This window comes from Priestia megaterium, assembly GCF_041941685.1.
Classification (GTDB): Bacteria; Bacillota; Bacilli; order Bacillales; family Bacillaceae_H; genus Priestia; species Priestia megaterium_C.
In genome coordinates this window covers 3,566,196-4,027,568 of record NZ_CP130958.1, presented here as the reverse complement: position 1 = coordinate 4,027,568, position 461,373 = coordinate 3,566,196, and the positions used below count along the sequence as shown (strand labels likewise).

At 38.1% G+C, this 461,373-nt stretch carries 477 protein-coding genes, 1 tRNA gene, 16 pseudogenes, 6 riboswitches and 1 other annotated feature (2 of these 501 running past the window's edge); of the genes and pseudogenes, 355 read left to right on the top strand and 139 right to left on the bottom strand.

What is annotated here, in order from left to right; genetic code table 11:
* The 55 genes and pseudogenes from Q5794_RS21340 to spoVK all read left to right on the top strand — a co-directional run.
* Window positions 1-1,213 carry the 3' portion of a proline--tRNA ligase gene (locus tag Q5794_RS21340; protein ID WP_214984428.1) on the top strand. It extends 485 nt beyond the left edge of the window, so the window shows 1,213 of its 1,698 coding nt (coding positions 486-1,698); its start codon lies off the left edge, out of view; it ends in the stop codon at window positions 1,211-1,213.
* 118 nt (window positions 1,214-1,331) lie between these two features.
* Window positions 1,332-5,641, top strand: a pseudogene (locus tag Q5794_RS21335) (PolC-type DNA polymerase III).
* A gap of 364 nt (window positions 5,642-6,005) precedes the next feature.
* A pseudogene (gene rimP / locus Q5794_RS21330) lies at window positions 6,006-6,477 on the top strand (ribosome maturation factor RimP).
* Window positions 6,478-6,514: 37 nt separating this feature from the next.
* A complete protein-coding gene (gene nusA / locus Q5794_RS21325) occupies window positions 6,515-7,627 on the top strand; it encodes a transcription termination factor NusA (RefSeq protein ID WP_013058839.1) in 1,113 nt (370 codons plus the stop codon).
* 38 nt (window positions 7,628-7,665) lie between these two features.
* On the top strand, window positions 7,666-7,923 hold the full coding sequence (gene rnpM / locus Q5794_RS21320; protein ID WP_014458469.1) for an RNase P modulator RnpM: 258 nt from the start codon (window positions 7,666-7,668) through the stop codon (window positions 7,921-7,923).
* Complete coding sequence (locus tag Q5794_RS21315; RefSeq protein WP_013058837.1) at window positions 7,923-8,222, top strand: YlxQ family RNA-binding protein; 300 nt, start codon at window positions 7,923-7,925, stop codon at window positions 8,220-8,222. The genes rnpM and Q5794_RS21315 overlap by 1 nt, the downstream gene beginning before the upstream one ends.
* A gap of 22 nt (window positions 8,223-8,244) precedes the next feature.
* A pseudogene (gene infB, locus Q5794_RS21310) lies at window positions 8,245-10,113 on the top strand (translation initiation factor IF-2); the annotation flags it as partial.
* A complete protein-coding gene (locus Q5794_RS21305) occupies window positions 10,110-10,388 on the top strand; it encodes a DUF503 domain-containing protein (protein ID WP_013058835.1) in 279 nt (92 codons plus the stop codon). The pseudogene infB and the gene Q5794_RS21305, both read left to right, overlap by 4 nt.
* Before the next feature lie 14 nt (window positions 10,389-10,402).
* On the top strand, window positions 10,403-10,768 hold the full coding sequence (gene rbfA, locus Q5794_RS21300; RefSeq protein ID WP_013058834.1) for a 30S ribosome-binding factor RbfA: 366 nt from the start codon (window positions 10,403-10,405) through the stop codon (window positions 10,766-10,768).
* A 92-nt stretch (window positions 10,769-10,860) separates the two neighbouring features.
* A complete protein-coding gene (gene truB, locus Q5794_RS21295) occupies window positions 10,861-11,778 on the top strand; it encodes a tRNA pseudouridine(55) synthase TruB (protein WP_033579797.1) in 918 nt (305 codons plus the stop codon).
* A gap of 16 nt (window positions 11,779-11,794) precedes the next feature.
* Window positions 11,795-12,762, top strand: a pseudogene (gene ribF, locus Q5794_RS21290) (bifunctional riboflavin kinase/FAD synthetase).
* Window positions 12,763-12,911: 149 nt separating this feature from the next.
* On the top strand, window positions 12,912-13,181 hold the full coding sequence (rpsO, locus tag Q5794_RS21285; protein ID WP_013058831.1) for a 30S ribosomal protein S15: 270 nt from the start codon (window positions 12,912-12,914) through the stop codon (window positions 13,179-13,181).
* A 168-nt stretch (window positions 13,182-13,349) separates the two neighbouring features.
* On the top strand, window positions 13,350-15,476 hold the full coding sequence (pnp, locus tag Q5794_RS21280) for a polyribonucleotide nucleotidyltransferase (RefSeq protein ID WP_214984431.1): 2,127 nt from the start codon (window positions 13,350-13,352) through the stop codon (window positions 15,474-15,476).
* Window positions 15,477-15,618: 142 nt separating this feature from the next.
* Entirely contained in the window at window positions 15,619-16,599 is a 981-nt protein-coding gene (locus Q5794_RS21275; RefSeq protein WP_214984432.1) for a polysaccharide deacetylase family protein, read from the top strand.
* Between the two features lie 28 nt (window positions 16,600-16,627).
* Window positions 16,628-17,872 carry a pitrilysin family protein gene (locus tag Q5794_RS21270; protein ID WP_028411394.1) on the top strand — a complete coding sequence of 415 codons (1,245 nt, stop codon included), beginning with the start codon at window positions 16,628-16,630 and terminating at the stop codon, window positions 17,870-17,872.
* Between the two features lie 98 nt (window positions 17,873-17,970).
* Entirely contained in the window at window positions 17,971-18,237 is a 267-nt protein-coding gene (locus tag Q5794_RS21265) for a YlmC/YmxH family sporulation protein (protein ID WP_016765372.1), read from the top strand.
* 188 nt (window positions 18,238-18,425) lie between these two features.
* Complete coding sequence (gene dpaA / locus Q5794_RS21260) at window positions 18,426-19,325, top strand: dipicolinic acid synthetase subunit A (RefSeq protein WP_013058826.1); 900 nt, start codon at window positions 18,426-18,428, stop codon at window positions 19,323-19,325.
* Window positions 19,325-19,930: a dipicolinate synthase subunit B gene (locus tag Q5794_RS21255; protein ID WP_013058825.1), complete on the top strand. Its 606-nt coding sequence runs from the start codon at window positions 19,325-19,327 to the stop codon at window positions 19,928-19,930. The genes dpaA and Q5794_RS21255 overlap by 1 nt, the downstream gene beginning before the upstream one ends.
* A 191-nt stretch (window positions 19,931-20,121) precedes the next feature.
* Window positions 20,122-21,165, top strand: coding sequence for an aspartate-semialdehyde dehydrogenase (gene asd, locus Q5794_RS21250; protein WP_013058824.1), 1,044 nt, complete (start codon window positions 20,122-20,124; stop codon window positions 21,163-21,165).
* Between the two features lie 39 nt (window positions 21,166-21,204).
* On the top strand, window positions 21,205-22,437 hold the full coding sequence (dapG, locus tag Q5794_RS21245) for an aspartate kinase (protein ID WP_116076124.1): 1,233 nt from the start codon (window positions 21,205-21,207) through the stop codon (window positions 22,435-22,437).
* A 75-nt stretch (window positions 22,438-22,512) separates the two neighbouring features.
* Complete coding sequence (gene dapA / locus Q5794_RS21240; protein WP_214984434.1) at window positions 22,513-23,385, top strand: 4-hydroxy-tetrahydrodipicolinate synthase; 873 nt, start codon at window positions 22,513-22,515, stop codon at window positions 23,383-23,385.
* Between the two features lie 195 nt (window positions 23,386-23,580).
* The gene (locus tag Q5794_RS21235; protein ID WP_214984435.1) at window positions 23,581-25,248 is read left to right on the top strand and encodes a ribonuclease J; all 1,668 of its coding nucleotides are present in this window, start codon (window positions 23,581-23,583) and stop codon (window positions 25,246-25,248) included.
* A gap of 105 nt (window positions 25,249-25,353) precedes the next feature.
* Window positions 25,354-26,106, top strand: a complete 753-nt coding sequence (locus Q5794_RS21230; protein ID WP_013058820.1) for a ClpP family protease — start codon at window positions 25,354-25,356, stop codon at window positions 26,104-26,106.
* Complete coding sequence (locus Q5794_RS21225) at window positions 26,103-26,312, top strand: YlzJ-like family protein (protein ID WP_013058819.1); 210 nt, start codon at window positions 26,103-26,105, stop codon at window positions 26,310-26,312. Before Q5794_RS21230 ends, Q5794_RS21225 begins: the two co-directional genes overlap by 4 nt.
* Before the next feature lie 138 nt (window positions 26,313-26,450).
* Window positions 26,451-28,808 (top strand): DNA translocase FtsK, encoded by a 2,358-nt coding sequence (locus Q5794_RS21220; RefSeq protein ID WP_214984436.1) that lies wholly within the window; start codon window positions 26,451-26,453, stop codon window positions 28,806-28,808.
* A gap of 640 nt (window positions 28,809-29,448) precedes the next feature.
* Complete coding sequence (locus Q5794_RS21215) at window positions 29,449-30,174, top strand: GntR family transcriptional regulator (protein WP_192996256.1); 726 nt, start codon at window positions 29,449-29,451, stop codon at window positions 30,172-30,174.
* Window positions 30,175-30,307: 133 nt separating this feature from the next.
* Window positions 30,308-31,396, top strand: coding sequence for a BMP family protein (locus Q5794_RS21210; RefSeq protein WP_374988414.1), 1,089 nt, complete (start codon window positions 30,308-30,310; stop codon window positions 31,394-31,396).
* Between the two features lie 119 nt (window positions 31,397-31,515).
* Window positions 31,516-33,045 carry an ABC transporter ATP-binding protein gene (locus tag Q5794_RS21205; protein WP_214984437.1) on the top strand — a complete coding sequence of 510 codons (1,530 nt, stop codon included), beginning with the start codon at window positions 31,516-31,518 and terminating at the stop codon, window positions 33,043-33,045.
* Complete coding sequence (locus tag Q5794_RS21200; RefSeq protein ID WP_014458483.1) at window positions 33,042-34,103, top strand: ABC transporter permease; 1,062 nt, start codon at window positions 33,042-33,044, stop codon at window positions 34,101-34,103. Before Q5794_RS21205 ends, Q5794_RS21200 begins: the two co-directional genes overlap by 4 nt.
* Window positions 34,100-35,059, top strand: coding sequence for an ABC transporter permease (locus Q5794_RS21195; protein WP_057243049.1), 960 nt, complete (start codon window positions 34,100-34,102; stop codon window positions 35,057-35,059). Before Q5794_RS21200 ends, Q5794_RS21195 begins: the two co-directional genes overlap by 4 nt.
* Window positions 35,060-35,317: 258 nt before the next feature.
* Window positions 35,318-36,613 carry an EF-P 5-aminopentanol modification-associated protein YfmF gene (gene yfmF, locus Q5794_RS21190; protein WP_192996261.1) on the top strand — a complete coding sequence of 432 codons (1,296 nt, stop codon included), beginning with the start codon at window positions 35,318-35,320 and terminating at the stop codon, window positions 36,611-36,613.
* Complete coding sequence (gene yfmH, locus Q5794_RS21185) at window positions 36,600-37,883, top strand: EF-P 5-aminopentanol modification-associated protein YfmH (protein ID WP_214984438.1); 1,284 nt, start codon at window positions 36,600-36,602, stop codon at window positions 37,881-37,883. The genes yfmF and yfmH overlap by 14 nt, the downstream gene beginning before the upstream one ends.
* Window positions 37,884-37,946: 63 nt before the next feature.
* Window positions 37,947-38,672 (top strand): elongation factor P 5-aminopentanone reductase, encoded by a 726-nt coding sequence (gene ymfI, locus Q5794_RS21180; protein WP_214984439.1) that lies wholly within the window; start codon window positions 37,947-37,949, stop codon window positions 38,670-38,672.
* A gap of 65 nt (window positions 38,673-38,737) precedes the next feature.
* The gene (locus Q5794_RS21175) at window positions 38,738-38,998 is read left to right on the top strand and encodes a DUF3243 domain-containing protein (RefSeq protein ID WP_013058809.1); all 261 of its coding nucleotides are present in this window, start codon (window positions 38,738-38,740) and stop codon (window positions 38,996-38,998) included.
* 213 nt (window positions 38,999-39,211) lie between these two features.
* Window positions 39,212-40,003 carry a DUF3388 domain-containing protein gene (locus Q5794_RS21170; protein WP_013058808.1) on the top strand — a complete coding sequence of 264 codons (792 nt, stop codon included), beginning with the start codon at window positions 39,212-39,214 and terminating at the stop codon, window positions 40,001-40,003.
* A gap of 12 nt (window positions 40,004-40,015) precedes the next feature.
* Window positions 40,016-41,014 (top strand): helix-turn-helix domain-containing protein, encoded by a 999-nt coding sequence (locus tag Q5794_RS21165; protein WP_374988413.1) that lies wholly within the window; start codon window positions 40,016-40,018, stop codon window positions 41,012-41,014.
* 144 nt (window positions 41,015-41,158) lie between these two features.
* Complete coding sequence (pgsA, locus tag Q5794_RS21160; protein ID WP_214984441.1) at window positions 41,159-41,743, top strand: CDP-diacylglycerol--glycerol-3-phosphate 3-phosphatidyltransferase; 585 nt, start codon at window positions 41,159-41,161, stop codon at window positions 41,741-41,743.
* A 16-nt stretch (window positions 41,744-41,759) separates the two neighbouring features.
* Window positions 41,760-43,001: a competence/damage-inducible protein A gene (locus Q5794_RS21155; protein WP_285229654.1), complete on the top strand. Its 1,242-nt coding sequence runs from the start codon at window positions 41,760-41,762 to the stop codon at window positions 42,999-43,001.
* 199 nt (window positions 43,002-43,200) lie between these two features.
* Entirely contained in the window at window positions 43,201-44,238 is a 1,038-nt protein-coding gene (gene recA, locus Q5794_RS21150) for a recombinase RecA (protein ID WP_013058804.1), read from the top strand.
* 280 nt (window positions 44,239-44,518) lie between these two features.
* Window positions 44,519-46,078: a ribonuclease Y gene (gene rny, locus Q5794_RS21145; RefSeq protein ID WP_013058803.1), complete on the top strand. Its 1,560-nt coding sequence runs from the start codon at window positions 44,519-44,521 to the stop codon at window positions 46,076-46,078.
* Between the two features lie 81 nt (window positions 46,079-46,159).
* The gene (locus Q5794_RS21140) at window positions 46,160-46,957 is read left to right on the top strand and encodes a TIGR00282 family metallophosphoesterase (RefSeq protein WP_028411380.1); all 798 of its coding nucleotides are present in this window, start codon (window positions 46,160-46,162) and stop codon (window positions 46,955-46,957) included.
* Between the two features lie 223 nt (window positions 46,958-47,180).
* Window positions 47,181-47,441 carry a stage V sporulation protein SpoVS gene (gene spoVS / locus Q5794_RS21135; protein ID WP_003181955.1) on the top strand — a complete coding sequence of 87 codons (261 nt, stop codon included), beginning with the start codon at window positions 47,181-47,183 and terminating at the stop codon, window positions 47,439-47,441.
* A gap of 75 nt (window positions 47,442-47,516) precedes the next feature.
* The gene (locus tag Q5794_RS21130; RefSeq protein ID WP_374988412.1) at window positions 47,517-48,434 is read left to right on the top strand and encodes a dipeptidase; all 918 of its coding nucleotides are present in this window, start codon (window positions 47,517-47,519) and stop codon (window positions 48,432-48,434) included.
* Window positions 48,435-48,618: 184 nt separating this feature from the next.
* Window positions 48,619-48,795: a hypothetical protein gene (locus tag Q5794_RS21125; RefSeq protein ID WP_374988411.1), complete on the top strand. Its 177-nt coding sequence runs from the start codon at window positions 48,619-48,621 to the stop codon at window positions 48,793-48,795.
* Between the two features lie 17 nt (window positions 48,796-48,812).
* On the top strand, window positions 48,813-50,570 hold the full coding sequence (locus tag Q5794_RS21120; protein ID WP_214984445.1) for a 2-oxoacid:acceptor oxidoreductase subunit alpha: 1,758 nt from the start codon (window positions 48,813-48,815) through the stop codon (window positions 50,568-50,570).
* Complete coding sequence (locus tag Q5794_RS21115; protein WP_013058799.1) at window positions 50,557-51,423, top strand: 2-oxoacid:ferredoxin oxidoreductase subunit beta; 867 nt, start codon at window positions 50,557-50,559, stop codon at window positions 51,421-51,423. The genes Q5794_RS21120 and Q5794_RS21115 overlap by 14 nt, the downstream gene beginning before the upstream one ends.
* Window positions 51,424-51,978: 555 nt before the next feature.
* Window positions 51,979-53,508, top strand: a complete 1,530-nt coding sequence (gene miaB, locus Q5794_RS21110; protein WP_374988410.1) for a tRNA (N6-isopentenyl adenosine(37)-C2)-methylthiotransferase MiaB — start codon at window positions 51,979-51,981, stop codon at window positions 53,506-53,508.
* 1 nt (window position 53,509) lies between these two features.
* Window positions 53,510-53,941 (top strand): RicAFT regulatory complex protein RicA family protein, encoded by a 432-nt coding sequence (locus Q5794_RS21105; protein WP_013058797.1) that lies wholly within the window; start codon window positions 53,510-53,512, stop codon window positions 53,939-53,941.
* Between the two features lie 225 nt (window positions 53,942-54,166).
* Window positions 54,167-54,712, top strand: coding sequence for an outer spore coat protein CotE (locus Q5794_RS21100; RefSeq protein WP_192996268.1), 546 nt, complete (start codon window positions 54,167-54,169; stop codon window positions 54,710-54,712).
* Between the two features lie 176 nt (window positions 54,713-54,888).
* Window positions 54,889-56,286, top strand: a complete 1,398-nt coding sequence (locus Q5794_RS21095; protein WP_303524881.1) for an amino acid permease — start codon at window positions 54,889-54,891, stop codon at window positions 56,284-56,286.
* Window positions 56,287-56,448: 162 nt separating this feature from the next.
* Entirely contained in the window at window positions 56,449-59,106 is a 2,658-nt protein-coding gene (mutS, locus tag Q5794_RS21090; RefSeq protein WP_374988409.1) for a DNA mismatch repair protein MutS, read from the top strand.
* Between the two features lie 18 nt (window positions 59,107-59,124).
* Window positions 59,125-61,002 carry a DNA mismatch repair endonuclease MutL gene (gene mutL / locus Q5794_RS21085; RefSeq protein ID WP_374988408.1) on the top strand — a complete coding sequence of 626 codons (1,878 nt, stop codon included), beginning with the start codon at window positions 59,125-59,127 and terminating at the stop codon, window positions 61,000-61,002.
* 100 nt (window positions 61,003-61,102) lie between these two features.
* Complete coding sequence (gene miaA / locus Q5794_RS21080) at window positions 61,103-62,053, top strand: tRNA (adenosine(37)-N6)-dimethylallyltransferase MiaA (protein ID WP_374989244.1); 951 nt, start codon at window positions 61,103-61,105, stop codon at window positions 62,051-62,053.
* Window positions 62,054-62,085: 32 nt separating this feature from the next.
* Window positions 62,086-62,310 carry an RNA chaperone Hfq gene (gene hfq / locus Q5794_RS21075; RefSeq protein WP_013058791.1) on the top strand — a complete coding sequence of 75 codons (225 nt, stop codon included), beginning with the start codon at window positions 62,086-62,088 and terminating at the stop codon, window positions 62,308-62,310.
* Window positions 62,311-62,497: 187 nt separating this feature from the next.
* Complete coding sequence (gene spoVK / locus Q5794_RS21070; protein ID WP_116514693.1) at window positions 62,498-63,454, top strand: stage V sporulation protein K; 957 nt, start codon at window positions 62,498-62,500, stop codon at window positions 63,452-63,454.
* A gap of 33 nt (window positions 63,455-63,487) precedes the next feature.
* On the opposite strand, the gene Q5794_RS21065 is transcribed toward spoVK, so the two are convergent.
* A complete protein-coding gene (locus tag Q5794_RS21065) occupies window positions 63,488-64,099 on the bottom strand; it encodes a trimeric intracellular cation channel family protein (protein WP_013084735.1) in 612 nt (203 codons plus the stop codon).
* 277 nt (window positions 64,100-64,376) lie between these two features.
* Here Q5794_RS21065 and hflX point away from each other — a divergent pair, with 277 nt between their 5' ends.
* The 7 genes from hflX to Q5794_RS21030 all read left to right on the top strand — a co-directional run bounded on the left by hflX (window position 64,377) and on the right by Q5794_RS21030 (window position 74,107).
* Window positions 64,377-65,639 (top strand): GTPase HflX, encoded by a 1,263-nt coding sequence (gene hflX, locus Q5794_RS21060; RefSeq protein WP_374988407.1) that lies wholly within the window; start codon window positions 64,377-64,379, stop codon window positions 65,637-65,639.
* Window positions 65,640-65,653: 14 nt separating this feature from the next.
* The gene (locus Q5794_RS21055; protein ID WP_192996528.1) at window positions 65,654-66,916 is read left to right on the top strand and encodes a methionine gamma-lyase family protein; all 1,263 of its coding nucleotides are present in this window, start codon (window positions 65,654-65,656) and stop codon (window positions 66,914-66,916) included.
* A gap of 190 nt (window positions 66,917-67,106) precedes the next feature.
* The gene (locus Q5794_RS21050) at window positions 67,107-67,514 is read left to right on the top strand and encodes a MerR family transcriptional regulator (protein ID WP_013058786.1); all 408 of its coding nucleotides are present in this window, start codon (window positions 67,107-67,109) and stop codon (window positions 67,512-67,514) included.
* Window positions 67,515-67,597: 83 nt separating this feature from the next.
* The gene (gene glnA, locus Q5794_RS21045; protein WP_013084732.1) at window positions 67,598-68,932 is read left to right on the top strand and encodes a type I glutamate--ammonia ligase; all 1,335 of its coding nucleotides are present in this window, start codon (window positions 67,598-67,600) and stop codon (window positions 68,930-68,932) included.
* A 732-nt stretch (window positions 68,933-69,664) separates the two neighbouring features.
* On the top strand, window positions 69,665-70,699 hold the full coding sequence (locus tag Q5794_RS21040) for an N-acetylmuramoyl-L-alanine amidase (RefSeq protein ID WP_374988406.1): 1,035 nt from the start codon (window positions 69,665-69,667) through the stop codon (window positions 70,697-70,699).
* A 191-nt stretch (window positions 70,700-70,890) separates the two neighbouring features.
* Window positions 70,891-71,031, top strand: a riboswitch (cyclic di-AMP (ydaO/yuaA leader).
* 162 nt (window positions 71,032-71,193) lie between these two features.
* Entirely contained in the window at window positions 71,194-73,020 is a 1,827-nt protein-coding gene (locus Q5794_RS21035; RefSeq protein WP_214984449.1) for an APC family permease, read from the top strand.
* Window positions 73,021-73,129: 109 nt separating this feature from the next.
* Window positions 73,130-74,107 carry a cation diffusion facilitator family transporter gene (locus Q5794_RS21030; RefSeq protein ID WP_214984450.1) on the top strand — a complete coding sequence of 326 codons (978 nt, stop codon included), beginning with the start codon at window positions 73,130-73,132 and terminating at the stop codon, window positions 74,105-74,107.
* Window positions 74,108-74,145: 38 nt separating this feature from the next.
* Here the strand turns inward: Q5794_RS21030 and Q5794_RS21025 are convergent, their stop codons facing one another.
* The 5 genes from Q5794_RS21025 to lexA all read right to left on the bottom strand — a co-directional run bounded on the left by Q5794_RS21025 (window position 74,146) and on the right by lexA (window position 79,529).
* The gene (locus tag Q5794_RS21025; RefSeq protein WP_013084727.1) at window positions 74,146-75,123 is read right to left on the bottom strand and encodes a glycosyltransferase family 2 protein; all 978 of its coding nucleotides are present in this window, start codon (window positions 75,121-75,123) and stop codon (window positions 74,146-74,148) included.
* Window positions 75,120-75,512, bottom strand: coding sequence for a GtrA family protein (locus Q5794_RS21020; RefSeq protein ID WP_042452636.1), 393 nt, complete (start codon window positions 75,510-75,512; stop codon window positions 75,120-75,122). The genes Q5794_RS21025 and Q5794_RS21020 overlap by 4 nt, the downstream gene beginning before the upstream one ends.
* A gap of 20 nt (window positions 75,513-75,532) precedes the next feature.
* Window positions 75,533-77,038 (bottom strand): glycosyltransferase family 39 protein, encoded by a 1,506-nt coding sequence (locus Q5794_RS21015; protein ID WP_215054949.1) that lies wholly within the window; start codon window positions 77,036-77,038, stop codon window positions 75,533-75,535.
* A 216-nt stretch (window positions 77,039-77,254) separates the two neighbouring features.
* Window positions 77,255-78,700: a hypothetical protein gene (locus Q5794_RS21010; protein WP_214984452.1), complete on the bottom strand. Its 1,446-nt coding sequence runs from the start codon at window positions 78,698-78,700 to the stop codon at window positions 77,255-77,257.
* A gap of 211 nt (window positions 78,701-78,911) precedes the next feature.
* Window positions 78,912-79,529 (bottom strand): transcriptional repressor LexA, encoded by a 618-nt coding sequence (gene lexA, locus Q5794_RS21005; protein WP_013058778.1) that lies wholly within the window; start codon window positions 79,527-79,529, stop codon window positions 78,912-78,914.
* A gap of 145 nt (window positions 79,530-79,674) precedes the next feature.
* Here lexA and yneA point away from each other — a divergent pair, with 145 nt between their 5' ends.
* From yneA to Q5794_RS20965, 8 genes and pseudogenes are all read left to right on the top strand, one after another.
* Window positions 79,675-80,004: a cell division suppressor protein YneA gene (yneA, locus tag Q5794_RS21000; RefSeq protein ID WP_014458514.1), complete on the top strand. Its 330-nt coding sequence runs from the start codon at window positions 79,675-79,677 to the stop codon at window positions 80,002-80,004.
* A gap of 51 nt (window positions 80,005-80,055) precedes the next feature.
* Window positions 80,056-80,723: pseudogene (locus tag Q5794_RS20995) on the top strand (recombinase family protein).
* 69 nt (window positions 80,724-80,792) lie between these two features.
* Entirely contained in the window at window positions 80,793-81,023 is a 231-nt protein-coding gene (locus Q5794_RS20990) for a DUF896 domain-containing protein (RefSeq protein WP_013058775.1), read from the top strand.
* A 167-nt stretch (window positions 81,024-81,190) separates the two neighbouring features.
* Window positions 81,191-83,197 (top strand): transketolase, encoded by a 2,007-nt coding sequence (gene tkt / locus Q5794_RS20985; RefSeq protein ID WP_013058774.1) that lies wholly within the window; start codon window positions 81,191-81,193, stop codon window positions 83,195-83,197.
* Between the two features lie 148 nt (window positions 83,198-83,345).
* Window positions 83,346-83,786, top strand: coding sequence for a sporulation inhibitor of replication protein SirA (sirA, locus tag Q5794_RS20980; RefSeq protein WP_013084721.1), 441 nt, complete (start codon window positions 83,346-83,348; stop codon window positions 83,784-83,786).
* Between the two features lie 90 nt (window positions 83,787-83,876).
* A complete protein-coding gene (locus Q5794_RS20975; RefSeq protein ID WP_013058772.1) occupies window positions 83,877-84,089 on the top strand; it encodes a YneF family protein in 213 nt (70 codons plus the stop codon).
* A 90-nt stretch (window positions 84,090-84,179) separates the two neighbouring features.
* Complete coding sequence (locus tag Q5794_RS20970) at window positions 84,180-85,943, top strand: ABC transporter transmembrane domain-containing protein (RefSeq protein WP_214984453.1); 1,764 nt, start codon at window positions 84,180-84,182, stop codon at window positions 85,941-85,943.
* Window positions 85,933-87,738 carry an ABC transporter ATP-binding protein gene (locus tag Q5794_RS20965; RefSeq protein WP_374988405.1) on the top strand — a complete coding sequence of 602 codons (1,806 nt, stop codon included), beginning with the start codon at window positions 85,933-85,935 and terminating at the stop codon, window positions 87,736-87,738. The genes Q5794_RS20970 and Q5794_RS20965 overlap by 11 nt, the downstream gene beginning before the upstream one ends.
* A 21-nt stretch (window positions 87,739-87,759) precedes the next feature.
* On the opposite strand, the gene Q5794_RS20960 is transcribed toward Q5794_RS20965, so the two are convergent.
* Entirely contained in the window at window positions 87,760-87,936 is a 177-nt protein-coding gene (locus tag Q5794_RS20960; protein WP_013084718.1) for an aspartyl-phosphate phosphatase Spo0E family protein, read from the bottom strand.
* 130 nt (window positions 87,937-88,066) lie between these two features.
* On the opposite strand from Q5794_RS20960, the gene Q5794_RS20955 reads away from it, so the two are divergent.
* The 3 genes from Q5794_RS20955 to Q5794_RS20945 all read left to right on the top strand — a co-directional run bounded on the left by Q5794_RS20955 (window position 88,067) and on the right by Q5794_RS20945 (window position 90,138).
* Entirely contained in the window at window positions 88,067-88,774 is a 708-nt protein-coding gene (locus tag Q5794_RS20955) for a cytochrome c biogenesis CcdA family protein (RefSeq protein WP_192996290.1), read from the top strand.
* A gap of 211 nt (window positions 88,775-88,985) precedes the next feature.
* Window positions 88,986-89,543, top strand: coding sequence for a DUF2179 domain-containing protein (locus Q5794_RS20950; RefSeq protein ID WP_116075865.1), 558 nt, complete (start codon window positions 88,986-88,988; stop codon window positions 89,541-89,543).
* Between the two features lie 103 nt (window positions 89,544-89,646).
* Window positions 89,647-90,138 carry a CcdC family protein gene (locus Q5794_RS20945; protein WP_013058766.1) on the top strand — a complete coding sequence of 164 codons (492 nt, stop codon included), beginning with the start codon at window positions 89,647-89,649 and terminating at the stop codon, window positions 90,136-90,138.
* A 31-nt stretch (window positions 90,139-90,169) separates the two neighbouring features.
* On the opposite strand, the gene Q5794_RS20940 is transcribed toward Q5794_RS20945, so the two are convergent.
* Entirely contained in the window at window positions 90,170-90,595 is a 426-nt protein-coding gene (locus tag Q5794_RS20940) for a DUF2621 domain-containing protein (RefSeq protein WP_013058765.1), read from the bottom strand.
* A gap of 276 nt (window positions 90,596-90,871) precedes the next feature.
* Between Q5794_RS20940 and gabT the strand changes: the two genes are divergently transcribed.
* From gabT to Q5794_RS20925, 3 genes are all read left to right on the top strand, one after another.
* Complete coding sequence (gabT, locus tag Q5794_RS20935; protein ID WP_192996292.1) at window positions 90,872-92,227, top strand: 4-aminobutyrate--2-oxoglutarate transaminase; 1,356 nt, start codon at window positions 90,872-90,874, stop codon at window positions 92,225-92,227.
* 148 nt (window positions 92,228-92,375) lie between these two features.
* Window positions 92,376-93,746: a sigma-54 interaction domain-containing protein gene (locus Q5794_RS20930; RefSeq protein ID WP_374988404.1), complete on the top strand. Its 1,371-nt coding sequence runs from the start codon at window positions 92,376-92,378 to the stop codon at window positions 93,744-93,746.
* A 31-nt stretch (window positions 93,747-93,777) separates the two neighbouring features.
* Window positions 93,778-95,202, top strand: coding sequence for an NAD-dependent succinate-semialdehyde dehydrogenase (locus tag Q5794_RS20925; protein ID WP_192996295.1), 1,425 nt, complete (start codon window positions 93,778-93,780; stop codon window positions 95,200-95,202).
* A gap of 36 nt (window positions 95,203-95,238) precedes the next feature.
* On the opposite strand, the gene Q5794_RS20920 is transcribed toward Q5794_RS20925, so the two are convergent.
* Window positions 95,239-95,487, bottom strand: coding sequence for a hypothetical protein (locus Q5794_RS20920; protein ID WP_192996297.1), 249 nt, complete (start codon window positions 95,485-95,487; stop codon window positions 95,239-95,241).
* A gap of 117 nt (window positions 95,488-95,604) precedes the next feature.
* Between Q5794_RS20920 and Q5794_RS20915 the strand changes: the two genes are divergently transcribed.
* The 3 genes from Q5794_RS20915 to Q5794_RS20905 all read left to right on the top strand — a co-directional run bounded on the left by Q5794_RS20915 (window position 95,605) and on the right by Q5794_RS20905 (window position 96,696).
* A complete protein-coding gene (locus tag Q5794_RS20915) occupies window positions 95,605-95,772 on the top strand; it encodes a hypothetical protein (protein ID WP_014458527.1) in 168 nt (55 codons plus the stop codon).
* A 116-nt stretch (window positions 95,773-95,888) separates the two neighbouring features.
* A complete protein-coding gene (locus Q5794_RS20910; protein WP_025750238.1) occupies window positions 95,889-96,374 on the top strand; it encodes a metal-dependent hydrolase in 486 nt (161 codons plus the stop codon).
* A gap of 133 nt (window positions 96,375-96,507) precedes the next feature.
* Window positions 96,508-96,696, top strand: a complete 189-nt coding sequence (locus Q5794_RS20905; RefSeq protein ID WP_214984661.1) for a hypothetical protein — start codon at window positions 96,508-96,510, stop codon at window positions 96,694-96,696.
* 24 nt (window positions 96,697-96,720) lie between these two features.
* On the opposite strand, the gene Q5794_RS20900 is transcribed toward Q5794_RS20905, so the two are convergent.
* Both Q5794_RS20900 and Q5794_RS20895 read right to left on the bottom strand, forming a co-directional pair.
* Window positions 96,721-97,953 (bottom strand): ATP-binding protein, encoded by a 1,233-nt coding sequence (locus Q5794_RS20900; protein WP_251033882.1) that lies wholly within the window; start codon window positions 97,951-97,953, stop codon window positions 96,721-96,723.
* A gap of 213 nt (window positions 97,954-98,166) precedes the next feature.
* Entirely contained in the window at window positions 98,167-99,594 is a 1,428-nt protein-coding gene (locus Q5794_RS20895; protein ID WP_374989243.1) for a cryptochrome/photolyase family protein, read from the bottom strand.
* A 164-nt stretch (window positions 99,595-99,758) separates the two neighbouring features.
* Here Q5794_RS20895 and Q5794_RS20890 point away from each other — a divergent pair, with 164 nt between their 5' ends.
* The 13 genes from Q5794_RS20890 (at window position 99,759) to Q5794_RS20830 (ending at window position 114,129) form a co-directional block, all read left to right on the top strand.
* Window positions 99,759-100,562 (top strand): hypothetical protein, encoded by an 804-nt coding sequence (locus tag Q5794_RS20890; protein WP_374988403.1) that lies wholly within the window; start codon window positions 99,759-99,761, stop codon window positions 100,560-100,562.
* Window positions 100,563-100,813: 251 nt separating this feature from the next.
* Window positions 100,814-101,506 carry a copper homeostasis protein CutC gene (locus Q5794_RS20885; protein ID WP_214984459.1) on the top strand — a complete coding sequence of 231 codons (693 nt, stop codon included), beginning with the start codon at window positions 100,814-100,816 and terminating at the stop codon, window positions 101,504-101,506.
* Window positions 101,507-101,768: 262 nt separating this feature from the next.
* Window positions 101,769-103,133 (top strand): aspartate aminotransferase family protein, encoded by a 1,365-nt coding sequence (locus tag Q5794_RS20880; protein ID WP_214984460.1) that lies wholly within the window; start codon window positions 101,769-101,771, stop codon window positions 103,131-103,133.
* 1 nt (window position 103,134) lies between these two features.
* Window positions 103,135-104,655, top strand: a complete 1,521-nt coding sequence (locus Q5794_RS20875; RefSeq protein ID WP_214984461.1) for an aspartate aminotransferase family protein — start codon at window positions 103,135-103,137, stop codon at window positions 104,653-104,655.
* Window positions 104,633-106,387, top strand: coding sequence for an IucA/IucC family siderophore biosynthesis protein (locus Q5794_RS20870; RefSeq protein WP_214984462.1), 1,755 nt, complete (start codon window positions 104,633-104,635; stop codon window positions 106,385-106,387). Before Q5794_RS20875 ends, Q5794_RS20870 begins: the two co-directional genes overlap by 23 nt.
* On the top strand, window positions 106,384-106,977 hold the full coding sequence (locus Q5794_RS20865) for a GNAT family N-acetyltransferase (RefSeq protein WP_192996310.1): 594 nt from the start codon (window positions 106,384-106,386) through the stop codon (window positions 106,975-106,977). The genes Q5794_RS20870 and Q5794_RS20865 overlap by 4 nt, the downstream gene beginning before the upstream one ends.
* Entirely contained in the window at window positions 106,956-108,245 is a 1,290-nt protein-coding gene (locus Q5794_RS20860) for a lysine N(6)-hydroxylase/L-ornithine N(5)-oxygenase family protein (protein WP_214984463.1), read from the top strand. The genes Q5794_RS20865 and Q5794_RS20860 overlap by 22 nt, the downstream gene beginning before the upstream one ends.
* A 3-nt stretch (window positions 108,246-108,248) precedes the next feature.
* A complete protein-coding gene (locus Q5794_RS20855) occupies window positions 108,249-108,833 on the top strand; it encodes an MFS transporter (RefSeq protein WP_374988402.1) in 585 nt (194 codons plus the stop codon).
* Window positions 108,767-109,405, top strand: a complete 639-nt coding sequence (locus tag Q5794_RS20850; RefSeq protein ID WP_374988401.1) for a hypothetical protein — start codon at window positions 108,767-108,769, stop codon at window positions 109,403-109,405. The genes Q5794_RS20855 and Q5794_RS20850 overlap by 67 nt, the downstream gene beginning before the upstream one ends.
* Window positions 109,402-111,207, top strand: a complete 1,806-nt coding sequence (locus tag Q5794_RS20845; RefSeq protein WP_214984465.1) for an IucA/IucC family siderophore biosynthesis protein — start codon at window positions 109,402-109,404, stop codon at window positions 111,205-111,207. The genes Q5794_RS20850 and Q5794_RS20845 overlap by 4 nt, the downstream gene beginning before the upstream one ends.
* Before the next feature lie 285 nt (window positions 111,208-111,492).
* Window positions 111,493-112,395, top strand: coding sequence for a formyltetrahydrofolate deformylase (purU, locus tag Q5794_RS20840; RefSeq protein WP_057233894.1), 903 nt, complete (start codon window positions 111,493-111,495; stop codon window positions 112,393-112,395).
* Window positions 112,396-112,852: 457 nt separating this feature from the next.
* Window positions 112,853-113,647 carry a thymidylate synthase gene (locus tag Q5794_RS20835; protein ID WP_013058746.1) on the top strand — a complete coding sequence of 265 codons (795 nt, stop codon included), beginning with the start codon at window positions 112,853-112,855 and terminating at the stop codon, window positions 113,645-113,647.
* Complete coding sequence (locus Q5794_RS20830) at window positions 113,644-114,129, top strand: dihydrofolate reductase (protein WP_016765324.1); 486 nt, start codon at window positions 113,644-113,646, stop codon at window positions 114,127-114,129. Before Q5794_RS20835 ends, Q5794_RS20830 begins: the two co-directional genes overlap by 4 nt.
* A gap of 277 nt (window positions 114,130-114,406) precedes the next feature.
* Here Q5794_RS20830 and Q5794_RS20825 read toward each other — a convergent pair whose 3' ends face one another.
* Window positions 114,407-114,625 carry a hypothetical protein gene (locus Q5794_RS20825; protein WP_214984466.1) on the bottom strand — a complete coding sequence of 73 codons (219 nt, stop codon included), beginning with the start codon at window positions 114,623-114,625 and terminating at the stop codon, window positions 114,407-114,409.
* Window positions 114,626-114,856: 231 nt separating this feature from the next.
* Here Q5794_RS20825 and ilvA point away from each other — a divergent pair, with 231 nt between their 5' ends.
* The 7 genes from ilvA to Q5794_RS20790 all read left to right on the top strand — a co-directional run bounded on the left by ilvA (window position 114,857) and on the right by Q5794_RS20790 (window position 121,627).
* Complete coding sequence (ilvA, locus tag Q5794_RS20820) at window positions 114,857-116,128, top strand: threonine ammonia-lyase IlvA (protein ID WP_013084697.1); 1,272 nt, start codon at window positions 114,857-114,859, stop codon at window positions 116,126-116,128.
* A gap of 160 nt (window positions 116,129-116,288) precedes the next feature.
* Window positions 116,289-116,540 (top strand): YpmP family protein, encoded by a 252-nt coding sequence (locus tag Q5794_RS20815; RefSeq protein ID WP_013058743.1) that lies wholly within the window; start codon window positions 116,289-116,291, stop codon window positions 116,538-116,540.
* 170 nt (window positions 116,541-116,710) lie between these two features.
* Window positions 116,711-117,553 (top strand): DegV family protein, encoded by an 843-nt coding sequence (locus Q5794_RS20810; RefSeq protein WP_192996322.1) that lies wholly within the window; start codon window positions 116,711-116,713, stop codon window positions 117,551-117,553.
* A 149-nt stretch (window positions 117,554-117,702) separates the two neighbouring features.
* Window positions 117,703-119,319, top strand: a complete 1,617-nt coding sequence (locus Q5794_RS20805) for an ATP-binding protein (protein WP_268574961.1) — start codon at window positions 117,703-117,705, stop codon at window positions 119,317-119,319.
* Between the two features lie 24 nt (window positions 119,320-119,343).
* Window positions 119,344-119,922, top strand: a complete 579-nt coding sequence (locus tag Q5794_RS20800) for an SCO family protein (protein ID WP_285229656.1) — start codon at window positions 119,344-119,346, stop codon at window positions 119,920-119,922.
* Window positions 119,923-120,154: 232 nt separating this feature from the next.
* The gene (locus Q5794_RS20795; RefSeq protein WP_230933461.1) at window positions 120,155-121,042 is read left to right on the top strand and encodes an SGNH/GDSL hydrolase family protein; all 888 of its coding nucleotides are present in this window, start codon (window positions 120,155-120,157) and stop codon (window positions 121,040-121,042) included.
* A 12-nt stretch (window positions 121,043-121,054) separates the two neighbouring features.
* Window positions 121,055-121,627: a YpmS family protein gene (locus tag Q5794_RS20790; protein ID WP_013058738.1), complete on the top strand. Its 573-nt coding sequence runs from the start codon at window positions 121,055-121,057 to the stop codon at window positions 121,625-121,627.
* 32 nt (window positions 121,628-121,659) lie between these two features.
* On the opposite strand, the gene Q5794_RS20785 is transcribed toward Q5794_RS20790, so the two are convergent.
* A complete protein-coding gene (locus Q5794_RS20785) occupies window positions 121,660-122,415 on the bottom strand; it encodes a DUF4397 domain-containing protein (protein ID WP_214984468.1) in 756 nt (251 codons plus the stop codon).
* A gap of 214 nt (window positions 122,416-122,629) precedes the next feature.
* On the opposite strand from Q5794_RS20785, the gene Q5794_RS20780 reads away from it, so the two are divergent.
* From Q5794_RS20780 to Q5794_RS20720, 13 genes are all read left to right on the top strand, one after another.
* Window positions 122,630-122,791 carry a hypothetical protein gene (locus tag Q5794_RS20780; protein ID WP_164796341.1) on the top strand — a complete coding sequence of 54 codons (162 nt, stop codon included), beginning with the start codon at window positions 122,630-122,632 and terminating at the stop codon, window positions 122,789-122,791.
* Window positions 122,781-123,206 (top strand): hypothetical protein, encoded by a 426-nt coding sequence (locus Q5794_RS20775; RefSeq protein WP_251033883.1) that lies wholly within the window; start codon window positions 122,781-122,783, stop codon window positions 123,204-123,206. The genes Q5794_RS20780 and Q5794_RS20775 overlap by 11 nt, the downstream gene beginning before the upstream one ends.
* Before the next feature lie 91 nt (window positions 123,207-123,297).
* Window positions 123,298-123,483 carry a YjcZ family sporulation protein gene (locus Q5794_RS20770; protein ID WP_075419415.1) on the top strand — a complete coding sequence of 62 codons (186 nt, stop codon included), beginning with the start codon at window positions 123,298-123,300 and terminating at the stop codon, window positions 123,481-123,483.
* A gap of 153 nt (window positions 123,484-123,636) precedes the next feature.
* Window positions 123,637-125,037, top strand: coding sequence for an ATP-binding protein (locus Q5794_RS20765; RefSeq protein ID WP_214984469.1), 1,401 nt, complete (start codon window positions 123,637-123,639; stop codon window positions 125,035-125,037).
* A 216-nt stretch (window positions 125,038-125,253) separates the two neighbouring features.
* Entirely contained in the window at window positions 125,254-126,723 is a 1,470-nt protein-coding gene (locus Q5794_RS20760) for an NAD(P)/FAD-dependent oxidoreductase (protein ID WP_013084690.1), read from the top strand.
* A gap of 599 nt (window positions 126,724-127,322) precedes the next feature.
* Window positions 127,323-127,477, top strand: a riboswitch (cyclic di-AMP (ydaO/yuaA leader).
* Window positions 127,478-127,657: 180 nt separating this feature from the next.
* On the top strand, window positions 127,658-128,893 hold the full coding sequence (locus Q5794_RS20755) for a dicarboxylate/amino acid:cation symporter (RefSeq protein ID WP_214984470.1): 1,236 nt from the start codon (window positions 127,658-127,660) through the stop codon (window positions 128,891-128,893).
* A 108-nt stretch (window positions 128,894-129,001) separates the two neighbouring features.
* Window positions 129,002-130,351 (top strand): aspartate aminotransferase family protein, encoded by a 1,350-nt coding sequence (locus Q5794_RS20750; RefSeq protein WP_214984471.1) that lies wholly within the window; start codon window positions 129,002-129,004, stop codon window positions 130,349-130,351.
* A complete protein-coding gene (locus tag Q5794_RS20745) occupies window positions 130,352-131,053 on the top strand; it encodes a CoA transferase subunit A (RefSeq protein ID WP_214984472.1) in 702 nt (233 codons plus the stop codon). It abuts the gene before it with no gap.
* The gene (locus Q5794_RS20740) at window positions 131,038-131,700 is read left to right on the top strand and encodes a 3-oxoacid CoA-transferase subunit B (RefSeq protein WP_214984473.1); all 663 of its coding nucleotides are present in this window, start codon (window positions 131,038-131,040) and stop codon (window positions 131,698-131,700) included. Before Q5794_RS20745 ends, Q5794_RS20740 begins: the two co-directional genes overlap by 16 nt.
* A gap of 13 nt (window positions 131,701-131,713) precedes the next feature.
* Window positions 131,714-132,979, top strand: coding sequence for a peptidase (locus Q5794_RS20735; RefSeq protein WP_374988400.1), 1,266 nt, complete (start codon window positions 131,714-131,716; stop codon window positions 132,977-132,979).
* 26 nt (window positions 132,980-133,005) lie between these two features.
* Complete coding sequence (gene ablB, locus Q5794_RS20730) at window positions 133,006-133,854, top strand: putative beta-lysine N-acetyltransferase (protein WP_192996339.1); 849 nt, start codon at window positions 133,006-133,008, stop codon at window positions 133,852-133,854.
* A gap of 67 nt (window positions 133,855-133,921) precedes the next feature.
* Window positions 133,922-135,334, top strand: a complete 1,413-nt coding sequence (gene ablA / locus Q5794_RS20725) for a lysine 2,3-aminomutase (protein ID WP_192996340.1) — start codon at window positions 133,922-133,924, stop codon at window positions 135,332-135,334.
* Window positions 135,335-135,348: 14 nt separating this feature from the next.
* Window positions 135,349-135,627, top strand: coding sequence for a YokU family protein (locus Q5794_RS20720; protein ID WP_013058725.1), 279 nt, complete (start codon window positions 135,349-135,351; stop codon window positions 135,625-135,627).
* A gap of 35 nt (window positions 135,628-135,662) precedes the next feature.
* On the opposite strand, the gene dat is transcribed toward Q5794_RS20720, so the two are convergent.
* Together dat and Q5794_RS20710 are read right to left on the bottom strand one after the other, a co-directional pair.
* The gene (gene dat / locus Q5794_RS20715) at window positions 135,663-136,508 is read right to left on the bottom strand and encodes a D-amino-acid transaminase (protein ID WP_013084681.1); all 846 of its coding nucleotides are present in this window, start codon (window positions 136,506-136,508) and stop codon (window positions 135,663-135,665) included.
* A 121-nt stretch (window positions 136,509-136,629) separates the two neighbouring features.
* On the bottom strand, window positions 136,630-137,667 hold the full coding sequence (locus Q5794_RS20710) for an acyltransferase family protein (protein ID WP_214984475.1): 1,038 nt from the start codon (window positions 137,665-137,667) through the stop codon (window positions 136,630-136,632).
* 408 nt (window positions 137,668-138,075) lie between these two features.
* Here Q5794_RS20710 and Q5794_RS20705 point away from each other — a divergent pair, with 408 nt between their 5' ends.
* The 3 genes from Q5794_RS20705 to Q5794_RS20695 all read left to right on the top strand — a co-directional run bounded on the left by Q5794_RS20705 (window position 138,076) and on the right by Q5794_RS20695 (window position 139,617).
* Complete coding sequence (locus Q5794_RS20705; RefSeq protein ID WP_192996344.1) at window positions 138,076-138,291, top strand: YozE family protein; 216 nt, start codon at window positions 138,076-138,078, stop codon at window positions 138,289-138,291.
* Window positions 138,292-138,493: 202 nt separating this feature from the next.
* Window positions 138,494-139,180 (top strand): hypothetical protein, encoded by a 687-nt coding sequence (locus tag Q5794_RS20700; RefSeq protein WP_013058721.1) that lies wholly within the window; start codon window positions 138,494-138,496, stop codon window positions 139,178-139,180.
* A gap of 266 nt (window positions 139,181-139,446) precedes the next feature.
* Window positions 139,447-139,617: a YozD family protein gene (locus Q5794_RS20695; protein WP_013058720.1), complete on the top strand. Its 171-nt coding sequence runs from the start codon at window positions 139,447-139,449 to the stop codon at window positions 139,615-139,617.
* A gap of 58 nt (window positions 139,618-139,675) precedes the next feature.
* Here Q5794_RS20695 and Q5794_RS20690 read toward each other — a convergent pair whose 3' ends face one another.
* Window positions 139,676-140,737, bottom strand: a complete 1,062-nt coding sequence (locus Q5794_RS20690; RefSeq protein ID WP_214984476.1) for a DUF2515 family protein — start codon at window positions 140,735-140,737, stop codon at window positions 139,676-139,678.
* Window positions 140,738-140,854: 117 nt separating this feature from the next.
* On the opposite strand from Q5794_RS20690, the gene Q5794_RS20685 reads away from it, so the two are divergent.
* The 5 genes from Q5794_RS20685 (at window position 140,855) to Q5794_RS20665 (ending at window position 144,138) form a co-directional block, all read left to right on the top strand.
* Window positions 140,855-141,109 (top strand): hypothetical protein, encoded by a 255-nt coding sequence (locus Q5794_RS20685; protein WP_114324454.1) that lies wholly within the window; start codon window positions 140,855-140,857, stop codon window positions 141,107-141,109.
* A 3-nt stretch (window positions 141,110-141,112) separates the two neighbouring features.
* Window positions 141,113-141,949 carry a serine/threonine-protein kinase gene (locus tag Q5794_RS20680; protein WP_328244043.1) on the top strand — a complete coding sequence of 279 codons (837 nt, stop codon included), beginning with the start codon at window positions 141,113-141,115 and terminating at the stop codon, window positions 141,947-141,949.
* A complete protein-coding gene (locus tag Q5794_RS20675) occupies window positions 141,936-142,706 on the top strand; it encodes a sporulation protein (RefSeq protein WP_214984478.1) in 771 nt (256 codons plus the stop codon). The genes Q5794_RS20680 and Q5794_RS20675 overlap by 14 nt, the downstream gene beginning before the upstream one ends.
* Window positions 142,707-142,941: 235 nt before the next feature.
* Complete coding sequence (locus Q5794_RS20670) at window positions 142,942-143,568, top strand: phosphatase PAP2 family protein (protein WP_214984479.1); 627 nt, start codon at window positions 142,942-142,944, stop codon at window positions 143,566-143,568.
* 246 nt (window positions 143,569-143,814) lie between these two features.
* Window positions 143,815-144,138: a hypothetical protein gene (locus Q5794_RS20665; protein WP_013058713.1), complete on the top strand. Its 324-nt coding sequence runs from the start codon at window positions 143,815-143,817 to the stop codon at window positions 144,136-144,138.
* Between the two features lie 51 nt (window positions 144,139-144,189).
* Here the strand turns inward: Q5794_RS20665 and Q5794_RS20660 are convergent, their stop codons facing one another.
* Window positions 144,190-144,342 (bottom strand): hypothetical protein, encoded by a 153-nt coding sequence (locus Q5794_RS20660; RefSeq protein ID WP_013058712.1) that lies wholly within the window; start codon window positions 144,340-144,342, stop codon window positions 144,190-144,192.
* Window positions 144,343-144,535: 193 nt separating this feature from the next.
* Between Q5794_RS20660 and deoD the strand changes: the two genes are divergently transcribed.
* The gene (gene deoD / locus Q5794_RS20655) at window positions 144,536-145,240 is read left to right on the top strand and encodes a purine-nucleoside phosphorylase (RefSeq protein WP_013058711.1); all 705 of its coding nucleotides are present in this window, start codon (window positions 144,536-144,538) and stop codon (window positions 145,238-145,240) included.
* Between the two features lie 214 nt (window positions 145,241-145,454).
* Window positions 145,455-146,903 (top strand): SulP family inorganic anion transporter, encoded by a 1,449-nt coding sequence (locus tag Q5794_RS20650; protein WP_214984480.1) that lies wholly within the window; start codon window positions 145,455-145,457, stop codon window positions 146,901-146,903.
* Window positions 146,904-147,145: 242 nt separating this feature from the next.
* Here Q5794_RS20650 and Q5794_RS20645 read toward each other — a convergent pair whose 3' ends face one another.
* On the bottom strand, window positions 147,146-148,312 hold the full coding sequence (locus Q5794_RS20645) for an FtsW/RodA/SpoVE family cell cycle protein (RefSeq protein WP_013084672.1): 1,167 nt from the start codon (window positions 148,310-148,312) through the stop codon (window positions 147,146-147,148).
* A 689-nt stretch (window positions 148,313-149,001) separates the two neighbouring features.
* Between Q5794_RS20645 and Q5794_RS20640 the strand changes: the two genes are divergently transcribed.
* The 11 genes from Q5794_RS20640 (at window position 149,002) to Q5794_RS20590 (ending at window position 159,156) form a co-directional block, all read left to right on the top strand.
* Complete coding sequence (locus Q5794_RS20640; protein ID WP_050691585.1) at window positions 149,002-149,547, top strand: hypothetical protein; 546 nt, start codon at window positions 149,002-149,004, stop codon at window positions 149,545-149,547.
* 159 nt (window positions 149,548-149,706) lie between these two features.
* The gene (locus tag Q5794_RS20635; RefSeq protein ID WP_074893257.1) at window positions 149,707-150,126 is read left to right on the top strand and encodes a transporter; all 420 of its coding nucleotides are present in this window, start codon (window positions 149,707-149,709) and stop codon (window positions 150,124-150,126) included.
* Window positions 150,127-150,267: 141 nt separating this feature from the next.
* Entirely contained in the window at window positions 150,268-150,894 is a 627-nt protein-coding gene (locus Q5794_RS20630; RefSeq protein WP_214984481.1) for an FMN-dependent NADH-azoreductase, read from the top strand.
* Between the two features lie 255 nt (window positions 150,895-151,149).
* The gene (locus Q5794_RS20625) at window positions 151,150-151,647 is read left to right on the top strand and encodes a PTS glucose transporter subunit IIA (protein ID WP_013084668.1); all 498 of its coding nucleotides are present in this window, start codon (window positions 151,150-151,152) and stop codon (window positions 151,645-151,647) included.
* 37 nt (window positions 151,648-151,684) lie between these two features.
* Window positions 151,685-152,512: a PRD domain-containing protein gene (locus Q5794_RS20620; protein ID WP_214984482.1), complete on the top strand. Its 828-nt coding sequence runs from the start codon at window positions 151,685-151,687 to the stop codon at window positions 152,510-152,512.
* Between the two features lie 178 nt (window positions 152,513-152,690).
* A complete protein-coding gene (locus Q5794_RS20615) occupies window positions 152,691-154,070 on the top strand; it encodes a sucrose-specific PTS transporter subunit IIBC (protein WP_116514644.1) in 1,380 nt (459 codons plus the stop codon).
* A gap of 505 nt (window positions 154,071-154,575) precedes the next feature.
* A complete protein-coding gene (gene yidC / locus Q5794_RS20610) occupies window positions 154,576-155,394 on the top strand; it encodes a membrane protein insertase YidC (RefSeq protein WP_013058701.1) in 819 nt (272 codons plus the stop codon).
* A gap of 361 nt (window positions 155,395-155,755) precedes the next feature.
* Window positions 155,756-156,961, top strand: coding sequence for a TolB family protein (locus tag Q5794_RS20605; protein WP_374988399.1), 1,206 nt, complete (start codon window positions 155,756-155,758; stop codon window positions 156,959-156,961).
* A 35-nt stretch (window positions 156,962-156,996) separates the two neighbouring features.
* Window positions 156,997-157,506, top strand: coding sequence for a GNAT family N-acetyltransferase (locus Q5794_RS20600; RefSeq protein ID WP_116077336.1), 510 nt, complete (start codon window positions 156,997-156,999; stop codon window positions 157,504-157,506).
* Between the two features lie 119 nt (window positions 157,507-157,625).
* Complete coding sequence (locus Q5794_RS20595; RefSeq protein ID WP_214984484.1) at window positions 157,626-158,468, top strand: ATP-binding cassette domain-containing protein; 843 nt, start codon at window positions 157,626-157,628, stop codon at window positions 158,466-158,468.
* A 1-nt stretch (window position 158,469) separates the two neighbouring features.
* Entirely contained in the window at window positions 158,470-159,156 is a 687-nt protein-coding gene (locus Q5794_RS20590; RefSeq protein WP_057233944.1) for a hypothetical protein, read from the top strand.
* 27 nt (window positions 159,157-159,183) lie between these two features.
* Here the strand turns inward: Q5794_RS20590 and Q5794_RS20585 are convergent, their stop codons facing one another.
* The 3 genes from Q5794_RS20585 to Q5794_RS20575 all read right to left on the bottom strand — a co-directional run bounded on the left by Q5794_RS20585 (window position 159,184) and on the right by Q5794_RS20575 (window position 161,560).
* Window positions 159,184-160,002, bottom strand: a complete 819-nt coding sequence (locus tag Q5794_RS20585; protein ID WP_057233945.1) for a glycerophosphodiester phosphodiesterase family protein — start codon at window positions 160,000-160,002, stop codon at window positions 159,184-159,186.
* Between the two features lie 128 nt (window positions 160,003-160,130).
* Window positions 160,131-160,754, bottom strand: coding sequence for a class F sortase (locus tag Q5794_RS20580; protein ID WP_057233947.1), 624 nt, complete (start codon window positions 160,752-160,754; stop codon window positions 160,131-160,133).
* Window positions 160,751-161,560: a DUF4397 domain-containing protein gene (locus Q5794_RS20575; RefSeq protein WP_214984485.1), complete on the bottom strand. Its 810-nt coding sequence runs from the start codon at window positions 161,558-161,560 to the stop codon at window positions 160,751-160,753. Before Q5794_RS20575 ends, Q5794_RS20580 begins: the two co-directional genes overlap by 4 nt.
* Window positions 161,561-161,819: 259 nt before the next feature.
* Here Q5794_RS20575 and Q5794_RS20570 point away from each other — a divergent pair, with 259 nt between their 5' ends.
* The 5 genes and pseudogenes from Q5794_RS20570 (at window position 161,820) to Q5794_RS20550 (ending at window position 165,719) form a co-directional block, all read left to right on the top strand.
* Window positions 161,820-162,710, top strand: a complete 891-nt coding sequence (locus tag Q5794_RS20570) for a YitT family protein (RefSeq protein WP_374988398.1) — start codon at window positions 161,820-161,822, stop codon at window positions 162,708-162,710.
* Between the two features lie 217 nt (window positions 162,711-162,927).
* Entirely contained in the window at window positions 162,928-163,683 is a 756-nt protein-coding gene (locus Q5794_RS20565; RefSeq protein ID WP_214984486.1) for an alpha/beta family hydrolase, read from the top strand.
* Between the two features lie 106 nt (window positions 163,684-163,789).
* On the top strand, window positions 163,790-164,158 hold the full coding sequence (locus Q5794_RS20560) for a GntR family transcriptional regulator (protein ID WP_013058691.1): 369 nt from the start codon (window positions 163,790-163,792) through the stop codon (window positions 164,156-164,158).
* Window positions 164,155-165,024, top strand: a pseudogene (locus tag Q5794_RS20555) (ABC transporter ATP-binding protein). The gene Q5794_RS20560 and the pseudogene Q5794_RS20555 overlap by 4 nt, the downstream one beginning before the upstream one ends.
* Complete coding sequence (locus Q5794_RS20550; protein ID WP_214984648.1) at window positions 165,024-165,719, top strand: hypothetical protein; 696 nt, start codon at window positions 165,024-165,026, stop codon at window positions 165,717-165,719. Before Q5794_RS20555 ends, Q5794_RS20550 begins: the two are co-directional and overlap by 1 nt.
* A 38-nt stretch (window positions 165,720-165,757) precedes the next feature.
* Here the strand turns inward: Q5794_RS20550 and Q5794_RS20545 are convergent, their stop codons facing one another.
* Window positions 165,758-166,360, bottom strand: coding sequence for a DUF3885 domain-containing protein (locus tag Q5794_RS20545; protein WP_098579857.1), 603 nt, complete (start codon window positions 166,358-166,360; stop codon window positions 165,758-165,760).
* Window positions 166,361-166,590: 230 nt separating this feature from the next.
* Between Q5794_RS20545 and Q5794_RS20540 the strand changes: the two genes are divergently transcribed.
* Window positions 166,591-166,959, top strand: coding sequence for a hypothetical protein (locus tag Q5794_RS20540; protein ID WP_013084654.1), 369 nt, complete (start codon window positions 166,591-166,593; stop codon window positions 166,957-166,959).
* A gap of 6 nt (window positions 166,960-166,965) precedes the next feature.
* Here Q5794_RS20540 and Q5794_RS20535 read toward each other — a convergent pair whose 3' ends face one another.
* From Q5794_RS20535 to Q5794_RS20525, 3 genes are read right to left on the bottom strand one after another with little or no spacing between them, the layout of a single operon-like run.
* Window positions 166,966-168,093 carry a Ger(x)C family spore germination protein gene (locus Q5794_RS20535; RefSeq protein ID WP_214984487.1) on the bottom strand — a complete coding sequence of 376 codons (1,128 nt, stop codon included), beginning with the start codon at window positions 168,091-168,093 and terminating at the stop codon, window positions 166,966-166,968.
* Window positions 168,090-169,193 carry a GerAB/ArcD/ProY family transporter gene (locus Q5794_RS20530; RefSeq protein ID WP_374988397.1) on the bottom strand — a complete coding sequence of 368 codons (1,104 nt, stop codon included), beginning with the start codon at window positions 169,191-169,193 and terminating at the stop codon, window positions 168,090-168,092. Before Q5794_RS20530 ends, Q5794_RS20535 begins: the two co-directional genes overlap by 4 nt.
* 15 nt (window positions 169,194-169,208) lie before the next feature.
* A complete protein-coding gene (locus Q5794_RS20525; protein WP_192996389.1) occupies window positions 169,209-170,645 on the bottom strand; it encodes a spore germination protein in 1,437 nt (478 codons plus the stop codon).
* 118 nt (window positions 170,646-170,763) lie between these two features.
* Here Q5794_RS20525 and Q5794_RS20520 point away from each other — a divergent pair, with 118 nt between their 5' ends.
* The 3 genes from Q5794_RS20520 to Q5794_RS20510 all read left to right on the top strand — a co-directional run bounded on the left by Q5794_RS20520 (window position 170,764) and on the right by Q5794_RS20510 (window position 171,969).
* Window positions 170,764-171,168: a secondary thiamine-phosphate synthase enzyme YjbQ gene (locus Q5794_RS20520; protein WP_214984489.1), complete on the top strand. Its 405-nt coding sequence runs from the start codon at window positions 170,764-170,766 to the stop codon at window positions 171,166-171,168.
* A 102-nt stretch (window positions 171,169-171,270) separates the two neighbouring features.
* Complete coding sequence (locus tag Q5794_RS20515; RefSeq protein WP_016765283.1) at window positions 171,271-171,396, top strand: hypothetical protein; 126 nt, start codon at window positions 171,271-171,273, stop codon at window positions 171,394-171,396.
* Window positions 171,397-171,843: 447 nt separating this feature from the next.
* The gene (locus Q5794_RS20510; RefSeq protein WP_013058681.1) at window positions 171,844-171,969 is read left to right on the top strand and encodes a hypothetical protein; all 126 of its coding nucleotides are present in this window, start codon (window positions 171,844-171,846) and stop codon (window positions 171,967-171,969) included.
* Window positions 171,970-172,121: 152 nt separating this feature from the next.
* Here Q5794_RS20510 and Q5794_RS20505 read toward each other — a convergent pair whose 3' ends face one another.
* The 3 genes from Q5794_RS20505 to Q5794_RS20495 all read right to left on the bottom strand — a co-directional run bounded on the left by Q5794_RS20505 (window position 172,122) and on the right by Q5794_RS20495 (window position 173,482).
* The gene (locus Q5794_RS20505) at window positions 172,122-172,505 is read right to left on the bottom strand and encodes a hypothetical protein (protein WP_374988396.1); all 384 of its coding nucleotides are present in this window, start codon (window positions 172,503-172,505) and stop codon (window positions 172,122-172,124) included.
* On the bottom strand, window positions 172,444-172,620 hold the full coding sequence (locus Q5794_RS20500; protein ID WP_374989242.1) for a hypothetical protein: 177 nt from the start codon (window positions 172,618-172,620) through the stop codon (window positions 172,444-172,446). Before Q5794_RS20500 ends, Q5794_RS20505 begins: the two co-directional genes overlap by 62 nt.
* A 184-nt stretch (window positions 172,621-172,804) precedes the next feature.
* Entirely contained in the window at window positions 172,805-173,482 is a 678-nt protein-coding gene (locus Q5794_RS20495) for a C40 family peptidase (RefSeq protein WP_016765281.1), read from the bottom strand.
* Window positions 173,483-173,827: 345 nt separating this feature from the next.
* On the opposite strand from Q5794_RS20495, the gene pfkA reads away from it, so the two are divergent.
* Complete coding sequence (pfkA, locus tag Q5794_RS20490) at window positions 173,828-174,787, top strand: 6-phosphofructokinase (RefSeq protein ID WP_013058678.1); 960 nt, start codon at window positions 173,828-173,830, stop codon at window positions 174,785-174,787.
* Between the two features lie 26 nt (window positions 174,788-174,813).
* Here the strand turns inward: pfkA and Q5794_RS20485 are convergent, their stop codons facing one another.
* On the bottom strand, window positions 174,814-174,957 hold the full coding sequence (locus Q5794_RS20485; protein WP_013058677.1) for a hypothetical protein: 144 nt from the start codon (window positions 174,955-174,957) through the stop codon (window positions 174,814-174,816).
* Between the two features lie 158 nt (window positions 174,958-175,115).
* Here Q5794_RS20485 and Q5794_RS20480 point away from each other — a divergent pair, with 158 nt between their 5' ends.
* From Q5794_RS20480 to safA, 5 genes are all read left to right on the top strand, one after another.
* A complete protein-coding gene (locus tag Q5794_RS20480) occupies window positions 175,116-175,514 on the top strand; it encodes a universal stress protein (RefSeq protein WP_192996395.1) in 399 nt (132 codons plus the stop codon).
* A gap of 12 nt (window positions 175,515-175,526) precedes the next feature.
* Complete coding sequence (locus Q5794_RS20475; RefSeq protein ID WP_025750171.1) at window positions 175,527-176,246, top strand: NAD-dependent protein deacylase; 720 nt, start codon at window positions 175,527-175,529, stop codon at window positions 176,244-176,246.
* A 114-nt stretch (window positions 176,247-176,360) separates the two neighbouring features.
* The gene (locus Q5794_RS20470) at window positions 176,361-176,591 is read left to right on the top strand and encodes a hypothetical protein (protein ID WP_057233971.1); all 231 of its coding nucleotides are present in this window, start codon (window positions 176,361-176,363) and stop codon (window positions 176,589-176,591) included.
* Between the two features lie 612 nt (window positions 176,592-177,203).
* Window positions 177,204-178,568 (top strand): hemolysin family protein, encoded by a 1,365-nt coding sequence (locus Q5794_RS20465; protein WP_025750170.1) that lies wholly within the window; start codon window positions 177,204-177,206, stop codon window positions 178,566-178,568.
* 137 nt (window positions 178,569-178,705) lie between these two features.
* Window positions 178,706-179,329, top strand: a complete 624-nt coding sequence (gene safA / locus Q5794_RS20460) for a SafA/ExsA family spore coat assembly protein (RefSeq protein WP_374988395.1) — start codon at window positions 178,706-178,708, stop codon at window positions 179,327-179,329.
* A gap of 41 nt (window positions 179,330-179,370) precedes the next feature.
* On the opposite strand, the gene Q5794_RS20455 is transcribed toward safA, so the two are convergent.
* Window positions 179,371-180,477 carry a mechanosensitive ion channel family protein gene (locus Q5794_RS20455; RefSeq protein ID WP_025750169.1) on the bottom strand — a complete coding sequence of 369 codons (1,107 nt, stop codon included), beginning with the start codon at window positions 180,475-180,477 and terminating at the stop codon, window positions 179,371-179,373.
* 291 nt (window positions 180,478-180,768) lie between these two features.
* Here Q5794_RS20455 and Q5794_RS20450 point away from each other — a divergent pair, with 291 nt between their 5' ends.
* On the top strand, window positions 180,769-181,734 hold the full coding sequence (locus Q5794_RS20450; protein ID WP_214984492.1) for a bile acid:sodium symporter family protein: 966 nt from the start codon (window positions 180,769-180,771) through the stop codon (window positions 181,732-181,734).
* A 157-nt stretch (window positions 181,735-181,891) separates the two neighbouring features.
* On the top strand, window positions 181,892-182,344 hold the full coding sequence (locus Q5794_RS20445) for a CBO0543 family protein (RefSeq protein WP_214984493.1): 453 nt from the start codon (window positions 181,892-181,894) through the stop codon (window positions 182,342-182,344).
* A 63-nt stretch (window positions 182,345-182,407) separates the two neighbouring features.
* Here the strand turns inward: Q5794_RS20445 and Q5794_RS20440 are convergent, their stop codons facing one another.
* A complete protein-coding gene (locus Q5794_RS20440) occupies window positions 182,408-183,841 on the bottom strand; it encodes a sodium:alanine symporter family protein (RefSeq protein WP_164796308.1) in 1,434 nt (477 codons plus the stop codon).
* A gap of 277 nt (window positions 183,842-184,118) precedes the next feature.
* Window positions 184,119-184,739 (bottom strand): LysE family translocator, encoded by a 621-nt coding sequence (locus Q5794_RS20435; RefSeq protein WP_374988394.1) that lies wholly within the window; start codon window positions 184,737-184,739, stop codon window positions 184,119-184,121.
* Window positions 184,740-184,961: 222 nt separating this feature from the next.
* On the opposite strand from Q5794_RS20435, the gene Q5794_RS20430 reads away from it, so the two are divergent.
* The 4 genes from Q5794_RS20430 (at window position 184,962) to Q5794_RS20415 (ending at window position 188,384) form a co-directional block, all read left to right on the top strand.
* Window positions 184,962-185,444 carry a GNAT family N-acetyltransferase gene (locus Q5794_RS20430; RefSeq protein WP_328244073.1) on the top strand — a complete coding sequence of 161 codons (483 nt, stop codon included), beginning with the start codon at window positions 184,962-184,964 and terminating at the stop codon, window positions 185,442-185,444.
* The gene (locus Q5794_RS20425) at window positions 185,441-186,367 is read left to right on the top strand and encodes a DMT family transporter (RefSeq protein ID WP_374988393.1); all 927 of its coding nucleotides are present in this window, start codon (window positions 185,441-185,443) and stop codon (window positions 186,365-186,367) included. The genes Q5794_RS20430 and Q5794_RS20425 overlap by 4 nt, the downstream gene beginning before the upstream one ends.
* Window positions 186,368-186,391: 24 nt before the next feature.
* Window positions 186,392-187,330 carry an MBL fold metallo-hydrolase gene (locus Q5794_RS20420; protein WP_214984498.1) on the top strand — a complete coding sequence of 313 codons (939 nt, stop codon included), beginning with the start codon at window positions 186,392-186,394 and terminating at the stop codon, window positions 187,328-187,330.
* A 202-nt stretch (window positions 187,331-187,532) separates the two neighbouring features.
* The gene (locus Q5794_RS20415) at window positions 187,533-188,384 is read left to right on the top strand and encodes a VOC family protein (protein WP_374988392.1); all 852 of its coding nucleotides are present in this window, start codon (window positions 187,533-187,535) and stop codon (window positions 188,382-188,384) included.
* A gap of 474 nt (window positions 188,385-188,858) precedes the next feature.
* Here the strand turns inward: Q5794_RS20415 and Q5794_RS20410 are convergent, their stop codons facing one another.
* Window positions 188,859-190,244 (bottom strand): protoporphyrinogen oxidase, encoded by a 1,386-nt coding sequence (locus Q5794_RS20410; protein ID WP_374988391.1) that lies wholly within the window; start codon window positions 190,242-190,244, stop codon window positions 188,859-188,861.
* Window positions 190,245-190,465: 221 nt separating this feature from the next.
* Between Q5794_RS20410 and Q5794_RS20405 the strand changes: the two genes are divergently transcribed.
* The 6 genes from Q5794_RS20405 (at window position 190,466) to Q5794_RS20380 (ending at window position 196,430) form a co-directional block, all read left to right on the top strand.
* Window positions 190,466-191,791, top strand: coding sequence for a metallophosphoesterase (locus tag Q5794_RS20405; RefSeq protein WP_214984501.1), 1,326 nt, complete (start codon window positions 190,466-190,468; stop codon window positions 191,789-191,791).
* A 158-nt stretch (window positions 191,792-191,949) separates the two neighbouring features.
* On the top strand, window positions 191,950-192,372 hold the full coding sequence (locus Q5794_RS20400) for a GtrA family protein (RefSeq protein WP_057237367.1): 423 nt from the start codon (window positions 191,950-191,952) through the stop codon (window positions 192,370-192,372).
* 37 nt (window positions 192,373-192,409) lie between these two features.
* Window positions 192,410-194,095, top strand: a complete 1,686-nt coding sequence (locus tag Q5794_RS20395; RefSeq protein ID WP_192996421.1) for a DUF6044 family protein — start codon at window positions 192,410-192,412, stop codon at window positions 194,093-194,095.
* Between the two features lie 12 nt (window positions 194,096-194,107).
* A complete protein-coding gene (locus Q5794_RS20390; protein WP_192996423.1) occupies window positions 194,108-195,097 on the top strand; it encodes a glycosyltransferase family 2 protein in 990 nt (329 codons plus the stop codon).
* 110 nt (window positions 195,098-195,207) lie between these two features.
* Window positions 195,208-195,648, top strand: coding sequence for a hypothetical protein (locus tag Q5794_RS20385; RefSeq protein WP_192996425.1), 441 nt, complete (start codon window positions 195,208-195,210; stop codon window positions 195,646-195,648).
* Window positions 195,649-195,983: 335 nt separating this feature from the next.
* Window positions 195,984-196,430 (top strand): GNAT family N-acetyltransferase, encoded by a 447-nt coding sequence (locus tag Q5794_RS20380; protein ID WP_268587614.1) that lies wholly within the window; start codon window positions 195,984-195,986, stop codon window positions 196,428-196,430.
* 12 nt (window positions 196,431-196,442) lie between these two features.
* Here Q5794_RS20380 and Q5794_RS20375 read toward each other — a convergent pair whose 3' ends face one another.
* Window positions 196,443-196,739, bottom strand: a complete 297-nt coding sequence (locus tag Q5794_RS20375; RefSeq protein ID WP_214984505.1) for a hypothetical protein — start codon at window positions 196,737-196,739, stop codon at window positions 196,443-196,445.
* Between the two features lie 121 nt (window positions 196,740-196,860).
* A riboswitch (SAM riboswitch) is annotated at window positions 196,861-196,962 on the top strand.
* Window positions 196,963-197,031: 69 nt separating this feature from the next.
* Between Q5794_RS20375 and Q5794_RS20370 the strand changes: the two genes are divergently transcribed.
* The 4 genes from Q5794_RS20370 to Q5794_RS20355 all read left to right on the top strand — a co-directional run bounded on the left by Q5794_RS20370 (window position 197,032) and on the right by Q5794_RS20355 (window position 200,625).
* Window positions 197,032-197,370 carry a hypothetical protein gene (locus tag Q5794_RS20370; RefSeq protein WP_374988390.1) on the top strand — a complete coding sequence of 113 codons (339 nt, stop codon included), beginning with the start codon at window positions 197,032-197,034 and terminating at the stop codon, window positions 197,368-197,370.
* A gap of 105 nt (window positions 197,371-197,475) precedes the next feature.
* The gene (locus Q5794_RS20365) at window positions 197,476-197,634 is read left to right on the top strand and encodes a DUF1540 domain-containing protein (protein WP_016765258.1); all 159 of its coding nucleotides are present in this window, start codon (window positions 197,476-197,478) and stop codon (window positions 197,632-197,634) included.
* A 315-nt stretch (window positions 197,635-197,949) separates the two neighbouring features.
* Window positions 197,950-199,353: an alanine permease AlaP gene (alaP, locus tag Q5794_RS20360; RefSeq protein WP_164796294.1), complete on the top strand. Its 1,404-nt coding sequence runs from the start codon at window positions 197,950-197,952 to the stop codon at window positions 199,351-199,353.
* A 115-nt stretch (window positions 199,354-199,468) separates the two neighbouring features.
* A protein-coding gene (locus Q5794_RS20355) for an IS3 family transposase (RefSeq protein ID WP_328261356.1) occupies window positions 199,469-200,625 on the top strand; the annotation gives its coding sequence in 2 pieces (ribosomal slippage) (window positions 199,469-199,739 and window positions 199,739-200,625; 1,158 coding nt in all).
* A gap of 94 nt (window positions 200,626-200,719) precedes the next feature.
* Here Q5794_RS20355 and Q5794_RS20350 read toward each other — a convergent pair.
* Together Q5794_RS20350 and Q5794_RS20345 are read right to left on the bottom strand one after the other, a co-directional pair.
* Window positions 200,720-202,813, bottom strand: a complete 2,094-nt coding sequence (locus tag Q5794_RS20350; protein ID WP_374988389.1) for a cytoplasmic protein — start codon at window positions 202,811-202,813, stop codon at window positions 200,720-200,722.
* A 233-nt stretch (window positions 202,814-203,046) separates the two neighbouring features.
* On the bottom strand, window positions 203,047-203,445 hold the full coding sequence (locus tag Q5794_RS20345; protein ID WP_164796292.1) for a GNAT family N-acetyltransferase: 399 nt from the start codon (window positions 203,443-203,445) through the stop codon (window positions 203,047-203,049).
* Between the two features lie 112 nt (window positions 203,446-203,557).
* Between Q5794_RS20345 and Q5794_RS20340 the strand changes: the two genes are divergently transcribed.
* The gene (locus Q5794_RS20340; RefSeq protein WP_192996434.1) at window positions 203,558-204,967 is read left to right on the top strand and encodes a PLP-dependent aminotransferase family protein; all 1,410 of its coding nucleotides are present in this window, start codon (window positions 203,558-203,560) and stop codon (window positions 204,965-204,967) included.
* The gene (locus Q5794_RS20335; protein WP_251033885.1) at window positions 204,951-205,499 is read left to right on the top strand and encodes a hypothetical protein; all 549 of its coding nucleotides are present in this window, start codon (window positions 204,951-204,953) and stop codon (window positions 205,497-205,499) included. Before Q5794_RS20340 ends, Q5794_RS20335 begins: the two co-directional genes overlap by 17 nt.
* Window positions 205,500-205,550: 51 nt before the next feature.
* Here Q5794_RS20335 and Q5794_RS20330 read toward each other — a convergent pair whose 3' ends face one another.
* Both Q5794_RS20330 and Q5794_RS20325 read right to left on the bottom strand, forming a co-directional pair.
* Window positions 205,551-206,270: a poly-gamma-glutamate hydrolase family protein gene (locus Q5794_RS20330; RefSeq protein ID WP_214984507.1), complete on the bottom strand. Its 720-nt coding sequence runs from the start codon at window positions 206,268-206,270 to the stop codon at window positions 205,551-205,553.
* Between the two features lie 43 nt (window positions 206,271-206,313).
* Window positions 206,314-207,123 carry a bifunctional 2-polyprenyl-6-hydroxyphenol methylase/3-demethylubiquinol 3-O-methyltransferase UbiG gene (locus Q5794_RS20325; RefSeq protein ID WP_129704217.1) on the bottom strand — a complete coding sequence of 270 codons (810 nt, stop codon included), beginning with the start codon at window positions 207,121-207,123 and terminating at the stop codon, window positions 206,314-206,316.
* A 111-nt stretch (window positions 207,124-207,234) separates the two neighbouring features.
* On the opposite strand from Q5794_RS20325, the gene Q5794_RS20320 reads away from it, so the two are divergent.
* Entirely contained in the window at window positions 207,235-207,897 is a 663-nt protein-coding gene (locus tag Q5794_RS20320) for an MgtC/SapB family protein (protein WP_013058646.1), read from the top strand.
* A 52-nt stretch (window positions 207,898-207,949) separates the two neighbouring features.
* Here Q5794_RS20320 and Q5794_RS20315 read toward each other — a convergent pair whose 3' ends face one another.
* Window positions 207,950-208,123 carry a hypothetical protein gene (locus Q5794_RS20315; RefSeq protein WP_165351655.1) on the bottom strand — a complete coding sequence of 58 codons (174 nt, stop codon included), beginning with the start codon at window positions 208,121-208,123 and terminating at the stop codon, window positions 207,950-207,952.
* A 173-nt stretch (window positions 208,124-208,296) separates the two neighbouring features.
* On the opposite strand from Q5794_RS20315, the gene Q5794_RS20310 reads away from it, so the two are divergent.
* Both Q5794_RS20310 and Q5794_RS20305 read left to right on the top strand, forming a co-directional pair.
* Window positions 208,297-208,938, top strand: coding sequence for an NAD(P)-dependent oxidoreductase (locus Q5794_RS20310; RefSeq protein ID WP_374988388.1), 642 nt, complete (start codon window positions 208,297-208,299; stop codon window positions 208,936-208,938).
* 67 nt (window positions 208,939-209,005) lie between these two features.
* Entirely contained in the window at window positions 209,006-209,500 is a 495-nt protein-coding gene (locus Q5794_RS20305; RefSeq protein ID WP_374988387.1) for a GNAT family N-acetyltransferase, read from the top strand.
* Between the two features lie 21 nt (window positions 209,501-209,521).
* Here the strand turns inward: Q5794_RS20305 and Q5794_RS20300 are convergent, their stop codons facing one another.
* Window positions 209,522-210,271, bottom strand: coding sequence for a sulfite exporter TauE/SafE family protein (locus Q5794_RS20300; RefSeq protein ID WP_192996442.1), 750 nt, complete (start codon window positions 210,269-210,271; stop codon window positions 209,522-209,524).
* Between the two features lie 155 nt (window positions 210,272-210,426).
* On the opposite strand from Q5794_RS20300, the gene Q5794_RS20295 reads away from it, so the two are divergent.
* The 4 genes from Q5794_RS20295 (at window position 210,427) to Q5794_RS20280 (ending at window position 214,282) form a co-directional block, all read left to right on the top strand.
* Window positions 210,427-211,326 (top strand): LysR family transcriptional regulator, encoded by a 900-nt coding sequence (locus tag Q5794_RS20295; protein WP_374988386.1) that lies wholly within the window; start codon window positions 210,427-210,429, stop codon window positions 211,324-211,326.
* Window positions 211,323-211,961 carry a hypothetical protein gene (locus tag Q5794_RS20290; protein WP_214984511.1) on the top strand — a complete coding sequence of 213 codons (639 nt, stop codon included), beginning with the start codon at window positions 211,323-211,325 and terminating at the stop codon, window positions 211,959-211,961. Before Q5794_RS20295 ends, Q5794_RS20290 begins: the two co-directional genes overlap by 4 nt.
* Window positions 211,962-212,082: 121 nt before the next feature.
* On the top strand, window positions 212,083-212,622 hold the full coding sequence (locus Q5794_RS20285; protein ID WP_214984512.1) for a TetR/AcrR family transcriptional regulator: 540 nt from the start codon (window positions 212,083-212,085) through the stop codon (window positions 212,620-212,622).
* Window positions 212,623-213,055: 433 nt separating this feature from the next.
* The gene (locus Q5794_RS20280) at window positions 213,056-214,282 is read left to right on the top strand and encodes a DUF819 family protein (protein ID WP_214984513.1); all 1,227 of its coding nucleotides are present in this window, start codon (window positions 213,056-213,058) and stop codon (window positions 214,280-214,282) included.
* A gap of 42 nt (window positions 214,283-214,324) precedes the next feature.
* Here the strand turns inward: Q5794_RS20280 and Q5794_RS20275 are convergent, their stop codons facing one another.
* The gene (locus Q5794_RS20275; protein WP_025750136.1) at window positions 214,325-215,695 is read right to left on the bottom strand and encodes an amino acid permease; all 1,371 of its coding nucleotides are present in this window, start codon (window positions 215,693-215,695) and stop codon (window positions 214,325-214,327) included.
* Window positions 215,696-215,762: 67 nt separating this feature from the next.
* Window positions 215,763-215,994: a binding site (T-box leader), on the bottom strand.
* A gap of 238 nt (window positions 215,995-216,232) precedes the next feature.
* Between Q5794_RS20275 and Q5794_RS20270 the strand changes: the two genes are divergently transcribed.
* From Q5794_RS20270 to Q5794_RS20240, 7 genes and pseudogenes are all read left to right on the top strand, one after another.
* Window positions 216,233-217,117 carry a DUF4405 domain-containing protein gene (locus Q5794_RS20270; RefSeq protein WP_214984515.1) on the top strand — a complete coding sequence of 295 codons (885 nt, stop codon included), beginning with the start codon at window positions 216,233-216,235 and terminating at the stop codon, window positions 217,115-217,117.
* A 109-nt stretch (window positions 217,118-217,226) separates the two neighbouring features.
* Complete coding sequence (locus Q5794_RS20265) at window positions 217,227-217,412, top strand: Fur-regulated basic protein FbpA (RefSeq protein ID WP_013058636.1); 186 nt, start codon at window positions 217,227-217,229, stop codon at window positions 217,410-217,412.
* 196 nt (window positions 217,413-217,608) lie between these two features.
* A complete protein-coding gene (locus tag Q5794_RS20260; protein ID WP_098249122.1) occupies window positions 217,609-218,736 on the top strand; it encodes an NADH-dependent flavin oxidoreductase in 1,128 nt (375 codons plus the stop codon).
* A gap of 145 nt (window positions 218,737-218,881) precedes the next feature.
* Window positions 218,882-219,780: pseudogene (locus Q5794_RS20255) on the top strand (DMT family transporter).
* A gap of 52 nt (window positions 219,781-219,832) precedes the next feature.
* Window positions 219,833-220,186 carry a cupin domain-containing protein gene (locus Q5794_RS20250; protein ID WP_214984516.1) on the top strand — a complete coding sequence of 118 codons (354 nt, stop codon included), beginning with the start codon at window positions 219,833-219,835 and terminating at the stop codon, window positions 220,184-220,186.
* A 407-nt stretch (window positions 220,187-220,593) separates the two neighbouring features.
* Window positions 220,594-222,516, top strand: coding sequence for an LTA synthase family protein (locus tag Q5794_RS20245; RefSeq protein WP_025750131.1), 1,923 nt, complete (start codon window positions 220,594-220,596; stop codon window positions 222,514-222,516).
* An 87-nt stretch (window positions 222,517-222,603) separates the two neighbouring features.
* The gene (locus Q5794_RS20240) at window positions 222,604-223,572 is read left to right on the top strand and encodes an LCP family protein (RefSeq protein ID WP_214984518.1); all 969 of its coding nucleotides are present in this window, start codon (window positions 222,604-222,606) and stop codon (window positions 223,570-223,572) included.
* A gap of 37 nt (window positions 223,573-223,609) precedes the next feature.
* On the opposite strand, the gene Q5794_RS20235 is transcribed toward Q5794_RS20240, so the two are convergent.
* The gene (locus Q5794_RS20235; RefSeq protein WP_013058630.1) at window positions 223,610-224,191 is read right to left on the bottom strand and encodes a YitT family protein; all 582 of its coding nucleotides are present in this window, start codon (window positions 224,189-224,191) and stop codon (window positions 223,610-223,612) included.
* A 200-nt stretch (window positions 224,192-224,391) separates the two neighbouring features.
* Between Q5794_RS20235 and Q5794_RS20230 the strand changes: the two genes are divergently transcribed.
* The gene (locus tag Q5794_RS20230) at window positions 224,392-224,889 is read left to right on the top strand and encodes a GNAT family N-acetyltransferase (protein ID WP_214984519.1); all 498 of its coding nucleotides are present in this window, start codon (window positions 224,392-224,394) and stop codon (window positions 224,887-224,889) included.
* A 43-nt stretch (window positions 224,890-224,932) separates the two neighbouring features.
* Here Q5794_RS20230 and Q5794_RS20225 read toward each other — a convergent pair whose 3' ends face one another.
* Complete coding sequence (locus tag Q5794_RS20225; RefSeq protein WP_374988385.1) at window positions 224,933-226,975, bottom strand: catalase; 2,043 nt, start codon at window positions 226,973-226,975, stop codon at window positions 224,933-224,935.
* A 172-nt stretch (window positions 226,976-227,147) separates the two neighbouring features.
* Here Q5794_RS20225 and Q5794_RS20220 point away from each other — a divergent pair, with 172 nt between their 5' ends.
* Window positions 227,148-228,119 (top strand): nitronate monooxygenase family protein, encoded by a 972-nt coding sequence (locus Q5794_RS20220; RefSeq protein ID WP_214984521.1) that lies wholly within the window; start codon window positions 227,148-227,150, stop codon window positions 228,117-228,119.
* Window positions 228,120-228,189: 70 nt separating this feature from the next.
* Window positions 228,190-228,585 (top strand): hypothetical protein, encoded by a 396-nt coding sequence (locus Q5794_RS20215; RefSeq protein ID WP_192996467.1) that lies wholly within the window; start codon window positions 228,190-228,192, stop codon window positions 228,583-228,585.
* Window positions 228,586-228,612: 27 nt separating this feature from the next.
* Here the strand turns inward: Q5794_RS20215 and Q5794_RS20210 are convergent, their stop codons facing one another.
* Complete coding sequence (locus tag Q5794_RS20210) at window positions 228,613-229,965, bottom strand: cation:dicarboxylate symporter family transporter (RefSeq protein WP_192996469.1); 1,353 nt, start codon at window positions 229,963-229,965, stop codon at window positions 228,613-228,615.
* Window positions 229,966-230,197: 232 nt separating this feature from the next.
* Window positions 230,198-230,962 carry a sulfite exporter TauE/SafE family protein gene (locus Q5794_RS20205; RefSeq protein WP_028415040.1) on the bottom strand — a complete coding sequence of 255 codons (765 nt, stop codon included), beginning with the start codon at window positions 230,960-230,962 and terminating at the stop codon, window positions 230,198-230,200.
* Between the two features lie 271 nt (window positions 230,963-231,233).
* Here Q5794_RS20205 and Q5794_RS20200 point away from each other — a divergent pair, with 271 nt between their 5' ends.
* A complete protein-coding gene (locus Q5794_RS20200; RefSeq protein ID WP_214984524.1) occupies window positions 231,234-232,508 on the top strand; it encodes an ATP-binding protein in 1,275 nt (424 codons plus the stop codon).
* A gap of 346 nt (window positions 232,509-232,854) precedes the next feature.
* On the opposite strand, the gene Q5794_RS20195 is transcribed toward Q5794_RS20200, so the two are convergent.
* On the bottom strand, window positions 232,855-233,757 hold the full coding sequence (locus Q5794_RS20195; RefSeq protein WP_374988384.1) for a TetR/AcrR family transcriptional regulator: 903 nt from the start codon (window positions 233,755-233,757) through the stop codon (window positions 232,855-232,857).
* Between the two features lie 266 nt (window positions 233,758-234,023).
* Here Q5794_RS20195 and Q5794_RS20190 point away from each other — a divergent pair, with 266 nt between their 5' ends.
* Window positions 234,024-235,547 (top strand): DHA2 family efflux MFS transporter permease subunit, encoded by a 1,524-nt coding sequence (locus tag Q5794_RS20190; protein WP_214984525.1) that lies wholly within the window; start codon window positions 234,024-234,026, stop codon window positions 235,545-235,547.
* 35 nt (window positions 235,548-235,582) lie between these two features.
* Here Q5794_RS20190 and Q5794_RS20185 read toward each other — a convergent pair whose 3' ends face one another.
* Window positions 235,583-236,635: an aromatic ring-hydroxylating dioxygenase subunit alpha gene (locus Q5794_RS20185; protein WP_214984526.1), complete on the bottom strand. Its 1,053-nt coding sequence runs from the start codon at window positions 236,633-236,635 to the stop codon at window positions 235,583-235,585.
* 210 nt (window positions 236,636-236,845) lie between these two features.
* On the opposite strand from Q5794_RS20185, the gene Q5794_RS20180 reads away from it, so the two are divergent.
* From Q5794_RS20180 to Q5794_RS20160, 5 genes and pseudogenes are all read left to right on the top strand, one after another.
* Window positions 236,846-236,918, top strand: a tRNA-Thr gene (locus Q5794_RS20180).
* 265 nt (window positions 236,919-237,183) lie between these two features.
* A complete protein-coding gene (locus Q5794_RS20175; protein WP_214984552.1) occupies window positions 237,184-238,134 on the top strand; it encodes an ABC transporter ATP-binding protein in 951 nt (316 codons plus the stop codon).
* Window positions 238,134-238,739 (top strand): annotated as a pseudogene (locus Q5794_RS20170) (ABC transporter permease); the annotation flags it as partial. The gene Q5794_RS20175 and the pseudogene Q5794_RS20170, both read left to right, overlap by 1 nt.
* A gap of 95 nt (window positions 238,740-238,834) precedes the next feature.
* Window positions 238,835-239,581: a TIGR02206 family membrane protein gene (locus Q5794_RS20165; protein ID WP_374988383.1), complete on the top strand. Its 747-nt coding sequence runs from the start codon at window positions 238,835-238,837 to the stop codon at window positions 239,579-239,581.
* A 140-nt stretch (window positions 239,582-239,721) separates the two neighbouring features.
* Window positions 239,722-240,240 carry an NAD(P)H-dependent oxidoreductase gene (locus tag Q5794_RS20160; RefSeq protein ID WP_374988382.1) on the top strand — a complete coding sequence of 173 codons (519 nt, stop codon included), beginning with the start codon at window positions 239,722-239,724 and terminating at the stop codon, window positions 240,238-240,240.
* 27 nt (window positions 240,241-240,267) lie between these two features.
* Here Q5794_RS20160 and Q5794_RS20155 read toward each other — a convergent pair whose 3' ends face one another.
* Both Q5794_RS20155 and Q5794_RS20150 read right to left on the bottom strand, forming a co-directional pair.
* The gene (locus Q5794_RS20155; RefSeq protein ID WP_028415028.1) at window positions 240,268-240,633 is read right to left on the bottom strand and encodes a hypothetical protein; all 366 of its coding nucleotides are present in this window, start codon (window positions 240,631-240,633) and stop codon (window positions 240,268-240,270) included.
* 214 nt (window positions 240,634-240,847) lie between these two features.
* Complete coding sequence (locus tag Q5794_RS20150) at window positions 240,848-241,579, bottom strand: LCP family protein (RefSeq protein WP_372586484.1); 732 nt, start codon at window positions 241,577-241,579, stop codon at window positions 240,848-240,850.
* Window positions 241,580-242,115: 536 nt separating this feature from the next.
* On the opposite strand from Q5794_RS20150, the gene Q5794_RS20145 reads away from it, so the two are divergent.
* The 4 genes from Q5794_RS20145 to Q5794_RS20130 all read left to right on the top strand — a co-directional run bounded on the left by Q5794_RS20145 (window position 242,116) and on the right by Q5794_RS20130 (window position 244,767).
* Window positions 242,116-242,658 (top strand): hypothetical protein, encoded by a 543-nt coding sequence (locus Q5794_RS20145; RefSeq protein WP_280158818.1) that lies wholly within the window; start codon window positions 242,116-242,118, stop codon window positions 242,656-242,658.
* Window positions 242,649-242,789, top strand: coding sequence for a hypothetical protein (locus Q5794_RS20140; protein WP_013058605.1), 141 nt, complete (start codon window positions 242,649-242,651; stop codon window positions 242,787-242,789). Before Q5794_RS20145 ends, Q5794_RS20140 begins: the two co-directional genes overlap by 10 nt.
* A gap of 75 nt (window positions 242,790-242,864) precedes the next feature.
* Window positions 242,865-243,965 carry a M24 family metallopeptidase gene (locus tag Q5794_RS20135; protein ID WP_374988381.1) on the top strand — a complete coding sequence of 367 codons (1,101 nt, stop codon included), beginning with the start codon at window positions 242,865-242,867 and terminating at the stop codon, window positions 243,963-243,965.
* A 223-nt stretch (window positions 243,966-244,188) separates the two neighbouring features.
* A complete protein-coding gene (locus Q5794_RS20130; RefSeq protein WP_013084584.1) occupies window positions 244,189-244,767 on the top strand; it encodes a suppressor of fused domain protein in 579 nt (192 codons plus the stop codon).
* A gap of 41 nt (window positions 244,768-244,808) precedes the next feature.
* On the opposite strand, the gene Q5794_RS20125 is transcribed toward Q5794_RS20130, so the two are convergent.
* The 3 genes from Q5794_RS20125 to Q5794_RS20115 all read right to left on the bottom strand — a co-directional run bounded on the left by Q5794_RS20125 (window position 244,809) and on the right by Q5794_RS20115 (window position 247,021).
* On the bottom strand, window positions 244,809-245,750 hold the full coding sequence (locus tag Q5794_RS20125) for a multidrug resistance efflux transporter family protein (protein ID WP_214984558.1): 942 nt from the start codon (window positions 245,748-245,750) through the stop codon (window positions 244,809-244,811).
* Window positions 245,747-246,427, bottom strand: coding sequence for a GntR family transcriptional regulator (locus tag Q5794_RS20120; protein WP_374988380.1), 681 nt, complete (start codon window positions 246,425-246,427; stop codon window positions 245,747-245,749). Before Q5794_RS20120 ends, Q5794_RS20125 begins: the two co-directional genes overlap by 4 nt.
* A 75-nt stretch (window positions 246,428-246,502) precedes the next feature.
* Window positions 246,503-247,021 carry an acyl-CoA thioesterase gene (locus Q5794_RS20115; RefSeq protein WP_374988379.1) on the bottom strand — a complete coding sequence of 173 codons (519 nt, stop codon included), beginning with the start codon at window positions 247,019-247,021 and terminating at the stop codon, window positions 246,503-246,505.
* Between the two features lie 150 nt (window positions 247,022-247,171).
* Between Q5794_RS20115 and Q5794_RS20110 the strand changes: the two genes are divergently transcribed.
* Entirely contained in the window at window positions 247,172-248,164 is a 993-nt protein-coding gene (locus tag Q5794_RS20110) for a D-cysteine desulfhydrase (RefSeq protein ID WP_214984560.1), read from the top strand.
* Window positions 248,165-248,199: 35 nt separating this feature from the next.
* On the opposite strand, the gene Q5794_RS20105 is transcribed toward Q5794_RS20110, so the two are convergent.
* Both Q5794_RS20105 and Q5794_RS20100 read right to left on the bottom strand, forming a co-directional pair.
* Window positions 248,200-249,549: a cell wall metabolism sensor histidine kinase WalK gene (locus Q5794_RS20105; RefSeq protein WP_214984562.1), complete on the bottom strand. Its 1,350-nt coding sequence runs from the start codon at window positions 249,547-249,549 to the stop codon at window positions 248,200-248,202.
* Window positions 249,546-250,217 carry a response regulator transcription factor gene (locus tag Q5794_RS20100; protein WP_164796264.1) on the bottom strand — a complete coding sequence of 224 codons (672 nt, stop codon included), beginning with the start codon at window positions 250,215-250,217 and terminating at the stop codon, window positions 249,546-249,548. Before Q5794_RS20100 ends, Q5794_RS20105 begins: the two co-directional genes overlap by 4 nt.
* 222 nt (window positions 250,218-250,439) lie before the next feature.
* Between Q5794_RS20100 and Q5794_RS20095 the strand changes: the two genes are divergently transcribed.
* Together Q5794_RS20095 and Q5794_RS20090 are read left to right on the top strand one after the other, a co-directional pair.
* Window positions 250,440-251,714: a S1C family serine protease gene (locus tag Q5794_RS20095; protein ID WP_214984563.1), complete on the top strand. Its 1,275-nt coding sequence runs from the start codon at window positions 250,440-250,442 to the stop codon at window positions 251,712-251,714.
* Complete coding sequence (locus tag Q5794_RS20090) at window positions 251,711-252,613, top strand: peptidyl-prolyl cis-trans isomerase (RefSeq protein WP_214984564.1); 903 nt, start codon at window positions 251,711-251,713, stop codon at window positions 252,611-252,613. The genes Q5794_RS20095 and Q5794_RS20090 overlap by 4 nt, the downstream gene beginning before the upstream one ends.
* 422 nt (window positions 252,614-253,035) lie before the next feature.
* Here Q5794_RS20090 and Q5794_RS20085 read toward each other — a convergent pair whose 3' ends face one another.
* Window positions 253,036-253,491, bottom strand: coding sequence for an Lrp/AsnC family transcriptional regulator (locus Q5794_RS20085; RefSeq protein ID WP_013058593.1), 456 nt, complete (start codon window positions 253,489-253,491; stop codon window positions 253,036-253,038).
* A 120-nt stretch (window positions 253,492-253,611) separates the two neighbouring features.
* Here Q5794_RS20085 and Q5794_RS20080 point away from each other — a divergent pair, with 120 nt between their 5' ends.
* From Q5794_RS20080 to Q5794_RS20065, 4 genes are all read left to right on the top strand, one after another.
* Window positions 253,612-254,070 carry a carboxymuconolactone decarboxylase family protein gene (locus tag Q5794_RS20080; protein WP_374988378.1) on the top strand — a complete coding sequence of 153 codons (459 nt, stop codon included), beginning with the start codon at window positions 253,612-253,614 and terminating at the stop codon, window positions 254,068-254,070.
* Between the two features lie 115 nt (window positions 254,071-254,185).
* A riboswitch (cyclic di-AMP (ydaO/yuaA leader) is annotated at window positions 254,186-254,330 on the top strand.
* A gap of 124 nt (window positions 254,331-254,454) precedes the next feature.
* Complete coding sequence (locus Q5794_RS20075) at window positions 254,455-255,114, top strand: TrkA family potassium uptake protein (protein WP_192996503.1); 660 nt, start codon at window positions 254,455-254,457, stop codon at window positions 255,112-255,114.
* A gap of 3 nt (window positions 255,115-255,117) precedes the next feature.
* Window positions 255,118-256,437, top strand: coding sequence for a TrkH family potassium uptake protein (locus Q5794_RS20070; protein WP_374988377.1), 1,320 nt, complete (start codon window positions 255,118-255,120; stop codon window positions 256,435-256,437).
* Window positions 256,438-256,763: 326 nt separating this feature from the next.
* Window positions 256,764-256,844, top strand: a complete 81-nt coding sequence (locus Q5794_RS20065; RefSeq protein ID WP_016765202.1) for a YjcZ family sporulation protein — start codon at window positions 256,764-256,766, stop codon at window positions 256,842-256,844.
* Window positions 256,845-257,030: 186 nt separating this feature from the next.
* Here the strand turns inward: Q5794_RS20065 and Q5794_RS20060 are convergent, their stop codons facing one another.
* Complete coding sequence (locus Q5794_RS20060; protein ID WP_192996535.1) at window positions 257,031-257,117, bottom strand: YjcZ family sporulation protein; 87 nt, start codon at window positions 257,115-257,117, stop codon at window positions 257,031-257,033.
* A 174-nt stretch (window positions 257,118-257,291) separates the two neighbouring features.
* Here Q5794_RS20060 and Q5794_RS20055 point away from each other — a divergent pair, with 174 nt between their 5' ends.
* From Q5794_RS20055 to Q5794_RS20035, 5 genes are all read left to right on the top strand, one after another.
* Window positions 257,292-257,789, top strand: a complete 498-nt coding sequence (locus tag Q5794_RS20055) for a M48 family metallopeptidase (protein ID WP_268575707.1) — start codon at window positions 257,292-257,294, stop codon at window positions 257,787-257,789.
* Between the two features lie 407 nt (window positions 257,790-258,196).
* Window positions 258,197-260,275, top strand: a complete 2,079-nt coding sequence (gene ggt / locus Q5794_RS20050) for a gamma-glutamyltransferase (protein ID WP_214984572.1) — start codon at window positions 258,197-258,199, stop codon at window positions 260,273-260,275.
* A 141-nt stretch (window positions 260,276-260,416) separates the two neighbouring features.
* Window positions 260,417-260,539 carry a hypothetical protein gene (locus Q5794_RS20045; RefSeq protein WP_264295252.1) on the top strand — a complete coding sequence of 41 codons (123 nt, stop codon included), beginning with the start codon at window positions 260,417-260,419 and terminating at the stop codon, window positions 260,537-260,539.
* A gap of 343 nt (window positions 260,540-260,882) precedes the next feature.
* On the top strand, window positions 260,883-261,782 hold the full coding sequence (gene rocF / locus Q5794_RS20040; protein ID WP_098476256.1) for an arginase: 900 nt from the start codon (window positions 260,883-260,885) through the stop codon (window positions 261,780-261,782).
* Between the two features lie 234 nt (window positions 261,783-262,016).
* The gene (locus tag Q5794_RS20035) at window positions 262,017-263,450 is read left to right on the top strand and encodes an amino acid permease (RefSeq protein WP_192996509.1); all 1,434 of its coding nucleotides are present in this window, start codon (window positions 262,017-262,019) and stop codon (window positions 263,448-263,450) included.
* 50 nt (window positions 263,451-263,500) lie between these two features.
* Here Q5794_RS20035 and Q5794_RS20030 read toward each other — a convergent pair whose 3' ends face one another.
* Window positions 263,501-264,676: a hypothetical protein gene (locus Q5794_RS20030; RefSeq protein ID WP_215054953.1), complete on the bottom strand. Its 1,176-nt coding sequence runs from the start codon at window positions 264,674-264,676 to the stop codon at window positions 263,501-263,503.
* A 164-nt stretch (window positions 264,677-264,840) separates the two neighbouring features.
* Entirely contained in the window at window positions 264,841-265,074 is a 234-nt protein-coding gene (locus Q5794_RS20025) for a hypothetical protein (RefSeq protein ID WP_192996511.1), read from the bottom strand.
* 339 nt (window positions 265,075-265,413) lie between these two features.
* On the opposite strand from Q5794_RS20025, the gene Q5794_RS20020 reads away from it, so the two are divergent.
* Complete coding sequence (locus tag Q5794_RS20020; protein WP_374988376.1) at window positions 265,414-265,788, top strand: GerAB/ArcD/ProY family transporter; 375 nt, start codon at window positions 265,414-265,416, stop codon at window positions 265,786-265,788.
* Here the strand turns inward: Q5794_RS20020 and Q5794_RS20015 are convergent.
* Window positions 265,744-267,153, bottom strand: a complete 1,410-nt coding sequence (locus Q5794_RS20015; protein WP_214984578.1) for a polysaccharide deacetylase family protein — start codon at window positions 267,151-267,153, stop codon at window positions 265,744-265,746. The genes Q5794_RS20020 and Q5794_RS20015 overlap by 45 nt on opposite strands.
* 157 nt (window positions 267,154-267,310) lie before the next feature.
* On the opposite strand from Q5794_RS20015, the gene Q5794_RS20010 reads away from it, so the two are divergent.
* The 3 genes from Q5794_RS20010 to Q5794_RS20000 all read left to right on the top strand — a co-directional run bounded on the left by Q5794_RS20010 (window position 267,311) and on the right by Q5794_RS20000 (window position 269,398).
* The gene (locus Q5794_RS20010; RefSeq protein ID WP_374988375.1) at window positions 267,311-267,811 is read left to right on the top strand and encodes an RNA polymerase sigma factor; all 501 of its coding nucleotides are present in this window, start codon (window positions 267,311-267,313) and stop codon (window positions 267,809-267,811) included.
* Window positions 267,808-268,671: an RsiV family protein gene (locus tag Q5794_RS20005; RefSeq protein ID WP_214984582.1), complete on the top strand. Its 864-nt coding sequence runs from the start codon at window positions 267,808-267,810 to the stop codon at window positions 268,669-268,671. The genes Q5794_RS20010 and Q5794_RS20005 overlap by 4 nt, the downstream gene beginning before the upstream one ends.
* Window positions 268,672-268,867: 196 nt before the next feature.
* Window positions 268,868-269,398 (top strand): HTH-type transcriptional regulator Hpr, encoded by a 531-nt coding sequence (locus Q5794_RS20000; protein ID WP_013058578.1) that lies wholly within the window; start codon window positions 268,868-268,870, stop codon window positions 269,396-269,398.
* Here Q5794_RS20000 and Q5794_RS19995 read toward each other — a convergent pair.
* Window positions 269,371-270,729 (bottom strand): protoglobin domain-containing protein, encoded by a 1,359-nt coding sequence (locus Q5794_RS19995; RefSeq protein WP_374988374.1) that lies wholly within the window; start codon window positions 270,727-270,729, stop codon window positions 269,371-269,373. The two genes, Q5794_RS20000 and Q5794_RS19995, sit on opposite strands and share 28 nt — an antisense overlap.
* 185 nt (window positions 270,730-270,914) lie before the next feature.
* Between Q5794_RS19995 and Q5794_RS19990 the strand changes: the two genes are divergently transcribed.
* The 8 genes from Q5794_RS19990 to Q5794_RS19955 all read left to right on the top strand — a co-directional run bounded on the left by Q5794_RS19990 (window position 270,915) and on the right by Q5794_RS19955 (window position 278,559).
* Window positions 270,915-271,589: an NlpC/P60 family protein gene (locus tag Q5794_RS19990; protein WP_013058576.1), complete on the top strand. Its 675-nt coding sequence runs from the start codon at window positions 270,915-270,917 to the stop codon at window positions 271,587-271,589.
* A 258-nt stretch (window positions 271,590-271,847) separates the two neighbouring features.
* Window positions 271,848-272,195 carry a DUF2642 domain-containing protein gene (locus Q5794_RS19985; protein WP_098547225.1) on the top strand — a complete coding sequence of 116 codons (348 nt, stop codon included), beginning with the start codon at window positions 271,848-271,850 and terminating at the stop codon, window positions 272,193-272,195.
* Window positions 272,196-272,213: 18 nt separating this feature from the next.
* Window positions 272,214-272,414 carry a hypothetical protein gene (locus tag Q5794_RS19980; protein WP_214984586.1) on the top strand — a complete coding sequence of 67 codons (201 nt, stop codon included), beginning with the start codon at window positions 272,214-272,216 and terminating at the stop codon, window positions 272,412-272,414.
* 2 nt (window positions 272,415-272,416) lie between these two features.
* Entirely contained in the window at window positions 272,417-273,943 is a 1,527-nt protein-coding gene (locus Q5794_RS19975) for a glycosyltransferase family 2 protein (protein WP_214984588.1), read from the top strand.
* Window positions 273,936-275,159, top strand: a complete 1,224-nt coding sequence (locus Q5794_RS19970) for a nucleotide sugar dehydrogenase (protein ID WP_214984590.1) — start codon at window positions 273,936-273,938, stop codon at window positions 275,157-275,159. Before Q5794_RS19975 ends, Q5794_RS19970 begins: the two co-directional genes overlap by 8 nt.
* Complete coding sequence (locus tag Q5794_RS19965; RefSeq protein WP_226897316.1) at window positions 275,152-276,624, top strand: glycosyltransferase; 1,473 nt, start codon at window positions 275,152-275,154, stop codon at window positions 276,622-276,624. The genes Q5794_RS19970 and Q5794_RS19965 overlap by 8 nt, the downstream gene beginning before the upstream one ends.
* Window positions 276,625-276,779: 155 nt before the next feature.
* Window positions 276,780-277,175, top strand: coding sequence for a DoxX family protein (locus Q5794_RS19960; RefSeq protein ID WP_214984592.1), 396 nt, complete (start codon window positions 276,780-276,782; stop codon window positions 277,173-277,175).
* 169 nt (window positions 277,176-277,344) lie between these two features.
* Entirely contained in the window at window positions 277,345-278,559 is a 1,215-nt protein-coding gene (locus Q5794_RS19955; protein WP_214984593.1) for a cytochrome P450, read from the top strand.
* Between the two features lie 23 nt (window positions 278,560-278,582).
* Here the strand turns inward: Q5794_RS19955 and Q5794_RS19950 are convergent, their stop codons facing one another.
* Window positions 278,583-278,951, bottom strand: coding sequence for a winged helix-turn-helix transcriptional regulator (locus Q5794_RS19950; RefSeq protein WP_374988373.1), 369 nt, complete (start codon window positions 278,949-278,951; stop codon window positions 278,583-278,585).
* Window positions 278,952-279,190: 239 nt separating this feature from the next.
* Here Q5794_RS19950 and Q5794_RS19945 point away from each other — a divergent pair, with 239 nt between their 5' ends.
* The 3 genes from Q5794_RS19945 to helD all read left to right on the top strand — a co-directional run bounded on the left by Q5794_RS19945 (window position 279,191) and on the right by helD (window position 282,537).
* Window positions 279,191-279,709 carry an enoyl-CoA hydratase/isomerase family protein gene (locus Q5794_RS19945; RefSeq protein WP_251033890.1) on the top strand — a complete coding sequence of 173 codons (519 nt, stop codon included), beginning with the start codon at window positions 279,191-279,193 and terminating at the stop codon, window positions 279,707-279,709.
* A gap of 139 nt (window positions 279,710-279,848) precedes the next feature.
* The gene (locus Q5794_RS19940; protein WP_016765178.1) at window positions 279,849-279,974 is read left to right on the top strand and encodes a hypothetical protein; all 126 of its coding nucleotides are present in this window, start codon (window positions 279,849-279,851) and stop codon (window positions 279,972-279,974) included.
* A 244-nt stretch (window positions 279,975-280,218) separates the two neighbouring features.
* Window positions 280,219-282,537 carry an RNA polymerase recycling motor HelD gene (gene helD, locus Q5794_RS19935; protein ID WP_374988372.1) on the top strand — a complete coding sequence of 773 codons (2,319 nt, stop codon included), beginning with the start codon at window positions 280,219-280,221 and terminating at the stop codon, window positions 282,535-282,537.
* A 28-nt stretch (window positions 282,538-282,565) separates the two neighbouring features.
* On the opposite strand, the gene comJ is transcribed toward helD, so the two are convergent.
* A complete protein-coding gene (gene comJ, locus Q5794_RS19930) occupies window positions 282,566-282,973 on the bottom strand; it encodes a competence protein ComJ (RefSeq protein ID WP_374988371.1) in 408 nt (135 codons plus the stop codon).
* A gap of 35 nt (window positions 282,974-283,008) precedes the next feature.
* Window positions 283,009-283,383, bottom strand: a complete 375-nt coding sequence (locus Q5794_RS19925; RefSeq protein ID WP_374989241.1) for a sporulation protein — start codon at window positions 283,381-283,383, stop codon at window positions 283,009-283,011.
* A 292-nt stretch (window positions 283,384-283,675) separates the two neighbouring features.
* Between Q5794_RS19925 and Q5794_RS19920 the strand changes: the two genes are divergently transcribed.
* Window positions 283,676-283,936: a metal-sensitive transcriptional regulator gene (locus Q5794_RS19920; RefSeq protein ID WP_013058561.1), complete on the top strand. Its 261-nt coding sequence runs from the start codon at window positions 283,676-283,678 to the stop codon at window positions 283,934-283,936.
* A 156-nt stretch (window positions 283,937-284,092) separates the two neighbouring features.
* Window positions 284,093-286,042: an FUSC family protein gene (locus Q5794_RS19915; protein WP_374988370.1), complete on the top strand. Its 1,950-nt coding sequence runs from the start codon at window positions 284,093-284,095 to the stop codon at window positions 286,040-286,042.
* Window positions 286,043-286,077: 35 nt separating this feature from the next.
* Here Q5794_RS19915 and Q5794_RS19910 read toward each other — a convergent pair whose 3' ends face one another.
* Entirely contained in the window at window positions 286,078-286,896 is an 819-nt protein-coding gene (locus Q5794_RS19910) for a squalene/phytoene synthase family protein (RefSeq protein WP_013058559.1), read from the bottom strand.
* Between the two features lie 325 nt (window positions 286,897-287,221).
* Between Q5794_RS19910 and Q5794_RS19905 the strand changes: the two genes are divergently transcribed.
* The 6 genes and pseudogenes from Q5794_RS19905 (at window position 287,222) to Q5794_RS19880 (ending at window position 293,098) form a co-directional block, all read left to right on the top strand.
* Window positions 287,222-287,893 carry a response regulator transcription factor gene (locus Q5794_RS19905; RefSeq protein ID WP_374988369.1) on the top strand — a complete coding sequence of 224 codons (672 nt, stop codon included), beginning with the start codon at window positions 287,222-287,224 and terminating at the stop codon, window positions 287,891-287,893.
* Window position 287,894: 1 nt separating this feature from the next.
* A complete protein-coding gene (locus tag Q5794_RS19900) occupies window positions 287,895-288,929 on the top strand; it encodes a sensor histidine kinase (RefSeq protein WP_374988368.1) in 1,035 nt (344 codons plus the stop codon).
* Window positions 288,930-289,016: 87 nt separating this feature from the next.
* Window positions 289,017-289,376, top strand: a complete 360-nt coding sequence (locus Q5794_RS19895) for a DUF1093 domain-containing protein (protein ID WP_374988367.1) — start codon at window positions 289,017-289,019, stop codon at window positions 289,374-289,376.
* A complete protein-coding gene (locus Q5794_RS19890; protein WP_374989240.1) occupies window positions 289,373-290,140 on the top strand; it encodes an ABC transporter ATP-binding protein in 768 nt (255 codons plus the stop codon). The genes Q5794_RS19895 and Q5794_RS19890 overlap by 4 nt, the downstream gene beginning before the upstream one ends.
* Complete coding sequence (locus Q5794_RS19885) at window positions 290,127-292,037, top strand: ABC transporter permease (RefSeq protein ID WP_214984610.1); 1,911 nt, start codon at window positions 290,127-290,129, stop codon at window positions 292,035-292,037. The genes Q5794_RS19890 and Q5794_RS19885 overlap by 14 nt, the downstream gene beginning before the upstream one ends.
* 127 nt (window positions 292,038-292,164) lie before the next feature.
* A pseudogene (locus tag Q5794_RS19880) lies at window positions 292,165-293,098 on the top strand (patatin-like phospholipase family protein).
* An 11-nt stretch (window positions 293,099-293,109) separates the two neighbouring features.
* Here Q5794_RS19880 and Q5794_RS19875 read toward each other — a convergent pair.
* Window positions 293,110-293,475 carry a DUF3221 domain-containing protein gene (locus Q5794_RS19875; RefSeq protein ID WP_214984614.1) on the bottom strand — a complete coding sequence of 122 codons (366 nt, stop codon included), beginning with the start codon at window positions 293,473-293,475 and terminating at the stop codon, window positions 293,110-293,112.
* Window positions 293,476-293,649: 174 nt separating this feature from the next.
* On the opposite strand from Q5794_RS19875, the gene Q5794_RS19870 reads away from it, so the two are divergent.
* The 3 genes from Q5794_RS19870 (at window position 293,650) to Q5794_RS19860 (ending at window position 295,445) form a co-directional block, all read left to right on the top strand.
* Window positions 293,650-294,258, top strand: coding sequence for a hypothetical protein (locus Q5794_RS19870; protein WP_214984616.1), 609 nt, complete (start codon window positions 293,650-293,652; stop codon window positions 294,256-294,258).
* A 135-nt stretch (window positions 294,259-294,393) separates the two neighbouring features.
* Entirely contained in the window at window positions 294,394-294,654 is a 261-nt protein-coding gene (locus tag Q5794_RS19865; RefSeq protein ID WP_013058550.1) for a hypothetical protein, read from the top strand.
* A 452-nt stretch (window positions 294,655-295,106) separates the two neighbouring features.
* Window positions 295,107-295,445 carry a hypothetical protein gene (locus Q5794_RS19860; protein WP_374988366.1) on the top strand — a complete coding sequence of 113 codons (339 nt, stop codon included), beginning with the start codon at window positions 295,107-295,109 and terminating at the stop codon, window positions 295,443-295,445.
* Between the two features lie 43 nt (window positions 295,446-295,488).
* Here Q5794_RS19860 and Q5794_RS19855 read toward each other — a convergent pair whose 3' ends face one another.
* Complete coding sequence (locus tag Q5794_RS19855) at window positions 295,489-295,962, bottom strand: YtxH domain-containing protein (RefSeq protein ID WP_214984620.1); 474 nt, start codon at window positions 295,960-295,962, stop codon at window positions 295,489-295,491.
* 328 nt (window positions 295,963-296,290) lie between these two features.
* Between Q5794_RS19855 and Q5794_RS19850 the strand changes: the two genes are divergently transcribed.
* Window positions 296,291-297,766 carry a glycoside hydrolase family 32 protein gene (locus Q5794_RS19850; protein ID WP_374988365.1) on the top strand — a complete coding sequence of 492 codons (1,476 nt, stop codon included), beginning with the start codon at window positions 296,291-296,293 and terminating at the stop codon, window positions 297,764-297,766.
* 50 nt (window positions 297,767-297,816) lie between these two features.
* Here the strand turns inward: Q5794_RS19850 and Q5794_RS19845 are convergent, their stop codons facing one another.
* Both Q5794_RS19845 and Q5794_RS19840 read right to left on the bottom strand, forming a co-directional pair.
* Complete coding sequence (locus Q5794_RS19845; RefSeq protein WP_013058546.1) at window positions 297,817-298,098, bottom strand: hypothetical protein; 282 nt, start codon at window positions 298,096-298,098, stop codon at window positions 297,817-297,819.
* Between the two features lie 86 nt (window positions 298,099-298,184).
* A complete protein-coding gene (locus Q5794_RS19840) occupies window positions 298,185-298,373 on the bottom strand; it encodes a hypothetical protein (RefSeq protein WP_374988364.1) in 189 nt (62 codons plus the stop codon).
* Window positions 298,374-298,496: 123 nt separating this feature from the next.
* Here Q5794_RS19840 and Q5794_RS19835 point away from each other — a divergent pair, with 123 nt between their 5' ends.
* Window positions 298,497-298,787, top strand: coding sequence for a hypothetical protein (locus Q5794_RS19835; RefSeq protein ID WP_374988363.1), 291 nt, complete (start codon window positions 298,497-298,499; stop codon window positions 298,785-298,787).
* A 51-nt stretch (window positions 298,788-298,838) separates the two neighbouring features.
* Here Q5794_RS19835 and Q5794_RS19830 read toward each other — a convergent pair whose 3' ends face one another.
* The 3 genes from Q5794_RS19830 to Q5794_RS19820 are packed head-to-tail and all read right to left on the bottom strand — an operon-like array spanning window position 298,839 to window position 300,823.
* The gene (locus Q5794_RS19830; protein WP_374988362.1) at window positions 298,839-299,399 is read right to left on the bottom strand and encodes an MFS transporter; all 561 of its coding nucleotides are present in this window, start codon (window positions 299,397-299,399) and stop codon (window positions 298,839-298,841) included.
* Window positions 299,400-299,441: 42 nt separating this feature from the next.
* Complete coding sequence (locus Q5794_RS19825; protein WP_374988361.1) at window positions 299,442-300,074, bottom strand: MFS transporter; 633 nt, start codon at window positions 300,072-300,074, stop codon at window positions 299,442-299,444.
* A gap of 5 nt (window positions 300,075-300,079) precedes the next feature.
* A complete protein-coding gene (locus Q5794_RS19820; RefSeq protein ID WP_374988360.1) occupies window positions 300,080-300,823 on the bottom strand; it encodes a MerR family transcriptional regulator in 744 nt (247 codons plus the stop codon).
* An 83-nt stretch (window positions 300,824-300,906) separates the two neighbouring features.
* On the opposite strand from Q5794_RS19820, the gene Q5794_RS19815 reads away from it, so the two are divergent.
* Window positions 300,907-301,587: a lysostaphin resistance A-like protein gene (locus tag Q5794_RS19815; RefSeq protein WP_374988359.1), complete on the top strand. Its 681-nt coding sequence runs from the start codon at window positions 300,907-300,909 to the stop codon at window positions 301,585-301,587.
* Between the two features lie 232 nt (window positions 301,588-301,819).
* Window positions 301,820-302,782: an aldo/keto reductase gene (locus tag Q5794_RS19810; RefSeq protein WP_214987358.1), complete on the top strand. Its 963-nt coding sequence runs from the start codon at window positions 301,820-301,822 to the stop codon at window positions 302,780-302,782.
* 36 nt (window positions 302,783-302,818) lie between these two features.
* Here the strand turns inward: Q5794_RS19810 and Q5794_RS19805 are convergent, their stop codons facing one another.
* Window positions 302,819-303,205: a MerR family transcriptional regulator gene (locus Q5794_RS19805; protein ID WP_374988358.1), complete on the bottom strand. Its 387-nt coding sequence runs from the start codon at window positions 303,203-303,205 to the stop codon at window positions 302,819-302,821.
* A gap of 185 nt (window positions 303,206-303,390) precedes the next feature.
* Here Q5794_RS19805 and Q5794_RS19800 point away from each other — a divergent pair, with 185 nt between their 5' ends.
* The gene (locus tag Q5794_RS19800; protein ID WP_192995349.1) at window positions 303,391-303,561 is read left to right on the top strand and encodes a hypothetical protein; all 171 of its coding nucleotides are present in this window, start codon (window positions 303,391-303,393) and stop codon (window positions 303,559-303,561) included.
* A 239-nt stretch (window positions 303,562-303,800) separates the two neighbouring features.
* On the opposite strand, the gene Q5794_RS19795 is transcribed toward Q5794_RS19800, so the two are convergent.
* Window positions 303,801-303,995 (bottom strand): hypothetical protein, encoded by a 195-nt coding sequence (locus tag Q5794_RS19795; RefSeq protein WP_192995347.1) that lies wholly within the window; start codon window positions 303,993-303,995, stop codon window positions 303,801-303,803.
* A 223-nt stretch (window positions 303,996-304,218) separates the two neighbouring features.
* Between Q5794_RS19795 and Q5794_RS19790 the strand changes: the two genes are divergently transcribed.
* The 4 genes from Q5794_RS19790 to Q5794_RS19775 all read left to right on the top strand — a co-directional run bounded on the left by Q5794_RS19790 (window position 304,219) and on the right by Q5794_RS19775 (window position 305,967).
* Window positions 304,219-304,740, top strand: a complete 522-nt coding sequence (locus Q5794_RS19790; protein ID WP_374988357.1) for a hypothetical protein — start codon at window positions 304,219-304,221, stop codon at window positions 304,738-304,740.
* 72 nt (window positions 304,741-304,812) lie between these two features.
* Window positions 304,813-305,331, top strand: a complete 519-nt coding sequence (locus Q5794_RS19785; RefSeq protein ID WP_374988356.1) for a GNAT family N-acetyltransferase — start codon at window positions 304,813-304,815, stop codon at window positions 305,329-305,331.
* A gap of 2 nt (window positions 305,332-305,333) precedes the next feature.
* Window positions 305,334-305,816, top strand: a complete 483-nt coding sequence (locus tag Q5794_RS19780; RefSeq protein WP_374988355.1) for a DinB family protein — start codon at window positions 305,334-305,336, stop codon at window positions 305,814-305,816.
* Window positions 305,800-305,967 carry a hypothetical protein gene (locus Q5794_RS19775; protein WP_214987356.1) on the top strand — a complete coding sequence of 56 codons (168 nt, stop codon included), beginning with the start codon at window positions 305,800-305,802 and terminating at the stop codon, window positions 305,965-305,967. Before Q5794_RS19780 ends, Q5794_RS19775 begins: the two co-directional genes overlap by 17 nt.
* A gap of 11 nt (window positions 305,968-305,978) precedes the next feature.
* On the opposite strand, the pseudogene Q5794_RS19770 reads toward Q5794_RS19775, so the two are convergent.
* A pseudogene (locus Q5794_RS19770) lies at window positions 305,979-306,620 on the bottom strand (MSMEG_1061 family FMN-dependent PPOX-type flavoprotein).
* Between the two features lie 124 nt (window positions 306,621-306,744).
* Window positions 306,745-306,993 carry a hypothetical protein gene (locus Q5794_RS19765; protein WP_374988354.1) on the bottom strand — a complete coding sequence of 83 codons (249 nt, stop codon included), beginning with the start codon at window positions 306,991-306,993 and terminating at the stop codon, window positions 306,745-306,747.
* Window positions 306,994-307,291: 298 nt separating this feature from the next.
* On the opposite strand from Q5794_RS19765, the gene Q5794_RS19760 reads away from it, so the two are divergent.
* From Q5794_RS19760 to Q5794_RS19745, 4 genes are all read left to right on the top strand, one after another.
* Complete coding sequence (locus Q5794_RS19760; protein WP_214987354.1) at window positions 307,292-308,302, top strand: aldo/keto reductase; 1,011 nt, start codon at window positions 307,292-307,294, stop codon at window positions 308,300-308,302.
* Window positions 308,303-308,494: 192 nt separating this feature from the next.
* Window positions 308,495-308,598: riboswitch (purine riboswitch) on the top strand.
* Between the two features lie 156 nt (window positions 308,599-308,754).
* Window positions 308,755-309,627: a 5'-methylthioadenosine/S-adenosylhomocysteine nucleosidase gene (locus Q5794_RS19755; RefSeq protein ID WP_374988353.1), complete on the top strand. Its 873-nt coding sequence runs from the start codon at window positions 308,755-308,757 to the stop codon at window positions 309,625-309,627.
* Window positions 309,628-309,973: 346 nt separating this feature from the next.
* On the top strand, window positions 309,974-310,396 hold the full coding sequence (locus Q5794_RS19750) for a phosphate-starvation-inducible protein PsiE (protein ID WP_057242859.1): 423 nt from the start codon (window positions 309,974-309,976) through the stop codon (window positions 310,394-310,396).
* Between the two features lie 2 nt (window positions 310,397-310,398).
* The gene (locus tag Q5794_RS19745; RefSeq protein WP_214987352.1) at window positions 310,399-310,752 is read left to right on the top strand and encodes a DUF2294 domain-containing protein; all 354 of its coding nucleotides are present in this window, start codon (window positions 310,399-310,401) and stop codon (window positions 310,750-310,752) included.
* A 150-nt stretch (window positions 310,753-310,902) separates the two neighbouring features.
* Here Q5794_RS19745 and Q5794_RS19740 read toward each other — a convergent pair whose 3' ends face one another.
* Entirely contained in the window at window positions 310,903-311,637 is a 735-nt protein-coding gene (locus Q5794_RS19740) for a class I SAM-dependent DNA methyltransferase (protein WP_374988352.1), read from the bottom strand.
* A gap of 171 nt (window positions 311,638-311,808) precedes the next feature.
* Here Q5794_RS19740 and Q5794_RS19735 point away from each other — a divergent pair, with 171 nt between their 5' ends.
* The gene (locus Q5794_RS19735) at window positions 311,809-312,126 is read left to right on the top strand and encodes a hypothetical protein (protein ID WP_214987350.1); all 318 of its coding nucleotides are present in this window, start codon (window positions 311,809-311,811) and stop codon (window positions 312,124-312,126) included.
* Between the two features lie 100 nt (window positions 312,127-312,226).
* Here the strand turns inward: Q5794_RS19735 and Q5794_RS19730 are convergent, their stop codons facing one another.
* The gene (locus Q5794_RS19730) at window positions 312,227-312,952 is read right to left on the bottom strand and encodes an AbrB/MazE/SpoVT family DNA-binding domain-containing protein (protein WP_374988351.1); all 726 of its coding nucleotides are present in this window, start codon (window positions 312,950-312,952) and stop codon (window positions 312,227-312,229) included.
* A gap of 481 nt (window positions 312,953-313,433) precedes the next feature.
* On the bottom strand, window positions 313,434-313,589 hold the full coding sequence (locus tag Q5794_RS19725) for a hypothetical protein (RefSeq protein ID WP_214987348.1): 156 nt from the start codon (window positions 313,587-313,589) through the stop codon (window positions 313,434-313,436).
* Window positions 313,590-313,737: 148 nt separating this feature from the next.
* Between Q5794_RS19725 and Q5794_RS19720 the strand changes: the two genes are divergently transcribed.
* The 4 genes from Q5794_RS19720 to Q5794_RS19705 all read left to right on the top strand — a co-directional run bounded on the left by Q5794_RS19720 (window position 313,738) and on the right by Q5794_RS19705 (window position 315,607).
* On the top strand, window positions 313,738-314,298 hold the full coding sequence (locus tag Q5794_RS19720) for a PAS domain-containing protein (protein ID WP_374989239.1): 561 nt from the start codon (window positions 313,738-313,740) through the stop codon (window positions 314,296-314,298).
* 37 nt (window positions 314,299-314,335) lie between these two features.
* The gene (locus Q5794_RS19715) at window positions 314,336-314,485 is read left to right on the top strand and encodes a hypothetical protein (protein WP_374988350.1); all 150 of its coding nucleotides are present in this window, start codon (window positions 314,336-314,338) and stop codon (window positions 314,483-314,485) included.
* Window positions 314,486-314,697: 212 nt separating this feature from the next.
* Window positions 314,698-315,375, top strand: coding sequence for a putative bifunctional diguanylate cyclase/phosphodiesterase (locus Q5794_RS19710; protein WP_374989238.1), 678 nt, complete (start codon window positions 314,698-314,700; stop codon window positions 315,373-315,375).
* A gap of 82 nt (window positions 315,376-315,457) precedes the next feature.
* Window positions 315,458-315,607: a hypothetical protein gene (locus tag Q5794_RS19705; RefSeq protein ID WP_251390505.1), complete on the top strand. Its 150-nt coding sequence runs from the start codon at window positions 315,458-315,460 to the stop codon at window positions 315,605-315,607.
* Between the two features lie 136 nt (window positions 315,608-315,743).
* Here Q5794_RS19705 and Q5794_RS19700 read toward each other — a convergent pair whose 3' ends face one another.
* Window positions 315,744-317,186, bottom strand: coding sequence for an MDR family MFS transporter (locus Q5794_RS19700; protein ID WP_374988349.1), 1,443 nt, complete (start codon window positions 317,184-317,186; stop codon window positions 315,744-315,746).
* Between the two features lie 176 nt (window positions 317,187-317,362).
* Window positions 317,363-318,547, bottom strand: a complete 1,185-nt coding sequence (gene spoIIP, locus Q5794_RS19695) for a stage II sporulation protein P (protein ID WP_214987346.1) — start codon at window positions 318,545-318,547, stop codon at window positions 317,363-317,365.
* 190 nt (window positions 318,548-318,737) lie between these two features.
* Between spoIIP and Q5794_RS19690 the strand changes: the two genes are divergently transcribed.
* Window positions 318,738-318,893: a hypothetical protein gene (locus tag Q5794_RS19690; RefSeq protein ID WP_214987345.1), complete on the top strand. Its 156-nt coding sequence runs from the start codon at window positions 318,738-318,740 to the stop codon at window positions 318,891-318,893.
* Window positions 318,894-318,915: 22 nt separating this feature from the next.
* Here the strand turns inward: Q5794_RS19690 and Q5794_RS19685 are convergent, their stop codons facing one another.
* From Q5794_RS19685 to pruA, 4 genes are all read right to left on the bottom strand, one after another.
* Entirely contained in the window at window positions 318,916-319,302 is a 387-nt protein-coding gene (locus Q5794_RS19685; RefSeq protein WP_214987344.1) for a VOC family protein, read from the bottom strand.
* Between the two features lie 226 nt (window positions 319,303-319,528).
* The gene (locus Q5794_RS19680; RefSeq protein WP_214987343.1) at window positions 319,529-320,332 is read right to left on the bottom strand and encodes a YwqG family protein; all 804 of its coding nucleotides are present in this window, start codon (window positions 320,330-320,332) and stop codon (window positions 319,529-319,531) included.
* 173 nt (window positions 320,333-320,505) lie between these two features.
* Complete coding sequence (locus tag Q5794_RS19675) at window positions 320,506-321,420, bottom strand: proline dehydrogenase family protein (protein ID WP_025750035.1); 915 nt, start codon at window positions 321,418-321,420, stop codon at window positions 320,506-320,508.
* Between the two features lie 72 nt (window positions 321,421-321,492).
* The gene (gene pruA / locus Q5794_RS19670; RefSeq protein ID WP_374988348.1) at window positions 321,493-323,061 is read right to left on the bottom strand and encodes an L-glutamate gamma-semialdehyde dehydrogenase; all 1,569 of its coding nucleotides are present in this window, start codon (window positions 323,059-323,061) and stop codon (window positions 321,493-321,495) included.
* Window positions 323,062-323,594: 533 nt separating this feature from the next.
* Between pruA and Q5794_RS19665 the strand changes: the two genes are divergently transcribed.
* The 3 genes from Q5794_RS19665 to Q5794_RS19655 all read left to right on the top strand — a co-directional run bounded on the left by Q5794_RS19665 (window position 323,595) and on the right by Q5794_RS19655 (window position 326,905).
* Window positions 323,595-324,989, top strand: a complete 1,395-nt coding sequence (locus Q5794_RS19665; protein WP_214987341.1) for an amino acid permease — start codon at window positions 323,595-323,597, stop codon at window positions 324,987-324,989.
* A 40-nt stretch (window positions 324,990-325,029) separates the two neighbouring features.
* Window positions 325,030-326,418 carry an amino acid permease gene (locus tag Q5794_RS19660; RefSeq protein ID WP_374988347.1) on the top strand — a complete coding sequence of 463 codons (1,389 nt, stop codon included), beginning with the start codon at window positions 325,030-325,032 and terminating at the stop codon, window positions 326,416-326,418.
* A 373-nt stretch (window positions 326,419-326,791) separates the two neighbouring features.
* Entirely contained in the window at window positions 326,792-326,905 is a 114-nt protein-coding gene (locus Q5794_RS19655) for a YjcZ family sporulation protein (protein ID WP_075419294.1), read from the top strand.
* A gap of 40 nt (window positions 326,906-326,945) precedes the next feature.
* On the opposite strand, the gene Q5794_RS19650 is transcribed toward Q5794_RS19655, so the two are convergent.
* Window positions 326,946-327,620, bottom strand: coding sequence for a hypothetical protein (locus Q5794_RS19650; RefSeq protein WP_214987338.1), 675 nt, complete (start codon window positions 327,618-327,620; stop codon window positions 326,946-326,948).
* A gap of 97 nt (window positions 327,621-327,717) precedes the next feature.
* On the opposite strand from Q5794_RS19650, the gene Q5794_RS19645 reads away from it, so the two are divergent.
* From Q5794_RS19645 to sigH, 4 genes are all read left to right on the top strand, one after another.
* Window positions 327,718-328,257, top strand: coding sequence for a histidine phosphatase family protein (locus tag Q5794_RS19645; RefSeq protein ID WP_374988346.1), 540 nt, complete (start codon window positions 327,718-327,720; stop codon window positions 328,255-328,257).
* 291 nt (window positions 328,258-328,548) lie between these two features.
* Window positions 328,549-328,749, top strand: coding sequence for a cold-shock protein (locus Q5794_RS19640; protein ID WP_013058502.1), 201 nt, complete (start codon window positions 328,549-328,551; stop codon window positions 328,747-328,749).
* 77 nt (window positions 328,750-328,826) lie between these two features.
* On the top strand, window positions 328,827-328,982 hold the full coding sequence (locus tag Q5794_RS19635) for a DUF3934 family protein (protein WP_162837669.1): 156 nt from the start codon (window positions 328,827-328,829) through the stop codon (window positions 328,980-328,982).
* A 385-nt stretch (window positions 328,983-329,367) separates the two neighbouring features.
* Window positions 329,368-330,018, top strand: a complete 651-nt coding sequence (sigH, locus tag Q5794_RS19630) for an RNA polymerase sporulation sigma factor SigH (RefSeq protein ID WP_013058500.1) — start codon at window positions 329,368-329,370, stop codon at window positions 330,016-330,018.
* Between the two features lie 21 nt (window positions 330,019-330,039).
* Here the strand turns inward: sigH and Q5794_RS19625 are convergent, their stop codons facing one another.
* Complete coding sequence (locus Q5794_RS19625; protein WP_226897309.1) at window positions 330,040-330,468, bottom strand: hypothetical protein; 429 nt, start codon at window positions 330,466-330,468, stop codon at window positions 330,040-330,042.
* Between the two features lie 249 nt (window positions 330,469-330,717).
* Between Q5794_RS19625 and Q5794_RS19620 the strand changes: the two genes are divergently transcribed.
* The 3 genes from Q5794_RS19620 (at window position 330,718) to Q5794_RS19610 (ending at window position 333,768) form a co-directional block, all read left to right on the top strand.
* Window positions 330,718-331,170: a MarR family winged helix-turn-helix transcriptional regulator gene (locus tag Q5794_RS19620; RefSeq protein WP_192995273.1), complete on the top strand. Its 453-nt coding sequence runs from the start codon at window positions 330,718-330,720 to the stop codon at window positions 331,168-331,170.
* On the top strand, window positions 331,139-332,338 hold the full coding sequence (locus Q5794_RS19615) for an MFS transporter (RefSeq protein ID WP_214987336.1): 1,200 nt from the start codon (window positions 331,139-331,141) through the stop codon (window positions 332,336-332,338). Before Q5794_RS19620 ends, Q5794_RS19615 begins: the two co-directional genes overlap by 32 nt.
* Window positions 332,339-332,517: 179 nt before the next feature.
* Window positions 332,518-333,768: a C40 family peptidase gene (locus tag Q5794_RS19610; protein ID WP_214987335.1), complete on the top strand. Its 1,251-nt coding sequence runs from the start codon at window positions 332,518-332,520 to the stop codon at window positions 333,766-333,768.
* 39 nt (window positions 333,769-333,807) lie between these two features.
* On the opposite strand, the gene Q5794_RS19605 is transcribed toward Q5794_RS19610, so the two are convergent.
* Entirely contained in the window at window positions 333,808-334,347 is a 540-nt protein-coding gene (locus Q5794_RS19605; RefSeq protein WP_374988345.1) for a DUF2199 domain-containing protein, read from the bottom strand.
* Between the two features lie 152 nt (window positions 334,348-334,499).
* Here Q5794_RS19605 and Q5794_RS19600 point away from each other — a divergent pair, with 152 nt between their 5' ends.
* The 3 genes from Q5794_RS19600 (at window position 334,500) to Q5794_RS19590 (ending at window position 336,566) form a co-directional block, all read left to right on the top strand.
* A complete protein-coding gene (locus tag Q5794_RS19600; protein ID WP_374988344.1) occupies window positions 334,500-335,165 on the top strand; it encodes a sigma-70 family RNA polymerase sigma factor in 666 nt (221 codons plus the stop codon).
* A 29-nt stretch (window positions 335,166-335,194) separates the two neighbouring features.
* A complete protein-coding gene (gene clpP / locus Q5794_RS19595; RefSeq protein ID WP_013084484.1) occupies window positions 335,195-335,776 on the top strand; it encodes an ATP-dependent Clp endopeptidase proteolytic subunit ClpP in 582 nt (193 codons plus the stop codon).
* Between the two features lie 145 nt (window positions 335,777-335,921).
* Entirely contained in the window at window positions 335,922-336,566 is a 645-nt protein-coding gene (locus tag Q5794_RS19590) for a Bax inhibitor-1/YccA family protein (RefSeq protein ID WP_192995249.1), read from the top strand.
* 295 nt (window positions 336,567-336,861) lie between these two features.
* On the opposite strand, the gene Q5794_RS19585 is transcribed toward Q5794_RS19590, so the two are convergent.
* A complete protein-coding gene (locus Q5794_RS19585) occupies window positions 336,862-337,092 on the bottom strand; it encodes a hypothetical protein (protein ID WP_214987333.1) in 231 nt (76 codons plus the stop codon).
* 200 nt (window positions 337,093-337,292) lie between these two features.
* Here Q5794_RS19585 and Q5794_RS19580 point away from each other — a divergent pair, with 200 nt between their 5' ends.
* The gene (locus Q5794_RS19580; RefSeq protein WP_192995247.1) at window positions 337,293-337,745 is read left to right on the top strand and encodes a hypothetical protein; all 453 of its coding nucleotides are present in this window, start codon (window positions 337,293-337,295) and stop codon (window positions 337,743-337,745) included.
* 153 nt (window positions 337,746-337,898) lie between these two features.
* Window positions 337,899-338,579, top strand: coding sequence for a hypothetical protein (locus Q5794_RS19575; RefSeq protein WP_214987332.1), 681 nt, complete (start codon window positions 337,899-337,901; stop codon window positions 338,577-338,579).
* A gap of 127 nt (window positions 338,580-338,706) precedes the next feature.
* Here Q5794_RS19575 and Q5794_RS19570 read toward each other — a convergent pair whose 3' ends face one another.
* From Q5794_RS19570 to Q5794_RS19560, 3 genes are all read right to left on the bottom strand, one after another.
* Complete coding sequence (locus Q5794_RS19570) at window positions 338,707-338,868, bottom strand: hypothetical protein (RefSeq protein ID WP_164796205.1); 162 nt, start codon at window positions 338,866-338,868, stop codon at window positions 338,707-338,709.
* Window positions 338,869-338,935: 67 nt separating this feature from the next.
* On the bottom strand, window positions 338,936-340,252 hold the full coding sequence (locus Q5794_RS19565; RefSeq protein WP_374988343.1) for a CitMHS family transporter: 1,317 nt from the start codon (window positions 340,250-340,252) through the stop codon (window positions 338,936-338,938).
* Between the two features lie 296 nt (window positions 340,253-340,548).
* A complete protein-coding gene (locus Q5794_RS19560) occupies window positions 340,549-341,409 on the bottom strand; it encodes a LysR family transcriptional regulator (RefSeq protein ID WP_374988342.1) in 861 nt (286 codons plus the stop codon).
* Window positions 341,410-341,592: 183 nt separating this feature from the next.
* Between Q5794_RS19560 and Q5794_RS19555 the strand changes: the two genes are divergently transcribed.
* The 4 genes from Q5794_RS19555 to Q5794_RS19540 all read left to right on the top strand — a co-directional run bounded on the left by Q5794_RS19555 (window position 341,593) and on the right by Q5794_RS19540 (window position 344,319).
* The gene (locus Q5794_RS19555; RefSeq protein WP_214987365.1) at window positions 341,593-342,720 is read left to right on the top strand and encodes a 2-methylaconitate cis-trans isomerase PrpF family protein; all 1,128 of its coding nucleotides are present in this window, start codon (window positions 341,593-341,595) and stop codon (window positions 342,718-342,720) included.
* A gap of 94 nt (window positions 342,721-342,814) precedes the next feature.
* Window positions 342,815-343,480 (top strand): cyclase family protein, encoded by a 666-nt coding sequence (locus Q5794_RS19550; RefSeq protein WP_192995231.1) that lies wholly within the window; start codon window positions 342,815-342,817, stop codon window positions 343,478-343,480.
* The gene (locus Q5794_RS19545) at window positions 343,477-343,770 is read left to right on the top strand and encodes a hypothetical protein (protein WP_374988341.1); all 294 of its coding nucleotides are present in this window, start codon (window positions 343,477-343,479) and stop codon (window positions 343,768-343,770) included. The genes Q5794_RS19550 and Q5794_RS19545 overlap by 4 nt, the downstream gene beginning before the upstream one ends.
* Before the next feature lie 69 nt (window positions 343,771-343,839).
* Window positions 343,840-344,319 carry a GNAT family N-acetyltransferase gene (locus Q5794_RS19540; RefSeq protein WP_374988340.1) on the top strand — a complete coding sequence of 160 codons (480 nt, stop codon included), beginning with the start codon at window positions 343,840-343,842 and terminating at the stop codon, window positions 344,317-344,319.
* A gap of 27 nt (window positions 344,320-344,346) precedes the next feature.
* Here the strand turns inward: Q5794_RS19540 and Q5794_RS19535 are convergent, their stop codons facing one another.
* Window positions 344,347-344,931 carry a YjgB family protein gene (locus Q5794_RS19535; protein WP_214987328.1) on the bottom strand — a complete coding sequence of 195 codons (585 nt, stop codon included), beginning with the start codon at window positions 344,929-344,931 and terminating at the stop codon, window positions 344,347-344,349.
* A gap of 334 nt (window positions 344,932-345,265) precedes the next feature.
* On the opposite strand from Q5794_RS19535, the gene Q5794_RS19530 reads away from it, so the two are divergent.
* Together Q5794_RS19530 and Q5794_RS19525 are read left to right on the top strand one after the other, a co-directional pair.
* Window positions 345,266-346,876, top strand: coding sequence for an oligosaccharide flippase family protein (locus tag Q5794_RS19530; RefSeq protein ID WP_374988339.1), 1,611 nt, complete (start codon window positions 345,266-345,268; stop codon window positions 346,874-346,876).
* A gap of 13 nt (window positions 346,877-346,889) precedes the next feature.
* Complete coding sequence (locus tag Q5794_RS19525; protein WP_214987327.1) at window positions 346,890-347,258, top strand: hypothetical protein; 369 nt, start codon at window positions 346,890-346,892, stop codon at window positions 347,256-347,258.
* A 91-nt stretch (window positions 347,259-347,349) separates the two neighbouring features.
* Here Q5794_RS19525 and Q5794_RS19520 read toward each other — a convergent pair whose 3' ends face one another.
* The gene (locus Q5794_RS19520) at window positions 347,350-347,508 is read right to left on the bottom strand and encodes a hypothetical protein (protein WP_214987326.1); all 159 of its coding nucleotides are present in this window, start codon (window positions 347,506-347,508) and stop codon (window positions 347,350-347,352) included.
* Window positions 347,509-347,734: 226 nt separating this feature from the next.
* Window positions 347,735-347,841, top strand: a riboswitch (SAM riboswitch).
* A 72-nt stretch (window positions 347,842-347,913) separates the two neighbouring features.
* Here Q5794_RS19520 and Q5794_RS19515 point away from each other — a divergent pair.
* Window positions 347,914-348,576, top strand: coding sequence for a sulfite oxidase-like oxidoreductase (locus Q5794_RS19515; RefSeq protein WP_374988338.1), 663 nt, complete (start codon window positions 347,914-347,916; stop codon window positions 348,574-348,576).
* A 33-nt stretch (window positions 348,577-348,609) separates the two neighbouring features.
* Here Q5794_RS19515 and Q5794_RS19510 read toward each other — a convergent pair whose 3' ends face one another.
* Window positions 348,610-349,122 carry a molybdenum cofactor biosynthesis protein B gene (locus Q5794_RS19510; RefSeq protein ID WP_075419278.1) on the bottom strand — a complete coding sequence of 171 codons (513 nt, stop codon included), beginning with the start codon at window positions 349,120-349,122 and terminating at the stop codon, window positions 348,610-348,612.
* 12 nt (window positions 349,123-349,134) lie between these two features.
* Window positions 349,135-349,623 carry a cyclic pyranopterin monophosphate synthase MoaC gene (gene moaC, locus Q5794_RS19505; RefSeq protein WP_192995208.1) on the bottom strand — a complete coding sequence of 163 codons (489 nt, stop codon included), beginning with the start codon at window positions 349,621-349,623 and terminating at the stop codon, window positions 349,135-349,137.
* A gap of 114 nt (window positions 349,624-349,737) precedes the next feature.
* On the opposite strand from moaC, the gene glp reads away from it, so the two are divergent.
* Window positions 349,738-351,003: a gephyrin-like molybdotransferase Glp gene (gene glp / locus Q5794_RS19500; protein WP_374988337.1), complete on the top strand. Its 1,266-nt coding sequence runs from the start codon at window positions 349,738-349,740 to the stop codon at window positions 351,001-351,003.
* Between the two features lie 470 nt (window positions 351,004-351,473).
* The gene (locus tag Q5794_RS19495) at window positions 351,474-351,746 is read left to right on the top strand and encodes a WGxxGxxG family protein (protein WP_214987323.1); all 273 of its coding nucleotides are present in this window, start codon (window positions 351,474-351,476) and stop codon (window positions 351,744-351,746) included.
* A 275-nt stretch (window positions 351,747-352,021) separates the two neighbouring features.
* Here Q5794_RS19495 and Q5794_RS19490 read toward each other — a convergent pair whose 3' ends face one another.
* On the bottom strand, window positions 352,022-352,357 hold the full coding sequence (locus tag Q5794_RS19490; protein WP_214987322.1) for an SPW repeat protein: 336 nt from the start codon (window positions 352,355-352,357) through the stop codon (window positions 352,022-352,024).
* Between the two features lie 193 nt (window positions 352,358-352,550).
* Here Q5794_RS19490 and Q5794_RS19485 point away from each other — a divergent pair, with 193 nt between their 5' ends.
* Complete coding sequence (locus tag Q5794_RS19485) at window positions 352,551-352,808, top strand: DUF3973 domain-containing protein (RefSeq protein WP_374988336.1); 258 nt, start codon at window positions 352,551-352,553, stop codon at window positions 352,806-352,808.
* A 43-nt stretch (window positions 352,809-352,851) separates the two neighbouring features.
* Here Q5794_RS19485 and Q5794_RS19480 read toward each other — a convergent pair whose 3' ends face one another.
* Entirely contained in the window at window positions 352,852-353,493 is a 642-nt protein-coding gene (locus Q5794_RS19480; RefSeq protein ID WP_214987320.1) for a DUF1232 domain-containing protein, read from the bottom strand.
* 119 nt (window positions 353,494-353,612) lie between these two features.
* Here Q5794_RS19480 and Q5794_RS19475 point away from each other — a divergent pair, with 119 nt between their 5' ends.
* Window positions 353,613-354,194 carry a manganese efflux pump gene (locus Q5794_RS19475; protein ID WP_374988335.1) on the top strand — a complete coding sequence of 194 codons (582 nt, stop codon included), beginning with the start codon at window positions 353,613-353,615 and terminating at the stop codon, window positions 354,192-354,194.
* A gap of 427 nt (window positions 354,195-354,621) precedes the next feature.
* Window positions 354,622-355,191 (top strand): MEDS domain-containing protein, encoded by a 570-nt coding sequence (locus Q5794_RS19470; protein ID WP_214987318.1) that lies wholly within the window; start codon window positions 354,622-354,624, stop codon window positions 355,189-355,191.
* A gap of 136 nt (window positions 355,192-355,327) precedes the next feature.
* On the opposite strand, the gene Q5794_RS19465 is transcribed toward Q5794_RS19470, so the two are convergent.
* Entirely contained in the window at window positions 355,328-355,780 is a 453-nt protein-coding gene (locus Q5794_RS19465; RefSeq protein ID WP_214987317.1) for a DUF4288 domain-containing protein, read from the bottom strand.
* 152 nt (window positions 355,781-355,932) lie between these two features.
* Here Q5794_RS19465 and Q5794_RS19460 point away from each other — a divergent pair, with 152 nt between their 5' ends.
* Together Q5794_RS19460 and Q5794_RS19455 are read left to right on the top strand one after the other, a co-directional pair.
* A complete protein-coding gene (locus tag Q5794_RS19460; protein WP_374989237.1) occupies window positions 355,933-356,445 on the top strand; it encodes an ankyrin repeat domain-containing protein in 513 nt (170 codons plus the stop codon).
* Between the two features lie 387 nt (window positions 356,446-356,832).
* Window positions 356,833-357,351, top strand: a complete 519-nt coding sequence (locus tag Q5794_RS19455; RefSeq protein ID WP_214987315.1) for a YfiT family bacillithiol transferase — start codon at window positions 356,833-356,835, stop codon at window positions 357,349-357,351.
* A gap of 404 nt (window positions 357,352-357,755) precedes the next feature.
* Here the strand turns inward: Q5794_RS19455 and Q5794_RS19450 are convergent, their stop codons facing one another.
* From Q5794_RS19450 to Q5794_RS19435, 4 genes are all read right to left on the bottom strand, one after another.
* Complete coding sequence (locus tag Q5794_RS19450; protein WP_374988334.1) at window positions 357,756-358,229, bottom strand: hypothetical protein; 474 nt, start codon at window positions 358,227-358,229, stop codon at window positions 357,756-357,758.
* Window positions 358,190-359,023 (bottom strand): hypothetical protein, encoded by an 834-nt coding sequence (locus Q5794_RS19445; protein WP_374988333.1) that lies wholly within the window; start codon window positions 359,021-359,023, stop codon window positions 358,190-358,192. The genes Q5794_RS19450 and Q5794_RS19445 overlap by 40 nt, the downstream gene beginning before the upstream one ends.
* Before the next feature lie 523 nt (window positions 359,024-359,546).
* The gene (locus Q5794_RS19440) at window positions 359,547-360,059 is read right to left on the bottom strand and encodes a DUF3231 family protein (RefSeq protein WP_214987313.1); all 513 of its coding nucleotides are present in this window, start codon (window positions 360,057-360,059) and stop codon (window positions 359,547-359,549) included.
* Between the two features lie 331 nt (window positions 360,060-360,390).
* Window positions 360,391-360,600: an alpha/beta-type small acid-soluble spore protein gene (locus tag Q5794_RS19435; RefSeq protein WP_013058446.1), complete on the bottom strand. Its 210-nt coding sequence runs from the start codon at window positions 360,598-360,600 to the stop codon at window positions 360,391-360,393.
* A gap of 684 nt (window positions 360,601-361,284) precedes the next feature.
* On the opposite strand from Q5794_RS19435, the gene Q5794_RS19430 reads away from it, so the two are divergent.
* The 3 genes from Q5794_RS19430 (at window position 361,285) to Q5794_RS19420 (ending at window position 363,267) form a co-directional block, all read left to right on the top strand.
* Window positions 361,285-361,497 carry a DUF3231 family protein gene (locus Q5794_RS19430; protein ID WP_226897308.1) on the top strand — a complete coding sequence of 71 codons (213 nt, stop codon included), beginning with the start codon at window positions 361,285-361,287 and terminating at the stop codon, window positions 361,495-361,497.
* A 438-nt stretch (window positions 361,498-361,935) separates the two neighbouring features.
* Window positions 361,936-362,217, top strand: coding sequence for a MerR family transcriptional regulator (locus Q5794_RS19425; RefSeq protein ID WP_156602977.1), 282 nt, complete (start codon window positions 361,936-361,938; stop codon window positions 362,215-362,217).
* An 816-nt stretch (window positions 362,218-363,033) separates the two neighbouring features.
* Complete coding sequence (locus tag Q5794_RS19420) at window positions 363,034-363,267, top strand: hypothetical protein (protein ID WP_192995178.1); 234 nt, start codon at window positions 363,034-363,036, stop codon at window positions 363,265-363,267.
* Here Q5794_RS19420 and Q5794_RS19415 read toward each other — a convergent pair.
* From Q5794_RS19415 to Q5794_RS19395, 5 genes are all read right to left on the bottom strand, one after another.
* On the bottom strand, window positions 363,264-364,367 hold the full coding sequence (locus Q5794_RS19415) for a GerAB/ArcD/ProY family transporter (protein WP_374988332.1): 1,104 nt from the start codon (window positions 364,365-364,367) through the stop codon (window positions 363,264-363,266). The two genes, Q5794_RS19420 and Q5794_RS19415, sit on opposite strands and share 4 nt — an antisense overlap.
* Before the next feature lie 109 nt (window positions 364,368-364,476).
* Window positions 364,477-365,574, bottom strand: coding sequence for an endospore germination permease (locus tag Q5794_RS19410; protein ID WP_374988331.1), 1,098 nt, complete (start codon window positions 365,572-365,574; stop codon window positions 364,477-364,479).
* A 42-nt stretch (window positions 365,575-365,616) separates the two neighbouring features.
* Window positions 365,617-366,846 carry a Ger(x)C family spore germination protein gene (locus Q5794_RS19405; RefSeq protein ID WP_192995164.1) on the bottom strand — a complete coding sequence of 410 codons (1,230 nt, stop codon included), beginning with the start codon at window positions 366,844-366,846 and terminating at the stop codon, window positions 365,617-365,619.
* On the bottom strand, window positions 366,815-368,458 hold the full coding sequence (locus Q5794_RS19400; RefSeq protein ID WP_192995160.1) for a spore germination protein: 1,644 nt from the start codon (window positions 368,456-368,458) through the stop codon (window positions 366,815-366,817). The genes Q5794_RS19405 and Q5794_RS19400 overlap by 32 nt, the downstream gene beginning before the upstream one ends.
* A 731-nt stretch (window positions 368,459-369,189) precedes the next feature.
* Window positions 369,190-370,365, bottom strand: a complete 1,176-nt coding sequence (locus Q5794_RS19395) for an MFS transporter (RefSeq protein WP_374988330.1) — start codon at window positions 370,363-370,365, stop codon at window positions 369,190-369,192.
* A gap of 394 nt (window positions 370,366-370,759) precedes the next feature.
* Here Q5794_RS19395 and Q5794_RS19390 point away from each other — a divergent pair, with 394 nt between their 5' ends.
* The 3 genes from Q5794_RS19390 to Q5794_RS19380 all read left to right on the top strand — a co-directional run bounded on the left by Q5794_RS19390 (window position 370,760) and on the right by Q5794_RS19380 (window position 375,276).
* Window positions 370,760-371,752, top strand: coding sequence for a LacI family DNA-binding transcriptional regulator (locus Q5794_RS19390; protein WP_098314753.1), 993 nt, complete (start codon window positions 370,760-370,762; stop codon window positions 371,750-371,752).
* Between the two features lie 239 nt (window positions 371,753-371,991).
* Window positions 371,992-373,713, top strand: coding sequence for an alpha-glucosidase (locus Q5794_RS19385; RefSeq protein ID WP_192995151.1), 1,722 nt, complete (start codon window positions 371,992-371,994; stop codon window positions 373,711-373,713).
* A 54-nt stretch (window positions 373,714-373,767) separates the two neighbouring features.
* A complete protein-coding gene (locus Q5794_RS19380) occupies window positions 373,768-375,276 on the top strand; it encodes a glycoside hydrolase family 32 protein (protein ID WP_192995147.1) in 1,509 nt (502 codons plus the stop codon).
* A 140-nt stretch (window positions 375,277-375,416) separates the two neighbouring features.
* Here Q5794_RS19380 and Q5794_RS19375 read toward each other — a convergent pair whose 3' ends face one another.
* Both Q5794_RS19375 and Q5794_RS19370 read right to left on the bottom strand, forming a co-directional pair.
* Window positions 375,417-375,536 carry a DUF5360 family protein gene (locus Q5794_RS19375; protein ID WP_226897307.1) on the bottom strand — a complete coding sequence of 40 codons (120 nt, stop codon included), beginning with the start codon at window positions 375,534-375,536 and terminating at the stop codon, window positions 375,417-375,419.
* A gap of 60 nt (window positions 375,537-375,596) precedes the next feature.
* Window positions 375,597-375,967: pseudogene (locus Q5794_RS19370) on the bottom strand (DMT family transporter).
* Between the two features lie 190 nt (window positions 375,968-376,157).
* Between Q5794_RS19370 and Q5794_RS19365 the strand changes: the two are divergent.
* Entirely contained in the window at window positions 376,158-376,790 is a 633-nt protein-coding gene (locus Q5794_RS19365) for a triacylglycerol lipase (protein ID WP_214987307.1), read from the top strand.
* Window positions 376,791-377,004: 214 nt separating this feature from the next.
* Here Q5794_RS19365 and Q5794_RS19360 read toward each other — a convergent pair whose 3' ends face one another.
* From Q5794_RS19360 to Q5794_RS19345, 4 genes are all read right to left on the bottom strand, one after another.
* Window positions 377,005-377,163 carry a hypothetical protein gene (locus Q5794_RS19360; RefSeq protein ID WP_214987306.1) on the bottom strand — a complete coding sequence of 53 codons (159 nt, stop codon included), beginning with the start codon at window positions 377,161-377,163 and terminating at the stop codon, window positions 377,005-377,007.
* A gap of 83 nt (window positions 377,164-377,246) precedes the next feature.
* A complete protein-coding gene (locus tag Q5794_RS19355) occupies window positions 377,247-377,456 on the bottom strand; it encodes a small, acid-soluble spore protein, alpha/beta type (protein ID WP_374988329.1) in 210 nt (69 codons plus the stop codon).
* A gap of 314 nt (window positions 377,457-377,770) precedes the next feature.
* A complete protein-coding gene (locus Q5794_RS19350; RefSeq protein ID WP_192995132.1) occupies window positions 377,771-377,977 on the bottom strand; it encodes a hypothetical protein in 207 nt (68 codons plus the stop codon).
* A gap of 42 nt (window positions 377,978-378,019) precedes the next feature.
* A complete protein-coding gene (locus Q5794_RS19345) occupies window positions 378,020-378,184 on the bottom strand; it encodes a hypothetical protein (protein ID WP_214987305.1) in 165 nt (54 codons plus the stop codon).
* 186 nt (window positions 378,185-378,370) lie between these two features.
* Here Q5794_RS19345 and Q5794_RS19340 point away from each other — a divergent pair, with 186 nt between their 5' ends.
* The 8 genes and pseudogenes from Q5794_RS19340 to Q5794_RS19305 form a co-directional block, all read left to right on the top strand.
* The gene (locus tag Q5794_RS19340; RefSeq protein ID WP_192995123.1) at window positions 378,371-378,577 is read left to right on the top strand and encodes a hypothetical protein; all 207 of its coding nucleotides are present in this window, start codon (window positions 378,371-378,373) and stop codon (window positions 378,575-378,577) included.
* A 133-nt stretch (window positions 378,578-378,710) separates the two neighbouring features.
* Window positions 378,711-378,893 carry a hypothetical protein gene (locus tag Q5794_RS19335; RefSeq protein WP_025749972.1) on the top strand — a complete coding sequence of 61 codons (183 nt, stop codon included), beginning with the start codon at window positions 378,711-378,713 and terminating at the stop codon, window positions 378,891-378,893.
* A gap of 221 nt (window positions 378,894-379,114) precedes the next feature.
* The gene (locus tag Q5794_RS19330; RefSeq protein WP_374988328.1) at window positions 379,115-379,858 is read left to right on the top strand and encodes an HAD family hydrolase; all 744 of its coding nucleotides are present in this window, start codon (window positions 379,115-379,117) and stop codon (window positions 379,856-379,858) included.
* Between the two features lie 125 nt (window positions 379,859-379,983).
* Entirely contained in the window at window positions 379,984-380,172 is a 189-nt protein-coding gene (locus Q5794_RS19325) for a hypothetical protein (protein ID WP_192995114.1), read from the top strand.
* Between the two features lie 69 nt (window positions 380,173-380,241).
* Window positions 380,242-380,463, top strand: coding sequence for a CotD family spore coat protein (locus Q5794_RS19320; protein ID WP_226897306.1), 222 nt, complete (start codon window positions 380,242-380,244; stop codon window positions 380,461-380,463).
* Between the two features lie 201 nt (window positions 380,464-380,664).
* The gene (locus Q5794_RS19315; protein WP_016766356.1) at window positions 380,665-380,772 is read left to right on the top strand and encodes a YjcZ family sporulation protein; all 108 of its coding nucleotides are present in this window, start codon (window positions 380,665-380,667) and stop codon (window positions 380,770-380,772) included.
* A gap of 287 nt (window positions 380,773-381,059) precedes the next feature.
* Window positions 381,060-381,212 carry a YjcZ family sporulation protein gene (locus Q5794_RS19310; RefSeq protein ID WP_013058439.1) on the top strand — a complete coding sequence of 51 codons (153 nt, stop codon included), beginning with the start codon at window positions 381,060-381,062 and terminating at the stop codon, window positions 381,210-381,212.
* A gap of 235 nt (window positions 381,213-381,447) precedes the next feature.
* A pseudogene (locus tag Q5794_RS19305) lies at window positions 381,448-381,545 on the top strand (helix-turn-helix domain-containing protein); the annotation flags it as partial.
* 61 nt (window positions 381,546-381,606) lie between these two features.
* On the opposite strand, the gene Q5794_RS19300 reads toward Q5794_RS19305, so the two are convergent.
* Window positions 381,607-382,155 (bottom strand): TetR/AcrR family transcriptional regulator, encoded by a 549-nt coding sequence (locus tag Q5794_RS19300; RefSeq protein WP_029323560.1) that lies wholly within the window; start codon window positions 382,153-382,155, stop codon window positions 381,607-381,609.
* Window positions 382,156-382,364: 209 nt separating this feature from the next.
* Between Q5794_RS19300 and Q5794_RS19295 the strand changes: the two genes are divergently transcribed.
* The 3 genes from Q5794_RS19295 to Q5794_RS19285 all read left to right on the top strand — a co-directional run bounded on the left by Q5794_RS19295 (window position 382,365) and on the right by Q5794_RS19285 (window position 384,577).
* Window positions 382,365-383,120, top strand: coding sequence for a carboxymuconolactone decarboxylase family protein (locus Q5794_RS19295; RefSeq protein ID WP_057273786.1), 756 nt, complete (start codon window positions 382,365-382,367; stop codon window positions 383,118-383,120).
* 118 nt (window positions 383,121-383,238) lie between these two features.
* The gene (locus tag Q5794_RS19290; protein ID WP_192995106.1) at window positions 383,239-384,102 is read left to right on the top strand and encodes an aldo/keto reductase; all 864 of its coding nucleotides are present in this window, start codon (window positions 383,239-383,241) and stop codon (window positions 384,100-384,102) included.
* 64 nt (window positions 384,103-384,166) lie between these two features.
* Window positions 384,167-384,577 (top strand): cupin domain-containing protein, encoded by a 411-nt coding sequence (locus Q5794_RS19285; protein WP_214987364.1) that lies wholly within the window; start codon window positions 384,167-384,169, stop codon window positions 384,575-384,577.
* Window positions 384,578-384,690: 113 nt separating this feature from the next.
* Here the strand turns inward: Q5794_RS19285 and Q5794_RS19280 are convergent.
* The 3 genes and pseudogenes from Q5794_RS19280 to Q5794_RS19270 form a co-directional block, all read right to left on the bottom strand.
* A pseudogene (locus tag Q5794_RS19280) lies at window positions 384,691-385,032 on the bottom strand (SDR family NAD(P)-dependent oxidoreductase); the annotation flags it as partial.
* 77 nt (window positions 385,033-385,109) lie between these two features.
* Window positions 385,110-386,279 carry an MFS transporter gene (locus Q5794_RS19275; protein WP_192995098.1) on the bottom strand — a complete coding sequence of 390 codons (1,170 nt, stop codon included), beginning with the start codon at window positions 386,277-386,279 and terminating at the stop codon, window positions 385,110-385,112.
* Window positions 386,280-386,360: 81 nt separating this feature from the next.
* On the bottom strand, window positions 386,361-386,876 hold the full coding sequence (locus Q5794_RS19270) for a cyclophilin-like fold protein (RefSeq protein ID WP_192995094.1): 516 nt from the start codon (window positions 386,874-386,876) through the stop codon (window positions 386,361-386,363).
* A gap of 163 nt (window positions 386,877-387,039) precedes the next feature.
* Between Q5794_RS19270 and Q5794_RS19265 the strand changes: the two genes are divergently transcribed.
* Window positions 387,040-387,942, top strand: a complete 903-nt coding sequence (locus Q5794_RS19265; protein WP_374988327.1) for a LysR family transcriptional regulator — start codon at window positions 387,040-387,042, stop codon at window positions 387,940-387,942.
* A 154-nt stretch (window positions 387,943-388,096) separates the two neighbouring features.
* Here Q5794_RS19265 and Q5794_RS19260 read toward each other — a convergent pair.
* Window positions 388,097-388,524: pseudogene (locus Q5794_RS19260) on the bottom strand (MerR family transcriptional regulator).
* Between the two features lie 264 nt (window positions 388,525-388,788).
* Between Q5794_RS19260 and Q5794_RS19255 the strand changes: the two are divergent.
* Window positions 388,789-389,640 (top strand): aldo/keto reductase, encoded by an 852-nt coding sequence (locus Q5794_RS19255; RefSeq protein ID WP_214987301.1) that lies wholly within the window; start codon window positions 388,789-388,791, stop codon window positions 389,638-389,640.
* Window positions 389,641-390,354: 714 nt separating this feature from the next.
* Here the strand turns inward: Q5794_RS19255 and Q5794_RS19250 are convergent.
* Window positions 390,355-391,119 carry a hypothetical protein gene (locus Q5794_RS19250; protein ID WP_374988326.1) on the bottom strand — a complete coding sequence of 255 codons (765 nt, stop codon included), beginning with the start codon at window positions 391,117-391,119 and terminating at the stop codon, window positions 390,355-390,357.
* A gap of 506 nt (window positions 391,120-391,625) precedes the next feature.
* Here Q5794_RS19250 and mreC point away from each other — a divergent pair.
* The 12 genes from mreC (at window position 391,626) to Q5794_RS19190 (ending at window position 403,076) form a co-directional block, all read left to right on the top strand.
* The gene (mreC, locus tag Q5794_RS19245; RefSeq protein WP_374988325.1) at window positions 391,626-392,417 is read left to right on the top strand and encodes a rod shape-determining protein MreC; all 792 of its coding nucleotides are present in this window, start codon (window positions 391,626-391,628) and stop codon (window positions 392,415-392,417) included.
* A 167-nt stretch (window positions 392,418-392,584) separates the two neighbouring features.
* Window positions 392,585-393,280 carry a response regulator transcription factor gene (locus Q5794_RS19240; protein ID WP_192995085.1) on the top strand — a complete coding sequence of 232 codons (696 nt, stop codon included), beginning with the start codon at window positions 392,585-392,587 and terminating at the stop codon, window positions 393,278-393,280.
* Between the two features lie 353 nt (window positions 393,281-393,633).
* Window positions 393,634-394,314, top strand: coding sequence for a response regulator transcription factor (locus Q5794_RS19235; RefSeq protein ID WP_192995083.1), 681 nt, complete (start codon window positions 393,634-393,636; stop codon window positions 394,312-394,314).
* Window positions 394,311-395,729, top strand: coding sequence for a HAMP domain-containing histidine kinase (locus tag Q5794_RS19230; protein ID WP_192995081.1), 1,419 nt, complete (start codon window positions 394,311-394,313; stop codon window positions 395,727-395,729). The genes Q5794_RS19235 and Q5794_RS19230 overlap by 4 nt, the downstream gene beginning before the upstream one ends.
* A 141-nt stretch (window positions 395,730-395,870) precedes the next feature.
* Window positions 395,871-396,539: a phosphatase PAP2 family protein gene (locus Q5794_RS19225; protein ID WP_374988324.1), complete on the top strand. Its 669-nt coding sequence runs from the start codon at window positions 395,871-395,873 to the stop codon at window positions 396,537-396,539.
* Between the two features lie 633 nt (window positions 396,540-397,172).
* On the top strand, window positions 397,173-397,328 hold the full coding sequence (locus Q5794_RS19220; protein ID WP_013058429.1) for a hypothetical protein: 156 nt from the start codon (window positions 397,173-397,175) through the stop codon (window positions 397,326-397,328).
* A gap of 283 nt (window positions 397,329-397,611) precedes the next feature.
* Window positions 397,612-397,941, top strand: a complete 330-nt coding sequence (locus Q5794_RS19215; protein WP_013084425.1) for a PadR family transcriptional regulator — start codon at window positions 397,612-397,614, stop codon at window positions 397,939-397,941.
* Window positions 397,928-398,491: a hypothetical protein gene (locus Q5794_RS19210; RefSeq protein ID WP_374988323.1), complete on the top strand. Its 564-nt coding sequence runs from the start codon at window positions 397,928-397,930 to the stop codon at window positions 398,489-398,491. The genes Q5794_RS19215 and Q5794_RS19210 overlap by 14 nt, the downstream gene beginning before the upstream one ends.
* The gene (locus Q5794_RS19205) at window positions 398,481-399,344 is read left to right on the top strand and encodes a DUF4097 domain-containing protein (RefSeq protein WP_374988322.1); all 864 of its coding nucleotides are present in this window, start codon (window positions 398,481-398,483) and stop codon (window positions 399,342-399,344) included. Before Q5794_RS19210 ends, Q5794_RS19205 begins: the two co-directional genes overlap by 11 nt.
* A 376-nt stretch (window positions 399,345-399,720) precedes the next feature.
* Window positions 399,721-400,887: an alanine dehydrogenase gene (locus Q5794_RS19200; RefSeq protein WP_374988321.1), complete on the top strand. Its 1,167-nt coding sequence runs from the start codon at window positions 399,721-399,723 to the stop codon at window positions 400,885-400,887.
* Window positions 400,888-400,908: 21 nt separating this feature from the next.
* Window positions 400,909-402,327 carry a sodium/glutamate symporter gene (locus Q5794_RS19195; protein ID WP_374988320.1) on the top strand — a complete coding sequence of 473 codons (1,419 nt, stop codon included), beginning with the start codon at window positions 400,909-400,911 and terminating at the stop codon, window positions 402,325-402,327.
* 362 nt (window positions 402,328-402,689) lie between these two features.
* Window positions 402,690-403,076: a hypothetical protein gene (locus tag Q5794_RS19190; protein ID WP_214987294.1), complete on the top strand. Its 387-nt coding sequence runs from the start codon at window positions 402,690-402,692 to the stop codon at window positions 403,074-403,076.
* Between the two features lie 152 nt (window positions 403,077-403,228).
* Here Q5794_RS19190 and Q5794_RS19185 read toward each other — a convergent pair whose 3' ends face one another.
* Complete coding sequence (locus Q5794_RS19185) at window positions 403,229-404,341, bottom strand: type II asparaginase (RefSeq protein ID WP_192995071.1); 1,113 nt, start codon at window positions 404,339-404,341, stop codon at window positions 403,229-403,231.
* A gap of 609 nt (window positions 404,342-404,950) precedes the next feature.
* Here Q5794_RS19185 and Q5794_RS19180 point away from each other — a divergent pair.
* Together Q5794_RS19180 and Q5794_RS19175 are read left to right on the top strand one after the other, a co-directional pair.
* Window positions 404,951-406,663, top strand: a complete 1,713-nt coding sequence (locus tag Q5794_RS19180; protein ID WP_374988319.1) for an NAD-dependent malic enzyme — start codon at window positions 404,951-404,953, stop codon at window positions 406,661-406,663.
* Between the two features lie 188 nt (window positions 406,664-406,851).
* Complete coding sequence (locus Q5794_RS19175; protein WP_214987292.1) at window positions 406,852-407,265, top strand: general stress protein; 414 nt, start codon at window positions 406,852-406,854, stop codon at window positions 407,263-407,265.
* Between the two features lie 99 nt (window positions 407,266-407,364).
* On the opposite strand, the gene Q5794_RS19170 is transcribed toward Q5794_RS19175, so the two are convergent.
* The 4 genes from Q5794_RS19170 to Q5794_RS19155 form a co-directional block, all read right to left on the bottom strand.
* A complete protein-coding gene (locus Q5794_RS19170; RefSeq protein ID WP_192995065.1) occupies window positions 407,365-407,646 on the bottom strand; it encodes a YrhK family protein in 282 nt (93 codons plus the stop codon).
* 401 nt (window positions 407,647-408,047) lie between these two features.
* Window positions 408,048-408,233: a hypothetical protein gene (locus Q5794_RS19165; protein WP_214987291.1), complete on the bottom strand. Its 186-nt coding sequence runs from the start codon at window positions 408,231-408,233 to the stop codon at window positions 408,048-408,050.
* A gap of 276 nt (window positions 408,234-408,509) precedes the next feature.
* Window positions 408,510-409,343: an STAS domain-containing protein gene (locus Q5794_RS19160; RefSeq protein WP_374988318.1), complete on the bottom strand. Its 834-nt coding sequence runs from the start codon at window positions 409,341-409,343 to the stop codon at window positions 408,510-408,512.
* A 333-nt stretch (window positions 409,344-409,676) separates the two neighbouring features.
* Window positions 409,677-410,168, bottom strand: a complete 492-nt coding sequence (locus Q5794_RS19155) for a general stress protein (protein ID WP_251034386.1) — start codon at window positions 410,166-410,168, stop codon at window positions 409,677-409,679.
* A gap of 176 nt (window positions 410,169-410,344) precedes the next feature.
* On the opposite strand from Q5794_RS19155, the pseudogene Q5794_RS19150 reads away from it, so the two are divergent.
* The 4 genes and pseudogenes from Q5794_RS19150 to Q5794_RS19135 all read left to right on the top strand — a co-directional run.
* Window positions 410,345-410,542, top strand: a pseudogene (locus Q5794_RS19150) (KGG domain-containing protein); the annotation flags it as partial.
* Between the two features lie 95 nt (window positions 410,543-410,637).
* The gene (locus Q5794_RS19145) at window positions 410,638-410,835 is read left to right on the top strand and encodes a hypothetical protein (protein WP_043978700.1); all 198 of its coding nucleotides are present in this window, start codon (window positions 410,638-410,640) and stop codon (window positions 410,833-410,835) included.
* A 17-nt stretch (window positions 410,836-410,852) separates the two neighbouring features.
* On the top strand, window positions 410,853-411,143 hold the full coding sequence (locus Q5794_RS19140; RefSeq protein ID WP_192995059.1) for a spore coat protein: 291 nt from the start codon (window positions 410,853-410,855) through the stop codon (window positions 411,141-411,143).
* 330 nt (window positions 411,144-411,473) lie between these two features.
* Window positions 411,474-412,949, top strand: coding sequence for an FAD-dependent oxidoreductase (locus Q5794_RS19135; RefSeq protein ID WP_374989236.1), 1,476 nt, complete (start codon window positions 411,474-411,476; stop codon window positions 412,947-412,949).
* Between the two features lie 142 nt (window positions 412,950-413,091).
* Here the strand turns inward: Q5794_RS19135 and Q5794_RS19130 are convergent, their stop codons facing one another.
* On the bottom strand, window positions 413,092-413,676 hold the full coding sequence (locus Q5794_RS19130) for a YitT family protein (protein ID WP_374988317.1): 585 nt from the start codon (window positions 413,674-413,676) through the stop codon (window positions 413,092-413,094).
* Window positions 413,677-414,213: 537 nt separating this feature from the next.
* Window positions 414,214-414,927, bottom strand: a complete 714-nt coding sequence (locus tag Q5794_RS19125) for a hypothetical protein (RefSeq protein ID WP_164796164.1) — start codon at window positions 414,925-414,927, stop codon at window positions 414,214-414,216.
* Window positions 414,928-415,921: 994 nt separating this feature from the next.
* On the opposite strand from Q5794_RS19125, the gene Q5794_RS19120 reads away from it, so the two are divergent.
* The 4 genes from Q5794_RS19120 (at window position 415,922) to Q5794_RS19105 (ending at window position 418,116) form a co-directional block, all read left to right on the top strand.
* A complete protein-coding gene (locus Q5794_RS19120) occupies window positions 415,922-416,842 on the top strand; it encodes a lysostaphin resistance A-like protein (protein WP_374988316.1) in 921 nt (306 codons plus the stop codon).
* Window positions 416,843-416,885: 43 nt separating this feature from the next.
* On the top strand, window positions 416,886-417,032 hold the full coding sequence (locus tag Q5794_RS19115; RefSeq protein WP_165351634.1) for a hypothetical protein: 147 nt from the start codon (window positions 416,886-416,888) through the stop codon (window positions 417,030-417,032).
* 334 nt (window positions 417,033-417,366) lie between these two features.
* Window positions 417,367-417,750, top strand: a complete 384-nt coding sequence (locus Q5794_RS19110) for a hypothetical protein (protein WP_374988315.1) — start codon at window positions 417,367-417,369, stop codon at window positions 417,748-417,750.
* Between the two features lie 198 nt (window positions 417,751-417,948).
* Complete coding sequence (locus tag Q5794_RS19105) at window positions 417,949-418,116, top strand: hypothetical protein (protein WP_153252171.1); 168 nt, start codon at window positions 417,949-417,951, stop codon at window positions 418,114-418,116.
* Between the two features lie 269 nt (window positions 418,117-418,385).
* Here Q5794_RS19105 and Q5794_RS19100 read toward each other — a convergent pair whose 3' ends face one another.
* Window positions 418,386-418,574 (bottom strand): hypothetical protein, encoded by a 189-nt coding sequence (locus Q5794_RS19100; protein ID WP_374988314.1) that lies wholly within the window; start codon window positions 418,572-418,574, stop codon window positions 418,386-418,388.
* 532 nt (window positions 418,575-419,106) lie between these two features.
* Here Q5794_RS19100 and Q5794_RS19095 point away from each other — a divergent pair.
* Together Q5794_RS19095 and Q5794_RS19090 are read left to right on the top strand one after the other, a co-directional pair.
* Complete coding sequence (locus tag Q5794_RS19095; protein ID WP_374988313.1) at window positions 419,107-419,997, top strand: LysR family transcriptional regulator; 891 nt, start codon at window positions 419,107-419,109, stop codon at window positions 419,995-419,997.
* Window positions 419,998-420,341: 344 nt separating this feature from the next.
* Complete coding sequence (locus Q5794_RS19090; RefSeq protein WP_214987283.1) at window positions 420,342-421,520, top strand: iron-containing alcohol dehydrogenase; 1,179 nt, start codon at window positions 420,342-420,344, stop codon at window positions 421,518-421,520.
* 168 nt (window positions 421,521-421,688) lie between these two features.
* On the opposite strand, the gene Q5794_RS19085 is transcribed toward Q5794_RS19090, so the two are convergent.
* Window positions 421,689-422,282, bottom strand: a complete 594-nt coding sequence (locus Q5794_RS19085) for a hypothetical protein (RefSeq protein WP_057234327.1) — start codon at window positions 422,280-422,282, stop codon at window positions 421,689-421,691.
* A 304-nt stretch (window positions 422,283-422,586) separates the two neighbouring features.
* Window positions 422,587-425,112 carry an NB-ARC domain-containing protein gene (locus Q5794_RS19080; RefSeq protein ID WP_374988312.1) on the bottom strand — a complete coding sequence of 842 codons (2,526 nt, stop codon included), beginning with the start codon at window positions 425,110-425,112 and terminating at the stop codon, window positions 422,587-422,589.
* A gap of 300 nt (window positions 425,113-425,412) precedes the next feature.
* Here Q5794_RS19080 and Q5794_RS19075 point away from each other — a divergent pair, with 300 nt between their 5' ends.
* The 3 genes and pseudogenes from Q5794_RS19075 to Q5794_RS19065 all read left to right on the top strand — a co-directional run bounded on the left by Q5794_RS19075 (window position 425,413) and on the right by Q5794_RS19065 (window position 429,091).
* Window positions 425,413-426,474, top strand: a complete 1,062-nt coding sequence (locus Q5794_RS19075; protein WP_214987281.1) for an NAD(P)-dependent alcohol dehydrogenase — start codon at window positions 425,413-425,415, stop codon at window positions 426,472-426,474.
* Between the two features lie 202 nt (window positions 426,475-426,676).
* Entirely contained in the window at window positions 426,677-428,071 is a 1,395-nt protein-coding gene (locus Q5794_RS19070) for an MFS transporter (RefSeq protein WP_057234332.1), read from the top strand.
* A 40-nt stretch (window positions 428,072-428,111) separates the two neighbouring features.
* Window positions 428,112-429,091, top strand: a pseudogene (locus Q5794_RS19065) (carbohydrate kinase).
* A gap of 573 nt (window positions 429,092-429,664) precedes the next feature.
* Here the strand turns inward: Q5794_RS19065 and Q5794_RS19060 are convergent.
* Window positions 429,665-430,612, bottom strand: a complete 948-nt coding sequence (locus tag Q5794_RS19060) for a DMT family transporter (protein WP_214987279.1) — start codon at window positions 430,610-430,612, stop codon at window positions 429,665-429,667.
* Window positions 430,613-430,769: 157 nt separating this feature from the next.
* Here Q5794_RS19060 and Q5794_RS19055 point away from each other — a divergent pair, with 157 nt between their 5' ends.
* Entirely contained in the window at window positions 430,770-431,612 is an 843-nt protein-coding gene (locus tag Q5794_RS19055) for a TrmB family transcriptional regulator (protein ID WP_013084386.1), read from the top strand.
* Window positions 431,613-431,727: 115 nt separating this feature from the next.
* Here Q5794_RS19055 and bioC read toward each other — a convergent pair whose 3' ends face one another.
* The 3 genes from bioC to bioF are packed head-to-tail and all read right to left on the bottom strand — an operon-like array spanning window position 431,728 to window position 434,466.
* Window positions 431,728-432,552, bottom strand: a complete 825-nt coding sequence (gene bioC / locus Q5794_RS19050) for a malonyl-ACP O-methyltransferase BioC (protein ID WP_268575160.1) — start codon at window positions 432,550-432,552, stop codon at window positions 431,728-431,730.
* The gene (locus Q5794_RS19045) at window positions 432,545-433,291 is read right to left on the bottom strand and encodes an alpha/beta fold hydrolase (RefSeq protein WP_374988311.1); all 747 of its coding nucleotides are present in this window, start codon (window positions 433,289-433,291) and stop codon (window positions 432,545-432,547) included. Before Q5794_RS19045 ends, bioC begins: the two co-directional genes overlap by 8 nt.
* Window positions 433,288-434,466 carry an 8-amino-7-oxononanoate synthase gene (bioF, locus tag Q5794_RS19040; protein ID WP_214987276.1) on the bottom strand — a complete coding sequence of 393 codons (1,179 nt, stop codon included), beginning with the start codon at window positions 434,464-434,466 and terminating at the stop codon, window positions 433,288-433,290. Before bioF ends, Q5794_RS19045 begins: the two co-directional genes overlap by 4 nt.
* Before the next feature lie 309 nt (window positions 434,467-434,775).
* On the opposite strand from bioF, the gene Q5794_RS19035 reads away from it, so the two are divergent.
* Window positions 434,776-435,294, top strand: coding sequence for a DinB family protein (locus Q5794_RS19035; RefSeq protein ID WP_214987275.1), 519 nt, complete (start codon window positions 434,776-434,778; stop codon window positions 435,292-435,294).
* 324 nt (window positions 435,295-435,618) lie between these two features.
* Here Q5794_RS19035 and Q5794_RS19030 read toward each other — a convergent pair whose 3' ends face one another.
* On the bottom strand, window positions 435,619-435,756 hold the full coding sequence (locus Q5794_RS19030; RefSeq protein WP_165351633.1) for a hypothetical protein: 138 nt from the start codon (window positions 435,754-435,756) through the stop codon (window positions 435,619-435,621).
* 299 nt (window positions 435,757-436,055) lie between these two features.
* On the opposite strand from Q5794_RS19030, the gene Q5794_RS19025 reads away from it, so the two are divergent.
* Window positions 436,056-436,289 (top strand): cyclase, encoded by a 234-nt coding sequence (locus Q5794_RS19025; protein ID WP_214987274.1) that lies wholly within the window; start codon window positions 436,056-436,058, stop codon window positions 436,287-436,289.
* Window positions 436,290-436,426: 137 nt separating this feature from the next.
* Window positions 436,427-436,576 (top strand): DUF2935 domain-containing protein, encoded by a 150-nt coding sequence (locus tag Q5794_RS19020; protein ID WP_226897303.1) that lies wholly within the window; start codon window positions 436,427-436,429, stop codon window positions 436,574-436,576.
* 4 nt (window positions 436,577-436,580) lie between these two features.
* Here the strand turns inward: Q5794_RS19020 and Q5794_RS19015 are convergent, their stop codons facing one another.
* Window positions 436,581-436,712: a hypothetical protein gene (locus Q5794_RS19015; protein ID WP_264295236.1), complete on the bottom strand. Its 132-nt coding sequence runs from the start codon at window positions 436,710-436,712 to the stop codon at window positions 436,581-436,583.
* A 238-nt stretch (window positions 436,713-436,950) separates the two neighbouring features.
* Here Q5794_RS19015 and Q5794_RS19010 point away from each other — a divergent pair, with 238 nt between their 5' ends.
* Together Q5794_RS19010 and Q5794_RS19005 are read left to right on the top strand one after the other, a co-directional pair.
* A complete protein-coding gene (locus Q5794_RS19010) occupies window positions 436,951-437,583 on the top strand; it encodes a TetR/AcrR family transcriptional regulator (protein ID WP_192995024.1) in 633 nt (210 codons plus the stop codon).
* Window positions 437,584-437,718: 135 nt separating this feature from the next.
* A complete protein-coding gene (locus Q5794_RS19005; RefSeq protein WP_374988310.1) occupies window positions 437,719-439,416 on the top strand; it encodes an MFS transporter in 1,698 nt (565 codons plus the stop codon).
* Between the two features lie 343 nt (window positions 439,417-439,759).
* Here the strand turns inward: Q5794_RS19005 and Q5794_RS19000 are convergent, their stop codons facing one another.
* Window positions 439,760-439,954, bottom strand: a complete 195-nt coding sequence (locus Q5794_RS19000; protein ID WP_013058394.1) for a hypothetical protein — start codon at window positions 439,952-439,954, stop codon at window positions 439,760-439,762.
* A 564-nt stretch (window positions 439,955-440,518) separates the two neighbouring features.
* Here Q5794_RS19000 and Q5794_RS18995 point away from each other — a divergent pair.
* Together Q5794_RS18995 and Q5794_RS18990 are read left to right on the top strand one after the other, a co-directional pair.
* Complete coding sequence (locus Q5794_RS18995; RefSeq protein ID WP_214987271.1) at window positions 440,519-441,964, top strand: DHA2 family efflux MFS transporter permease subunit; 1,446 nt, start codon at window positions 440,519-440,521, stop codon at window positions 441,962-441,964.
* A gap of 252 nt (window positions 441,965-442,216) precedes the next feature.
* Window positions 442,217-442,678, top strand: a complete 462-nt coding sequence (locus tag Q5794_RS18990; RefSeq protein ID WP_374988309.1) for a hypothetical protein — start codon at window positions 442,217-442,219, stop codon at window positions 442,676-442,678.
* 317 nt (window positions 442,679-442,995) lie between these two features.
* Here the strand turns inward: Q5794_RS18990 and Q5794_RS18985 are convergent, their stop codons facing one another.
* Genes Q5794_RS18985 through Q5794_RS18975 form a run of 3 tightly spaced genes read right to left on the bottom strand, consistent with a single transcriptional unit; the run spans window position 442,996 to window position 444,345 of the window.
* Window positions 442,996-443,406 (bottom strand): YvaD family protein, encoded by a 411-nt coding sequence (locus Q5794_RS18985; RefSeq protein ID WP_268575156.1) that lies wholly within the window; start codon window positions 443,404-443,406, stop codon window positions 442,996-442,998.
* A gap of 4 nt (window positions 443,407-443,410) precedes the next feature.
* On the bottom strand, window positions 443,411-443,773 hold the full coding sequence (locus tag Q5794_RS18980) for a DMT family transporter (protein ID WP_374988308.1): 363 nt from the start codon (window positions 443,771-443,773) through the stop codon (window positions 443,411-443,413).
* Window positions 443,774-443,787: 14 nt separating this feature from the next.
* Window positions 443,788-444,345 (bottom strand): TetR/AcrR family transcriptional regulator, encoded by a 558-nt coding sequence (locus Q5794_RS18975; protein WP_214987269.1) that lies wholly within the window; start codon window positions 444,343-444,345, stop codon window positions 443,788-443,790.
* Between the two features lie 275 nt (window positions 444,346-444,620).
* Between Q5794_RS18975 and Q5794_RS18970 the strand changes: the two genes are divergently transcribed.
* From Q5794_RS18970 to Q5794_RS18875, 20 genes are all read left to right on the top strand, one after another.
* Window positions 444,621-444,986, top strand: a complete 366-nt coding sequence (locus Q5794_RS18970) for a DUF2089 domain-containing protein (protein ID WP_057234362.1) — start codon at window positions 444,621-444,623, stop codon at window positions 444,984-444,986.
* Window positions 444,987-444,999: 13 nt separating this feature from the next.
* The gene (locus tag Q5794_RS18965; protein WP_192995010.1) at window positions 445,000-445,389 is read left to right on the top strand and encodes a hypothetical protein; all 390 of its coding nucleotides are present in this window, start codon (window positions 445,000-445,002) and stop codon (window positions 445,387-445,389) included.
* 10 nt (window positions 445,390-445,399) lie between these two features.
* A complete protein-coding gene (locus Q5794_RS18960; RefSeq protein WP_214987268.1) occupies window positions 445,400-445,681 on the top strand; it encodes a hypothetical protein in 282 nt (93 codons plus the stop codon).
* A 609-nt stretch (window positions 445,682-446,290) separates the two neighbouring features.
* Window positions 446,291-447,724 carry a histidine kinase N-terminal domain-containing protein gene (locus Q5794_RS18955; protein ID WP_374988307.1) on the top strand — a complete coding sequence of 478 codons (1,434 nt, stop codon included), beginning with the start codon at window positions 446,291-446,293 and terminating at the stop codon, window positions 447,722-447,724.
* Window positions 447,717-448,289, top strand: a complete 573-nt coding sequence (locus Q5794_RS18950) for an ANTAR domain-containing response regulator (protein WP_374988306.1) — start codon at window positions 447,717-447,719, stop codon at window positions 448,287-448,289. The genes Q5794_RS18955 and Q5794_RS18950 overlap by 8 nt, the downstream gene beginning before the upstream one ends.
* A gap of 214 nt (window positions 448,290-448,503) precedes the next feature.
* Window positions 448,504-449,793, top strand: coding sequence for an ethanolamine utilization protein EutH (gene eutH / locus Q5794_RS18945; protein WP_214987265.1), 1,290 nt, complete (start codon window positions 448,504-448,506; stop codon window positions 449,791-449,793).
* 42 nt (window positions 449,794-449,835) lie between these two features.
* The gene (gene eutS, locus Q5794_RS18940; protein WP_013058372.1) at window positions 449,836-450,177 is read left to right on the top strand and encodes an ethanolamine utilization microcompartment protein EutS; all 342 of its coding nucleotides are present in this window, start codon (window positions 449,836-449,838) and stop codon (window positions 450,175-450,177) included.
* A 24-nt stretch (window positions 450,178-450,201) separates the two neighbouring features.
* The gene (locus tag Q5794_RS18935; protein WP_053487604.1) at window positions 450,202-450,699 is read left to right on the top strand and encodes a EutP/PduV family microcompartment system protein; all 498 of its coding nucleotides are present in this window, start codon (window positions 450,202-450,204) and stop codon (window positions 450,697-450,699) included.
* Window positions 450,700-450,897: 198 nt separating this feature from the next.
* Window positions 450,898-452,343 (top strand): ethanolamine ammonia-lyase reactivating factor EutA, encoded by a 1,446-nt coding sequence (locus tag Q5794_RS18930; RefSeq protein WP_374988305.1) that lies wholly within the window; start codon window positions 450,898-450,900, stop codon window positions 452,341-452,343.
* A 17-nt stretch (window positions 452,344-452,360) separates the two neighbouring features.
* Window positions 452,361-453,725 carry an ethanolamine ammonia-lyase subunit EutB gene (locus Q5794_RS18925; protein WP_214987264.1) on the top strand — a complete coding sequence of 455 codons (1,365 nt, stop codon included), beginning with the start codon at window positions 452,361-452,363 and terminating at the stop codon, window positions 453,723-453,725.
* A gap of 12 nt (window positions 453,726-453,737) precedes the next feature.
* Window positions 453,738-454,763: an ethanolamine ammonia-lyase subunit EutC gene (gene eutC, locus Q5794_RS18920; protein WP_374988304.1), complete on the top strand. Its 1,026-nt coding sequence runs from the start codon at window positions 453,738-453,740 to the stop codon at window positions 454,761-454,763.
* A 12-nt stretch (window positions 454,764-454,775) separates the two neighbouring features.
* On the top strand, window positions 454,776-455,429 hold the full coding sequence (eutL, locus tag Q5794_RS18915) for an ethanolamine utilization microcompartment protein EutL (RefSeq protein WP_192994983.1): 654 nt from the start codon (window positions 454,776-454,778) through the stop codon (window positions 455,427-455,429).
* Between the two features lie 34 nt (window positions 455,430-455,463).
* A complete protein-coding gene (locus Q5794_RS18910; RefSeq protein WP_374988303.1) occupies window positions 455,464-456,993 on the top strand; it encodes an aldehyde dehydrogenase family protein in 1,530 nt (509 codons plus the stop codon).
* Window positions 456,994-457,009: 16 nt separating this feature from the next.
* Window positions 457,010-457,303, top strand: coding sequence for an ethanolamine utilization microcompartment protein EutM (gene eutM, locus Q5794_RS18905; RefSeq protein ID WP_013058365.1), 294 nt, complete (start codon window positions 457,010-457,012; stop codon window positions 457,301-457,303).
* Between the two features lie 25 nt (window positions 457,304-457,328).
* Window positions 457,329-457,982 carry a phosphate propanoyltransferase gene (locus Q5794_RS18900; protein WP_214987262.1) on the top strand — a complete coding sequence of 218 codons (654 nt, stop codon included), beginning with the start codon at window positions 457,329-457,331 and terminating at the stop codon, window positions 457,980-457,982.
* A complete protein-coding gene (locus Q5794_RS18895; RefSeq protein ID WP_214987261.1) occupies window positions 457,979-458,644 on the top strand; it encodes a hypothetical protein in 666 nt (221 codons plus the stop codon). Before Q5794_RS18900 ends, Q5794_RS18895 begins: the two co-directional genes overlap by 4 nt.
* The gene (locus tag Q5794_RS18890) at window positions 458,641-458,925 is read left to right on the top strand and encodes a EutN/CcmL family microcompartment protein (RefSeq protein ID WP_374988302.1); all 285 of its coding nucleotides are present in this window, start codon (window positions 458,641-458,643) and stop codon (window positions 458,923-458,925) included. Before Q5794_RS18895 ends, Q5794_RS18890 begins: the two co-directional genes overlap by 4 nt.
* Complete coding sequence (locus Q5794_RS18885) at window positions 458,918-459,331, top strand: BMC domain-containing protein (RefSeq protein WP_013084349.1); 414 nt, start codon at window positions 458,918-458,920, stop codon at window positions 459,329-459,331. Before Q5794_RS18890 ends, Q5794_RS18885 begins: the two co-directional genes overlap by 8 nt.
* 35 nt (window positions 459,332-459,366) lie before the next feature.
* Window positions 459,367-460,323: a malate dehydrogenase gene (gene mdh / locus Q5794_RS18880; protein WP_214987259.1), complete on the top strand. Its 957-nt coding sequence runs from the start codon at window positions 459,367-459,369 to the stop codon at window positions 460,321-460,323.
* A 716-nt stretch (window positions 460,324-461,039) separates the two neighbouring features.
* On the top strand, window positions 461,040-461,373 hold the start of the coding sequence (locus tag Q5794_RS18875; RefSeq protein WP_214987258.1) for an aromatic acid exporter family protein. 707 nt of this gene lie beyond the right edge of the window; the window shows 334 of its 1,041 coding nt (coding positions 1-334); the start codon lies at window positions 461,040-461,042; the stop codon falls past the right edge of the window.

Below are 461,373 nucleotides of genomic sequence, written 5' to 3'. Positions count from 1 at the left end.
GTTTCATGCTTCTCAAGAAAGTTTAGATGAAGTATATGACAAAATGTTTGATGCCTACAGCCGCATCTTTGAGCGCTGTGGATTAAATTTCCGTGCGGTTATCGCTGATTCAGGTGCAATGGGCGGAAAAGATACGCATGAATTTATGGTTCTTTCTGAAATCGGGGAAGATACAATTGCTTATTCAGATACATCTTCTTATGCAGCAAATGTTGAAATGGCACCGGTTGTAAATACGTATGAAAAATCAGGTGAAGCTGAAAAAGAATTAACAAAGGTAGAAACACCAAATCAGCATAGCATTGAAGACGTAGCTTCTTTCTTAAATGTTGAAGCGACTTCTTGTATCAAGTCCCTTTTATTTAAAGTAGATGATCGTTTTGTGCTTGTACTTGTTCGCGGGGATCACGAAGTAAACGATATTAAAGTGAAAAACTATTTTGAAGCTTCCGTTGTTGAACTGGCAACTCCAGAAGAAACAAAAGAAGTATTAAAATGCGCAGTTGGTTCAGTAGGACCGATTGGAGTAAGTGATTCAGTAGAAGTGGTAGCTGATCATGCTGTAAAAGCAATTGCTAACGGTGTATGCGGAGCAAATGAAGAAGGTTATCACTACACAAATGTGAATGAACGTAACTTTAATGCAACTTACGAAGATTTCCGCTTCATCCAAGAAGGGGATCAGTCACCGGATGGACAAGGCGTTATTAAGTTCGCTAAAGGTATTGAAGTCGGACACGTCTTTAAGCTAGGAACTCGCTACAGTGAAGCGATGGGAGCAACGTATCTAGATGAGAACGGACGCAGCCAGCCAATGATTATGGGCTGCTATGGTATCGGTGTTTCTCGTACGGTAGCTGCGATTGCAGAACAATTTAATGATGAGAACGGTCTTCTATGGCCAGAAGCTGTTACGCCTTATCAAGTGCACGTTATTCCAGTTAACGTGAAAAATGATGAACAGCGTGAACTAGGTGAGAAATTATATAATGAGTTATTAGATAATCGCTTTGAAGTGCTGTTAGATGACCGCCAAGAGCGTGCAGGAGTAAAATTTGCAGATTCAGATTTAATTGGTCTTCCTGTTCGAGTAACAGTTGGTAAACGTGCATCTGAAGGAATTGTAGAAGTGAAAGTACGCAAAACCGGGGAATCATTAGAAGTGTCAGTTGACAATCTTGTTTCAACAGTGAAAGAACTGCTAGCGAAGTAATGAAGCAGCGGGGATTTGTATCCCTGCTGTTTTTATGTTTATAAACAGAACATATGACAGAATAGAAGTCATTTATGTTAAAATAGATTGCACTCATTTATAAAAGGAGGCAGAAAACTTGGAAGCACAAACGCTAGGAAAAAAAGAGCGTTTTAAGTTGCTGCTGCAGCAGTTAGAGCTGACGAGTGATCAAATTGTTCCTTACTTTGAAAACGCAGCGATTGAAAAGCTCGTCATTCAGAAAGAACAAAAAAAATGGCATTTCCATTTTTCTTTAGAAGGGTTATTACCTTTTGAGATTTATGAGTTATTCCATGCTCGCATGTCTTCAGCTTTTTCTCATATTGCGAGTGTTTCTTTTTCTATTCAAACCGTTAATAAAGAATGTACGGAAGAGCATGTACAGTCATATTGGAAGCATTGTATTGGAGAAATGCAGGGCATATCTCCCCTTTTACAGTCGCTTTTACAAGATCAAATGCCGAGATTGAACGGTGCCAAATTGATTGTGAACGCACGCCATGATGCAGAAGGAACGGCTTTACGTAAAAAGTATAGTCAGTTAATTGCTGATCAGTATGCGTCCTATGGATTTCCGAACCTTCAGCTAATAACGGAAGTTGTACATTCAGAAGAAGCATTTCAGCAGTTTGTAGAGCAACGAAAACAAGAAGATACAGAAAAGGTATTACAAGCCATCACAGAAATGCAAAATAAAGAAAATGAAAAAAGTGATGGACCAGACCTACCAAAAGGTCCGCTTACAATTGGATATACGATTAAAGACGAGACGGTTCGCCTGGATTCCATTGTGGATGAAGAAAAGCGAATTGCCGTTGAAGGATACGTATTTGATGCAGAAACGAGAGAATTACGAAGCGGACGTACGCTTCTTATTTTTAAAGTGACAGATTATACAAACTCTATTATGGTTAAAATGTTTTCGCGTGACAAAGAAGATATTCCTTTACTTCAAGCTATTAAAAAAGGAATGTGGGTAAAGGTTCGCGGAAGTGTACAAAACGATACATTTGTCCGTGATCTAGTTATGATTGGAAATGATGTTAACGAGATTACTGGTCCCGCTAGACAAGATACAGCGCCTGAAGATGAAAAGCGTGTGGAACTTCACTTGCATACGCCAATGAGTCAAATGGATGCCGTTTCGTCTGTTGGAGCTTTAGTCGGACAAGCAAAAAAATGGGGACATCCGGCTGTAGCGATAACTGATCACGCGGTTGCACAGTCGTTTCCTGAAGCGTATGGAGCTGGGAAAAAGAACGGCATTAAAATACTGTACGGAGTGGAAGTCAATTTAGTAGACGACGGCGTGCCGATTGCCTATAATCCGCAGCATGTGGATTTGACAGAAGCAACTTACGTAGTATTTGACGTCGAAACAACCGGTTTGTCAGCCGTGTACGATACCATTATTGAACTTGCTGCCGTGAAGATGAAAGAAGGCGAAATCATCGATCGATTTGAACGGTTTGCAAATCCTCATCATCCTCTGTCTGCAACAACAATTGAGCTGACGGGTATTACAGATGATATGGTCCAAAATGCGCCTGAAATCTCAGAAGTACTTCGGGATTTTCACGAGTGGATGGGCGACAGTATTTTAGTCGCTCATAATGCAAGCTTTGATATGGGATTTTTAAATATGGGACTGCAAAAAATCGGATTAGAAAAAGCAGCTAACGGCGTTATTGATACGCTTGAACTCGGAAGATTTTTGTATCCGCATATGAAAAACCATCGTTTAAATACTCTTGCTAAAAAGTTTGATATTGAACTTGTGCAGCATCACCGCGCGATTTATGATGCGGAAACAACCGGCTATTTGTTAAATAAAATGCTGAAAGATGCATTTGAACGCGAAATTACGATGCACGATCGCTTAAATGATTATATGGGAGAAGGGAATGCCTATCAGCGGGCCCGTCCTTATCATGCGACGCTTTTAGCACAAAACGACGTAGGTTTAAAAAATCTATTTAAACTCGTTTCGATTTCTCATTTAAATTACTTTTATCGAGTTCCCCGAATTCCAAGATCTCAGCTCGACAAATATCGAGAAGGCATCTTGATTGGAACCGCATGTGACCGGGGCGAAGTATTCGAAGGCATGATGCAAAAAGGAATTGATGAAGTAGAAGGAGCAGCTGAATTTTATGATTACATCGAAGTACAGCCTCCTGACAATTACAAGCACTTAATTGAACTGGATTTAGTGCGAGATGAGAAAGCCTTAAAAGATATTATCAGCAATATTGTGAAGCTTGGTGAAAAGATTGGAAAGCCGGTTGTAGCAACAGGAAATGTTCACTATCTCAATCCGGAAGACAAAATTTACCGAAAAATTCTAATTGGTTCACAAGGTGGAGCTAACCCGCTAAATCGTCATCAGCTGCCGGATGTTCATTTTAGATCAACGGATGAGATGCTGAATTGTTTTTCATTTCTAGATGGAGACAAAGCGAAAGAAATTGTTGTTCATAATACGCAAAAAATAGCGGATATGATTGACGATATTAAACCGATTAAAGATGATTTATATACGCCGAAAATTGAAGGCGCAGACGAAGAAATGCGTGAAATGAGCTATGCGATGGCACGCAGCATCTATGGTGAAGAGCTGCCTGAAGTAGTGGAAGCTCGTCTAGAGAAAGAGTTGAAAAGTATTATCGGCCACGGGTTTGCCGTTATTTACTTGATCTCGCATAAACTTGTTAAAAAATCATTAAATGATGGTTACTTAGTTGGTTCGCGTGGTTCCGTAGGATCTTCATTCGTTGCGACGATGACGGAAATTACAGAAGTAAACCCACTGCCGCCGCATTATGTTTGTCCAAAATGTAAGAAATCCGAGTTTTTTAATGACGGTTCCGTTGGTTCTGGATTCGACTTGCCGGACAAAAGCTGCGATGATTGTGGCGTACCATTTATTAAAGACGGACACGATATTCCATTTGAAACGTTCTTAGGATTCAAAGGAGACAAAGTTCCCGATATCGATTTGAACTTCTCCGGAGAGTATCAGCCGCGAGCTCATAACTATACAAAAGTACTGTTTGGAGAAGATAATGTATACCGCGCGGGAACAATCGGTACAGTAGCCGAAAAAACAGCTTATGGCTATGTAAAAGGCTATGCCGGTGACCGTGATTTACATTTACGAAACGCAGAAGTGGATCGTTTAGTAGCAGGATGTACGGGCGTAAAACGTACAACCGGTCAGCATCCAGGGGGATTATCGTTGTGCCGGACTATATGGATATCTTCGATTTTTCACCGATCCAGTTTCCAGCTGACGACCGTAATTCCGAATGGAGAACAACTCATTTTGACTTCCATTCGATTCATGATAATTTATTAAAACTTGATATACTCGGACACGATGATCCGACCGTGATTCGAATGCTTCAAGATTTAAGTGGAATTGATCCAAAAACGATTCCGACGGATGATCCTGAAGTGATGAAAATTTTTAGCGGAACGGAATCACTTGGCGTAACTGAAGAGCAAATTATGTGTAAAACAGGAACGCTTGGCATACCTGAATTTGGAACACGCTTTGTGCGTCAAATGTTAGAAGATACGAAGCCAACGACGTTTTCAGAGCTTGTTCAAATCTCGGGACTGTCGCACGGGACGGACGTATGGCTTGGTAATGCGCAGGAGCTAATTCGCAATGATATTTGCAACTTAAGTGAAGTAATCGGCTGTCGTGATGACATCATGGTTTATCTGATCTATCAAGGTCTTGAACCTTCACTTGCCTTTAAAATTATGGAGTCTGTACGTAAAGGGAAAGGGCTAACACCTGAATTTGAAGAGGAAATGATCAAAAATGGTGTTCCGGACTGGTATATTGATTCTTGTAAAAAGATTAAGTATATGTTCCCTAAAGCCCATGCGGCTGCTTATGTATTGATGGCCGTGCGTATTGCTTATTTCAAAGTGCACCACGCGCTTCTTTATTACGCAGCATACTTTACGGTTCGTGCAGATGACTTTGATATTGATACGATGATCAAAGGCTCAACTGCCATTCGAGCGAAGATGGAAGAAATCAATGCCAAAGGTTTAGATGCATCTCCTAAAGAGAAAAACTTATTAACGGTGCTTGAGCTTTCTTTAGAAATGTGCGAACGAGGCTATTCATTTAAAAAAGTAGATTTATATGAATCTAGCGCAGACGAATTTTTAATTGATGGCACGTCTTTAGTTCCACCGTTTAATGCCATTCCCGGTCTTGGCACAAATGCAGCGCTTAACATTGTAAAAGCTCGTGAAACGGGAGAGTTTTTATCGAAAGAAGACTTGCAGCAGCGAGGCAAAGTATCGAAGACGATTTTAGAGTATCTAGACAACCATGGATGCCTTGAATCATTACCTGATCAGAACCAGCTTTCTCTTTTCTAACATTTGCATAAAATAAGCGGTTATGATATAGTAATTGTGGAAATGCTAAGGATACGGACGAGAAAGAGTGGGGAAACCCGCTCTTTCTTATTGATATGAACTTACTGACATAGTAAGTAGTATGGAGAACGAATCGGCTTCTAGCATGATTCGTTTTTTCTGTAGATTTTCAATCACCATGATTGATTTATTATGTGACGTTTTAAATCCTGCAACACAAATGACAACATTTCCACTCTAGTAGGTTAGACCTCTTATAGAGTGCAAAATAAAAATAGCAAATAAACCACTCTTTTTTGATATAAGAGACATAAAAAACGCGTAACCTAAACATACCATGCAATGTCTCGAAGGGAGGATTAGAATGAGTAAAAATGTAAAACAAACAGTGGAAGAAATGGTTTCCCCTATCTTAGAGGAAATGAATTTAGAGCTTGTTGAAATTGAATACGTAAAAGAAGGAAAAGATTGGTTTTTACGTGTGTTTATCGACTCTGATACCGGTGTGGATATCGAAGACTGCGGAGCAGTAAGTGAAAAAATTGAGTGAGAAAATGGATGCAGTAGATCCAATCCCTCATAACTATTTTTTAGAAGTATCATCGCCTGGTGCGGAACGCCCATTAAAAAAAGATAAAGATTTTGAACGTGCAATTGGTAAGCATGTATACATAAAAACATATGAACCAATTGAAGGTGCAAAAGAATTTGAAGGCGAATTACAATCATTTGACGGAGAAACTGTCACATTATCTATTCGTATCAAAACACGCACAAAAACGGTGGTTTTACCATATGACAAAGTCGCTTTTGCTCGATTAGCGATTGTATTTTAATGTGTAGGGGCCAATATTAAAGGGGGATTATCCAACGATGAGCAGTGAGTTATTTGATGCCTTAGTCATTCTTGAAAAAGAGAAAGGCATTAGCAAAGATGTAATTATTGAAGCAATTGAAGCAGCGCTAATTTCTGCTTACAAACGCAACTTTAACCAAGCGCAAAACGTACGCGTTGATTTAAATTTAGAAAGAGGTTCAATGCGCGTGTTTGCTCGCAAAGATGTGGTTGATGAAGTATATGATCCACGTCTGGAAATTTCGGTTGAAGAAGCACAAACAATCAACCCTAACTTCCAGCTAGACGATGTGGTTGAAATCGAAGTAACGCCAAAAGACTTTGGACGCATCGCGGCTCAAACAGCAAAACAAGTTGTTACACAGCGTGTTCGTGAGGCGGAACGAGGCGTTATCTATTCAGAGTTCAGCGATCGCGAAGAAGATATTATGACAGGTATTGTTCAGCGTCAAGATTCTCGCTTCATCTATGTGAGCCTTGGCAAAATTGAAGCATTGCTTCCTCAAAGCGAGCAAATGCCAAATGAGCAGTATAAACCTCATGATCGTATTAAAGTGTATATTACGAAAGTGGAAAAAACAACAAAAGGCCCACAAATCTATGTTTCACGTACGCACCCAGGTCTTTTAAAACGTCTTTTTGAAAAAGAAGTACCGGAAATCTATGACGGTACAGTTGAATTAAAATCAGTAGCTCGCGAAGCTGGAGACCGTTCAAAAATCTCTGTTCATTCTGAGTATGCTGAAGTAGATCCGGTCGGTTCTTGTGTTGGGCCAAAAGGTCAGCGCGTACAGGCTGTTGTAAATGAACTAAAAGGTGAAAAAATTGACATCGTTCGCTGGTCAAATGATCCAGTTGAATTTGTTGCCAATGCTTTAAGTCCATCTAAGGTAGTAGATGTGATTGTAGATGAAAATGAAAAAGCAACAACTGTTATCGTTCCTGACTATCAGCTGTCACTTGCAATTGGTAAACGTGGACAAAATGCACGTCTAGCTGCTAAGCTGACAGGCTGGAAAATTGATATTAAAAGTCAATCAGAAGCTGAACAAGAAGGTATGGTTGTAAAAAACAGCGATGATATGCTAGTAAGTCAACATGCATTTGATTCAGATGAAGATATGGAATAAGAGGTGAGCCAAGGTGAACAATCGTAAAAAAAGTCCCGATGCGAAAATGTGTGGCCACTGGAGAAATGAAGCCTAAAAAAGAGCTAGTACGTGTTGTACGCTCAAAAGAAGGCGACGTTTCAGTTGATGTAACGGGTAAAAAGTCCGGGCGCGGAGCTTATGTAAGCAAGGATAAAGAAGCAATTTTATTGGCAAAAAAGAAAAATGTGCTTTCGACACATTTAGGCGCGTCAATAGATGAAGCGGTTTATGAAGAGTTGCTAGCGCTTGTAGAAAAGGAGAAACAGTCACGCTAATGAATGAACAATGGATCTCCTTTTTAGGGCTTGCAAACCGTGCACGCAAATTGATTTCTGGAGAAGAACTTGTGGTTAGAGAAGTTCGGAAACAAAAAGCAAAGTTAGTACTTTTAGCAAGCGATGCTTCTGAAAACACAAAGAAAAAAGTAACGGATAAATGTTCTTACTACAATGTTTCGGTTAAAATCGTTCCCGATCGCTACACGCTAGGTCAAGCGATTGGTAAAGATGCTCGAGTTGTGGTAGCCGTGATGGACGAGGGATTTGCTAAAAAGCTAGCAACGATGCTCGGTTAATTTTATGGGGGTGAAAGTATTGAATAAAAATACAAAATCAACAGCTAACAAAGGAAACAATAAAGGTAACAAAAAGCCACAGGCACAAAAGTCGCAGGCACCAAAAGGTAGACCAGCTCCAGCAGCTGCAAAAGAGTTACCGGAAAAAGTAACGTTTGTCGGAAGCTTAACGGTTTCTGAGTTAGCAAAAGAATTAGGCAAAGAGCCTTCTGAAATTATTAAAAAACTATTTATGCTTGGTGTAATGGCAACAATTAACCAAGAGTTAGATAAAGATTCTATCGAACTAATTGCTGGAGAATACGGTGTAGAAGTTGAAGAAGAAGTAGTGGTAGATGACACTGCTTTTGAATCATTAGAAATTATTGATGACGAAAAAGACCTTCAAGTGCGTCCTCCAGTTGTTACAATCATGGGTCACGTTGACCACGGTAAAACGACGCTTCTTGACTCTATCCGTAATACAAAAGTAACGGCTGCAGAAGCAGGCGGCATCACGCAGCATATCGGTGCTTATCAAGTTGTGGTTGACGAAAAGAAAATTACATTCCTTGATACACCAGGGCATGCTGCATTTACAACGATGCGTGCTCGCGGTGCGCAAGTAACGGATATTACAATCCTTGTTGTTGCAGCAGACGATGGTGTAATGCCTCAAACAATTGAAGCGATTAACCATGCAAAAGCGGCAGAAGTGCCAATTATTGTTGCGGTTAACAAAATGGATAAAGAAGCAGCAAATCCAGATCGCGTTATGCAAGAACTAATGGAGCACGGCCTTGTAGCTGAAGAGTGGGGCGGAGAAACAATCTTCTGTAAGCTTTCAGCCATTTCAGGTGAAGGTATCGATCAATTGCTTGAAATGATTTTACTTGTAAGTGAAGTAGAAGAGTTAAAAGCAAATCCTAACCGTCGTGCAGCAGGTACAGTTGTAGAAGCACAGCTAGATAAAGGCCGTGGGTCTGTAGCAACGCTTCTTGTTCAAACTGGTACACTACGCGTAGGTGATCCAATCGTGGTCGGAAATACGTTTGGCCGCGTTCGCGCAATGGTAAATGATATCGGCCGCCGTGTGAAGGAAGTAGGACCATCTACTCCGGTTGAGATTACTGGCTTAAACGAAGTTCCGTTAGCTGGAGATCGTTTCTTAGTGTTTGAAGATGAGAAAACAGCTCGTCAAATCGGAGAAGCTCGTGCTCAAAAGCAGCTTGAACAACAGCGCGGTGAAAAATCCCGCGTAAGCTTAGATGATTTATTTGAAAAAATTAAACAAGGTGAAATGAAAGACTTAAACCTTATCGTAAAAGCAGACGTACAAGGTTCTGTAGAAGCATTGGCTGCTGCTCTTCAAAAGATTGATGTAGAGGGTGTAAATGTTCGTATTATCCATACGGGTGTAGGTGCGATTACAGAATCTGATATCATTCTTGCAACTGCTTCTAACGCAATCGTTATCGGCTTTAACGTGCGTCCGGATGCTGGAGCAAAACGTACAGCTGACGTAGAAAACGTAGATATTCGTCTTCACCGCATTATTTATAAAGTAATTGAAGAAATTGAATCTGCGATGAAAGGAATGCTTGATCCTGAGTTTGCTGAAAAAATCATCGGTCAAGTGGAAGTACGTCAAACATTCAAAGTATCAAAAGTTGGTACAATCGCAGGAAGTTACGTAACAGACGGTAAAATTACACGTAACAGTGGAATTCGTTTAATCCGTGACGGAATTGTTATCTTTGAAGGTGAAGTAGATGTGCTAAAACGCTTTAAAGACGATGCAAAAGAAGTCGCTCAAGGATATGAGTGTGGTATTACAATTAAAAACTTCAATGATATTAAAGAAGGAGATATTATTGAAGCATATGTAATGGAGCAAATTGATCCTAAATGATTGGACTAGTGGAGTGTGAATGCTTAATTTACGATGCTGCTTCTCTTAAAGAAAAACGTGCCGTGCTTCAGCGCATCTTGATGCGCTTGAAGCAGCGGTTTAACGTATCAGTTTCAGAAACTGATTTTCAAGATGTGTGGCAACGAACAAAAATTAGCATTGTCGCAGTCTCATCTAGCCGTGTCACAACGGAACAAGAACTGCAAAAAGCGCTAAGCTTGATTGATTCTTTTCCAGAGATTGAACGTACCATTACAACTTTTGATTGGTTATAAAAGGGGTGACACAGATGAACATAAGAGCAACTAGAGTCGGAGAACAAATGAAAAAAGAGATGGGCGAGATTTTAAATCGTAAAATCAAGGATCCGCGCATCGGTTTTGTGACTGTAACAGATGTTCAAGTATCAGGCGATTTACAGCAAGCGAAAGTTTATATCTCTGTTTTAGGAGATGCTGAACAGCGTGAGAATACGTTAAAAGGCCTTGCGAAAGCAAAAGGATTTATCCGTTCAGAAATCGGTCAGCGCATTCGCTTACGTAAAACACCTGAAATTACGTTTGAGTTTGATGAATCAATTGATTATGGTAATCGAATTGAATCATTGCTTCATGAAATTAAAAAAGAAAGCGATGACCATCAAGAGAACGAATAAGATCAGTGAATGTAGAAACAAAAAAGGGTGTCTCAAAAGTGGTTTTTGCTTCTGAGACACCCTTTTTTAAATGAAAAGGAGATGAAGAATGAGTGGACGGTGTTTTAGTTTTACATAAACCAGCTGGCCTGACTTCGCACGACTGTGTGTTTAAAGTCCGAAAGCTGCTTCGCACTAAAAAAGTAGGGCATACAGGCACATTAGACCCAGACGTTACAGGGGTATTGCCTATTTGTATCGGTAGAGCTACCAAAATTGTAGAGTATCTAACAGGAGCTACTAAAACCTATGAAGGGGAAGTTACACTCGGATTTTCTACAACAACAGAAGATTCTTCCGGAGAGGTTGTAGAAGAAAAGAAAGTAGCGGATTCTTTTTCACGTGCTCAAATCGAAGAAGTGCTGTCTTCGATGACAGGAGAACTTCAGCAAGTGCCTCCGATGTACTCCGCGGTAAAAGTCAAAGGTAAAAAGCTATATGAATATGCAAGGCAAGGAATCGAAGTAGAGCGACCTGTTAGAACCATTCATATTTATAACTTTGAACTGCTGGATGATCGCGCTACATTTGAGGGAGAACAAATTTCCTTCAAATTCCGCGTAACGTGCAGCAAAGGTACATATGTGCGAACGCTTGCTGTGATGATTGGAGAAGCTCTTGGCTATCCGTCTCATATGTCGTATTTGCAGCGAACGGGTTCAGGGCAGTTTTCACTGGAAGATTGTGTGACATTTGAAGATATTGAACGGGCGGTAGAAGAAGAAACGATCAATGAGAAACTGCATTCGATCGAAGAAGCTCTTAATCATTTGCCGAAACTTCAAATTAGTGATACATTAGCAGAGAAAGTGAAAAATGGCGCGGTATTGCCGTGCACAGAAGATGAAGAGTTAAAAAAGGAACCATTCTTTTTAATGATAAATTCTGCAGGCAAGTGCTTGGCAATTTATGCTCAGCACCCAACAAAAAAACATTTAATGAAGCCGGTTAAAGTGTTGGCAATCGACTAGACCGGTTAGGGAAAAGGTGAACTGTGTTTTGGAAACGATTGAAATTCGACATCCACACCACTTTCAACGAGAAGCTGTTCAACAATCAGTGTTAGCGCTTGGTTATTTCGATGGTGTGCATTTAGGGCATCAGCAAGTGATAAATTCAGCAAAACAGTTAGCGGATGAAAAAGGCATAGCTAGTGCTGTGATGACGTTTACTCCTCACCCTTCTGTGGTGCTCGGGCGCAACGTACAGCACATTGATATGATCACACCACTTCAAGAAAAAAGAAACTCATTGAGGAAATGGGAATTGACTTTTTATATATCGTTCATTTTGATAAACAGTTTGCAGCACTATTGCCTCAAGAGTTTGTTGATCAGTATATTATTGGCCTGAATGTGCAGCATGTGGTAGCTGGATTTGACTATACGTATGGAAAGTTAGGTAAAGGAACAATGGAAATACTACCATTTCATTCTCGATCAAAATTCACTCAAACAACAATTGATAAGTTAACAAATGGCGAAGAAAAAATTAGTTCAACGCTTATTCGCGAAAATTTAGCAAATGGCGACATGCATCGAGTAAAAGAGCTGCTTGGGCGCTATTATGAAGTGTCAGGCACAGTAACTCATGGAGAAAAGCGAGGCAGGCAAATAGGTTTTCCAACTGCTAACATCGCTTTAGACGATGAGTATTTACTTCCGCGCATCGGCGTGTATGCTGTTGAGCTTCAGCTCCACGACAAGTGGTATGCAGGAGTATGTAACGTGGGCTATAAGCCGACTTTTCACGATAATTTAGAAAAGCCAACAATCGAAGTCCACTTATTATCATTTGACGAACAAATCTACGATCAGCACGTAACGGTGAAATGGCACCGAATGATTCGGTCAGAAAAAAAGTTCAGCGGCATCGAAGAGCTTGTCGGTCAGATCTCAAAGGACAAGGAAGAAGCCCTTGCTTATTTTGAAGGAATTCAAAAGCATAAGAAATAAAAAAATATATATAAATAGCTGCTACGACTTGCTTTTTGCTTCAATAAGTAGTAACATAACACTTGTATGTAAAACAACCATTGCTTGGCATTACGATTCACCAACGTTTTGCTCGGTAACTGGGGTTTAATAATAAGGAGGTGAATAGGATGGCTATCACACAAGAGCGTAAAAATGAAATCATTAGTGAGTACAAAACTCATGCGAACGACACTGGTTCTCCAGAAGTTCAAATCGCTGTCCTAACAGAGCAAATTAACAATCTAAACGGTCACTTACGTACTCATAAAAAGGATCACCATTCACGTCGTGGTCTTTTAAAAATGGTAGGTCGACGTCGTAACTTACTTAACTACCTACGTAACAAAGACGTTACTCGTTATCGTGAGTTAATCAACAAACTTGGTTTACGTCGATAATAAGAAGAAAGCGGGAGCATTCCCGCTTTTTTAGTATGTACATTTAAGAAACATTAAAGATGCTACATAATGTGAAAAAAGCTATTGTTTTTGGATATTTCGTTTATAATAAAACTATCACATTTGATTACATACATATTTTATATGTAGAGAGGGGTACTCGTCGATATGGAACAAGAAAAACGAGTGTTCTCCGTAGATCTAGCTGGACGAAAGCTAGAAGTTGAAGTTGGCCAGTTGGCAAAACAAGCAAATGGCGCAGCATTAATCCGCTATGGAGACACAGTTGTATTAAGTACAGCAACGGCTTCAAAAGAGCCTAAAAATGTAGATTTCTTCCCGTTAACAGTAAACTATGAAGAGCGTTTATATGCAGTCGGTAAAATCCCAGGTGGATTCATTAAGCGCGAAGGCAGACCAAGTGAAAAAGCAATCTTGGCTAGCCGTTTAATCGACCGTCCGATTCGTCCATTATTCGCAGATGGTTTCCGAAACGAAGTTCAAGTTGTCAGCGTTGTAATGAGCGTAGATCAAAACTGTTCTTCAGAAATCGCGGCAATGTTCGGTTCTTCATTAGCATTATCAGTATCTGATATTCCATTTGAAGGTCCTATTGCAGGCGTAATCGTAGGCCGTGTAGACAACGAATTTGTTGTAAACCCAACGGTAGATGAACTTGAAAAAAGCGATATTCATCTGACGGTTGCTGGTACAAAAGACGCGATCAACATGGTTGAAGCAGGCGCTGATGAAGTACCGGAAGAAGTAATGTTAGAAGCAATTATGTTTGGACACGAGCAAATTAAAAAATTAATTGCGTTCCAAGAAGAAATTGTAGCAGCAGTAGGCAAAGAAAAAGTAGAAGTTGAGCTTTACACTGTTGATGCTGACCTTGAGCGTCAAGTTCGCGAAATTGCAGAAGGTGACATGAACCGTGCCGTTCAAGTTCAAGAAAAGCATGCGCGCGAAAATGCGATTAAAGAAGTGAAAAGCGCAGTAGCTGCAAAATTTGAAGAGCAAGATGTAGAAGAAGAAGTACTAAATCAAGTGAATGAAATTTTATCGAAGCTTGTTAAAAGTGAAGTGCGCCGCTTGATCACAGAAGAAAAAGTGCGTCCTGATGGCCGTAGCATTGACGAAATTCGTCCACTTTCTTCTGAAACAAACTTGCTTCCTCGTACACATGGATCTGGATTATTTACGCGTGGACAAACTCAAGCGCTTAGCATCTGTACATTAGGTGCACTTGGCGATGTGCAAATTTTAGATGGTTTAAGTGTAGAAGAATCTAAACGCTTCATGCATCACTATAACTTCCCTTCATTTAGTGTTGGTGAAACTAGACCGATGCGCGGACCGGGTCGTCGTGAAATTGGACATGGTGCGCTAGGTGAACGTGCACTTGAGCCGGTTATTCCGAATGAAAAAGATTTCCCTTATACAATTCGTCTTGTATCTGAAGTATTAGAGTCAAACGGTTCTACTTCGCAAGCGAGTATTTGTGCAAGTACGCTTGCAATGATGGATGCTGGGGTTCCAATTAAAGCACCTGTAGCAGGGATTGCCATGGGTCTGATCAAATCGGGTGAACACTACTCGATTCTAACGGACATTCAAGGAATGGAAGATCACCTAGGAGATATGGACTTTAAAGTAGCAGGTACAGCAAATGGCGTAACTGCGCTTCAAATGGATATTAAAATTGACGGGTTATCTCGTGAAATTTTAGACGAAGCCCTTCAACAAGCAAAAAAAGGCCGTATGCAGATCTTAAATCATATGATGTCAACGATTGCTACGCCTCGTCAAGAGCTTTCTCAATATGCGCCTAAGATCCTTACAATGGCGATTAACCCTGATAAAATTCGTGATGTTATTGGACCAAGCGGCAAGCAAATCAATAAAATCATCGAAGAAACAGGCGTTAAAATTGATATCGAACAAGATGGTACAATCTTCATTTCTTCTATTGATCAGCCGATGAATGAAAAAGCGAAGAAAATCATTGAAGATCTTGTACGTGAAGTTGAAGTCGGCCAAATGTACTTAGGAAAAGTAAAACGAATTGAAAAATTCGGTGCATTTGTAGAAATCTTCAGCGGAAAAGATGGGCTTGTTCACATTTCAGAGCTTGCAGAAGAGCGTATTGGAAAAGTAGAAGACGTTGTATCGATTGGCGACGAGATTTTAGTTAAGGTTATGGAAATTGATAAACAAGGCCGCGTTAACTTATCTCGTAAAGCAATTTTAAAAGAACAAAAAGAAAAAGAAGAAAAAGCAAAAGAAACAAAATAATTTTCTTTTACTACTATATAGATATTGTGAAATCGTCCATACATGAAGAAAATCCATGTGTAGGGCGATTTTATCGTTTGTAGATGTTTGTTCTACCTTGTCCTCTTTATACATATTTTAAATGGTAAAGGGGGAAGGATAAGTGAAGAGAACCATTGTGCAATTTACAGCATTTCTATTTTTACTGGCAATTACATATAAATCTATTTATAATCCTTTTGCTGAAGCATATATAGAAGCACTTAAATCCGATGTACAACTTGTATCAGCTCAGCATGATGCGTTATATCAAAAGATTGAAGAAAAAGCAAAAGATTATGAAAAGCCGGCAGCGAATGCACGAATCGATCCCGTTTGGAAACGGGTTCCTGGCTATAACGGCATAAAAGTTGATCTTGCTGCTTCTTATAAAAATATGAAACCTGCGGGTAAATTCGATGAAAAAAAACTAGTGTACAAACAGGTTAGACCAAAGGTTCACTTGAGTGATTTACCACAGGAACCTATCTACCGTGGACACGATGAAAAGCCTATGGTATCGTTTACAGTGAACGTAGCATGGGGGAACGAGTATTTGCCTAAAATGTTAGAAGTGCTAAAAAAGCACCATGCTAAAGCAACCTTCTTTTTAGAAGGAAAATGGGTTAAAAATAATCCAAATATGGCAAAAATGATTGTAGACGCAGGTCATGAAGTAGGAAACCACTCTTATTCTCATCCTGATATGGCCACTTTATCGGCTAGTCAAATCAATCAGCAGCTTAAAAAAACGAATGATATTATTACATCTGCTACGGGACAAAAAGTAAAATGGTTTGCTCCGCCGAGCGGCAGTTTTCGCCCCGAAGTAGTAACGCTTGCTTCTCAGTTAAAAATGAGTACCATCATGTGGACAGTTGATACAATCGATTGGCAAAAGCCAAGTTCAGAAGTGTTAATTAATCGAGTAATGAAAAAGATTCACCCAGGGGCTATTGTACTGATGCACCCGACTGAATCAACGGCCGAATCGCTTGACCAATTGTTAACCGATATTGAACGCAAAGGCCTGAAAGTTAGCGATGTGTCAACAATGCTAGATGAAGAACGAATGATGAAAATACCTTCTTCTACTAAGAAGTAAGTGAGATAAGCAAAAGGGAGGCACTAGCTTGATAAAACGATATACGTGCAAAAATGGTGTAAGAATTGTATTGGAAAATATCCCAACTGTTCGATCTGTGGCCATTGGGGTGTGGATCGGAACGGGTTCTCGAAGTGAACACCCTGAAATTAATGGTGTATCACATTTTCTTGAACATATGTTTTTTAAAGGAACAAAAACAAGATCTGCTCGTGAAATTGCAGAAAGCTTCGACCGCATTGGGGGACAAGTAAATGCATTCACTTCTAAAGAATACACGTGCTACTATGCAAAAGTATTAGACGAACACGCAGATCAAGCGCTAGATGTGCTGGCAGATATGTTCTTTAATTCTTCATTTGATGAAGAGGAATTAGCTCGTGAAAAAAATGTTGTATATGAAGAAATTAAAATGTATGAAGATACACCTGATGACATTGTACACGATTTATTAGGAAAAGCCGTATATGGCAATCATCCATTAGGCTATCCAATTTTAGGAACGGAAGATACGTTAAAAACATTTAACGGTGATTCGCTTCGTCAGTATATGGAGCAAATGTATATTCCTGAAAACATTGTTATTTCAGTAGCTGGAAACATTGATGAAAGTTTTATTCAACAGGTGGAAAACTATTTTGGTACATATACGTCAAGTCATTCCGCTCATCAATATGTTCAGCCAGAGTTCCATACAAATCATATTGCGCGCAAAAAGGAAACAGAACAAGCTCATCTTTGCCTTGGCTTTAAAGGTTTGCCAATCGGCGGAGAAGATGTATATAGCTTAATTGTATTAAATAACGTGCTTGGCGGAAGTATGAGCAGTCGTTTGTTCCAAGAAGTCCGCGAACAGCGCGGCTTGGCTTATTCAGTTTTCTCTTATCATTCTTCTTATCGAGACAGCGGTCTTGTAACGATTTATGGGGGGACGGGAAGCCATCAGCTCGACGTATTATATGATACGGTTCAAGAAACGCTTTATGATCTGAAAGACAAAGGTATTACGGATAAAGAACTTGCTAACAGCAAAGAGCAGCTGAAAGGAAACTTAATGCTGAGTCTTGAAAGTACAAATAGCCGTATGAGCAGAAACGGAAAAAATGAGTTAATGCTAGGCTATCACCGTTCATTAGATGAGATTCTAGACCTTGTTAATGCCGTGACTAAAGATAGTGTAAATGGTCTTGCGCGAGATATTTTCAAAGATGAATTTGCTCTTTCATTAATAAGCCCGAGTGGAGATTTACCTAAAGGTTTTAAAGGAAATTAAACAGTAACAGTAAGGTTGGCTAAAATAATTGAGCCAGCCTTATTTTTTTGACATTTTTTGTATGATTGTTCAATAAATTAGATGAAAGGAGGGATTCTATGAGATTAAGTGAACTGAGTGGAAAAGAAATTGTAGATGTTAAGCGAGCAGAGCGTTTGGGTATTTTAGGGCAAACAGATCTTGAAATTAATGAACATACGGGACAAATTAATGCGCTTATTATTCCATCTGTGAAGTGGTTTGGGTTTCGAAAGCAAGGAGATGAAGTGCGAGTACCGTGGGGGAATATCGAAAAAATTGGTACAGATATGGTGATTGTAAATGTCCAGCAGCTAGAAGACATAAACAATCAGTCAACAAAATAAGAAACGAGATGCTTCCTGCATCTCGTTTCTTTTATTTTCAGGGATAAAGATTCACCGATTCCTGTGTGTTTACATAGTATGTTGAAGAAAAGCAATAGGCATTCTAGGGCGTAATGATAGCACTTTACATCTCGATGGTTTAAGCGAAAGATACATCTATTTAATGTTAAAGAAGGTGAAAATGAAACATGTTAACGGATTTGCACATAGCTGTAATTGGCGGTGATGCTAGGCAGCTTGAAGTCATTAGAAAATTAATTCAATTAGATGCAAAAACCTCTCTTATTGGTTTTGATCAGCTAGATCATGGTTTTACAGGTGCGACGAAATATCAGATAGAGGAGCTGGATTTTTCAGATGTTGACGCCATCATCCTTCCAGTGCCTGGAACAAATCACGAAGGGCAAGTAGATACTATTTTTTCAAATGAAAAAGTAGTGCTGACTGAAGAAATACTTAAAAAAACGCCTGAGCACTGCATTATTTATTCGGGTATTAGCAATGGGTATTTAAACGAATTAGTCAAAACGACAAACCGTAAACTCGTTCAGCTATTTGAGCGTGATGATGTAGCAATTTATAACTCTATTCCTACTGTTGAAGGTACCATCATGCTTGTTATTCAACATACGGATTTTACCATTCACGGTTCAAATATTTCTGTCCTAGGTTTAGGAAGAGTAGGAATGAGCGTGGCGAGGTCCTTTGCTGCACTCGGTGCCAATGTAAAAGTAGGAGCTAGAAAATCTGAACATTTAGCACGTATTGCTGAAATGGGTTTGCAACCTTTTTATCTTTCTGAACTCGATAAAGAAATTGCTGATAGTGATATATGTATTAACACCATTCCATACCCCATCTTAACGGCTAAGACATTATCTAATGTCCCGACCCATGCGCTCATTATTGATTTAGCTTCAAAGCCTGGAGGAACTGATTTCCGCTATGCAGAAAAACGAGGAATTAAAGCTATTTTAGCACCTGGTCTTCCAGGAATTGTGGCTCCAAAAACAGCAGGTCAGATTGTCGCTAATGTATTAGTGAATTTATTAAAAGACGCTGCGGATGCGAGAGAGGAGAAGAAATAATGTCATTAAAAGGTAAAAGAATAGGGTTCGGCTTGACCGGATCTCACTGTACGTATGATGCGGTTATGCCAGAAATTGAAAAGCTTGTTAATTTGGGAGCAGAAGTGTTACCGGTTGTTTCTTACACTGTACAATCCACAAATACTCGTTTTGGAGATGGAGAAGACTGGGTGAAGAAAATTGAGGAATTAACAGGTCACGCCGTCATCAATACAATTGTAAAAGCAGAGCCTTTAGGACCAAAAATTCCGCTTGATTGTATGGTGGTTGCCCCAATCACTGGGAATACGATGAGTAAGTTTGCAAATGCAATGACTGAATCTCCGGTACTCATGGCAGCTAAAGCAACGCTTCGTAATAATAAGCCCGTGGTACTGGGAATTTCGACTAATGACGCACTAGGGCTAAATGGTGTAAACTTAATGAGGCTAATGGCGACTAAAAATATTTATTTTATTCCATTTGGTCAAGATGACCCGGTGCTTAAGCCGAATTCAATGGTAGCGCGTATGACGATGTTATCAGACACGGTGTACGCAGCGCTTGAAGATAAACAGATTCAGCCTGTTATTGTCGAAAGGTTCCGCGACGGTCAAGAGTCATAGGACATATATGCCTCTTGCTGTTGCATGAATCTATTCAATACTGCGGCTGTAAGAGAACTCTCAATCTCAAAGAAGAGAAGATTTTAAAAATCTTCTCTTCTTTGACGCAATGAAGCATAATAATATGTTAAAATAGTCAGTATATGCAGATAAATGTTGAGTAGTTGAAAATTGTTGGAGGCGGTATTAAAATGACAAGAGAATTACATGTAGCAGTAGTAGGAGCAACAGGTGCAGTAGGACAACAAATGATTAAAACCCTACAGGAGCGTAATTTTCCAGTTGGTAAATTAACGTTATTATCTTCAGCTCGTTCAGCTGGTAAAAAAGTGTTGTTTAACGGAGAAGAAGTTGTTGTGCAAGAAGCAACTCCTGATAGCTTTGAAGGCGTAGACATTGCTTTATTCAGTGCAGGCGGGAGCATTTCAAAAGCACTTGCACCAGAGGCAGTAAAACGCGGAGCAATCGTTGTAGACAACACAAGCGCTTATCGAATGGATGAAAATGTCCCGTTAGTTGTGCCGGAAGTGAATGAAGACGCATTACACGCACATAACGGAATCATTGCTAATCCAAACTGCTCTACAATTCAAATGGTTGCAGCATTACAGCCATTGCGCGAAACATACGGCTTATCTAAAGTGCTAGTATCGACGTATCAAGCCGTTTCTGGAGCAGGAGCTGCTGCAATTAATGAATTAAAAGAACAAGCTAAAGCTATTTTAGAAGAAAAAGAGTTTACACCGGAAATTTTACCAGTTGGTGGAGATAAAAAACATTATCAAATTGCTTTTAATGCCATTCCGCAAATTGATAAATTTCAAGATAACGGTTTTACATTTGAAGAAATGAAAATGATTAATGAAACGAAGAAAATTATGAGCATGCCTGAATTGCCAGTAGCTGCTACTTGTGTTCGTCTACCGGTTGTAACAGGTCATTCAGAGTCAGTGTACATTGAAATTGAAAAAGACGGTGTAACGGTAGCTGATGTGAAAAATTTATTGGCTGATGCACCTGGTATCGTATTGCAAGATGATCCAGAAAATCAAGTATATCCAATGCCAGCAGATTGTGTAGGTAAACGAGATGTGTTTGTCGGCCGTATTCGTAAAGATTTAGATCGCGATAACGGTTTCCATATGTGGATCGTTTCTGATAACTTGTTAAAAGGTGCAGCTTGGAATTCTGTACAAATTGCAGAATCACTTATTAAGCTTAGCTTAGTAAAATAAGCGCAACCAGAGTGTCTCGGAACATGATGAGGTGTAAGTATGAAAATAATCGTCCAAAAATTTGGAGGAACTTCCGTTCGTAACGAAGAAGGAAGAGCGAGAGCAATCTATCATTTAAATAATGCATTAAGTGAGGGTTACAAAGTAGTCGTTGTTGTATCGGCAATGGGACGAAAAGGTGAGCCGTATGCAACGGATACATTGCTTTCACTTGTTGATGGAAATAAAGCGTCTCTTAATAAACGTGAGCTTGATATGCTTATGGCATGTGGAGAATTAATTTCATCGGTGGTGTTTACGAATTTATTAAACGAAAATGGTATTAAAGCTACAGCGTTAAACGGTGCACAGGCCGGGTTTGTGACGAATGATGATTTTACCAATGCCAAGATACTAGAAATGAAATGCGACCGTTTGTTAAAAGAATTAGAAGAATATGATGTCGTTGTTGTAACAGGCTTTCAAGGGGCAACTACTGAAGGTGATACAACAACGCTTGGACGCGGAGGCAGCGATACATCTGCTTCAGCTTTAGGTGCAGCTCTTATGGCTGATTACATTGACATTTTCACAGATGTAGAAGGTGTGATGACAGCGGACCCGCGTATTGTAGAAGATGCAAGACCGCTATCCGTTGTCACATATAACGAAATATGCAACATGGCTTATCAAGGTGCAAAAGTAGTTCACCCACGTGCCGTAGAGATTGCCATGCAGGCAAAAGTGCCGATGCGCGTCCGTTCCACGTATGCTGATTCAGCAGGTACGCTTGTTACATCTCAAGGTGAAGCACAGCAGCGTGGAAGCGATGTGCAAGAACGCCTTGTAACAGGCATCGCGCACGTATCCAACGTCACTCAAATTAAAGTTTTTAGTAAAGAAGGCCATTATGATACGCAAGCAGAAGTATTCAAAGCAATGGCACAAGAAAAAATCAGCGTAGATTTTATCAATATTTCACCGAAGGGTGTTGTATATACGGTAACAGATGAAGCAACTGACAAAGCGATTGATGTGCTTCATGCACTGGGGTATGAGCCGGCTGTTATTCGCAATTGTGCCAAAGTGTCAACGGTTGGAGCAGGAATTGCAGGGGTGCCTGGTGTTACATCTAAAATTGTTACAGCTCTTTCTGGCGAAGGTATTCAGATTTTACAATCTGCTGATAGCCATACGACGATTTGGGTGCTTGTAAAAGAAGAGGATTTAAAGAAAGCTGTTAATGCTCTTCATGGTGCCTTTGACTTGTCAAAAGCACCGCAAAAGAGATAAACTACATGTTCCGTTAGCTATAAGCTAACGGTTCATTACATGAATAGGGATAACGCAATTTCAAGGAGTGAAAACATGATTGATTTTGGGAAAGTCGCAACAGCGATGGTAACGCCTTTTGATCATAAAGGAAATATTGATTTTGAAAAAACAACGCAGCTTATTAACTATTTAATCAGCAACGGTTCGGATGCGTTGGTTATTGCAGGAACAACGGGTGAATCTCCTACGCTTTCAACAGAAGAAAAGCTGGCGCTGTTCCGCCACTCAGTAAAGGTAGTAGATGGCCGTGTACCTGTTGTGGCTGGTACAGGAAGCAACAATACGTATGCATCAATTGAATTAACGAAAAAGGCAGAAGAAATCGGCGTAGATGCGATTATGATTGTAGCACCTTATTACAACAAGCCGAATCAGGAAGGCTTATATCAGCACTTTAAAACAATTGCTGAAAGTACAGAGCTGCCTGTCATGTTATACAATATTCCAGGGCGATCCGTGATCAATATGTCTGTTGATACAATTGTACGCCTAGCTGAACTGCCAAATGTTGTAGCGTTAAAAGATGCAAGCGGAGATCTTGACGCAATGACAGCTATTATCGCACAAACAAGCGATGATTTTGCTTTATACAGCGGTGATGATGGTTTAACACTACCGGTATTAGCAATTGGAGGAACTGGTATTATTTCTGTTGCCTCTCACATTATTGGGAATGAAATGCAAGAGATGGTTAAGCTGTATGAGTCAGGAAATCCGAAGGAAGCAGCAAAAATTCATCAGCGTATTGTACCCGTTATGAAATCTCTTTTTGCAGCTCCAAGTCCAACGCCTGTTAAAACGGCTTTACAGCTAAAAGGATTAGACATAGGATCGGTACGATTACCTTTAGTTCCGTTAACGGAAGAAGAACGCCAAACGTTAGTCAGCACATTAAATACGCTATAAGCTATAAGTATGTTTTTTAAACGTCCCTTCATTGACTGTATATACGAGTCGATGAAGGGACGTTTTTTTCTTATAAGATATATAGAAGAGCAGATGACGGAAATAGACGAATGAAATTTCTTGTATTCCAATTCTTACTTCAGTTATAATGTAAGCAAATGAAATTGTACGGGTGAAAGTAAGTAGGAGGAGCTTATGGTACTAGAAAAGACAGAAAATATTAAAATTTCAGCCTTGGGTGGAGTCGGAGAACTTGGAAAAAACATGTATGTGGTGGAAATCAATGAAAACATATACGTGTTAGATGCAGGATCAAAGTTTCCGGGAGGAGAAATGTTAGGAATTGATATTGTCATTCCGGACATTACATATTTAGTAGAAAATCAGCAGAACGTAAAAGGCATATTTGTTACTCATGGACACGAAGAGCAAATTGGCGCTATTCCCTTTATACTTCAAAAATTGGATGTGCCTGTATATGGTACAGAATTAACGCTAGCACTCATCAAAGAAAAGTTAAAAGAGTATGGAATTAAAAAATATGAAGCTTTACATCCTATCACTTCGTCAACGGTTTTATCGTTTGAAGGAGTGGATATTTCATTTTTCAGAACGCAGCACAGCATACAAGATTCAGTCGGCATTTGTTTACAAACAAGTCAAGGTGCGATTGTATATACAGGTGATTTTAAATTTGATCAAAATTCAGTCAGCATTCAAAACGCTGATATTGGAAAAATGGCTGCCATTGGGGAAAAAGGCGTCCTGTGTTTGCTTTCAGACAGTACAAATGCGGATAAGCCAGGCTATACAGTTTCCGAAGCGGTTATCGGACAAAATATTACCGACGCTTTTTATAAAAGCAAAGGTCGAATCATTGTGGCTGCATACAGTTCCAATCTGCACCGCATTCAGCAAATCATTCATGCCGCATATCAGCACGGCCGTAACCTGATCGTTATGGAAAAAAGTATGCTGAAAATCATTGATATTGCAGCAAAACTTGGACATTTGCAGTTGCCTGAGGATTTAATTGTTCCTGTGCAAAAGCTAAAAGATCTTCCAGAACATGAAACGGTTATTTTAACAACAGGTCATCACGGAGAGCCGATTTTAGGTCTTACTCGAATGGCTAAACAGTCCCATAAATTTATTCAAATCAAACAAGATGATACGATCCTGCTGGCTGCTACACCTGTGGCGGGGCACGAAACGACCTTTTCAAAAACAATTGACGTCATCTTTCGTTTAGGAGCAAGCGTAGTGTTTGCTCAGAAGAAAGTGCAGGCTTCCGGACACGGCAGTCAAGAAGAATTAAAATTTATGATTAACTTAACAAAGCCGAAATATGTCATGCCTGTGAATGGAGAGTATCGAAAACAAAAAGCTTATGCAAAGCTGGCCGGTCAATTAGGAATATCAGAAGATCATATTTGTTTGCTTGAAAAAGGTGAGCGAGTTGAGTTTAAAGATGCTCGCATGTACCCTAGCGGTTCTATTCAAGCAGGAAATACGCTCATTGATGGACTAGGCGTCGGTGATATTGGAAATATCGTTCTGAGAGACCGCAGGCTGCTTTCACAGGACGGAATCTTAACGGTAGTAGTTACGATTAACAAACGCCAAAAAACGGTAGTAGCGGGGCCAGAAATCATCTCGCGCGGATTCGTCTATGTAAGAGAATCAGAAAAGCTTTTAGAAGAAGCAACGAAGATTGTTCAGCAAATTTTAGAAAAGTGTATGGAAGACAAAGTGATCGAGTGGTCTTCATTAAAATTAAAAATGAGAGAAAGTTTAAATCAATTTTTATATGAAAAAACCCGTCGTAAACCGATGATTTTACCGATTATCATGGAAATCTAATGTGAAGCCTTCCCGCTGGGAAGGCTTTTTATTTGCAGCTGATGCGGATGTAATAACTATGAGAAGTTCATACTACTACTATCAATAAGTGAAAGGAGCTAGAATATGTTTGAAAATAACGAAAGATTACATTCTGATGAAGCGCCTCAGCAGCCTAATAAAAATGAAGAAAGCAAGGGCGGAATATTAGATAAAATTCAACAATTAGGACAGACCAACGTGGCTCAGCTTCCTCAGGATTCTAATATTCACTGTTTAACGATTGTAGGACAAATCGAAGGGCACATGCAGCTGCCTCCTCAAAACAAAACGACAAAATATGAGCATGTCATCCCGCAAATTGTGGCGATCGAACAAAATCCAAAAATTGAAGGATTGCTTATTATCTTGAATACTGTAGGTGGAGATGTAGAAGCGGGTCTTGCAATTGCTGAAATGATTGCTTCGTTATCCAAGCCTTCTGTGTCTATTGTGTTAGGAGGCGGACATTCAATCGGTGTTCCAATTGCGGTTTCAACTGATTATTCGTATATTGCCGGTACAGCGACCATGACCATTCATCCTATTCGCCTAACGGGTCTTGTTATTGGTGTACCGCAAACATTTGAATACTTAGATAAAATGCAAGAGCGCGTGATTAACTTTGTGAGAGAACACTCTCATATTTCAGAAGAAAAGTTTAAAGAACTTATGTTTTCAAAAGGGAACTTAACGCGTGATATCGGAACAAATGTAGTTGGCGGAGATGCTGTTTCATACGGGTTAATTAACGAAGTAGGCGGAGTTGCTCAAGCGATCAAAAAGTTGAATGAACTGATTGAGCAAGGACGTCAGAACGAGGAGCAGCTGCTGCAATGATTTTGTATACAATGATGCCGCAAGAACTGATCTTTCAGCAGTCTTATCATCAAGAACAATCTCAGCCAAAGCTTATTAACCATAATGGAATCCCGGTTATTGTTGAAGAAAATGAACAAAAGCAACAGCAAATTGTGAGGATTTTAAGCACGAATCCTCAAGATTATTTGAATGAAAATTATTATCCTGGTCAAATTTTGTCGTAAGGATTTCAGTATAATTATGGTGAATATGGTATAATGAATATGACGAAGAAGGCAGCCGCTGTATTGGCTGCTTTTTTATTCAACTGATAAAAGAAACAAAATCAACATAGAGTGTTGGACGTTGATTGGAGTGGAAAAATGGCAAAGAAAAAACGAAGAGGTCAAATAAAAAAGGATGAATGGAAACGCATATTGCGCTTTGAGCTTATTGGCTTATTTTTATTAGCATTAACGTTAATTGCCATGGCAGGACTTGGTGCTGTAGGACAGGCCCTTATACTAGTGGTCCGCTTATTTATTGGCGAATGGTATATGCTGTGTTTAATCGGAATGGCTATTCTATCTGTTTATATTATTTGGAAAAGAGAAATGCCTCCTTTAGTGACGCGGCAGCTTATCGGTACATATCTCATTATTTTATCTATTTTACTTTTTAGTCACGTGACGTTATTTGAAAATTTATCGAAAAATGGAACGTTTACAGATCCGTCTGTCATTATGAACACGTGGGATTTGTATATGCTCGAAGCAACGGGCCAATCGAATCACAGTGATTTGGGTGGAGGGATGATAGGGGCTATTATGTTTGCCATGTTCTACTATCTATTTGATAGCTTAGGAACAGAACTTATCGCTGCCTTGCTTATTGTGATTGGGGTACTGCTTATTACCGGACGTTCGCTTCACGAAACGGTATTAAAACTTTTGTCACCTCTAGTGAATTTTTTAACAACGGAGTTAAAAGAAGGCTGGCAAGATATTCAGACGTGGAAATATAAAAAGAAAAAAGCTCCTAAAACAACAAAAAAGAGACGCCAAGAAAAAGCTGTGCAAGAACCTGAAGAAAGCATGGAAATAGAAGTAGAAGCACCTTCTCCTCCAATTATTGAACACTTTGACTACGGAGAGGAAGAGTCTAGTCAATCTCCTGCTGCTCCTATAGCTCCGGTGCCGCCGGTGATGGAATCGAAGCCTGTAGCTGCTGCACCGCAACAGCCAAGGCCGCAAAAGGAACAGGAAGAAGAAAAAGCTCCTATGATTACATTTACTGAAACGGAAAATAAAGAGTATGAGCTTCCTCCTATCAAGCTATTAACGATGCCAAAGAAAAGCAACCAAGCAAAAGAGCATAAAAACATTTATAAAAATGCCGAAAAACTTGAAAAAACGTTTCAAAGTTTCGGCGTAAAAGCAAAAGTGGCAAAGGTTCACCTTGGACCAGCTGTTACAAAATATGAAGTATATCCTGATGTAGGAGTAAAAGTAAGTAAGATTGTCAATTTAAGTGATGATCTAGCACTTGCATTAGCTGCCAAAGATATTCGGATTGAAGCTCCAATTCCCGGGAAATCAGCGGTAGGAATTGAAGTGCCGAACGAAGAAGTAGCGATGGTTTCACTGAGAGAAGTACTTGAAGCAACTGAAAATAACCGACCGGATAAAAAGCTATTAGTTGGTTTAGGAAGAGATATTTCAGGCGAAGCTGTGCTAGCAGAGCTTAATAAAATGCCTCATATGCTTGTAGCAGGGGCAACAGGAAGCGGAAAAAGTGTGTGTATCAACGGTATTATTATTAGTATTTTAATGAGAACAAAGCCTCATGAAGTAAAATTAATGATGATTGATCCTAAAATGGTTGAGCTCAATATGTACAATGGTATTCCGCATTTATTGGCTCCCGTTGTAACGGATCCGAAAAAAGCTTCTCAAGCCTTAAAGAAAGTTGTAAGTGAAATGGAGCGACGTTATGAGTTGTTTTCACACAGCGGAACGAGAAACATTGAAGGATATAACGATTTAGTAAAACGTATGAATGATGATGGAGACGCCGATGCAAAACAGCCGACTCTTCCTTATATTGTGGTGATTGTCGATGAGTTGGCTGACTTGATGATGGTTGCTTCATCTGACGTCGAAGATTCGATCACACGTCTTGCTCAAATGGCTCGTGCTGCCGGCATTCATTTGATTATTGCTACACAGCGACCATCAGTAGATGTTATTACTGGGGTTATTAAAGCAAACATTCCTTCCCGAATCGCTTTTAGTGTATCTTCACAAACTGACTCTCGTACGATCTTAGATATGGGAGGAGCTGAGAAGCTTCTAGGAAGAGGAGATATGCTGTTCATGCCTGTTGGAGCTTCAAAACCTGTGCGTGTGCAAGGTGCCTTTTTATCAGATGAAGAAGTAGAAGAAATTGTTGATTTTGTAATTGCACAGCAAAAAGCGCAGTATCAAGAAGAAATGATTCCAACCGATGCTCCTGAACAAGTTGATGATTTTGCAGATGAGCTATATGACGAAGCGGTACAGCTTGTAGCAGAAATGCAAACAGCTTCTGTTTCTATGCTGCAGCGACGCTTTCGAATTGGCTATAACCGGGCTGCACGCTTGATCGATGCAATGGAAGAGCGTGGAGTGGTGGGACCTTATGAAGGAAGTAAGCCGCGTTCCGTGCTGATTTCTCAGCAAAATGAGGATGTTGGATCTTAATAATGTTACTAGAAAAGATGAGGCTGGGACAAAAGTATTTTAGCCCAAGTGAAAAACGAACCATTGATCAACATGTTTGATTAGTGGTTCGTTTTTTTTGTTATGGTGAACATAGGTTTCATCTGTTTAGTTCCTTCTAGCAGTTGATTGAAGGGCAAGGCGAAGACTCCTGCGGGGAAAGCGCAAGCGACGAGGAGGTCATCGTCCGCCCGCGGAAACCGGAGTATTGCACGGAAATCAAATGCGGTGTCACAAGCTGTTCAGCTCATGTATCCCATTTGTTCGTCTTTAGATTGAATTCATTTCATTATGTCTCAACCTCATTTTTTATGGAATAAGAGACGGTAAGAATAGTATCATACAAAAATATGTCATGCTAAATAAATGAAATAAAAACGAATATTAAAAAAAATTAATGACTAAAATGTTTGGTTTTTATCTAATATTAGAAGAAAAGTAGGTTGTTAGGTATGCTGACATTAAAAAAATAACAAAAATTCATTTTTTTTTAAAAATAATAAAAATTTTAATAAAAAATTAATATAACCTATTTATTTATCTGTCGAAAAATGATATATTATTTTCGATTAAGTAGTCGAACATCAGAGGTCTGATGACTTTTTAATATGGAGGAAGAATGATGTCTATACGTGCGGATAATCGGCACTTGTATTTACAAGTGATTGATAAAATTAAACAAAATATAGAAAAAGGAATTTTTAAAGAAAAGGAAAGACTCCCTTCAGAGTTTGATTTATCAAAGCAGCTAGGGGTTAGCCGCGCAACGCTACGTGAGGCACTTCGCATATTAGAAGAAGAGAATATTATTGTTCGTAGACACGGCGTGGGAACATTTGTCAACACGAAGCCCACTTTTTTGTCAGGGATTGAGCAATTAAATAGTATAACACATATGATTGAACAAGCCGGTATGAAGGCTGGAACAATCTTCTTATCTTCTCAAATACAAGAGTTGTCTGAAAATGATTTAACACGTTTTGCATGCGGGGAAGACGAACAGATTTTATTTGTTGAACGGGTGAGAACGGCAAACGGAGAGCCGGTTGTATATTGCATGGACAAGGTTCCTCAAAGAATATTGCCTGAAAATTTTGAATATAAACAAGAGTCTTTGCTAGAAATTCTTGAAAAACAAGCAGGAAAGCACATTTCATACGCCGTGGCAAACATTGAGCCTCTAGGCTATCATGAAAAAGTTTCTCCTATTTTACAATGCGAACCAGAAACCGCTTTGCTTGTACTGAAACAAATGCATTATGACCAGTATGATGAACCCATTTTATATTCCATCAATTATTTTAAAGCAGATCAATTTAGTTTCCAAGTACTGCGTAAACGCGTCTAGTTTTTTTGTGTTTAAATGTCAGAAAATTTACAACTGTTTAACATTGTCCTTTTAAGGAGGTGTCAAATGTAGGTCACAAGGACGAAATAGAAAATTGGCTTTATACTTTTAAAACTATTCAGGGGGTTAAAACATGTTAAAACGTAAAATGGGACTTGCATTATCACTAGTATTAGCGGCAGGAACACTTTTAAGCGCGTGCGGCTCAGACGATGCAGGTAAGAGCGGCGGAGATAAAAAAGCAGCGGATTTTAAAGTGGGAATGGTAACAGATACGGGCGGGGTAGATGATAAATCGTTTAACCAATCTGCTTGGGAAGGTCTGACAAAGTTTGGGAAAGATAACGGACTTGATGAAGGGACTGGATATAAGTATTTGCAGTCTACAAAAGCATCTGAATACGAGAGCAATCTTTCTAAATTTGCTGAGAGTGGCTACAACTTGACGTATGGAATTGGCTTTTTGTTAAAAGAAGATATTAAAAAAGCAGCAAAGCAGTATCCTGATGCTAACTTTGCATTAGTAGACGATACGCTAAAGTCAGAGAACTTAGATAACGTGGCAAGCATTCTATTTAAAGAAGAGCAAGGCTCTTTCTTAGTAGGTGTAGTGGCAGCTAAACAAACAAAAACGAATAAAATCGGCTTTATCGGAGGCGTTGAATCTCCATTAATCAAGAAGTTTGAAAACGGATTTAAAGCAGGTGTTAAATCTGTAAACCCAGATGCTGAAGTTATCTCTCAATACGCAGAAAGTTTTAACTCTCCAGAAAAAGGTTCGGCTATTGCTTCTACGATTTACAGCAAAGGCGCTGATATTATTTATCAAGCGGCTGGCGGTACTGGAAACGGCGTATTTACAGAAGCTAAAAACCGTTCAAAAGGCGGGAAAGACAAAAAGGTTTGGGTAATTGGAGTTGACCGCGATCAGCATGAAGAAGGTATGCCTGAAAACGTAACGTTAACTTCGATGGTTAAACGCGTTGACTTGGCTGTAGAAGATGTTGCTAAAAAAGCAATGGACGACAAATTCCCAGGTGGTAAAGAAGTTGTGTTTGGCTTAAAAGAAGACGGAGTAGGAATTGCTCCATCACAAGATAATGTAAGCAAAGATGCGTTAAAAGCAGTTGATGAGAATAAGCAAAAAATTCTAGACGGTGACATTACAGTGCCTCAAACGGATAAAGAATTTAAAGAGTTTGAAAAAACACTTAAAAAATAAGCTGATATCTGTTAAGCAATGATTATATGAGTATAAAAGGCTAGTGAAAACTAGCCTTTTTCATAGCCAAAAAACGGAAGACAGAATCCTGTAGCAGGCAGGAATAGGGAGTGAAAGCAGTGGAATATGTTATTGAAATGCTAGATATTCGCAAAGAGTTTCCCGGTATTGTCGCTAATGACAATATTACACTCCAAGTGAAAAAGGGGGAAATTCATGCTTTGTTAGGAGAAAATGGTGCAGGTAAGTCAACGCTGATGAACGTTTTATTTGGACTTTATCAGCCTGAAAAAGGGCAGATTCGTGTAAACGGCCAAGAAGTCAAAATCACGGACCCTAACGTAGCGAATGACTTAGGAATTGGGATGGTTCATCAGCACTTTATGCTCGTTCAAAACTTTACAGTAACAGAAAATATTATTCTTGGGAACGAACCGACGCGGACGGGGAAAATCAACATTAAAAAAGCAGCTCAAGATATTCAAAAGCTTTCAAATCAATATGGATTATCGGTAGATCCATATGCGCAGATTCAAGATATCTCAGTTGGCATGCAGCAGCGAGTGGAAATTTTAAAAACGCTTTACAGAGGAGCCGATATTCTTATCTTTGATGAACCTACTGCTGCCTTAACACCTCAGGAAATTACGGAATTAATTCAAATTATGAAAAAGTTAATTCAAGAAGGAAAGTCAATTATTTTAATTACGCATAAATTAAAAGAAATTATGTCAGTGTGCGACCGCTGTACAATTATTCGAAAAGGTGTGGGGGTTGGCACGGTAAGCGTAAAAGAGACGAACCCTGATGAACTTGCTGCTTTAATGGTAGGGAGAGAAGTTCATTTTAAAACTGAAAAGAAAACAGCGACTCCAAAAGAAGCTGTGTTAACAATAAAAGAATTAGTAGTAGAAGACAGCCGAGGAGTAGAGGCTGTAAGTTCACTTAATCTAAACGTTCGAGCAGGCGAAATTGTAGGCATCGCGGGTGTAGATGGAAATGGTCAAACAGAGCTGATTGAGGTAATTACGGGTCTGAGAAAAATAAAGTCGGGTTCGATCACATTAAAAAATCAAGAACTGTCTACGTTATCCACTCGTAAAATTACGGAGTCAGGAGTAGGACATATTCCGCAGGATCGCCATAAGCACGGACTTGTATTAGATTATACAATTGGTGAAAATATCGGTCTTCAAACGTATTATCAAAAGCCGATGTCTAAATCAGGTGTTTTGAATTATAAAGAGCTGTATAAAAAAGCAAAAGAGTTAATTGCAGAATATGATGTGCGAACCCCTAGTGAATATACGCAAGCGCGATCGCTATCGGGCGGAAATCAGCAAAAAGCCATTATTGCCCGTGAAGTAGACCGCAGTCCGGAACTATTAATTGCAGCTCAGCCAACGAGGGGGCTGGATGTAGGAGCCATTGAATTTATTCATAAAAAGCTGATTGAAGAACGAGATAAAGGACGGGCAGTGCTGCTCGTTTCGCTAGAACTAGATGAAGTAATGAATCTAAGCGATCGCATTGCGGTTATTTATGAAGGGGAAATAGTCGACATTGTAGATCCAAAAGAAACGAATGAACAAGAGTTAGGCTTATTAATGGCAGGCGGTACGCGTGAGAAAGCGGGTGGAACAGCATGAATAAACTTGTAAAAAATGAACGCGTAATGATGATTTTGATCCCTGTTGTATCGGCCATATTAGGACTCATTGCCGGAGCGGTTATTATGTTGCTAGGCGGCTATGATCCAATGCTTGGCTATCAATCTCTTTTTGACGGGATGTTTGGAACGCCAAAAGCCATTGGAGAAACGATCCGTGCCATGACTCCTCTTGCTCTGGCTGGTATCGCGGTTGCGTTTGCTTATAAAACCGGTCTGTTTAACATTGGAGTAGAAGGACAGCTTTTAGTTGGCTGGTTGGCTTCAGTATGGGTTGGGTATGCGTTTGATTTACCAGCAGTCATTCATATTCCTTTAGCTGTATTAGCGGCAGCTGCAGCTGGAGCAGTTTGGGCGTTTATTCCAGGATTTTTAAAGGCAAAATTTCATGTTCATGAAGTAATTGTTTCCATCATGATGAACTATATTGCCCTTTATACAACGAGCAGCTTAATCCGTACGTATTTATATGCGGGTAATGAAAAATCGTATGATATTAAAGAATCGGCATCTTTAGCATCAAGCTTTTTAGCACAGTTAACCAATAACTCTCGCCTTCATTACGGCATTCTTATTACCATCGCTGCAGCCGTCGTAATGTGGTTTATTTTGAATAAAACAGCTAAAGGCTTCGAGCTAAGAGCTGTTGGTTTTAATCAACATGCTTCACAGTATGCAGGAATGAATGTAGGCCGAAACATTGTATTATCCATGGCGATTTCAGGCGCTTTTGCCGGGCTTGCCGGGGCAATGGAAGGGCTTGGAACATTTCAGTATATGGGCACATTCACTGCGTTTACAGGTACGGGATTTGACGGTATCGCCGTAGCCCTTTTAGGAGCTAACAGTGCAATTGGAATTTTATTAGCTTCATTCTTTTTCGGAGGATTGCAAACTGCGGCTCCTCAAATGAACTTTATGACAGGCGTACCGTCTGAATTAATTCAAATTGTCATTGCGCTTATTATCTTTTTTGTTGCATCTAGTTATTTAATTCGCTGGGTGCTTGGCCGTGCAGGCAAGGGGGGAGCAAAATGAACTTCTTAGAGGTGTTAGCCATTATTATTCCAGCGGCGCTTTATTCAGCTGCACCGCTTATCTTTACCGCGCTCGGAGGGATATTTAGTGAACGTTCCGGGGTCGTGAACATCGGATTAGAAGGGCTGATGATGTTTGGCGCATTCACAGGTATTGTTTCAACCCTTTTACTTCAGGATGCATTAGGTGCTTGGGCCCCGTGGGTAGCGATAGTAATTGCGGCTGTTGTTTGCGCTGTGTTTTCGCTGATTCATGCTGTTGCAAGTATTACATTAAAAGCAGATCAAACTGTAAGTGGTGTAGCGCTGAATTTTCTAGCTGCGGGTCTTTCAATCTTTTTAATCAAAAAGATTTTTGGGAAAGGACAAACAGATTTTATCCAATTCCGTATCGATAAAGTAAGTATTCCAGGTCTATCAGACATTCCAGTAATCGGCAAAATTCTGTTTTCGAATGTTCCTATTACGTCTTATATTGCAATTGCGCTAGCTTTTGCTGTATGGTACATCATTTATAAAACGCCGTTTGGTCTTCGTCTTCGTTCAGTTGGTGAACACCCAATGGCAGCAGACACGATGGGGATCAAAGTTGTGAGAATGCGTTACGTTGGAGTTATGATTTCCGGAATGTTCGCTGGAATCGGCGGCGCGGTGTATGCTACGTCTATCGCTACAAACTTTGCGGCGGGAACGATTGCTGGACAAGGGTTCCTTGCTATTGCAGCTATGATTTTTGGAAAATGGCATCCTATTGGTGCTTTAGGTGCAGCCATGTTTTTCGGGTTAGCACAGTCTTTGAGTATCACGGGAGCTCAGATTCCGGTTATTCAAGATATCCCATCCGTCCTTTTAACCATTGCACCGTACGTATTAACAATCTTAGCACTTACTGGTTTTGTAGGACGTGCTGAGGCTCCTAAAGCGCTAGGCGTTCCTTATGAAAAAGGCCGCCGCTAATAAATCCTCTATACGAGGTCTAACAATGACTAAAGTTGGATAAATATAGAAGGTGGAGACAAAGGAATCATATTCTTTTCTCCGCCTTTTTTTCATTGAGAGAAAGAATATGAAAAGAAATGAGGAAGCGCGCGGCAAGTTACTTGAAAATGTTTCCTTGAATTCGATATAGTGGTTATAAGACTAAAATTAGCGTTAAAGATTCAAAATAGAAGTATTGTCTAGTTAATACATCAAAATTTAAAAGGAGGTTTATATATGAAATTATTGACTGAACAAAAACATGAACTAGAAGGATTGACTGTTCACACTATTCAAACAGCTAAGTACAAAACAAACACGTTCATTTTAAAACTAAATGCCCCTTTAGATAAGAAAACGGTGACAATGCGTGCCCTTTTACCTTATGTGCTTCAAAGCGCTACTGAGTCGCTGCCGTCTACGACAAAGCTTCGTACATATTTAGATGAGCTTTATGGTGCTACTTTACAAGTAGACTTAACAAAAAAAGGTGATAACCACGATATTACGATTCGCATTGATATAGCGAATGAAAAATATTTGAAAGATTCAACTCCGCTTTTGCAAAAAGCGTTAGCGCTTCTTGGCGATATTTTATTAAAGCCAGCAGTTAAAGGGGACTCTTTTTTAAAGGATATTATGACAAAAGAAAAGCGTTCGCTTCGCCAGAGAATTCAAGCCGTATTTGATGATAAAATGCGCTATGCTAATTTAAGATTAGTCGAAGAAATGTGTAAGGAAGAACCTTACTCTTTACATGTAAACGGTCAAATTGACGACGTGGAAGAAATTACAGGTGAAAGTTTGTACGCCTATTATCAGCAGGTGTTAAAAGAAGATGCCATTCACCTTTATGCTATTGGCGATTTGCAAGTCGAAGAGGTTTTACAAACAGTAAAAGAAACATTTACGTTACCAAAGCGCGAGCAAAAAGACATTGAAGATTCTATTACGTCTAAAGATATCTCAAAAGTAAATGAAGTAGTGGAAAAACAAGAAGTAAAACAAGGGAAATTAAATATCGGCTACCGCACAAATGTTGTATACGGAGATAGACAGTATTTTGCTCTGCAAGTATTTAACGGTATATTCGGAGGTTTCTCACATTCTAAGCTATTTATCAATGTGCGTGAAAAAGCAAGCTTAGCCTATTATGCCGCTTCAAGGGTAGAAAGTCATAAGGGATTACTGATGGTCATGTCGGGTATTGATGCTAAAAATTACGACCAAGCCGTTACTATTATTAAAGAACAAATGCAGGAGATGAAGCAAGGGTCGTTCACAGACGGCGAAATTGCTCAAACAAAAGCCGTCATTCACAATCAGCTGCTTGAAACGGTGGATACTCCACGAGGATTAGTAGAGGTTATGTATCATAATGAATTAACAGGCAAAGACATTTCAATTGACGAATACTTAAAGCATATTGATGCGGTATCTAAGCAGGAAATTATTAAAGTGGCTGAGAAAATTGAAATGGATACAATTTATTTCTTAACAGGAACGGGCGGTGAAGAAAATGGAGAAAATTGAATTTTCGCAGCTTCAGGAACAGCTGTATCATGAAAAAATGGATAACGGGCTGCAGGTATATATTTTGCCAAAGCCGGAGTTTAACAAAACGTTTGCTACCTTTACAACGAACTACGGATCGATTGACAATCAATTCGTACCACTAAATGAAAATGAAATGACAAAAGTTCCGGACGGAATCGCACACTTTTTAGAGCATAAATTATTTGAAAAAGAAGACGGGGATGTCTTTCAGCAGTTTAGTAAACAAGGTGCTTCGGCTAATGCATTTACTTCTTTTACGCGCACAGCTTACTTATTCAGCTGTACGTCAAATTTTGAAGAAAACCTTGAAACATTAGTGGACTTTGTACAAGAGCCGTACTTCTCAGAAAAAACTGTCGAAAAAGAAAAAGGCATTATCGGTCAAGAAATTACAATGTATGACGACAATCCGGACTGGCGCTTGTATTTTGGTACCATTCAAAATATGTACAAAAACCACCCTGTTAAAATTGATATTGCTGGCACGATCGAATCGATTTCACATATTAATAAAGATTTGCTGTATACATGCTATGAAACGTTCTACCATCCAAGCAACATGCTGTTGTTCATTGTAGGTCCTATTGATGCGGAAAAGGTAATGAAGCAAGTTCGAGACAATCAGCAGAAAAAAGATTATAAAGAAATCTCCGACATACAGCGTCATTTTGACGAAGAGCCTGAAAAGGTGGATCAAGAAAAACAAGTACTAAAAATGCCGGTGCAGTCTTCTAAATGTATGGTAGGTCTAAAAGCGAAAAATCCGCAGCGTTCAGGTGGAGAAATGCTTAAATATGAGTTAGCAATGAATATTATTTTAGATTACGCATTTGGAAAAAGCTCTTCGTACTATGAGGAGTTATATGCAGACGGGCTCATTGATGAAACATTTGCTTATGATTATACGGAGGAAAGAGGATTTGGTTTTGCTCTTATCGGAGGAGATACGGACCAACCGGAGCAGCTGTATGATCGAGTTAAACAAATTTTACTTGAAATGAAAACAAAATCACTAACAGAAGAGGAGCTTGAGCGTATCCGTAAAAAGAAAATCGGCGGATTTTTACGTTCATTAAACTCACCTGAGTTTATCGCTAATCAGTTTACACGCTATGCATTTAATGATATGAATTTATTTGATATTGTTGAAACGCTGGAAAAACTGAAGGTGAACGAAATAAAAGATGTGCTAAACGAGATTATTGATGAAAAGAACTTTACGGTTTGTGAAGTAGTACCTAAATAAAGATGATTGTTGTCAAAAAAGCTGATGTTCATCAGCTTTTTTGCATGTAAAGGAGAGAAGGTTATGGAGAAATTTGCCCTTGTGACAGGTGCAAGCGGAGGAATTGGCACAGCGATTGCTAAGCAATTGGCTGAGGATGGATATTCGCTTATTTTGCACTATCATCAACGAAGAGACAGAATAGAGGCGCTTGCATATGAACTTGCTGAAAAGGTAAAAACCGTGTTTACGGTACAAGCGGATTTATCATGTAAAGAGGGAGTGGAGAAGTTTTTAGAGGAAATTATTGTGCCGGTAGAAGTTATTATTCATAACAGCGGACGAAGCGTTAGCGGGTTAATGACAGATACTCCGGCAAAAGAAACCGAAGAAATGATCTATCTTCACATCACGGCTCCCTTTGTTATTACCAAAGCTTTATTACCTAAAATGATTAGTGCTAAAAGCGGACAAATCATCATGATTTCTTCCATTTGGGGACTTACAGGAGCTTCATTTGAAGTCCTTTATTCAATGGTAAAAGGTGCACAAAATACGTTTGTAAAAGCTTTGGCAAAAGAGGTTGCACTAAGTGGGGTTCGAGTAAATGGAGTTGCGCCCGGAGCGATTGAAACGGATATGATGGCCAGCTATTCAAAAGAAGAGGTCAAAGAGCTAGCTGAAGGGATCCCTTTAGGAAGAATAGGATATCCAAAAGAAGTGGCAGATGTCGTTTCATATTTAATATCTTCACGAGCTTCCTACATAACGGGACAAATATTATCGGTTAATGGCGGTTGGTACATATAAAGTGTGCATAAAATCAAAAACACGGTACAAACTATGATATGAATAAACCTTAAGGAGGGCTACTCATGTCAGTATTAGAAAACTGGGATAGCTGGAAAGATTTTTTAGGCGACCGTTTACATCATGCGCAAAACGAAGGGATGCAAGAAGAAGTTATTCATGATCTTGCTTATCAAATTGGTGGATATTTAGCAAACCAAGTTGATGCAAAAAATGATCAAGAGCGAATTTTAGCAGACCTTTGGAGCGTTGCTTCTAAAGAAGAGCAGCATGCGATTGCGAGCAGCATGGTGAAATTAGTTCAAAATAACGGATCAGTAAAATAAGTTATCGTTTCTAAAAAGGAGCTAATTCACCGCGTGTGAGAGCTCCTTTTTTCTTAGAAATAAATAGTACAAATAAATAAGCGCTTACATACATAACAAATGTAGAACTACTTGTCTTTAGGGTTTATAATATAATGGAAATCATTTATAGTTAAACTAGGTGAAAAAAAGGGGGCACCTCTCGAAGGCCAGCCAAGAAATGGGAGGGGTTTGATGGAGAAAATTGAGTGGTATTTAGAATATCAAATACAAAAAAATCGTCCAGGTCTTTTAGGTGATATTTCATCGCTTCTTGGAATGTTGTCAATTAATATTGTCACAATTAATGGAGTGGATGATATTCGCCGTGGATTATTGCTGCGCTGTGATTCACATGAGCAAATAGACAGGCTTGAATCTATTTTGAAAACAATGGATAATATCATTGTGACAAAAATGAGACCGCCTAAATTGCGTGATAAGTTAGCAGTGCGTCACGGTCGCTATATTCAACGGGACGCAGATGATAAAAAGACGTTCCGTTTCGTAAGAGATGAATTAGGTTTGCTCGTAGATTTTATGGCGGAACTGTTTAAACAAGACGGTCATAAGCTTATCGGCATTCGAGGTATGCCGCGAGTAGGCAAAACCGAATCCATTGTAGCAGCTAGCGTATGTGCGAACAAAAGGTGGCTTTTTGTGTCTTCTACACTCTTAAAACAAACGATTCGCAGTCAGCTTATTGCTGACGAATACAACGCTGATAATATTTTTATTATTGACGGGATTGTATCGACAAAACGAGCGAATGAAAAGCACTGGCAGCTTGTTCGAGAAGTAATGAATGTACCCGCGACAAAAATTGTGGAGCATCCGGATGTATTTGTACAAAATACCGAGTATTCGTTAGATGATTTTGCCTACATTATTGAAATAAGAAACGACCCCAATGAGAAAATTACATATGAAATAATGGAAGGTCCTCAAATGTTTCAAGACGGTGGATTATCGATGTTTGATTTTTAGCATAATTGGTAGGTGTTAGCATTGACAGATTTAGGACAAAGGTTAAGACAAGAACGAGAAAGCAAAGGATTGTCGTTAGAGGATTTACAAAAACTAACGAAAATTCAAAAACGCTATTTACTTGGCATTGAAGAAGGCAATTATGAGGTTATGCCGGGGAAATTTTACGTACGAGCGTTTATTAAGCAATACTGCGAAGCAATTGGGTTAGACACAGATGCTATTTTTGAAGAATACAAATCAGACATTCCTTCAACTCAAACAGAAGACATGCCGCAGCAGCTTTCGCGCGTTCGCAGCCGCAAAGAAATTCCTCAGCATACAAAAGGAGTTTCAAAAGCATATGACTACCTTCCAACTGTTCTAGTGGTGGCGGGAGTTGTAGTTGTTGGGATTATTATTTGGGTAATCGCTCAAAATATCGTCTCGGATAAAAACAAGGAGCAGGCTAACCAAGAAGCTCCAAAAAGCGAAGTTCAGCAGTCTAACACGCAGGAAGAAACGAATGAAACTACTGCAAAAAATGACAATAGCAAGTCAGAAGATGAACAAAGTGCTGCTGATAAGAAAGAACAAGAAAAAGAAAAAGCCGCAAAAGAAAAAGCTGCAAAAGAAAAAGCTGAGAAAGAAAAGGCTAAAAAAGAAAAAGCTGAAAAAGAAAAGAAAGACAGCGGTAAACAAGAATACAAGGAAGTTCAAAAAACAGGCAGAAGTGCTACGTATGCTCTTTCCGGTACGGATGCATTTAATCTAGAAGTAACATCCACTCAAGCAGATACTTGGTTAGATGTGAAAAACGGAAAAGGAAATGCTTTCTTTAGCTCCATTCTAAAAAAAGGTGAAACAAAAGAATTTGATTTGACGAAAGAAACTGAAGCTCGTGTCAACATCGGTTATTCACCTGGAGTAGAGTTAAAAGTAAATGGAAAAGCGGTTGACTTACCGTTTGATTCATCCAAGCAAGTTCGACAAGTTGTAACGATTCAATATCAGCCGGCAGAAGCACAGTAAACAGCCTGTTTTAAAAAGTGATCAGGGTGTAAATAAAGATAATATGTGAATTAATCACTCATTCACGCTATAATAAAACCAAAGCCGTGCAAACAACTTCGTTTGCACGCTTTCAGTTTGTAACAGTAATTGGAGGCAGAAGAAGTGAATTTACCAAACAAGATTACCATTTCGCGAATTTTTCTAATTCCCGTATTCCTCATTTTTATGATGGTGCCGCTACCATTTGGCACAGTGGAGGCAGCAGGAAAAGAGATTCCGATCGCTCACCTATTAGGGGCAGCATTATTTATTATTGCATCTACAACAGACTGGATAGACGGATACTATGCCCGAAAGTACGATTTAGTCACGAACTTGGGCAAATTTTTAGATCCACTAGCAGACAAGCTATTGGTTTCAGCTGCGCTTGTAGCTATTGTTGACTTAGATTTAATTGCAGGTGCAGGATGGGCTGCTATCATCATTATTAGCCGTGAATTTGCTATCACTGGTTTAAGACTTGTACTAGCAGGGGAAGGGGAAGTTGTAGCAGCAAATATGTTAGGTAAAATTAAAACATGGACTCAAATTTTAGCTATTTCAGCTATTCTGTTGTATAACTTGCCTTTTGAATGGGTTTCCGTTCCATTTGCTAGCGTAATGCTTTGGATCTCAGTGATTTTTACGGTTATTTCAGGCTGGGACTACTTTGCTAAAAACAAACAGGCTTTTGTTAACTCAAAATAAGTAAGATGGAGATGATATGATGAACGCTGAAATTATTGGAGTCGGCTCTGAGCTACTGCTTGGACAAATTGCCAATACAAACGCTCAGTATTTATCGAAAAAATTAGCCGAACTTGGAATTAATGTTTACTATCATACGGTAGTAGGAGATAATGCACAGCGCTTAAAAGAAGTGATTGCTACAGCTCAAACGCGTGCAGAGTTAATTATTTTCACAGGCGGGCTTGGTCCTACAAAAGATGATTTAACAAAAGAAACAATTGCGAGTGTGCTAGGAGTAGAGCTGACAACAAATGCAGAAGCACTTGAAAGCATTGAAGCCTATTTCAAACAGTCAAATCGTGTCATGACACCTAACAATAAAAAACAGGCAATTGTGCTAGAAGGTTCGGCAGTGCTCCCTAACGATTACGGAATGGCTCCAGGTATGGGGCTTACGGTAGAGGGAAAACACTATATGCTATTTCCCGGGCCTCCAAAAGAGCTTTATCCAATGTATGAATCGTATGGTCAAGAATTTTTAGCTCAAAAGCTTGAATTAAAAGAAAGTATTGAATCACGCGTTCTTCGCTTTTTCGGAATAGGAGAATCACAGCTTGAGACGGAAATTGAAGATTTGCTTGATGCGCAAACCAACCCGACGATTGCGCCGCTAGCAGGAGATGGAGAAGTGACGCTTCGCTTAACTGCTAAGCACGCTGATGCTGCTGAAGCTCAGCGCATGTTAGACGAAGTGGAAAAAACCATTTCAGAGCGCGTAGGCGAGTATTTATATGGATACGAAGCAACTTCTTTACATAATGAATTGGTAAAAGAATTAACGGCACAAGGATTAACGATTGCTTCAGCCGAAAGTTTAACCGGCGGTTTATTCAGCGAACGTTTAACAACTGTTTCAGGTGCTGGAGAAGCTGTAAAAGGCAGCCTGGTCGCCTATCATTATGAAATCAAGCAAAATATTCTCGGAGTGAGCGAACACACGCTGAATCAGTACGGAGCCGTTAGCGAGCAGTGCGCGGCTGAAATGGCTCAGCGTATTCAACAGTTATACAAAACGGATATTGGCATCGGGTTTACAGGTGTAGCTGGACCCTCCAAACAAGAAGGACATCCTGTAGGAACAGTATATATAGGGGTAGCCTATAAAGATCAAGCTCCTCAAGTTTACAGCCTGCAGCTATCTGGAAGCCGCCAGGGGATTCGTTCACGAACGGTTAATTATGGCTGTCATTACGTATTAAAGATGATAAAGAAATAAAGAAAAAAGGCTGTTTGGTTTTTCCAAAACAGCCTTTTTTTTATAAAATAATAAACGAACATTTATTCGCTTTTTGCTTGTCAAACGACTCAAAAACTAGTATAGTAAGTTATAGAAAGTTGTTAATTCGACATTGCTACTACATCGTAGTAAGTTTGCAGTTTATAGATGATTTCAAAGAGATAGAGGAGGAAATTGAGTGAACGATCGTCAAGCAGCCCTTGATATGGCTTTAAAACAAATTGAAAAGCAATTTGGTAAAGGTTCAATTATGAAATTAGGTGAACAAACGGAAAAAAGAATTTCTACAATTCCAAGTGGTTCATTAGCGTTAGATATAGCTTTAGGTGTAGGTGGATATCCACGTGGACGTGTAGTTGAAGTATATGGTCCAGAAAGCTCAGGTAAAACAACAGTTGCTCTTCATGCGATTGCAGAAGTTCAACAGCAGGGCGGACAGGCTGCATTTATCGATGCGGAGCACGCGTTAGATCCTGTATATGCTCAAAAATTAGGTGTGAATATTGATGAGCTATTATTATCTCAGCCTGATACGGGAGAACAAGCTTTAGAAATCGCTGAAGCTTTAGTTCGAAGCGGTGCAGTAGATATTATCGTTGTTGACTCAGTAGCAGCATTAGTGCCAAAAGCGGAAATTGAAGGAGAAATGGGAGACTCTCACGTGGGTCTACAAGCTCGTTTAATGTCTCAAGCATTGCGTAAACTATCTGGAGCTATCAACAAGTCTAAAACAATCGCTATCTTTATTAACCAAATTCGTGAAAAAGTCGGCGTTATGTTTGGTAACCCTGAAACAACTCCTGGTGGACGTGCGCTTAAATTCTATTCTTCAGTGCGTCTAGAAGTACGTCGTGCAGAGCAGTTAAAGCAAGGAAACGATATTGTAGGTAACAAAACAAGAATTAAAGTTGTGAAAAACAAAGTAGCTCCGCCTTTCCGTGCTGCTGAAGTAGATATTATGTACGGAGAAGGTATTTCAAAAGAGGGTGAAATTTTGGATATCGCTTCTGAACTAGATATTGTTCAAAAAAGTGGATCTTGGTATTCATATAATGACGAGCGTCTAGGTCAAGGTCGTGAAAATGCAAAACAATTCTTAAAAGAAAATACTGATATTCGTCAGGAAATTGCGGGACAAGTGCGTGAACATCATGGTTTAGACCAAGACGGAGAGCCAGCTCCTGAGGATGACGATCAAGGCGATTTAAATATTTAATTTGCTGCGAGATAAAAAAAGACTCCTCTATTTCAAAGAAGGGGTCTTTTTTTTGTAAAAATTGTTAATGCTAGAAAAGTAACATACGAAATTTCAATATATACTGTAGAGGCAGGCTTGACAATAAAAATGCACAGATTTACAATTAAGATGTATATTTTCCCTTTTTAAAACATTTTAGCGTTTAAAAGCCTTTGTGTGTATATTGAAAGGTGAATACGATGTACATGCCGACATGAAATTTAAAACTTACAAGTTTATAGCAAGGGGAGGTGAAATGATGGATACTAATACAATCATCTTCGCTTTGCTTGGCCTAATCGTCGGTGCAGTTGTTGGCTTTTTTGTTTGTAAATCGATTGCTGAAGCTAAAATTGCGGGAGCAAAGTCTAGTGCAGAACAAATTATCGATGAAGGAACCCGCGAGGCGGAAGCTTTGAAAAAAGAAGCTTTACTAGAAGCGAAGGATGAAATCCATCAGCTTCGTACAGAGGCAGAACAAGATATTCGTGATCGTCGAGCAGAACTTCAAAAACAAGAAAATCGATTAATGCAAAAAGAGGAAAATCTTGATCGTAAAGACGAATCACTTGATAAACGTGAAGCGTTACTTGAAAAGAAAGATGATTCTCTTACTGTTAAACAACAGCATATTGAAGAGATGGAAAGCAAAGTTGAAGAAGTAGTACGTGCACAGCAAACAGAGCTAGAGCGCATTTCAAGCTTAACAAGAGAAGATGCAAGAGCGATTATTTTAGATCGTGTTGAAAATGAACTTTCCCACGACATTGCAATAATGGTAAAAGAAACAGAAAACCGTGCAAAAGAAGACGCCGATAAAAAGGCGAAAGAAATTCTTTCACTTGCTATTCAGCGTTGCGCAGCAGATCATGTTGCTGAAACGACTGTCTCAGTTGTTAACTTGCCAAATGACGAAATGAAAGGCCGAATTATCGGTCGAGAAGGTCGAAACATCCGTACGCTTGAAACTTTGACAGGAATTGATCTTATTATTGATGATACGCCAGAAGCAGTTATTTTATCAGGATTTGACCCAATTCGTCGTGAGACAGCAAGAATTGCACTTGATAAACTCGTTCAAGATGGTCGTATCCATCCCGCGCGTATTGAAGAAATGGTTGAAAAATCTCGCCGTGAAGTGGACGAATATATTCGTGAAGTTGGTGAACAAACGACGTTTGAAGTCGGTGTTCACGGGTTGCACCCAGACTTGATGAAAATTCTTGGTCGCTTAAAATTCAGAACAAGCTATGGTCAAAATGTGCTGAAACATTCAATGGAAGTAGCACATTTATCAGGACTTATGGCTGCTGAATTAGGTGAAGATGAAACGTTAGCCAAACGAGCAGGATTGTTACATGATATTGGTAAAGCAATTGATCATGAGGTAGAAGGAAGTCACGTGGAAATCGGTGTTGAATTAGCTACAAAGTATAAAGAACATCCGGTTGTTATTAACGCGATTGCTTCTCACCATGGAGATACAGAACCAACATCAATCATTGCTGTACTAGTTGCAGCAGCGGATGCATTATCTGCTGCAAGACCAGGTGCTCGCAGTGAGACGTTAGAAAACTACATTCGTCGTCTTGAAAAGTTAGAAGAAATTTCAGAGTCTTATGAAGGCGTTGAAAAATCATTTGCGATTCAAGCAGGGCGTGAAGTTCGTATTATGGTGAAACCAGATACGATTGGTGATCTAGAAGCGCATCGACTTGCTCGAGATATCCGAAAACGAATTGAAGATGAGCTGGATTATCCTGGCCACATCAAAGTAACCGTTATTCGTGAAACAAGAGCAGTAGAGTATGCAAAATAAAAATGAAGTGGCGAAACGCCACTTTATTTTTTTTCGTAGAGATGAAGATGCAGATTAAGAATGAAGTATAGGAGCTTTTACATGAGAATTTTATTTATTGGAGACGTAGTTGGTTCTCCAGGCCGTGAAATGGTTGAAGAATATTTACCAAGATTAAAAAGAAAATACTCTCCGGGACTTACAATTGTGAATGGAGAAAATGCAGCTTCAGGAAAAGGCATTACCGAAAAGATTTATCGTCAGTTCTTACAAGCAGGGGCTAACATTATTACCCTTGGTAACCACGCGTGGGACAAACGTGAAATTTTTGATTTTATTGACGATGCAAAAAATCTTGTTCGTCCAGCTAATTTTCCTGAAGGTACACCGGGCAAGGGAATTACGTATTTTACGTACAATCAGCTTGAGGTAGCCGTGATTAATTTACAAGGGCGAACGTTTATGGCTCCGCTTGATTGTCCATTTCAAAAAGCAGATGAACTGATTGAAGAAGCACGTCAGCGCACTCCGCTTATTTTTATTGATTTTCATGCTGAAACAACAAGTGAAAAGCAAGCGATTAGCTGGTATGTGGACGGTCGTGTCAGCGCTGTTGTCGGCACTCATACGCATGTTCAAACAGCTGACAATCGTATATTGCCAAAAGGAACAGCCTACATCTCTGACGTAGGAATGACGGGACCTTATGACGGCATTTTAGGGATGGAGCGCGAAGCTGTTATTAAGCGTTTTTTAACGTCTCTTCCTGTTCGATTTGAAGTACCAAAAGAAGGAAGAACGCAGCTTAGTGGAATCGTTATTGATATTGATCAAAAGACGGGGAAAGCAACAAAAACAGAGCGAATTTTAATTAACGAAGACCATCCGTTTTTTGAATAAAGGGAAAAAGTCAATGTGTCGAAAGACGATACGTTGGCTTTTTTATTTTGTCAAAAACGTAAAAAGAAAAAAGAAAGGTGTAGAAATATAAGTTTTTGAATATTTAGGAAAAACAAGCAGGAATACGTTTGACATATCGTGAATATAGTAACATTGAAATCAATTAAGTCATTGGTCTAATGATCTCTCATCATACATTGTAAAGAATAAGGAGGAGCTAGATATGGAAATATTAAAAGTTTCAGCAAAGTCTAATCCAAATTCAGTTGCTGGTGCCTTAGCAGGCGTACTGCGCGAACGCGGCGCAGCAGAAATTCAAGCCATTGGGGCCGGGGCGCTTAATCAAGCAGTAAAAGCTGTAGCAATCGCAAGAGGGTTCGTTGCACCAAGTGGGGTTGATTTAATCTGCATCCCAGCTTTTACAGATATTCAAATTGATGGAGAAGAGCGAACAGCCATTAAATTAATTGTAGAGCCGCGATAATTATAAAAACCACGGACCTGTAAAGCATAGAAGCCAAACAGGTCCTTTTTGTATAGAGTTAAAGGGGTGTGGGTTGTGATATTTGATGCTCATTGTGATGTATTGATGAAACTCTGGTTAAATAAACGTTTATCTTTTACATATGATTCAGCGCTGCATGTGACGTTAGAAGGAATAAAAAAAGCAAAAGGGAAAGTTCAGCTATTCGCTATTTATATTCCAGAAGCGGTTCCCGCAGCTCAGCGCTTTGATGTTGCGTTAGAAATGATCCAGCTGTTTCAGAGTCATATTTTATCGCTTCCCGGTGTGAAATGGGTTCGTTCAAAACGCGATATAGATAGCTTGAAAAAAGGTGAAATAGGAGCAATGCTGACGCTTGAAGGCTGCGATGCCATTGATACAAGTTTAGTTCGCTTAAAGACACTTTTTTCACTGGGTGTACGTTCAGTAGGTTTGACATGGAATTACAGCAATGCTGTGTGTGACGGTATTTTAGAACCTCGAGGCGCGGGGTTATCTTCTTTTGGAAGAGAAGTTGTTGAATTGAACAATGAATATAAAGTGTGGACGGATGTCTCTCATTTATCGGTAAGAGGTTTTTGGGATGTGATTGAGCTAGCGCAATATGCAGTGGCTACTCATTCCAATTCACACGTATTGTGTTCTCATCCCCGGAATTTAAGAGACGATCAAATTCATGCTTTAATAAAGCGAAACGGCGTGATTGGCATTACGTTTGTGCCTGAATTTTTAACGAGTTCTGCCAAAGCGCAAATAGCGGATGTGATCCGCCATCTTGATTACATGTGTGAAAGAGGAGGCGAATACTCCGTTGGTTTTGGCTCTGACTTTGACGGCATTGACAAAACTGTTCATCGTCTCGGAAGGTATGAACAGTATACAAATTTAATCGAAGAGCTCCTTAAGCATTACACTGAGGAGCAGGTAAAACGTTTTTTGTTTCAAAACTTTGCTGATCGTGTATGCAGCTAATAAAAAAAGAGCTTTTTCTTCTTGGAAAAGCTCTTTTTTATAGAGGTTATTTATATACTAATGCCTCATGTGAAGGCAGAAAAGATCATTAAAAAACTTCATCTTATTCATTAAATATAAATATAATTAAAACGATTGAGAATTCAATGGAAAGGGTTGCATTTTTCTGGCAATCGGAATAAAATTGAAAACGGATTATGGAGCTGCTCAAGCAGAAACGTATCCTGCACAGCGGCAAGGTGCTGTGGGAGTTTTGCAGATGATTTTGGTTGGTGAAATGCAGAAGAAAATGAAATCGTTTGCTAATTTACTTTTTTCAGTTTTTATCAATAAAATAGATTTCTATATTATGAGCAATTAAAGGAGTGGCGTTGATTTATGGTACAGCAACTTTCATGGAAAGTTGGCGGACAGCAGGGTGAGGGAATCGAAAGTACGGGAGAAATCTTTTCAACCGCTTTAAATCGATTAGGTTATTACTTATACGGCTATCGTCATTTTTCTTCTCGTATCAAAGGTGGACATACAAATAATAAGATTCGAGTGAGTACAACTCAGGTTCGATCTGTGTCAGATGATTTGGATATTTTAGTTGCGTTCGATCAGGAAACAATCGATGTAAACGTCCATGAGCTGCGCGTAGGAGGCGTTGTAATTGCAGATGCGAAATTCAACCCAAGTCTGCCCGAAACATGTACAACTGCTACGCTATATGCTGTTCCGTTTACGGAAATTGCAACAGAATTAGGAACGTCGCTAATGAAGAACATGGTTGCTATAGGCGCTTCAAGTACTGTGCTTCATATTGACACAGAAGTATTTGAAGAAGTAGTACTTGAAATCTTCGGTAAAAAGGGCCAAAAAGTTGTACAAAAAAACATGGAAGCTATTAAAAAAGGTGCAGATTACATTCGTGAACAGCTAGGCGAACAATTAGAAACAATGAAACTAGATGCAGCGGATGGTAAAAAACGTATGTTTATGATTGGAAACGATGCGATTGCGTTAGGTGCTTTAGCCGGTGGCGCTCGTTTTATGCCAGCATATCCAATTACCCCTGCTTCAGAAATCATGGAATACTTAATTAAAAAGCTTCCTCAATTTGGTGGAACCGTTATTCAAACAGAAGATGAAATCGCAGCATGTACGATGGCTATCGGAGCTAACTATGCAGGCGTACGTGCACTGACAGCATCAGCTGGACCTGGTCTATCATTAATGATGGAGTCGATTGGATTAGCGGGAATCACTGAGCAGCCTGTTGTGATTATAGATACGCAGCGCGGCGGTCCAAGTACAGGGCTTCCAACTAAGCAAGAACAGTCTGATTTAATGGCCATGATTTACGGTACGCATGGTGAAATTCCGAAGATCGTTATGGCGCCAAGTACGGTTGAAGAAGCATTCTACGATACGATTGAAGCGTTTAACTTAGCAGAAGAATATCAGTGTCCAGTTATTATGCTAACGGATTTACAGCTTTCACTTGGGAAGCAATCAGTAGAACCGCTTGACTATAACCGCGTTGAAATCCGCCGCGGTAAGCTTCAGCAAGGAGAGCTAGAAGAGCTGGAAGAAAAACAATACTACAAGCGCTACCGCGTAACAGAAGACGGCGTATCACCACGCGTCATTCCAGGAATGAAGCATGGCATTCATCACGTGACGGGAGTAGAGCATGATGAGACAGGAAAGCCATCTGAATCTCCGGTTAACCGCGATGATCAAATGAATAAGCGTCTTCGTAAAACAAAAGGAATTCGTTTTAATACGCCAATTCATGTTCACTCTCATGAAAAAGAGGCTGATATTTTATTTGTTGGATTTAATTCGACGCGTGGAGTCATTGAAGAGGCAATGGAACGTTTGGAACAGGACGGTATAAAAGTAAATCACGCTCACATTCGTTTGATTCATCCTTTCCCAGCTGACGAACTGCTTCCTTACGTGCAAGGAGCTAAAAAAGTAGTCGTCGTTGAAAACAATGCTACTGGACAGCTTGCTAATATTTTAAAAATGAATATTGCAAGTCATGATAAAATTCAAAGCGTATTGAAGTATGATGGAAATCCATTTCTTCCGCAAGAAGTATACGCAAAAAGTAAGGAGATGTTTGTGTTAAATGGCAACGTTTAAAGATTTTCGTAACAGTGTAAAACCTAACTGGTGTCCGGGGTGTGGAGATTTCTCCGTACAAGCAGCCATTCAACGCGCATCTGCTAACGTAGGTTTAGAACCTCATGAGCTTGCTGTTATTTCAGGTATTGGATGTTCTGGACGTATCTCTGGTTATATTAATTCATATGGTTTTCACGGTATTCACGGACGTGCGCTTCCAATCGCTCAAGGTGTAAAAATGGCTAATCGTGACTTAACCGTTATCGCATCTGGCGGTGATGGAGATGGGTTTGCTATCGGTATGGGACACACGGTACATGCGATTCGCAGAAACATCGATGTGACGTATATCGTAATGGATAACCAAATCTATGGTTTAACAAAAGGACAAACATCTCCTCGCAGTGAAGTAGGATTCAAGACAAAAAGTACGCCTGAAGGATCAATCGAGTCGTCTTTATCTGTTATGGAGCTTGCGTTAACTTCTGGAGCAACGTTTGTGGCTCAAAGCTTTTCAACGAATTTAAAAGAGTTAACAAGCTTAATTGAACAAGGCATCCAGCATAAAGGTTTTTCTTTAATTAACGTATTTAGCCCGTGCGTAACGTATAACAAAGTGAACACGTATGATTGGTTTAAAGAAAACCTAACTAGTCTTAGCACAATTGAAGGTTATGATGCAAACAATCGTATGCAAGCTATGCAGACGTTAATGGAGCATAACGGCTTAGTAACAGGGCTTATTTACCAAAATGCGCATCAGCCGTCGTATCAGCAGCTTGTTCACGGTTATAGTGAAGAGCCGCTGTCAAAAGCAGACTTAGGCATGACTGAGGAAAAATTTGATGAGCTAGTAGCTGAATTTATGTAAAAGAGGCTGCAATAAAAGCAGTTTAGTAGAGGGAAAATCCGAACGTTGAACTGAGATTCTTGATGGAGAATCCAACTCGTTCGGATTTTTTCATAGTGATAGCGAACGTATGTTTCGTGGAGGGGGTGGCTTCTAGCTGTTAATTGGAGAGCTAGGAGAAGGCTCCTACGGGAAAAGCGAAATAGGTGAGAACCCGCGGGAGCGGAAGCGACGGGGAGGCTCATCGGCCGCTCGCCGAAAGCGAAGTTTTGCACAGAAATCAACAGCGGTGTAATAAGCGAATTTCTATGAGCTCTTTTATCCCATTTGTTCGTCTCTAAAATAGATTAATTTAGTTATGTATCAATCTCTTTTTGTGATTTAATAAATGTTTCGAAAGTCGAACGAAATTTTAACGAAACAGGTATAGAAAATAGGTATATGATTGTGTTCGCTACTTGAAAGTTATATACTATGTTAATGTGATGAGTTTTATGCATAAGCATAAGGCTGTCACATTTTTTTGCGATTTACAGGTGCAACGTGACAATTGTCATGGCGAAAGGAGATTTTTTTATGAATGAAAAACAACGTTTAGAAAGCAACCAAGTTAATCCAGCGGACAAAAAATCCGAAAAGGATTACAGTAAATATTTTCAAACAGTATACATGCCACCTTCTTTAAAAGATGCGAAGAAACGAGGAAAAGAAGAAATTTCCTATCACAATGATTTTGCAATCGATGAACAGTTTCATGGAATGGGACAGGGACGTAAGTTTTATATCCGTACGTACGGCTGTCAAATGAATGAGCACGATACAGAAGTAATGGCTGGTATTTTTCTAGGCCTTGGCTACGAGCCAACTGACTCTGTTGAAGATGCTCATGTTATTTTATTGAATACGTGTGCGATCCGTGAAAATGCGGAAAATAAAGTGTTTGGTGAATTAGGACACTTGAAGGCCTTAAAGCGCGAGCGCCCTGAGCTATTAATCGGCGTCTGCGGATGTATGTCTCAAGAAGAGTCAGTTGTAAATAAAATTTTACAAAAACATCAGCACGTGGATATGATTTTTGGTACACACAACATTCACCGTTTGCCTCACATTTTAAACGAAGCATACCTAGCAAAAGAAATGGTGATTGAAGTATGGTCTAAAGAAGGGGACGTTATTGAAAACCTTCCAAGAGCACGTAAAGGCAGCGTCAAAGCATGGGTTAACATCATGTACGGCTGTGACAAGTTCTGTACGTACTGTATCGTTCCGTATACGCGAGGAAAAGAACGAAGCCGCCGTCCAGAAGACATTATCCAAGAAGTACGTCATTTAGCTGCTCAAGGCTACAAAGAAATTACGCTTTTAGGTCAAAATGTTAATGCATACGGAAAAGATTTTGAAGACATAACGTACGGCCTAGGCGACTTAATGGACGAAATCCGTAAAATTGACGTTGCTCGTATCCGTTTTACAACAAGTCATCCTCGCGACTTTGATGACCGTTTAATTGAAGTTCTTGCTAAAGGCGGAAATCTTGTCGACCACATTCACTTGCCTGTTCAATCAGGAAGCAGCGATATCTTAAAAATTATGGCACGAAAATATTCTCGTGAACATTATTTAGAGCTTGTTCGTAAAATTAAAGAAGCCATTCCAACAGCATCATTAACAACTGATATTATTGTTGGTTTCCCAAATGAAACGGATGAGCAGTTTGAAGAAACAATGTCGCTATATCGTGAGGTTGAATTCGATAGTGCTTATACATTTATTTATTCACCTCGTGAAGGTACGCCAGCTGCTAAGATGCAAGACAACGTACCAATGAAAGTGAAAAAAGAGCGTCTTCAACGCTTAAATGCTCTCGTAAATGAAATTTCTGCAAAGAAATTGAAGGAATATGAAGGTAAAGTTGTCGAAGTATTAGTAGAAGGTGAAAGTAAAAATAATCCGGAAGTATTAGCAGGCTACACGGAAAAAAGTAAGCTTGTAAACTTCAAAGCACCTAAGTCAGTGATTGGGCAACTTGTAAAAGTAAAAGTTACAAAAGCCAAAACATGGACATTAAACGGGGAAATGGTAGAAGAAACAGCAGAGGTGAAGTAATATGGCGCAGTATAACAAGAGTGACGTAATTAAACGTGCTCAAGAGCTGGCAAAAATGATTGCTGAAACGGAAGAAGTAGATTTCTTCAAGCGTGCCGAAGCTCAGCTTAACGAAAATCAAAAAGTGCGTGAAACCATTGCAAGCATTAAAAGTTTGCAAAAACAAGCTGTTAATTTCCAACATTATGGTAAAACAGAAGCGTTAAAACAAGTGGAGGCAAAAATTGATCGTTTACAGGAAGAGCTGGATGAACTGCCGATTATTCAGCAGTTTCAAGAGTCTCAAATAAACGTGAATGATTTGCTTCAACTTGTTGCTAACACTATTTCAAACACAGTAACGGATGAAATTATTGTGTCAACAGATGGTGATTTACTGCGCGGTGAAACAGGTTCGCAGGTGCGAAACAGCCCTGGATCTAGCTGCTCATAAAGAAAAAATGCCTCAGCAATTTGCTGAGGCATTTTTTTGTGCATCCCGTGGCATGAAAATTGGGCAGATTTTCTCTCTAATAATTGTCACGTTTTTCTATATCCTTGCATACAATGGAACATAGGTTTTTTATGCCTTAAACCTAGTTTCTTAAAAATAATGTGCAAACAAGTGAATGAGCCTGCATAGGATGAAATGAAGATAGTTTGAGGAGGGTATGCTCACATGTCACAACACTATAGAGAAATTATTACAAAAGCAGTCGTAGGTAAAGGTCGCAAGTTTACACAATCGTCTCATACGCTTGCACCGAAAAATCGACCAACAAGCATCTTAGGGTGCTGGGTGATTAACCATGAGTACAAAGCAAAGAAAAGCGGCAGCAATGTAGAAGTTGACGGCAGATATGATGTTAACATCTGGTATTCGTACAATAATAATACAAAAACCGAAGTTTGGACGGAAACCGTATCATACAAAGATAATATTAAGCTGCGCTATAAAGACGAAGATTCTATTGGAGACGATTACGAAGTAATTGTTCGCGTGCTGCAGCAGCCAAATTGCCTAGAGTGCACAATTTCACCAAATGGAAATAAAACGATTGTTCAAGTAGAGAGAGAATTATTGGCAGAAGTGATTGGCGAAACCAAGGTTTGTGTTGCAGTAAATCCGAAAGGCTGCGATGATGAAGACGAGTTTGATTTAGACGTAGATGACGATGAATTTGAAGATTTGGATCCTGATTTTATATTAGGAGACGATGAGTAACTAGGAAGAAGTTCTTCCTAGTTTTTTTATTTTTACTATTTTAAGAAAATTCTTATAAAAATAAAAAATATATTGCTTTTTGTCGAATGCGCAGTGTATAGTAAATCTAAAGAAAATAATGCATTAATTTTCAGAAAATTTAGTTATATCAGATAAGTATTTTTTGGGGGTTTACTATGAGCTTATTTCGTAAAAAATCAATTCAAATGTTAATTAGTGAAACCAACTCTAAAGGTGTTAAATTAAAAAAGGATTTAGGCGCTTTCGATTTAACAATGTTAGGAATTGGAGCCATTATCGGAACCGGAATTTTTGTATTAACGGGCGTAGCCGCCGCTGAACATGCCGGTCCAGCTTTAGTTATATCTTTCATTATGTCAGGACTTGCGTGTGTGTTTGCAGCTCTTTGTTATGCAGAGTTTGCCTCAACAGTTCCCGTTTCAGGAAGTGCATACACTTACAGTTATGCAACATTTGGTGAATTAATCGCTTGGATTTTAGGGTGGGATCTTATCTTGGAATACGGTCTTGCTTCTTCAGCTGTAGCCAGCGGATGGTCCGGGTATTTCCAAGGATTATTAGCAGGGTTTGGCATACATTTTCCAAAAGCTTTAACAAGTGCATACAATCCTGCAAACGGCACGTATATTGATATTCCAGCAATTATGATCGTGTTTTTAATCACATTACTTTTAACGCAAGGAGTAAAAAAATCTTCACGTTTTAATGCTATCATGGTTATTATTAAACTTGCTGTTGTACTTCTGTTTATCGGGGTAGGAGTTAGCTATGTTAAACCAGAAAACTGGACGCCGTTTATGCCGTTTGGTTTCTCGGGAGTAGCGACAGGAGCAGCAACTGTATTCTTCGCCTACATTGGGTTTGATGCTGTAGCAACAGCGGCCGAGGAAGTACGCAAGCCTCAGCGGGATATGCCAATCGGAATTATCGCATCTCTCGCGATTTGTACAGTCCTTTATATCGTCGTATCGCTTATCTTAACAGGAATCGTACCTTATACAGAATTAAATGTTAAAAACCCTGTAGCATTTGCTTTAAGCTACATTAACCAAGACTGGGTAGCAGGATTTATTTCATTAGGCGCAATTGTTGGTATTACGACGGTATTACTCGTTATGATGTATGGACAAACTCGTTTATTTTATGCGATCAGTCGAGATGGTCTATTGCCGAAGCCTTTTTCAAAAATCAGTGAGAAAAAACAAACGCCAGTAGTAAATACGTGGATTACATGTTTACTAGTATCCATCTTCTCTGGTTTAGTACCATTAGGAAGATTAGCAGAGTTAACAAACATCGGTACTCTTTTTGCTTTCATGACCGTATCAATTGGAATTTTATATTTACGTAAATCAAAACAAACTTCAGAATCGACTGGTTTCCGCGTACCGTTCGTGCCGGTGATTCCAATTTTAGCTTTTGTGTTCTGTTTATACTTAGCACTTCAGCTTCCAAAGTTAACATGGATTAGTTTCGTAATTTGGCTTGTACTAGGGCTAGTGGTTTACTTCTTATACGGACGTAAGCATAGTCATTTGAACAGCAGTAAATAATGAAAAGCTTCGGACAAGCTTCTTCCTTCGTCCGAAGCTTTTTTATTTGTTTTATGAAAAGAAATTGAAGATTGTTCTATTTGAATAAATTAAGTTTAAGAAAGACTTATGTTATAATACGTGTAGCAAAACGCACAACTAGATGTGGTATGGAGGAATAGTATGGCAGCGTATACGCCAATGATACAGCAATATTTGAGAATTAAGGCAGAGTATCAAGATGCCTTTTTATTTTTTAGATTAGGTGATTTTTATGAAATGTTCTTTGAAGATGCTACGACAGCTTCTCAAGAACTTGAAATAACATTAACAAGTCGAGACGGAGGAGGACAAGAGAGAATTCCGATGTGCGGGGTTCCGTACCACTCTGCTCCTACGTATATCGAGCGTTTAATTGAAAAGGGATTTAAAGTAGCTATTTGTGAGCAAGTAGAAGACCCTAAGCATGCAAAAGGTGTTGTAAAGCGAGAAGTGGTACAGGTGATTTCACCCGGAACACTGATGAACGAACGCGGACTGCATGAAAAGGAAAATAACTATATTTGTTCTGTTACTGCGTTCGAGGATCAAACGTTTGGTCTTGCTCTTTCTGATTTGTCTACAGGAGAAAACAGCGTAACGCTTGTTAGTTCGTTTCACGATATAGTCTCAGAGATTTATGCAAAAGAAGCAAAAGAAGTCGTTGTAAGCTCTGAGTTTCCTGCTGACTTATTACAAACACTAAAAGAGCGCATGACGATTACCATTTCTTATGAGAATAGTACAGAACAAGTAGAAGGACTAGATTATTTAGTAGAGTCGCTTCAGCAGCAAAAGCTTATTACAACATTTGCGCGTATTCTTCAGTATTTAACTCGCACGCAGAAGCGTTCGCTTGAACACTTACAGCCCGTGCAGTTTTATCAAATCAATGAATATATGAAAATTGATTTGTTCTCTAAGCGAAACTTAGAGTTAACCGAAACGATTCGTTCAAAAGGAAAGAAAGGCTCGCTTCTATGGTTATTAGACCAGACCGTTACGGCAATGGGCGGCCGTTTATTAAAAAATTGGATTGACCGTCCGCTTTTAAAACAAGCAGATATTGATAATCGTTTGAATATGGTAGATGTCTTAATGAAACAGTTTTTTGAACGAGAAGAACTGCGTGAGTTGCTAAAAGACGTATATGATTTAGAACGCTTAGCTGGTCGAGTAGCTTTTGGTAATGTAAATGCTCGTGATTTAATTCAATTAAAAAAATCATTGCAAAATGTGCCTCATATCCAAGAGGTTGTGAATCGTTTGAATCATCCTTATGCCACCAAGCTTGTTGAAGACATTGATCCTTGTGAGCGATTAGCTAATCTTCTTGAAAGAGGATTAAAAGAGCACCCTCCTTTGTCAATTAAAGAAGGAGACATTATTAATGACGGCTATCATGAACAGCTTGATCAATACCGAGATGCAAGCCGAAACGGAAAAACGTGGATTGCGTCACTTGAACAGCAAGAGCGTGAGAAAACAGGGATTCGCTCACTGAAAATTGGTTATAATCGCGTGTTCGGCTATTATATAGAAGTAACGCGGGCAAATCTGCATCTTTTGCCTGAAGGAATGTATGAACGAAAACAGACGTTAACCAATGCAGAGCGTTTTATTACGCCTGAGCTGAAAGAAAAAGAAGCGCTGATTTTAGAAGCGGAAGAGAAGATTGTAGAGCTGGAATATGAATTGTTTTTACAAATTCGTGAAGAAGTAAAAGCATATATTCCAAGGCTGCAAGAACTCGCTAAAAAAGTAAGTGAGATTGACGTACTGCAGTGCTTTGCAAAAATCAGTGAAGAACGTCATTACACGAAGCCTATTTTTTCAAATGAAGATATTTCGATTCAAAATGGACGCCATCCAGTGGTAGAAAAAGTAATGAATTCGCAGGAATATGTGCCAAACGACTGTCAAATGACGGATGATAGTTCAATTTTACTGATTACAGGACCCAATATGTCTGGTAAAAGTACGTACATGCGTCAGGTCGCTTTAACGGCGATATTAGCTCAAATTGGCTGTTTTGTGCCAGCAGACGAAGCGATTCTGCCGATTTTTGATCAAGTGTTTACACGTATCGGGGCAGCCGATGACTTAATTTCAGGTCAAAGTACGTTTATGGTCGAGATGCTAGAAACGAAAAATGCAGTGACAAATGCCACTCAGTCGAGTCTAATTCTGTTAGATGAAATTGGACGCGGCACGTCTACGTATGACGGAATGGCACTTGCTCAAGCAATTATTGAATACGTTCATGAACATATTGGCTGTAAGACACTATTTTCTACTCATTATCATGAATTAACCGTACTCGATGAGTCGCTTCCTGCGCTCAAAAATGTTCATGTAAGCGCAGTTGAAAAGAATGGGAAAGTCGTCTTTTTACACAAAATCAAAGATGGTGCCGCAGATAAAAGTTATGGTATTCACGTAGCGGAACTAGCAGAACTTCCAGATCCGCTTCTAGAGCGAGCTCGCGTCATCTTACACGATTTAGAACAATCTTCTGAGCGTGAACCTGTACGTCAGGCTCCAAAAAGAGAAGAGATGACGCAACAAGTTCCACAAGAAGGTGCTTCTTTGATTCAAGAAGAACGTGCAGATAGTAAAAAAGCAGATGAAGCTAATCAGCTTTCGTTCTTTGAAATAGAAGAGAAAAAAGAAAAGCCTGCGCTTTCGAAACGGGAAAAGGCAATTATAGATCGTTTAAAAGAGCTGGATATTTTAGAAATGACGCCTTTAGACGCAATGAATGCGATGTATGAACTGCAAAAATCATTAAAGAAGAAATAGATTGAGAGGAGTGAGTCTGTGGGTAAAATTGTGCAGCTTTCAGACGAACTTTCAAATAAAATTGCTGCCGGAGAGGTTGTTGAACGACCTGCTTCGGTGGTGAAAGAACTAGTCGAAAATGCTATTGATGCAAACAGTACAGTTATTGAAATTGAACTAGAAGAAGCTGGCCTTTCAAAAATTCGTATATTGGATAATGGAGACGGCATTGCTTCTGAAGACTGCTTGACCGCTTTTAAAAGACATGCGACAAGTAAAATCAAAACAGAACAAGATTTATTTCGAATTCGAACGTTAGGATTTCGCGGTGAAGCTTTGCCAAGTATTGCTTCGGTTTCAATGCTTGAACTCAAAACGAGTACGGGAGAAGAAGCCGGCACTCATCTTAAACTTAGAGGCGGAGAAATCGTTCATCACGAGTTAACGTCAAGCCGAAAAGGTACCGAACTTGTTATTGAAAACTTATTTTTCAACACACCTGCACGTTTAAAATATATGAAGACGGTAAACACGGAGCTTGGTAACGTAACGGATGTCGTTAATCGTCTTGCGATGTCTCATCCTGAAGTTTCAATTCGGCTTATGCATCAAGGAAGACAGCTTCTGTATACAAACGGGAGCGGAGATGTGCGCCAAGTGCTTGCCGCTATTTATGGAATGGCAGTAGCCAAAAAAATGATTCCGATTAATGTTCAGTCTCTTGATTATGAAGTGAATGGTTACGTTGCTCTTCCTGAAATCACAAGAGCTTCTCGCAACTATATGTCCACCATTATTAACGGTCGGTTTGTTAAAAACTACGGGCTGTTAAAAGCGGTACAGCAGGGCTATCATACCCTTTTACCTATCGGCCGTTTTCCAATCGTATTTTTAACCATTACAATGGACCCTTTGTTAGTGGACGTGAATGTTCATCCAGCGAAACTAGAAGTGCGCTTAAGTAAGGAAGCGGAGCTGTTTGAACTTATTGAACAAGGAGTGAAAGCTGCTTTTAAAAAGCAGCAGTTAATTCCGGATGCTGTAGTGCCAACTAAGTCAAAATCAGCTATTCAGCCAACTGAGCAGCAGACCTTTACATTTGATCATCAGTCTAAACCGCCTGGCTATCAGCCGGCTAATACGGTTCGCGAGCCTAGCTTTAAGGAGGCTCCCGCTCGTGTAGACGAGATCATGCCGCCTGTTAAAAAAGAGGTCATACGTCAAGATGAAGAACTTGAACCAACGTTTCGAGAAATAGAACACTATGAAGAATCGGTGGAAGAAAACGCCGCTATTCCAGAACCAAACTATTCAGCCAAAGAGCAGCCAGAACCGCGTGTTCCTGCGATGTACCCAATTGGCCAAATGCACGGAACGTATATTTTGGCACAAAATGAAAAAGGATTATTTATTATTGATCAGCACGCGGCGCAGGAGAGAATTAAGTACGAATATTTTAAGCAAAAGCTTGGAGAAGTAGATTCAGAAGTTCAAGAACTGCTTATGCCGCTTACGCTAGAGTTCTCGGGAAATGAAGCCTTGATTTTAGAAGAATACAAAGACATGCTTGCTGAAGTAGGAGTCTTTTTAGAACCGTTTGGACAAAACTCCTATATAGTTCGTTCGCATCCGCAGTGGTTTCCAAAAGGAGAGGAACAGGAAACCATTGAAGAAATGATTCAGCAAATCTTTACGATGAAACGAGTCAATATCGAAAAGTTACGAGAAGAAGCGGCTATTATGATGAGCTGTAAAGGATCGATTAAAGCGAATCATCATTTGCGAAACGATGAGATTTTTGCTTTACTTGAAACGTTGAGAAAAACAACAGATCCATTTACGTGTCCGCACGGACGACCAATTATTATTCATCATTCGACGTATGAAATGGAAAAAATGTTTAAGCGAGTGATGTAGGCAATGCGGCTAGCTGCAGCTAGCCGTTTTGTTGAATAAATCATGGCCATTTGGATAAAATGGAATGATGTGAATGCCTATAGATGAAAGTAGTGTTGTTATGACGGGTGAGAAACCAAAACTTATTGTCATTATTGGACCAACTGCGGTTGGTAAAACAAAATTGAGCATTGAACTTGCCAAACAGTTAGACGGAGAGATTATTTCAGGTGATTCAATGCAAATTTATAAAGGGATGGATATCGGAACAGCGAAGGTGTCAGAAGAAGAGATGCAGGGTATTCCCCATTACCTGATCGATATTAAGGAGCCGGATGAATCGTTTTCTGTGGCAGAATTTCAAGAGATTGTAAGAAAACAAATCGATGATATTCACGCTAGAGGAAAAATGCCGATGATTGTTGGAGGAACGGGTCTTTATATTCAATCCGTTATTTATGATTATCAGTTCACGGAAACTCCGAGTGATGAAAAAGTTCGTGAACGAATGGAAGTATTTATTAAAGCTCATGGCATTGATCCCCTGTATGAAAAGCTAGAAGAGATTGACCCAGACAGTGCAGCTGCTATCCATAAAAACAACCATCGTCGTGTAATCAGAGCGCTTGAAGTTTATGAAGTAACCGGCAAAAAATTCAGTGACTATACAAAAGAACAGTCGCAAGAGTTATTATATGACGTAAGCATTATTGGACTTACAATGGATAGAGACGTATTATATGAGAGAATTAATCACCGAGTCGATACGATGATGCAGGCTGGACTGCTTGATGAAGTCAAATCATTGTACGAAAGTGGGCTGCATGATGTACAATCAATTCAAGCTATCGGCTACAAAGAGCTGTATGCTTATTTTGAAGGACGCTGCACGCTCGAAGAAGCCGTTGAACAGTTGAAACAAAATTCACGCAGATATGCAAAGCGTCAGTTAACGTGGTTTCGAAATAAAATGCCTGTAAAATGGATAGAGATGGAAGTTGACAAATTTCCCGAAAAGTTTGCTGAAATTTTTACATATATTGCAGGAAAGCTGAAGAAAGAAGCGAATTAAGTAAACAGATAGAGAAACGAGGAGGCCGAATAATGAAACAATCAGTTAATATTCAAGACCAATTTTTAAATCAATTACGTAAAGAAAATATCTATGTGACGGTATTTCTTTTAAATGGTTTTCAATTAAGAGGACTAATTAAAGGATTTGATAACTTTACTGTGTTAATTGAATCTGAAGGAAAACAACAGCTGATTTATAAACATGCGATTTCGACATTTGTACCAAATAAAAATATTACAGTAGAACTTGAATAGAGATTAAAGAGAAGCATCCGCATATTCGGATGCTTTTTTTATGCAAATAAAGGCTTAAAAAAGTTTCTTAACATTGTTTTTACTCATCGAACATAAACCTTATAATAGACGATTATTTCTTCGGTAATAAGAGATCATTGTCTTCGTATCGTTCATCGCATGCAGCTATGCGATACAGAGAAGTGGGATGAAACGAGAGGTGAACATGGTGGAGCAGCCGATAACTCTTAAAAATAATGGGCAAATTAATATCATTTTAAATAATGAAACAAAAAAGGAAAAATCGTATACGACATCAATTCCGCGTCCTGCCAAAAAAGCTGTCATAAATCATGAGCCGCTTCGGGAAATTGAACGAGAAATGAGCGGACTGGTTGGAATGGAAGAATTGAAAAAAATGATAAAAGAAATATATGCGTGGTTATATATTAACAAAAAAAGAGAGGAACAGGGCTTAAAAGCGGGAAAGCAGGCGCTGCATATGATGTTTAGAGGAAATCCAGGAACAGGGAAAACGACGGTAGCCCGCCTGCTAGGTAAATTATTTTTGAATATGAACATTTTGTCCAAAGGACATTTAATTGAAGCAGAGCGGGCAGATTTAGTTGGAGAATACATTGGTCATACCGCTCAGAAAACGAGAGATCTTGTAAAAAAAGCGCTTGGAGGTATTTTATTTATTGATGAGGCTTATTCTCTTGCAAGAGGGGGAGAAAAAGATTTTGGAAAAGAAGCGATTGATACATTGGTCAAACATATGGAAGATTCAAATGATAAGTTTGTATTGATTTTAGCTGGTTATCCAAGAGAAATGGAAAATTTCTTAAGTCTTAATCCAGGGCTGCGCTCTAGGTTTCCGTTTATTTTTGATTTTCCGGATTATGATGTAAATGAACTGATGGACATTGCCGGTCACATGATGAATGACAGGCAGTATCAGTTTAGTACAGAGGCCTATAAAAAGCTAAAAGATCATTTCATGGACGTGAAGTACAATCAGACGCCCAGGGATTTTAGTAACGGTCGATATGTGCGAAACATTATCGAACGTTCCATACGTACTCAATCCATGAGGCTTTTAGAAGAAGAAAGCTTTGAGCGCAACGAGCTTCTAACTTTAACGTCAAGCGATATTCAGCTGTAAAAAAAAGCCTTTCGTCACGAAAGGCTTTTTTTTCTACATATTTGGTTGTCGAATCGTTTTGATCGGCAGGCGCCATTTGTAAATATATGAACACATCCGAAGACCTACAAGTAAGATAAATAACGTATAAAGTTCTATAGGAGTATTTGTAATATGCAGCCCTACGCTAAATCCTGCGATAATCGCCCATACCGCATAAATTTCATCTTTAAGAACAGTAGGCTTTCGGCGTGCTAATAAATCTCGGATAATCCCCCCGCCGCTTCCTGTTAAGACCGCAGCTACAATCACTGCGCTAAGCGGATGGTTCATATGAGTGGCATAAAGCGCTCCTTGAATCGCGAATGCTGCAAGGCCAATGGCGTCCGAAAAGTTTCCCCATCGCTTCCAATGTTTTAAGATATTGTTTGGAAATAAAAAAGTGGCAGTGATAGATAATAAAGCAATCTGAAAAAAGAGTCCTTGTTCCCAAAGGGCAGACACCGGTACACCGATAAGCAGGTTTCGAATGGCTCCTCCGCCAAAAGCCGTTACGATTCCCAGTATGTAAACGCCTAAAATATCATACTCCTCTTCCATGGCAATGAAAGCTCCGCTGATTGCAAAGGCAATCGTTCCAATAATGCTAAGTACGTCCCAAGTCATGATGCTATCCCCTTTATTCTGTTTTCACCAAGTAGCGACTATTATTTTAAAATCAGGCAGCCTGATTCAAATTTCGATAAGTAAACCAATTCAAATTGTATACAGAATTTCGTGATATTTCAATGTTTTTTTAATCATCGTTTTATAGATTTTAAAAAGGGTGTTAAACTAGTAAAAGACAATGTATTCTGTCTCTTTTGCAAAGATGGAGAAATGGACATTTTTTTGATATGATATGAATGATTTGTCAATTTAATAGTAAGGGAAGGAAAAATCTTTGACAGCAGAAATGAATACTGAACTTGAACGCGTAATTTTAGTCGGATGTCAGCTTCATGACGATGACGAACGTTTTGAATATTCAATGGATGAGCTAGCATCTTTAACTGAGACTGCAAAAGGCGAAGTGCTGGTAAGGTTAACGCAAAAGCGTGATCGCATTCATCCAGCTACTTATATTGGAAAAGGGAAAGTAGAAGAACTTGTGGCTCTTGAAGAAGAGTTAGAACCTGATTTAATTGTATTTAATGATGAATTGTCACCGAGTCAAATCCGCAATTTGTCAGCAGGGTTATCTGCGCGTATTATTGACCGCACGCAGCTGATTTTGGATATCTTCGCACAGCGTGCTCAAACGCGAGAAGGAAAAATGCAGGTGGAACTTGCTCAATTAAATTATCTGCTACCTAGGTTAGTAGGACAAGGTACCGCTTTGTCGCGTCTTGGAGGCGGAATTGGAACAAGAGGTCCTGGTGAAACGAAACTTGAAAGTGACCGCAGACATATTCGCCGTAAAATTGATGAAATTAAGCGTCAGTTAAAGACAGTGGTAAGTCACCGCGAACGTTATCGAGAAAGACGTAAGCGTAATCATGTCTATCAAATTGCAATTGTGGGCTATACGAACGCTGGTAAATCGACGATCTTTAACCGCTTAACAGAGGCTGGTATTTTTGAAGAAAATCAGCTGTTTGCAACTCTTGATCCAACGACAAGGCAGTATACGCTTCCGTCAGGACTAACGGCTCTGTTAACGGATACGGTTGGCTTTATTCAAGATCTTCCAACAACGTTAGTAGCTGCGTTCCGTTCAACACTTGAAGAAGTAACCGAAGCTGACCTTGTTTTGCACGTGGTAGATTCATCTAATCCAGATTACAACAACCACGAAAAAACAGTGCATCGCTTACTAGAAGAGCTGAACGTAACGGACATTCCGATGCTGACAGTTTACAATAAAGAAGATATGCAGCATGAATTATTTGTCCCATCCGCTTCGACATCTTTATCAATGAGCGCTTTTAAAGCTACTGATTTAGTGAAGCTTGGGAAAAGAATTCAAGAAGAAATGAAAAAAGAAATGGCGTTTTTTCATGTGCTGCTGCCGGCTTATGAAGGAAAAATGCTCGCTGAACTCAAAACGGTCTCTATTCTTGAGTCGTTAAAATTCAATGAAGAAACTGAGAAGTATCAGTGCAAAGGGTATATTGCAAAAGAGCATCCCCTTTACAAAAAGCTACAAACGCTTGAAGAAAGTTGAGGAACAAAGAAATGATGTTTGATCAGTTAAAAAACGGCGCACGCATTCGGGAACTTGCTGAAAAAGTAGAAAAACAAATTAAGCCCGTACATGAGAAAATTGACGAGCGCATTGAAGCAAATCAATTTCGGGTGCTGCAAAGCTTTCAGCAAAATCGAGTGAGTGATTCACATTTTAATCCAACAACGGGGTATGGATATGACGATCTAGGCCGCGATACGTTGGAGAAAGTATACGCGGACGTTTTTGGAACAGAAGCTTGCCTGGTGCGTCCGCAAATTATTTCAGGTACGCACGCAATTGGCATTTCGCTGTTTGGTGTACTGCGTCCTGGAGATGAACTATTATATATAACTGGAAAGCCTTATGACACCCTTGAAGAAATCGTTGGTATACGAGGAAGCGGGGTAGGCTCTTTAAAAGAATATAATATTAGCTATAAATCAGTAGATTTAACAGGGCAAGGTCAAGTGGATTTTGAAGAAGTGAAAGCGTCTATTCATGAGCACACAAAGATGATAGGCATTCAGCGCTCAAAAGGTTATGGCATTCGTCCTTCTTTTACAGTCGCGCAAATAAAAGAAATGATTTCTTTTGTAAAGAGTATTAAGCCTGACGTTGTAGTATTTGTGGATAACTGCTACGGTGAATTTGTAGAAACAATCGAGCCAACGCATGTAGGAGCAGATTTGATGGCGGGGTCGCTCATTAAGAACCCTGGTGGAGGTCTGGCTAAAATCGGTGGCTATATTGCAGGACGAAAAGAACTAGTGGAAGCTTGTTCATACCGAATGACAACTCCTGGAATCGGTGCAGAAGCTGGAGCGACGCTGTATAGCTTGCAAGAAATGTATCAAGGTTTCTTTTTGGCTCCGCACGTAGTGGGTCAAGCATTAAAAGGAGCGGTTTTCTCATCCGCTATGTTCGAAGAGCTAGGGATGCAAAGTGAGCCGAAGTGGAACAGTGAACGAACAGATTTAATTCAATCCGTGCAGTTCGATGACCGCGATAAAATGGTTTCTTTTTGTCAGGCTATTCAATTTGCTTCGCCAATTAATTCACACGTAACGGCCTATCCTGCTTATATGCCAGGGTACGAAGATGATGTGATTATGGCAGCTGGAACGTTTATACAAGGAGCAAGCCTCGAGCTGACGGCAGATGGACCTATCAGGCCTCCTTATGTCGCTTACGTGCAGGGCGGGTTAACGTATGCTCACGTAAAAGTAGCAATATGCATGGCAGTAGATCAAATGCTGACGAAAGAACTTTTATAAAATATAAGATAGAAAGACTATTTTCTCCCCGCTAAGAAAGAAAAGATAGGCTTATAAAAATAAACGAAGTGCTATTTATTTGTATAGAAGAAATGTTCAGAAAAATTTATGTTAGAATTACTAACATTCGGTTGACAGGTGAACTAACATAGCATACAATGTAAATAGTTAATCCAAAGGAGGAACTGAAATGAGTGACAACATTCGAAGAAATACGCCACTTTTCCCAATTGGAATTGTGATGCAGTTAACTGAGTTGTCGGCTCGCCAAATTCGCTACTATGAAGAACATGAATTAGTTGCACCAGTAAGAACAGAGGGAAATCGACGATTATTCTCATTTAACGATGTTGATAAGCTGCTTGAAATCCGTGATCTTATTGAACAAGGTGTAAACTTAGCAGGTGTAAAACAGCTGTTTCATCTTCAAAAGGAGCAAAAAGGGCATAAGCAAGAAGAAAAAGTTGTGGCAGCAACAGCAAAGCCAGAATTAACGGACGATGAATTGCGAAAAATGCTTCGTGCAGAACTTATGCAAGCAGGCCGTTTTAATCGAGCAACTTTAAATCAAGGAGATATGTCCAGGTTCTTTCATTAATAAAGTTATCAATATTTATGCCGTTCGTATATGAGGGGTATAGATTATAAATATTATATAGAGATTTAGGGGAGGATCACACGATGGCAAAGTACACAAAAGAAGATATTTTCCGCAAAGTTCAAGAAGAGAATGTAAAGTATATTCGTCTTCAGTTCACTGACATTTTAGGAACAATTAAAAACGTTGAAATTCCAGTAAGTCAATTAGAAAAAGCGTTAGACAACAAAATGATGTTTGACGGTTCTTCTATTGAAGGGTTTGTACGTATTGAAGAATCAGATATGTACCTATTCCCGGATATTGATACATTTGTTATTTTCCCTTGGACATCTGAAAAAGGTAAAGTAGCACGTTTTATTTGTGACATCTACAATGCAGATAGAACTCCGTTTGATGGCGATCCACGTAATAACTTAAAACGTGTGTTAAAAGAGATGGAAGAGTTAGGATTTACTGATTTTAACCTTGGACCTGAGCCAGAGTTCTTCTTATTCAAATTAGACGAAAAAGGCGAACCTACATTAGAATTAAATGATAAAGGTGGCTACTTCGACTTAGCGCCAACTGACCTTGGTGAAAACTGCCGTCGTGACATCGTATTAGAGCTTGAAGAAATGGGCTTTGAAATTGAAGCATCTCACCATGAGGTAGCTCCTGGACAACACGAGATTGACTTTAAATATGCTGCTGCATTAAAAGCTTGTGATGATATCCAAACGTTCAAACTTGTTGTAAAAACAATTGCACGTAAACATGGCTTACATGCTACATTTATGCCAAAACCATTATTTGGTGTGAATGGTTCAGGTATGCACTGTAACGTTTCATTATTTAAAGATGGTCAAAACGCATTTTATGATGAAAACGGTAATCTAGAGCTAAGTGATACTGCTCGTCAATTTATCGCAGGTATCATCAAGCACGCACACAGCTTTACAGCAGTCACAAATCCTACTGTAAACTCTTATAAGCGTCTAGTGCCTGGATATGAGGCTCCTTGTTATGTTGCATGGTCTGCTCGCAACCGTAGCCCATTAATCCGTATCCCAGCTTCTCGCGGCGTAGGAACTCGTGTTGAGGTACGTAGCGTAGACCCAGCTGCTAACCCATATTTAGCAATGGCTGTTCTATTAAAAGCTGGTTTAGATGGAATCAAGAACAACCTTGAAGCTCCAAAACCTATCGATCGTAATATCTATGTAATGACAAAAGAAGAGCGTGTTGAAGAAGGTATCGTAGATTTACCTGCAACATTAGCTCAAGCTTTAGATAGCTTCCAATCAAACGAAGTTATGGTTTCTGCATTAGGTGAACACTTAGCAGAGCACTTCGTTGAAGCGAAAGAAATCGAATGGGATATGTTCCGTACACAAGTTCACCCTTGGGAACGTGACCAATACATGAGCCAATATTAATTCCTAAAAGTCCGAGAGATCGTTTATACGTTCTCTCGGACTTTTTTGTTTTCAAAATGAATAACATTCTGCATGCGTATATTAAATATCGAACTAAACTGTTCATAAAACAAGTATAGCTGCCTGTCGTACAATTTACGGGAGGTTTTTTATTGTTTTGTTATTACAGGAAAGAATTTGGTTATACGAATTAAAAAGGATAAGCTTTTTGTCTCATTGAATCTATATGTAAAAGTAGTGTATAACAGATAGAGAGATTGTTTATGTGTTCACTCTGCACTTCAGTATAACTTCAGAGAATTTTCAGCCAGTCGTAGTGTCATTAGAAAATACTGTTGGAGAGGAATGGAATAAAAATGCAAGAAGGAAATTTTTTCAAAGGTTTAGTAATAGGCATATTAATAAGCATTCCAATTTGGATTGTTCTCATTGTTATAGGTATCCTGCTTTTTAAGTAGATCCAAATCTAATAATAAAATAGACAATACTTTCCTCGTAGTGTATACTTTAAATGAAAATGATAATTATTATCATTTAATCAACAAATCAACACTCTGCATATAGCTGTCACTCCTTGAGAGCTATCCTTATTCAGTATTCTGTCTATAAAGCAGAATAACCCGTAGCCATTAGGAAGCGGGTCTTTTTTTAGTGATTTTTCACTTGGTAGGCTAGTATACGTAACACTTTTTGCCCCCGTGCATATGTTAACAATAAGGAGGGACAAGTAATATGAAAAAAATCTATCTTGATGCAGGACATGGTGGGGCAGATGCAGGAGCAGTTGGAGCGAACGGACTATATGAAAAAAACTTAGTTTTGAAAATTCAACAATATTTAATAAGCTATTTAAATAGCACATACAGTGATTTTTCGATTAAAACCACTCGTACCACAGATGTTTTTTTATCGTTATCTCAGCGCGCTTCTCAAGCTAATTCGTGGGGCGCAGATGCATTTATGTCTATTCACGTAAATGCCGGTGGAGGAACAGGATATGAAGATTATGTTTATAGAAGCGCTAGCAATGCCAGTAAAACGTTTCAATCAATTGTCCACGGCCAAGTACAGCCAACGCTGCTGTCGTATAATCATCCGAATCGCGGTCGAAAATCAGCCAATTATGCGGTGCTTCGCTTAACAAATATGCCCGCAGTACTAACTGAAATAGCTTTTATTGATAACCGCACCGATGCAGCACTTCTCCAAAACGAAGCTTTTTTAAAAAGCATGGGTGAATCGTATGCAAAAGGAATTGCCATCTATTTGAATTTACCTCGTCGTGCAGTTCCAAACCCAAATCCAACACCAACACCAAATCCATCACCTTCTGAACCAGGTACAAAAACGTATACGATCAAGCAAGGAGATACGCTTTATAGTATTGCACAGAAGTACAACATAACAGTACAAGCGGTTCAAGAAGCGAATACAGGGCTTTCTGATCCTTTAACACTACAGGTTGGAAAAACAATTGTTATTCCTTCAGGAACTTCACCAACACCAAATCCAACACCACCTTCTGAACAATATCCGCTTCCAAATGGAGTTTTAAAACAAGGTGATTCTGGAGAAGCTGTGAAGCAGCTTCAAAAAGCATTAAACGCGGTAAATTTTAAAGTAGGGTCAGTAGACGGAATATATGGAGTTCAAACGAAAGATGCAGTAAGACGTTTTCAGCTTGTGTATCTTCCTTATGATGTAGATGGCATTTATGGTCCTCAAACGAAAAATAAGCTAGCAGCCGTTTTGAAAGCAAACAGTTAAAGTGGAAAGGTCTTCTGTAAGCAGGCAGAAGGCCTTTTGTTCTCCCGTTAAAAGCGCCTAAAGGACTATTTTATTGTTCACGTAAAATAATGCTTTACAAACCATTTGTACGGGAGTATATTATCTAAGAACAAAGGATAGTTATGAAAGAAACATGTTATCAATCATACCCTTTAACCGAAAATTATATTGACCTGTTATCGCTTAATTCGTCAGAAGTGGGGGACCCAAATTTGTGCATTGTCACTTGGGGTGAATCCTTTTTTAAAGGTAGGGCTACTCTCATAGCCCGAATCCGACAGCTAACCCCATAAGCGTTTTGGAGAGGAGGTTTAAGCTGTGTAAAAACGCTGAGAACCCTTAGTGTTTTTTTTGTGCGCTTTTTTAATATAAAAAGGTATTTTTTAGGGATAATATCACTTATTCGTGAACTTGTAACGGAGCTTAGCAATGAACAGTAAGTAGTAGCTAAGCAATCATCGGAGGGAAATTACGTGAACTATTCAGTTCTCAAAAGATTATTGATTGGAAAGCCGCTTAAAACAAAAGAGTTAGGCGATCAAAAACTTAGTAAGCTTAAAGCACTGGCTATTTTATCATCAGATGCCTTATCTTCAGTGGCTTATGGAACAGAACAAATTTTGATTGTACTTGCAACAGTCGGCATTCTTGCCTATTGGTATTCGATTCCAATTGCGCTTGGGGTATTGGTTCTGCTGACGGCTTTAATTCTTTCATATCGCCAAATTATTTATGCGTATCCGCAAGGCGGAGGAGCTTATATTGTTTCGAAAACCAATTTAGGGGAAAATCCCGGGCTTATCGCTGGGGGATCACTGTTGGTGGATTATATTTTAACAGTTGCTGTGAGTGTTTCAGCAGGAACCGATGCTTTAACTTCGGCTTTTCCAACGCTGCATCATTACAATGTAGTAATTGCGTGTTTACTGGTGATTTTTATTACCGTCTTAAATTTACGTGGTGTAACAGAATCCGCTTCTGTATTAGCTTATCCGGTTTATTTATTTGTTATTGCTCTTATTTTGTTAATAGCGGTAGGCTTGTTTAAAATAGCGACAGGTCAAGTTTCACCTGAGCTTCATCCATCTCTCGGTACAGTAGTGCCAGGTATTAGTTTGTTTTTATTATTAAAAGCTTTTTCATCAGGCTGTTCGGCATTAACAGGTGTAGAAGCTATTTCAAATGCAGTGCCTAACTTTAAAGAGCCAGGTGCAAAAAATGCTGTTCATACATTAATGCTGATGGGCGGTATTTTAGCCGTTTTATTTTCTGGCATCACGTTTTTAGCTTATTGGCTTGGCATTTCTCCAAAAGCAGATGAAACGGTTGTATCACAAATTGCATCGAGTGTGTTTGGACGAAATGGATTTTATTATTTTATTCAAGGCACAACAGCTCTAATTCTAGTGCTAGCGGCGAATACGGGCTTTTCAGCTTTCCCTTTGCTGGCTGTCAACTTATCGTCTGATAAATATATGCCAAGAATGTTTCAAATTCGTGGCGATCGATTAGGCTATTCAAATGGAATTGTGACCCTTGGAATTGCTTCTATTGTCTTAATTGTAGCTTTTAAAGGTGCGACTGAACAATTAATTCCTCTTTATGCAGTCGGGGTGTTTATTCCATTTACGCTTTCTCAAACAGGCATGATTGTCAAATGGCTTAGAGAAAAGCCGGCCGGCTGGCAAGGGAAGCTAACCATTAACTTAATTGGTGCCCTCATTACCTTAACTGTGCTAATTATTTTGTTTACAACGAAGTTTTCACAAGTATGGTCCGTGCTCATTTTCTTACCGGTTATTGTTTATATTTTTCATCGCATCCATACGCATTATGAAGCGGTAGGAGAGCAGCTTCGCATTAAGCAAGGAGAAAAGATTGGAAAGCTTGAAGGAAGTGTGGTCATTGTTCCTGTAGCAGGAATGACAAAGGTAGTAGAAAATTCATTAAATTATGCAAGAACGATTGGCGATACCGTTATTGCAGTGCATGTGGCCTTTGATCGAGAAAGCGAAAAGAGAATGGAAGAGAAGTGGGAGAAGTGGCAGCCTGATATTCGTATTGTTACGTTTCATTCTCAATACCGCAGCTTAGTGCGGCCGCTGTTTCGATTCATCGATATGGCTGAGGAAAAAGCCCGGGAAAATAACATGGCTATTACGGTCGTTATTCCGCAATTCATTACGAAAAAAAGTTGGCAAAATATCCTTCACAATCAGTCCAGTCTGCTGTTAAAAGCACATTTGCTTTACCGTAAAAACGTAATTGTTACAACTGTACCGTACCGTTTTAAAAAATAATGAAACATGACTAAAAACCTCCAACTTGTATGTTGGAGGTTTTTAATTTTTAAATTCACATACACTAACCGTAATTGAATCTCATCAAAGGCGCAAACGGAGGGATTACATGAGTGAATTAATTAAATTGCTGCGAAAAGGAAATAAATCGGCCATGATGGCTGCTGTAGTTAATACCATTATTTCCATTATTAAAGGCATTGCTTTCGCTTTAACAGGGAATGTAGCAATGTTTGCTGAAACGATGCACAGCTTAGGAGATGCAGCTAATCAGTTTTTTGTCTTTATAGGTTCGGCATTAAGTAAAAAAGCCCCGACCAAACGATTTCCAAACGGTTTCGGCCGATTGGTTAATCTCGTTCTATTAGGAGCGGTTCTTGTAGTAGGGATTATGGCGTTTGAAACGATTAAAGAAGGATATCACCACATTCTTCATCCGACGAAGTCTTCAGGCTTTATTTTAAATATTGCAGTACTTGGCATCTCGGTGTTACTTGAGATGTTTGTCCTATTTAAGGCAATGAAAGAAATTTTGCACGATGTCGGAATGAATACCACAGAGGTCAAAGTTTTTACGCAAAGCTTTGTTCATTTAAAGAAAGCAAAGCCTGCAACCAAGCTTGTCTTTATGGAAGATTTGGTAGCTACTGGAGGAGGGGTACTGGCATTAATAGCTGTTTTCATTTCACGGTTTACACCTTTTCACCAAGCTGAAGGAATTGCTTCTATTTTAATTGGGCTTATGATGTTTTTTGTAGTAGGACGAGTATTTTTAGACAACGCTGCTGGAGCGCTTGGTGAAGCAGATAAAGAAATGGAAATAAAAATTGGCGCGATTGTCATGCAAGATGTACAAGTGCGTGATATTCAAACATTAATGGTGATGAAAGAAGGAGAAGAGCTTCACGTTGAATTAAAAGTAGAAATTAATCCTTCTTTAACAGTGGCAGAAGCTGATGATATTAAAGATCGTCTGGAAAATCGTATTTTAAAGGAAAAAGGAGTAACGGATGTCATTATTGAATTTGATGAAGATGATGGAATTCCGGACTGGGCGCCAAGTGATTTACAGCTTCAAAAAGAATAAAAACAAGGAAGAAAACAACTGTTTTCTTCCTTGTCTTTTTAGCTATATACTTTTTCACGTACGTTTGGAGAATCTGTTGAAGCTTTCGAGAAGTTAATGGTTTCACGTACAACGTAAATAGGTCTATTTTTGCTTTCATCGTAAATTCTTGCGATGTATTGTCCGACTAGACCCAGACCAAGCAGCTGAATACCGCTAAAGAAGGTGATAGCTACCATAATAGAAGTCCAGCCAGGCTGAATGTTTTTACCTATCAGCCAAACAACAATCGAATAACTTAAAACTAAAAGTGATACAAAAACCGATAACAAGCCAATAACCATTACTAAACGCAAAGGCTTCGTTGAAAACCCAATAATTCCATCTGAAGCAAACTTGATCATCTTTTTTAAAGGATATTTTGTTTCACCAGCAAAGCGTTCATCGCGCTCATATTCTACATATGTTTGCCTGAAGCCAATCCAAGACATCATTCCTCGTACAAAACGATTACGTTCAGTCATTTTTTTGAATACATCCGCTACTTTTCGGTCGATAATACGAAAATCTCCCGTGTCTTTAGGGATTTCGATATCGGACATATAATTTAAAAAGCGATAAAAATACTTAGCCGTGGCTAACTTAAAAAAGGTCTCTCCGCTTCGTTTCTTGCGCTTTGCATATACAATTTCATAGCCTTGCTGCCATTTAGCAATTAATTCGGGAATCATTTCTGGCGGATCTTGTAAGTCCGCATCAATAATAACGATAGCATCACCTTGAGCATAATCAATGCCTGCTGTTACGGCAGTTTGGTGCCCAAAATTACGAGCAAAATCAATAACTTTTACATTAGAATCCATAGCCGCTACGTCCTTCAAGATTTCAATTGTTCGGTCGGTGCTGCCGTCATTGACGAAAATGAATTCATAGTTAATGTGGTTTTTATGCATGACGGAAAGCAAGCGATTGTAGCATTCATTAGCTACTTCTTCTTCAAAATACATAGGTACCACGATTGAAATTAGTTCTTTCATGCTTTACCTCCTATCGAGTGATTGTTTGTGTGCTTAAACGTCCATATTTTATTAAGGAAAAAATTGATAAACATTCCTATACAAGTAGACAACAGTTGTCCGATTATTGGATTAGCAGGTGTATAGTGTACAAGAAGGAATAAGCAGCTTGTATTAATTGCTAAAGTAATAAGGTTTACGATGAAAAATTGAGCTAACATCCATTTATGTACAGTTGCTTGAAACACCCACGATTTGTTCCAATAGTAGCTGTTTATAACGCCAATAAAATAAGACAGTACGTTAGCCAATATATAATTCATATCAAAATGAATGAGTGCTAAGTAACTGATAATAGTGAGCAGGGTATTCATTATACCTACAAATCCGAATTTCAGGAATTTTATCACGGTTGCATAATCCCTTCCATTTAATTTATCTCTTCACATTTTGTCTTGGGCTCATTTTTAGTAAATCGTACTATTAAATAGGATAGAATCACTGAAATACCAAGCCCTTCGAGCAGCATAAAGCTTGGAAAAATAAAGAATCGATAGCGAGTTTGAATTTCAATAAGCAAGTGAATAAGAACGTATCCTATGATTAGTAATAAAAACAGTGTATATGGATATTTATCCTGCTTTCTCAGGAATAAACATATAAGGCCAATAATGGAAATAATAGTAGTTGATACATAAATGATTCTTTCATAACTTTGAGCAGCACTAATTAATTTCTCTTTATTGGAAGGTACATCTTCTTGAGGAGTTAATGAAATGCTCCAAAATGTAGATGCATCCGTTCCTCCCCACATATTTAGGAATTTAATGTGAAAGAGATCTAAAAGTTGCTCTTTATCTGCTATCCGCTCTTTAATTACCTCTTTTTCTGCTTCAGCTCGTTTTTTTCCAATTGGCATACCCATAAAACGACTAGCATCCTCTGAAGAATAGGAACCGCTTGTTTCGTAATTAAAGCCAATGACGAATTTCCATAAAGGATCTCTGTTACTTAAAGGATATTTAGAAATACCGCTGGCTACAAAAGAATAGTTGATCAGCGCATTTACAATAAAAAAAGTAGCCAGTATGCCTACGAGGTTTTTTCCTATTTTCTTTCGATGAGTTTTTAACTCAGCAGCATTCTTCGTTTTAATGTAAGGTTGAAGAATTTGCAAGATGAAATAAATGAAAACAGCAACGATAATAATGGGTCCTAGAGGGCGCATTAAATTTCCTAACGACAATAGAAGGCCAATATAAAGCGAGCTAAACTTGTTATGAGCAAATCTTTTTATAATAAGGTAAAAAGCTGCATAAAATAAAAAAGTAGCTAAATGCTGATTAGTTAACACTGAGCTATAGAGAATGTTCGGAATGTAGAACGTATACAAGAAAGCTGCCATTCTCCCAGCAAGTTCGTTAAATACTTTAGCGCCAATTAAATAAATAAAAATAACGGTTCCAGTGGAATAAAAAATATTTAACAATTTTAATATAAAAATGTTATCTCCAAAACAGCGAATAATAACAGATTCATAGAATGAAAAGCCCAGCTGATATACCCATGTAGTGAAATAAACGCTTTGATTAAATTCATAATTTCCTTTTGCTATATTACGCGCGGCATCTAACATGACAAGAAAGTCAGATTTTACAGGCGTTTGAACAGAAAGCATCCATGCTAATCGAATACCTAAGGTCAAAACAATCAGTGAAATAAAAAAAACAGTTTTGTTCATGTATCTACTTGCAATAGCTATTAGAAAAATGACAAGGAAAGTGATAAATATTCCTTCAATAATAAATGAATTACTTAAAGCCAAGCCTTTTAATTCCAATGAATTTGTCATCGCACTATAACTGCCCCATAGAGACCATGTAAGAATAATGACACATAAAAAAATCAGGCTTTTGGATAAAAATGAGTTAAGCATATTACCTCCTGCAAATTATTTCATAGATAAGGTACAAAATTCCTACCCTATGATACCATATTTTATTATTTTGTATATATTTTTCTTATAGAGTATAATGTTGGATTGTTCTGAAATTGTAACAGCGGCATAACGTTTGATAAAAGGGTAAGCCGAGTAGGAAAAAGATTTCGTAATAGAAAAAGCTGTTTGCATCCATACGTATGCGAACAGCTTTTATGTTTTAAATCGATCTTTTAATAAATTCCATAGGGAACTCACTCCGAGACTAATGCTGATCAGAATTCCTGATAGAGCTACTATTAAAGCGATATATTCAAAGATAGAAAACTGCTTCATACTACCCCAATTGATGTTTCCCTTTAGTTTGCTAATAACTAAATTCATTCCGTAAATACCGGAAAGAACCGTGTAAATCGTTAAAATTAATAATAAGTAATTGTGACGCTTGGCTGCGATTTTCTCTTGATTTTGGTACAAAGTACCAAGGGTTTCTTTGACTTCTTGATAAAGAGAATTGATGTGGAAGATTTTTTTAAAGAGCTCAGAAAACTCTTGACCTTCTGTGCGAGAGCTAATTTCTAAAAATAAATATTTACCTGAAAACACGGTAATAGAGCGAATTAGTCGTTCAATGCCCTCTGAATTTTTATGAAACGTGAGCTGAGAATACTCATAAGATAGTTTTAGCAACACGATTTTATAGAAAAAATGTAAAAATAAATTATAGTAATGCTGGCCAAATAGATGATTCATCAAAAGCTGATCCGTTTTAGAGTCTGTCGATTTAGAAATACACGAAAACACATGGTCTGTTATGACGTAATAGGTTTCAGGCGCCCATCTGGAATACACATGTTTAGTATTATACGTTTTAATATACTCATGATTGTGTGCAGAAATAAACGCTTTCCCGTCAGGCGTATAGCTATTTAGCTGTCCAGTACGAAATAAAGTTGTGGAATTAATCTCTTGCTCTTGATTTACCGTTACATAACTTAACACAAACATCCGTTCATCGATAAAATAAGGAAGGCTCCCAACGTGCTGTTCACGTGTGGCTTCTTTTTTGATGTGTTCGTTCAAAAATGGCGCGAGCTGTGAAAAAATATAGTCTTGCACTTTACTATAGCGATGATGTTCATATGTAATGGTGGATCCATGCTCTTCAGCAAGCTTCGGTTCTAATACACGAAAATGATTCATGAATTCTAAAATATCATCATAGGTGTAATGATTATGGCTCATCTCAGTGCGAATGGTCATGACGCCAATTTCAAAAGGACATAAAAAAACATCCACAGACAGCACGTTGCTAGACACGGTGGTGGAGGAAGTGTGTAACGTAATAGTATGGTCTATTTTTTTTGAAAATCGAAGCAACCCTTCTTTTTCGCACGAGTCAGGGAATAGAATACATTCAATGTAAGGAAGAAAATATTGATCCAGGCTATCATGAGATACGTAATACTGTTCTCCGTAGTATTCTTTTTCTAAATGTTTGTTTTGAATGGAAAAAAACTCGAACAAATTTGTTTTCAGTGCATGAACAAGCTGCTCTTTATTTTTTCGATCAAAGGAAAAAGGAAAAAGAAACATGTTCATTGCTTTGGTAGGTACAATGGTTTGAAATGGTTCTGTTTTCCTTGATGTATTGGTCATAAACTACATCCTTCCTATGGTCGGTTGTATTTCCTTGTAAGAGTCGAGGAAATGCAGATAGAAAGTAAAAGGTAAAACAAGCTTTACAAAAACCGTTCTACCTGCCTGCAATGATTCAACGTATCATTTATAATATGCCAATTTTTTTAGAAAACAAACGTAAAAAAACCAACTAACATCATGATTAGTTGGTTTTACATACAGTGTCTTACTAGTGAATCGTGCGATATACACCAGTTACTTTTCCTAAAATCGTTACGTGGCGAAGAATAATAGGCGCCATCGTTGAATTTTCAGGCTGTAAACGAACGAAATTTTCTTCTTTAAAGAAACGTTTTACCGTTGCTTCGTTGTCCTCGGTCATAGCGACCACAATATCTCCATTATTAGCTGTTTGCTGCTGACGTACGATTACCATATCGCCATCTAGAATACCTGCTTCAATCATACTTTCTCCCATAATTTCAAGCATAAATACATGATCATCTGGAGAAACAAATTTATCTGGAAGAGGGAAATATTCTTCCACATTTTCAACGGCTGTTATAGGAAGACCCGCTGTTACTTTACCGATAACAGGAACATTAATGACATTGCTTTTAGGGATGTTTACTTCGTCTAGTTGAAGAACTTCGATTGCTCTTGGTTTTGTTGGATCTCTGCGAATTAACCCTTTGCTTTCTAACCGAGCTAAATGCCCGTGTACAGTGGAGCTAGAGGCTAATCCTACTGCTTCCCCAATCTCGCGAACAGAAGGCGGATAACCTTTTAATTTTACTTCGTGCTTAATAAAATCTAGTATGTCTTGTTGACGTTTTGATAGCTTCATATTTTTCACCTCGATTTTAGCTATTCTTTAGGTGAATTATACCACGTGATGTGTCAATATACAAACATAAGTTCGAAGAATTCCATTGACAGAAACAAATGTTCTCACTAAAATAAGAACATATATTCTGATGGGGGGTCATAATATGCAACAATTCTTACATTCTATGAAACATTACGCTATTTTTTTTGCAGTTATCGCTGCACTTACATATGTATTGACGCTGGTTTTAGGAGCGGATAAAGTAGATTTAGACAAATATTCAACGGTTACTATTACAAAAGGAGATACGCTTTGGGACTTGTCCAACAAGTATCATAATCACCATCATTTGACCACCAATGAATTTGTCAAATGGGTTGAAGACGTCAATGATTTAAACTCAGACACTGCCCAGTCTTTATCTCCTGGAGATAAATTATATATTCCTGTTTTAAAAAAAGAGTTACATAATCAAGTGGCAATTGAACAGTAGTGTAACGGCCGTTCCTGAATATTGTTAGAAGCCGAAAAGGTCGTGATAAAAGTGGATGCCATTATTTATTGCCGTGTCAGTACGGATAAAAAAACCCAAGAAACATCTTTACAGCGCCAGCAAGAAGAATTAAAAAAGCTTGCTGATCTTCACCATCTAGACGTAAAAAAAGTCGTAATGGAAAAAGCAAGCGGATATGATGTAGACAGAGAGGGTATTTTGGATGTTCTTCATACAATGAAAGAAGAGAAAATATCTGCGCTGCTCATTCAAGACGAAACACGATTAGGCAGAGGAAATGCCCGAATTGCGCTGCTTCATGCTTTTCATAAAGAAAATGCTACAATCTATACGATTAGTCATCAAGGTCAGCTTCAGCTTTCAGAATCTGATTCAATGGTGTTAGATATTATTAGCTTAGTGGAAGAGCATCAGCGGAAATTACATAACGCCAAAATTAAAAGAGGAATGAAAAGAGCCGTAGAAAACGGTTATCGTCCGCAGCAAAATTTAAAAAATCAAGGAGTTAACTCGGGAAGGGAAAAAAAGAAGCGCCGATTGAAGAAATTGTCCGCCTTCGTCATAACGGCTTAACCTTTGCTGAAATTTCAGTTACGCTAAAAGGTTTTGGCTATAATATTTCAAAAGCGACGGTACATCGCCGCTATCAAGAGTATCAAGAGAGTGCTCAATCTCTTGATAAAACGAAAGAGATTTAGTAAGATGACTACATGTTGCCGGAACGGTTCGGTAATTTTAATTATTGATTATAAGGAGATAGGTTTTATATGCTATCAAAAGATAAACTTGCTCGTATTAATGCTCTTTCAAAAAAGGCAAAGGCTGAAGGTCTGACAGAATCTGAAGCGAAAGAACAGCAAGAGCTACGTCAGGAATATTTAAAAGTTTTCCGACAATCTATGACTAATCACCTTCATACGATTAAAGTTGTGGACGAAGAAGGTAAAGATGTTACGCCTAAGAAGTTAAAAGAGAGTAAAAAGAAGCGTCTTCACTAAGACGTTCTAGTAAAACTAGAGGAAGAGTTCCCTCTAGTTTTTTGTATATTTTTAATAAGGCACACAAAAACTGTAAAAGTGGAAAATTTTTTGGTTCAAGTATTGTACAAATAAGCAAATCATTAGTATGATAACATATGTACATAGTTTTGAAAGGAATGAAGAGTATGACACAACGTATTGAAGATCTTTCGATTGCAACAATTCGTACTTTATCAATCGATGCGATTGAAAAAGCAAATTCAGGTCACCCAGGTATGCCAATGGGAGCTGCTCCAATGGCATATACATTGTGGACAAAATTTATGAACATCAATCCAAAGAATCCAAACTGGTTCAACCGTGACCGCTTTGTATTATCAGCAGGACACGGATCGGCACTATTATACAGCTTGCTTCATTTAGCTGGATATGACTTATCAATTGAAGACCTTAAAAACTTCCGTCAATGGGGAAGTAAAACACCAGGTCATCCAGAGTTCGGTCATACAGCAGGTGTTGATGCAACAACTGGCCCACTAGGACAAGGTATTGCAATGGCTGTTGGTAAAGCAATGGCAGAACGTCATTTAGCTGAAACATACAACAAAGAAGGTTTAGAAATTGTAGACCACTTTACGTATGGTATTTGTGGTGATGGAGACTTAATGGAAGGTGTATCTGCTGAAGCAGCTTCATTAGCGGCACACTTAAAATTAGGACGTTTAGTTGTTTTATACGATTCAAATGATATTTCTTTAGACGGAGATTTAGATCGCTCGTTCTCTGAGAACGTAGAAGATCGTTTCAAAGCTTACGGATGGCAAGTAATCCGCGTTGAAGACGGCAATGACTTGACAGCGATTGCAAACGCAATTGAAGAAGCAAAAGGCGATTTAACACGCCCAACGCTAATTGAAGTAAAAACAACAATCGGATTTGGTTCTCCAAACCACGCGGGTACTTCTGGCGTGCACGGTTCTCCATTAGGTTCCGATGAAACAAAATTAACAAAAGAAGCTTATGCATGGACATTTGAAGAAGATTTCTATGTGCCAGAAGAAGTGTATGCTCACTTCAAAGCTACAATTGCTGAAGATGGCCAAAAGAAAGAAAACGAATGGAACGATGTATTTGCACAGTATAAAGAAAAATATCCTGAACTAGGTCGTCAATTTGAACTAGCAGTAGAAGGAAAGTTACCGGAAGGCTGGGAAGAAACGCTTCCAGCATACGAAACGGGTTCAAGCCTAGCTAGCCGTGCTTCTTCTGGAGAAGTATTAAACGCAGTAGCACAAGCTGTACCTCAATTCTTCGGCGGTTCAGCTGACTTAGCTGGCTCAAATAAAACAATGATTAAAGGTTCAGAAGACTTCACTGCAGCTGATTACAGCGGACGTAATATCTGGTTCGGTGTACGTGAATTTGCAATGGGAGCTGCATTAAACGGTATGGCTCTACACGGCGGCGTAAAAGTATTCGGAGGAACATTCTTTGTATTCTCTGATTATCTTCGCCCAGCAATTCGCTTAGCAGCTTTAATGAAGCTTCCTGTAACATATGTATTCACACATGACAGTATCGCAGTTGGAGAAGACGGCCCAACACATGAGCCAATTGAACAATTGCCATCACTTCGTGCAATGCCAGGTCTTTCAGTGGTTCGTCCTGCAGATGCAAATGAAACAGCTGCTGCATGGCGCTTGGCATTAGAATCAACTGACCGCCCAACGGCGCTTGTATTGACTCGTCAAAACTTGCCAACGCTTGAAGGTACAAAAGAAAATGCATACGAAGGCGTGTCTAAAGGTGCGTACGTTGTATCTAAAGCTGGTAAAGACCAAGCGGATGCATTAATACTTGCAACAGGCTCTGAAGTAAGCCTAGCAGTAGAAGCACAAAAAGCATTAGCTGCAGAAGGCATTGACGTATCTGTAGTAAGTATGCCTGCATGGGATCGTTTCGAAGAGCAATCTGCTGAGTACAAAGAAAGTGTTATCCCTAAATCAGTGAAAAAACGTTTAGGTATTGAAATGGCTTCTACACTTGGCTGGGAACGCTATGTTGGAGACGAGGGACAAGTTCTTGGTATTAATCACTTCGGTGCATCTGCTCCTGGTGAAACAATCATGAAAGAATTTGGTTTTACAGTTGAAAATGTAGTAGCAAAAGTGAAAAGCTTGCTTAATGCATAATTCTTTTTCATAAGAAAGAGCAGACCTCTGTGGTCTGCTCTTTTTTTCGACAAAAAAACAAAGGGATTTTTTCATCGATAGACAAGCATTGCGTACACCATTCGGTATAATAGTACAAAAAAGAACGAGCCGAAAGGGAGGATGAATCGTGAGAACGTATGAAGTATATTTAATGGAGGAAGAAGTTGCATCATCCTATTTTCGAAGAGAAAAGCTCATTTATCAGCTGCTGATTGAATATAGAATGAAACGTCATTTGCAGGAAACGCACTTACAAAAACAAGTTCATTACATTACTCGCCAACTGCCCATTTCATTTATTCAACGAGAATTGCTTCAGGCGTTTTCTCATTATCCTCATTTTTTTACTCATCAAGAGACGTTTGTGCTGGAATATCCTCATAAAAAAAGTCGAGCATCTATAAAATTAACGAATCGCTGTATAACAATTGAAGGAGATGGCAATGTTGATGCTGAGACAGCTTTTTTTGAAGTATTACGCAAGCTAGATCCTTGTTTTTTAGCAGTGAATTATGGAACGGATGAATACGGCTGGCTGAGGCCTGTGAAAACAAGAAAATTTGTGTAATTATTTAAGGAAATTGGAACGGAAATATTGTATAATAGCGTATGGTCTAGTACACTGTAAGTTAGACAACACGAAGGAGGAAGTAATACCATGGGAATGTATATTCTAGTTGGTGTTCTAGCATTAATTGTTGGGATAGCGCTAGGATTTTTCATTGCTCGTAAATATATGATGAGCTATCTGAAGAAAAATCCACCAATTAATGAACAAATGTTAAAAATGATGATGATGCAAATGGGCATGAAACCATCGCAGAAAAAAATTAACCAAATGATGAAAGCAATGAACGGCCAAATTAAATAATGGTTAATTGGACAGACACTCTCTATTCAGAAGGGTGTCTTTTGTTTTATGATAGAGATAAGAAAATGGTTGTGGGGCTAGGGGGATACGATGGAAATTTTTCGAGAGTTATGGTGGTTTTTCAAACAGGAAAAAAAGTCTTACATAACGGGGGTAGTGCTGCTCATTATTGTGGCAGCATTAGAACTTCTCCCGCCTAAAATTATTGGTTTAACGGTAGATGGCATTAAAGAAGAGACGCTGAATGGAAAGCGCTTAATACAGATGGTTGGCATTTTGCTAGGAGCTGCTGTTGTGGCCTATTTCACAAGATACATATGGCGTATTATGATATTTGGTTCATCTGTTAAACTAGCCAAGCAGCTGAGAAATACACTCTACACTCATTTTACCAAGATGAATCAGGCCTTTTATCAACGGCGGCGAATTGGGGATTTGATGGCCCATGCAACAAACGATATTCAAGCTATTCAACAAACTGCAGGTTCCGGCGTTTTGACACTCGTGGATTCCATTGTCACAGGAGGGCTTGTTCTATGCACAATGGCCCTCACAATCAGCTGGAAATTAACGCTTATTTGCCTTATTCCTATGCCGCTTATGGCCGTTTTAACAAGTTACTACGGTACATTGCTTCATGCGCGGTTTCATCACGCACAAGCAGCATTTTCTACTTTAAATGATAAGGTTCAAGAAAGCATTAGCGGCATTAAAGTCATTAAGACGTTTGGGGAAGAAGCAGCTGATGTCGAAGAATTTCGCATTAAGTCTGCAGATGTTGTCCAAAAGAACATGAAAGTAGCCCGAGTAGATGCATTGTTTGATCCGACCATTTCGATTATTGTAGCACTTTCTTTTTTACTTGCTCTTATTTTTGGGAGCAAGATGGTTATTAGTGAAGAGTTAACACTGGGGCAGCTTGTTACCTTTACAACTTATTTGGGCCTTCTTATTTGGCCGATGCTCGCGTTTGGCTGGCTATTTAACATTGTGGAACGAGGAAGAGCATCATATGACAGGGTATTTTCTTTATTAAAAGAAGAAAATTCGATTGAAGAAGCAGCGCATCCTAGTGCTGAAAGGCCAACAGGAAATATTGAAGCTGTTATTCATAGGTTTTCGTATGTTAAAGAAGACGAATATACGTTAAACGAAATTTATTTTACACTTTCTCGCGGTCAAACGTTAGGTATTGTCGGAAAGACGGGTGCTGGTAAAACCACGCTTTTAAAGCTGCTGCTTCGTGAATTTGATGTAAGTGACGGAGCTGTTTTATGGGGAGGAAAAGACATTAAAGACTATGCTTTTGATTCATTGTACAAAAGCATTGGATATGTTCCTCAAGATCACTTTTTGTTTTCAACAACAGTTGCTGATAATATCGCGTTTGGAAAAAGAGAAGCAAGCAATCAAGAAATTAAAGAAGCGGCTAAAGTTGCCAATGTACATAGAGACATCCTCGATTTTACAGATGGCTATCAAACAATAGTAGGTGAAAAAGGCGTTTCGTTATCGGGTGGACAAAAACAGCGTATCTCGATTGCAAGAGCTCTTTTATTAGATCCTGAGCTTTTAATTTTAGACGACTCGCTATCAGCGGTAGATGGAAAAACGGAAGCGGGTATTTTACAAGCGCTGAAGCAGAAACGTCAAAATCGAACAACGATTATTACAGCGCATCGACTGAGCTCGGTTACTCATGCAGACCTGATTCTTGTACTTTATAAAGGGAAAATTATTCAGCGAGGAACTCATGAAGAACTGCTTAGCGTGAGCGGCTGGTACCAGGATATGTATGATAGACAGCAGCTTGAACGTGCGGTAGAAGAAGGAGAGACGAAAAATGAAAATTGAGCATTCTTCGGTACATAAACGTCTATTTCGCTATACAATTCCGCATAAAAAATCATTTTTTTTAGCGTTCACACTATTATTAATTGCTACGGCTGCGGATTTATTAGGGCCCATTTTGATTAAAATTTTCATTGACGATTATTTAACTCCTAAGTATTTGCCTCTTCAGCCTCTTGTGTGGCTTGTAAGCAGTTATTTGCTTTTACAGCTTTTAAAAATTGTCGTTCAATACTTTCAGCTTCTGCAGTTCCAAAAAATTGCGCTTCAAATTATTCAGCAGATTCGAATTGACGTTTTTTCTCATGTTCATCGCTTGGCTCTTCGCTTTTTTGACAACACGCCAACAGGAAGCCTGGTATCTCGAATTACAAATGACACGGAAGCCATGAAAGAAATGTTTGTGGAAGTCACCGCGGTTTTTATTCAAAATGGGGTATTTTTGGTCGGTATTTTTATAGCCATGTTTATGCTAGATGTGAAGCTTGCTTTTTATTGTTTAGTTCTTCTCCCGTTCATTTGGGGACTTATGAAGTTTTATCAGCATTACAGCGCTATTTACTACGGACAGCTCCGGGAAAAGCTAAGCCAGTTAAATGCCAAGCTTCATGAGTCTTTGCAAGGCATGTCTATTATTCAGTTATTTCGTCAAGAAAAGCGGCTGCGCTCGGAATTTGAAGAAATCAATGATGAACATTACAAAGCGGGGATGCGCAATATTAAGTTGGATGGTTTGCTGCTAAGGCCGGCAGTCGAAATTCTTTACATTTTAGCCGTTATTCTTGTGCTCAGTTATTTTGGTATTTCTGTAGCTGACAGTCCTGTTAAAATTGGTGTTCTTTACGCGTTTATCAACTACTTGGATCGTTTTTTTGAGCCTGTTAATGAAATGATGCAGCGTCTTTCTATGTATCAGCAAGCGATGGTATCAGCCTCTCGGGTATTTGACTTGATGGATGAAAAAGAAAAAAATCCAGTCATGACAGGAGAACAAAAGCAGGGGGTACAAAAAGGAACGGTAGAATTCAGAAACGTAACGTTTTCCTATGATGGTGTTCGAGATGTGCTTTCTGATATATCATTTACGGTAAACGAAGGAGAAACAGTGGCTTTAGTAGGCCATACTGGAAGCGGGAAAAGCTCTATCATTAATTTATTAATGCGTTTTTATGAGCAGCAAAAAGGAGACATTTTGATTGATAATAAACCGCTATCGTCTTTTTCAAATGAACAGCTTCGAGATCAGGTAGGGCTGGTGCTGCAAGATGCCTTTTTATTTGCCGATACCGTAAAGCGAAATATTACGCTGCATGAAGACCATTTTTCTGATGAACAAGTAAAAGCAGCGGCGAAATTTGTGCAAGCTCACGCATTTATCGAAGCACTTCCTAATAAGTATAATGAAGTGCTAGTCGAAAGAGGTTCGACTTTATCAAGCGGTCAGCGTCAGCTCTTAGCATTTGCAAGAACGGTCATCCGGAATCCTAAAATCCTTATTCTTGATGAAGCAACAGCACACATTGATACAGAAACAGAAGAAGCGATTCAAGAAGTGTTAAGAGATATGGGAAAAGGCCGCACAACAATTGCGATTGCCCATCGCTTATCGACCATTCAACACGCCGACTGTATTTTAGTATTGCATAAAGGAAAAATCGTCGAAAAAGGAACGCACGCTGAACTGCTAAACAAAGGCGGTTTGTACTATAACATGTATCAGCTTCAGCACAGTGAAAAAGAAGTGAATTTCAGCAAAGAAACAGGAGTAAAAGAGATTTATACAGAATTGATAGAGTGAAGGTGAAAAAAGAAACAACCTTCATGAAGAGGTTGTTTCTGTTGTTTGAGCAGGGAATTCATTGTAAACATTTAATAAATGATCTAATTCTTGACTATGTTTAATAGCAGGTGGAGAGTTTAATCCACTTACTCGGACTATGCGGATGAGTTCTTCTCGTTTCTTTTCAATCGCTAATAGAATATCTTTTTTTGCCAATGCTATGTATCCCTTCTAACAAGTCGTTTACCTAATTATACAAGATAATGGTACTATTTGAAAGAAGTGAGATAAGACAATTTGGTTACAAAATGGTAACGAAAAAGAACAAAAAAGGGAAGTGGGAAATGTGGGAGATTTAAATTTGTTTTTGGCATTTGGCGCAGGTTTTTTATCGTTTATTTCACCTTGCTGTTTGCCTTTGTACCCAGCTTTTTTATCGTACATAACCGGAGTATCAGTTAGCGAGCTAAAGGAAGGCGCTAAGTCACATCAGCGAAAAGCTTTTATTCACACAGCTTTCTTTCTGCTTGGGTTTTCTATTATTTTCATTATGATTGGTTTTGCGACGTCCTTTATTGGTCAGTGGTTTTTTAACTATAAGGATTTAATTCGGCAGATTGGCGCTATTCTTATTATTTTCTTTGGTCTAGTTGTACTAGGGATTTTTAAGCCTCGCATTCTTATGCAAGAACATAAATTTCGATTCGCAAATAAGCCGGCTGGTCTCTTAGGTTCTTCTTTCATAGGCATGGCTTTTGCTGCGGGCTGGACTCCTTGCACGGGACCTATTTTAGTATCGGTTATGGCGCTTGCAGCGACAAACCCAGGCTCCGGTCTTTTGTACATGATAACTTATTCACTTGGGTTTTCTATTCCATTTTTTATTATGACGTTTTTTATTGGGAAAATGAACTGGTTAAAAAAACATATGAATTCCATGATGAAAGTTGGCGGATACGCAATGATTGGCATGGGATTTATTTTGTATTTTGACTGGATGACAAAAATTATTATTTATACAACGAGCGTATTCGGAGGGTTTACGGGCTTCTGAAAAGGGAAAGTGATACAAAAAAGAATCTGGGAATTGGCAGATTCTTTTTATTTTTTAAAAGACAAAATAGTTACTTTCGCTCTTAGGAAATATAAAAGAATATGATGTAAAAAAATATATAGAAAAAATTTATTTTTACTATATCTTCTATAAATACGGAGTGATACAATGAAATCGTCATATTTTTAATTGTTAAAAAGAGGTGTATAAATTGAAAGATATTTTGTTAATCTTGCTTTTGCAACTGATCTATGTACCGATCTTGACGCTGCGCACAATTTTTTTAGTCAAAGGTATGAGTATGTATGCCTCGGTTTTTGGATTTGTTGAAGCGTTAATTTATGTATTCGGCTTATCCCTTGTATTTTCAGGAGATCAAAGCACGCTTGCTATGGTTGTATATGCAGTTGGGTTTGGAGTGGGAATTATCCTTGGAAGTTATATCGAATCTAGACTTGCTATCGGATATACAACATTCTTAGTTAACCTTATGACCAAAAATGAAGAGTTGATTAACCGCCTTCGACAGGAAGGTTTTGGTGTTACTGTTTACCAAGGAGAAGGAAGAGACAGTGCACGCTATAGATTAGACATTTTAACAAAAAGAAGTAGAGAAGAAGAGCTATTAGCATTCATTGAAGAATATGAGCCTCGTGCTTTCATTATTTCATACGAGCCGCGTAAATTTAAAGGCGGGTTCTTACTAAAAGCAATGAAAAAGCAAAAACAAAAGCAAAAAGCAAAAGCAGGTATCACCTCTACTAAATAAAAACAGAAGATATCCTCTTCTGTTTTTTGTTGCACTTTTACTTCTGATGTTTTTTGGATTATAATATAAGTAAACACTAAACTATAGTAAAGGAAGGATTTCATTGGTTATTGCTTCAACACTTGTCGCAATTTTTATGGCTTCTTTCATATTAGTTGTTCGAATGAAAGCTGCTGATAAACCAACGAATGCAAAAAAAATTATACTTCCGCCTTTTTTTATGAGTACGGGAGCGTTAATGTTTATCTTTCCAATGTTTCGAGTAACGGGTGCAGAACTGCTTGAGGCGTTAATCGCAGGCATGATTTTCTCAATCCTGTTAATTAAAACGTCTAAATTTGAAATTCGTGACGATCATATTTACTTGAAGCGTTCAAAAGCTTTTGCATTCATTATTATTGGTTTGCTTATTATTCGAATTGCAATGAAAATATATTTAAGTTCTTCAATTGATGTTGGCCAGCTTGGCGGTATGTTCTGGATTTTAGCATTTGGTATGATTGTACCTTGGCGCATTGCTATGTACACATCGTACAAAAAGCTCGAACGAAAGCTGCATAATGATCGTCTTGCTAATACAACGATATTAAACTAAAAAAGGTGGCTGCGCAGCCACCTTTTTTGATTTAAAATAAATGCTGATAGGGGACGGCATCTATCTTTTGTTTTTTTAATGTTTTTAATAAAAATTTATGATCACGTTTAGGCGTAGCTAAAATGTATCCACGTACGATTAAGTCTTCCGTTATAGAGGCTGCTTGTTCTTCAATTGCGAGTTCCCCAATTTTTCCCGCGATTTTTTGTTTAGCTACATCGCGAAATAGTTCAGGTACTGGTTCAACAAGAACGTTTAATAGCTGCTTTTGATCCGCTGACCAAAGGTGGACGGTTTTGGAAAGATAGTGATCTTGCCAATCAAGCTCAGACATGCCGTCTTCTTTTGGTAAGCGCTTTAAAAATTTCCTGAACATAAAAAATCCGCCGATAGCAAACATGCTCATTAAAAAGACAACCCAAAATAAAATAACCCATAAAAACCAGCCCTCTAGCATATTTTTCACTCCTTTATAAAGAGGTTAATCATAACATTACTATATTTATACATTTATTATAAAAGGCTTGTTCCTTTTATGGCAATATAAAATTCCTGCACTTTATGTAAGGGAAGAGTCTTTTTTGACTTATCAATAAGTTTATATAGACTTATTGATAAATGAAATATCGTTAGAATTATCTAAAAATGCTTATTTTTCAGCTTTTTAAAAGTTGGCATGTTTTTTGCATATAAACTAATTGAAGAATTATTTAATATGAGAGGAAGATAAAAAATGAGTCAAACTTTTAGCAAAGTAGCAACAAATTTACCGGGAGAAAATGCAAAGCAATTATTAGATAGAAGACACCGTGCCATTCCGAAAGGTGTAAGTTATGGCATTCCGACATTTGCTGATACGGCTGAAGGGGCGATCGTTAAAGATGTCGATGGCAATACGTTTATTGATTTCGTAGGCGCAATTGGCACAATCAATGTAGGGCACAGTCATCCAAAAGTAAAAGAAGCGCTTCACAAACAAGTAGACCGTTTTATTCACACAGGATTTAACGTAATGATGTATGAGTCATACGTAGAGCTTGCAGAAAGATTAGCAGCAATTGCACCTGGTGAATTTGACAAGAAAGTATTACTTTTAAATAGCGGAGCAGAAGCTGTAGAAAACGCAGTGAAAATTGCTCGTAAATATACAAAACGTCAAGGAATTATTTCCTTTAACCGCGGTTTCCATGGCCGTACATTAATGACAATGACAATGACAAGTAAAGTAAAACCATATAAATATGAATTTGGACCGTTTGCTCCTGAAGTATACAAAGCTCCATATCCTTATGAGTATCGCCGTCCACAAGGATTATCAGTTGAAGCATACGAAGATTTCATGATTACAGAATTCAAAAACTTCTTAAATACAGAAGTAGCACCGGAAACGATTGCAGCTGTTGTAATGGAGCCGATTCAAGGTGAAGGTGGTTTCATTGTTCCAGGTAAACGTTTTGTGCAAGAAGTGTATCAATTATGTAAAGAGCACGGAATTTTATTTGTATCAGATGAAATTCAAGCAGGATTTGCACGTACAGGCCGCTACTTCGGTATTGAACATTTTGACGTTGAGCCTGATTTAATTACGGTATCAAAATCACTAGGAGCTGGCGTACCAATCAGCGGTGTCATTGGCCGTGCTGAAATCATGGATGAATCTAATCCTGGTGAGCTTGGCGGGACGTATTGTGGAAGTCCTCTTGGATGTGAAGCAGCCTTAGCTGTACTTGATATCATTGAAGAAGAAAAGCTAAACGAACGCGGTGAGTACCTTGGAAAAGTGGTAACATCACGATTTGAAAAACTAGCAGGGAAATATGACTGTATCGGTGATATTCGCGGATTAGGAGCGATGTCTGCGATTGAGCTTGTGAAAGACCGTGAAACAAAAGAAGCGGACAAAGAGCTTACACAGCGCATCGTAAAAGAAGCAAACAAACGTGGATTATTATTGCTTAGCGCAGGAGTATTTGGAAACGTTCTTCGTATCTTAATGCCAATTGTTATTACGGATGAGCAGCTAGAAGAAGGCTTAGCTATTTTTGAAGCAGCACTAGAAGCAAGCGTACAGCAAACGGTTGAAGTATAAGTGAAATTGTGGCATGAGTGAAGAGAGAACTCTTCACTCATTCTTCATGAATCACAAAAAATGGGTATGTTTGGACACTCTATTTATAGATTTTTCATTTTCTGATAAAATAAAATAATAATTATTTTTTGACGAAAAGGTGATTCAAATGACCATTCATAAAAAGCATATTCAGAAAATTAACGATGAACTTTACGATATATTTGAGTCATCATTTGATGAAATCTTTGTAACTGATGCAAATGGATATGTGTTAGTTGTAAATTCAGAGTGTGAAAAAAACTATGCTTTGAAAGTGGAAGATTTTATTGGAAAGCACGTAAAAGAACTGCAGGAAATGGGTATTTTTTATCCTTCGGCCACGCTAAAAGTGATTGAATCTAATCAAGCAATTGAATTGGTTCAAAAAACAAACTCCGGCCGGTATCTTCATGTGCGGACAAGGCCGGTATTTACAAACGACGGACATTTAAAAAGCGTTATTAGCTATTCTCGGGATCTCACAGACTTAATGGAATTAAAACGAAAAGTAGAAGAGATGGAAGAACAGCTTGAAAACTATAAAAAAGAGTTAAACGAAGCCGTGGATTTAGAAGGCATCGTGACAAAAAGTGAAGCGATGAAAAAAGTTTTTTCAACCATTCAACGAGTTGCTTCTGTAAATACAACCGTTCTTTTACTTGGAGAAACAGGGGTAGGAAAAAGCAGAGTAGCAAAACTGCTTCACCAGCTTAGTACAAGAAAACAGCAGCCGTATCATGAGCTTAATTGTGCAGCGCTTCCTGAACAGCTTATTGAATCAGAGCTATTTGGCTATGAAGGCGGTACGTTCACTGGAGCATTTCGAGAAGGGAAAAAAGGAATCATTGAGCTTTCAAACGAAGGCACGCTTTTTCTAGATGAGATTGGTGAACTTTCTCTTTCAGCACAAAGTAAGTTGCTCCACGTGCTGCAAGACCGTACAATTCGTCCTGTGGGCTCAACAAGAGCAGTATCAATAGACGTACGAATTATTGCTGCTACGAATCAAAATCTAGAACAAATGGTGGAAGAAGGAAAGTTTAGACGTGATTTGTACTATCGACTTAATGTAGTGCCGATTACCATTCCTCCTTTACGAGAGCGAAAAGAAGATATTCTGCCGCTTGTCTATCAGTTTCTTCACCATTTTAATACGGCATACGAACGTAATGTACGTTTATCACCAAAGGCGTTAGATGCGTTTTTAGGACAAGAATGGAAAGGAAACGTTCGTGAAGTGGAAAATATCATTGAGCGTCTGGTCGTTACAGGGGAAGAAATGATTACGCTTAAAGATTTGCCTTTTGCAAAAGAGTTTGCTATCGATCCACCTGTGCATACGCTTCCTGAAATGATTGAACATGTGGAAAAAGAGATGGTCATAAAGGCGTTTGAACAGCATAGGTCATCTTACAAAGTAGCAGAACAGCTTGGTATTAGCCAATCACAAGCCAGTCGTAAAATTCGAAAGTACGTTTCGGACAGCACAGAACATTGAGTAGATAAATTTAAGCAGGGAGTGAAGAAATATGAAGCAAGCAAACTTATATATTAACGGAGAATTTGTTTCAGCAAGTGATACATACGAAGTGGTGAATCCAGCAACAAATGAAGTAGTGGCTGCTGTTGCAAAAGGTGGAGAAAAAGAAGCGAAGCTAGCAGCAGATGCTGCCTATGAAGCGTTTCAAACATGGTCTAAAAAAACTGCAGAAGAGCGCGGTAAATTATTATTTAAATGGCATCAGCTGATTGAAGAACACACCGATGAACTTGCTGAAATAATGACAGTCGAGCAAGGCAAGCCTCTTAAAGAAGCAAAAGGTGAAATTGGCTATGCCAACGGATTCGTTTCATGGTACGCAGAAGAAGGCAAACGCATTTACGGAGAAACAATTCCAGCTTCTTCTTCTAATAAACGATTATTTGCTCATAAGCAGCCTGTGGGAGTCATGGCAGCTATTACGCCTTGGAACTTCCCGGCAGCTATGATTACACGTAAAGTAGCGCCAGCTTTAGCAGCTGGATGTACAGCGGTTATTAAACCGGCAGAACAAACGCCACTAACGGCTCTTCGTCTAGCAGAGCTGGCACAAGAAGCGGGTATTCCAAAAGGCGTAATTAATGTAGTTACGGGAGATGCAAAAGCGATTGGAGAAGCGTGGCTTCAAGATGGACGTGTACGTAAACTATCGTTTACGGGCTCTACAGAAGTAGGTAAACTGTTAATGCGCGGAGCAGCTGATACGGTTAAAAAAGTGTCTTTAGAATTAGGCGGACACGCTCCGTTTATCGTAACAGCAAATGCTGATTTAGATAAAGCAGTAACAAATGCAATTGCTTCTAAATTCCGTAACGCTGGTCAAACATGCGTATGTACAAACCGCATCTACGTGCACGAGTCTATTGCTAAACCGTTCGCAGAGCAGTTTGCAGCGGCTGTTAGTCAGCTGAAAGTCGGAAACGGCTTAGAAGAAGGTACGGATATCGGACCTCTAATCGATGAAAAAGCGTTAGAAAAAGTAAAGCGCCACTTAGACGATGTTGTAGCAAAAGGTGGAAACGTCTTAACTGGAGGGGCTGTACGCGAAGAGGGAAGCGGACTGTTTGTTGAACCTACGGTTGTAGATGGTGCAACGGACGATATGCTTTGTATGTACGAGGAAACATTCGGGCCAATTGCTCCAATTGCGACGTATCAAACAGAAGAAGAAGTTATTCGCCGTGCAAATAACTCGCCTTACGGATTAGCAGCCTATGTGTTCACTGAAAATATTTCAGAAGCTATTCGTATTGCTGAAGCTTTAGAATATGGTATTGTAGGGCTAAATGATGGACTACCTTCTACACCACAAGCGCCGTTTGGCGGCTTTAAAGAAAGTGGGCTTGGACGTGAAGGCGGACATTACGGAATTGAAGAATATTTAGAAGTAAAATATATTTCTTTAGGCTTTTAACAAAAAGTGATTTCGCTTTCCTGCGAAATCACTTTTTTAGTAATAGTACACGTGGGGAATTTGTGCATGTATGGATTGGAAATTCATGAATGAAAAACAAAATTCTTCTAGAGTACAGCATTCGAGATCTTCGCAATCGTGAGAGTTAAAAAAATCTTCAAGTATAGTTACCTCCACGTCTTTAAATAACCAGTGGCGTTCAGCATCCTCGAAATTGCGGCGATAAACCTCACTTAACCCATAGAAGTCGAATATATCTTCTAGCTGCTTCTGTTGCATAGCCATCCCTCCTCTTCCTAGTATAAGAAAAAGAAAGAGATATTAAACAAGCCGTCATACTACTTTGTTTTTTTTATAAAATCTCGTATAGTTAATAGTAATGACAAGCAAAGGAGTTTCGGTATGTTTACATATATCACGTTATTTGGTTTTCTTGGATTCGCTGTGTATTCGAGTACGTGGATTTATTCTATTGTCAAAAAAGATGGAAGAGCAAAGAAAAATGGAAAGGGTACTCTTATTAGTTTTCTTGTGATGCTTATCGGGTTAGTCGGTCTGCAGCTTACGTAATCATAGATTATTTTGACATTTTTACCACCTTCACTTATAGTTAACGTTGGGCGAACGTATGTGTGATTTTGATCACAGTGCTTGCCTTAAGTTGAAAAAGAAAGAAGGTGGCATATTTGAGATATCACACACATATTGCAACATCGATTGCTGCCGGTGCCGGCGTGGCTATAACAGGAGACGCTTCGTTTACATTTCCTTATGTTGTAGGCATCGCGATTGGAGCACTGCTTCCTGATATTGATGAACCAAATTCATATATTGGTAGAAGATCTCTTGGTCTCGCAAAAATAATTAAATCTATTTTTGGACACCGGGGTATTACGCATTCTATTCTTGCAAGTGGACTTATTTTTTATTTACATACGATGTATGACAATGACTTTACATTAGGAATAGCCTATGGATACGCTTTTCATATTCTTGGAGATTTCTTTTCTAAACGAGGGGTACCTTTTTTCTCACCTCTTAGCAAGAAGAAGTTTAAGCCTCCTTTAACATACGAAACAGGTAGCGGAGCAGAGACGCTCATCTTTTACCTGGCAGTGATAGGAAGTTTCTATATGCTTTATAAGTATCAGCTGTACACCCAGCTGTTTTAAAGGAAGAAGAGGCTGGGACAAAAGTATGTTAGCCAAGGTAAATGACGAACTATTGATCAAAATGTTTGATTGGTGGTTCGTTTTTTATTGGAATGGTGAACGTAGGTCTCATCTGTTTAGTTGCTTCTAGCGGTTGATTGGAGGGCAAGGCGAAGACTCCTGCGGGAAAAGCGGCCTAGATGAGGCCCCGCAGGAGCCTAGCTACGAGAAGGCTCATCGCCCGCCCGCGGAAAGCGAAGCCTTGTACGGATATCAACAGCGGTGTAAAAGGCTATTTATACTAGAGCATTTACCTAATTTGCTCGTCTTTAAATGGAAGTGATTTAGTTATGTCTCAACCTCTCTTTTAGGCTTCCACTACGTAAAGTCCAGTCGTTTTCATAGGAAGGGTAATGGTAATACTTGTACCGTCATTTTTTTCACTGGATACATGAAAAAAACCATTATGTTCATTAATAATTTTGTTGCAAATTGTTAGTCCCAGGCCTATTCCTCGTTCTTTTGTTGTATAAAAAGGCTCTCCTATATAAGGGATACGCTTTGAATCAATTCCACATCCATTGTCTTTTATCACAATGCACAGCGTTTCTCTAGCTGATTTTTCAATCGATACCGCCAGCTTGCCGCCGCTTTCCATCGAATCAATGGCATTTTGTATAACATGAATAAATACTTGGGTTAGCTGTGTTTTTTGTCCACTAACGAGCAGGGGATGTTCTTTTGGATAATGGCGAATGATGTGGATGTTTTTGACTCCAGTAGCCGGTTCAAATTGCTTTAATACCTCATCTAACAAGTCGGTAATAACAAGGTTGTCTGTATATAAGTACTCTTGTTTAGCTAAACTCATAAACTCTGTGATGATATGTTCAATTTGTGAAAGTTCATGCTGAATGAGATCTCGATAAATCATTATTTTTTTCGGCTGCTGTGTCTCACTGAATAGTTGTACAAACCCTTTAATGGTTGTCAAAGGATTTCTAACCTCGTGTGCGATACTTGCAGCAAGGTGACCGATGACAGAAAGTTTTTCTGAATTCTGGATCTTTTTCTCTGCTTGTCTTTTTTCTGTTACGTCTCGTGAGACAAATACAAACCCTTCGATTTCTCCAGTGGATGTAATAATTGGAGCGCCTTTACATTCTAATAAAACGATGGTGCCGTTCACGTGAAACTTTCGGTATTCAAACGTGGAGGCATCTTTTGTTTTGCTCATGTTAGCTAAAATAGTCGAGATTATGTGTTTGTCTTCGGGATACGCATTGATAAGCACATGTTGTCCAATAAGCTCATCAGGATAAACGCCTAACGTTTTAGCGTAAGAAGGAGAAGCGTATTCATAAATGCCATCTTCAGTAATAGCACATACTAAATCATGGGTATGAGATAAAATAGCTTGATGCTTTGGTTCATTGTCATCCGTAATGATTCGATCTTTTAATGGATAAAAAAGCTGATCTTCTTGGTTGGCGAAGGTGTGCCGAACTTGAGTGCCGCACATTCTGCAAAAATTATAATCTTCCTTATAGTTACAAGAAGGACAAACGGGCATCGAATCACTCCAATCAGATCTATGCAATGAGAGAGTTCCCAAGCATATATAATCATTATTATATATTCAAATTATAGGAAAAAATATGAAAAATCAAATGTGCTATAGAGAGGGGAAATGGGCTTGAAAACCCTATAAAGAGATTTCAAATACATGTTTTTAGTTGCAAATAGATAAGAAAGGGAATTTTTTACACGTTTAAAAAATTCAGCATATCAAATAAGAGGCGTGATTTACCTCTTATTTGATATGCTGATAATGCTCTAGCGCTCGCTCTCTAGCTGCTTTATGATCGACAATTGGAGCCGGGTATGTTTTATTAAGTGTAACGTTTGCTTTTTCTAATACGTCTGCTGGGGCCTCCCAAGGTTTATGAATATAAGAAGAAGGAATATCTTTAAGCTCTGGAAGCCACTTTTTAATATATTCTCCTTCTTTATCAAATTTTTCTGATTGAGTAATTGGATTAAAAATACGAAAATATGGCGCGGCGTCTGCCCCCGAGCCTGCAACCCACTGCCAGCCCATTGTATTATTAGCTAAATCTGCGTCTACTAAGGTATCAAAAAACCAATTTGCTCCGTGTTTCCAATGAATTAAAAGGTGCTTTACTAAAAAGGAAGCAGCTACCATTCGAACTCGGTTGTGCATAAACCCTGTTTCCCACAGCTCCCGCATTCCGGCATCGACAAGGGGATAGCCGGTTTTTCCATTTTTCCAAGCTTGAAGCTCTTCATTGCTGTCAGCCCACTGAAATTGCTTGAATTTTTCATTAAGCGGTTCACTTGTAGTGTGCGGGAAATGATAAAGCAACTGATAAGCAAAATCTCTCCATATAAGTTGACGAATAAACATTTCAGCTTGCTGTTCAAAAGCATCAGAACGTACTTTTTCAGCTTTAGTTCTCAAATAATGATAAAGGACGCGAGCTGAGAGCTGTCCTGTAGCGAAATAAGGAGATAGAAATGAATTTAATGCTTCAGCAGGAAAATCTCGTCCTTTTTCATAATGAAGCAGCTTATTCTTTAAAAACGTTTTGAAGACATCAATAGCGCCTTTTTCCGTAGCTTCCCACGTCGACTTAATCGTTTCATCCCACGGTATGCTTGGAAGCAAATCGAGATCTGAGACTGAAAGAGATTCAACCGGTTTAGAGGAGGCCTGTATGGAAGTAACTTTTTTTACAGCAGAAGATACTGAATGTTTTTGAGAAGCTTTATAATAAGCTGTAAATACTTTATAAGGATCTCCATTTTCTTTTGTGATTTTCCAAGGTTCATGAAGGAGAAACCCCTCAAATGTGCGAATATTTATTTGTTGCTCTGAAAAAAAAGCTTGAAGCTCTTTATCTCTTTTTGGCCCATGTGGTTCATAGCGTCTATTCCAATAAATATCTTGTGCATTCGTTTCATGAAGTAATTTTTGTAACACATCTTTAGGGTTTCCTTTTTGTACAATCAGCGTTCCTTTTATTTTTTCGATCGAGGTTTTAAAGTCATTCAGCGCATGGTGAAGCCACCATTTACTTGCACTTCCCATTGAGCTGTCTTCGTAGTCGTCATGAATATAAACAGGTACAACCATTCCTTCTTTAGCTACGTGAAACAGAGCTGGGTTATCAACCAGCCGAAAATCTTTTCGAATCCATACGATAATGGTTTTATTCATCATGTGCCACCTTTCTATCTGCAATTTGCCTCGATTATAGCTTTTTTTTATACGTTCTACAATTTTGAATGTGTAGAAAGCCTATTTTCTTATGGACGAATTTCAGATCGATGGTAAAAAGAATAACGTAAACAGAGTAAGAGAATGGGAAGGAGCCCTTAAAAATGAGAAATTCGTATGGAATGAAACAAACCGGACAACCGATATCCAATCCATATATGCAAGCAGCACCTAAACCTGCTAAAATGCCGCCTATGCCTTCTGCAAAAGAAATGCAGGCAATGCCAATGCAAGAAGGCGCAAATCAAATGCCAATGCACGGAGAAATGCCGCCGATGAAAGATGCAATGCCGTCGATGCATGGAGGAATGAATCAAATGCCAATGCAAGGCGGAATGCCGCCGATGCAAAAAGAAATGAATCAAATGCCAATGTACGGAGAGCTACCGCCAATGCATGAAGGAATGGGTCAAATGCCGATGCAAGACGGAATGCCGCCAATGCACGGAGGAATGGGTCAAATGCCAATGCAAGACGGAATGCCGATGCATGGAGGAATGGGTCAAATGCCGATGCAAGGTGGAATGCCGCCAATGCACGGAGGAATGGGTCAAATGCCGATGCAAGGTGGAATGCCGCCAATGCACGGAGGAATGGGTCAAATGCCGATGCAAGGTGGAATGCCGCCAATGCACGGAGGAATGGGTCAAATGCCGATGCAAGGTGGAATGCCGCCAATGCACGGAGGAATGGGCCAAATGCCGATGCAAGGTGGAATGCCGCCAATGCACGGAGGAATGGGTCAAATGCCGATGCAAGGTGGAATGCCGCTAATGCACGGAGGAATGGGCCAAATGCCGATGCATGATTGCGGATGCCGCGATTTCTCAGCACCAGTTGGTCATCAGCAGCCTCATTCTTTAAATGATTGGATGTTCACGCAACAAACAAATCCACGCTCTTTTTAATAAACCCTTTACCCTAGATAAAAGGGATGTATTTTTGAATCTTTAGTATAAATATAGAATTTTATTAATTGAAACGTCATGAGAAAAAGAATAGTTCTTACTCTTTTTCCATGACATTCAATTTTTTGAAAATATTAATCACATCTTTTGGGTGTTTTCTTAAATAAGAGAGTTTGGTAGAGTTTTTTAAGTATAAATACAGGGAAAAGAAGGTAAAAGCTCTATATTAAAGGGGAAAGGGTGTTTTTAGAATGATATTAGAAGTCACAGCTGCAACCTTACATGATGCTAAAGTTGCCCAGGAACATGGTGCCGATCGTATAAGCCTTGTAACTGGAATCGGTGAAGGCGGCTTAACCCCAAGCTACGGTTTGATGAAAAAAGTGAAAGAAACGATACATATCCCAATATTTGTGATGATTCGTCCACATAATCAATCTTTTCAATATGATGAAGATGATTTGCAAACAATGATTGAAGATATTCACTATGCAAGAGAAATTGGCATTGATGGAATTGAAATAGGCTGTTTAACAGAAGACAAAATTATTGATGAGCAAGCTTTAAAGCGACTGCTGGATGCGGCAGGAGAAATGAATGTAACGTTCCACTTAGCATTTGATGAAATCAGTGATCAAGAAAAGGCGCTTGAAACGCTTTTAAGCTATAAGCAAATTCAGCGTGTCATGACTTCAGGAGCGGATAAAAGTGCGCTAAACGGTATTCCTCATATTAAAAAACTGTTAAGAAAAATGAAAGATAAAGATATTATTTTAATCGGGACAAAAGGGCTGAAACCTGAAAATCTTCAAGCGTTCTTATCCGTTACTCCCGTGAAAGAAATTCGTATTGGTTCAGGGGTTCGAGTGAATTGTCAATATACGAAACCGCTTGACCCAAGGAGTGTAAAAGCTGCAAAAGAAACGATGAATAAGCAAAAGTAACAGAAGTGCTACAAGGAATTGTAGCACTTTTTTATTTGGAAATAGAAAGGGACTTATTACATAGTTTTCCCTAAATGGAAAACACCATAAAACCCTTTGAATCCTTGCTACATAAGAGAAATGCTGCGTTTTTTCGACTTTAAAGTGAAATAGGAATAATTTCATATTTTCAGAATAATCATTGACAGTGATAATCATTATCATTTATTGTTGTAATTGTTAATGAAAATCATTATCAATTGAACAAACAGGAGGATATGATATGTCAACGTCAACGAAACAACTTACATCAAACGAAATGCTGCTTGCTATGCAAAATGAACGTGAATCCAATGCAAGGTCTTATCCTAGACGGCTTCCTATTGCAATTAAACAAGCAAAAGGCGCCGTGATCACGGATATGGATGGAAAAGAGTATATTGATTGTTTAGCAGGAGCCGGCACGCTTGCTCTTGGTCATAACCATTACGTAGTTCATGAAGCAATACAAGACGTTTTAGCAAAATCTATTCCTTTACATACATTAGATTTAACAACGCCTGTGAAAGAAGCTTTTATCGATGAAGTATTTGCTAGTTTACCAGAAGAATTTGCAAACAAAGCGAAAATACAGTTTTGCGGTCCAACTGGAGGAGACGCAATTGAAGCAGCTTTGAAGCTTGTAAAAACAGCAACAGGTAACCGAACGATTTTATCTTTTCAAGGGGGATATCACGGCTCCACGCACGGAACGTTAAGCATTAGCGGTACAACGAGTCCCAAAAAGCACATTCATGCGCTAGTACCTGATACACATTTTCTACCTTATCCATATGAATACCGCTGCCCGTTTGGCGTGGGTGCTGAAGGTCACACTTACATTAGTACATACATTGAAAATATGCTGGATGATCCTGAAAGTGGAATTGTGACTCCGGCGGGTGTTGTAGTAGAAATTGTACAAGGAGAAGGAGGCTCTGTTCCGGCGCCGATTCCATGGTTAAAAGAGCTTCGCAGAATCACAAAAGAACGAAACATTCCGCTTATTGTAGATGAAGTTCAAACTGGAATTGGACGAACAGGAAAGCTGTATGCATTCGAACACGCTGATATCGAACCGGATGTATTAGTGCTATCTAAAGCAATTGGAGGCAGCCTTCCTTTATCAGTCGTTCTGTATGATAAAAGGCTGGATCAATGGGAAGCGGGTGCACATATCGGCACCTTTAGAGGAAATCAGCTTGCGATGGCTACAGGACAAGCCACTCTGCAATTTATAAAACAAGAAAACTTACCTGCACATGCTCATGAATTAGGAGCTTATATTCAGAGTCAGCTAAAACATATTCAAAAGCAAGTATTCTCAATTGGTGATGTACGCGGAAGAGGTTTGATGCTGGGCGTTGAAATCATAGACGCAACAAAGCCGGCTAATAAAATCGGCAGTTATCCTGCAAACGGTGAGTTAGCTAAGCTGATTCAAAAAGAATGTTTTGACAGAGGCGTCATTTTAGAAGTGGGTGGAAGGCATGGTGCTGTTATTCGTCTGCTTCCTCCATTAATTTTAACGAAACAACAAACCGATGAAGTGTTAACAAGATTTGAAGAAGCGATAAAAGCAGCAGAAGAGAAGTGGGTGAATAAATAAAATGGCGCCGTTTGAAAAGTGGTTTTTATCATCATCCAAAGAAAGCCTCGAGAATTATGAAGCGATGATAGGCGGAATGGCTGAGATGATTAAACGTCACTACCATGAACTAAAATCCCCTTATACTCACATAGACGTTGACGAACTATCGAACTTAGTCAATCGTTCGGTCTATTTTAGCGAACACGAACAGCCGCTAGAAGATCTGTTTGATGACGTACAAGCCGTAGTGCTGGATCATTCGCTTCATATTTCGCATCCCGGGGCAATGGCGCACTTGCATTGTCCTCCGATTATACCGGCCCTTGCTGCGGAAGTGATGATTTCTGCTTTGAATCAATCTATGGACTCGTGGGATCAAAGTCCGGCAGCTACGTATATAGAAGATCAAGTGATTGATGAGTTAACACAACAAATTGGTTATTCAAGCTCTTCTTCCGGCGTTTTTACAAGCGGAGGGACTCAGTCGAATTATATGGGACTTCTGCTTGCTCGTAATGAATATTGCCATGCTGCATTTTCAATTAATGTTAGTGAAGAAGGTTTACCGCTCCAAGCTAAAAAACTGCGGATTTTCTGCTCCGAAAAAGCCCACTTTACGGTGCAGCAATCTGCAGCTCAGCTTGGATTGGGCATGAATGCAGTGGTGAGTGTAAAGTGCAATGAAAGGCACGAGATGGATATAGAAAATTTAGAAGAAGCGATACGGGAAGTCAAAGCACAGGGAAACCTTCCTTTTGCTGTTGTAGCAACGGCAGGCACGACGGATTTTGGAAGCGTGGATCCTCTTTTTGAAATAAGTGAGCTTGCTAAAAAAGAAGGGCTTTGGCTTCATGCTGACGCCGCTTATGGAGGAGCGCTGCTATTTTCACATAAATATCGTGAACGCTTAAAAGCTCTTGAACGAGCAGATTCTATTACGATGGATTTTCATAAGTGGTTTTATCAGCCGGTGAGCTGCGGTGCATTTCTATTGAAGAATTCAGCTATGTTCAAACACATTCAGCTTCATGCAGATTATCTAAATCCCGAAGAAGATGAGCATGTACATTTGGTAGATCGCAGTATTCAAACGACCAAACGATTTGACGCCTTGAAGCTATGGTTGACTTTCCGTGCAGTAGGTACAAATGAGTATGGAAAAATGGTTGATCATACCATTGAAACGGCTAAGCAGACAGCTGAACATTTACGAAAGCAAAGGAATATTACGGTGTTAAATGATCCTTATATGAACGCAGTTGTATTTCGCTACGTGCCAGATACTTTATATGGTGATTGTCAAAAACAGCAGCATTATGAAAATAAGTTAAATCAGCGTATTCAGCAGCATTTATATGAAAAAGGCACTTTTATCATGGCAAAAACAAAGCATAAAGAGCAAGCTTATTTAAAGCTAACGATGTTAAATCCCATGATTACAATTGATTCTGTTGCCACTCAGTTAGAGGAAGTCGTGGCTTTAGGAAAAGAGTTGGAGAAAAAGGAGGAGCGATTACGTGAACGCTCAGTTATCGGCTAATTTTATTACGATGCAAAATATTATTAATTGCTATATTCGAGAAACAGGTAAGGGAGTATGGCAGTCCGTTTCAGAAATGAAAAGCGAGGAAACGCTCGTTCTTAGGTTAGAAAAACAGCCGGTAACTCTTTACTTTCCAGTAAAGTACCGTTCAGCTACCGGACGTCACTTGTTCTTTCCAGTCTTTTATTATCGCATTCAGAAAGAGGAGCTCAAGGAATTAGATGTCGTCACTCTTTTAGCCTTTCTTTTAAAAGAAGTAACAGATCATTTACTACAGGTGAATGAGCTAATTGTACGTGTGCTATTAAGCTACGAAAATATGAAATTGTTCATTGAAAAAAGACAGAAAGAGTTAGAAACGTGCTATAAATGGGACAAAACGTTCTTAGAATCTGAGCAGTCATTGCTTATTGGCCACCAGCTGCATCCCACACCTAAAAGCCGTCAAGGGATATTACCTGAAGAAGAAGAGGTGTTTGGGCCTGAAGTGAACGGCAAATTTCAGCTTCATTATTTTAAAGCACATAAATCTCTTGTTGCAGAACAGTCTGCCGGGAGTCAAACCGCTTCACAGCTTATTAAAGAGCAGCTGAAAAAAGATAACAAGGTTTCTGAAGAATTCATACAGTCGCATTGCCAAGCGGACGATTATTCACTTATACCTATGCATCCGCTGCAAGCTCGTTATCTTTTAGGAAAAGAAGAAGTGTGTGAATGGATTCAAAAAGGCAAGCTTGCTTATCTAGGGCCACACGGTCAGCCGTTTTATCCGACTTCGTCTGTTAGAACCGTATACAGTAAAGATGCAGATGTGATGTACAAATTTTCTATTCCGGTAAAGATCACTAATTCACTGAGAGTGAATAAACGCAAAGAATTAAGCAGAGGAGTAGAAGTTAGCCATTTATTGCAAAAGGGATTACAGGCGGAGCTTCAAGAAAACCATCCGGCTTTTCAAGTGATTGAAGACCCTGCTTACATCACGCTTGGAAAAAAGGAGCTTGGGTTTGAAGTCATGATTCGAAGCAATCCTTTTCAAGGTGAGCATGGGAACCGTACAACACTTCTAGCCAGTTTGTGTCAAGATCATGTGTTTGGGAAAGCTTCTCAAATTGATAATATTATTAACCATATTGCTGCAAGTGAAAATAGCACGAATGAAGACGTAAGCAAACGCTGGTTTAAACGTTATTTAGATGTCTCTTTTCACCCGATGATGTGGCTTTACACTCAAAAAGGAATCGCGCTGGAAGCTCATCAGCAAAATTCCGTTATTAAGCTTGATGAAAGCGGGTATCCATCGGTGTTTTACTACCGCGACAACCAAGGCTACTACTTTATGAAATCAAAGGAACAAGAGCTTCGCGAGCTGCTTCCTTCGTTAAACGGAGAAAGCGATACGGTATGTGATGACGCTGTAGCGGAAGAAAGATTTCGCTATTACGTATTTTTTAACCATATTTTAGGATTAATCAATGCTTTTGGTACAGCTGGTCTCGTTCAAGAGTCGGACTTGCTATTGATTTTGCGAAAAGAGATAGAGATGTACAAAGAAAAAGATCATACAAGTCTTGTTTTATCGATGCTAGAAGAGGAAACGCTGCCTTGCAAAGCCAATTTCTTAACGCGTGTTCATGATATGGATGAGCTGGTAGGGTCTCTTGAAACGCAGTCTGTTTATGTAAATGTTGAAAATCCTCTGTACGAATCTGCAGGTGTGCGTGTATGAATTCAGCATTACAAACGAAGTATCCATTTATAATTCAGCAAAAGGAGCAGAGCATCACCTTTCGCTCTGTTTCTTTTAATAAAGATTTCGACCGTCTCTATAAGTGGATGCATGAACCGCATGTTATTCCGTATTGGAATTTAAATATTTCAAAACAGGCGTATGAGCAGCATTTAAAAACATTTTTAGCGGATTCTCATCAAAAACTGCTAATTGGAGAAATTGACGGTGTACCTATGAGCTATTGGGAATCTTATACGGTTGACGGAGATATTATCAGTAACTATTACCCTTATGAAAAAGGAGATCAAGGAATTCATTTATTAATTGGAGAACCTGCTTTTTTAGGAAAAGGCTATATTTATCCGCTCCTTCTTAGTTTACTAAAGCACAAGTTCCAGGTAGCAGATACTGCTAAAGTAATAGCGGAACCAGATATACGAAATGAAAAAATGATTGCAGTATTTAAAAAATGCGGGTTTCAATTTATGAAAGAAGTGTCGCTGTCTGATAAAACAGGCGTACTGCTGAAATGTGAAAGAAAAGTATTTGAAAGAAGGTGGAGCGAATGGAACAACGGGACATTTTAGACGTAATTGGAGTAGGAGTTGGTCCATTTAATTTAGGATTAGCAGCTTTAATTGATAAAACAGACTGTACATATAAATGTTTTGAACAAAAAAATGAGTTTAATTGGCATCCAGGAATGCTTTTAGAAGGGACAACTCTTCAAGTTCCGTTTATGGCAGACGTGGTCACGATGGTGGATCCGAAGAGTCCGTACACGTTCTTAAATTATTTGCATGAGCATGAGCGCTTGTATCAGTTTTATTTCTTTGAGAAGTTTCACATTCCAAGAAATGAATACAATCATTATTGCCGCTGGGTAGCGAGCCAGCTGAGTGGGCTTGAATTTAACAGCAGAGTAATAGAAGTAAAAATGCATGAAGACGCTAAACCTTTTTATGAAGTAACGGTTGAAAAAGAAGGAAAGCTTCATACCTATTACAGCTATCATCTTGTAACTGGAGTAGGTACACAGCCCGTAGTGCCAAGAGACTTTCAATCAGTAGCCAGCGATACGTTCTATCACTCTGCTCAGTACAAAATGAAACGTGAACAAACGCTGAAGGCTAAAAGTATTACCGTAATTGGCTCTGGTCAAAGCGCAGCTGAAATTGTCTATGATTTACTTCAACAGCAGCCTCAGTTTGACTATAAGCTGAATTGGTATACGCGCTCAAAAGGGTTTTATCCGATGGAATATTCAAAGCTTGGCCTTGAACATTTTTCGCCTGACTATACCCGCTATTTTTACAGATTGCCCCAAGAGAAAAAAGAGAGCGTTTTACGAAATCAAGCTCTTTTATACAAAGGAATAAGCTTTGAAACGATTGGCGATATTTATGATTTGATTTACGAACGAACAATTGGAGGAAAAGAAGTGCCGCTAACGATGCGCGCGCTTACGGAACTTGCAGGCGTTGAAAAGACAAACGCTACACATCTTCTTACTCTTCACCAATACGAGCAGGACTCGTTTGAAAAAGAAGAAAGTGAAATTGTCATTATGGCCACGGGCTATCATGCAAAAGAGCCTGCTTTTATGGAAGGTTTAAACGAACATTTGGTGTTTGATGAAAAAGGACAGCTGAAAATTAACGAACTCTATCAAGTTGAGGTGAAGAAAAAAGGAGCCCCGCTATTTGTGCAAAACGGAGAGCTTCATACACACGGAGTTGGAGCTCCAGACTTAGGCTTAGGCGCTTATCGCAATGCTGTTTTGATTAACCAAATTGCAGGTAAAAACGTGTACAAAATATATGAAAATACTGTTTTCCAAAAGTTTGGATTTTAAGAAATGATTTCTACGCGTTTTGTTTTTATCTGTTTGTTTATGACCATGACGTCAGAAGTGTTATTATCACCATTTTATCCACAGTATTTTACAAATGCATTTCATGTAGATGGAGTGATGATGACGTCTTTTTTTATTATTTGCTGCCGGATTGTGGTCATTGTTATGACACCTTTATGGGGAATGCTGCTTAAGAAATGGAACGTAAAATATGTAGTTGTAACGTCACTTCTAATGACAGCCTTAATTAAAGTCATTTTGAGCGAAGCTTCTACTTTTTATGGATTTTTAGCCACTTCCTTAGCGCTGCTTGTATTTCAAAGCAGTTTATATCTTTTGTATCCATATTTAGTAGGCGGCATGAAAAATGGACAGAAAAAGGCAAGTGCTGCAACAACCTATGTATTTATTGTTCATACGGCTATTATTGTCGCTAGCTTGTTTGGAAGTGCGATTATTGCATGGGAAATGCCGCTTAAAGTATATCAATACTTTGCTTTAGCTGATATGGTACTGGCCGTATGGCTCATAACAAGAAAAGCTTCATCTTTAAAAAAGAAAAAACACCAGCATACATTCAAAGTATAAACGAGCCTATTTTTTTCTATTTGCTGGCTATTTTCTTTTTTCACCTTGGACACAACGTTATTCGCCCTTATTTTACATTGTTTACAAATGAAACATATGGCATGAGCAGTCAAGGCAGCGCTTTGTTATATGTGATGCCGAGCATTATGGCGATCGTCTTAAAGCTTACGGTACCTACAAAGCTATTTAATGGAAAAGTTATACCGCTTTTTTATAGCGTAACGGGTGCTAGTGCTTTACTGCTATGTTTGCAAGCATATGCCGATTATCTCAGCATGTTTATTATAAGTCGAATTTTATATGGAGCCGGGTTTTATCTCAGCATGGTTATACTTGATATCTATTTATTTCAAAAAAGCAAAGAAGGAGCTGCTTACTATTACAGCTGGCTTATTGCTGTTCAAAATATTGCCCTGCTGATTGCACCGCTTTTAGCACTAGAAATCAGCAAAGTAAACTTAGCGCTTCCTTTAGCAGCTGGTGCCGCTCCTTTGCTAGCTGCTAGCGCTGTAATGCCGCTGCGTAATAAAACAATCCCTATTCTAAGACAAGTAAAGGAGAATGAAGGATGAAAATCAAAGAAACGAATCTTTCCGTATTTAATAAGCAATCATGGGAAAAAGCAAATCGCCAGCTTTTAGCTAAAATGCTGCAGGAATTCATGTATGAAAATATTATTGAGCCAAAACAGCTGCAAAAGCAGGGGGCGCTTGCCACGTATCGATGGGAAGACCACCGGGGCGTTACGTATACATATCAAGCGAAACAGCGATTGTTTGACAGTTTTTCTGTACTGCCAGAAAGTATTAAGCTGACATCTAAAGCGTCAATCCCTACATTTTCGGAGGCCTTGCAGCTGTTAATTAGCTTATCTGAAGACAAAGGAATGTCTAGCTCAACCGCAGGTCACTTAGCAAAAGAATATTTTCATACATTAATAGCAGACGTGCATTTGCAAAATCGAAAATCAGCTGATGAATTAGCAGGTATGGATTATGCGGAGCTAGAAGGTGAAATGACGGGACATCCTTGGATTACATACAACAAAGGGCGCATCGGATTTGGCTATGATGATTATCTGCGGTTTGCACCTGAGCAAAAACAAAAAATTCAGCTTTCATGGATTGCTGTTGCGAAGCAAATTGCTTCGTTTCATTCATTAGATACCCTCGGCTTCGATGATGTCATGAAGCAGGAGCTAAGCGGTGAGACGCTAGCTGAATTTGAAAAAGAATTAACAAGCCAAGACCTTTTAGCAGCGGACTATTACTATATTCCTGTCCATGAATGGCAGTGGATGAACGTGATTGTTCCTTTATTCGCTGAATACATTGCAAATGATTTAATTGTTCCGTTAGGAGAAGGTGAAGATCAATATTTTCCTCAGCAGTCGATTCGTACATTTGTGAATACAACAAATCGAGATAAATATCATGTGAAGCTTCCCATGAGTATATTAAATACGCTTGTGTACAGAGGCCTTCCAAGTGAGCGGACGGTAATTGCTCCTCAAGTAACTCAGCACATTAAAGGCATACGAGATCGCGATGCGTTTTTAAAAGATACGTGCAAAGTAGGACTTTTAGGTGAAGTGGCTACGTTAAACGTAACTCAGCCCACGTTTGCTTCTATTAAAAACGCGCCTTATCAGTATTTAGAAATGCTGGGAGTCGTTTGGCGTGAAAGCATCTATCAAGAGTTAGAAGAAGGAGAGCATGCGATTACGCTAGCTGCGCTTTTACATGTTGACAGTAAAGGGAAAGCTTTAGTTTCATCTTATATAGAAAAGTCGGGCTTAACTCCTGTCGAGTGGATTGATGCGTTAACCAGCGCTGTGTTGCCGCCGCTTCTTCATTACTTATATCAATACGGTACTGTATTTTCTCCGCACGGTCAAAATACGGTATTAGTGCTCAAACATAACAAGCCCGTTCGAATTATTATGAAGGATTTTGTAGATGACGTGAATATTAGCGATCAGCCGTTTGAAGAACTGCAGCAGCTATCTTTTGAATTGAAAGAAGTGTTGCGCAGCGAAGAGCCGGAAGGACTGACACAGTTTATTTTAACAGGGTTATTTGTTTGTCACTTCCGCTATTTAGCGACTATTTTAGAAGAGCATGAAGGCGTAGAAGAAGCGGAATTTTGGAAAAGTGTACGAGCAGAAATTTTACATTATCAAGCATCATTTCCACATTTGAAAAAACGATTTGAATTGTTTGATTTATTACGTCCAACTATTACGAAATTAACGTTAAATCGAAATCGAATGTTTGATTACGGATACGAAGATGACGGAGATCGTCCTCACGCAAGCGAATATGGCAAGGTACGGAATGCCGTGCATGAAGTTAGTGAAAAAGCTGTGCAATAATAAGGAAAAGCCGCTGGTTTTGTGCTAGCGGCTTTTTTATGTTTAATTCAAAAGCAGCAAGAGAATTGGATGAGCTACAGCACTTTAGGAAACACTCATTTTAGGTATGTGTAGAACGTAAAGGTGAGTGAATGAACGATTTGATGGGAGTAGATGTTAGAACAACAAGTACACAAGCTGAAGCAAACGTTTCGGCTTTCTTTTGTCAAAGCCTTATTTCAATGTCGCATCGTTACAAGGATAATGGTACAATTGTCTGTATATTTAAAAAAGAGAGGGAATTACATGAAATCGCATATTCAAAAACATTTAACTTCATATAAAGAGAAATATAAAAATCGCGGTCGGCTGCTAATTAGCTGTCCGGACAAACCGGGTATTGTATCGGCTGTGTCTACGTTTTTACATGAGCACGGTGCAAATATTGTAGAATCAAGTCAGCATTCAACGAACCATGAAGGGGGTATGTTTTTTATCCGTTTCGAATTTGAATGTGAGGATTTATTAGCTAAAGAAGCAAAACTAGAAGAAAGCTTCAAAAAAATTGCCGATACATTTTCAATGAACTGGCAGTTTACATATGCTCATAATTTGAAAAAAACAGCTATTTTTGTGTCAAAAGAGCCTCATTGTCTACTAGAGCTGCTGTGGGCATGGGAAAGCGGAGATTTGATGACAGACATCGCTGTCGTTGTGAGCAATCACGAAGATGCGCGCGAAGTGGTTGAATCATTTGGTATACCGTTTAAGCATATACCGGCGACAAAAGACATTCGCCAAGAAGCAGAAGCCAAACAGCTGCAGGTATTAAAAGATTATAATATTGACGTGATTATCTTGGCGCGTTATATGCAAATTTTAACGTCGACTTTTGTGGCTGAAAATCCATATCGTATCATTAATATTCACCATTCATTCTTACCGGCATTCATTGGAGCACGTCCATATGAACGCGCATATCAACGAGGTGTAAAATTAATTGGTGCTACGTCTCACTATGTAACGGACGACTTGGATGAAGGACCAATTATTGAACAAGATATTGAACGCGTGAACCACCGTGATGATGCAGATGACTTAAAGAAAAAAGGCCGCTTAATTGAACGTACGGTGCTGGCGCGTGCTGTGAAATGGCATTTAGAAGACCGCATTTTAGTACATGAAAACCGCACAATTGTATTTAATTAACAAAGACTAAGTTGTTAAAAAAGTAGTTTAGCCTAAGGAAGATCCGAACGATGAATCGAGATTCTTGAGAGAGAATGAAATTCGTTCGGATTTTTTTATGGTCATGGTAAACGTAGATTTCATCTGTTTAGTTGCTTCTAGCGGTTGATTGGAGGGCAAGGCGAAGACTCCTGCGGGGAAAGCGGAACAGAGGAGACCCCGCAAGTGTAAGCGACGAGGAGGCTCATCGGCCGCCCGCGGAAAGCGAAGCCTTGCACGGAGATCAACCGCGGTATCATAAGCGATTCATACTCGATTATTTAATTGATTTTGTTAGGTCTCATTCTCGTTTTTTTCGGGGAAATTGCGTATCTAGATGATAAAAAACTTTTCTATATGCGCTGAGATTTAGTTGTTTACTTAGCTCGTGAACACTTATACAATAGAAAAGGACTTTTTAATAAAGGAAGTGTCGGAAGTGAAACAATATCTTGAACTTTGCGAGCATGTGTTAGCAAATGGAACAAAAAAAGAAGATCGGACAGGAACAGGTACAATTAGCACATTTGGCTATCAAATGCGTTTTAATTTACAAGAAGGTTTCCCGGTATTAACGACAAAAAAACTTCATTTGAAATCAATTATTCATGAACTGCTTTGGTTTTTACAAGGAGATACAAACGTTAAGTATTTACAAGATAACGGCGTGCGCATTTGGAATGAATGGGCGGATGAAAACGGCGAGCTTGGCCCTGTGTATGGTCATCAGTGGCGTTCATGGCCAACGCCGGACGGAGAAAAAATTGATCAAATTACAAATGTTATCAATCAAATTAAAAACAACCCTGATTCTCGCCGCTTAATGGTAAGCGCCTGGAATGTGTCTGATGTAGACAATATGGCTTTGCCGCCGTGTCACTGCTTATTTCAGTTTTATGTAGCGGACGGCAAATTGTCTTGTCAATTGTATCAGCGCTCAGCTGATATTTTCCTAGGCGTACCGTTTAATATTGCTTCATATGCGCTGCTTACAATGATGGTGGCACAAGTGTGTGATTTAGAGCCAGGTGATTTTGTTCATACGTTTGGCGATGCGCATATTTACAGCAATCACATTGAACAAGTAAACCTGCAGTTAACGCGTGAGCCTCATGCTTTGCCAAAAATGAAAATCAATCCAGACGTAAAATCGATTTTTGACTTTAAATTTGAAGACTTTGAGTTAGTAGACTATAATGCGCATCCTCACATCAAAGGAGCTGTGAGCGTATGATTTCCCTCATTGTCGCAATGGATCAAAATAGGCTGATCGGTAAAGAGAATGATTTGCCATGGCGCCTTCCGGAAGATTTAAAGTATTTCAAGCGCATCACAACGAGCCATACGATTGTAATGGGAAGAAAAACATTTGAATCAATTGGACGACCGCTCCCTAATCGTGAAAATGTGGTTCTTACGCGTCAAAAAGATTATCAACAAGAAGGAGCAACCGTTATTCATTCAGTTGAGGAATTAGAAGCATTAGATGCTGAAAAAGAAGACGAGCTCTTCGTGATTGGTGGAGCTACTCTGTATGAGCAAACATTAGACGTTGCAAACCGACTTTATATTACGCATATTGAAGAATCCTTTGAAGGAGATACACATTTTCCTGCGATTGATTTGAGCGAATGGAAAGTTATTTCGAAGCAGCAAGGAATTAAAGATGAAAAAAATCCCTACACGTATTATTTTACCGTATACGAGCGAAGCTGATCTCTTTTGTTTATAAAAAACGCGAGTCTGGTACAAAAGTATGTTAGTCGAAGAAAGATCCGAACGTTGAATCGTTCGGATCTTTTCATTATGAGGGTGAAGGTAGATTTCATGTATGTAGGTGCTTTTAGCAGTTGATTGGAGGCTCACCGGCCGCCCCAGGAAAGCGAAGTCTCGCATGAAAATCAAATGCGGTGTAACAAGCGCCTCCTACTAGCTAGCTCCTATACTCCATTTATTCGTCTTTAGATTGATTTCGTTATGTTTCAATCTCTTTTTATATTGATTTTAATTGCTTCATCATTTCGTGAAAAGCCGCTGGGCTCACAAATTGTTCAGGGCTCCAGTTAGCTTCAATCCACTGAACCAGCTCGCTTGGTGTATTAAAAACTTCTTCGCTCGTATCTGCTTTGCGAAGCATGTATCTACCGTTTTCTTCATCTGCAACTATTTCGCACGGAACGGCACTTTCATGACTTTGAAGCGAAAACTCCATTTATTCCACAACCTTTCTTAATTTATACCTGTTATTGCATCAGCTGCATGTAGAAAGTATGGGCAATTTTGTAAGTCTATTTAGCGTTTGCTAAACATATGTAAAGTATGTGGACAGTAAAATAGTTGGAAAAGTTTTTTTAGTTATTATTAATGAAAAATAATGATTTTTCTAAATTTTTTGTGATATAATGTACAAATTAATAATGGTAGAAGAGGAAGGAAGTTGGTTATGAAACAACAAGTAGATAATCGAACAAAACACGTACATTTAGAGGACATCATGATTGCAAATCAATTGATTAAAGATGTTGTTGTGCATACACCACTACAGCGTAATGACGTTTTGTCTGAACGATATGAATGTAATATCTATTTAAAACGTGAGGATTTGCAGGTGGTGCGCTCATTTAAAATTCGCGGTGCGTACAATCGAATCAAAAAGTTATCCCCAGAAGAATTAGAAAATGGAATTGCCTGTGCAAGTGCAGGAAACCACGCACAAGGTGTAGCATATGCGTGCCGTCATTTAAATATTGATGGTAAAATTTTTATGCCGAGCACAACGCCGCGCCAAAAAATTAATCAAGTGAAATTTTTAGGCAAAGATAACGTAAAGGTCGTACTAATCGGAGATACGTTTGATGATTCTTATGAACAAGCTATTGCATGCAGTGAAGAGGAACATCGAACATTTATTCACCCATTTAATGATGTAGACGTTATTGCAGGACAGGGTACAGTAGCCGTTGAAATGTTCAATGACTGTGAAGATGAAATTGACTACGTATTTGCGGGTATCGGCGGGGGCGGATTAATTTCCGGTGTCGGCACATACGTAAAAAGCATCTCGCCTCAAACAGCTGTAATTGGGGTAGAACCAGCAGGCGCGCCTGGCATGCAGACATCTTTAGCAAATGGAAATGTAGTGACGCTACCGGCAATCGATCCATTTGTAGACGGAGCAGCTGTTAAAACAGTCGGAACGCTTCCGTATGACATCAGTAAAGAGCTTGTGGACGATATTGTAGTTGTTCCTGAAGGCAAGGTTTGCACAACCATTTTATCTCTATACAATGAAAATGCGATTGTAGCAGAACCAGCAGGAGCTCTTTCTATTGCTGCTCTTGACTCATACCGTGAGCAAATTAAAGGAAAAACGGTTGTTTGCGTCATCAGCGGTGGAAACAATGACATTGGACGTATGCAAGAAATCAAAGAACGTTCGATGATTTATGAAGGATTACAGCATTATTTTATCGTTAATTTTCCTCAGCGCGCAGGAGCTCTTCGTGAGTTTCTAGACGAAGTGCTTGGACCGACAGACGATATTTCGCGCTTTGAGTATACCAAAAAGAATAACAAAGACAGCGGACCAGCACTTGTGGGAATCGAGCTCAAGCATAAAGAAGATTATTATCCACTGATTAATCGTATGGATAAAAAAGGATTTCCTTACACAGAAATTAATAAAGAAAGCAACTTGTTTCACTTATTTATTTAAATAGAAGGTCATTTTAAAAGGAATGCTTCATCAACTGTCGAATAAGTTGATGAAGCATTTTTATTTTAAAAAATATTTGTGTTTTCTTTTTATTTTATCAAGACAGAAAGTGCCTTAAGCATTATAATAAAATAAACGGGTAAAAAGAGGGTTGATCGCCTTGCTATTAAAAAGCCTTGAATTTAAACATGTCAGTGGTCAAAAAGTAAAAATTACTGAAATTCCAGTTTTAGAGGAAAATAGCACGTTTCGGTTCATGTTATCTGCAAAACTTGATTTATTTATTAGACAAATCACGAACGAATCAGTTCCGAAGCAAACCTACTCGTTTCAAGAATATTTAAAACGCGTGTTGAAATGGAAAGATTACGAACAGCTCTTTAAGTCTCATGTATTAAAACATAATGCATAAACGTAAAAGTTGACTTTTCTGAATATTTCAGCAGAGTCAACTTTTTTTTGTTGATATAAAAGGTTGAACATGCATTTTGCGAATTAGCAAAACGTGCATTCTATTATAACTATATTGTTGTAAGTGTTCATGTTATACTAGTCTGCAATGCATCTTATAGGGGTGAACACATGGCGAAAATTAAAGTGGTAACGGATTCAACAATTGATTTAACGTTGGAAGAAGCGGAAAAGTACGGTATTGAGATGATACCTTTATGTATTAATATTGATAATGAAACGTATTTAGATCGCGTGGAATTAACGCCGACAGATTTTATTGAAAAAATGAAAAATTCAAAAGAATTACCAAAAAGCTCTCAGCCAGCTATTGGTTCTTTTGTTGAAGTATATGAACGATTAGTTAGTGAAGGGTATGACGTCATTTCGATTCACATGACTGGGGGAATGAGCGGAACTGTTCGAGCAGCTGAAAGCGCGGCTCAAATGGTAGAAGGAAACATCACCGTTGTTGATTCTATGTACATTACAAAAGCTCTTTCGTTTCAAGTCCTTGAAGCGGTGAAAATGATTGAAGATGGGCATACAGTAGAAGAAATTATCATGCGCTTGGAAGAGGTCCGTCAAAATACGAATCTTTTTGTCGTAGTTGATACGCTTGAAAATTTGGTTAAAGGTGGACGTATTGGGCGAGGAAAAGGATTGATCGGTTCTCTTTTAAATATTAAGCCGATTGCTTCTCTAGCTGACGGAGTATATACTCCTGTTGCTAAAGTGCGCAGCCATTCTCAAATTGTTAAGTTTTTAACGAAACAGTTCGAAGAGCATACAGAAGGAAAAAGTATTAAAGGAGTAGGGCTTGTACATGCAGATGGATTTGGACTCGCCTCTAAGTTAAAAGAATCAATCGTGAAGGCAAGGGGCTATACGCAATTTTCGATTGAAGATACGACGCCTATTATCTCGACGCATACGGGTATTGGTGCAATTGGTTTTATGTATTTTGCTGAATAAAGTGGGTTGCTTTTTGCAAGTCACTTTTTTGGCTTTCTCTTTTTGGAAAAAGGGGAAAGAGAAGTGGACGAACGTGTGATATAATAGAATCAACTTTCTACCAGCGAATGCTATGCTGGTTACTATTCTTTTGAATCCGGAGTATACCGATGAAAAAATATATTCGAAATTTGAGTGTGTTTAACAAAACGGTTTTATTTTCTACTTTAATTGTAGTTGCCCTTGGAGTCATTTCTTTAGCCATTAGCTATCAAGTTCAAAAAAAGATGGCAAAAGAGACACTAACGCAGCACGCGTTAATTATGGCTGATTTATGGAGGGAGTCTTTATCTAAACAAGACGTAATAGCAGCAGTGGATTCAAGGAACGGGACGATTCCTGAAAAAGACGAGCTAGAAAAGCAGTTTAGAAAGATTTATGAATTGCATCCGTCGTACTTGCAGGGATATATTATGACGACCGAAAAATTCAAGTCGCATGGAAATAAGATTATCGTAACAGCGAATAAGAAAATTAAGCAATCACTGGAGCCGTCCATGATTTATTATGGAGGAGAAGAATTTTACAAATCATTTAAGCAAGCAGAACAAGAAAAGAAGAATATCGTAACATCTACATACAAAGACGAATTCGGGACGTGGATAACCGTTTTATCGCCTATTACAAACAGCTCTGGAAAAGTCGTGGCTATTCTTGGTGTAGATATAGATGCAAGCGCTATCTATATCTACCAAAAACGTTTAATTGTGGCTTTGATCGTTGCGTTTACGATTTTGTTTACCTTCATTATTGTTATTCAAGACTGGGGACTAAGGCGATTAATGTCGCCCCTAGGAGAATTAATAGAAGGAATTCAAGCAGTAAGTCAAGGGAAGTTTGATGTAAAGCTGACACATGAAAATGATTCTGAGTTAGGGAATGTACACACAAGATTTAATGAAATGACCGAGCGGCTTCAGCAGCTTTTTCAACAAGTGTCAGCAACAAAAGAACAGCTGAACGTAGAAACGAATTTCAGTCATTCAAAAGATGGAATTGCTAAAGCGATTGATGAATTAGAAGTTATTATGGAAAAAACGAGGATGCAAAAGGAATTGCAACGAGCAGAGAAAATGAATGCAATTGGTCAATTAGCTGCTTCTGTAGCCCATGAAATTCGAAATCCTATGACGGTGGTAAAAGGGTTTTTACAGCTGTTTCAAGATAACACAAAGCTTTCAAACACTGAATTAAGTTACATTCATCTTATGATTAACGAAATGGACAGAGCGGAAGCGATTATTCATGACTATTTATCTTTAGCCAAGCCGGATGTTCATCAGCATCGTTTTATTAACTGCTTGGAGTGTATTACAAGCTTAGTAGACTTATTATCTTCTTATGCTTTGTTAACAAATAATATACTCATAGAATTAGATGCAAAAGAAGAGATGTATGTTCGCGGCAGCCGAAACGAATTGAATCAAGTTCTGCTTAATATTATGAAAAATGGAATTGAAGCCATGAGAGCTGGAGGAACGCTTCGAGTAGGGCTTTACAAGCGAGAAGGGCATGTACATATTCAAATTGAAGATACTGGTATAGGCATGACCAGTGAACAAGTGAACCGGCTGGGAACAGCGTTTTATTCTTTAAAAGAAAAAGGAACAGGGATTGGTCTGATGGTGTCTTATCAACTGGTCGAACAAATGAATGGAAGAATTGAAGTGGAAAGCATACCAGGAAAAGGTTCAACGTTTACCTTGATTTTCCCTAGCTATGACTAAACTTTAACCGTGCAGGAGGAACATATGAAAAACTGGTCTTATAAATTGTTTTTTTTACTGCTCATTAGTTGTATGATGTTAACAGCCTGTGGTTCCAAAATAGAAAATCCTCTTAATTGGAAGATGGACTCTTTTTCTTATGTTAACCAAGATCAAAAGAAAGTAGGGCTAAGTCAGCTGAAAGGGAACGTTTGGGTAGCTAACTTTATCTTCACAAGCTGCGAAACCGTATGTCCCCCAATGACGGCTCATATGGCTAAATTACAAAAAATGGCCAAGGATGAAGGGCTGGAGGTTCGCTTTGTTTCATTTAGCGTAGACCCTGAAGTGGATACTCCACCGAAAATGAAGGACTATGCGACTAAATTTGGCGCTGATTTTTCAAATTGGGATTTCTTAACGGGTTATAAACAAGCGGAAATTGAAAAGTTTGCGCTGGACCAATTTAAAACGATTGTGAAAAAGCCGCAAGAAAATCCGCAGGTTATTCACGGTACGGATTTTTTTCTAATTGACAAAGATGGAGTCGTTCAAAAATCTTATCAGGGAGTGACTGATCCTCCTTATGAAGATATGATAAAAGATATCAAAACCCTTCAGTGAGAGCTATAAATCCGTCAAATCTATCCGCCAAACACAGCTATCTTTATAGTGATGTGTTAGCGGATATTTTTATGAAAGAAACATGCTTATCCTTTTTTTACATATACTATATATAAGAAACGTAGTAAAATATCAACTTGACATAGTATGATAAGATATAAAGATATAGTTATTCAGAGCGGTAAGCAGTATTGCTTGTGACAGCGAGAATACAGCATAGTTAGTAGGTGTTATGATGAGAAAATGGAAAAGTATAGTGATAAGCAGTATGAGTGCGGTGGTGTTAGCGAGCTGTTCGACGACGACTTTTTTGCCAACGGACAATAAAGAAGAAGCCGTTCAGAAAGAAGTGGATTTAACACCTAAAAAGCATATTCCGAAAGGCTTTTTTCCTGTAGATTTAGATATTGTAGCCATTGGTGACTCATTAACAGAAGGAGTAGGAGATGAGTCTAAAAAAGGCGGTTATGTACCATACTTAACTAAATACCTTTCTAAACAAAATGAAGTGCAAAATGTACGAACAGAGAATCTGGGCAAAAGAGGAAACCGGACGGATCAGCTATTAGCGAGGTTAAATCAGCCAGGAGTAGCAGCTGAAGTATCAAGAGCTGACATCGTTTTCTTGACGATTGGCGGCAATGACGTGATGAAAGTGGTAAGAGATTATTTTTACAATATCTCAATTAAGACGTTTGAATCACAGCAGTCAAAATATGAAAAACGTCTAAATGACGTGTTTTCACGTATACGTAAGCTTAATCCTAATGCTCATATTTATTTAATTGGTTTTTATAATCCATTCTTTAAATCGTTAAGTGATGTGAAAGAAATTAATGTCGTTATTAATGAATGGAATGCGGCAAGCGAGAAAATTGCTTCTCAATATGATAATGTAAGTTATGTAAAAATTGATGATATTTTTTATGATTCTGACGTAAATTTATTAGGGAAAGACGAGTTTCACCCTAATAAAAAAGGGTACAAACTAATGGCTGAGCGCATTAGTAAATCAATGGAGGAAGAAGATCCTCTCGTTGGAGACCAGAAAAAGGAAACAGCAGAAGAAGTTACATCTGATGAAAAAGAGAAAAACACGAAAGAGAGTGGGAACGAGTAAGGAGATTGTTATATGAAGAAGTGGAAAACCCTATTTATCGCGTTATTAGGGATCAATGTTCTAGGGGCTATCCTTATTATTGCGTTTATTTTTCAACCGGTTGACAAGGCCAATCCAACTCCCTCTGAAAAAGTAGAAGGAGACGCAGAACTAACTATTTTGGCTAAAAAAGCGGACTTAAATGTACTGATTGATAAATATTTAAAAAAAGAGTTTAAGAATCAGCCGCTTAACTACAAAATTACTCTTACCGATGTAGTAAGAGTAGATGGTACGATTCAAGTATTCGGCGATGATATTAATATTCGAATGACATTTGATCCAATCGTACAAAAAAATGGAGATATTGTGCTTGAACAGCAGTCACTTTCTGTTGGAAAGCTACAGCTTCCTGTCCGCACAGTGCTTCGATACGTGAATAATAACTTTGCGCTACCAGAATGGGTAACGATTGATCCAAAGAATGAATCAGTATACGTAGCGTTACAGCAGATGAAGTTAGAGAGTGATTTTGCTGTAAAAGTACAAAAGTTTGATTTAAAAAATGATGATATTCGCGTACGTTTAATTTCGCGCAGTGAATAAAAAAACCTTCCAATTTGGAAGGTTTTTTTTTGTTAACGATCTTGGGAAATCAGTGCTTCTAATACAGGACGGTTCTTAGCAAATCCGACGGCATATACCGTATATGTTCGATTCGGACGAAGGTTCAGTGCCGGGATTTCGAGTACTACATTTTTGGTTCCCGATATGCGCACACTAAGTTGAACATGCATGGGGGATAAAGGCAAATATTTTGTGACTTCTTTAAACTGCACTCCAGAAAAAATGACGTCTCCGCCTCTAGCTGCAATATCCACAGCAGGAGCATCAGGAGAAAGATGCACAAACCGAAGCTTTGTTTCTCCACTTGGTACATCCGTATTGTCATAGATAAATAATAAATCAAGCTTATTTAGCTCATCTACCGCCGCTACCGTGTAATTTTGGTTTCCTTCGAATGTAAATGATTCCGTTAAAACAGGCCTTCCCGTTTCTCCAGCGGGATAAATAGAAATTGTATATCTTCCAGGTTCTTGTAATTCAATATAATCTGTTTCTTGTTTATAAGTTAAATTGCGAATCACTCGTTTGTTGTTAATATAAATATCTACAGATGGAGAATCTGGAGAAGCGTGAAGTATACGAATTTGCGGTGGATTTACACGCAAATTCGTATTTTCAGAAGAAGTTAAGATGGCCTGCTGGATATAGTACAAATGCTTTTGATAATAATGAATATGCTTAGATGGATCACTATACTTATAGTAGTTAGCTAGAAAATCGTGTTTCATTGCTTTTTTAATATATTGATCAAAGGAATAATTAGCCATATGTTCAGCTCCCTTATTGTCGGAGTATAAAAACATTTCCATACGTAACCAAACATATGCTAAAACTCATAATTTATGCCGATCACTGATCACTCCCGAGACCTCCCAGAAGAAACAATGAGCCAAATGCCCTCTATGTGCATATACTGAATCAAATTATTGACTGAAGGCTTAGTGTACGACCGAAATTAGTATAGAAAAAAGGAGTGAGAGCATGCGCGATTTTTATGCTCGGATGCTACGGTTAATTATGTTAAGTTTTTTACTGCTGCTACTTTTAATTCAATTTACAGAGCGCTCTACTTCATTTATTCACATTACCCCCGCGCTAAATAAAGTAACCGAGCGAATTGAGCTGATTACCTATGATCAATAAATGTATGTTTTCTGCGTTTCGATATGCACTTGTTCTTTATGCTATCTGCTTTACATTTTTATTTGTTAGTACAGTTCCAAGCCTATTTGGTTTCACCGTGACCGTTCAAGAAACGGATTATCACCATCTGCATCGCGGAGATATAGTTGTCTTTAGAGACGAATTATCTTCTTCAAAGAATGAACTTGTACTGGCCCATAATCAAGAGCTTGATGTACTGGTTACAGCTCAAAGAGATTCTTTGCCTGCTTCTTTTAAAGTGATTGGAAGCTACGCATACCACCTCCCGTATATAGGGTTCATTATTGAGTTTATGAAAGATTTTACTACGTTACTGGTGATGGGAAGTATTTTACTTTTGTTGTTTTCGTATACGCTGCAGCCCAAAAGGCGAATATGGCGTAAGAGAAAGTGAAAAATGGGCGAATGCACATACAGGACAATCGACTAACGCATATAAAGTACAGTGTACGAAATGAATAAAAAAAACAAGAGGAGAGATTGCTATGTATAACTACGATTGTTACGACCCATGCCATCACGGAGGCTATCACCACCTATATGATACTTGCCACTATCCAATTAGCTATCCAATTGGCGGTTATCATCATTGCGGAACGGGCCAGTCATTTGCATTAATTGTTGTGCTATTTATTTTATTAATCATCATTGGCTGCACCTGTTTTTGCTGATTAGATCTCATTTGCTCGCATGTGCGAGCTTTTTATAACAGATGGAAAAGGACAAACTTACATATAAATTGTTTAAATAATAAAAAAATTTTGCCAAATCAACATTTACCATATTATACTATAGCTAGTAACTCAATAAGCGAAGGTGAATATATGGAAAAGGAAAAAGTATTTCAACAGCTATTTTCAATGTCATTTACACCAATGCTCGTAATGAATATGGATGGAGATATTCAAATTTTAAATGAAGCGTGCTGCCACCTTTTTAAAACGACGGAGGAACGACTTCTTTCCTGTAATGTATTTGAAGAGCCAAATCGCTTTTTTATTGAAAAGCATGAAGTGGAACCGTTAAGAAAGCAAGAGGAAGAAGTTGTTTTACTTAAGAAAAAAATAGATCAGCAGTTTCCGATGCACATCCATATTCAGCGCACGGAAGAGGATATTCCGCTCTTAGTTGTTCAGTGGAAAGAGTTTTCCTCAAGTATTGAAAAGCAAGAGGAAGTCATTCGAAAAATGAAGCAATATAAGCAGTTTGTCCAGCAAAGCCAAGATGCATTTATTGTAACAAGAGAAGGCAGAATTCAATATTTGAATCCCGCTGGTGTTAAACTTCTTGGCGGCGAGAAAAAAGAAGAGTATATCGGGCGTCCTTGGCTTCATTTTATTCACCCCGAACATTTAGAAATCGTAAAAGAACGAATGGTTCAGCTGATGAATGGAATGTCCGTGAGGCCGCGTGTTGATGTGAAACTATTGACTAAAAAAGGAGTCGTCATTATTGAATCTTCGGCAACCAAAATTAAGTTTGAAGGACAGGATGCCATTCAGTATATTATTCGCGACGTAACGGATCGAAAAAAATATGATGAAATGGCAAGCAAATCTGAAAAGCTTACAATGGTGAGCAAGTTAGCGGCAGGAGTAGCACATGAAATTCGTAATCCAATGACGGCGATTAAAGGGTTTATTCAGCTGTTAAAAGCATCGAAACAGTACAACGAAGAATACAATGATATTATGCTTGAAGAATTGAATCGCGTCGAATCCATTATTCAAGAATTTTTAACGCTGGCCAAGCCTAAAATTGAAAATTCATACCACCCCAAAAGTCTCAATCAAATCATACGTCATGTGACATTACTATTAGATACACACGCCAATTATAAAAACTGTCGTATTATTAATGAGATTAGTGATGAGATTACAATCTTTTGTGAAGAAAATGCGCTTAAACAAGTTTTTATTAATTTAATTCAAAATGCGCTTGAGTCAATGAGCAAAGGTACAGTTAAAGTCACCGTTGAGAAAAGAAATGAATACGGCATGGTCATTATCGAGGATGAAGGCTGTGGAATTGATGAGCAATCTTTAGCTCGGCTAGGTGAACCGTTTTATTCCACTAAACAAACAGGAACGGGGCTAGGGTTAATGATTAGCTACCGAATAATCGAACAGCATCAAGGGCATATTTCATTTGCGAGTAAAGTAGGAGTAGGAACAAAAGTAGAAATTGCTCTTCCGTACATTAAAGAACCAGTGAACATTTCATAGCGCTTGCTATTCGTTCACTGGTTTTTATTTATTTGGAATAAAAACGAATGTTTTTTAAAAATTTTATTTTAATGTTCGTGTATATTGTTGACTGAAGGGTTTGTTTTTGATATATTATCAAATGGCTAGAAAATAACCGAATAATAATAAAAAAGAAAATTCGGTCAATAACTTTTATCTTTTACCCAAAGAAAAAAGATGATGGGAGAATGTACAATGAACTCAAATTATGATGTTATTGTGGTAGGGGCAGGACCCGCTGGGATTTTTACTTGCTATGAGTTAACGTTAAAATTACCGGAAGCAACTATTTTATTAATCGATAAAGGACACGATATCTATCGACGTAATTGTCCGATTCTTCAGAAAAAAATTGAAAAATGTCCGCCTGCGGTTGGTAAAAAAGAGTTTGCTGGCTGTTTGCCTGCTTGTTCTATCACAAATGGTTTCGGTGGAGCCGGCGCATATTCAGACGGGAAATTTAATATCACCAGTGAATTTGGAGGCTGGATGACGGATTATCTGTCTGAATCACAGGTGGTAGATTTAATTAAATATGTGGATGAAATTAATTTAAAACACGGAGCAACCGATACGATTACGGATCCGTTAACTGATAAAGTTCGTGAAATTGAAAAACGCGGATACGCAGCAGGATTAAAGCTACTGCGTGCCCAGGTGCGTCATTTAGGAACAGAGCAAAATTTAGAAATTTTAAAAAGTATTTATGAATACTTAAAAGAAAAAATTGATATGCAGTATAAAACGGAAGTAGCCGATTTAATAACAGAAAAAGAAGACGGTCAGCATATCGTGCGCGGTATCGAATTGAAGAATGGTGAAAGAATTACGGCTGATAAAGTGGTTGTTTCACCAGGTCGAGACGGCTCGAAGTGGATGAGTGACTTACTAAAAAAACGCCGTTTAAAAATGATTAACAATCAAGTGGACATCGGCGTTCGAGTAGAAACATCCAACGTTGTTATGGAAGAAATCAACAAGCACTTGTACGAAGGGAAATTCATTTACAATACGTCTGTAGGTACAAGAGTCAGAACGTTCTGCAGCAATCCTTCAGGACATGTGGTAGTAGAGAATCATTCAGGTATTATGTTAGCAAATGGACACGCATACAAAGATCCGAAGCTTGGAAGTCAAAATACGAACTTTGCGCTGCTTGTTTCTCATAAATTTTCGGATCCATTTGATCAGCCGAACGAATATGCGCACGAAGTATCAAGGTTAGCTAATATGCTGTCAAACGGGGGCTTAGTTGTTCAAAAGTATGGAGATATTTTAAAGGGCCGTCGTTCAACAGCGACTCGAATTAAAGAAGGCTTTTTAGAACCAACGTTAAAAGAAGCTGTACCTGGTGACTTGGGCTTAGTGCTTCCTTACAATACGATGAAAAGCTTAATTGAAATGACAGAAGCACTGGATCATGTAACGCCTGGGTTAGCATCTGAACATACGCTATTTTACGGTGTGGAAGCGAAATTTTACTCCGCCCGTCCGAAGTTGAACGATAAGTTTGAAACTGAAATTTCCGGTTTATACGTGGGAGGAGACGGAGCTGGTATTACGCGAGGGCTCGCGCAGGCAAGTGCGTGCGGTGTGTGGGTAGCGCGTGACATTGTTGAAAAATTAAAGAATCGCAAAGCAAGTTCTGAACCTGTTACTGTATAAGAAAAAGAGGCCGTCACGGCCTCTTTTTTTATATGTGTTAAATAACAAGAGCGAATAAGTAAAAAGTAAAGAACTTGTACCGCTCCAACTCCGATAGTTTTATATGATAATTACCCGATCCTTTTTTAAAAGATATTACGGAATCCATACTTCTATCGTGAGCAGAATTAAATAGAATAAGGCGAATTGATAATGTCCATTTATTTCTATTAATAAATTCAGTGAAATTTTAGGGGGGTTATATCAAGCAATACAAGGATAAAATCAACAGTTGAAAAGAGTTATTTTTTGATGAGTAATTATGAAAGCAGTAAAGTACACGGATGTTAGAATAATTATGCAAATTTATGAATGGGAGTTAATGAGAATAAAGTTCACTTTACAAACTATTTTTTGAATTAATTTTTTATCTATTAGATTGTAAGTCTTGTTAAATAAGTATTTGTGGTTTATTGAAATATGATGTAAATATTTTAAAATATAACAATTCTCAACTTTTTATGATAAAATTATGCATTATTTTTGAATAAAAACTTGACAGAAACATATAAAATGAATTTTAATTAAAGTAAGAATTATTATCATGCAAAAACATTAAAGAAAATTATCTGCTTAATCTCTTTTGTTTTATAAGAGAACGGGGGACCCATATTTGTGCGTAATGTACTTGGGGTGAATCTTGAATGAATCAAGTAGGGTAACTCACGTACCCGAATCCGACAGCTAACTCCGTAAGCATTCAGTGAGGGAATAACAGGTCTATGAAACCATGATATTCTCATGGTTTTTTGTATAGCTAAAAATATTCCTGAACTATTAATCTGAAAATTTTTAATATATTGTATATTTTGAGTGTTATCGTTCTCAATGCATGGTAAAATAAGTATGGTAGTTAGAATCATTCTAATATAATTTATTTACGGGAGGTAAATCTATGAAGCTATCGACAAAGATCATTATCGCGCTAATTGCTGGTGCTGTTGTAGGAGTGTTGATTAATGTTTTTGCTCCAAGTGCTTTTGGTCCGCTGGACAAGTACTTGTTTACACCGCTTGGCCAAATTTTCTTAAGCTTAATTAAAATGCTTGTTGTACCAATTGTGTTTTTCTCTATCACGTTAGGTGTAGCAGGTTTAGGAGATCCTAAAAAACTAGGAAGAATCGGGGCTAAAACAGTTTCCTACTTCCTAGTTACAACAACCGTTGCTATTATTATTGGTTTAATTTTAGCGTATGCAATCAAACCGGGTACGTTTGGATCTTTTGATACAAAAAACGCTTCTTTCGAAGCCGAAAAAGCACCGCCGGTTGGAGAGACATTCTTAAATATGATTCCAGTCAATCCAATTCAAGCGATGGCTGAAGGGAATATGCTTCAACTTATCGTTTTCTCTATCTTTATCGGTTTTGGTATTACGATGCTTGGAAGTAAAACAAAAGGGCTTTACAATTTACTCGAGCAAGGCAATGAATTGATGATGTATCTTGTAAATCTAGTGATGAAGTTTGCTCCTTACGGAACATTTGGGCTTCTTGCAACCGCGGTTGGAAGTCAAGGCTGGGAGGCAATTAAAGCGATGGGGCTGTACATGATTGTAGTCGTGCTCGCACTGTTTATCCATTCGATCGTAACATATGGGGGATCAGTCGCTCTTATGGCCAGACGTAACCCTATTGAATTTTTTAAAGGGTTTGCTCCTGCGATGACAGTTGGATTCAGTACATCAAGCAGTAATGCAACGCTTCCGATTTCAATGAATGTGGCTCAAAAAAATCTTCGTGTCCCGGAGTCCATCAGCAGTTTTGTTCAGCCGTTAGGTGCTACCATTAACATGGATGGAACGGCAATTATGCAAGGTGTAGCGACTATTTTTATTGCACAAGTATACGGCGTTGACCTGTCGCTGGGTGCTCTTGTGACGGTTGTATTGACAGCGGTGCTTGCTAGTATTGGTACAGCAGGTGTGCCGGGAGTTGGTCTCATTATGCTAGCAATGGTATTGAGTTCGGTTGGCTTGCCTGTAGCAGGTATCGGATTGATTATTGGAATTGATCGCTTGCTTGATATGCTTCGTACATCTGTAAATATTACGGGAGACGCTGCGTGTGCCGTTATTGTGGCTGAGTCAGAAGCAAAGCGTATCGATAAATCTGTAACGCAATCAGCTTAATAAGCGCAAAAGCTCTAGCTATATGCTAGGGCTTTTTTTATTGGCAAGAAACTCTTCGTTTCAGCATACAGTTTAATAAGAGTGTATGTTTGAAAGGAGAGTGCGGAAATGAATAAAACTCATGTAATAAAGCCGCTGCTCGACGATGACTACCCAGTTATTTCATATGGAAAAGGAATTTATTTGTACGACCAACATGGAAAAAGGTACATAGATGCTTCGTCGGGGGCAGTTACAGCAAGTATCGGACACGGCGTAAAAGAAATTATTGATGCGATGACCGATCAGGCACAGAAAGTTGCGTTTGTATATCGGTCGCAGTTTACAAGTGATCCAACAGAAGCCTTAGCTAAGAAACTATGTGAATTAAGCAGCAATCATTTCCAGTGGAGTTTTTTTGTTAACAGCGGGACAGAAGCGACTGAAACGGCTATGAAAACGGCAATTCAGCATTTTCAAGAGAAAGGAAAGCCAACCAAAACAAAGGTTTTGTCACGCTGGATGAGCTATCACGGTATTACAATAGGAGCTCTGTCTATGTCAGGGCACGTTGGAAGACGAAAACGCTTCTCATCTTTGCTTGAAGACTATCCTTCAATTTCACCTCCTTATTGCTATCGATGTCCGTTTCATCAAACCTATCCATCCTGTAATCTTGCTTGTGCACACGAATTGGAAACAGTTATCAAACGAACTGGCCCTGAACATATTGCTGGTTTTATTACAGAGCCCATTGTAGGAGCAGCCGGAGCAGCGCTTACACCTCCTCCCGGTTATTATGAAGTGATAAGAGAAATTTGTGATAAATATGATGTGTTATGGATTGCGGATGAAGTCATGACTGGGCTTGGGCGTACAGGCGTGATGTTTGCGTATGAGCACTGGGGAGTTAAACCAGACATCATGACGCTTGGAAAAGGAGTGGGAGCAGGATATACACCAATAGCCGTTACGTTGGCTAGCAGCAAAACGATTGAACCTATTATGAACGGATCCAAATTAATTATGAGCGGACATACGCTAAGCGCTAATCCGCTGTCATCGGCTGTAGGGCTAGCTGTTTTAACCTATATTGAAAAGCATGATCTTGTTCAAGAAGCAGCGCTGAAAGGAGACTACTTAGTAGAAAAATTGAAGAAGCTTCAGCTTCTTTATCCTATCATTGGTGATATACGTGGCAAAGGCTTACTAATTGGTCTTGAGCTTGTGCAAAATCCAAAAACGAAGGAGCCTTTTTCATCCTCGGAAAATATGACGGCACGCCTAATAAGTAAAGCCCAAAAAAATGGTCTTCTTCTTTACCCTTCACAAGCAGGAACAGATGGAGTCGAAGGAGACGGCATTATTATTGCCCCACCATTTACAATTACTCATCGTCAGCTTGATGAAACGGTCGATCTGCTTTCAAAAACATTGCATGAAGTACAAAATGAAAAACAGAGAAATGAGGTGAAATAAGTGACAAAGGTCGAAAACTCATTTCAAAAGATTACAACTGTGGAACAAGCGATTGGATATGTCGATCATGCTGCTACGCTAATGATAGGAGGGTTTGGAGGAGTAGGCAGCCCGCCTTCTCTCATTGACGGTCTGATTGAAAGCGGAAAATCAAATTTTACATTGATATGTAATGATTCAGGCTTTCCTCATATTGGTGCGGGAAAATTGGTAAGCCAAGGAAAAATTCAAAAGCTGATCGCTTCTCATATTGGATCGAACCCAGTGGCTGGAACGCTGATGACAGAAGAAAAGCTGAAAGTTGAGTTTTCTCCTCAAGGAACGCTTGCTGAACGGATTCGAGCGGGAGGAGTTGGACTCGGAGGAGTACTGATTGATGTAGGAATTGAAAATGACATTATTCAATTTGGAAAAGAAAAAGTGGAAGTAGACGGCAAGACATTTTTAGTTGAAAAACCACTCACAGCCGATGTGGCTTTTGTATATGCAAAAAAAGCCGATCCATTTGGCAACTTGCTTTATGATAAAAGCGCTCGAAACACTAATCCGTTAATGGCAATGGCAGGTCGTATAACTATCGCTGAAGTGGATGAAATTGTTCCTCTTGGCGACATTGACCCAGAGAACGTGATGACGTCAGGTGTATTTGTGGATTATATTGTTCCTTCAAAAGGAGTGAATTGGAAATGGGTTTGGGAATAGATATTCGTCATCGTATTGCAAAACGTGCTGCGGCTGAAATCAAAAACGGCATGATTGTTAATTTAGGGATTGGGATTCCCTCTCTTATTCCTAATTATGTACCAAGTACTGTTCATGTGATGTTTCATGCTGAAAACGGAATTTTAGGGTTAGGATCTTCGCCTCCTTTAGGTGAAGAAGATGAGAATGTCTGCAATGCAGCAGGCTATCCAACAACTACCGTTCAAGGGGCTTCATACTGTGACAGTGCTACAGCCTTCGCGATGATTCGAAAAGGGTACGTCGATATGACCATTCTTGGTGCGTTAGAAGTGAGTGAAAAAGGGGATTTAGCTAATTGGATTGTGCCAGGTAAGCGAGTTCCTGGGATGGGAGGAGCGATGGAATTAGCTCAAAAAGCGAAAAAAGTCATTGTGCTAATGAATCATACGAGCAAGACAGGAGAACCGAAGCTGGTTAAGACGTGCTCTTTACCTCTGACTGCTTCGGGCTGCGTGGGATTAGTTATTACAGATCGGGCGGTTTTTAAAGTAGAAAAAGATGCGCTTCTTCTAACAGAGTTAATGTCTCCTTATACCGTAGAGGATATTTTGAGTTCAACAGAAGCGACAGTTCGCCTGAGTGATCAATTGATTACGATACCATAAGGAGGACCATTACATGAACATACAGCAATCTATTCATAACTGGATGACAGAGCATCGTCAAAGTGCAGTGCGTTTACTCAAGCGTTTCGTAGAAGAAGCAAGCGTACAAGGTTCTGAAAAGCATGCGCAGGCAATTGTCATTGAACGCCTTCGACAGCTGCAGTTAGATATTGATATATGGGAACCGGACGAAAAAATACTTCGTAGCCATGAAGCTTTTGCCTCCAACCGTTCTACTTTTCGAGACAGTCCGAATGTGGTAGGCGTGTTAAAAGGGAAAGGCGGAGGGAAATCCATCATTTTGAATGGGCACATTGATGTAGTGCCACCCGGAGATCTTTCACAGTGGACGGAAGACCCTTATATGGCTGTTGTAAAAGATGGAAACTTATATGGGCGCGGAGCAACGGATATGAAAGGAGGAAATGTGTCGTTACTTTTAGCTATTCAAGCGTTGAAAGAGCTAGATATTTCACTAAAAGGAGATGTTATTTTTCAAAGCGTAGTAGAAGAGGAAAGCGGAGGTGCAGGAACACTTTCCTGCGTACTTAGAGGGTATCAAGCAGATGGTGCCATTATTCCAGAACCAACCAACATGAAGATCTTTCCTAAGCAGCAAGGCTCCATGTGGTTTCGAGTGACCGTGCATGGAGTAGCAGCACATGGAGGGACTCGGTATGAAGGCGTGAGTGCGATTGAAAAAGCGGCTGTTGTGCTTAAACATATTGAGGGTCTTGAAAAAGAGAGAAACAGCCGAATTACAGATCCGCTCTATAATAAAATTCCCATTCCCGTGCCGATTAATATCGGAAATATACAAGGAGGAACGTGGCCTTCTTCAGTCGCTGATCAAGTAATATTAGAAGGCAGGATAGGAGTTGCTCCGCATGAAAAAATGAAAAATGCCAGAGCAGAAATGAAAGCCTGGCTTGAACTTTTGCCTCAGTGTGATGAGTGGTTTGCTAAGCATCCTGTCGACCTGGAATGGTTTGGGGCCCACTGGCTTCCCGGTGAAATTGAATTGGAGCATCCGCTTATGACCTCTCTTTCGTCCTCTTTTTATCAAGTGAAACAGAAACAGCCGATCATTGAAGCATCTCCTTGGGGAACGGACGGAGGGATACTGTCACAAGTAGGGGATATTCCAACAGTTGTTTTTGGACCGGGAGTAACAGAAGTGGCCCACTTTCCGAATGAGTATATTTGTATTCAAACGATGCTTGACGCAGCAGAAATTATTGCTCTCACGGTAGCAGACTGGTGCAGTATTGCGGACTAAGCTAAAAAGGGAGAGGATACAAACAAATGGCGAAACAAGAAAATATTTGTCAACCAACCTTTGCTATGACTCTTTTTTTAGATGAATGTAACAAGCGTCTTAGAATAGATGATTACCGGGGAAATGTGAACGATATTTACAGCTATATATATAAAGAAATTGATAAGGAAACGTACGAAAAGTGGATTATAAAAGCACGTGCTGAACATCTGTTGGACTGGATGAGCTTGGGATTTTCTTTAGAAGCAACTGTTCCCTGCTATTTTAACGGAAGCGACGCGTATCTTTTATGCTACTATACGTCTCAATCCCGCCGAGACAGCGGGGAGACGTTAAAAGAAACAGAGCTGCTTCAAGATGTTTTGAATTTGCCGACATCTAATTATTCTCCTTTATCGAATCAACTGATCATGCGCCGAGCCATTTCATCTGACGCTAAACAACTTTCTCAGCTCTACCGTCAAATCTTCACAGTGTATCCTACTCCCCTCTACGAAGAAGAGTATCTCTCTAATTTGCTTCAAGAAGATAGCTTGTTTTATATCATAGTTGACAAGAACGATATCGTGAGCGCTGCTTCTGCTGAAATTGACTATGTCTATCACAATGCTGAACTAACGGATTGTGCGACTCTCCCTGCTTACCGAAAGTATGGATTTATGAAGCATTTATTAAGCGCACTAGAGGCTGAGCTAAAACAGCGGCATATTTTTTGTGCATACACAATATCGAGAGCGCTCTCATTTGGGATGAACGCCGCCTTTCAGCAGCTTGGCTATACCTATACGGGACGGTTAACGAATAATTGTTACATTTATAAATCGTTAGAAGATATGAACGTATGGGTGAAGGATCTGTCAAAAAGTACAGGGTGAGAAATAATTAACCAATTTATGGGCTGTAACATATAACAATAGTAAATCTTCATAAAGGAGCGATTGTATGTTATATGATTTATATAAGCCGTCCCGACACTGGAAAGACATTGAGTTATGGAAAGATGTTCCTGAAGAAAAATGGAATGACTGGATTTGGCAATTAACAAACACAATTCGAACGTTAGATGATTTAAAAAAGGTCATTAACTTAACTCCTGAAGAAGAAGAAGGAGTACGCATTTCAACCAAAACAATTCCGCTCAATATTACTCCTTACTATGCATCTTTAATGAATCCAGATGATTCTCGCTGCCCCGTCCGTATGCAGTCTGTTCCGGTTGGCAAAGAACTTCATAAAACAAAATACGATCTAGAAGATCCCCTAGATGAAGACGAAGATTCTCCAGTGCCAGGGTTGACTCATCGCTATCCTGATCGCGTTTTGTTCTTAGTCACCAATCAATGCTCCATGTACTGCAGATACTGTACTCGAAGAAGGTTTTCAGGACAAATCGGAATGGGCGTTCCAAAAAAGCAGTTAGATGCTGCGATTGCTTATATCGCCAAAACACCCGAAGTACGAGATGTACTCATTTCAGGCGGTGATGGCTTGCTGATTAATGACAACATTTTAGAATATATTTTGAAGAATTTACGAGCTATTCCCCATGTGGAAATTATTCGAATTGGCACAAGAGCACCCGTTGTGTTTCCGCAGCGAATAACGGAAAATTTATGTGCCATTTTAAGAAAATATCATCCAGTATGGTTAAATACTCACTTTAATACATCCATTGAAATTACGGAAGAGACAAAAAAAGCATGTGAAATGCTTGTCGATGCAGGCGTTCCAGTTGGCAATCAAGCCGTTATTTTAGCTGGGATTAATGACAGCGTAGCTATCATGAAAAAGCTTATGCACGATTTAGTGAAAATACGCGTTCGTCCTTACTATATTTATCAATGTGATTTATCAGAAGGAATTGGGCATTTCCGTGCACCTGTTTCCAAAGGGCTTGAAATTATGGAAGGGCTGCGAGGTCATACGTCTGGCTATGCTGTTCCAACGTTTGTTATTGATGCGCCAGGAGGAGGAGGAAAGATTGCGGTTCAGCCAAACTATATTATTAGTCAAAGCGCAAGTAAAGTTGTTCTGCGAAACTTTGAAGGAGTGATTACGACGTATCCGGAGCCAGAAAGCTATGTGCCTGGGCGTGCAGATGATTATTTTCGAGCTGTTTATCCAGCATCGGATGCTAAAGATTCTTCCATCGGCATCTCGGGTCTTATGAATGATGCTCAATTCAACCTTGTACCGGAAGGGTTAGGGAGAGTAAAAAGACGTAAAACATATGAAAGTGACAGTGCTCACGAAAGCCTAAAAGACAAACGTGAAAAAAGAGATGAATTAAAAGATAAAAAGTTTAAAGCTCAATTGAAAAAAGACGGTAAAAGCGACGATGCTCCATCATCTTAAGGAGGTCCTGTAATATGACTGTTCAATGCGCATGGTGCGAAGAAGAAAAAGCGGTAGAAACAACCAATACCGCATACTGGGAATTGCCAGACGGAACGAGAAGTATTGAAATCACCCATATGCCATGTATCAGCTGTTCAGGTTGCGGGATGTCATATCAAGAAGAAGAGATCATAGAAGAAGTGGAAACACAGCTGCTTCTTGTCGATACAAAAAAACTTGATGAATCCATTCGGTATGATGAGCTATTAAAAGTGCCAAGATTATTAAAACGCAACTACTTTAAATTCTAAAAAGCCGCCCCTTATTTTGTAAGGGGCGGCTTTGCTTATTGATAAGCCTTTGTTCCAGCAGTGCGCAGGCTGTAGGCGTGTTTTAAAGCCACTGTAACAGGACGGAAAGTTGGAAGTTCGACTTCGTCTATTTTCGAAACGGGCAAGAGACCAACAGATGTACTCGTAATAAAAACTTCATCAGCGTCTTTTAAAAAGGAAGGAGTCATATTTTGTTCTCGGATTTGAATGGCTTGTTCCTGCGCACATTCCAGTACGTTAGCGCGCGTAATACCGGATAGAATTTTTCTTGTGGCAGGAGTCGTGAACAAGACGTTGTCTTTTATCGCAAATACATTGCTGCTCGACCCTTCGGTTATGTATCCGTCTTTTACTAAAATAGCTTCTTTACATCCTTTAGAAGCCGCAGCTTGTTTGGCCAGAAGGTTAGGAAGTAAGTTCAATGATTTGATATAGCAATTAGCCCATCGCTCGTCTTCCAAAAGAAGTGTAGAAATGCCTTTTTCATAGGCTTCTTCAGGTGTTTGGCGAGGGTGGCGTATTGTGAGTGCTAATTGTGCAGGTACATCGGGAAATAAATGATTTCGAGGAGCAATCCCGCGCGTAACTTGAATATAAATATCAGCGTCTTTTAACGTTGATTTTTCCATTGCTTGGTGAATGATGTCCTTTAGCTCTTGTCTTGAAACCGGCAGTTCGATAAAGATTGCCTTTGCACTTCTTTCTAAGCGGTCTAAGTGACGTTCAATCGAAAACGGAACTCCTTTGTATACGCGAATAAATTCATAAACACCGTCTCCGAACTGGTGACCGCGTTCATCAATTGGAATAACAGCCTCATTAATATCTCTAAACTCTCCAGCATAATATGCTAATTCCATCTTGAAAAACTCCCTTCCTTTAGATATTAAAACGTTAACATAAAATTCAGCAAAATGAAATTATTTACTTGGTTTCTTCGAAGAAAATGAAAAAAGTCATACTCCTTTAGGAGTATGACTTTTATGAAAACGTACGTTTGAATGCTAATGAAAATTTCTGAATGGCTTTTTTAGGTGTAACAAACTGAACGATGAGCTTGGTACCGGTGATGAACCAATCGACAATACGGCTGCCGAGAAGCGTCGTTACTAAAATGGACAGGGCGATTAAGACGATAATACCCCATGACGTTGGCTCTAGACTTTTTGAGAAGTCAGTTGTAAAGAACCATTTTAAAATGAAGCCGTGCAATAAATACACGTATAGGGATCGCTGTCCAATGCTTGTTAAAGCAAAACCGCGCGTTGGAATTAAAGCCATAAAGGCAAAAGATACAAGAAAAGCAATTCCATAGTGAGAAACGCGCATTAAAAATTCGGCCACATTGTCGTACGTGTTCGTTCCATACAGCATATCTGTGTAAGCCGTGTCGTCTAAGAAAGAATAGCTTCCGATTAATGTCACTAGTAATACGATGGATGCAATGATTCGATTTCGCGCTGTCAAAAGATTTGTAAAAGGCTCTTGTCGCTGTGACAAATAGTAGCCTAAAAGGAAAAACGGGAAGAAGACAAACATTCGGCTAATGCTTAGAATTTTATCAAATCCGTCAATATCAATGAAGCCCATTGCAAGTCCAAGCGAAATAGAGACAGTTAAGCTAATCCACATCGGGAATTTCGCAAAGAAAGGAAGCATTAATTTCCAAAAAATTAAGCTCAGTAGAAACCACATTGCCCATCTAGGAACCAAATATTGAAGCGTGTACGTTTCATCTGTATAAAGCACACTATAATAAAGGGTATAGATAGTTTGGAAAGCTAAGTAAGGAAGAGCCACCTTTGTAAATATTTTTTTGTAATAGCCTTTTTTATGAAAATTTTTTGAGAAATAACCTGCTAGTAAAATAAAGACAGGCATATGGAAAATAAAGATAAAGTGATAAATGGACAGCATTCCGCTGCTATCTGTTCGGTACGGAGAAATCATGTGTCCAAATACAACCAAAAAAATTAATACGAATTTAGCATTATCAAAGTAAGCATTTCGAGTATTCATAGTATTATTTTTCCTCAACATATGCTGATGTAAACCTCCCACCAACAAGATTTATTTAAATGGCGATTATTGTTAGAATTACCTTTCACTACGGAATTAAAACATGAATTCTTCTTTTTTGCAATTACATAAAGGTTTGAGAAACCTGTCGAATCAATGCTTTTGTTATAAAAACGATGTGTTTTTGTTACAAATGTCTTTTTAAAAAAAGAAAAATATTGATATAACAATATTTATTCGTTACGCTAATAGTGAAATTTGTTTTGCAACTGTAACATGAATTTAATATTTTTTGTCCAGTAAACCACTTATATTGCAGTGTTCGACATCTACATATCACAGAAGAAAGTTGTAGATTTCTTGAAAAAATGATAGAAAAGATACACATACCGCTGGAGGGGGAGTACGATGAAATCCTTTTATCACTATATAATGAAATTCCGATCAAACAAAAAACATGATCGAATGGGAGAGTTTGCGCGAAGTGCTTACGATGATCACAGCTTCCCGAAATCTTCAACAGATTATGACGAAGTGAGTTCTTATTTAGAGCTCAACGGACATTATTTATCAAGTATGACCGTATTTGATGAAGCATGGGAGCTTTATCAAAATAATGCGTGAGGAATAAAAAAGCAGGCTAATGGATATCCATCAGCCTGCTTTTTTATTTTCTTAAGCTCATGTAATAAGCAGGGGTAAAAATGATAGAGGGCAATAGATAATAAAGGCTTGGTTCTAAAGATGTTATACTTCCCCTTTTTTAGTTACTGCATATAATATTGTAACTTTTCAGTAGGTGTATGTTTACTAAGGAGGTGCGACGATGGCAGGGAAGAAAAAACCTAAATACGGAATTGGTGAAACAGTCGTTGTAACAATATACGGGACCGTTGGCACTATTACCGATATAAAAGTGATGGATGGGATTTTTGTATACGAAATCAACCATAGTGAAGGTCTTTTTTTAGAAGATACAATTGAGCTTCTAGAAGAATATGAAGGTCAAATATTAGTACAGGAAAGAGTAGAGCTTGAATATAAATTTTTCTTCGGCGATATCGTCCAGGTTTTTAATTATGGAAAAGAGTTATTTAAAATCATTGGTATTCGAACAGAAATATGGCGTTATAAAGAGGATTCATGGGAAGATATTGTCTATGAATTGTCACGTGTAACAGATGGAGAATGGCTTGAGGCTAGTGAAGAAGAACTCATTCTCGTAACTCCTCATGAGGAAACAGAAAATTACGCTCAAAGTGTTGATATGTTGTATTTAGGTAAAGAAATTAAAAAGACGGAGTTGCTACCAAAGATGAAAAAACAAAACGGTTCTGAAAAAGAAGAAGTGAGGTTAACTAAAGAAAAGCATGAGATTATAAACGGTCTTTTAGATGTGTACAATGATTATAAATTTTTGTATGAGCTTTTTGAAGATGAAGAATACGCTGAAGTCATGAACTTAGTGCTGAAACATTTAAAAAAGATAGCAAAATCCGAACAAGGAAAATAGCAGGTAGATGCCTAATAAATAAAAGATAGCCGAGATAGATCATTACATCTTTCTTAGCTATCTTTTAGTTGTGTATACGGCGATGGTAATGAAAAAAGAATGGGTATAATTACCTTTCTATTTAAACTGCTGAAATTTTAGACATACTATTGCCGAATTGTTCATAAATGTGTATAAGGTAAAACTTCAAGCAGAAGATGAAGTGAACCTATTTTTTTAAAAAATAAGGTACGCTAATCCGTTCAAACGGGATAAGGAGTGATATTGTGAAAGAAATCGAAGTGGTCATTGATACGGAAGAAATTGCGGAGTTCTTTTACAATGAACTAGTCAAGCGAGGCTATGTTCCGGCTGAAGAAGAGCTAGGCGAATTAGCGGATATAACTTTTGATTATCTCATTGATAAATGTATTATTGATGAGCAAGATGAAGAATAAAAAGATAGATACATCTGTAACGACGGGGAAACTCGTCGTTTTGTTTATGAGACAGCCGCTATGAAAAAGGGTTAGCAGCTTTAATAGCAGATTGCACTTTTATATGATGCTGAAGGGGAATTTTTTTAACTGAAGAAGCGGGAATAGACTCAAGGAGAGAAAATATGCTTTCGTCTTCAAACCACTCATCTTTTCTTAAAAAAAGGTGTACGCGGTCTCCCCAGCTCATATTTAACGTCGGGCTATACAGCTTTTTGGAATGAGTTCGATTCTTTGTAAATATATCCGAATTATAATCGCTTCGAGACCCTGTGTGGGGATGTTTAAGGCTAAATGTATAGATAGAATCATGCAAGTTTGAATAAAAAAGAAGAATGTATAAAGTTTTTCCCACTTCAATCCGTTTTAAGACAGACTCGAAATGATACACTTTTGTTCCACATAAATCAATGTTATTACCTGAATAATAGGGAAAGACGATTTGAGTCATACCGAGAAAGTTTTGAGTGTGAAACTGCCAAGAGTGAAGAACATCCCGCTGAAACTCTTTTTTAAAGAGAACGTTTTTTTCGATATGATACTGTTCGTTCACAATCAGGGCTATTGATAAGAGCATTTTGTTTCTATGCTGCCAAAATTCATTCCAAACAGCTTTCATAAAAGAAGATATGTGAAAAGCGGGGAGTAAATGAAACAGATTGCTGTTTTGCTCTTTGCTTTTTTCGTAGAGTAACAGCTGAGCGTAAGCATCATGAAAAATGGCGGAATTGGAATGTTCTAAAAACAAGAAGTACGCGTGCTGTTTTTCTGGAGAAAGCAGGGATTTTATTAAGGTAGTGGAGAGATCTGTCATGTAATAGCCGCCGTTTCGCGAAACCAAGTGTGCTAAAAAAGCCCAGTGAATTTCGGGGTGTTTTTGATAATAGTCTAAATAAGCTTGGGTACGTGTAACATTGTTTTGATTAGCTTTTTTTACTTTTTTTCGAATCTCTTTAATCAATTTTACGTCTTCTCCGATAAAAGACAGTGGGAGAGTAGCAGGAGGTTTGAGCTGCATCATCTGCTGCAGGCGAAGAACATCCTCCAATCTAATAAGGGGATTTGTGTCAGTAGAAGTCATGTTAAGCCTCCTTTGAAACGTTTAACTATATAAAAAAAGGGTAAGGGACTTTTTGAAACCTTTATAACATTTCGTACGTATAAAGGGTAACAAATGTTAAGAAAAGAGGTTTTCTTTATGTTCAGAAAAATTTTTGAATCATTAACTGGATCTAAACACCGACGCTACAGCAGCAGCGATCGACACTATCGACGTCCTCGTCACTACAGCAGCAGTGATCATCATTACAGACGTCCTCGTCACCATAGCAGCAGTAGCGATTATAAACGAAGCAAATATTATGACAGCCACAGTCATTCAAAATATGGCCACCACCATTACAAGCGCAAACGTAAAAGTGGAAGCTTCTTCTCAAGCTTTTTCTCAAGTTGATTTATGATGAAAAATCGAATGTTCAAACACCTTCATCGCTGGTTAGTTGACCGCCCTTTTAAAAAAGGGAAAGTCATTTGCGGGCGCTATGAAATCATAGATGTACTGGGAATGGGAAGCTATGGTATAACATATGTTGCTAACGACATTGTGCAACAAAAAAAGGTAGTAGTAAAGCAACTCCGTAAAACAAAGCAGCGCACGTCTCAGGGGCTGAAGTCTTATCATTATGAAGCGAAATTGCTGTCTCAATTAAATCATCCTCAAATTCCTTCACTGTATGAAGCTATCGAAATAGATGAAGGCTGTTTCTTAGTGATGGAGTTGATTCAAGGGAAAACGTTTGAAGATTTAATTTTTGAAGAGAAGTGCGTGTATACGGAAGAACAAGCGCTTGACATTTTACTTAATATTCTAGACGTAGTTTCTGCTATTCATGAGCAAGGAATCGTTCACCGTGATCTTCGTATTCCAAATATTATTGATGTTAACGGAACCATCTATGTTATTGACTTTGGTCTTGCTAGATTTTTAGGAGACCATGAAGAAACAAGCACCCTTATAGAGGAACAGCAGTTTATGAGACAAACATCTGCTGCAAGCGATATCTATGCACTTGGTCATTTTCTTTTATTTTTATTATACTCTGGTTATGAGCCGACGGAAAAACAAGAAAGAAGCTGGGAACAAGAGCTAAGTTTGTCGATACCTATTAAGACCATCATTCAAAAAATGCTGAGAGCAGATGAATCGTATGAAAGCATTAAAAGTTTACAAAAAGATATTTATGACTATATAAATAGTAAGAACTCAGGGAGGGGAAAGTATGGCGCTATTTAATAAAGCGTTAGCCCGCATTGGAATAGGTGCAGCGCGAGTGGACGCTAAGCTTGTCAATGATGAATTTCGTGCTGGTGAAAAAATTGAAGGGATTGTTGAAGTGTACGGAGGTAATGTTGAGCAGAAAATTGACAGCATCTATCTGCGTCTATTCACAACTTATGTAAAAGAAAGAGACGATAAAAAATACAAGCAGGATATTGAGCTTAATACGTTTAAGATTAACGACCCGTTCACGATTCAACCATCTGAAACGAAGTCTATTCCTTTTACCTTTCAGCTGCCTGATGATACGCCTGTTACATTAGGGAGAACCCGGGTTTGGGTGGCGACGAGTCTTGATATTAAAGATGCCGTTGATCCGTCAGATATTGATCATGTAAAAGTGCTTCCTAACCTTATGTTAACAAGCACAATTGAAGCTATGGAACAGCTTGGCTTTCGCTTGCGCCAAGTCGAGTGCGAAGAAGCTCCTCGCCGGATGAGAAAAAGACTTCCTTTTGTTCAAGAATTTGAATTTGTTCCAAGCGGTGGAGTGTACGCTGGGAAAGTAGATGAAATTGAAATCATCGTGCAGCCGAGCGGCTTACATGACTACGATTTATTTATAGAAGTAGATCGACGTGCCAGAGGGTTTGGCGGCTTTCTATCTGAAATGCTGGATGCAGATGAGTCGCTCGTTCATGTTCATGTTTCTGAAAAAGAAATTCCTCAGTTAAAAAATATATTAACCAATATTATTTCACGCTATAGCTAACGTGCATAGCTCTCCTTTATTTTTCGTATATTAAAGACAGTAAAAAGAAAGGAGAGAGGTATATGCCGCAATCAAAGCAAACGAAAAAAATAAATGCAAAAGAGGAATTTTCGGCTGAATTTGTCGTTCATCAAGCTCCTAAGCCGGAAGACTATATTCAGCCAAAACGTGTGAATAAGTAAAGCATGTAGAACGCTACATGCTTTTTCTTTTAATAGGTTGGAGGAAATAAAAAATGGTAAATCGCACTACAAAATATTCTCTATTTATTGTATCGCTTTTAGCTTTCTTTTTACTCATTTTATTTACGTTTAATACACCTTGGGTGAAACAGCTTGACTTTAATGTACTTCATACCATTGAAGGATGGAGGACGGCCACGTTAACACCCATCATCATATTTATAACAACCGTAGGATCTTGGTATGTCACTGCGCCAATATGGTTTGCAATTATAGTATTTCTTCTTTATAAACGAAAAGGGTTGCTCGCTTTATATATCACGCTCGTTTTTTGGGGAGTTCGCGCTTTAAATTGGGGATTGAAGGAGATTTTTGCAAGACCAAGACCTGATTGGAGTCAAGTCGTTCCCGCCTCTCACTATAGTTTTCCAAGCGGACATGCCATGAACTCAATGGCGTTTTACAGCGGAGTACTTTTGTTAATATGGATGTATACAAGAAGCAGGACTATTAAAGCGGCAGCTGCATGCGTAATTGCTATTGTTATTTTATTAATTGGATTTAGCCGTTTGTATTTAGGCGTACACTTTTTAACGGATATACTAGCAGGATATTGTTTAGGACTTGCTTGGTCCTTAGGGGTTTACCTCCTTTCTAAGCGCCTATATAACCAAAAATAGGAGCAATGGTTACATTTTTTTCGTTAATATTTCATTTTATTTAAGTAGGCCTATTGATTCATCCATTCAAAAACAACTAATGATAAAATGGGAAACAAATATTTTATGTACATGTTTAATAAGAAAAAACTAGTAATTTCGACAAAAAACGTTTTGATTCGATAAAGGATTTTTGGATTTTATCACTAATTATATAAGAATACATGACGTGAAAGAGTAAATACTTGCTTTTGGGTGGAGGGAAGAATGTTGAGTGTGTGGACCACAATAAAAAAACAATTTAATATTAGCACAGAATATGATGTAACCATTATGCAAACAGAAGAAAAAGGCGAAAAGCGCGGATATAAGCCTGTCCATCGTCTAACGATTACAGCATTCGATCATCAAGACGCAGCAACACAAGTATTTCAGATGTTTAACATTGCTGATAATTTGCCAAAAGATTGTGATGCGAGGTTTATCAGTACAGGCGATATTTTGTTAATTGATGAAGGTACTCGAGGAAAGTATTACTATAAGCTATGGACAGACGGCTGGCAAAAAGTGAACCGCCTGCACGTACGTTAAATATAAGGTAAAAGCGACCTATCTGGCCGCTTTTTATTTATATGTTAACCCTCAGTAATCACGAGTATGATGGCCAGGGCCATTTTTTCGGTTTGTTGCTGAATATTCATCTCCATGGGCTTCATGTTCTGCTATAATGGCTTCTTTTGGAATATGATTATTCTTTTTAGGAGAATTAATTCGGTTGCGATGTTTTTTTCCCATACATATCACCTCAGCTAACGTTAGTAAATCCCTTGCGCTATTAGCGTACCCTTATATAAAAGACATACTACGCCATTTTTTGGGCAGTATGTCTTTTTATTTTTGACGCATAATGTTAGAAGTAAATAGACATGCAAGGGATACAATATGGTATAGTGAAAGCGTAAGATTTTTTACATATAGGAGGTACGAAATGAGCGTACATATTGGGGCAAAACAAGGTGATATTGCAGAAACGATTTTACTTCCAGGTGATCCACTTCGTGCAAAATACATTGCAGAAACATTTTTAGAAGATGTAACTTGCTATAACGAAGTGCGCGGTATGCTTGGATTTACAGGAACATATAAAGGAAAGCGCGTTTCTGTTCAAGGAACAGGAATGGGTGTACCATCAATTGCTATTTATGTAAATGAACTAATGAATGAATATGGTGTTCAAAACCTAATTCGCGTTGGTACATGCGGAGCAATTCAAAAAGATGTAAAAGTACGTGACGTTATTTTAGCCATGTCTTCTTCAAGTGATTCACAAATGAACCGCGTTAAATTTGGTCCTATTGATTATGCACCGACAGCTAACTTTGATTTATTAAAGCGCGCTTACGATGCAGGTGTTGAAAAAGGCCTTCAGTTAAAAGTAGGAAGTGTATTTACGTCTGATCAATTTTACAATGAAGACGGCCAGCTAGAAAAATTGGCAGCTCACGGCGTATTGGCAGTTGAAATGGAAACAACGGCTTTGTATACGCTAGCTGCTAAATACGGCCGTAATGCTTTATCGGTTTTAACAGTAAGTGATCACATTTTTACTGGTGAAGAAACAACGTCAGAAGAGCGTCAAACGACGTTTAACGATATGATTGTTGTTGCGCTTGAAGCAGCAATTAATGAATGAACATAAATTCGTTTATTTGCTGAATGGCAGCGAAAAGCTGCGGCGTAACAAATAAAAAGACGAGAAGCAACCAAGCTTCTCGTCTTTTTATTTGTGAAAATTAATTGTTTCCAAACGGGAAATTGTATGGTACGATTTGATACGTTAAAAACGGCTCTGATTTTCGTGAAAGTCGAAAATCGTATAAAAAATTCATAAGAGGTGATAAACCATCATGATGGCAAGTATTAAACAGCAGTGGTTTTCAAACGTTCGAGCAGATATTTTGTCTGGGATGACAGTTGCTCTTGCGCTTATTCCAGAAGCCCTTGCTTTTTCCATTATCGCCGGTGTCGATCCCATGGTTGGCCTGTATGCATCTTTTTGTATGGCAATTGTGATTGCTTTTACAGGCGGAAGACCAGCTATGATTTCAGCTGCAACAGGAGCAATGTCTTTATTGATGATTAACTTAGTCAAAGATCACGGCATTGAGTATTTATTTGCAGCTACTGTTTTAACCGGAATTATTCAAATTTTACTTGGTGTTTTGAAAGTAGGAAGGTTTTTATCGTTTCTTCCTCAAACAGTTATGATTGGATTTGTAAATGCGCTAGGTATTTTAATTTTTACAGCACAGCTTCCCCATTTTCAAGGAGCAAATTGGATGATGTACGCAATGGTAGCCGGAACGCTGCTCATCGTCTATTTGTTTCCGCTCATGACCAAAGCAATACCATCTCCGCTTGTTGCCATTGTCTTGATGACGATTGTAGCGATTGTCTTTCATTTAGATTTAAAAACGGTAGGAGATATGGGGAATATTACGCGTTCGCTGCCGGTTCTTCACTTTCCAAAGGTTGATTTATCAGTGGAGACACTGCTTATCATTTTACCTTATTCGCTTCCTTTAGCGATTGTAGGCCTACTTGAATCTATGCTAACGGCAACGGTGCTGGACGAAATTACAGATACGCCTTCGAATAAAAATAAAGAAGCGCGCGGTCAAGGCATCGCTAATATTGTAACAGGTTTCTTTGGAGGAATGGCTGGCTGTGCCATGATTGGACAATCTATGATTAATGTAAAATCTGGGGGACGTGGAAGGCTATCTACCTTAGTCGCCGGAGTCTTTTTATTGTTCTTAATTATGGTGCTTGGCGATGTTGTTAAACAAATTCCAATGGCTGCTCTTGTAGGCGTTATGTTTATGGTAGCTGCCGGTACATTTGATTGGCAGTCCCTTAAAGACTTAACGAAATATCCGCTATCGGATGCCATTGTAATGGTTGTTACGGTGGTTATCGTATTGTTTACACATAACTTAGCATTAGGAGTAATGGTAGGTATTGTTTTAAGCACCATTGTATTTGGCTGGAAGATGGCTAAAATCCAAACAACTTCACAAACAGAAGGCAATATGAAGCAATACAGGGTTTCAGGGCAATTATTTTTTGCCACGATCAGCTTCTTCATGGATGAATTTCAGTATGAAACAGACCCGGATACCATCATTATTGATTTTAGTTCTTCTCATATATGGGATCAATCGGCCGTGATCGGCATCTCAAAAATTATCGATAAGTACGAGCGATTGAATAAAAAGGTTATTGTAAAAGGACTAAATGAAGAGAGTAAAAAAATCGTAAGGCAAATTGGCTTAACGTCACTGATGCATAAATAAAAGGTGTGCAATTGCACACCTTTTTTATGTGTTTCGTTTTAGTAGCTGTATGAGCCAGGTGAAAAAAGAAGTTGTAGATGAAGGTACGGATGTCTGTTTTAACAAAATAGCATAGGCTTTGCGCCGATATTGGTAATCAAGCATGCATATCTACTCCTTTTAAAACAGGATTTGGAAGCGTTTTCTTTATTGTAGCATGCTTAATAGGGAGATAAAGAAAAAAGAGAGACCATCGTCTCTCTTTAATCATTTCCAAACATATAGCGTTTGTGATGCCATGAGATTCCAAACATCAGACCCATTGCAAACATGTTCCCCATCAGTGAACTACCTCCATATGAAATAAAAGGAAGTGGAATTCCGGTAATAGGCAAGACTTGAATGGTCATACCGATATTTTGAAATACGTGGAACGTAAGCATTGAAATAACGCCTACACATAAGTAAGAATTGAATTCATTTTTTGTTTCAAGCCCTAGCTTGATCAAGTAATAAACGAGTACGAAGAAAAGACTAATAACAATGCTGGCCCCAATAAAGCCAAACTCTTCTCCAATAACCGCAAAAATAAAGTCGGTCTGTCCCTCTGGCAAATAGACAACCCCATTTCCGATTCCTTTACCGTTTACCATTCCTGATCCAATCGCATCTAACGATTTCTTTAAATGATAGCCCTCTCCCGAACTATATGACTCAGGATCAAGCCAAGAATAAATACGTCCAAATTGGTATTGCTTAACCCCTAGATACTTTTCTAATAGGCTAGGTGCATAAACAACAAGTCCCAAAATGACAGAACCAACCGCTGTAATACCCAAAAATGCAGGCGCGATGATTTTCCAGCTTACGCCTGAAACAAATACAAGTCCAACCGTGATTGCTAAGAACACAAGAGCGGTACCTAAGTCAGGCTGCTGCATGATTAATAATAAAGGTAAAGCAAGTACAGCACCCAGTTTACCAAGCAGTAAAAAGTCTTCTCTTACTGTCCGGATACGATATTTTTCATTGTGTTTAACAATGACCGTACTCAGTGTGATAATCAAAAACACTTTCATAAACTCTGATGGCTGTAACGAAAAGCCGGGAAGTGTGAACCAACTTTTTGCCCCGTTAATTTCTCTGGCAATGCTTGACGGAGCCACTAGTAAAAGAAGCAATAAAAAGTTCCCAAATCCATAAAAAACCCACGTTAGCTTTTGAAGCTGATCGGAGTCAAAACGCATGACAAACCCTATAATCACCATTCCGATTATATAAAAAACAACTTGTTGCGCTACGAAGTTCTTATCATACTGCCCAATTTTTTCAGCACTATGGATTGCCACAACGCTTACGCAAAACAATAGGAAGATTAGGAAAGCCAAGTTCCAGTCAAATCTACTAACATTTCTTTGATTTTCACCCATATTATTCACCTGTCACTATTAAATCTCATTCTTTCTTTATGATAAAAGAAAAATGCTGGTTTTTAATGCAAAGTCGATTAATGAAGAGTCGCACTAACCCCACTTTGCAGTTTTTGCTTTGAATATAGACTTGCTAAAAGTAAGAAAAGATATGTCGCAAGCTGCGTTACCATACAGCCTTTTATTATACATGAATTATTCTATAACATAAATAGGAGAAATGATAACAATTTCTTTTTTCTAAAAACTCTATTTGCAGGGATTTATTTAATTCATCTTCTTTATCTCCTTAAAGGTTAATATGAAAACATATTATAGGAATTTATCTTTTTTTGCACGTGAAAAGATAAAGAAACGTGTATATATATAACGAAAGAAAGGGCAAATAGTTTCATATGAACGACTGAAAAATTCTAAACTGAGAGGACTAAATCTAGCAAGCTTTACATATGAATAATAGTAAAGATAAGAGAAAGTGTTCTTCACTATCTTTTTCTACATGCAGACATTCAACTTCTTAGCATCCCCCACAAGTAAGCAGTTGAGACAAGAATACAGTTATATGCTACTTTCTTGCTGACGAACGAACGTATGGAAGGTATACGGATAGATTACTGAATAAGAGACACAGGATATTAGGAAAATAATAGATAGAGATTAATAGAATCATAACGTAGAGGGGTGTGTTTATGATTATAGGGGCAAGTGTGACAGCGTTTTTATTATTATGGTGGACAATTTTTTATAGCGGTCGCTACTATCATTATGTTTCAGAGCCTGTTGGCAAAAGAATTTCCCTTCACGTAGGAATACATGTCACCTTAGTGGTTGGAGTGAATGCATGTCTCTGGCTTGAGCAGCCGCTGCTTTTTTCTAGCATTTTAGCAGGGTGTGCAGGACTAGGAGCCGGATGGTTTGTAGGAATTCCTTTTTCGGTAAAAAGTATTTTAAGTGGAATAATGGGGGGCATAGGAACTGGTGTTAGTTTTTATATCTCTATGAGCATGTGGATGGATCAATTTAACTGGCTATCTTTTTTATTGATAGGAACGAGCGTTATTTTTAGCGGAAGCTCGTTATTTCAAGTGCTAAAATCGATTCCGTCATTTGAAAAGGTACTGGTGAAAATGTGGGTTCAACATCCTTTTCTGATAGCTCCTATTTTGATTACCGTATTTTGGCTGTATAATTTTATTGAAAAATATTTCCCGCAAGCAGATCCAACACGCAAGTAGTTTCCGTGTTGGATTTATTATTTCCTCCGATAAGGCTCCCTTTAAGCTCATCAAGTTTGACATCGTACAATTAGTCTATAGAAGGTAAAAGTAGACATTCACCTATCTTCATTATGATGCATATTGTAACGTAGCAAGCCTTATAAAGGGGGAGTGCGTATGTATCCATATCAATACGATCCACGTTTTCAAAATTTGTTTCCACCTGGAGGAGGGCAAGGGTTTCCATCGTTTCCACCTGGAGGAGGAGGGCAAGGATTTCCGCCACCGCCACCTGGAGGAGGGGGCCAAGGGTTTCCCCCGCAGGGAGGAGCGCAGCCGCCTTCAAGTCCACCGCCAGCTTTTACACCTACACCAAAGCTAGGTTCAGGAGGTCCATCGCTTTATGCTGTTGATCCAGGCGCTATTTCAGGATGCTTATACCGATATACCTATATATGGCCGAGAAATGGTCGACCTTACTGGTTTTACCCAACCTTTGTAGGCAGACGCTCAGTTGCAGGATATCGCTGGACAGGATCTTTCTGGGTGTATGCTGGGGTAGATGTAAATCAAATTCGAGAATTTCAATGTGTATAAAACTCCGCTTGCGGAGTTTTTTTTGTGCGAAAAGGTTGACGCATAAAAAATGGCGTTATATAATAAATCTCGAATTAAAGATAATTTGTTTAGTAATATCTCGAACTAATGATAATAGACACTTTTTAGGAGATGACATTTATGGCAAATGTATTATATGTAAAAGTAAATCCGCAGGTTGATGAAGCATCATTTTCAACTCGTTTAGCACAGGTTTTCTTAGATGAGTATAAAACAGCAAACCCAACTGATACAGTGACAACGCTTGATCTGTATAAAGAAACAGTTCCATTCATTGATGGAGATGTTTTAGCGGCATGGGGAAAAGCTGGAGCTGGTGAAGAATTATCAGCTGTTGAATTAGAAAAAGTAACGCGTATGGGTGAATTAGTAGAGCAGTTTTTACAAGCTGACAAAGTTATTTTCTCAGCTCCAATGTGGAACTTAAGCTTCCCTCCACTAATGAAAGCATATATTGATAACATTTTAATTGCAGGAAAAACGTTTAAATATACTGAAAATGGTCCAGTAGGATTAGCTTCAGATAAAAAAGTAGTATTACTAGAAGCTCGTGGAGGCGTGTATTCAGAAGGCCCTGCGGCAGAGCTAGAATTTACTCAAAGCTATTTACGTACAGTGATGAGCTTCATTGGTGTTCAAGATTTCCAACTGGTTGTTGCAGAAGGCATGGCTTACACACCAGCAGAAGCAGACAATATTCTAGCAAAAGCATCTGAAAGAGCAAAAGAAGTTGCATCAACGTTCTAATGTCAAAAGCCCTTTAAAAGGGCTTTTTTTTAGGTTTAAAATTCAATATCCCTCTTTCGGAAAGTATGTAAAGGGTTACATAAAATGCAGCGTAGAGAACGTACTTCTTATAAAAACGCTTATACATTTTTATTTACAAGACAAAAAAAGCATGGTTAAATAATGACCATGTTAACGTAACATCGGGATAGGGGAAGTTTTTCTGCAGAATCATTGGGGTATGCTACAAGTACAATCTAAAAAAGGGTGATTGAGATGTTTAAAAAATTATTTGGTAATAAGACAAAATCAAAAGAAACAACCGTTCTAGCTCCGCTTTCAGGTAATATCCTGCCAATCAGCGAAGTGCCAGATCCAGTGTTCGCACAGAAGATGATGGGAGACGGTTTTGCAATCGAACCTTCAGAAGGACAAGTTGTTTCACCTGTTGCTGGGGAAGTCGTTCAGCTTTTCCATACAAAACACGCGGTAGGCTTAAAAACAGAAGCCGGTACGGAAGTATTAATACATATCGGCCTTGAAACAGTGGCAATGGAAGGCGAAGGGTTCGAAGCTCACGTGGCACAAGGTGACAAAGTAAGTGTAGGAACACCTCTTATCACATTTGATTTAGCGCTTATTCAAGAAAAAGCGAAAAGCATTATCACACCAATCGTTATTACAAACAGTGATGCAAGTGAAAGTTTCGAAATTTTGGCTCAAGGGACGGTTCAAAAAGGCGAAACGGCTTGTGCAAAAGTAACGATGAAGTAATAAGCAAGGCCTTTTCCTTTAAGAAAGGAGAGCGCATTTGAAGATTTTAAAAGTGTTAAATAACAACGCCGTTGTCTTTAAGGAAGGCGGAGTTGAAAAAATTGCGATGGGTCCCGGTATTGCTTTTCAAAAAGGTAAAAATGATCTTATTAATGCTGCAAAAGTGGAGAAAGTCTTTGTCATGAAAGAAGAGCAGGAAAAGTTTCAAGAACTATTAAAAAACCTTCCTGAAGAGCATATTCAAGTGGCGGAAGAAATCATTTCTTATGCTGAGCAGCAGCTTTCTGCTACGTTAAGTCATCATGTGCATATTGCTTTGAGCGATCATTTATCCTTTGCTGTCGAAAGGATAGCCCGCGGAATTTCCATCCAAAATAAATTGCTTAATGAAATTAAATCTCTCTATCAGCCTGAGTATGCAATAGGAGTATGGGCTCTTCAGCATATCAAAAAGAGACTAGATATCACGATGCCGATTGACGAAGCGGGATATATTGCGCTTCATATTCATACGGCGAAACTGAATTCACCGGGAATGCAGCAGCTCATGATGAATACAACGATTATTAATGAAATGGTTACGATTATAAAAAAAGAGCTGAATATGGAGATTGATGAAAACAGCATGTCCTATCAGCGGCTGCTGACTCACTTGCGCTTTGCGTTAAACCGTTTAGCGCAAAATGAACCTTTTCATGAAATGGATGAAGAGATGCTCGACGTATTAAAAATCAAATATAAAAAATCGTATCAGTGTGCTGAAACGATAAAGCAATTTGTCAAAGATGAGTACGAAATTAATTTTCCAGAAGCGGAGCTAGGATACATTACGCTTCACATTTGCCGAATAGAGCAAAGAATATAGAAAAAAACATTGACGAATATTGTTGCTTTGAGTACAATGAAAGCGTGTTAATTGAATAATCGGGATTGTGACTGGTAAAGCAGGCAAGACCTAGAATGCGCATGAAGGACAAGTGTGTCTTTTATAAGCGTGTTTTAGGTCTTGCTTTTTTTATGACATACAAAAAGGAGGAAGTAAGATGGACGTAAAAGAAATTGCTAAAAAACTTGTTCCGCTTTTAGGAGGAAAAGAAAATATTGCTAGTGCGCAGCACTGTGCTACGCGTTTGCGCCTAGTTATTCGAGATGAAAGCAAAATCGATCAAAAAGGTTTAGATGAAATAGAAGATGTAAAAGGGGCTTTTTCAAATTCAGGACAGTTTCAAATCATTTTTGGAACCGGTCTCGTTAATAAAATCCACGCTGCTTTTGTGAAAGAATTAGGTGCTGACGAGGCTGCTGCCCCAGCGGATCATCAAGAAGAAATGAAAAAGAAAATGAACCCATTTGCCCGTTTTGCCCGCATGCTTTCCAATATTTTTGTTCCGATTATTCCAGCCATTGTAGCCAGTGGTTTACTAATGGGGCTGCTCGGGATGATGAAAGCGTTCCACTGGGTCTCAGAAGATAGCGCGTTGTTTGTGTTGTTGGATATGTTCTCAGGCGCAGCATTTATCATTTTACCGATTTTAATCGGGTTTTCAGCTGCAAAAGAATTTGGTTCAAATCCTTATCTTGGAGCGGTTATCGGAGGGATCTTAACGCATCCGATGTTATTAAATCCGTGGACATTAGCAGATGCTAAGCCAGAATATATGGATTTGTTTGGCTTAAGTATTCCGCTGATTGGCTATCAAGGTACGGTCGTTCCGATTTTATTGGCTATCTACGTCATGAGCAAAATTGAAAAAGGACTCCGAAAAATTGTGCCGAATTCGGTTGATTTACTTGTTACGCCTTTTTTAACTGTTATTATCACAGGCTTTGTGTCACTTGTGTTTATTGGTCCTTTCGGGCGCTATATTGGAGATTTAATTTCGATCAGCCTTCAGTCTCTATACGATGTAGCCGGAGTGTTTGCAGGAATTTTGTTTGGTGGCTTATACTCAACTATTGTATTAACGGGCTTGCAGCACAGTTTTCATGCTATTGAAGCAGGACTGCTTGCTAATCCGAAGATTGGCGTTAACTTCTTACTTCCTATTTGGGCCTGCGCGAACGTGGCGCAAGGAGGAGCAGGACTGGCTGTTTACTTTAAGACGAAAAATGCCAAAACGAAAAAAATTGCGATTCCAGCGGCTATTTCTTCCTTCTTAGGAATTACAGAACCGATTATTTTCGGCGTTAACTTAAGACTTCGCAAGCCATTTATTGCTGCGGCTATAGGCGGAGCAGCCGGAGGAGGCTATGTTGTACTTATGCACGTAGTAGCCAATGCCTACGGACTCACAGGTATTCCAATGATGGCCATTGCTGCACCGCTTGGTATGAGCAATTTAATTCACTATATAATCGGCATGATTATTTCTGTAGGTGTAGCATTCGGCGTTACGTGGTTCATGAAACTAAAAGAAGACTGAGAAGTAGCGGTAAGCATAAGAGAATAAAGAATGGTATTAGATTTGCTCATCATATTTTATGGTGAGCAAATTTTGTGTCGTAAATATGAAACTTTTTAAAAAGTAATACGTAGAACAGTCAAAGAGATAAGTTGATGTTGTGTAACAGGAACGTAAATGCTACACTACATATATTGGATTGTACTATTATAGTCAGAAAGAGAGCTGGCACATGGAATTTTATCACGATCTTTTTCTATATGCGCCGTATTTATCTGCTTTCGTTTTATACATCCTTTGTTATTATATGCTTCGTGAAGCTAGGTTTACGGCTTTTCATGCGGAACCTGTCACCGACCATGTGAATGCAGGGATTGACCCTTCAGTATTAACAATATGGAAAAGACGAAATGTATTTATACATGTGTATAGAAAAACACCAGTTAAAGAGAAGAATAATGATGAAGAAGATCCTTTCCTTCTGAAAAACACTTCATACATTTAGTCATTATTAGGAGGAAAGAATATGAAAAGAAATAAAAAATTATTATTGCTTGGTTTAATGGGAGCGCTTCTTTTAGCTCTAGCCGGCTGTAGCAGTACAAAAACACCGGTCACGGCTACAAGCGGCGGATTCTGGGATCATTATTTTGTTTACCCTTTATCTATGGCATTAACGAAAATTGCTGAGTGGGCAGGCGGAAGCTATGGTCTGTCTATTATTATTGCGACGGTTATCATTCGTTTAGTTCTATTGCCACTTATTTTAAAACAGCAAAAGAGCACGATGGCTATGCAAGCACTTCGTCCAGAGATGGAAAAGATTCAAAAGAAATATGCTGGTAAAAAAGATCCTGAAACACAGCAAAAGCAGCAAAAAGAAATGATGCAGCTTTACCAAACGCATAAAATTAATCCGGTTGGCGGATGTTTGCCAATCTTTATTCAAATGCCTATTATTATTGCATTTTATAATGCCATTGCACGAACACATGAAATTGCGCAGCATTCATTCTTATGGGTAAGTTTAGGAAAGCCAGATCCTTACTTCATTTTACCGGTAGTTGCAGCGATTACGACATTCTTACAAATTCGTGTAAGTATGACGGATGAAATTCAACCTCCAATGAAAATGATGATGAACATTATGCCAATCTTCATCTTAGTAGCGGGAATTTCACTTCCATCTGCTCTTGCATTATATTGGGTAATTGGTAACTTATTTGGAATTGGACAAGGTTACTACTTGAAAAAACGTATGAGTTTATTAAAAGAAAAAGATGCGGCTAATAATACAGCACAAGCTAAAACAAAGCCATCACCAAAATCTAAGTCAAAATCATAATATACAAAAAGCGCAGCTATTCGCTGCGCTTTTTTATTTTTTAAAAAGAGGCTGGGACAAAAGTAATTTAACCGAAGTGAAAAACGAACCACTAATCAAAATATTTGATTAGTGGTTCGTTTTTTTTGTTATGGTAAACGGAGATTTCATCTATTTCGTTGCTTCTAGCAGTTGATTGGAGGGCTAGACGAAGTCTTGCACGGAAATCAACTGCGGTGTCACAAGAGGTTCAGCTCATGTATCTCATTTGTTCGTCTTTCGATTAAATTCATTTCGTTATGTCTTAACCTCTTTTATTTTTTCAAAAATGTGATGAGATGAGGAGATTTGTGTAACGCTATAAAAAAAGACAGGAGTGAACATGGTGAAAAAAATAGCGTTATGTCTGCTTTTTCTTATGTTGTTCCCTATGCAAATAAATGCTGCCAATACAGTGAAAGTCAGTTTTATACGGCAAGGAAACCTATGGGTATATGATAACGGTACCGAAAGGCAGTTATCCTATGCCCGTCATGCCTCTATGCCTCAATGGTCATCACATGGAGATATAGTTGCTTATGCAGAAAATGATTCTTTAATGATTGCACCGTTAAAAGGAAAACCGCTACTTGTTGAACATGATGTGACTCATTATCAATGGTCACCGGTTGCTGATGAACTTGCGTATATTTCGAATGGAATCTTAGTATATTACAACGTTAAAACGCATGAAAAGAAGCGTGTAGCCGTAGGAGTTGATCAGTTTTCATGGTTTCCAGAAGGAGATCGATTTTTAATTACGTCAGCTGCTGCGCTAGCGCCCACGGGATGGGGAACGATAAAGCTATATACAGTGAGCAAATATGCAGGGTTAGACGTAAAGAAAGTGGAGGCTTTTACGACGCTGCCAGCAGAAAATGATTCGTTTTTTGCGTATACAACAAGCAGCTTCAAATGGTCTCCTAATGGTCAATGGATTAGTTTTATCGCTATTCCAACGGCTTCGATGTCTGCAGATGCAAATAAGCTGTGCATCATTACAAAAGAAGGGAAAGCTTTTCAAGTAGTGGGAGATATGCTTAATGTACCTAATTGGTTTAAGTGGAGTAATGAAGAGCAAGTACTGGCATTTATTAATGGGGAAGGAAGGTTTGCTACTGAAAATAAAAAGTTCACTTTAAAAGAGATGCCGGTTTTTAAAGAACATGTGTTTACTCCAAAAGGCTTCGCAGATTGGGATTTTACTTGGACAGAAAAAGATAACATCATCATTTCACGTGTGCCCGAAGCAGGGTGGTCGAATGATGAAAAAAAGAGGCCACTGCCTTTTTTGTATAGCATGAACGTAAAGACCAATAAGCAAAGTCAGTTCACATTTCCACAAAAAAGCTTAGGAGATTATGCGCCTGTTTATCATAAAGCAACGAATCAAACGATGTGGATTCGTACAAATCGAAAACAAGCAAATCTTTTAACACGCGTAAAAGATACGAAAAATGATAAGGTACTTATTTCAGGCTTAGACCTGCCGGAAAATTATTATGAGCTGTATCGGTGGAATGAAGTATTTAGCGTGTACAACCCTTAATAGCTAATTAAAACATAAGAAACTAAGGTGAAAAAATGAATATACGATTGTTGGTAAAAGAAGACGCTGACGTGTACTTTGAACTCCGTCTTCGTGCTTTAAAAGATCATCCCGAAAGTTTTATTTTAAGTTATGAAGAAGAATATGAAAAAGAAATTGCTGATATCCGAAATTATTTTCCAAGCAGCCAATCAGAATTTGTAGTAGGAGCTTTTATGGAAAAACAGCTTGTGGGGATCGTAGGGTTTCAGCAGCAAAAGCCTTTAAAGGTTCAGCATAAAGGAGATATTTGGGGGATGTACGTAGCCCCTGAAGCAAGGGGGAAAGGTCTTGGAAAGAAGCTGTTAAAAACCGCTGTTGAACAAGCTTTTTCCAAAACGAATGTTTTGCAAATCTACCTGGCCGTCGCTGCTAAAAATGAAGGAGCAAAAGCCCTATACAAAAGCCTCGGTTTTACTTCTTATGCGTATGAAAAAAGAGCTCTTCAAGTAGATGGTGAATTTATCGATGAAGAGCATATGGTATTGTCTATGAAAAGCCTTTGATCATATCAAAGGCTTTTTTGTACGGGAAAAAATTAGCTGAAACGTATAGAGATGGAAGCACATTCCCCATAAATATGCTATGATTTAACATATAGGATTATGGAGAGGCGAGGCAGCAGATGGAAAAACTGATTGAATTAAAAAATGTTGCAAAAGTATACAAAAAACATACCGTATTAGAAAACATTCATACGACCCTTTATAAAGGAGAGACTGTGGCGATTGTTGGAAAAAACGGTGCGGGAAAAAGTACGTTTTTAAAGCTAATTGGCGGATTATCTAAACCGACTAAAGGGACAATTCACCTTCATAAAGAAACCGGTACGCCTGGATTTGTGGTGGAACAATTTCCTCAGGAGATTCGTTTTACGCTAGCAGGTTATTTGCAGCACATGGGACGAATTCAAGGATTGTCTAAGAAAAAGCGCAGCTCTAGAATTGAAGAGCTGCTCGAAACTTTCGAAATGGTAGAGTTTAGACATGAAGAAATCATTTCTTTTTCAAAAGGAATGAAGCAAAAAGTCAACATGATGCAAGCACTGCTGAGTTCTTCTAAGCTGCTATTGCTTGATGAACCTCTATCAGGATTAGATGCTCGTGCTCAGCTAGAAGTAGAACGAATTTTTACAAAGCTCAAAGAACGAGGGATGACCATTGTATTTACGTGTCATGAAGAAAGGCTCATTCATGCTGTAGCCGATCGGGTTATCACCATTGGCTCACAGCGCATTTTAAAAAATGAGCGCGTTCAACTCATTGAGCATTTAACGGTTATTGAGGCAAATGTCATTCTCAATAAGCCGCTTCGTTTATTAAAAGAAAAGTGCACGAAAATTGAACAGCACGGAAACTACTGGATTTTTTATATAGATAAAAAATATGTAAATGAGTTTCTTGCAGAATTGCTTGCTGTTCAAGCTGAAGTTGTAAAGCTATATCATATGGAAAGGGAAGAAATTTAAGATGGGTGCATTGATTCGCTATCATTTTATTACATACATTAAATCGTATCGATATATTCCGCCGCTTGCACTTTATATTATTTCGCTGTGTATGAACTATACATATAGACCGAACCCGGTGCTTGATAGCTTTTTTAATACGGCACTTTTCCTCTTTTTTCTAACTACTTGGTTTACGATGTCGCTGTTTCACGCGGAAGATTCCAGTCAAGAAGTTATTACAAAACTTCACGTAGGGAAAAAGAACAAGTACTTTATAAGTAAGCTTATTAGCTGTATGCTGCTGTTTACGTTTTTATCAGCGGTTTCCATTGCTTATCCCGTGCTGCTTGATATGTTTGAAGTGGATATATCCACTAAGCAAATGATGTTTGGGTTTATTATTCACTGGACGTTTAGTTTGCTTGGTATGAGCATAGGCCTTGTTTTCACAAGAGATGTTGTAAGAGAAGGCAGCTTATCGTGGTTTGGACCTCTATTTATTTTAATCGTTACGCTTGCAGCAGCAGGCGTTTCATTTCCGTATCAAGGAGGCGGACTGCTGCTGTATGTATTGCCACCCGTATCTGCAATCATTCAATTTATTAACGAAGGATTAAATAAATTTTTGGTGTTTGGCTGGGCTTTGCTTTATTCCATAGCATTAATTAGCCTGTACTTGTGGAGAGCGAATAGAAGAGATGTATAAAGAATAAACACTTGCTGCGGCAAGTGTTTATTCTTTATGAAGCACGTTATAAAGACGATCCGGGTAATTAGTAAACATACCGGTTACGCCCCACTCGATAAGCGTTCTCATTTGTTTTTCGTCATTTACTGTATAAGGATGAACGTCTAAATCGTACGAGCGAGCTTTTTGTACATATGGTTTTGTTAGCGTGTTTGCGTTAGGACCGATGCCGTTCGCGTACGTTTTGATTTGTCTGAACTGTTGATCTGTTAACATATTGGTTTGCTTGGAACGAATCAGTTGAATTAGTTTCATAGTAGGTCGGTAGCGGTGAACGGTTTTTAAGCTTTCAGGACTAAATGATTGTACAATGACGTGATCAGTATGAATGTTGTACTTAGCCATCAGTGTCAACAATTCCTTTTCCATACCTGGATATTCATGAGGAGATTTTGTTTCAATATAATAGTTTGTTCGATTGCCAAACGTACGGAATATTTCTTCTAAAGTTGGAATGACGGCTTTTTTATTACCTTTTCCTGCGTTCAAACGCTGAAGCTGCTTCACTGTATACTGTTTTACATATCCTGTTCCATTTGTCGTTCGGTCAACTTTGTAGTCATGAATTGCTACAAGCTGCTGATCTTTAGACATGTGAAGATCCAGTTCAATGTAATCCGCTTTTTGCTGGACGGCCGCGAGATAAGATTGCATCGTATGCTCTGGCTCATACCCTGATGCGCCTCGATGAGCAATAATGGCTACTTTTTCTGCTTGAATAGAAGCTGCCTGCGTATGTATAAACATAAAAATGCCGCATAAACAAAGAGTGAGTGAGCTTACAAACCACCATTTTCGTCTCATATCAAAACTCCTTTTTATTGAGGGGTCGTGCATTAGTTTACTAGTGAGATGTTGTGTTCATATTAAGGCTGTGTAAATATTTAAATAAAACGAACCAGTATGTAACTAAAAGTAATAAACGCCGATGTTTAGTGAGAAACATCGGCTGTTTTTTCCGGGCGGAGGCTTGTATAAATAACGAGCCTGCGCTCATGAGTTTTCTGTTTATGATCAAACGTTCCCGTACAGGTGATTAAATTAAGCTGGTGTTGAAAAGTTGGACCAAAAATCTCTCTGATAGGAGCAGAATCTCGGGGATAAGAAGCTTTATTGGTAACAACAAAGGTCAGCTGATCCCCTTGCTGATCGGTTACAAAAATTTCATCTCCTTTTGTGAGCTTGTCGAGATGATAGAAGATAGCGGGTCCTTTTTGATCATCAACATGTCCTGCAATGACCGCATTTCCTTCCTCTCCGGGTCTTGCTCCAAGCTTAAACCAAGCTACATCATGACCATTATCAGGAACGCTCATTTCACCTTGATTAGTAAGGCCCATTCCTTTTATAAAAGCCTTGATATGAAGCTTTGGAATAATAAGCTGAGATGGAAGAGGCGTAGAAGCAGTTCCTAAAGATTTCAAGGATTGAGCCGATTTTGTTTCAGCCATCTTCACAACAAAATCTGTCGAGCTGTTTGCAATTGCTGATTGGGCAAACCAGCTGCTCATGAATAGTATAAAAGAAAAGGTGAAAACCCCTCCTATCCATTTCATTCGCTTTCGTATCCTCTGTGACGACGAACAACAAATATAGCGACCGCTCCAATTCCTAATAAAGTAAGAACCGGCACAATTGAATTATAATTATCCTGTGAAGCACCGCCCATACCTGTTTTTGGCATTTCGGAAGGCATAGCCGTATTATCTTTTAATAAAAGCGTTTCAAGACTGTCGGCTTTGTTAATAGCGAGCACTGTGTAAACCGTGTTGGCTTCTAAATTAAGGTTTGGAATGTCCAGTACTTTTTTATTGTCTTGACTAGTTGTAATGGTCAAATCATAGGTTCCGGCATCTACTTCAGAATAATTTGTCATTTGTTTAAAAGCAGTGTTTTTAAACAAAGTAGGGCCGTGATTAATACCTACATTAACAGCGGGAGCGTCTGGAGAAAAGTGAGCAATTCGGATTTTACTCTTTCCTTTGGCTACGTTCATATCATCTTGAGCTACTTTTAATTCCAAGTGTGCAACTTGGTTAATAGCAGCAAGGGTATAGGCTTTGTTTGCTTCGACGGTTACATTAGTGGAAATGACAGGTTTTTCTTTTCCTTTTGTACCTATGGCATATACCTCTACTTTATGAGAACCCGCAGGTACCTTAAGGTAATCTGTCACATCTTTAAACGATGCGCCGACTACGATGCTTTGATTGTCCACATATATATCTACTTCAGGTGCATCAGGTGACGCATGCACAACTCGTATCATCGCCTCCTGCACAGCTGCAGAAGTGAAATTATCTGAAAAAGCTAGCAATAAAACTGCGAGTAAAGAAGCAGCAATAATCTTTACACGGTTCATAACGTTTTACTCTCCTTTTAATCTAAGTTTGTCCTGTTAGTCCCGTATGAAAAGTGGTGGGCATGCATTCACTTTTGAACGTACTCGGGCATTTATTCACTTGTTATCATCTACAATTTTATCCAATATATGCATAATTTATTTCATTAGATGAAATTTTTGTAAAAGAGCAAGTGAATAGTTTGAATTTTGTGATAATATTAAAATAGAGCGTTTGGTTATTAGTTGATGTCTCTATCATAAAAGGAGGGGAAGTTATGTGCTGCAAACGAATCATGAAATAAAAAAGGTTGTTCATCGTTCGCTATCAGCTAAAATGATTGTAAAGCGCATGCTGTTTATTTTAGTGGGAGCCCTTTTAATGGCCGTCGGGCTAGAATTTTTTCTTGTCCCTAATGAGGTTATTGACGGTGGAATTGTAGGTATATCTATTATTTTATCCCACTTAACGGATGTTCAAATCGGCTTTTATATCTTCGTATTAAATCTTCCATTCTTTTTTATTGGATACAAGCAAATTGGAAAAACATTTGCGCTATCTACGCTTTTAGGTGTTATCATTCTATCCATTGCTACCTCTATTTTTCACGACTTACCGGTCTTAACAGGTGACCCTCTTTTAGCCACTGTGTTTGGCGGAATTGTTCTTGGTGTGGGAGTAGGAATTGTTATTCGGTACGGAGGTTCGCTAGACGGCACCGAGATATTAGCTATTTTATTTAATAAGCGTACGCCTTTCTCCGTAGGTGAGACGATTATGTTTTTTAATTTATTTATTTTGGGAAGTGCCGGTTTTGTATTTGGCTGGGATCGCGCTATGTATTCTTTAATGGCTTACTTCATTGCTTTTAAAACGATTGATATTGTGATTCAAGGGTTAGATGAGTCTAAGTCAGCTTGGATTATCAGTGAACAATATGAACAAATTGGCGAAGCAATTCTTGCTCGTTTAGGGAGAGGCGTCACGTATTTAAATGGGGAAGGGGCGTATAAGGGAGATGATAAAAAAGTCATTTTTTGTGTTATTACCAGGCTTGAAGAAGCAAAGCTAAAAGCGATTATCGATGAGATAGATCCATCTGCTTTTTTTGCTGTAGCGGCTATTGCTGAAGTCAGGGGAGGAAGGTTTAAGAAACGAGATATTCATTAATGAAAGTTGTCTACTAATGAGACTGCCCCTTATATAGCTTACAGCAGAATTTTTAGCTTTCTCTGCTTGTTCGATTATTTGTAACGGTTTGTGTCACTTTTGCTGCTTCATGCATATTGAGCCCCTCTTTTTTCTCGTATGTCTTTGAAACAAACATGTAAAATGTCTAAAAGATATAAAAAGAGTACATAGTAAAAAAACAGAAAGAGGGAGTGACATGAAAAAAACGTTAAAAATAATAGTAGTCGGTCTTGCCGTTCTTGTTGCAGTAACCGTGGCTTTTTTTGTCATATGGTCAGGTTTTGATTATGAACCTTCAAAGCAGCTTCACTCACTAGTAGATGAGAAAAAAGTAGTGAAGAAAGACGATTATTACGTATTCAAGCCTCAAACGAACAAAGAGATAAAAGCTGGCTATATTATTTATCAAGGTGCTAAAGTAGAGCCGTTAGCATATGGCTATTATGCTCAGCAAATTGCAAATGAAGGATATCTTGTTGCTGTTGTAGGTTCTCCGTTTAATATGAGTTTTTTTAGTCAAAACAAAGCAACGGATATTGTGAAGAGCTATCCGAAGATTTCCGCATGGTTTATGGGAGGGCATTCCCTTGGAGGAGTGAGTGCAGCCTCTTATGCGTATGATCATCAAAATTCAATAAAAGGCTTAGTTCTTTTAGCATCGTATCCGATGAATAAAAATAATTTTTCAACTTCCACTTATCCTATTTTGTCTTTAACCGGTGAGAAAGATGGTTTGTCGACGCCTGAAAAAATTAAAGAAACCAAGCATTTACTTTCAAAAAATACGGAGCTGATCCAAGTAAAAGGAGCTAATCACGCACAGTTTGGAATGTACGGGAAACAAAAAGGCGACAACAAAGCCAGTATTTCCCCTAAAGAGCAGCAGGATGAGCTAGTAAAAAGAACGGTCAAGTGGTTAAACAGTCAAATGAAAAAGTCCGTCAGTAACTAGCTGACGGACTTTTTTTCTTTTTTTGGAAAAAACACTTGAAAAAAATAACCAGTTAGTTATATAGTTAGTTACATAAGTAATGAACCACTTAAGTGAGGTAGTCAAAATGAAACAATCATTAGATCATCAGCGACCAATTTTTCAACAAATCAAAGAAACCATCGAAGAGAATATTTTGAATGATGCTTTTCCAGAAGAAGAAAGAGTACCGTCTACGAATGAATTTGCCAAAATGTATCGCATTAACCCTGCAACAGCAGCTAAAGGAATTAATCAGCTAGTTGACCACGGAATATTGTATAAAAAGAGAGGGATAGGGATGTTTGTATGTGCGGGCGCCAAAGAAGTATTGCTTACACAAAGAAAAGAAGAATTTTATAACCGTTTTATCGTTCCCCTGAAAAAAGAAGCACAGCATTTGGGGATTACGGTAAACGAGTTAAAAGAGCTGTTAGACAAGGGGGAAATAAAATGAATATAGAAGCGCAGCTGTTAAATAAATGCTATGGAGCTAAACAAGTGTTAAAAGACATTTCACTTACGCTAGCACAAAATAAAATATACGGGTTGCTAGGTAGAAACGGAGCGGGCAAAACGACTCTGATGCAAATTGTAGCTGGGCATATTCCAGCTACGACAGGAGAGGTAAAAGTGGGCAATCAATCTCCGTTTGAAAACTGATCTGTTTTGCAAAACATCTGCTTAATTAACGAAAGCGGAAATTTCAAAAAAACATTAAAAGTCAAAGACGTGCTAAAAATTGCGTCACTTTTTTATCCTTATTGGAGCGAAGAATCTGCTGAGAGGCTTATGGAAGAGTTCGATTTAGATTGTAATATGAAAGTGAAAGCATTATCTAAAGGTATGGAATCAGCATTAGGAATTATTGTTGGGCTATCTTCTCGAACGAGCATCACAATCTTTGATGAACCTTATATTGGACTTGATGCTGCGATGCGAGCGCGTTTTTATGAGCTTTTATTGGATGAATATGAAGAATATCCACGCACGTTCATTATTTCAACGCATTTAATTGATGAGGTAAGTAATTTATTTGAAGAAGTACTCATTATGCAAAAAGGAAAGCTGATTCTTCAGGATACGGCAGAAAATTTGCAGCAGCGCTGTGTAAGTGTGAAAGGACCTAAAAGTCAAATTGAAGAATATGAAAAAGGAAAGCAAGTAATCCATGAACAAGTATTCGGAGGAGAGAAAAAAATAGTGCTCTTTAATGAAGATATTTATGCTGAAGAGCTTGTCGACAGTTCATTTCATATAGAAGCTGTTCACATACAGGATATTATGATTTATCTTACAGCAAATCGTGGAGGTGTAGCGTAATGAAAGGACAGTTTGCCGCCATTAGTTATTCGCTCTACGTTGAACTAAAGTATTTAATGATTCGCTTTTGGACGATTCTGTTAGCTTTTGTTGTAGTAGATATTTTAGTGTTCAGTCAGGTGAATGAGCATCTTCTATTAGTAACAAGTATGCCGCAGTACATCTTTTCAGGTATTGTAAGTTTTATTATCATTCGAAAAAGTTTCTCCTTTTGCTTAAAGTTAGGAGCTACTCGTAAAGCATATCTTTTAACGATGACCTGTGTTTTTGCTTTATTTGCAATTGTAATGTCCCTTATCAATGTTGTCATCATGAGCATTTCAATAAAGGTGATTAATAGTTTGAATTTAATGAATGTTCAGATTTATTATGCGAGCGATTTTATCTTTCATGACCCTGCTGTCGCTGTTCACTTTGTAACGGACGCTGTATTTATCTTTTTTATTACAGCAGCATCGTGTTTGCTCGGCAGCATCGTTTACAAATTCGGGCAAACAGGAGGGATGATCACCGGTGCTGTTTTAATTTTACTGTTTACGATTCCAGTGACAAAAGAACCGGTTATTCATTTTATAAAAAGCTTTTCGAACGGGTCGTTGTTACTTACATTCGGAACAATGGTTATCGTAAGCTTCCTATTCTTTCTTATCAACTGGCTGTTTTTAAAAAAAGCGTCTCCTGTCCATCAAGCCTAATAAAAAAGCAATCATTCCTTTACTTAATGATTGCTTTTTTATTGTACTTTTTTTGAACAAGCTGCATCAATATCTAGAATCCAATCGTGAAACTTTTGCTGAAGAAGTTGAAGAGAAGACTGATTGTTCGATACAATGTCCAGTCCGCGCTCGTCGTATAGGTGGAAGATGGTTTCTTTATTCAAATTCACAATGTAACACTCTTCTTCAATAGCCGGATGAATATGAAGATCGCGGTTGGCAATTGATTGCAAAAGAAGCTTTTCTTTCACATCATTGGTTTTACAGGCAATAATATACTCAGCGTTATTTAATAATGCTACGGATTGAACTTCTTGTTTCTTCAGGCGAGAGCGAATGAATTTTTTAATAGCTGTTTCTTTTTTCTTTTTTAAAAGTAAATCATCCTGTGCAGCATTCGCTTTGAAAACAAGTAACAGCTCATCATTTTTTTCATGGAGCGCCTCAAAAATTTCGTAAGCGCGTGCGTACACATTTTTCATGTATTCTCGTTCCCACACGCCTTTTTGATTGGTAAGCGTAAAGCGGATACCTGCGGGCGCGTTATAAAAAAGAGGTCTTTTCATTTGAACATTTGGAAACATTGTTGTTAAGTATGATTGAAGCCGCATTGTGGTCATACGCAACACCTCATTTAGTTTAGTCCTGACTTAATATGTTGAGTTTAGTCTATCACTTGATTAGCTAAATTTGTAAAGAAGTAATGTTATTTAATCAAAAGGTAACCAAACTGTTATATTTTGTTGATTTTGCATTATTTCTTTACACAACCTTTGCGGATGAACAGGTTTTTTCATACGCCTGTCGTATTACTTAACGTAGTAACGACGTGAAGAAAGGATGATATACGGTGAAAAAACAGCTTGTTCTTATTTCAATTATTACAGCTGCTTTCTTTGTGCTCATTTTTCACAAAACGATCTTTCAAGAAGGTAATCCTCTTCCCATTGCATGGAGTATTGTAAAATTAAAATCTTCCGGTGAAGACGTTGTTCAAATATCCGATAAGCCTAAAAGGTATCTCATTCATTCAGATGACTACTTAACGTTTATTAAACAAATGAAAAAGAAGAAAGTGAATTTTCAATATCAAGATGATAAAAAATTTTATTTTAATAACGACAATGAACGCCAGCTGTTTGTCAGCAAAAACTATACCGATAAGTTCACGATTATGGAACTAAAGAAAAAAGAGCTGACTGAAGCTGGCGTTGAGTAATAAGAGCTAATCCCTGCCCTGTGTCCCAAAATCTTTAATTTGAACATGAACATGATAGTCGATGGTCGACTGGCTAAATATTTCATCCCATTCATGCTGATGTTTTTTCCAAAAATGAGGATAATGAATTCGTACGTAATTATGCAGGTCAATCACATCAGCTTTGTAGTTGTTTTGCAGTAAGCGTAGTGTTTTTTCTGCGTCTTTTCGAATAATTTTTTCTATTTTGTTTTCGGTGTTCTTTACATTAGATGCGGCAAGAGCCTGTTTTGAAGTCTCCCAATCTTCTGATAGCCTGCCGCTTGTTTGAACGTTGATATCAAAATGAACGGAGTGATTTGAATCAATGGAGGCCTTCACATCTTGCTGAACATCTCCAATTTCATAGGAAAAGGGGTATGGACCGTGTTTGCCGTAAATAATTCCGCCTTTAATATTCCCAGTTAACCACGTTAAAGCCTCCACTTGGTGCTGAGTTAAGATGAATTTTGCTTTTTTATCTTTTATGATCGCCGCACCGTCTAGTTCAACGCTATTTTTAATCTTAGAAATCCGCTGTATTAAAAAGCTTTGATCGGTTTTTAACTTGGCTGATAGCTCTCCCATTGTTAGGGGATTTAAAATTTTATTCGTTTTGAATTTATTGTAAACAAGCTCGTAAATTAAGTTTACAGGTGGTACAGACATCCCTTGAATCGTTAAAACGTTTTTAGCATCGCCTTTTGTAACAAACGCAAGGCTGCTGCGCCGTATTTCATTATCACGGACAAACTGATTGATAAGCGCATCCAGAGGGATGGTCTTGCTCGCTTTTTCTCCTATTAAAAGTGCTCGCTGATGCTGACTGTATATAGGATCAGATTTTAGCGAAATATTTCGCGTGATTTCATGAATAGTAGGACCAGCTGTTGTAATGTTCTTGTATGGAATAGAAGAAGACATATTTCCGGATTCCGTTTCGGTTAGCGTTTGATGAGTCAGCACAAGCTGATTTTTTCCTGTTTTTGGTTCGATTTTCGGTGTGATATCCATTGCCACTCCTATAACAAGAGCAAGTTGTTCAATATTTCGATGGCTCATACAGCCGCATAATAAAAAAATGGTCATCATGACAGGAAGACATTTTTTCGTCATTTGAACACAACCTTTTTTATTTTCATTAACATGCTGAAAAAAAGAGGGATAACTAAAAATGTTACTAAAAATGCCCAGCCTAATACCGTTGAAAAATGCGACACATCGCTTGCTGTTTTGGGCGCTAAAGAGCTCATAAATAAAACGGGTACAAGAAAGATAATATTGGTAGTTGATCGATTTTTGAAAATCTTTTTAAAGCCTGAAACAGCTAAAAAGAAATACATTACAAAGGTTAAAAAAAACTGAAGAAGCCAGACAATAAGCAAAAATAATTCAAGTCGCTCAAAGAAAATTCCTTTTACTTCATGTGTCTGAACAAATTCAATCGTAGGCCAAACGGTTGTTTTTACCTCCGGAACAGATAATGCGCCTACAACTAATATGTAAGTGATAATATATAAAAACAAAGGAATGGAAAATCCGATGATGGAAACTTTTCGTAAATGATTTTTGTTTTTCATATGCTTTGGAAGAAATACAATCGTTTCAACCCCTAAAAAGGAAACAGAGACGGTTGTAAAAGCAGAAAGAAGCGGGCTGAATCCATCGGCTAACACGGGCTGTAAGTTTTTTGAATCGACCATTCCGATGCTAAGAAGATATAAGATAAGAAGAATGATGACCGTTACAGGGAAACATAGCGCCATTACTTTTCCGATAGAATCGATGCCGCCAGTGATTAAATAGACACCTGTCAAAATAAACGAAAGAATAATTAATTCAATAGGCATCGTTTCCAGTAAATAAAAGTGAATCATTTCTGCCATTGCTCTTACTTCGAAACTTGCTACAGATGTGAAATAAACGACCATAGCAAAATTGAATATATTTCCAATAATCTTGCCGGTTATTTCTTGCGAGAAATCAAACATACAGCTAATCGTAAAATACTTAACCATCCAGACTAAAAAAAGAACAATTCCAATAAACAAAAGGCCGTCCATAATAAGTACAATCCATCCATCTGCATTATTTGTCTGGTTTGTAATGCTGCTTGGCAGTGTTAATAAACCGACGCCCAGCATGGTTGAAGAGATAATTGAAATGGCATAAAAGTCTGAAAGAAGCTTGCTTGATTGTGACTGTGATTGTTGCATATGGTCCTCCTTTTGTCAGTTTTGTTGAGATTTATTTTTAGACTGTTTTAGACTTTTGTTTGGCAGACGAATATAAGAGTCTTTCCACGCTTTTTTATTTAACGCAAAAAACGGTTTGAAGTAAGCCATACCAAAACTTTCGAGTTTGGTTAGATGGATGACGAGAACAAGAAAAAACATGGTAACTCCGTATAATCCAAAGATTGCTGCAATCATCATAGATACGAAACGCAAAATTCGAAACGAAAGGCCAATTCCATACTGAGGAACGGTAAAGGAAGCAATTGCCGATACAGATACAACAATAATCATAACGGAACTAACGATATGTGCTTCAACCGCTGCTTGCCCAATCACAACCCCGCCTACAAGTCCAACTGTTTGTCCAACAGGAGTAGGGAGGCGCAGCCCGGCTTCGCGCAATAACTCAAGCGTCACTTCCATGACCACCGCTTCGATAAAAGGAGAAAAAGGAACGTTTTCTCGTGTGGCCGCAATAGTAATAGCTAGCTCTGTCGGAAGCAGACCTTGATTAAACGAAACGAGTGAAATATAAATAGCTGAAAAGAATAGGGTAATAAAAATAGACAAGTACCTTAGTAATCTTAGCAATGAACCTGCTATCCATCTTTCGTAATAATCATCGGGTGATTTCATAATCATATCGAAAGTTGTAGGCACTAAAAGAGCAAAAGGAGAGCCATCTACTAAAATGGCTACTCGCCCTTCATTCACCGCAGCGAGAACACGATCCGGTCTTTCTGTATTTTGTACTTGAGGGAACGGTGAGTAAGGTGCTTCTTCTAAGAATTCTTCAATCATTCCTGAGTCTTGAATGTTATCTAAAGGAATGTCTAATAATTTCTCCCGGACTTGATTCACAATGTGAGTTTGACAGTGTTTATTATGAAAAACGATACTTGTTCGATGTTCCTTTGTATTTCCAATATAAATGTCTTCAATAACCATTTCTTCTTCGGTAGAACGCTGCCTTAAAAGACCAAGGTTTTCATCTAAGTTTTCGATAAGAGCAATTTTAGGGCCGCGCACTACTTTTTCTGTTGTAGGTTCACTTAAAGAGCGCTGTTTGGTCATAGACATATTCAATGAGTATGCCGTGGTGCTTTCGCTAATAAACAGCAAGGGCTGACCTTTAAAGAAACACGAGATCGCTTGCTTGTATGTATAAACTTCTTTGTCTTTAATGACAGAAATAAACGAATCGATGTCATCGATTGTTTGCGTTTCACTTTTTGCTTTGGTCTCAACAACATGCTGAGTAAGATTATCAAGTTTTTCTCCGTCGACTAATCCTTGGAGATAAATAATGCATATATATTTTGTGGGAGACAGCCATAATTTTTTGGAACCAACATCCGTATTTTGACCCACCAAATCTAGAAACGTTTGAACGGTGTAGTCTGCATTGGGCTGAAATTTTGAATCGAGCATAAATAAACTCACCGCCTGTTGTGTTAATGAGCTTAGTGTTTACGATGTAAAAACGAGTTATGCGAAAAATGTGGAAGAATAGAAAAGATATGTTATGGTAAAGAAAAGAGGTGATGATATGCTACATTCATTTACGTTAAAAACGAATAAGCGTGACGAAATGGTTGACGTTACAAGTCAGGTGCAGGCAGTACTAAGAAAAGAAGGATTAAAAGAAGGGGCCGTAGTTGTTTACTGTCCTCATACAACTGCTGGTATAACAATTAATGAAAATGCGGATCCGGATGTAAAAACCGATATGATCCGGCGCTTCGATGAAGTATATCCGTGGGAACATAAGTTAGATCTTCATATGGAAGGAAATACGGCGGCGCATCTCAAAGCGAGCACGGTCGGCTCCTCACAGCATATAATCGTTCACGATGGGCAGCTGCTGCTAGGAACGTGGCAAGGAATTTATTTTTGCGAGTTTGATGGACCGAGGACTCGTACGTATTATGTGAAAATTTTATCGGCACAATAACTTTTTTTATACGTCATTGTCCAACTTTTTTCTGAAAATTGTTATAAAACAAAGTTAATTTAATATAAATGTTATATAACAGTTAAAGGGAGAGATTGAACAATGGAAAAGATAGGTGCAGAACAAGAAACAGTAAAAAAAGAAAATGAAAAAACAAATTTTACATGGGTGGAAGAATACCCAACCATTTTAGACATTGTCAATGAGTATTACAGTACATGTCGATAAAATGGGGAAGGCCGGAACAAAAGTATTTTAGTTAAAAGAGGATCCGAACGATGAATCGTTCGGATTTTTTCATTGTGATGGTGAACGCAGGTTTACTGTATGTAGCTATGTCTCGATATCTTTTTTATAAAAAAAGATATAATAGTAGCAATTTTCTTAAAAGGTTTAATATAATAAATATTAGGGTACTGAATTGTATGAAATAAAGATAAAACGCATCGTTTCATACTATTTCCTTTTTTACCGCTAGTATAGCCTTGAAGAAAAAGTTTCATTTGATATACTAACTATACGCTTAGTCTTTAAGATAAAGATGAAGATTCATTGTTATTGTTACACGCAGTGAATGAGCTGCCTTTGCTTGGCGAAAACGTCGTACAAACAAAGACAGATAGCGAATTGTTTTGGGTGCGTTCATTTAGTTCAAAACAGGGAGGCGATTAGTCTATGTTACTTGTACGTATGGCCATGATTGGTTTCTTTTCATTAACAGCCATATCATTGTTTTCTTTTCAGTCCGTTGAAATTATCCATGCCATTATGGACTTTTTCTCATCAGCTGATAAGTACTAAAAAACTATATCTTTTTTAAATAAAAAGCGGATAACCCTTAGGGGGGCTATCCGTCAAAAACCGCCCAAAAGGCGGTTTTTTTATGCTTGTAGCTGTGCTAACAAACGCACTGCATTCATTCTCTGATGACAAAGTCCACGTGTTTTTTTAGCTTAACATTCGTTAAAATAAGTATTTACGTACTGTTCAAACTGAAGCCAATCGTTCACGCGAGGGACCTTTACTTCTTCGTTATACGGGTAGCTCATGGCAACAGCATGGCGACCTGTAGCTTGAAAAGCCTTCAAATTATGCGGTGCATCATCAAATAGCAAGTCTCCGTATATTCTATCTTTTTGGTGTGTAAACACGATATTGTATTTTCCGATAAACGGAAGGTGTTTTTCAACCCACTGCTCTTTTTCTGTATAAGCATAGGTACGGCTACTTGTGACAATTAAAATGGAAAATCTTTCATAAAGTCGTTTAAGAACCTCAACAGCATGAGGCAGAGGTTTTAAATGTAAAAAAAAGCCCCGGCTGATCGAGGTAGTCATAAATTTTTGTCCCGCATTCCGGCTTTACATACTTTTCTGATTCCCAGCATTTTAACTTTTCAACCGATAAGCTGTCGCAATAATCTTTGTTATATTGGTTATGCCAATCCGTCATGAGATCACAAATGACAGAATCCATGTCAATTAAAAGGGTGTACATTTATTCAACTTCCTTCATAGTATTCATCTACACGCTTGGTTTTGCAATGTAATGTGCTGCTTCTACTATACCAAATCTTTTACATGCAGAAAAAGAGCAAGCCGCATCAAAATCGCACAGCTTGCCCTTTTTATAGAAACTACATTCTTTTAGCACCTAAATAGCGTTTGCTCCAATAGCTCTCTTTCAGAGAAGAGATGCTCACACCTTTAGATGAAGAGCAGTGAAGAAACTGGTTATTTCCTAAATAAATTCCTGCATGAGAAGGCCCTTTTGTATAGGTTTGAAAGAACACAATATCTCCAGCTTTTGGACTTGAGACGCGCGTTCCTTTTTGATAAATTTGAGCTACTGTTCGAGGAAGTTGAACCCCGCCACCATGTTTGAACGCATAGCCAATAAAACCGCTGCAGTCAAAGCCGCTTGGCGTTGTTCCGCCCCAGCGATATCGAACGCCCATATACTGTTTTCCTTTGTTAATCACAGCGTTAGGGTTATAGCGCGCTGAGCTAGAAGGCGACTTACCCTTTGCTGAAACGCCTAGTTTAGCATACGTTCCTTTTCCGACAATACCATCTGCTGCTAGTCCATTTTTGCGCTGAAATGATTTTACAGCAGAAGTTGTAACAGTCCCAAAGTATGTAGTCGTATTCCCTTTAAAATAACCTTTATTTTTCAACGTTTGTTGTAGTTGTTTAACATCTTGGTGATTCATGCCTTGGCGAAGCGTTTGGTCGCCTAGAGCCGCTTGGCTGACAATCGGGCTAGTAGAAACAATAACGCCAGCAAGCGTAAGAGCTGCTATTACTTTTTTCATAAAACTAGTACCCCCTGAAAATTTTTCCTGATTTGAGTAAATTCATCATATCATCTTTCGACAGTGTTCTACGTTACAATTTCATTACATATATGAAAAAAATGAAATATAAAGGTGAATATAGCCTTATAAAAGCTGTAATTAAAAGGGTTCTTTAGATGTGCAATATTGCTAGAAAAACTTTGAATATTTGACGGTAAATAACTAAAAGATATGAAAAAGTATGTACATTTAAAATTTAACAAAGAAATATGTTGTGAATTACTACACAAAAAGTTCGAACTCGGGTAAAATGTAGAACTATAATATAGTAGTCATGTATGTGACTTTGATGAGGTGAAAGTAATGAAAAGAATAGGTGTATTAACAAGCGGCGGAGATTCTCCAGGTATGAATCCTGCGGTTCGTGCTGTTGTGCGTAAAGCAATTCATGAAGGTATGGAAGTTTACGGTATCTATCAAGGATATCAAGGGTTAATAGAAGGAAATATTAAAAAGCTAGAAGTTGGAGATGTTGGTGACATCATTCAACGCGGCGGAACTATGCTTTATTCTGCAAGATGTCCAGAATTCAAAACAGAAGAAGGGCGTTTAAAAGGTATTGAAAACCTTAAGAAGCACGGTATTGAAGGCTTAGTAGTTATTGGTGGAGACGGATCATATATGGGAGCTGTAAAACTAACAGAGCTTGGTTTCCCTTGTATCGGTATCCCAGGAACAATTGATAACGACATTCCAGGAACAGATTTTACATTAGGATTTGATACGGCTCTTCATACGGTTATCGATGCAATTGATAAAATCCGTGATACGGCGACTTCTCATGAACGTACGTTTATTATTGAAGTTATGGGTCGTAATGCAGGAGACATTGCTCTTTGGTCAGGTCTTGCTGGCGGTGCGGAAACAATCCTTATCCCAGAAGCAAAAGATGAGTTCCAAGAAATGGTTGATCGTTTGAGAAAAGGACAAGAGCGCGGTAAAAAGCACAGCATTATCGTAGTAGCTGAAGGCGTAGCCAATGGTAATGAAGTAGCGAAGCAGCTGCATGAAGCTGCAGGTATTGAAACGCGTGTAACAGTATTAGGACACATTCAGCGCGGCGGTTCCCCAACTGCTCAAGATCGTGTGCTAGGAAGCCGTTTCGGCGGTCGTGCAGTCGAGCTTCTGCTAGAAGGTAAAGGCGGCCGTGCAATCGGTATCCGTAAAAATGAAATTGTAGATTATGATATTATGGAAATTTTAGGTGAACCTCACCATATCAATGCTGATATGTACCGTTTATCTAAAGAACTTTCAATCTAATCACAGTATGGCTGAGGCGAAACTTCTTATATGGAAGGAGTTTCGTCTTTTTTTGATTGCATCCCTGTCCCTTCGCAGTGTTTGCATGTTTTCATGTAACCGATACCAGGAATAACGGCTAGCTTTCCGAGCCCTTTGCAAAAAGTGCAAATTAATTCAAAACCAAACATCGTTCCATCCCCTCTGTACAAGTTTTCTTTCAGTTTATCATAAAAGTAGACAAATAATTTTAAAAATTATAGAAATAATCAAAAAAATGATTACATTTGAACAGCGAGTGATATAGTAAAGAGAGAAGACCATTTTACAAAAGAGGAGAGGAAGCGTGATGTTTAAACGAATTTTACTTGCCTCAGATGGCTCAGAGCATGCAGCTAAAGCAACAGAAAAAGCCGTTCAGCTGGCTCAGCTGACGGAAAACAGTTTTATTCAAGTTATTTATGCAGTAGAGGGTGATTCAAGATTAAAATCACTTAGCCGCGACGAGGAAAGGGAAAGTCGGATACATACAACAGATGAAATTTTAAAGCAAGGAAACGTGGAGTATGAGATTACGTTTATGCATGGAGACGCGGCTAAAACAGTGATTCAATTTGCTAATCAAAATTCATTTGACCTTGTAGTAATAGGAAGCAGAGGGTTAAATCCTGTAAAAGGCATGCTGCTTGGAAGTGTGAGTTCTAAGATTGCACAGCAAGTAGCGATTCCTGTGCTAATTGTTAAATAGGAGAGAAATGCAATGGTAAAACAGTACAAAGAATTAAAACAGCTCATTGATGATGCTAAACACATTTGTTTTTTTACGGGAGCAGGAATGAGCACAGAGTCGGGCATACCGGACTTTCGCTCTCAAAATGGCTTATATCGCCAAAATAAAAGCTTTGTGGACATAGTAGCTGCTGACTTCTATGAACAATATCCTCATGAATTTTGGCCGCTGTTTAAAGAAATTTTTCATATTAAAATGCTGCATCAGTATAAAGCAAATACGGGCCATCGCTTTATTGCTGAACTAGAAGAAGCCAAAACTGTGCATGTAATTACGCAAAATATTGATGGCTTGCACCAAGATGCAGGAAGCACGAACGTTTTTGAAATTCATGGATCCATTAAGAGAGCTCATTGTCCGAGCTGTAAAGAAGAGTATGACTTAGCGTATTTAAATCAGTCAGCTCTCCCACAATGTACAGCGTGTGAGCGCCTTTTAAAGCCAAATGTTGTTCTTTTTGGAGATGCCATTCATCAGTTCGATGAGGCAGTTACAGCAGCGCTGTCATCTGATTTATTCATCGTGCTTGGTTCATCGCTTGAAGTAGCACCGATTAATCAGATTCCGCTGCTTGTGAGCCGGTACAATCGTACAAACATGGTGATGATTAATAAAGAACCTACGCATTACGATTATTTGTTTGATTTGGTTATCTATGATTCCATTGGACAAGTGGTCGCAAATTTATAAGCGTCTATGCATGGACATAGCGCTTTTTTAGCATTTAGTGATAAAGTGTAGGGATGTATCATATGGTGTAGTACATCATCCATTCGCTAATGGATAGAAGGGATGTTTTCGCATATGAGTGTAGGCTTGAGAGTTTGTCTCTTCATTGTTGGTATTGCACTCAAAGTGACAGCTGTTTTGACTTTGATTTTTGAAATGAATCTTGTCCCTATTCACGGAAGGAGTCTCACTTATTATGCTGAAGCGATAGGTATGAAACTCCCCATTATCTGTTTTGTCCTTGGTTTTTTTTGTGTAGCAGCAAGCTTTTATTTACCTGCTAAAAATCGCCGCACCAGTAAATAGCAAGGGCAGGAGACTAACTAAAACGTTTGACTGCAAAGTTTTTAACATTTAAAATAAAGTCAATAAGTTTAAAAAGAAATAGGATAATTATTCCTTATTCTTTTTAGATATACGGAAATAGAGGTGATTGGATGGGGCAGTGTACCACGTTGGCGAAGTAGCATTATATGCACCAGTGTCAAAGCGTACAATACAGTATTATATAAACCTACATTTGCTTCACGCATATCGCTCTTTATCACATAATCGCTCTTTTAAGACGTTAACAGACTTTAACTTTATAAAGATTGTAAACTACTAAATTTTTTATAAATGAACGGAAGAGAGAATCAGCGCTGAAGCAACATCATGAAATGAAGCAATGTGAGCCATTGCTTCACATCTAGAACAGCTGAATAAAGAATGACCTGCTATATTAACGGGTGAAACGTGAGATAAGGAAGAAAGACTGGCAGTTTTGCTCCATATAAAAATGTTTATACATTTATCATGTGATTCCTCCTTATATGCACTTTTCCAAGTGATCAATACAGGGATAGAGTTCTTTATCCAAATTTTTTATTTTTTAGGAGGTGAGTCCTTACTCGTTTTTAAACGAGCTAAGGAACTTGATTGGACATATTTAACTTGATTTTACTAGCGGTACTGATTGCATTAACTGCTTTTTTCGTTGCTACCGAGTTTGCGATTATTCGCGTGAGGAGTTCCAAAGTGGATCAGCTTATAGCAGAAGGGAGCAGCAATGCAAAAGCTGCGAAGCAAGTTATTTCAAATTTAGATGAATACTTATCTGCGTGTCAGCTTGGTATTACGATTACTGCGCTGGGAATTGGTTGGTTAGGAGAGCCTACACTTTCGCATCTCCTGTCACCATTACTTGATCAACTAGGGATAAGCGGAGCTTTAACAAAAGTACTATCTGTTGCGATTTCTTTTGCGGTTGTTACATTTATAAACGTTGTGGTCGGAGAGCTTGCTCCGAAAACATTTGCAATTCAAAAAGCAGAGAAAGTCACTTTATTATTTGTTCGTCCGCTTATACTCTTTTATAAAGTAACCTATCCTTTCATTTGGCTATTAAACAGTTCTTCTCGTTTAATAACAGGGTTATTTGGTCTAAAGCCTGCTTCAGAAAATGAGCTTGCACACAGTGAAGAAGAGCTTCGCATCTTGTTATCAGAAAGCTATAAAAGCGGTGAAATCAATCAATCGGAGTTTAAATATGTAAGTAAAATTTTTGACTTTGATGATCGCGTTGCCAAGGAGATTATGGTGCCGCGTACGGAAGTCGTTTCGATTGACCAGGAAGATACGGTGGAATACATCCTTGAGATGGTCCAAGAAGAGCGGTTTACCCGCTATCCGGTCATTGATGGAGATAAAGACCATATTATTGGAATGGTCAATATGAAAGAGATTTTAACCGAGATTGTCATGAACAACAGCAAGGAAAAAATAAATTTAAAACAGTATATCCGTCCTGTTATTGAAGTAATTGAATCAATTCCTATTCATGATTTATTGCTTAAGATGCAGCGTGAACGCATCCATATGGCTATTTTAATTGATGAATACGGAGGAACAGCAGGGATTGTAACAGTAGAGGATATTTTAGAGGAAATTGTCGGTGAAATTCGTGATGAATTTGATGCGGATGAACTTCCATTAATTCAGAAAGTCAAACCCGATCATTATATTGTAGATGGAAAATTATTAGTAAGTGAGCTTAACGAGCTGCTTGGCACAACAATTGATGATACGGATGTTGATACAATTGGAGGCTGGGTCTTGACGGAAAAATATGACGTCAAGCAAGGAGAAAGCCTTAGCTTTGATCAGTATGACTTTACCGTTACGAAAATGGAAGGACATCACATTCAATATATTGATGTGATCAAAAAACGTCAGGTGCATCAAAGCACGGATGAAGCGGTTAATGTGTCGGACATGAACCAGTCACAGGCTTTATCTTCGTAACAAAAAAGGCGCATTGCAAAAAAGCAATGCGCCTTTCTTATGAAAAAAGCGTGCTGGAAGATAAAAAAGTCATATGATGGAACTAAGGGATAATATTACCGCTATGAATCTTGAAATCAATTTGCTTTAATAAAAGTATGAAAACTCTATCAAAACTTTTATTAGTAACATTGTTGTCTGTCACTCTAGCTTTTGGTCTTAATAACACTGCGCAAGCAGCAATCGTACATACCGTTCAATCGGGAGATACGATGTGGAAAATAGCAGTAAAATATCAGGTTGGCGTTTCCGAGCTGATTGAAGCGAATTCTGCTATTAAAAATCCTAATTCGATCTATCCGGGACAGAAAATTACTATTCCAACCGATAAAGCAGGAAGTTCATACGAAGAGCAAGTGGTTCAGCTAGTGAATCAAGAACGTGCTAAAGTAGGACTTAAGCCGTTAAAGTCTAATTGGGAAGTAGCTCGCGTTGCTCGCTATAAATCGCAGGATATGATTGATAAAAATTATTTCAGTCATACATCGCCTACATATGGAAGTCCGTTCGACATGATGAAAAACTTTGGCATTACATACAGTACAGCAGGTGAAAATATCGCTGCTGGACAAGCGACTCCAAAAGAAGTGGTTAACGCATGGATGAATAGCGAAGGTCACCGTAAAAACATACTATCGAGTCAATTTACCGAAATTGGAGTAGGTTACGCTAAAGGTGGAAGCTACGGCCATTACTGGACTCAAATGTTCATTTCAAACTAAAAAAGAAAGGAAAAAAAAGCTGACTTAGTAGTCAGCTTTTTTTAGCTTCGAGCACTTTCTAGAAATTCTTTTGGATTGCCAGAAAGCTTTCCGTCCTGCTCAACGATGAGTGTGCGCGTAGGGAAAGCAAATTCTACGCCTTCTTCTTCAAGAATGTCCATAATTTCGAAGTTTATATTTTCTTTTACATCTAAATAATCAGCAAAAACGGTTGTATTTGTAAAGAAATACAGATAGATATTTAGACTGGATTCATAGAAACCGTCAAAGTTAACAAGAATCGTTTCATTGTGAATTTCTTCGTGCTCCGTCAGCATCTTTTTAATTCTTGCCACTACGGTTTCTAACTTTTCCTTTGGTGTATTATAATTCAAGTTTAAATGAAAGGCAATTTGACGTTTTCCCATCTTAGCCCAGTTAATAATAGGCTCATTAGAAAGAGTAGCATTTGGAACCGTTACGACTGCTTGAGCGAACGTTCGAACTTTGGTGCTTCGAAACGTAATATCTTCTACAACGCCTTCAACACTTGGTGTCTTAATCCAATCTCCAATGGTAAAAGGCTTTTCGGTAATAATCACAATTCCGCCGAATAAATTACTAACGGTGTCTTTTGCGGCTAGGGCAAAAGCAAGACCACCTAAGCCAAGACCTGCTACAAAGCCGTTTACGTTAAAACCCCATTCTTCTGCGATGATGGAGATAGAAAGCATAACAACAACGATGCGGATGAACTTTTCAATAAAAGGAATAATGATTCGATCCACTTGGATATCAAAATTTTTGGCAAACGTTGCAAAAAATAAATTGGTAGAAGCAGCTAAATTATACAAGCCCCATCCTGCAAGGCCAACAGAAGCTGAACGAACTAAATGTCTTTCCGTGTCAGCTGTTAAAACATCAAAGGGAAGATAGGGAAGAGCAAGCTTGAAACCAATAATGACAAAAATCCAGCGCAGCGGCTTTTCAAAAGCTTCTAAAACGCTCGTAATTAAATTGATTTTTTTATTTTTGACAAAACCAATAATAAACTTAAACAAATAAGTCGTGAAAAGCTTGCGAAGAATTAAAAAGATCAAAAAGATCCCAATCGCAATCACGATTTTTTTCCAATCATCTAACGATGACAGAGACTTCAAAAAATCCATACAATCCTCCTAATTACCAAAACTGTGCTACAGTCCATTTATATCCGTCGATTGAAAGCATTTCTATGTAGAGTGTTCTTTACCCTAAATTCATGCTTTTTAAAAGCTTCTTCCCTATTAAAATAGCACAAAAATACCTGTAAATCTATTTAAGTGATAATTATGAATATATCTCTTTTTAGTAAAAGAGACAGACAATAGTCTGAAAATAAGTTGTATAATAAATAGATGATATTATAAACGTTAATTTATCTTATTATTTATTTAAAACGTTCGTTGGAGGGAGAAGTTTTGTTAAGTCAATTGAATAAAATGCTAGAAAAATTGATGCCGTTTATTACGCCGGTCAGCTTGCTCATAGGAGTTCTTATCGGTTCGTCATTAAGCCAGTATACCTTCTTAATTCCATGGCTTTTTGCATTAATGACGTTTGCCGGAAGTTTGAATTCAAACTTTCACCAGTTAAATGCCACGATACACCGTCCATTTCCAATCATTATGGCCCTGTTTGTTTTACATATTTTTATGCCAGCGTGGGCTTGGAGCGTTGGCCAAGTGATTTTTCCACATGATGTATTTACAAGCACGGGTCTTTTGCTAGCAGCGATTATTCCAACAGGAGTGACTAGTTTTATATGGGTCTCGATTTACAAAGGAAGCATTCCTCTTGCGCTATCCATTATTTTAATTGATACTCTTTTGGCGCCGCTTATCGTTCCTTATACGCTTTTATTGGTGGTTGGAGACACCGTGCATTTGGAAGCGCTAAAGTTAGTCAAAGATTTATGTTTTATGATTGTCCTTCCATCTTTGTTAGGCATGTGCTTAAATCAATATACAAAAGGAACAATTAAGCAGACATTAGGACCAAAGCTGGCACCTGTTTCGAAAATAGGGTTAAGTGTGATGGTTATGATAAACGGGGGAGTGATTGCACCTTATTTAAAACATATTGATAAAAAAATGCTGTTTATTATCGTGATCGTCTTTTTAATGAGTTCAGCTGGTTATTTCTTCAGCTGGATGATTGGCAAATGGCTAAGATGGGACCGAGCAAAAGTTGTGACGCTTACGTTTTGCGGAGGCATGAGAAATATTAGCGCCGGAGCCGTATTAGCCGTATCTTATTTTCCAGCTCCCGTTGCTGTACCCGTCGTACTGGGGATGTTATTTCAGCAGGTATTAGCTGCTTTATCAGGGCGTTTAGTTCAAAACTATTACGAGAAAAAAGACGCTGAATTTGTTTCATTAAAATAAATGGAAGAAGCAAGGGAGGAACCATAGTAATCATAAAGTAAGCACTCTGTTTTAATGAGGAGAGATAAGGTGCTTTTACGCTTGCTGCGTTCAAGATAACGAGATGATTAGAAAAAGGAACGGTGTGGCATACTAGAAAGAAAAAGGTCGGGTATTTTTGCTTATCAATATAGCGCTGGCGTTTGTTTTACCTTGGATTTTTGGCACATTCTATTTACATCCTAAAAATCGTCGTTTACTGCCTTTAGTAGGAACTGCTTTTTGCATTTTAGCAATCGTTATCAATGAATTAGGGAGCTATTATGGTTTTTGGAAACTCCGCACTTCTTTAGAAAATGAAGCATTAGAAGCGCTGCCTTTTAATTTAGGCGTCTATCCTGTATTGGCCAGCTATATGATTTTTTTAATCCAGCGAATTGGAAAGCCTCATTTTTTTATTTTTCTTATTGCGCTGTTTACCACATTTTTAGAAGGAACGTATGTGCATATGGAAAGAGTAATATACGGAAACGGATGGAATCTCGGCTGGACATTTTTTTCCTACTGGACTCCGTACGGCGTGATTTATTTATACTATAGGTATTTGGTTAGTCTTAGACTGCTTCACTAGAAGAAAGAAAAAGAAGTAAATTTGCACAATAAAAAAAGCCGTGAATATTCACGGCTTTTTTTATTAGATCGCTTCTTTCGAGCTAGATTTATCTTTTGAATGATCCCACGCATCAATATTATCAAGTCCAGAAATGCTGTCTTGATAGAAGACAGGGTCTTTTCCAGCTTTCTTTTGGCCAAGATAATCTTTGAGTGCGGCAAAGGCCACTTTCGAGAGCAAGAGAATGGCGATTAAGTTGACTACTACCATAAAGCCCATAAACAGGTCTGCTAAATCCCATACAAGCTGAATTTGAGAAATAGAACCGAACACAATCATTGCAAGTACAGCAACACGATAAGTCATCAGCCAAGCTTTATTTGTGTTCAAGAACTCAATATTTGTTTCTCCGTAGTAGTAGTTACCAATTAATGTACTAAAAGCAAATAGGAAAATCATAATTGCAAGAGCACCTGTTGCCCAAGAACCAATGTGAGTGCTTAAAGCAGCTTGTGTTAACTCAATACCGCTTAAATTTTTATTTGTATAAGTACCTGAAAGCAAAATGATAAAGGCAGTACTGCTACAAATAATAAGCGTATCTGTTAATACACCAAATGCTTGAATCAATCCTTGTTTTACCGGGTGGCTTGTTGTTGCAGCAGCGGCTGCATTTGGAGCACTACCCATACCAGCTTCGTTTGAGAATAATCCGCGTTTAATTCCTTGCATAAGAGCTGCTCCAAGAGAACCTCCGGCAATTTGATCGAAACCAAATGCATTTTTAACGATTAACGCAATAAGAGAAGGCATTTCTTGAATATTCATAATAATAATGAAGAGTGCTACTGCAATGTAGGCAACAGCTAGTACCACAACAATGTATTCTGACATTTTTGCAATACGCTTAACTCCGCCAAAAATAATGGCAGCGAAAGCCACTGTCATAATAATTCCTAACACTAAACGATTTGTTCCGAACGCATTTTCAAACGCAAGAGTAATCGTGTTCGATTGTACAGCATTAAAAATTAAGCCGAATGATAAAGTGATTAAGACAGCAAACAGTCCGCCCATCCATCGCTTCTTTAAACCTTTTTCCATATAGTAAGCCGGTCCGCCTCGGAAGCCGCCGTCTTTATCTTTTACTTTGTATATTTGTGCTAATGTACTTTCGATAAATGCTGAAGCTGAACCAATAACGGCAAGCACCCACATCCAAAATACAGCACCAGGTCCCCCTAAAGCGATCGCAATCGCAATACCTGTAATGTTCCCCGTACCAACGCGGGCTGCCATACTGATGCAAAACGCTTGGAATGGCGAAATTCCGTCTTTAGAAGAGCTATCCGCACCTTCTTTTAATACACGAATCATTTCTTTTAATAATCGAATTTGTAAAAACTTTGACCTGAATGTAAAAAACAAACCAAATGCAATCAGCATCGCAATCAGTAAGTAGGACCAAAGAAATTCGTTGATTGAACTAACAAAACCTTGAACTACTTCTTGCATAGTTTCACCTCTTCATAAATTATAGTAGAATAATAATAAAAAACGTGAATTTATAGAATTTTCCCTCTATTTAGATAGATCTCCCTACTTCCCCGCTGTTTTTCTTCATTATTCTTGTCGAATCTTGTTGCTAAATCTGAACCTTATATATATATAAAATAATAATTTTGGTCTTTTGTCAACTAACCTCACATGGAAAAATAGGGTGATATGACAAATGAAGTGGGTATGAAAAGGCGGTAACAGCAGGGATGAAAGAAATTTCATTTTGTTTTACTTAATTGTTGCTAGAAAATAAAAGTTTTAGGCCAAGTACGCCAAAAACCGTCCCTTTTACATATTTTAATGTGTGCTGAAAGATACGGCTTTTTTTGACTTTTTTTCCAAGGCCAGAAGCAAATAGCGCAATAAGTGAAAAGATGATGAGCGTTTCGGCGATAAAGATGATACCAAACAAAATCATCTGCAAACTTACATGTCCAAGAGACGAATTAACAAACTGCGGTAAGAAAGTAATGAAGAAAATAGCTACTTTTGGATTGGTTAAGTTGCTAACAAATCCTTTTCTAAAGTGATGGTGCTGCTGAACGTTTTCTGTTACTTCCAACGGACCGCTTTTTTCGCGAAACGATTGGTATGCTAAAAACAGCAGGTACAGAACACCTACAACCTTTAGAATCGTAAAGGCAATAATTGATTTTTGAAAGATAATAGATAGCCCCACTGCGGCTAAAAGAGTATGTACAAATGTTCCCGTAATAGATCCCAATACGGTTTTGATGCCTGCTTTGACGCCTGAAGCAATACTTTGTGTCATTACAAAAATCATGTCTTGTCCTGGTATTAAGACAATGATAAGTGACACGGCTATGTAAGGTATAAGCCAAGAAAATGTCATGATGATTCCCCTCCCAACAGAATTTTAACCATTTCGACAAAAAGTTCTCAAGAGTGTGTGCTAATGAATTAATAGATTAATGGAGTAAAGTTAAGAAGGAGTAAAAGCGTAAAAAGAGGTTATTCCCCTTAATAAAAATCAATAAAAGATGTAGGAAAAAAATAGGTGGTGTTGTATAATGATTCGATATACTTAATTTTTATAGAAAGAGGGTAAAAATTTATGAAGTACTGTTTAGCACAGCCGGAGGACGCTGCTACAGTTCACGATCTTATGCTGCAAGCCTTCTCCGTCTATCGCGATTCTGTCCCGCCATCCAGTGCTCTTAATGAAACAATGGAATCTATTATGCAATCGTTAAAGCACGGAAAAGAAGCTGTCATTTTATACGTCGAAAATAAGCCGGTAGCGATGGCGCGTTTTACGCTAGAAGAAACAAGCTTATATTTTTACCGCCTGTCTGTTATTCCTGCTTTTCAAGGAAAAGGAATGGCTAAACAGCTTATTCAATGGTTAGAAACGTACGCCAAAGAGTGTGGCAAGGAAAGTTTATCATGCAAGGTGAGAATGAGTGTTTCTCGTAATATAGCTTTGTATGAATCAATCGGCTTTTACATAGAGGAAAAAGAAATCGTACATAGAGACGGAGTGGATATTCCTGTAGTGAATATGAAAAAAGAGATTCTAAAAGGGGTAATGGCATGAATAAATCAACTCTTCCTTTACCGCCTCCTGTCTTTCTTTTAATCGGTGTATTAGCCGTTTCTTTTTCTTCTATTTTAATTAAATGGTCGGACGCGCCTGCTTCTATTTTAGGAATGTATAGACTGCTGTTTACGGTCCTCTTATTTTTACCGTTTTTACCATGGAGGCAAATGAAAATTCTTTTTAAAAACAGCACGGTAAAAGAATGGCTAATGCTAGCTGTATCAGGCGTGTTTTTAGGGCTTCACTTTCTGTTTTGGATGGAGTCTTTTTCACATACAACAGTTGCTAGCGCTATGATTTTGACTGCGCTTGAGCCGGTCTTTGTAGTGATAGGAGCTTATTTTTTATTTAAAGAAAAAACAAGCAAAGTAGGAATCATCAGCATTTTAATTGCTGTTAGCGGCTCAGTGATTATCGCATCGGGAGATATCGGAGTATCCAAAACGGCTCTTTACGGAGACTTACTTTCTATTTTAGGTACAGTGGCCGTTTCTGTTCATATGCTGGCGGGGCAAGAATTATGCAGGAAAATGCCTCCAATCATCTATAGCTTCGCCGTTTTTTTAATCGGTGGCCTGGTTCTATTTGTCTACAATATTTGTACAAACGTATCGCTGACTCAATATGACACAAAAGATTGGTGGATCTTTTTGCTTTTAGCGCTTATTCCTAATATTTTTGGTCATGCCTTATTTAACTGGCTGTTAAAGTACGTAGGTGCTACAACAATTTCAATGGCTATTTTAGGCGAGCCAATTGGTGCCATCATTCTCGCTTATTTCTTGCTTGGAGAAATGACAACTGTTTCTCAGCTAGTGGGAGGAATGATTGTGATGATTAGTGTGATGATCTTCTTAAAGTACAAAGCAGCAGAGCTGGAAAAAGTCATGGCTCTTCAAGAAAAGTCCAATATCAGCTAATTGGATAGGCAAGCAGCACCGAGTATGATACAGTTTATTTATCATTATTTACCATTTGGTAAAGAGGCTTTTATTAAACTACATAAAGCGGGTGTAAATATGCTGAAAAAACTAACCGATTACGTTTATTACTTTCCTCATTCTGAAGAAACGGATCGGCCGGTGCTCGGGCTTATCTGCGGGGAGAAGTATAGTTTCATCGTAGATGCCGGGAATTCTCCTGCGCATGCATCATCATTTTTAGAAGAAGTGGAAAAAATGGGCGTCCCTCCAATCAAAGGAGTAGCTATTACGCATTGGCACTGGGATCATACATTTGGTATTCATGCAATGAATAAGTATACAATCAGCCATCATTTAACAAAGAAAAAGCTGGCCTATTTAAAGACACTGCGCTGGGACGATGATTCCTTGGATAAACGCGTCCAGGAGGGGGAGGAAATTGAATTTTGCCGGGATATGATCAAGAAAGAAATGCCGAGTCGAGAGGCGTTAATTTTACAGGAGCCAGACGTAACGTTTCATCATCATATGGAAGTTGACCTAGGTGGAACCACTTGTTGCATTCAGCATATTGGAGGAGTACACGCGCAGGACTCGTCTATTGTCTACATACCCCAAGAAAAAGTCCTGTTTTTAGGTGATTGTCTATGTCCAGATTTTTACAGCGGTGACTGGAGTTATGATAAAGAAGACTTTGAGCGGATTCAGAGAGAGCTTAAAAAATATGATGCGCAGTATTATCTCTCATCTCATTTTGACCCTGAAACTCCTGAGGAACTTTGGCGAGATTTAAACCAATTGAGTGCGATTGGAGAAATTGTAGGAAATGAAGTCGATTTAGAAAAAGCATGTTTTCAGTTTGAATGTGAAACGTATAAAAAGCCAACAAATGAGCAAAAAGAGAGAATACAGTATTTTGTTAATGGAAATATCAAACGCAAAAGCAGAGAACTGTTTTGATAGTTTATGCATAATGATAAATAAGCCCGACTGTTCATACTATGTTATGAGCAGCCGGGCTTATTCAATTGGTTGTGCAGTGATATAAGCTTTAAGTTATGATAGTAAAATAAATAACTTGACGAAATAAAGTTATAAAAATATAATAAGTTACATAAAGTAAGTTGATTAAAAAATGATATATTCAAAAGGAGAAATAATCATGAATTTTCACCGTGCACCTCATGTATTTGTTGGGAAAGTAAATTTAAAAGTAGAAAATTTAGAGCGTTCACTTGCTTTTTATCAGCAAATAATCGGGTTTAAACTTTTAGGGAGAAAAGAGAACAAAGCTCTGTTAACAGCTGATGGACGCACCGCGCTGTTATCGATTGAACAGCCGGAAAACGTTACAGCAAAACAGACTCGTACAACAGGCTTATATCATTTTGCTCTATTGTTGCCGACTCGTTCTGATTTAGGAAGTATACTGCAGCATTTGTTAAATAGCGGTTATCCGCTTCAAGGGGCGTCTGATCATCTAGTGAGCGAAGCGCTGTACTTGGCAGATCCAGATGGAAACGGCATAGAGATTTATCGAGATCGTCCGTCAAGTACATGGGAATGGAATGACAGTGAAGTAGTAATGGCTACAAAACCTTTAGATGCAGAAGCGATATTAGCTGAAGGAAACGGTAAACCATGGACAGGATTACCTTCAGCTACCTTAATGGGACATATTCATCTTCACGTTTCTGAATTAGGGCAAACGGAAAACTTTTATCGAAATGGATTAGGTTTTGAGGTTGTGAGCAATTACCATAATCAAGCATTGTTTATTTCAACTGGGCGCTATCACCATCACATCGGACTAAACGTTTGGAATGGAATTGGAGCGCCTAGTCCTCTTGAAAGCAGCGTTGGTTTAGAGTCATTTACACTTGTTTTTCCAGCTGAAGAAGAAAGGGAGCAGGCAATAAATAAGCTTCGTGAAATCGGAGCAGCTGTGTCTAAAGAAAACCAAGATTTCATCACAAAAGATCCATCAGGCAATATAATTAGATTAGTCCTTTAACATAAAAGCTGCCGCAATTGGCAGCTTTTATTTATCGCAATGTTCGTCAAAATAGGAAAGAAATGTACACTTTTTTCTCAAATAGTAAGATGATAATGGCGAAAACGGTGTTATTTTCAGGGAAATAAACGAAGAGTCATACGTTTAAAAAAGTTTGTAAATAAGCGGGCGTGGGAATAAAATACATATCAAGCATCATTTCTTATTGTTATTGAATCTTTATATAAAGTCTTTTCATATAAAACCTTGAAGGAAGGGAGCGGAAACCTGTGAGATATAAAGTGAAACATTGGCTTAGATTAACTTCAGACGAGCGCTATCTTGTATTGTTTGCTACTGCTGCTTTGCAAAAAGAAAAGCGATAAAAGAGTTGTTAATAGTAATGAAAGTAGCTTTATATGCTAACGAAAAGGTAATAAAAGGCCTGAAAATAATATATTTATTTTCAGGCCTTTTATTGTTTTCAAACTTTTTTTAAGTCAACTGTTGAGAGATAGCTTCAGCCGTTTGTTTGCCGTTTGTTATACACGCTGCAATGCCTACTCCATAGTAAGAACAGCCGGCTAATGTAATAGCGGGGTGCTTGTCATGCAATTTTTGAGTCAAGCTGCGTACAAGTTCACCGTGTTTAAGGTGATAGGTAGGCATCAATTTATCCCAATTGGTTACGTCGCTTTCAATGAGCTGCTCTTTGATCCCTAAGCTGTTTTCAATGTCCTTTTGTGCCACTGCTAGCAGCTCTGCTTTTGACATCGTCCGCAGGCTGTCAAAGTGGTGACTCGTGCTTTTATAAAATAAGCGAACTAACAAATTCCCTCGCTTAGAGGTGTGAGCCCATTTTTTGCTCGTCCACGTGCAGGCATTGGCGATTAAGTTGCTTGATTGAGAGGCAATAAACCCGGTGCCTTCAGCGGGAAGGTATTCGTCTGGAACGTCATAGCCGATGTACACGCTAATCAGAGAAGAATCTTTTAACTGCTCAAAGTCTTCGTTTAATTCGGGATCGTTCAACAGGTGCTGAGCAGCCGTGTGCGGTGTAGCTAACACCACGTAATCCGCTGAATGGGCTTGCCCCGGCGTACTGATTTGGTAGCGTTCACCGTTCCGTTTTATGCTGGTGGTTGGCGTATCTTTTAAAATCGTTACATCAGAAAGCTCTTCTTCTAAGCGGTGAATAATCGTTGATAAACCTTGTTTAAACGAAATGAATTTTTTATTTCCTGCCGTTTTAAATTTTTTTTCATTGGCGCCCATTCCTTTGATGATGCTGCCGTACGTGTTTTTATAGTCGAGCAGATACGGGAGAGTCGAAGAAATCGTGAGTTTGTCTAAATCGCCAGAGTAGACGCCCGATAAAATAGGTGCAATTTGCTTTTCTACTAGCTCTTCTCCTAAAAAATGTTTTAAAAAGAGTCCAATTGAGCTGTCTTTCGTAAACGTTGTATTTTTAGTAATTAAGTCTTTTAAAGCTGTAATTTTAGCTTTTGAAGAAATCAGCTCGCTTTTAAAAAGAGATTCCACGCTTGTTGGAATACCGAACATGGTATCTTCAGGAATTGGAAGCAGCTCATTAGCAGAGTAAATAAACGATTTGCCCGTTTCGTTATATACTAAATCGTTTGTTAAGTACAGCTCTTCTAGCAGGGGCATAACGTTTTCTTTTCGAGCTACAATAGAATCCGCCCCTGTTTCCATAATAAATTCCCCAGCTTCACGCGTATTGATTTTCCCTCCTAGATGGACATGTTTCTCTAGTAATAATAATTTAAGCGGGAGATTACGTTCTCGTTTTAATTTCTGCAAATAGTACAGAGTGGTTAAGCCCGTAATTCCTCCTCCAATAACAGCGACCGTTTTCAAAGTATTCACTCCTACATTTTCAACAATTAGTCTGTAATATACGAAAATCATACCATTATGACTAGGAAAAGTGTAATGAATTGATTGTGAACATAGTGTGTGCAAACACGAAAAGAAATATTGAAACTATACGATTAGATATTTTGAAATTACATAAAATAAAAGCTCATACACGTAGAGAAAATGACTGAGACGCAGCAGTGAAGAAAGGAGGAAGCATCATGCTCGGCGGTTTTATGGAAACGCTGAAAAAAGACTGGCTCGCTTTAGTATTAATAAGTGTTCTTATATGCGGTATTACCTTAAACGTACGAGCCGAAGAGAAGAGCGGACGAAGCGGATACATCGAACCAAAGCTAGTTTTTCCTGTGATTAGTGATGTTCATATTAAGGAAACAGGAACGCTTGATTTGCGTACTTTTCAACATTCATTAACGCAATTAAATGAACAGGCACCGAAACAAGATGCCTTTGTAGTAGTAGGAGATTTGGCTGATACCGGCGCGTTAAAAGAATACGACCGCTTTTTTTCTATTTATAATCAAAATAAACAGCCGCAGGCCGTATCTCTTTTTACGATTGGTAATCATGAATACCGGGACAGCGTAACTAATCAGCAAGCGCAGCAGCGTTTTTTATCTAAAACTAAAATGAAAGCTCTTTATTTTCATCAAGTGATAAAAGGATATCATTTTATCATGCTTGGAACAGAAAGCCGTCTGACCGCCGGTGATTATTCAGTCAAACAAATTAACTGGCTTGCTGAACAGCTGAAGATAGCAAAGCGAGACGATCCTAAAAACCCGATTTTTGTCTTTATTCATCAGCCTATTAACAATACACTGTACGGGAAAAACAGATGGGGGATAGAAGTGAATGAACAGCTTCTTTACAATACGTTAAAACCTTATCCCCAAGTCATTACATTTTCTGGTCATACCCACCATCCGTTGGACGATCCTCGTACTATTTTTCAAAGAGATTTTACATCTCTTGCAACGTCTTCTGTTCGGTATATATGGCCTGGTGCTGGATATTTACAAGGTGAACTTCCTCCTGGCTACCGAGACGTGAGTCAAGGTCTTCTCGTAGAGGTTTATAATCGAAAAGTAGTCGTTAAAAGGCGGGATTTTCACGCAAATAAGTGGACGGGAGAAGCGTGGGAAATTGACATACCTGCAAATACAAAAAAATTTCACTACACGAATGAACGAGATTTAGTAAAACCGATTTTTCTTCCAAGCTCTACTATTTCTGTTATACAAGAAAAAGCTTCATCGAATCAGCTTTATATCCAGTTTACGCAAGCGGTGGATAATCTGATGGTTCATTCTTATCGCATTACCGTCAAAAATAAAGAAACTGGAGAAGTGGTCAAAACATATAATGCATTTTCTCAATATTACAGCGATCCTGTTCCAGACGTTTTAAGTCTCCCGTTATCAGGTTTGCAGCCTCATACTGCGTATCAAATAGAAGTAGCGGCAGTGGATGCGTTTGACAATCAAAGCGACCAAAAATTAATCATTGAAGGTTCTACTAAATAGCTAAAAGAACCCTGATTTTTATTGATTCTTTTAGCTTTTTTTCATCTGTTTTTAATGTTATTTTCATTAGATTTTTAAGTGGAGTTGCTACACTGAAACTGTATTTAAAGTAATAATATGTAATTTTCATGAAAGTATCAAAATCAAAAGGAGTTTGTATGAAAGGATCTTTTGTACGTTTTTTAGTAGTAGGGCTGGTCAATACAGGAGTAGGTCTCTCCATTATGTATGTGCTGCTTCATATTTTTCATCATTACTGGGCAGCAACGTTTTTGGGCAACGCAGCGGGGGCAGTCGTTAGCTACGTATTAAATCGAATATTTACGTTTAAAAGCGGAGTTCATTTATCTACAAGCATACTGCGTTTTATTTTGGTTATTGGCGTTTGCTACGGCTTGTCTTACTATATTGGACTGCAGTTCTCCAGCTGGTTATTGCACCAACTTCCTGCTGCTGTGCGTCCGTTCAAAAAAGACGTCGGTATATTAATTGGAACAGGGCTGTATACGCTTTTAAATTATACGGGTCAAAAATACTTTGTATTCAATGCAAAAAAAGAAGCAGTCGTCATACACGATTAGCTTCTAGCAATTATAAAATGGAAATAGGTGTTAACAGATGAAGAAAGAAACAGCTATGAATAAAGAAAAAACATTGCTTATTATCGCTTTCCTTTTGCTGCTTGCGTATGTATCTCCTATGTTTTTGCTCGGGGAAAATTCACATATACGCGTGCACGATAATTTAGACTCAAATATTACGTGGTATAAAGTTCTGCATCGAAGCGGAGAGCTGTTTGGCTCCAGTCATGCCGTATTACCTCAAATTATTAACGGATTGCCGAGGAATACGTTTGGAACAGAATTTAGCGGTATTCAGTGGCTGTATGGTTTATTCCCGACCATGCTTGCATACAGCCTGAGTCAAACGATCACGCGCGTATTTGCTTTAATTGGAATGTACTTATTATTAAAAAAGCATTTTATCAAAAGCAAGGATGCTTATGCGATTCGAGTGCTTGTATCGCTTGCTTTTGCACTTACTCCTTTTTGGCCTTCGGGCATGCTGAGTACATTAGGACAGCCGCTGGCGCTGTGGGCGTTTTTAACCATTCGAAACCGCGAAGGAACGTGGAAGGAATGGCTTACTCTTTTATTGCTTCCGTTTTACGCGAGCTTTGTGCTAGGGTTTTTCTTCTTTTTAGCAGCGATGGGGCTGCTATGGCTAAGAGATGCAGTAAAAAAACGATCGTGGAATATGCCTTTTTTAAGCAGTATTGCAGCGATGACCGCTGTCTTTCTGCTCATTGAATACCGGCTGGTTGATTCTCTTTTATTTCCGGAGGCCCCGACGAGTCGAAATGAATTTTTAAGCTCTACTCTAAGTTTCGGACATTCCATTCGCCTTGCTTTGAAGAACTATACGCTTGGGCATACACATGTAATGACGCTTCATACCTTTGTCATTTTACCGCTTTCTTTTATTGTACTGTGGATTGTCGCTCGCAATCAGAAAGGAAAGCTTGAAAAAACGTTTTTGCAGTTATTTGTTCTTAATCTACTACTGTCGATTTGGTATGCGTTTTGGTTTTATAAAGGATGGGAGCCGCTAAAAGAAAAATTTCAGCTTTTAAATACGTTTAACTTTGCTAGATTTCATTTTTTACGTCCGCTCATTATTTATTTGATGTTTGCAGTTGGCGGCTATGTTTTATGGAAACGGGGCAAAGCGTGGAAAAAGTTTGTGTGGGTGTGTTTGGTTTTACAGCTGCTTGTATTATTTATAGCGAATCCTGAGCTTTATTATCGCTACAATCACGAGCCGTCAGTCAAAGAATTTTATGCTGTCCATCAATTCGATGAAATCAGCAGGTATATTGGAAAACCTAAATCATCTTATCGCGTAGCAAGCATAGGGCTTCATCCATCCATTGCTCAGTATAACGGCTTTTATACGCTAGATACGTATAACAACTTCTATCCGTTAACGTATAAACATAAGTTTCGCAAAATCATTGCCAAAGAGCTTAATAAAAATAAAAAGTTAGAAAGTTACTATGATCACTGGGGCAACCGCTGCTATGTGTTTGTTAGCGAGCTAGGGAAAAAATATGATTATCGAAAAGACTCAACGAAAAAAATCCGTCATTTGCAGCTTAATATCAGCCAATTTAAAAAAATGGGCGGTCGCTATATCTTTTCAGCTGTGCCAATCGAAAATGCTGAAAGTGACGGTTTGCACTTTTTAAAAGCGTTTAACGATAAACAGTCCGCTTGGAAAGTGTATGTATATGAAGCAAAGTAAGGGGGCAATAACATGAACAGACCTATTTTAACGATTGTTGTTCCATGTTACAACGAAGAAGAAGTATTCACAGAAACATCTTTTCAATTAACTGCTGTAGTAAAAGAACTGATAAATGAACGTCTTGTATCAAGTGAAAGTACCATTTTGTTTGTAGACGATGGAAGCAAAGACAGCACGTGGTCGCTTATTGAAAAAGAAAGCTGCAGCAATTTGTTTGTAAAAGGGTTAAAGCTAGCGCGAAATGTAGGACATCAAAATGCTTTGCTCGCAGGACTAGAAGCAGCCCATAAGCAATCTGACTGCGTCATTTCCATTGACGCAGATTTGCAAGATGATATCAGTGTCATTCGTACTTTTGTGGAGAAATATTGGCTCGGGTATGAAGTCGTATATGGTGTTCGAGACAGCAGAGAAACCGATACATTTTTTAAACGAACCACGGCAGTAGGGTTTTACCGTTTTATGAATAAGCTAGGAATTCAGCTCGTTCAAAATCACGCTGATTTTCGCCTCATGAGCAAACGTGCTCTTGGCGAACTCATGAAATATAAAGAAGGAAACGTCTTTTTACGAGGCCTTGTACCATTAGTAGGATTTCGCTCCGCGGAAGTCACATATGACCGCAAAGAACGGACGGCGGGCGAATCAAAATATCCGTTAAAGAAAATGCTTGCTTTTGCATTCGACGGGATTACATCTTTTAGCGTAGCGCCGATACGCTTATTGACGCTGCTTGGAGGAGCTTCTTTTCTCTTTAGTATTGCGTTTGGTATTTATGCGCTGATTCAAAAATATTTAGATCATACGCAAATCGGCTGGACGTCTCTTATTTTATCGATTTGGCTTGTAGGCGGCCTGCAGCTAATGGGGATGGGTCTTGTCGGAGAATACATTGGCAAGATTTTTAACGAAGTGAAACAGCGTCCTAAATATGCGATTGAAAGAGATTTATATACAAAACACTCATTAGACAAACAAAAAGATTTGCTTATGCATTAATTTAAGAAGCTTCTCCTAAATGGGGAGGCCTTTTTTTGTTAAAGCGTTTATCATAATTTTTAAGTGAACAGGAAATGCTACTACTAAAATTTCTAAGGAGATCAAAATCTATGAAAAGACTATTTTATACAGTCAGCACTTTTTGTTTTGTCTGGCTTGCTTTTGCAGCCATTCATGTCAGCGCTCTTTCGATTGAGAAGCTTCCAATGAAGAAATCATCTGAACAATGGTCGGTTGAACTGACAAAAGCGAGTATGACGGGAGAGAATCAGCTAAAGTGGAAAAATAACGTCTATCATACATATGGGTTAACCGTTGAAAACATTGGAAAAGACGTAGAGCGCGTGCAGGTCCAAGCTTTTCGGCATGAGGGAAAAAATAAGGCGAAATACAGCTTGTTTTCTCCTATTGAAAGGTCTAGCTTAAGCAAAAGCGGTCAGCGTTTTCGCTATGCGAATTTTGCTGTTCCTGGAAAAGCGGCAGGTTTAGACATTATGATTAACTGGACGGACGAACAAGGTAATCATCAAGAGAATTTTGAATTTAAATAAAAGAGGCTGGGGCAAAAGTAGTTTTATTGAAGGGAAATCCGAACGATGAATCGAGATTCTTGATGGAGAATTCAATTCGTTCGGATTTTTTATGGTTATGGTGAACGTAGATTTCATGTATGTAGTGGCTTCTAGCTGTTGATTGTAGGGCAAGGCTAAGACTCCCGCGGAAAGCGAAGTCTGGCACGGAAATCGACAGCGGTGTAACAAGCGGTTCAGATCATGTATCCCATTTGTTCGTCTTTCGAGTGGATTGATGTAGTTATGTCCCAGATCTTTTTTTGCAGGAATTCATCCGTGCATGTAGAAAACGAACACGAAAGGAGAGATCCATAATGATTGCAAAAGCTACTGAAGAAGAATTACAGGAAATTCGGACGAAATCTGCTGATGCGCTGTTTGAAGGAACAATGAAGCAGTTTCATCCGTCAGCTGAACGCGTAAATGAACTAGTTGGTAGTGCCCTTGAAAAAGGCTGTTATTATTTAGTTTCAAGACAAGAAAATAAACTCGCAGGCTGGATTCTTATCGGCGCATCTACCGACTTCTTTTCAAAAGAAGAAATTGGCTTTATCTACGAATTATATGTTGTACCGGAATACCGCGGGCAAGGTTTAGCCAAGCCGTTAATGCAAAAAGCAATTGATGAATTGTCTATTAAAGGGTACCCTGAAATCAGACTCAGCGTTCATGCTGGGAATTTTGCACAGCATGTGTATCGTGAACTTGGATTTGTAGATAAACAAATATCAATGAGCTTCCAAGTGGTAAAACGTCCGTAACGTTGATGAATGTCAGCGAGTCCATAAAACATAAGATGTTATACATGCGATGAGGTTCGGTAATGAAAGTAAAAGTAAATAAGTAGCCCAAACAGCGCCTTTATCTAGTACTTCAACGGCTCCTCCACCTCTATTGTCTGAGGAGGGGGGATCTTCAAGTGCGTTCATAATCAAAGCCGCTGCTGCTAAAATAATCCCTCCAATGCTTCCCGTTGTTTTGACAATTGCAATATGGAAAGTAGATGAAAAAGCAACAGTAAGAAGCAGCAGCAAGCTTCCCAAAAAAGCAGATAACAGATATCGTTTCATGTGCTCACCATCCTTTATGAAAGCATACCATATTTTACTTCTTTTTTCTTTTTATTGAAAAGCTATTGACGTAACCTATAAAACATATTAGAATAGTCAGAAATAATTTAAAAACGGAATATTCTTATCTAGAGAGGTGGAGGGACTGGCCCTTTGAAGCCTCAGCAACCACAATTATTGAATGGTGCTAATTCCAGCATAGCCTAGCTCTGACAGATAAGAAGAGGAATCTTTTTCTATGATGAAATCCTCTTCTTAGGAAGAAACATTTCGTATAGGAAAGGTGAGGACATTGAACAATAGACAAACAGCGTTAAGCACTGATGATTATTTAGATCTATACTTATTAGCCAAAGAAATAAAAGACGAAACGTGGCAGCAGGAAATTTTAGCGGTCCTAAAAACGAGGCAAAATCGATCATTTGAAGACAAACAATCCGCACTCGTTCAAGAGATATGGGAAGATTTTAAACAGTTAAATGAAGATATTTCTTTTACGTATCGCTTGATTCAAGAAGAACCAACTAACGAACAATTTCAGGCTAAATTAAGCCGCTTGAGAGAACGGCGGATCACGCTGAGCCGTGAGTTATATTTATCTAAAAAACAGTATGTTGAACACACGCAATAAAAAGATCCGCTTGATAAACAAGCGGATCTTTTTTATTGCGTGTGAATGTTAGAAGCGCTATATTTCGGGTAGTAAATAGATAAGACAAGAAAAGGAGGGATAATCGTGGCCCAAGGTGTATTATGTGAAGTGAATGAGTGCATGTATTGGAAATCCGGAAATAAATGCAGTGCAGAGTCCATTTACGTTGTGAGTCCTGAAAGTAGTCACCATGTTTCTGAAACGGAAGAACCTGGCTGTAAAACTTTTGAACCCGCGAGATAAATGCTAGTTTTTATAAAAAAGCATAAAATGAACGATGCGCTGACGGAGTTGAGTCGGCGTTTTTCTATTTTTTAAAAATATTATTACTTAGGTGCAATAATAAATACATATTAAAAAAGCAGTGCCCATGTCTAATTGTGCGTTTAAACAAAATGATAAGATATTTTTTTGTTTTTCGACAAAATAAAAGTGAGAGAAAGGTGATAGAATACAAATATACAGCCTAGCTGTCTTTTAGCACAAACTTATATGAAAGCGCTAACAAAAAGGATGTGTTCATCTCGTTTTGACAGATTGGAAAAAGGGGAGACGTTTATGCAGGGGAAAACTCAGGGGAAAGAATTGAAACGCGGGTTAGAAGAAAGACATGTGACGCTGATGTCCTTAGGAGCAGCCATAGGGGTAGGGCTGTTTCTTGGATCTGCATCTGCTATTAAATTAGCAGGGCCAGGAATATTATTGGCGTACGGATTTAGCGGAATGATTATGTTTTTTATTATGAGAGCACTTGGAGAAATGGCGATTCAAAAACCTGTTGCAGGTTCATTCAGTAAGTACGCGCGCGACTATTTAGGGCCGCTTGCTGGTTATTTAACAGGTTGGAACTACTGGTTTTTATGGGTTGTAACATGTATGGCTGAAATTACAGCCGTTGGTATTTATATGGGGTATTGGTATCCGGATGTACCAAACTGGATTTGGGCTTTATCGGCGCTTGTCATCATGACAACGGTTAACTTCTTAGCTGTTAAGGCATATGGTGAACTGGAATTTTGGTTTGCACTTATTAAAATTTTAGCGATTGTGTTAATGATTGCCGTTGGATTATTAATGATTGTGTTTGGAATCGGCAACGGCGGCGTTGCGACTGGTATCAAAAACTTGTGGGACAATGGCGGACTGTTCCCGAACGGATTCAAAGGTATTTTGCTGTCGCTGCAAATGGTCATGTTTGCGTATTTAGGAATTGAAATGATCGGCGTTACCGCGGGAGAAGTGAAAAATCCGGAAAAATCTCTAGCAAGAGCGATTGATTCTGTCTTTTGGCGTATTCTTATTTTCTACGTCGGTGCGTTATTTGTCATTATGTCGATTTATCCGTGGCAAGAAATCGGTTCACAGGGAAGCCCTTTTGTATTAACATTTGAAAAAATCGGCATTCCAGCGGCGGCTGGTATTATTAACTTTGTCGTGCTAACAGCAGCTCTTTCTTCTTGTAACAGCGGTATTTTTAGTACAGGCCGTATGCTGTTTAACTTAGCAGAACACGGAGAAGCGCCAAAAGGATACGGCCAGCTTACAAAAGGCGGCGTACCGGGAAAAGCTGTTTTAGCATCAGCGGGTGCGCTATTAGTCGGAGTAGCGTTAAACTACATTGTACCTGCCAAAGTATTTACGTGGGTAACAAGCATTGCAACATTCGGTGCGATTTGGACATGGGGAATTATTTTGCTTTCTCAAATTAAGTATCGCAAAACGTTAAAAAAAGGTGAAGAGGCAAAGCTGAAATATAAAATGCCTTTATTTCCGTTAACATCTTATGTGTCACTTGCGTTCCTAGCGCTGGTGGTGGTTTTGATGGCATATAATCCAGATACAAGAATTGCAGTTGTCATCGGACCATTATGGTTTATCGGTCTTATTATCGCGTACTACGCAAAAGGATTTCATAAACGAAGTCAAGGTTCAGCTGCAGCTGAGCAAAAGCTAGTCAAATAAAAGAAAAGACCTCTTTCTTGGGGACTGACCCCATAGAGTGAGACAAATAAAAAAAACACCTTTAAGTAAAAAACGGGTATGTAGTACCTAACAATAACTTGGAGGTGTTTTTTCTATGGGAAGAAGAGTTAGCTATCCAGTAGAAGTGAAATTAAAAGCAATTGAAATGAGATTGGCAGGAGTACCAATTAAAGAAGTTATGGAAACTTTACAGATCCGCAACTATACACAGCTCAAAACATGGATGAGGTGGCATAGAAATGGAGAATCCTATCGCCTGGCACAGCCCGTTGGGCAAACATACACCCCTCGAAAAGGGGCTCATTCTCAAGATACTCCATCAAAGTTAGAAGCTGAAAATCGATATTTAAAACAACAGATTGAAGTCTTAAAAAAGTACAAAGAGTTGGAAAGGGAGTGGTACCAGAAGTTGTATTGAACTTAGTAGAAGAATTAAAAGAGAAACTGCCTATCTCTCAAATCTGTCAGTGTCTGGGTATTCCTCGATCAACTTATTATCGTTGGCAGAAAAATGAGCAAGGAGAAGAAACAAAGAGAAAGAAATGGATAGAAGGAAAAGTTGGTGAACAGTGCCGTAAACATAAATTTCGATATGGCTATCGAAAAATTACAGCGTTACTCAATCAAACCATGCATATCAACCATAAAACAGTGCAGCGTGTCATGCAGAAATACGGTTGGCAATGCCGAGTTAAAAGGAAGAAACGGAAACAAACAGGACAACCTTATCAGGTTGCAGAAAACGTGTTAAACCGTAATTTCCGAGCAGAGCGCCCTCTTCAAAAGCTGGTTACCGATATTACCTACTTGCCTTTTGGACCTAAACAGTTGTACCTTTCAAGTATTCAAGATTTATTTAATGGCGAAATCATTGCGTATTCAGTGAGTGATTGTCAAAACGTAGAGTTTGTTTTAGATACATTAAGTCAACTCCCTTCTTTACCTCAGGGATGTACGTTGCATAGCGACCAAGGTTCGGTTTACACATCATATGCGTATCAACGAAAAGTCAAAGAAAGAGGCATCATCATGAGTATGTCCCGCAAAGGGACACCTGCAGATAATGCCTCCATTGAATCGTTTCATTCCAGCCTAAAGTCTGAAACGTTTTACCTCGACGAGTTAACATGTACTACGACTGCCATCGTAGAACAAACTGTCGAAAGCTACATTACTTATTATAACCATATCCGTATTCAAACGAAACTAAACAACCAGTCACCGGTACAATACCGACAACTGGCTGTTTAAAAGGTGTTTTGATCCCTGTCTCGAAATCAGGGGTCAGTCCCTTGGAAAGAGGTCTTTTCTTTTATTTTATTTGTTCTTAATTTCCTATAAATAATTAGTTTAGGTAGGTTTCAATAATTGTTTCAATATCATAAGGAGTAATACCTTCATCAAGCGAATAAATAGTGTCAGCTTTTTGTTTGTCATGGACAAGTGTTCCTCTAGCTTGTGCGTGAAATGAAAAAAGATCATAAAGCGTTGGCTTCAACAGCTTTGTCATGGCTTTTCCCATAAGAGAGACAGATCCATTGTTTTGTTCAAGATTATTTTGAAATTCAACATGATGATGCAGCGAAATATCCGTCCAGATTAATTTTCGCTCTTGTAAATCAAAAATTAAAGGGATGGAGATGGTGGAATCACTAGCAAGATCTACTTTACTTTGTACAGTAGAAGGCTCGAATATTTCACCGGACTCTACGTACTGTCTCATCATCCATCCTCCAAAGCATTCGGGAAGCATAACAAAAGATTGAACGGAAAATGAATAAATGTTCATTAATACATAACGGCCGCCTTTTTTTAGAACAGTAGGGATATGCAAGTCAATAAATTCACATGCTCCCTTAGGGGCAGATGTAATATCTCCGCTGTGGAAAGCTTTGAAGCTTTTTGAAGATAAGTTTGTATAGGAAATATGCTCTTTATACAGCCAGTTTCCATCGTAAATTCCGGCAGATAAATCAATATCTACACTACCGGTGTGTTTACCATTTACAAAGCCTTCTTTCCACCAAATGAAAAAACGAAGCGTGTCGCCTTCAGGTATTGTTAATTTACTGCCGCGGCTAATCGTTTTTAACGTTTTGCTGCTTGAACGCTGTGAAAATGGTATAGTTTGTTCATGCAAACGTTCATCAACCCATACATTTCCAAGAGGTGGCAACTTGGCAAAACGGTCATGTAAAGCATCTTTGCATGCATTTATTACACCTTCACAAAGATCCTTACGAAGAGAAGGTAAGGGATTATCAAGCGCCATTACTTTGGACACATTCCCTTTCGGAAACACTACGCGCATATCTTGTTTATGATGTCGATGCTTCATATGAGAATAGAGCTGAAGTAGTACTGGCGTAGAGACATGATGAGCGACCGTTGCAAATGCTGTAATAATAGAAGCTGCTTCTTGTTCCCCAGTAGACAAGCGCAGTAAATGGTCAATTCGTCTAGCAAAGTCACCTGGACGTTTTTCTAAAAGTGAAACTGCTTTTGAGACGTCTTGTTGCTCGAGTGCTTTCTCTACTTTACTATAGAAGGTCAATGGTTTTTTATGATTTCGAACAGCATCGAATCCTTTAGCAGCGTGAGGAAATCGATGTTTGTATTCCCCAGGATGTAAAATTTCACCTAAACGAATCCACTTTAATTTATAACGAAACATATCTTCTTCTACGTTTGAAGTGCTTTCTAGCAGCTGCAACAAGCTTCGACGTTCAAAACGACTAAACTTCTTAAATAAAGTGGGTGATGAAAGGCTAATATCGCCATCAGATAAAGCGGTTGCCAAACGTAAAACGTCTGTTGCTGTTTTAAAATAAGAAGACAAGACATCAATAGGTAGTTTTTTTGTTTTAATTAAAACTGAGCTAACAAATGCAGCATTTTCTTTTTGAGGAATGACTTCTGGAAGTAGGTCTAATGCATGTAAATTGACAAGAGACCATTCGATTTCTGCTCGATCCGTTTGCGATAATGAGGTATTGGCACCAATTAATTGACGCATCATAAGGCCGAATTCTTCATCCGTTCCGAGGTCAATAATCCGCAAATCTGTAGTATCTAACAGTGGAAAAACATCTTGTTTTTCACTGTTTGGTAAAATCCCAGTCAGATAGTGAACCACGGCATTTATGTATAGTTCTGCTTCGGACGCTTGCATGACTTCGTATGGAAAGTTAGGATACATCGGTTTATATTTGACATGAGCGCCAACAAGTCTTTTTAAAGATAAGAGAAGCTGCTCATAAAAAGACATAAATTCGTAGAACGAAAGAGTGAGTAACCGATCAATTAAAGGAGCTGAAGCTGTAAATCCTAATGCCTCAATGTTTTTTAACATGGAAGCTACATAAGCAGGGGCTAATATATCTGATCCTTGCTTTATAATTACTTTAGATTGTCTTCTTAAAAAAATATCGTTTTTCATTCAAACACCACCATGTATGATTTGCACAGAAAAAGCCAGGCGCTGTGCTTCCTGACTTTGAATATATGTATAGTTAGGTTAATGGATTAAGGAAAGGGATACCTCTAAATTCTAACAGTTGGATGAGAAGGAAGAAGTATCATAGCCTTAATCTTTGAATATTGTACCATCATATTGAAAAGATGTAAAATAATAATAGTTTCGTAGGGCAGGAAGTTTTTTGTCTTTTTTACCTATCGAATTCTCCCAATTTTAAACCCATTATCAATTTGATGAAAGCCGACTTTGGGATAGTAGTTCATAGCAGAAGGAGCGGAAAGTAAAATCAGCGCGGTTTCTTCGCCGATTTCTGATTGAACGTGTTTGATTAGCTGTGTACCGATTCCTTGCTTTTGATAGTCTTTTACGACCGCTAAATCTGATAAATAGCAGCAGTAGCTAAAATCTGTCAACGCTCTGGCTATGCCAATGAGTTCGCTTTCGTTCCAAGCGGTAATAGTAAGAGAAGCATGATCAAGCATTCTTTGAATTCGATCAAGGTCTTGTACAGGACGTTTAATACCTGAATGTACAAATACTTCAGCGGCTTGTTCTGCACGGATTAAGACATTAGTTTTATAAATAATGGTCATTGTGTCATCTCCTTGGGGGATAAGATATAGTCCAGTGTATAAAGAAACTGAATGGAGAGTAAGTGTCAGAAACAGTAATTTTAATAGTATCAGTTAGAAAGGAACGAACACCATGTTAGAGTTAATGCCTTTGCTTGATAAAAGAAAAACAGATCCCTTGTACATGCAGCTTTACACTTACATAAAGAAACAAATTCAAAAAGGTACCATTCCGCCTCATGAAAAACTGCCTTCCAAACGAAAGCTAGCTCTTCATTTAAGCATTAGCCAAAATACGGTTGAAGCGGCTTATGTACAGTTAGAAGCTGAAGGCTATATCGAGATACTAGCCAGGAAAGGAGCATTTGTAAAAGAGATAAAAAATGAAGTCGTGCTTCAAGAACTGCCTCCTGTTTATGTCTCTTTACCGCAAGAAGAACCGAAATCGACTGCTATTGATTTTAGCCACGGAAAGATAGATGTGGAAAAATTTCCGTATAATACGTGGAAAAAGCTAACGGTGCAAGCTATTTATCATGGTGAAAGCCAGCTTTTTTACAGCGGACATCCGCAGGGCGAACTGCTTCTTCGCCAAGAAATTGCAGCGTACCTTTACCACTCGAGAGGAGTGCGCTGCACAGCGGAGCAAATTGTAATAGGTGCAGGTACACAGTACCTCATGTGGCTGCTTTCTGTCACCTTGGGGAAAGAAAAAATAATTGGATTCGAAAATCCAGGTTTTCACCGAACGAGGCACGTTTTTCAAGAACAAGGTATGTCGGTGCTCCCTATTTCTCTTGATGATTCTGGCTTGAAAGTGAAGGAACTGAAAGAAAGCGGAGCGAATGCGGTGTACATTACGCCGTCTCATCAATTTCCCATTGGTATGGTCATGCCGATAGCAAGAAGACTTGAACTACTAGAGTGGGCGGCAGAAACGAATGGCTATATTATAGAAGATGACTATGACGGAGAATTTCGCTACAAAGGAAAACCGATTCCGGCGCTTCAAGGATTAGATCAAGACGATCGCGTTATTTATACAGGAACGTTTTCAAAGTCGTTGATGCCTTCTCTTCGAATAAGTTATGCCGTGTTGCCACACCGCCTTCTTCCAAGCTATGTGAAGCACTGTGGACTTTTTAAACAGCCTGTTTCAAGGTTTCATCAGCATACGCTTTTTCTGTTTATGAAAGAAGGGCATTGGGAACGTCACTTGAATAAAATGAGAACAGCATACCGCAAGAAACAAGCGCTGCTGCTAGATTGCTTGACTGCTACTATGGGAGAACGTGTAGATGTTATTGGAGAATATTCTGGATTGCATATTCTTCTTAAAGTAAAAAATGGAATGAGTGAACAGAAACTAATAGAAGCAGCTGCCAAGCAAGGGGTAACGATTTATCCAACGGCTATTTATTATCATAGTGCCGATGACAACACCACGCCTTATGTATTGCTTGGATTTGCCGGACTGTCTGATGAAGAAATAAAAACAGGTGTAAACCTGCTGTTTAAAGCTTGGTTTGAACAGCAGGATTGAGAGATACGCTGGGGGGATTTCTACGAAAGTAAAGCGGAAATTATTTGGCTTATGGACAGGAGAGCTTACGGCTGCTTTAGTGTTTGCTGCGCTGTGGATAGGGTACTTAAATGAGTTTTCTCACTTAGGTTTTTACTTAACAACATTTTCTAGTGTGTATGCTTTTATCATACTTGAGTTTATCTTGTTTCAAGGAAGCTTGTACTGGTTTATGAAATGGAAGCGAGTGAGGAGAAAAGAAGATTCTCATTTGCCCTCCAGATACATTCAATTGTTTCTGCTTTTTAAAAAAATGAATAAAATTCTTCTTACGTCAGGTTTAGGTGTACTCGTGTATCACTGTGTGCAGTTAGGGATTAACGGGCTTGCTTTTTTTCTGGGCCTTTACGCGTTTGCTTGGCTTGAATATATTAACTACTACGTGATTAGGCTTTCTTATCAAAGTCCAAGTGAAATTAAGGAGTTTTTTGAGCAGAAAAGATTTAAACGGTCTATTTTAGCGGGAGAAATAGATAAGAACCAGCGCGTTTGACTACACAGACTGCGCTGGCTTTTTTGTCTGGAAATCGAGAATTTTTGAAAATTAATGGATTTGTAGGTAAAGGAAAGTTTGATAGGAAGAAGAGGCTTTTTGTAAGGCAGATACGAATGTATAAAAAAGCGGCGTCACATTCATGCGGTTGTTTCTTGACCAGTCATGGTTTGCGAAAAATGATTTTCTTAGTTCAGCTGTTAGTTCAAGCTGCACTCCGGCTTGTAACAGGTTATCGTTCACAATATTTTGCTCGCTTGTTCCCGCTATGTTAGAAGGGGCGTCACGGACGATAAAGCCGTTTCTGCCTAGCGCTTGCTTCACCAGCTCTTTATAAAGCTGATTTTTTCCGCCTACATATACGATAGGCTGGCTGCCGCTGTAGCCGTGAATCGTCAAAACGGACATACTTTGCTGAGCCATCCCTCTAGCAATCGGTTCGTCAAAGTCTTCTGAGGTTATGTGCAGAACTCCGTTGTTAGTGGACTTGATGCCTTCGAATAAATAATAAGAAGCGGAAAAGCGATCGGCTAGTTCTTTGGCGACTTCTGATGTGCCCGGTTCAATTCCTCCGCCGTGAATGGCCATAATGGATAGGTAGCTAAAGCGCTGTTCGTAGCGAATATCATAGTCTTGATGGAGAATCTCGTGCTGCTGCAGTTCTGCATAGGAAGAGTAAGAGTCACCGCTTGCATAAGAGGGAAGGGGAATCAAAAAGCAGTACATTAAACATAGCAAAGTGCTCGTACTCCATTTGAATAAACGGTTCATTAATAATCACCTCTATTTATCCTATGATAAATAGAGGTGATTATTAGTGTTTTCGCCCGATATAGAGTAAATGAGAAGACAGTCCAAGGTGATAAGAACTTGATGCTTGTTGAATAAGGAGCTGAACGATGCTGTTCATTTCTTCAGAAGAAGTTTCCTGCCAGTACGTCCACTCCTTTGAATTAACTGATGAAGCAACGTTAGAGGCAATTAGCTCAACACATTGGAATCCATGGTTCGCTAAAAAAGGAATAATATCCTCAATTTTAGTGTAATAAACGTGAGTAAATCGTCCTTCTTCGGCATGATCAAAACAGCCAGATTCATAGAAATCATGAAGCGCTTTTGCCGTGTTGTTTGGTCTTAAACTCTCCGGGGATGTTAAAGAAGAAATGACGTGCTGAACACGGGGCATAAACGAAATAAAGACAGTTCCGCCTGGCTTTGTGACTCGATACAGCTCTCGGACAGCTTGAATGCGATCTTGTTTCTTCTGCAAATGATACATTGGTCCAAGCATCAGTGCTGCATGAAATTGTTCATCCAGGCAACATTGAAGGTTCCGAGCATCTGCCACGTGAAAGTCACGAAATGCATTGTATACTTGCCGTTCTAAAGCCTTTTCCTTAGCTGTTTGAACTAAATGAGGCGTCAAATCAGTTAGAGTTAATTCGTAGCCGTTTTCTGCTAGTTTTAAGGCATATCTTCCAGGTCCAGCACCGTTATCTAAGATATGTCCGCTGGGAGGAAGGTGTTTTTTGATAAAATGCCAGTTTACTTGAAACTCAATAGGCTCGCGTTCTAATCTTCCCCACTCATCAAATCTGCTGTAATAATCGATAATTTTATCCACTTTGATTAGCCTCCACTTCAAAAATTAGTTATAGTAAATTATAACAAAAATAGAAATAGTTAATAGGTGCGTTTATGAAAAAATGAAGATGAAGGGAAAGGAGGGGGAAAAATGACCGCAGCTTTTATTAGTCGTCTAGCCCTATCAGGTCTGTTAGGAGCTTTGGTTGGATTAGAAAGAGAATTTAGAGCAAAAGAAGCGGGCTTTCGAACTCATTTTTTAGTTGCTGTCGGTAGCACGCTGATTATGCTAATTTCGAAATATGGCTTTTCAGATGTGCTTCATCAAGATCATATGGCCCTTGATCCGAGCCGGGTTGCAGCACAAGTAGTAAGCGGTATTGGTTTTTTAGGAGCAGGTATGATTATTATCCAAAAGCAGCATATTAGAGGGCTCACAACAGCCGCAGGCGTATGGGCAACGTCGGGAATTGGTTTAACCATTGGGGCGGGTATGTATACAGTCGGCATTAGTGCAACTATATTGGTGCTGATTGGCTTAGAAATATTGAACGTGATGTTTACATCTCTTTCTACTCATTCCATTTTAATTAAGTTTCGTGCAGCGAATCAAGAGGATATTTATGAGCTCCTTGATAAGATTGAAAGGGAAAATATTATGATTTCATCCTATGAAATTCACCGAGATCATCATCAAGGTGAACTGCTCTATTTTGTTGAAATAAAAGGAAAAGCAAAAAAGAAAGGGAATAAAGTAGAATTGATTAAATCAATTCATTCTATGGCTCACGTGTTATTTATTGAAATTGAATAAGCACTTATTTATTTATTTTTTGTCAAAGAGATTAAGGCATAACTAAATTAGTCTAAAGTCGAACAAATGGATAAAGGGGCCAGTATGGATCGTTTAGTACACCGCAGTTGATTTCCGTGCAAGGCTTTCCGCGAGCGGCTGGTGAACCTCCTCGTCGCTTGCGCTCCTGCGGGGTCTCACCTGTTCCGCTTTTCCCGCAGGAGTCTTCGCCTTGCCCTCCAATCAACCGCTAGAAGTACCTGCATATATAAAACCTACGTTAGGATCTTCCTTCAACTAAAATACTTTTGATCCAGTCTCTTTATTTGTTCTCTATCTTGCTTAAACCGTTTTGTCGTGTTTTAGCAGAGCAAAAAGAGGCTACTACTAAGTATAGAGAATTTTACTGGAGGTTATAAAATGAAAATTGGAGTGGTAGGTGCTACAGGAAAAGCAGGAAGTTTTATCGTGAAAGAGGCTTTAAATCGCGGGCATGACGTAACAGCAATTGTACGTGATGCGGGCAAAGTAGAAGAAAAGGATGTTCGTACATTGGAAAAAGACATCTTTGATATTACGGCAAACGATATTGAAGGTTTCGACGCAGTAGTGAATGCGTTTGGAGCTCCTGAAGGAAAAGAACATCTACATGTAGAAGCGGGGCAATCGTTAATCCATGTATTTAAACAAGCTCCGGACGTTCGTCTTCTTGTTGTAGGAGGAGCAGGCAGTTTGTTTGTCGATGAAGAGAAAACGACGCGTCTAGCAGATACGCCTGATTTTCCAAAAGAGTATAAAGCGACAGCTGACAACCAAGCTCAAAATTTAAAAGACTTAGAAAGTACAAGCGATATTAATTGGACGTTTATTAGCCCGGCAGCATTTTTTAATCCTTCAGGAAAACGAACGGATGCGTATAAAACAGGAAAAGATCATGTTATTTTAAACTCAGAAGGAAACAGCCATGTCAGCTATGCTGATTATGCTATTGCTGTCATTGATGAGATTGAGCGAGGAGAGCATGTAAACGAATGCTTTACCGTTGTATCCGACGCTAGATAAAGGAAAAGCCGCTTTATGCGGCTTTTTTTGTGCATGTTATACTATGGAAAAAGGAGTAAGGTATAGAATGGGTAATACAGCAAACGTAGCACTAACGTTTTATAGTGAAGCCTACGAGTCATCTATACATAGCTATACGCTGCCTGAAGAGCAGCTCATTTATACGGCACTTCCCGCTGAAGCTTTAGCTAAGTGTGAGCAGGAAAAGGACAGAACGCCTGTTTTGATTTTGGCAGAAAACAAACTAGCCGGCTTTTTCGTGCTCGACGCAGGGGAAGCCGTTAAAGAATATACCGAGAGCTCCGGCACGCTTTTAATACGGTCGTATTCCATTCATCCTGATTATCAAGGAAAGGGAGTTGGCAAAAAGTCATTGAAACTTCTTCCTTCTTTTATCAACCATCACTTTCCGACTAAAAATAAAGTGGTGCTAGGGGTGAACTATAAAAATACGACTGCGCAGCACCTGTACATCCGAAGCGGCTTTGTGGATACAAACCGGCATATCTTTGGAAGCCAAGGAAAGCAGTTTGTTTATCAGATGGACATAAAAAAAGCTTGAACAAGAGTTCAAGCTTTTTTCTTATATAACAAGTAGGAAGCTAGAGCAAACAGGCAGCGCTACAAGGGACGTTTTTAATACGGGAGCAGGTACGCGATTTGTAAATTTTGCTCCAATATATGAACCAACCATTGTGCCGACTACTACTTGGATCAACAGCGGAATATCTAAAAAGCCCTGCTGATAATAGCCCATTCCTCCGCCGATGGCAATCGGAATAATAACGAGCATTGTGGTTCCGGCCGACTGACGAATAGACAAGCCTAACACCATCATAAGACCAAGCTGGATAAATGGAGTTGATCCAATTCCAAACATTCCTGACAGAGCGCCGGTAATTAAGCCAATTAGTAAAGAGTAGACGACAAATTTAGCTCCTGTTGGAACAGTACGTTCTTTTTGCTGACGGGAAAATAAAAACATACGCAGCCAAAGCAATACACCAGATAATAAAAGCATGCCGGCTGTTAGCCATTTAAGCTCGCCTTCTGGGATAAAGGATGAAAGGTTAGACCCAATCCAAGCGCCTAATGCACCGAGGATACCAACAGAGATACCGGATTTTAAAGATACGTTACCTTCGCGGTAATGACTGACGGCGCCAGATAAAGAAGAGAAAATCATTGCGGTAAGAGCCGTTGCGAGTGCAACGTGTACAGATACGCCGTACAGCAACGTTAAAATTGAAATAATAAAACCTGATCCGCCTGCTCCGACAAATCCTAAGATCAGTCCGACGGCTAACATTGTTAAAACAATTGAAACATCCATAAACTAATTCCTTCTTTCAACACTTATTCTATGCAGACACATAACATTTTCGGCAAGTGCTACGTTCTTCATTTAAACATGAATTTTTTATGACGTCCAATGTATAATTTATATGAAATTAATAGTATTATGTAATAAGTAAAGGATGTGAAAAAATGGAATGGCAGCAGCTCGAATATTTTAATGTTGTAGCTCAAACGGAACATTTCACAAAGGCCGCAGAAAAATTATCAATCGCACAGCCTACGCTCAGCCGCTCAATTTCTAAATTAGAATCAGAGCTTGGCGTGCCGCTATTTGAACGAAAAGGAAGACAAGTCATTTTAAATCGATACGGACGGCTTTTTTATGAACGAACGGCTAAAGTATTAAACGAAATGGAAGAGGCTAAACGTGAGCTTTCAGATTTAATCCACCCTCACCGCGGCAGTATTTCGTTTGCTTTTTTAAAATCATTAGGCGCTTCCTCCGTCCCAAAACTAGTTCATGCTTTTTTACAAGAGTATCCGAACGTTCAATTTCAAATTTTTGAGAACGCTACGAACATCATGCTCGATCAGCTTCAAACAGGGGAAATTGATTTTTGTATGTCTTCCGTAACGGAATCGAGGGCAGGAATTCAGTGGGAATATTTATGGAAAGACGAGCTGTACGCGTATGTCCCTGATACGCATTCTTTTGCCTCAAGACAAGTGCTTTCGATTTCAGAGTTGGCTCATGAATCGTTTATCGCGTTAAAAAAAGGATACGGAAGCCGAACAATTTTTGATCAGCTGTTTGAAGAAGCCGAGATTGCCCCAAATATTACGTTTGAAGGAGAAGAATTTTTAACGGTGATTGGTTTTGTAGCGGCTCATTTAGGGGTTGCCATGCTTCCTGAAATAAAGGGAGTGGACTTGCGAGGCATAAAAAAAATAAAGCTCAAAGAAGACACAGCTTCAAGGGTAATTGGGATCGCGTGGAACAAGGATAAATATTTAACTCCTGTTGCGAAAAAGTTCCAGGAATTTTTAATTCAGTATTTCAAAGACCATCATACAGGAGGAAAACGATGAAGAAAATTGCTTGCCTGCACGCTCATCATTCGAACATCTCTTATATAGAAAAAGCGCTGCCGTTTGCGAACTGTATGCATTTCGTAGACCCTGGACTTGTACATCGGGTAACAACCGACCCTAAGTTTGCAGCGGAGTCAGCAGCTGCAAAAGTAGAAAAGCAGTTAAAGTGGATGGAAGAATGTTCAGCGGATGCCATTTTACTTACGTGTACGAATTACATTGCTCTTTTACCAGAAGCATTTACAAGCGATGTTCCAATTATTAAAATCGATGAGCCTTATTTTCGCCGAATATGTGAAATAGAAGAACCGCAGCTTATCGTGTTTACAAATCCGGAGACCGTAGAAGGAACAATGAAGCGCCTAGACGAATTTGCATTTTATCAAAATGTAAAGATAAAGGTTCGCCCTGTTGTGATAGAAGGTGCTTTTGAACTAGTAATGACTGGAAACCTAGAGAAATATAAACAGAAGGTGAAACATGTCTTACATGAGCTAATAAAAGAGCATAACACTGTTGTTTCAGTGGCGCAGCTCTCGATGGTAGAAGCGGCGGCGGAGGTAAGCGACCGTATTATTACGCCTCTTCAACCGTTAGCGGAAGAAGTGAGAAAAACAATTATTAGGTCATAAGAAATGAAAAAAAGAAAAAATAAATGGTAAAATATTCACTTTATTTTGACAAAAATTTCATTTCCTTATATAATAAGTAGTGTTATAGAAACCACTTATTATATAGGGGAGGCATCGTTTTGTGAAGAAAGCAAATGCGCGCGATAAGATTTTAGAAACAGCATCGCGGCGTTTTCAGCTGCAAGGCTATCATGCAACAGGATTAAATCAAATTATTAAAGAGAGTGGGTCGCCAAAAGGGAAAGAAGAACTGGCGATTCACGCTGTTCAATATACGAATAAATACGTCCAAGTTCAAATTAAAGAAAGTCTAAATAAATCTTCTGACGCAGCGCAGGCTATTCAGTATTTTATTGAAGAATTGTCCAAGCAGTTTGAACACGAAGAAAGTATTGCTGGTATGCCTGTTGGACTGCTGGCTGGAGAAACGGCGCTTATTAATGAGCCGCTGCGCGAAGTCTGCTACGCAGCGTTTCAAGATTGGGAAAAACTTTTTAGAGAAAAAATGATAGAGAGCGGATTTCAAGAGAAGCAGGCAGGAGAGCTTGCAGTTGTGATTAACTGTATGATCGAAGGAGGAATCTTGCGTTCGTTAACAGAGAAAACAAGCGCTCCTTTGCAGCAGATTCAGCAGCAGATTCCAGTTCTTGTTCGTAAATAAAAAGTGAGGCTGGAACATCACAAAATGAATCTAATCTAAAGACTAACAATCGGGATACATGATCTGGACTGCTTGTGACACCGCTGTTGATTTCTGTGCAAGGCTTCGCTTTCCGCGGGAGGCCGCTGAGCCTCATCGTCGCTTTTGTTCCTGAGGCGTCTCATCTGTGCCGTTTTGCCCGCAGGAGTCTTCGCCTTGTCCTCCAATCAACAGCTAGAAGTAGCTACCTACATAAAACCTACGTTCACCATAATCATAAAAAAACAAGAACTATTCATCCTTTGTGATAGATAGTTCTTGTTTCACTTTAACTAGACTACTTTGTCCTCGACTCTTTTTTATAGATTGACGGAATTTGGCATATATTGATAAAATTTAAAAGTATATTTTCTGGAAATTCTATTTCTTGAAAAGAGAAAGAAAGGAGTAGCTTGTGATTTTTACTATTATTCAAGCTGATGATACGTGGGCACTATGGGGAATTCTAGCGATTTGGGCTTCTGTTAGTATTTTTCTCGAACAAAAGTATAAGTGGGCTTCTTTTCTGTCAGGAGCTATTATCGCGCTAGCAGGAGCGCTTATCCTATCAAATTTAAAAATCATTCCAACAGAGTCTCCGGTTTATGATGCGGTTTGGGCGTATCTAGTACCGCTTGCCATTCCATTATTGTTATTTCAAGTCAATATGAAAGAATTATTTCAAGAAAGCCGGAAACTGCTTTTTATTTTCTTAATCTGTGCAGTAGGAACGGTCATAGGGAGCACGGGAGGCTTCTTGTTATTAAAAGATTATATTCCTGAACTAGCAAAAATTGCAGCTGCTATCGGCGCTTCTTATGTAGGCGGAGGGGTTAACTTTGCTACCGTTACGGCCAAATTTGAACCATCAAGTCAAATGGTTTCGGCGACGGTGGTTGCTGATAATATGGTCATGGCTTTACTGTTTGCCGTGTATATGTTTGTTCCTTCTATGAAGTTTTTTAGGAAACATTTTAAGACGCCTCATATTCAAGAAGTAGAGGCTGGGCAATATGGAGAAAATGATCGTCATACGCTTGCAGAAAAATATTGGGCAAAAAAAGAAATTTCGTTAAAAGACGTGGCGGCTTCAATTGGTACATCATTTTTTCTAGTGGTTGCATCGTTTAAATTAGCCGAATGGTTTGGAACAATCATTCCAACCGGTTCAAATGTTTCGGTAGTTCAAATGTTATTACATACTATTTTGAGCGAAAAATACTTATTGCTTTCCACACTTACGTTTCTTGTCATTTATCTGTTTCCTTCTTATTTTAAAAACATTAGCGGAAGCCAAGAAATCGGCACGTACTTCATTTATATTTTCTTTGTTGTCATTGGAGTGCCGGCGTCCATTCCATTAATTGTTGAAAAAGCACCTCTTTTGATTCTATTTGTGCTCATTGTGGGACTGAGTAATTTAATAGTGGGGCTGCTTTTAGGAAAAGTATTTAAAATTGATTTAGAACATATTTTACTGGCGAGCAATGCAACGGTAGGGGGACCTACGACAGCAAGTGCAATGGCGATTGCTAAAGGATGGGGAAGTTTGGTTGGTCCTATCTTGGTAGTAGGAACGCTTGGCTATATTATTGGTAACTATATCGGCTTTGCACTTGGCTATTGGTACTTAACATTTTAAATAAAAAAACCCCTCCTCTGATGACTCAAAGGAGGGGTTTTTTTATTTAGCGTGCTTGACTGCTGATGATCGATAAAAGCGGCCTTTAAAGATATACGTAGCTGTAATAAATAAATAGATAGCTAGTGTAATAGTCGTAATAACAATGGAGGTTGTGCAGATAACACCAATTAAAATAGCGCTTAGTGCAATTAGGGCAGCCCACGTCGTATAAGGAAACCATTTAACAGAGTAGCTGCTCGATGCTTCTGGCTGAACTTTGCGGGACTTTAAGTGTGCGATCGCAATAATCAACCAAATAAACAACACGGTATATCCTAAGGATCCCATTAAATAATCAAATGTTTTACTTCCTGCAAATAAGGAAATCAACACGCCCACATAAAGGGATGATGTACACATTAAGATTGCATAGACAGGAACTTTGTTAACAGAAAGTTTCGAAAATATCTTCGGCACTCGACCGTCTACTGCTTGCGTATATAAAATACGTGATGAACCGTAAAGTCCTGAGTTCATGGAAGAAATAACGGCTAACAAGATCACGGCATTCATAATATGGTCTGCTCCAGGAATTCCAATCATTTTAAATACCATCACAAAAGGGCTTTGAGAAACGCCGTTCACTTCATTCCAAGGAATTAAGCTCACGATGATGAAAAACGGGAATAGATAAAAAGCAATGATGCGCGTTAATGTGCTGCGCACGGCTTTTGGTACTACTTTTTCAGGGTTTTTTGTTTCAGCTAGCGTTACTCCGATGATTTCAGTTCCACCGTAAGAGTAGATGACCACTAACATAGCCGTAATTAACCCAGTTGGTCCTTTAGGGAAGAAACCGCCGTGATCGCTCAAGTTTGAAAAACCCGCTGCGGTATGGTGACCAAATGATACAAATAGTAACAGAAGTCCAGCGATGATAAAGATCACAATGACCGTAATTTTAATTAAGGCTAACCAGTATTCCGTTTCAGCAAATGCTTTAACCGAAAGCAAGTTAATAACTGTGACAATAACGGATACGCCTAAAGCAAGCATCCAAATTGGATAATCAGGAAGCCAGTACTGAATAAAAATAGCTGCTACAACGGCTTCAGCTGCAATGTTTAACACCCACATTTTCCAGTAAATCCAGTCTAAAAAATAAGCGGGGTAGCTTCCTAAAATCGACTGAACTAAATCACGAAACGTTCGTGCGTCACTGTTTCGAACCGCCATTTCAGCAAGACCTTGCATAATAAATAGTAAAATAATTCCGCCAATTAAATAAGCAATGATAACTGATGGTCCTGCCATATCAATAGCTGAGCTGCTTCCTTTAAATAAACCAGCGCCAATTGCTCCACCTAGCGCCATCATCATAATGTGACGTGAAGTCATTGTTCGCTGTAAACCTTGGTTGTCCTTCTTCATGACTTTTCCCTCCACTTTTTTATAAAATAAAAAAAGCTTATCGTCTCCTACCTCATTATCAAATGAGAGAAGAGACGATAAGCTTTAGCTAACCGCGGTACCACTCTTGTTGGCTCTTAAAGAACCCTGCTTAAAACCTGATAACGAAGGTTAGACGTTAAAACTTAGAGAATACTTCTGCATTCTTTCTGAATTACCACTCCTGGGCGAGTTCAAAGTATTATTGGACTACGTTACACCAACCCGTAGCTCTCTTGACCGAATAATAAGCTTCTACTACTCCCAATCGCTGTGTTTTTGATTAAAATCTGAAAGTTCTTGATGAATAACCATTACTATACGTGCTTCTTTTTTCTTTGTCAACAGCTATTTTCTAAAAAGTAAAAATGATTGAACTCTGTTTTTTATAGAACTCAGGACTGGTTATTTTGGTAAAAAAATCAGTCGTTTCACCTAATTTTCACCAACTCTGCTTACATTAAGAAATATGAAAAAGCGGTTGTTTTGACAAATACATAGGTGAGGAGAATGAATAGAGTGAAAAAGATGATGTACGTCCGGTTTGGACTGGATCTTTTAATGGCCGTTACGTTTGTTTTATTTTTTAACAAACAGGTATTGGGAGGGTTAACGTTTCATGAAATTGCGGGGCTAGCGATTGCCGTTGCCTTTTTTACCCACGTGCTGCTAAACTGGCAGTGGGTAAAGAAAGTTACGGTTAAATTATTTGACCGCAAGCTTCCGCGCAGAACAAAGCTCGGTTACTTTTTAAATATCATGCTGTTGATTACGATGTCATTTATTATGATAAGCGGTATTTTTATTTCAAGAGTAATATTTCCAAATATTAATATTGGCAATGAACAGTGGTTTAAGGTTTCGCATATTTCGGTATCGTTTTTAGTGTTAATTTTAGTAGCCGCTCACATAGGTCTTCATTGGCAATGGGTTATAAATGTGTGTGAAAATATGACAAAGTTCAAAAAGTCAAAGAAAAGCTTGAGTATAGCAGCTAAGCTCGCAACCGTTGCACTGTTAGTCGTTGGCATATACGAAATAAATGAGACGGGTTTTCTGGGAAAAATTGGAGGAGTAGCGAAAGTGCTGAATTTAAGTTCCTCAGATATGCCGCAAAAAGGCGGTGGAAAGCCGGATTTTGATCGCCATTCATTTAGCGAGAACAAATCTTCTGCGACGGCATCTGCTGGTCACGAACGTCCGAACTTTGATCACGATGGCGGAGGTCCGGAAAGAGGAATGAAAGGAAAAGAAGGCGGTTTTGAAAGTCCGAATCCTTTTGTTGTAATCGGTACTTATTTTGCTATTATGTCGGTTTTTATTATTGTTATTTATTATATTGAAAAAATATTAACAGGAGTAAAAAGACGCAAAAAAATAGCGGGTCCGGCTGCAGGAATTTAAAATAAAAAAGCTTTCTATTTCACTGTTTTTTCATTATACAGAAGTAAAATTATTTATGTAAAAGCGAATGCTTTGCAAAATTAATATGAGATAAACTTAGGTGGTGGAAATGGTGAAACAACACACACAGCCTGAAACGGAACATAAGAAAAATTGGTTTATTAATGCGCTATTGAATTTTGGTATTTATAAAAAAGGGAATCGGCACCTATACGAACTGACACTTCAAGAGTTAGAAGCTCAATATGTAAAAGTGAAAGCATTCATGTATAATCAGGAACCTCTTTCGCAATGATAAAAAAGCACTCAGTATATGAGTGCTTTTTTATCATTGCGAAAGTCTTATTCTTTGACAGGCAAAACTGTACAGATTAAAATCACAGTATATTTTAAAGTTACAGTTTTAAATGACACATATTATAGGAAGGAAAACAATTTCTACCTATAATATGCCAATATTTTTGACCGTATCATTTTTGGAGGGAAATAAAATGACAAATAAAAAGTATGAGCCGCTTTTACAGCCATTTACTTTTTCAAATGGCATCAAATTAGATAACCGCGTTATTCTTGCGCCTATGACAAATTTTTCATCAAATGAAGATGGAACAGTATCAAATGCAGAAGTAGACTACTATGTACGACGTTCAAAAGGTGTTAGCATGGTCATTACAGCATGTACATATGGAACGCCGAACGGCAAAGGATTTCACGGAGAGTTTGCTGCAGACAGCGATGAAATGATTCCTAGCCTGCGCCGTTTAGCAACAGCAATTAAAGATCAAGGAGCAAAAGCAGTTCTTCAAATTTTCCACGGAGGGCGCATGTGTCCGCCTGAGCTTGTTCCAAATGGAGAGGTTGTTAGCGCAAGTGCTGTTGCTGCAGAACAAGAAGGAGCACCGGTGCCTCGAGAGTTAACAAATGAAGAAATCGAAGGCATTATTCACGATTTTGGTGAGATGACGCGCCGTGCCATTGAAGCAGGATTTGACGGAGTTGAAATCCACGGAGCAAATAACTATTTAATTCAGCAGTTCTTTTCTCCGCATTCTAATCGTCGCGAAGATAAATGGGGTGGCAGCGTAGAAAAACGCTTAACATTCCCGCTGGCAATCGTAGACGAAGTAAAGCAAGCCGTTTCTAAACATGCAAAAGAGCCATTTTTAGTAGGCTATCGCTTCTCGCCAGAAGAGCCTGAAACGCCTGGAATTACAATGGCTGATACGTTGAAGTTAGTTGATGCACTAGCAGAAAAAGACCTTGATTATCTTCACGTATCGCTAATGGAATTCTGGTCAAAACCGCGCCGAGGCGTGGAAGATACTCGTTCACGTATTGAAATTATTCAAGAGCGAGTAGGAAGTCGCGTACCTGTGATGGGCGTAGGTTCTATTCATACAGCAGACGAAGCAGCAGCAGCTCTTGAAACGGGTATTCCACTGCTTGCGATTGGCCGTGAATTAATTATGGATCCAGACTGGGTTCAAAAAGTCAAAGAAGGCCGCGAAAATGAAATTGTTACAACATTAAGCAAAAAAGATCAGGAAAAGCTTGTGATTCCTGACCCGCTGTGGCAAGCCGTTATTAACACGCCAGGCTGGTTCCCGGTTGAAGATTAAAAGAAAGACAGAAAAAGCGCAAAGACGATGGGACTGACCCCATGTCTTTGCGCTTTTTTATGAAATATCGCTTTTGATCCATTAATTTACAAATGGATTTCTTTGTGTTTGAATAGTAATAGTTTTCTGAAAGTGAGGTGAAAAAATGAAAGCAGGCCCAATGGTAAAAATGATGGTTTCAATGAGTATTTTTGGTTCAATTGGCTTTTTCTCCACAAAAACTGGACTGCCTTCTTTTGATTTAGTATTTGTTCGCTGTATTTGTGCAACGCTTTTTCTCGGAATGTGCTGGTTTATAACGGGTGAATATAAAAGGGAAAAATGGAATGCCAAAGAAATAAAGCAGATTTTACTGTGCGGAATATTTCTTGTGTTTAACTGGGTGTTTCTATTTAAAGCATTTGAAATGATGTCCGTTACGGTGGCTATTTCTATTTATCATCTTGCGCCCGTTTTAGTATTGCTTCTGGGAAGCTTTATCTTTAAGGAGAAATTAACGGTTCTTGGCGTTATGTCTATCTTCATTTGTTTTGTGGGAACACTTCTGATTATTGGGGTGAAGGAACTTACGATTGCTGGCTTCATGTCGTCAGGAATACTGTGGGCGCTTTTAGCCGCTTTGTTTTATGCATGCACGACGCTGCTTGGCAAAGGAATTATTCATACGAGTGCTTACGCTGTTACATTTCTTCAGACTTTTTTAGGGATTTTTTATTATTGCCGTTTGTTCGTTTCAATGATTTTCATTTCCTAACAACGGCCAATTGGACAGCGATTTTAGTAACGGGCTTTGTACATACTGGTTTAGTTTATTATTTGTTTTTCGACAGCCTGCGCTACTTAAAAACTCAGGTGATTTCAGTTCTGGTATTTTTAGATCCAGCCGTTGCTATTTTATTAGATACAGCATTCACGGGATTTCGCCCGACGCTTTTTCAGTTTGCAGGCATTGTTATGATCTTTTTAGGAATGCTTTTTACTTTGAAGCCAAAACCTTCATCTGAAAAAAATATTTCCAATAGCAAGATTAAAAAGATCACATAGAATTTCTATTTAATCTGCAGGTGTTCATTTATTAAAAAAAGGGGAGCTAGTCATGAAAGTCAGTAAGCAAAACGCAGAACACTACGTGTGGGGAGGAAAATGCGATGGGTGGCACCTAGTGAAAAATAAAGACGTAAGTATTATTCATGAGTGCATGCCCCCTCATACGAAAGAGGTAAGGCATTATCACACGAGAGCACAGCAATTTTTCTTTGTGCTAAAAGGAACAGCCGCTCTAGAAGTAGACGGAATTATTTATGATGTAAAAGCACATGAAGGAATAGAAGTGCTTCCGTCTATTCTTCATCAAATGATGAATCGTTCGAGCGAAGAGATTGAGTTTCTTGTTATTTCACAGCCCTTTGCACAAGGAGACCGCATAGCTGTTGACGAAGATAAAGACTAAGCATAGATAAGTCTAATTTTACTAGTCCTAACAGTAAGCAAAGAATACCGTCCAGTACAATAGTACCTTTTTATTCAGTAAGTGGAATATTATGATCAATAAAATAAAAATACTTTTATTGCAGAGCAGAAATGTGGTAAATTAATATGTATGCAATATAGGGAGAACAAAATTTACAAATTAACAATTGTGTAATAGTAACATCACGATAAAAAAATAAGAGATTACAAGTTAAAATGTAAATTTTGTAGATGACTAAAAAAAGAGATGAAGATGATATTGTTTGACAAATTGAATCATTTTCAGGTAATCTTTTGCAGGACGTAACCGTTACGATTTAATGTATGGGACTTTCCTGAGGTTAGCTGGACATGAAATCTCTACTTTTTAGTGAAAGGAATTTGAAAATGAAAAAACTATTTTCAAAGCCGTTGTTTTACTTTTTTATAGCGGTTTTATTCATGTGGATCAAGTCTTACATGTCTTACAAAGTGGAGTTCAACTTAGATATAAGTGACTCAATGCAAAAAACGTTATTGTTTATTAATCCAATTAGTTCAACTTTGATCTTTTTAGGGTTAGCATTGTTTGCAAAAGGAAAAAGAGCCATCGTTTGGACGCTTATCCTTAGTACAATCATGACGGTCATTTTGTACAGCAATATTTTATATTATCGATTCTTCAATGACTTTGTGACATTGCCTACTTTAACGCAAACAAGCAATGCGGGTCATTTAGGAGGCAGTATCGCTGATTTAGTAAAAGCTCACGATATTTTTTACTTTGTAGATATCATTTTACTGATTGCGCTATTGTTTGTTAGAAAAATCGAATGGCCAAAAGCACGCCTTAAATTCCGCTATACGTTCATGGTACTAGCGGCAGGAGCTATCGCTTTTGCAATTAACTTGCACTATGCTGAAAAAGATCGCCCTGAATTATTAACAAGAACATTTGATCGCAACTACCTAGTGAAATATTTAGGAGCATACAACTACACGGTGTATGATGCAGTTCAAACGTTTAAAAACTCAAAGCAGCGAGCATTCGCAAGCAGTGATGACTTAACAACAGTGAAAAACTTCAGTACAAGTCACTATGCAGCTCCAAATATTGAGTATGCCGGTAAAGCAAAAGGAAAAAACATTATTAAAATTCATCTAGAATCATTTCAGTCATTCCTGATTAACTATAAGTTAAACGGGCAAGAAGTAACGCCGTTTTTAAACTCATTAGCAAATGGAAATGAATTTATGTATTTTGATAACTTCTTCCATCAAACAGGACAAGGTAAAACAGCTGATGCAGAGCTTATGATGGATACGTCATTATACGGCTTGCCTCAAGGATCAGCATTTAGCTTAAAAGGTCGCAACACGTACCAAGCAGCACCAGCGATCTTAGATCAAAAGGGCGGCTATACAAGTGCCGTTTTACACGGAGACTATAAAACGTTCTGGAACCGTAATGAAATTTATAAGCAGTTCGGTGTGGATAAATTCTTTGACGCAAGTTATTACAATATGACTGGTGATAACAAAGTAAACTATGGATTAAAAGATAAGCCATTCTTCAAAGAATCTATGCCAATGCTACAGTCATTGAAGCAGCCGTTCTATGCACATATGATTACATTAACAAACCATTTCCCATTTGTCCTTGATAAAGGCGATGCTAGCATTGAGCCGGCAAACACAGGAGATGGAACGGTAGACCGTTATTTCCAAACGGCTCGTTATTTGGATGAATCACTGCAGGAATTCTTTACAGAGCTAAAAGCTTCAGGCTTATATGACAACTCAGTTATTATGATTTACGGTGACCACTACGGTATTTCTGAAAATCATAACAAAGCAATGGAAAAAGTTCTTGGCGAGAAAATTACGCCATATAAAAACGCTCAGCTTCAACGCGTACCGTTCTTCCTTCACGTACCAGGTGTAAAAGGCGGAGTGAACCATACGTACGGCGGTGAAATTGACGTAGTACCTACGCTTCTTCACTTAGTGGGAATTGATAGTAAAGAGTATGTTCAATTCGGTACAGATTTATTATCAAAAGACCATGATCAGGTAGTAGCATTTAGAAACGGTGATTATGTTTCTCCGAAATACACGTCAATTGACGGCAAGTATTACGATACAAACACAGGAGAAAGAATCACAGCAACAGACGAAGCGAAAGCTTATAAAAAGAAAGTTGGAAGAGAGCTAGAACTTTCTGATAAAGTGTTATACGGTGATTTATTACGATTTAATAAATTAGATGACTTTAAACCGGTCGATCCATCAAAATATATGTATGGAAAAGACCAAGAAACAGAAAAGTAATGTAAGCTTTCACACCATACAATCCAAACAAGCAAGTAGAGGAGCTTTTTAAAAGCTTAGCTACTTGCTTGTTTTATGAGAACTTCATTGAAAAAGAAAGCTGGTGACAGAAACGTGGAGCGAACAAGACGCAAAAGAAGAAGAAGAGTTCGATGGGGCAGAGTGTTCTTTGCTTTGTTGTTTCTTTTTATTATCGTTGGAGGCATATACAGCTATTTCCAATATAAGCAAGGGCTATCGATGGCAAGCGATGGTAAATTTGCGGATGACGGCACGACATTTGAACAGTTTCAAGGCAGTCTCCCAAATAACGGAGAAGTAAATATGCTGCTGTTAGGAAGTGACTCGCGCGGGGAGAAGCATTCTCGTACAGACTCTATTTTAATTGCTCACTACGATTCTAAAAGCAAACACCCGAAAATTGTTTCCCTTATGAGGGATATGTACGTGGATATTCCAGGACACGGCAAGCAAAAGCTGAATGCTGCTTACGCGTTCGGAGGTCCTGAGCTGCTGCGTCAAACGATCAAACAAAATTTTGATATCGATATTAACTATTATGCAGTTGTGGACTTCGAAGGGTTTTCAAAAATTGTAGATACGATTGCACCTGATGGCATTGAAGTAACCGTGCCTCACGATATGTCTTCGGGAATTGGTATGACGCTTCACAAAGGTACCCAAGTTTTACACGGTGAACAACTGCTTGGCTACGTGCGTTTTCGTCATGATAACATGAGTGATTTTGGACGCGTTCAGCGCCAGCAAGAAGTCGTTTTAAAGCTTAAAGATGAAGTAGCAAGCCTAAACAGCGTGTTTAAAATACCGAAGCTTCTCGGCGTAATGGATCCTTATATCGATACAAATTTAGATACAAAAAGCATGATGCTTCTGGCTAAAGATGTGGTAACAGGAAACATGAAAGATGTTCAAAGCCTGCGACTGCCGTTAGACGGATCGTTTGAAAACAAAACGTATAGCGGTGTTGGTATGGTGCTTGATATTGATTTAGATAAAAATAAAGAAGCGCTGCAAGAATTCTTAAATGATAAATAAAGAAAAGCCTCGAGACGCATGTCTCGAGGCTTTTTCCTTATACATAGACGATGATGCGTTTGAATGACGTAATTAAACTGGTCACTATACCGGAGCATACAACAATAAATAATGAATAAATAGCTGTATCGTTTTGAAGCAGTAAAATACCTGAAATAATAATAGATGCGTCAATCACTAAAATGATGATGCCGGGGTTTAAAGATAACCATTTCGCAAGTATCAGAGAAAATAAGTCGACCCCGCCTTGACTTGCGTGCTGCCGGAGCATGATGCCGGTTCCGATTCCGTTAAAAACACCTCCAAGGCAAGCGCTTAAGATAATGGGAAGGTGAAAAATCCCGTGAAGCGGAAACAGCAAATCAATCATAACGGCTGAGAGAACCATGCCATAGATAGCATTTAAAAAATAAGAGCGGTTAAAACCTAGGGCGAGAAGGTAAATCGGCAAGTTTAAGCAAAAAATCATCACACCTACTTTATAGCCAAGTAAATAATTAATGATTAAGCTAATTCCTGTAATGCCTCCTGTTACAAGCTGAAGCGGAAGAATAAAAACGTTAATTCCAATACTAACAAACACACTGCCAATTCCAATTGCAATCAATTTTTTATACATGCTGTCTCATCCTTGTCTATGAATCTCTTTATATGTATATGAAGACAAGCAGAGTTTCAGCACAAAGACCGCTTCTGAAACCATAATGAACGGATTAAATATATGCAAAGGAAGCTGTTTTAAAATGCAAATGTGTTGCATAAACATGGTTCACCATAGACAATAAGAACTAACGAAGAAGGTAAATGGAGGAGAAAAAATTGATCGTTCGAAAAGCTAGAGAAGAAGAAACATCATCTATTGAAACAGTGACGCTTGCTGCTTATGAGCAATATGCAGCTGTAAAATCAGAAGCACACTGGAAAAGATATCGAAAGGGAATTTTACATACCCTGAGTGAAGAAAAGAAATTTGAGTGCATTGTAGCTGAAATCGATGGAGAAATGGCAGGAAGCGTTTTGTTTTATCCTCCGAATACAGATGTATACGGAGGATTGTTAAAGCCATTTCCATGGGCTGAAATTCGTCTGCTGGCAGTTGCTCCGTCTCATCGCCGAAAAGGAGTCGCCAATGCGCTTCTTGAGGCGTGTGAAAAAAAATCTCGGAAGCTAGGGTGTTCTTATTTAGGTTTACATACAGATCATTCAATGGAACATGCCATTAAGCTGTACACTAAAAGAGGTTACGTTCGCTTTCCTGATAACGATTTTTATCCGGTAAAAGATTTGCACGTTATGGCATTTAGAAAATCAGTTTAATAAAAAAAGCCTTTGAAATCATTGATTTCAAAGGCTTTTGTATTTATATAACGTGACGATTCCAGTGGCGGTGAGCTGAAATAGCTTCAATAAATTCATCTGTAAAGCGTGTAGTTTCTCCAGTTACGACACCGGGACTACTATCTAAGCCAGCAGCTTTTAGCCACTTAACACCTTCATCCGTCGCGCCAATTGGTTTAAAGTGCTCGAATGCTTCTTGAGCAAACGTCAGTGCTTCTTTACGAAACTTCTCATCAGCCGACGAACTTCCGACAACATACACCGCATCGAATAAAACAGAATCACTTGTTAAGAACGTGTGCTGTACTTCAAGTTCTGACCCGTCTGTTCCTTTTACGTTTTGGAGGGTTGTGCTTACAATTTCAGGCTGAATGCCCTGTTGTTTTAAACTGTTTAACACTTGGGGTAGGTCACTGCTAAAGTCATTAGCTACAATGACAGCTACTTTACGCGTATTCGGCTTTTTAATCGTCTTTTCCTGACTAAGAGCCGGAGATGACTTGGTCACTGGCGCGTCTTCTCCTGATGGAGGCGTTGCACCAATCGCTTGTGCTACTTGTTTAGCTAGCACTGTGCTGACGTTGGCAAACATATCAACGACCTGCTGCTGAACAGACTTGCTTTTCACTTTTCCAAGCTCAAAGCTGAAAGCACTGATAATATGCTCCTTTTCAGGGTCGCTCATGCTATTCCAGAATAGCGTTGCCTGTGAAAAGTGGTCTTTAAAACTTTCGCTTCGGCTTCGAACTTTTCTTCCTTCCACTTTGTCTTGATAGTGAGCATAACCGCCCTCTGACTCTGAGACAGGAGCCGGGGTATTGGCTGCAAGAGAGTTTCTGTGATAGCTGACAGGCCCTTTGTTAATCGTTTGACGTCCGTAACCGTCTCGTTGATTGTTATGAAACGGGCACACTGGACGGTTGATTGGAAGTTCATGAAAATTCGGACCGCCAAGACGAATAAGCTGGGTATCCGTGTATGAAAACAATCTTCCTTGTAAGAGAGGATCATTGGAAAAATCAATTCCCGGTACCACATGCCCCGGATGGAATGCGACTTGTTCCGTTTCGGCAAATACGTTGTCCACATTTCGATTTAAGGTCATTTTTCCAACTAGTTTGACGGGAATGTCTTCTTCAGGCCAAAGCTTAGTTGGATCGAGAATGTCAAAGTCGAATTTAAATTCATCTTCCTCATCTATGATTTGAATGCCTAGCTCATATTCAGGATAGTCTCCGTTTTCAATCGATTCCCATAAATCGCGGCGATGAAAATCCGGGTCTTTTCCAGAAATTGTTTGAGCCTCGTCCCAAACAAGGGAATGCGTTCCGAGCACAGGCTTCCAGTGGAATTTGACAAAATGAGCTTTTCCTTCTGCATTAACTAAGCGAAAAGTATGTACGCCGAAGCCCTCCATCATACGCAAACTGCGTGGAATTGCACGGTCTGACATTGACCACATGACCATGTGAGCAGACTCTTGGTTATTGGCGACAAAATCCCAAAACGTATCATGTGCTGAAGCCGCCTGCGGCATTTCGTTGTGTGGCTCAGGCTTAACAGCGTGAATTAAATCTGGAAATTTGATCGCATCTTGGATAAAGAACACGGGAATGTTATTACCAACTAAGTCATAGTTTCCTTCTTCTGTATAAAATTTTGTTGCAAAACCACGGGCGTCGCGCACCGTTTCAGCTGAACCTTTAGAACCTGCTACGGTAGAAAAACGGACAAATACAGGTGTTTTTACAGACGGATTCTGTAAAAATTTAGCTTTTGTATATTCACTGAGAGAGTCATACAGTTCAAATTCTCCGTGAGCAGCGAAGCCTCGTGCATGAACGATGCGTTCAGGAATGCGCTCGTGGTCAAAATGTGTCATTTTTTCACGGAAATGAAAGTCTTCCATAAGGGTTGGACCACGTTCACCTGCTTTTAAAGAAAATTCATCTTCGGAAAGCTTTAACCCTTGGTTGGTTGTGAGCGCTTGGTTTCGATCATCTGTTTTAAACTGCTCGAGCTGTTCTTGCTTGCTTTTTTCATTTACAGGGTGCTTTTTTGTCATACCTGTCTTCCTCCTTGATCTTCAGTTAATAATCATTACAAAATGTGTACCCTATTAAAAGTTGAAGCAAACAGAAATGTTGGAATTTTTTCGTAGGAAATCCGTTATTTTCTTGTTATGATTATGAATAAGTATTCATAAATAAGAAAATCAAAGGAGAGGGGATACATAGATGAAAACACGGGTAACAGATTTATTAGGGATTCAATATCCAATTGTACAAGGAGGTCTGGCGTATTTAGCGTACGCAGAACTTGCTGCTGCTGTCTCAAATGCAGGAGGGCTTGGACAAATTACAGCTATGACGCTCCGAACACCTGAGAAACTTCGAGCTGAAATTAAGAAAGTACGTTCTTTAACTGAGCGTCCTTTTGGCGTTAATTTTGCTGTTGGAGGTCAAACAGAAGGTTCTTATAAAGAACTTCTCGACGTAGCAGTAGAAGAAGGCGTGCCGGTTGTTTCCATAACAGGAGCAAATCCCGCACCTATTTTTGAGAGATTAAAAGGAACGGGAATTAAAACGCTCGTACTGGTAGCCAACGTGCGTCAAGCTCAAAAAGCCGAGAAGCTAGGAGCAGATGCTGTCATGGCAGTGGGGCAAGAAGCAGGAGGACATATCGGACGTGAGGATCTGGGCACAATGGTATTAATTCCTCGAGTAGCTGCGGCTGTGTCAATTCCGGTTTTGGCAAGCGGAGGGATTGGAAACGGACAAGGATTATTAGCAGCGTTATCATTAGGCGCTGAAGGGATAGAAATGGGAACACGTTTTATCGCGACAAAAGAATGTGTAGATGCCCATGATGCGTATAAACAAGCTATTGTAGAAGCAAAAGAAACCGATACTGTGGTTATTAAACGTTCGTTCGGGGCACCTGGACGCGTATTGAAGTCCCACTACACTCTTGACATTATCGAGCGTGAGCAGCAAGGAGAGAGGTACGAAGAGTTAAAAGACGCCATTAGCGGAGGGGCAAACTGCCGGTATATTTATGAAAATAAAATCGATGAAGGCTATGGATGGGCAGGCCAAGTCGTTGGACTGATTGATAATATTCCAACGGTGCAAGAGCTTTTTGCCAGTATGATAGAAGAAGTAGAAGCTGGTTCTAAACGACTGCTGAGTATATTGGAAAAGAAGTAGAGATACAAGCCGTCATACTGCAGCAATTATTCGCATATTTATAATCTATATCTCTAAATGAGGTGAGAGAATGAAAAGGATGCGAGCATTTGCTATTATGACGTTTTTAGTAGTAGGTTCAGGGTATGCAGTTTTTACTAAAAAAGAAGAAGTTTTCAAGACTCAGCAAGCACAAGTGTACGAAGAAGCAAAGCCTGTTATTAAACAAATGGACAAACTGGATATTTGGCATAAAATCAGCAGCGGTTTAACTGAAGCGGGCTATGAATCAAGGGGTGTGAATTCTTCCCTTTACTCAAAAGACAGAGTAGAGCTGGATGTGTATATGGAGCCTTCCGTTTCAGCTGATGCCAAAACGCAAGAAACGATTAAACAAATGGTATATAAAATACTCGAAGAAAATAAGTTTCAGCAAAAGGCCTTTTATGTAACAATTAAATTCCTGCCCGAAAAACAAGCAAAATAGACTTGTCTCGGCCAGGAAATTTTTTTGTTAAAATGCTTTTTCATTGGCTGCTGGAATACTCTCTGGGAGAGAAATTTCAGCATTTTTGGGCTGATACGCAATTTTTCCGTCCAGCACATCATTTGCTTTTTGTAGATCTAATAAATTTTCCCATCGTGCGATAATAAAAGCAGCTACCGCATAACCAATAATATTAACTGTGGTCCGGTAATTACCCATAAAGCGATCAGGAGCGAGCATCAGAGCAACGGCTGCTACCGGAATGGATCCGGTCGCTGCTGCGGTAGCGGAGAGAGCAACAAAGGCTGACCCTGGAATACCAGCCATTCCTTTAGACGTAAGAAGAAGAACACTAAGCATTAAAAGCTGATCAGTGAGACTCAAATCCACGCCCGTTGCTTGTGCTAAAAAGACGAGGGCAAGAGACAAGTAAATGGAAGCACCGTCTAGATTAAACGAATAGCCCGTAGGCACAACTAGGCCAACGACTGCTTTGTTGCATCCTGCTTGTTCGAATTTATCCATGAGCTGCGGCATAACGGCTTCAGTGGAACCCGTAGCAAATGCCAGCATAATTTCTTCTCGTATATATAGAATGACTTTCCACAAACTTAATTTTAAATAGATTCGTAAAATAACAGCTAAAACAAGAACAAATGCTAGACAAGCAATTGTCATAGCGATAAATAGCTTTCCGAATGCAGCAAGTGTTCCAAGACCGTACTGACTAACTGCGAATGCCATGGCACTAAAAGTGGCAAGAGCCGTTAATTTCATAATGTATCCCATAATTTTAAACAACACATCATTTACTTTTTCCAATACATTTAAAAGGGTCTCTGCTGTTTTTCCACCTATATGGACAAGCGCGATACCAAACAAACAAGAAATTAAAAGCACTTGAAGCATGGAGTTGCTTGAAAAAGCACCAACTGCACTGTCTGGAATCATATTAAGAAAAAAATCACCTTCACTCGGAAGTTCGGAGCCGTTTGTCTTCGCGTCCACTTCGCTTGTGCTTAAGCTTGAAGGATCAACATTCATACCGGTGCCTGGATTCATTACGTTTGCTACTAATAGACCGATAAATAGAGCGAATGTTGTGACAATTTCGAAGTAAAGAATGGTTTTTCCGCCGATACGCCCAACTGTTTTAATGTTTCCAACCTTGGCAATTCCAACAACGACTACTCCAAAAATAAGAGGAGCAATCAGCATTTTGATAAGCTTAATAAAACCGTCTCCAATCGGTTTCACAGCATTTCCAAAGCTTGGCCACAGATATCCTACGGCTATGCCAAGTACAATTGCCATCATAATTTGAAAGAAAAGACCTTTATAAAAAGGTTTTTGCTTACTTTTTTCCGCTGTTTGTGTCATGTGTTCTCCCTTCGTCGTACAATTTTTTTGATATCACAATAGATGTTATGTTTTTTTACATTTTAACGTAAGGTTGTTTGAAGTGTCATTGGTCTCTTTGACTAAAATTCAATAAAAATATTAGTTGAAGTGTATAAGAAGGGAAGGGAGTGGTTTAAAACATTATTATTTTTAATGTAGATCTTTAAAAAAACTAATAAAAAGCACATGCAAAGGCATGTGCTTTTATTTGTTAAATTAGTTTAATTCCGCTAATTAGAATGATGGTTGCCATGATGGCTTGAAGCGGTCTTGAAGGCACTTTCGTTGATAAACGACTTCCGAGTAACACACCTGGAATAGATCCAGTCAATAGGTTAGCAGTCAACATGTAATCCACGCTTCCAAAGCTTGCATTTAAAATACCAGCCACCGTAACGAGAAGAAACGCATGTGCAATATCAGTTCCAACCAGCTCAGATGTTTTTAGCTTAAATAAGTACAGCATCGCAATCGCAAATAATGAGCCCGAACCAATCGATGTTAGTCCGACAATGAATCCAAAGACTACGCCAATTCCGATTGTTAATCCTTTTTTCTGATTTAAGTCCATTTCCTGAAACCGATTTGGGCGAATTAATTTATCAAAAAAGACGCGAAAGATAATTGAAATGGCAACCAGCGTCATGACGTACCCGAGAGCGTGCTTAATAATCGTTTCTTGATGCTCGTGAAAAGATGGAAATGCATGAAGTGTGACAATAGCCAGCACAGCGCTCGGAATACTTCCGAAGGCTAAATATTTTGCTAATTTAAAGTTAATGGTTCGCTGTTTGTAGTGCTGAGCGACTCCGAATAATTTTGTGATAGAATTGTAGACAAGATCTGTTCCTACGGCAATGGAAGGGTTAATGCCGAGTACAATCAGTAAAGGTGTTAATAAAGCGGCACCTCCAACCCCCGTTAAGCCTACAAGGGTTCCAACGAATAATCCCATTAAGGTAATTGATAGTTCCATATTTCGTCCTCCTACTCTCAAAACCAAGTACATTGATCTGATTATAGAGCATTGTAACTCATATGTAAATAAAATTCTGAATATTTTTAGTGAAGTTGAAAAGGTTTTCTTAGCCTTCACTATTTTAGGGAAGGGACGATAAAGCCATAGGAAGTTATAAAAAAGTAAATAGAATACGTTTATTTATCTATGATTACGATCTGATTTGTGTTACAAATGTAAATGCAATAAAAGAGTTTATTTTTATCTCATTTGAAAGACCGGTGAATGCATGAGTTTTGTCACGAAAGATTTGTTAATTAATTTTTTATTTATTTTATTGGCGCTGTTTTTAGTGCAGATGTTTTATTTAATCAAGTATGCTAAACAAATTCATTGGTGGAAAGATCGTTATATCGCGGTATTTCCGATTTTAGCTATTACCTTTTGCCTTTTGTTTCCGGTTAACGGAGCTTATGTCCCGGATGACTATCGAATGGATCTACGAAGAATTCCTTATATTTTAGGAACGTTATATGGAGGCTGGCCGCTAGGAAGCTTGCTTTTTGTCTTTATTTTACTGCTGCGCTTGCTAATTGGCGGGTACGATGTAGGGTTTTTATCAACACTAATTGCTCTTCCGATTTTATCCATTCCTTTATTTTTCATAGCAAAATACTTTTTACATTTCTCATTAAAAAATCGAATTATCGTGAGCACCTGTCTTAGTGTAATCGGTTCTTTATTAGCTATGCTTGTATCTATTTTTGTCTTGCACGTAACAAGCATTCCTATTAGCGTGTGGGTTCAATTTGCGATTTTAGATGTAGCGGGCATGTTTGTAATTACCATACTGTGGGAAGCGATACGGGCAAATTTATTAGTGCTGCAGCGCCTGATGAAAGCAGAAAAACTAGAAATTGTCAGTCATTTAGCCGCCAGCATCTCTCATGAGGTGCGAAATCCTCTAACGGCAAGCAGAGGATTTATGCAAATGCTGCAAGAAGATGAAAAAGAACCTGCTAAAAAACGCTACATTTCCATTGCGATTAATGAACTAGACCGCGCAAAAGAAATCATTGATGATTACTTGCTGTTTGCCAATTCTGCTCCGGAACGAAATGAAAAAATGAATATTTCAGAAGAGATTCATCATGTCACCCATATTATGACGCCTCTTGCCAATATGAATGGAGTTGCTATTGATTTTACATTTGATGAAGAAGTGAAGTTCTTCGTAATGGGAGAAAGAAGAAAGGTTCAGCAATGCCTAATCAATTTATTTAAAAATAGTATTGAAGCGATGCAAAATGGAGGCACGTTAACCGTTAAAGTAGGAAAAGAAGGCGGAGCTGTTATCGTTGATATTATTGATACGGGCTGCGGCATGACGCAAGAACAAATCAACCGGCTAGGCGAACCGTATTTTACAACAAAAGAAAAAGGTACCGGGCTTGGAACGATGGTATCTTTCAGCATTATTCATTATATGAAGGGAAAAGTGAGTGTGTCTAGCATAAAAGGAAAAGAAACGTGCTTTTCACTTCAATTTCCACTTTGTGAATAAAGAGGCCGGGACAAAAGTTATTTAGTTGAAGGAAGATCCGAATGCGTTTGATTCTTGAGGGAGAATCAAACGCATTCGGATTTTTTCATTGGCAGGGTAAATGTAGGTTTCATCTATTTAGTCGCTTCTAGCTGTTGATTGAAGGGCAAGGCGAAGACTCCTGGGGGAAGAGCGGGATAGGTGAGACCCCCAGGAGCGTACGCGACGAGGAGGCTCACCGGGCGCCCGCGGAAAGCGAAGTCTTGCACGGAAATCAACAGCGGTGTAACAAGTAACTTATACTAACTCCTTTATTCCATTTATTCGTCTTTAAATTGGAATGATTTCGTTACGTCTCAGTCTCTTTTTAATGAAGCTCACTCATATACTGATCAATCATCGTTTGCAGTTCTTCTAGCGTCTTTTTACTGTTGTTAACAGACAGCTGCTTTAACGAATGAAGAGCACTATAAACAACAAATTTGCGGGGATTTGATTGTTTAAACAGCTCTTCTTCAATAAAACTAATAAGCTCTGTGCATTTTTGACGTTCGAATTCATCAGTAAATTGTTTGTGAACTTGTTTTTTAAAATCGATAAGTGCTGAAGAAATGTCCTGTTCTATTTGATTTTTAGTATTCGGGCAAGACGGAAGCCATTCTTTAATCGTTTGCGGATCGAGCAAAATGTCTCCTGAATTTGCTACTTCGTCTACAAGAGGAAGCAGGCGCTTGACACTGTAGCTTATGATCTCATGAGGGTCAGTATTTGTGCCGTTAACCATAAAATTATAGTGAAAGTTGCGATGAAGCATGCCAAGAAACATAATTGCACAATCTAGCAGGTACGGTTTCTTTTCTTGCCCAAATAAATCAATGAACCGCTTGTAAACCCAGTTTACTTCGATGAACTGGGTTTTTTTTATGTATGCTTTTAAATCAGGATCATTGGAAACAAATACTTCTTCAAGTAATGTAAAAAATTTATGTTTATGATGGTTTTTCATCTGTGCATCAATCTGTTTAACAAATACATCTACATCGGTCAGGCTTTTACCAACCAGCAGCTGATTTCGCTCTTGTTCAATTGTTGTATGAAGCCAGGTGAAAACAGCGATTAATAATTCATTTTTTGAAGAAAAATAGTTGTAGAATGTTCCTTTTGAAATGCCGCTATAATCAATGATGTCTTGAATAGATGTAGCTTGAAATCCTTTTTCAACGAAGAGATGGTGTGCATTTTTTACAACTTGCTGCTTTCGATTATTCATTATTATCACCTAAATATAAAATTAGACTTATGGTCCAACTTTATGATACATGATTTAAAGCGTTTACACAAATGTTCTTTTTAAAGTGAATTGCGATATCATGTATATGTATTGATATAAAAGGATTATATGGCTAAAAAAAGCTCAGTAAATAAAGAAGATTAACACAGGATTTTTGACTTGCATAAATTGAACTCACAGTATAATATACTCTATGTAGAACATGTGTCTAAAAAAATGAACTTAAAGTATAAGGAGGTACAATAATGAGTCAATCAATAAATCAAATGGAAAAGCCGCCGTATGGCATAATTGCTATTTTGTTAATAGGCGCTTTTATCTCATTGTTGAATGAAACGTTATTAAACGTGGCGCTGCCGTCTATCATGAAAGACTTAGATGTGACAACGTCAACCGTCCAGTGGCTTTCTACTGGTTATATGTTAGTGAATGGTATTATGATTCCAACTACCGCTTTTTTAATTCAGCGCTATTCTGTCAGAGGATTATTTTTAACGGCGATGACTTTATTTACAGCAGGAACAATACTTGCCGGTGCTTCGCCCGTATTTTCGGTCTTGTTAACCGCTCGTATTATCCAAGCATCAGGTGCAGCCATTATGATGCCGCTTTTAATGAACGTATTGCTCACAAGTTTTCCATTAGAAAAACGCGGAGCTGCGATGGGGATTTTCGGTTTAGTTATGATTTTTGCTCCGGCAATTGGTCCTACCTTATCAGGGTGGCTAATTGAACACTATGAGTGGAGAATGCTGTTCCACCTTGTTACACCAATCGCGGCAATTGTATTAATAGGCGCTTTCTTCCTATTAAAAGACAAAAAAGAAAAAGTGGAAATCAATTTGGATTTTTTATCTCTTTTGTTATCTACAATTGGATTTGGCGGACTTCTATACGGATTTAGCTCAGCAGGGGATAAAGGCTGGGATTCTGTGGAAGTATACGGCACCATTATCGTAGGAGCTGTGGCTCTGATTTTATTTATTACGCGTCAGTTCAAGCTTAAAACACCTATGCTTGAATTCCGCATTTTTAAATATCCAATGTTTGCTTTATCATCAACGATTTCAATGGTGATCACAATGGCATTATTCTCAGCCATGCTGCTAATGCCAATTTATGTTCAAACGGTACGAGGCATTTCTCCGCTTCATTCAGGATTACTAATGCTTCCAGGTGCGCTTCTAATGGGTGTGATGTCACCGATTACCGGAAAATTATTTGATAAATTCGGAGCGCGTGCACTGGCTGTAACGGGTCTAACGATTACAGCCGTTACGACGTATTTCTTCAGTAACTTAGAGCTTGATACGACGTATACAACGCTCATTACGCTTTACACGCTTCGCATGTTCGGAATGTCTATGGTGATGATGCCTGTTATGACAAACGGATTAAATCAGCTGCCGCAGCGCTTTAATCCGCATGGTACTGCCATGAACAATACGCTTCAACAAGTATCAGGAGCTATTGGTTCGGCTCTTTTAGTAACGGTGATGTCAAACCGTACAGCTACGCATGCAAAAGAGCTTGCTCAAGATGCAATGAGCGGAGCAGGAGCAGCGAATGCAACCGCAGCCGGGGCAGCTCAAATGAAAGAACAAATTGGGATGCAGGCAATGGTAGAAGGGATTAACGATGCGTTTGCCGTCTCAGTAGTACTAGTGGTGGTTGCCTTAATTCTTTCATTGTTTATGAAACGCGCAACGCCGGCAAGTGAAGATGAAGTGATAAAGGAAAAAGCAGGACGCGAGCAGTTTGCTAAATGAAAAAGAAATCCCCGCTGAGACAGCGGGGATCTTTTTTAGCTTGTATATCTAAAGCTTAAGCCCATTTTCTTTAATAATTTCCGGTAGCCGATGGACGTTTGATCAGCCATAATATGCGCTTCCATCTGCAGGTCTAAAGGCAAGTCTTCAGGTTTTTGGTTTTCAACCATTTCACGGTCTTCGTCAAAGACGCGAAGGTTAAAGTCATACACACCTTCAACGGGAGAATCTTTGTCAAAGTTTCGAGCGATTGGTGCGAATAAACGTGTTTCGCGGGCTGAAATAGGGGAGACTGCATTCATAATCCACAGCTCTGCGCCTTCTGGGAAGTATACTTTTAGCGTAGCTGTAAACGGCGGATAAACATCAAAGACCCGAAGCCATTTAAAATCAGGTGGATTTAAATGCTGCTGTTCTTTGGAATAATTGCTCACGGTGCTCGTATATTCTACATGAAGCCCATAATCTGTATCGCTTACTTTATATTTAGGCACAAAGGCGTTGTTTCGATCACCAAATGTGTCCATGTGAACCCAAGCAAAATGAGCTACGTCTAAAAAGCCTTCCATTTGACGACCGGCCGAACCCATGATATCAAAGCTCGGACAAACAATTTGCTGAAAATCAGGGTCCTCCCACGCATCGAAGTAAGGCAGGTTATCTTGTTCTCCTGTCAGGGACGTCCACACCAATCCAAATCGTTCAATAACTGGATAGACGGCCATACACAGACGGGGAGAAATGTTGGCATCAGGGTGAGCTGGAATCGACGTGCATGCGCCGTCCGTTGCATAGCGGAAGCCGTGGTAAGGACAAACAATTTCATCATCTTCCACCCAGCCCATGCTAAGCGGGGTGCCTCGGTGAACGCATAAATCACGAGCCGCTACTACTTTGTGTGTGGTACGGTATAGAACTAGATTTACATCTAGCAGTTTTACGGACGTTGGTTTCTCTGTTACATCACTGCAGCGTGCGACGGGGTACCAATACTTAGCGAGCGTCGTCCAATCTTCCAGGCTGAACGTGCAGTCTCTTGGGTAGGGAGTTGCCGTTTTTGATTTGGTCATGGTTGGTTGTTGTTCCATCTATTTTCTTCCCTTCTTTTGTAAGCTCTTTTACTAAGCGTAATATAAAAAAAGAAAATTCACACAATTTATGTAAGGAGTTCTAACATAAAATATGGAACTTTGTAGAAAGTGCGAATTTCAGAAGACGCAAATTAGAGAATATACCAATAAAAAAATTAAAAAAAGCGCTTCCTAAATGAATTTAAACGTGATATAATTTTCCAAGACGCTGGTGTAGCTCAGTAGGTAGAGCACTTGCATGGTAAGCAAGAGGTCGCAGGTTCGATCCCTGTCGCTAGCATACTAAAAAACCTTCTTTCTTGTTGAAAGAAGGTTTTTTTATTTGTGTTGGCTTTAAAATTATTCTCTGAATTATTCTTCCCCGCCTTGTGAAGATTTTAACAGTTTGATAGCCTTATTAGGAGACTGTGAGAAAATATGTGTATCTTTTATACTGTGTCTTATGAATCATATTTAGAAATATTCTTAAAAGAATGTTTATTGCCTCTAAGTATTGGGTACACGAAACTAGGGTTTAAATTTCAACAGGGAGTGTGAACGATAATTTGATTACGTTTAAGAATGTGTCAAAGCAATATCCAGACGGTACGACCGCCGTGAAAAATATTAATCTAGAAATTAAAGAAGGAGAGTTTTTCGTTTTAATTGGTCCGAGTGGGTGTGGGAAAACAACCACCTTAAAAATGATTAACCGTCTTCATGATATTACCAAAGGAGAACTATACATAAAAGATAAGCTCGTATCGGACCACAATATACATGAGCTACGCTGGAACATTGGTTATGTCCTGCAGCAGATTGCTCTTTTTCCTCATATGACCATTGCTGAAAATATAGCCATTGTGCCCGAGATGAAGCATTGGAAGAAAAACAAAATCAAAACGCGTATTGATGAACTGCTTACCTTGGTAGGACTAGACCCAAAGCAGTATCGAAACCGAAAGCCGTCTGAGCTCTCAGGTGGCCAGCAGCAACGTGTAGGTGTAGCACGTGCCCTCGCAGCTGATCCCCCCGTTATTTTAATGGACGAACCCTTTAGTGCCCTCGATCCGTTAAGCCGCGAACAGCTTCAGCAAGATGTTATTAGCTTAAAAGAAAAAATCAAAAAAACATTTGTGTTTGTTACGCACGATATGAGCGAAGCGATGACGCTTGGAGATCGTATCTGCCTGATGAAAGATGGGGAAATTGTTCAAGTTGGAACCCCGGAGGAATTCATTCAAAAGCCTAAAAATGAATTTGTAAAAACATTTATTGGAAATCAAGGCAATGCTTTATTTGAGACATTGGATATGTTTGTCAAAGAAAGTGAACAGCCAGACGTAGAACCTACTGAAGAGTTAGCTTCAACCGCCACTGTTCAGCAGGCAATGGACGCCCTTTACGAACATGAAGCAATAGCCGTGAAAAAAGGGAGCAAACGTATTGGCGTTGTAACGCGCAAAACTCTATTAGCGTTTCTTTCTGATAAAACGAAAGAAGGAGGAACGCTGTAATGAATGCACTAAGCACATTATTAGATCAACGAGGAGATGCACTGTTTCAAGCTCTTCTTGAACACATTCAAATTTCAGTACTGGCCCTTGTTATCGCCGTATTAATTTCAGTGCCGCTCGGACTGTACTTAACGAGGCATGACCGCATTGCTGAACCGATCATTGGCTTAACAGCCGTACTGCAAACCATTCCTTCACTCGCTTTATTAGGATTACTGATTCCTCTTGTCGGAATTGGAACCTTTCCCGCGGTTATTGCACTGTTTTTATATTCGCTTCTTCCTATTGTACGAAATACATATACCGGAATTAAAGAAGTGGACCCATCTTTAATTGAAGCATCCAAAGCCATGGGGATGAACTCGTGGAGACGATTAATCAAAGTAGAACTTCCTCTAGCACTTCCTGTCATTATGGCCGGAATTCGTACAGCAATGGTACTCATTATTGGTACAGCGACAATCGTGGCTCTTATCGGAGCGGGCGGACTCGGAAGCTTAATTTTGCTTGGTATTGACCGAAGTGATAATAGTTTGATTTTATTAGGAGCCATTCCAGCAGCATTATTAGCGCTTATTTTTGATGGAATTCTGCGAACGATTGAACACTCTTTAATGCGAGAGAAGCATTAATGAAAATGATGCCTTATGAACAAGCTAAAGGTACCGAATTTGTTTTCTGATGGAAGGGAGGCGCTTTTATGAATTCATTTTTTACGTGTCATCCTGTACAACATTCCTTTCAGCTTTTTTCAGTTGAACATCTTGTAACTTTAGCTATTATCGTGATCATAGGAGCATTTATTTTTTTGTGTCGAAAGCAGCTGCGAAAAAATAGATTTGTGTTCGTTTTGCTTTCACTCGTTCTAATTGCTTCAGAAACGGCCTACCAGGCTTGGGAAATTGGATGTCATCAGTGGTCTGCTGAAACTTCCTTGCCTCTTCAGCTCAGTGATATAGTCGTGCTGCTGGCTGCTGTTATGCTGATAACCAAAAGCAGGTTTCTTTTTTATTTTGTGTACTTCGCAGGAATCAGCAGCTCTGTTCAAGCGATGATTACCCCAGACCTTGGGGGCTATGCGTATGCCCAGTTTCGCTATGTGCAGTTTTATGTATCGCATGGCGGTGTGGTACTTGCTTGCTGTATGCTAATTGCTGTTTGCAGATATGAGCCGACGTTTCGTTCTTTGTGGATAAGCGTAGTATTTGTTAATCTGTACGGAGGTTTTATCTATGCCATGAATCGTTTGCTCCATGCGAATTATTTATACATGATGAAAAAGCCAGAGCACGCTTCCTTGCTGGATGTTCTTGGACCTCATCCTTGGTGTTTAGTATGGATTGAAGGAATCATGATTTTTAGCTTTCTTGTCCTTTATCTGCCGTTTTGGGTACATAAAAAAATTAAAGGTGATAAAAGCAAAGTCAATTTTATTGAAGCAGAATGATAATACTGGTAGTTTATAAGTGTAAACTAACTCGTATTTCCTGAAGGAAAAGGAAAGAATGACTGAACAAGCCGTGAGAGGCAAGCGTAAAAAATAGAAAAGAAAAAAGCAAGCACAGACATCAGAAGGAGAGTATCAAAATGAAAACACTGGTTATTTTAGCGCATCCAAAATTAGCATCTTCTCGTATTAATAAAGCGTGGGCAGAGCGAATAAAAAAAGAAGAGAATGTGTACGTTCATGATTTATACGCAAACTATCCCGATTTCAAAATTGATGTAGAAAAAGAGCAGGAGTTAGCCGTTCAATTCGATCGTATTGTTTTTCAATTTCCATTTTACTGGTACAGCTCACCAGCACTCTTAAAAGAGTGGCAAGATGTTGTCTTAACATACGGCTGGGCTTATGGAAGCAAAGGTACTAAACTTCAGGGAAAAGAGTTTGTCGTAGCTACTTCGACAGGAGGCCCTGCGGAAGCTTATCAAGAAGGGGGATACAACCGCTACCCAATGAATCATCTGCTTCTTCCTTTTCAAGCTATGGCAAATTTAACAGGTATGAAGTTCCAAACTCCATTTCTATTTCAAGGAGCAGGCGGTGACCTGAGTGACAAAGTTGTTCAAGATAGTGCAGAAAGCTACGCTCGATTACTAAGATAATAAAAAAAGCCGCGTCACAGCGGCTTTTTAATTTGCGTTTGTTCGTGAGAAAGAAGTAAGCAGCTTTTGAGGAGCGATATCTAATCCTTCAATTAGTAGTCCTGTCATAGCAGTTAGACTCCCGACTTCAAAAGATTCCCCGGCTCTCCAAAATGCGGATTCACCTTGTTTGATATAAATTTTCAGTCCGTTATCGCCAGCTACCCAGCCTTCCCCGTGAACGACTAAAAGAAGCTGTGGAATCGTAGCTTCTTGACGGGGGGTATAATCATTTTCTTGAAAAGATAAAAAGCTGATTTTGACATCTCCAGTATGAGAAAGTAATGGGTTTACTTTATAGGTAGAATGAAGAAAGGAACGCTCTTCTTCAGATTGAAAACCATATAATTTCATACGTTCATCTCCTTGAATCAAAAATATAAAAAAGAAGTCCTTCTCCTTTCATATACGCATGTAGTAGAAAAAATAGAACTTCAAAGAAATAGCTGTTTCCTGGAAAATGGCTTCATTTTTTGTCGTAGCTCAAATTTTTTTGAAGGATAGGGAGGAAAAACAGAAGTTTTTTTGAATAGTATAAAAAAAGGTGTCCGCTAATGGACACCTTTTCCTAATTTAAAAATGACTGTAACGCTTGTTTGTTTTCTTCAAGGTCGATGCTTAAAACAGCACCAATACCGGATACTCGTTCATTTGAATAGGAACCTTCGACCGGTAAACGAAGAGATTTTAAATCTGGCTGATTCCCAACTAAGAAATCTTTTCCTATCACGATAAATGTTTTTGGCGGAATATTTGTATCCACATATGGATCAATGACGCCCCATAGCTTAGGAGCTTTCGCCAGCGTCTTTACTTGAAGAGCTTCATCCATTAATTTACCGATAACTTCTTGTTGACGCTTCACGCGCCCGAAATCACTTTGGCTATCGTGTCGGAATCGCACGTATCCTAATAATTTATCTCCGTGAAGAGTTTGTTTTCCAGGTTTTAGCGTCATGCCAATTCCGGATGACATTTCGTGTGGCACGGTAACCGTAATTCCCTCAGGGGCAATCGTATCGGCAACTTTAGAAAAACCTTTAAAATCAACAACGGCATAATAGTTTACATCTACGCCGAAATTTTCTTTAATTGTCTTACGCATTAATTCGGGCCCGCCAAATGCATAGGCTGAATTTAATTTGTTTTTTCCATGTCCAGGAATATCCACATATGAATCACGCATCAAAGAAACAATTTTAGGCTGATTGCTGTCTTTGTCATAATGAGCAATCATGATTGTATCGGCACGCGAATGTTCTTCACCTCGAGAGTCAATTCCAAGAAGCAGCACATTCATGCTATCTAAATTGGCACTTGCACCATTAAAATCAAATTGTCCATCTTTCCCAAAAACTCCGTCTGCTTCTGCTAACCCTTGTTGGTATTGATAATACACATACGCACCAGCGGCGATTACAAGAATGAGAAAGAAAAGAAGTAGCTTTCTAAAGCGTTTCTTTTTTCTTTGCTTTTTTCTTTTATGTTGTTTACGTTCTGTACGTTCTTTCAAATATCTCACCATCGCATTCAAAAATATTAATACTTTTTTGTTTGAAACCAATTATGCAAAAAATTATAAAACGACATAATAAAATTAACACTAAGGAATTAGATTAGCAAGTACGTTCACTAGTAAATCTGCGAAGACGCTAAAATAAGAGAAGGGTACAAATAGAAGAAAGAGGAAATAAAGGTTATTTTTTTCGAGGATATTTGTTATAATCTATCATAGTTAGGGAAAAAGTTCTGTCTTTTAGAAATGGAATAAGAGGAAAGTCTCTGTGTGCGGAGAGTCAAATATAGGTCTAAATGTAGAAAAAAGGAGTGAAGCGAATGAGTATATATGTGTCATCTTCGAACCTTGTGCTGATTCCAGAAGCGGCGTTAAGTCATTGGAAACCTTATGGCGCGGGGGAATTGACCGGAGCTATTATTTCAGGTAAAGATAGTGCTGAAATAATTAAAGAGCTTAATCAATCGTCTATTCTGCCTTTTACAAGTTTTTTCTATCGAAAGCATTTTGTTATTCTGTTTGATAAAGAACAAGTGAAAAATCATTTTGAACAGCTGCTTTTATTATATAAATCTCAGGGCTATATTTTTTATTCTTCTACTTTATACGATGATCACTGGTCCCAGGTCCTTGAAGGAACGAAGCAGCTGCTAACGGTAAATGGACAAGTGGTGCCGGTGCTTGAGCTTGAACAAAACGGTGAATTTGATGTTGTGCGTGATGAAGGCGGTCTGCACATTGTGATAGATGATGACGAAGACGAAGAGAAGCAGCTAGAAAAAAAGTTCATGAGCTTCCGCTTGAAGAAGGTACCTATTTTATTGGCGATCCGGGATTTGTTGAAAACCGGGACATGCTGGTAAAAGAATATTTTCCTAAAGGTACGTACGAATTTATTTATAGATACGGAGAAAATGGCTGGCTGATGAAAGTAAGTATTCAGCGAAAAGCGATTAAAGAGCAGCTTACTACTCTTCACGCGGCTTTGTCTTAACCTCTATTCATTGTACAATATTGCTAAATAACTATGTTATAATAGTAATATTGCACAATGAAAGGGGTTTTTTTAATGGAAGCACGTTTACAAAAAGTCGTATCGTGGCTGGAAGAAAAGAATGTAGAAGCAGCCTTTATTTCGTCAACCGAAAACGTATTTTATTTAACTGGATTTCATACGGATCCGCATGAGCGTTTACTTGGCTTATTTGTGTTTAACGAAGCGGAGCCGATGCTTGTTTGTCCATCAATGGAAGTGGGACAAGCAAAAGAAGCCGGCTGGAAGTTTGATGTGATTGGATATGAAGACCATCAAAATCCTTGGGAACTTATTAAAGAAGCTTTACATAAACGAAACGTAATAGATGTGAAAAAGGTTGCTGTAGAGAAAGAGCAGCTGCTGTATGCGAGAGCCGAAGAACTGCTTAGCCTATATCCAAACGCTGAGCTAGTCGGAGCAGAAGAGAAGTTAAATCAGCTGCGTTTAATTAAAGATGAGCGTGAAGTTGAGATTCTGCAAAAGGCAGCTGCCTTAGCTGATTTTGGTGTAGAAGTAGGCGTAGCTGCTTTAAAAGAAGGCGTTACGGAAATGGATGTTTTGGCTAAAATTGAATACGAGTTAAAGCGAAAAGGAATTCGTGAGATGTCGTTTTCAACGATGGTTTTATTTGGTGAAAAAACGGGAGAAGCGCACGGGAACCCAGGTCTTCGCACGTTAAAGCCAGGAGATATGGTTCTGTTCGATTTAGGTGTAGTGCTAGACGGATACTGTTCAGATATTACGCGTACAGTCGCTTACAAGTCTATTAATGATAAGCAAAAAGAAATTTATGAAACGGTACAGCGCGCCGAGCAGGCAGCTCTTGAAGCTTCCAAGCCCAGTACTCGTATTGGCGACTTGGACATGGTAGCACGCAATATTATTACAGAAGCAGGGTATGGAGAGTATTTCTTGCATCGTCTTGGTCATGGTCTTGGTATTAGCGTGCATGAGTTTCCTTCAATGAGCCGCAACAATGATGATGTGCTTCAAGAAGGCATGGTATATACAATTGAACCGGGTATCTATATTCCAGGACTTGGAGGCGTGCGTATCGAAGATGATGTAATCATTACAAAAGATGGATACGAAACGTTAACGAAGTACCCAAAAGAATTACAAATTATTTCATAATAATGTCATAAAAAATAGAGGCTGCCATGGTGCAGGCTCTATTTTTTATGGAAAAAGAAAAAATTGGTTAAGGTTTCTTGTTTGCTTCTTGATACAATTTCATAGTATGTTACGAAACGATAACATTTCTATCACATTTTCTAAAAACTATATCGTAAGTGAGTGCAGTAGTATATGCTGTACAGTAGGGAGCTTTTTAAGGTCGCAAGCAAGGAGGTTTTTTATGAGTAATTTTACAAAAGATGAAGAATTAATTATACATAAAGCAATAGATGTATTTGGTCAAAAGGATCGAATTGAAGATTATTCAGATGAAAGAAAAAAGCATGGTATTCACGTTGTGGCGTGTGAAAATCATCCGCGTCAAGACGTAACCGCGTATGCAACGCTCGGTGGACATCAATGTCCGACAGGCTATACAGTTGGAGGGATCCCGCTTCGAATTGAAATCGTTGGGGCTTGTCATGAGGAATTCGGTATTTATTCTGCTATTTTAGCAAACTGTATTTTCCATATGATGAAATCTCATGTGTCCATCTTCCCAGGAGCTATTTATAAAGACGTTATTGCAGTCCTTGATGACAGCTTTCATATGCAGCACATTTTGCTGATTCCGCCGTTTTTATGGGATAATTTTTCAACGATTGAACTATCTGATAAAAAAGTAACGTTCCTGCAGGCCGTTCCGATTTCAGAAAATGAACGTGCTTTTGCACTTGAGTACGGAGTAGATTCGTTGCTAAGCCGCTTTGATGCTGAGCAGGTGAATGTCTTCAATTTAGAAAGAAGATCTGTTGTATAAACAAAAAGAGCGCCGACTAAGACGCTCTTTTTTGTTATTGATTAGTAGGTCAATTCTTTTTGCGGTATAGCTTTTTTATGACTCGTTTGGTAGCTGTGAAGCACCATGCCTGCTATGATAACTCCCATTCCAACCCAAGAAAGAATCGATGGCAAAGGACTTGATAGAAGGAAGACCTCTCCTAGCAGGGCAAATAAAACTTCCATCGATTGTGTAGCTTCAACTGCACCTAACTTTTGAGAATCTTTTTTAACAAGGTCGGTTGCTGCAAAAAATAAAACTGTTGCACATACTCCTGAAAGTAAAGCAACTAAACTGCTTTGATAAATCTGAGTTGTTTTTGGTAGTCCAGCGGTCACGTAGGCATAGCCAGAAAGAATAATCCAAAACGGCAGGCTTGAAAGCGTCATTCCAAGCACGCGCTGAAACGTATTAAGTGACGACACTTCCATCATTTTACGGTTGCCAAGCGGGTACGCAAAAGAGGCAATCAAAATGGGAATGGTACAAAGCAAGGCAGTAGCGGCCGACAGTTCAGTCGCATGCTCAAGCTGCATGAGCACAACGCCTATTAAAATAATAAACGAAAAACCTAGCTGCTTGAAAGGAATGCCTCCTCGCTTCTTTCCTTCCTTGTAAAACAAAGGAGCTAGGAGAGACCCCGATAAAATTGTGATTTGCCAAGTTCCTGCAATAAGCCAGCCGGGACCATAGGCTGAAGCAAAACAAAGAGGAGCGTAAAATAAGCCAAATCCAACCGTGCTCCAAAGCAGCCATTTTTGCGGCTGGGCTTTTATTTCTGCCACCACAGGTTTAATACCACCCCAAAAATAAACGAGTACGAGCAAGAGAGGTACCATAAAAAAATAGCGCAGCGACGCGCTCCACGCCCAGCTGCCTCCGGATAAATCCATCGCTCGATTTAAAACGAATGTAAAAGCAAAAAAGAATGATGCAGTAATGCCTAATAAAAGAGGCTTCACTTGGATTCCTCCTCACTTGTCAGCGCTTCACCTAGCGTCAGCCAGTTCGTTTCGACAAGCTGCGATGTCAGTGCGGCATCTTTTTGACCGCAAGCGTTTATGATTTCTTTGTGCTGATCAACGGAAGCAAGGCTAGCAAGAGAAGAAAAACGAGCGATTTCCAGACGCTGAATTTTGGCGTTTGTTTGTTTTACAACACGTTCTAGCTCTATATTGTTCGCCCGTTTTAAAAAGACGGAATGAAATGCTTCATCCGCTTCGATCGCTTTAAGGACATTTCTTGTTTTGATTGCATGTTCTAGAGATTGATTGTGTTTGATTAGTTCGCCCATATCTTCTTCTTGTAACGAAGTACAAGCCAGCTTAGCAGCAAGTGCATGAAGAGCTGCGACGACAATAAAAGATTGTTTTGCCTCCTCAAGGTTTAATGGAGCCACTTTTGTAGAAGAGCCAGGTGTCGTTCGGACAAGGCCTTCATCTTCAAGTCTTTTTAATGCTTCTCGAACAGGAGTGCGGCTAACTCCAAATTGCTCAGCCAGTTCTTTATCCTGAAGCTTTTGTTCCGGCTGAAATTCAAGCATGACAATATTGTGTTTAAGTGTTTGATAGACTTCTTCTCTTAAAGAAAGTCGTTTGAGAGGTTGAATGTTGTTTTTCATAAAACCAATATATCGCATATTGAATTAAATAACAATGTGAAAACTAAAAAAACTTCGTCTAAAAAGCAGACAGCTGCTTTTTAGATGAAGAGCTTAATTACTGCTACGCAAAGATTTAGATAAAATGCTCGCAATCGCTTTGCTGTGCTCAACCTGCGTTTTTTTGGACTCTTTTCGTTCAAGAGCCACTTTTTGAAGACTTTTTTCTTCGTCAGTTTGAGCAATGACTTGAGGAACGAGAGCAGGTTTCCCGTTTTCTAATGCAACAAAGGTGAGAAAAGAAGTAGCTGCAATACGCTTAATGCCCGTTAACAAATTTTCGGCAATCACTTTAACAAAAATAATCATGGAGCTTTTTCCTGTGACAACAACGAATGCTTCATATGAAATAAAATCTTCTTCGGTGACGGGTTCGATAAAGTCAACGTGATCAATGGAAGCCGTAACACACGACTTTCGGGAATGTTTAGCTGCTGAAAGAGAAGCCGTCATGTCCATGTCAGCGACAATTTTTCCCCCAAAAAGGGTGTGGTGATTGTTTAGGTCATTTGGAAAAATGTGCTGTGATTTGACTACTCGTGAGACGCTGCAAATTACTGCTTTTTCACTCATTGAAAACACTCCTTTAAACTATTTATATGGTTTAATGTATGTTGACTACTTGTTCTTATGTATACAAGTTATAGAAAGCCCTTTCGTAAAAAGCTCTTCAAAAGCTTCTATATGGTAAAATAGAACAAATATGAAAGAGAGGATGAGAGTATGAACTTAACTCAATTTTCTAGAAGAAAATATACGGATTCCCCTACACCTTTAGAAAAGCTATCGGTTTTATCTCAGCAGTTAAATGGACCTTCAATTTATATGAAGCGCGATGATATGCTTGGACTGACAGGGGGAGGAAATAAGACGCGTAAACTTGAATATTTAGTAGCTGATGCAAAGGTGCAAGGAGCAGACGTGCTTGTAACGTGTGGTGCGATACAATCCAATCACTGTCGTTTGACGCTCGCTGCGGCTGTAAAAGAACAAATGAAATGCGTGCTCGTATTGGAAGAAGGTGAAAATAAAGCAAGCGATCAGCCGACAGGAAACTATTTTCTTTATCATTTATTAGACGCTCATGACATGCGGTTTGTCGCTGAAGGTTCTGATTTGACAGAGGAAATGAAAAAAGTAGAGCGAGAGCTAATTGAAAAAGGTCATAAACCGTATTTAATTCCAGTAGGAGGTTCGAATGTTATCGGTGCAACCGGATACGCTGCCTGTGCACAAGAGCTGCTTATGCAAAGCTATGAGCAGCAAATAAAGCTTAGCCACGTGGTTTGCACAAGCGGCAGCGGAGGTATGCACGCAGGATTAGTGGCAGGCTTTCAAGGCCTTCAAAGTGACGTGTCGGTTATTGGAGTGAATGTCAGTCGTGCTAAAGAAGAACAAGAAATGAAAGTTGCCAAGCTGACAAGTGAACTTTATGATCATTTACATAGTAAAACACCTTTTAAAAAAGAAGAGATTGTGTGTATGGATGAATACGTAGGTCCAGGCTATGCTGTTCCAACAGAAGAGATGGTGGAAGCAGTCAAACTTGTGGCCGGTACGGAAGGGATTTTATTGGATCCTGTGTATACAGGAAAAGCGATGGCTGGTCTGATTGATTTAATTCGAAAAGGTTATTTTAAAAAAGATGAGAATGTGGTATTCATCCACTCCGGGGGTTCACCGGCTCTTTATGCGTATACATCGATTTTTTCATAAAAAAGCAAGGGATTCGAATCCCTTGCTTTTTTAGCTTATATAGGAATGGTAAGCGAAAACGTCACGCCGCTGTCTGTGTTTTTAGCCGTAATGGCTGCATCGTGCATTGTAACAATACGCTTTACGATACTTAAGCCGATACCGAATTCACCATTTGCTCCTTTTTTAAACGGTTCAAACAAGTGTTGAAGCACGCTTTGATCAATCGGCGGACCATCGTTGCTGATTGTACATTGAACGTTTGTTTGGTGTTTAGCAAGTGAGAGTGAAACCTTCGTCTCGGCATAGCGCAGCTGATTGTCGAGTACATTTTCAAGAACTTTTGTCCACAGTTCTCTGTCTCCTTTAATCGTTGCGTTTGCGTTGTCAAATTCCCACTGTATTTCAGGGCGCCTCCACCGCAAGCGATCCACTACTTCATGAAGTAGTGCAGTAAAATCAAAGTCATCTTGTGCAAGCTGATGAGTGGACATATAGTCAAGCTTGGTTAAGTAAAGCAAATCGCGGATTTTTTTCTCAAGATTTTTGGATTCATCTTCAATAACTTTTACCGTTTGAGATAAATCACCTTTTGGATAAATGCCGTCTTGAATCGACTGAGCGTAGCTTTGAATCACCATAACCGGTGTTTTTAAATCGTGTGAAATATTTTGAAGCAGCGTTTGCTGTGCTTCATCTTTAGATACGAGCCTTTTGCGCATCTGCTCGATGGAGGCGCCTAGCTTGCCAATTTCATCGGAACGGTTGACTGTAACGGGCTCATGCCAATTTTGTTCGGCAATTTTTTTCACATCTTTTTCAAGCGATACAAGGGGCTTGCTTAAATATCTTGATAGCCAAATAGATGGAAGCCAGCTGAATAGAAATACAATTGAAATTACAAGAAGCAGCTGTTTAAACAGAGTAGAAGTGAGCGCGTTGCGATACGTATCCCACGAAAATGAAAGCAAAAAAGCAGGCTGTCCGTTTACGCTTACTTTTCGAATTACATAAAAAAGCGTCCGGTTGCCAAGATCTTTTTCATAGCGAGCGACGATTTTTCGCTGACTGATTGCATCTTCCTGTGCTTTTCTCAAAAAGTCTTGAGGCAACACCCGTGATGAAAAATAAGAGATATCCGCATGTTCAGGCAATAAAATATGATCCACGGTTCGGTTGCCAAGTGTTGGTTCACTGTCTTCATTGCTAAAGTAGTATTCACCTGAGCGGCTTGGCAGTCCGTATTCTTTTAAAATATGCTGTTCATTTTCAATAGTGGTATAAATTTCATTCGTGAAGAACTGCCTGAGCGTGGTTGGGAATAAAATAGCGAGCAAAATTGAAATAAGCAGTAAAATACCGGAGATGACGAGCCAAATTTGAAATGCAAGCGACTTGTTTTTCATGCTTTCATCATCCGGTATCCGTATCCGTAAATCGTTTCAATTCGTGCTTGCGGCATTTTTTTACGCACGCGCCTTACTAAATCATCCACCACTCGGTCTGTGCCGAAATAATCTTCTCCCCAAATGAGATTCAGCAGCTGCTCCCGTGAAAAAGCCTGTCCAAGGTCTTTTGAGATAGTGACGAGAAAATCAAATTCTTTAGATGTTAAATCAATCGGCTTTCCATTTTCACTGACTGTACGGGTATGTAAATCGATTTCATAAGGAGTCAGCGTAATGGTATCGGTTTTCTTTTGATTGGAACCATATACGCGGTTTAGCAGTTTGTTTGCTCGAATAACTAGTTCACGAGGCAAAAAAGGCTTTGATAAATAGTCGTCGCTGCCCATTTCAAGCCCAAGAACCCGGTCAATATCGGCATCTCGGGCTGAGATGAAAATAACAGGCACATGTGGCGTTTGCTGCTTGATTTCGCGAATGAGCTGATACCCATCAATGTCAGGCAGCATAATATCTAAAATCCACAGATGCGGAGGAGTTGCAATCATTTCTTTGGCGTCCTTGCCGTTAAAAAATGAGCGAACGTCCCAGCCTTCTTTTTGAAGGTAAAGGGTTAAAACTTCGTTTAAATTTTGTTCATCCTCTACTAAATATAGTGTAAAGCTCAAATTTGACACCTCCCTCTGAATATATGAAAATTAAGGTAAATAAAGCATATTATGCCATATATGCGCGTTTCTTTAAAGGTCTATGTACCCGCTATTATACTACGTGTTTGCTGTTATAAAGAAATTTTTCACAATTTCACACATTGTTTTGATACTTATCCCAAACTTTTATTTTATAGTATAGATAACATAAAATTTGCTACGTTAAAAGGAGTGTTTTTCATGGATCCACGTGATTATGAAAGAGAGCAAGAACGAAAAGAAGAATATGAAAACCGCCAGCAGCGCTATGATCAGTACCAGCCTGCGTCATCATCACAGCCTCCAAGAAGACGCTTATTTCCAGTGATTGCATCTTCTATCGCCGGAGCAGTGCTAGGGGGAGGAATTGTGCTATACGGTGCTCCGCAGCTAGGGTTAATGGATTCAGCTGATACGCAAACAGCGAATCAAACAACGCAGACTCAAACCGCAACAACAACGAGCACAACGCCTCGAACAGTAAGTACAACCGTGAATCAGTCAGATCTTGTTTCAGTTGTAAATAAAGTATCAGCTGCTGTTGTAGGCGTGAACAATATTCAACAGCAAACAAATCCATTTTCTGGAGATACCCAAACGCAAGAAGCAGGAACGGGTTCCGGTGTTATTTTCAAAAAAGAAAATGGAAAAGCATACGTTGTGACCAATAACCACGTTATTGACGGCGCAAGCGAAGTAGAAGTGTCACTTTCAAACGGACAAAAAGAAAAAGCTAAGATTGTGGGAGCTGATACGCTAACGGATTTAGCGGTGCTTGAGATGTCTGACAAAAATGTTGAACAAGTGGCGAAGTTCGGGAAATCATCGGATTTAGTAGCGGGTGAAACGGTGCTTGCAATCGGAAATCCTCTTGGTGAACAATTTTCTCGTACGGTCACACAAGGTATCGTGAGCGCAGCAAAACGCTCTGTCCCTATTTCAGAAAATTGGAACGTAGATGCAATTCAAACGGATGCGGCGATTAATCCAGGAAACAGCGGCGGTGCCTTGATCAATTCTTCCGGTGAAGTAGTCGGTATCAACAGTATGAAAATTTCAGAAGACAATGTAGAAGGCATCGGCTTTGCTCTTCCAAGTGATGAAGTGCAGCCGACGATTGAACAGCTGATGAAAAACGGAAAAATAACGCGTCCATATATGGGGGTAGGTCTTCAAGATGTAGGTCAGCTTTCAGCTGCAACAAAACAAAACCAGCTAGGCCTAACCAGCGATACGTCTGAAGGAGTTGTCGTAACGACGGTTGAACCATTCTCTTCTGCTTCTGATGCAGGTTTACAATCAAAAGACGTGATTGTTGCCATCGATGGAAATGAAGTCAAAACATCCAGTGATTTACGTCAATATCTATACACAAAACGTAAAGTAGGAGACACGGTAAAATTAGACGTGTATCGAAATGGAAAAAAACAAACTATTTCTCTGAAGCTTTCAGAACAGCAGGATAACAATGGATGAGTTCAACACCGTTAAAGCTGTTGCTAGCAGTATTAACAGCGTTCGGATTTTTAACCGGCTGCGGAGGTAAGCATTCAAACACGATGTTTCCTTCTGTAGAAATTAGTCAGCTATCTTCTACCAAAGAACTGGCAGCGTATGAGGGAGGCAAGGTGACAGGAGCTGAATTCAACCGTTTTTTAGCCGTTGAAGGGTTCTTAAATCCAGATGCTCCGCTAAATGATACAAGCTACCGCAAAGAGTTATTGCGGCAGCTTGTTATGCAAAAAATCTTAATTTCGCATCTAAAGACAAGCGATAAAGTACAAAAACAAGTCGAGGATATGTGGAAGCAAATTAAACGTTCATATGACGAGGATACAAGAAAACAAGGTTATGAAGTGTTAAATATTCGTTCTAGTGATGTAACCAACCAGCTAACGAATCAGTTTAAATTAGAAGAATATTTCCGTAAACAAATTACGTCTGATGAACTAACTGCTTACTATAAACTTATTGAAAACGAACTAACGCGCGTATCTTTTACACAGCTGGCTTTTTCCACTTTACATGATGCCGATGCCACTGCGGCTGAACTGCAAAAGGGAACATCGCTTCAAGACGTTCAAAAAAAATATGCTGATGTCCAGACAGTCAGCAAAATAGAGAATGCTGATAATCTAAAGCTTTCAAGTCTATCTCCCTCTTTTATAGATGTTTTAAAAAAACAGCACATCGGGGAGAGTAGTGAGCCCATTAAAATGGGTAAAGTCTATTATATTCTTATTTTAAAACAAAAAGATAAAAAAACGGAATCAGAAGTCAAAGAAGAAATGATGAAAGAACTTGTTTTGAATCATATCAACCGGTATATCCAGGATAAACTGCCAAGGTTTCATGTGACTTTCAGCCTTAGGTAGTTCCCTTTTATATAGATTGATTGTTTTCAAAAAACAAGCAGGTAAAAGAGCTCTCTATTAATAGAGAGCTCTTTTACATTTTTAAGTAGACAGAAATGTCGTCACCTGATAAAATGAAGTTGTAAAACTTTCATTATTCGGAAAATTCATACCCTCCAGCTTTGGAGGGTTATTTTTTGTGTTCTTGAATAAAAGAGACCGTGACACAAGTGTCTTTGTTGAAGGAGATCCGAACGCGTTCGGATCTTTTTTATTAGTAGGTGAGCGTAGACTTCTAGCTGTTGATTGAAGGGCAAGATGAAGACTCCTGCGCGAAAAGTGAAGCCTGGCACGGAAATCAACAGCGGTGTCAAAAGTGATTCATACGGGCTTATTGATCCCATTGTTCGCTTTTAGATTGGACCGCTTTCGTTACGTTTCAATCACTTTTCATCTTTTAGATGACTCAATAATGCAGGAGCCATCTCCACGTGAGAAAGGGCGATGTGTGAAATCGTTTTGGCATAAGGTGTAATTTCGTTAATAAATTGTTCGAGTACGTGCAGGTGAGGAAGCTGAAGCTTTGTAATAAAGCAGGCTTGCCCGGCGATGCGTTCACAGAATAAAGCGTAGGGATACTGAGAAATAAATCGTTTAAAACGCTCGTGCTCGCCGTTTTTCATAGTTACTTCAATAAAACACGACACGGGCAAATGCAGCTTTTCATAATCAATATCAATCGTATACCCTTTTATAACACCAAAGCTCTCTAGCTGCCTTACTCGCTCTGCCACCGAAGGAGGAGACAGGTTAATTTGTTTTCCTAGCTCTCGTAAGGAAAGGCGGCTGTTTTGCTGCAGCGCCTGCAAAATCGATAAATCGATTTCATCAATTTTCAATTGAAAACCTTCTTTCTTATTAACGTTTCATTTGATTAATAATAGTAGATAAGATGTTTTATATGTAATCTAAAATTTCCATTTTTCTTACTATAATAATTAAAAAGGAGTGAATGAAAAATGGCAAGAGTTTTGTTAGCAAACGAAGAGGGAACAAATTTTGAAAAAGCATTGAATTTAATTCTGCATGTAAAAAGATTGTATTATGAGCTTTACGACACGCTTTGGAACAGCGATATAGTAGAAAAAGAGACTAAGGAAAAAATTAGGCTTTATCTAGCAGGTGTTAACGGCTGTGAGACGTGTATGAGCATGTCATATGTAGGCGATGAGACGCTTAATCAAAAAGTGTTAAGAGAAAAAGAGCTAGAAGAAAAAGATCGATTACTGTTTCGATTTATTGATGTATACCGGGTGCGTCCAAGGGAGTTGACGGATGCTGATATGAATCAATTAAAGAAATTTTACAGTGATACGCAGCTGTTAGAGCTTTTGGCTGTTATTAATTTATTTGATCAATTTCACAAAATGATTGTCAGTTTAGATTTATATGATTTTTGCAGCTTGCAGGGCAAGTGAGATCTTCCCTAAAAATATCTTGACAGACAAAATCCACAGGAGTAAGATAGCTTTCGTGAAGTGAAACGTATCATGAATCGAATCGATTATTCTAAAAAATAGATCATAGACATTTGAATAAAAATCGCTTAATCCATTACGGAGCGGAGGACCCATTATTTACGCACATATTGTGCTCCGGGGTGAATCCTTAAAAAGGTAGGGTTACTCTTAAAACCCGAACCCGACAGCTAACTTCGCAAGCGTTTTGAGGGGGAAGAGTGTGGAAAAACACAGGAGCCTTCCTGTGTTTTTTTTGCGTTTTTTTAAGAAAAAGATGTAATTTTTTAGAAAAAGTATAAGCTAAGAGAACACACAGCAGTTGAAGAAAGGAATAAATACATTATGAAAAAACAGTTTGCTGTATTGGGATTAGGTCGTTTTGGAGGCAGTTTGGTTGAAGAGTTTGCTAATCTGGATGTGGATGTGCTCGCTATTGACCGCAATCAGGAGGTAGTAAATAAATTTAGCAACTCAGCTACATATGTTGTGCAAGCAAACGCGATTGATGAAGCTAGCTTAAAGGGGCTAGGTATCCGCAATGTTGATCATGCACTTATTTCGTTTGGAGATGATATCGAAGCAAGCGTACTCGCAACTATGCTTTTAAAAGATATGGGCGTTAAGCAAGTATGGGTAAAAGCAGTGAATATGTATCATCAAAAAGTGCTCGAAAAAATAGGAGCGGACAAAGTTATTCATCCAGAGCGCGATATCGCTAAGCGTATTGCTCATCACGTGGTGTCAGAAAAAATCATTGATTACATTGAACTGTCAAAGGATTATAGTATTGTCGAAATTGTCGCCTCTAAGAAACTTCATAATAAAACACTGTTTGATTTAAATATTCGTGCCAAGTACGGCTGCAATATTATCGGTTTTCAGCGAAAAGACGGGGAAATGGTTATTTCGCCTACCGCGCATGAAATAATTGAACAAGGAGATATGCTGATTGTTATCGGAAATAATCGCGATTTGAACCGTTTTGAAGAAGAAGGAGTTTAACTCATGAAAAAACAAATCATTAAACTCACCCCTCCGCAGCTGCTTGTCTCTATTTTTGGCGGAGGAATTATTATTGGTGCTCTTCTATTGATGATGCCTTTTTCTACTACTGAGCCAATCCGGTGGGTAGACGCCCTTTTTACATCTACTTCCGCTATGACAGTGACCGGCTTAGCCGTCGTAGATACGGGTACACGTTTTACCGTCATAGGTCAAACGATCATTATGCTGTTAATTCAAATAGGCGGTCTTGGCATTATGTCATTTGCCATGTTGATTTTTATGATGCTAGGTAAAAAAATTGGATTTAAAGAGCGTATGCTCGTTCAGCAGGCATTAAATCAAACGAGCGTCGGCGGAGTTGTCCTGCTAGTTAAAAGGCTGTTTATCTTTTCATTTTTAATTGAATTTGTTGCACTTATCTTTTTAGCAATACGCTGGGTTCCGGAATTTGGATGGTCGAAGGGGCTGTTCTTTAGTTTGTTTCATTCGATTTCGGCTTTTAATAACGCTGGGTTTGGACTACTGTCTGACAACTTAGTTCAGTATGTAGGAGATCCTATTATTAATATAACGATTTCTTTTTTGTTCATTATTGGTGGGTTAGGGTTTACCGTTCTTGCTGATATGTGGGTGAAAAAATCGTATAGAAAACTAACGCTGCATTCAAAAATTATGATTATCAGCACGTTTGCGATTAATGTGATCGCCATGCTTTTTATTTTTTTCTTAGAGTACAGCAATTCGCATACGCTCGGAAATGTATCATTAGGAGACAAAGTATGGGCTTCTTATTTTCAAGCGGTAACGACAAGAACCGCTGGATTTAATACAATTGATTTAGCTCACCTGCATGACGCAACGGTCTTTTTAATGGTCTTATTAATGTTTATTGGTGCAGGAAGTGCGTCAACAGGAGGCGGTATTAAACTAACAACGTTTGTGGTAATTGTTTTTTCCGTATGGGCATTTTTACGAAGCCGGGAAGATATTGTGCTGTTAAAGAGACGACTTCTTCCTCTTCACGTGTTTAAGGCACTAGCCATCACGATGATTTCAATTATGTTTGTGTTTGGGGCCATTTTCCTGTTAAATATTTCGGAAAACCTGCCGTTTGTAAAAATTATGTTTGAAGTTGTTTCTGCGTTTGGAACAGTAGGTTTATCGATGGGAGCCACTCCTGAACTTTCGTACTTTGGACGTGTGATTATTATCTTTATCATGTTTTTAGGAAAAGTGGGGCCATTAACGCTTGCGTTTTCATTATCTAAGCAAAAGCGTGAGGCCGTTCGTTATCCAAACGAAGATATAATGCTAGGGTAGAAAAATCGCCTTCGATGAGGCGATTTTTTTATATTATTTATACGTTCAGGACATATAAGAGGTTACGCACAAAATAGTTGCGATGAATAAAAAGAAGGCAAAGACAAGAACAATGGGCAATTTGGAATGTCGGCGCATTAAAGGCCCCCTTTTTTATAGTAAAAAAATCACTTACTATATATAACGAAAGAAACAAAAATATGATTCACTTTTTTTGGCGAAATTTGAAGGTTTTTCTCGTTGGAAAAATCCGCACCCCTGTCCTAAACATTTTGCCAAGCTGTTGCATACACTAAAAGCAGATAACAGGAAGTGAGGGATGTTACGTGGGAAAACAAAATTTTGCGTTAATCGTTGTGTTATTTGTTTTACTTGTTATTGTAGGTGCGTCTGGCTTTCGCTTTTAAACGTTAACTTTATTTGCGCATAGCCCCCGTCAAAAAGGGCATACTAGGCGGAAGTGAAAACCAAAAATTTCTTCAATATTGCCGAACAATGAGTTCCTCTACTCATTCATCTAATCGGTATGTAGCCATGCGAAAGCATGGTTTTTTTGAAATAAGAGAATGAATGATGTTCATCCCCTCTAGAAATTAGTAGTAGCAAGAACATCCTACGATTACTAATAGAATAAATAAAACAACGATAAATGAAAAACCAAAACCGCCTTCTGCGCCCATATGTGTAACCTCCTTTAATAAAATTCTCTATATCGTATGTACTAATTGGGTTAAGTGATTGAGAAATTTGCCTATTTTTTAACGGTAACGATCTTTTGAGAAAAATGAAGAACACTTACTTTTTTCATTTGTGCAAAAATCCTTTATGATAAAGAGGAAAAGGAGGGCAAAGTGGTGGGAATACATGTAGAATACGTCATGAATCAGCTAGAAGAGGGTAAGTGGAAAGAGATCAAACGCGAAATTCAACAAGAAATGAAGAAAAAACCTCAAGCATCTGATTTGTACTGTTACTTAGCGGTTTGTTTAGCAAAGCAAATCGAAGAATCAATTATTTTTGAAAAAATGGTATTGAATTTAGAAATGGACCGAGCTCTTCATCAGGCATTAACATTAAATCCATCTTCAAGCTTGGCGCACTTCGTTCGAGGAATAAAATACCGGGAAACTCCGCTTATGTTTGGAGGGAATTACGAAAAATCGCTGTCTTATTTGCAGCGGGCGCAAGATCTTGGTTTTGAAGGGGTTATGCTGCCGCTCGAACTCGCCAAAACCTATATTCAATTAAAAGAAATGGAAAAAGCGAAAGAACAAATCGCCTATGCCCGGGAAATCAATCCTACTCACGTGGATATTAAAAAAGTCGAAAACATGCTGCAAACAGGACGGTGAATCAAAAGTCCTGTTTTATTTTTGGTTTTTAGGAAACATATGCTGATTTTCATAAAGAATTGCTTTTTATATAACAATAAGAATATTTATAAAAATTTTAAGAAGTACATGTAAGTCTAACGACTCCTTAACTGCTAGATTTTCTACATTATTAGAGCGTTCAGTCTACATAATTCCAAAAATAGTAAGAAACTATCAGCCTATGGATAAATTGTTAGAAAATATAGATAATTGTAAATGAATAGAGAAAAGTTAAACATGCGACTAACTAAAAAAGCAAAGGTCTGATTTACTTTGCTTTTTATTTATACACATATGTAAAAAATATCATAATAAACCAATTTATTCTTTGTGAAATCCATCGTTTCAGACGATGTGAAATAATGTATTTGAAGGAGGAGACCCAGATGAAGGTTATGAAGATGTTGGTTATTGTATTATTTAGTTTAAGTTTAGTTGTCACACCAGCTGCTGCTGAAGTTCCGGGTGTCGACCATTCAATGAAACGGGGTGCTACACAAGGAATTGTAGCGGCATCTCACCCGCTGGCTGCTGAAGCGGGAAGGAAAGTTTTAGCTGAAGGCGGAAACGCTGTGGATGCGGCAGCTGCCATTCAATTATCTCTAAACGTTGTGGAACCGATGATGTCAGGTATCGGCGGCGGCGGCTTTATGATGATTTATGAAAAAAAGAAAGATAAAATTACGATGCTAGACAGCCGTGAAATGGCACCAGCTGAGGTCACGCCTAAGCTGTTTTTGGATTCAAAAGGAAAAGTTATCCCTTTCAGTAAGCGTCACATAACAGGAAAAGCAGTTGGAGTTCCTGGTACGCTAAAAGGAGTAGAAACAGCCCTTAAAAATTATGGAACAATGGACTTATCAGATGTTATTAAACCAGCTATTACTCAAGCAGAACAAGGAATCAAAGTAAATTGGTCGATGGCTCAGTACATTGATGAAAATGTGGACAAGCTTGAAAGATACCAAACGGCCGGTAATGTATTTGTGCCGAATGGCAAACCGTTAAAAGAAGGAGATAAGCTTGTTCAGCCGGATCTTGCTAAAACATTAAAGCTTATTCAAAAAGAAGGATCAGACGCTCTTTATAAAGGAGAAATTGGAAAAGCGCTTGTTAAAGAAGTTCAAAAACGCGATGGAAGCATGACCATGGATGATTTGAAAAATTACGTTGTAAAAGAACGTGAGCCGGTCAAAACAACTTACCGAGGCTACGATGTGGTCAGTGCAGCTCCTCCTAGCTCCGGCGGATTAACCGTGCAGCAGATTTTAAAGCTAATGGAAGGTTATGATGTAGAAAAAATGGGTTCCAATACGCCTCAGTATTTGCAGCATTTAACGGAAGCGATGCACTTAGCTTTCGCGGACCGCGCGGCGTATATGGCAGATGAAGACTTTTACGAAGTGCCGAAAAAAGGACTGTTAGATGAAGATTATATTAAAGAACGTCGTAAATTAATTAATCCAAACAAAGCAACGCCTAATGTCAAAGAAGGAGACCCTTGGAAATATGAAGGAAAAGAAAATCCAAATAAAGCAACAGTAAAGGAAGAAAATCCAATCGGCCAAACGACTCATTTCTCTGTTATAGACAAATGGGGAAACATGGTTTCTTACACGACTACCATTGAACAAGTTTTTGGTTCAGGAATTATGGTTCCTGACTACGGATTTATGCTCAACAATGAAATGACGGATTTTGATGCCACTCCGGGAGGCGTGAATCAGGTTGAGCCTAAAAAACGTCCTCGAAGCAGCATGTCTCCAACGATGCTGTTAAAAGACGGAAAGCCGTTCATGGCAATTGGTTCACCGGGAGGCCCAACCATTATTGCGTCTGTAGCAGAAACGATTATGAATGTTATTGACCATAAGATGCCGATTCAAAAAGCGATTTTAACACCTCGTATTTATTCAGGCGGCTATCCAACCGTAAGATGGGAACCTGACTTTAGCCAAGATACAATTCTTGAAATGATGGCTAAAGGACATGCGTTTGAAGAAAAGCCTGAGCATATTGGAAACGTTCAAGCGGTTATCTATGACTATGAAACGGGGAAAATGTACGGAGGCGCTGATAATACGCGCCAAGGAACGGTATTAGGAGTAGACGCAATTAAATATGTATCCAAACAGCCAAAACCAATCAAAGAAGAGAAAAAAGGAGAGTTTACAGTTGAAGTCAACCGTGCCGTTTATCCATTTACTGATAAGCAAGTGAAGCTGATTGATGGAAAGCCTTACGTTCAGTCCGATCGCCTGCTGTTAGGCTTAGGCGTCATTGATTCGAGTGACTTAAAGCTGTATAAACCAAATCATCACTCTTATTTATCAGTTATCAAAGTAGCAAAATCCCTTGGCTACAAAGTGAAATGGGATGAAGAAAAGAAAGTGGTCTCATTAGAAAAAGATCCTGGTGAAGACGATACAGGCGATGATGAAGACGGAGACGTTATTACAAATTAAAAAATAGGCTGGGAAAAAAGTAGTTTAGTTGAATGAAGATCCGAACGAGGAATTGAGATTCTTGATGGAGAATCCTACTCGTTCGGATTTTTTTATTGCTATGGTGACCATAGTTTTCGTCTATGTAGTTGCTTCTAGCTGTTGATTAGAGAGCAAGGCGAAGACTCCTGCGGGAAAAGCGGACCGCAGGAGCGTATGCGACGAGGAGGCTCACCGGCCGCCCGCGGAAAGCGAAGCCTTGCACGGAAATCAACAGCGGTGTAACGAGCGATTCATACTAGCTCCTTTATCCCATTTGTTCATCTTTAGATTGAATGGATTTTGTTATGTCACCACCTCTTTTTTTATGAAAGCAAATAAAATTGGCGATTTTAAACCAAATGACAAAAAAGTTTGCATGGTTTGCCAAAAAGTTGTAGAAATCGACAGTTTTTTTGGCATGTGTAAGAAAATCCGTGATAAAAAGACTGATAGAATGCTACAAACAAAGTTGGCATCATTTTTGCATAAGAAATAGATGAGGGGCTGTATCAATGAAAAAAATACATAGTTAAATAACTACCTATGTTTACTTCACACAGAATAAAATGCAACGGAGGTATAGAAAATGAAAAAAGACATTTCAATTATCGGTGTACCCATGGATTACGGACAAACAAGAAGGGGTGTAGACATGGGGCCGAGCGCGATCCGCTATGCAGGCATGAATACACGCTTAGAAGCTCTTGGCTATACCGTACACGATGAAGGCGATATTAAAGTAGAAATTAAAGAGCGGGCAGACGTAGATAAAAATACGAATTTGAAAAACTTAGCGGCTGTAGCCAGCGGAAATGAACAGCTTGCTGCAAGAGTTGAAGAAGTGAGAGAGCAAGAACGCTTTCCGTTAATATTAGGCGGAGACCACAGCATTGCAATCGGAACGCTTGCAGGAGTCGCGAAAGGTTCAGAAAATTTAGGTGTTATTTGGTATGATGCTCATGGTGATTTAAACACAGCTGAAACATCTCCATCAGGCAATATTCACGGCATGCCGTTAGCGGTGAGCTTGGGTATTGGACATCCTGTACTTTTAAATATTGGAGGGTATACCCCAAAAATTAAACCTGAAAATCTAGTTATTATCGGTGCACGCTCATTGGATGATGGTGAAAAAGAGTTAATTAAAGAAAAAGGAATTAAAGTGTATACCATGCATGAAATTGATCGTTTAGGTATGACGCAAGTGATGAAAGAAACGATTGATTATTTAAGCGGTACAGACGGCGTGCACCTGTCGCTGGACTTAGACGGCTTAGATCCGGATGATGCACCAGGCGTAGGTACACCTGTAAAAGGCGGCATCAGCTACCGAGAAAGTCATTTAGCAATGGAAATGCTAGCGGAAGCAGACATGGTGACATCCGCTGAATTTGTAGAAGTGAACCCCATTTTAGATCAGCATAACAAAACTGCAGAAGTAGCGGTTGCGTTAATGAGTTCATTGTTTGGCGATAAGCTTTTATAAGAAAGAGCTACTTATAATAGGTATCGTGTAGAAGAAAATCTGTTATGATCCAATAAACGGTCATGCAGGTTTAAGCGGCTGCCATCCTCGCTACGGGGCTGGCGCCATTTGAAAATCATCCGGCATCAATGGACTTCAGTCATGAAGAGCTACCTAGTAAGCGGCTATAAAAACAAAATAAACCTAAAAAAATGAAAGCGATTTCATTTTTATGCAGCAAAGGGAGGAAATGGGATGAATATTCCACAGGGACAGCCAGGAGAATTAAAAAGAACGATGAAAACAAGGCATCTTTTTATGATATCACTAGGAGGATGTATTGGTACCGGTTTTTTCCTTGGTTCAGGTTATACCATCAATGAAGCAGGTCCGATGGGAGCAATGATTTCCTACTTAGTAGGAGGGATCATTATGTATCTAACGATGCTGTGTCTTGGAGAATTATCCGTTGCTATGCCAGTTGCAGGATCGTTTCAAACGTACTCCACTAAATTTATCGGCCCTGCAACCGGTTTTGCGATTGGATGGCTGTACTGGCTAGGATGGGCAGTAACGGTGGCACTTGAGTTCTTAGCTGCCGGACAATTAATGCAAAGATGGTTCCCAGACTCGCCCGTTTGGTTATGGTGCGCCATTTTTGGAGCGTTAATTTTTTCACTAAATGCACTTTCAGCTAAAGCATTTGGTGAAACAGAATTTTGGTTTTCAAGCGTTAAAATTTTCGCCATCATTATGTTTATTGTTGTAGGTGGAGCGGCAATGTTTGGACTCATTGATATGAAAAGCGGACAGGAAGCACCGCTTCTATCAAACTTCTTTGCTGAAGGGCTTTTTCCAAATGGCGTAACGGCTTTGCTGATTACAATGATTACGGTGAACTTTTCGTTTCAAGGAACAGAATTGATTGGAATTGCGGCAGGAGAAAGTGAAAATCCGGAAAAAACAATTCCAAAAGCGATCAAGCAAACGGTTTGGCGTACGCTTTTCTTTTTCGTCTTATCCGTGTTTGTCCTAGCAAGCATGATTCCTCGTGAAAAAGCAGGCGTCGTAGAAAGTCCGTTTGTCGTTGTGTTAGACAGTGTAGGTGTACCTTACGCGGCGGATATTATGAACTTTATCATTTTAACAGCTCTTCTTTCAGTCGCAAACTCTGGATTTTACGCGGCTACACGTATGCTTTATTCTCTTTCAAGAGAAGGAATGGCAAGTCCTGCTCTTGGAAAAGTTAACAAAAGAGGAGTTCCATTTAATGCACTATTAATTACGCTTGTGATTTCATGTTTTTCGCTGCTTTCAAGCGTAGTGGCAGCTAAAACCGTTTTTGTGTGGCTGATTTCACTCGCTGGACTCGGCGCTCAAATTGGCTGGATTGCGATTACAGCTTCACTGCTTGCGTTTCGTCGTGCTTACGTGGCTAAAGGTGGAAAAGTGGAAGATCTGAAATTTAGAACTCCTCTTTATCCGGTTCTTCCTATCGTAGCGCTTATTACGAACTGTATCGTTATGATTAGTCTTGCGTTTGATCCCGAGCAGCGAATGGCGTTATACTGCGGAGGTATTTTCTTTATAGGTTGCTATGGTTATTATTATTTGAAAATTCGAAAACAAAATCAGTCAAAACAAGAGCAAGAAGTTCAGCTTGCGGAAAATAAACGAATGATTATTTAACATAAAAACCCGGAAAATCGTGATTTTCCGGGTTTTTTATGTACTCGTCTTTAGCTATCTAGTGCTGTCTCTTCATTTTTACGGCGGCGAAGTCTCCATAGCGTGATAAGGGCAACCAGTGTAAGAACAATACCGCTGCCGAGCAGGATATGACTCACTGTTTTATCCTGCTTTTTTTGGCCTTGTTCAAAATATTTCTTGTACATCGCCACCGCAGCTTTATTTTGCTTGTATTTTTTCGGAACGCTCATTTCTTTTCCGAGTTTCCAGCCGTCTTTATAAGCTTTTTGCTGTAAAGACTTCACGTCTTTATTCGAATAAAAACCTGCTTTGTACCATTTTTCTAGTTGAGGCTTGTCCTGAAGATTTTTAGGCGCTCTATAGGTCTGATAAGTGAAGGCTGAGTCGTATCCGTCTGCTTTTACGTCTTTTTGCTTTTGTTTCTGTCCTTTTTCATATCCTTGCTCAAAGGCTGTTTGCAATTCGCCTTCTGCTTCTGCAGGTACTTCTAATGAAAGGTCGTGATAACCTTGTACGTAGCCCTGCTTTTCAAACTGCTTTTTTTGCTGCTTCAGCACTTCGGCTTGAGCGGTTTCAAAGCCTTCTGTAAAAGCCTGACGTGTGACATCCTCATCATCATACATGCTCGGAACACTCATTGAATCATTTTCAAGACCTTGGTCATAGCCTTCTTTTTTTGCTTTAACAGATAAGTCCATTAAAGAAATAGCTTTTTTGTAGCCTTGAACATACCCTTTATTCCAGTCGGATGACTTAGAAGGAAAGGATTCGAATTCTGACTGAACGGTAGCATGTTTGTAATCAAGGACGCCTTGCTGATAGCCTTCCTCTTCGCCGGCAGCCATTTCATTTTCTTGTTCAGTCTTGAGTTCTTCTTCTTTTTGCTGCTGTCCTTTTTTATATCCTACCGTATACCCCATCATAAACCACGTGAATTCTTCAGAAGATTTGTCCAGTCCTGTTGTTTGATCAAACTGTTCAAATTTTTTCTCTGCGTATCCATCTTCTTCTCCAAGCGAATAGCCTTCTTGATAGAGAGAGTCAAAAATAGCTTTTACATCTTCAGTTGTATCCACGTCTGTTGACTGGTCCAAAACGTCGGAAGAGGAATCCGGGGAATCAGGAGTAGCATAAGAAGGGATGGGGTCACTTGCAAGAATAAGTAAGCAAGCTGTACTAATAACGGCTAATTTTTTTTTCATCATATCTTCACCTTTTAGTTCAAAGTCAATGTTTATTTTGTAGTTTAAGCGTACAGCTTTCTATGTAGAAAGGCGTATAAAAGATTTTCTAATTATGAAAATTATAACATTTAAATGAGAAGGAGAATAGGTGGTAAAAAGGAGAAATATGTGTTTTTTACGGAGTTTTATTTTTGTCGCTGTTTTGCTTTTTTCACTTTAAATGAACGATAAAATACTTCAGCTACAAAACAGAACAAAAGGAAAAAAAGGACAAATAGTTCAGCGAACTCCATAACACGAAACGGACTGTAGGCATTTTGCAAGGCCATGGAAAAACTAATTCCTTGCATCATATCCACTCCGATAGAAAATCCCATTAAGCATCCTAACAGCAAAGCTGATATCCAAACGATTTTCATACGTCTCACTCTACGTTTTTTTTTTTTTTTTCTTAAAAACATTCTACCGATAGTTTTTGTTATTTTTTTGTCTTACGCTTTGATTGCTCTATTAAAAATTGCATACAAAGCATTTATTTGGAAAAAGCTAAAAAAAAGAAAAGAAAGGTGTTTTTAAACGTGCCTTCTTTATTTAAAAACAAAAAAAGCAAAGACAATAAAAAGGAAACGGAAGCTTCGTCGTCAGAGGAACAAGCGACAGTCCTTTATTTGTAATGAATGTGATGCTGATGCTGTTAATTATTTATACGGTGCACAAAGGACTTGAAGTAATAGCTAGAACGGCTAGACGTGTTTTTTATGATTGGATTAGTAATCGGAGGATTTGTTAAAATCAGCGTCTTTTTTTACGCTGTGATTGTTGGACTTTCCACACTGTTTAAGGTGAAACGACCTTCTGCGATGACATATCCTGTGGGCACGGTGATTTTATTTTTTTCTTTGACGATTGCAAGTAATTTTCAAGAGCATTTAAAAGAAGGGCTAACGATTATGCCGGTGTTGCTTTTTATCCCTTTTCACGTAGTGATTCCGTTTACGCTGCTCTGTATAGCATTTATTAAACATCGCATAAAAAAACAAAAGCGCTGCAGCCATCCTAATGGCTGCAGCGCGTTCGTCTGCTATCCGCTACCGCAAATGCAGCTGCTCCCGCTCTTTTTTTACTTGTTCTAGCTGTGAAATCGTAACAAGCTGATACCCTTGTGCGTGAAGCTTCTTCATAATTTCAACCGCTGCTTCGGCACTTGTTTGGTAAATATCATGCATTAAAATAACTTTTCCGTCTCCGACTTGGCTCATAACCGCTTGAACGGAGTGAGGAACGTTTCTATATTTCCAATCTTCGGGATCGATATCCCATAGAGTCACGCCAACATTTCCGATATAACGTCTTACATTTGCGTTCACGGCTCCATAAGGAGGGCGTACATGCAGTGGTTCATAGCCGCTCACTTGTTTAATGAGCGCTTGGGTATCGCCTATTTGGTGTTTGACCTGCGCTTCGTTCAAACGTGTGAGCTGAGGATGATCCCAAGAGTGATTTCCGACTTCGTTGCCTTCCTTGACCATACGTTCGATTGTTTCAGGATAATATTGAACGCGGCTTCCTAACACAAAAAAGGTAGCGTGCCCGTTCACTTCTTTTAATCCATCTAAAATCACATTGGTAGATGAAGGGTTAGGTCCGTCATCAAAGGTCATCGCAACGACTTTTTTAGTTGGATCAATAGGCGCTCCTTGCTGCGGCATTTCGTTAACGATATGTTTTGGAGGCGTTTCTTTGACTTTATTTTTATTTGCTGCTTCGTCTTTGTAAGCATCGCTCAGCATGTCTTTAAATAAATCTTTTTGGATAGCGATTGTTTTGGTTTTCGTTTGTTCAGCACCTAGCTGATAAGGCTTAAAATAGATCACAATACTGTTTTCAAGCAGCGCAAACTGAATGAAATTTTGATTAGCTGCCTGAGTTCCTTTTTGAAGGTCCGGTTCAAAATCAGCTGTTTTCATTTGTTTTTTTAATTCAGCATATGAAATAGCCGAAAGGCGATCTAAATAGTTTGCATCTTCTTTAAATAAATCCTTTAACGTCATTTGTTTTTGAGCAGACAGGTCAAAGGTAAAGGTTTTGAGAGAAGACGTTCCTTTCTCTCCATTTATAGATTCATATTCATCAAAGACAACGCTTAGCGTTTGCTTGCTGTAATGGACGATTTTATATGTAATCGTTAATTCAGATTTTTTCTTTTTTGACTGCTTCTTCAGCTTTTTTTCATAGTGTGCCACTTGATCTGTTACGTAAGCTTGAATGGATCGATCAATTTCTTTTTTGCCAAAGGAAGGGTAGCTAATGGCATAGCCTCCGTCGGTAAGGTCCTTAACTAGCGTTTGAATTTCAACGTTTGGATAGGTTTGATCTGTTTGAATATTTGCCGTTTTTTTCTCTGTACTGTTTGCTTTGACGATATACCCTGCTGTACCAAGAAGCAAAATAAAGCATCCAAGCAGTGTCAAAATACGTTTGTAGCCCATGGTTTTCATGTAGTAATATTCCCCTTTTTGTATATATCTACCTAATAGACGCATGAGACCATCATTTAGTTTTACTTTTTTTAAAAAAACCAAACTATTTTTCTACTCATTCCCTCTACCTTATAGATGTACTTCAGCAAGAGAAAATAGAAGGGTATGAAAGACGATGAAAAAACATGATGCACATCAGGTGCTCGTAGCGTGCGTAACCGAGCATAAAGCGGATTTTTACCGGCTTGCTTTTAGCTATGTGAAAAATCAAGAAGATGCGCTTGATATTGTGCAAGAATCGATTAAAAAAGCACTCATTTCAATGGACAGTATCAAGGATATTCAATCGATTAAAAGCTGGCTTTATAAAATTGTAGTACGAACAGCAATCGATTTCCTGCGCAAGCATAAACGTTTAACGCTTATGGACGATGAAGCGCTTGAACGCTTGAGCAGCGGACGCGAAGATCAGTATGAAGATATCGATTTAAAACAAGCAATGGATCAGCTGCCAGTTAAATATAAGACCATTATTATTCTGCGTTTTTTCGAAGATTTAAAGATGGACGAAATTGCGGAAATCATTGAAGAAAATGTAAATACGGTCAAGACAAGGCTATACAGAGGGTTGAACCTGTTGCGGATTACGATGACGGAGGAGGATTTAGAACAATGAATGAAAAAATAGAAAAGTTAAAGAAGCAATATCATGACATTCCTATTCCAGGCGAATTAGATGATGTTATCGCACAGGCACTTGCTTCACATCCTCGTAAAGAGAAATCCTATATTTGGCCGAGTGCGATCGCGGCAGCAGCGGTGATTTTTATCACGACGGTGAATGTAAGTCCAGATGCAGCAAATGCAATGGCAAAAATTCCTGTACTGGGAAAAGTAGTAGAAGTTATTACATTTGATGAACTGAAGCAAGAAGAAAAGCATTCTCGTATTGACGTGAAAACACCATCGATTTCGGGGCTACAAAACAAAGGTCTTCAAACAAGCTTGAATGAAAAATATATAAAAGAAAACGAGCAGCTGTATGAACAGTTTAAAAAAGAGATGAAAACACTACAAAAAGGAGAGAAAGGAAACGTGGCTGTCAGCAGCGGCTATGATATTATGACGGATACCGATGATTTGCTTGTGGTTCATCGATATGTGGAAGAATCGAGAGCTTCAACGTCGAGCGTCAATCAGTACGACACGATTGATAAAAAATACGAAGTGCTCGTTACGCTTCCAAGTTTGTTCAAAGATAAAAGCTATATAAAGGTCATTAGTGAAAATATTAAACAGCAAATGAAAGATCAAATGAAACATGAAGAAGGTAAAATCTATTGGCTGACTGAGGAAGATATGGATCCTTTCAAACAGATTGATGAAAATCAAAGCTTCTACATTACAAAAGACTACAAGCTTAGAATCGTATTTGATAAATACGAAGTCGCTCCAGGATATATGGGGAATATTGAGTTTGAAATTCCAACAAACGTTATTTCAAACCTTCTAGTTGGTAAACGGTATATTCATTAAAAAACAGGCATGAACGTTTAGCGTTCGTGTCTGTTTTTTTACATAAAGAAACGTAAATATTTATTTTTATGCAAAATAAGTTGAAATATATAAGCAATCATGTATAATATTTTGTATATATTTTCATTCTTTTTATTTATAAAGTCTTAGAGAAAAGTGATGTGAACGGTTGCATTTCTAGAGAGGAAGTGAAGAGGTGAAACGCACGTTAAATCAAGATACAATTAAAGATGCTATGCTGTTTAATCAGCTTGTGATGCAAGTAAGCAAAGCTCTTTGGAAGTCTACTGAAAAGGATTGGGAGCAGTGGGTTAAGCCGTACGATCTGAGCATTAATGAGCATCACATTTTGGGGATTGCTTATCAGCTGGAAATTGCATCGATGACTGACATTTCAAAGCTAGGCGTCATGCATTTATCCACAGCTTTTAACTTTGCAAAAAAATTGCACCTGCGGGGCTACCTTACCCTTTCTAAAAATGAGAAAGATAAGAGGAATACATACGTACAGCTCACAGAAGAAGGAAAAAAGATGTTCTTAAAAACGCTTGAGGATTATAACCCTCTTGAAAACCCTTTGTTTCAAGGAGCGATGCCGCTGCGAGATGTTTACGGAGAGCTGCCTGACTTTGTTGAGCTGACGGCTCTGATTCGAAGTATATACGGAGAGGATTTTGTCCAGTTTATTGAACGTTCTTCTCAAGAACCCGCTAGCTTGAAAAAATAAAAAAGCCTTCTTGTGCAAGCTGAGAAGGCTTTTTTACATATCATTTTTTTTTCAGTTAACCGCTCAAGTTCTTCTGAGGAATGGGCCATCTTCTCAATCCGTAGAGACAGCTGCTTCATTACGTCCGCTATTTTTTCAAGCTCTTTTTTTGTTAGAACGGTTTGCTGTTTATTCTCGGTTGTTATGCTAAGGACGTTCGTAAAAAAAGAAGTAATGTTGTTCATATTATCAGCCGTATCTTTTGTTAATGCAGCGACTTCTCCGCCTAACGCCGAGACGCTTTCAATTTGTTTTTGAATGTCTCCAATAAAAGTAAAAATATTAGAAATAGATTTCTTCGTTTCTTCTGCAAGCTTCCGTACTTCTTGCGCCACCACTGCAAATCCTTTTCCATGCTCGCCTGCTCTAGCGGACTCAATCGAAGCGTTTAATGCTAACAAATTCGTTTGCTCAGCAATAGAAGTGACAATTGAAACGATTTGATGAATTTGCTGTGATGTGTGTTCGAGTGTTTTCATTTTGTTTTGAATGAGCGACGTATTTTTTTGTATGCTTCCAAGCATGTTTTGTTCTTCTTTTAATTTTGCTTGACTCGTAACAGATTCCTTCTCAATGACTTCTGCCAATTGAGAGCTTTTGTTAGCATAGGAAACGACGTCAGAGGACTGATTGTGCATTTGATCCATAAATGTCTTTGTTTCTTCAGATAGCGAAGAAAGGATAGATGATGTACGCGAGATTTCTAGCTGAATTTTCTCTTTTTGATTCTGAAGCCCAGCGCGCTGCTCGTCATATTCAATCTCATAGGCTTTTAACACAATTTGCTGTTCTAGACTAATAAGCTTTGTCATACTTGCAATAAAAGCCAGACATTCTTCTTTTGACTCCATCGTACGTTCACATACTGAAAGAAGCGATGTAAATAAATTTTGAAATGCGCACAAATACCAGTTTGGCTCAAGTCCAATTTTAACGTGCATCTTGGAAATTTTTTGACGTTTTACCACAAAAGCATCGTCTATTTGTCCATCAAACATTTCTAAGATGTGCTGTTTTAACGTTTGTTTTAATGCGTGGACGCTGCTGTGCTTTTCGATAATCGCAACCAAATGGGCCTGTTCGCCAATAGCTTTGTAAAAATCATTCACGATCTCTTCGATGGCATTCAGCGCGTGAACTTGAAATCTGGCAATCCGTTCGAGATCCTCTGCTGTTAAGGAAATCATGTTAATCTGCTTTTTTATCATCGGGTCCGACACATGAAGCTTTACAGTGATGGATTCGACAGCCGCTGCTTCGGCGTGCGCTTTGTTTCGTTTAAACCAATTCATGTTTATCACCTTTATTTGCTAGAATAGTTGTTTTTCTCTTCTTCTTATATTTCGGCGTTTTACATCCAAGAGTTGAGGCTGTTTAAGAAGATTGTTATCAAATTGTTATCTTCTATTAATTGAATTGTTATCCGCAGATGGTATGGTTGTACGGTGCTTAAAACATGATTCGGGGAGGAAACGAAATGAAAAAAATGCTATCGGCGCTTCTTGTAGGAGGAGCTTTATTTGCAAGTCCGGCAATGGGACACGCTGCGTTTGGCGACACGGTTTTAAAACAAGGGATGACAAATGATGATGTTGAACAAGTTAAAACGGTGTTAAAAGATAAAGGATTTTTAAAAGGCGAAGTATCGCGTTATTTTAATTATGAAACAAAAAAAGCGGTTATGGCTTTTCAAGAGAAACATAACCTAGAAGCAGATGGAGTTGTTGGAGAGAATACATACAATGCATTAGGTAAAGGCGGCGTTGTAGAAGGCGAATCAGAAGTGAATACGGATAAAGTAATCAGCAAAGCAAAATCTTTAATGGGCACGCCGTACAAATGGGGCGGCACTACACCTTCAGGATTTGACTGCAGTGGATATCTTCAGTATGTATATAAAGAAAGTGTAGGCGTTGATATTCCCAGAACGGTTGAAGATATCTATAAAGCAGGTGAAAATGTAAGTGAACCGCAGGTAGGAGATCTTGTGTTCTTTGAAACGTACAAAGAAGGCCCTTCTCATGCAGGCATTTATCTTGGAGACGGAAAATTTATTAACGCATCGTCTTCTAAAGGCGTTACGATTAGCGATAAAAATTCAAGCTATTGGAAAGATCGCTATATAGGAGCAAAGCGTATTGCAGCTAACTGATTTATCATTTAATAGATACAAAAAGGCAAAGCCTAAGGGCTTTGTCTTTTTTGTATTGGTTTCAGTAGGTAGGAGGTAGGTAGGGGATTACCCTATACAAAATGGACTAGTCAAGTGCGTATTTGTATGGAAATACGACAAAAGTTCTGTCACCTTTATGATACAGCTTGTATATATTGATAAAGTAATCTCTCAGGTTACGTCAATTGTTGTAGGTAATTTGAAGGGATAACAGTATAAAAAGGAGGAACAAAATTTATGTTTTTTTGTTGTTACCGTCGCTATGTAGAAAAGATAAAACACCTTTTGTTTTCAAATCGATTTGCTGAATTTATTCAGGAAAACACAAAAAAAGCAGTAGAAGACGTTGTTTATTCTGACACGTTTAGAGAATATGTGATCAGTATTATTAAAGAATCTCAAGAATCACCTTTTAAAGAAATTGCCGAGCAGTATATCGGACAGGAAGTTGTGATTGAAACGGCAGCTGGTCCACTTGAAGGTGTGGTCACGTTTGTGGGAGATGATTATTTGGAATTAGTAGAGTCTCCAACGTCAACGGTATTGCTGCCATTTACAAGCATTGTGACTATTCAAAGCGCTTAAACGAAAGGAGGAAAAAATATGTTTCAAGATGCATTACGAGAAAATGTAGGTTCATTTGTGCAAATCATCACAGCTATTGACGTTATTAATGGAACACTGCTTGCTGTTACGGAAGCAGCGGCTGTTGTACGTACATCAAGCTCATATGGCGAGCCTGCAGATGTAACCATTTCACTAGTATCGATTACGTATGTTCGAATTTTCAGCGGAGTTGAGTGAGATTGAAAGTATCAGTGATTATTCCAGCCTGTAACGAAGCTGATTCTTTGTTACCTGTCATTAAAGAAGTTCAAAAAATGAAGCCGTTTGAGATTATTGTCGTCGTAAATGGATCCAGTGATACAACAAAGGAAATCGCCGAGGGTGCAGGCTGCCGCGTTGTTTATTATGAAGAAGCTCTTGGTATTAATATTGGAAGGGCCATTGGGGCTAAAAAAGCAAAAGGAGATATTTTGCTTTTTTTGGACGGAGATATAGCGGTTCCTCATGAGGAGCTGATGAAATATACGAAGGCTATAGAAACCGGTCATGATATAGCGTTGAACAACCTTTCATGGATTATGAAGCGGAAGGTGCGTCCGCATCCGGTTTCCGTTGCGAAATACATGCTGAACTTATGCTTGCAGCGTGAAGATTTATCCATTCAAGCATTAACAGCTATTCCCCATGCTATCAAGAAAACATCAGCAGCAAAAATTGGATACGAGAACTTAGCTCACCCGCCTCTTGCTCATACGATTGCTCTTTTAAAAGGAATGTCAATCGTTGCACCGTGTTCTTCAGACGTTATTTATACCAATAAGATTAGAACTACCCACAAAACCATTCCTACCAATTCTCCTTTCCCTATTTCCACTAACTATATTATTGGAGATCATATTAAAGCGTTAGCTCATCTTATCGAAGAAAAAGGAATAAGAGGCGGGCTCACAGATGGTGATCGAAACCGAGAAGTTGTTTCCGCTTATACACCGAATGTAAAACGGAAAACAGGAGTTAAGTACAGTGCTGTTATTCCGGCAGGTGAAGAAAAAGAGACGATTGCAAACGTGATTAAAGAAGTAAGAAAAGCCGGAGTAGAGGAAATCATTGTGGTTGCCAACGGAGCCGATGAAGTAACGGTTAAGCGAGCGATTGAAGCCGGAGCTACTGTTCTTCATTACAAGCAGCGCCTTGGACACAATGTACCTCGAGCAATTGGTGCGATGTACAGCAGCGGTGAAGTTTGCTTGTTCGTAGATGGAGATATTGTTATTTCCGCGGAACATTTGCGTCCATATTTAGAAGCGGCTGACCAGGGAGTTGATGTAGCGCTTAATAATTTAGAGTGTCTGCTTGACGAAGTGCATCCCATCCACTCTGTAAGTGCGGCGAAATATTTTCTTAATATTGTTTGCAAACGTCCGGATTTAACCATTAATACAACGACGGCGATTCCGCATGCAATTAAACGGGATGTAATGGAGAAAGTAGGCTACGAATCTCTTATTATTCCACCCTTATTTCAATTAAAAAGTATCATGTACGGCTTTATGGTTCAACCCGTTCATTTTGTGGATGTGGCGCGAACGAACCGGATTCGAAAGGAGCATATGAAAGTCAAGGGTTTGGCAGCATCAACGCAGCGAATCCTAGGTGATTATGTAGAAGCCATGGCGTACTATATCAGCCAAACCAGCGAAAGAGGCGAATTTCTCCCGGACATACGAAGACATGATATTTTGTTTGAGGTGTTGAAGAATGAATAAAAAAGTTGCCGTTATTGGTCTTGGGTATGTGGGGCTGCCTCTTGCTCTTTTGTTTGCTAAGAAAAACTACACCGTGATTGGACTTGATATTGACGAGCGGAAAATTGAAGCGCTAAGACAAGGGAAAAGCTATATTCCAGACGTACGTAATGATGTGATTCAAAACGAGAAAAATTTTCAAGCATATGAATTAAAAAAAGGTATTTCGGCATTTCAAGCCTGCGATTATGTAGTGGTGACCGTACCAACCCCAATTACAGAAATGCACAATCCAGATTTAGGACCAGTTATTAGCGCATCTACTTTCTTAAAAGAATACATGGTAAAAGGGCAAACGATTATTTATGAAAGCTCTACCTACCCAGGTACGCTTGAAGAAATTGTTTTGCCTATTTTGAAAGATTCTAACTTGCAAGCAGGAATAGATTTTTATTTAGCTTATTCTCCAGAGCGAGTTGATCCGGCAAACAAGTCTTATGACATTGAGCATATTCCAAAAGTGATCAGCGGCTACAGCAAAGAATGCCTTCATCATATACAGATATTTTACGAAAACATTTTCCAGCAGGTTGTACCTGTTTCTTCTCCGAAAGTAGCGGAAATGTGCAAGCTGTTTGAAAACATTCAGCGTCTGGTCAATATTTCGTTGGTGAATGAAACAAACGAACTGTGTGAGGAATTAGGAATAGATTTTTATGAGGTCTTACAAGCGGCATCTACCAAGCCGTTTGGGTTTACTCCTTATTATCCAGGTCCCGGAATAGGGGGGCACTGCATACCTGTTGATCCGCTTTATTTCTTATGGAAACTAAAGCAAAATGGATTAACGAGCGAACTTATTGAAGCGGCTCATCATATTAATGAAGAAATGCCAAATAAAGTGATTAGGCGAGTTGAAAAGCAGCTTGACGCAAATGAAAAGCGCGTGTTCGTGGTGGGCGTTGCGTATAAAAAAGACGTAAATGACATACGTGAATCGCCGGCGCTGACCGTGTGTGAAGGTCTTTTAGAAAAAGGGTATGAATTAACGTATCATGACCCGTATATTGACTCTGCTGTCTTTAATAAGCAAACGTACTTTTCTATCCCGCTCACAAAAGAGGAAATCGAAAAAAGCGATGTTGTACTGGTATTAACTGACCATAGTCAGGTGGATTGGTCAATCGTAAAAAATGCAAAAAAAGTTGTAGATACAAGAGGTATTTTAAATGAATGAAGCCGCTGAGTTATTCAGTGGTTCTTTTTTAGGGGTGATATCAATGAAAACTCTTTCTGTTGTGCTGCCTGTTTACAATGAAGAAGACACGCTAAAGACCGTGCTTAAACAAATTAAGAAAGTGAATGTGCTTGAGATTATTGTAATCGCAAATGGTTGTACCGATGCTTCAGTAAAAATAGCAAAAGAAGAAGGGTGCATGGTAAAAGTAGTGGAAAAACGCCTTTCTCCCCATGAAGCAAGAATGGAAGGAGCCAAGGCTACCAAAGGAGATGCCGTCTTATTTGTAGACGGGGATATTATTCTTTCTGCTTCTGAGATTGAACGTTTTGTGCAGCCGTTGTTATTTGGACATAGCGACGTTGTGCTAAACAAGTGGGAAAAAACAAAGATAAATGCTTTTAACCGCAGCGAAATGACGTGGAGTGCGGTCCTGCATCATGCGCTTGGAAAGCCTCATCGTGCCAACGCTTATTTAAAAGCACCTTACGGTGTGCTGTTAAACGTGTTGAAGAACTACTGGGATCTGCCGCCTCTTTCTTTATTTGTGACGTTTTTAACACAGTATCGTGTAAGCTCGCATATTACGATTGAGACGCAGGGAAAGGGAAGCTTTCGTCCTTTCGACCGCCCGCTGCGCAGCAGAGAACGAATTCAATCCTACCAGCAGCTTCTTCAGACATATTATACGCTTGCGTCAAATCGTAAAAGGCGAGTGAATATGCTTGCGCAGCCTATTCCAGTTGTTGAGCACGGCTGGGGGAAATTATCTTCTTTTTATGGAGGCAAACAGCTTTCTGTTATTATCCCAGTTTGCAATGAAGAACAAACACTCAAACAAGTGATTGCAGAAGCAAGAAAACTTGAGCCGTTAGAAATTATTGTTGTGATTAACGGTTCCACTGATCAGTCGGAGGCGTATGCCAAAGAACAGGGTGTCAAAACCCTCGTCTACGATGAGCGGTTAGGGCATGATTGCGGAAGAGCTGCGGGGGCCCTTGCAGCAACAGGAGATATTCTCCTCTTTATAGACGGAGATTTTGTACTGTCTGCCCAAGAACTATACCCGTTTGCTTCAGCGGTAGCGAGCGGTGTCGATGTAGCTTTAAACATAAGTGAAGATGAAGAAAAGCTCACGCATGTGGTGCAGGGGTGGAAGTACGTGTTAAATGAGACGGTAGGAAGAAAAGATTTATTAATGAGCTCGATGACAGCTGTTCCTCATGCTATAAGCAGAGAGTGCCTGCGAAAAATTGGAACCGAATCTCTTGCGATGCCGCCTTTTGCTCAAGTAAAAGCGATAATAGAAGATTTTCATGTGCAGGCCGTTCACCATGTTGACGTAAATAAATTTAATCGATTTCGATATTCTGAACACTTATCATTGAAGAGCCATTCTGCTACGGCAGAACTCATTATTCAGGATCATATTTTTGCATTTCTATCGTATCTTCAGCGTAACTGAGCAGGGAGTATGGTCTTATTTTTAAAAGAAACGTTTAAAATGAGATAAAGAAATTTGCTGATATCTTGTTTTTCTGTTCTAACCCCTTGAATTTGTTCACAGTTGTAACTAAAATTGTTACATGTGCAGACAAAAGTAAAAAAGGAGGAAAAGAAATGAAAAGCTATCAGCTTGGAACGTTTTTACTTCGTCTTATGTTAGGGCTAACGTTTTTTATTCATGGTCTTGGCAAATTCCAAAGCGGTATTGATAATACGGTCGGTTTTTTCCACAGCATGGGCATTCCTGCGTTTTTCGCTTATGCGGTTGCGGTTATTGAATTCGTAGGGGGAGCCGCTATGATTCTTGGATTTCAAACGCGTTGGATCGGTGTCTTGTTTGCGATTGTGATGATTGGCGCTATTTTTACAGCGAAAAGCGGTGCTGGTTTTACAGGCGGCTATGAGCTTGAGGTTGCCCTTTTTGTCGTTTCGCTTCATATGATTCTAGCAGGAAGCGGCGCGTACGCGTTAGACAACCGATTACAAAAACCAGAAGAACATTATTCTTAAAAAGGTAGGCGCTATGCGCCTACCCTTTTTTGTAAAAAATATCCTTCTATCGATTCATTTTTACTAAAATATACAGCTATCATTTTTAAGAAAATTCTTATATATGGTACTATTTGGTCATAGGTGACTACATAGTCATTCTATTTGAACGATACGGGGAGGTTTTAACATGAAAACCGAAAGAGAAAACGGAATTGTCCGTCAAGTGAATACGATTCAAACAAAAGAAGAGCGCTTTAATCCTTTTTCATGGTATGAAGAGATGAGAAACAGCGCGCCTGTGCAATGGGATGAAGAAAGGCAGGTATGGGATGTTTTTCACTATGACGGGGTCAAAGAAGTGCTAGAACAAAAGAATATTTTTTCTTCTGATCGAAGACCTCCACAAAACCAAAGACAAACTGCTCTAGGAACGAGCCTAATTAATATTGATCCGCCTAAGCATGCTGAAATGAGAGCGCTTGTTAATAAAGCTTTTACACCTAAAGCAATGAAAGCATGGGAGCCTAAAATTGCGCGTATTACAAATGAATTATTACAAGAAGTTGAGCATTTTGAAGATATTGATATAGTTGAGCATCTTTCCTATCCGCTTCCGGTTATGGTAATTGCCGATATTTTAGGTGTGCCGATAGAAGATCAGCGTCAGTTTAAAGATTGGTCGGATATTATCGTAGCGGGTCCCTCTAATAACGAACGTGAAACGCTCGAAAAACTGCAGCAAGAGAAAATGAAAGCAAATGATGAGCTAGAAGCTTACTTTTATCGAATCATTGAAGAAAAACGCACGCGTCCAGGAGATGATATTATCTCCGTGCTTCTTCAGGCAAAAGAAGAAGGGAAACAGCTAACGGATGAAGAAATCGTCGGTTTTTCTATTTTGCTGCTGATTGCAGGAAACGAAACCACAACAAATTTAATTTCAAATACGATTTATTGTTTAATGGAAGATAAAGCTTCTTTTGAACGACTCAAACGAGAGAAAGAACTTTTGCCTGCTGCGATTGAAGAAGTTCTTCGCTATCGTTCACCCGTTCAAGCTCTTCACCGAATCGTAAAAGAAGATGTGACTCTTGCAGGCAAGAAACTAAAAGCGGGCGAACAGGTCGTTCCATGGATGGGATCTGCGCATCGAGACGCTCAGTACTTTGAAAACCCGGATGTATTTAAAATCGATCGAAAGCCAAATGTGCACATGGCATTTGGAAGAGGCATTCATTTTTGCTTAGGAGCACCGCTTGCTCGAATCGAAGCAAAAATTATGCTGGCCGAGCTGATTGACCGCTATCCGCAGATGGACTGGAGCCCGGCATTTGAGTTAAAGCCGATTGAAAGTACATTTGTATACGGATTAAAAGAATTATTGATTCGTAAACATGTATAAAAAAGCACGCTTTGCGTGCTTTTTTACTCTTTCTCTGCTTGAATTCTCGCTTCAGCAATTTTATCCGTATAATCATATCCCCATTTAAACATCAGCTCGATAATAGGGATGAGCGTTTCTCCAAAAGGTGTTAAATAATATTCTACTGTAGGCGGAACTTGTTTATAGACTTCGCGGTGGATAATTCCGTCGCGCTCGAGTTCGCGAAGCTGTAGCGTGAGCATTCGCTGCGTCACGCCAGGAATGAGTCTGCGCAGTTCATTAAAGCGCCGGCGTTCCTTCGATAATTGATACAAAATGACGCTTTTCCATTTGCCTCCGACTACATCAACGGCTGCTTCCACAGGGCAAGAATAGCCGTGAGGCTCCCATTTTGTTAAGTCGTATTTCATAGTGATTACTCCTTTTATCAGTGAGTTCAGCTGCATTTGTGCTGTTTATACTATAGCACGTCTTATTTGATAAAAACATGGAAATGATTCAAGGAATTATTGACGGAAAATTAAAAAATTAATGGAAATAATTATGAGTTTGTTGTATGATGAAACTATGAAAATAACTTTTCTATTAAAAAGCGAAATATTTTGAAAGCGCTTTATTTATAAAGAACGACAGGGGAAAGGGCGGAGGAATGATGAAAAGATTTATCAAAGTAGAAAAAAGAAATCATGTGGCGGTTGTACGAATGAATCAGTCAATGCTTAATCGTTTGAACAGTGAAGTCATGTATGAGCTGCAAGAAATGATGAATGAGCTGCAGCACGATGCGTCGGTGGGATCTATTGTATTTATGGGAGAGTACTATAAAATGAACGGAGATCATAGAACAACCTCTTTCCTACGTGAAGAAACAGGAAGGCTTTATCAGCCAATTCATGCAGTAGCAGCTCGAGCGATTTTTCAGCGTATTTCATGCAGCTCCAAACAAACGATTGCGCTTCTTACAAACTTTACGTTTGGCGGAGGATATGAGTTAGCTTTAGCGTGCGACGTACGAATTGCGGAAGAACCTGTGCAGCTCAAGTTAACAAACGGCATGACCGTTAGTGCGCAAGAAGCGTGCAATATGGGCAAAGTGCAGCATGTTGTGCAAAAAGGGAAAGGATTAGAATATTCACTTGCGCTGAACGCATTAGAAAAAGAAGCTTGAAAAACGCTTTCACTTTATTTTTATAAAGTGAAAGCGTTTTTATTTCGTTTTGTTGATAAAAAGGTATTGAAAATTCTGAAAAAAGGAGTAGAATGATAACAAATCTACTTATTTTAAATAAGCAAAGGAGCTGGTATCAATGCCATTCATTTTTAAAGAAGCGGTAGTCGGATTGTTTACAGCGGCAGCAGCAGGTTTACTGGCGTTTCAAGGGGTAGAAGTGGTGTCAGCCATCATTCATCTGCTAACTTTTTGGAAACAGTAATAGCTAATAAGTAGAGGAACGACCTATAAAGATAAGGGGCTTGAGACTTTCTCAGCCCTTTTTGTTGTGGAGTTCATTATTTTTCAGTATACTAACGGTGGAAATTAAGACATAATATGGTTACATAGCAGGGATTTACGAACTCAGTAGGGAAGTATGTAGATTCTGAAAAAAATAAACAACGATCGCTTTTACCCGGTAACAAGTTTTGTTATCGGGTAACGTGTGTAAGGGGTGTGGATAAGTGAAAGACAAAAATTTAACAGAAGAACAGCAGCGAGTTGGTTGGGTAGTAGAAGAAATCAGCCAAAAAGCTGAAAAAATAGGCAAAAGCGTAGGAAACGTAAAAGGCGAAATTGTCGATTTGCGAAGCACATTTTGGGACGATGTCACGGTTAATATGGATGAGCCGGATGACGTGATTGAGACATTTACAAGTATTAAGCAGCAGGCAGAACTGTTAGCTGAACGTGAAATTACCCATAGACAAGCGTATGATCAATTAAAAACATTAAAAAAACTAACGCAATCCCCTTATTTTGGACGTTTTGATTTTATAGAAAATGGTGAAAAAGAAGCGGAAGCTATTTATGTGGGCGTGGGCTCTTTAATGGATCAAAAAGATGAAGAGTTTTTAATTTATGATTGGCGTGCGCCTATTTCGAGTCTTTATTATGATTATTCACCGGGAAAAGCGCAGTACGAAACGCCAGGTGAAGCGATTAAAGGCGAGATGAAGCTAAAGCGTCAGTTTATTATCGAAAATAGCGTAATTAAAAGCATGTTTGATACAGGAATTACCATTCGAGATGAGCTGCTTCAAGAAGTGCTCGGACATAATGCAAGCAGTCAAATGAAAAGTATTGTAGCGACTATTCAAAAAGAACAAAACCAAATTATTCGAAATGAAAAAAATAAAGTGCTGATCGTTCAAGGAGTAGCAGGGAGCGGTAAAACGTCTGCGGCTCTTCAGCGCGTGGCTTATCTTCTCTATCATCACCGAAAGCAGCTGACTGCAGAAAACATGATGCTGTTTTCACCAAATCCGCTTTTTAACAGCTACGTCTCAACCGTTCTTCCGGAGCTTGGAGAAGACAATATGAAACAAACAACGTTTCAGCAATATGCCGATGGACGGTTAGGAAACGAGTTTGAAGTGGAGGACTTGTTCGTTCAAATCGAATATTTGCTAACGGAAAAAGATGCTGCGACAAAAAAGCAAAAAATGCAGGAAATTCGCTACAAGGCAAGCCGTGAATTTAAAAAGCAGGTAGATGCGTATATCGAAGAACTGTCTACTAAAGACATCATTTTTAAAAACATTAAGTTCCGCGGCGAAATCGTGTTATCCGCTCGGCGTTTGCTGTCTTATTTCTATTCGCTTGATACGGGAATTTCCATACCCAACAGGATGCAGCTCGTAGCGGAATGGGCGCTTAAACTCATTAATCAGCTTGAAAAACTTGAGCGCAAAAAAGATTGGGTTCAAGAAGAAATTCAGCTTTTAGAAAAAGAAGATTATGTGGAGGCCTATCAGCACCTGCAGAAAAAGGAAGGCTATACGGAAAGCTCATTTGATGATTTCGACCGGGAACAAACGTATTTAGCCAAAGCGGTTGTAGCTAAGAAAATGAAATTTATTAAGCAAGCCATCAAGCAGCTTAAATTTATCGACATTCGCCGTATCTATATGCAGCTGTTTGAAAGAAATCACCTTTTTTCCCACGTAGAGGGATGGGAAGACACTGCTAAAAACACGGTGCACAGAGTCATGAATATGAAGCTGTCTTATGAAGACGTAACGCCTTACTTATATATAAAAGATCAAATTGAAGGGCGCAAAGCCAATCCTGTCATTCGCTATTTGTTTATTGATGAAGCACAAGACTATTCACCGTTTCAGCTGGCGTTTTTAAAAGAGCTGTTTCCGCATGCCAGAATGACGCTGCTTGGAGACTTGAATCAAGCGATCTATGCGCACGCTATGAACGCACCGACCATTCTTTCAAGCGAACTGTACGAAGAGAAAGAAGCAGAAACGCTGACTCTTACGAGAAGCTACCGATCAACACGTCAAATTGTTGAGTTTTCAAGGGGTATGGTGGCAAATGGCCATTTAATCGAGCCGTTTAATCGAGACGGAGCGAAACCGACCGTGACGGCTACAGGCGACGTGCAAAAGCTGCATGAGGCAATCATACACAAAATTAATGAATTGAAGCAGCAAAACTATAAAACGATTGCTGTTATTGCCAAAACAGCTGAGGAAAGTCGTCAGGCATTCCAAGCACTGCCTGAAGCGATGTCTGCAAGGCTGCTGACAAAAGAAACAAGTTCATTTGAAAAAGGCATGCTTGTTCTGCCAGCTTACTTAGCAAAAGGAATTGAATTTGATGCCGTCATCATTTACAATGCGTCGAGTGAATGTTACCAAGATGAATATGAGCGAAATTTATTTTATACGGCATGCACAAGAGCGATGCATGAGCTGCACTTGTTCTCGCTTGGTGAAATCAGCCCGTTTATATCAAATAAAGAAACTTATGAATACCAAGGTCAATAAAAGAAGGCAGCCTACTGGCTGCCTTCTTTTATTGACTTTCAAAATGCAGCAAATACTTCACTAAATAAAGGTCTGAGTTTGTTTTTTCTTGAAGAGGAATGGTCAGGCATGTGACGTAATAATATCCTTTTGGAATGTCATAGCTTAAGGTTTCAGATAGGACGCTTTTGATTTCAATCCCATCGCTTTCGACGTGAAAAGGAAGTCGAGTGGTCTTTTCAGCCCGTGATGCGTCTGGAGTTTCGTTTACCCACACTTCAATAAGGGCTTTTGTGTTCGATACGGCTTCAAATGAAATAGCTTTATCGTCTGCGACATATCCTTTTTGAATATCTTCATCACTCCAGTCGTGATGGGGCTTTGGCTGTCCTTTTTGAAACAGCGTAAACTGATGATAAGACATGGTTAGCTCTTGTTCTTTCCATTTTGTTTTCATGATTTCACCTCTTCAAAGTAAAGCTTGTTCTGCTATTATTGAACGATAAATTGTACGCGTGTACCATCTGGATGCTGTTCTAACAGATTTCCAACCCATGAGCCGGCTCCGCGGTTATCAGAAGGTGAAATATAGCGAATGTCAGCTCCTGCTCCGCCTTCTTCGCACATAGCCATTGGCCATTCATCACGGTCATAACCTGTTTTTGTCGGATATCCTTTCAGCGATTCTTCACGGTTCGCTTCAGCACCGTCGCGATCAATTGTGCAAACGGAAGAGTGCCCAGCGGCAATTGCGTCACGAATATGATCACCCGTTTCCGGATATCGGTCTAACGGAAAATAAAGCGTCGCATCATAGTTTACTTCAGCTTCCGTTTTTTCAGGAGCTAAAAAAGCCGCATGTCCCATAAACCCTAAAATACATGCCATGATAATGAATAGACTTGCCATTAATTTTTTCCCGTATGTAGCCATCTCAAACCTCCAGCGTAAGTTGTTTTTACAACTTAACTATACTCTCAGATTGCTAAGTTTAGATTACAGGACAATAAATACGGTGTAAACAAGTATTAACATTTATGTTAAACTTCCTTTACTTGACATCATACCCTAATAGGTATAAAGTTGTGTATACATTTACTTCTTGCGTACAGCTTAAAAGCAAGAAAAGCAATCATGCATGAGCGGAGGTAGTAGTATGATGGAATATGATAAGCAAGTTAAAAATCGTTTAAAACGAATTGAAGGTCAGTTAAAAGGTGTCTTAAATATGATGGAACAAGGAAAAGACTGCCGTGACATTGTGACACAGCTCTCAGCAGCCAGAAGCGCAATTGATCGCACGATGGGTGTTATTGTCAGCACCAATCTTGAACAATGCGTAAGAGAAAGCATTGAAAAAGGCGAGAATACCGAAAACTTAGTAAAAGAAGCAGTAGAGCTGTTAGTAAAAAGCAGATGAGACATTCGTTTCATCTGCTTTTTGTTTTTACTGTACGCTGCTCATAAGGATAAAAACCGCTGTTCCTAAACACAATACGGATAGGAACAGCGGTTTTTTAGGTTTATCTCGTTTTAAGAACAGGAAAGATATATGGAGAGAAAGGAGGAGATCAAGGTGAGTGATGACAAAAAGTCACCAATATATAATCATACGGAAATTCATCATAAAATTGAGGCTTCTCCAAAAGCGCCGGGAATCAAAGCTGCTTTTCGCTTTAACCACGCTTCTTCTCCGTGGGTAAGAGGAATCAGCTCAGGCTTGTCTTCAAGTTTGCCGATTTTAATAGGAATTTTGTTTGATCATTTGCAGTACGGACTCATTGCAAGCATTGGCGGCTTTACATATTTGTATACAAAAGATGAGCCTTACGCGCAGCGTGGCGTTAAGTTATTTTTAGCTTTGCTGGGCATTACGCTGTGCTTTACACTCGGCTCGTTATTTGCTGACGTAGCTTGGATGAAAACCATTTTATTTGGTGTTATTGGAGCTGTATCGGTTTATGTTTTCGGAGCGTTAAAAATTCCAGGACCTTCTGCCATGTTTTTTGTCCTTTCATTCGCTGTGAGTACGAGCATTCCAGCGCCGAATTTGCAGGCTGTTTTTTTGCACGCAGGACTCGTTTTTTTAGGAGGGACACTATCTTGGTGTATTAGCATGAGCGGCTGGCTTATTAACCCGCGCGGACCTGAAACTGCCGCTGTGGCGAAAGCGTACAGGCAGCTAGCTTCATTTGTCGGGTCTCTTGGTACGGAATCGTTTCACGCGGAGCAGCATAAAACGGTTGTCGAGCTTCGGGCAGCGGAAACAGCGATGAAACAAGCGAAAATTAATCGAAAAAAATCATCGTTTGCGCATCGTCTGTTTTTATTAAATCAAAAAGCCGAAGGGCTGTTTATCTTTGTGATGGCCGCTGCGAACGATTTTAATCCAGCTGTTTCTAAAAAAGCACAGGCAGTGATTGAAACGTTCGCATCCGAAATGGCCACGTTAAAAAAACATAAAAAAATTCGAGACGTTCGAGAAGAAATTGAAGAGCTGTCCATCAAAGAAGAGCTGCGTACATTGCTATTGGATGTAAATGACGTTCTTCAAATGAAAGAATTAAAAGAAACGGAGTATATTCAATTTTCACAAGGCAGCGTAAAAACACGGTTAAAAGCTGCTTTTCACAAACGTTCGTATGTGCTTAAAAACGCTTTGCGCTACGGAATTATTATGATCATCGCAGCAGCCGTTGCCTACACGACAAATATTCCAAGGTCTTACTGGATTCCGCTTACGTGTGCGGGAGTGATGCTTGGCGCAACCGTTCGTGCAACGGTTCAGCGAGGTATTCAGCGCTCTGTTGGAACCATTTTAGGTATTTTAATTGGAACCGGGATTCTCATGCTTGAACCAACGGGAATCGTCATTGCGCTCATTGTCTTTGTGCTTCAGTCGACGATTGAAATTGTGATTGTTAAAAACTACGCGCTCGGTACGCTCTTTATCACGCCGAACGCTCTTTTAATCGCTGAAAGCGGTCATCCGGATAAAGCGATTAGCTACTTTACGTCTGCTCGAGTGATTGATATTGTCATTGGTTCTGTTATTGGAGTGGTGGGCACAGTATTAATTTTCAAACGAGCGTCTTCACTTCGTTTGCCATATTTGCTTGGAGATGTGATACGAAAAGAAGGACAGTTTTTAGAAATGCTAAGCACCGAACAAGATGAAGAAAGAATTAAACGAGAAAGAAATAAGCTTCAAGGGGAACTCGTTAATCTTCGGGCGCTGTACGATAATGTGATTGGAGAATATTCTAAAACGGCCGTCAAACTGGAAGGATTGTGGCCTGCGGTTGTCGCTACACAGCAGTTAGGTTATATGCTTCTTGCGGCGTTTGAAGGATATGAGCTGTCAGAAACGGAGAAACGAGAGCTTAAGGAAACATTTGCTCAGCTAGCTGCAGCAGCTGAGCAAAAACGAGCGCCAAAGCTTTCAAGTGTTCCGACCCTGAAACACTACCCAATTATTCAAGGAGAAATAGTCGCTCTATATGAAAGTCTGCAGGTAGAAATATAAAAAGCACGGAACCCAGGGGCTCCGTGCTTTTGTTTTTACATATCCACAACTTCATTTACCGTTTTATTTACATCGTCACGCGTCATTTTTTCTTTTCCTTTCATCAAGGCGTTTAATGTTCCATCAGCAAGCGCTAACGGAATTTTACAGAAATGAAGGATCGGAAGCGATTTGACATCTTCTAAATATTTCTTTCCTAGTGAAAGATTGCGGCGAGCGTAGGCAAACATATCTTCTCTGCTCCAATTGTTAGGAAAGAAGCTGACTCCGCGCTCTGAATCTTCCGATGTATTACGCAGGATATTAACAGACTGCAAGCCGCGTCCAAACGCAATAGCTAATTCTTTGTCTGTTTCCGTGCCGTCATACCATTTCCAAATGTCATTAAGCATCACACCTACTAGACCAGCTACGTAGAACGTATAGTCATCTAAATCCGCTTCATTTTGAATATGCCAGTCTTTTTCTACCCAATCGGCCATTCCTTTGGCCATAATAGAAGTTGCATCTAATACTTGATCTGCAACTCCAGTCGGACAAAGCGCAATCCAGTTGCCGAGCTGAAGCGTTACGTCAGGTAAATCAGCTTGATAAGGACCTACTAATGCCATGTACTCGTCTTCGTTAAAAGACTTTTTTAACAGGTCACTAATGGCGTAAAGCAAGCGGCTTTTTACACCGGCTTCTAGCTCAGGGTGATCTTCAATTTCATCAATTGCCCTCATACATAAGTAAGCAGATCCTACTGCATCCTGCAATTCTGCCGGCAAGTGGCTAATTGGAATAAAAAATGTTCGGCTTGTCTCTTTTAACATCACCATTGCGTTGTCGCGTAATTTGTTGGGTACACTCATTGATAACTAGCTCCTTTTTACATATCCACATGTCAAATTAGTTTAAGTTTTCATCTTATATACTATAGTAACAAAAAATGAGCATTTAATGGAGTTTAAAGATTACTTATTAGCGATATTGTCATTATTTTGTAGTATTTGAACAGAGAAACTTGTAACATATACAAGTTTACACTACGATAATACTCGTTCATTCTTTTTTTTACAGAAATAAATGGTTTATTTTTAAGAAAATTGCTGTCATGCTAATGGAATAGATGAGCTTTTAAGAGAGTATTCAACAGTGGGTTATACATAATATATAGGACAATACAGAGGTGAATGTATGAAAATTTTAATTGTAGAAGACGATGATAAAATATATGAATTAGTGAAAGAGAAATTTGAACAGTGGTCATTTGAAGTGGCTGGAGTAGAAGACTTTCAAAAGGTAATGGAAGTATTTATTGCAGAAAAACCAGAGCTTGTTATTTTAGACGTGAATTTGCCTGTATATGACGGGTTTTACTGGTGTCAGCAAATACGTACGGTTTCAAAAACTCCTATCGTCTTTCTTTCCTCTCGTGAACATCCAATGGATATTGTTATGGCAATGAATGTTGGGGCGGATGACTATATTCAAAAGCCGTTTAACTTAGATGTTCTTGTTGCTAAAGTGCAGGCGCTTCTGCGCAGAACATATTCATATGGAGACACGGTTTCAGACGTTATCGAGTGGAACGGCGCGGTGCTAGACTTAAAAAAAGGAAGTTTGCATTACAACGATCAAGAAATTCATTTAACGAAAAATGAATTTTTCATTTTACGGCTTCTTTTGGAAGAACGGGGCAAGATTGTATCGCGAGAAGAGCTTATGCGAAGGTTATGGGAAGATGAAAAATTTGTAAGTGACAATACGCTTTCTGTCAACATCACACGCATTCGCACCAAGCTTGAAGACATCGGGCTGAATAATAAAATTGTGACCAAAAAAGGCCAAGGATATTTGGTGAATTAAGATGTGGAAAAGTTTTTTAAGAGAAAGACTAAGCTGGATTTTATTTGTTCTTATATGGCTGAGTGTAATCGATGCTCTGCTGCTGCTTGAGTATGATATTAAGGTATCGTCCACTTCGTTTTGGTATTTGAATCTTTTAACGCTGTGTCTGCTGATTCTGTTTCTTTTATGGAGAGGAGTAAAAGAAAGAAGATTTCTAAAAAAGTTAAGCTTAATGCTGCGGAATGATGCGTACGATTTGCAAGAAATGCAGCCATATGTTCGAACAAAAGCAGATGAAGACATGCTGAGTATGCTGCAGCATATAGATCGTGTGTATCGCAGACAAACTCATGTTCTTCACGTACAGCAGCGAGAGCAGCAGGAATATGTAACGACTTGGGTTCATGAGATTAAGACGCCGCTTACTGCGATGAAGCTGCTTATTAATGCTCATCGTACAGAGCTTTATAAATGGCCTTGGCTAAAGGATATTGAAGATGAGTGGATGAAAATTGACGGGTTAGTAGATCAGAATTTATATTCTGCACGCCTGCAGTACTTAGAAAAAGATTATCAGGTGCAGGCAGTGTCACTAAGTGAACTTGTTTTTCCAAACGTTGCGTATTTCTCAAAATGGTGTATTGAAAAGAAGCTGTATATTGATGAAAAAAATCTAGACACACTGGTGCACACTGACCCAAAGTGGATGCAGTTTGTTGTGAGGCAAGTGCTGTCTAACGCCATTAAATATAGTCCTCTAGAAGGAAAGCTTTCTTTTTTTAGTGAAGAAACGCCAAAGTACGTAAAGTTATTTATCGCTGATCAAGGGAAAGGGATTCCAACTCAAGATCTTCCCCGGGTTTTTGGAAAAGGATTCACAGGAAATGCGGGAAGAAAAACGAAGGGAGCTACGGGGCTAGGGCTGTATTTTTCAAAAAAAATTACAGATGCTCTTGGCCATCGAATAGAGGTGAATTCACTTTTACCCGAAGGAACCACAGTGATTCTGACCTTCTACAAACCGAATTCTTTTGATAACCTTTCAAAAATGTAAGATTGCACGCTGAGATTGTCATCTGCTTCAAACGAATCTTTCCTTGTTTCAAAGTAAGATAGAGCTATACACAAGGAGGGAACGTACATGAAGCGAAAGTGGATTAGCCTCTTAGCTCTGCTTTTTGTTGTAGGAGCAGGTATAGGAGGAATAAAGATTTATCAAAAAGCCGCAACGGAGCATCAATACGGGATTATCCCAAAAGAAGCAAAAAAAGTGGATGATTATGGACGAGTTCAATATACAATTTCAGTGATAAACGAAAAAGGACAAACAACGTTTCAAACATTTACAACGATTAAACAGTTAAAAGAAGGAACGGTTATTGACCTTTTCGTTCGAGGCAATGAAGTTCGGAAATATGACATTATAACAAAAAATGAGCTGCCGCAGCGGGTGAAAAGCGTGTGGCCGACAAAAGAACGAAAGGAGGAGAAGGAAAAGTGAGCATTGTTCTTGAAGGGAAAAATGTAACCAAAACGTTTGGATCAAGAGGAAATGTATACGAAGCGCTAAAAGGAATTGATTTTACAATCGAAGAAGGAGAGTTTGTCGGTATTATGGGACCATCTGGAGCGGGAAAAACGACGCTGATGAACATTCTTTCAACGATTGACCGTCCAACCGATGGCGAAGTATGGATTCAAGGGAAAAACGTGGCGCTCATGAAAGATAAGAAGCTGTCTGCTTTCAGACGCAATCATTTAGGGTTTATTTTTCAAGATTATAATTTATTGGATACGTTAACGGTAAAAGAAAATATTCTTCTGCCGCTTACGGTTACAAAAATGTCTAAGAAAGAGATGGAAGCGAAGCTTAAAGACACCGCAACGCGACTAGGCATCTATGAGCTGGCGGATAAGTACCCATATGAGATTTCTGGCGGACAAAAACAGCGCGTTGCAGCAGCGAGAGCAATGATTACGAATCCAGCCGTTATTTTCGCCGATGAACCTACCGGAGCTCTTGATTCCAAAGCTGCTTCAAGCCTGCTCGAAAAGCTGTCGCAGCTAAATCAAGAAGACCGTGCCACCATTATTATGGTGACGCATGATCCGTTGGCTTCAAGCTACTGCAGCCGCGTGCTGTTTATTAAAGACGGACAAATTTATACGGAGCTGTTTAAAGGCGAACAAACGAGACAAGCATTTTTTAAACGAATTATGAACATTCAAGGCGCATTAGGCGGTGAAGGCTATGACCGTATTTGATCTTGTTAAAAAGAATATGCGCAAAAATATTAGCCGTTACAGCCTTTATTTCTTTTCAATGATTTTTAGCATTATTGTGTACTATGTGTTTGCTACGCTTCAGTACGACCAATCGATTTCAAAGGTTATTGGAGAAGAGCTGAGGCTGCAGGGTATTTTTAATGCTTCAAATTACGTTCTGCTTACCTTTATTGTTGTCTTTATTTGGTACACAAATTCATTTTTTATCAGGCAACGTAAGAGAGAGCTCGGGCTGTATCATTTAGTCGGCATTGAAAAACGTACGATTGGAAAAATGATTTTCTATGAGAATATGCTGCTGGGGATTTCTTCTTTGGTGGCCGGTATTTTACTAGGTACCGTGTTTTCAAGGCTGTTTGTGCTGTTTTTACTAAAGCTTATGGGACTGTCGCTTTCTATTACGCTCACATTTTCTCTTCAAGCGGTTTTAAAAACAGCCGTAGTGTTTTTAATTGTTACCATTTTTATATCGTTTCAAGGCTATTTTATTATGTACCGCTATACGCTATTAGATCTGTTTCAAGCAGAAAGCAAAAGTGAACGCGTAAATAAAATGAATTCGAAACGCTCAATTATAGTTGGAGGACTAGGTATCTTACTCGTTGGCTACGGGTACTACCTTTCATCAGGAAACATTGTGACGCCTAAGTTTTTTCTAATTGTAGCCGTTGTACTGTTCTCGGTCATTTTCGGAACATTTTTACTTTTTAAAGCCACAATTGAGTGGCTGATGGGGTTTTACCGAGAGCATGCAAGCGGATATTACTCGTTTGCAAATATGCTAAGCGTTTCTACTATGATGTATCGAATTAAAGCAAATGCACGAGTGTTAACTCTAATTACGATTTTGTCAGCTACTACACTTGTAGCAGTTGGTGTGACGTATTCCTCGTACTATAACACAAAAGCCGACGCCAGAAGTATGCAGCCTTATGACTATACGCTGCACAGCAAAAACGCAGCGCAAGAATTTATGGAAGTACTGCGTGAGTTAGATATCCAATCAAATCAGTATGTGTATCATATCGTGAAGCACTCTGCTGATTTATCGGACTTTCGATTTATTACATCTGGTTATTACGGAGATGGTGAGCGAATCAGTTTTTTAGATGAAGAAGAAGTGCGGAAAAACGGCGTTTCGGTTCCTTCGTTAAGTGCAAACGAAACCGTTGTTTTTGATTCGATGGCAAAAGGAAAAGTGTTTAAGCCTAGTACAGGTAAAACGGCAGCTGTGCAGCTGAACAAATCAGAACAGCTTGCTTTAAAAGTCGTTAAATCAGAATCTTCACTTATTCTTGACTCTGAAAGTGCCGGCTATCAGTTTGTAGTCAATCACGACACGTTTATCAAACTTTCAAAGGCTGGACAAAAGCAATCGGTGTACGTGTTTAATACCGATGATGGAAATAAACAAAATGAACTTACTAAGAACTATCATCAAATCGCAAAAGTGGCTGGAGAAAGCCGCACTTCATACTATGATGTGTTTCAGGCAGGCTTAATGAGTAAAGGATTGTTTATTTTTATTGGAGGATTTTTAGGGCTCGTCTTTTTGATGGCAACGGGCAGTATTATTTATTTTAAGCAAATCTCAGAAGCTGAACAAGAGCGCAAAAGATTTGAAGTACTGCGTAAGCTTGGATTTTCAGTGTCTCAAATGATGAGCGCCGTTCGAAAGCAGCAGCTGTTTACGTTTGGTTTGCCTTTAGTAATTGGTATCTTGCATAGTCTATTTGCGCTGAAGGTTATTACAAACTTAATCGGTGAAAGTCTGATAGTTCCTGTTTTAATAGCGGATGCAGTATACGGGATTATTTATTTTCTTTTCTACTGGCTGACAATGAATTACTATCGAATGGTAATAAAGCGACTGTAAAGAAAAGACTGTTTCGATAAATGAAACAGTCTTTTTTTGTTGGGAAAATAAAAGGTATGGAGTAGCGAAAACCTGAATATAAAAAAGGGTATATAAAAACTAGAAAGTTGCAGGGGAGGGGAAAGATGTGAAAGCGGATGCTGTATTTGAAGGGGGAGGCGTTCGAGGAATTGCATTCACGGGTGCGATTGAAGCGATGGAAGAAAGCAATGTAGAATGGCAGCGTCTAGCAGGTACGTCAGCAGGCGCGTTAATTGCGGCTCTTTTGGCGAGCGGCTATAAAAGCGGTGAAATTCGCAGGGAGCTTCAAAACATGGACTATGCCAAGTTTCGCGGGAAAACGATCATTAACCGAATTCCTCTGATTGGGAACTTGATTGAATTAATGATTCATTTAGGTTTTTATAAAAATGATTATTTGGAAAAATGGGTGTACGGTCTGCTGCGTGAAAAAGGAATCGAAACGTTTGCGGATTTGCCGGCTGATAAGCTGAAAATTATTGCCTCAGATATTTCGAACGGACAGATGCTTGTGCTGCCTGACGACTTGCCTCGATACGGAATGAAGCCAGGCGATATGAAGATTTCACAAGCTGTGATGATGAGTGCGTCCATTCCTTTTTTCTTTCGTCCCGTCATCTGGAAATCCAAAGGGTTCAAGAGGTCATACATTGTCGATGGAGCACTTTTAAGCAATTTTCCGATTTGGCTGTTTGATACGGAGCATCCGCGTTTCCCGACGTTTGGTTTTCGATTTGTAAAAGAAGAAATTGATACAGCCGCTATTATTCCGACGCCGGTCCATTTATTTAAAAGCATGTTTACGACGATGCTGCAAGCACATGATTTGCGGTATTTGAACGCGGAGACAAAAGAACGAACGGTGCAAATTCCAACGGGTGTGATTACGGCAACGGATTTTGCCTTAAAGGAAGAAGAAATCGAATTTTTATATGAATCTGGTTATATATCAGCAAAGCGCTTTTTAGAAAAAGTGGGATTTTGAACAGCATAAAATGAATCGGACCGGACGTCAGCTGACACGAAGAAAGCTCCCGTAACAGGAGCTTTTCTACGGCTGTTTTAAAATGTTGACTTCAACAGCCTCGCCTTTTGCCGGAACGGAATACTGAACGCTTTTGTCTTTTTTGAGCCATGCTTTAACAAGCTGTCCTTTTTTGTATGTTTGATCATCCGAAACTTTTACATAAATAGGCTGTACATCGCTAGAACCAAGTATTTCTTTTGTTGTATAGTCAAGCGCAGTATCTCGCGGAATGACGTTTGCAATAAGAATTTCATCCTGTTTCACTTCTAAAATGCGCCCTTGAATTAAATAGCCAGCCGGCTTTTTTGATTGCTCCGCGTTATCAGAACAGCCGCTTAAACAAATAAAAAAGAGAAGAAAAAGTGCAGTTGATTGAACGGTAAACTTCATAAAATCTCCTTTCCGTTTCAACATGACTACCATTATAACGCGTTTGACCATTTCTTTTCCAGTTTTCGGAGAAAGCAGGAGGTAATCGTTGACGTTATTTCAGCAAGCGTGATATGTTTTAACTCATAAACGCTATTTTTACTAGAAGTCACGCTTAGTACGGGAGGTCCTTATATGGATGTTACCTTTTTAACCAATGTTATTCGACATATATTAGAACGAGATAATTTTGTCATTGACTTTGAAGAATCAGACGAACAAAATATTCACTTTTGGCATCGAGACGAGCCGTTTCGCCTTTTTATTTCAGAGCAAACGGAAAGTTATTTAGTATGGACCGTTTTTGAAGATGAAAAAGAACAGTGGAGCGGAAAAACATTTCTTCAAGAAGTGACGAATACGTGTAAAGACTGCAGTGAGCCAATCGCGCACTGGATTTATAAAGACGGAGGCAAAGCAGGTTATTGCGATCATTGTCTTCAAACGTTTGGAAATGCGTATTTTACAAATGCTGATGATATCAAGCAAAACCTTCATTTAATTGACGGTTCTATTTGTTTTATTACCGATGAAACCGGAAGCGATTGGTGGATTGCATATGAAGGATTCAAACGAGTAATTGCAAGATTAGAAGAAAATCCTAATCAGAAAGTAGAAATGTACAAGCCCGAATATCCGGTCTTTAAATGGGAAATACATTTTCTAACGGAAAACAATTCTGCTAGCTTTAAGTTCAAAGATGACTTTACATCTGGAATTGTACCGAAGGGAAGAATACTCTAACATCCTTGTTATAAGGGTGTTTTTTCTTATAACGGGAAGTTTTTTTAAAAAAATAATTAATTTAGGTTAAAAAGGAGGAATTAAAGGGTAAAGAGTAGAAGATATATCACTATAGGAAGAATGGGGGAAATAATTATGACAACTACAACAAATTTAACACTGGGGTACAAAATGTACACGATTGATTTTAGCCGTCCAACGCAGTCTAACGAGGCACTGCTTGATTTCTTTAAAGATGTTCAGCACAGACAGGGAAATAACGCAGAAAGCTTTTCTAAAACATTAATGGAAATCGAAGAAATCAAAACAAAATATGTAGATCACGAAATCGTACAGCTGGCTAAATCGCTTGAACAGCAAATAAGCCGCTCAAATGCAGAAAAACTTGAGGTCTGATAATCACCAGAAATGGTCGATTTATCAGACCTTTTTTATTTCTATCGATGTAGCACTGTCTCCTTGACTAAAGGGCAGCCAAGGAGACAGTGCTAGACCTATGCGGAAGTTGCCCTCCCTTGCGGGCTGCCAACTTCCGCATAGGTGAACCTTTTGGGGTGAAATCAAGGGGACTGGGGTTCTGATGGTATAGTTTTTAGGCAGAAGAGAGAATAGGGAGTTTGTTTGGGTGTGAAGTGCGGTTTCTTTCTAGAGGGTGGGAAGGAGTGAAGTGTAATTTCTTGGCGATAGTCAAATTCACGTAGGCGAACTTTTGGCGGTGAAATCACGGCGGATCGGTATCTAGAAATGTAGTTTTTTAGGTGGAAGAGAGAATTATGTACATGCCAAAGGATGTTTGATTTTATCAAAAGTTGTAGATGAATAGACTATCAAGTCGTTGGAGGCGTTGTATGGTTGGAATTTGCAGCTGGAAGTGTGCGGTGAGTGGAATAAGTATTGCAAGTGTCTACAGTAAGCAGCCGTCGTGGCAGCGAGAGTGTTATTTGGTGACACCTGGTAAAGTTTATTATGAGTCGTGCTATCAAGGGTACGGAGAGTTTGCAGGAATGGATATTTTTTGTTTGATGAAAGAAAGCGGAGCGGAGAAAGAAGACAGTGAAGGGGTAGCGGCTTTTAAGCCTAAGATTGTGCTGGCGAAGTATTACAGCGGACAGCGTTATGAAGGACTGCCGGAATCAGAGCCGTGTCCGTACGGAGGCTATTTTTTTGAAGGGTGGAATGAAGGATAGCGAATATACACAAAAGCTGTAGAGATATCTCTACAGCTCGTTATTAACGTCTTGTTTCATCGACAGATTGTTCTAAGTCACTTACTTCTTGCGTAATTGTATTTAATTCTTCTTGCACCGCTTCAGCTTCAAGAACAGGATCTTGAACGATTTCTGTCGTTTCAAGCTCTTCTGCTGCAGCCATTTCTGCAAGCGGCTGTTCTTTAGCAGTGCGCAGAGATTTCACTTTGTTGACAACTTGCGAAGATTGTTCGGAAACTTTTTGTGAAAGACGAGCCGTGCGCTGTTTGAGGTCTTGGCCTTTTGCATATACCGTTTCTTTCACTTGACCTGTTTTAGCAAGTGCTTGATTCGCTCCGTCTTGAATAGAAGCACGCAGCTCTTTTCCTGACTTTGGCGCTACTAGTAAAGCTGTTGTTACACCCACTACGCTGCCTACTAACGTGCCGACCAATAACTCTTTGCTTCCACCTTTTGTTTCTTTACCCACTGTTTCTTTTACGTTTTCTTTTGTCATGACATTTCCTCCTTTTATAATATGTAATATGAAGGGTTTACCATTTTGTTGAATACTTCCTGCAAAACGCAAATGATTCGCTAAAAAAAATGTGCAAGTGCCGTCGGACGCTCGTACAGGCTGGTGAAATTTGATTGTATATAGTATTCAACCACCTGACAGAAAAACCTTCTTTTCTGCTATAAAAACAGAAAAAAAGTTATCTGTAAAATCCGACACAAGAAAACGACAACATTCGTTCTTTGGTAGCATTTTCACTTGAAATTTTATATCATAGAGGGCAAGGAGAATACGTTCTCTTTTTTTAGATGCTGGAGGGATTGAAGAAATGGCTGAATCGAAGTACAGAACGATTTTAGAAGCAAAATCTGGTGAGTTAGAAGCATTAAAAGACAAAGCAATCAAAGACAGCTGGCAGCCGATTTATCATATTCATCCACAGTACGGGCTGATGAATGATCCAAACGGATTGATTCAATTAAACGGTGAATATCACGTGTTTTATCAGTGGTATCCGTACGGTGCGATGCATGGAATGAAGCACTGGGCTCATGTGAAATCTACGGATTTAGTAACGTGGGAACGCCTTCCGGTTGCGTTAACGCCAACGGAAGAATATGAATCGCACGGCGCATACTCAGGCGGCGCGATTGAAAAAGATGGTCAGGGGCTGCTGTTTTATACGGGGAATGTAAAATACGAAGACGGCTCACGTTCAGCTAATCAATGTATCGCGATGCTAAACAGGGATGGAAGTGTGGAAAAATACACGTATAATCCAGCGGTACAAGGCGTTCCTGATGGGTATACAGGACATGTGCGTGATCCGAAAGTATGGAAAGAAAATGATACATATTATATGCTGCTAGGCGCTCAGCGTGAAAACGAAACGGGCGCGTTAATTGTGTATGAATCAAGCGATGCGCTTCAGTGGTCATTTAAAGGCGAAGTTAAAACATCGCTTCCTGACTTTGGCTATATGTGGGAGTGCCCGGATTACTTTAAACTGGACGGAAAAGATGTGTTTGTCTTTTCGCCGCAAGGAATCAAAGCGGATGGCCACGATTTTCATAATATTTATAATGTGATTTACGCGGTGGGAACATTCGATGTGGAAAGTTTAACGTTTGAAATGGAGTATTACCGTGAAATTGATAAAGGGTTTGACTTTTATGCACCGCAAACCTTCCAAGATGAAAGCGGACGTCGCTTGCTGTTGGCATGGATTGGAAACCCGGACGTTGACTATCCGTCAGACGAATACGGATGGGCCCATGCCTTAACGCTTCCTCGTGAGCTTTCGCTTGAAGGAAATGAACTTGTTCAAAAGCCTGTAGAAGAGTTAAATAAGCTTCGAGATCAAGCGGTTCATTTTAGAGGAACGCTAAAAAATGAAGAAGTGATCATTGATGAAGCAACAAACAATGCATATGAAATCAATATGACGTTCCGCGAGATAGCGGCCAAACAGTTTGGTTTAGAGCTGTTTAATAGTAAAGAAGAAGAGCTTCGCCTCGTGTTTGATACAGAAAAGCAAGAAGTGCGACTCGACCGTTCTTCATTCCACCATCAATATGCAACGGAATACGGTGTGGTTCGCTCTGAAAAATGGACAGCGTCAAACGAAGTCGATGTTCGCGTATTTGTCGACAAAAGCATCGTCGAAATTTATATAAACGGCGGCAAAATTGTCTTCACTTCCCGGGTATTCCCGAAAAAAGATTCCAAATCAGCTGTAAATGTATTTGCAGAAGGAGCTGTGGATTATCGTATTGATTATTACGGTATGTCGCGCGGTATTTAATATAATAAATAAGAAAAGCCAATGAAGATCATTCATTGGCTTTTTGGTTTCTATAAAAATAAGATACAAATACATGAAGCAACTAAATGAGGAACAGCTGCAATAATAAAACGTTTCATCCATTCTGTATCCTCTCGCTGCCGGACCGGGGTAAAGTAAGGTCCTCTCGTTTCAAAACGAAATGCGTCCAGTAAGGTTACGAGTGCAATTGCCGTAAGTAATATGCCAAGAGGGCCTGAAATATAGTAAATATACTGCCAGTTGCCTGCTGTAATAGAAATGATAATCACAATAATTAAAGATATAATGCCAGATATTAATCCTGTTTTCAAACTCAAAATCTCCTTACATCCAGTTTTTGCTTATCTATTTTACCATAACCGAATGAAGGTTTGTATATACGGCTCGGGGCGGATATTTACTTCTTAATGGACCTTCTATGTAAGTACCTTCTCGTATAAAATGAGTTTCCTAGCAAAAGCAGTGTCCCTAGAATCCACCCGGCTGCAGGGGAATAAGGAAAGATATTTTTTAAAGCCATCCCAAAAGAAATAGAGGCTGCTCCGAGTATAAATAAAAGCATCGTGATTCCTTGACGTTTTTTCATATGTACCACCTCTCTTACTAATTTTACCATAAGATATGAGCATAGTAGAATAAAATGTAAGATATCATACAAAAAAAGAAGTATATGGTAAAATTTAAGGGGCAGGAAGGGAAGAGGGATGCAATGATTAAAAAAGGATTTATAGCAGGTATCGTGACGGTCGGGATTGTTCTTGCGCTTGCTGCTTTTACAGGGAAGTGGAGCTATCTCTATTTTATGTTAGGCACAATGGGAGCAGTATCACTGGTTTTGGCTTTGGCATACCTTATTGACAGCATCGTGCTAGGAAGTACAGGCACATTCTTTTCAGCCAAAAAGACGCGCAAGGTGAGCCGAGTTGAAGATGCAAAACGATTTGGAGCTCTTGCTGTGCCGAACGTACTAGCCGCTTTAATTTATATAGTCGTTGGATGATAATCAGGAATTTATAAAAAAACAGCTTGAGGTATAGTCTCAAGCTGTTTTTTATGCGTCAATCTGAACGTTTCTTTCCGGTTTATCACGCAGCGGCATCAGCATGCTCACAAATCCAAAGACTGCTACGATAATGGCAGCCGCTAAAAAAGTCGTCTGAGCACCTGCGACTTTTACGATCATGCCTCCAAAAAGAGGAGCAGTAAGTAAAACGACACTCGTTAATGTATTAATGAATCCGTACACTTTTCCGAGGTGCTCTTTGTCGCTGTACTTTTGAACGATATAGTTAAACAGCAGTAAATTCAGTCCAACTCCGGCGCCGCCGATGGGTGCAGCAATCAAAATAAAATAGCGCGACATAACGGCTGGATTAAAGCAGCTAATGAAAAATAAAGCCCCTCCAAATAAAAGCAGGCCAAGTGATAAAAGTCTAAACGGATGGTGAACCTGCTTTTTTCTATTGAGGTAAACTCCTGTTGCTAGCGCTCCCAGTCCGATTCCCGAAAGCAGCCAGCCGAGCATTTCCGGATGGTGAGGCAGCACATCTCGAAGGAAGATGCTAATTTGAGCGTCAACAAGCATGACTACAAAATACGAAAGGTGAAACAAAATAACGACGCGTAAAAGGATTGAGTGCTGAAAAACGATTTTTCAGCCGTTTGAGTACGTTTCTTTCGGTTGATGGGAAGAATGAGCAGCTTGCCCTTGAATGTTTTTACCTGCTTTTTTAAGTGAAAACAGGACACCAATAGAAATCATACAAGCTGCGGCATTAACTAAAATGCATGCTTTTGGCGTTGTAATCGTCAGCGCGGCGGCTCCGAGAAACGGCCCCACAACTTTGGCAATTTGAAACATAATGTTTTGTAAAGTAGAGGCTTGCAGCAGCTGCTCTTCTTTGACCACTTCTCGAACGTAAGCCAGCTGTGCGGGCACTTTCATAACAGAACTCATAGAGCGCAGGGTCAGCACCCCTAGTGCCAAAAGCGGTTCATTTGTGAAAAATAACAGACATGTGAACAGAAGACGGACTAGTTCAGACAGAAACATCAGCTGTACTTTATCGCAGCGGTCCGCTAAATTTCCTGCTGCTTGACTTAGCAGGATGCTAGGCAAAGTGTACGCGACAGGAATAAGCGTAATCCAGAGGGAATTTGCGTGCCACACGTATGTAAAAAGCGTCATCACCGCAAACATATCAAATAAATCTCCGAAGCTTGCGGCAGAGCTTGAAATAAATAATTTTTTATAAGAAGAATTAGCAAACAGCTTTTCTTTTTTCAATACCTTCATTCCTTTATGTGTTGTTCGTAAAAAATAATCGCATCTTCAATAAATTGAAGGATTTCGCTGTCAATAGGGTAGAGATTAAGTGAACTTGATGCCTCAGGAGATTTGCGAACATCCCAAAAGGCTTTTTCTAAAGCCGTATGAGGGCCAAATAGCTCACTCGATAAAAGCAGAATATCAGCTGCAACCAGCTGTCCATCTTCAGATTGAGGTGCACGCTGGTGCTTTAAGCAAAGCTGAACTCGTTTTATGATGTTAATCCATTTATCGGCACTCGCATTCTCCATTTTAGGCAAATCATGCTGCAGAATCTCACTTTCTTCTATTAAAATCGAAAGCAGATCAGTCCAGCTGCTTTTAGTAGTAGACTGATTTTGAACTAAGGGAAGGAGCTGCTTCCAGTTTAATTCACCTTCTATTTTTATACTGTTGCGAAGAGTGTGAGTATGTTCTAAAGCTCGTTGAATTTCTGAAGCTTTTTGCTGAAGTTTTTGCTGATGAATCGCTAGAAGTTCATCAATACTCACTTGATGAAGAATAAGTTCAATATCTCGCAAAGGAACGGCTAAGTTTTTTAACAGAGTAATTTTTTCTAGTGTGACTAAATCCGTTTCTGAATAGGACCGCTTTCCGTTTTGGGCTTTTGACGATGGATGAAGCAAGCCGATTTGATCATAGTAACGAAGCGTACGCACCGTAAGGCCTAATTTTTTAGCGGCTTGCCCAGTAGAAAAATAAATCATTTTTAACCCCTCCAAAAAAATGCTTGCAGGTAACGTTACGTCACCTTTTACACTGAATATATGTAAAAGGGAGGCGAAGTAAATTGAAACAAAAAAATCAAGGATTATGGACAATAAAATCATTCGTAATCATGCTTGTGGTCACGTTTGTTGGTGTGCCTATCTTAATTGAAGGCATATTGCAGGATGCTTTACATTCCCTGTTTGAAAATGATCTTTATGCTGGAACAGTTACTGGGTTTGTTATGGCAGCTGTGTTTTTATCAGCTCTGTATGGGCTGATGGTTCAGGCTGGTGATAGAAAAATTGGTTTTCAATCGTTTTCAAAACGGCACTGGCCGCGCATTCTTTTTTTGCTTTTTGTGCTGATCTTAGGAAGTGTGGCAATTGTTGTGCTAATGGAATGGTTTGGTATGACGTATGAAAATAAAAAAACAGCCAGTTTACAGCATGACCTGTCGCTGTTTTCATTTATACTTGCTTTTGTTTCAGCCGCTGTAATCTCACCTTTTTATGAAGAGATTATCTACCGAGGATTTTTTTATACGTGGCTGAAACGTAAAGGAGGAATTGTGTTTGGATTAGTGGGAAGTTCGTTTATCTTTATGCTGGTGCATATTCCAACGTACAATACCTTGCCCGTTAACTTTTTATCAGGTCTCGTGTTTGCATGGGTGTACGAAAAAACAAAGTCGCTGCTTCCAAGTATGATCATTCATGCTTGTTTTAATGGAATCGCCGTTATTTTAACAGCGGCAGCTTAATGTAGTTTCGATAACGAGTAAGCTATGATTTATCTTACCATATTATGATTATGTCTACTGAAGAAGCAAATTGCAAAAAAATAAGCGAAAAATGAATCAAAAAACTGCTAGAAGCACTGCTGTTTCTAGCAGTTTTTTATATATGCATGCACGCTTAAGGCTTGTCTTAAAGTGGACGTTAAGGTGTATGATAAGAGAGAGTAAAGACAGCAATAAAAAGGAGAGGGTATCGATGCAATATCGAAAGCTTGGAACAACAGGTCTGGAAGTATCAAATTTATGTCTAGGTACCATGGCGTTTGGACGATGGATTGACGAAAAAGCGTCGGCAGCTATTTTACATAGCGCCATTGACAACGGAATTAACTTCATTGACACAGCCAACTATTACGGAAAAGGGCAGGATGAAGAGTTTAGATATGGCACAGGGGAATCTGAAGAAATTATTGGACGTGCGTTAAAAGGAAAACGAGATGATGTTGTGCTTGCAACAAAAGTCGGCATTGCCGTAGGAAAAGGCAAAAATGATAAAGGCCTTTCACGCACACATATTATGAGAGAAGTGGATAATCAGCTGCGACGACTGCAGACGGACTACATTGATCTTTATCAAGTTCATCTTTTTGATCACCATACACCTATGGAAGAAACGCTTCGTACGCTAGATGATTTAGTTCGTCAAGGCAAAGTTCGTTATATTGGCTGCTCCAATTATGCCGCGTGGCAAATCGCAAAGTCTCATCATATTAGTGACAAAATGAATCTTGAAAAATTTATTTCCGTTCAGCCTCAGTACAATCTTCTCTCTCGTGAAATTGAACAAGAGCTGCTGCCGTTTAGTCAATCTGAAGGTGTAGGCGTCATGGTATACAGTCCGTTAGCGCGCGGTATGCTTTCAGGCAAATATAAAACACCAAATGACGTGCCGCTAGAAAGTCGGGCTGCGCATGGTGAAAAGCTGCTGCGAAACTACTTTACAGACCAAAACTTTCAGCTGGTGGAGCAGTATCGCAAGTTAGCAGAAACAAATGAAGTAAGCTTGTCTCAGTTTGCTCTTTCATGGGTATTGAATCAGCCCTCTGTAACGTCAAGCATTATCGGAGCTAGTAAATTGCATCACGTAACAGATGCGGTTGAAATCAGCGATTGGACATGGTCAGAAGAGCTGTTAAATATCGTAAATTCACTGTATTAATAAAAAGTCCGCAGGTGCACCTGCGGACTTTTGTGTTTAAATTTTAATTTCTTTTTGCGTTAATTTTGCTTCTAGTGAGTCGTACAAAGCAAGCTTATAGTTAATTTGTTCAAGGTATTTAAAAGTTTTGGCCATTTCTTCTTCCACTGCTTCTTTGTGCTGAAGCATCATGCTTTTTCGTTCTTTAATCGTGCTTTCGCCTTGTTTATAGAGCTCTACATAGCGCTTGATTTCTACAAGAGGCATGCCCGTTGAGCGCAGAGCTAAGATAAAACGAATCCATTCAATATTCGTATCGTTATAGAGGCGCTTTCCATTTTCATCACGCTCTACAAAAGGAGGAATTCCTTCTTTTTCATAGTAGCGTAAAGTCGGTGCGGAAAGCCCGGTTTTTTCATTCATTTCCTTCATGCTATAAGACAAGATAGTTCACTCCCACTCATGAATCGTAAAACTTACTTTAAGGTATATGATAATCGATAGCTGAACGTTTTATCAAATTACTTTTCGTTTATTTGAAAAATATGGAACTTTTATACAGTTTGTTCGTAATAACAAGTAGACAATAAGAAACTTACTGTAAAAGGTTAAGTAAAGGGGATAGAGTAATGAAAAAAATAAAATGGATTAGTTTTATCCTGCTGCTGATTTCAAGCGGAGTGTTTTTTATCAATCATCAGTACGCCATTTTACTAGCGGCTTGGACCACTTACGGAATGGCTTTATCAATCCTAGTTTATTTCTTTTCATACGGTATCAAGGATTCAAATCAAGAGTAAAAAGCGTATATGCGTTTCTTATTGTCTTCAAAATAATAGAAGAAGATGAAAGGGTGGAAGAAATGTGAGAACTTTTTTGGATGATTTTATTCGGAGCGTGTATATGGGTGCCACTAATTTGGAATAAAATTGCGATTGGCAAGCGCATCGCACATGAAGAAAAGAAAGCAGGACGTGACTTAACAGGGGAAATCAATCCATTTACCGGAGGAAGAATGTAAATAGAGATTAAGACATATCTAAATTAATCCTATTGAAAGACGAACAAATAGGATTAATGAGCTCGTATGAATTACTTGTGACACCGCTGTTGATTTCCGTGCAAGACTTCGCTTTCCGCGGGCGGCCGGTGAGACTCCTCGTCGCTTGCGCTTCTGCGGGGTCTCACCTGTTCCGCTTTTCCCGCAGGAGTCTTCGCCTTGCCCTCCAATCAACAGCTAGAAGCAGCTACATACATGAAACTTACATTCAGTCTATTCATAAAAAATCCGAACAAATTTAATTCTCTACCAAGAATCTCAATGCATCGTTCAAATTTTCCCACCACTAAAATACCTTTGTCTCAGCCTCTTCATTAGTAAAGAAAACAATAGTTTAAATTTGTTATTAATAGTATAATTAACCATATTTATTTTGAATAGAAAGGTTGATGAAAAAGTGTCAACATTCTTTTTGGCCGGCATGGTATTTGTGCTGGTGATGATTGTTTTTTCGCGTACGCTGTGGGTGCCTAGCGGAATGGTAGAACGTCTTAGCAAGAAAAAGTGGTTTCAAAACCATTGGCTGAGCGGAGGCTATTTGTTTGGCATTAATGCTTTATATTTTGATACTACAATATTTTTACTCTATCTTCTTATGTTTACAGATATCCCTTATTTGCATCTTGTTCTTATGTTTTTAGCGACGATTGTAAGTATTTTTACGTGGCGCATTGTTAGTACAGCGTGGACAGGATCATTTAAAAACCGTCTTAAAATGGCTTTAACGGGAAGCAGCTTTTACTTGATAGTGGCATTGATTATGGTAATTGAGTGGCTAAGCGTCAAGCCTCAGTACCCGAATGAAGATACGTTTATGCGAGCTTTTGGGTGGATGCTTGGCTTTTTCGTTTCAGCCGCCGCTTTTAGTATATGTTTCATTTTCACTGCGTTTCTTGGAAAACGTTCAGCACGTGTGTAATAGTATCATTCGTTTTTTAAAGTTCTTTTCTGTTGAACTAGCTAACTACTATTTACGAAAGCAGGGGTAAACATGATTCGAGAAATTTCAGCTTCCGATGCAGCAGCTTTTTTAATGTTAAATAAAGAGCTTGATCGAGAAACAGCATATATGCTGTACGAGGAAAATGAGCGTGCGACAACGCTTGAACAGCAGAAAAAAATGATTACCACTTTTTTAAAGATGCCGAACTCGACAATTTTAGTGGCGGAACAAGACGGACAGCTTGTCGGACATTTGTCTGTAATTGGCGGAAGCGTTAATCGAAAAAAACACAGTGCATACTTAGCAGTTGGAGTATTGCGTTCCTATGGAAACCAAGGGATTGGTACTTCATTGTTTGAAAAAATGGAGAACTGGGCGGCGCATAGCGGCATCAAACGAGTAGAGCTAACGGTTATGACACACAATGAACCGGCCATTTCGCTGTATAAAAAGATGGGCTTTAAAATAGAAGGGGAAAAAGTATGTTCACTCGTTGTAGATGGAAAATCAGTTGATGAATATTATATGGGGAAGATTTTAAAAAAAACGTTATTAAAGGAGAAATGAACATGGAAACGACGGTTGTTCAGTTAAATGAATGGATTATAAAGCTTCCTAAAAAGCTTGAGGTATTCTCTGATGCAGCGGCGTCAAACCGTCCTGCACTTAAGAAATGGTCCCCAAAAGAAATTGTGGGGCACTTATGTGACTCGGCTATTCACAATTTGCAGCGGTTTATCAATGTGCAGCATGAAAAAACACCTTTGGCCCTGACGCCTTACAAACAAGATGAATGGGTAGAACTGCAGCACTATCAAGCTACGCCCATGGAAGAAGTAGTTGCCCTATGGCGCAGTTTAAATAAGCAAATTGCTTCCGTTCTTTCGCATATACCAACAGAAAAGTATATGTATCAATTCGAATTAGAAGATGGAAACTTCGTTTCGCTCCAGTGGTTGGCTAAAGATTATATTGCTCATTTAGAGCATCATATTAAGCAAATTGACGCTCAACTGCCGCTAGGAGGAAAAGAGGATGAAAAAAGAACATAAGAAAGAAGAATCTCAGGTGAAAGTAGATTTTAGAACAGGCCGCGCCTATGGTGATCATGAATACATAGGAAGTTCGAAAAAGGGCGTGCTTCTTGCTTTGTTACCAGTTCTGATCATTGCTGGAGGTATACTGTTTCTGATGGTAAAATGACAAAAGCCGCATTATAGCGGCTTTTTTTCATAGAGGTGCTGAGTTTTGCTTTCTTCGGGATTGTTGCGGCTTTCTAGGGTGGAAAAGCCTGCGTGTTCTGCGACTATTTTAGCTGCGGAAGGAAGCGTTTCGACTCTTTCCCAAGATTCTGGATTCCACAGCTTTGATCGCTTGAATGCTTTGCTGCGGTGGAGAAAGCATTCTTGTACTTCGACGCCGATAGTGAGCAGCGGAGTTTTATTGTGAACCGCCATTGTTTCAAGCAGCGCTTTTTCTTTTACAATGCAAGCTTTGCCGTTAATCCGCAGTGTTTCTTCTATGCCTGGAATCAAAAAAAGCAGCCCTATTTGAGGATTAGATAAAATATTTTCCAATGAATCTACTTTTTTATTGCCGCGCCTCTCTGGAATCAATAGCCTTTTCTCATCGACGACTTGTACAAAACCAGGGTGATCCCCCCGCGGAGAACTGTCGCAAATTCCTTTATAATCAGCTGTAGCGATGATAACAAAAGGAGAATGTTTAATAAATTCCCGTCAGTGTCGATCTAAATGAGAAATTATTTTTTGATGTGCCAATTTGTTAGGTGCGCCGACTATACGGCGAAGCTCTTCTTTCGTTCTTACTTGTTCTTTAAAGTGACCGTTTTCCATTCTTTTTTTCACTCCTACTGTTTGCGTATACTGAAAATACCATTTTTACATATGAAATACTATGTTTTTATATATGAAAAACAGAAAAATCAGTATATTCAAATGGATCAGAAGCACCATAAGGCTAGTTTCGGTCTTTTTTTAAGTTTTTGATTGCGTTATCAAATATGTCATTAACCGTCTTCATATGTTCGCTGACCAGATGATTGGAGTCTTTTTCTCGCTGGCGCATGTCTTTCAACAAATCATCCATATCATCTAGCAAGCTTTGAAAATATTCATCTTTTTCTTCTTCTTTCGAGCAGTCCATTTCATCAAGCTTATCGAGCTTATCTTCAATTTTTTTGAAGTATTCATCTCTCAAGAATCTCACCTCATTTATAAAGTAGCTTTCTGCTTATTGTATGCAAAATGTTTGCTTGCATGAGTAAGAAGTAGAAAGTACATAAAGAAAAGGAGAGTCTGAAAAGCTCAATTACTCTTTAGTAGGTTACTTTTTAGTTCCCATATTACTTTAAAGTGCGTACTTTTTTTTTCTTGTTTATATGCTTCATAATGAATTTTGTCAGGGGATAACATGACATTTAATGAATAGATCAGTCGTTGAGTTTACCTTCATACTGATAAATTTCTAAAATAGAGTTATAAAAATTTCAGGAGGTTTTATGAATATGAGAAAGATACTGCAGGGAAAACTAGGGTTTGGAACAGCACCATTAGGCAATATGTATCGTAATATTCCCGAAGAAGAAGCCATCGCAACAGTTGATGCTGCTTGGGAAAGCGGCATCCGTTACTTTGACGCAGCCCCGCTTTATGGAGCTGGTTTAGCAGAGATGCGCCTTGGTGAAGCACTATCAAAAAGAAATCGCGATGAGTATGTGCTAAGTACAAAAGTAGGTCGCGTTATTTCAGATGAGCTGGAAGACTCATCTTCACGTGACTTAGGAGAAAAAGGCGGACTTTTTGAATTTGGCCGTAAAAATAAAATTATCAATGACTACAGCGCGGATGCAACTCTTCGTTCAATCGAGCAAAGTTTAAACCGTTTAAAAACAGATCGATTGGACTTTGTGTATATTCATGATGTCGCGCAAGATTTTTATGGAGATGAGTGGGTAGGACAATTTGAATCTGCTCGAACTGGAGCATTTCGTGTGCTTACACGTTTACGTGAAGAAGGAGTTATTAAAGGATGGGGACTTGGAGTAAACCGAGTAGAGCCAATTGAAATCATGCTGGATTTGGAAGAAGCAAAGCCAGATGTCTCCTTGCTAGCTGGCCGATACACACTATTAGACCATGAGCGTGCACTGCAGCGAGTAATGCCTGCAGCCGTAAAACATAATATGGGCATTGTTGTGGGTGGGCCATACAGCTCAGGCGTTCTTGCTGGAGGTACGCACTTTGAATATCAAAAAGCATCTTCAGACATTATGGCAAAAGTAGAAAAAATCAAAAGTATTGCAGATCGTCATCATATCAGTATTAAGGCTGCTGCTGTACAATTCTCACTTGCTAATCCAGCGGTTGCTGCTGTTATTCCTGGCGCTAGTCGTCCAGAACGTATTGCAGAAGACAAATCTGCATTAAACACAGTAATTCCGCCAGAGTTCTGGGAAGAAATGCGTGAACAACAGCTTGTAGCGGCTCATGCACCGCTGCCAATTAACGTTAAGTGAAGTTAGAACGGTAAATGTTTAGTAAGTAGAAAAATCGTCTCAAAGTTCCGATTTTGAGACGATTTTTTTGTTTTGAGATAGATATTTATAAAAGATTTAGTGAGGTTTTGTTAAAAAAAACGAACATTTTAACGTAAATTTAATTAAAATATTCGTTTTTGTATTGAGTGACCAGCCTATATTTGATACATTTAGAAAGTGAAAAATATTGCTCGTATATGCTTGGAAATATGGGCTAAGTGTCTCTACCTAGTTCCCATTCAAAGAACTGGACTACGAGTTAAAGTGTAAAAATGTTCGGTTTATCAATACAGAAACTTTATTTCGTGCTTAATTTCTTATACTTTGACTCTAAAAAGCGTAGACAATTAAACATGTTCTAGGTTTTTTTCTTTTGTCCAAACATCGAGTGTATTAAACAACAAAACGAAACGGAGTGAACGTAACAATCTATGAAAAACAACATGTTAAAAACAGGGGCTTTATTTGCTATTGGTATGATCTTATTACTATCTATACTTGCCGGGTGTAATTCAACTTCAAAAAAGGAAGCTGGAGATAAACAGAAGCCTATTATTGTTCAAGGGCCGATGCCGATAGAAGCGCAGAAATTCGCTAAAAAATTAGAAAATGTAAAAGAAGAAAAATCAGGGAATTTTGTTTTTTACAAAGGAACCGTCGATAATTATCCGGTCATTGTTGTTAAAATGGGAAAGGGAATGGAAAACACAGCAGCTGCTACAGCGATAGCTATAGAGAAATACCATCCTAGAGCGATTATCAATCAAGGAACATCAGGTGGACATGATGAAAATCTAAACGTGTTTGATATTGTTTTAGGGAAGCGAACAACCAATATAGGCTCCTTAAAAACAGCAGATAAAAAAGAAGGCGAAGGAATGGATCCTACTGCGTGGAAGCCGATGGATTTGATGGCTTCTGAAGGAAGTGCTGGGGAAGATCCTGATGCTGAAAAAGCTCGTTATTATGAAGGAGATAAAAAATTACTTGCGGCTGCAAATGAAGTAAAAGATACATATAAAAAGGGTAAAGTGGTTGAAGGAACGATAGGATCAGCAGACACGTGGAATAACGAAGTGGATAGAATTAAGTGGTTCCACACTAAGTATGGGACGTCTGTAGAAGAAATGGAAGGTGCAGCGGCAGCACAAATTGCAGGAAGCTATAACGTTCCATTCTTAGGTATCAGAGTGCTATCTAACAACAAAGTAAACAATGGAAAATATAATCCAAACACAGCAGCTGCTTGTCAAGACTACGTTTATGAAGTAATTAAACACTATATCAGCACAAAAGCTAAGTAAATCTTTATTTAAAGTTTTGATGTGTTGAGTTATAATTAATTGTAAAGAAGCTTATTGATAGGAACTCATCACATATGTTTTTTTATCTTTGGTGACTTGACTATATGTAGATATATGGCGGGCTGGATAACAAGTATTGAAAAATGCTGAGTCGTTAACCCATCATAAAGAAATTTGTACAACTATGCACAAATTTCTTTATGATGGGTTTTTTTGTGGAGGAGTGGAGATATTGGAGACAACTAAAAAAGCAGCAGGCTCTAAAACAGGCTAATAGCTTTTGAGTGTTTTACTAACATGAATAGAATCAATGTAAGGAAGTTAGATAAAAGGAAGGGATACAAAGGTGTTTAAACTATTTTTATGTAAAAAAAGGCAGTATCTAATTACGACATATCAATTTATTTTAAATGTCTCGCTGATTGTTCTTGGGTTTATACTCGTTTATTTCTTATTGAGAGAGCTTTTTTATATTATGAATGATGCCTTAACAGGAAATAATAACGTTCATAAAATCCTAGGAAAAGTATTGGTTTTCTTTTTATATTTTGCTTTTGTTTCGATGATTATGACTTATTTTAAGGAAAGCTGCCATTTCCCGTTAAGTTATCTTTTATATATTGGAATTACCGCTACAATACGATTTATTATTGTGAATAACAATTATCAAATTGGAAGTTTATTTTTATCGTTAGGAATTATCGCTTTAACTATTAGTTACTTAATGTTAACGAAAAAAAGATTAGAAGATAATGAAAGGAGAATTTGAACATGAGTAGAAATAGGGAGCATGAATTTAGTAATTTGGTGCGCGAAATCCGTAAAGAGCAGGTTGGAAACGGACCGAGGGAAATCACTACTCGTTTTATAGATACATGGGCTGTTAGCGAAATGAAAGGCAATCTTACGAATGTAGAAAAGTTTATGATAACTTCTCCTGAAGGCAAACGGATGGTTCATGAGGCACGTACGGAACTAGTAAAAAAAATTTATGATTGTTCAGATATACGAGATAAGTTTGAAAAACTTGTCCATGCAAAAATTATAAGAGTTTTTTCAGACATTAACATTGAAGAAGATGTTGCGATGACTACTTTTGTTTTTGATAGAAAGTTAGAAGATTAACTAAAATAGTCTTTTTGGAAGAAAGAGGAATTTAGTCACGGCAAACAACAGAGATATAGCGTATGCTTGGTGTTGTGAAGAATAAGTGTAAAAAGCATCAAAGCCCTTGTTTCCTTAATGAAGGCTTTGATGCTTTTTTCATCTAGGCGCTTATCCGTTCTTCACGCCGCTCATCAGCAAAAACAAAGGAATGCGCATTCGACGCTCGTAAGTTTCGGCGCTGTCGAAGTGTTCTTTTTGAGGGCATGCTTCCTTTAAGTTTGTGACGGTAAATCCGCTTTGCTGCATCAAAGAAAAGTATTCTTCAAGCGTGCGATGATATTTTCGAACGTATCCGCCCATCCAGTGCTGCTGGCGGAATCCCATTAAGAAATAGTTGTCCACGGTCCAGTTTGTGCGGAGAGCGGAAGGCTGAAGAGTAGGCGTAATGACTGGATGTTCAACGGAAAAAATAAATGTTCCTTCAGGTTTGAGCGCTTGATTCACTTTAATGAAAATGCGAGCTAAGTCTTCCATATAGTGAAGAGACAGTCTTGCGGTAACCAAATCGTATTCGGCACGTGGTGGAGTGTATTGCTCCATCGATTCATGGATCACTCTTGCATTTGGGTAGTTTGAAAGCTGTTGATGAGCAGCGTTTAACATATTGATTGAGCCGTCTACTCCCGTATACGAGAAACACCCTTGTGCAAGAAGCTCCACGCCAAATTCAGCGTTTCCGCACCCTAAATCTAAAATATTTGCATCTGTAACATCACTTAGAAGCTGTAGAATGGCCGGTTTTTCAATCGTATCGTTGGCATTTTCTTTCTGCTGCCGGCGTTTAGTATATGCTAAAAACGTCTCGTCATTATCGTAAAATTCAGCTCCGGTTGAACTCTTCAACTAAATCAGCCTCCTCTATGCAAAGTACCTTATTATACTCATATATTCAAATTATTTACAATAATTTGAATATATGAAAATAGTGTTTTATTTTAGTATAAAGGAAAGATCACAGAACATACGAAGACATTATCAGAACTCGATATCCTTCCAAGCGAACATGATGAAAATGTGAAAAAACTTGTAGGAAATGACTATGAAGCGCTTGTTGATAACTTTCAAATCGTACATGAAGAAAAAGATTTAGATGGCTTAGGCGCGACAGCGCTATCAGGGGGAGTAACCGGTTTGTACACGCTTATGGAAGGAATCATTGAGTATGATAAGCAAGGCTATTATTACGTAGCGTTAATTGTTGACAGTGACAAAGTAAAATTCTACACGAATAATCCCACATATCGAGATCGTATCACACTCACAGTAAAAGAGTGGATGAGTCGCTTTAGCGATTATCCAGTAGAAACAGTGTATAAAGAAATAAAAAGATAAGTCTAAAAGCTAAGAGTTGAGTATGGAAGTGTTAAGTCTATGCGCAACTCTTAGCTTTTGCTTTGAAGTCGTAGGGAACCATTTGTTTCTGGTGTTGTTCTTATTTCAATAATTTTCCAAAGATTGCGGTGTCTATTTGCTGAGATAATACGCTGCTAATCTCTTTTTCATTCTCCACTTTTTCTAAAATTAGCTGCTTATTATCCGTCTTTATTTTTAACATCGTACCTAAGTGGATAGAGAACTCATCTCGCAGCTTTTTAGGAATGGTAAGTCTAAAACGGTCATCAATTTTTCGAGATTGAGCCGTAAATGTTAAAGTCGTTTTCTTACCAAAACTCATTTCATATTTTTGAATCACAATGTTATTTTTTTGGTTAATAAAAAATTGAACCTCCGTGTTTGCATCCAATCCGACTGACGTTAAAAGTTCAGAAGTGAGCTGAATCTGCCGTCCAGTTAATGTTGCATAATAAGGAGGGGACGCCGCAGTTTTTTGTGAAAGCGCTGTCGATTTTTCGTCTCTTTTTTTCATAACAATTTGCTGCTCTATCACGTATAGTTCTACATAATCAAAGGGCTTAAGTGCATAGTCATCTCGCAGGGATCTCGGAATGACTATTCTACCCATATGGTTAATTGTTCGAATGAAGATATGAGAAGGAACGGGAACATTTTCGTCATGGTGATCGATAATAATCCAATCATCACAGCTCCGTAAAAAAACTTTGTCGTTCGTCTCGAGTTTCGTTAGTTGCATAAACAAAGAAGGAAGGGATACTCTTCCCATTTCATCAATTATACACTCTTCTTTTTTTGTACGCATCTTGCTACTTAATCCTTTCTAAAAACATTTTAGATGGGGTATGTTACTTAAATTACACAGCATTTATTTCTTTGTCAAATGAAGCAAATGAGTATTTATTCATCGTAAAGATTGAGAAATACAGGAAGTTTAACCCTGTCCACTAGATGTATAGCTGTCCCGTGTAAACGGTAATAATCTGAAGAAAGCAGCCAATCTATTAATTGAAAAAGCATAGAATAGAAGCGTTTTTCTTTCTTTTGGTTTTATTGTAAGAAGAGAAGTAAGAAAAGGCTTAAAAAGGACCAGTATCCCATTTCTAAAGAGTAGGTTTAGGTTTTTAATCAAAAAAATGTAGCCAAACTCAGTCTGAATGATGAATAGATTTATGCATATTAAGCTCAGAAAAAATTTTCAAACGGTGCTTTTTTACTTGTTTTGGAGATCAGTTATAGTTGAAGGATAAAGAAAAAAGCTCAAAGTAATGAGCTTTGAGGCAATTTTATCGTTTTTCAACCAGCAGTAAGATGAAGGTAGCAATCGGTCCTAAAGCAAGAGATAATAAGAACCAGTTCAGACCGGTCCGATTTTTACCTTGCGCTAATCCGGCATTAATTAGAGCCAGCGTTCCCCATCCTACAACGTATTGATTATCCATATGACACCCCGCTACTATTTGTTTCTTTATATGATCAACAAATTTTATATTAGCATAAATATCCATATTTTTGATTGGAATTCCTGAATTAGGGTGGAGAAACATTGAATTTCTTCATGAAGCAAAGTTTCCTGTTTTCCTCAACTTAGTGAAGGTAGTAGTGAATAAGAGAAGGGTGCACGTAGTACACGTGAACGATAAATTCTGTGAAATTTCTAAGTATGAAAGACATGAGCCCCTAGGTCAAGATCATCGTATTATTAATTCGAAACATCATTCAAGCTTGTTTTTTAAAGAGTTATGGAACACGATCAGTTCCGGTAAGGTATGGCACGGAGAGATAAAAAACAAAGCAAAAGACAGTTCGTATTACTGGGTAGATACAACCATTGTTCCTTTTTTAGACGAACGAGGCAAACCGTATCAGTACGTATCGATTCGTAATGATATTACAAAGCGAAAAACATATGAAGAAAAAATTAAGCAAATGGCTTATTATGATCCTTTAACCAATTTGCCTAATCGCTACTGGTTAAATAAGCAGTTGAAAAAGCTGCTTTTAGATGAAGAATCTCCTGAACTGCTGGCGATTTTATTTTTAGATTTAGACCGTTTTAAATCAATAAATGATACGCTTGACCATCATCACGGAGATGTGCTGCTGAGGTGCGTAGCAGAAAGATTAAGAAAATGGTATTCCTTCCTCTGATTTTATCTCACGGCACGGGGGCGATGAGTTCATTTTAGTGCTGCATTCTCTAAAGACTGTTGAGGAAATCGAGGAAATGACCGAGCAGATTGTAAAAGAAATGTCGCTGCCTTTTTATATAGACGAAGATAAAGTGTTAACCTCTACAAGCGTTGGCATCGGCTTATTTTCAAAGGAATGTCAGTAGCATATTATTCTAAAAGACGCATATGAACTAATCGACTGGCTGATCAAGCAAGCAGATATTGCGATGTATGTGGCAAAACGAAATGGACCAAATACTTATGAAATGAGTTCGTCTTCATCAAATGAACGAATGATTAAAACGATCATCATGGAGAATGTGTTAAAGTATATGCGTTAGAAAGAAATGAGTTTCAGCTCGTTTATCAGTCGTTAATTGATTTAAAAACGTCTGATGTCATAGGGGCAGAAGCGCTCATCCGCTGGAGTAGCGCAAAATTTGGTACCGTCTATCCAAATGAATTTTTGCCCATTTTAGAAGAAGTAGGTCTGATTGTGCCGGTTGGAAAGTGGGTGTTAGAAGAAGCGTGTAAGCAAATGAAAACATGGACGGAGCTGAATTCAAAAGCGAGTAAAATAGGAGTGAACGTGTCACCTATTCAGCTGAAATCCTCAAGATTTGTAACGGACATGGAACAAATTTTGAAAGAAACGGGCCTTGAGCTGCACTTTCTTGAACTTGAAATCACTGAAAGCGTTATTCAAAACAGTCAAGAATCGAAAAAAGTGCTAAACCGCCTGCGGAGTCTAGGGATAAAAGTGGCGATGGATGATTTTGGAACGTGCTACTGTTCCCTTAGCTATCTTAAACACTTGCCGATTAATACGTTAAAAATTGATAAATCATTTATTGACGACTTAGATGAAGTCGGAAAAGTGTTAGTGGAAACGATTATTCAAATGGGGAAAAAACTTAACTTTGACTTAACCGCAGAAGGAATCGAAAACGAAGAACAGCTGCAGTTTGTGACGGAACAAGGCTGTCATATCGGTCAAGGCTATATATTTGATAAGCCGCTTTCTCCTGAGAAAATGGGCCGGTTGTTGAATTGAAGGAGAATCAGTTGTACGGAAAGAAGCTCTTTAATAGAGCTTTTTTTATGGTTTTTAATACGATACAAGGAGTGATAAAGCCGTGAAAGAGTATGTCGGAATCTGCACAGTATGTCAAAAGGAAGTGTACTGCTTAGAGGGATTTTTGAACGGCGTGGTTGTCGAAGGAAAGCTTGTGTGCTTTGCATGTGAAGAAAAAGAGAAGTGCGACTTTCATAAAAACAAAAACTAGCTATCTTGGGTAGCTAGTTTTTGTTTCTTCACATACAGTCCGCTCACATAAAGAGAAGAGATTGTATGTGAGATGTTTTCGACTGTTTCCTAATGTTCATTTCGTAGGATTTCCCAAAAGTACATTTTATGGCTATTTATAAAGCTGTTTCCGCTGCGCGCTTTCGTTTCTTTTTTAACGTAAACGTTAAAGGAATCGTCAGGATTACAATAACCGTTGTTAAAAAGAACACGTCATTCATGCCAAGGCTCATTGCTTGTTCATGAAGCATCGTATCTTTGCTATTTATGTGCTGAAGCTCCTTTGTATGAACAAAAGTACGAGAAGCAAGAATGGCGCTGAATATGCCTATTGAAAAAGAGCCGATTACTTGTCGCGTCCAGTTATTGATAGACGAGGCGTGCCCAGAGTATTCTTTTGGAATAACGCTCATTCCGACATTATTAACAGGCATGTGGGAAAAAGCGGTCCCGACATAGCGAATGCCCATCCATAAAGAGAGATATATAAATGAAGACTGCGGCGTTAACGATTTAAATTTCCACGTGGCAATTCCAATTAAGACAATTCCGATAAAGCTAAGCCACATGGGTCCTACTTTTCCATAAATTTTCCCGATAAGTAATGTAAAAAGAATCATGGCTAACGAGCCGGGAAGCAAGATCAATCCCGTATGTAAAGCAGAAGCGTGCTGAACGCTTTGAGAAAAGACGGGAATCAAAAACGTGCTGGAATATAAGCTGATACCAATAACACAGTTTAAAATGACGCTGTAGGTGTACCGTGTATATTTAAAAACACGCAAATTTAACAGAGGCTCTGATGTCCGAAGCTCCCAAAAGATAAAAAGAGATAAACTGATAAGACCTAATAAAAGAAGAAATATTGTTTTTCCATCGAGCCATCCCCAGCTGTTACCTAAGCTAAATGCGACAAGAAGAGAGGCGCTGCTGACGATAACCGTGACAAATCCAACCGCGTCAAATGACTTCACTTGGCTTAAGCGATAGTAAGGAACAAAGCGAGCAGCGATGATAATGGCGATAATCCCGATTGGAAGATTCATTAAAAACAGCGATTTCCAGCCGAAATATTCGGTCATCAAGCCTCCTAAAGTAGGGCCAAATGCAGGAGCAAACATCGCAGATACGCTCCAAAGACTAATTGCAAACGTTTGTTTTTCTTTTTCAATTACCTGATAAATAATCGTCATAGTAGTAGGCATGACAATTCCGCTGCAAATTCCCTGTAAAATTCGAAAGGTAATAAGCGACTCAATATTCCATGCGGCTGCGCATAAGCTAGAAAACAAAGTAAAGCCAATGAGTGTATATACGTATAGTTTTTTATAGCTTAGTTTATCTCCTAAATAGCCGACGATAGGCGCGATTATTCCAGTTGCTAGCATAAAGCCAGTCACTGCCCACTGTGCAGAGCTTAAATTTGTTTCAAAGTGACTCATTAAAACGGGCAGAGCAACATTGATGGTAGAAGTGCTTAAAATAGCTAAAAAATTCCCAAAGAAGACTGCTAAAATGATGGGCCAAAAAGGTGCTTGTTTTGTACTGTACACATTCATATGTTCTTAACTCCTATACATTGTGATAAAGTTCGTCTTTATAAACAAGTATACTTATAATATTACGTTGACGTAAAGGTTAGAATATATGCAGGTGAAGAACAAAACATGACAAAATAAAGAGAGAAAGCTGTCTTATCAGTCACTTCATGGGACTTCAAAGACAGCCATTCTCTTTACTGCGCATTCACTTTTTCAGCTTGCCAGTAATACTCGCTGAACACATCTGAAAAAGCTTTGACGGTATTTGTTAGTTCTTCCATATTGTTATCAACGCCTCCTACTTCAATCAAAATGGAACGGTCGGATAAGTCTTGATTATACAAGCCGTTATTGCCGCTTGTTTTCTTTTTGCTTAATACTCCGCGGCTAAGACCTGGATATTTTTTCTCAAGCTTTTCATGAATCGCTTTGGCCATTTTAACATTTTCATCAAATTTCGGGTTTGCTTCACCTAATACAATCATCATTTTAGCGTACGATTTGCCGTTGATAGTAGCCGTTGTTTTTTCTTGTCGCAGTGAATCACGATGAATATCAATTAAATAATCGACGTCTTTGTTTTGCTGAAGCGCTGTTTCCACCACACTTCGAGACATCGTATAGGCTCGTCCTGTACCCCAGCCTTTTTCATTCAGTTTTTGAGTCATGTTGGTTGTATCTACTTCTGAGCCAATTCCATCTGCTTTTAATTCCATACCTAGCATTTGACCAACGAGCGTGATGTTGGTTTTGTTATCAACGGCTTTATCTTCGTTCGCTTCACCTTGCATCCCGAGTAAAGGAAAATAAGATTCCCAGCTGTGCGTGTGGTAGATGTATACGACTTTTTTGTCTCCTGTGCTTTGCTTGGCCTGTGTTTGAGACTGTTTTTTACTTTCTTCGTACGTTTTGCTTTCAGCAGGATCTAAATCACGCTCTCCGGAAATGCTTTCGAGCGGAGGAGCCGATTCATGGGGAATGGTTGTATAATCGGTTCCTTCACCGGCTAGTAGAATATGAGAATCAAAAATAGAAAAGCCGGGCAGTTCTGATCCAAATAAACTTCGTGCATCCGCCACGCGTATATTAGTCGCAAGCTGTAAAGAGACAGAAGAGAGGGCAGGCGGGGAGAAATCTTCTTCAAATGCATGAGAAAAATGATGGTTTTCCGTATGCATGAGGTAAAACAGACTTTGGGCTTTATAGTTTGATAGCGCTTGATAGACAACGTTTGAGCGCAGCGTATGCTGAAGAGTTGAATACGTGACGGTAAAAATAGCGGCAGACGTTAACAGAACAAATAGTATAGCTATAATTAACGATTTATAAGAAAGAATCCAAAAAAGCTTTTTCGGCTTTTCAGTGAACTTGTTTTTCATAGAATGAACCTCCTCTAATGAAATTTTAAAATCAGTGGATGAGAACTCTGAGAGGAGAATGTTATGTATCTACTATTTACTCTATTAAAAAGAAAAAGAAATATGATAGAAACCATGATATTTAACACAACATAAAAAAGTTCGTATTGGGTAATACTGTAAAAAAACAGTGCGTATTGGAGCTGGTTAGATGAACGATTCATGGATCTATCATCATTTTATTAATACACATTTATTTCCTTTAGCACTGTTTGGAGTGGCATTTTGTGTACTTGGGCTATTGCTGTACATGCTGTGGAAAGAAAAGCAGAAAGAAGGACCCAAAAAAACAAGAGCTCTTAAATAAGAGCTCTTGTTTTGTCGAACATTCAGCTAGAAAAAGGGAGGTTCACTTTTTCTAAAAACTCCATTCGGTTGCCAAAAGGATCATCGACGTAAATTCTTTCAGCACCGGGGAGATTTTTATCTTCTATAAAAGAAATATCAAGATTAGTCAGATGCTGTTTTAACGCAGTGATGTTTTTAACATAAAATCCCGGGTGCGCTTTTTTTGCGGGTGAAAAGGTATGTTCAACACCAATATGCAGTTGATAAGATCCAAATTCAAACCACACACCGCCGCGTTTTTTTAGACTTTCCGGCTTTTCGATTTCTGTTAAGCCAAGAACGGTTCCAAAAAAGTGTCTTGCTTCGCTCTCTGAATTTGGTGGTGCAGCTAGCTGAATATGATCAATGTGCGTTAGTGTAAAAGTCATAAACATTCCCCCTTGAATAGTAGACTACATATCAAGCTTACGTGATGTGTCTGTGTAAAAAAATGACAAAAAAATAATCGTTTTCATAAGAAAAACTTATAAAAGAAGCAGTATTATATATCCACATAAATCCAAATTAGGTATATTTTATTTTGTTACTGTTTAGTAGAATTGGAGATTAACATGGAATATCACTATACGTTAACAAAAGATGAGTACGTTGCTTTTAACAGCAATCCCAGTTGTATAAAACATCCCTAAAGTTACGGTTGCGAAGATCTTCTTCTTTAATGAAGAAGTTTGCCACTCCCGCATCGCCAAACATAATATCCGCTTCGTCGTCCATGGCGAATTGAAGAAGCAAAACATCGTATGCTCTCAGCACTTCATCGTAGTCTCGAGGATCGCTTTGAGTGAAAAAAGCGTATCCGCCCATTTTATGATACTCGCCCGTAAGCTCATCCCAGTAAATTTCTTCAGTTTCTTCATCGTCAAATAAATCTGATTCTATATCATTATATCGATAGTCAGTAGGGGAAACGGGTTCGATTTTTATTTCAAACTGTAAGCCTACTTCTTGAGGAATAGGGAACATATCTCGGTCAATGTCTTCAAGATACGTAAAATCGGTTGTTAGCTTTTTTTCGTCAGTTGTTACGTCTTCATAAAAAACGACGCGAAAGTCTTTTTGAGCCGTAGGATGGTCAAAATCAAGACCGTACATATCGCCGGTGCTTTCGTTATCAGCTCCGCAAATGAAAAATTGAAGCATGCCTTGAATGGGCATATTTTCATAGGAAGGTACTTCAGAAAAATTGATTTGTGCCATCAGGAGCATCGGCTTGCCCTGAGAATCAAGAGGATGATTTGCTTCTAGAGGAAGGTAAGGGTTGCCGCCAAACTTGCTTTCATATAATTTTGGACTGTTCATGACCGTATTGATGTGGATGTAAGGCTTACATGTTTTTTCAATTTCTTTTCGGTAAGGTTCTAGCTTAGGAGGCAGTGCCAATTTTGATAGAGGATTCATATGTACTCTCCTTTTTGTTTAAAATAAAAAGAACATTTGTTCGTATTTTTATTTTACCTTAATACATATTGAAAGGGAAGAGAAATCGTATAAAAAAATCCCTTTGCAGAAACATCTACAAAGGGCACAAAGAAATGATAGCGTTTTCATTAAAGAACTTACTAAATGACTGCTTATTTAGAAAAGAAACCTTTTAAAGCAAATGCGACGTTTTGCGGTCTTTCCGCTAAGCGGCGCATAAAGTAGCCAAACCAGTCGTTGCCAAATGGAACGTATACGCGCATTGTATAGCCTTCTTTTGCAAGGCTAAGCTGCATGTCTGTGCGGAATCCGTACAGCATTTGAAATTCAAACTGCGTGCGCGGGATGTTGTTTTTGTGAGCGAACTCTTTTACTTTTGCAATAATATTGTGGTCGTGAGATGCAATAGCCGTGTATGTTCCGCTAAGCAGATGCTCTTCAATAATTCGCATATAGTTCTCATCAATTTGGGCTTTATCTTGAAACGCCACGGTTGGTGATTCTTGATACGCGCCTTTTACTAACCGAAGAGGAATGCCTTTTAGCTCTTTTACGTCTTGTTCAGCGCGGAACAGGTAAGCTTGAATAACCGTTCCAACATTATCAAACGTCTCGCGAAGCTCTCGTAAAATATCTAGCGTCATTTGACAGTGAGCGTAGTCTTCCATGTCGATTCGGACGAAGTTATCGTATTTTTTCGCCGTTTCAAGAATGCGGCGCATGTTCTCAACGCAAAAACTGCGGTCAATATCCAAACCAAGCTGCGTCATTTTGACAGATAAGTTGCACGTTACACCGGCTTGCCCCATAGCTTCCAGCGTTCTGACATTATATTGAGTTGCTTCGATAGCTTCTTCTCTGCTTGAAACAAATTCCCCTAAATGATCAAGCGTACAAACAAGTCCTTTTTCATTCAATTCCCGTACTTTTTTAATCGCATGTTCAATTGTGTCGCCAGCTACCACTTGAGCTGCACCAAAGCGAAGACCCCATTTTTTCGCCGCTTTGTTTAGCGCTTTATTTTGGGAAGCGTGAAGAAACACATTTTTAGATACCTCTGCTAACATAAATATCTCCCCCTATAGAAAAAATCCCTTGTTGTTTTAAGATAGAGCAGCCTAGGGCTGCTCTACTGAGTATTAAAGCGTTGTGCTTGTTGTTTTTGCTTGCAGATGCAGAATCAAGTAATCAGGACCGCCAGCTTTTGAATCTGTTCCTGACATATTAAATCCGCCAAACGGCTGGTACCCAACGATGGCACCTGTACAACCGCGGTTGAAGTAAAGGTTTCCGACGTGGAACTCTTCTTTTGCACGCTCGATGTGCTCAGGCGTATTTGAAAGAAGGGCACCTGTTAAGCCGTAGTCTGTGTTGTTCGCAATTTCCATCATATGATCGAAGTCGCGCGCTTTGCAGAATGCTACGACTGGGCCGAAGATTTCTTCTTGCATTAAACGTGCTTTTTCATCTACATCTGCAATGATCGTAGGCTGAATGAAGTAGCCTTTTGAATCATCTGCTTCTCCGCCCGTCATTAAACGGCCTTCTTCTTTACCGATTTCAATGTACTTTGTAATTTTGTTGAAAGAAGCCTGGTCAATAACAGGTCCCATATACGTATTTACATCTTCAGGACTGCCCATTGTTAATGTTTTTGTCAGCGCAACTGCTTTTTCAAGAACGATATCGTATACGTCTTGGTGAACAACCGCACGAGACCCTGCTGAACACTTTTGTCCAGAGAAGCCAAATGCTGAATACACAATAGAAGAAGCAGCTAAATCTAAATCAGCATCCTTATCTACAACGACCGTGTCTTTACCGCCCATTTCAGCAATAACGCGTTTTAGCCAGATTTGACCAGGCTGTACTTTTGCTGCGCGTTCATAGATGCGGCAGCCTACTTCACGCGAACCTGTAAATGAAACAAAGCGTGTTTTTGGATGATCTACTAAATAGTCGCCAATTTCGCTTCCGCTTCCCGGCACGTAGTTCAGTACGCCGTCTGGAAGGCCAGCTTCTTTCATTACTTCTACAAATTTTGCTGCGATAACCGGTGTATTGTTAGCCGGTTTTAATAGAACTGTATTTCCTGCTACGATTGCTGCTGCTACTGTTCCAGCCATGATCGCTAACGGGAAGTTAAACGGTGAAATAATAACGCCGACACCAAGCGGAATGTAGTTAAATTTATTTTCTTCACCGTCGCGGCTTTCAACCGGCGCACCGTCTTTTAGCTGCACCATTTGGCGAGCGTAGTATTCAAGGAAGTCAATTGCTTCTGCTGTATCAGCATCTGCTTCTTTCCACGGTTTTCCGGCTTCTTTCACAAGGTAAGCTGAAAATTCATGCTTGCGGCGGCGAATAATGTCCGCTGCGCGGAAAAGAATATCTGCTCGTGCTTCCGGCGCTTCTTTTTTCCAAGTATTAAAGGTAGAAAGTGCTGCTTGCATTGCTTTTTCAGCCAAGTCTTGATCTGCTTTTGACACGCGGCCGATAACTTCTGTTTTATTTGCTGGGTTAATGGACTGAATTTGATCTTCTGTTGTAATTAATTCTCCGCCAATTACAAGAGGATAGTCCTTGCCAAGCTCTGATTGTACAAGTTCTAATGCAGATTCAAATGCATCTTTGTTTTCTGCAACCGTAAAGTCTGTGAAAGGCTCGTGTTTGTATTGTTTGATTTCGTTGATATTCATTGTGTTCATTTTCATTACCCCTTTTTTAGAAAATTTGCAACATAATTAATATTCTAACACCCTATACCTGTATTATAATCACCTTATTATCGTTTTGTACATAGTTTTTTAACAAAAATGTTCAAAAAAATTTAAAAATAAACACTTTTGTTTAAAGGACCAATGAATCTATGGTTTTTATAGTGATTTTGAACAAAACGAAAAGAAAGGAGTGTCGGTAAAGTATAAGAAAAGATGTTTTGAAGTGAAGAATTACGATAGGGGAAAGAGTTTATAGTTAGTAAATTAAAATGATCTTCCTTTCAAAAAAAACAATAGACAAAGTTGTTCAAGATAAATTATCATATAATTCGAAAAGTAATTTTTGTCGAATGAAGCTGGCTCTTGAGTCAAGTGAAGGCTTCATTTGAATGTGCAGATAGAGGGAGGGTAGGAAAACAGCAGTTATTTGTCCACATTTTTGTAAGGGCTTACATATTTAACGCGCGATGCGAAGAACGTGTAATTCTGTAAATGACGGTTCCTATAAGGAGGATTTTAACATGAGTCATCAACCGCCTGAGTTAAAAAAAGAATTAAAAATTCGACACATAACCATGATTTCTTTAGGAGGAATCATTGGTGCCGGTTTGTTCATTGGAAGCGGATCGCTCATTAACGCAGCAGGTCCAGGTTCCATCTTTTCATACGCGTTTGCCGGTTTACTGGTGATTTTAGTTATGCGAATGCTGGGAGAAATGTCTACAGCTAATCCTTCGAGCGGCTCGTTCGCCACATACGCCAGAGAAGCGCTTGGGCCGTGGGCCGGCTACACAATCGGCTGGCTATACTGGTTTTTCTGGGTCATTGTTATTGCAGTTGAAGCGATTGCCGGTTCAACTATTATTCAATATTGGTTTCCGTCTTTACCATCTTGGGGTGTGAGTCTGATCCTAACATTTTTATTAACTTTAACGAACTTATACTCTGTTAAATCATTTGGTGAATTTGAATATTGGTTTTCACTCATTAAAGTGGTTAGTTTAGTGCTGTTTTTACTTTTAGGAGGAGCGATTATCCTCGGTTTAATACCGGGAGTAGAGTCTCCAGGAGCGTCGAACCTTCTTCATAGAGGCGGATTTCTTCCAAACGGAATCAGCTCTGTCTTTTTAGGAGTGGCGATTGTAATGTTTTCTTTTATGGGAACAGAAATTGTCGCAACAGCGGCTGGAGAATCAGCTCAGCCTGAACGAGCGATCACCATCGCAACAAATACCGTTATTTATCGTATTTTATTTTTTTATCTTGGGTCAATTTTAATCTTGGTAACTATTCTTCCATGGGATTCTTCAAGCTTGATGAAAAGTCCGTTCGTTTCGATTTTAGAGCTAGTAAACGTCCCGGCAGCGGCTCAAATTATGAACTTTATCGTACTGACTGCTGTTTTGTCCTGCTTAAATTCAGGTCTATACACGAGTTCTCGTATGCTGTACTCAATGGCGCAAAAAGGAGACGCGCCGCGCATGTTTTTAAAAGTGAATAAAAAAGGCATTCCGTTTAATGCCATTGTAGGATGTACCGTGATTTCTTACATCAGCGTTGGTTTTAACTATCTTTCACCTGATAAAATCTTTTTATTTTTAGTAAACGCATCGGGAGGCGTAGCGCTTCTTGTGTACCTTGTTATTGCTTTTTCGCAGCTTCGCATGAGAAAAAAATACGAAAAAGAAAAGCCGGAAGCCTTAAAAATCAGAATGTGGCTGTTTCCTTATTTAACGTATGGAACGATCGCGGCGATCACAAGTATCTTTATTGCGATGGCATTTATTGATTCACTTCGCACTCAGTTTTATCTCACGCTGCTGATTGCAGTATTTGTAGTGTGTTCGTACTTCTTTATGAAAAAGAAAAAAGATAATAGTTCCCTATCAGGACAGGGGAATAAAAGAATTTCTTAATAGAAGAGAAAACCATCAGTAGTGGCTAGGAGGAAGCGAATTGGCAAACAAAGAGTTAAAAAGAGGGCTTGAATCTCGTCATATTCAAATGATTGCCCTTGGAGGAACAATTGGCGTAGGGTTATTCATGGGTTCAGCAAGCACGATTAAATGGACGGGGCCATCCGTCCTGCTTGCGTATGCCATTTGCGGCATTTTTATTTTCTTTATTATGCGTGCAATGGGTGAGATGCTTTACTTAGAGCCAAGTACGGGTTCATTTGCGACATTTGGCCATAAATATATTCATCCGTTAGCTGGCTACATCACGGCTTGGAGCAACTGGTTTCAATGGGTGATTGTCGGCATGGCAGAAATTATTGCCGTCGGAGCTTACATGCAGTACTGGTTCCCGCATTTGCCGGCGTGGGTTCCGGGAATTGTTGCGATGATCATTCTCGGTGCGGCAAATTTAATTTCGGTGAAATCCTTCGGAGAGTTTGAATTTTGGTTTGCGATGATTAAAATCGTGACGATTGTTCTCATGATTATTGCTGGTCTTGGCCTTATTTTCTTCGGTCTTGGAAACGGCGGAGAAGCGCTTGGACTGTCGAATTTGTGGGCAAACGGCGGTTTCTTTACAGGCGGATGGTCAGGATTTTTCTTTGCTCTGTCGCTTGTTATTGCTGCATATCAAGGAGTAGAGCTTATTGGAATTACAGCAGGAGAAGCAAAAGACCCTAAAAAAACGTTAACAAGCGCGATTCAAAGCTTGATTTGGCGTATTTTAATTTTTTATATCGGCGCCATCTTTGTGATTGTAACGGTGTATCCGTGGAACGAGCTGGATTCGCTGGGCAGTCCGTTTGTTTCTACGTTTGCTAAAGTAGGAATTACAGCAGCTGCGGGAATTATTAACTTCGTGGTTATCACAGCGGCAATGTCTGGGTGCAACAGCGGAATTTTCAGCGCAGGACGTATGCTTTATACTTTAGGTGTGAATGGACAGGCTCCTGCATTCTTTACAAAGGTTTCTCGAAACGGCGTGCCTATTTATAGTACCGTTGCAGTGATGATCGGCTTAGCAGCGGGCGTTATCTTAAATTATATGGCACCGCCAAACGTTTTTGTGTACGTGTACAGTGCGAGCGTGCTTCCAGGTATGATTCCGTGGTTTGTGATTCTTATCAGTCAAATGCGTTTTCGAAAAGCAAAAGGAGCGGCGATGGATCAACATCCATTTAAAATGCCTTTTGCCCCTGTGACAAACTATGTAACGATTGCTTTTTTACTTATGGTGCTTGTAGGTATGTGGTTTAACGACGAAACGCGCATATCGCTGATTGTCGGCATTATCTTTTTAGCGATTGTCGTGCTGAGCTACTATGTACTAGGTATCGGTAAGCGCACGGAAGCACGGTCTTCTGAAAGACGTAAGCTAGTGAAATAAATGATTTTGTAAGAAAGGCTGAAAAACATTTTAGTTTAAGGAGAAGATCCGAACGATGAATGTAACGCGTTCGGATTTTTTTATTGGTATGGTGAACGTAAGTTTCAGCTCATGTATCTCATTTGTTTGTCTTTAGATTGGATTGATTTTGTTATGTCTTAATCTCTTTTGGACAGAGGAGAAGAAGCGAAGTCAGCGCTTTTCTTAGGCTGTTTTCTTCTTTTATTAATGAGGTGCATGGCAAGAAGGAAAAAGAAAAAAGAAAAAATTAGAGTCAAAAGGGCGTGTTCAGGCATAAGATAATCCAACTCAAGCGAAATGCAAGCGGCGTTTTTCTTGAGGAAAGAGTAATTAAAGAAAAGGAAGTGTTCGTATGTCTGGAAACCCTGGATATGGTCATGGATCTGGTTTTGCTTTATTAGTTGTATTGTTTATTTTATTAGTGATCATCGGCTGCAGCTGCTACGGCGGAGGCTTTGGCTGGTAATTCACTCATTTCAAAAGCCCTATAAGGGCTTTTTCTATACTTATAAATAACGTTTTTTCCCTTTTTGATAAATGTTTACATGAAAACCGTTTACTTCACTCATAAAGATTTTAGAAGGAAAATCTGCTGTTTTGACAGATGAAGTGATTTCGACAGTTTGATACGTTTTTGGTTCCAACCTAACAGTATGAAGCTTAGGTTTATTCATCATCACTAAAAAAGGGGTATCTTCTTTAAAATAGGAGCGTTCATCCAGTGCTACTTCAAACGTAATAGGTTTTGAGCTGCGATTTTCAAATGAAAGGTCACAGGTGCCCGTTAATACGGTTTCTTTTTTATTTCTCTCAAATGTACAAACGCTGTTTTCCGCATCGTAAGAAATGGCATACATGCCTGGTAATACGATCTTTTGCATCGCTTCAACCATATGACCAGGACCCGATATGACAATAAACGCAGCTAAAATCGTTAGTTTTAAACGATGCCGATTTAAACTTTTGTAAAGGGCAAAAAGACCAAGTAAAAGTATAATTCCCCAAGCATTGCTAGCATATTGAATTCCCGTCATTGTTTCTTCATTTCCATAGATGGGAAGGCCTAAAAAAGAAAAGACAGAATGACTGAGCGGCGTTGAATTAGGAAAAGGGATGTTTAAAATAAAAACAGCTAGTAAAAAGGTGAGTCCTTTTATCAAAAGTGATCGTTCACGAATCATGTTGTTCCTCCTTAGCTATAAATCACGTATTATTATATACTATTATTATCTTATTTTGTAATTAATGGTTATTTTGCTGCGCGTGGAGGAAAGATGAATGAAAACTTTTTTATTAGTTAGGCATTGTGAAGCAGAAGGGCAAGAAGCAAAAGCATCACTGACTGAACAAGGCATACAGCAAGCCCAGCAGTTAATGGATTATTTGAACAAGCTGAGTTATCCCATTGATAAAATTATTTCAAGTCCGTACAAACGAGCCGTTCAAACAATTGAACCTTATGCAAAAGATACAGGTCTGCCTCTTCATATAGATACAAGGCTAGAAGAAAGGCGTTTAAGCGGACAGCCTCTTTTCAACTGGATAGAAGTATTGAAAAGAGCTTTTGATGATATAGACTTTAAGGTAGACGGAGGAGAATCGACCAAAGAAGCCGCGGTACGTGCTTTAGAGCTGTTTAAAGAAATAATGAATGAAAAACAGAAAACGACTCTGTTTGTTACGCACGGCAATTTGATGACGTTAATCCTCAGATATTTTGATCCGAAGTTTGGGTTTGGTGAATGGTCGCGTTTAACAAATCCGGATGTATATCAAATCGATGAAATAAAAGATTTTTCTATGCATTTGTGCAGATGATAAGTTTAGCTCAGTATAAAAACCTTATGCCGCATCACAATCCAGAAATGTTGGTAGTCTCAAAGCTGCCCCGTAGGCTTTTAGCAGATACATAATTAGTATAAAGTCTGTCTTAGAACAGAAACTTGCTATTTCTAAATTGATATGTTACACTAAGGTTAATTATTTTTGTTCGGTATGAAATTGAAAGAAGAGAAATATTCTTCAATAGAAATTTTTATCTGGAAATAGTACGATTGAGCAAGGGTAGTAATATATGTGTGGAGTAATTCCACCACTGGAGGAAATAGTATGACTGAAGGTACAGTAAAATGGTTTAATGCAGAAAAAGGTTTCGGTTTCATCGAAATTGAAGGCGGAGAAGATGTATTCGTACATTTCAGCGCAATTCAAGGCGACGGATTCAAATCTTTAGACGAAGGTCAAAAAGTGACTTTCGACATCGAGCAAGGTCAACGCGGTGCACAAGCTGCTAACGTTGTAAAAGCATAATTTTATGCAATCCAAAAAAGACTCCGACTTTGGACGGGGTCTTTTTTTATTGTAGCAAACACGCAGGTAACGGAGGAATACGTATGAGTAAAGCAAAAGGTAAAGGCGGCACGGGGCGAGGCACCGGCAAAAAAGGGTGGAACCGCTGGCAGGCGAGTGCAAAAAAGAAGAAAAATGCAAAGCCTTATAAAAGCAAGGGAACAAAAAATGCTGATAAGCCGGAAGGCAACTAATCCTATATGCGCAGTATCATCTGCAACTTCGACTTACTCTGCTTGAGTAAGTTTATTTAATATGGAAGTATTTTTTTATTGCTTTTTTGACAGATTGCTGTCACTATATGAAATAATAAAATGATTTGTGTGAATTTTCTATAAAAATTGATTTTTTTTGCAAGCACTTTCATATTTCGACAACCTTTTTGATTTTTATCGTTTATACTTCTTTATAATAGATTATAGAAAGATGCAGGGGAGCATAAAGTGAGAGAGGAAAGCGACAGTTTACTCTGTACGCTTTTTACGTTTCTGGACCGTATTGCAGTAGCGTCGTAACAAGTAGATCATGCATCAGTTTAGAACACATCAAAACTCAACTAAGTGTAACGGGGGGATATGAGTGAGCGTAGGCATCGTAATTGAAAAAGTTCAAAATTATGCTATGTTAGAAGATCATGTTTTGGTTGAAATGGTTCATAGTGGAGACGAAAAATCATTAGAGTATTTAATCAACAAGTATCAAAATCTTGTAAGGGGAAAAGCAAGAAAATACTTTTTGATTGGTGCTGAAAAAGAAGATATCGTCCAAGAAGGAATGATTGGACTGTACAAAGCAATTCGCGACTTTAACGAAGACAAGCTAACATCTTTTAAAGGGTTTGCGGAGTTATGTATCACAAGACAAATCATTACGGCAATTAAAACGGCTACTCGTCAAAAGCACGGTCCGTTAAATTCGTACATTTCATTGGACAAGCCTCTGTATGATGAAGAATCAAACTATACGCTGATGGATATGATTCCTGGCGATCAAATTGCTAATCCGGAAGCGGTGCTGATTCATCAAGAAAAAGTGGAAGACCGCGAATTAAAAATTGCGGAAACACTTAGTGAATTGGAAAGAAAAGCATTGACGCTGTATATGGACGGCCATTCATACGCTGAAATTTCGAAAGAATTAAATACGCACGTCAAGTCAATTGACAACGCGCTGCAGCGTATCAAAAGAAAGTTAGGTCGAGACGTAGAAAGCAGACAAGCTATTTCATAATAGGTAAAAAACAGCCGGACCTCAAAGGGGTTTCGGCTCTTTTTCACGGTCTTTTAAAATGTCTTGAATAATTTCAATATGAACAGAAGCCCACGATTGTTCACGGAAATGAAGAAACACGCTTGGAATGAGAATAAAAACATACAGCACGACAAAAATAATCCAAAGCCAGCTGCCGTCTTTAAATAAAAATTGCTGGAGCCGCTGCGAAAATAAAAAAAAGAGCCAAGGCAAGGCAGAAACAAGGATGGGAATGACGCCGGAGCCGTTTTTTTCTTTGGTCATTCGGTAATAAACTTTTCGCAAAGTAGCGCTGTCGAGCGTAAGGTAAAGCTGCCGGATTTCTTCTATTTCCGCTAATTCATCAATTTCTTCTGCGTTTTGGTGTTGATGAGCCGCTTTTTTCAGTTTAAGGTAGACTTTATGAGCATCGCCGCGCAGTGAAAACATATACCAGCCTCCCGCATATTGTTTCGTCTTCTTTAACAGAGTTTGCAGGTGCATGTAAATATATACAAAAAGTTTCGTGATACGAAAGAATAAGAAAATAGAAGTGAAAGCGTAAATCATTAGTAGAAATTTAGAGAAAATAGCTGTTTTTCGCTCTTTTTTGCCGCCTTTACACATTGACTAGCAGCACATATACTAATAAAAGAACAATTAGTTACCTAGGTAAATAAAAGTGTGAGGTGAGAAAAAGTGAATAACTTGGTGTTTCATGAGCTTCATCAAAAGTCGAGGTTGTCTATTAAAGAAGTAAATGAAGTGTTAAAAGCGTACGGGCTATACAGCTCACAGTATTCGATTTTATTTTGTTTAAAGCGATTCGGCTCGATGACGCAGACAGAGATTTGGCAGTATTTAAATGTCGAAGCGCCAACGGTTACGCGAACGTTAACAAGGCTTGAAAAAAGCGGATGGATCGTTCGAAAAGCAGGCAGTGATAAACGAGAGCGCATCGTTTATTTATCTCCTCAAGCGAAGAAAAAGCTTCCGGAAATTCAAGAGGAAATAGAACGTTTGGAAGAAAATTTGCTGATTGCTTTATCCGACAGCGAACAAGATCAGCTTATTTCGTTATTAAAGAAAATTTGTAAATCTACAGAAAAGGGTGAAATGAATGACGAACCAGCAGGAGCCAATCTGGACTAAAAGCTTTATCAGCATTGCAATTACCAACTTTTTTATTTTTGTCGTGTTTTATGCATTGCTGACGCTGCTGCCGATTTATGTATTAGACGCCTTAGAAGGCACGAGTACGCAGGCAGGGCTTGTTGTTACCATCTTTTTATTATCTGCGATTATTGTTAGACCATTTTCAGGGAAAGTCATTGAAAACATTGGAAAGAAAAAAACGCTTGTATTTAGTACCCTCATTTTTGCGCTTTCTTCCTTCTTATATATGTTCATCCACCATTTTAACGTGCTTTTATTACTGCGCTTCTTTCAAGGGATTTCATTCAGCTTAGCAACAACCGTCACCGGAGCGATTGCAGCGGATTTAGTGCCCGCTAAACGACGAGGAGAAGGGCTTGGCTACTTCGGAATGTCAATGAACTTAGCCGTTGTTGCAGGGCCGTTTTTAGCATTAACGCTTCATCAATACATGGCATACAACATTATTTTCCTTGTATTTGGCGTGATTATGCTCGTTGGCTGGCTGTGCGGAATGATGGTCAAAAATCTTCAAGAAAACGCTGCTCCGTCAGTAAATAAATCATTTTCACTGAGCGATTTATTTGAAAAGAAATCCATGCCGATTTCATCTGTAGGTATTCTCGTTTCTTTTTCGTATGCAAGTATTATTTCTTTTATTTCTGTGTACGCACAGTCGCTTGGATTGATTAAAACAGCAAGCTTTTTCTTTGTCGTATTCGCAGCTGCGATGCTGATTTCACGACCGTTTACAGGAAGATTATTTGATAAATCTGGACCAAACATTGTGATTATTCCATCATGTATTGTCTTTGCGATTGGTCTATTTAGCTTAAGCCTTACACATTCTTCTTGGATGCTGCTGTTTTCAGGTGCGTTAGTAGGTCTAGGCTACGGAACGCTGCTTCCTAGCTTCCAAACGCTTGCGATTCAAGCGGCGCCTGCTCATCGAAGCGCATATGCAACTGCCACGTTCTTTACGTTTTATGATAGCGGTATTGCGGTTGGTTCATTTGTATTAGGAATTGCAGCAGGTGCTTTAGGGTATTCAAAACTGTACTTTGCGCTTGGTATTTTTGTTCTTTTGATTACACTTTACTACAAGTGGATTGCAAATTTACGTCAAAAACAAAAAGCAGCAAATATCCAGGTGGGCATGAAATAAAAAAGCTCGGCGCCATACGCGCCGAGTTTTTTTCTGGATTTTTTACAGGACTTTGGAAGGGAAGCATATTTAAGCCAAAAGGTACTAGCCAATTCCTATCCATCTGCACGATACTTTAACAGAGGAACCATTTACATATAAAACTTCTTGGATGAAATAAAAAACAAAGGAGAACAAAGATGAAAGTAATGAAACCTCTTATGGTCACAGCGTTAGGGCTTAGTCTTGCCACTTTTTATGAAGGCGCTTTTCCTCCAGAAAAAGCCGTGCAAGTACAGGCTGCTACAGATGAAAATGTGATTGCTGACAAAGCAAAAACGTATGAAGGAGCGGATTATACGTCTGGAGGAGAGACGCTAAGCGAAGGGTTTGACAGCTCTGGCTTCGTTCAATATGTATTTAAGCAAGCGCTTGATACAACGCTTCCTCGTTCCGTGAAAGAACAGTCAGAGCTTGGAACAGATGTCGATAAAAATGAGCTGCAGGCAGGCGATGTATTGTTTTTTGACACCGATGAAAACGGTGAAGTGGACGTAGCCGCTATTTATATCGGAGACGATGAGATGATTTATGCATCTTCTTCAGACGGAAAAGTCGTTGTGAAAAACATTTCAAGCAGCGCGTATTGGTCATCACATTTCGCCAAAGCAAAGCGCATTACAGGAGCACCGGAAATTGCAAAAGATAATGAAGTTATTGCAGAAGCGCTAAAGCATCTCGGCACACCATATGTATTTGGAGGCGAGTCGCCAACGGACGGTTTTGACTGTTCCGCATTTGTTGCATATGTATTTCAACACGCATCGGACGTGTACCTTCCGAGATCAACCGATCAGCAGTGGCAAGTTGGAGAAGAAGTTGCTCGCGCAGATTTAAAGCCAGGAGACGTTATCTTTTTTAAAGACACGTATCGTGAAGGGATTTCACACGTCGGTATCTACGCAGGCGGCAATCAGTTTATTCATGCCAAGCGCAGCGAAAATGTGACGGTGGATTACCTGACAAGCAGCTACTGGACGTCTAAGTACGCAGGAGCAAGACGCTACGATGACTTATCGCTGTCAAAAGACAATCCATTTGTGACGGAATCTCTTAAATATGTAGGAGAAGTACCTTACGCACAAGGTGGGACAAGCCCTTCTACAGGCTTTGATACGGCTGGTTTTGTTCAATACATTTACAAAGAAGCAGATGGAAAAGACATTCCGCGCTATGCGAGTCAGCAGTGGGAAGCAGGGGAAACTATTTCACAATCTGACTTGAAGCCGGGAGATCTCGTCTTTTTTGAAGGAAGTTCACTTATTCCATCTATCTACATTGGAAATGATTACGTCGTTCACGTATCTACATCTGAGGGCGTGAAAATTACAAACTATAAAGTAGACAGCTACTGGGCGCCTAAATACTACGGAGCAAAGCGCATGCCATAAAGGTAAAAAAACAAGACAGTCTGGGGCTGTCTTGTTTTTTTAATAGGTAGTCAATTGTTTTTGTATATCTTTGATTCGCTCTAGCGTTATCCCTTCCCGCTGCTCGACGGCTAAAGGGTGATCGGTTGGCTCTAACTCGATGAGCGGTCTTGTTCCAACAGATCTTGTATGCACATTTGTTTTTAAATTTAACGTTTCGGGATAGCCTGGAATTGAAACTGAAAACCAGCCGAAATAAGGCGGTTCATTTTCTCTTTTGTCACTTTCCCATAAATCTGTCATTCGATGGAAATTTTCTTCGCTTAAAGAAACCCATATGTTCCAAGTGAAAAATTCTTCTTCATTAAGAACAGGAATTTTAACACAGCCTCTTACGAAAAAATGTTCTTGGTTCATGATACAAATCTCTGAATATAGTTCAAAGTCGTTTTGTCTTTCATCGTCTGACGCGTCATAATAGTAAAAAGGAGCTTCACTTGTATAGCTCATAGGCAAAGCAGGCTGAGGGTATTCACAGGTTAAGTCTTTATAGTGAAGTTTGTTCGTTTTCTTCTTGCCATATAATCGTCTTCTTCGCATATTATTTTAGACTCCTCAGATAAAAGTATCTTCATTATAATACAAAAAAATGACTGCTTAAGCGTATAATGTGTAAAAAAGTTTGATTCCCCGTATCTTTTGAACTTCCTTTAATCGTTTAGTAAATAGAGAGTGCAAAAGGAGTGAAAATTATGTCACATTCAAAAAAAATTGAAACACAAACAGAAAGCTTTGACGATGCCTGCTGGAACGAGCATTACCCAAAATTACAGCAGTACTGCCGTTTTTTAACGCAAAATGCGTGGGATGGAGACGATATTGCCCAAGAAACGTTTTTAAAAGCTCAGCGATATAAAGGTGAAGAGCACAAGCTGTCTTCCGCGCTGTTAAATAAAATTGCGTATCATCACTGGATTGATCTGCTGAGAAAACGAAAGCGTGAAGTAATAGCCGGAGAAGAAGCTTTGGACCAACAAGACGACAAGCAGGCGTTTGATATGAAAGGACACTCTGTTGAACTGCTTCTTAGTCAGTTTACGCCGAAGCAAGCGGTTATCTTTTTCTTAAAAGAAGGATTCCGCTATCAGGTGAAAGAAATCGCTTCGATTTTACAAACGTCAGAAACAGCGGTGAAAAGCAATTTGCATCGTGCTAAGCAGCGGTTAGAAAAAGACGGTGAGCCGTTTTCCACAGATTCTTTTTGGAATGAAAAAGAACGTAAAGAGCTGTCAGAGCTTTTTTATAAGACGCTAGAAGTGCAGGATCCAGCACTTTTGATTCAAGCTTTGCCTTCCTTAAAAAGCGTCATTCAAAAACCAACGTATACTCCGACGTGCACTCTCTGCATGGCTGCATAGCCATATTACGTGTGATAAGGAGGATATATATGAGTACAATTCCATATGTAATTGAACAAAGTAATCGCGGTGAACGTTCGTATGATATTTATTCGAGGCTGTTAAAAGACCGAATTATTTTAATTGGTGATGAAATTAATGATCATATTGCCAACAGTGTGGTCGCACAGCTCTTATTTCTCGCCGCAGATGATCCTAAAAAAGATATTTCACTTTATATTAACAGCCCCGGAGGTTCGACTTCAGCAGGGTTTGCGATTTATGATACCATGCAGTATATCGAGCCGGATGTGCAAACGATTTGCACGGGCATGGCTGCTTCTTTTGGCGCACTGCTTCTCCTAGCAGGAGCAAAAGGAAAGCGCTATGCACTTCCAAATAGTGAAGTTATGATTCATCAGCCGCTGGGAGGGGCTAGAGGGCAGGCGACTGAAATTGAAATTAGCGCCCGGCGGATTTTAAAATTGAAGCAGCATATTAATGAAATCATATCAACACGAACGGGACAGCCGGTTGAAAAAGTGGCAAACGATACGGAACGAGATTATTTTATGAGTGCTGAAGAAGCAAAGACTTACGGAATTATTGACGGTATTCTTTTGCCGAAATAAAGGTATAACAAGTAAGCATAGACGGCAGCGTCTATGCTTACTTGTCTATAAAAATAAGAAAAAAGACCTTAGTATTATCTTTATTTTTCTTAAAAAGGTAGGTATTATATAAAATATAACAGATTTTAGAAAGAAGGTTTTACACATGCAAGAAGTGATTGGAGTAGAGCAGCGGTCTCTGTTTCAAAAAGTATTAGTAACATTTATTTTTTCGTTATTTATTTCCACAGTTGGCTTATACGTAGGTCAATATGTGCCGCCGGCTTATTTTATTCCGTTAGCGATTGCTGAACTTGTGATGCTGGTTGCGGCATTTATGTTACGAAAGAAAAAAAGCGTAGGATACGGTTTTACATATGCGTTTTCATTTATATCAGGCATCACGCTGTTTCCGATTGTTAGCCACTATGCCTCAGTAGCGGGAGCGGAAGTCGTTCTTTATGCGTTTGGAAGCACGTTCGTTATTTTTACGGTGATGGGTGTAATTGGCGCAAAAACAAAAAAAGATCTAGGGTTTTTAGGCAGCTTTTTATTAGTGGCGCTGTTAGCATTAGTGTGCATCAGCATTTTCTCGCTGTTTAGTCCATTAACAACGCCTGGACTCATGGCATTTTCAGTGATTGGTACCATCGTTTTCTCACTTTATGTGCTGTATGATTTTAATAAAATGAAGCACGGTGAAATCACAGAAGAGCTTGTTCCGATTTTGGCACTGTCTTTGTATTTAGATTTTATTAATCTATTCATCAACTTGCTTCGTTTTTTCGGTATTTTAGGAAGCGATGATTAAAACGAAAGAGGCTGGGACAAAAGTGTTTTAGCTGAAGGAAGATCCGAACGGTGAAGATTCTTGATGGAGAATCAACTTCGTTCGGATTTTTTATTGGTAGGGTGAACGTAGGTTTAATCTATTTAGTTGCTTCTAGCTGTTGATTGAAGGGCAAGGCGAAGACTCCCGCGGAAAGCAAAGTCTTGCACGGCAATCAACAGCGGCCTAATAAGCAAGCCATAATATATCATTTGCTCAATTTTCTCTTCTTTAGATTAGAGTGGTGTAGTTATGTCTCAATCTTTTTTTGTTTTAGTTATTCTCCTCCATCTCCATTAACGTCATTCTCGGTTTTTTCATAATTTGGACCGGTAGCGTAAGGCTCTTTCAACAGTTTGCCAAGCCACGTGGAACTTGTAGCAACAACGCCGTTTTTAGCGTGAATAAATTCACTGATTGTATATATTTCAACGACTTGCTTTCGATATTTCTGAAATAAAAATGCGCTGGCAACAACGCCAATGCTAATGATTACATACGTATTCACGAAAGCCTCCTTATAAAAGGGTTAGTGTTATGTATGCCGGCGAGTAAAAGGATATGCTCGGAACATTGTAAACAAACAGATTGATGTAAATCATAATTGTTACGATTTTTAATGGTTTCCCTTATGGATATTTTTGGTATTATATATTTGTAATGAAAAATAAGATGAGGAGAAGAGCCAGTCTTAAGAGGAGGGGAAGTATGAATAAAGTAGCTATTACATCGTTATTCTTTTTCTTACTAGTTGGTTGCAACCAAGAAAAGGTAAATGTATCTACACCTAATGATGAGCAAGTTCCAGTGTCAGGAAGCATTGTGGTTAATGATAAAGAGTACGAAATGTCAGTAGGAGAATATGAATGGAACGGTGACGATGGTGCGCACATAACCAAAACGGATTCTTACTCACCAAAAGAGGTTGCTAAAGAATTTGATGACCTTACGCTAGAGAAAGGTACCAAAGTTAAAATTCTACTAAAAAACAATCCAAAACTTACTGTTTATCAACTAAACCAAAACAATCAAAAAGAAAAAATTACGATAAAGAATAATCGTATTGAAGTGTCTTCAAAGAGCGGTTACTATCTTTATGAAGTATCTGGGAAATGGCCTCATGGAAAAGCAACTTATTTATTTGATGGGAATATAAAATAGCTAGCTAATTGCATATTGGTGAGTTATAGTAAATGGTTATACATGCATGAACCTAAAACAAGTTCGTTTAGTGGTGTAAGCCTTTGAAAAAATGGTAGTATAGAGCATGTCTGGTACATAGAGAACGTAATTTTTTTGGAAGGATGCATGTTAGTGGTGAATTTTAAAGAGTTTTTTACTATTTCTTCGTATGAAGTAATGGAGCATTTGAGTCGAAAAGAAAACGGAAAGAATATAGATGAATATGAAGTGATGCTGTACAACGAAAACATCAGTCAAACGGAAAATGTAAAAATCAAATTCAAAAAGACGAACGATGAAATAGAAGCGGAAAAGGTACAAACGCTCTCTTATTTTAATAAACAGCGTCCTAAACAACCATGTGCGATTTGCAGAAGCGAAATGATGGTAAAAGAGAACAGCAGCGAAGAACCAGAAGTTTATGTACATGATTGTTCATTTAACAGTGAGGAAATAGAGGATTGTTTAAGGGAACTAGTACAAAATGAACTTTTGCAGGATGAATTTACTCAAGAAGAATTTGACCGGAACTATGGAGTTAATTACCGTGATGACAGTAATAAAGAATATGGCTTTTACGACGCGCAACAACGAAATACTTTTTATACCATCTTTAACGATAGTGTTTATCACACTTCCTACGCAGGACCACAAGAGTTACGCTGTAAGTTTTGCGGGATGGATGAAGAGCTGCTTGTCGTAGACGGAGCCTTCTACCAAAAGTGCGCAGTGCTAACTCCACATACCAATCGAATTATTGATATGATTGAAGCAAGAAAACAAAATGAACCGGACGTACCAAAAAGCTTATGAGAGTAAAGGTGCTGGCAGCTGCTTTATAACCTTCTTGGTAGGAGTTTGTAAAAAACATAAAAAAAGAAGCTTCCTTTTGAGCGAAAGGAAGCTTATCAAGTTTGTACCTATAGGGTTGAGTACACAATTAAATAGCTATCGGAATAACCGATGAATCATTAAAGTAAACAACTTCTGAAAGAATACTGCAGCCTTTCAGCTTTTTGAGCTGACTAAGTGCTTCTTCCTTACTGTCAAACTCGTACATTTTCATTTCACCTTTTCCTACATAACACGTAATTACATACATTTTAGAAGTACCTCCACCTATCATTTATCAATTTATTAATAAAAAGCCATAACGGCTTTTATTCCTATTAAAATAGCGTAAGTGCGCCTGTGACAATAGCAAGGACAATCAGAACAAGAGAGGTTAAAACTGCCCATTTAAATGCAAAGCGCTGATGTTCACCAAGATCAACACCTACCATACCTACAAGTAAGAAAGTAGACGCAACGAGCGGACTTAACAGATGAACAGGTTGTCCGAGTACTGAAGCCCGCGCAATTTCCAACGGATCAATTCCGTAAGAAGCAGCTGTTTCAGCGAATATTGGTAAAACACCGAAGTAATAAGCGTCGTTACTCATCACAAATGTAAACGGCATGCTTGTTAAAGCAACGATTGTCGGTAAAAACGAACCGAGTGAATCAGGAACTAAATGAATTAACAGGCTTGCCATTTCGTCAACCATTTTAGTGCCGGATAGTATTCCTGTAAAAATACCGGCTGCAAAGACAAGGGCTGCAACGGTTAACGCGTTGCCTGCATGAGCCATTAAACGTTCTTTTTGATCCTCGAGTTTTGGATAGTTAATCATAAGAGCAAGCGCAAAACCAATCATAAATAAAACGGAAACAGACCAAATGCCAGAAACTAACACGACCATGAGTGCAATGGTTAAAGCTAAGTTAATCCAGATTTTTTTAGGCTGTGTAATATCTTCTTGAGAAGTTAAAGATGCATCTTCAGCAAACGCAAGCGAGCTTTTTAATTCAAACTGCTCGATGTCAATAGCACCAAGTCGTCTGCGCTCTTTTTTTCCAAGAATATAGCCTGTAAAAACAACCCACAAAGCTCCGCCAATTAACGTTGGAAGAAGTGGAATAAAGAACTCTGATGCATCGAGGTGAAGGGCGACAATCGCACGAGTAGCCGGGCCTCCCCAAGGCGTCATGCTGCTCATAATACTAAGAGAAAGCATCGCAACTGTCGTTAACACTAACGGACTCATATTCAGGCGTTTATAAAGTGGAAGAAGAGCAGAAACCGTAATCATATAAGTGGTTGTACCGTCTCCGTCTAGTGCAACTAAAAGCGATAGAAGAGCCGTTCCGATGACGATTTTGAGCGGATCGCCTTTTACGATTTTTAACAGCTGCTTAATTAATGGATCAAACAGTCCGGCATCAATCATAACCCCGAAGTATAAGATGGCGAACAGCAGCATCGCAGCTGACGGAGCTACTTGTTTTAGCCCTTCTAGCATCATGTCTCCGACGCCTTTGCCAAACCCTCCAATCACCGCAAAAAGAAGTGGAATGACCATTAAAGCTACGATAGGAGACATCCTTTTTGACATAATGAGATACGTAAAGACAATAATCATTGTAAAACCTAGTAGTGCTAGCATTCAAACAACCTCCTTTATTTTCCCTCTTTTCTTTGAAAGCGTTTTCTTTTAGAGTGAAAAAACGTGACTAACATCTCTCATCCCCATGCATGAGTCGTAGTTTGATTATTAAGAATTTTTAAAGCCGCTCTTTACTCCCGCTGATGTTTCTTGTTTTCATGTTAGTACATTTTGAAAAATAAAGGAAATATAGGTTTTTTTAGAAAGTTCATAAAAAAATTTTATAATGGTAATCTAGAAAAAAGCTTGGTCCAAAAGAGAGGTTCTCCCAAGACGCAAACTTTTTAGCTTTTACTTTACTTTTCACTTCGCTTCAAAAAGTCAATAAATGCTTTCACGACCGATAGATTCAAGTAAGAAGGATCGTACATGAGCCACGTGTTTCGAAGTAAAGGTGATTCATCTCGGTACGAAAGTCCGTATGTATATAAGCTGTCGCTGGAGTGAAGGCAAATTTCAGGTAAAATTGCAAAGCCTAAATCATTTTTGACCATTTCTTTGGCCGTTTCTTGCCGGTCAACTTCCATTGCCACAAACGGAGGCTCTGAAAACTTGTCATGCCACCAGTCTTGAATGAGATCTTTTAATGACGTATCGGTTTTATAGTTAATATAAGGCAGGTTCGGCAAGTCATCGATCGCAATTTCTTTTTTCGAAATTAAGCAAAGTCGCTCTTTCGTCAGCAGTGATTTTTCTCCGTTCCACGGGTAATTGCCTCGTAAAATACCAACGTGCACACGCGAAGAGTCTAATAGATTCATAACTTGCGTACTCCAGCCCGTATTGACGCTGAACTGTACATTTGGGTAGTGAAGAGAGAACTGCTTTAAAATTTTAGGAAGCTTATGCTGTGCAAAGTTACTCGATACCCCTAAGCGAAGTGTTCCCGTAACGGTTTCGCTCATATTGCGCATGCTGTCTTTTGTTTCCTGCAGCTGCTTCCACATATTTTCCGCATAGCGAACAAGATGCTCACCTTCAGATGTAAACTCAATTCCTTTTTTCGTTTTGAAAAAAAGCGTCACGCCAAATTCTTCTTCAAGATTTTTAAGGCGGTAACTTAAAGAAGGCTGCGATACGTAGAGTCTTTCAGCCGTTCGCGTAATGTTCTTTTCTTCGTGAAGCGTTTTAATTAATATCCAATCTTTTTGATCCATCCCAATCCCCCTTGTATTTAGATTATAAAAAAATTTTTAAAAAGACAATAAATTTTATGTATTTTACTTATGACCACCTCTATTATACGATAAATGGCAAATGAACCGGTTCTAAATAGTAAAAAAATAAAATGGTTTGATGAGCGCCTCGGCGTTTGTTAGTAGGGGAGAAAGGTGATTAAGATGACGCGTATTCCTGTAACGGTTATGAGAGGTGGAACGAGTAAAGGGGTTTTTATCAATCATGAAGAAATGCCTGTGAACAAATCGGATTGGGAACCGTTTTTGCTAGATATAATGGGAAGTCCAGATCAACGTCAAATTGACGGGTTAGGCGGAGCTAATTCGCTGACGAGTAAAATTGCGATTATAAAAAAATCAGATTTAGAGAAAGCCGACGTAGATTACACGTTTGCGCAGGTCAGCATCAGCGAATCTCTCGTTGATTTTAAAGGAAACTGCGGCAATATCTCTTCAGCGGTCGGCCCTTATGCAATCGAACAAGGACTTGTACAAGCTGTGGAACCGGTGACTAAAGTACGGATCTATAATACGAATACCAAAAAAGTAATTGTAGCGGAAGTAGAAGTAGAAAACGGGAAAGTGAAAACAGAAGGATCGTGTATGATTCCTGGAGTGCCAGGTACGGGTTCACCCATTTATCTTTCGTTTGAAAACGGAGAAGGAGCCGTTACTGGAAAACTGCTTCCGACCGGGAACGCTATTGATCTTCTGCAAACATCCATCGGGACAATAAAAGCATCAATTGTTGATGTAGGAAACCCGCTTGTATTTGTTAAAGCAGCGGATATTGGCCTAAAGGGAACAGAACTTCCGCATGAATACACGGACAAACAGCTGAAGCTGTTTGAAGAAATTCGCTCCATTGCAGCGGAAAAAGCGGGGCTTGCACCTCAAGACAAAGCAACTAAACTATCACCAGCGGTTCCAAAAATGACGATTATTTCTCCTCCTATGGACCACCGAGACGGGACTGGCAGAGACAAAGCTGCTTCCCAAATGGACGTATTAATCCGGATGATGTCAATGCAAAAACCGCATCAAACGCTTGCCATTACAGGAGCAATTTGTACAACGGCGGCTATTTATACAAAAGGCACGTTGGTGTCGGAAATGGTTAAGGTAAAAGACGATACCATTCGAATTGCTCATCCAATGGGAATTATGGAAACCAGTGTGGATTTAAAAGATGGACAAGTTAAAGGAATTAAAGTAGTGCGTACAGCCCGTCTTATTTTTGAAGGATTTGTTTATACAAAGCATACGTACGATGTATGTTTATCAAGTTAATAATGTTCTCTAAAAAAAGCTCTTTCTAGGAAACTAGGAAGAGCCTTTTTATGTTAGAATATTTTTACTGAATATTGAAAAAGTGGGTGAAGGTATGAAAAAAAGAACGTATATTGATCTAAGCCACATCATTGAAGACGGAGTTATCACACATAAAGGCTTGCCGGCACCAATCATTTGCGACTATTTAAGCCGAGAAGATTCTAGAAGGCTTTATGAACCAGGGACTGAATTTCAAATCGGTAAAATTGAAATGGTCACGAATACCGGTACGTATATTGACGTGCCGTTTCACAGATACAAAGACGGAGCGGATTTAGCTCAAACGGCTATTGATAAAACAGCCGGACTGGAAGGAATAGTGGTTTCAGTCGACCCGACTTTAACGGCTATTGATGAATCTCATTTTCAACATATAGACGTAAAAGGCAAAGCGGTATTAATTCACACGGGATGGGATCGCTACTGGAATACAGACGATTATTTAGAAAACCATCCATACTTAACAGAACGCGCGGCAGCTTATTTAGTGTCTCAACAGCCTGCTCTTGTCGGAATTGATTCGATGAATATCGACGACACAAAAGGAAAAGCAAGACCAGCTCATACACTGCTGTTAGGAGCGGACATTGTGATTGCTGAACACTTATGTCACTTAGATCAACTAACGGAGTCCTTTTTATTTTACGCCGTGCCTCCTAAAATAAAAGGAGCCGGAACGTTTCCGGTAAGAGCATTTGCGGAGGTAGAAAGAAAATGATCCAGTTACATAGATATATAGAAGTGCAGGAGTTTAAAAACCATGTAGAACCGCTTTTAGCGAAAAATGAAATTCTTCATAACTTAGCGCTTGGCATTTTATACAGCTTACATGAAAGCAGCAAACCAAATTTTATGGGCGTTATTTTTAAAGATAGATGTGCTGCGCTTGTTTTGCTGCAAACGCATCCTCAGCAAATCATACTGTCTCAAATACAAAAGCTAACGGAGCGTGACCTAAGCGAAGCGGCGGAGCTATTACAAAAAATCAACACACCAGGCTTAGTTTGAGAAAGACAAACGGTTTTATATCTTTCTCAAAAACTAGCAGATTTAAAAAATCAAGAAGCTTCTTTGAAAATGGATCAGCGTATTTACCGGTTAGACAAAGTAAAAAAAGCTGCGGATGCTGAAGGAATGCTGGTAAAAGCAAGGCTGGAGTACCTTTCGCTCGTAACGGAGTGGGTTCGAGAGTTTATGGATATCATTGGGGAGCCTATATCGAAAAAACAAGCTGCCAAAGCAGGAAAAGCTTTTATTGAAGCAGGACGGTTATTTTTATGGGAAGTGAACGAGAAGTACGTATCCATGGCAAATGCCGCGCGTCCAACAGCTCATAATATTACGATTAACTATGTGTACACGCCTCTTGAAGAACGTAAAAAAGGCTATGCATCAAGCTGTGTGTCCACGCTTTCTCAGCTTATGCTAGACGAAGGCTTTCAAACAACAAGTCTATACACAGATATGACAAATCCTACGTCTAACAAGATTTACATGGAAATTGGCTATGAACACGTGGCTAATTCAGCACTGGTTTTACTTCATGAAAAAAAGTAGCAGGCTATCTGCTACTTTTTCTATGAATTAAGGTTTTGCAACTAAGTTTACGTGATTTAATGTTTTGGCATCATCAAAGATAAATTCAAGATCATAGGCGCCGGCGTGATAGGTGTACTTCGTTTGAGTAGTACCATCACCTTTTACTTTGCTTGTAAAGTTCGGCTGACCTAATTCCTTCTTTAAGTTAGCTTGCGTGATGGAGCCTAGATTTGTTTGGCGCTCTACATTTGTACCAAAATAGCGGATTTCGTTAATGACGTTATTTTGATCATAGCCAAATGCATATCCAGGGTGACCCATTTCCGCATGATAGTAGTCAAAGTTGTTTGATGAACCTTCAGGGGGCGGACCGAACTGGTCACGAACGTCTTGACGCAGGGTTTTGCCAATTTTGAAGTCTGCCGTTAAGCGTGGCACTTCACCTTTTACCGCGGCATTATAAATTTCGTTAATGTTTTTTACAGCTGTTTGACTTTGACTGCTTGTTTCTTGAGATGTAGCTGCGTGTGCTGGTGTATCAAGCTGAGCGACAGGAGCAAATCCAAATGCAGCAATTCCTGTAATCGTTGCCGCCGCCGCCGCTTTTGATAGTCGTTGTTTCATTTTCATGATTTTTTCCTCCTATATATAACGATTTAGCAACCTCAGTCTACCTAAAAGAGCAGGTAGGCCAGAATAGTCAAGGAGTCTTAGTTGAGTTGGTAACTGATATATATATAATGTAACACCTCTTTTAGAATGTAAACGTCGGCTAAAGTGAAAAGTAGAAAACGATTCGTTTTTCATAGGTGTAAAGGGTGGTTTATATTCCTTTATTATGTAATAAAACTTAATATAGGAAGAATTCTAAGTCTTTATAAAAAACTGGATAATAAATGTAAGTATGATACAATAAACCAAGTATTTGTTAAAAATATATTATTTATTGCTGGAGTTTTGATGTATGGAAAAAAAATTGATGAGAGGTACGCTTTTGTTAACGGCGTCTTCTTTACTAACAAAGATTTTAGGTTTTATTTATATTATTCCGTTTACAGCGTTAGTGGGAACGTCAGGCTACGCGCTTTATAAGTACGCATACGGTCCATATACATTGATGCTAAGCTTATCAACGATGGGTCTTCCGCTTGCTGTTTCAAAGTATGTATCAAAATATAACGGTCTTGGAAACTACCGTGCTGGACAAGATCTGCTAAAAGCAGGACTTCTGTTGATGACGGTAACCGGCATAATAGGTTTCTTAGTCCTCTATACGATGGCGCCCTGGCTTGCTGAACTAGTCATTAACGGAAAAGATTCCTCAGGAAATAATCAAAAAGATGTGGTGTACGTTATCCGAATGGTGAGCTTTGCTTTAATTATTATCCCGCCTATGAGTCTATTACGAGGTTACTTTCAGGGGAACCAGTCTATGGGACCGTCTGCGCTAAGTACAATTATTGAACAAATAGTGCGCGTGCTGTTTATTTTAGCAGGAGCATATGCGGTCATTCACTTTTTTCATAGTACGATGACAAAAGCTGTTGGAATTGGTACGTTTGGAGCATTTATCGGTGGCGTAGGGGGAATTGGAATTCTCGGTGCGACGTATCTAAAACGCAAGCCGTTGATTATGAAGGAAGTGAACAGCGGAAAGAATAATAAATCTGTTCCGTTCTCTTTAATGTTCAAGGAGCTTGTAACCTACGCCGTTCCGTTTGTATTAGTTGGTTTAGCTATTCCAATCTATCAAAATATTGATACGTTTACGATTAACATACTTTTTCAATCAATAGGATATGGACAAGCTAAGGCTGAAACGATTAACTCCGTCATTGGGTTAGCACAGATTTTGGTGATGGTGCCGGTATCGTTAGCAACTGCCTTCAGCATGTCGCTGATTCCGGGTATTACATCTTCTTTTGTGCAAGGAAATTTACGAGAGGTAAAGGGCAAGATTACAAAAACGCTGCAGCTGCTGTTATTTTTTACTCTTCCTGCTGCCGTAGGCCTTTGTTTATTGAGCAAGCCGGTATATATGATGATTTTCGGTGCAAAAAACAGTCCTGAAATCGGTGGGGTTGTTCTACAATGGTACGCGCCTGCTGCTATTTTATTTGCTCTTTTCACCGCAACAGCCGCGATCCTTCAAGGGATTAATCAGCAAAAGAAATTAATTTTAGGCTTGGGCTTAGGAATTGTTGTGAAGATAGTATTAAATGTATTGTTAGTCTCAAGCTTAAAAGAAATTGGACCTGTTGTCGCAACGTACGGAGGATATGGCGTATCCGTTATCTATAACTTTTATTTAATTGAGAAATCCATTTCTTATCGGGTTCAATCATTAGGAAAAGCCGCAATAACACCTATTTTATTAGTAAGTGTGATGTCAGCAGCTGTGCTTATTGGCAATTATGAATCTCACTATTTTTTAGAAAGTAAGCTTTCTGCATCGTCACTTGCAATCAGCACATCTTGTATTTCAATTGCTTTGGGTGCTGCCGTGTATCTAGGACTTGGCGTTAAAACATCTTTAGGCCAATCTGTTGTATTAACTAGAAGAAAAAGAATGTAAAGGAGAGAAAGTAGTGTCAAAACGATTTGTACTAACCGTAGCTACTGGAGGATGTATAATAATTTCCGGCGCGCTGCTGCTATTAAATTGGGAAAGAGTGTTTGGAGACTACCGTCCGATTCAAACAGCAAAAGCCGTATTCAAATTAGAAGTGGGAAGTCAAGATGTAGCAAGGACTACAGATTCAGATGATGCTCTTCACTATATGGTGAAAAAAGGACATTTAGATGAATATATTCATATGATGAATGAAAAAGGCTATGTGTTAAAAGAAAAAGATATTAATCATAACCGACTTGTTTTTAACGATGGACAAGAGGATGAGCAAATTTACTACAAGCGCTTTGCTAGGAAGTATACGATGATTGATGGAGAAGGGTAAAAGCCTTCACTTATAATTACTACATACTAAAGTTATTAAAAGAAAACCCCACCTTGCTAATTAAAAGGTGGGGTTTTTTAGTTAAATTATCTTATCTTAGTTTCGCTCTTGCTATACCTATTACTACAATACTAGTAATAAAAATAACTACGATTCCAATATTGGTTGGGGTATCAAAGAATATTTTTGAAACCGCCAAAGCGATAATGAGCCCAATGGCTATTCCAGATAATTCTTTTATTAATTTCAACGTTAACACCTCTTAAAAATACTACTTAGGAAAAGTCTAACATTAGTGGGGATGTTGTTCCACCATCATCCGGTTCGCTGAAGGAATGTTCGTTTATGATTTAATAGAATCGAACTTTATACTCTACCTGCGTTAAAGTTTTTTGTGTGAAAAAGAAAAATAATATTGACAATTATGACAAAAAGCTTAATACTGACTTTATTACATAAAACAAATACAATTTGTTTCCTTATCAAGAGAGGTGGAGGGACTGGCCCTGTGAAACCCGGCAACCGCTGTCTATGACAGAATGGTGCCAAATCCTTAAGAGCGCGCTGCTCTTAGAGATAAGGAAGAAGCTGAAACGAAGCTCTTCCTTGTTTAAGGAAGGGCTTTTTATGTAGAAAAAACAACGAGGTGATACATTTGAACAAAGCAGACCGTATTAAACGAATGAAAACACCGGAAATTGAACCAAAGTATGAAGGACGAGTGCCTCCGGGCCAGGTAGTAACGGAGCGCTTTCCCATTTTACATGAAGGCGACGTGCCGGAGTATAACTTAGAGGAGTGGACGCTTCGGGTATTTGGATTGGTAGACAAAGAAGTGACGCTTTCGTATCAAGATATATTGGACATGCCGCAAACGACAGTGAAATGTGATATTCACTGCGTAACGAGATGGACAAGGCTTGATAATGAATTTACGGGCGTGCTGTTTACAGACTTTTTAAAAGCAGTTGGCGTGGAGTTGAAAAGTAAATACATCATGCTGCACGGAGATAATGACTATACGTCAAACATTGAGGTAAAAGATTTACTGAGAGACGATATTCTTCTCGCTCATTCCTTTAACGGAGAGCCGCTTACACCTAAGCATGGATATCCGCTGCGATTGGTTGTTCCGCATTTGTACTTTTGGAAAAGTGTTAAATGGCTTCGAGGCTTTGAAGTCATTGATGAAAATCATCCTGGCTTTTGGGAGCAAAACGGCTTTCATCTTAGAGGAGATCCGTTTAAAGAAGAGCGTTTTTCTGGAGAAGATTTAGGTATTCCAGAAGATGAGTGGGTACATAAAGACTATGATTAATGAAAATGCCTATGCGTGTGCATAGGCATTTTGTCAGCGCTGGCGGTTTAATTCCCACACAACGTGGCGAAGTTCAGGCAAAATCAGCTTGGTCATAGCTAGACGAACAGCACCGCTTGATCCTGGTGTAGAAAAAACGGCTTTTTCGTTAATCGTCCCGGCAATTGCCCGGCTCATAATCGCCGCGCTGCCAATGTCTTCGGTGTAGCTCAGCATGCGAAACAGCTCGCCAAACCCAACGATTTCTTTATGAATCAGCGCTTGAACGGCTTCAATCGTGACGTCTCGTTTTGTAATGCCAGTCCCGCCGTTTGTGAGAACAACGTCAATGTCCTCATCACTGCATCCGGCAAGTATCGCTTGTTGAATCGACGTTTGGTCGTCTTTTACAATTTCATAGGAAGCGACCTGCATATCGTGTTCTTTCAGAAGTTGGATCATCAGCGCGCCGCTTTTATCGGTTTCTTTTGTACGTGTATCGGATACCGTAATGATTTTGCAACGAACGGGCTGAGTTGCTTTAGATTTATGTTCATGTACGCTCATTATGTACCTCCTTTACGATTCTGTGCGCTTGTAGTCACCGTTTTTGCCGCCTGATTTTTCAAGCAGATACGTTTCGCCGATAATCATGCCTTTATCAATGGCTTTGCACATATCATAGACAGTTAATGCGCAGGCAGAAGCAGCGGTTAAAGCTTCCATTTCAACACCCGTTGAGCCTTCCGTTTTTACCGTTGCTTCTATTAATAAACGATATTGATCATTGCTTGTATCCCAGTCAAATGAAAGGTTTACGCCTTTTAATAGAAGAGGGTGACACATCGGAATAATGTCAGACGTGCGTTTTGCTGCCATGATTCCCGCTACTTGTGCGACAGCAAGGACGTCGCCTTTTCCGATCTTATGTTCTACAATGGCTTCGTGAATTTCTTTGTTAACGAGTATGCTTGAACGAGCCGTTGCGACGCGGCGAGTGATAGATTTTTCGCTAATATCGACCATATTGGCACGGCCTTGGTCATTAAAATGTGTAAAAGAAGACATCGGTGTTTTCATCCTTTTTCAGTAAATTTTGTTGTATGATAGAAATAGTGAGATATGCTATGATTTTACACCATAGCGCAAAAAGTGAACAGACATAAAGGAAGTGAAGAATGTATGTTAGAAAGCAGAACACCTATTTCAATTCCTGAAGCAATTGAAAAAGTTATGACATATAAAAGAAAAGGCAGCATCGAACGTGTATCGATCACCGAAAGCTATGGACGATATTTAGGAGAAGATATTATCGCCGACCAAAACGTTCCTCATTTTAATAAATCGCTTTATGACGGCTTTGCAGTTCGAGCGCAAGACTGCGTAGAAGTCTCAAGTGAACATCCTATGGAGTTCGAAGTTGTAGGTGAAATCGGTGCAGGTTTTGTTTTTGAAGGAGAAGTAAAGCCATTTCAAGCGGTGCGCATTATGACAGGAGCGCAGGTGCCTCATTCGTGTGATGCGGTTGTGATGCTTGAAGTAACGAAGTCGTATGAAAAAGAAGGTAAAACGTATATGGCGTTAAGCCGACCTGCTTCAAAGTGGGAACACATTGCATTAAAAGGAGAAGAAACGAAAAAAGGAGACGTGCTTGTTTCAAAAGGGACGCGCATTAATCCAGGCGTCACCGCTTTTTTAGCTACGTTTGGCTATGCGGATGTCGCTGTTGTGAAGCAGCCGGTTGTTGGGGTTTTAACAACAGGAAGCGAACTGCTTGATGTGAACGAGCCGTTAGAACCAGGAAAAATCCGCAACAGCAACTCCTATATGGCACTCGCGCAAATCGTAAGAAGCGGGGGAATTCCGAAATATTTAGGGAAGCTTGAAGATGATTTTGACCGCTGCTATGAAGCAGTAGAAAAAGCGCTCGAAGAAGTGGATATTTTGCTGACAACCGGTGGGGTATCCGTTGGGGACTATGATTATTTGCCGGCTATTTATGAAAAGCTTGGCGCCAATGTGCTGTTTAACAAAATTGCGATGCGGCCGGGAAGCGTCACAACAGTCGCAGAACGAAACGGACAGCTGCTGTTTGGACTATCGGGAAACCCATCTGCTTGCTATGTCGGGTTTGAACTGTTTGTTCGTCCAATTGTTCGCAGCTTTTTGCATTCTCCTCTGCCTCATTTACATAAAACAAAAGCGGTATTAAACGGCTGCTTCAAAGAGCCTAATGCATTTACAAGAATGGTGCGAGGAGAGATTTCAGACGAAGGCGGAAAGCTTGTTGTGACGCCTGTTGGCATGGATAAGTCAGGCGCTATTTCGTCATTAGCTGCAGCAAACGTACTGATTGTTCTTCCAGGTGGAGAGCATGGGTATGATAAAGGAACAGAAGTGAACGTGCTGCATCTTGAAAACGAAGGTACGAGTTCGCTTTGGGTATAAAAAGACTATTTTTTATGTAAGAGTTCTAGTCTGAATAGTGATCAAAGTACTGGTAAATTAACAACAATGTATGAAGTTGTGTATAAAAAAGAAAATGAGTATGCGAACGAGTCCTTGTGTATCAAGGGCTCGTTTTTTATGATGTATTTCGGAAGGCGTGATTATGTTAACTATAATTATATATCATATACAGCCTGAAAATAGAAAAAGCTACCTGAGATAAAGGGTCTAGCTTTTTGGGTTCAGTTCAGAGAAGGTAGTTTTTTCTATGACGTAATTGGGTTTCATGAGTGATGCTCCATTGCATCTTGGATAGTTTGCTTAATAGATAAAAAATATATTTATACTAATTTTAAAGCTTCTTTATTTTTGGTATTAGTGAGTGGTTTCACATGATATATCTACTTAACGAATAGTAACTAATGACCATGGGAACTTTATCTATTAACAAAAGGAAAGGAGGAGAAAGTATGCAGAAAAAATGGTCTGTTTTATTATGTACGTTAGCTTTAGCTATGACCACTTTCATCTCACCGGTTAATGCTGAAAATAATAACGTAGATAGAGCAAATTACAATGATGACGTAAATACCTATAACGATGGCGTAAATACTCGAAATGTCACTACAGCAACTGATGTGGATGATGACAATGATTCACCTTGGGAACTACTTGGATTATTAGGACTAGTTGGTCTTTTTGGTCTTAAAAGAAGAGATGACCGTGAAGAAAAAGTTCGTTAATATCTATTTTGCATGAGTAGAGATAAATAAAGGTTGTCAAAGATTAGCTTTCTCTAGAGTCCACAAAGGTGTCTTCTAGCAATTAGGGACACCTTTGTTATTTCCTATAAAGTATATTACGTTGAATGAATCTGTGTAGGCTTTACATAAAAAGCAGAAAAAGCTCCCTATTTCCGTAGGGAGCTTTTTTTTGCTGCAAGAATTGTTTCTCACATAGGTCGATGCGTTGCGGCATTTCCAATAGTTTAATTAAATGATGGAATATTATTCGCTCTTTAACTTACAGCTTTTAGTTTTGATTTAGAGTTCAAGCTCCATAAGCTAAATAGTACGGTCATTAACCCAAGTATTATGCTAGACCAAAGTACCCCATCTGTTAATGAATAAACAAAGGGAAAAAGAACAAACCATAATCCGGTAATGAGCGAAATCCAGTTTTGCCATGAATTCCATCCTGATTTAGTAGTTTCCCAAAAAGACATGATCACTTGAAGGGTTCCAAATACAATACTTGCTGAAGTAGCTCCTGCATCGTATAAAAACCCAAGCATCCAAGGAGCAATAACGAGCCAAATACCGATTACAGCGTTAATAATACCTCTTGTTTTCACCGCTATCCCTCCTCAAAGTATGACACTCTTCATTCTGTCATTATTAAACTATATGTTTGTAAGAGACGTGTGTTGAGTATTCTTCAACGCCTGTTGAGATTTTTTCAACTTTTAACATAGGAACAAGCACTTCTGTTGATGAGTTCTCATAAGATGTTTCAAAATCAAATATAAGAAAGAGAGTGGAAAACGAATGTACTATTGCGTTACTTGCTGCAGATTGCAAAATGAAAATGTTATTAAGAGTAAGCTGTTTGAAAATGGATTTTATATAGATCCATTTTCAGGAGAGAAAATTCCTTTAGGTATGTGTGCGCATAAATGTAACCATGAGCCATGTGAAAAAGAAAAAATCATCAAAAAGATTGTGCCAAAGGAATTATTTAAATTAAAGAAAGCAATAGAGTATTTACCTGCTCATCGTTCAGAAAAAGTTCCGTTTTCACAATAAATAGGGGCATACCGCGTTCAGTTCCCTTAATAAAACTCAGTTTTTATTCCGTAAGTTGATTCATTACCAGTTGTACAGCTATTGCATCGTCTAAATAGCCGATTGGAAAGACATAGTCTGGGATAATATCGGTAGGCAAAATAAAATACAGTAGCGCACTTCCCAATATTGAGCGCTTGGCAGCTGATGTTTTTTCATCACAATATTCAAGATACATTTGCTTTAATTGATCAATAAAGGTTCCGACGCTGCCGACTTGCTCTATTTTGGTTTGAAAGTTATTACAAATCATGCTGTGTCCTTCGTCTGTCTGTGCATATTGCTTATATTTTGTTAGTTCTTGTTCGACACGTTCAATCGTAAAGTTTGTATCTGCTATATTAAAAGATTTAAGTATTTCTTGAATTTTATCAATGGAGTAATGAATGCCTGTTTCTAATTCATTTTCTGTATTGTTTGAAGCAGCTCCAGCAGGGTCAATTAATGCTTCAAGAGGAGTATTTAAATAGTGCGCAAATTGTTTTAAATGATGTAGATTTGCTTGCTGTTTTCCATTTATAATCCGTGAGATAGTTGCTGTATCAATCCCCGTAAGTGAGCTAAGTTTCCGCATAGATAAAGCATTTTCCTTTAATAAAGACCTTAATAACAAACCAAGACTTTGATCATTTTGGGTGTTGGACATCGCGATTCACCTCTTTATATTTTTCAACGCGCAGTGATCATTTTATTGAAGGTTTATCAACAATATATGCAACAAATAAGCAAATCTCCTCAACATTATCAACAAAAGGAGAATACAAAATGGAATGGTTATTCATATTAGGTTTTGCATTATCATCGAGTATAGATAACTTCGGTGTAGGAATATCATACGGAGTTCGAAAGGTAAGGATAAAATGGCTTTCTAATTTACTGATAGCAGCTATTTGTTTCCTCTTTAGCATGGTGGGGATTATGTTTGGCAGGTGGATTTCAACAATCTTGCCAGGAGTGTTCCATGTTATTGTAGCCGTCGTATTATTAACGCTAATTGGGATTCGCATTATTTTATTAGTTGTATCCCAAAGAAATAACGGAAGTGATGAATTAGATAGTAGTGGTCAAGAAAACGTACGATATATTGGGTGGATCGAAAGCATTGTCCTAGGTGTTGCACTTTCAGCAAATGCACTTACAAACGGTCTAGGAGCGGGTTTACTTGGTTTATCACCTTTAGCTATTTCGCTTACATCAGCATTTGGCAGTTTTATCACCGTATGGCTAGGAGTAATGGTGGGGAAAAAAGCAGCAAATGTTCAAATTGGGAAATTTACATTGAGTCAATTTGGAACGTTGATAAGCGGGATTACGATTTTAATTGTAGCCTTTACTCAGATATTCTAAAAGAAGAGACGCCATTTATTAAAGTAAGTGGCGTTTTTTCTTTGTATTTTGTAGTAACTGGTTTTCCATAGGTTATACAAAGTAAAAAGTAGATGATTAATGCTCTTATCAATGCTACATGAGAATTTATTTAATGAAGAGGTAAGGGAACTTAATTCTGTAATTATTTCTTGTTAAGTTTTAATCGTACTTGAGCAGGGTATAGTATTCTTTAGTCAAAGCGCCAAAATAACCGGCGTAAACGTTATCTCATTTACAACATAGGTACACTATTCTAAAAAACAGCCGTATACCCTAAAACAAAGGGGAGAACATCTAGTTTTGACAGACAAGAATGCAAAGCGTAGAATTGTTCTAACGAATAGACAATTTACTAGTTTAAGAGTCTTAACATTTAGGTTCATTTTATATAAGGGAGCGTACACACTTGAAAAATCAGTTTGCTCAATTGATACAGAATAATGAAAGCGTTCATATTTACTATAATATTGTCGATATGAGAAGTTACTTAGATAACCTTGTGTCTTATATTGTGTCGGGGATTGAACAGGAGAGACATACTTTAGTTATAGAAAGTGAAAGACTAATTCCGCTGATTTTCAAAAGATTAGAGGGAATTTTAACTAAAGACCAATTAACATATATACATACCATTAATAATTTTGACTATTACTGTTCAAGTGGAAGTTTTCAGCCTTCCATAATTTTTGAACATCTGTCTAAACATTTAGATCCTTTCTATAAAAACAATACGTCTTTTCAAATATGGGCTCATGTAGAATGGGGACAGCAAGAAGGGATTATACCTATTTTAGAGGAGTTTGAAAATGAAGCAGACAAATTAGTAAATAAAGGCGGATTATATTTAGTATGCGCTTATGATGAAGAGAGAGTACCAGAAGTTCTTAAACTTGCTTTAATGAAATGTCATCCATACTTAATTTTAGAAAACAAAATTACTCCATCCAATTTATATGTAATGACAGATGCAGTGTAATTAATAGTATGCTTGGGCTTTTATTCTTAAAAAACAAAGGTAAATAGAGAACAAATAAGGAGCCTTATTTAAGGCTCCTTATTTGTTGTTTGTACAGAGTATGTATACCATAGATCTTTATATCTAGTGTGTATCTTCAATTAAAATCCCTATTCCTTAAAATGAAGTTTTTTCGTATCTGCTCTGTCTCATTTTCCATAACTTCTGGATAGTGCCTAGATAAGACATTAGCTAAACTTTCTTCTTTAGGTATATGTAAAAAACGTGAATATACTTCCGTACCGCTTGGTAACTCATCTTCTTCACATAAGAGAAAGGCATCTAAACTCTCAATCAATTGGAATTTCACAGTCTGATCATAAACGTTGGTATAGCTGTCTTCACATTCTTTTGCTTTCTTTTCTGCAAATTCATAAGCTTGATCAAATGATTGGGTTTTAACTAATAAGATACTTTCTTCAAATATCTGATGTTCTTCATAATTTTCGTCAATCTTTTCTGTATTAGGTTTACCCTCTACTAAGTACTTATAAAGAACCTTTACTCCATACCACTGGACATCTAACTCTTCGCTATTAGTTGTTTTCATATAAACTCTCCATTCTTAACTAAAGGAACCATAATAATTAATTTTATCATCGTATTCCTTATCGTCCTCCTTACTTATATAACTGAGTTTGTATATCGTGTTCATCCACTAATCTATGATAAAATGGAAATATAATCAAGGTATTTCTATATATTAGGGGGTGTAAAATGGAATATATTGATCAAATAACAAATGCTGCGGTGAATGGAGAAAGTGAAGAGATAAAAGCGTTATTAAATAAAGAACCATCTTTACTTAACGCTTTTAATTCAGATGGGTGGACACCTTTACATTTAGCTTGTTATTTTGGGCAGGTGGATAGCGTCAAGTTATTGTTGTCGCTAGAGGCGGATATTCATATTAAGGCTAAAAATTCGAATGAAAACATGCCTCTTCATGCAGCAGTAGCAAATAAGCAAATTCAAGCTGTAGACTTGTTGCTTACAAAAGGCGCAGATGTAAATGCAAAACAAAGCGGTGGATGGACTAGCCTTCATGAGGCCTCGTTGCTAAGAGATGAAAATATGATTAAACTTCTCATCGAAAAAGGCGCCGATATCGAGATACAAAAAGATGATGGGAAAACACCTTTAGAGGTTGCAGTAGAGAAAAAACAAGAGAGCGCAGTTCATTTGCTTACTCAGTATTTAAATAATAAAGCTTAATATAGAGTAGGAGATTTTATGTTAACTAGAAACATATATAGTATGCATTTTCTATTTTTAATTAATTACTTATCTTTTTTCATTTTCCATAATAAGTTTGCAATGAATGCGCTAAAAAAGCCAATAGAAATTAAACAAAAACCAATTTGATACAAAATGAAATTCCAGTTGTCTCCAAAAGAAAAAAGTGTAATTCTTCCTGACTCTATAATATCAACACTAATAAATAAGGAAACGGTAATAAAATATATTAAAAAGAACTTTTTGTAGAAATAGCTTTTATAATCACTGCTCAATTTACTCACCTCACCTTAATATTACGGCAAGTTTATCTATATGTTTATTGTTTTAATAGATATTAATAAAAATAGAAAGAGAGGAAGAAATATGTTTAATCAATATCCTATTGGGAAATTTACCGTGAAAGAAAATATTCAGAAAGAAGATATTCAAGGGTGGATTCATGACATTGGAGATGCCCCAAAGCAATTAGCTGATGCTGTAGAAGGGCTGACAAAAGAACAATTAGCCACGCCTTACCGAGAAGGGGGTTGGAAATTAAGCCAAGTTGTCCATCATTTAGCTGACTCACACATAAATGCTTATACTCGTTTTAAATTAGGCTTAACAGAGCAAGCGCCTGCTATTAAAGCATATGACGAAGTGGCTTGGTCGAATCTTCCTGATAATGATTTACCGATAGAAGTTTCTCTCCAACTTTTTTCAGCTTTACATAAGCGTCTTCATAAAGTGTTAAACTCACTTGATGAAATAGATTTAAAGAAAACGATCCACCACCCTGAAAACGGGGAAGTGACGATTGAGCAATTAATAGCCACTTACGCTTGGCATGGCAAGCATCATATTGCTCATATTACCACATTAAGAACTCAAAAAGGATGGTAGAATTGGGTTCAATATATGTGACTTCTGAAAAGAGGCCGGGACAAACGTATTTTAGTTGAAGTAACACCAGAACACTTAATCAATAGTATTCATTAAGTGTTCTGGTGTTTTATTGTTATGGTGAATGTAGGTGCTTCTAGCTGCTGATTGGAAGGCAAAGCCAAGCCCAAGCCCTGTACGGAAATCAACAGCAGCATAACAAGCGATCCATACGAGCTCATTTATCCATTTTTTTCGCCTGCAGATTTCATTGATTTAATTATGTCTCAATCTCTTTTTTTATTAGTACCAATAGCGGTAATTATGCTAACTGCAGGTATATATCGTATAAAGCTTAAAAACAGAAAAACTTCCCCAATGCGTTAAGGAAGTTGCCTCTAATCCTGAATAGTAATTTATTCATTCTATATTTCGCTATCAGATCCAACTTTTGAAACACCTAAGGCAAGGTTTTTCCACAAAGTTTGTTCAACCGCTTCGGCGTCCGCAGCATGACAATCAACAATGAGTATGACTTCTGAATGTTTTCCACGCAGGAGCCGTTGATTTCTCCTGATTACTTTAAATATAAATAGTTTAATTCCTAATCCTAAGATAAATCCGATAAAAGCACTAATAATTCCCCAATAAATAGGGCCCCAGCTTAATTTAAAGCCAATGCTTGCACCAATGACGGAAAAGGCTGTGGCTAAAGCCATTCCTAAATCAATAAGAGAAACTCCATCTGATCGATGAAGGCTATCAAAAATCCGGCGATTTTCTGTTCGATTATTAAGAGGAACAATAAATATATCCTCTTTCTTTATCCCTTTTCTCTCTAGATCCGAAACAGCTAATTCTATGTAACTGGAGTATTCAAATGTAGAAAAAATCTGCATATTCTCACTCCACCTTTTTTCCTTTCACAATACAAAAGCTTGGATGTTGATACGTTTTCTCGAAGAAATTTTTTTTGCTCTCTTTCCACAAGTTTATTATTCTCAACAGTATTCATATAGGAATCAAAAGTAGCAAAACCATATAGAGAAGGGAAAAATAACAACCATTCTTTATTTAAAACGGAAGTAGCCTGTTTTATTTCTCCTAAAAATAGCAGAGAAATCCCTTCAAGCAGGTGAGAATAATAAAAGAAAATGACTGCCCAAATGATAACAAAGAAAGCACCAATGATCCGATGAATATAGAGTTGTCCTAGACCTGGCATCAAAAAGGACCAGGTAACCGACAAAATGGGATTCCTTTTATCTAAATAGTTTATTTCCATGGCTCCTATACTAAAGGAGTTGAACCGATGATTTTCTCTTTCAGCTAACACGTATATTTTATTTAAATCAACGGTTGTTCGGTAACTATCCCATATAGCAAAAATATAAACGGGAATATAAATGAGAAGCCATCTTGTATTAAGCACGTCTTTGGCCATATCAATGTTTCCTTGAAAAGAATAAATCATTGCTAAATTTACATGAGATTTAAGGTTTATGACGACCTCCCATATAAATAACACAAAGCCGCGAAGGTATTTAGACAGTAGCAAGTGTCCAAATCCAGGAAAAGCTGCTGACCACCAAGCAATAATATAAGGGTTTCTTAAATGAATTTGAGTCGTTCCAAATATACTAACATGAGCAATATAGCGTCTTGCAGTATTATCATTTTTATAATTATTCATATACGATCTCCTATGATTGGAAGAAAATACACTTTTATACCTATCATTCATATTTAATATGGTCTTGTTTACTTATTTTATGCAATCCATTGATATACACTTAATCTTTATCAAAATGGAAAAATTCGTTGACGAGAAAAAGCTCTTTATTTTTCCATAGAGAGCTTCTTTACATGTTATTTTTGAAAGTTGGTATTATATTAATAAAGAAGTAGTTAGATGCTTCACAGCGTCTTGACTCGTTTGTTCAAGATCTAGCATTATGTTCACTACGTTTTTATATTCTATACAACATAAAAACCGGAAAAACTACTGCTCCTGTGCAGTAGTTTTCCTAGTCGTTGAAATATAGATGTTGTGTTGATAATCCTCTATTGAATCTTCAGTAGTGTGCTCAAGTTATCAATAACTCATGTACTAAAAAGAAAAATACACCTTAAATGAGGGTTTCCAAACAATGTTTCGTAGCATGTTGTATGGTTCACTTAAAGTGAAATCTTCACGTTTTATACGAATTTTATGATTAACAATCCGTGGTTTTTGACTTGTGAAGAGGTGGTGGAACTAACCAGCCTTTTTCTTTGTTAAGTCGCAAAAACTTTCCACCAAGGGCTACTTTCTGCATGTGAATTTGACCAAACATTGCTGCAATATCTTCACGAATAGATTGGCCAATCAGTTGACTGCAAGCAACTAGACCAGCAGCTATATCCAGTGAAATAGCCGCAGCAACTTCGGGGTCTTGAACACGTGCACCTACTGGAATATCATCTAAACAAGCTTCTGGACGTTCAGGCGGAGTTGGAGGTAAAGCCACTCCATTTTCTTTTAATAGCTTTTCTACACCTTTCATTTCCTGCTGACATTGTTCAATCGTTTCTTGTACCAACTTATGTAGATCCTTGTCTCCTACATGATTTAGAAACGTTTGATAACCAGCTACTAATCCTTTTGAAGCAGAAAGAAATGACCATGTTCCAAATACTTCACCGTAATGCATCGGCTCGTCTGTAGGATTTCCACTTAAAATACCCATTATTATCCTCCTTAACATATTCATAATAATGTGCCACCTTTCTTACTATGCACACACTTAACGTCTCCATATCATGTTTTATTATTCTTCTAAATATAAAAAAAGAATTTTATCAGGGAATACAATCTACTATTTTACGCATATTATTTAAGATGCCTATAAGGGCATCAGTCACAATACCCTTGTTATACAGAGAGCTGCCTTCTTTGGCAGCTTTTTGTTTTGTCATGCTTTATGTGGCTTTCTGCTTATGACGATAAATAGAAATTGTCCATAATAAAAGGAAGAGTGGAGACCCACTCTTCCTTCAGCCATCAATTATAAAGTTGTCTTAGAAGCGTCCGCCGCCAAGTTGTTGCTCAGCTAATTGCACAAGACGCTTTGTAATTTCGCCACCTACTGATCCGTTTGCACGTGCAGTTGTATCAGCACCAAGGTTTACACCAAATTCGCTAGCGATTTCATATTTCATTTGATCGATTGCTTGTTCAGCACCGTATACTAATAATTCATTGTTGTTGCTACTGTTGTTGTTTGCCATGTTGTGTCACCTCCTTGTTTTTCTTAAGTTTCCTAGGGGCCAAGAAGTATATACATGGTAAATGATGGATGTTTATTTCCTTATCAAGGTGACATATTAATTTTTAGAAACAACCGACACTGTAAAAAGTGGGATTAGATGTTTCTTTTCCTTGTTATCTAAAAGTTGCCATGTGAGAAGAGGATTGCAATCCTCTTTAGGTACCGTATCAATGGTTATTTTTATACTAAACATAAAATTAAAAATGCAAGAGAGGAAGAGGTTATATTGTCAAAGACACTTCAGAAAAAAGAATACTGTAAAAAGTGCAGAAAAGAAACTATACATACTCTCACAGAAGATGCTTTAGAAATTAATTGTTACTGCCATGAATGTCATTCACAACACGATATCGTAAAAACATTTTTTTAATCATTTCTTAAAGTTTCACTCTCCAATAGACGAATAAATAGCTATTTTTTTAGATATATCCATAACCAAACTCCATATTCACCTTCGCTATTGAATTTCATTTTGTACGATTATAGAAGCAGAGAAGAACGGGTAAAGTAACCGGGAAGATTTTTAGTGGAGGTGAACGAAAAGTGAGCAGTAGGGAAAGAGATCTTATAACCATTGAAGATGAAAAGGGTATTGAAAAACAATATGCAGTTGAGGCTTTATTTGATATGAGAGATCAGACTTATGCTTCTCCAGACAGGTTTCTTTTTTGGTGTAGCAGTAACTTATTATAACGCAGCTCTCATTGCAAGTATGAGAGCTGATATTTCAGCACACTGTCAAAAGGCGGCCTTGGATAGCTTGTGGATTTATAGCCGTATTGGGAAAGATATGATTGATAATCAGTGGATGGAACAGCCTCCTCAAGCAGACGACCGTAAAAAGTTAGATGATTAGAAAAACATTCTTAATAAATTAATGTTTAATCCTCCAAGCATGCTACTAAAGGTGATGCAAATCATCATTCCGTATAAGGTTACGTGTAAACAGACAAGACTACTGTTCAGGAGCAGGAGTCTTTTTGTTTTTAGGATGTATCTTCTATACACTCTTAGTTAACATAGTTAAACTAAGAATATTTTTCTGTATTATCCATTAAGGATTAGGGAATCTTGTGACTACTCTCTAATAAATATATAAAATATACTCCTACTAATTAAATATTCGTGTTAGGAATTATAACCAAGTTGTAGATTATTTGTATAATTTGTTGTTATTGTAGGTGTAATTATTTGAAAATTTAGATATTAGATTAGATTTATTATTCATAACATACATACTTACTTATTCTTTATTATTTTAAAATCAATCAAATAGATAAAGGAGAGGATATATTTGAAGAATAATTATTTATATCGAGAGAAAAAAATAATGACTATGAAAACTGTTACTGAAATGACCGGATTGTCTGAGAGACAAATTCGTTATTATGAAACTCAAAAACTTATCTTTCCTGAACGTACCTTCTCTGGTACCCGTAGGTATTCTTTTTCTGATATTGAGAGATTAATGGATATTGCAGAAAAAATAGAAGATGGAGTTCTTACACGAGAAATTCGAGATGATCTTTATAAAAGAAGAAAAAAGATATTAATACAAGAAACGAAACGATTATAGTTCAACTAAGAACTTATTTTCCACGAAACTAATTGAATAATTTTATCAAGATTAATAATAATTATTACATTGCTTAAAATAAATAATTTAAAATCCTTTCTTCGCTATACTTTTTTCAATTTCCAGAAGGGTGAATTATATATGAAGGGGCTAAAAGATATGAAAATATTTATGAATCGGTTTATAAAAAACATTACTTGTATAGTTGAATTTGTTTATCTATATATGCTGCTCTCTTTTATAGAATTACAGGCTGCTTTACTAAAATCATTGCAAATAAAATAGTCTTTTATCTTAAAAGATTCATAATATATACATCTTTAAAGATGTATATATTATGAATCTTTCTACTGGTTTATTTGTGGTTCTAACGTAAAAATTGAGGGGCGAAAATTAAGAGGTAATCAATAATTTTATATAAAAATGAATTTTCTCTTCTTATAGAAATTATTCATTAGTTTGTTTTAACCATCATTTTTAGTTCTGTGCGAGCTTAATTAAAATCAATATGAGATCTTATCGCAAAGCGCTGACTATACAGAAGCAAGGAAGGGTGCAGTTACTCTTCGTTAGGGAATAAAGCTTGAACAACAACTGTTATAAACTCATTCAGAGGAAGACCTTCTTTCTTTAGGAGGATTGAGGGGTACTTAATTTTCTAAGAAAAGTCCTTCCTTTTGGTACTTATTCATTTACACAAGATATTTTATACTATCTTACGCCTTTCCCTTAATTTAAAACAATAATAAGGTTTATTATTAAAAACCTTATTTTTGACAAATAATATATTTACTTTAAATTAAAGGAGGGAAGGACATGAAGATTTTCCTAGCAATAATTATTGTCTTTTTATTATCTACTTTAAACCTCTTGCTAATGGATTTTCTATTAGGTTTTAGTTTTTATGATTCATTTCTGCACCTTCTAAACCCTTTTTGGGTTATGAGTAGTGCAGAATATATAATGTTAGCAGGGCTTTTTTTAATTGTTATTGGCCAGCAAATTTTTCTAACTATAAAAAAGAAAGAGGAGAAACGAAACAATTCCTAGTGAGTCTTTTTCTTAACATAATTCTGAATGATGGAGATGATTAGCATAAACAATGGAATAACGATAAGAAAAGGAACATGAAGATATTTTATTGTATCACCTAAACCTTCTTCAATATGTTCAGAAAAACTAGAGGCAATTGTCATGGATGAAAAAACGAGAATGACTCCAAGTGGTAAAATGAGCCTTTGATGACTTTTTAATTTAAACAACTCAGCTATTCCCAGAACAGCCCCATATAGAAAGATGGATACCTTGAAGAGAACGGTCATTAATAACGTAAACACTACAATGGCATCCAATCTTTCAATAAAATCAAACAGGTTTACCTTTCCAATTGTCGCTAATGTAGGAAATGTAGATCTCTGCATTACATCTAAACCTAGAACGGACATATTTAAAGCAGCTGTCCAGCTTAAGATTAAACCACTTGAAATTAAAGCAGATAACCATACCTGTTTTATTAGTTTAGGACGATTTAAATACGGTAGTAGCATGGTGAATACGAACATTTCACCAAATGGAAAAGAAATAACAGATGGGAAAGCTGTTGTTAAGATAGGCCTCCACCCATGCTCAAGAAATGGCCTGATTTGATTAAAATCGAAATCTCCTGAAACAAGCACGAAGAAGTTTGCTCCTACTCCAAATAAAAGCAAAATGACAATGAATACTTCTGACGTTCTCCCTAATACCTCGATTCCTAGGTAGATAATGTAACATATAACAAGAACAAATGAGAGATTAATTGCAAGTAACGGGGTTTCTGGCAAAGTGGACGAAGCCAGTAAGTCTCCGAAATCACGTACATTTCTAGCTGCAATATATAAGAAGAATAAACAATATAACAGACCAATTATCCAACCAAGATATTTACCAAATATTTTTCTAACGTACCCCGTAAGTGGGAGGTTCGGATATTGACGAAATAGCATGTAGTAAATAAAAAATAAGAGTATTCCTCCACCCATCCCTAAAATTATGGCAATCCAAGCATCTTTCCTTGCAGGTATTCCATAACTTACGATTAATGCAGTCCCTAAATCGAAAATAAACATCAGGGCAAAGAGTTGAATCACACTTATTTTCGCTTTCTCCATCTTTGTAAATTACCTCCTTTCTTTCTGGTTTTAAAAAGTCGTCTTTTTTCTTTCATATTGGCTAATAACTTTCTCAATGTTCAATAATAGAATCAGTCTAAATCCATTACTAGTTCATTTTCTTTTCAAAATGCTTACGTATAATCGAAACTAATAACAGTAATATGGGAAGAATGACAAGTGGAGTGACGGCAAAGAAATTAAAAAGAAAACCTTCTTCTGTATGTTCTGAAAAACTAGAAGCCATGGTGAGAGATAAAAAGATAACAACCGTTCCTATCGGTAAAAGAATCTGATGATAATTGTTTAATTTGAATAAATCAGCTATTCCAACGACTGCAGCATATAAATAGATAGATGCTTTGAAAAAAACTGTAATCAATAAAGTAAATACCACAATGGCGTCCAGTCTTTCGATAAAATCAAACAGATTGACTTTCCCAACTGCTTTTAATAGAGGAAACGTCGAACGTTTCATTACATCTAGACCAAGAACAGATATATTTAACAATACGGTCCAGCTTAAAATCAAACCACTTGAAATCAAGGCTGCCAGCCATACCCTCTTTGCTAATTGAGGGCGATTTAAATACGGTAATAGCATGGTAAAGGCAACCATTTCACTAAATGGAAAAATAATTAGATGAGGAAAAGCTGTTGTAAAGATAGGCTTCCATCCATGTTCAAGAAAGGGACGTATCTGATGAAAATCAACATCTCCTGATACCAGCACAAAAAAATTACCGGCTGCTCCAAGTAAGAGTAAAATGACAATAAATACTTCTGCTGTTCTCCCTAATACTTCCACTCCGAGATGAATGACATAACACATCACAAGCACAAGTGTAATATTGATTACCAATAATGGAGTTTCTGATAAGGTGGACGAAACCAATAGATCTCCAAACTCACGTACATTTCTCCCGCAAATGTACAAAAAAGTGAGACAATATAACAAACCAACTATCCATCCAATGTATTTACCAAATATCTCTCTTATATATCCAGTAAAGAGCAAATTCGGATATTGACGAAATAAAATAAAATAGACAAAAGATAACATAAAACCACCACATACTGCCAAAAGAATAGACAGCCAAGCGTCCTTACCAGCAGATGTCCCATAACTAACGACTAGCGCTGTTCCCAACTCAAAGATAAACATGAGGGCAAAGAGTTGAATGACACTTATTTTCGCTTTTTCCATTGATCAAACAACCCCTTTCTTTTCCTCTTATTACTAGATTTCTTATTTATTTATATAGGATTTGGTTGTCATACCTGTTCGGCGAATAATTGCCTGTGCATTCACATGAACTTCTGTTTCCGGAAAGATATCTTTTTCCCATGAACTTTCGATGTTTTTCCATACATATTTGTCTGCCATATTAATATTTTCACCAAAATTGAAGATATCACTTTTTTGTTTTTGTGCTTTTTTTACTGTCAGTAATACTTCCTGTTTAATCTCTTCTTCTAATTGTTCATCTAGTTGACCAAGGACTTTCGATTTACCAAGGTCCTTGGAGCAATTATTTTCTAAGACAGCGCCTTCGGCATGAACGGTAATATAGATAACTGGTTTCTGATGTTGAATTGTTACGTGAGTGGAAGATTTAGCACGTGAAATTTCAATTGCAGTGGCTTCCTTTTTCTTTCCACAGTTAAGATTTATCACGGTTCGTTTCATTTCATTCGTAATCCAAGTCACTCCTCGTGCAGCATGCCCATCTAACCAGTTTTCCAACTTCCCATCTTTAAAAATGGCCATCCCTTTTATTTCAATCTGCGTGCTTGGGGAAATTTGTTGTATATTTGTTGTGGCATTTCCCCTCGGAGTCTCTCCGTTAATCTCAACACCGGTGACCATTACACTTCCTTCTTTTAGTCCTTGAATCACCTGATCCGCACGTGTACTTTTATAGGCTCCCCAGTCTTCTTCAGAAGACTTTAAAGCATCCCCAATCTTTGCAGAGGGGATGGCTTCTAACGCTGTTGTAACTTCTAACGTTTCTTTTGCTGTAGCATGTCCCCTTGCGATTAAAACTGGAAACAGGACACGAAATTGGGCATCACGTTCAATCATATCAAATAAATCTTCAATTCCTTCCTTCGCTACCTTTTCACCAATCACCAATACTTGAAGATGAGGAAAGAAAAGCTCTCCAGGTGACTTTGTTGAAATCTTTCGTAGGGTCTCAGCAAGGGTGCTTCCTGTTTCAGTAAAGGTTGTCACAGGCGAAGCTTGAACTTTTCCCCCTTGTTGTCCACCAGCGACTTGAGAAGGGTTGATGATTTGAACCGTAACTCGATATCGATTCTTTATCTTGTCACTGCCTTTATCAATGGCCATCCCTGATACGATGCTCAGTTGTTGTAATTCTTCACGGTCCCAACATCCTGATAATAAGACTACAAATACACAAACTACAATAAGCATCAACGGTTTATGTCTCATTGGAATCCCTCTTTGACTCATGTTGTTTCATACCACCTTCTCTTGGTGAAGGTTCACGATTGTAGTTATCATCTGTCCTCTTCGTTTTTACCTGACTAACTAAACGAGGACGTTTAGACATAAAAGGTAAGGGAAATCGTAAAATAGAATCTTTTTGATCAGTTATAACAATGGGTGCAAAAGGTGCCAAATAAGGAATACCAAATGAACGCAAACTACACGTATGAGCTACTAACATGATTACTCCTAAGCCAATTCCATAGAGTCCAAAAAAACTGGCCAAAATCATCATCCCAAATCGAAGTAAACGAGTAGCATCCGTCATCGCATAATGAGGAATAGTGAAGCTAGCAATAGCTGTAGCTGCCACGACAATAACCATTGCACTGGAAACAATCCCAGCTGAAACAGCTGCTTCTCCCAATACAAGGGCCCCGACGATGGAAACAGCCTGACCGACAGGACGCGGCATACGAACACCGGCTTCTCGCAACACCTCGAACGTGAACTCCATCAATAACGCTTCTATGATGATGGGAAAAGGGATGCTTTGACGCTGTGCTGCCAAGTTAATTAACAACGGTGTTGGAATTAATTCGGGATGGAACGAGAGAAACGCAATGAATAAAGATGGACCAAGAAGAGTGATTAAAAAAGAAATAATTCTTAATATTCGCAGGAAGCTAGCCATCGTCCAGCGTAAATAATAATCCTCCGCGGTCTGGAAAAATTGATTCCATGTCGCAGGAACAATGAGAGGCGTAGGTGTTTCGTTTACAAAAATCACGACTCTTCCTTCTAATAGATTTCCTGCCACTACATCGGGTCTTTCGGTTATAAAAACAGTGGGCCAAGGGGTCCACGTTTCATCTGTAATCCATTCTTCAATCGTATTCGACCCTTGAACTTCATCCACTTCTATTTTACTGAGCCTCTCTTTTATTTCTGTAAGAAGCTTCTCATTGACGATTCCTTTTACATACATCATTCCAACGCCCGTTTGCGTGATTGTTCCCATTTCCGTCGTTTCCAACCAAAGATTGGGGCTTTTGATCCGACGACGAATCATGGCTGTATTACTAATAAGCGACTCTGTAAAGCTGTCTCGGGGGCCCCGGACAGACGATTCTGCCACGGGTTCCGAAATGGCTCTAAGATCCCCTCCTTGCGCTGAACAAGCAAATGCTTGATCCCATCCATCTACTAGTACGATTGTTTCTCCCGATAATAGATGGAGAAACAGTTTATCGAAATTCGTTACCTCCTCCACATTCGTAATGGTTAACATATGTTCTTTTATGTACGTCCCTAATTGGCTTGGTCCATAAGGGGCTTCCTCTTCAATCATCTCTACATCATTCATTAGTCTTTCTATAATGGAGTTTCCCAGAATTTCTTTATCTGTTAATCCATTTATATAAATAGAAGCTACTTTACATAAAAAGGGTTTTCCCATTTTAAAATCTCGAACCACTAAATCTCCACTATTACCTAAAGAGTTCTTTACTCTTGTTAGATTTTCAGCCAAAGATGAACTAAGAGTCTCGTCATTTGAAGTAGTTTCTTCATACTGAAGGGGCATTTTTTTTGGTTTTCTGGCTTTTTTTATCAGGCGATTCCAGGCGCTGTTCATATTTTAATAACCCCCACTTTTGTATGTCATCGAATGAAGAGGACATTGGTTTTTCCAATATTCACTAGTAATTTTTCCTTATATTACTTTTTTATACATTGATTCTTCTTTCCTTCATTTCGTTAGATCGTTTTGGTGGTAATAAAAAAAGCATGTAAGAGTAGAATGTCATCAAAAAAGAAGGTGAGGCAGCCATTACATTTTTGGATATGCTATTGTTGGATATAGCTCAGTAATAAGGCTAGGCTAGTTTTTTAACATTTATTACGGATTTAATTCTGCAAATTCTGTTTTGGATGCTCCTAGAAGAAAGAGATCGTATTTGCAAGCATTGAGGAGAGGGAATAGAAGCTGCGCTGAATAAGAAGATAACTTTTGAAAGACCTAAAGCTGAAGTTAGCCAGGAGTTTATGGAAGTTTATAAATGGTGGAAAAAAAGTAAAACAAACTGTACAAGCCATGAAAGAAGCAAATATGAAGAAAACAACATTTTATAAAGTAATAAAGCAATATGAAAGTACTTTAAAGAAGGTCGATTTATAATAAAAGAAACTCACCAAAAAGAAGCCTTTGCTATAATTAGCAAAGGCTTTCAAAACTATGGGAATCACAACTAATAGGAACAGTTTAAAAGATATTTTTGAAGTTTTAAGACTAATTATTATATTTTTCTTGATTCTAAGCAGTAAGTTTTGAATCGTTCCTATCTTTAGATGCTTGATTCTTGTTTCTTAAAAGAAATGCACCAAATAGAGTAAAGATAGTGACAATCCCCCCATGATTAAGTATGTTTGACGAAAACCAATTGAATCGTATAGATTTCCTACGATAGGGGAGAGTATAACCGCCCCTAGCTGCATCGCAAATTGGTAGCCAACCAAATATAAAATTGAAGAGAATTTTGTATCAAAATGTATAGCCAGATATTTAAAAACAGAAACGATGATAATGGCAAACTCTGGTGCGTTAAGAAGCTTAATAAATGAAATGCTGTATGGATCTGATACTAGACCTGAACCTATCACGCGTAAAATCATAATGATTCCTGCTAAAATTAAACCTCCTTTAGGACCCACTTTACGGACAATGAATGGAGCAACTAATAACATACCGGATTCTAAAAAAACCTGACCTGCATTTAAGTAACCAAATATTTGGTTTCCTAATTGTTCTGTTGGAAACAGAGAGGCATAATATACAGGGAATTGCTGGTCAAAGACATTATAAATACAGCCCGTCCCGAGCATAAAAATCATAAAAATCCAGAAATCTTTTCGTTTAAATAAAATGCCCAAATCTTGAATAGAAAGGGACTTTGCCTTCTTTTCTTCGATAGTGGATACCTCTACTTTTGTAAGGAAAATAACAAGTAATAAGAGAATGCCTGATCCCGATGCAATCCAAAAGTTGATATTAGGGTTAATATTAAGCATTCGTCCCCCGATGGCAGCTGCAACGGCAGCTCCTATTGATCCCCAAAGTCTTGCACGACCGAATTCAAACTCATACTTTCTGCCAACTTTTTCGATATATGACTCGATAGCTGAGATACCAGCTAAAAAAGTGATAGCAAGATAAGACCCGCCTATCAGAGCTCCTATCCAAAAATTCCAGTTTAAAAGAGGTTGATAGATGAAAATGAGAAATGGTCCAGATAAAATAACTAAAATTGAAATGAAGTATAATAAATTCTTTCGTAATCCCAATTTGTCAGAGATATATCCATAAAGCGGTTGGAAAAGCATAGTGAAGACAGCGTTTACAGAAAAAACAATACCCGTTTGTGCTCCGGAAAGGTTAAGGCTTTGTCCCAACCAGATAGCAAAAAAAGTGAAAATAGAGGCAATAGATAAGAAGAACAAGAAAAAGAAACTGCTTAGCTTCCAGTAAAGTTTATTGTTTTGCATATTTAAATCCCCTTTGCTGTTTATGTATCTAAATTTTATTTAGAAAGCGTTTTCGATTTGATTGTATTATATATGGTACCGTTTTCATATGTCAATAAGAAAATAATTAACAAAAATACCCTTTTAAAAAAGGGTTATTTAAGTATAATGTGTTTTTTTAGTGTGGTACTGGTTTCCTGCTTATGAAATAAACACTTTTAAGTATGCTGGTTTATTAATCATGAAACACATTATATAAAAAGGTTCTGTTTTAAAGAGTCACAGCGATTTTACTGGTATTCTTATTGAACACATGATATAGAGGTTCAAACGAATTCATTCGTTGCATTTTGGCTCTTTCTTAACGTAAAATAAGTATGAAACTGATTTCAGTTAGTGATGGAGTGATAAATAAATGCCTACCATATATGACGTAGCAAAATTATCGGGGTTATCAAAAACAACCGTTTCCCGTGTTATAAACAATCATTCATATGTTTCAGAAGAGAAAAAAAATCTGGTGCTAAAAGCAATGAAAGAGCTTAACTATACCCCGAACCCTTCGGCAAGAAAGTTAAGAGGGCAGGTAACGACTACAATTGGTGTCATTGTACCAAGAATCGTAAATCCATTTTTCTCTTATTTAGTCGATTCAATTGAACAAGTTGCTTATAAAAACGGCTATCATGTATTAATTTTTCAAAGTAATGAAGATAAAGAGAAAGAATTGGCCTTTCTAAATTTACTAAAAACCAAGCAAGTTGACGGAATTATTATGACCTCTATTGAAAATGACTGGAGTATCATAGAACCGTTTACTGAATCTGGTCCTATTTTGTTATGCAATGAATATGTGAACAACGCAAGTGTCCCAATCGTTCGATTAGATCAATATAAGGGTGCGTATATAGGCGTAAAGCATTTACTTGAAAAAGGCCACCGGAAAATTGGATACTGCACCGGTGGATTATTTGCTGAGGAAGGCAAGGACAAGGACCGTAATCAAGGTTATCAAAAAGCACTGCAAGAGGCAGGAATTCAGCCAGATCCAAAATGGGTTTTTGTTAATCAACACAGTATTGAAGACGGAAAGCAAGTAATTAAAAAAATCCTGTCGATGGAGGATCGTCCAACGGCTATATTTACAGGAAGTGATGAAATTGCCGGGGGAATGATGATTGAAGCCAAAGAGTGTGGTCTAAAAATACCTAATGATTTGGCGATTATTGGCTTTGATGATCAACCTCTTGCACAAATGTTAGATCCAAAGCTAACGACTATACGACAACCTATTGATCAGATGGGGATTAAAGCAATGGAAACCCTTATTGATATGTTGAATGATTCTGAAGTAAAAGTGGAAACTTTTGAACTTCCAATCGAGCTGGTTGTTCGAAGTTCAACATAATAGGAAATCACACATGAAGGTGAGAGCTGAATTTATTCGTTCTCACCTTTTTTTGAAAAATTTTCAGAAAAGTTATTGAAACCGTTCCCATGATGTAATACAATAAATTTATCTTAAAGGAAAAGGGTTATATCGGACTTTTTAATAGCGTAATTTTTTTAATCATATATGGTATCGATACCATATAAATGAAGGATAAGTACATAATTTTAATATAAAAATACGGGAGCTGATAAGAAATGGTTCAATTAAGTGAAAGAAAGAATGAAGAAAGCGCTACAATAAAGAATAGACAATGGTGGAAGGAAGCAGTTGTATATCAAATTTATCCGAAAAGTTTTTATGATTCTAATGGTGACGGAATTGGTGACTTAAAAGGAGTTATTCAAAAATTAGATTACTTAAAAGAGTTAGGTATCGACGTTATTTGGTTAAGCCCAGTTTATCAATCACCAATGGACGATAACGGATATGACATCTCTGATTATCAAGCAATTGCAGAGGAATTTGGCTCTATGGAAGATATGGATCTATTAATCCATGAAGCTAAAAAAAGAAATATAAAGATTATTATGGACTTAGTAGTTAACCATACTTCGGATGAACATGAATGGTTCATAGAATCAAAAAGTGATGTAAATCATCCTAAAAGAGATTGGTATATTTGGAGAAACGGAAGAGAAGACGGGGCTCCGCCTAACAATTGGAAATCTATTTTTGGCGGTTCGTGCTGGGAGTATGATGAGCAAACCGGACAGTATTATCTTCATGCATTTTCTAAAAAACAGCCTGATCTTAATTGGGAAAACCCTGATCTTCGAAATGCCGTTTATAAAATGGTCACATGGTGGTTAGATAAAGGAATTAGCGGCTTTAGAGTAGACGCCATTACATTTATAAAAAAACGACAGGACTTTAAGGATATATTTGCTGATTCATATGATGGAATGAATGTAATTGAAACAAATCAACAAGGCATTCATGAATTTTTAAGTGAACTAAGTAAAGAAGCTTTTACTTCACATGATATCTTAACCGTGGCAGAAGCACCTGGGGTATCACACAAAGAACTGCCTATTTATGCGGGAGAAGACGGGCATTTTAGTATGCTTTTTGAGTTCGATCATGTCGATCTAGATGTGGGAAAAGAAGGGAAATGGTATGAACCGTATAATTGGAATCTACTTGATTTCAAAAAAGCCATTTCTGACAGTCAAACGTTCTATAACAACACAGGGTGGGGAGCGCTTTATTTAGAAAACCATGACCAGCCTCGTTCTTTAAACAAATTTATTAAACCAGAAGATATAGGACCTATTCCAGCTAAAATGTTAGCTACCGTCTATTTCTTATTAAAAGGGACGCCATTTATCTATCAAGGGCAAGAAATTGGAATGACAAATGTAGAGTATCCATCAATTGAGCATTACAATGACTTGGCTTCAATCGATCAATATTACTCTGCGCTGAAAGAAGGATTCTCAAAAGAGGAAGCATTAGCAGCGATTTGGAGACGCAGTCGTGATAATTCTCGAACACCTATGCAGTGGAATTATTCTGAATATGCAGGGTTTAGCCAGGGCACACCGTGGCTAGAGATAAATCCTAATTACTCTTCTGTTAACGTCGAGAATGCTTTAAAAGATCGTAATTCTTTATTTTATTTCTATAAAAATTTAATTAGTTTAAGAAAAAGCAGTCCATATTCAGATGTTATTGCTTTTGGTAAATACGAAGACATGTTTAAAGATAGCCTACAAATCATGGCCTACACAAGAGAGTTGAACGATAAAAAAATAGCGGTGATTGCTAACTTTGATAATAAAGAGTTGACTCTAAACTTAGATTTTAATATGAAAAATGTTATTTTATCCAACTATGATCATTTAGAATTACACCTAAATCAGATAAAATTACGATCTTACGAGTCCATTGTTTGTGAAGTCGATTTATCATTTTAATCTCTTTTTATCACAATTAACTCATTCACGTATAGAAAGGCAGGGTGAAATCTTTTGAAAACATTAAGAAATCAACATCAAGAAAAAATCTTAAAGGCAATGAAGTCTGTGCTAAACGAGCAGGTGTCTGTTGATCAGAATCATTGGCGACTACAATATCATGTGTCTACACCAGCATACTGGATGAATGACCCAAACGGATTCAGCTTTTATAAAGGTGAGTATCATTTATTTTATCAACATCATCCTTACTCTCCCGAGTGGGGGCCGATGTATTGGGGGCATATAAAAAGTAAGGATCTTACTTACTGGGAACACCTTCCTATCGCTCTTGCTCCGAGTGAAGAATACGACCAGGATGGATGTTTTTCAGGAAGTGCAATTGAAAAAGACGGAAAGCTTTATGCAATGTACACAGGGAATGCGTGGACAGGGGATAACTATGATACGGACTTAAGACAGGTTCAGTGTCTTGCTGTAAGCGAAGACGGCGTTCATTTTAATAAAGTGCCTCAAAATCCAGTTATTGATTCAGTGCCTGAAGGGGATATTCATCCTCATCATTTTAGAGATCCAAAAGTATGGAAGAAGGACGACTATTATTATTGTGTTCTTGGATCACGCACGAAGGATCATGAGGGCCAAGTTCTTTTGTACCGTTCAAGAGATCTGATGAATTGGGAGTTTATAAATGTAATGGCTAAAAGTCAAGGGAATCTTGGTTTTATGTGGGAGTGTCCAGATCTTTTTAGTCTCGATGGACAGGACATATTTGTCATGTCGCCTCAAGGGGTAAAACCAGAAAGAGATCTCTATCATAACTTGCATCAAGCTGGATATGTAAAAGGGAAATTAGACTATCAAACGGGGCTGCTTCAACATGAAGACTTTCAGCTTTTGGACTACGGATTTGACTTTTATGCTCCTCAAACAACGGAAGATGAACATGGCAGACGCATTATGATAGCGTGGATGGCTATGTGGGAAAGCAGCATGCCTGAACAAAAACACAATTGGGCAGGCGCAATGACTATTCCGCGTGAGCTTTCTACTAAACAAGGGAATATAATTAGTAAACCAATTCCAGAGCTTAAGCAGCTTCGTCAACATCACGTGCAGTATAAAAATATCACGGTTAACGGAGAACAAGAACTTGCAGGTATTTCAGGTGATTGTTACGAACTTGAAGTGAAATTTAACGCAAAAGCTGCTTCACAATTCGGAATAAAATTGAGAACAGATAATGACACTCAACAAGAAACGCTCTTAACTTATGATAGGCTAGAGAATTTGTTTATCTTTAATCGTGATAACTCAGGTGAAGGTAATGGGGGAATAAGAAAAGCACCTGTTCAATTAAATGACAATCACTTACATCTTCATCTGTTTGTTGATAAATCGTCCATCGAAGTTTTTATTAATGAAGGCGAGAAAGTGATGACGAGCAGAATCTATCCTGGAGACAATGCAAAAGGTATTTGTTTCTTTGCAGATCAAGAAATTGAATTGATTACCTTAAATAAATGGAACTTAAGCAAGGGCGTTTCCCCACTGATTTTTTAAAGGTAAATAGGAATTGGATAAAGATAGTAGCCAAGCAACGTATAAGAAAGAGATTACAATAATTTATGCAACTAGATTAACTTGAAGAACAGATCACCTTAAGGAGATCTGTTCTTTTTATATATACATTAATATCTTTATTACCTGGAAAGGTGCTTTTTTTGATTACTGTTATCTTTTATAAATAGTTTTATAAAGAATAGAGGGTAAATCATCAAGTGCAAATTAAAAGCCCACCATGTTAAATTGAAATCTTTCATAAGTGCTCAATATGCAATAGCTTGTAGCCCTGAGCGAAAGGTTATAAATATTTCATCTTTTTATCTAGTGTTTTCTTCCAAAGTGGGTTTACTAGTAGTAGCTTCTTTTTCCCCGGTCATATTTAATGTCACTACACCGATAATAATGAGAGCTATAGCAACGATCTTTAGCAGACTTACACTTTCATTAAAGTACATAAATCCAATTAGCGTAATAATTATCATCCCCATACCTGAATACCTGACCAAATAGCGTAAGCGATTGAAACTTCTAAACTTTTTAACGTTAATGTCAAAAAGTATAAACTACAAATATAAAAAAGTATAAGCAATACACTTGGCATAATTTTAGTAAAACCGTCTGATAATTTCATGGTCGTAGTTCCGGCAACTTCAAAAAGAATAGCTAAACATAGATAAATCCAATACAACTTTCTTCGCCTCCTTATTTTTTACAGAAAAGCTTAGGTGATGATTTTTGTCATAAAAATTATAAAAATACTCATAGATAACAAATAAATATAACTTTAAATCCCTAATGAGTATAAGTTTACCATATTAGGATTTTTATATATAATCTATAGAGGTTGTTACTTACATATTTTGAGGAGGAGAAAAGAAATGAAGAAAACGTTTGCCGCATTAATTTTTGCTTTATCTCTGGTTGTATCTGCATTGGGAATTCAGCCTTCGAATGCTAAGGCCGAAGCAAACCACAATCCGGTTGTTCTTGTTCATGGAATCAGCGGTGCGTCCTATAACTTTATTGCTATCAAAAACTATTTAATCGCTCAAGGGTGGGATCGCAATGATCTTTATGCTATTGATTTTATAGATAAGACAGGCAACAATTTGAATAATGGACCTCAGCTTGCTCGATACATTGATCAAGTGTTGAAAGAGACGGGAGCTAAGAAGGTAGATATTGTTGCTCATAGTATGGGGGGAGCAAACACGCTGTACTATATTAAATATCTAGGGGGAGGGAATAAGATTGAAAATGTCGTGACGTTAGGAGGGGCGAATGGTTTAGTTTCTTCGACAGCCCTCCCAGGTACAGATCTCAATCAAAAAATTCTTTATACGTCGATCTACAGCATAAATGATCAAATTGTTGTTAATAGTCTCTCTAGGCTGCAAGGAGCAAGAAATATTCAACTTTATGGCATTGGACATATTGGATTGCTTTCAAATAGTCAGGTTAACGCGTACATAAAAGAAGGGTTGAATGGCGGGGGACAAAATACAAACTAATTATTTTTCAGTTGGACAGGCTCGACTTTTATATATTAGGGATTACACTGTTTGCCTTTGTTTTTCAATAGCATGTACCCGATGAAACACAACCGAAGTCAAAGCAGCTCCCGCGTCGAAATAGAGTATACTGCTAAAAGTACCTCAGTTAATCGAGGTACTTTTTTAGGTTTTTGTACAAAGAATCGAGGATTAAAACCGCTCAAATTAATTTTTAATCGCGCATTGCGCCTGCTTCTCGAGAAGTCATTGTACCTTGTCCTTCACTTACGTCTCTTTGGATTTCTTGTTTTACTTTTTGTGCATTTGTTGCAGAAGCTGCTGGTTTCTCAGTAAAACCCGCCTTTTCTTTAGCTGATTGATGTTGCTGCATATACTCTCTCCTTCCTTTTTTATTCGTACAAAAAGGAAGAATGGGGACCCATTCTTCCTTCAGCCATCAATTATAAAGTTGTCTTAGAAACGTCCGCCGCCAAGTTGTTGCTCAGCCATTTGTACAAGACGTTTTGTGATTTCGCCACCTACTGATCCGTTTGCACGTGCAGTTGTATCAGCACCAAGGTTTACACCAAATTCGCTAGCGATTTCATATTTCATTTGATCGATTGCTTGTTCAGCACCGTATACTACTAATTCATTGTTGTTGCTGCTGTTGTTGTTTGCCATGTTGTGTCACCTCCTTGTTTTTCTTAAGTTTCCTATTGTGGAAGAAATGTATTCGTGGTAAATAATGGATGTATATTTCGTTGTTAGGATGACATACTAATTTTTAGAAACAACCGACACTGTAAAAAGTGGGATTAGATGTTTCTTTTCCTTGTGACTAAAAACTAAACGCTTGCCATGTGTAGGAGAGAGAATGACAACTCGTTTGTCATTCTTTTTTCATGTTCATGGGTATATTATTTGAATGACAAAGGACTAACTCTATAAAGAGTTAGTCTTTGGCTTAATAAAAATGATTGCTTTTTATAGCTATTTTAAGAATTGTGTTTAGTTATTCTACCCATTGCTTCTTGAACTGCATTTACAACAAAAGGGTCTTTTTCTTTCAAATCATTCACTCTGATTTCACCTGATTGTAAACCTCTGCAGATTTCATGGATATCTTCTTCAATTGTAATCGGCAGCTTATTTTCTGTAAGCATGTTACTTAATTCATTTGCTAACATTTTTTGTTGATCCATGGGATGCCCTCCTCGTCATGTAAAAGTATAAAGTGATCAAGCTTATTTATTTTCTCTTCCTTCTTGCTGATTCTGTACTTTTTCAATTCCAGTGTTTGATTCAAATCCGACTCGATAAGTTCCAGATTTTTGTTGCTTTACTGAATCTGGCATTTGATACTGCTTTAAATCATCCTGAAACTGTCTTGTGCTTGGATTTCCTTCCACTTATATTCCTCCTCAGTAAATTAAGTTTTGACGTTTTAGTTTCCCCAGTTCGTAAAACAATTAAGCATGTTGTACATGTCTCTTTGCAACAAGTATCTGATTAATTCTCGGGAAATAAAAATATAACTTAACCTTCCACTTATTTTATCTTCAAATTTTCAAACAATAGGGCTAGGAGGTGTTTTTATGCCAAAGAAAGACTTTAAAGGCGTTGATAATTCAGGAATTGCAGAAAGAGTTGATTATAACAACTATAAAAATAAAGATAGCAACAATGATCCTACGCTTAACCGTATTGTCGAAGAAGATGGGCGTGCTCTTGACCCGAGTGAAACCTTAGAAAATTTTTTTACTGACCTTGAAGGTGAAGAGCCACAAGAAATTACAACTTAATAAAAAAAGTAGAAAACGGCGGATCTTTTTTAGCGAAAAGACCTACGAAACGTAGATATTTTCATTAAAGAACCTGCTGTAAACGAGTTAACATGATTTGAAAAAATGAGGGTTATTAATAGAGGTGAAGTTAATGTCGCACACAGAAACTGAACGAACAACGTATATGTATGATCCTTTCACTATACAAGGTCTTGAAATGAATATACCTAAAGAAGGCGAAGGCAGCCAACCGCTAATAAATCGTTCAGGACTGAGTACCTCTACGTTCAAAACAAACATGAATAGAAAACATTTTGAACGTTATATTTATTAGCAGGAATATCCTGCAGCTTTTTATCTTATAAAAAGATCCTTCTATTTTATATGCTAGAAGGATCTTTCCACTAAATATACTTATTTCAGTATAGTAATCAATTGCTTGTCCCTAACCTATTGGGAAATTCACCTTGGTTTTAGGTGTGGATAGGTAATAAAAGTGGTTAGTGTTTTTTCATTATACTGTCTGTACATCCATTGTAGAAAGGATTTAACGAAATGCAGAAGCAAACCTTAATTTTTAATTTAGACGATACGCTTGTTCACTGTAATAAATATTTTAGAGACACCATAAATGCTTTTGTGGCTCAATTGCAGGAATGGTTTGAGAATCTGACTAAGGAAGAAATAAAACAAAAGCAGTTAGAGATAGATTTAAAAAGTATCAAAAAGTATGGCCTTCACTCTTCCCGTTTTCCAGAATCATTAGTAGCTACTTATTTATTTTTTAGTGAACAAAATCATCAAGATATCCATGAAGATAGAGTCGAAAGAGTCAAAAAAATTGGTCAAAGTGTATTTGAAGTACCGATAGAGCCTTTGCCAAATATGTATGAAGTATTAGATAAGCTTAAAGAACAAGGAGATAATCTCTACTTACACACAGGTGGAGACGAGGAAAATCAAGGTAGAAAAATTGTTCAGCTAGAGCTAGCTAAATACTTTGAAAAAAGAGTGTTTATTTCTGAACAAAAGGATACACCTGCATTAAAAGAAATACTAAACCAAATTAAGTACGATCCAAAAAAGACTTGGATGATTGGCAATTCATTAAAAACCGATATAAGACCGGCAGTAGAAGTTGGAATACATGCGATTCACGTACCTTCTGAACTGGAGTGGAGCTACAATCAAGTTAAAATTGATATTGCGCCAAAAGGTAAATTGATAACCGTTAATTCATTGCTGGAAGTTCCAAAAAACATCCAAAAGCATGCTCAAGAAACGGTTGTGTCTACCTAAGGTCATATGTAAACACAATATACAGAAACAGCTAACCGTTGATTAAACCTTACCCAACAGTAGCCAGATAAAGTTCTTATGTTTTTTCTAATCAACTCACATACTATACAGAGGAGGTGACTGGTATGGCAGATCAATTCAAAGAATCAGAAAAGATGATATGTGAAGATCATAATTCTCCAGTTGATGAAAGAAGCTACGATTTATACGAAGCGACCCGTAATTCACTTTTACGTAATGAATTAGACGATAAAAACAAAACCATTTTAAATAATATTGATAATGCAGCGGTGGATGTTAATCTTGAGGAATAATGGACATTAAAAAAACTTCTACTGCTATCAGAATGAACTAAAAAAACCTCATTCTTACTATTACAAAGCATGTTTAAAAGGTTCATAATTCACCTTGTTAAACAAAATACATCTTTTGCTGGTCAAGATGTGTTTGTGCCAGTGGTGCATCCTAGTCATACCACAAATGTTTATCAAAAAAATTATAAATATATGCACTCATTCCCGCATACAGAATCCGTTGTATGTCAGGAAACGCATCAACATTTTTGTGCTCCAAGCTGTCCTCCTAGACCTCGTCCTTGGTGCTGATAGCCAAAAAAGCCCCTTCATTTTAACAATGAAGGGTTTTTACTATGTGAAATTTAGGATGTTATTTAGCTACCGTTAAACAAAGTAGCCTATTTTAGACCAAAATCCAATCGATATGAGCTATGTCTACATATAATACCTTAACCCATGTATATTTAAAGTTTTTTCCTTTAGTTAAATACCACGAAAAGAGGTGTTTATATGTCTAGTTATGGTGGAGCTGGGTCTGGTTTTGCTTTATTAGTTGTCCTGTTTATTCTTCTTGTCATTATTGGATGCAGCTGTTACGGCCGCGGATTTGGCTATTAATAACAATAAAAAAGTCTTTCTCAAATTTGAGAAAGACTTTTTTATTCTAGGCTGTGCAGGGAGTGCTTTTATACGCAATAGAACTGATTGGGCGGAATTCAAACAATCTATTGCAGAGGGAGTAAAAATCATATATGGGATCTGAGGATGCTTCATTGTATGTAAAAGAAACTAAAAGGTTATTATTTTTTATTTATAGTGATATAAAACGTAGTCTATCCACTTCGTGGAGCAAATTTCGTTTTTCATCATATGCTAAATGTATGAACGAGAAGGAGGTGAAGTTTATGTTCTTTGGCGGTTATGGCGGAGGTTGTGGCTATGGTTATGGCGGCGGCTGCGGTTACGGCGGTGGCAGTGGTTTTGCTTTAATTATCGTGCTGTTTATCTTATTAATCATTATTGGCTGTGCTTGTTGGGGAGGATTTGGCGGTTGCTAATTATTAGCCTGCCTTTATCTCTAACTTAAAAAAGTTAGCTTTATGCTAGCTTTTTTTATTTGTTAAATAGGGACATGTATAGTGATTAGTACTAATACCTGCTGTGTTAACCAATGGTTTACAGCTTGTTACTAAGCGTTTGTGGAATTTTTTACATACTTATCGTGAGCTAGGCCTTAGAGGTGATGAAGGTGAATTAGGGGAACAGCTGCAGAAGTTAAGAGAAGAGAAAAAGATGTCCAGGGAAGAAGTAGCTGGGGCAATGAATGTATCTAGACAAGCTGTCTATAAATGGGAAAATAATAAAGGTATCCTGATATTGAGAACCTTTTATAAATAACCTGGATCCTCTATAGAGTCCAGGTTATTTAATTGCTTTTAAAAACGCAATAAATTATTCTAAATTCCGATCTAACAATATGCCAGTTTGCTCAGCTATGACATCGGTTGGAACGTGCATGCCATTTTTAAACCACCATTCTACTGTTCCTACAACAGCTGAGGCAAAGAATTGAACAACAACTTCTTTACTTAACCCTTCGTTTTCACCTTTAGTTATATCAACTTCAGGACTATACTCTTGGATGACTAACTCGAGAAAACGACTGCGAAAATAATGTGCGCCTTTACTTTCTAACATGGTGGAAAAGAACAGGTGGTGGCGCTCAAAGTATTCAAACCAAATATAATTTCCTTCTTGAAACGTCATATCAGCAGCCGAATGGCATAGTTCCTCGAGATTGTTCATATGCTCTTCAATCATCTTATCTAGTAAATCGTATTTATCCATGTAGTGAAGATAAATTGTGCCTCGGTTAACGTTTGCTTTGTCAGCAATGTCCTGAATGGTAATGTCATCAAATCGTTTTTGGGTCATTAACTCAGTAACTGCTTTTTTTATAGCCTCTTGGCTTTTGAGTATTCTTCTATCGACTTTAGCCACTTTAAAACCTCACTTTTTTTAAAGATATTCAACAATATCTCTTCATTTGTTGAGTAATCAACGAATCGCCTTTAATTAGCGATTGAAAGGATCTTATTTGCTTTTATAATTATAGACAGATGTTGATTAATCAATCAATATTGATTTTTAGCAGACAGGTAGATACTTTTAAAACTATAGAAAAATGAACTTCAATAGGAGGAATGTTTGTGAACCGCATTGACAGGAGTATAGAAAAATACAAGCAGCTGTTTGGCGATGGTGTTCCAGCTACACATGTTACCGATCCGGATTTTCAGGACATTCTGAGCCATTTTATTTTTGGAGAAGTTTTTTATCAAGGTGAGCTAGATGACAAGGAGCGCGAGCTAATTACATTGGTAGTTCTGGCTACTAACCAGACGTTGCCTCAACTAACAGCACATGTTAGCGCAGCGCTGAGTGTTGGTCTAACACCTGTAGAAATTAAAGAAGCTGTTTACCAGTGTGCACCATACATTGGATTTCCAAAAACGTTAAATGCCATCGATAAAGTTAACGAGGTTTTCAAAGCAAAGGAAATTGTTTTACCGATAGAGAGTCAAAAGACGGTAAATGAACAGAATCGCTCTCAAAAAGGGCTGGCTACTCAAGTAGAGATTTTCGGGGATGTTATTAAAAAAATGCAGAAGAATGCTCCATCGAATCAAACGCATATACAGGAATATCTTTCGGCTTTTTGTTTCGGAGATTTCTACACCCGCAGCGGACTTGATTTGCAAACAAGAGAGCTATTAACTCTCTGTATTGTAAGTGCGTTAGGTGGTGCTGAAGGTCAAGTGAAGGCACATGTACAAGGGAATCTGAATGTAGGAAATGCCAAGGAACAATTGATTGATGCAATCACTCATTGTCTTCCATATATGGGCTTTCCAAGAACACTAAATACATTAGCTTGTATTAATGAAATTAGCCCTGAAAACTAAGAGAAGAAAGTAAAGAATCTCTGTTTTATGTGAAGATTTCCCTGATAAGAAATGGGAAACCAAAGTATATAGGACAAGTTACTATAAAAAATAGAACAATTCAAAGGAGATAAAAAACATGTTTAACGAAACGTATAAATTATCAAACGGTGTAGAAATTCCGCTATTAGGCCTTGGTACTTGGCTGCTTGATGATGAACAGGCAGCGCAGGCAGTGCGTGATGCGGTCTCTAATGGGTACCGTCACATTGATACGGCTCAAGCTTATATGAATGAAGCTGGTATAGGCGAAGGAATCCGTTTTAGCGGTGTTGAAAGAGAAGAACTTTTCATTACAACAAAGGTTGCAGCAGAAGCAAAGACTTATGAGGAAGTTACGGAGTCCATTGATGAGTCTTTAACAAAGATGGGGCTGGATTACATTGATCTTCTCATTATCCACAGTCCACAGCCTTGGACGGAGTTTAGAGAAGAAAATCGCTATTTCGAAGAAAACAAAAAGGCATGGAAAGCAATGGAGGACGCTTATAAAGCAGGAAAGGTAAAGGCAATCGGTCTTTCTAATTTCCTTCAGGATGATATAGAGAATATTCTTTCAAGCTGTGAAATCAAGCCTATGGTCAATCAGATATTAGCACATGTGAGCAACACGCCTTTAGATTTAATTGAGTTTTGTCAGAAGAATGACATCTTGGTAGAAGCATATTCGCCAATTGCACACGGTGCAGTTCTTGATAATAAAGAAGTTAAGGTAATAGCTGATAAATACGGGGTATCTGTCGCGCAGCTTTGCCTACGCTATGATATTCAGCTTGGTCTTGCAGTAATTCCTAAGACCGCAAACCCAGATCATATGAGAATCAATACAGAGCTTGATTTTGTGATTAGTGATGCAGATATGGAAATTTTGAAAAATGTCGAACCTATTCAGGATTATGGTGAGCATAGCTACTTCCCGGTATTTGGTGGGAAGTTGAAGTAAACATGCAATAGCAATGAATGAGCCAAGAGATACAACTATGAATGATATTATTGGAGGAATCAAAATGGCAAAACATGAAGAAGTAAAAAATGGCGTTATTTTCCCAGTAGGAGAAAAAAACGAAGCGTATGCACAATTTTTTGTTGGACAAAGCTATCTTCAAACATTAATCGCGGATCCCAAAGTGAATGTCGGAGTTGGAAATGTGACCTTTGAACCTGGATGCCGCAATAACTGGCATATTCATCGTGATGGATTTCAGCTTTTATTAGTAACAGGTGGCGAAGGCTGGTACCAAGAAGAAGGAAAACCTGCACAATTCTTAAAAGCTGGAGATGTTGTTGTTACACATGATGGTGTAAAACATTGGCATGGTGCTGCAAAAGACAGCTGGTTTGAACACATTGCCATCACTGCTGGTACGCCGGAATGGTTAGAACCAGTAACGGATGAGCAATATAACAACATAAAATAATAGATTGCATATATGCTAGAAACAAAAAAACCTACGGATTATTGGTAATAATCCGTAGGTTTTTTATTATAAATTCAAAATATCATAGGGGAGGTACTTAAAGCTCTAAACATTCACCAATCGATTTGTTTATCATCCTTAAAAAAGCCTCCGGAAGGTCCTTCAGTTCCAATCGTTGCTAACCAAAGGATAGAACGAGCAGCTTGCTCTGGAGTTCTTGGAGCTGATGGTCCACCCATATCTGAGCTTACCCATCCCGGATCGACTGCGTTAATTTTGATATCTTTGGCGCTTTCTGCAGCTATTAATTGCGTTAAGCCATTTAGAATAAGCTTAGATAACTTATAAGCGCCTACTCCTGGAGATGACATTTCACTCATGGCTCCATATTCTGAGGAAACATTAATAATTCTTCCGTAGGATTGCTGTTCCATGAGGGGTATAAAGGAACGGATTGCTGCTTTTCATAGATGTAATAAAAGAAAACAAAGGGATCCTACTAGGGATCCCGAAAGAAAGTTGCGCTGATGTCTTATTTTGAAAGTTGACTTATCGGACGCTGCATGTAGCTTCTTGGTAAAATAAATAGTACACTCAATACTAATGACAAGATCCCCACTAGTACAACATATTGTGTACCCATTCCTGATATAAATAGTCCACCCACAGCTGTGCCAATCGTTGTTCCTAAGTTAACGGATGATAAAAATAATCCATTCGCAAAATCAGGTGCTTCTGGAGCTGCGGAGGAAATCCAATATTGATTAATATTCGTTCCTATACCAGCAAATATTCCCCAAACTAAAGTCAGGATAGCCATAGGCCAAGTAAACTGTCCGACGAAGAATAAAATGATGTAAACGACTCCCAATGCGAAAGGGAAAACGACTACAGTTTTAATGGCGTTTTTCGTAAGTAACTTCCCTGCGATAATGTTTCCGACAATATTTGCCCCACCGAATAGAATCAACATGAAACTAATTAATTGTCCAGAGATGTTCGTAACGCTTTTAAGATACTCAGCAAGATAGCTGTATACCCCAAATACTGCTGAATTCAGTAAAAGAACAGCAATAATGGAAAGCCAAGTAATAGGTTTTTTTAATACGCTTAGCTGTGCTCCGTATGAAAGTCTTTCTTTAACAGGCATAGAAGGGAAGAATGCCCACGTAGCAATAAATACTATAGCGTTAATGACAGCGAAAAATGTCATTGCTATTTGAAACGAAACTGTGCTTGCAAGAAAGCTTGCGATTGGTACACCAAGCACCATACCTGCAGATACGCCAATAAAGACTTTTGAGACAGCTTTTGGAGCGTCTTCCTTGCTAACGGAGTTTGCTGCCATTGTAAAAGCTGCTGAAAAATAAATTGGATGAAAGATAGCTGGAATCACACGTGCAATTATGGCAATAGCAAAGTTAGAAGTAAAGATAGAAATAATGTTACCTAAAACGAAAATACCAAGTACAAGTAACATTGCTTTCTTACGGTTGACTCCTGAAAAGAGTAAAGGCATCGTTGGACCAGATATTGATACAGTAAGCGCAAAGAGACTCACCAGCCATCCGGCCTTTGATACACTGATATGAAAGTGATCCGCAATGTAGGGCAGTATCCCTATAACCCCCATTTCGGTATTTATAATCCCGAAAGCTCCTAAGGTTAAGACAAATATAAGTAGCTTATTTTGTTTAGACATAAAATCAATTTCCTTCTTTCTAAAAAGCGTTATGTTCTAGCTGCTTCAAAGCGGGCTGTTTAAAGAGCAATTGTCATGTTTTTACTTAGTCACTTTTTCAATGGTAACTGTAAAATCACCATTAATATTTTCAACGTTTTCTTTTCCAGACTCAATCTGACCTAGTATGATAAGGTCATTTGTGGCATCCTCAAAACCTTTATAAAAAATAGCTACATTGCCCCAAGGAGCGTAATAAGCAAAGTTGCCTTTTTTTGATAGATCTCCAGCTTGTACATCATCTGCTGATAATCTCTTTTGTAAAATACTAATTTTTTCTTTACCTATATAATCTTCAAAAGTTACTGTTAAAGGTAATCGAACTAGAAATTCCTTACTTGTTGGGTTATCATACATCCTTACTACTACTTCTTTGTCGTTAAACGTTAATTTTATTTTTGCATCTGAAATAGAATCCTCTTTTAGTTGTTCTGTTGCACGATTTAAATGCTTACTTGCATTATGATCTGCGTCTGCTGCAGATGAATTATTGTTGCTACAAGCAGCGAGGGCAAGGCTTGTTACTAAGATAGAAGACAGACACAACAGCTTTTGCATTTTAAGCTCCTTTCCACTTTTAATAATTAAAGGTTGAACTTCTTTGTTATTTATTCTACCGGCTTCTTTTGAATATAAAAAATACTTATATCTTATATCATGATATGTTTGATAAGCATTTCTAGAGTGTATATACTAAAGCTTATGAAAGGAGGAGGGGGATATGGAAATTCGAGTTTTGCGGTATTTTCTTGCGGTTGCAAGAGAAGGAAACATCACGAAGGCCGCTGATGTTTTGCATGTGACACAGCCAACTCTGTCTAGACAATTAAAAGACCTTGAACAAGAGTTAGGTAAAAAACTATTTATTCGCAGCAGTCACAGTGTCATTCTGACAGATGAAGGAATGCTTCTGCGAAACAGGGCAGAAGAAATTGTTAATATGGTGGATAAATTAGAGGCGGAATTTAGTTCGATGGAAGAAACAATAGGTGGTGATGTCTATATAGGCGGCGGGGAAACTGAAGCAATGAAACACATTGCACGAGTAGCAAAAGATGTACAGGTACGTTATCCCAATATAAGATATCACCTCTACAGCGGAAACGAAGAAGATATAACGGAACGGCTTGACAAGGGATTGCTTGATTTCGGTATTTTAATTCAGCCAGCCGATATTTCAAAATACAATTATCTTAATATGCCTGCCAAAGATGTTTGGGGCGTTGTGATGAGAAAAGGCAGCTCTCTTGCCCTCAAAGAAAGCATTCAAGCTGCAGATTTATTAAACGTTCCACTGATTTGTTCACGACAGGCCATGAAACAGACGTTTTCAAAAAATGAATTTGCGGATTGGTTTGGCGAAGACTTTCATAAATTAAACATCGTCACTACATACAATCTTGCATATAATGCGGCCATTATGGTTGAAGAAGGCGTTGGATATGCAATAACACTTGATAAAATAGTCAATACGTCTACTGCTAGTAATCTTTGTTTCAGACCCTTACAGCCAAGACTTGAATCAGGTTTAAATATTGTGTGGAAAAAGCATCATGTTCTTTCAGCTGCGGCAAATGCGTTTTTAAAAGAACTGCAGGAAGAATTTGCACACACTCTAAACTGACAGGGCATCGGTCTAGCTCAAACAAATGGAGTAAAACGGCTGTAATCGCCCAGGCTATTTTAAAGAGAGTTAAAGTTGAAAACCGAAGGCAGTACAAAGACTTATCTATACTGTATGATAGATAAGTCTTTGTACTGGTGATATAGAGTTGATGTTAAGATCCTTTGGATGTTTTATTAGCACGTATTAATTCCCATTCGCTAGGGTTAGTGTCATCTGGCAATAAACCGTTAATAATATCAAGATAATGATTTGCTTTTTCGTCCATATATTTTACAGTTCTTTTAGCTTCCCCTAATTGAGCTTTAGCGATCTCTTTTTGTTTTAAAATGATTTGATAGCGCTCATGAATGGTAGTTCCACCTTCTAAACACAAATCTACGTAGGTTTAATGTCTTCCACTGTCATCCCACATTGTTTTAAATATTTAACACCTGTCAGCCAATTAATGGACTCTTGATCAAAAAGACGAATATTGTTTTTATCACGCTGTACGCTTGGAACTAATCCTTTATCCGTGTAGAAACGAACGGTATGTTCCGTTATGTCAAGCAGCTTAGCCACATCTTTCACCGTATACATTTTGGCCACTCCCATAAACATTTTTTCTTCATTACTGTTTAAAAACCTATCACATTCGTGTAACACGAATGTGATAGGTTTTTTATCATTCACGTTTTTAAATTTGAAGATATAGTTTAACCATTTTCTTCACCTTATACGCTTTAATTCCAGATTGAATAGTTCAACTTAATTTATTTAAAAGCCTTGACCTCGTGTAACACGAAGGCATTAGGATAATACTTGTGCAAGGTTAACGAAACTTTAAAACAGGAGGAATTTTATATGCAAAAAATTACTTTGAACAATGGTGTTGAAATGCCTATCTTAGGCTTCGGTGTATTTCAAGTTCCTGACTCAGCTCAATGTGAACAAGCAGTATCCGACGCACTTGAAGCAGGATATCGTCTAATTGATACAGCGGCGGCTTATATGAATGAGGAGGCAGTTGGTGCAGCCATCAAAAAAAGTGGCATTCCAAGAGAAGAGCTTTTTATCACAACAAAGCTTTGGGTTCAGGATCAAGGTTATGAAAGTGCCAAAAAAGCCTTTAACGTTTCTTTGGAAAAGCTGGGGCTTGATTATCTTGATTTGTATTTAATCCACCAGCCGTTTAATGATTATTATGGTTCTTGGCGCGCAATGGAGGAGATTTATGAGGAAGGGAAAATTCGTGCTATCGGTGTATCCAACTTCTATCCGGATCGTCTAGTTGATTTAATTCTAAATAATGAAGTTGTGCCGGCTGTAAACCAAGTGGAAAACCATCCGTTCTTTCAACAGAAAGCCGCAAAGAAAGTGATGAAAGAATACGGTGTGCAAATACAAGCATGGGGACCATTTGCAGAAGGTCAAAATAATATCTTCCAAAATGAATTACTTTCCGGTATTGGAGCGAAATATGGAAAAACAGTGGCACAAGTTATTTTGCGCTGGCATATTCAACGTGGTGTCGTTACCATTCCAAAATCTGTTCATAAAGAACGCATCGCTGAAAACTTTAACGTCTGGGATTTCACTTTAAGTGATAAAGACATGGCAGAAATTGCCGCTATGGACAGTGGGAAAAGTGAAATTATTGATCATTTTATCGCTGATACGGCTAAAGCCTTAAATGGATGGAAGATTCATGAATAACTAATAATAAAAAATTTGCATAGCTGCATATTTAATGTGGGTAGCGATTGAAGAAAAAAAGAAGTACCGAAAAAGAGCCGGCTTGAACGAACAGAAGATGATTAGAAACCGGTTAACTTTCATAGATCTTAATGGAATAAAGGTGTATAAAAGCGTGGACTATAACGAGTTCACGCTTTTATAGTGAGAGCTTAAAACATAGACTTCATTTTTCAAAGAAGAAATTTTTAAAAAGATAAGTATGACGTATATTTCACCAGTTTTTCACTATTAGATGCTAGTATAAATTTCAGTAATGCAATACAACATTTTCTATAGAACTCCCCTATTTAGGCTGACCTTTTAAGGTGAGCTTTTTTTGTGGCTGCAATTAATATGCTCCATAGAATATTGTACATACAGGAAATAAAACACACGACTAACAGTCATATTAGTCGTGTGTTTTAGGAGAGTAACCTACTTGTTTATAGTATATCTTTCTGCTATTCATTCAATCATGTCCAGTAACAGTCATTAAGGAAGATACTACTTGTGTTGGTTAGAGTAGATAAAATCACTAATAACTTTGACGAACAATCCAATTGGGTAGACGGTTATAAATGCCTTCCATGTATTCCAATGATTCAAATCATACAAGAGGATTCATACAATCAGTCACTTCATTAGATTTTTTCTTTTTATGAATTTTATAATGTATTAAATAAAAAAGAAAACCTACAGCGCTTGTTCTGAGCTTACGTTATTTTGTCTAAATGTCGTATAAATCATAAAGGCAATAAGAATGGAGGCTAGGACTAGAGAAGAGCCTGTCGTACCTAAGTCTAAACCACCTTTTTCATGTGGCTTTGTCAAAAGGTCTCCAAATGTTGCTCCGAAAGGTCGAGTCAAAACGAATGCTACCCAAAATAAAAATACACGAGAAATCTTTGTATAGAAGGTACATATAGCGATGAATGCTAGTAAGCTGCCGATTAGAATAGCTCCACCTATATATCCAAGGCCAGACGTATCTGACAAAAAATCTCCTAAAGCTGTACCTAATGTGTTTGAGAAAAGGATGGCAATCCAATAAAGTACTTCAGCCTTGCGGTTTCTAATATAATTGATATTTAATGAACGCTCGCTAAAATACCAATATGCAAATATCGACAACAATATAGTAATTAATATCATAGAGCCTTTTGCGTAACCTAATGCCAGTGTACGATCCATAAAATCAGACATAGTTGTGCCAGCTACGCTAGTTGACAGAATAACGGTCCAATAGAGGGCCGGAATATACCTTTTAGAGCTTAGTTGAGCTACAAGTGTAATTAAAAATATGCTAAAAAAGATCAGCGTACTGACTGCATATCCAACTCCTAATGTTTGTGCTAATAAGTCCCCTGCGGTTTCACCCAGTGTCGTAGCAGAAATCTTCATAATCCAAAAAACAAGTGTAATTTGTGCAATTTTATTCATTGGCGAAAATGCTTGCATTTTTAATTTTTCTCTCCTTCTTGTGCTAACTGTTTATTCTCTTAAATAAACGGCACACTTGTCTAACGTTTTTCTTAAAAAATTCTTTAAAAGCTTCATCACTGCAATTCAAACTGTACAGTCTTTTTCTAAAATCAAAATGAAAAGTAAATAAAAATTTAATGAGATTTCTATAAAAAACTTTTTATTAATGTTTTTGATTAAATGTTTTATCAACTCTTTTGGACCATGATGTTTTTATAAAAATAAAATATTTATTTTTTATTAAATTCTCATTTTAATTTCATTTAAATTTCATTACACAGTATTAAATTTAAATTATGTGAGCCAAATTTTAAAACATAACGTTATTCCTTTAGCTTCTGAAGCTAGAAAATAAGTATAATTCATTAAAAGAAGGAGAACGTTGAACAGTTGTTAAGAGGTCAAAGATGATGATACTTAAGAAGTTTTTAAGAAACAGCTGATATTATAAATAGCATGGCTATTGGTAGGAAGGTGCCAGTTTGATACGTTTTCAAAGAAAGAAGAAAAGACATAGATATAGGTTAATAGGAGGAATTCTTACTGTAGGAGGAATTATTTTTATTGGAACCTTGTACAAAGAAAGCTTACCTTCTTTAGACAAGCTTTCTTGGAGTGAACCTCAACAAGTGAGTCAATTATTTTCCACTTACAGAGAAAACTCTACCTTAAAGAATAAGCTAGCCACTGAAAATCAGGAGGAGGCAAATGTTTATAAGTTGGAATATGAAAATAAAGTATTAAAAGAAGTTTTAAAAGCAGAAGATGAGGTGAAAGCCTATAACCCTATAACAGCTACCGTAATTGGTCGATCAACGAATAATTGGAACAATGAAATAACAATTGACAAGGGAAAGAAGCAGGGGATGAAAATAGACATGAATGTGCTGGGCACAAATGGAGTTATTGGGAAGGTATCCAAAGTTTTTTCGTCAACATCTATAGTAGAATTAATTAGCTCAAACTTTAGGACAAATCGCATGGCGGTAATGTTAAAGGATAGGAAAAGCGTGAATGGAACATTAGAAGGCTATGATGATAAAAAAGGTAATTTAATTATTAGAAATATCCCTAGTGGGGCTGAGGTTAATGTAGGAGATAAAGTTCAAACCTCTCCCATCAGTTCAATCTTTCAAGGGAAATTAGCCTTAGGAAAAGTAATTAAAGTAAAACCTGATGAATATGGACTAACGCAATTGGCCGTTGTAAAACCCTCATCCAACTTTAATGATATTAGTGAAGTAATTGTTATTAAAGCAAAGAACAATGGGTAGGGAATTTGATATCATATCAGACGTCTTTTATCGTATATTTTTATGTTGAGTACTTAAAATTTCCTATTTTCCAATGAGATGTTGGTTTGTGATAGCTATACACTTCTCTTTATTATGGAAAGAACGATATGCAAAACAAAAATATAGAGATTGCAAAGAGGGGTTATATGAAAGAAAGTATTTTAATTGTGGAAGATGAAGTAGAAATAGGCAACATATTAAAAATGGAACTTGAACATGAAGGTTACCAAGTCAAAATTAAAAACAATGGCAAAGATGGTCTCGAAGTGGCCTTATCACATATGTTTGATTTAATTTTACTTGACATTATGCTACCGGAAATGAGCGGTATAGAGGTCTTGCGTAAGTTAAGAAAGAGAGAAAGTTACGTGCCTATTATCCTTTTAACAGCCCGTAATTCAACTCTAGACAAAATAATGGGGTTAGATCATGGCGCAAACGATTATATAACTAAGCCATTTAAAACTGAAGAATTGCTGGCTCGGATACGTTCTTTACTACGTTATAAACATCTTATTATTAGGGATAAGGTAGAAAAAGACTCTTTATTATTAATTAAAGATATGGTTATCAATACTGAATCAAGAGAGGTAACTAGAGCTGGGCAAAAAATTTGCTTAACCCCTAAAGAGTACAATTTATTAATTTACTTAGTCCTCCATAAAAATAAGACAGTTACACGTGAAGGTATCTTACTAAATGTATGGGGATATGAATACAAAGGAGATACAAATATACTTGATGTTTATATAAGTTATTTGAGAAAGAAAGTTGAAGAAGGATTTAGTACCTCACTCATTGAGACTGTTCGAGGTATAGGATACACCATTAAAGAAATTTAAAGGAACAAGTACTAGATTTCATTTCTGAATGTTGAATTTTATTGGTGAAAATATACACACGCAGTTCAGACGTTTTATGCTAATGATCTTAAGGAGAGCTCGTGAGCAACTTTATATGATTCATTAAAGATGATTAAGAAATAAATTCATTTATTCTTAATCTCTTTTTTATTCAAATCTAATTTTTATTTGATAAATTGAAGAAAAGCTTATAAGTAAGAAAATCATAGAAAACTTATTTCATATTTCTTTTTATTGTCTTTCAGAGTTGAGGGGTATAGCTATAGTATTAGTATTCATTTGTAGAAGAAGTTTTTACGTTTTTTATTTTTAGACAAAGGAGAGTACTTTATATGCAAAAGGTACTGATTATAGAGGATGAAGAAGGATTAGTAGAATTTTTAGAATTAGAACTAAAATATGAAGGATATTTAGTTGACGTAGCTTACGATGGTCGTACTGGTTTAGATAAAGCAACCAAGCAGAAGTACGATATTATATTACTGGATTTAATGATGCCTGGATTAAATGGAATTGAAGTATGCAGAAGACTAAGAACAACTAAGGATACTCCTGTTATTATGCTCACGGCTAAGGATAGCGTCATGGATAGGGTAATGGGGCTTGATAATGGAGCTGACGATTATTTGTCGAAACCATTTGCAATTGAAGAATTATTTGCAAGAATGAGAGTCATTTTTAGACGTCAAGAAAACAACAAGATCTTAGATCAAAAGCTATTATTAACATTTAAAGATATTGAACTTGATTTGGAATCAAGAACGGTGATAAAAGAGAAAATGCTGATTGAACTCACGAACAAAGAATTTGAGCTTCTAGCTATTTTCATGCGTAACGTTAATAAAGTATTAACGAGAGATATGCTTTTAGAACAAGTGTGGGGGTACGATTCAGTTGTTGAAACGAACGTTGTAGATGTATATGTTAGATATTTAAGAAATAAATTAAGTGCAGAGGACAAAGAGTTATATATTCAAACCGTTAGAGGGGTCGGATACGTGATGCGTGAATGAGAAAATGGATAAAATATATAAAAGATTTACCTATAAGATGGAAGATAACTTTATGGTCTTCCATGTTTTTATTTTTTCTTTTTCTTTCTTATAATGTCTTTCAATATATTGTGATTAATAATGGCATTTTAAATTATGAAAAGCAAAATGGTATTCATCAATTAAAAGAGGTTCTCGCTTTTATTCAATCTGATGATGAACCTTTATCTTTAAAACAAATCAAAAACAGTAAAGGGTACTTAACGAAAATTAATGAAAAGAATCAGTTGATTCGTGTTCTTGATATGAAAGGGAACGTCATAACCAGCACATCAAATAATGTTTCACCAAACTGGCAGCAACCGAAAACGGTGAAGCACCAAGAGTACAAAGTGATTCGAAACCACGATGAACGTCTACTCGTTCTCCGTTCTCCAATCGTCACCGACAACTTCACTGGAACTGTTGAAATTATTAGAAATATGGAGATGTCCGATGCTTTTATGGATAAGGTGTTTTTATTAATGCTTGCTGCAGGAGTAGGTTCACTAGTCTTTAGTATTCTCGGTGGAACAATTTTAGCAAAGAAAATACTATCTAACATTCAAGCGTTAACATTGACGATGAAAAAAATAAAAATAAATGGCCTTGAAGAACGGGTTCCAGTTAATGAAAAAAACGATGAATTTGCCCAATTAGGCAGTTTATTTAATGAGTTAATGGATAGCCTCGAAGACTCTTTCTTACAGCAAAAACAGTTTGTAGAGGATGCTTCACATGAATTAAGAACTCCGTTAGCCATTATCCAAGGACATTTGATGTTGTTAAATCGCTGGGGCAAAAATGATGCGGCAGTACTAGATAAATCCTTAAAATCCAGCCTGAAAGAAGTAGACCGTTTAACGAATCTTGTGCAAGAATTATTAGAGTTATCCCGTGCCGAAAATAGCCTGATAAACCCTGTAGATGTTGAACCTATCAACGTATGGACGGCTGTACAACATGTTGTAAGGAATTTTGAAGTACTGTATAGCAACTATGAGTTTAAAATAAGACATTCTCATGAAAGTCTGTATGTGAATATTTCTTCTCGGCATCTAGAACAAATATTAATCATTTTGTTAGATAATGCAGTCAAATATTCCAAAAAGGAAGAGAAAGAAGTAGTTATAGACTGTTCTCTAATCAATGAAAAAGTATACCTTAAAGTAATGGATAAAGGAATTGGAATCCCAGAAGAAGATATCCCCTATATTTTAAATAGATTTTATCGAGTTGATAAGGCAAGGAGCAGAAAGCAAGGAGGACTTGGCTTAGGACTGGCTATAGCCAAACGATGGGTTGAGAAGTACCACGGTACCATTAACATCGAGAGTAAAGAAAGCAAAGGAACAAATGTAACGGTTGTATTGCCTCTGTTTAATAACTCTTTATAAGTGTGAATATAAAACAAGCTCTTTTATTTTTAATACTCCTAATTTCAAAAGTAAAGAAATATTAAAATCTAAAAATAAAAAGACCTTATCACCTTTCATCAAAAATAGCTTGATAAAGAATAGAAAATAGAGGTGTCTAGTATGAAGTTGAAATTTCAATTTACACTTGCTTTTATGTTAAGCGTGCTGTCCCTTATTTGTTTTAGTGGGATAGCTATTTTAATTAGTGGATCAAAGATTGTGACATTTGATAACTATATTATATCGTTTATTCAAGGGGGCGAGTCTCCTGGGTTAACGGTTATTATGAAGTGCTTTACTTTCATAGGCTCTACACCATCCGTGACAGTTATTTCTCTCTTTAGTTTATTTTTTCTTTATAAAGTATTAAAACATCGAACCGAGCTTATTTTATTTATCTCGATTATTGTAGGTTCTCCAATCCTCAATGAGCTGCTAAAACTAATTTTTCATCGTGCACGTCCTGATTTCCATCGATTAATTGAAATCAATGGTTATAGTTTTCCAAGTGGACATGCCATGAGTGCCTTTGCTGTTTACGGCGTCCTTTCATTCTTGCTCTGGCGTCATATTCCTACTCGCTGGGGACGTACACTTTTAATCGTTATTAGCATTACGATGATTCTAGCAATAGGTATTAGTCGTATTTACTTAGGTGTACATTATCCTAGCGACGTTATTGGAGGGTATTTTGCTAGCGGTTGCTGGCTAGCTATTGCTATTTGGTTTTATCAACGCTATCAGGAGAAGAAGTTTGAGCAAAAAAGGCCTACTCAAAGTAAAAAATAAATACGATTATATATCAACACTGAGATAACCCTATAGTCTAAGGCCACAAGTGATTGTATTCATAATTAAGTGGGTGAGGGGGTGGATCATTAAAAGTACTGATATTAAGAGGCGGCGGTTTTAAAATCAGCAAAAATATAATTAAGTACATATTCGTTTTATGTTCTAAGCAGGCTATAAAAGAGGCAGTGCACCTTCGGTTTGTGAATGTTCACTGTTTTGAGGTGATAACATCTTGAAAGCCTGCATTGATTTATCAACGTTTTCTCAGTAGGCGAATGAAAAGCTAATGTATAAAAAATGTATCTTTTATACAGATACTGCACCACCTAAAAATTCAAAAATTTGACAGCGTTCTACTTAAAACAGTCATAAAATTGACTGTTTTTTATTATTAAAAAATGTAAAAAAACGGTTACTTTTTTCTTCAACGTATTACAAAAAATCAAATTTACTTAAGACATTTCTATCAATTGTGATAACAACTGTTAAATTTTATCTTTAAAAGTGATATTCTTACAAGCATTCAATCAGTATACTTTCAAAGCTATTTATTGATTTAATTTTATAGTATGAAACAAACATGGAGAGCCACGATTGCTTTATTACTTTTAAACGAAGGATGAGTGATGGATGAACAAACTTATAATACCAGCCATATTAGTTATCTTCGCTTTATGGATTTTATTACAATTGGCTTTAGGCGGGGACGTTTTCAAAAACCCGCTAAACTATTTTATCTTAATAACGGTTTTCTTTTTATTTATCAAACAAGCAAAAGAAAAATAGCCTGGCTTGATCGCTGCTGTGTAGTCTATAGTTATAGGCTGCTTTTTCTTTTGGCCGCGTTAAAAATAATTCCATATATAAGCTAATTAGAAAAAGAAGGTTGAACCTTGCTTTATAAAAAATACCTTACGACTGTAAAGATGGTTAAAATTTGAAAAAAATATTAAACAGTACCTTGCAATAAACAATAGCTGGTGATATATTGTAATTATTAGGAAATCATTATGAATCAGTACTATACAATAAACAGTAGTGAACTGTGAAAAGAAAAGGGTGAAGAACAGTGAACGTACAATTTAAAAAAGGAGTTTTAGAGCTTTGTGTCCTTGTGTTACTTGATAAGAAAGACCGCTATGGATATGAATTAGTTCAAAAAATCTCCGATCAAATTGAAATATCAGAAGGATCAGTATATCCTCTTCTGCGCCGGTTAACCAAAGAAGAATATTTTACAACGTATTTAAAAGAATCTACAGAAGGTCCTTCAAGGAAGTATTATCAGCTTACCGATAAAGGAAGAGATTATTTATACAAGCTTGTCGATGAGTGGAACGAGTTTTCAAGAGGTGTTAATCAATTAATTAAAGAAGGTGTGAACAATGTCGAAGAGTAAATTTTTACAGCAACTAAGTGAATCTTTAAAATCATTGTCCTCAAAAGAACGGGCAGATATTTTACAAGATTATGAAGAGCATTTTTCCATTGGCTTAGAAGAAGGAAAAACAGAAGAAGAAATTGTGACCTCCTTAGGTTCTCCGAATCAAATAGCCAAAGAATTGCTGGCAGATTATCACGTTGAGCAAGCAACAGCAAAGGCAACAACTCAAAATATTTTGAGAGCCACTTGGGCCGTAATTGGTTTAGCTTTTTTTAATGTAGTAATTGTTCTTGGTCCTGCCGTTGCACTAGCTGGCTTCATTCTGTCAGCTTGGGCCATAGGTCTATGCTTCTTGCTATCTCCTATTCTAGTTCTGGGTGAGGCTATTGTACATTCGAGCGGCTTTTTTCTCTTTAATCTTTTTATGTCTTTAGCATTTTGCGGACTTGGCTATTTTATTATGTTAGGTATGTTAGTTGTGACAAAGCTAGTTATAAAAGGCTTTGTACGTTATCTAAAATACAATGTATCACTGGTGAAAGGCGGTTTAAAACGTGCTGAATAAAAAGAAACTCTCCATTCTTGCAGGTATTCTCGTCCTTGTTGGGATTATAGGAAGTCTCCTTACTTATCGTGCTATTGATCCTGAACCTATTTCAAAAGAAAAAACAATCAACAGCAATCAAGTATCCAAGGTAAACATCGATACGGATAATACCCGTGTTCATGTGTACCCTATCAAAGGCGATAACATCAAAGTAACATTAAAAGGTGAAACATCTCCTAATATAAAAAGAGACTTCACTACTGACGTTAGAAATTCAACGCTTTTCATCTCCTATAATGAACAACAGCGCAGCTGGGTCAATTTTGACATTGTTAGTGTATTAAAACCGCTATCCATCAACGTTTATCTGCCTGAAAAACAGTATAATTCATTGGGGATTTCCAGCAACAACGGATATGTGTCCGTTAAAAAATTACGCGCAGCAGATGTCTCCATTCGCGCAAACAATGGACGTGTAGAATTAGAGAAGATTGATTCACAAAACCTGAATACCAGCGTACACAATGGACTTACAAGCATAAAAAATGCTGCAGCAAAAGCGGTTCAAGCAAAAGGAAATAACGGGAAAATAACGCTGAGTAACGTGGAAGGTAGTTTAGAAGGCGAAACGCATAACGGAAGCATCGCTCTTGAAACAAAAGAACTTGATCGAGATATTGACTTTAAAACGCACAATGGAAAAATTAAGATTACAACGAAAAAAGAACCAAGTGACGTTCAATTCAACGTTTCTGTCGACAACGGGAAAGTAGATATCTTGAATAAATATGATGGGGACGCTGTTATTGGAAAAGGAAAGAATACGATTAAACTAGCCACTCATAACGGCAGTATTTCAGTAATAAAGTAACCTGTTAGCTATACGGCACAAAGCTCATCTGCCAAAAAGCAGAGGCACAGCTAGCCGCAGATAATCCAAAAATGGTTTCACTCATTGAACGTTGATGAGTGGAACCATTTTTTCTATGCAAGGTTAATACGGTAACAGCTTGTCATGACACGTGTAAATAAGTGATGATTTCAAATTATTTTGAATTTTTATTCATTTTAATTTATAATTTGGTAAGTAAATGCAGAATAAGGTTCTACTAGAACAATCTCTCTATAGTTTGTGTGTAGCAAGGTAAGGTGTATTTATTTTAATCTGAATATTTTTAATAGTTTATTTAACCTTAACATTACGCATGAAAGAGAGGCATTTACAAAACTAACTTAGGGGGATCAACATGGTATTTGGCATATTAAAAGATAAGAAAGTGGGAGAATATCGAGTCATTATGACGCCTTTAGAGGTTGCTGCTATTAAAGACGATGGCCATACGGTTCTTGTTCAAAAAGATGCGGGCGCCTTAGCGGGATTTACGAATGAACAGTATGAAAGAGAAGGGGCGGAAATAGTAGAAACAAAAGAAGAGATGTATGAAAGATGTGACTTTATAGCAAAAGTTAAAGAGATTGAAGAGAATGAGTATAAGTTGCTCAAGGAAAATCAAATTATCTATACGTGTATACATCCAGCTGCACATAAAGAGCAGGTACAGGCTATACTCGATAGCAAATGTATTGCATTCACTGCGGAAGATTCACATCGATTTGGTTCAGTAAACTGTGAAGCAGCGGGAAAACAAGGTGCATTAATGGGTCTGCAAGCCATGCTGACGATTAACGGTGGGAAAGGAAAATTTGTTAGCGGTTTAGCTGGAGCCCCTGGTATGAAGGTACTGATCCTTGGAGGAGGATTAGTAGGAAGGTCGGCGCTCCAGGTGTTACATTCATTAGGCGCGTGGTGTACGGTTATGGATGTAAATTACGGAACATTAAGAGATATTGGCAAAACGTATAATGAAAAAGTGAATACTCAGCTATCAACTAAGCAAAATATTAAAAAACTGCTTCCTGAAACTGATATGGTAATTAACTGTGTGAAATGGCCAAAGGAACGCAAGGATTATTTAATAGAGCGCGATATGCTCAATTTAATGGAAAAAGGATCAGTTATTGTAGATATTAGCAATGACACTGACGGTGCAATTGAGTCCTTCCGTGAAACAACTCATGAACATCCTACATATATCGAAAATGGTGTCGTTCATTATTGTGTCAGCAATATTCCTGGAGCTATTGCTAATTCTACTTCTGTAGCTTATGCAGCGTCCGTGCTGCCGCATATTCAGTCCATCCTGAATTCAGGTGTGAAGTCAGCCTGTATTAAAGACGGATTTTTAAGAAGAAGCTTAACAGCTTACAAAGGATACCTTACACATGAAGAAACAAGTGCTATACAAAATAGACCCTGGATCAAACCAGAAGACGTATTACATATACAAGAGGAAAGACTAGACCCAGCACCACCAGCTACATCAACAAAATCCAATAATTTGTTAAGCATTTAACGTTACGGAAGGAGGATATGAATGACTGTATATACGATACTAGTAGATTTTGCTTGTGCCAGTGTTCTGATTTTAATAGGTATGCTGCTTCGTGCAAAATTTAAATTTATCCAAAGAAGTTTTATTCCAGCAAGCTTATTGGCGGGTTTTTTAGGTTTAGCATTAGGACCTAGCTTTTTAAATGTTCTACCTTTTTCTGAAGATATTAGCTCCTATGCAGGAATCATCACCATTTTTGTATTTGCGGCAGTTGGGATAAACGGGTTTTCTTTTTCACCCGGCAATATGAAAAAGGATATTAATCGAATGGGCGCATATGCCACTTATAAAATTCTTTGTATAGGCCTTCAAATGTCTATTCCGATTATTTTTTCTATTTTAGTTATTTCAAAGTTTTCTCCAGAAATTAATAACGGATTTGGTTTACTTTTAGCAGCAGGATTTTATGGAGGACATGGAACAGCGGCAGCGGTAGGTACAACCTTCGAAAACTTAGGCTGGGAAAATGCAACGGACTTAGGAATGACAGCTGCTACTGGCGGTATTTTAGCAGGTATTTTCGGAGGCCTTATTTTTATAAAATGGGCAACTCAAAAGGGATACACTCATTATGTAAAAGACTTCTCGGAAATTTCGGAGGATTTAAAAACAGGGTTAGTTCAACCTCAAAATAGAACGGCAATGGGAAATGATACTATTTCACCAATTGCGATGGATCCATTAGCCTTTCATTTAGCATTATTAGTGGTACCATCAGGTTTGGGATACTTATTAAATAATTATATTGCGACTACTTTGGGACTGGAATTTCCAACGTTTACAATAGCATTTTTGATAGCGCTGCTTATGTACATATTGCTAGGCAAAGGAGAAAAAGGGGTTTATAAATACGTCGATAGTAAGATAGTCGACCGTTTGGGCAGTGCAGCAACCGATTTTCTTGTGTTTTTTGGGATAGCTTCAATTAAATTACCTATCGTTGTGGAATATGCACTTCCACTTGGTTTATTAATGCTTTCTGGCATAGCAATAGTAGTGGTGATGCTAATCGTAATTGGACCGGCTATGAACTATGAAAGTTGGTTTGAACGTTCCATATTTGTGTATGGCTATTCAACAGGTGTATTTGCTATCGGACTTACATTATTAAGAATTATTGACCCTAATAATAAATCAAAAACACTTACAGATACAGCAGTAGTTGGACCGCTTAATACGCCGTTAGAATTATTTGCGTGGTCAGCGGGGCCTGTTATGCTGTTAAGCGGACAGCACTGGACGTTTGTTGGGATTTTTGCAGGCATATCTATTCTATGTTTCGTCATCGCTAGAATCTTCAAATGGTGGCACTGGAAGGTTCCTTTAGGCGAGCGTCCTCCTGTTCCATTAGATAGAAATGAAGGCTTTATTCGAATAACTGGAGAACATATTGAAAAATAACTTAAGTTAAATAAAACATGTATACTGGACTAATTATATTTATATCTTATGAACGCGAAACAAGAGCCCGTAAACATAGGTTTACGGGCTCTTATAATGCGATGAGAAGTTTGTGATAGAGAAGGTCAATTTCTTCAGTTTTCTAACATGGTTTATTTTTGTCTTTCCTAATGAACGAATTTTTAGCACTGGACTTACATTAAGCTGATTATAAGTTACATAAATTAACCTAGGCATTTACTCTCCGTAAGCAGAAAACTTTAAAAAATATACCTTCTTTTATGCTGAAAAAGGAATATTTTTTAAAGTGATACGATACTATTTTCTGATACAACCTATTCCTGCGAAAGGAGCAAAAATAAATGAAACGAAATGTTGCCTACGGTTTGTTACTCACAGTGTCTTTAGTATTTGCGATTTTTTTAATTGTTGATTGGCGCCAGTATGAAAATGGGTTAGAACACGCTATTAAACCTGCTGATAAAAACTATGAGAGCAAAGAAAACTATGTTTCTGACAAGCGTATGATAGATGTAATTGGAAAGCTAACGGAAGAAAGTCCTGCAACATTCGGGACAAGATTAAAAAGTGCGCAAAGAATAGATGAGAGACGGGTCCATGTAAATACCAATAAGCTAGAGGGCATTATCGAGTTAAAAGATATAGAAGGTAAGACTTTGATATGGCGTGTACTAGACGACACATCAAATCATGTAATTATAGAAAGTAAGAACTGGGGAAATGAATAAGGAACCTGCTGATGGTTTCTTTCTTAATTAAAAGAGGCTGAGATAAAAGTATGTTAGTGATGTCTCAACCTCTTTATGTCCTTCTTATAAGCTGTCGTTAACGATTGTTCTTAAAAAATTTAGTCAAAACAGAGGATGAAAGATATTTTTGATTAATACTCATTAAAATATTCTTGAATCTTTTTAGGATCCTTTGTTTTCGTTAAAGCAAGCATTAAAAGAATACGGGCTTTTTGTGGATTTAGCGAATCGGATGTAACAAACTTATCTTTATCATCTGATTCTTCATGTGTCACAACTCCGCTTCCTACCCGGCTAGATCTAACAATAACTCCGCCTTTTTTTACCGCATCTCTAGCACCTGTTAGAGCAGCATCTGATAGCAGCCCATTTCCTGCTCCTGCAACGACTATTCCTTTTGCTCCAGCTTTTACCGCTGTGTCATAAAAGTACCTAGAGTCGTTTTGATACCCATATATGATGTCTACCTCAGGAAGCTTATCTAATTTTGATACATCGAATATTGATTGTGTTGTATGCTTGCGAGTTGGTTTGTTATAAAATATTACCTTATCTCCAGCTATTTCTCCTACATATCCTTGTTCAGGGGATTTAAACGTATCTACTGCCGTTGTATGTGTTTTTGTTATATAACGAGCTGCACCAATTCGATCGTTAAGCGCTACTAAAACGCCGGTATTTCGTGCTTCTTTTGTAGAAGCAATTTTCACTGCATTATACAAGTTTAGCGGTCCATCTGCACTTATAGCGGTAGCTGGTCTCATTGAACCAACCACAACCACAGGTTTGTCACTCTTTACTACTAAATTTAGAAAATAAGCCGTTTCCTCCATCGTATCAGATCCGTGTGTCACTACAATTCCATCAACATCCTTAGAAGCTAATAGTGTATTAATTCGTTTCGCTAACTTTAACAAAATGCTGTTATTTATATTTTGACTTCCGATATTTACGACCTGTTCTCCGCTTACATTCGCTATTTTTTTCAACTGAGGAACAGCTTTGATAATTGTTTTAATGTTAAGAGCTCCTGATTCATATCCAGTTGTGTCTGTGCTACTTTCAGAAGAGCCTGCAATCGTACCTCCAGTGGCCAAAATCTTTATATTGGGCTGATATTCTTTCACTGAATTTTTTACAGTCATTTTAGAATCATTTACCGATGCATTGACCAATGATAAAGGTCCCGAAAATAAGATAACGCTTGATAAAAAGGTGATGCCGGCTACTTTTTTAAGTTCCATCTCTGTTTAGCTCCTTTTGCGTAAAAGACATATAACGTTATTATTAGTAATTTAAATTTAAAATATCCAATCATTTGTCCATACGAAGAATAAGTAGATAAATGAATTATTTGTAGGAGATACTTTACTATTTGCTTACTATCAAGCGGGTTATAAGAACGGAAAATCCTCAATGAAAAATATGCAAACCATTTATATATGTTAAGGTTGCTTCCATCATTTACATAACTTATAGAAGAAGCTCACCAAAAAGAAGCCTTTGCTATGATTAGCAAGGGCTTCTTTTTGACGAGAATCATGATGAATATGACTAGCTTAAAAGAAATGCACCAAATACTGCTTTTTTATATTTCTACCTGTCAATATCAGTAGTCCTAAAAGCTATCTCACAGCAGAAGAGAACTCAAATACATTTTTTTAAGCCATCACTAAAGAAATAGATACCATTCTGAATTGCCACCTTCAGGATATTCTATGTTTAAGCAAGAGCTTCTCCGTTTAAAAGTATTGTATGTAGCAAGAAAACATCTTTGTTAAACCTCATGATACCGATGGCATAAGAAAAACATTGTTTTTTACATTCATTTAAAAACGGAAAGGGGATAACATATGAGATCTTCTACTGAAGCACAAAAGAGTTTTGTTCAAACACCATTACAAGGGAAAAACATTTTATCGAGACCTTATCTAAACAAAGGGTCTGCATTTACAAAAAGAGAAAGAGAAGAACTCAAGTTAGATGGATTATTGTCACCCACCGTACTGACTTTAGAAGAGCAAATACAACGTGCTTATCAGCAGTTTAAGAATGCATCAAATGATTTACAAAAAAATAATTTATTAAACGATCTACATAATCGAAATGTGGTATTGTTTTATCGATTATTAAAAGATCATTTAATTGAAATGCTACCTATTATCTACACACCAACCGTCGGAGAATCTATTCAAGAATACAGCCATCAATATCACCGTCCTGATGGTCTTTATTTGTCGATTGATGAAGCAGATAAAATGGACAAAGCGATAGAAAATGTAGAATTGAGCTCAGAAGATATTGATTTAATCGTGGTTACAGACTCTGAAAGCATTCTTGGAATAGGTGACTGGGGAGTAGGTGGAATTAACATTGCAGTGGGTAAATTAGCAGTATATACAGCTGCTGCCGGTATTGATCCAAGTCGTGTTCTTCCTATTGTGTTAGATGTGGGGACTAATAATAAAGAATTACTTAACGATCCGCTTTATTTAGGTAATCGCCATGAGCGGGTGAAAGGCGAAGCTTACAATCAGTTTATCGATCAATTTATAAATAAAATAATAAATAAGTTCCCAAAAGCATTGTTACATTGGGAAGACTTAGGGAATAAAAATGCCAGACGCATTATAGAAGAGTATGGGAATTTTCTTTTAACATTTAATGATGATATCCAGGGTACGGGTGTGATTACGTTAGGTGCGATATTGACTGCTTTAAAGATTACAAAAACTTCTCTAAAAGACCATCGTATCGTTGTCTTTGGACTAGGTTCTGCAGGTATTGGTAACGCTGATCGAATCCACAGCGCTATGGTCCTTGAAGGTCTTTCAGTAGAAGAAGCGTATGATCGATTTTGGGCCTATGACTATAGAGGACTGTTAACGGAAGAGATGAACGATTTAGCCCCATTTCAGCAGCCTTATGCTCGTAAGTTAGAGGAAATAAAGAATTGGAAAAAAGATAAAGAACATAAAGTGCCTCTGTTAGAAGTGGTCAAACAAGTAAAGCCTACTATTTTAATTGGAACATCGGGGATAACAGGAGCGTTTAAGGAAGAAATTATTAGAGAAATGGCTCGTTATGTAGAACGACCTGTGATTATGCCTTTATCTAATCCTACTAAGTTAGCTGAGGCTATCCCAAAAGATATTATAAATTGGACAGATGGTAAAGCATTAATTGCAACAGGAAGTCCATTTGATCCAGTGGAGTATAAAGGAAAAACATATGAAATTGGCCAAGCTAACAATGCATTTGTATTTCCGGGTCTTGGTTTAGGAGCCATTGCTGTAAAAGCGGGAAAATTTACAGACACCATGTTCGCTGAAGCTGCAAACGCAGTCGCCCATATGGCTGAAACTCAAACCAAAGGCGATACGCTGCTCCCTCATATTAAAGATCTTCAAAACGTATCCAAAAGAGTGGCGATAGCTGTCGCAAAAGCCGCTATTAAAGACGGCGTATCTAGAGTTCAAGAACAGGATGTAGAAAAATTAATAGAAAAAGCTATGTGGAAACCAGAATACAAGACTATTCGCCCAATAAGTAAGGCAGAAGGGTAACCCTTTTTAAGATTATCTCTTTCTTGACCTGATGTAATATACGCAGTCCGAGGGGAGGTAATCTTTTTTCCTAAAAAGGGAAAACCATTTTGTTTACGCTTTTAGCAACGGGTCTATTGTTAATAAGGATAGAATAACGGGTAAAGGAAAAGTAAGGATAAAAAATCTCAATTAAGGAGGAAAGCTATATGAGTAAAAGTGTTATAGGTGTATATGAGTCGCCAGAAGAAACATTAACTAAAATTGAGAAATTACAAATGATAGGGTATGAGGATAATGAAATTACAGTTCTAACTAATCAAAAGACCTCAGCGGGCAATCTAGCCTATAGAACGAATGTCAACGTTGATCAACTATCTGCTGTTGATCACGATGAAGTCACTCATGAAGATATGACTGGGGGAGCGCAGCCGGATTCTTTTTTAGATAAATTAAAGAAATTTTTTGTAGTACAAAACTACTCGAATGCCGAAGACCGTGCAGCGAATTTAGGTATTCCTATAGAGGAGCTAACCTCTCATAAAAAAGATTTAGATGATGGAAAGTTTGTAATTGCCGTGACTTCGCATAAATTGAATGAAAAAGGGTTAGACTCAGAGTGATATATTTAATTTAAAAGTAGAATTAAAAGGGTTTGTAGGCATTAGCTTTCAAACCCTTTTGATACATAGAATTTACAAATGACATTTTTGCAAGAAAGATTATTCATTATGATAGCCTTTCTTTAAATATTTGCGTAAGTGAAAATCGTGTACTAATTTAATCGTTGGACGGATGAGCAATTGCACGCTTCCAAGAATAAATAGCCAAACCCCTATATTTTTTAAGTGATCATAGAAGAATAAAATACTGCCAATTAGAAACCAGATACCTATCAAGAAGTCATTAATCGTATTTATAACTTTATAACTCTTTTTAAAGAAGAATTCATATTTACCTATGTAAATCTCCTCGTAGTCTTCTTTTCTTTCCATTTTTGACATTGTAACTCCCTCTTTTTTTGAATTTCTTCTTTAATTCCCTTAACAAGTCATAAAAAAACATTTCTTACAACAGGTTTACGATGGTATGGTATAAGCATTAAGGGTATGTAAAATAGAAAATAAGCGTCTTTTGAAAGAGAAATAAATTTTCTTTTTAATACATAAGTTATTGGTAACTTGGGTGAACTACTCAAGATATGTAAAAGCATCAAAACTAACTTTTAATTATATCACAGAAAAAACTACTGATTCCTTATGAACCTGTAGTTTTTTCTGTTTTTCAAGATATATGATATAAACATAAAACGGATTTCAGAAAGGGGAAAAGCAGTCTAGTAATATCCAGACTTCTTTAACATTAGTTATTCAACTGCTTGTTGAATGCGCTCCTGCATATATATTTAGTATCTAGAGATTAATTCACTCATTAGTCTGTTTAAAGCAATATGCACGATATCGTGTTCTGTATATTCCTGTGTAAAAGGTAGATTCCTTTTTTTTCTTAACAATTTTCTAATCTCCTCACATAAGTGAACTTGAAAATCTAAAAGCTTTATTTCTTTTATATCTTCTATTTGTTTAGACATGAGTTCAGCTCCTTTATAACCTTTTAAGGAGCTATTCTATTTTAAAAAGTGGGAATCCTTTTGCTTTTGTACCCATTTAACATAATGTAGTCTCTATACAGGAGTGAAAATAATGGTTTTAATATAAAGTTCTTTTCCTTCATATTAGTATGCTAGCAGGAGAAGAACAAATAAATTATTGGTTCTCTTTCTACCTGAAGTTTCCTCATAATAGGAAGGGTACGTCTATTTGTGATATAACCGACATAAAAAAATGCTTAGTACTTTAATTCAATATCACTCAAGTAAAAGCTTATTTACCGCATCTTTTAACTTTCCATAAGTTCTCAATTTACTCATATCTATTCCTAATTGAACAGCAGTTAAGGCTATTTCCGGACGGATGCCTGTGATGGTTGTATCAATTCCAAGTAGGTCCAACATCTTTATAACTTGAAATAATTCATTGGTCATCATAGTATCAATCGAAGGTGCACCCGATAAGTCAATAATTAAGCAAGACAGATTGAGCTCTTTTGCTTGCAGCATAACTTTCTTTGCAAAATCACTATTCTTATAATCATCAACCTGACCAATGAGAGGCAGCACACCCACTGTATCGGAAATACTAATGACAGGCGTGCTAAGCTCAGAAATCAGCATTTTTTGAGCTTGAGACTGCGCTTCTGAAACTTGTCCATAATAAAGGGTAAAAAGTTCTATCATCTGATCAAACGCTTCATTGACTACGTTATTCCATAAAAAAAGCTCTTCGTATGTAATGCTAGACGAATAAAGATAAAAAAATGATTCAATTCGTTTAAGAAAAATTAAACGAAACTTTTTAAAATGATGGATACTATGATAAAGAGAATCACCTCTCTCAGCCCTTTTTGTGGCAACTTCCTGTGCCCAATCACTAAGGGTATCTAATGACTCTCCTATAAGAACTTTTACAATTTTACGAGTGAAATATTGATTTTGTACCCTGAGATATTCGGTTGTTTCGGAAGAGGCATCAGCTGTGTAGATCGAATCCTTTTCTATTTCCTGCGAGTCTAGCCATTCTTGAGACATTTCATCAATATGTTCTAATAAAAAGTCATGTAGCTTTTCTGTCATTTCATGCATAACATGTTCTCCTTTACTGTTATCTAACGTTTGGTTTCCCGGTTTACTTACATAAAAAACTTCTACTTATTTATGAAGCATCTTGGATCTGTAAGAGGTAACGCTAATATGCTAGAGTATTTAAATTAAAACATAGGCTAAGGTTAATTAGGCTGATGGATGTTCGCTGTTTAAAAAAGAAAAAGCTACTCGTTTGAGTAGCTTTTTTAAAACACATACTTAAAGGAATATAAGAAACTAAGATTCCTATATTCTTAGTGTGCTCACAAACTTGATTTTTAATATTTCCTTCTTCCCTCACAACTCAATATGCTCTTCAGTTTTGGGAACATTCTATTCATGATCACGGTGTTCTCCGTATAATGATTTATCATAAACAGAGTCACCTTTCGCAAAAGGAGAATCCTCTCTATTTTCTAAGAACGGGTTTGTTTTTGTTTCTCTATGGGCTCTTACTAACAATAATACTTTTCCTTTTTGCAAATCATCTGCATAGGGTCCTGCTTCTGTAAGGGGAACACCTAAGTTAATTAAATGCTTTTCTGCTCCTGGTTTATCCCTAAGAGTCTCTTTAGGGTGATTGGATGAAAACATATGTTTAATTTTATCTATAATCGACTCATCTTGATGAGTTTGATCTGTGGTTTCAATCTTCTTTACGTCAATTCCTTCTTTTCTTTCCACTTCTGAATAGTCTTCTTTATTGATATCTTTGCTGGTGACCAGAGAGAGGTCCTTCTCTTGAAACCCCTGTATTTTTAAATGCTGAACAGCCGTTACGATTGCTTCTTCATTATCATATGTGCCTATCACATTTTTTGTCATGAGCAGTTCCTCCTTTTAGTATAGAAAATGGTTTATATAAATGAATTCATTTATGCTACTTGTAATACCCCGACGCCTTTTTCTGAAACATTTAAAAAATTAGACAATTATTGTTTAAATGGAAATGAGCTGGGAATATAGTTCACAAGCCAAAAAATTTTAAGGAGGAATTAAAGATGGCCAAGAATAAAGAAAATGAAAAAATGAGCAGAGAAGAAGCTGGACGAAAAGGTGGAGAAACTACGTCCAAAAATCATGATAAGGAGTTTTTCCAAGAGATTGGTGAAAAGGGTGGAAAAGCCACATCTAAGAATCAAAACAAAGATTTTTTTCGAGAAATAGGTGAAAAAGGCGGAAAAGCTAGCAATAAAAATTCTAACGGTTAAAAAACTAGAAAACAGCCTGCGCAGGCGCTAAATTACGCGCTTAAAGTCTTTAAATATATACGATTATAAGGAGGAATTGAGACATGTCAAAAAAATTAGCTATGCACGAGACGCTAGAAGTTCATGAAATCTTAACGCTTAAAACGTCGTGTGTAACAAAAGGCACAGCAATGCTGGAATTGGTAGAGGACGAAAAATTAAAAAAGATTCTAGAAGAAGACGTCCAAACGTCTACTGAAGCAATTAATGAATTGAAAAAAATCTTAAAGAAAGCTCAATAAATAGGAGGGGTTAAGGAATGGCTGCTAAAAGTACGCTTAACAAAACATTGGATGATCTTGCTATTGCAACTGATTTATTATTATCAGCGAAAAATGGTGTACGAACATATGCGGTAGCACTTACAGAAACAGCAACACCAGAAGTACGCAAAGTATTAAAAAAACAATTAGACGAAGCTATTGAGCTTCATGAAAAGATCGCTCAATATATGATTGATAATGAAATGTATCATGCTTACGATATTGAAGAGCAAGTAAATCACGATTTAAAAAAGGCAGATAAAGCGTTAGAATTAGCCAAAGGTTAAAATCAATATTCGTAGATATATATTTTCTATAAAGAAGAGAGAGTCTAATTCAAATAGACTCTCTCTTTTTTATCTATATAAGATTTGAAACTAAAGACTTTTTGAATGGAGGTTATAAAATAATATAAGTTTACATAGCGAAGGCTGTATTCCTCATGTAAGTATGAACTCTCAATAAATGGAAAACCTAATAACGCTACTATCAAAATATTGAGTGGAGGTCTTAATGTGACTCATAATGAACGCAAGGGAGAACAGCTTCCGCAGGCGCCTGAACCATACTGGAGAGATTTGATTGATTTGCCGGAGTTTCCTGGTTTAGATAATGACATGGACGTAGATGTTGTGATTGTAGGCGGAGGGATTACAGGTCTTACTTCTGCTTATCTTTTGGTCAATGAAGGTCTAAAGGTTGCCGTTTTAGAAGCAGGAAGACTATTGAATGGCACCACAGGACATACGACAGCAAAAGTTACTGCCCAGCACGATTTGATCTACGATGAGTTTATTCGGAATTTTGGAAGAAGTAAGGCAAGATTATACTATGAGGCTAATACAGATGCCTTGAACTTTATTAAGCAAACAGTTGAAGATCATCAAATTAATTGTGATTTCATCATGCAAGATGCTTACATATATGCTACTACTGACGAGTATGCTCTAAAGCTTGAAAAAGAGGCAGAAGCTTATAAGGAACTTAATATTGATGGTGAATTGGCGGATCATATTCCTTTTAACGTGGAAGTTAAAAAAGCCCTTGTTATGAAGGACCAGGCACAGTTCCATCCCATTAAATATTTAGTTCACCTCATTCAAGCTATTAAGCAAAAAGGCGGGCTTATTTTTGAACATACAACGGCAGTGAATGTTGAATCTGGGGATAAGCAAACAGTTCTTACCCGACAAGGTATACGTGTTACAGGAAGCTACGTTCTTTCTTGCTCGCATTTTCCTTTTTATGAAGGGCTTGGACTTTATTCTGCCAGAATGCATGCTGACCGCTCCTATATCCTTGCTGTTAAAGCCAAAAAAGCTTATCCAGGTGGAATGTATATTAGTGCTGATCAACCGACACGTTCCCTGCGTTCTGCAGTCATTAACGGTGAGGAAATGATTCTTGTGGCGGGGGAAAGCCATCAAACCGGTCAAGGAAAAGATACAATGGAACATTATAAAGCGTTAAAGGATTTTGGTGAACAAGTTTTCGATATAGAAAATATTGTATATCGCTGGTCAGCACAAGATTTAGTCACGCTTGATAAACTTCCTTATATTGGAGAAATCACCTCTAGTCAACCTAATATACTAGTTGCTACTGGTTATAGAAAATGGGGAATGACAAATGGAACAGCAGCAGCACTTTTATTCAGAGATATAATTCTAGGCAAAGAGAATGCTTATCAAGATTTATATTCGCCATCGCGTTTTTACGCAAACCCCAGCTTGAAAAATTTCTTAGTAGAAAATGCTGATGTGGTAAGCCACCTTATCAAAGGGAAACTTGAAATCTCTGATGTAAGAGCTGAAGATTTATCTAATGATGAAGGGGCTGTAATTACGGTTCGAGGCCATCGAAAGGGAGCTTATAAAGATCAAGAAGGAAAACTCCACATTGTAGATACAACCTGTACTCACATTGGCTGCGAAGTCGAATGGAACAGCGGAGAACGTTCCTGGGATTGCCCTTGCCACGGATCTAGATTTTCTTATACAGGAGAAGTTATAGAAGGTCCAGCAGAAAAGCCCCTGCAGAAATATGATTACACAATGCTCGATAATCTTACATCAGAGGATTCTGGCTATTAAAGACTTTCTTTCTTGATGGAAATTATTTAAATCGACAAGCTAGTACCATGAGCCCTCAGGTGGAGTAGAAATTCCGTACTGCAGGGTTCTTTTTACTGCTTTCCTAAATGCATGATAACGATGAACTATAATTTCTTGTATATTACTCTTTTTTAGTAATTAACGAAGTCGTCATTCCCCCTATAAAAATTGTTGAACATGAAAAAAGAAATGTTTTAGGTCCTAATAAAGGAAGACCTGCTGTTATAATCAAACCGTCTATACTTAAAATAACCATCCCTATGTTCAAAGAAAAAGCTTTTGATAGTAGTTGAGCTAGTAAATCTGTTCCTCCAGTGCTTGTCTCATACCGAAGCATAAGACCAACCCCCGTCCCAATAAATATTCCTCCAAGGACCACACTAGGAAAAACAGAAAATTGGAACTGGTTTTTAATAGGTTCTAGCCAATCAATCAATAAAGAAGAAATAATTAGCCCATAAAAACTATTATAAAAATAATGCCGCTCATAAATCCAAGCAAACCAACATAATGGGAGACCCAAAATAACTATCATCACGCCTGTAGGGAATTCAAAATAATAGTGAAGGATGAGAGCAATTCCAATTGTTCCTCCATCCAACAAATAATGAGGAACTAAAAATCCATTAATTCCGATGCTTAGCAATAAGCTTCCCACAAAAACAACCGGTATTTTTCGGAAAATAATAATCACCTTTTTAGTCAATTTATCTCTTACTATATTTATACGTTTTTACTACCTATTATGAATTTTTTTCTTTTTATGTAAATGAATAAAGATTTATCTCTTGAGCAAACTAGCCAAGACGCCGTGAGGGCATCATAAAATAGCTCTCCACTCCTTACGAGGAAAGAAAAAGCCACTAATTAGAGGGAAAATCCCTAATTAGTCGCTTTTTTATTTTTAAACTGTTTAGATCTTTACTTATTGTTTTAAACGTAGATAATTTACGAAGTGATAGAGTTCATACAACTTTTTGGGTGTAAAGTTTAAGTGAGGAGTTCGGAGAAAGAAAAATAAGTTTTATAAGTCAGTGTTATCAACTTGCTTTATTTCTTCTAACGAAGGAAAATTTCTAGGGAGCCAGAGACCCAGTCTATTATGTCCCCCTAGATACAACCAAGATGTTCAAAGGCCTTCTTTCTTGATTTCAGTAAAGTGGTTATTTTTATATCCCAACTGTTGAAAAAATGGAAAACCTAATGTATTAGAGGAAAAATCTATTGCTCTATTGCCACTTAATTACCAATCAAAAAAAGCTTTTAACGCAATCATTGTAGCGGCGTAGATAAGAGATGAGATTAAAAAAGTTGGCAAGTGCGCGTGTTTTTCAAAAGGGAGTTCTTTGCTGATAACGTTAAATAACATTGCACCTGAACTAAATGCAATCATCGACTCAATAAGCAGGCCGGATGAGGGCCCGAAGACGCCCATGATTGATCCAAGAAAAGTTGCCCCGGCAAGCATATAGCGACCTCTGTTTTTGTGTAAGCGATGATGTTTTTTTCCTAGATGGTAAGACCACCCGATAAAGTGAAGGCTGATAGCCAATCCATAGAATAGTGATTCAACTCGCTTGACATCGGTTGAGAACACAACATAAGAAATGATAAAAGAATAAACCATAAAGAAACTCGCCTGTACCATATAAACGGTCAGTTCTGTTAGGTGTGTGGCTGCCTTCGTTTGAGCGAATGAATAAACGGAAAAATAGACGAGTAAGCCGAGAAGACCAAGAAAATATAGTTCAGTATCAAGGGCCAGCGATCCTCCAAATTCTTCTTGTTTTTTATGAAGCGTAGGTAAGATATAAATAAACACATAAGCAATAGCTACACCACCTGATAATGAGAGCAGCTTTTGCTCCCCGATTGGAGAACGTTCGACAATCGTTAATGCGTATAGTTGAATGAGGATAAATACAATGCCTATTATAATTGATTCAATTGTAACCATGATTGTCTCCTTTTAAGGTTGAATTTTACGGTTTAGTTCCCTTTAAAAGAAAAAGAGAAACCATACTTTGGATAGATACTTCTTAAAGAGGCGCATTCATTAAGGGGATATTGTACCTTAATTATTTTCTTAAAACGTATTATCTCTATACTAAATGAGATGAAAAAGGTTATAAAAACTCTATCTGAGATTTAAATAAAAGAAGCAAACTCCTAATGATAGGGAGTTTGCTTTTTTGTTTCTATAAATATTTCTGCAGGACAACTAACACCCTTTTTCCAAAAGTTTTCGATTTATTTACACGTATGATACGAATCTAGCAATTTTATCTGTTTTACTAGACACTTCATATTGATTATCCTATTTTTCTTAGTTATAATATTGTTGTTACATTTGTAATGATAATGTAATACTATTGTAACTTATATACATTTTTATGGTGTTATATGAGTTGATTGCTAATTTAAAAACTGAAAAAGTTGTTTATGGATAAACTCTTAGGTGTTGTGGTAACAGCCATGAGGGTAAAAGTTTGAATAAAAAGGTGAGGAAAATGTTGAAAAAAATATTTATTTTAGTTGTTTTAGGATATATATTCTTGAGTAGCAAGTACTTTCTTCAAAATTATGTGTATGCGGGCACATATGAGCAACATATAACGGTTCAAGAGGATTTGCTGTCTAGTCTTCTTTCAGAAAAAGCTGTTTTTTAACGGCTTTTATGACGCTAAGTAAGAAAATTAGAAGGAATTCTGTGTGAAGAATCAAGGGATAAATACGGTGATGCTTTACTGGCTTTGGCATTCTCTTTGAATTTATCTCTAAAGGCAGCGTCATTTGAAAAGAGCTACCTTAGCGGTAAAAAGCAAAAACAAGCGGTATTTAAAATATGTACAGGGCTTCTCGTTCTAATAAGTTTATACATTGTTTGGACGAAAACGAAGTAGAGAAGAAATATTTGATTGAGAAGAGAACGCTGAGGGAGTAAGAATAAAATGAAGAACTATCTAGATGTGGAAGAAGGAAAAAATGGCTGGCAGCGTTATTTGAGCACAACGATACTGGCTTCTACGTTCATGCTATTAGGGTCGATTATTTATATTATCGCTGACATGGTTATGGTATCAGCTGATGAAAGTGGAAAATCATACTTTGATTTTGATAGCGGAGTTGCTGTAGGAATCAATGCTAATCTTGATTTTCTGTTATCTCATATTGTATACATATGTTGGATTTTTGGTTTGTGGATCGGAATTCGTTTCATTCATAAAAGAAAAATGAAATCATTAATAACCTCTAACAAACGTGTGAACTGGAAGAAAATAATATGGTCCTTTGGAGCTTTCAGCCTGTTATTAATGGTTGGGCAAGTAATTGATGTCGTGTTTAACCATTCGGATTATTCATGGAATCATGTAAGTTTGAAAGAGTATGTTTTCTTAATTCTTATTACGCTTTTATTAGTACCTATTCAAACAACAACGGAGGAGCTGTTGTTTAGGGGGCTTCTTCTCCAATGGGTGAGCAAGAAAGTGAAACGCCCTATTTTACTTGCTATGATTGTTGGATTAATGTTTTCAATAGGACATTTTGCTAATCCTGAAATGAATAAATCCATTATATTAGTCGGACTGGATTACATTGTAGCTGGTTTTGCTCTTACATATATCGCCATTCAAACAAAAAGTTTAGAAATTACCATTGGAGCACATGCAGCAAATAATATGTTTCTGGCTTTGTTCCTTACAACGGACGATTCTGTTTTCGGATCTATCCCAAGTTTGTTTAAGGTAGCTAACACTGAACCAGGAGCGAACCTTATTTGGTCGATCATTACTTTTAGTGTTTTTTATATCTTATGCAGAGGGAAAACAAAAAAAGAAGAAGCAGCTAATAAAGATCAGCTTATTGCTTAAATTAGTGGAACCAATAACTAAATAAGATGGGAGATGTAACATAGTGAGTGGAAATCACGATGAAAAGAAACCATTGACTCGTGCAGAAATGAAGCGAGGCCACTTAGCTACTCAACATCGTATTTTAAATGTACTTATCGTTCTTGCATCGATTGCTGCAGTGTATCTAGCTATAAAAACGATACTTTAAAAGAGCAACCGTTATGGTTGTTCTTTTTTATTCCTGCAGTACCTTAACTAAGAATGTATACAAATTAGAATATAAAATATAGAAAAAAATGTTATTATATGGATATTAATTCGAAAATAAAATGATGTATAGGGGATATTAGCTAATATGTTTTTTGTCATTATAGGATTTATAGCCGTCTTTGTCACGTTATGTTCGTTAGAAGCTAAGCTAAGAACGATAGTGAAACAAAATAATAGATTAATTAAGTTACTTGAAAAAAAGAACAGATCATAACAAAAAATCATCTAATAGGATAAGTTGGGTGCTTTTTTACCATGTAGGAGGATTTAAATTGAAAAGGAAGTTTTGGTTTTTAGGACTTATATCTATTTTTTTATTAGTATGGGGTAGCTGTGGTAGCAAAGAAGAAAGTGTGCGTTTCGAAGGTGAAGGAGATCATTGGAAAGCTTTATATCTTTTAAATAAAGGAGAGAATACTCAAAACGGGCAAGGCAGTATCATCTATAAAGGAAAAGACAAGGAGAAAGTAGGAAAAGTTTCTTATGTTGTGGAAGGGGAAACAAGCAAATTATCAGGTACAGATGACGAGACAGAAGGGAAAATTAATTTAAATGGGAGCTGCAGCGGGTGTTCAACTCAAAGCAGCAACGCTCCTTTTCATGTGACAATAAAATGGAACGGTAAAGAAGATAAATTTGATTTAACATCAAAGTAGAACGATAAAACGTTGTATGTATATGAAACTACAAATCTGGCCACATCAATAACGTATTTTCCCCATTCTAATAAAGTTAAAAATCCTTTGCCTACATCAGGGAAGGATTATTTTTTTATAAATCTTGCTTTTATTGGTTGTTAATCTAAATAAAGGGGAATTACATATATTAAGAGCACACAAAGGGGATAAATATTAGTGACAAATTATAGGTACTATACGGGATCCCTGTTCGTCAGGGAATTAGAACGTTTAAAAGAAGAATATATTCAACTTGATCTCGACGATGTGAAAAGAATGGTTGAAGAAGATATTTTACTGTTAGAAAAAGCGGTGAATATGTTGTCTACGAATACAGTTTATTAAATTAAGCAAACTACTCAAGATGCAATAAAGCATTATCTAACAACTACTGTTAATTCAATTTTTTAAAAAAGCTACCTCTTTTAACTGGGAAGAGGTGGTCTTTTTCAATTTCCAGATTGGATAGGGTATACTAAGTAAAAAAAAGCGTTTGAAAGCATTTTATAACATTTCCTAGTTTCTAAGAAATGTTGCCCAAACAAAAAAGACATTTCTTCTATGTCCTGTTCCCTCGTATCAGCCCCGCCTACGCTAAATACTATGACAGCCACTCATGCCATCCAACCTATACTCAGTATAAACGAAAGCGTTTTGTGTAATATATCATGTTCTGTATACTCTTGTTCAAAGGCTAGACTTCTTTTTTCTTTTTTCTTCAACAACTTTCTAATTTCATCACATAAATAAATTTGAGAATCCAAAAGCTTTATTTCTTTTCTATCTTTTATTTGTTTAGACATGAAATCAACTCCTTTATGACTCTTTAAGAAACTATTCTATCTTAAAAAGTAAAATCCTTCTTCTATTACATCGGAATAACGTAATAGGGTTTATCAGAAGGAATCACCTTAGATTAGAGAAAAATGGATCCTGTTTTTTGCTTTTCAGAATTGAATATGTTTTTATAATTTGAGCAAACTATTCAAGCTGCCATAAGGTATCATTAGATAAAGTCGTGAAACAGAAAAACCTACCTTTTTTGACTGGAAAGAGGTAGGTCTTTTCTGTTTTCACTCTGTATATCGTGTCCAATCTTAGTTACTATAATCACTTTTAAAGGAACCAATCAAGTAGAAGAACCCTTAGATCAGTCTTGTTCACTGTCAAGGGTTCTTTTTCCGGAATAAGCAGCTTTGCATCATACATTCTTGATATGCAAACGTTCCTCTGAGAAGCGAGTAATGAAAGACATTACGCTTACAAGCAGCATGAGCGAAATGATATATTTAGAATATTATTATTATTGGTGAAAATGATTTAGGAGAGAAAACTATGGAACTCAAACAGTTAAAAATTTTTCAAATTGCTGCTCGAGAATTAAACTTTACTCGAACAGCTGAAATCCTTCACTATGCTCAATCAAGTGTAACAGCTCAGATTAAATCTCTTGAGGAAGAACTTGCTGTACAACTTTTTGACCGGTTAGGAAAACGAGTTATCTTAACTGAAGCTGGCAAGCGCTTTAAGCTATATACGGACAAGGTGCTTGATTTAACCGAAGAGGCAAAGGAGACTGTAGGTGGGAGTGAAGAGCCTAGTGGGACGTTAACAATATGTGCTTCAGAAACCCAATGCACCTATCGCTTACCAGCTTTGCTGAAACTATTTCAAGCTCGTTTTCCAAAGGTAAAAATGATTTTTCGACCTGGAATTTCTGAAAATGATTTTGAGGATTTACTTGCTCAAGGTCTCATAGATGCTGTTTTAATATCTATGACTCGGATTAACTCAGACAAGCTGATTGCCGAGCAGCTTGTCGCGGAACCTATTGTTATAGTAAGTCCGCCGAATCATCCTTTAGCCGATAAATCTGAAGTAAGACCCGCGGACCTAGATGGTCAGTCGCTGCTTTTTACTGAGAAATGCGATTATCGAAATATATTTGAAGCATCACTTGTTGATGCAGCCGTTCAACCGTTATGTGATCTTGAATTTGGTGATATAGAAGCCATCAAAAAATGTGTAATAGCTGGCATTGGAATAGCAGCACTACCTAAGCTAGCAGTGGAGAAGGAAATAGAGGAAGGTAGTATGGGTGTATTAAGATGGAAAGGTCCAGAGTTTCCAATCGTAACTCAGCTGGTCTGGCATAAAGACAAATGGGTATCTCCAGCTTTGAGTGCTTTTTTAGATGTAACTAGAGAAGTAATACTAGATAATTAAGGGAATTAGTATTTGGATCTATTTTTACTGAACAACAAGATTGGTTTGCATAAATAAATTGATTACATATTATAGAGATTACTAATCAGTTTTTTAGATAATAACAATCTAAATATTCATCTGTAATGATTGGGGCCGGACTTGTATTATATATGATAAGAAGTTTGTTGGATATACATATAGTTTATTTATGTTCTCTACTACATTACTATACTGTATGTGTATTGCCTAAACCACCATAAGTATAAGTTACCTGCAGCCTAACAGTTGAATCTACTAATTGTAGAGAAGGTTAAAATTTAATTAAGATATGTATTTGATTTTAGACAATGGGAGGGGTATAAATGAAATCCTATAACTATTTTTGTTCTACTCAAATTGAGGTAGGGATGGGAAAAGCTAAAGAATTACCAGAAATGCTAAAATCCCTAAATATTGGTTCATCCATTTTAATTGTGAGTGATCCAGGTGTGGTCCGTACAGGACTAGTTTCACCAATTATAACGGCCCTGGAGGCTTCTGGTTATCGAGTATTGTTATTCGATTCCATTGAACAAAATCCGCGAGATAAGAATTGCTTGGAAGGTGCAAAATTATTTCGTGACTTTGGTGCAGATGCAGTTGTTGCCATTGGTGGCGGAAGTGCAATGGATACAGGAAAAGCTATTGCACTATGCGGGCCAAACGGCGGGATACCATCTGACTATGCAGACGGCCAACTCCTGTATTCAAACATTGCACCAGTTATTTGTATTCCAACTACTTCAGGTACAGGATCAGAAGTTACTCGTTCTGCTGTAATTACCGAGGCGTCTACACATCGAAAAATGACACTCAAACATAGTTCATTAAGACCTGTCTTGGCGATTCTTGATCCTGAACTAACATTAAGTCTTCCTCCTTCTGTTACTGCTGCTACTGGTATTGATGCACTCGTTCATGCGATTGAAGGTTATACATGTAAAGTAACAAATCCTATTTCACAAGCGCTCGGAGCTCAAGCAATGAGAACCATTGTTTCGGCATTGCCTATCGTTTTCCGTGATGGTAAAAATGAAGCGGCTCGTCAAGATATGCTGGAAGGAAGTCTCTTAGCAGGCCTTTGTTTTGGATCTGCAGATGTTGCCTCAGTACACTGCTTAGCAGAAGCGCTTGGAGGACTTTATGATACCCCGCATGGAGTTGCCAATGCAGTATTTTTACCATATGTATTAAGGTTCAATTCTATGGAGAATAAGCAACTACATGCGACATTAGCAAGGTATATGAGCTTTGCCAAGGATTCAGATTCAGATGAAATAGCTGTTGAAAAATTAATTCAAGGAATTATAGAATTAACAGAATCATTAAACATTCCTAAATTGAAAGATTTAGAGGGTGTAAAGAAAGAAGACTTTCCGAGCATTGTAAGGTTGGCCATGCAAAATAACTCAACATCAAGTAACGTCCGTTTAATTACCGAGACTGATTATATGCAAATTCTTGAACATGCTTACTTTAACCGTGTAGAGAGCTTGAATTAATAGAAGAAGAGGGACTAAGAGTGGGTCTCCACTTACTATGAAAAAATAAGAAAATGGATTTAATAGCTTAAATCAATGAATAAGGATAAAGATTAAATACTGGCCCCAAATTGTTAGGCTGTGTCTAACGATTGGGGGCCAATTTATAAACAAAAGCTTTAACTATTTTTAATAAGAAGATACATAATACCAGTTTTTGTGTACTTTTTCTATTTGTTTAAAATCTCCATCAAAATCGCCTTTTGAAGGTTTATGATCGTTTGGGTCATATACAAATCCAGAAAAATTGTCTAGCATCCCACGGTATGTAAAGAAAAGAATGGATTTAGTCTTTCCTTTTGTTTCTACTAAGATGTCGCCTCCACCTTTAGACAATTGAGTATACTCTTTAGGTAATTGAATAAGTGATGGACTATCAGATACATTAGGTTTAATTACACCATTTTCTATTTTAGCTGTAACCTCTTCTCTTTTATCTTGATGGATTTTAAAGTTCAAATCCAAGTTGACTTGATTAAAGGGAAAGAAGAACCATAATGCCACAGTAATGAGCTGAATAACAAACGGCTGCCACTTTCTATTTTTAAAAAGATGAATCAATGTCCATACAGTTATTATGATAAAGAAAGCATATACACATAACCAAACAGGTAACATTAAAAATTCTGTTATCATATCAACCAGATCCCACTGAAACAACGATACTAAAATAACTAATAAACTACTAATTAACGATAAAAGCAACAACCGACTACGTTTCACACATTTTCCTCTTCCTGAAATAATTCTTTTTAACCTCAATTATATATTAAAATTCTTATGAAGACGTATGTATATTTCATACATAATTAGCTACCACAGTGTTGCTTATCTTTTACATATAAAGTGATTAAACTTAAACTTATAAAAAATATGTAATAAGGAATAAAGTGAAATTCAACAGAGCAGATGTCCTATTAGTTTTGAAGATGAACCGCTATAAAAAGATAAAAGCAGGAAATAAAATATCATATACAAACAAAAGGCCACTCGTTTCATTCAAGTGGCTTTTTGCTATTTAATTCTTTCAAATATTATGTTTAATGACGTCATTGAATTCTTCTACTTCTTTTCGAATACTAATGGTTGGTCCCCAAGAATCGATAAGGTTGATAGCTTTTTGGCTTGATTGTAAAGCCTTCATATTCTCTCCGTTTCGTAATAACAATTGGGCCATCCCATAGTGGTAATATATTAATTCAATTTGGTTGGCTTTATCTTTTTGATAAAGAAGGCTATTAAAGCATTTTTCTGCTTCCTCAAGCTTACCGCAAATGACGTAAGCTACTCCTAAATTGAAGTAAGCTTCAATGGTCTTTTCTCCTCCATAGATTAAACTGATTTCATTAGCTTCTTCATATAACCGGATGGCTGCTTCATAATTTTTATACAGCATAAACAAATCACCGCGTACTAGCAAGATTCTATGCTGAATAACTGGTGTAGTAGAAATCTCCCTAACTTCTTTAAGAATACGTTCTGCTTTCTTAGGATTATTCTTCTTTAAAAAAAGCCTTGCTTTTAAGGCAAGTCCCCAAGCTTTCAAATCGTAAACATCAGAATTGTCTGAGCTTAACTGATCTAGTGTCTTTAAACCGGAATCTATTTGTAGTAGGGAATCATCTAGGTTATTGACCTCCATCAGGGCCCACCCCAATGTGTCGATTCGAAAAAATGCTTCATGGGTATGTTTTCTAAGTTGTTTTGCATAATCAGCTGCTATTTTTCCATATTTAATCCTTAAAGGTAAATTAATTCGACTTAGAAAATGGCTTATGCGAAATACAAGTTCAATTAAAAGCTCTTTTTGATCGGATTCGTTTGCCCATTTTATAACCTTGAGTATATTTGGCCATTCTTTCTTGATTTCCTCTAAATCACGACCAAGCAAATAACTCCAATAAATAGAATCAGGAAGATCTCGTTTTAAATGGTTGTCTAAATACTCGATATAGTATTGGCTCCAACGCTTACGTGCTATATTTTCGAACTGTTTATCTTCTAACAATCGTTGTTCACCATATGTTACTACGGTTTGATGACCTAGATAATGGATTTTTCCTTCTATACGTTCTCCTTGAATAAGTGCAAATAGTTTCATTTGATCAACAGCAAAATGGAATCTTCGAGCATCTAGTCCAGCCACTGTCGCCCAACTCTCTTCATCAGGAGGTTTACTGAAAAAACATAGCACTTTCCATAAAAGTAAAGTGTTCTCATTACATCGCTCCCACGTGCGTCCGAAAAGAAAATCAAATAACTCTAACAGAGAGTAACCTGCTTTACCTAGTTCCTCAATGAGTTGCTGAGCAGGAATGTCATCATCTGCAATATAAGCTATACTGAGAGCGATAGCTTTAGGATTTCCAGCAGTAGCTGAAATTAGCTCTTCGCGAATTTCACGAGGGCTGTTTAATAGCTGTTTCATTTGTTCTTGTTTATTTGAAGAATTAGACATTTTCATATGTTGCTGCACTTCATAAGAAAGATAGTTAAGAGCGTCATCTTTTTCCAGACCCTTTAGTTGAATGGTTACCATATCTCTAAAGTTGTTTCTATATTTTTGTTGTAGATTCTCACGAGATGTGAGTAATACTTTAACGCCTTGTGGAAGATTAGTAATAAATTCATAAATTTCACTTTCAGCTGTATCGATGCTATCAATCACAAGTAATACGGATTCTTCTTTTGCATAATTAGCCAGTGCATTACGCACCACAAAACGTTTTTCATCAATTGATCGGTTTATTTGTTCTATCCGTCCAAGTTGGTAAGCAATTGTATTTAGAAAGTCACTAAAGGTTAGTCCTTTCCAATCGGCACTAAACCATATTATAGAGTTGAATTTTGGCCAATCTATTTCAAGGTTTTCTATTTCCTTATAATGCTCCTGAACACATGCGTATGCTACTTCAAGAGCAACGGTTGTTTTTCCAATACCAGCCCATCCGGCAACTAAACATAATGGAGAAGGGGAAATTACCCACTGACGAATTGCCTCTAGGTCAATGTGTCTTCCAATAAAAATGCCTGACCAGCGTGTTGGTAAGTTATGTATTGTAAAATGTTTCTTTGGAGTAGCAACTTCAGTCTGAAGTTTATTATGAAATATTTTTTTTACTACTTCCTCAATGTCTTTATTAAGGGGTCCACCAAATGAGTTGTCTACTCCTAATATTTTCGCCTTCTCCAGACACGAAGACACCCAAGCAGGTAAAGCAGGTTTAAGAATGGGTATAGAAGTTGTTTCCAATAGTTCTAAGAACCAACTTATATCTATATCCGTTTTTTTTAGTATTATCCATATGATGCCGAAAAGCTTTCCATCGTCAATACGACCAGGAATATATTTTAATCCCATCTGACCTATCCAACTTTTAATTGTATTGGGAGATACACCTAGTTCATTTGCGATGTTAGCTATATAAGATTGTCCCAGTGAGCTATCTTCGCCTTTTTTTCTTTTAATCTTATAATTAGGGTGAAGTTTTAGTTCTTTAACACCCAGAGATAACAGTTCTGCAAATGTTTTCTGATCTTCAATTTCAGCCATAAGAATCCTACACCTCCTATTAGCTTTATTTTAACGCTATATCTTTGTTTGTATATAAAAAGAAAAGTACAGTAGCACTGTACTTTTAGACAGTATAAAAGGCTATTAATAGTGTGATGTTAGCAGGTAAAATTAGCTTATGTAATAAAAAACTCTAAAATGTATGCACTTACATATTAATAGAAATATGTTTAAGGCACAATCAAGTACATTAGAAATTTATGAGTTAAAAGTAAATTCATACTTATTTTTACATTGTGGATTTATATAGAAATTCTATTAAAGAAAGGGAAATTATTGATGAATAACAACTTACCTAAAACTATGAAAGCAGCTGTCATGCACGGAACAAGAGAAATTAGTATTGAAACATTGCCTATACCACAAATTGATGAAAATGAAGTTTTAATTAAAGTAATGGCTGTAGGAATTTGTGGCTCAGACTTACATTATTATACCCATGGTAGAATTGGTAAATACAAAGTAGAAAAACCATTTATCCTTGGACATGAGTGCTCAGGTGAAATTGTAGCTATTGGATCATCTGTTGAAAGGTTTAAAGTAGGGGACCGCGTAGCTGTTGAACCAGGAGTAACCTGTGGACATTGTGAAGCATGCAAGGAAGGACGATATAACCTTTGTCCTGATGTACAATTTTTAGCAACACCGCCGGTAGATGGTGCTTTCGTTCAATATATAAAAATGCGTCAGGATTTTGTCTTTTCAATCCCAGATTCCCTCTCCTATGAAGATGCTGCCTTAATAGAACCTTTTTCAGTTGGCATTCACGCAGCGACTAGAACAAAACTTCAGCCGGGGTCAACAATTGCTATTATGGGAATGGGCCCGGTAGGTCTAATGGCAGTGGCCGCAGCGAAAGCATTTGGAGCAAGTACAATAATAGCAACAGACTTAGAACCACTACGCCTTGAGGCAGCTAAGCAAATGGGGGCAACTCATGTTATTAATATTAGAGAGCAAGATCCTCTTAATGAAATTAAAAATATTACTGATAACATAGGCGTTGACATTGCGTGGGAGACAGCAGGAAACCCAAAAGCATTACAATCTTCATTAGCTTCACTTCGTCGTGGTGGAAAATTAGCAATTGTAGGTTTGCCTCCTCAAAGTGACATTGCACTCGATATACCATTTATTGCTGATAATGAGGTTGATATATATGGTATTTTCCGTTATGCCAACACTTATCCAAAGGGAATTAAGTTTCTTGCTTCTGGTGCAATTGATACAAAACATCTTGTAACAGATAGATATGCGTTAGCTGACACACGCGAAGCGATGGAGAGAGCGCTGAATTTTAAAAACGAATGTTTAAAAGTTATAGTGTATCCAAACGAATAAAAAACATTAGACTTGAAAGCTAGGTTTCTAGTTGGTATTTATGACGAGATTCTTGAACTTTTAATTTTCAGATGTGGAGTTAAAATAGGACAATTGCAACTAAACCGCATCTGTTTTTTTCTTTAAGATTAATGTTGATAATATGGACTTTTTACTGTCTTTCTTAACATATTTTTGAAAACGCATTCTGGGGGTATTACCTATGTTAAACGCAGAACAATCACAAATATTAGAGAATGAAAATAAAGACAAATCTAGTTCGACTACTAGGTTGTCCTGGTTAGAACGGTTTGGATACGGATTGGGAGATATGTCATATAATATTGTTTTTCAATTTGTTAATGCCTATCTACTTTTCTATTACACTGATGTTGGAGGTATCCATCCTGCAGTTGTTGCGACCTTGTTTTTAGTAGTACGAGTCTTGGATGCTATTTGCGATCCTATAATGGGTATTATTTTAGATAAAACTAATACCCGCTGGGGAAAAGCGAGACCATACTTATTATGGGTCTCACTTCCTTTTGCTTTATTCACTATTCTTTGTTTTACTAACCCTAACTTAGGATTAACGGGCAATGTTATATATATGTACATTACCTACATCTTACTGGGGATGACTTTTAGTATGCAAACGATTCCAGTTAATAGCTTAACAGGGCGGATTACCAATAATGTTCAGGAACGTACGGTTTTAACGACTACTCGTATGATATTGGTTTATGTAGGAATACTACTCTCCATTTCATGCGCAACACCTCTTGTGACAGCTCTTGGTGGAGGAAACCAAGAACTTGGATTCCAAATGACTGCGATAGTCTATGCCGTTGTAAGTATAATTTTAAATCTATTTAGCTTCTTTACGGTACGAGAGCGCATTGTTCCTAAAAAGAGTAAAAAACATGGATTTAAAGTAACTTTATCCGTTTTGTTTAAAAACAAGCCGCTACTAGTATTAGTTTCAGCTTTCTTGGCATTTGCTATCGGTTTTAATATTAAGCTTAGTACAATGGTTTACTATTTTACTTACAATGTTCATCAAAAAGAATTAGTATTCTGGGGCACTGTTTTATTTTTTGGAGCTGCACTAATCAGTAACTTATTTATTCCTTTATTCTCCGATAAATGGGGTAGAAAAAGTGTAATGATTGTATCAGCTAGCGTATCGCTTATTTCATATATAGGACTCCAATTTACTTCGTTTGATTCAGTTAGTTTAATTTTATTTTGGCTGTTTGCTTCAGGATTCTTTACAACCCCATTAAACACACTAGCTTGGGGAATGGTTGCCGATTGTGTAGATTATGCTGAATGGAAAACTGGAGTTCGAGCAGATGGCGTTGTTATTTCCTTAATGAGTTTTACTAATAAGTTAGGGGTTGCACTTGCTGGATCATTTTCAGCTATCTATTTGGGTATAGCAGGTTATGTAGCTAATGCAGAACAAACCGCAGCTTCCCTAAATGCTATTAAAAATATGAATGCGTTAGTACCAGGAACTTTCATTTTACTTTCTGTATTAATAATATGCTTTTATCCTTTAACTGAAAAAACATACAAGAAAATGATTGTGGATTTAGAGAAAAAATCTAAGTAGTTAATTGAATTTTAAAATTAAGTAAATGAGTGTGATATAAGTGCAAAATAGTATAAGTGAAAATGCTCCAGTTGTTTGTGTAGGAGAATTATTGATTGATTTCTTTTGTAGCGAAATTGATTCTAATTTAATAGAAGGACGCAAATTTTTAAAAAGTGCCGGTGGAGCACCAGCAAATGTATGCGCAACCATAGCAAAACTAGGAGGGAATGCATCATTTAGTGGGAAAGTAGGCAGGGACCCATTCGGTTACTTTTTAGAAGAAACCTTAAATTCATTAAACGTAGATACTTCTATGCTTGCTTGGGATGAGAAAACAGCAACTACTCTAGCCTTTGTGTCACTGCAAGAAAAGGGTGAGCGAGACTTTGTGTTTCATAGGGGAGCTGACGCTTTTATGACAATGGATGACATTGACCTAAATGAAATAAATAAAGCTAAAATATTTCATTTTGGTTCAGCCACGGCGATGTTAACTTCTCCATTCCGTGAAGCTTATTTAAGCCTTATATCCAGTGCTAGAGAAAAAGGGAAATTTATTTCTTTTGACCCTAATTATCGAAGGGATTTATGGAAGGAAAGATTGGTTGATTTCATCTCAATAGCTAAGAAGGCTATTTCTTTAAGTGATTTTGTGAAAGTAAGTGAGGAGGAATTAGAAATTATCACAGGCACTAAGAATCATGAGTTAGGTGTTGATATTCTTCATCATATTGGAGCTAGAATTGTAGCGGTTACGCTTGGAAAAAGAGGAACATTAATATCTAACAGTAGCAAAAAGAAACTAGTAAAAGTATTCCTGTTATGTCAATTGACTCTACAGGGGCAGGGGATGCTTTTGTAGGTGCAACTTTATTTAAATTATCAAATATACATGATATCAAATTCATTGAAAAAGATTTTGAGCAGTTACTCGACATTATCACATTTGCAAATCGGATTGGAGCGCTTGTGTGTACAAAAATAGGTGCAATTGAAGCACTTCCAAGTATTGAGGAAATAGAAGGTAGTACTATATAAAATACTTTAGCGTTTACTTATCAAACTATAGGAATTAAGGAAAAGATAGATTTTTATATAATTAGAATCGATTACAATATTTATTTTTAAAGTTGTATGTATAGGAATCTATAAATCTGGCCAGACTAATAACGTATTTCCTATACTTCCTTAAATTTGAAAATCCTTTGTTTTTATCAGCAAAGGATTCTTTTTAGGTGTTTTTTTATCATCGCTCTCTTAATGGTTTATATTCTTTTTTCATATCTTTCACTTCTTTATTTGTTAATCAGCAAAAGTACTCCAGAAATCAGGATAATAATACATACTAACTTTTTAATAAGTGTACGTGGCAGATGCTCAAACCATCGAAGTCCTAAATTAGTCCCAATCAATATAACAAATAGGCCAGGTAGTAAATAGAACCGAAAAGAAGGGTTATAATCTCCGTTTATTCCATGTAAAGTTAAGGTAAAACCGTTTGTGATAATAAAAGAAGATTGGAGATTTGCATTGTATTCATTAACTCTTATTATATTATTGGAAATAAAAAAGCCCTACTTTGACTGAGGACTTTTTTTGGGTTTATACTTTTTACTTATTTTCTAAAACATGCTTTTTACTCGTTTCCCTCATGCTCAAAACTACACCTAAAAGGACAATGATTCCACCAATAAATTGGTTTATGCCTACCACTTCATTAAGGAGCAGAACAGAAAATAACACACCAAAAATAGGAACAAGATTCATTAGCGTCATCGCAGAACTAGAAGATAATTTGCGTAATCCAAAATTATATAATAAAAAAGCGATAACCGAGCAGAAAACACCTAGGTACAATAAGGTTAGAGATGATCTTATATCTGGTGTTTGCCAACTTGACTTCTCTATAAAGGCTAATGGAATAAACGTGATAGCTCCGGCCAAAGTTTGATAAAAAGAGATAGTAATCATGGAATATTTTTTGACAACTTTACGAGTTGTGAAGTTGTAGAGAGCAAAAATAAAACCTGCCACAATTAATATAATATTACCAATTAATTGTTTATCATCTGTCTGAATTTCAGGACTATAGGATATTTGATATACACCTATCATCGCTACTCCAATTCCTAGGGCCTTTACCCATGATGTCTTTTTTCTAAAAAAGAGAAATTCCATTAAAACCGTTATAGCAGGATACGACGCTACAATAATAGCGGCATTAGATGCTGTTGTTAGTTCAACTCCTATGTTCTCCAGAGAAAAATAAAGGGTAGTACCTAGTACACCACTTATAGACATTAACCCTATATCTTTGAATGAAGGCTTTATTTTATCTTTCCTGATTAAGAGAATAAGTCCTAAAATAACAGCAGCTATAACAAAACGAGCCGCTCCTAATGTAAGGGGTGGAAAAGAGGTATAGGCTATTTTTGTCCCAACAAACGATGTACTCCATAAAAGGACGGCTATTACCGAAGCACTTATGTATAAACCATTTCCTCTTCTAACCTTTCTTATTTTTAAGCTTTCTTGTTGTTTCGCTATCATTGTATCCATTATTACACCTCCAAGTAGGATTAAAAGCTATACAGTAGCTACTTTTGTAGCGACTATAATTAAATTATAATTTTTAATCCAAACTGTCAAGGGCACTAATGGTATACTTAGTTTAAAATTATTGACTTTATCCGGGTATTATCAAGGAGGACCAATCATGACACTAGATATAATAAAAATTTTGAAAGATGTAAATTTTACTGAATATGAGGCAAAAGCATATTTAGCTTTACTAGAAAAATCTCCTCTTTCAGGGTATGCTATTTCGTTAAATTCTGGAGTGCCAAGATCTAAAATTTATGAAGTATTAGGGGGACTAGTGGATCGAGGAGAAGTCATGATCAGTCATGAAAATCCCGCTCTATATACACCGTTACCTCCTAATGAATTAATCAACTTGAAAAAACGTAAAGCTGAATCCTCGTTTGAAGTAGCTGAAGAAGCTCTCGAAAATTATTCTTATGTATCTTTAAACAGAGAAAACATCTGGAACATTACAGGTTATGAGCCTATACTAAATCGTACAAAGGAAGCTATAAAAGAAGCTACAGGGCGTATTCTATTGGAAATATGGGCAGAAGATGCCCAGGAACTAAAAGAAGAATTGCAAGCAGCAGCAAAAAGAGGCGTAGAAATTTTAATTGTTTCTTATGGAGATTTAGTATTTGATTTTGCGCAGGTTCATCAGCATGATGCAAGCGAAGAAATAACCAATGAATATGGGGGACGATGGATTGTTCTAAGTGCTGACGATCGAGAGGTAGTTGCAGGTATACTATCACTTGGTAAGGACAGCCGTGCTGCCTGGACGATGCATCCGGGATTAGTTATGCCAATTACGGAAGTTATCATTCACGACTTGTATATCTATGAAATGATGAAAAAACATCGAGAGATCCTAGAGTCAAGCTTTGGACCGAACCTTATTGAACTTCGTAATCGATTTAAATTTAACTCATCAGGTTATAGCGTAGCAGCAAAATTAGGTTTGATTAAATAGCCAGTATTAATGCATATACATTAATAATAAAATTACTTATTATAGTCACCGTTATTGGCGAAATAAAAATCCTAATTTTTTCAAATTAGGATTTTTTTTCATACGTGTATATTAACTATTGGTTCGTTTTTGTAACATTAAATATTAAACAATGATAGGTTACTTTTATTCCGTTCTCATTACGATAATCATTTTCATATAGATTGATTAATTCACGAAAAAACGAAGGGCGTTGACAATAGCTTTCCTCGTTACTGTTACTTGCTCCAATTTTTTTTATTGAAGTAAAAAATGCCTGAACCGTTGGAAAGTATTGAGCCTCTAGTTTCTCCATTTTTGATAGTTTAAATGGATGCTCTTTCAATGGAACTAATGCTTGTTCACAAATTTGAGACAACTCTTCAAGAGAAAAAAACGATTGGCCAGGTGAACTGTTACTGGAAAGATCAAGCTTTTGTTTCGCATGACTGTAGCATGAATGAAGCTCTTGAAATGTACGATTACCAAAGGTTGAAAATAGCAGGCTGCCTGTAGGCTTAAGTTGTTTATACAATTTTTTTATTGTCGTATAAAGACTATTAAACCATTGAAATGTTGCATTCGAAATAATAAGGTCATAATGTCTTTCTATACTTAGTTCCTCGATATCTCCGCATATGAAAGAAACTCGATCTTCCGTTACTTTTTTCTTTGCTAGCTCCATCATTTCTGATGACAAATCAACTGCTGTAATAGTAGCCTTAGGAAATTTTTTGCACAATAATTGTGTTAAATAACCCGTGCCGCAGCCAATTTCAAGAATAGTTATTTTCTGGTTAAAGAAATTAGTGGAAAGCTGGTCTATTAATTGGTTTGCCATACTTTTTTGTACATCGGCATAAGCATCATAAGTTTTAGCATGATTATTGAACCTTTTCTTTAAAAGTTGCTTATTAATCATAAATGAGCTCCTTTTCGAGAAATTTTTCTATAAGTTGCGTACATTGCTGAGGCTTCGTAAAAAAAGGAATGTGGCCAGCTTTTTCTAGAATGCACAGCTGGACATTTCCACCAATCCTTTCAGCTATGAAAGAAGAAGACTCAGGTAAACATATTTGATCATCTCTTCCATGGATCAACAAACAAGGAGTTTGAATTTGATTGAGTTGCATTCTAACATCTTTTTGGAGTAAATAATCCAGCCCTGTAAGGAGGGAGTGCGTACTGTCTCCTTGATAATGACGCTGAACAACTTCAATAAATTGATGATGAAATTCTTCTTCTTTTTCAGATTTAGTGAACATAGCGTTATAAAATGAAGTAAGGGTTTTTTCCTTATTACGCTGTAGTTGTTTTTTCATACGTTCAACGATGCGTTGCTCCCATCCAAATGTATTATGCACGTCGCTCGTAAAGCGACTAGTTCCGCTAATTAATATGAGTCCTTCTATCTTGTTAGGGTATAAACTTGCAAGTTCAAGCGTTACAAGGGAACCTAATGACCAACCCATTAAATAAACAGTACCTTGAGTGGAAGTAAGCAATTGAATTGCTCGTTCTCTAAAGTCACTTAGTTCTTTTACACCTCTCCAGTCTGTACACAAAACGTCACATATAGTAGACAATGATTTTATGATTGGGTGAAACGCTGCTTTTTCCATTCCCCATCCGGGAAATATTATAATAGTCGATGGTTTCATTGAATCACACTCATTTCTTTTCCAATTAGAGAAATTCTCTTTATGGCCCAATCTAAATCTTCTCGAGTATGATCGGCTGTTACAGTAAAACGAATTCTTGCTTTATTCTCAGGAACAGTAGGAGGCCTAACTGCAATAGCAGCAATTCCTTCTTTCTGTAAACGCTCTGCAAACTGCATTGTTCTTTTGTTTTCTCCCGTCAAAATTGGAATGATTTGAGATTGACTTTTGCATGTGTTAAATCCTTCGTATGTAAGTGCTTTCCTAAAAAAAAGTGCATGTTGTTGAAGAAGTTTGCGACGCTCTGTGTCTTGTTGCACCTTTTCAATCGCAGCCGTTATTGCACCGAGTATAGCAGGGGGAAGAGCAGTTGAATAAATGAGTCCTCGCATTCTATTTTTTAAATAATCTATGAGCCACTGTTTTCCGGTAACATAAGCTCCAAATGACCCTAGCGCTTTACTAAATGTTCCCATTTGAATATCAATTTTATCTTGCAGATCAAGAAAATGCGCATATCCTTCACCATTTTTTCCGTATACACCGCTTGCGTGAGCTTCATCAACCATTAGTAGGGCGTTATACTGCTCTTTTAATTTAACAAGATCCTCGAGCTTGGCAAAGTCACCATCCATGCTGAAAACAGTATCTGTTACAATTAACTTCCGTGACTCCAAGGGAACTTTTTTTAATAAATTTTCTAGGTGGTTCATATCGTTATGGCGATAGCGTTGAAGTTTTGCACGGCTCAGTAGGGCTCCATCAATGATACTTGCATGATTTAACTTATCGCTGAAGATGAAGCCATTACGCGGAACCAAGGCTGAGATGATTCCTAGGTTTGCATTATAACCACTATTGATAATAAGTCCTGCCTCAGCTTTTTTCCAATTAACAAGTGCTTTTTCTGCTTTCTCATAAAGAGAGTGATTTCCTACTATTAAGCGTGAAGCTGTTGCTCCTATTCCATATGTCATCACAGCATCACTCATTGTTTTCTTCAGCCCCTTATCTCCTGCGTAGCCTAAATAGTTATTAGAGGCAAGGTTTAACATCTTATGTCCATTGACTGTAAGCCATGGTTGTTCAGCGAATTCTGTAGCAACAAGGTGCCGTTTTTGAAAAATTTCATCTAAATAGGCAAGTTCTCTTTTAATATCTTCTTCCCAATACAATACACTTTCACCACCGAAAATAAAAATATGTCAACTTATTTTTATTTATAGTTAACAATTATATCTAATCACGCCTTTAGAATAGTGTCAAGATAAAATAATTTAAAGAAGAGATACTAGATAATTGTCTCCATATAGCCTACTACAGTTCATTTTTTGAATCTCATGAGTACACGTGCAACCTTACTTCGGTACCTAAATAAAACGTAAAGAATCAATACTTTTTTCAACAATCATTTGAAGGTGTTTTAAAAACAATGAGGAATACCTAATATTGGTCGTGGATTTTAGAATAGGGAGGAATCTCAAGTGAAGGGTCAAGAATTACAGTTTTATAACTACCATGTATGGGCAAATCAAAGGATTTTTAGTCACTTAAAAGGCTTGCCTCAGGATATTTACCACAAGGAGGTTAAGAATGTTTTTTCTTCTGTATCGGAGGTGTTAGGACATATTTATGTTACTGATACTACATGGTTAAGTGTCATGTCAGGTTATAGTTTTGATGAAATTATCAAATCAGGAAAACAACTAAGAGAGAATATAAAAGGCAAAAGTATCGGGGAAATGGAGATGATGTTTCTTAACTTATCTGAGCAATTTAAAGCATTTTTTGACCACCAAGATAACCTTGATCAACTCGTTTTCTGCGCACATCCTAATTTTGGCCAGCTAGAAACTAATCTATTTGAATTAATCCAACATGTAGTTAATCATGGAACATATCATCGTGGAAATATAACAGCTATGTTACGCCAAATGGGATATCCTGGAGTTATGACTGACTATGTTGCTTATTTATATGCAATGAAGGTAAGTAACAGTTAGATACCTTAAAGCGTTCTAAGTTAAAAACTCTCTAAAAATTAATCTTAATAATAAGTTAAGAGGACGATTTGACAACTGCAATTCATCTTACTTCAAAAGTTCTGTAAAGGGTCGCGTATTCTTATAGGAATGTTGAGAATACGGGCTGAAGAAGAGTATTTAAGTAGAAATGAGAGAGGATTTTACATCATCTAAGTCCCAACATTTGTACTAAAAATCGTATAAAAAACGTAAAAGTCTGAGCATATTCATATTTATTAATTAAGTTCTTTTCTTAAGAAGAAGCTGCCAGACAGGCAGCTAATAATACAACTCTAATTTCTTTTAAGGTTTTGCGTTGCCAGGAGGCTTATTAGTTGGAAAAATTGCTTTTTCCACGTCTTCTGCTGCAATTACCGGATCTACCGTATTGCTATTTGGTTTTCCTTTCTGACTATTGCCTTTATCGCGTTTCTGACTCATTTTTAAATCTCCCTTCAAATTTAGTTACATTGTTAAGATGAGTTAATAGAGCGTAGCTTATTCAACCCATTGTCTTTTTTAATTATATTTATTTTATTGGTGTAAACAGGTGTCTAAGGTTCTAAAGAATCTCCTTTACCACAGTATTATTCCTTTTTTAATACCAATCTAGAACTTAAAAGTCCTTTTACCGGGACTTATCAGACAATAAGCTTCATTAGATAGTTGTTGGATAGGGCATTTGTTTTCTTAAACCGAATATATATTAGATGATTAAAACAAGTTAAGGTGGATTAGACATGGATAAAAGAGTAATTTTTGACTTTGAAGTCGATTTTACTAATGGCGGTGGAATACAAGGGCAGGAATTTCGTCTTGATATTGATGGTGATGATATCTCTGATGAAGAATTGGCTAAATATATTGTAAAAGATATGAGGCTGCTGATGGTGGGTGAGGTAAGGATACTGAACAAAAAAATTATTAGTGAGAAACATAAACGAAAACCTGCTGATGAAGATAGTGAAAAATAAAAAACTTATATGTTTTTTGTTTTAATCACATATGCATAGTAAAAAAAGAAGTTACCAAAAGGTGACTTCTTTTTTATTTAACCTTCTATCCTATCACTAACAGTAAGGAGCCGGTTCCTCTTAGCTTAGTCAACTTAATGGATTTATGGCTGGAAGATCAGCTTGGACATGCTGTTTTATTTGAAAACCTGCTTGATCCAATTGAGATTATGGTATTTAAACAAGCAGATTCATATATCGGAAAGTTTCAAACATTCATTGTGCAAAATCATCATTTATTTGATTAGTTTGCTATGTAAAAGCTGCCTCAATAGTCCAATCTCCAGCATATAAAAACCCAGCACTTTTTACATCGCCGGTTATATCTTTCAGTTCTTTTTCTTTCATTACAAAAGATTTCGCTCTTGCGTTCGCGCCATCCATATCTAACAACCAAATGATTCGTTCTTAATCAGTTTTTGATATTGACAGATTGATTATATTTTGTGAGACTTAATATACATAATGTTCATTAGTTTACATCGTGTGCAGAATGTGTGTTGTTGATACAGGGTAGTTTAATTTAAATAGTCAATCATCAGAAAAGGCCTAAATGGCTACATCTATACAAGTCATAATCATATGTCTAATACTTAATAACAGTGATACAAGGAGAGCAACTATGACTAAAAAAGAAAAAGTAGATCCTAGGATAAAAAGAACAAATAAATACTTAAGAGACGCTTTAGTCGAACTTCTTAAAGAGAAAGACGTTACATCCATTACGATTCAAGAAATTACGGAAAAAGCAGAATTAACGCGGGGAACCTTTTATTTGCATTATCAAGATAAGCAAGACTTTCTTATGCAGAGTATGAATGAAGTTCTAGAAGAGCTAATAGAGAAAGTAAAACCAAAACAAAATAATGAGGATTCCGCAGCAGTAGAAGAAAACGATGAATCCGTTTCTTTCTTAAAGCTTTTTGAATTTATCTATGAACATGCCGATTATTTTAAAGTTATGCTAAGTGACCGAGGATTACCTCAATTTAGAAGTCATATGACGGAAATTGTAAAGAAGAGAGTGTATGGAGAGCTAATCTCTTCGATTGGAGAAGCAGAGGATGGACTTGATATCCCTAAAGATATCCTGATTAGTTATATCACGTCAGCTCATATAGGTGTCATTTGTTCTTGGCTAGAAAGTGATATGAAATTTAGCCCTGCATTTATGGCTGAAAAATTAACCAGGCTAACACTTTTAGGGCCAATTCGAGTGGCAGGTTTAGAAAATAAAATAAAGCTTCCTTACTGAAGCTTTATTTTTTAGTTTGTTCAAATGCGGATAAATATCTTTCTTCTTTACCATAGCTACTGTGATGGTTGGAAGAAACGTGAACGCCGCATTTTTAGCTTTTTACAATCATGAAGGGCAGAAAGGAATTGTAGTATGAAAATAGAAAAACACTGGGGGATTTCCTTACTGGCAGTTTTAGCTATTGGTCCTGGTTTAATGTTGAACACTTCATTAAATTCCATACGTGAAATTCTCCAACAAACGTTTAACGATCAATCTTATATTTCGATAACACCGGTTTTAATAGGGGTTATGAGCTTTGCATTTTGTATTCCATTTGGACCTATCCTTCGACATAAGATAGGGGAGAGAAGGACTTATGTTCTTTCGATGTGTTTGTTTCTTATAGGGGCTATTGTAAGCATTGCTTCTAACGGCTTCTTAGGAATAGGCATTGGTCGTTTTTTACAAGGGACAGGAACGGGTTTAGCACTTATGATGATGATTCCAATGCTGGTTCTTTCTTTTCCGATTCATAAACGGAACTTGGCATTACTAATTCTTATTGGCGGATTTTATGGATCTAGCGTTGTCGGTATTTTTCTCGGAGTGTTAGTGAACAGCTATGGCCATTGGAGAGGGTTATTCTATATAGCTGCCGTACTTTCCTTACTGGGAATATGCTTCAGCTACAAATTTTTAACGAATGATCACGCCAAGCAACAGCACAAACATCATGAACCATTTGACATCATTGGTGTAGCGTTAATGTTTATGGTTACCGCATTTATTACGTTTACATTACTTAATCTCCAAAAATCAGGATGGGCATCTACTTATGTATGGATAGGCATAGTGGGAAGCATCATTTTTCTATGCTTTTTATTCGTAGCAGAATGGCATCTTAAAAATCCGTTAATTCCCTTTAGATTAGTGGCTTCTCGAAAACCAGCTCTCGCTATTCTGATCGCTGTTATAGGCAATATTAGTATGAGTTTAACTCTTTTGTCCCTACAAGGATTGCTTAAAAGCGGATCAAGTTTTGATAAAGGAGATACTTCACTGATCTATATCGGGCTTTTTGCGGGAATAGCGATTGCGGCCATATTAAGTGCCGTATTATATGATAAAGTTGGACCGGGCGTATTAGGTATTATAGGAGCGGTCATTATTATGGGAGTGAACATACAGTGGATGTATTTAGACGGTCATGTTTCTGCAGTCCTCTTTGTTAGCAGCTTTGCCGCTTTAATCGCAGGAGTAGGGTTCACAGTGGCTGCAGGTCTTATGGGTGCTGCTTTAGGCGGACCGCTACCAAGTTTAGTCCCTAGGATGGTCACGGTTCAATTTATAAGAGTTACAGTATCTGCAGTCATCCCTGTAATCAGCAGTATCGTCTTTGCAAAGGTGTATAAAGATCACCTTGCAACGGTAAGTGCAGAGAGTCAGGTTGCTAGTAAAGAAAATTTCACGCAATCTCTACATGTAAAAACTGAAATCATTACTTATCATACATTTTCTACGTTTTCGTGTGTATTGAGCATTGTAGTATTAATTCTCTCGTTTTTGATGTTCCTAACAGGTAAAGGCCACAAGCTGGCTCATAAGCCGCATGATAAAGAAAAAAATAAAGAAAAGCTGAGTACCGAAGAGGTTCACAGTAAAAAAGATACTCCCGTTTTTGAGCGTTCGCCTAAAGAGACTGTTTCGAATCAAGTCATTGGTGACAGCGAGTATAGAGCAGCTTTGAAAAAGTTTGGTCAGCCTAAACCTTCTCCTAATAAAATGCTGCATATGAGAGATCAAGAATATAGAAAAGCTCTTAAAAGAATGAAAGATATAGGACAATAAGTTAAAAGTTGAACTCAAGGAATTTGAGTAAAGAATAGAAAGAGCAAACTCACATGTCAGGGAGTTTGCTTTTTTCATTTCTACATGTACTCCTTCATTTATTAAAGTGGAGACACTGAATTCAATAATTCTGTTCAGAACTACCCATTATCCACATAAATTTTTAACTATAATATTCTTCTGCTTAGAGGAATATCTTTTTAGTTAGATAAATTTAGTATGTGAATTCGATTTGGAGAAAAATTTTAGTGACCAGAATGGGAAAAAAGAGAATACCCTATAAGATATTGTATGGATATAAAAGGACATTACTTTTGTAGATAACGTCCTTTTACATAGCTAATTATTCTTTTTCAACTACCGTAAAGTATTGGACGTTTCTTTTAACAATGACCAAATCATTTGCTAGATCCAATATTTTACTTTTATCTTCAAACCTGTACTGTATGTAGTTCTTTGCACGAATAAGTGATTTAGCTTCCACTAAATGACTTATTTCACCATTAATTAGATGAAACGTTACTTCATATTTTTTCATAAGAAAACACCTCCATAGTATCAATTTTTACTATTACTTAATTTCTGATACTATTTCTTTTGACTGATGATTAAAAAGTTAGTTGTGTTCTATTAGGGCAAACAGAACAAAAAGTATACAACAGAAACAAATTTTAATTGTCACAGGGCACTAAGTTAGGTATATAGCTGTTGTTATTTAGTATATTTTAGATAGAAACAGTACTTATAGCTGTGTTACAATATTCCTGTTATATAAAGTGAAATTCATTTTATAGTTCTATTTCGTTTTAACTTACTTATTAAAAATTCCATATTTATGAATGGAATTTAGTTTACATAGGAAGGTTTCTAAAGTTGATTTAGAAATGAAATGGAGAGGTATCTGTGGAAAGAAACGAATTTAGAAGACAAAAAGCACTTCGGTCAAAAGAGAAGAGAAAGAAAAAGCTTAGTCAACATAATGCCTTAAACCTATCACTCATCTTTATATCAATATGCATTGTTTGTCTGCTAATCAACTTATCATTGAGATAGAAAAACGTTCACCAAAAAGAGTATGTAAAAGAGAGGAAGACAATTTAATATGAGTAATCAACAAACAGTAGCCGAAAGCTCTAACATCAAAGTGCTGCCGATTATAACATCGTTTCTTATTGCTGGATTTATCGGTTTATTTAGTGAAACAGCTTTAAATATGGCGTTAAAGGAGCTAATTTCTGGCTTTGGCATTCACGAAACAACCGCGCAGTGGCTGACAACAGGGTATCTGTTAACGTTAGGAATTTTGGTACCTATTTCAGGTTTTATTCTTCAACGCTTTACAACCAGACAGCTTTTTATAGCATCTCTAATTTGCTCAATTATTGGAACATTTATTGCCGCTATTGCACCAACATTTGGGGTACTCATGATTGCCCGTGTCGTGCAAGCCGTTGGAACTGCTTTACTTTTACCGCTTATGTTTAACACGATTCTTGTTATTATCCCGCCGCATAAGCGTGGAAAGTCAATGGGGATCATCGGCCTTGTTATTATGTTTGCGCCAGCTGTTGGACCAACCGTATCAGGCTTAATCTTAAAAACATTAACGTGGCACTGGATTTTCTGGATTTCACTTCCGCTGTTATTTGTTGCCTTAGTGTTTGGAGCTTTCTTTATGCAGAACGTTACCACACCAACGAAGCCAAAAATCGATATGATTTCTGTTGTTCTTTCAACAATCGGTTTTGGAGGAATTGTGTTTGGATTTAGCAGCGCTGGAGAAGGCGGAGGCTGGGGAAGTCTACAGGTTATTCTAACTCTTGTGATTGGAACCATTGCTTTAGTTGCATTCTCTATTCGTCAAACGAAGATGAAAGAGCCAATGTTAGACCTTAAAGCCTTTAAGTATCCAATGTTTACAATTGGTCTTTTATTAATTCTAGTCTGCATGATGGTACTGCTGTCTGCGATGATGATTTTACCTTTATACTTACAAACATCATTAGCTTTATCAACCTTTGCCGCTGGTCTAATGCTTCTTCCTGGAGGAGTGATTAACGGAATTCTTTCACCGGTTATGGGCGGATTATTTGACCGTTTTGGCCCTAAATGGTTAGTTATCCCTGGGCTTGTAATTGTAGCCGGCACCATGTATGGTTTCTCAACCGTAACGCTGGAAACGTCAACTGGGTTTATCGTTGGATTGCACATTGCGCTTATGATAGCCATTTCGATGATTATGATGCCGGCTCAAACAAACGGATTAAACCAGCTTCCACCTGAGCTGTACCCGCATGGAACGGCGATTATGAACACTTTACAACAGGTTTCTGGCGCAATTGGAACAGCGGTTGGAATCTCCATTCTGTCATCGGGTTCAAGAAGCTTCCTTGAGACGGTATCAGATAAAATGGATCCACTAAATCAAATTCTTGCCTTTACCAACGGTGTTCAACACGCGTTTGTCTTTGCGATTATTGTTTCCATTGTTGGGTTAGTTATCTCGTTCTTTATTAAGAGAGTTAATGTTGAACAGAAGGCGCATTAATAAAAAAACACAGACCATTTTATGGTTTGTGTTTTTTTAGGTCTAGGAGAAGGTTTTAAAGTTCTCCATTGGCCATGTTATTTTTGAAAATCTGAAGCGTTTAATTTATCATGCTGCAACTCATCTCCAAACATTTTAACCAAAAAGTGAAGACTGCTAAATAGAAATTGATTGCTTAAAAGACGTGTTTTTTTGTAATAGGAGGACACTATAAGAAGAACTAGATTAAAGTACATTGAGGTGAGTTCACTTATGATATCAAGAAAACACTTAGGGTTTAACTTATCTATAATAGCAATTCCATGGTTATCATTGTTGTTTATAGGAAAACGCAGCATAAAACGTTATTCAGTAGCAGGGATTTTTATTGTTATCTTTGAGATTATTAATCATTTGTATGGACATCAGAGGAAGTGGTGGAAGTTTTATGATAAAAAAGATTCGTTTATAAAAGATGAACTTCCTTTTAGTATTGGGCCTTATATGCCTCTTTCAATGTGGCTGCTTAAATCTTCGTATGGAAACTTTAAGAAGTTTTTATTACTGAATATTATAGTTGATGGAATCTTTGCTTTTTACTTTATTGATGTTCTTAAAAAGTGGAAAATTGTAAGTCTAGAACGGTTAACGCATTTTCAATTTTTTATCTACCTTCATTACAAAGCATATTTGTTATATGGAGTGCAGTATTTATTTGAAAAGGTGAAAAGATGAAGTTAATCTTATCCTTTTCTTTTAAATCTAAAACCTGCGTAAGCTATTACTAACGAAATAACAGCAGCAATACTAATCTTTATGTAGGAAAGCTCTAAAGCCCAAGGACCATATTGATTCACGTTTAAATGATACATGGACCACCATTGGCCATCTTGCCCGTTAGAAAAAGAGAAGGTGATCCATAGAAGGAGCAAGAACAGGAACCATACAAAAAAGATGACATTATTAGCGATTTTCTTATTTATTTGTTACCCCTCCTCAAGAGGTTTTAATAATTCTTTAGTTATTGCTTTAAACTGATTTTAAAACGTTCATTAAATGAAAAGTTTACTTTTTTGATTGCCATTATCTTTTATAAGTAGTTTTATAAAGAATAGAGGGTAAATCATCAAGTACAAATTAAAAGCCCACCATGTGAAATCGAAATCTTTAATAAATGCCCAATACGCAATGGCTTGTAGCCCTGAGCAAAATGTTAACACTAGAGAAATTAAAGCGTAGCCTTTCCATGATTCTCTATGCAGCTTGTATAAATATAGGCTAAACAATCCAGTGAATGAAATAAGAATATCTAGAGGGAAGAACGACCAGTTCCAAGCCATGACTATAGGGTTATCGTAATCCTTAAAAGCTGCACTTTCGGGTATTAATTCAAAGTAAGTAACAATCCAATAGATAATAAATCCGATATCTGTAACAAGAAAAAAAGGTTTTAAATATTTCATCTTTTTACCTCATGTGTTTTTCCAAAGTGGATTTACTAGTAGTAGCTTCTTTTTCCCCGGTTATATTTAATGTTACTACGCCGATAATAATGAGAGCGATAGCAACAATTTTTAGCAGGCTTACACTTTCATTAAAATACATAAATCCAATTAGTGTAATAATTATAATTCCCATACCTGACCAAATAGCATAAGCAATTGAGACCTCTAAACTTTTTAAAGTTAACGTCAAAAAACACAAACTACAAATATAAAAAAATATGAGCCACACACTTGGTATAACTTTAGTAAAACCGTCTGATAATTTCATAGATGTAGTACCAGCCACTTCAAAAAGAATAGCTAAACATAGATAGATCCAATACAAAATTCTTCGCCACCTTATTTTTTTATAGAAATACCATTCAAAAGAATATCAATAACAGATTTTAATATTTCACCCATTGTGAGTTTAGTGTTTAGCAAGAAGCTTGACTGATAAATTTGATTGATTGCGCCCAGGTATAGCTCTATAAATAGTTGTGAGTCAATTTCACGTAAAACACCTGTTTCTATTCCTTCTTCCATCAGTTTTACCACTAGATCCCACTCTTGCTTTAAAAAGTCATCTATCTTAACCCATTGATTATAGTGAAGCCGCTTTAAATCTGCTAATAGACGAATATCCATTGTATTAAACTCTCCAGGAACACATATAAGGAGTTGAGTAATCTTTTCAAGTAAACTTAGACTTTCATCATGGAAGATTTCTTCTTCTTTGTTCTTGATCTGTAGGATGAGATTTTCAATTATCGAGTCAATGATGTCGTCTTTGGAGCTGAAATGTTGGTACATGGTTCGTTTGCTAGTTCCTAAGCTCTTAGCTAAATCGCTAATAGTAAAAGAAAGTCCTTTTTGTTGAATTAAAAAAATTGCTTCATTTGTAATTCGCTCTTTCATAAAAAACCTCCATTTGGTACCAGGAATATTTTTGTAGTACCAAGTGTATTTTACAACATATTTTTCCAAAAATAAACATCTTATTTTATCTTTTTTACTTTTTTTGGATTTTAAGCATTCGAGATCTCATTGCATGTGTTTTAAAAGAGTTAATTAATATTATTAAAATATAAATTTATATTTTTAATTTATTTCTTAAAAATGTTTAATTTTATTGTTTTTAATATTAAATATTTGTTGTATAATCAAATTAACTAAAAGAAGGAGATTTGATTATGGCTTATAAAGTAATTACAAATTGTCCTGTCTGCAGTGAAACGTTAAAAATTACAAAGCTGCAGTGCAGCCATTGTCACACGACGATTGAAAATGAGTTTGAATTATCTAAGTTGGCATCCTTATCAAGTGATCAGCTTCATTTTGTAGAAGTGTTTTTAACATGCAGAGGAAATATCAAAGAAGTTGAGAAAGAACTGGGCGTTTCATATCCAACGGTTCGAGGCAAGTTAACAGACATCATTTCATCTCTTGGATATGTAGAAAAGAAGAAAAATGAAGTAGACGAGAAAAAAGTTGTGTCTATGTTAGAAAATGGTGAAATTACAGCAGAAGAAGCCATCAAGCTCTTAAAAGAAGAATAGGGAGGGAATTTTTATGAAAGAGGAAATTACAAGAGTGTTAACAATGGTTCAAGAAGGCAAAATTGATGCGGAAAAGGGATCAGAACTGATTCAAGTATTAAAAGAGAAAGAAGAAACAGGCAATAAGCTTTTGAAAAAGCCAAATGCGTATCTAGATAAAATGTTAAAAATTCGAGTTGTGTCAACTGAAAACGATAATGTAAAGGTTAATTTGCCGATAAAGCTTGTCAAGCTGGTATTAATGGCGGGACACAGCATCGCAGCAAGTATTCCTCAATCAGAAAAATATGTAAAAGATATAGACATAAACCTGATTGTTGAAGCAATCGAAAACGAGTTAGATGGCCAAATTGTTGATATTAAATCGGCGAACGGGGATACCGTTTCAGTCATCATTGAGTAATGGTTTGCTTATGATTCATGTAAAAGTGAAAACAAAAGATGTTCGATTTAGCATTCCAGTTCCATATGCTCTTTTAAACATTGCTATTAGCGTTGCTTTTTCGAAATTTATCCAGAAGCATGCCGATAAATGGACAAAAGAACATTTTAAAAGAAAAGGGCTGAATTTCACTTTTCCGATAATAGATAAAACCATGCTAAAGCCTATTGTTAAGGAACTGAAGAAACATAAGGGAATGGTACTAGTAGATGTCAAAGCTACTGACGGTACAGAGGTAAGAGTTAAACTATGATGTAGCTTTGCAAAGTGCCTACCCGCGTGTAAAAATAAAACCTTATTCGTCTATATAGATGTAAAAAAGGCTAAAAAAAGAGATCATACAGTTTGCTATCGTGCTGTATGATCTCTTTTTTTCTCTGCTTCTTTCCTTTTCTTATTTAACCTATATCCGGAGTGAACGTCCTAAAATATGGAAATAAACATAACGATCCATATTCCTATCCACACTGACATCGTATTAAAACGCCCCTTTGCTACATGATTTTATTAAGTGTTTCTTTTTATTAAGCAGCTCTTTAGTTGATTTTATCTTTTTAAAAAATCCAAAACTCACTATATAAGCTATTACTAACAAAATAACAGAATACTAATTTTTATGTAAAAAGCTTTAAAGCCCAGGGACTATATCTATGCGAATTCAACTGGCAGATAGACCAAGATCGTCCACTTTTACCTTTAGAAAAAGAAGCGATAAGTCATAGAAGAAATAAGGTTTCCTTCATAAAGTGAATATTTTCGCATCAAAATGGGTCATTGACAAAGAAAGTTCAGAAAAATATAATACTTATTATATTCTAATATTTTAATGCTTAAATGTTTAAAAGCAGCTAGGAGTTTACAAATGACTCATACATTATCCTTAAATTCTTTATGCAGGCTTCATACAAATCTAGCAGAAGTCGATATTCAAAAGATTGATGAAGTTGCTAAAAATTTGCCGCTTATTGCTGATTTAAACCGAGCAAATGTGTTTATCGATTGTGTAACAAAAGAAGGACAGCATGCAGTTGTAGTGGCAGAAGCGGCACCAGAAACTGCACCGTCAGTTTATGAACGTCCAGTCGCGGGTAAATTTGTGTACCAAGCGTTTGAACCAGCAGTATTCTACACGCTGCAAAATGGAAAACCGATGTCTTTAAATCGTGCCTTAACACAAGAAGGAAAAACGGTAGAACAAAGTGTGGTTCCTATTAAAGGATTTAATAATCGTGTAATTGCTACATTGATTATGGAGAAAGATATCAGTGAAGTAGTTGAACGTCAAGAAAAAATGAAAACGTTATCAAATACAAATGATACGTTAAGCGAAATTTTAATGGAGATGACAGAAAATGCTTCGCTTATTCCAGAGTTTATTGGAGAGGCACTTTTCTTTATTGACCCTAATTTAAACATTCTATATTTTAATTCTGCTGCTTTTAATTTGGTTTCTGAAGTCTGTTCCTCAGAATGTAAGGTAGGGAATCAAATCATCGAATATTTCCCTTGTTTAGAAGAGTTATTTTATCATCCAGAAAAGTTGTTTATGCACGAAGTGACTATTTTAAATAAGGTGTTTCAAGTCAAAAAAGTTAGTTTAAAACAAGAAAACCCAACGAATGGTGCTTTTATTACATTTCGAGATATGACTGAACTTAGAGAGCGAGAAAGAGAACTTGTTGTCAAGTCAGTCATGATTCAAGAAATTCATCATCGCGTTAAAAATAATTTACAGACTATTGCGAGTTTATTAAGGCTTCAGATGAGAAGGGGTCTTCCTGAAGAAAGCAAAGGTCATTTTGTCGAGAGTCTTAACCGGATTTTAAGTATCGCTTCTGTGTACGAGATTATTCTTTCCAATTCTAGCGTAGACAATGTAGATATTCTTAGTTTGATTGAGAAAATTGGTAATATGCTAGTGTATAGCTCTACAGATGAAAATAAAAATATTTCAATTGAATATTCGGGCACTCAGCTTTTTACAAAGTCGGATAAAGCTGTCTCCATAGCATTAATTATTAATGAGCTTATTCAAAACTGTATGAAACATGCGTTTAAGGGGCGAGAAGAAGGTAAGGTTCACGTTTCTTTTCAACAGAATAACTGTGAGATAGAGGTTACAATTAAAGATAATGGTGTTGGGTATTCAAAAGAAGCCAAACCATCTTTAGGATTAGATATAGTTGCCATGATGGTCACTCACGATTTATCTGGTCAATTTTCGATTGAGAGAACTGCAAATGGCACCATGGCATCAGCTAGGTTCCCATTAGAAAGAGGCGGACACCGTGACTAAACGAATTATGATTGTTGAAGATGAGTCAATTGTACGACTAGATTTATCAATGATGCTCTCTGATAATGGTTATGAAATAGTAGGAGAAGCTGGAGATGGAGAAAAAGCGGTTGAATTAGCTTTTGCACTAAAGCCAGATTTGATTATTATGGATATAAAAATGCCGAAGTTAAATGGACTAAAAGCAAGTGAAATTATTTCAAATAAATATAATATTCCCATTCTGCTGTTGACAGCATACAGCCAAAGGGAGTTTATTGATAAAGCAAAAAAAGTGAATATAGTAGGCTATTTAGTAAAACCGATAGCTGAATCAAATTTAATTCCAGCAGTTGAAATCGCTTTACAGCAAGCAGAAAATGCAAAAATGTATGAGCAAAAAGTTCAGGAAATGATTAATGAACTGAAGAAACGAAAAATTGTTGAAAAAGCAAAAGGAATTTTAATGGATAAATATAATTTAACAGAAGATCGTGCTTTCAAAAAAATGCGGACTATTAGCATGAAAAAGCAGGTTCCACTAGAGAAGTTAGCAAAACACATCATTGAGAAATATGGAACTTAACCTCACTGTACAAGTAAATAGTTTGAGCAAAGGTGCTTAGTGGTTTTAAGTGATAAAAAACCACCTGGCACCTTTTTGTCTTTTTTAGGGGAACAATTTTAATCTTTCTCTAGTAGCAAAGCTCTTAACAGGTTACTTCATACGCTTTAAATAGATAGAAATAGTTAAACTATTATCTATTTAAATAAAAATCATCATATAGGAGGAATTGGGTGTGGTTATCATTGGGAAAATCGTGATTTATATTATCATGACTTGTGCAGTGTGTGGGGCTATTGCTGCGATTAGAAATAGTGATGAAGGATTAGGAAAGCAATTCATGGAAGGGTTACATTCTATCGGGTATATTTTTATACCAGCGGCTGGTATCATGGCTGCAACTCCATATCTTTCGTGGTTTATTAGTACGGTATGCGGTCCTTTTTTCTCAGCTATTGGGGCAGATCCTGCTATCGCTGCAACCTCTATCTTAGCAACGGATATGGGAGGATATCAATTAGCACACGTATTAAAAGAGTCGTATGAAGGATGGGTCATGGCCATGATAGTAGGATTTATGGCCGGAGCAACCATTGTATTCTCGATTCCAGTAGGACTTGCCATGCTTGATAAACGCGACCACAAATATATGGCGCTCGGCGTTATGTCAGGTGTGTTAACGATTCCAATTGGGGCTTTTATTTCAAGTGTTTTAATTATGGTAACCAATTCTGATGTGCGTAAAATTATTTCCACTACAAGTGATTCAACATACGAATTTACGATAAGTTATTTGAAAATTATTTTGAATTTATCTCCACTTTTATTATTTGTTGTGCTATTAGCGGTAGGACTATATTTCTTGCCAGATTTAATGATTAAAGGATTTATGTGGTTTGGGCGTATCATGGATGCTGGAATTAAGCTAGTTCTTGTTTTCTCCATTGTTGAAATTTTTACGGGCCTATTCTCTCATTTATTTGGAAGCTGGGGATTTCATCCGATCATGGCTGATAAAGCGGATCAATTCCGTGCGCTAGAAACAGCAGGTTATATTGGCATCATGCTTGCTGGTGCATTTCCAATGGTTTATTTGCTTCAAAAATATGCAGGAAAGCCGCTTGAAACTGTAGGGAAAAAACTCGGATTAAGTAAAGAAGGAAGTGCAGGTATTTTAGCTACAATTGCTAATATTTTAGCGATGTTTAAGCTTATTCGCAGCATGCCTCCAAAAGACAAAGTTATTAATATTTCGTTTGCAGTTTGCTCGGCATTCTTATTAGGAGATCATTTATCTTTCACAGCCAATTTCCAACCGACATTAATTCTCCCCGTTATTATCGGGAAGTTCTCAGCAGGTTTAATAGGCATTGGTTTAGCATATTGGCTATCTGTTCCAAAAGCCTTAGAGCTAGAAAAGAAGGATCGCGAAGCAGGCATTATTGGAAAAGACGAGTACTTAAGTTCAGCAGCTGAACAAAATGAAAAGGTAGAAGAAAAAAGCAGTAAAACACAAGTGATGTAAGCATTGTATAGAATTTGTACGATAAGGGAGAGGTAATTTTTTATGAGTGAAGAAAAAAAGCGTTTTATTCAAGAGTTTGTGCCCGGAAAACAAATTACATTGAGCCATTTAATTGCAAATCCAGATCCGGATATGTTCGAAAAATTAGGTATACAGCAAGAAGGAGCTCTAGGCATTCTAACATTGACTCCAAGTGAGACGGTTATCATTGCAGGTGATTTGGCTACAAAAGCTGCACATGTTCAATTAGGTTTTTTAGATCGTTTTACAGGAAGTCTTGTTATTGTGGGGAGCGTTTCAGAAGTAGATATGGCAATGAGAGAAATCAATCGTTTTCTCTCCGAAACATTAGGTTACACACCTTCGATTATTACAAAATCTTAATTGTATAGTAGGGAGGGGAGACTTATGCATAAAAAAAACAGAGCCATGCTCATTGGTTCAATTGGTGCAGGCAAATCGACATTAACAAATGCTCTGCTTGGAAAGCCGGTCGAAGCAGTTAAAACACAAGCTTTAATCTATTATGATTGGATCGTTGATACACCTGGAGAATATGTTGAAAATCCTTTTTTTTATAAAAATATTATGGCAACCGCTCTTGAAGTTACACATGTGTTATATTTGCAGGACGCCACAAAGAAAAAGACAGTCTTTCCACCCAATTTTAGTACAGGCATTAATAAGTTAGCTATTGGGGTCATTACAAAAAGTGATGCAAAAGATGCTGATGTGAGCTTAGCTATTAAAAAAGCAAGGCAAGTAGTTGTAAATGGTCCTATTGTTGTCACTTCTTCCCGCAATAAAGAAGGGCTTGAAGAGGTTCGAGCTTTGGTACAGTGTCAGTCTTTACAAGAGATGAAACAGTATACTGATAACTGGAAATCGAAATATATTATTTTTTAATGAAAACCTTTACATTTTGTGAAAAATCAGTTATATTCTAAATATACAAAAAAATCACAGGCAAAGGCGCCTTATACAGCTATCTTTCAGGAGATAGTTCGTATGAGGTGCCTTTTTTATTTGACTAAAACAAGACTAATTAGCAATCAGTAATGAATAAAACCTTTTGCTGATTGAAGGTTGATGAGGTGGAGGGATATGAAACAATACGAACCGCTAAAAGAGGAGATTATCAGCGCAGGAATTGATATAGGAACAAGCACAACCAAAATTGTGTTAAGCCAATTTTCTCTGATGAATATGGCAGGAGGAACACACTTGCCGCGTATTGAGATTATTGATAAAGAAATTATTCATCGCAGCCCGATTTATCGAACACCACTTCTCACATCAACAACAATCGATATTGAAGCAATAGAGAAGCTTGTTAGAAATGAGTATGATAAAGCAAACGTTGGTTCTGAAGATATTAAAACAGGTGCCGTGATTATTACAGGTGAAACAGCAACTAAGCAAAATGCCGAAGAAATGATTCACCACCTATCAAATCATGCCGGTGAGTTTTTAGTAGCAACTGCAGGACCTGATCTAGAGGGAATTATTGCTGCAAAAGGATCAGGAGCTTACCAATACTCTAAAAAAACGAGCAAAACTATTGCCAATATAGATGTTGGTGGAGGGACCGCTAATGTAGCAGTTTATCGAATGGGAAGGCTGTGTGGAACCTGCACACTACATATAGGAGGTAGGCTGATAGAGTTTTCGGAAGATAAAATCAGCAGCATTTCGCCACCGGTTAGAAATCTATTAAGAGAGTGGAATAGTACGCTTGTAAAAGGTGACGTACTGGTGGAAGAAGAGGTAAAGAAAATAACAAATTATATGGCTGACGTGATTAGTCGAATGCTAACACGTACCATGACAGCAGAAGACAAGGTACTACTTTTAAGTCATGAACCAAATTGGAAAGAAGAAATTGATGTCATTATGTTTTCTGGTGGAATCAGTGAGTGCCTCTATCAATATGAGTCTAAAGGTTTTGAACAAGCTCCTTACCACGACATAGGAATGATGCTTGCGGACTCTTTAAGAGATAGTCAGAGTTTGAAAGAATGGTCATGGGTTCAGCCTGATGAAACCGTTCGCGCAACCGTTCTTGGTGCTGGTACACAAACGACTGAAATCAGTGGAGCCACGATTCAAGTAGAAACCAAAGATTTACCTGTACGAAATGTACCTGTTTATCAAATTTCTTTTAAGGATGGGTTTCAAAAAAGTGTTCATCACTTAAAGGATGCTGTAAAAGATGCAATTGAGATACATGACCCGCAACAGGAGGGACAAAATTTTGCCTTGTACTTATCTGGGCTTCCGTACGTAAGATTTCGAGATATTCAACAATTAGCAAAAGGTCTGCTAGAAGCAGTGAAACAGAAAAACAAAACAGATCAGCCGCTTATTATTGTTCTTGAGAGCGATTATGCCAAGGTATTGGGCCAAACGCTTGTTGCTCAAGATTCGTCGCAAAGCATTATTTGTATTGATCAAATTAAGGTGGAACACGGTGACTACTTAGATATTGGCCAATTGCTACAAACAAGTGTGGTACCAGTAGTAGTCAAAACCCTTACGTTCCATTCATAAGAAAGGGGGCTTCACTGTTGAAGTTACATACACATTATTTAGGTGCTGTCTATCAATTTTCTGATTTAAAAGATTTGTTTGCTAAGGCAAATGAAGAAAAGTCTGGTGACCGTCTGGCAGGTTTAGCTGCAGAAACCGTTCAAGAAAGAATTGCTGCAAAGGAAGTGCTTAGTGAATTAACACTTTCTGATATTCGCGAAAACCCAATGATCCCACCTGAAGAAGACGAAGTATCTCAAATTATTGAGAGTCAAGTAAATGAACCTATCTATCAAGCAATGAAAAATTGGTCCATAGCAGAGCTTAGAGAGTATATCTTAAGTGATGAAACAACGGGTGAGGATTTAAAGAGGATTAGTCGAGGGTTAAATAGTGAAATTATTGCTGCAGTAGCAAAATTAATGTCAAACCTCGATTTAGTTCACGCCGCAAATAAGGTTGAAATTTTAACAAAATGCAACATTACTATTGGCCAAAAAGGAGTCTTAGCTTCTAGACTGCAGCCTAATCATCCTACAGATAATGTAGAGGGTATGATTGCTTCGTTAAAAGAAGGGCTGTCTTACGGAATTGGAGACGCCGTTATTGGTATTAACCCTGTAGATGATTCAGTTGAAAGTGTAAAACGACTGCTCCAAGCCACAAAAAATTTTATGAATGATTGGGAGATTCCAACTCAAAACTGTGTCTTAGCTCATGTTACGACTCAGATGAAAGCCATTGAACAAGGAGCACCAGCTGATATGATTTTCCAAAGTATTGCTGGAACAGAAGCCGCTAACCGTTCATTTGGAATCAGCGCTGCCTTATTAGAAGAGGCAAATCAATTAGCTAAGATTCACGGAACAGGAACAGGGCCTCAACGCTTATATTTCGAAACAGGACAAGGTTCTGAGCTATCAGCTGAAGCGCACTTTGGAATGGACCAGCTAACGTTAGAGTCGCGTAACTATGGGTTTGCACGTCATTACGACCCTTACATTGTAAATACCGTGGTTGGCTTTATTGGACCGGAGTACTTATATAATAACAAACAAGTTATTCGCGCAGGCTTAGAAGATCATTTTATGGCAAAGATGCATGGAATTCCGATGGGTGTAGATATTTGTTACACCAATCATATTAAAGCAGATCAAAACGATATTGAAGATCTAGGTGTATTGTTAACAGCTGCAGGGGTTAATTTTATCATTGCAACACCAATGGGTGATGATTGTATGCTTAACTACCAATCAATGAGCTACCATGATGTAGCGACTTTAAGGCAAACGATGGGGAAACAGCCTTCTCCTCTATTTGCAGAGTGGCTTGAGAAAATGGGGATTTTTGAACAAGGGAAATTAAGTAAATACGCAGGAGATCCAAGTATTTTTACAAGGTAGGTGATGAAGAGAATGAATCCTGAATTGATTGAAAAAATTACACGATCCATTGTTGAAAAGCTAGAAAAACAATCTAGTTTCGAACAAAGCTCTCCTACTGACGAACGTCAAAGCAGTGTAACTTTCTGGGCCCATACATCTAGTGCAAATAAGAAAGTAATTAATGGTCCTCTAGCTGAAGTAGTAGAAGATAATTCGGCAAAGGAATTGATTAAATTTCCGAATATTCAAGAAAGTGATTCGACATCTCTGCCTGAAAGTAAAATGACTATTCAACAGGAAGAAGATGTTGAATCAAAACAGCAGTTGTCTGGTATTAAAAATCCAGTGAATCAAGAAGAATTAGACATATTGATTCAGAAAACACCTGCCCGAATCGGAATTGGCAGAGCAGGTCTACGTCTACGAACAGAAACATGGTTGAAATTCCGCTATGACCATGCAGCAGCCGTTGATGCTGTGTATGGCAATGTGAACGACGACCTTTTAAAACGGTTGAATTTATTTAAAGTAAATACTCAGGTAACGGATAAAGAAGTATACATTCGCCGACCGGATTATGGACGAAAGCTATCAGACGAAGCAAAGAAGTGCATTCAAGAGAGATGTACCAAATCACCAACTGTTCAAATTATTGTTTCTGATGGTTTAAGCTCCAAAGCTATTGAGGAAAATGTCGAAGATGTTTATTTATCTCTTCAACAGTCCTTAAAAAGTGCAGATTTAGATGTAGGCGTTCCATTTTACATAGAAAAAGGCCGAGTTGCTGTAATGGATGACATTGGTGAACTTCTGACGCCAAAAGTGGTGGTACTTCTGATTGGGGAACGCCCAGGACTTATAAGTGCAGAATCTTTAAGTGCCTATTTATGCTATGAACCGAAAAAAGGAATGATCGAAGCTGAGAGAATGGTGGTTTCCAATATTCATAAAGGCGGTATTCCTCCAGTTGAAGCGGGTGCTTATCTCGGTACATTGGTTCAAAAAATTTTAAAATATAAAGCTAGCGGAGTATCGCTTGTTCAAAAAGAACAATAGAGGTGAATAAGAGTGGCTTTAACACGTATCCATGCTGACATTTTAGCTGTTCGTGTGATTCCAAATGTGGATGACGCCTTAGTTCAACAGTTTAACTTGCAGCCTTACCATAGAAGTTTAGCCATGTTTACATCAAGTGTTGATGACGTAGGCTATACAGCTTTAGATGAAGCCACTAAAAGAGCAGACGTTGAGGTTGCTTATGCCCGTTCCTTTTATGCTGGCGCGGCCCATGCGTCAGGTCCGCTATCAGGTGAAATGATTGGGGTATTAGCGGGTCCAAGTCCAGATGAAGTTAAAGCTGGCATTGAGGCTGTTTTACAAGTGACAAAATCAGATGCCTATTTTGAAGCGTTAAATGAAGAGAAAAATCACGCGCTGTATGCACATGTGGTGGCAAGAACAGGTTCTTATCTTTCTAAAGAAGCAGGAATCGATATTGGCGAACCACTAGCTTATTTAATTGCCCCTCCACTAGAAGCTATGTATGGACTTGATGTAGCGCTTAAAGCAGCTGATGTAGAACTTGTGAAATTTTTTGGCCCTCCTTCTGAAACAAATTTTGGCGGTGGGTTTTTAACAGGATCTCAATCAGCCTGTCAAGCAGCTGCTGATGCGTTTCGCCAGGCTGTTTTAGACATTGCAAGAAATCCAGTTCATTATTAAAAAGCCTATAGACAATAGAAAGGAGTTGTTTGATATGCAGTTTGATCAAGATCTTCAATCTTTACAAGAGATGCGAGATGCAGTGGAAAAGGCAAAAGCCGCACAGCAGGTATACTTGAATTTTTCACAAGAACAAGTAGATCGCATTGTTGAACGGGTTGCCGAAGCAGCCTATTCTAAAGCATTGGAATTAGCGAAAATGGCAGTGGAAGAAACGCGAATGGGTGTTGTAGAACATAAGAAAATCAAAAATGAGGTAGGATCTAGAGCTGTTTATGAATCAATTAAAAACGAAAAAACAGTAGGTATTGTTCACGAAGATAGAGAGAACAAAGTGAGAGAAGTCGCCGCTCCTTTTGGAGTTGTTGCTGGAATTATTCCTACAACTAACCCAACTTCAACGGCTATCTTCAAGACATTAATTAGTTTGAAAACTAGAAATGCTCTAGTGGTCAGCCCTCATCCTCGGGCAATGAACTGTACAGTAGAAGCACTTAAAATTTGTTCCCGTGCAGCAGTTGAAGCAGGAGCTCCAGAAGGGATTATTGGTTGGATTTCTAATCCTTCTATGGCAGCAACCAATGAATTAATGAAGCATAAAGATGTGAACTTAATTCTAGCAACAGGTGGAAGTGGTCTCGTTCGCGCAGCGTATAGTTCTGGGAAACCAGCTTATGGTGTAGGCCCAGGAAATGTACCTGTATATATTGAAAAGACTGCGAAGGTTGACCAAGCAGTAAAAATGATTGTCGATAGCAAAACGTTCGACAACGGCACGATCTGTGCAACCGAGCAAGCGATTGTTGTCGATCTTAATATTCAACAAATGGCTATTAGAGAATTAAAGAATAATGGAGCCTATTTTTTAAATTCAGAAGAGAAAGCCAAGATGGAAAAAGTGATTTCACCGATTCCAAAGAAGCTTAATCCAAATATTGTTGGTCAAAGTGCTGTGAAAATTGCTGAAATGGCAGGTATTACAGTACCTTCTGGTACACGCATCTTAGTTGCTGAAGAAACAAAGGTGGCCAAGGATGTACCATTTTCGATTGAAAAGCTAGCGCCTATCTTCCCATTGTATACAGCTAAGAACGACAAACAAGCAAGGGAATTATGTTTAAGTTTATTAAATCTTGGAGGAAGAGGTCACAGCTTATCGCTTCATACAAACGATGATGCTGTAGCTAAAACGTTTGCTCTTGAAATGCCCGTCTCAAGACTTATGGTTAACACACTCTCGTCAGTTGGAGCTGTGGGTGGTACCACTGGACTTAAGCCTTCCTTTACACTAGGATGCGGTTCGTTCGGAGGTAACATTACATCAGACAATGTGACCGCTCGACATTTATTAAATATTAAGCGAATGGCTTATGGTACAAAAGAGGTGACAATTCCGAAACCATCCGTATCTTTTACCTCTGCTTCGTCAGATACAAAAGATCATCAAGACGTACAGGAAATTGTCAACGAAGTTATGAATCAATTAAAACCACAGGGACCAATTGATTCGGCAGCAATTTCTGAAATGGTTAATCAAGCACTTCAAAAATATCAAACAAACTAATTAGGGGGAATTAAAAATGGCAAGAGAACTAACAGCATTAGGAATGATTGAAACAAAAGGATTAGTAGCATCAGTAGAGGCAGCAGACGCAATGGTAAAAGCAGCAAACGTACATTTAGTTGGTAAAGTTCACGTAGGTGGAGGAATTGTAACAGTTTTGGTACGCGGTGACGTAGGCGCGGTAAAAGCAGCGACAGATTCTGGTGCAGCAGCTGCACAGCGCGTTGGAGAACTTATTTCCGTTCACGTTATCCCACGCCCACACAATGAATTAGAAAGTATTTTACCAAAAATTGATAGTGAACTATAAGCTTAAAAAGTTAGGAGCATAGCGCATGAATAAGCAGGCCATTCAATCGATTGTAGCAGAGGTTGTTCAGCAGTTAAGTCAAACAACCAAGCAAAGCAATACAGTCCCAATGGCTGTATCTGCTAGACACTGTCACTTAAGTATAGAAGATGTAGAAGCGCTTTTTGGAGCAGGGTATGAGCTAACAAAAAAATCAGACCTGTCTCAGCCTGGGCAATTTGCAGCTAATGAAACAGTTACTATTGTGGGGCCTAAAGGAAGCATCGAAAAGATGCGAGTCCTTGGCCCAGCAAGGAGTATAACTCAAGTGGAGGTCAGTAAAACAGATTCAATTAAACTTGGTTCTGTTCCTCCACTACGTGAGTCTGGAGATATAAAGAATTCAGAAGCGATTACATTAGTTGGACCAAAGGGGAGCATTTACAAGAAAGAAGGCTTAATCATTGCTCGAGCTCATATTCATATGACGCCAGGTGATGCTGAAGCTTATGGTGTAAAAAATGGTCAGTGTGTTCGCATTACATCTCAAGGAGAAAGACCTACTACGCTAGAACGTGTATTAATTCGAGTTTCACCAAAGTTTAAGCTTGAAATGCATATCGATACAGATGAAGCGAATGCTGGGCTAATTTCTACTGGAGCTACAGGGATCCTTTCACTATACGAGGAAGCTTTATGAACAATCATGCTCTGATTGAACAAATTGTAGTAGAAGTTTTAAAACGATTAGATAAATCAGACAAGCAGCAACTAAACGTAAAGCCAAAGCTGCTAATCGTGAAAGAGTCGGCAGCAATTGATCCGATTCAAATCAAAAAGTTAGAAACAAGCTGGACACTGATTTACAGCGATGAGCAAAAAGAAAACCTTCCAAAAGATATACAAGGTATTTTATTTGCAGAAGCAAAGCAGGACCTGCTAGTAAAAGGGGCTCTTGGTATGACAGATACACTAGAAAGTTATCTTTTGGCTGAGGCTTTGCTAGAAGGAATTTCTGTTTCACTCATTCCTTCTGTAACTTTAGGAAACGTTTTGCTATCCAGTAATCAAAAAAAACCAGTAAACAACAAATATGCAGCACATTTAATCGCTTATAAAAATACATTAGAAAGCTTTGGGGTAAAAATCCAATCATTTGAGAGGTTTTTGCAATCAGCCTTAAACAGATATTCTTTATCATTTACAGAACGAGTGCTAACCCAAAGACATGTGAAATTAGTAGAAGAAGAAAAAATTACTGTTTCACCTAAAACGATTATCACTCCTTTAGCGCGCGATACAGCAAGAGAATTAGGAAAAGAAATTTGCGTGATAGACGTAGAGGGAGCGGATGTTTTATGAGAATAGGGACAGTAATTGGCAACGTCTGGGCAACAAGAAAAGAAGATAATTTACGCGGTTTAAAGTTTTTAGTTGTTCAACCTGAACATTTAAATAAATCGAATAACGACTCTTCTTTTATTGCAGTCGATCGTATTGGAGCCGGGATTGGTGATAAGGTAATGGTTACTCAAGGAAGTGCCGCAGCACATATGGCATCCGACACTCCATTACCCATTGATGCAATTATTATCGGGATTATAGATTCTGTTGATATAGAAAGAGGTGGAGAGAATGGCTAAAGCTCTTGGCATGATTGAAACAAGAGGCTTAATAGGTTCAATCGTCGCAGCGGATGCGATGTTAAAATCAGCTGATGTCCGCTTAGTGAAGCAAGAAAAAGTGGATGCAGCCCTTGTAACAGTGTTAGTTGAAGGTGATGTTAGTGCAGTACAGGCAGCTGTAGATATGGGAAAAGAAGAAGCGGCTCGCGTTGGAGAATTAGTGTCAGCGCATGTAATTCCCCATCCTGATGAAGAGGTTGGAAATAGCCTATTAAAAGATGAAAATAAAGAATCGCAGTCAAAGGAGACACCTAAAGACAATAAAGCGACTAAAAAATCATCTGCTGCTAAAACAAAATCCAGTATTCAATATAAAGCAAAAGCAGATTCTGCTGCTGTAGAAGAAGATCAAAAAGTAGAATAACATGCATATAAACGACGAGGAATGGGGGATAAATCATGGCATTTAAGCGTAAAAAAATAGCTGTAATTGGAGCGGGATTTACAGGAGCCACAGCAGCATTAATGATGGCACAAAAAGAACTTGGAGACGTAGTATTAGTTGATATTCCCTCCCAGACTAACCCGACTAAAGGAAAAGCACTTGATATGTTAGAGGCAAGCCCAGTTCAAGGATTTGACGCTAATATTAAGGGAACATCTAGCTATGAGGACATTCAGGATGCAGATTTAGTATTAATTACTGCAGGACTTCCAAGAAAACCGGGAATGAGCCGTGACGATCTAGTTTCAACAAACGCAAAAATTATGAAAGAAGTATCGGAAAATGTAAAAAAGCATGCACCAAATAGTTATATCATTGTATTGAGTAATCCAGTTGATGCAATGACATACGTTTGTTATAAAACTACGGGGTTCCCTAAGAATAGAGTAATAGGTCAATCTGGTGTATTAGATACAGCCCGCTTTAATACATTTGTGGCTCAAGAATTAAATATCTCTGTTGAAGATGTATCAGGATTTGTTTTAGGGGGCCACGGAGATGATATGGTGCCATTAGTTCGTTATTCGTATGCCGGAGGAATTCCACTTGATAAAATCATTTCACCTGAACGTATAGAAGCTATTGTAGAGCGAACACGCAAAGGTGGAGGAGAAATCGTTAACCTGCTTGGAAATGGAAGTGCCTATTATGCTCCTGCTGCTTCTATGGTTCAAATGGCAGAAGCGATCCTAAAGGATAAGAAGCGAATTCTCCCTTCTGTAGCTTATCTAGAAGGGGAATATGGCTGTAATAATCTTTACCTAGGTGTACCCACAATCCTAGGAGGGGATGGAATTGAACATATCATTGAACTGCCTTTAACGGAAAAGGAAAATGAAGGGTTAAAACGTTCAATCAAATCTGTACAAAGCGTTATGGCTATTTTAGAGTCTTCAGAAGTATTCAGCTAAACCAACTTCTTTTTTTTCAGCTGCTTAGTATTAAAATTTAGAGGTATTTTAAAGTTATGTACTTGAAGGAATTGAACCAATAGAAACTGCTGAATATTTTCTAATCGTTTGAGTATGTGAAGGAATTTCTCAGCAGAAAAAAATAATAACGATACAGAAAACTAAGTGAAATGCATCCTGTTATATTTGTAGGATGCATTTTTGTATGAATAAGTGACAATTACTTTTATGGTTACTTATTGTACTTGTAGCTTTAGTCGTAAATAATTTACGAAATGATAGAGCTTATCCAACTTTTTCGTGGTGAAGTGGGAGGGAGATTAAAGATCGAACATTATAATAATTTCTTTACATCCGGTACCAAACAGCAGAATGGTCTATGGGACAGCTTTAGTTGAACGGTTAAATAAATCAGCGGGTGGATCTTGAACTGTAAAAAAATAGGTAAAAAGAGCTTGTGCCCATACATAACCCTAATGATCGAAAGCTAATGTATATAGATAAACTTAAAATTTCTATGTATGTACAACAACCCTAAAGTTTTCATCAAAAAACATACGACCCTCTATTAATCCAATCAACTCTTATATATGAAAACAGCTTTGTTTGTAATAAAGTTACGTTCTCCAGCCAATAGTAAGTAACGGCAGGAAGTGACTGTAAGTTGACTTACATACATAGGTGTAGAAGAGCACTTTTTAAATAAAGGAGTTTTTATGGATATAAATAAGGGAAAGCACAAGCTCGAACTAATAAAAGGATTAATACTTATAGCTAAAATATCTATAGCTTCTGGTGTATCGTGGGAGCTTGCAAAAATGTTAGGCTCTAAACATCCTTATTTGGCGCCTTTAACCGTGATTCTTTCTATCCAAGAAACCATCCAGCATTCTGCTGTGTATGCTTTTTATCGAATTATCGGCACTCTTTTTGGAATTGCTGCTACGATTTTTATCATTAAACATTTAGAAGTAAACGGGTGGACAATAGGGTTATTATTAACAATAGGAATGGTGCTTCCTGTTGTACTAAGGCTACATAAGACGATTA

What these genes read in the sequence shown, in the direction of transcription:
- nusA (WP_013058839.1), top strand. Translation starts at nt 6,515, where the DNA reads ATGAGCAGTGAGTTATTTGATGCCTTAGTCATTCTTGAAAAAGAGAAA.
- rnpM (WP_014458469.1), top strand. Translation starts at nt 7,666, where the DNA reads ATGCGAAAATGTGTGGCCACTGGAGAAATGAAGCCTAAAAAAGAGCTA.
- Q5794_RS21315 (WP_013058837.1), top strand. Translation starts at nt 7,923, where the DNA reads ATGAATGAACAATGGATCTCCTTTTTAGGGCTTGCAAACCGTGCACGC.
- Q5794_RS21305 (WP_013058835.1), top strand. Translation starts at nt 10,110, where the DNA reads ATGATTGGACTAGTGGAGTGTGAATGCTTAATTTACGATGCTGCTTCT.
- rbfA (WP_013058834.1), top strand. Translation starts at nt 10,403, where the DNA reads ATGAACATAAGAGCAACTAGAGTCGGAGAACAAATGAAAAAAGAGATG.
- rpsO (WP_013058831.1), top strand. Translation starts at nt 12,912, where the DNA reads ATGGCTATCACACAAGAGCGTAAAAATGAAATCATTAGTGAGTACAAA.
- pnp (WP_214984431.1), top strand. Translation starts at nt 13,350, where the DNA reads ATGGAACAAGAAAAACGAGTGTTCTCCGTAGATCTAGCTGGACGAAAG.
- Q5794_RS21265 (WP_016765372.1), top strand. Translation starts at nt 17,971, where the DNA reads ATGAGATTAAGTGAACTGAGTGGAAAAGAAATTGTAGATGTTAAGCGA.
- dpaA (WP_013058826.1), top strand. Translation starts at nt 18,426, where the DNA reads ATGTTAACGGATTTGCACATAGCTGTAATTGGCGGTGATGCTAGGCAG.
- Q5794_RS21255 (WP_013058825.1), top strand. Translation starts at nt 19,325, where the DNA reads ATGTCATTAAAAGGTAAAAGAATAGGGTTCGGCTTGACCGGATCTCAC.
- asd (WP_013058824.1), top strand. Translation starts at nt 20,122, where the DNA reads ATGACAAGAGAATTACATGTAGCAGTAGTAGGAGCAACAGGTGCAGTA.
- dapG (WP_116076124.1), top strand. Translation starts at nt 21,205, where the DNA reads ATGAAAATAATCGTCCAAAAATTTGGAGGAACTTCCGTTCGTAACGAA.
- dapA (WP_214984434.1), top strand. Translation starts at nt 22,513, where the DNA reads ATGATTGATTTTGGGAAAGTCGCAACAGCGATGGTAACGCCTTTTGAT.
- Q5794_RS21235 (WP_214984435.1), top strand. Translation starts at nt 23,581, where the DNA reads ATGGTACTAGAAAAGACAGAAAATATTAAAATTTCAGCCTTGGGTGGA.
- Q5794_RS21230 (WP_013058820.1), top strand. Translation starts at nt 25,354, where the DNA reads ATGTTTGAAAATAACGAAAGATTACATTCTGATGAAGCGCCTCAGCAG.
- Q5794_RS21225 (WP_013058819.1), top strand. Translation starts at nt 26,103, where the DNA reads ATGATTTTGTATACAATGATGCCGCAAGAACTGATCTTTCAGCAGTCT.
- Q5794_RS21220 (WP_214984436.1), top strand. Translation starts at nt 26,451, where the DNA reads ATGGCAAAGAAAAAACGAAGAGGTCAAATAAAAAAGGATGAATGGAAA.
- Q5794_RS21215 (WP_192996256.1), top strand. Translation starts at nt 29,449, where the DNA reads ATGTCTATACGTGCGGATAATCGGCACTTGTATTTACAAGTGATTGAT.
- Q5794_RS21210 (WP_374988414.1), top strand. Translation starts at nt 30,308, where the DNA reads ATGTTAAAACGTAAAATGGGACTTGCATTATCACTAGTATTAGCGGCA.
- Q5794_RS21200 (WP_014458483.1), top strand. Translation starts at nt 33,042, where the DNA reads ATGAATAAACTTGTAAAAAATGAACGCGTAATGATGATTTTGATCCCT.
- Q5794_RS21195 (WP_057243049.1), top strand. Translation starts at nt 34,100, where the DNA reads ATGAACTTCTTAGAGGTGTTAGCCATTATTATTCCAGCGGCGCTTTAT.
- yfmF (WP_192996261.1), top strand. Translation starts at nt 35,318, where the DNA reads ATGAAATTATTGACTGAACAAAAACATGAACTAGAAGGATTGACTGTT.
- yfmH (WP_214984438.1), top strand. Translation starts at nt 36,600, where the DNA reads ATGGAGAAAATTGAATTTTCGCAGCTTCAGGAACAGCTGTATCATGAA.
- ymfI (WP_214984439.1), top strand. Translation starts at nt 37,947, where the DNA reads ATGGAGAAATTTGCCCTTGTGACAGGTGCAAGCGGAGGAATTGGCACA.
- Q5794_RS21175 (WP_013058809.1), top strand. Translation starts at nt 38,738, where the DNA reads ATGTCAGTATTAGAAAACTGGGATAGCTGGAAAGATTTTTTAGGCGAC.
- Q5794_RS21170 (WP_013058808.1), top strand. Translation starts at nt 39,212, where the DNA reads ATGGAGAAAATTGAGTGGTATTTAGAATATCAAATACAAAAAAATCGT.
- Q5794_RS21155 (WP_285229654.1), top strand. Translation starts at nt 41,760, where the DNA reads ATGATGAACGCTGAAATTATTGGAGTCGGCTCTGAGCTACTGCTTGGA.
- rny (WP_013058803.1), top strand. Translation starts at nt 44,519, where the DNA reads ATGGATACTAATACAATCATCTTCGCTTTGCTTGGCCTAATCGTCGGT.
- Q5794_RS21140 (WP_028411380.1), top strand. Translation starts at nt 46,160, where the DNA reads ATGAGAATTTTATTTATTGGAGACGTAGTTGGTTCTCCAGGCCGTGAA.
- spoVS (WP_003181955.1), top strand. Translation starts at nt 47,181, where the DNA reads ATGGAAATATTAAAAGTTTCAGCAAAGTCTAATCCAAATTCAGTTGCT.
- Q5794_RS21120 (WP_214984445.1), top strand. Translation starts at nt 48,813, where the DNA reads ATGGTACAGCAACTTTCATGGAAAGTTGGCGGACAGCAGGGTGAGGGA.
- Q5794_RS21115 (WP_013058799.1), top strand. Translation starts at nt 50,557, where the DNA reads ATGGCAACGTTTAAAGATTTTCGTAACAGTGTAAAACCTAACTGGTGT.
- miaB (WP_374988410.1), top strand. Translation starts at nt 51,979, where the DNA reads ATGAATGAAAAACAACGTTTAGAAAGCAACCAAGTTAATCCAGCGGAC.
- Q5794_RS21105 (WP_013058797.1), top strand. Translation starts at nt 53,510, where the DNA reads ATGGCGCAGTATAACAAGAGTGACGTAATTAAACGTGCTCAAGAGCTG.
- Q5794_RS21100 (WP_192996268.1), top strand. Translation starts at nt 54,167, where the DNA reads ATGTCACAACACTATAGAGAAATTATTACAAAAGCAGTCGTAGGTAAA.
- Q5794_RS21095 (WP_303524881.1), top strand. Translation starts at nt 54,889, where the DNA reads ATGAGCTTATTTCGTAAAAAATCAATTCAAATGTTAATTAGTGAAACC.
- mutS (WP_374988409.1), top strand. Translation starts at nt 56,449, where the DNA reads ATGGCAGCGTATACGCCAATGATACAGCAATATTTGAGAATTAAGGCA.
- miaA (WP_374989244.1), top strand. Translation starts at nt 61,103, where the DNA reads ATGACGGGTGAGAAACCAAAACTTATTGTCATTATTGGACCAACTGCG.
- hfq (WP_013058791.1), top strand. Translation starts at nt 62,086, where the DNA reads ATGAAACAATCAGTTAATATTCAAGACCAATTTTTAAATCAATTACGT.
- spoVK (WP_116514693.1), top strand. Translation starts at nt 62,498, where the DNA reads ATGAAACGAGAGGTGAACATGGTGGAGCAGCCGATAACTCTTAAAAAT.
- Q5794_RS21065 (WP_013084735.1), bottom strand. Translation starts at nt 64,099, where the DNA reads ATGACTTGGGACGTACTTAGCATTATTGGAACGATTGCCTTTGCAATC.
- Q5794_RS21055 (WP_192996528.1), top strand. Translation starts at nt 65,654, where the DNA reads ATGTTTGATCAGTTAAAAAACGGCGCACGCATTCGGGAACTTGCTGAA.
- Q5794_RS21050 (WP_013058786.1), top strand. Translation starts at nt 67,107, where the DNA reads ATGAGTGACAACATTCGAAGAAATACGCCACTTTTCCCAATTGGAATT.
- glnA (WP_013084732.1), top strand. Translation starts at nt 67,598, where the DNA reads ATGGCAAAGTACACAAAAGAAGATATTTTCCGCAAAGTTCAAGAAGAG.
- Q5794_RS21040 (WP_374988406.1), top strand. Translation starts at nt 69,665, where the DNA reads ATGAAAAAAATCTATCTTGATGCAGGACATGGTGGGGCAGATGCAGGA.
- Q5794_RS21030 (WP_214984450.1), top strand. Translation starts at nt 73,130, where the DNA reads ATGAGTGAATTAATTAAATTGCTGCGAAAAGGAAATAAATCGGCCATG.
- Q5794_RS21025 (WP_013084727.1), bottom strand. Translation starts at nt 75,123, where the DNA reads ATGAAAGAACTAATTTCAATCGTGGTACCTATGTATTTTGAAGAAGAA.
- Q5794_RS21015 (WP_215054949.1), bottom strand. Translation starts at nt 77,038, where the DNA reads ATGCTTAACTCATTTTTATCCAAAAGCCTGATTTTTTTATGTGTCATT.
- Q5794_RS21010 (WP_214984452.1), bottom strand. Translation starts at nt 78,700, where the DNA reads ATGACCAATACATCAAGGAAAACAGAACCATTTCAAACCATTGTACCT.
- lexA (WP_013058778.1), bottom strand. Translation starts at nt 79,529, where the DNA reads ATGAAGCTATCAAAACGTCAACAAGACATACTAGATTTTATTAAGCAC.
- yneA (WP_014458514.1), top strand. Translation starts at nt 79,675, where the DNA reads ATGCAACAATTCTTACATTCTATGAAACATTACGCTATTTTTTTTGCA.
- Q5794_RS20990 (WP_013058775.1), top strand. Translation starts at nt 80,793, where the DNA reads ATGCTATCAAAAGATAAACTTGCTCGTATTAATGCTCTTTCAAAAAAG.
- tkt (WP_013058774.1), top strand. Translation starts at nt 81,191, where the DNA reads ATGACACAACGTATTGAAGATCTTTCGATTGCAACAATTCGTACTTTA.
- Q5794_RS20975 (WP_013058772.1), top strand. Translation starts at nt 83,877, where the DNA reads ATGGGAATGTATATTCTAGTTGGTGTTCTAGCATTAATTGTTGGGATA.
- Q5794_RS20970 (WP_214984453.1), top strand. Translation starts at nt 84,180, where the DNA reads ATGGAAATTTTTCGAGAGTTATGGTGGTTTTTCAAACAGGAAAAAAAG.
- Q5794_RS20965 (WP_374988405.1), top strand. Translation starts at nt 85,933, where the DNA reads ATGAAAATTGAGCATTCTTCGGTACATAAACGTCTATTTCGCTATACA.
- Q5794_RS20940 (WP_013058765.1), bottom strand. Translation starts at nt 90,595, where the DNA reads ATGCTAGAGGGCTGGTTTTTATGGGTTATTTTATTTTGGGTTGTCTTT.
- gabT (WP_192996292.1), top strand. Translation starts at nt 90,872, where the DNA reads ATGAGTCAAACTTTTAGCAAAGTAGCAACAAATTTACCGGGAGAAAAT.
- Q5794_RS20930 (WP_374988404.1), top strand. Translation starts at nt 92,376, where the DNA reads ATGACCATTCATAAAAAGCATATTCAGAAAATTAACGATGAACTTTAC.
- Q5794_RS20925 (WP_192996295.1), top strand. Translation starts at nt 93,778, where the DNA reads ATGAAGCAAGCAAACTTATATATTAACGGAGAATTTGTTTCAGCAAGT.
- Q5794_RS20920 (WP_192996297.1), bottom strand. Translation starts at nt 95,487, where the DNA reads ATGGCTATGCAACAGAAGCAGCTAGAAGATATATTCGACTTCTATGGG.
- Q5794_RS20915 (WP_014458527.1), top strand. Translation starts at nt 95,605, where the DNA reads ATGTTTACATATATCACGTTATTTGGTTTTCTTGGATTCGCTGTGTAT.
- Q5794_RS20895 (WP_374989243.1), bottom strand. Translation starts at nt 99,594, where the DNA reads ATGAATAAAACCATTATCGTATGGATTCGAAAAGATTTTCGGCTGGTT.
- Q5794_RS20890 (WP_374988403.1), top strand. Translation starts at nt 99,759, where the DNA reads ATGAGAAATTCGTATGGAATGAAACAAACCGGACAACCGATATCCAAT.
- Q5794_RS20885 (WP_214984459.1), top strand. Translation starts at nt 100,814, where the DNA reads ATGATATTAGAAGTCACAGCTGCAACCTTACATGATGCTAAAGTTGCC.
- Q5794_RS20880 (WP_214984460.1), top strand. Translation starts at nt 101,769, where the DNA reads ATGTCAACGTCAACGAAACAACTTACATCAAACGAAATGCTGCTTGCT.
- Q5794_RS20875 (WP_214984461.1), top strand. Translation starts at nt 103,135, where the DNA reads ATGGCGCCGTTTGAAAAGTGGTTTTTATCATCATCCAAAGAAAGCCTC.
- Q5794_RS20865 (WP_192996310.1), top strand. Translation starts at nt 106,384, where the DNA reads ATGAATTCAGCATTACAAACGAAGTATCCATTTATAATTCAGCAAAAG.
- Q5794_RS20860 (WP_214984463.1), top strand. Translation starts at nt 106,956, where the DNA reads ATGGAACAACGGGACATTTTAGACGTAATTGGAGTAGGAGTTGGTCCA.
- Q5794_RS20855 (WP_374988402.1), top strand. Translation starts at nt 108,249, where the DNA reads ATGATTTCTACGCGTTTTGTTTTTATCTGTTTGTTTATGACCATGACG.
- Q5794_RS20850 (WP_374988401.1), top strand. Translation starts at nt 108,767, where the DNA reads ATGGCTCATAACAAGAAAAGCTTCATCTTTAAAAAAGAAAAAACACCA.
- Q5794_RS20845 (WP_214984465.1), top strand. Translation starts at nt 109,402, where the DNA reads ATGAAAATCAAAGAAACGAATCTTTCCGTATTTAATAAGCAATCATGG.
- purU (WP_057233894.1), top strand. Translation starts at nt 111,493, where the DNA reads ATGAAATCGCATATTCAAAAACATTTAACTTCATATAAAGAGAAATAT.
- Q5794_RS20830 (WP_016765324.1), top strand. Translation starts at nt 113,644, where the DNA reads ATGATTTCCCTCATTGTCGCAATGGATCAAAATAGGCTGATCGGTAAA.
- Q5794_RS20825 (WP_214984466.1), bottom strand. Translation starts at nt 114,625, where the DNA reads ATGGAGTTTTCGCTTCAAAGTCATGAAAGTGCCGTTCCGTGCGAAATA.
- ilvA (WP_013084697.1), top strand. Translation starts at nt 114,857, where the DNA reads ATGAAACAACAAGTAGATAATCGAACAAAACACGTACATTTAGAGGAC.
- Q5794_RS20810 (WP_192996322.1), top strand. Translation starts at nt 116,711, where the DNA reads ATGGCGAAAATTAAAGTGGTAACGGATTCAACAATTGATTTAACGTTG.
- Q5794_RS20805 (WP_268574961.1), top strand. Translation starts at nt 117,703, where the DNA reads ATGAAAAAATATATTCGAAATTTGAGTGTGTTTAACAAAACGGTTTTA.
- Q5794_RS20800 (WP_285229656.1), top strand. Translation starts at nt 119,344, where the DNA reads ATGAAAAACTGGTCTTATAAATTGTTTTTTTTACTGCTCATTAGTTGT.
- Q5794_RS20795 (WP_230933461.1), top strand. Translation starts at nt 120,155, where the DNA reads ATGATGAGAAAATGGAAAAGTATAGTGATAAGCAGTATGAGTGCGGTG.
- Q5794_RS20790 (WP_013058738.1), top strand. Translation starts at nt 121,055, where the DNA reads ATGAAGAAGTGGAAAACCCTATTTATCGCGTTATTAGGGATCAATGTT.
- Q5794_RS20785 (WP_214984468.1), bottom strand. Translation starts at nt 122,415, where the DNA reads ATGGCTAATTATTCCTTTGATCAATATATTAAAAAAGCAATGAAACAC.
- Q5794_RS20780 (WP_164796341.1), top strand. Translation starts at nt 122,630, where the DNA reads ATGCGCGATTTTTATGCTCGGATGCTACGGTTAATTATGTTAAGTTTT.
- Q5794_RS20775 (WP_251033883.1), top strand. Translation starts at nt 122,781, where the DNA reads ATGATCAATAAATGTATGTTTTCTGCGTTTCGATATGCACTTGTTCTT.
- Q5794_RS20770 (WP_075419415.1), top strand. Translation starts at nt 123,298, where the DNA reads ATGTATAACTACGATTGTTACGACCCATGCCATCACGGAGGCTATCAC.
- Q5794_RS20765 (WP_214984469.1), top strand. Translation starts at nt 123,637, where the DNA reads ATGGAAAAGGAAAAAGTATTTCAACAGCTATTTTCAATGTCATTTACA.
- Q5794_RS20760 (WP_013084690.1), top strand. Translation starts at nt 125,254, where the DNA reads ATGAACTCAAATTATGATGTTATTGTGGTAGGGGCAGGACCCGCTGGG.
- Q5794_RS20755 (WP_214984470.1), top strand. Translation starts at nt 127,658, where the DNA reads ATGAAGCTATCGACAAAGATCATTATCGCGCTAATTGCTGGTGCTGTT.
- Q5794_RS20750 (WP_214984471.1), top strand. Translation starts at nt 129,002, where the DNA reads ATGAATAAAACTCATGTAATAAAGCCGCTGCTCGACGATGACTACCCA.
- Q5794_RS20740 (WP_214984473.1), top strand. Translation starts at nt 131,038, where the DNA reads ATGGGTTTGGGAATAGATATTCGTCATCGTATTGCAAAACGTGCTGCG.
- Q5794_RS20735 (WP_374988400.1), top strand. Translation starts at nt 131,714, where the DNA reads ATGAACATACAGCAATCTATTCATAACTGGATGACAGAGCATCGTCAA.
- ablB (WP_192996339.1), top strand. Translation starts at nt 133,006, where the DNA reads ATGGCGAAACAAGAAAATATTTGTCAACCAACCTTTGCTATGACTCTT.
- ablA (WP_192996340.1), top strand. Translation starts at nt 133,922, where the DNA reads ATGTTATATGATTTATATAAGCCGTCCCGACACTGGAAAGACATTGAG.
- Q5794_RS20720 (WP_013058725.1), top strand. Translation starts at nt 135,349, where the DNA reads ATGACTGTTCAATGCGCATGGTGCGAAGAAGAAAAAGCGGTAGAAACA.
- dat (WP_013084681.1), bottom strand. Translation starts at nt 136,508, where the DNA reads ATGGAATTAGCATATTATGCTGGAGAGTTTAGAGATATTAATGAGGCT.
- Q5794_RS20710 (WP_214984475.1), bottom strand. Translation starts at nt 137,667, where the DNA reads ATGAATACTCGAAATGCTTACTTTGATAATGCTAAATTCGTATTAATT.
- Q5794_RS20705 (WP_192996344.1), top strand. Translation starts at nt 138,076, where the DNA reads ATGAAATCCTTTTATCACTATATAATGAAATTCCGATCAAACAAAAAA.
- Q5794_RS20700 (WP_013058721.1), top strand. Translation starts at nt 138,494, where the DNA reads ATGGCAGGGAAGAAAAAACCTAAATACGGAATTGGTGAAACAGTCGTT.
- Q5794_RS20690 (WP_214984476.1), bottom strand. Translation starts at nt 140,737, where the DNA reads ATGACTTCTACTGACACAAATCCCCTTATTAGATTGGAGGATGTTCTT.
- Q5794_RS20685 (WP_114324454.1), top strand. Translation starts at nt 140,855, where the DNA reads ATGTTCAGAAAAATTTTTGAATCATTAACTGGATCTAAACACCGACGC.
- Q5794_RS20680 (WP_328244043.1), top strand. Translation starts at nt 141,113, where the DNA reads ATGATGAAAAATCGAATGTTCAAACACCTTCATCGCTGGTTAGTTGAC.
- Q5794_RS20675 (WP_214984478.1), top strand. Translation starts at nt 141,936, where the DNA reads ATGGCGCTATTTAATAAAGCGTTAGCCCGCATTGGAATAGGTGCAGCG.
- Q5794_RS20670 (WP_214984479.1), top strand. Translation starts at nt 142,942, where the DNA reads ATGGTAAATCGCACTACAAAATATTCTCTATTTATTGTATCGCTTTTA.
- Q5794_RS20665 (WP_013058713.1), top strand. Translation starts at nt 143,815, where the DNA reads ATGTTGAGTGTGTGGACCACAATAAAAAAACAATTTAATATTAGCACA.
- Q5794_RS20660 (WP_013058712.1), bottom strand. Translation starts at nt 144,342, where the DNA reads ATGGGAAAAAAACATCGCAACCGAATTAATTCTCCTAAAAAGAATAAT.
- deoD (WP_013058711.1), top strand. Translation starts at nt 144,536, where the DNA reads ATGAGCGTACATATTGGGGCAAAACAAGGTGATATTGCAGAAACGATT.
- Q5794_RS20650 (WP_214984480.1), top strand. Translation starts at nt 145,455, where the DNA reads ATGATGGCAAGTATTAAACAGCAGTGGTTTTCAAACGTTCGAGCAGAT.
- Q5794_RS20645 (WP_013084672.1), bottom strand. Translation starts at nt 148,312, where the DNA reads ATGGGTGAAAATCAAAGAAATGTTAGTAGATTTGACTGGAACTTGGCT.
- Q5794_RS20640 (WP_050691585.1), top strand. Translation starts at nt 149,002, where the DNA reads ATGATTATAGGGGCAAGTGTGACAGCGTTTTTATTATTATGGTGGACA.
- Q5794_RS20635 (WP_074893257.1), top strand. Translation starts at nt 149,707, where the DNA reads ATGTATCCATATCAATACGATCCACGTTTTCAAAATTTGTTTCCACCT.
- Q5794_RS20630 (WP_214984481.1), top strand. Translation starts at nt 150,268, where the DNA reads ATGGCAAATGTATTATATGTAAAAGTAAATCCGCAGGTTGATGAAGCA.
- Q5794_RS20625 (WP_013084668.1), top strand. Translation starts at nt 151,150, where the DNA reads ATGTTTAAAAAATTATTTGGTAATAAGACAAAATCAAAAGAAACAACC.
- Q5794_RS20615 (WP_116514644.1), top strand. Translation starts at nt 152,691, where the DNA reads ATGGACGTAAAAGAAATTGCTAAAAAACTTGTTCCGCTTTTAGGAGGA.
- yidC (WP_013058701.1), top strand. Translation starts at nt 154,576, where the DNA reads ATGAAAAGAAATAAAAAATTATTATTGCTTGGTTTAATGGGAGCGCTT.
- Q5794_RS20605 (WP_374988399.1), top strand. Translation starts at nt 155,756, where the DNA reads ATGGTGAAAAAAATAGCGTTATGTCTGCTTTTTCTTATGTTGTTCCCT.
- Q5794_RS20600 (WP_116077336.1), top strand. Translation starts at nt 156,997, where the DNA reads ATGAATATACGATTGTTGGTAAAAGAAGACGCTGACGTGTACTTTGAA.
- Q5794_RS20595 (WP_214984484.1), top strand. Translation starts at nt 157,626, where the DNA reads ATGGAAAAACTGATTGAATTAAAAAATGTTGCAAAAGTATACAAAAAA.
- Q5794_RS20590 (WP_057233944.1), top strand. Translation starts at nt 158,470, where the DNA reads ATGGGTGCATTGATTCGCTATCATTTTATTACATACATTAAATCGTAT.
- Q5794_RS20585 (WP_057233945.1), bottom strand. Translation starts at nt 160,002, where the DNA reads ATGAGACGAAAATGGTGGTTTGTAAGCTCACTCACTCTTTGTTTATGC.
- Q5794_RS20580 (WP_057233947.1), bottom strand. Translation starts at nt 160,754, where the DNA reads ATGAAATGGATAGGAGGGGTTTTCACCTTTTCTTTTATACTATTCATG.
- Q5794_RS20575 (WP_214984485.1), bottom strand. Translation starts at nt 161,560, where the DNA reads ATGAACCGTGTAAAGATTATTGCTGCTTCTTTACTCGCAGTTTTATTG.
- Q5794_RS20565 (WP_214984486.1), top strand. Translation starts at nt 162,928, where the DNA reads ATGAAAAAAACGTTAAAAATAATAGTAGTCGGTCTTGCCGTTCTTGTT.
- Q5794_RS20560 (WP_013058691.1), top strand. Translation starts at nt 163,790, where the DNA reads ATGAAACAATCATTAGATCATCAGCGACCAATTTTTCAACAAATCAAA.
- Q5794_RS20550 (WP_214984648.1), top strand. Translation starts at nt 165,024, where the DNA reads ATGAAAGGACAGTTTGCCGCCATTAGTTATTCGCTCTACGTTGAACTA.
- Q5794_RS20545 (WP_098579857.1), bottom strand. Translation starts at nt 166,360, where the DNA reads ATGACCACAATGCGGCTTCAATCATACTTAACAACAATGTTTCCAAAT.
- Q5794_RS20535 (WP_214984487.1), bottom strand. Translation starts at nt 168,093, where the DNA reads ATGACGAAAAAATGTCTTCCTGTCATGATGACCATTTTTTTATTATGC.
- Q5794_RS20530 (WP_374988397.1), bottom strand. Translation starts at nt 169,193, where the DNA reads ATGCAACAATCACAGTCACAATCAAGCAAGCTTCTTTCAGACTTTTAT.
- Q5794_RS20525 (WP_192996389.1), bottom strand. Translation starts at nt 170,645, where the DNA reads ATGCTCGATTCAAAATTTCAGCCCAATGCAGACTACACCGTTCAAACG.
- Q5794_RS20520 (WP_214984489.1), top strand. Translation starts at nt 170,764, where the DNA reads ATGCTACATTCATTTACGTTAAAAACGAATAAGCGTGACGAAATGGTT.
- Q5794_RS20515 (WP_016765283.1), top strand. Translation starts at nt 171,271, where the DNA reads ATGGAAAAGATAGGTGCAGAACAAGAAACAGTAAAAAAAGAAAATGAA.
- Q5794_RS20510 (WP_013058681.1), top strand. Translation starts at nt 171,844, where the DNA reads ATGTTACTTGTACGTATGGCCATGATTGGTTTCTTTTCATTAACAGCC.
- Q5794_RS20505 (WP_374988396.1), bottom strand. Translation starts at nt 172,505, where the DNA reads ATGACTACCTCGATCAGCCGGGGCTTTTTTTTACATTTAAAACCTCTG.
- Q5794_RS20500 (WP_374989242.1), bottom strand. Translation starts at nt 172,620, where the DNA reads ATGACGGATTGGCATAACCAATATAACAAAGATTATTGCGACAGCTTA.
- Q5794_RS20495 (WP_016765281.1), bottom strand. Translation starts at nt 173,482, where the DNA reads ATGAAAAAAGTAATAGCAGCTCTTACGCTTGCTGGCGTTATTGTTTCT.
- pfkA (WP_013058678.1), top strand. Translation starts at nt 173,828, where the DNA reads ATGAAAAGAATAGGTGTATTAACAAGCGGCGGAGATTCTCCAGGTATG.
- Q5794_RS20485 (WP_013058677.1), bottom strand. Translation starts at nt 174,957, where the DNA reads ATGTTTGGTTTTGAATTAATTTGCACTTTTTGCAAAGGGCTCGGAAAG.
- Q5794_RS20480 (WP_192996395.1), top strand. Translation starts at nt 175,116, where the DNA reads ATGTTTAAACGAATTTTACTTGCCTCAGATGGCTCAGAGCATGCAGCT.
- Q5794_RS20475 (WP_025750171.1), top strand. Translation starts at nt 175,527, where the DNA reads ATGGTAAAACAGTACAAAGAATTAAAACAGCTCATTGATGATGCTAAA.
- Q5794_RS20470 (WP_057233971.1), top strand. Translation starts at nt 176,361, where the DNA reads ATGAGTGTAGGCTTGAGAGTTTGTCTCTTCATTGTTGGTATTGCACTC.
- safA (WP_374988395.1), top strand. Translation starts at nt 178,706, where the DNA reads ATGAAAACTCTATCAAAACTTTTATTAGTAACATTGTTGTCTGTCACT.
- Q5794_RS20455 (WP_025750169.1), bottom strand. Translation starts at nt 180,477, where the DNA reads ATGGATTTTTTGAAGTCTCTGTCATCGTTAGATGATTGGAAAAAAATC.
- Q5794_RS20440 (WP_164796308.1), bottom strand. Translation starts at nt 183,841, where the DNA reads ATGCAAGAAGTAGTTCAAGGTTTTGTTAGTTCAATCAACGAATTTCTT.
- Q5794_RS20435 (WP_374988394.1), bottom strand. Translation starts at nt 184,739, where the DNA reads ATGACATTTTCTTGGCTTATACCTTACATAGCCGTGTCACTTATCATT.
- Q5794_RS20430 (WP_328244073.1), top strand. Translation starts at nt 184,962, where the DNA reads ATGAAGTACTGTTTAGCACAGCCGGAGGACGCTGCTACAGTTCACGAT.
- Q5794_RS20425 (WP_374988393.1), top strand. Translation starts at nt 185,441, where the DNA reads ATGAATAAATCAACTCTTCCTTTACCGCCTCCTGTCTTTCTTTTAATC.
- Q5794_RS20420 (WP_214984498.1), top strand. Translation starts at nt 186,392, where the DNA reads ATGATACAGTTTATTTATCATTATTTACCATTTGGTAAAGAGGCTTTT.
- Q5794_RS20415 (WP_374988392.1), top strand. Translation starts at nt 187,533, where the DNA reads ATGAATTTTCACCGTGCACCTCATGTATTTGTTGGGAAAGTAAATTTA.
- Q5794_RS20405 (WP_214984501.1), top strand. Translation starts at nt 190,466, where the DNA reads ATGCTCGGCGGTTTTATGGAAACGCTGAAAAAAGACTGGCTCGCTTTA.
- Q5794_RS20400 (WP_057237367.1), top strand. Translation starts at nt 191,950, where the DNA reads ATGAAAGGATCTTTTGTACGTTTTTTAGTAGTAGGGCTGGTCAATACA.
- Q5794_RS20395 (WP_192996421.1), top strand. Translation starts at nt 192,410, where the DNA reads ATGAAGAAAGAAACAGCTATGAATAAAGAAAAAACATTGCTTATTATC.
- Q5794_RS20390 (WP_192996423.1), top strand. Translation starts at nt 194,108, where the DNA reads ATGAACAGACCTATTTTAACGATTGTTGTTCCATGTTACAACGAAGAA.
- Q5794_RS20385 (WP_192996425.1), top strand. Translation starts at nt 195,208, where the DNA reads ATGAAAAGACTATTTTATACAGTCAGCACTTTTTGTTTTGTCTGGCTT.
- Q5794_RS20380 (WP_268587614.1), top strand. Translation starts at nt 195,984, where the DNA reads ATGATTGCAAAAGCTACTGAAGAAGAATTACAGGAAATTCGGACGAAA.
- Q5794_RS20375 (WP_214984505.1), bottom strand. Translation starts at nt 196,739, where the DNA reads ATGAAACGATATCTGTTATCTGCTTTTTTGGGAAGCTTGCTGCTGCTT.
- alaP (WP_164796294.1), top strand. Translation starts at nt 197,950, where the DNA reads ATGCAGGGGAAAACTCAGGGGAAAGAATTGAAACGCGGGTTAGAAGAA.
- Q5794_RS20350 (WP_374988389.1), bottom strand. Translation starts at nt 202,813, where the DNA reads ATGAAAAACGATATTTTTTTAAGAAGACAATCTAAAGTAATTATAAAG.
- Q5794_RS20345 (WP_164796292.1), bottom strand. Translation starts at nt 203,445, where the DNA reads ATGACCATTATTTATAAAACTAATGTCTTAATCCGTGCAGAACAAGCC.
- Q5794_RS20340 (WP_192996434.1), top strand. Translation starts at nt 203,558, where the DNA reads ATGTTAGAGTTAATGCCTTTGCTTGATAAAAGAAAAACAGATCCCTTG.
- Q5794_RS20330 (WP_214984507.1), bottom strand. Translation starts at nt 206,270, where the DNA reads ATGAACCGTTTATTCAAATGGAGTACGAGCACTTTGCTATGTTTAATG.
- Q5794_RS20320 (WP_013058646.1), top strand. Translation starts at nt 207,235, where the DNA reads ATGACCGCAGCTTTTATTAGTCGTCTAGCCCTATCAGGTCTGTTAGGA.
- Q5794_RS20310 (WP_374988388.1), top strand. Translation starts at nt 208,297, where the DNA reads ATGAAAATTGGAGTGGTAGGTGCTACAGGAAAAGCAGGAAGTTTTATC.
- Q5794_RS20305 (WP_374988387.1), top strand. Translation starts at nt 209,006, where the DNA reads ATGGGTAATACAGCAAACGTAGCACTAACGTTTTATAGTGAAGCCTAC.
- Q5794_RS20300 (WP_192996442.1), bottom strand. Translation starts at nt 210,271, where the DNA reads ATGGATGTTTCAATTGTTTTAACAATGTTAGCCGTCGGACTGATCTTA.
- Q5794_RS20295 (WP_374988386.1), top strand. Translation starts at nt 210,427, where the DNA reads ATGGAATGGCAGCAGCTCGAATATTTTAATGTTGTAGCTCAAACGGAA.
- Q5794_RS20290 (WP_214984511.1), top strand. Translation starts at nt 211,323, where the DNA reads ATGAAGAAAATTGCTTGCCTGCACGCTCATCATTCGAACATCTCTTAT.
- Q5794_RS20275 (WP_025750136.1), bottom strand. Translation starts at nt 215,695, where the DNA reads ATGAAGAAGGACAACCAAGGTTTACAGCGAACAATGACTTCACGTCAC.
- Q5794_RS20265 (WP_013058636.1), top strand. Translation starts at nt 217,227, where the DNA reads ATGGTGAAACAACACACACAGCCTGAAACGGAACATAAGAAAAATTGG.
- Q5794_RS20260 (WP_098249122.1), top strand. Translation starts at nt 217,609, where the DNA reads ATGACAAATAAAAAGTATGAGCCGCTTTTACAGCCATTTACTTTTTCA.
- Q5794_RS20250 (WP_214984516.1), top strand. Translation starts at nt 219,833, where the DNA reads ATGAAAGTCAGTAAGCAAAACGCAGAACACTACGTGTGGGGAGGAAAA.
- Q5794_RS20245 (WP_025750131.1), top strand. Translation starts at nt 220,594, where the DNA reads ATGAAAAAACTATTTTCAAAGCCGTTGTTTTACTTTTTTATAGCGGTT.
- Q5794_RS20235 (WP_013058630.1), bottom strand. Translation starts at nt 224,191, where the DNA reads ATGTATAAAAAATTGATTGCAATTGGAATTGGCAGTGTGTTTGTTAGT.
- Q5794_RS20225 (WP_374988385.1), bottom strand. Translation starts at nt 226,975, where the DNA reads ATGACAAAAAAGCACCCTGTAAATGAAAAAAGCAAGCAAGAACAGCTC.
- Q5794_RS20220 (WP_214984521.1), top strand. Translation starts at nt 227,148, where the DNA reads ATGAAAACACGGGTAACAGATTTATTAGGGATTCAATATCCAATTGTA.
- Q5794_RS20215 (WP_192996467.1), top strand. Translation starts at nt 228,190, where the DNA reads ATGAAAAGGATGCGAGCATTTGCTATTATGACGTTTTTAGTAGTAGGT.
- Q5794_RS20210 (WP_192996469.1), bottom strand. Translation starts at nt 229,965, where the DNA reads ATGACACAAACAGCGGAAAAAAGTAAGCAAAAACCTTTTTATAAAGGT.
- Q5794_RS20205 (WP_028415040.1), bottom strand. Translation starts at nt 230,962, where the DNA reads ATGGAACTATCAATTACCTTAATGGGATTATTCGTTGGAACCCTTGTA.
- Q5794_RS20200 (WP_214984524.1), top strand. Translation starts at nt 231,234, where the DNA reads ATGAGTTTTGTCACGAAAGATTTGTTAATTAATTTTTTATTTATTTTA.
- Q5794_RS20195 (WP_374988384.1), bottom strand. Translation starts at nt 233,757, where the DNA reads ATGAATAATCGAAAGCAGCAAGTTGTAAAAAATGCACACCATCTCTTC.
- Q5794_RS20190 (WP_214984525.1), top strand. Translation starts at nt 234,024, where the DNA reads ATGAGTCAATCAATAAATCAAATGGAAAAGCCGCCGTATGGCATAATT.
- Q5794_RS20185 (WP_214984526.1), bottom strand. Translation starts at nt 236,635, where the DNA reads ATGGAACAACAACCAACCATGACCAAATCAAAAACGGCAACTCCCTAC.
- Q5794_RS20165 (WP_374988383.1), top strand. Translation starts at nt 238,835, where the DNA reads ATGAATTCATTTTTTACGTGTCATCCTGTACAACATTCCTTTCAGCTT.
- Q5794_RS20160 (WP_374988382.1), top strand. Translation starts at nt 239,722, where the DNA reads ATGAAAACACTGGTTATTTTAGCGCATCCAAAATTAGCATCTTCTCGT.
- Q5794_RS20155 (WP_028415028.1), bottom strand. Translation starts at nt 240,633, where the DNA reads ATGAAATTATATGGTTTTCAATCTGAAGAAGAGCGTTCCTTTCTTCAT.
- Q5794_RS20150 (WP_372586484.1), bottom strand. Translation starts at nt 241,579, where the DNA reads ATGAATGTGCTGCTTCTTGGAATTGACTCTCGAGGTGAAGAACATTCG.
- Q5794_RS20145 (WP_280158818.1), top strand. Translation starts at nt 242,116, where the DNA reads ATGAGTATATATGTGTCATCTTCGAACCTTGTGCTGATTCCAGAAGCG.
- Q5794_RS20140 (WP_013058605.1), top strand. Translation starts at nt 242,649, where the DNA reads ATGCTGGTAAAAGAATATTTTCCTAAAGGTACGTACGAATTTATTTAT.
- Q5794_RS20135 (WP_374988381.1), top strand. Translation starts at nt 242,865, where the DNA reads ATGGAAGCACGTTTACAAAAAGTCGTATCGTGGCTGGAAGAAAAGAAT.
- Q5794_RS20130 (WP_013084584.1), top strand. Translation starts at nt 244,189, where the DNA reads ATGAGTAATTTTACAAAAGATGAAGAATTAATTATACATAAAGCAATA.
- Q5794_RS20120 (WP_374988380.1), bottom strand. Translation starts at nt 246,427, where the DNA reads ATGCGATATATTGGTTTTATGAAAAACAACATTCAACCTCTCAAACGA.
- Q5794_RS20115 (WP_374988379.1), bottom strand. Translation starts at nt 247,021, where the DNA reads ATGAGTGAAAAAGCAGTAATTTGCAGCGTCTCACGAGTAGTCAAATCA.
- Q5794_RS20110 (WP_214984560.1), top strand. Translation starts at nt 247,172, where the DNA reads ATGAACTTAACTCAATTTTCTAGAAGAAAATATACGGATTCCCCTACA.
- Q5794_RS20105 (WP_214984562.1), bottom strand. Translation starts at nt 249,549, where the DNA reads ATGAAAAACAAGTCGCTTGCATTTCAAATTTGGCTCGTCATCTCCGGT.
- Q5794_RS20095 (WP_214984563.1), top strand. Translation starts at nt 250,440, where the DNA reads ATGGATCCACGTGATTATGAAAGAGAGCAAGAACGAAAAGAAGAATAT.
- Q5794_RS20090 (WP_214984564.1), top strand. Translation starts at nt 251,711, where the DNA reads ATGAGTTCAACACCGTTAAAGCTGTTGCTAGCAGTATTAACAGCGTTC.
- Q5794_RS20080 (WP_374988378.1), top strand. Translation starts at nt 253,612, where the DNA reads ATGGCAAGAGTTTTGTTAGCAAACGAAGAGGGAACAAATTTTGAAAAA.
- Q5794_RS20075 (WP_192996503.1), top strand. Translation starts at nt 254,455, where the DNA reads ATGAAAAAACAGTTTGCTGTATTGGGATTAGGTCGTTTTGGAGGCAGT.
- Q5794_RS20070 (WP_374988377.1), top strand. Translation starts at nt 255,118, where the DNA reads ATGAAAAAACAAATCATTAAACTCACCCCTCCGCAGCTGCTTGTCTCT.
- Q5794_RS20060 (WP_192996535.1), bottom strand. Translation starts at nt 257,117, where the DNA reads ATGGGCGCAGAAGGCGGTTTTGGTTTTTCATTTATCGTTGTTTTATTT.
- ggt (WP_214984572.1), top strand. Translation starts at nt 258,197, where the DNA reads ATGAAGGTTATGAAGATGTTGGTTATTGTATTATTTAGTTTAAGTTTA.
- rocF (WP_098476256.1), top strand. Translation starts at nt 260,883, where the DNA reads ATGAAAAAAGACATTTCAATTATCGGTGTACCCATGGATTACGGACAA.
- Q5794_RS20035 (WP_192996509.1), top strand. Translation starts at nt 262,017, where the DNA reads ATGAATATTCCACAGGGACAGCCAGGAGAATTAAAAAGAACGATGAAA.
- Q5794_RS20030 (WP_215054953.1), bottom strand. Translation starts at nt 264,676, where the DNA reads ATGATGAAAAAAAAATTAGCCGTTATTAGTACAGCTTGCTTACTTATT.
- Q5794_RS20025 (WP_192996511.1), bottom strand. Translation starts at nt 265,074, where the DNA reads ATGAAAATCGTTTGGATATCAGCTTTGCTGTTAGGATGCTTAATGGGA.
- Q5794_RS20020 (WP_374988376.1), top strand. Translation starts at nt 265,414, where the DNA reads ATGATTGGATTAGTAATCGGAGGATTTGTTAAAATCAGCGTCTTTTTT.
- Q5794_RS20015 (WP_214984578.1), bottom strand. Translation starts at nt 267,153, where the DNA reads ATGAAAACCATGGGCTACAAACGTATTTTGACACTGCTTGGATGCTTT.
- Q5794_RS20010 (WP_374988375.1), top strand. Translation starts at nt 267,311, where the DNA reads ATGAAAAAACATGATGCACATCAGGTGCTCGTAGCGTGCGTAACCGAG.
- Q5794_RS20005 (WP_214984582.1), top strand. Translation starts at nt 267,808, where the DNA reads ATGAATGAAAAAATAGAAAAGTTAAAGAAGCAATATCATGACATTCCT.
- Q5794_RS19995 (WP_374988374.1), bottom strand. Translation starts at nt 270,729, where the DNA reads ATGAATTGGTTTAAACGAAACAAAGCGCACGCCGAAGCAGCGGCTGTC.
- Q5794_RS19990 (WP_013058576.1), top strand. Translation starts at nt 270,915, where the DNA reads ATGAAAAAAATGCTATCGGCGCTTCTTGTAGGAGGAGCTTTATTTGCA.
- Q5794_RS19985 (WP_098547225.1), top strand. Translation starts at nt 271,848, where the DNA reads ATGTTTTTTTGTTGTTACCGTCGCTATGTAGAAAAGATAAAACACCTT.
- Q5794_RS19980 (WP_214984586.1), top strand. Translation starts at nt 272,214, where the DNA reads ATGTTTCAAGATGCATTACGAGAAAATGTAGGTTCATTTGTGCAAATC.
- Q5794_RS19970 (WP_214984590.1), top strand. Translation starts at nt 273,936, where the DNA reads ATGAATAAAAAAGTTGCCGTTATTGGTCTTGGGTATGTGGGGCTGCCT.
- Q5794_RS19965 (WP_226897316.1), top strand. Translation starts at nt 275,152, where the DNA reads ATGAATGAAGCCGCTGAGTTATTCAGTGGTTCTTTTTTAGGGGTGATA.
- Q5794_RS19960 (WP_214984592.1), top strand. Translation starts at nt 276,780, where the DNA reads ATGAAAAGCTATCAGCTTGGAACGTTTTTACTTCGTCTTATGTTAGGG.
- Q5794_RS19955 (WP_214984593.1), top strand. Translation starts at nt 277,345, where the DNA reads ATGAAAACCGAAAGAGAAAACGGAATTGTCCGTCAAGTGAATACGATT.
- Q5794_RS19950 (WP_374988373.1), bottom strand. Translation starts at nt 278,951, where the DNA reads ATGAAATACGACTTAACAAAATGGGAGCCTCACGGCTATTCTTGCCCT.
- Q5794_RS19945 (WP_251033890.1), top strand. Translation starts at nt 279,191, where the DNA reads ATGATGAAAAGATTTATCAAAGTAGAAAAAAGAAATCATGTGGCGGTT.
- Q5794_RS19940 (WP_016765178.1), top strand. Translation starts at nt 279,849, where the DNA reads ATGCCATTCATTTTTAAAGAAGCGGTAGTCGGATTGTTTACAGCGGCA.
- comJ (WP_374988371.1), bottom strand. Translation starts at nt 282,973, where the DNA reads ATGAAAACAAAATGGAAAGAACAAGAGCTAACCATGTCTTATCATCAG.
- Q5794_RS19925 (WP_374989241.1), bottom strand. Translation starts at nt 283,383, where the DNA reads ATGGGACATGCGGCTTTTTTAGCTCCTGAAAAAACGGAAGCTGAAGTA.
- Q5794_RS19920 (WP_013058561.1), top strand. Translation starts at nt 283,676, where the DNA reads ATGGAATATGATAAGCAAGTTAAAAATCGTTTAAAACGAATTGAAGGT.
- Q5794_RS19910 (WP_013058559.1), bottom strand. Translation starts at nt 286,896, where the DNA reads ATGAGTGTACCCAACAAATTACGCGACAACGCAATGGTGATGTTAAAA.
- Q5794_RS19905 (WP_374988369.1), top strand. Translation starts at nt 287,222, where the DNA reads ATGAAAATTTTAATTGTAGAAGACGATGATAAAATATATGAATTAGTG.
- Q5794_RS19900 (WP_374988368.1), top strand. Translation starts at nt 287,895, where the DNA reads ATGTGGAAAAGTTTTTTAAGAGAAAGACTAAGCTGGATTTTATTTGTT.
- Q5794_RS19895 (WP_374988367.1), top strand. Translation starts at nt 289,017, where the DNA reads ATGAAGCGAAAGTGGATTAGCCTCTTAGCTCTGCTTTTTGTTGTAGGA.
- Q5794_RS19885 (WP_214984610.1), top strand. Translation starts at nt 290,127, where the DNA reads ATGACCGTATTTGATCTTGTTAAAAAGAATATGCGCAAAAATATTAGC.
- Q5794_RS19875 (WP_214984614.1), bottom strand. Translation starts at nt 293,475, where the DNA reads ATGAAGTTTACCGTTCAATCAACTGCACTTTTTCTTCTCTTTTTTATT.
- Q5794_RS19870 (WP_214984616.1), top strand. Translation starts at nt 293,650, where the DNA reads ATGGATGTTACCTTTTTAACCAATGTTATTCGACATATATTAGAACGA.
- Q5794_RS19865 (WP_013058550.1), top strand. Translation starts at nt 294,394, where the DNA reads ATGACAACTACAACAAATTTAACACTGGGGTACAAAATGTACACGATT.
- Q5794_RS19860 (WP_374988366.1), top strand. Translation starts at nt 295,107, where the DNA reads ATGGTTGGAATTTGCAGCTGGAAGTGTGCGGTGAGTGGAATAAGTATT.
- Q5794_RS19855 (WP_214984620.1), bottom strand. Translation starts at nt 295,962, where the DNA reads ATGACAAAAGAAAACGTAAAAGAAACAGTGGGTAAAGAAACAAAAGGT.
- Q5794_RS19850 (WP_374988365.1), top strand. Translation starts at nt 296,291, where the DNA reads ATGGCTGAATCGAAGTACAGAACGATTTTAGAAGCAAAATCTGGTGAG.
- Q5794_RS19840 (WP_374988364.1), bottom strand. Translation starts at nt 298,373, where the DNA reads ATGAAAAAACGTCAAGGAATCACGATGCTTTTATTTATACTCGGAGCA.
- Q5794_RS19835 (WP_374988363.1), top strand. Translation starts at nt 298,497, where the DNA reads ATGATTAAAAAAGGATTTATAGCAGGTATCGTGACGGTCGGGATTGTT.
- Q5794_RS19820 (WP_374988360.1), bottom strand. Translation starts at nt 300,823, where the DNA reads ATGATTTATTTTTCTACTGGGCAAGCCGCTAAAAAATTAGGCCTTACG.
- Q5794_RS19810 (WP_214987358.1), top strand. Translation starts at nt 301,820, where the DNA reads ATGCAATATCGAAAGCTTGGAACAACAGGTCTGGAAGTATCAAATTTA.
- Q5794_RS19800 (WP_192995349.1), top strand. Translation starts at nt 303,391, where the DNA reads ATGAAAAAAATAAAATGGATTAGTTTTATCCTGCTGCTGATTTCAAGC.
- Q5794_RS19785 (WP_374988356.1), top strand. Translation starts at nt 304,813, where the DNA reads ATGATTCGAGAAATTTCAGCTTCCGATGCAGCAGCTTTTTTAATGTTA.
- Q5794_RS19780 (WP_374988355.1), top strand. Translation starts at nt 305,334, where the DNA reads ATGGAAACGACGGTTGTTCAGTTAAATGAATGGATTATAAAGCTTCCT.
- Q5794_RS19775 (WP_214987356.1), top strand. Translation starts at nt 305,800, where the DNA reads ATGAAAAAAGAACATAAGAAAGAAGAATCTCAGGTGAAAGTAGATTTT.
- Q5794_RS19760 (WP_214987354.1), top strand. Translation starts at nt 307,292, where the DNA reads ATGAGAAAGATACTGCAGGGAAAACTAGGGTTTGGAACAGCACCATTA.
- Q5794_RS19755 (WP_374988353.1), top strand. Translation starts at nt 308,755, where the DNA reads ATGAAAAACAACATGTTAAAAACAGGGGCTTTATTTGCTATTGGTATG.
- Q5794_RS19745 (WP_214987352.1), top strand. Translation starts at nt 310,399, where the DNA reads ATGAGTAGAAATAGGGAGCATGAATTTAGTAATTTGGTGCGCGAAATC.
- Q5794_RS19730 (WP_374988351.1), bottom strand. Translation starts at nt 312,952, where the DNA reads ATGCGTACAAAAAAAGAAGAGTGTATAATTGATGAAATGGGAAGAGTA.
- Q5794_RS19725 (WP_214987348.1), bottom strand. Translation starts at nt 313,589, where the DNA reads ATGGATAATCAATACGTTGTAGGATGGGGAACGCTGGCTCTAATTAAT.
- Q5794_RS19700 (WP_374988349.1), bottom strand. Translation starts at nt 317,186, where the DNA reads ATGAATGTGTACAGTACAAAACAAGCACCTTTTTGGCCCATCATTTTA.
- spoIIP (WP_214987346.1), bottom strand. Translation starts at nt 318,547, where the DNA reads ATGAAAAACAAGTTCACTGAAAAGCCGAAAAAGCTTTTTTGGATTCTT.
- Q5794_RS19690 (WP_214987345.1), top strand. Translation starts at nt 318,738, where the DNA reads ATGAACGATTCATGGATCTATCATCATTTTATTAATACACATTTATTT.
- Q5794_RS19685 (WP_214987344.1), bottom strand. Translation starts at nt 319,302, where the DNA reads ATGACTTTTACACTAACGCACATTGATCATATTCAGCTAGCTGCACCA.
- Q5794_RS19680 (WP_214987343.1), bottom strand. Translation starts at nt 320,332, where the DNA reads ATGAATCCTCTATCAAAATTGGCACTGCCTCCTAAGCTAGAACCTTAC.
- Q5794_RS19675 (WP_025750035.1), bottom strand. Translation starts at nt 321,420, where the DNA reads ATGTTAGCAGAGGTATCTAAAAATGTGTTTCTTCACGCTTCCCAAAAT.
- pruA (WP_374988348.1), bottom strand. Translation starts at nt 323,061, where the DNA reads ATGAACACAATGAATATCAACGAAATCAAACAATACAAACACGAGCCT.
- Q5794_RS19665 (WP_214987341.1), top strand. Translation starts at nt 323,595, where the DNA reads ATGAGTCATCAACCGCCTGAGTTAAAAAAAGAATTAAAAATTCGACAC.
- Q5794_RS19655 (WP_075419294.1), top strand. Translation starts at nt 326,792, where the DNA reads ATGTCTGGAAACCCTGGATATGGTCATGGATCTGGTTTTGCTTTATTA.
- Q5794_RS19650 (WP_214987338.1), bottom strand. Translation starts at nt 327,620, where the DNA reads ATGATTCGTGAACGATCACTTTTGATAAAAGGACTCACCTTTTTACTA.
- Q5794_RS19645 (WP_374988346.1), top strand. Translation starts at nt 327,718, where the DNA reads ATGAAAACTTTTTTATTAGTTAGGCATTGTGAAGCAGAAGGGCAAGAA.
- Q5794_RS19640 (WP_013058502.1), top strand. Translation starts at nt 328,549, where the DNA reads ATGACTGAAGGTACAGTAAAATGGTTTAATGCAGAAAAAGGTTTCGGT.
- Q5794_RS19625 (WP_226897309.1), bottom strand. Translation starts at nt 330,468, where the DNA reads ATGTTTTCACTGCGCGGCGATGCTCATAAAGTCTACCTTAAACTGAAA.
- Q5794_RS19615 (WP_214987336.1), top strand. Translation starts at nt 331,139, where the DNA reads ATGACGAACCAGCAGGAGCCAATCTGGACTAAAAGCTTTATCAGCATT.
- Q5794_RS19610 (WP_214987335.1), top strand. Translation starts at nt 332,518, where the DNA reads ATGAAAGTAATGAAACCTCTTATGGTCACAGCGTTAGGGCTTAGTCTT.
- Q5794_RS19605 (WP_374988345.1), bottom strand. Translation starts at nt 334,347, where the DNA reads ATGCGAAGAAGACGATTATATGGCAAGAAGAAAACGAACAAACTTCAC.
- Q5794_RS19600 (WP_374988344.1), top strand. Translation starts at nt 334,500, where the DNA reads ATGTCACATTCAAAAAAAATTGAAACACAAACAGAAAGCTTTGACGAT.
- clpP (WP_013084484.1), top strand. Translation starts at nt 335,195, where the DNA reads ATGAGTACAATTCCATATGTAATTGAACAAAGTAATCGCGGTGAACGT.
- Q5794_RS19590 (WP_192995249.1), top strand. Translation starts at nt 335,922, where the DNA reads ATGCAAGAAGTGATTGGAGTAGAGCAGCGGTCTCTGTTTCAAAAAGTA.
- Q5794_RS19580 (WP_192995247.1), top strand. Translation starts at nt 337,293, where the DNA reads ATGAATAAAGTAGCTATTACATCGTTATTCTTTTTCTTACTAGTTGGT.
- Q5794_RS19570 (WP_164796205.1), bottom strand. Translation starts at nt 338,868, where the DNA reads ATGTATGTAATTACGTGTTATGTAGGAAAAGGTGAAATGAAAATGTAC.
- Q5794_RS19565 (WP_374988343.1), bottom strand. Translation starts at nt 340,252, where the DNA reads ATGCTAGCACTACTAGGTTTTACAATGATTATTGTCTTTACGTATCTC.
- Q5794_RS19560 (WP_374988342.1), bottom strand. Translation starts at nt 341,409, where the DNA reads ATGGATCAAAAAGATTGGATATTAATTAAAACGCTTCACGAAGAAAAG.
- Q5794_RS19555 (WP_214987365.1), top strand. Translation starts at nt 341,593, where the DNA reads ATGACGCGTATTCCTGTAACGGTTATGAGAGGTGGAACGAGTAAAGGG.
- Q5794_RS19550 (WP_192995231.1), top strand. Translation starts at nt 342,815, where the DNA reads ATGAAAAAAAGAACGTATATTGATCTAAGCCACATCATTGAAGACGGA.
- Q5794_RS19545 (WP_374988341.1), top strand. Translation starts at nt 343,477, where the DNA reads ATGATCCAGTTACATAGATATATAGAAGTGCAGGAGTTTAAAAACCAT.
- Q5794_RS19540 (WP_374988340.1), top strand. Translation starts at nt 343,840, where the DNA reads ATGGATCAGCGTATTTACCGGTTAGACAAAGTAAAAAAAGCTGCGGAT.
- Q5794_RS19535 (WP_214987328.1), bottom strand. Translation starts at nt 344,931, where the DNA reads ATGAAAATGAAACAACGACTATCAAAAGCGGCGGCGGCGGCAACGATT.
- Q5794_RS19530 (WP_374988339.1), top strand. Translation starts at nt 345,266, where the DNA reads ATGGAAAAAAAATTGATGAGAGGTACGCTTTTGTTAACGGCGTCTTCT.
- Q5794_RS19510 (WP_075419278.1), bottom strand. Translation starts at nt 349,122, where the DNA reads ATGAGCGTACATGAACATAAATCTAAAGCAACTCAGCCCGTTCGTTGC.
- moaC (WP_192995208.1), bottom strand. Translation starts at nt 349,623, where the DNA reads ATGTCTTCTTTTACACATTTTAATGACCAAGGCCGTGCCAATATGGTC.
- glp (WP_374988337.1), top strand. Translation starts at nt 349,738, where the DNA reads ATGTTAGAAAGCAGAACACCTATTTCAATTCCTGAAGCAATTGAAAAA.
- Q5794_RS19495 (WP_214987323.1), top strand. Translation starts at nt 351,474, where the DNA reads ATGCAGAAAAAATGGTCTGTTTTATTATGTACGTTAGCTTTAGCTATG.
- Q5794_RS19485 (WP_374988336.1), top strand. Translation starts at nt 352,551, where the DNA reads ATGTACTATTGCGTTACTTGCTGCAGATTGCAAAATGAAAATGTTATT.
- Q5794_RS19480 (WP_214987320.1), bottom strand. Translation starts at nt 353,493, where the DNA reads ATGTCCAACACCCAAAATGATCAAAGTCTTGGTTTGTTATTAAGGTCT.
- Q5794_RS19475 (WP_374988335.1), top strand. Translation starts at nt 353,613, where the DNA reads ATGGAATGGTTATTCATATTAGGTTTTGCATTATCATCGAGTATAGAT.
- Q5794_RS19465 (WP_214987317.1), bottom strand. Translation starts at nt 355,780, where the DNA reads ATGAAAACAACTAATAGCGAAGAGTTAGATGTCCAGTGGTATGGAGTA.
- Q5794_RS19455 (WP_214987315.1), top strand. Translation starts at nt 356,833, where the DNA reads ATGTTTAATCAATATCCTATTGGGAAATTTACCGTGAAAGAAAATATT.
- Q5794_RS19450 (WP_374988334.1), bottom strand. Translation starts at nt 358,229, where the DNA reads ATGCAGATTTTTTCTACATTTGAATACTCCAGTTACATAGAATTAGCT.
- Q5794_RS19445 (WP_374988333.1), bottom strand. Translation starts at nt 359,023, where the DNA reads ATGAATAATTATAAAAATGATAATACTGCAAGACGCTATATTGCTCAT.
- Q5794_RS19440 (WP_214987313.1), bottom strand. Translation starts at nt 360,059, where the DNA reads ATGGGTATTTTAAGTGGAAATCCTACAGACGAGCCGATGCATTACGGT.
- Q5794_RS19435 (WP_013058446.1), bottom strand. Translation starts at nt 360,600, where the DNA reads ATGGCAAACAACAACAGTAGCAACAACAATGAATTATTAGTATACGGT.
- Q5794_RS19430 (WP_226897308.1), top strand. Translation starts at nt 361,285, where the DNA reads ATGCTTCTCCAGACAGGTTTCTTTTTTGGTGTAGCAGTAACTTATTAT.
- Q5794_RS19420 (WP_192995178.1), top strand. Translation starts at nt 363,034, where the DNA reads ATGAAGATTTTCCTAGCAATAATTATTGTCTTTTTATTATCTACTTTA.
- Q5794_RS19415 (WP_374988332.1), bottom strand. Translation starts at nt 364,367, where the DNA reads ATGGAGAAAGCGAAAATAAGTGTGATTCAACTCTTTGCCCTGATGTTT.
- Q5794_RS19410 (WP_374988331.1), bottom strand. Translation starts at nt 365,574, where the DNA reads ATGGAAAAAGCGAAAATAAGTGTCATTCAACTCTTTGCCCTCATGTTT.
- Q5794_RS19405 (WP_192995164.1), bottom strand. Translation starts at nt 366,846, where the DNA reads ATGAGTCAAAGAGGGATTCCAATGAGACATAAACCGTTGATGCTTATT.
- Q5794_RS19400 (WP_192995160.1), bottom strand. Translation starts at nt 368,458, where the DNA reads ATGAACAGCGCCTGGAATCGCCTGATAAAAAAAGCCAGAAAACCAAAA.
- Q5794_RS19395 (WP_374988330.1), bottom strand. Translation starts at nt 370,365, where the DNA reads ATGCAAAACAATAAACTTTACTGGAAGCTAAGCAGTTTCTTTTTCTTG.
- Q5794_RS19390 (WP_098314753.1), top strand. Translation starts at nt 370,760, where the DNA reads ATGCCTACCATATATGACGTAGCAAAATTATCGGGGTTATCAAAAACA.
- Q5794_RS19385 (WP_192995151.1), top strand. Translation starts at nt 371,992, where the DNA reads ATGGTTCAATTAAGTGAAAGAAAGAATGAAGAAAGCGCTACAATAAAG.
- Q5794_RS19375 (WP_226897307.1), bottom strand. Translation starts at nt 375,536, where the DNA reads ATGAAAGATTTCAATTTAACATGGTGGGCTTTTAATTTGCACTTGATG.
- Q5794_RS19365 (WP_214987307.1), top strand. Translation starts at nt 376,158, where the DNA reads ATGAAGAAAACGTTTGCCGCATTAATTTTTGCTTTATCTCTGGTTGTA.
- Q5794_RS19360 (WP_214987306.1), bottom strand. Translation starts at nt 377,163, where the DNA reads ATGCAGCAACATCAATCAGCTAAAGAAAAGGCGGGTTTTACTGAGAAA.
- Q5794_RS19355 (WP_374988329.1), bottom strand. Translation starts at nt 377,456, where the DNA reads ATGGCAAACAACAACAGCAGCAACAACAATGAATTAGTAGTATACGGT.
- Q5794_RS19350 (WP_192995132.1), bottom strand. Translation starts at nt 377,977, where the DNA reads ATGGATCAACAAAAAATGTTAGCAAATGAATTAAGTAACATGCTTACA.
- Q5794_RS19340 (WP_192995123.1), top strand. Translation starts at nt 378,371, where the DNA reads ATGCCAAAGAAAGACTTTAAAGGCGTTGATAATTCAGGAATTGCAGAA.
- Q5794_RS19335 (WP_025749972.1), top strand. Translation starts at nt 378,711, where the DNA reads ATGTCGCACACAGAAACTGAACGAACAACGTATATGTATGATCCTTTC.
- Q5794_RS19330 (WP_374988328.1), top strand. Translation starts at nt 379,115, where the DNA reads ATGCAGAAGCAAACCTTAATTTTTAATTTAGACGATACGCTTGTTCAC.
- Q5794_RS19325 (WP_192995114.1), top strand. Translation starts at nt 379,984, where the DNA reads ATGGCAGATCAATTCAAAGAATCAGAAAAGATGATATGTGAAGATCAT.
- Q5794_RS19320 (WP_226897306.1), top strand. Translation starts at nt 380,242, where the DNA reads ATGTTTAAAAGGTTCATAATTCACCTTGTTAAACAAAATACATCTTTT.
- Q5794_RS19315 (WP_016766356.1), top strand. Translation starts at nt 380,665, where the DNA reads ATGTCTAGTTATGGTGGAGCTGGGTCTGGTTTTGCTTTATTAGTTGTC.
- Q5794_RS19310 (WP_013058439.1), top strand. Translation starts at nt 381,060, where the DNA reads ATGTTCTTTGGCGGTTATGGCGGAGGTTGTGGCTATGGTTATGGCGGC.
- Q5794_RS19290 (WP_192995106.1), top strand. Translation starts at nt 383,239, where the DNA reads ATGTTTAACGAAACGTATAAATTATCAAACGGTGTAGAAATTCCGCTA.
- Q5794_RS19285 (WP_214987364.1), top strand. Translation starts at nt 384,167, where the DNA reads ATGGCAAAACATGAAGAAGTAAAAAATGGCGTTATTTTCCCAGTAGGA.
- Q5794_RS19275 (WP_192995098.1), bottom strand. Translation starts at nt 386,279, where the DNA reads ATGTCTAAACAAAATAAGCTACTTATATTTGTCTTAACCTTAGGAGCT.
- Q5794_RS19270 (WP_192995094.1), bottom strand. Translation starts at nt 386,876, where the DNA reads ATGCAAAAGCTGTTGTGTCTGTCTTCTATCTTAGTAACAAGCCTTGCC.
- Q5794_RS19265 (WP_374988327.1), top strand. Translation starts at nt 387,040, where the DNA reads ATGGAAATTCGAGTTTTGCGGTATTTTCTTGCGGTTGCAAGAGAAGGA.
- Q5794_RS19255 (WP_214987301.1), top strand. Translation starts at nt 388,789, where the DNA reads ATGCAAAAAATTACTTTGAACAATGGTGTTGAAATGCCTATCTTAGGC.
- Q5794_RS19250 (WP_374988326.1), bottom strand. Translation starts at nt 391,119, where the DNA reads ATGCAAGCATTTTCGCCAATGAATAAAATTGCACAAATTACACTTGTT.
- Q5794_RS19240 (WP_192995085.1), top strand. Translation starts at nt 392,585, where the DNA reads ATGAAAGAAAGTATTTTAATTGTGGAAGATGAAGTAGAAATAGGCAAC.
- Q5794_RS19235 (WP_192995083.1), top strand. Translation starts at nt 393,634, where the DNA reads ATGCAAAAGGTACTGATTATAGAGGATGAAGAAGGATTAGTAGAATTT.
- Q5794_RS19230 (WP_192995081.1), top strand. Translation starts at nt 394,311, where the DNA reads ATGAGAAAATGGATAAAATATATAAAAGATTTACCTATAAGATGGAAG.
- Q5794_RS19225 (WP_374988324.1), top strand. Translation starts at nt 395,871, where the DNA reads ATGAAGTTGAAATTTCAATTTACACTTGCTTTTATGTTAAGCGTGCTG.
- Q5794_RS19220 (WP_013058429.1), top strand. Translation starts at nt 397,173, where the DNA reads ATGAACAAACTTATAATACCAGCCATATTAGTTATCTTCGCTTTATGG.
- Q5794_RS19210 (WP_374988323.1), top strand. Translation starts at nt 397,928, where the DNA reads ATGTCGAAGAGTAAATTTTTACAGCAACTAAGTGAATCTTTAAAATCA.
- Q5794_RS19200 (WP_374988321.1), top strand. Translation starts at nt 399,721, where the DNA reads ATGGTATTTGGCATATTAAAAGATAAGAAAGTGGGAGAATATCGAGTC.
- Q5794_RS19195 (WP_374988320.1), top strand. Translation starts at nt 400,909, where the DNA reads ATGACTGTATATACGATACTAGTAGATTTTGCTTGTGCCAGTGTTCTG.
- Q5794_RS19190 (WP_214987294.1), top strand. Translation starts at nt 402,690, where the DNA reads ATGAAACGAAATGTTGCCTACGGTTTGTTACTCACAGTGTCTTTAGTA.
- Q5794_RS19185 (WP_192995071.1), bottom strand. Translation starts at nt 404,341, where the DNA reads ATGGAACTTAAAAAAGTAGCCGGCATCACCTTTTTATCAAGCGTTATC.
- Q5794_RS19180 (WP_374988319.1), top strand. Translation starts at nt 404,951, where the DNA reads ATGAGATCTTCTACTGAAGCACAAAAGAGTTTTGTTCAAACACCATTA.
- Q5794_RS19175 (WP_214987292.1), top strand. Translation starts at nt 406,852, where the DNA reads ATGAGTAAAAGTGTTATAGGTGTATATGAGTCGCCAGAAGAAACATTA.
- Q5794_RS19170 (WP_192995065.1), bottom strand. Translation starts at nt 407,646, where the DNA reads ATGTCAAAAATGGAAAGAAAAGAAGACTACGAGGAGATTTACATAGGT.
- Q5794_RS19165 (WP_214987291.1), bottom strand. Translation starts at nt 408,233, where the DNA reads ATGTCTAAACAAATAGAAGATATAAAAGAAATAAAGCTTTTAGATTTT.
- Q5794_RS19160 (WP_374988318.1), bottom strand. Translation starts at nt 409,343, where the DNA reads ATGCATGAAATGACAGAAAAGCTACATGACTTTTTATTAGAACATATT.
- Q5794_RS19155 (WP_251034386.1), bottom strand. Translation starts at nt 410,168, where the DNA reads ATGACAAAAAATGTGATAGGCACATATGATAATGAAGAAGCAATCGTA.
- Q5794_RS19145 (WP_043978700.1), top strand. Translation starts at nt 410,638, where the DNA reads ATGTCAAAAAAATTAGCTATGCACGAGACGCTAGAAGTTCATGAAATC.
- Q5794_RS19140 (WP_192995059.1), top strand. Translation starts at nt 410,853, where the DNA reads ATGGCTGCTAAAAGTACGCTTAACAAAACATTGGATGATCTTGCTATT.
- Q5794_RS19135 (WP_374989236.1), top strand. Translation starts at nt 411,474, where the DNA reads ATGGACGTAGATGTTGTGATTGTAGGCGGAGGGATTACAGGTCTTACT.
- Q5794_RS19125 (WP_164796164.1), bottom strand. Translation starts at nt 414,927, where the DNA reads ATGGTTACAATTGAATCAATTATAATAGGCATTGTATTTATCCTCATT.
- Q5794_RS19120 (WP_374988316.1), top strand. Translation starts at nt 415,922, where the DNA reads ATGAAGAACTATCTAGATGTGGAAGAAGGAAAAAATGGCTGGCAGCGT.
- Q5794_RS19100 (WP_374988314.1), bottom strand. Translation starts at nt 418,574, where the DNA reads ATGTCTAAACAAATAAAAGATAGAAAAGAAATAAAGCTTTTGGATTCT.
- Q5794_RS19095 (WP_374988313.1), top strand. Translation starts at nt 419,107, where the DNA reads ATGGAACTCAAACAGTTAAAAATTTTTCAAATTGCTGCTCGAGAATTA.
- Q5794_RS19090 (WP_214987283.1), top strand. Translation starts at nt 420,342, where the DNA reads ATGAAATCCTATAACTATTTTTGTTCTACTCAAATTGAGGTAGGGATG.
- Q5794_RS19080 (WP_374988312.1), bottom strand. Translation starts at nt 425,112, where the DNA reads ATGGCTGAAATTGAAGATCAGAAAACATTTGCAGAACTGTTATCTCTG.
- Q5794_RS19075 (WP_214987281.1), top strand. Translation starts at nt 425,413, where the DNA reads ATGAATAACAACTTACCTAAAACTATGAAAGCAGCTGTCATGCACGGA.
- Q5794_RS19070 (WP_057234332.1), top strand. Translation starts at nt 426,677, where the DNA reads ATGTTAAACGCAGAACAATCACAAATATTAGAGAATGAAAATAAAGAC.
- Q5794_RS19060 (WP_214987279.1), bottom strand. Translation starts at nt 430,612, where the DNA reads ATGGATACAATGATAGCGAAACAACAAGAAAGCTTAAAAATAAGAAAG.
- Q5794_RS19055 (WP_013084386.1), top strand. Translation starts at nt 430,770, where the DNA reads ATGACACTAGATATAATAAAAATTTTGAAAGATGTAAATTTTACTGAA.
- bioC (WP_268575160.1), bottom strand. Translation starts at nt 432,552, where the DNA reads ATGATTAATAAGCAACTTTTAAAGAAAAGGTTCAATAATCATGCTAAA.
- Q5794_RS19045 (WP_374988311.1), bottom strand. Translation starts at nt 433,291, where the DNA reads ATGAAACCATCGACTATTATAATATTTCCCGGATGGGGAATGGAAAAA.
- Q5794_RS19030 (WP_165351633.1), bottom strand. Translation starts at nt 435,756, where the DNA reads ATGAGTCAGAAACGCGATAAAGGCAATAGTCAGAAAGGAAAACCAAAT.
- Q5794_RS19025 (WP_214987274.1), top strand. Translation starts at nt 436,056, where the DNA reads ATGGATAAAAGAGTAATTTTTGACTTTGAAGTCGATTTTACTAATGGC.
- Q5794_RS19020 (WP_226897303.1), top strand. Translation starts at nt 436,427, where the DNA reads ATGGATTTATGGCTGGAAGATCAGCTTGGACATGCTGTTTTATTTGAA.
- Q5794_RS19015 (WP_264295236.1), bottom strand. Translation starts at nt 436,712, where the DNA reads ATGGATGGCGCGAACGCAAGAGCGAAATCTTTTGTAATGAAAGAAAAA.
- Q5794_RS19010 (WP_192995024.1), top strand. Translation starts at nt 436,951, where the DNA reads ATGACTAAAAAAGAAAAAGTAGATCCTAGGATAAAAAGAACAAATAAA.
- Q5794_RS19005 (WP_374988310.1), top strand. Translation starts at nt 437,719, where the DNA reads ATGAAAATAGAAAAACACTGGGGGATTTCCTTACTGGCAGTTTTAGCT.
- Q5794_RS19000 (WP_013058394.1), bottom strand. Translation starts at nt 439,954, where the DNA reads ATGAAAAAATATGAAGTAACGTTTCATCTAATTAATGGTGAAATAAGT.
- Q5794_RS18995 (WP_214987271.1), top strand. Translation starts at nt 440,519, where the DNA reads ATGAGTAATCAACAAACAGTAGCCGAAAGCTCTAACATCAAAGTGCTG.
- Q5794_RS18990 (WP_374988309.1), top strand. Translation starts at nt 442,217, where the DNA reads ATGATATCAAGAAAACACTTAGGGTTTAACTTATCTATAATAGCAATT.
- Q5794_RS18985 (WP_268575156.1), bottom strand. Translation starts at nt 443,406, where the DNA reads ATGAAATATTTAAAACCTTTTTTTCTTGTTACAGATATCGGATTTATT.
- Q5794_RS18975 (WP_214987269.1), bottom strand. Translation starts at nt 444,345, where the DNA reads ATGAAAGAGCGAATTACAAATGAAGCAATTTTTTTAATTCAACAAAAA.
- Q5794_RS18970 (WP_057234362.1), top strand. Translation starts at nt 444,621, where the DNA reads ATGGCTTATAAAGTAATTACAAATTGTCCTGTCTGCAGTGAAACGTTA.
- Q5794_RS18965 (WP_192995010.1), top strand. Translation starts at nt 445,000, where the DNA reads ATGAAAGAGGAAATTACAAGAGTGTTAACAATGGTTCAAGAAGGCAAA.
- Q5794_RS18960 (WP_214987268.1), top strand. Translation starts at nt 445,400, where the DNA reads ATGATTCATGTAAAAGTGAAAACAAAAGATGTTCGATTTAGCATTCCA.
- Q5794_RS18955 (WP_374988307.1), top strand. Translation starts at nt 446,291, where the DNA reads ATGACTCATACATTATCCTTAAATTCTTTATGCAGGCTTCATACAAAT.
- eutS (WP_013058372.1), top strand. Translation starts at nt 449,836, where the DNA reads ATGAGTGAAGAAAAAAAGCGTTTTATTCAAGAGTTTGTGCCCGGAAAA.
- Q5794_RS18935 (WP_053487604.1), top strand. Translation starts at nt 450,202, where the DNA reads ATGCATAAAAAAAACAGAGCCATGCTCATTGGTTCAATTGGTGCAGGC.
- Q5794_RS18930 (WP_374988305.1), top strand. Translation starts at nt 450,898, where the DNA reads ATGAAACAATACGAACCGCTAAAAGAGGAGATTATCAGCGCAGGAATT.
- eutC (WP_374988304.1), top strand. Translation starts at nt 453,738, where the DNA reads ATGAATCCTGAATTGATTGAAAAAATTACACGATCCATTGTTGAAAAG.
- Q5794_RS18910 (WP_374988303.1), top strand. Translation starts at nt 455,464, where the DNA reads ATGCAGTTTGATCAAGATCTTCAATCTTTACAAGAGATGCGAGATGCA.
- eutM (WP_013058365.1), top strand. Translation starts at nt 457,010, where the DNA reads ATGGCAAGAGAACTAACAGCATTAGGAATGATTGAAACAAAAGGATTA.
- Q5794_RS18900 (WP_214987262.1), top strand. Translation starts at nt 457,329, where the DNA reads ATGAATAAGCAGGCCATTCAATCGATTGTAGCAGAGGTTGTTCAGCAG.
- Q5794_RS18895 (WP_214987261.1), top strand. Translation starts at nt 457,979, where the DNA reads ATGAACAATCATGCTCTGATTGAACAAATTGTAGTAGAAGTTTTAAAA.
- Q5794_RS18890 (WP_374988302.1), top strand. Translation starts at nt 458,641, where the DNA reads ATGAGAATAGGGACAGTAATTGGCAACGTCTGGGCAACAAGAAAAGAA.
- Q5794_RS18885 (WP_013084349.1), top strand. Translation starts at nt 458,918, where the DNA reads ATGGCTAAAGCTCTTGGCATGATTGAAACAAGAGGCTTAATAGGTTCA.
- mdh (WP_214987259.1), top strand. Translation starts at nt 459,367, where the DNA reads ATGGCATTTAAGCGTAAAAAAATAGCTGTAATTGGAGCGGGATTTACA.